The 461,373-nt window shown below is 55.2% G+C and carries 427 protein-coding genes, 5 tRNA genes, 3 rRNA genes, 4 pseudogenes and 1 riboswitch (2 of these 440 only partly in view); of the genes and pseudogenes, 254 read left to right on the top strand and 185 right to left on the bottom strand.

Annotated features, from left to right (window positions below; all coding sequences use genetic code 11):
- From ppiA to E2F51_RS05215, 4 genes are all read left to right on the top strand, one after another.
- Positions 1 to 36, top strand: partial view of a peptidylprolyl isomerase A gene (gene ppiA, locus E2F51_RS05230; RefSeq protein ID WP_013204179.1) — the 3' end only. The gene continues 537 nt to the left of window position 1, outside the view; the window shows 36 of its 573 coding nt (coding positions 538-573); its start codon lies beyond the left edge, outside the window; its stop codon occupies positions 34 to 36.
- 97 nt (positions 37 to 133) lie between these two features.
- A complete protein-coding gene (locus tag E2F51_RS05225) occupies positions 134 to 694 on the top strand; it encodes a putative adenosine monophosphate-protein transferase Fic (protein ID WP_134822902.1) in 561 nt (186 codons plus the stop codon).
- Positions 695 to 727: 33 nt separating this feature from the next.
- A complete protein-coding gene (locus E2F51_RS05220) occupies positions 728 to 1,306 on the top strand; it encodes an aminodeoxychorismate synthase component II (RefSeq protein ID WP_013204177.1) in 579 nt (192 codons plus the stop codon).
- An 81-nt stretch (positions 1,307 to 1,387) separates the two neighbouring features.
- Positions 1,388 to 2,605, top strand: a complete 1,218-nt coding sequence (locus E2F51_RS05215; RefSeq protein ID WP_134822901.1) for an aspartate aminotransferase family protein — start codon at positions 1,388 to 1,390, stop codon at positions 2,603 to 2,605.
- Positions 2,606 to 2,672: 67 nt separating this feature from the next.
- Here E2F51_RS05215 and E2F51_RS05210 read toward each other — a convergent pair whose 3' ends face one another.
- Entirely contained in the window at positions 2,673 to 4,751 is a 2,079-nt protein-coding gene (locus E2F51_RS05210; protein WP_134822900.1) for a YccS/YhfK family putative transporter, read from the bottom strand.
- A 58-nt stretch (positions 4,752 to 4,809) separates the two neighbouring features.
- Entirely contained in the window at positions 4,810 to 5,442 is a 633-nt protein-coding gene (crp, locus tag E2F51_RS05205) for a cAMP-activated global transcriptional regulator CRP (protein ID WP_005969523.1), read from the bottom strand.
- 307 nt (positions 5,443 to 5,749) lie between these two features.
- On the opposite strand from crp, the gene E2F51_RS05200 reads away from it, so the two are divergent.
- Positions 5,750 to 6,160 (top strand): OsmC family protein, encoded by a 411-nt coding sequence (locus E2F51_RS05200; RefSeq protein ID WP_013204174.1) that lies wholly within the window; start codon positions 5,750 to 5,752, stop codon positions 6,158 to 6,160.
- A gap of 39 nt (positions 6,161 to 6,199) precedes the next feature.
- Here the strand turns inward: E2F51_RS05200 and E2F51_RS05195 are convergent.
- Positions 6,200 to 7,069: pseudogene (locus tag E2F51_RS05195) on the bottom strand (phosphoribulokinase).
- A gap of 178 nt (positions 7,070 to 7,247) precedes the next feature.
- On the opposite strand from E2F51_RS05195, the gene E2F51_RS05190 reads away from it, so the two are divergent.
- Entirely contained in the window at positions 7,248 to 8,045 is a 798-nt protein-coding gene (locus E2F51_RS05190; protein ID WP_134822899.1) for a creatininase family protein, read from the top strand.
- Between the two features lie 33 nt (positions 8,046 to 8,078).
- Here E2F51_RS05190 and E2F51_RS05185 read toward each other — a convergent pair whose 3' ends face one another.
- Entirely contained in the window at positions 8,079 to 8,978 is a 900-nt protein-coding gene (locus E2F51_RS05185) for a LysR family transcriptional regulator (protein WP_134822898.1), read from the bottom strand.
- 110 nt (positions 8,979 to 9,088) lie between these two features.
- Here E2F51_RS05185 and E2F51_RS05180 point away from each other — a divergent pair, with 110 nt between their 5' ends.
- Genes E2F51_RS05180 through E2F51_RS05150 form a run of 7 tightly spaced genes read left to right on the top strand, consistent with a single transcriptional unit; the run spans position 9,089 to position 16,281 of the window.
- Positions 9,089 to 10,096 carry a BMP family protein gene (locus tag E2F51_RS05180; protein ID WP_134822897.1) on the top strand — a complete coding sequence of 336 codons (1,008 nt, stop codon included), beginning with the start codon at positions 9,089 to 9,091 and terminating at the stop codon, positions 10,094 to 10,096.
- Between the two features lie 16 nt (positions 10,097 to 10,112).
- Positions 10,113 to 11,663, top strand: coding sequence for an ABC transporter ATP-binding protein (locus E2F51_RS05175; RefSeq protein WP_134822896.1), 1,551 nt, complete (start codon positions 10,113 to 10,115; stop codon positions 11,661 to 11,663).
- Entirely contained in the window at positions 11,647 to 12,759 is a 1,113-nt protein-coding gene (locus E2F51_RS05170; RefSeq protein WP_134822895.1) for an ABC transporter permease, read from the top strand. The genes E2F51_RS05175 and E2F51_RS05170 overlap by 17 nt, the downstream gene beginning before the upstream one ends.
- Positions 12,756 to 13,694, top strand: coding sequence for an ABC transporter permease (locus tag E2F51_RS05165; protein WP_013204167.1), 939 nt, complete (start codon positions 12,756 to 12,758; stop codon positions 13,692 to 13,694). Before E2F51_RS05170 ends, E2F51_RS05165 begins: the two co-directional genes overlap by 4 nt.
- Positions 13,695 to 13,697: 3 nt before the next feature.
- Entirely contained in the window at positions 13,698 to 14,120 is a 423-nt protein-coding gene (locus tag E2F51_RS05160; protein ID WP_053141563.1) for a cupin domain-containing protein, read from the top strand.
- Position 14,121: 1 nt separating this feature from the next.
- A complete protein-coding gene (locus E2F51_RS05155) occupies positions 14,122 to 14,886 on the top strand; it encodes a cysteine hydrolase family protein (RefSeq protein ID WP_013204165.1) in 765 nt (254 codons plus the stop codon).
- A 9-nt stretch (positions 14,887 to 14,895) separates the two neighbouring features.
- Entirely contained in the window at positions 14,896 to 16,281 is a 1,386-nt protein-coding gene (locus E2F51_RS05150) for an amidohydrolase family protein (RefSeq protein ID WP_134822894.1), read from the top strand.
- Here the strand turns inward: E2F51_RS05150 and E2F51_RS05145 are convergent.
- A complete protein-coding gene (locus E2F51_RS05145) occupies positions 16,278 to 16,496 on the bottom strand; it encodes a YheU family protein (protein WP_013204163.1) in 219 nt (72 codons plus the stop codon). The genes E2F51_RS05150 and E2F51_RS05145 overlap by 4 nt on opposite strands.
- Before the next feature lies 1 nt (position 16,497).
- The gene (locus E2F51_RS05140; protein ID WP_134822893.1) at positions 16,498 to 17,490 is read right to left on the bottom strand and encodes a hydrolase; all 993 of its coding nucleotides are present in this window, start codon (positions 17,488 to 17,490) and stop codon (positions 16,498 to 16,500) included.
- 85 nt (positions 17,491 to 17,575) lie between these two features.
- Here E2F51_RS05140 and E2F51_RS05135 point away from each other — a divergent pair, with 85 nt between their 5' ends.
- The 5 genes from E2F51_RS05135 (at position 17,576) to tauD (ending at position 21,834) form a co-directional block, all read left to right on the top strand.
- Positions 17,576 to 18,178, top strand: coding sequence for a LysE family translocator (locus tag E2F51_RS05135; protein ID WP_013204161.1), 603 nt, complete (start codon positions 17,576 to 17,578; stop codon positions 18,176 to 18,178).
- A gap of 223 nt (positions 18,179 to 18,401) precedes the next feature.
- Positions 18,402 to 19,382 (top strand): taurine ABC transporter substrate-binding protein, encoded by a 981-nt coding sequence (gene tauA, locus E2F51_RS05130; RefSeq protein ID WP_013204160.1) that lies wholly within the window; start codon positions 18,402 to 18,404, stop codon positions 19,380 to 19,382.
- A gap of 9 nt (positions 19,383 to 19,391) precedes the next feature.
- Positions 19,392 to 20,159 carry a taurine ABC transporter ATP-binding subunit gene (gene tauB, locus E2F51_RS05125; RefSeq protein ID WP_013204159.1) on the top strand — a complete coding sequence of 256 codons (768 nt, stop codon included), beginning with the start codon at positions 19,392 to 19,394 and terminating at the stop codon, positions 20,157 to 20,159.
- On the top strand, positions 20,156 to 20,983 hold the full coding sequence (gene tauC, locus E2F51_RS05120; RefSeq protein WP_134822892.1) for a taurine ABC transporter permease TauC: 828 nt from the start codon (positions 20,156 to 20,158) through the stop codon (positions 20,981 to 20,983). The genes tauB and tauC overlap by 4 nt, the downstream gene beginning before the upstream one ends.
- A complete protein-coding gene (tauD, locus tag E2F51_RS05115; RefSeq protein ID WP_134822891.1) occupies positions 20,980 to 21,834 on the top strand; it encodes a taurine dioxygenase in 855 nt (284 codons plus the stop codon). The genes tauC and tauD overlap by 4 nt, the downstream gene beginning before the upstream one ends.
- Positions 21,835 to 21,844: 10 nt before the next feature.
- On the opposite strand, the gene E2F51_RS05110 is transcribed toward tauD, so the two are convergent.
- Positions 21,845 to 22,570: an NUDIX domain-containing protein gene (locus tag E2F51_RS05110; protein WP_134822890.1), complete on the bottom strand. Its 726-nt coding sequence runs from the start codon at positions 22,568 to 22,570 to the stop codon at positions 21,845 to 21,847.
- 214 nt (positions 22,571 to 22,784) lie between these two features.
- Between E2F51_RS05110 and prs the strand changes: the two genes are divergently transcribed.
- The gene (gene prs, locus E2F51_RS05105; protein WP_134822889.1) at positions 22,785 to 23,660 is read left to right on the top strand and encodes a ribose-phosphate diphosphokinase; all 876 of its coding nucleotides are present in this window, start codon (positions 22,785 to 22,787) and stop codon (positions 23,658 to 23,660) included.
- Complete coding sequence (locus tag E2F51_RS05100) at positions 23,650 to 25,137, top strand: nicotinate phosphoribosyltransferase (protein WP_134822888.1); 1,488 nt, start codon at positions 23,650 to 23,652, stop codon at positions 25,135 to 25,137. Before prs ends, E2F51_RS05100 begins: the two co-directional genes overlap by 11 nt.
- Before the next feature lie 50 nt (positions 25,138 to 25,187).
- On the opposite strand, the gene E2F51_RS05095 is transcribed toward E2F51_RS05100, so the two are convergent.
- On the bottom strand, positions 25,188 to 27,086 hold the full coding sequence (locus tag E2F51_RS05095; protein WP_013204152.1) for an ABC transporter ATP-binding protein: 1,899 nt from the start codon (positions 27,084 to 27,086) through the stop codon (positions 25,188 to 25,190).
- Between the two features lie 121 nt (positions 27,087 to 27,207).
- Here E2F51_RS05095 and kefG point away from each other — a divergent pair, with 121 nt between their 5' ends.
- From kefG to slyD, 4 genes are all read left to right on the top strand, one after another.
- Positions 27,208 to 27,759 carry a glutathione-regulated potassium-efflux system ancillary protein KefG gene (gene kefG, locus E2F51_RS05090; protein WP_013204151.1) on the top strand — a complete coding sequence of 184 codons (552 nt, stop codon included), beginning with the start codon at positions 27,208 to 27,210 and terminating at the stop codon, positions 27,757 to 27,759.
- Entirely contained in the window at positions 27,760 to 29,565 is a 1,806-nt protein-coding gene (kefB, locus tag E2F51_RS05085) for a glutathione-regulated potassium-efflux system protein KefB (RefSeq protein ID WP_134822887.1), read from the top strand. It begins immediately after the preceding gene.
- 8 nt (positions 29,566 to 29,573) lie between these two features.
- Positions 29,574 to 29,768: a YheV family putative zinc ribbon protein gene (locus E2F51_RS05080; protein ID WP_013204149.1), complete on the top strand. Its 195-nt coding sequence runs from the start codon at positions 29,574 to 29,576 to the stop codon at positions 29,766 to 29,768.
- 139 nt (positions 29,769 to 29,907) lie between these two features.
- Positions 29,908 to 30,459: a peptidylprolyl isomerase gene (gene slyD / locus E2F51_RS05075; protein WP_013204148.1), complete on the top strand. Its 552-nt coding sequence runs from the start codon at positions 29,908 to 29,910 to the stop codon at positions 30,457 to 30,459.
- 58 nt (positions 30,460 to 30,517) lie between these two features.
- Here slyD and E2F51_RS05070 read toward each other — a convergent pair whose 3' ends face one another.
- A complete protein-coding gene (locus E2F51_RS05070; protein WP_013204147.1) occupies positions 30,518 to 30,736 on the bottom strand; it encodes a SlyX family protein in 219 nt (72 codons plus the stop codon).
- Positions 30,737 to 31,021: 285 nt separating this feature from the next.
- Here E2F51_RS05070 and fkpA point away from each other — a divergent pair, with 285 nt between their 5' ends.
- From fkpA to E2F51_RS04860, 42 genes are all read left to right on the top strand, one after another.
- A complete protein-coding gene (gene fkpA / locus E2F51_RS05065; RefSeq protein WP_013204146.1) occupies positions 31,022 to 31,858 on the top strand; it encodes an FKBP-type peptidyl-prolyl cis-trans isomerase in 837 nt (278 codons plus the stop codon).
- 199 nt (positions 31,859 to 32,057) lie between these two features.
- Positions 32,058 to 32,780: a transcriptional regulator gene (locus E2F51_RS05060; protein WP_013204145.1), complete on the top strand. Its 723-nt coding sequence runs from the start codon at positions 32,058 to 32,060 to the stop codon at positions 32,778 to 32,780.
- Positions 32,780 to 33,166, top strand: coding sequence for a sulfurtransferase complex subunit TusD (gene tusD, locus E2F51_RS05055; RefSeq protein WP_134822886.1), 387 nt, complete (start codon positions 32,780 to 32,782; stop codon positions 33,164 to 33,166). The genes E2F51_RS05060 and tusD overlap by 1 nt, the downstream gene beginning before the upstream one ends.
- Entirely contained in the window at positions 33,166 to 33,525 is a 360-nt protein-coding gene (gene tusC, locus E2F51_RS05050; RefSeq protein WP_013204143.1) for a sulfurtransferase complex subunit TusC, read from the top strand. Before tusD ends, tusC begins: the two co-directional genes overlap by 1 nt.
- 7 nt (positions 33,526 to 33,532) lie before the next feature.
- Complete coding sequence (tusB, locus tag E2F51_RS05045; protein ID WP_134824814.1) at positions 33,533 to 33,820, top strand: sulfurtransferase complex subunit TusB; 288 nt, start codon at positions 33,533 to 33,535, stop codon at positions 33,818 to 33,820.
- A 125-nt stretch (positions 33,821 to 33,945) separates the two neighbouring features.
- Positions 33,946 to 34,320, top strand: a complete 375-nt coding sequence (rpsL, locus tag E2F51_RS05040; protein WP_013204141.1) for a 30S ribosomal protein S12 — start codon at positions 33,946 to 33,948, stop codon at positions 34,318 to 34,320.
- Between the two features lie 96 nt (positions 34,321 to 34,416).
- Positions 34,417 to 34,887, top strand: a complete 471-nt coding sequence (rpsG, locus tag E2F51_RS05035; RefSeq protein ID WP_008457106.1) for a 30S ribosomal protein S7 — start codon at positions 34,417 to 34,419, stop codon at positions 34,885 to 34,887.
- A 93-nt stretch (positions 34,888 to 34,980) separates the two neighbouring features.
- Positions 34,981 to 37,095, top strand: a complete 2,115-nt coding sequence (gene fusA, locus E2F51_RS05030) for an elongation factor G (RefSeq protein ID WP_013204140.1) — start codon at positions 34,981 to 34,983, stop codon at positions 37,093 to 37,095.
- 70 nt (positions 37,096 to 37,165) lie between these two features.
- Complete coding sequence (gene tuf, locus E2F51_RS05025; protein ID WP_013204139.1) at positions 37,166 to 38,350, top strand: elongation factor Tu; 1,185 nt, start codon at positions 37,166 to 37,168, stop codon at positions 38,348 to 38,350.
- Between the two features lie 166 nt (positions 38,351 to 38,516).
- The gene (gene bfd, locus E2F51_RS05020) at positions 38,517 to 38,711 is read left to right on the top strand and encodes a bacterioferritin-associated ferredoxin (protein ID WP_013204138.1); all 195 of its coding nucleotides are present in this window, start codon (positions 38,517 to 38,519) and stop codon (positions 38,709 to 38,711) included.
- An 84-nt stretch (positions 38,712 to 38,795) separates the two neighbouring features.
- On the top strand, positions 38,796 to 39,269 hold the full coding sequence (gene bfr / locus E2F51_RS05015) for a bacterioferritin (protein WP_013204137.1): 474 nt from the start codon (positions 38,796 to 38,798) through the stop codon (positions 39,267 to 39,269).
- A 339-nt stretch (positions 39,270 to 39,608) separates the two neighbouring features.
- Positions 39,609 to 39,920 carry a 30S ribosomal protein S10 gene (rpsJ, locus tag E2F51_RS05010; protein ID WP_001181005.1) on the top strand — a complete coding sequence of 104 codons (312 nt, stop codon included), beginning with the start codon at positions 39,609 to 39,611 and terminating at the stop codon, positions 39,918 to 39,920.
- A 33-nt stretch (positions 39,921 to 39,953) separates the two neighbouring features.
- The gene (gene rplC, locus E2F51_RS05005; RefSeq protein ID WP_013204136.1) at positions 39,954 to 40,583 is read left to right on the top strand and encodes a 50S ribosomal protein L3; all 630 of its coding nucleotides are present in this window, start codon (positions 39,954 to 39,956) and stop codon (positions 40,581 to 40,583) included.
- Positions 40,584 to 40,593: 10 nt separating this feature from the next.
- Positions 40,594 to 41,199: a 50S ribosomal protein L4 gene (gene rplD, locus E2F51_RS05000; protein WP_013204135.1), complete on the top strand. Its 606-nt coding sequence runs from the start codon at positions 40,594 to 40,596 to the stop codon at positions 41,197 to 41,199.
- Positions 41,196 to 41,498 (top strand): 50S ribosomal protein L23, encoded by a 303-nt coding sequence (rplW, locus tag E2F51_RS04995; RefSeq protein ID WP_013204134.1) that lies wholly within the window; start codon positions 41,196 to 41,198, stop codon positions 41,496 to 41,498. The genes rplD and rplW overlap by 4 nt, the downstream gene beginning before the upstream one ends.
- A 17-nt stretch (positions 41,499 to 41,515) precedes the next feature.
- Positions 41,516 to 42,337 (top strand): 50S ribosomal protein L2, encoded by an 822-nt coding sequence (gene rplB / locus E2F51_RS04990; protein WP_013204133.1) that lies wholly within the window; start codon positions 41,516 to 41,518, stop codon positions 42,335 to 42,337.
- Positions 42,338 to 42,353: 16 nt separating this feature from the next.
- Positions 42,354 to 42,632, top strand: a complete 279-nt coding sequence (rpsS, locus tag E2F51_RS04985; RefSeq protein WP_013204132.1) for a 30S ribosomal protein S19 — start codon at positions 42,354 to 42,356, stop codon at positions 42,630 to 42,632.
- A gap of 13 nt (positions 42,633 to 42,645) precedes the next feature.
- Entirely contained in the window at positions 42,646 to 42,978 is a 333-nt protein-coding gene (gene rplV / locus E2F51_RS04980; protein WP_013204131.1) for a 50S ribosomal protein L22, read from the top strand.
- Between the two features lie 17 nt (positions 42,979 to 42,995).
- The gene (rpsC, locus tag E2F51_RS04975; RefSeq protein ID WP_013204130.1) at positions 42,996 to 43,694 is read left to right on the top strand and encodes a 30S ribosomal protein S3; all 699 of its coding nucleotides are present in this window, start codon (positions 42,996 to 42,998) and stop codon (positions 43,692 to 43,694) included.
- Between the two features lie 12 nt (positions 43,695 to 43,706).
- Positions 43,707 to 44,117: a 50S ribosomal protein L16 gene (gene rplP / locus E2F51_RS04970; protein ID WP_134822885.1), complete on the top strand. Its 411-nt coding sequence runs from the start codon at positions 43,707 to 43,709 to the stop codon at positions 44,115 to 44,117.
- The gene (gene rpmC, locus E2F51_RS04965; protein WP_013204129.1) at positions 44,117 to 44,308 is read left to right on the top strand and encodes a 50S ribosomal protein L29; all 192 of its coding nucleotides are present in this window, start codon (positions 44,117 to 44,119) and stop codon (positions 44,306 to 44,308) included. The genes rplP and rpmC overlap by 1 nt, the downstream gene beginning before the upstream one ends.
- Complete coding sequence (gene rpsQ / locus E2F51_RS04960; protein ID WP_013204128.1) at positions 44,308 to 44,562, top strand: 30S ribosomal protein S17; 255 nt, start codon at positions 44,308 to 44,310, stop codon at positions 44,560 to 44,562. The genes rpmC and rpsQ overlap by 1 nt, the downstream gene beginning before the upstream one ends.
- A 166-nt stretch (positions 44,563 to 44,728) precedes the next feature.
- Complete coding sequence (gene rplN, locus E2F51_RS04955) at positions 44,729 to 45,100, top strand: 50S ribosomal protein L14 (protein ID WP_004160583.1); 372 nt, start codon at positions 44,729 to 44,731, stop codon at positions 45,098 to 45,100.
- A gap of 10 nt (positions 45,101 to 45,110) precedes the next feature.
- On the top strand, positions 45,111 to 45,425 hold the full coding sequence (gene rplX / locus E2F51_RS04950; protein ID WP_013204127.1) for a 50S ribosomal protein L24: 315 nt from the start codon (positions 45,111 to 45,113) through the stop codon (positions 45,423 to 45,425).
- 14 nt (positions 45,426 to 45,439) lie between these two features.
- Positions 45,440 to 45,979: a 50S ribosomal protein L5 gene (rplE, locus tag E2F51_RS04945; protein ID WP_013204126.1), complete on the top strand. Its 540-nt coding sequence runs from the start codon at positions 45,440 to 45,442 to the stop codon at positions 45,977 to 45,979.
- A gap of 13 nt (positions 45,980 to 45,992) precedes the next feature.
- A complete protein-coding gene (rpsN, locus tag E2F51_RS04940; RefSeq protein ID WP_013204125.1) occupies positions 45,993 to 46,298 on the top strand; it encodes a 30S ribosomal protein S14 in 306 nt (101 codons plus the stop codon).
- A 30-nt stretch (positions 46,299 to 46,328) separates the two neighbouring features.
- Entirely contained in the window at positions 46,329 to 46,721 is a 393-nt protein-coding gene (gene rpsH, locus E2F51_RS04935) for a 30S ribosomal protein S8 (protein ID WP_013204124.1), read from the top strand.
- A gap of 10 nt (positions 46,722 to 46,731) precedes the next feature.
- Positions 46,732 to 47,265, top strand: coding sequence for a 50S ribosomal protein L6 (gene rplF, locus E2F51_RS04930; protein ID WP_013204123.1), 534 nt, complete (start codon positions 46,732 to 46,734; stop codon positions 47,263 to 47,265).
- 9 nt (positions 47,266 to 47,274) lie between these two features.
- Positions 47,275 to 47,628 carry a 50S ribosomal protein L18 gene (gene rplR / locus E2F51_RS04925; RefSeq protein ID WP_013204122.1) on the top strand — a complete coding sequence of 118 codons (354 nt, stop codon included), beginning with the start codon at positions 47,275 to 47,277 and terminating at the stop codon, positions 47,626 to 47,628.
- A 14-nt stretch (positions 47,629 to 47,642) separates the two neighbouring features.
- On the top strand, positions 47,643 to 48,143 hold the full coding sequence (gene rpsE, locus E2F51_RS04920; RefSeq protein WP_013204121.1) for a 30S ribosomal protein S5: 501 nt from the start codon (positions 47,643 to 47,645) through the stop codon (positions 48,141 to 48,143).
- A 5-nt stretch (positions 48,144 to 48,148) separates the two neighbouring features.
- Positions 48,149 to 48,328 (top strand): 50S ribosomal protein L30, encoded by a 180-nt coding sequence (gene rpmD / locus E2F51_RS04915; RefSeq protein WP_004160569.1) that lies wholly within the window; start codon positions 48,149 to 48,151, stop codon positions 48,326 to 48,328.
- Positions 48,329 to 48,331: 3 nt separating this feature from the next.
- Positions 48,332 to 48,766 carry a 50S ribosomal protein L15 gene (gene rplO, locus E2F51_RS04910; protein WP_013204120.1) on the top strand — a complete coding sequence of 145 codons (435 nt, stop codon included), beginning with the start codon at positions 48,332 to 48,334 and terminating at the stop codon, positions 48,764 to 48,766.
- A gap of 7 nt (positions 48,767 to 48,773) precedes the next feature.
- Complete coding sequence (gene secY / locus E2F51_RS04905) at positions 48,774 to 50,105, top strand: preprotein translocase subunit SecY (protein WP_013204119.1); 1,332 nt, start codon at positions 48,774 to 48,776, stop codon at positions 50,103 to 50,105.
- Positions 50,106 to 50,137: 32 nt separating this feature from the next.
- Positions 50,138 to 50,254 carry a 50S ribosomal protein L36 gene (gene rpmJ, locus E2F51_RS04900; protein WP_013204118.1) on the top strand — a complete coding sequence of 39 codons (117 nt, stop codon included), beginning with the start codon at positions 50,138 to 50,140 and terminating at the stop codon, positions 50,252 to 50,254.
- Between the two features lie 136 nt (positions 50,255 to 50,390).
- The gene (gene rpsM, locus E2F51_RS04895) at positions 50,391 to 50,747 is read left to right on the top strand and encodes a 30S ribosomal protein S13 (protein WP_013204117.1); all 357 of its coding nucleotides are present in this window, start codon (positions 50,391 to 50,393) and stop codon (positions 50,745 to 50,747) included.
- A gap of 16 nt (positions 50,748 to 50,763) precedes the next feature.
- Entirely contained in the window at positions 50,764 to 51,153 is a 390-nt protein-coding gene (gene rpsK, locus E2F51_RS04890; RefSeq protein ID WP_004160563.1) for a 30S ribosomal protein S11, read from the top strand.
- A 32-nt stretch (positions 51,154 to 51,185) separates the two neighbouring features.
- Complete coding sequence (gene rpsD / locus E2F51_RS04885; protein WP_012442832.1) at positions 51,186 to 51,806, top strand: 30S ribosomal protein S4; 621 nt, start codon at positions 51,186 to 51,188, stop codon at positions 51,804 to 51,806.
- 25 nt (positions 51,807 to 51,831) lie between these two features.
- Positions 51,832 to 52,821: a DNA-directed RNA polymerase subunit alpha gene (gene rpoA / locus E2F51_RS04880; RefSeq protein ID WP_013204116.1), complete on the top strand. Its 990-nt coding sequence runs from the start codon at positions 51,832 to 51,834 to the stop codon at positions 52,819 to 52,821.
- A 40-nt stretch (positions 52,822 to 52,861) separates the two neighbouring features.
- A complete protein-coding gene (gene rplQ / locus E2F51_RS04875; RefSeq protein ID WP_004160560.1) occupies positions 52,862 to 53,248 on the top strand; it encodes a 50S ribosomal protein L17 in 387 nt (128 codons plus the stop codon).
- A gap of 112 nt (positions 53,249 to 53,360) precedes the next feature.
- Positions 53,361 to 53,732, top strand: a complete 372-nt coding sequence (locus E2F51_RS04870) for a DUF1992 domain-containing protein (RefSeq protein ID WP_013204115.1) — start codon at positions 53,361 to 53,363, stop codon at positions 53,730 to 53,732.
- Complete coding sequence (gene zntR / locus E2F51_RS04865) at positions 53,732 to 54,151, top strand: Zn(2+)-responsive transcriptional regulator (RefSeq protein WP_013204114.1); 420 nt, start codon at positions 53,732 to 53,734, stop codon at positions 54,149 to 54,151. The genes E2F51_RS04870 and zntR overlap by 1 nt, the downstream gene beginning before the upstream one ends.
- Positions 54,152 to 54,205: 54 nt before the next feature.
- A complete protein-coding gene (locus E2F51_RS04860; RefSeq protein WP_049789634.1) occupies positions 54,206 to 54,478 on the top strand; it encodes an alternative ribosome-rescue factor A in 273 nt (90 codons plus the stop codon).
- Here E2F51_RS04860 and mscL read toward each other — a convergent pair.
- The 5 genes from mscL to def form a co-directional block, all read right to left on the bottom strand.
- Positions 54,453 to 54,863 (bottom strand): large-conductance mechanosensitive channel protein MscL, encoded by a 411-nt coding sequence (gene mscL / locus E2F51_RS04855; protein WP_013204113.1) that lies wholly within the window; start codon positions 54,861 to 54,863, stop codon positions 54,453 to 54,455. The genes E2F51_RS04860 and mscL overlap by 26 nt on opposite strands.
- Positions 54,864 to 54,989: 126 nt before the next feature.
- Positions 54,990 to 56,366, bottom strand: a complete 1,377-nt coding sequence (gene trkA, locus E2F51_RS04850) for a Trk system potassium transporter TrkA (RefSeq protein ID WP_105760321.1) — start codon at positions 56,364 to 56,366, stop codon at positions 54,990 to 54,992.
- Positions 56,367 to 56,428: 62 nt separating this feature from the next.
- On the bottom strand, positions 56,429 to 57,718 hold the full coding sequence (rsmB, locus tag E2F51_RS04845; RefSeq protein ID WP_134822884.1) for a 16S rRNA (cytosine(967)-C(5))-methyltransferase RsmB: 1,290 nt from the start codon (positions 57,716 to 57,718) through the stop codon (positions 56,429 to 56,431).
- Positions 57,719 to 57,764: 46 nt separating this feature from the next.
- Positions 57,765 to 58,709, bottom strand: coding sequence for a methionyl-tRNA formyltransferase (fmt, locus tag E2F51_RS04840; RefSeq protein ID WP_134822883.1), 945 nt, complete (start codon positions 58,707 to 58,709; stop codon positions 57,765 to 57,767).
- Positions 58,710 to 58,718: 9 nt separating this feature from the next.
- Positions 58,719 to 59,243: a peptide deformylase gene (gene def, locus E2F51_RS04835; RefSeq protein ID WP_013204109.1), complete on the bottom strand. Its 525-nt coding sequence runs from the start codon at positions 59,241 to 59,243 to the stop codon at positions 58,719 to 58,721.
- Positions 59,244 to 59,370: 127 nt separating this feature from the next.
- On the opposite strand from def, the gene dprA reads away from it, so the two are divergent.
- Genes dprA through E2F51_RS04805 form a run of 6 tightly spaced genes read left to right on the top strand, consistent with a single transcriptional unit; the run spans position 59,371 to position 63,163 of the window.
- The gene (dprA, locus tag E2F51_RS04830) at positions 59,371 to 60,495 is read left to right on the top strand and encodes a DNA-protecting protein DprA (protein ID WP_134822882.1); all 1,125 of its coding nucleotides are present in this window, start codon (positions 59,371 to 59,373) and stop codon (positions 60,493 to 60,495) included.
- Positions 60,467 to 60,940: a DUF494 family protein Smg gene (smg, locus tag E2F51_RS04825; RefSeq protein ID WP_041692141.1), complete on the top strand. Its 474-nt coding sequence runs from the start codon at positions 60,467 to 60,469 to the stop codon at positions 60,938 to 60,940. Before dprA ends, smg begins: the two co-directional genes overlap by 29 nt.
- 25 nt (positions 60,941 to 60,965) lie before the next feature.
- A complete protein-coding gene (locus E2F51_RS04820) occupies positions 60,966 to 61,523 on the top strand; it encodes a type I DNA topoisomerase (RefSeq protein WP_134822881.1) in 558 nt (185 codons plus the stop codon).
- A complete protein-coding gene (tsaC, locus tag E2F51_RS04815; RefSeq protein ID WP_041692140.1) occupies positions 61,513 to 62,085 on the top strand; it encodes an L-threonylcarbamoyladenylate synthase type 1 TsaC in 573 nt (190 codons plus the stop codon). The genes E2F51_RS04820 and tsaC overlap by 11 nt, the downstream gene beginning before the upstream one ends.
- 11 nt (positions 62,086 to 62,096) lie before the next feature.
- Positions 62,097 to 62,915 (top strand): shikimate dehydrogenase, encoded by an 819-nt coding sequence (gene aroE, locus E2F51_RS04810; protein WP_134822880.1) that lies wholly within the window; start codon positions 62,097 to 62,099, stop codon positions 62,913 to 62,915.
- Positions 62,912 to 63,163: a DUF1488 domain-containing protein gene (locus E2F51_RS04805; protein ID WP_134822879.1), complete on the top strand. Its 252-nt coding sequence runs from the start codon at positions 62,912 to 62,914 to the stop codon at positions 63,161 to 63,163. The genes aroE and E2F51_RS04805 overlap by 4 nt, the downstream gene beginning before the upstream one ends.
- Here the strand turns inward: E2F51_RS04805 and E2F51_RS04800 are convergent.
- Positions 63,139 to 63,693, bottom strand: coding sequence for a gamma carbonic anhydrase family protein (locus tag E2F51_RS04800; protein ID WP_013204103.1), 555 nt, complete (start codon positions 63,691 to 63,693; stop codon positions 63,139 to 63,141). The two genes, E2F51_RS04805 and E2F51_RS04800, sit on opposite strands and share 25 nt — an antisense overlap.
- 511 nt (positions 63,694 to 64,204) lie before the next feature.
- Between E2F51_RS04800 and E2F51_RS04795 the strand changes: the two genes are divergently transcribed.
- The 5 genes from E2F51_RS04795 to rrf all read left to right on the top strand — a co-directional run bounded on the left by E2F51_RS04795 (position 64,205) and on the right by rrf (position 69,460).
- A 16S ribosomal RNA gene (locus tag E2F51_RS04795) occupies positions 64,205 to 65,745 on the top strand.
- Positions 65,746 to 65,820: 75 nt separating this feature from the next.
- Positions 65,821 to 65,897, top strand: a tRNA-Ile gene (locus E2F51_RS04790).
- Positions 65,898 to 66,052: 155 nt separating this feature from the next.
- Positions 66,053 to 66,128 (top strand) — tRNA-Ala (locus tag E2F51_RS04785).
- Positions 66,129 to 66,330: 202 nt separating this feature from the next.
- Positions 66,331 to 69,238 (top strand): 23S ribosomal RNA (locus E2F51_RS04780).
- Between the two features lie 106 nt (positions 69,239 to 69,344).
- A 5S ribosomal RNA gene (gene rrf / locus E2F51_RS04775) occupies positions 69,345 to 69,460 on the top strand.
- Together the 16S, 23S and 5S rRNA genes with 2 tRNA genes alongside form the textbook arrangement of a ribosomal RNA operon.
- A gap of 378 nt (positions 69,461 to 69,838) precedes the next feature.
- On the opposite strand, the gene E2F51_RS04770 is transcribed toward rrf, so the two are convergent.
- The 15 genes from E2F51_RS04770 to msrP all read right to left on the bottom strand — a co-directional run bounded on the left by E2F51_RS04770 (position 69,839) and on the right by msrP (position 83,864).
- Positions 69,839 to 70,600 carry an amino acid ABC transporter ATP-binding protein gene (locus tag E2F51_RS04770; RefSeq protein WP_134822878.1) on the bottom strand — a complete coding sequence of 254 codons (762 nt, stop codon included), beginning with the start codon at positions 70,598 to 70,600 and terminating at the stop codon, positions 69,839 to 69,841.
- Between the two features lie 8 nt (positions 70,601 to 70,608).
- Positions 70,609 to 71,709: an amino acid ABC transporter permease gene (locus E2F51_RS04765; RefSeq protein WP_134822877.1), complete on the bottom strand. Its 1,101-nt coding sequence runs from the start codon at positions 71,707 to 71,709 to the stop codon at positions 70,609 to 70,611.
- Positions 71,710 to 71,724: 15 nt separating this feature from the next.
- The gene (locus tag E2F51_RS04760; RefSeq protein WP_013204100.1) at positions 71,725 to 72,903 is read right to left on the bottom strand and encodes an amino acid ABC transporter permease; all 1,179 of its coding nucleotides are present in this window, start codon (positions 72,901 to 72,903) and stop codon (positions 71,725 to 71,727) included.
- Between the two features lie 68 nt (positions 72,904 to 72,971).
- Positions 72,972 to 73,997, bottom strand: coding sequence for an amino acid ABC transporter substrate-binding protein (locus tag E2F51_RS04755; protein WP_013204099.1), 1,026 nt, complete (start codon positions 73,995 to 73,997; stop codon positions 72,972 to 72,974).
- Between the two features lie 348 nt (positions 73,998 to 74,345).
- Positions 74,346 to 75,266, bottom strand: a complete 921-nt coding sequence (gene lpxP, locus E2F51_RS04750) for a kdo(2)-lipid IV(A) palmitoleoyltransferase (RefSeq protein ID WP_134822876.1) — start codon at positions 75,264 to 75,266, stop codon at positions 74,346 to 74,348.
- Between the two features lie 201 nt (positions 75,267 to 75,467).
- Positions 75,468 to 75,764 carry a DNA-binding transcriptional regulator Fis gene (gene fis / locus E2F51_RS04745; protein ID WP_000462905.1) on the bottom strand — a complete coding sequence of 99 codons (297 nt, stop codon included), beginning with the start codon at positions 75,762 to 75,764 and terminating at the stop codon, positions 75,468 to 75,470.
- 24 nt (positions 75,765 to 75,788) lie between these two features.
- Positions 75,789 to 76,754 (bottom strand): tRNA dihydrouridine synthase DusB, encoded by a 966-nt coding sequence (gene dusB, locus E2F51_RS04740; protein ID WP_013204096.1) that lies wholly within the window; start codon positions 76,752 to 76,754, stop codon positions 75,789 to 75,791.
- A 303-nt stretch (positions 76,755 to 77,057) separates the two neighbouring features.
- Positions 77,058 to 77,939: a 50S ribosomal protein L11 methyltransferase gene (gene prmA, locus E2F51_RS04735; protein WP_013204095.1), complete on the bottom strand. Its 882-nt coding sequence runs from the start codon at positions 77,937 to 77,939 to the stop codon at positions 77,058 to 77,060.
- A 15-nt stretch (positions 77,940 to 77,954) separates the two neighbouring features.
- Positions 77,955 to 79,406 carry a sodium/pantothenate symporter gene (gene panF, locus E2F51_RS04730; protein ID WP_053145094.1) on the bottom strand — a complete coding sequence of 484 codons (1,452 nt, stop codon included), beginning with the start codon at positions 79,404 to 79,406 and terminating at the stop codon, positions 77,955 to 77,957.
- Complete coding sequence (locus E2F51_RS04725; protein ID WP_013204093.1) at positions 79,403 to 79,639, bottom strand: YhdT family protein; 237 nt, start codon at positions 79,637 to 79,639, stop codon at positions 79,403 to 79,405. Before E2F51_RS04725 ends, panF begins: the two co-directional genes overlap by 4 nt.
- A gap of 72 nt (positions 79,640 to 79,711) precedes the next feature.
- Positions 79,712 to 81,061, bottom strand: a complete 1,350-nt coding sequence (accC, locus tag E2F51_RS04720) for an acetyl-CoA carboxylase biotin carboxylase subunit (RefSeq protein ID WP_013204092.1) — start codon at positions 81,059 to 81,061, stop codon at positions 79,712 to 79,714.
- 11 nt (positions 81,062 to 81,072) lie between these two features.
- A complete protein-coding gene (accB, locus tag E2F51_RS04715) occupies positions 81,073 to 81,543 on the bottom strand; it encodes an acetyl-CoA carboxylase biotin carboxyl carrier protein (RefSeq protein ID WP_013204091.1) in 471 nt (156 codons plus the stop codon).
- A gap of 21 nt (positions 81,544 to 81,564) precedes the next feature.
- Complete coding sequence (gene aroQ / locus E2F51_RS04710; protein ID WP_013204090.1) at positions 81,565 to 82,017, bottom strand: type II 3-dehydroquinate dehydratase; 453 nt, start codon at positions 82,015 to 82,017, stop codon at positions 81,565 to 81,567.
- Between the two features lie 240 nt (positions 82,018 to 82,257).
- Positions 82,258 to 82,857 carry a protein-methionine-sulfoxide reductase heme-binding subunit MsrQ gene (gene msrQ, locus E2F51_RS04705; RefSeq protein WP_053145092.1) on the bottom strand — a complete coding sequence of 200 codons (600 nt, stop codon included), beginning with the start codon at positions 82,855 to 82,857 and terminating at the stop codon, positions 82,258 to 82,260.
- 2 nt (positions 82,858 to 82,859) lie between these two features.
- On the bottom strand, positions 82,860 to 83,864 hold the full coding sequence (gene msrP / locus E2F51_RS04700; RefSeq protein WP_134822875.1) for a protein-methionine-sulfoxide reductase catalytic subunit MsrP: 1,005 nt from the start codon (positions 83,862 to 83,864) through the stop codon (positions 82,860 to 82,862).
- Between the two features lie 317 nt (positions 83,865 to 84,181).
- Between msrP and csrD the strand changes: the two genes are divergently transcribed.
- From csrD to tldD, 8 genes are all read left to right on the top strand, one after another.
- A complete protein-coding gene (gene csrD, locus E2F51_RS04695) occupies positions 84,182 to 86,131 on the top strand; it encodes an RNase E specificity factor CsrD (RefSeq protein WP_134822874.1) in 1,950 nt (649 codons plus the stop codon).
- Between the two features lie 314 nt (positions 86,132 to 86,445).
- Complete coding sequence (gene mreB / locus E2F51_RS04690) at positions 86,446 to 87,489, top strand: rod shape-determining protein MreB (protein ID WP_134822873.1); 1,044 nt, start codon at positions 86,446 to 86,448, stop codon at positions 87,487 to 87,489.
- A gap of 72 nt (positions 87,490 to 87,561) precedes the next feature.
- Entirely contained in the window at positions 87,562 to 88,611 is a 1,050-nt protein-coding gene (mreC, locus tag E2F51_RS04685) for a rod shape-determining protein MreC (RefSeq protein WP_053145087.1), read from the top strand.
- A complete protein-coding gene (gene mreD / locus E2F51_RS04680) occupies positions 88,608 to 89,096 on the top strand; it encodes a rod shape-determining protein MreD (protein WP_013204085.1) in 489 nt (162 codons plus the stop codon). Before mreC ends, mreD begins: the two co-directional genes overlap by 4 nt.
- An 8-nt stretch (positions 89,097 to 89,104) precedes the next feature.
- Positions 89,105 to 89,698: a nucleoside triphosphate pyrophosphatase gene (locus E2F51_RS04675; RefSeq protein ID WP_134822872.1), complete on the top strand. Its 594-nt coding sequence runs from the start codon at positions 89,105 to 89,107 to the stop codon at positions 89,696 to 89,698.
- Positions 89,688 to 91,157: a ribonuclease G gene (rng, locus tag E2F51_RS04670; RefSeq protein WP_053145081.1), complete on the top strand. Its 1,470-nt coding sequence runs from the start codon at positions 89,688 to 89,690 to the stop codon at positions 91,155 to 91,157. Before E2F51_RS04675 ends, rng begins: the two co-directional genes overlap by 11 nt.
- 19 nt (positions 91,158 to 91,176) lie before the next feature.
- Positions 91,177 to 95,001: an AsmA2 domain-containing protein YhdP gene (gene yhdP / locus E2F51_RS04665; RefSeq protein WP_134822871.1), complete on the top strand. Its 3,825-nt coding sequence runs from the start codon at positions 91,177 to 91,179 to the stop codon at positions 94,999 to 95,001.
- Between the two features lie 83 nt (positions 95,002 to 95,084).
- Positions 95,085 to 96,530, top strand: coding sequence for a metalloprotease TldD (gene tldD, locus E2F51_RS04660; RefSeq protein WP_134822870.1), 1,446 nt, complete (start codon positions 95,085 to 95,087; stop codon positions 96,528 to 96,530).
- Between the two features lie 71 nt (positions 96,531 to 96,601).
- On the opposite strand, the gene aaeR is transcribed toward tldD, so the two are convergent.
- The gene (gene aaeR, locus E2F51_RS04655) at positions 96,602 to 97,519 is read right to left on the bottom strand and encodes an HTH-type transcriptional activator AaeR (RefSeq protein WP_013204080.1); all 918 of its coding nucleotides are present in this window, start codon (positions 97,517 to 97,519) and stop codon (positions 96,602 to 96,604) included.
- 280 nt (positions 97,520 to 97,799) lie between these two features.
- On the opposite strand from aaeR, the gene aaeX reads away from it, so the two are divergent.
- The 5 genes from aaeX (at position 97,800) to E2F51_RS04630 (ending at position 102,813) form a co-directional block, all read left to right on the top strand.
- On the top strand, positions 97,800 to 98,003 hold the full coding sequence (aaeX, locus tag E2F51_RS04650) for a p-hydroxybenzoic acid efflux pump operon protein AaeX (protein WP_013204079.1): 204 nt from the start codon (positions 97,800 to 97,802) through the stop codon (positions 98,001 to 98,003).
- 7 nt (positions 98,004 to 98,010) lie between these two features.
- Positions 98,011 to 98,943 (top strand): p-hydroxybenzoic acid efflux pump subunit AaeA, encoded by a 933-nt coding sequence (aaeA, locus tag E2F51_RS04645; protein ID WP_134822869.1) that lies wholly within the window; start codon positions 98,011 to 98,013, stop codon positions 98,941 to 98,943.
- Positions 98,944 to 98,956: 13 nt separating this feature from the next.
- Positions 98,957 to 100,915 carry a p-hydroxybenzoic acid efflux pump subunit AaeB gene (gene aaeB / locus E2F51_RS04640; protein WP_134822868.1) on the top strand — a complete coding sequence of 653 codons (1,959 nt, stop codon included), beginning with the start codon at positions 98,957 to 98,959 and terminating at the stop codon, positions 100,913 to 100,915.
- A gap of 127 nt (positions 100,916 to 101,042) precedes the next feature.
- Entirely contained in the window at positions 101,043 to 102,497 is a 1,455-nt protein-coding gene (locus E2F51_RS04635; RefSeq protein ID WP_134822867.1) for an NAD-dependent succinate-semialdehyde dehydrogenase, read from the top strand.
- A gap of 52 nt (positions 102,498 to 102,549) precedes the next feature.
- Positions 102,550 to 102,813 (top strand): barstar family protein, encoded by a 264-nt coding sequence (locus E2F51_RS04630; protein WP_013204075.1) that lies wholly within the window; start codon positions 102,550 to 102,552, stop codon positions 102,811 to 102,813.
- Between the two features lie 158 nt (positions 102,814 to 102,971).
- Here E2F51_RS04630 and yhcN (E2F51_RS04625) read toward each other — a convergent pair whose 3' ends face one another.
- The 3 genes from yhcN (E2F51_RS04625) to argR all read right to left on the bottom strand — a co-directional run bounded on the left by yhcN (E2F51_RS04625) (position 102,972) and on the right by argR (position 104,528).
- Entirely contained in the window at positions 102,972 to 103,241 is a 270-nt protein-coding gene (gene yhcN / locus E2F51_RS04625) for a peroxide/acid stress response protein YhcN (protein ID WP_013204074.1), read from the bottom strand.
- A 115-nt stretch (positions 103,242 to 103,356) separates the two neighbouring features.
- Positions 103,357 to 103,620: a peroxide/acid stress response protein YhcN gene (gene yhcN, locus E2F51_RS04620; protein WP_013204073.1), complete on the bottom strand. Its 264-nt coding sequence runs from the start codon at positions 103,618 to 103,620 to the stop codon at positions 103,357 to 103,359.
- A 437-nt stretch (positions 103,621 to 104,057) separates the two neighbouring features.
- On the bottom strand, positions 104,058 to 104,528 hold the full coding sequence (argR, locus tag E2F51_RS04615; protein ID WP_013204072.1) for a transcriptional regulator ArgR: 471 nt from the start codon (positions 104,526 to 104,528) through the stop codon (positions 104,058 to 104,060).
- 435 nt (positions 104,529 to 104,963) lie between these two features.
- Here argR and mdh point away from each other — a divergent pair, with 435 nt between their 5' ends.
- The gene (gene mdh, locus E2F51_RS04610) at positions 104,964 to 105,899 is read left to right on the top strand and encodes a malate dehydrogenase (protein ID WP_134822866.1); all 936 of its coding nucleotides are present in this window, start codon (positions 104,964 to 104,966) and stop codon (positions 105,897 to 105,899) included.
- A 50-nt stretch (positions 105,900 to 105,949) separates the two neighbouring features.
- Here the strand turns inward: mdh and degS are convergent, their stop codons facing one another.
- The 3 genes from degS to zapG form a co-directional block, all read right to left on the bottom strand.
- Complete coding sequence (gene degS / locus E2F51_RS04605) at positions 105,950 to 107,008, bottom strand: outer membrane-stress sensor serine endopeptidase DegS (protein ID WP_134822865.1); 1,059 nt, start codon at positions 107,006 to 107,008, stop codon at positions 105,950 to 105,952.
- 77 nt (positions 107,009 to 107,085) lie between these two features.
- The gene (gene degQ, locus E2F51_RS04600; protein WP_013204069.1) at positions 107,086 to 108,459 is read right to left on the bottom strand and encodes a serine endoprotease DegQ; all 1,374 of its coding nucleotides are present in this window, start codon (positions 108,457 to 108,459) and stop codon (positions 107,086 to 107,088) included.
- 120 nt (positions 108,460 to 108,579) lie between these two features.
- The gene (gene zapG / locus E2F51_RS04595) at positions 108,580 to 108,981 is read right to left on the bottom strand and encodes a Z-ring associated protein ZapG (RefSeq protein ID WP_013204068.1); all 402 of its coding nucleotides are present in this window, start codon (positions 108,979 to 108,981) and stop codon (positions 108,580 to 108,582) included.
- A gap of 187 nt (positions 108,982 to 109,168) precedes the next feature.
- Between zapG and zapE the strand changes: the two genes are divergently transcribed.
- The 5 genes from zapE (at position 109,169) to sspB (ending at position 112,845) form a co-directional block, all read left to right on the top strand.
- Entirely contained in the window at positions 109,169 to 110,296 is a 1,128-nt protein-coding gene (zapE, locus tag E2F51_RS04590; RefSeq protein WP_134822864.1) for a cell division protein ZapE, read from the top strand.
- A 245-nt stretch (positions 110,297 to 110,541) separates the two neighbouring features.
- On the top strand, positions 110,542 to 110,970 hold the full coding sequence (gene rplM / locus E2F51_RS04585) for a 50S ribosomal protein L13 (protein WP_013204066.1): 429 nt from the start codon (positions 110,542 to 110,544) through the stop codon (positions 110,968 to 110,970).
- Positions 110,971 to 110,985: 15 nt separating this feature from the next.
- A complete protein-coding gene (gene rpsI / locus E2F51_RS04580) occupies positions 110,986 to 111,378 on the top strand; it encodes a 30S ribosomal protein S9 (RefSeq protein ID WP_013204065.1) in 393 nt (130 codons plus the stop codon).
- A gap of 319 nt (positions 111,379 to 111,697) precedes the next feature.
- Positions 111,698 to 112,339, top strand: a complete 642-nt coding sequence (gene sspA, locus E2F51_RS04575; RefSeq protein ID WP_134822863.1) for a stringent starvation protein SspA — start codon at positions 111,698 to 111,700, stop codon at positions 112,337 to 112,339.
- A gap of 5 nt (positions 112,340 to 112,344) precedes the next feature.
- Positions 112,345 to 112,845, top strand: a complete 501-nt coding sequence (gene sspB / locus E2F51_RS04570; protein WP_013204063.1) for a ClpXP protease specificity-enhancing factor — start codon at positions 112,345 to 112,347, stop codon at positions 112,843 to 112,845.
- A gap of 37 nt (positions 112,846 to 112,882) precedes the next feature.
- Here the strand turns inward: sspB and E2F51_RS04565 are convergent, their stop codons facing one another.
- Together E2F51_RS04565 and E2F51_RS04560 are read right to left on the bottom strand one after the other, a co-directional pair.
- On the bottom strand, positions 112,883 to 114,640 hold the full coding sequence (locus E2F51_RS04565; RefSeq protein ID WP_134822862.1) for a sulfite reductase subunit alpha: 1,758 nt from the start codon (positions 114,638 to 114,640) through the stop codon (positions 112,883 to 112,885).
- 66 nt (positions 114,641 to 114,706) lie between these two features.
- Positions 114,707 to 120,238, bottom strand: a complete 5,532-nt coding sequence (locus E2F51_RS04560) for a glutamate synthase-related protein (protein ID WP_134822861.1) — start codon at positions 120,236 to 120,238, stop codon at positions 114,707 to 114,709.
- A 1,153-nt stretch (positions 120,239 to 121,391) separates the two neighbouring features.
- Here E2F51_RS04560 and arcB point away from each other — a divergent pair.
- Together arcB and mtgA are read left to right on the top strand one after the other, a co-directional pair.
- Positions 121,392 to 123,722 carry an aerobic respiration two-component sensor histidine kinase ArcB gene (gene arcB / locus E2F51_RS04555; RefSeq protein ID WP_134822860.1) on the top strand — a complete coding sequence of 777 codons (2,331 nt, stop codon included), beginning with the start codon at positions 121,392 to 121,394 and terminating at the stop codon, positions 123,720 to 123,722.
- An 876-nt stretch (positions 123,723 to 124,598) separates the two neighbouring features.
- Positions 124,599 to 125,321, top strand: a complete 723-nt coding sequence (gene mtgA, locus E2F51_RS04550; protein ID WP_013204057.1) for a monofunctional biosynthetic peptidoglycan transglycosylase — start codon at positions 124,599 to 124,601, stop codon at positions 125,319 to 125,321.
- Positions 125,322 to 125,368: 47 nt separating this feature from the next.
- Here mtgA and npr read toward each other — a convergent pair whose 3' ends face one another.
- From npr to E2F51_RS04495, 11 genes are all read right to left on the bottom strand, one after another.
- On the bottom strand, positions 125,369 to 125,641 hold the full coding sequence (gene npr / locus E2F51_RS04545) for a PTS phosphocarrier protein NPr (protein WP_013204056.1): 273 nt from the start codon (positions 125,639 to 125,641) through the stop codon (positions 125,369 to 125,371).
- Positions 125,638 to 126,492 carry an RNase adapter RapZ gene (gene rapZ / locus E2F51_RS04540; RefSeq protein WP_013204055.1) on the bottom strand — a complete coding sequence of 285 codons (855 nt, stop codon included), beginning with the start codon at positions 126,490 to 126,492 and terminating at the stop codon, positions 125,638 to 125,640. The genes npr and rapZ overlap by 4 nt, the downstream gene beginning before the upstream one ends.
- Before the next feature lie 109 nt (positions 126,493 to 126,601).
- Positions 126,602 to 127,084 (bottom strand): PTS IIA-like nitrogen regulatory protein PtsN, encoded by a 483-nt coding sequence (ptsN, locus tag E2F51_RS04535; protein ID WP_173363019.1) that lies wholly within the window; start codon positions 127,082 to 127,084, stop codon positions 126,602 to 126,604.
- 213 nt (positions 127,085 to 127,297) lie between these two features.
- Positions 127,298 to 127,585 carry a ribosome hibernation promoting factor gene (gene hpf, locus E2F51_RS04530; protein ID WP_013204053.1) on the bottom strand — a complete coding sequence of 96 codons (288 nt, stop codon included), beginning with the start codon at positions 127,583 to 127,585 and terminating at the stop codon, positions 127,298 to 127,300.
- A gap of 22 nt (positions 127,586 to 127,607) precedes the next feature.
- On the bottom strand, positions 127,608 to 129,041 hold the full coding sequence (gene rpoN / locus E2F51_RS04525; RefSeq protein ID WP_053145058.1) for an RNA polymerase factor sigma-54: 1,434 nt from the start codon (positions 129,039 to 129,041) through the stop codon (positions 127,608 to 127,610).
- A 48-nt stretch (positions 129,042 to 129,089) separates the two neighbouring features.
- Positions 129,090 to 129,815, bottom strand: a complete 726-nt coding sequence (gene lptB, locus E2F51_RS04520; protein WP_053145056.1) for an LPS export ABC transporter ATP-binding protein — start codon at positions 129,813 to 129,815, stop codon at positions 129,090 to 129,092.
- Between the two features lie 6 nt (positions 129,816 to 129,821).
- Positions 129,822 to 130,370 (bottom strand): lipopolysaccharide ABC transporter substrate-binding protein LptA, encoded by a 549-nt coding sequence (lptA, locus tag E2F51_RS04515; RefSeq protein WP_134822859.1) that lies wholly within the window; start codon positions 130,368 to 130,370, stop codon positions 129,822 to 129,824.
- On the bottom strand, positions 130,342 to 130,917 hold the full coding sequence (lptC, locus tag E2F51_RS04510; protein ID WP_013204049.1) for an LPS export ABC transporter periplasmic protein LptC: 576 nt from the start codon (positions 130,915 to 130,917) through the stop codon (positions 130,342 to 130,344). Before lptC ends, lptA begins: the two co-directional genes overlap by 29 nt.
- Complete coding sequence (kdsC, locus tag E2F51_RS04505; RefSeq protein ID WP_013204048.1) at positions 130,914 to 131,480, bottom strand: 3-deoxy-manno-octulosonate-8-phosphatase KdsC; 567 nt, start codon at positions 131,478 to 131,480, stop codon at positions 130,914 to 130,916. Before kdsC ends, lptC begins: the two co-directional genes overlap by 4 nt.
- A 17-nt stretch (positions 131,481 to 131,497) precedes the next feature.
- Entirely contained in the window at positions 131,498 to 132,484 is a 987-nt protein-coding gene (gene kdsD / locus E2F51_RS04500) for an arabinose-5-phosphate isomerase KdsD (RefSeq protein WP_134822858.1), read from the bottom strand.
- A gap of 15 nt (positions 132,485 to 132,499) precedes the next feature.
- Positions 132,500 to 133,480, bottom strand: coding sequence for a calcium/sodium antiporter (locus E2F51_RS04495; RefSeq protein WP_013204046.1), 981 nt, complete (start codon positions 133,478 to 133,480; stop codon positions 132,500 to 132,502).
- A 223-nt stretch (positions 133,481 to 133,703) separates the two neighbouring features.
- Here E2F51_RS04495 and mlaF point away from each other — a divergent pair, with 223 nt between their 5' ends.
- From mlaF to murA, 7 genes are all read left to right on the top strand, one after another.
- Complete coding sequence (gene mlaF / locus E2F51_RS04490; protein WP_013204045.1) at positions 133,704 to 134,516, top strand: phospholipid ABC transporter ATP-binding protein MlaF; 813 nt, start codon at positions 133,704 to 133,706, stop codon at positions 134,514 to 134,516.
- A 7-nt stretch (positions 134,517 to 134,523) separates the two neighbouring features.
- On the top strand, positions 134,524 to 135,297 hold the full coding sequence (gene mlaE / locus E2F51_RS04485) for a lipid asymmetry maintenance ABC transporter permease subunit MlaE (protein WP_134822857.1): 774 nt from the start codon (positions 134,524 to 134,526) through the stop codon (positions 135,295 to 135,297).
- Positions 135,298 to 135,301: 4 nt separating this feature from the next.
- A complete protein-coding gene (gene mlaD, locus E2F51_RS04480; RefSeq protein ID WP_013204043.1) occupies positions 135,302 to 135,850 on the top strand; it encodes an outer membrane lipid asymmetry maintenance protein MlaD in 549 nt (182 codons plus the stop codon).
- An 11-nt stretch (positions 135,851 to 135,861) separates the two neighbouring features.
- On the top strand, positions 135,862 to 136,497 hold the full coding sequence (mlaC, locus tag E2F51_RS04475; RefSeq protein WP_013204042.1) for a phospholipid-binding protein MlaC: 636 nt from the start codon (positions 135,862 to 135,864) through the stop codon (positions 136,495 to 136,497).
- Positions 136,497 to 136,793 carry a lipid asymmetry maintenance protein MlaB gene (mlaB, locus tag E2F51_RS04470; RefSeq protein ID WP_013204041.1) on the top strand — a complete coding sequence of 99 codons (297 nt, stop codon included), beginning with the start codon at positions 136,497 to 136,499 and terminating at the stop codon, positions 136,791 to 136,793. Before mlaC ends, mlaB begins: the two co-directional genes overlap by 1 nt.
- 124 nt (positions 136,794 to 136,917) lie before the next feature.
- Positions 136,918 to 137,172, top strand: coding sequence for a BolA family iron metabolism protein IbaG (ibaG, locus tag E2F51_RS04465; protein ID WP_013204040.1), 255 nt, complete (start codon positions 136,918 to 136,920; stop codon positions 137,170 to 137,172).
- A 77-nt stretch (positions 137,173 to 137,249) separates the two neighbouring features.
- Positions 137,250 to 138,512 carry a UDP-N-acetylglucosamine 1-carboxyvinyltransferase gene (gene murA / locus E2F51_RS04460; RefSeq protein WP_013204039.1) on the top strand — a complete coding sequence of 421 codons (1,263 nt, stop codon included), beginning with the start codon at positions 137,250 to 137,252 and terminating at the stop codon, positions 138,510 to 138,512.
- Positions 138,513 to 138,563: 51 nt separating this feature from the next.
- Here murA and E2F51_RS04455 read toward each other — a convergent pair whose 3' ends face one another.
- Together E2F51_RS04455 and ispB are read right to left on the bottom strand one after the other, a co-directional pair.
- Positions 138,564 to 138,821, bottom strand: a complete 258-nt coding sequence (locus E2F51_RS04455) for a helix-turn-helix transcriptional regulator (protein WP_013204038.1) — start codon at positions 138,819 to 138,821, stop codon at positions 138,564 to 138,566.
- Positions 138,822 to 139,139: 318 nt separating this feature from the next.
- On the bottom strand, positions 139,140 to 140,111 hold the full coding sequence (gene ispB, locus E2F51_RS04450; protein WP_106381970.1) for an octaprenyl diphosphate synthase: 972 nt from the start codon (positions 140,109 to 140,111) through the stop codon (positions 139,140 to 139,142).
- Positions 140,112 to 140,365: 254 nt separating this feature from the next.
- Here ispB and rplU point away from each other — a divergent pair, with 254 nt between their 5' ends.
- From rplU to fepB, 4 genes are all read left to right on the top strand, one after another.
- Positions 140,366 to 140,677, top strand: a complete 312-nt coding sequence (gene rplU / locus E2F51_RS04445; RefSeq protein WP_013204036.1) for a 50S ribosomal protein L21 — start codon at positions 140,366 to 140,368, stop codon at positions 140,675 to 140,677.
- Between the two features lie 15 nt (positions 140,678 to 140,692).
- On the top strand, positions 140,693 to 140,950 hold the full coding sequence (gene rpmA, locus E2F51_RS04440; RefSeq protein ID WP_013204035.1) for a 50S ribosomal protein L27: 258 nt from the start codon (positions 140,693 to 140,695) through the stop codon (positions 140,948 to 140,950).
- Between the two features lie 329 nt (positions 140,951 to 141,279).
- Complete coding sequence (cgtA, locus tag E2F51_RS04435) at positions 141,280 to 142,467, top strand: Obg family GTPase CgtA (RefSeq protein WP_134822856.1); 1,188 nt, start codon at positions 141,280 to 141,282, stop codon at positions 142,465 to 142,467.
- A 147-nt stretch (positions 142,468 to 142,614) separates the two neighbouring features.
- On the top strand, positions 142,615 to 143,583 hold the full coding sequence (gene fepB / locus E2F51_RS04430) for a Fe2+-enterobactin ABC transporter substrate-binding protein (RefSeq protein ID WP_134822855.1): 969 nt from the start codon (positions 142,615 to 142,617) through the stop codon (positions 143,581 to 143,583).
- Here fepB and fes read toward each other — a convergent pair.
- A complete protein-coding gene (gene fes / locus E2F51_RS04425; protein WP_134822854.1) occupies positions 143,548 to 144,786 on the bottom strand; it encodes an enterochelin esterase in 1,239 nt (412 codons plus the stop codon). The genes fepB and fes overlap by 36 nt on opposite strands.
- A gap of 156 nt (positions 144,787 to 144,942) precedes the next feature.
- Here fes and E2F51_RS04420 point away from each other — a divergent pair, with 156 nt between their 5' ends.
- Entirely contained in the window at positions 144,943 to 147,156 is a 2,214-nt protein-coding gene (locus tag E2F51_RS04420; RefSeq protein ID WP_013204030.1) for a TonB-dependent siderophore receptor, read from the top strand.
- 34 nt (positions 147,157 to 147,190) lie between these two features.
- Here E2F51_RS04420 and pmrB read toward each other — a convergent pair whose 3' ends face one another.
- Genes pmrB through dacB form a run of 3 tightly spaced genes read right to left on the bottom strand, consistent with a single transcriptional unit; the run spans position 147,191 to position 150,344 of the window.
- Entirely contained in the window at positions 147,191 to 148,246 is a 1,056-nt protein-coding gene (gene pmrB, locus E2F51_RS04415) for a two-component system sensor histidine kinase PmrB (RefSeq protein WP_134822853.1), read from the bottom strand.
- Entirely contained in the window at positions 148,243 to 148,905 is a 663-nt protein-coding gene (pmrA, locus tag E2F51_RS04410; RefSeq protein ID WP_013204028.1) for a two-component system response regulator PmrA, read from the bottom strand. Before pmrA ends, pmrB begins: the two co-directional genes overlap by 4 nt.
- A 5-nt stretch (positions 148,906 to 148,910) precedes the next feature.
- Positions 148,911 to 150,344 (bottom strand): serine-type D-Ala-D-Ala carboxypeptidase, encoded by a 1,434-nt coding sequence (gene dacB / locus E2F51_RS04405; RefSeq protein ID WP_013204027.1) that lies wholly within the window; start codon positions 150,342 to 150,344, stop codon positions 148,911 to 148,913.
- Positions 150,345 to 150,592: 248 nt separating this feature from the next.
- Between dacB and greA the strand changes: the two genes are divergently transcribed.
- A complete protein-coding gene (greA, locus tag E2F51_RS04400; RefSeq protein WP_013204026.1) occupies positions 150,593 to 151,069 on the top strand; it encodes a transcription elongation factor GreA in 477 nt (158 codons plus the stop codon).
- A gap of 125 nt (positions 151,070 to 151,194) precedes the next feature.
- Here the strand turns inward: greA and yhbY are convergent, their stop codons facing one another.
- Positions 151,195 to 151,488, bottom strand: coding sequence for a ribosome assembly RNA-binding protein YhbY (gene yhbY, locus E2F51_RS04395; RefSeq protein ID WP_013204025.1), 294 nt, complete (start codon positions 151,486 to 151,488; stop codon positions 151,195 to 151,197).
- Between the two features lie 128 nt (positions 151,489 to 151,616).
- On the opposite strand from yhbY, the gene rlmE reads away from it, so the two are divergent.
- From rlmE to E2F51_RS04310, 17 genes are all read left to right on the top strand, one after another.
- Complete coding sequence (gene rlmE, locus E2F51_RS04390) at positions 151,617 to 152,246, top strand: 23S rRNA (uridine(2552)-2'-O)-methyltransferase RlmE (RefSeq protein WP_053145041.1); 630 nt, start codon at positions 151,617 to 151,619, stop codon at positions 152,244 to 152,246.
- 56 nt (positions 152,247 to 152,302) lie between these two features.
- The gene (gene ftsH, locus E2F51_RS04385) at positions 152,303 to 154,237 is read left to right on the top strand and encodes an ATP-dependent zinc metalloprotease FtsH (RefSeq protein ID WP_013204023.1); all 1,935 of its coding nucleotides are present in this window, start codon (positions 152,303 to 152,305) and stop codon (positions 154,235 to 154,237) included.
- A gap of 115 nt (positions 154,238 to 154,352) precedes the next feature.
- On the top strand, positions 154,353 to 155,189 hold the full coding sequence (gene folP / locus E2F51_RS04380; protein WP_134822852.1) for a dihydropteroate synthase: 837 nt from the start codon (positions 154,353 to 154,355) through the stop codon (positions 155,187 to 155,189).
- Positions 155,190 to 155,193: 4 nt separating this feature from the next.
- Positions 155,194 to 156,528 (top strand): phosphoglucosamine mutase, encoded by a 1,335-nt coding sequence (gene glmM / locus E2F51_RS04375; protein ID WP_013204021.1) that lies wholly within the window; start codon positions 155,194 to 155,196, stop codon positions 156,526 to 156,528.
- Positions 156,529 to 156,748: 220 nt separating this feature from the next.
- Positions 156,749 to 157,081, top strand: a complete 333-nt coding sequence (gene secG, locus E2F51_RS04370; protein WP_013204019.1) for a preprotein translocase subunit SecG — start codon at positions 156,749 to 156,751, stop codon at positions 157,079 to 157,081.
- Positions 157,082 to 157,135: 54 nt separating this feature from the next.
- Positions 157,136 to 157,222, top strand: a tRNA-Leu gene (locus E2F51_RS04365).
- Positions 157,223 to 157,283: 61 nt separating this feature from the next.
- Positions 157,284 to 157,360, top strand: a tRNA-Met gene (locus E2F51_RS04360).
- A gap of 212 nt (positions 157,361 to 157,572) precedes the next feature.
- Entirely contained in the window at positions 157,573 to 158,025 is a 453-nt protein-coding gene (rimP, locus tag E2F51_RS04355) for a ribosome maturation factor RimP (RefSeq protein ID WP_041692438.1), read from the top strand.
- A gap of 24 nt (positions 158,026 to 158,049) precedes the next feature.
- Positions 158,050 to 159,537, top strand: a complete 1,488-nt coding sequence (gene nusA, locus E2F51_RS04350) for a transcription termination factor NusA (RefSeq protein ID WP_134822851.1) — start codon at positions 158,050 to 158,052, stop codon at positions 159,535 to 159,537.
- Between the two features lie 24 nt (positions 159,538 to 159,561).
- On the top strand, positions 159,562 to 162,249 hold the full coding sequence (infB, locus tag E2F51_RS04345) for a translation initiation factor IF-2 (RefSeq protein ID WP_013204016.1): 2,688 nt from the start codon (positions 159,562 to 159,564) through the stop codon (positions 162,247 to 162,249).
- A gap of 69 nt (positions 162,250 to 162,318) precedes the next feature.
- The gene (gene rbfA, locus E2F51_RS04340) at positions 162,319 to 162,753 is read left to right on the top strand and encodes a 30S ribosome-binding factor RbfA (RefSeq protein ID WP_134822850.1); all 435 of its coding nucleotides are present in this window, start codon (positions 162,319 to 162,321) and stop codon (positions 162,751 to 162,753) included.
- Entirely contained in the window at positions 162,753 to 163,697 is a 945-nt protein-coding gene (gene truB / locus E2F51_RS04335; RefSeq protein WP_013204014.1) for a tRNA pseudouridine(55) synthase TruB, read from the top strand. The genes rbfA and truB overlap by 1 nt, the downstream gene beginning before the upstream one ends.
- Positions 163,698 to 163,805: 108 nt before the next feature.
- Entirely contained in the window at positions 163,806 to 164,075 is a 270-nt protein-coding gene (gene rpsO / locus E2F51_RS04330) for a 30S ribosomal protein S15 (protein ID WP_013204013.1), read from the top strand.
- A gap of 300 nt (positions 164,076 to 164,375) precedes the next feature.
- Positions 164,376 to 166,520, top strand: a complete 2,145-nt coding sequence (gene pnp, locus E2F51_RS04325; RefSeq protein WP_013204012.1) for a polyribonucleotide nucleotidyltransferase — start codon at positions 164,376 to 164,378, stop codon at positions 166,518 to 166,520.
- Positions 166,521 to 166,646: 126 nt separating this feature from the next.
- A complete protein-coding gene (gene nlpI, locus E2F51_RS04320) occupies positions 166,647 to 167,531 on the top strand; it encodes a lipoprotein NlpI (protein WP_013204011.1) in 885 nt (294 codons plus the stop codon).
- 103 nt (positions 167,532 to 167,634) lie between these two features.
- A complete protein-coding gene (gene yrbN / locus E2F51_RS24275; RefSeq protein ID WP_106382000.1) occupies positions 167,635 to 167,691 on the top strand; it encodes a protein YrbN in 57 nt (18 codons plus the stop codon).
- Between the two features lie 16 nt (positions 167,692 to 167,707).
- Positions 167,708 to 169,645 carry a DEAD/DEAH family ATP-dependent RNA helicase gene (locus tag E2F51_RS04310; protein WP_134822849.1) on the top strand — a complete coding sequence of 646 codons (1,938 nt, stop codon included), beginning with the start codon at positions 167,708 to 167,710 and terminating at the stop codon, positions 169,643 to 169,645.
- A 113-nt stretch (positions 169,646 to 169,758) separates the two neighbouring features.
- Here E2F51_RS04310 and E2F51_RS04305 read toward each other — a convergent pair whose 3' ends face one another.
- From E2F51_RS04305 to E2F51_RS04295, 3 genes are all read right to left on the bottom strand, one after another.
- Positions 169,759 to 170,766: an LLM class flavin-dependent oxidoreductase gene (locus E2F51_RS04305; RefSeq protein ID WP_013204009.1), complete on the bottom strand. Its 1,008-nt coding sequence runs from the start codon at positions 170,764 to 170,766 to the stop codon at positions 169,759 to 169,761.
- A gap of 235 nt (positions 170,767 to 171,001) precedes the next feature.
- Entirely contained in the window at positions 171,002 to 171,880 is an 879-nt protein-coding gene (locus E2F51_RS04300; RefSeq protein ID WP_134822848.1) for a U32 family peptidase, read from the bottom strand.
- Between the two features lie 8 nt (positions 171,881 to 171,888).
- On the bottom strand, positions 171,889 to 172,884 hold the full coding sequence (locus E2F51_RS04295) for a peptidase U32 family protein (RefSeq protein ID WP_134822847.1): 996 nt from the start codon (positions 172,882 to 172,884) through the stop codon (positions 171,889 to 171,891).
- Positions 172,885 to 173,089: 205 nt separating this feature from the next.
- Here E2F51_RS04295 and E2F51_RS04290 point away from each other — a divergent pair, with 205 nt between their 5' ends.
- Positions 173,090 to 173,617 carry an SCP2 domain-containing protein gene (locus E2F51_RS04290; RefSeq protein WP_013204006.1) on the top strand — a complete coding sequence of 176 codons (528 nt, stop codon included), beginning with the start codon at positions 173,090 to 173,092 and terminating at the stop codon, positions 173,615 to 173,617.
- Entirely contained in the window at positions 173,611 to 174,114 is a 504-nt protein-coding gene (locus tag E2F51_RS04285; protein WP_013204005.1) for a GNAT family N-acetyltransferase, read from the top strand. Before E2F51_RS04290 ends, E2F51_RS04285 begins: the two co-directional genes overlap by 7 nt.
- Here E2F51_RS04285 and E2F51_RS04280 read toward each other — a convergent pair.
- On the bottom strand, positions 174,101 to 174,418 hold the full coding sequence (locus E2F51_RS04280; RefSeq protein ID WP_277425701.1) for a GIY-YIG nuclease family protein: 318 nt from the start codon (positions 174,416 to 174,418) through the stop codon (positions 174,101 to 174,103). The two genes, E2F51_RS04285 and E2F51_RS04280, sit on opposite strands and share 14 nt — an antisense overlap.
- 73 nt (positions 174,419 to 174,491) lie before the next feature.
- Between E2F51_RS04280 and E2F51_RS04275 the strand changes: the two genes are divergently transcribed.
- Positions 174,492 to 174,920 carry a YhbP family protein gene (locus E2F51_RS04275; protein ID WP_134822846.1) on the top strand — a complete coding sequence of 143 codons (429 nt, stop codon included), beginning with the start codon at positions 174,492 to 174,494 and terminating at the stop codon, positions 174,918 to 174,920.
- A 30-nt stretch (positions 174,921 to 174,950) separates the two neighbouring features.
- Here E2F51_RS04275 and E2F51_RS04270 read toward each other — a convergent pair whose 3' ends face one another.
- On the bottom strand, positions 174,951 to 175,472 hold the full coding sequence (locus E2F51_RS04270) for a type 1 glutamine amidotransferase domain-containing protein (protein WP_053145021.1): 522 nt from the start codon (positions 175,470 to 175,472) through the stop codon (positions 174,951 to 174,953).
- A 242-nt stretch (positions 175,473 to 175,714) separates the two neighbouring features.
- On the opposite strand from E2F51_RS04270, the gene E2F51_RS04265 reads away from it, so the two are divergent.
- Positions 175,715 to 176,758, top strand: a complete 1,044-nt coding sequence (locus E2F51_RS04265; protein WP_134822845.1) for a permease — start codon at positions 175,715 to 175,717, stop codon at positions 176,756 to 176,758.
- Positions 176,759 to 176,800: 42 nt separating this feature from the next.
- On the opposite strand, the gene nrdG is transcribed toward E2F51_RS04265, so the two are convergent.
- From nrdG to E2F51_RS04250, 3 genes are all read right to left on the bottom strand, one after another.
- Complete coding sequence (nrdG, locus tag E2F51_RS04260; RefSeq protein ID WP_134822844.1) at positions 176,801 to 177,277, bottom strand: anaerobic ribonucleoside-triphosphate reductase-activating protein; 477 nt, start codon at positions 177,275 to 177,277, stop codon at positions 176,801 to 176,803.
- Entirely contained in the window at positions 177,274 to 179,406 is a 2,133-nt protein-coding gene (gene nrdD / locus E2F51_RS04255) for an anaerobic ribonucleoside-triphosphate reductase (RefSeq protein WP_256372249.1), read from the bottom strand. Before nrdD ends, nrdG begins: the two co-directional genes overlap by 4 nt.
- Before the next feature lie 200 nt (positions 179,407 to 179,606).
- Positions 179,607 to 180,752: an SIS domain-containing protein gene (locus tag E2F51_RS04250; RefSeq protein WP_371732164.1), complete on the bottom strand. Its 1,146-nt coding sequence runs from the start codon at positions 180,750 to 180,752 to the stop codon at positions 179,607 to 179,609.
- A gap of 308 nt (positions 180,753 to 181,060) precedes the next feature.
- Here E2F51_RS04250 and E2F51_RS04240 point away from each other — a divergent pair, with 308 nt between their 5' ends.
- From E2F51_RS04240 to E2F51_RS04220, 5 genes are all read left to right on the top strand, one after another.
- The gene (locus E2F51_RS04240) at positions 181,061 to 181,366 is read left to right on the top strand and encodes a PTS sugar transporter subunit IIB (RefSeq protein WP_371732162.1); all 306 of its coding nucleotides are present in this window, start codon (positions 181,061 to 181,063) and stop codon (positions 181,364 to 181,366) included.
- Positions 181,367 to 181,457: 91 nt separating this feature from the next.
- Positions 181,458 to 181,781, top strand: coding sequence for a PTS lactose/cellobiose transporter subunit IIA (locus tag E2F51_RS04235; protein ID WP_013203997.1), 324 nt, complete (start codon positions 181,458 to 181,460; stop codon positions 181,779 to 181,781).
- Positions 181,774 to 183,075 (top strand): 6-phospho-beta-glucosidase, encoded by a 1,302-nt coding sequence (locus E2F51_RS04230; RefSeq protein ID WP_134822843.1) that lies wholly within the window; start codon positions 181,774 to 181,776, stop codon positions 183,073 to 183,075. The genes E2F51_RS04235 and E2F51_RS04230 overlap by 8 nt, the downstream gene beginning before the upstream one ends.
- Before the next feature lie 46 nt (positions 183,076 to 183,121).
- Complete coding sequence (gene celB, locus E2F51_RS04225; protein WP_245174177.1) at positions 183,122 to 184,474, top strand: PTS cellobiose transporter subunit IIC; 1,353 nt, start codon at positions 183,122 to 183,124, stop codon at positions 184,472 to 184,474.
- Positions 184,475 to 184,725: 251 nt separating this feature from the next.
- The gene (locus tag E2F51_RS04220) at positions 184,726 to 187,302 is read left to right on the top strand and encodes a DEAD/DEAH box helicase (RefSeq protein ID WP_134822842.1); all 2,577 of its coding nucleotides are present in this window, start codon (positions 184,726 to 184,728) and stop codon (positions 187,300 to 187,302) included.
- A gap of 36 nt (positions 187,303 to 187,338) precedes the next feature.
- Here the strand turns inward: E2F51_RS04220 and E2F51_RS04215 are convergent, their stop codons facing one another.
- On the bottom strand, positions 187,339 to 188,997 hold the full coding sequence (locus E2F51_RS04215; protein WP_013203993.1) for an alpha,alpha-phosphotrehalase: 1,659 nt from the start codon (positions 188,995 to 188,997) through the stop codon (positions 187,339 to 187,341).
- Positions 188,998 to 189,207: 210 nt separating this feature from the next.
- Between E2F51_RS04215 and E2F51_RS04210 the strand changes: the two genes are divergently transcribed.
- On the top strand, positions 189,208 to 191,598 hold the full coding sequence (locus E2F51_RS04210; protein WP_134822841.1) for a beta-N-acetylhexosaminidase: 2,391 nt from the start codon (positions 189,208 to 189,210) through the stop codon (positions 191,596 to 191,598).
- Between the two features lie 40 nt (positions 191,599 to 191,638).
- Here E2F51_RS04210 and ridA read toward each other — a convergent pair whose 3' ends face one another.
- From ridA to argF, 5 genes are all read right to left on the bottom strand, one after another.
- Positions 191,639 to 192,025, bottom strand: a complete 387-nt coding sequence (gene ridA / locus E2F51_RS04205; protein ID WP_013203991.1) for a 2-iminobutanoate/2-iminopropanoate deaminase — start codon at positions 192,023 to 192,025, stop codon at positions 191,639 to 191,641.
- Positions 192,026 to 192,128: 103 nt separating this feature from the next.
- On the bottom strand, positions 192,129 to 192,593 hold the full coding sequence (gene pyrI, locus E2F51_RS04200; RefSeq protein WP_013203990.1) for an aspartate carbamoyltransferase regulatory subunit: 465 nt from the start codon (positions 192,591 to 192,593) through the stop codon (positions 192,129 to 192,131).
- A gap of 11 nt (positions 192,594 to 192,604) precedes the next feature.
- Positions 192,605 to 193,540, bottom strand: a complete 936-nt coding sequence (gene pyrB, locus E2F51_RS04195; RefSeq protein WP_013203989.1) for an aspartate carbamoyltransferase — start codon at positions 193,538 to 193,540, stop codon at positions 192,605 to 192,607.
- A gap of 12 nt (positions 193,541 to 193,552) precedes the next feature.
- On the bottom strand, positions 193,553 to 193,705 hold the full coding sequence (locus E2F51_RS23790) for a hypothetical protein (RefSeq protein ID WP_167738382.1): 153 nt from the start codon (positions 193,703 to 193,705) through the stop codon (positions 193,553 to 193,555).
- 91 nt (positions 193,706 to 193,796) lie between these two features.
- Positions 193,797 to 194,807: an ornithine carbamoyltransferase gene (gene argF / locus E2F51_RS04190; protein WP_106381990.1), complete on the bottom strand. Its 1,011-nt coding sequence runs from the start codon at positions 194,805 to 194,807 to the stop codon at positions 193,797 to 193,799.
- Between the two features lie 159 nt (positions 194,808 to 194,966).
- On the opposite strand from argF, the gene rraB reads away from it, so the two are divergent.
- Positions 194,967 to 195,386 carry a ribonuclease E inhibitor RraB gene (gene rraB / locus E2F51_RS04185; RefSeq protein WP_013203986.1) on the top strand — a complete coding sequence of 140 codons (420 nt, stop codon included), beginning with the start codon at positions 194,967 to 194,969 and terminating at the stop codon, positions 195,384 to 195,386.
- 127 nt (positions 195,387 to 195,513) lie between these two features.
- A complete protein-coding gene (gene miaE, locus E2F51_RS04180; protein ID WP_013203985.1) occupies positions 195,514 to 196,278 on the top strand; it encodes a tRNA isopentenyl-2-thiomethyl-A-37 hydroxylase MiaE in 765 nt (254 codons plus the stop codon).
- A 61-nt stretch (positions 196,279 to 196,339) separates the two neighbouring features.
- Here the strand turns inward: miaE and E2F51_RS04175 are convergent, their stop codons facing one another.
- The 4 genes from E2F51_RS04175 to pepA form a co-directional block, all read right to left on the bottom strand.
- Entirely contained in the window at positions 196,340 to 196,843 is a 504-nt protein-coding gene (locus tag E2F51_RS04175; protein WP_013203984.1) for a GNAT family N-acetyltransferase, read from the bottom strand.
- Between the two features lie 84 nt (positions 196,844 to 196,927).
- The gene (locus tag E2F51_RS04170) at positions 196,928 to 199,783 is read right to left on the bottom strand and encodes a valine--tRNA ligase (RefSeq protein ID WP_134822840.1); all 2,856 of its coding nucleotides are present in this window, start codon (positions 199,781 to 199,783) and stop codon (positions 196,928 to 196,930) included.
- A 5-nt stretch (positions 199,784 to 199,788) separates the two neighbouring features.
- Positions 199,789 to 200,247 (bottom strand): DNA polymerase III subunit chi, encoded by a 459-nt coding sequence (locus tag E2F51_RS04165; protein WP_013203982.1) that lies wholly within the window; start codon positions 200,245 to 200,247, stop codon positions 199,789 to 199,791.
- A 6-nt stretch (positions 200,248 to 200,253) separates the two neighbouring features.
- Complete coding sequence (gene pepA, locus E2F51_RS04160; RefSeq protein WP_013203981.1) at positions 200,254 to 201,765, bottom strand: leucyl aminopeptidase; 1,512 nt, start codon at positions 201,763 to 201,765, stop codon at positions 200,254 to 200,256.
- A gap of 290 nt (positions 201,766 to 202,055) precedes the next feature.
- Here pepA and lptF point away from each other — a divergent pair, with 290 nt between their 5' ends.
- On the top strand, positions 202,056 to 203,156 hold the full coding sequence (gene lptF, locus E2F51_RS04155; RefSeq protein ID WP_134822839.1) for an LPS export ABC transporter permease LptF: 1,101 nt from the start codon (positions 202,056 to 202,058) through the stop codon (positions 203,154 to 203,156).
- The gene (gene lptG / locus E2F51_RS04150; RefSeq protein ID WP_013203979.1) at positions 203,156 to 204,232 is read left to right on the top strand and encodes an LPS export ABC transporter permease LptG; all 1,077 of its coding nucleotides are present in this window, start codon (positions 203,156 to 203,158) and stop codon (positions 204,230 to 204,232) included. The genes lptF and lptG overlap by 1 nt, the downstream gene beginning before the upstream one ends.
- Before the next feature lie 80 nt (positions 204,233 to 204,312).
- On the opposite strand, the gene E2F51_RS04145 is transcribed toward lptG, so the two are convergent.
- The 3 genes from E2F51_RS04145 to E2F51_RS04135 all read right to left on the bottom strand — a co-directional run bounded on the left by E2F51_RS04145 (position 204,313) and on the right by E2F51_RS04135 (position 211,776).
- Positions 204,313 to 208,602: a S6 family peptidase gene (locus E2F51_RS04145; protein WP_134822838.1), complete on the bottom strand. Its 4,290-nt coding sequence runs from the start codon at positions 208,600 to 208,602 to the stop codon at positions 204,313 to 204,315.
- 320 nt (positions 208,603 to 208,922) lie between these two features.
- Positions 208,923 to 210,218: a DUF445 domain-containing protein gene (locus E2F51_RS04140; protein ID WP_134822837.1), complete on the bottom strand. Its 1,296-nt coding sequence runs from the start codon at positions 210,216 to 210,218 to the stop codon at positions 208,923 to 208,925.
- Between the two features lie 55 nt (positions 210,219 to 210,273).
- Positions 210,274 to 211,776: a helicase HerA-like C-terminal domain-containing protein gene (locus tag E2F51_RS04135; RefSeq protein WP_134822836.1), complete on the bottom strand. Its 1,503-nt coding sequence runs from the start codon at positions 211,774 to 211,776 to the stop codon at positions 210,274 to 210,276.
- Positions 211,777 to 211,923: 147 nt separating this feature from the next.
- On the opposite strand from E2F51_RS04135, the gene E2F51_RS04130 reads away from it, so the two are divergent.
- The gene (locus E2F51_RS04130; protein ID WP_225309802.1) at positions 211,924 to 212,544 is read left to right on the top strand and encodes a LysE family translocator; all 621 of its coding nucleotides are present in this window, start codon (positions 211,924 to 211,926) and stop codon (positions 212,542 to 212,544) included.
- Between the two features lie 61 nt (positions 212,545 to 212,605).
- On the opposite strand, the gene E2F51_RS04125 is transcribed toward E2F51_RS04130, so the two are convergent.
- Positions 212,606 to 213,118 carry a DUF2501 domain-containing protein gene (locus E2F51_RS04125; protein WP_013203975.1) on the bottom strand — a complete coding sequence of 171 codons (513 nt, stop codon included), beginning with the start codon at positions 213,116 to 213,118 and terminating at the stop codon, positions 212,606 to 212,608.
- 432 nt (positions 213,119 to 213,550) lie between these two features.
- Here E2F51_RS04125 and E2F51_RS04120 point away from each other — a divergent pair.
- Positions 213,551 to 213,635: transfer RNA gene (locus E2F51_RS04120), tRNA-Leu, on the top strand.
- A gap of 164 nt (positions 213,636 to 213,799) precedes the next feature.
- Entirely contained in the window at positions 213,800 to 215,056 is a 1,257-nt protein-coding gene (locus E2F51_RS04115; RefSeq protein ID WP_134822835.1) for an integrase arm-type DNA-binding domain-containing protein, read from the top strand.
- 316 nt (positions 215,057 to 215,372) lie between these two features.
- Here E2F51_RS04115 and E2F51_RS04110 read toward each other — a convergent pair whose 3' ends face one another.
- Positions 215,373 to 215,624 (bottom strand): ogr/Delta-like zinc finger family protein, encoded by a 252-nt coding sequence (locus tag E2F51_RS04110; protein WP_134822834.1) that lies wholly within the window; start codon positions 215,622 to 215,624, stop codon positions 215,373 to 215,375.
- Complete coding sequence (locus E2F51_RS04105; protein WP_134822833.1) at positions 215,621 to 216,331, bottom strand: hypothetical protein; 711 nt, start codon at positions 216,329 to 216,331, stop codon at positions 215,621 to 215,623. The genes E2F51_RS04110 and E2F51_RS04105 overlap by 4 nt, the downstream gene beginning before the upstream one ends.
- Positions 216,332 to 216,837: 506 nt before the next feature.
- Here E2F51_RS04105 and E2F51_RS04100 point away from each other — a divergent pair.
- The 11 genes and pseudogenes from E2F51_RS04100 to E2F51_RS04050 all read left to right on the top strand — a co-directional run.
- Entirely contained in the window at positions 216,838 to 217,095 is a 258-nt protein-coding gene (locus E2F51_RS04100; RefSeq protein WP_134822832.1) for an AlpA family transcriptional regulator, read from the top strand.
- Positions 217,092 to 217,340: a hypothetical protein gene (locus E2F51_RS04095; protein ID WP_134822831.1), complete on the top strand. Its 249-nt coding sequence runs from the start codon at positions 217,092 to 217,094 to the stop codon at positions 217,338 to 217,340. The genes E2F51_RS04100 and E2F51_RS04095 overlap by 4 nt, the downstream gene beginning before the upstream one ends.
- Before the next feature lie 13 nt (positions 217,341 to 217,353).
- Positions 217,354 to 217,881, top strand: coding sequence for a host cell division inhibitor Icd-like protein (locus tag E2F51_RS04090; RefSeq protein WP_134822830.1), 528 nt, complete (start codon positions 217,354 to 217,356; stop codon positions 217,879 to 217,881).
- Positions 217,878 to 218,147, top strand: coding sequence for a hypothetical protein (locus E2F51_RS04085; RefSeq protein ID WP_067709579.1), 270 nt, complete (start codon positions 217,878 to 217,880; stop codon positions 218,145 to 218,147). The genes E2F51_RS04090 and E2F51_RS04085 overlap by 4 nt, the downstream gene beginning before the upstream one ends.
- Entirely contained in the window at positions 218,137 to 218,472 is a 336-nt protein-coding gene (locus E2F51_RS04080; RefSeq protein ID WP_134822829.1) for a DUF5375 family protein, read from the top strand. Before E2F51_RS04085 ends, E2F51_RS04080 begins: the two co-directional genes overlap by 11 nt.
- Positions 218,473 to 218,481: 9 nt before the next feature.
- On the top strand, positions 218,482 to 220,800 hold the full coding sequence (locus tag E2F51_RS04075; RefSeq protein WP_134822828.1) for a primase-helicase zinc-binding domain-containing protein: 2,319 nt from the start codon (positions 218,482 to 218,484) through the stop codon (positions 220,798 to 220,800).
- 246 nt (positions 220,801 to 221,046) lie between these two features.
- A complete protein-coding gene (locus E2F51_RS04070; protein ID WP_245174175.1) occupies positions 221,047 to 221,703 on the top strand; it encodes an SLATT domain-containing protein in 657 nt (218 codons plus the stop codon).
- Positions 221,693 to 223,063, top strand: a complete 1,371-nt coding sequence (locus E2F51_RS04065; protein WP_134822826.1) for a reverse transcriptase domain-containing protein — start codon at positions 221,693 to 221,695, stop codon at positions 223,061 to 223,063. Before E2F51_RS04070 ends, E2F51_RS04065 begins: the two co-directional genes overlap by 11 nt.
- A 95-nt stretch (positions 223,064 to 223,158) precedes the next feature.
- Complete coding sequence (locus E2F51_RS04060) at positions 223,159 to 224,037, top strand: hypothetical protein (RefSeq protein ID WP_134822825.1); 879 nt, start codon at positions 223,159 to 223,161, stop codon at positions 224,035 to 224,037.
- 260 nt (positions 224,038 to 224,297) lie between these two features.
- Complete coding sequence (locus E2F51_RS04055) at positions 224,298 to 225,320, top strand: restriction endonuclease (protein WP_134822824.1); 1,023 nt, start codon at positions 224,298 to 224,300, stop codon at positions 225,318 to 225,320.
- A gap of 932 nt (positions 225,321 to 226,252) precedes the next feature.
- Positions 226,253 to 226,882 (top strand): annotated as a pseudogene (locus tag E2F51_RS04050) (tyrosine-type recombinase/integrase); the annotation flags it as partial.
- Between the two features lie 812 nt (positions 226,883 to 227,694).
- Here the strand turns inward: E2F51_RS04050 and E2F51_RS04045 are convergent.
- The 3 genes from E2F51_RS04045 to E2F51_RS04035 form a co-directional block, all read right to left on the bottom strand.
- Entirely contained in the window at positions 227,695 to 228,801 is a 1,107-nt protein-coding gene (locus E2F51_RS04045) for a hypothetical protein (RefSeq protein WP_134822823.1), read from the bottom strand.
- 1 nt (position 228,802) lies between these two features.
- Positions 228,803 to 230,419, bottom strand: a complete 1,617-nt coding sequence (locus tag E2F51_RS04040; RefSeq protein ID WP_134822822.1) for an AAA family ATPase — start codon at positions 230,417 to 230,419, stop codon at positions 228,803 to 228,805.
- A 74-nt stretch (positions 230,420 to 230,493) separates the two neighbouring features.
- Positions 230,494 to 230,976: a type VI secretion system tube protein Hcp gene (locus E2F51_RS04035; RefSeq protein ID WP_134822821.1), complete on the bottom strand. Its 483-nt coding sequence runs from the start codon at positions 230,974 to 230,976 to the stop codon at positions 230,494 to 230,496.
- An 82-nt stretch (positions 230,977 to 231,058) separates the two neighbouring features.
- Here E2F51_RS04035 and E2F51_RS04030 point away from each other — a divergent pair, with 82 nt between their 5' ends.
- Positions 231,059 to 231,847 carry a DUF4225 domain-containing protein gene (locus tag E2F51_RS04030; protein ID WP_134822820.1) on the top strand — a complete coding sequence of 263 codons (789 nt, stop codon included), beginning with the start codon at positions 231,059 to 231,061 and terminating at the stop codon, positions 231,845 to 231,847.
- On the opposite strand, the gene E2F51_RS04025 is transcribed toward E2F51_RS04030, so the two are convergent.
- Positions 231,844 to 232,269, bottom strand: a complete 426-nt coding sequence (locus E2F51_RS04025) for a hypothetical protein (RefSeq protein ID WP_134822819.1) — start codon at positions 232,267 to 232,269, stop codon at positions 231,844 to 231,846. The two genes, E2F51_RS04030 and E2F51_RS04025, sit on opposite strands and share 4 nt — an antisense overlap.
- A 395-nt stretch (positions 232,270 to 232,664) precedes the next feature.
- On the opposite strand from E2F51_RS04025, the pseudogene E2F51_RS24020 reads away from it, so the two are divergent.
- Positions 232,665 to 232,960 (top strand): annotated as a pseudogene (locus tag E2F51_RS24020) (IS3 family transposase); the annotation flags it as partial.
- Positions 232,961 to 233,136: 176 nt separating this feature from the next.
- On the opposite strand, the gene E2F51_RS04015 reads toward E2F51_RS24020, so the two are convergent.
- The 3 genes and pseudogenes from E2F51_RS04015 to tssG all read right to left on the bottom strand — a co-directional run bounded on the left by E2F51_RS04015 (position 233,137) and on the right by tssG (position 236,623).
- The gene (locus E2F51_RS04015; RefSeq protein WP_245174174.1) at positions 233,137 to 234,213 is read right to left on the bottom strand and encodes a restriction endonuclease; all 1,077 of its coding nucleotides are present in this window, start codon (positions 234,211 to 234,213) and stop codon (positions 233,137 to 233,139) included.
- On the bottom strand, positions 234,149 to 235,288 hold the full coding sequence (locus E2F51_RS04010) for a DNA cytosine methyltransferase (RefSeq protein WP_134822818.1): 1,140 nt from the start codon (positions 235,286 to 235,288) through the stop codon (positions 234,149 to 234,151). The genes E2F51_RS04015 and E2F51_RS04010 overlap by 65 nt, the downstream gene beginning before the upstream one ends.
- Before the next feature lie 270 nt (positions 235,289 to 235,558).
- A pseudogene (gene tssG, locus E2F51_RS04005) lies at positions 235,559 to 236,623 on the bottom strand (type VI secretion system baseplate subunit TssG).
- Between the two features lie 143 nt (positions 236,624 to 236,766).
- Here tssG and E2F51_RS04000 point away from each other — a divergent pair.
- The 5 genes from E2F51_RS04000 (at position 236,767) to E2F51_RS03985 (ending at position 240,072) form a co-directional block, all read left to right on the top strand.
- Positions 236,767 to 237,486 (top strand): integrase, encoded by a 720-nt coding sequence (locus tag E2F51_RS04000; protein ID WP_245174173.1) that lies wholly within the window; start codon positions 236,767 to 236,769, stop codon positions 237,484 to 237,486.
- The gene (locus E2F51_RS03995) at positions 237,479 to 238,144 is read left to right on the top strand and encodes an RES family NAD+ phosphorylase (RefSeq protein ID WP_134822817.1); all 666 of its coding nucleotides are present in this window, start codon (positions 237,479 to 237,481) and stop codon (positions 238,142 to 238,144) included. The genes E2F51_RS04000 and E2F51_RS03995 overlap by 8 nt, the downstream gene beginning before the upstream one ends.
- 145 nt (positions 238,145 to 238,289) lie before the next feature.
- Positions 238,290 to 239,297 carry a type IV toxin-antitoxin system AbiEi family antitoxin gene (locus E2F51_RS03990; protein WP_134822816.1) on the top strand — a complete coding sequence of 336 codons (1,008 nt, stop codon included), beginning with the start codon at positions 238,290 to 238,292 and terminating at the stop codon, positions 239,295 to 239,297.
- On the top strand, positions 239,251 to 239,517 hold the full coding sequence (locus E2F51_RS24015) for a hypothetical protein (protein ID WP_245174171.1): 267 nt from the start codon (positions 239,251 to 239,253) through the stop codon (positions 239,515 to 239,517). The genes E2F51_RS03990 and E2F51_RS24015 overlap by 47 nt, the downstream gene beginning before the upstream one ends.
- A gap of 12 nt (positions 239,518 to 239,529) precedes the next feature.
- Positions 239,530 to 240,072, top strand: a complete 543-nt coding sequence (locus E2F51_RS03985) for a hypothetical protein (protein WP_245174169.1) — start codon at positions 239,530 to 239,532, stop codon at positions 240,070 to 240,072.
- Between the two features lie 59 nt (positions 240,073 to 240,131).
- Here E2F51_RS03985 and E2F51_RS03980 read toward each other — a convergent pair whose 3' ends face one another.
- The 4 genes from E2F51_RS03980 to E2F51_RS03965 form a co-directional block, all read right to left on the bottom strand.
- Positions 240,132 to 242,204: an FUSC family protein gene (locus tag E2F51_RS03980; RefSeq protein ID WP_134822815.1), complete on the bottom strand. Its 2,073-nt coding sequence runs from the start codon at positions 242,202 to 242,204 to the stop codon at positions 240,132 to 240,134.
- A gap of 355 nt (positions 242,205 to 242,559) precedes the next feature.
- Positions 242,560 to 243,891, bottom strand: coding sequence for an MFS transporter (locus tag E2F51_RS03975; RefSeq protein ID WP_053144942.1), 1,332 nt, complete (start codon positions 243,889 to 243,891; stop codon positions 242,560 to 242,562).
- An 85-nt stretch (positions 243,892 to 243,976) separates the two neighbouring features.
- Complete coding sequence (locus E2F51_RS03970) at positions 243,977 to 244,918, bottom strand: 2-hydroxyacid dehydrogenase (RefSeq protein ID WP_134822814.1); 942 nt, start codon at positions 244,916 to 244,918, stop codon at positions 243,977 to 243,979.
- Between the two features lie 150 nt (positions 244,919 to 245,068).
- Positions 245,069 to 246,061 carry a LacI family DNA-binding transcriptional regulator gene (locus E2F51_RS03965; RefSeq protein ID WP_134822813.1) on the bottom strand — a complete coding sequence of 331 codons (993 nt, stop codon included), beginning with the start codon at positions 246,059 to 246,061 and terminating at the stop codon, positions 245,069 to 245,071.
- A gap of 270 nt (positions 246,062 to 246,331) precedes the next feature.
- Between E2F51_RS03965 and idnO the strand changes: the two genes are divergently transcribed.
- From idnO to E2F51_RS03950, 3 genes are read left to right on the top strand one after another with little or no spacing between them, the layout of a single operon-like run.
- Positions 246,332 to 247,093: a gluconate 5-dehydrogenase gene (gene idnO / locus E2F51_RS03960; protein ID WP_013203936.1), complete on the top strand. Its 762-nt coding sequence runs from the start codon at positions 246,332 to 246,334 to the stop codon at positions 247,091 to 247,093.
- 15 nt (positions 247,094 to 247,108) lie between these two features.
- On the top strand, positions 247,109 to 247,675 hold the full coding sequence (locus E2F51_RS03955; protein WP_134822812.1) for a gluconokinase: 567 nt from the start codon (positions 247,109 to 247,111) through the stop codon (positions 247,673 to 247,675).
- The gene (locus E2F51_RS03950) at positions 247,665 to 248,138 is read left to right on the top strand and encodes a YhcH/YjgK/YiaL family protein (RefSeq protein ID WP_134822811.1); all 474 of its coding nucleotides are present in this window, start codon (positions 247,665 to 247,667) and stop codon (positions 248,136 to 248,138) included. Before E2F51_RS03955 ends, E2F51_RS03950 begins: the two co-directional genes overlap by 11 nt.
- A 72-nt stretch (positions 248,139 to 248,210) precedes the next feature.
- Here the strand turns inward: E2F51_RS03950 and E2F51_RS03945 are convergent, their stop codons facing one another.
- From E2F51_RS03945 to E2F51_RS03920, 6 genes are all read right to left on the bottom strand, one after another.
- On the bottom strand, positions 248,211 to 248,759 hold the full coding sequence (locus E2F51_RS03945; protein WP_134822810.1) for a hypothetical protein: 549 nt from the start codon (positions 248,757 to 248,759) through the stop codon (positions 248,211 to 248,213).
- Positions 248,756 to 249,085, bottom strand: coding sequence for a tlde1 domain-containing protein (locus E2F51_RS03940; RefSeq protein ID WP_371732176.1), 330 nt, complete (start codon positions 249,083 to 249,085; stop codon positions 248,756 to 248,758). The genes E2F51_RS03945 and E2F51_RS03940 overlap by 4 nt, the downstream gene beginning before the upstream one ends.
- 44 nt (positions 249,086 to 249,129) lie before the next feature.
- Complete coding sequence (tssD, locus tag E2F51_RS03935) at positions 249,130 to 249,621, bottom strand: type VI secretion system tube protein TssD (protein ID WP_134822808.1); 492 nt, start codon at positions 249,619 to 249,621, stop codon at positions 249,130 to 249,132.
- Positions 249,622 to 249,857: 236 nt separating this feature from the next.
- On the bottom strand, positions 249,858 to 251,258 hold the full coding sequence (locus E2F51_RS03930) for a cytochrome c (protein ID WP_134822807.1): 1,401 nt from the start codon (positions 251,256 to 251,258) through the stop codon (positions 249,858 to 249,860).
- Positions 251,255 to 252,913 (bottom strand): GMC family oxidoreductase, encoded by a 1,659-nt coding sequence (locus E2F51_RS03925; RefSeq protein ID WP_134822806.1) that lies wholly within the window; start codon positions 252,911 to 252,913, stop codon positions 251,255 to 251,257. Before E2F51_RS03925 ends, E2F51_RS03930 begins: the two co-directional genes overlap by 4 nt.
- A gap of 27 nt (positions 252,914 to 252,940) precedes the next feature.
- Positions 252,941 to 253,507: a sugar dehydrogenase complex small subunit gene (locus E2F51_RS03920; protein WP_134822805.1), complete on the bottom strand. Its 567-nt coding sequence runs from the start codon at positions 253,505 to 253,507 to the stop codon at positions 252,941 to 252,943.
- Between the two features lie 412 nt (positions 253,508 to 253,919).
- Between E2F51_RS03920 and E2F51_RS03915 the strand changes: the two genes are divergently transcribed.
- Genes E2F51_RS03915 through E2F51_RS03900 form a run of 4 tightly spaced genes read left to right on the top strand, consistent with a single transcriptional unit; the run spans position 253,920 to position 258,862 of the window.
- Positions 253,920 to 254,816, top strand: a complete 897-nt coding sequence (locus E2F51_RS03915; protein ID WP_134822804.1) for an ABC transporter substrate-binding protein — start codon at positions 253,920 to 253,922, stop codon at positions 254,814 to 254,816.
- Positions 254,813 to 255,739, top strand: coding sequence for an amino acid ABC transporter permease (locus tag E2F51_RS03910; RefSeq protein WP_134822803.1), 927 nt, complete (start codon positions 254,813 to 254,815; stop codon positions 255,737 to 255,739). Before E2F51_RS03915 ends, E2F51_RS03910 begins: the two co-directional genes overlap by 4 nt.
- On the top strand, positions 255,732 to 256,493 hold the full coding sequence (locus E2F51_RS03905) for an amino acid ABC transporter ATP-binding protein (protein ID WP_134822802.1): 762 nt from the start codon (positions 255,732 to 255,734) through the stop codon (positions 256,491 to 256,493). The genes E2F51_RS03910 and E2F51_RS03905 overlap by 8 nt, the downstream gene beginning before the upstream one ends.
- Before the next feature lie 26 nt (positions 256,494 to 256,519).
- Complete coding sequence (locus E2F51_RS03900; protein ID WP_134822801.1) at positions 256,520 to 258,862, top strand: molybdopterin-dependent oxidoreductase; 2,343 nt, start codon at positions 256,520 to 256,522, stop codon at positions 258,860 to 258,862.
- A 704-nt stretch (positions 258,863 to 259,566) separates the two neighbouring features.
- Here E2F51_RS03900 and E2F51_RS03895 read toward each other — a convergent pair.
- Genes E2F51_RS03895 through E2F51_RS03880 form a run of 4 tightly spaced genes read right to left on the bottom strand, consistent with a single transcriptional unit; the run spans position 259,567 to position 263,751 of the window.
- Positions 259,567 to 260,907, bottom strand: a complete 1,341-nt coding sequence (locus E2F51_RS03895) for an MmgE/PrpD family protein (RefSeq protein WP_134822800.1) — start codon at positions 260,905 to 260,907, stop codon at positions 259,567 to 259,569.
- Between the two features lie 14 nt (positions 260,908 to 260,921).
- Positions 260,922 to 262,028, bottom strand: a complete 1,107-nt coding sequence (locus E2F51_RS03890) for an Ldh family oxidoreductase (RefSeq protein WP_134822799.1) — start codon at positions 262,026 to 262,028, stop codon at positions 260,922 to 260,924.
- Entirely contained in the window at positions 262,025 to 263,203 is a 1,179-nt protein-coding gene (locus E2F51_RS03885) for an amidohydrolase (protein WP_134822798.1), read from the bottom strand. The genes E2F51_RS03890 and E2F51_RS03885 overlap by 4 nt, the downstream gene beginning before the upstream one ends.
- Entirely contained in the window at positions 263,200 to 263,751 is a 552-nt protein-coding gene (locus tag E2F51_RS03880) for a GNAT family N-acetyltransferase (protein ID WP_013203921.1), read from the bottom strand. The genes E2F51_RS03885 and E2F51_RS03880 overlap by 4 nt, the downstream gene beginning before the upstream one ends.
- A 335-nt stretch (positions 263,752 to 264,086) precedes the next feature.
- Between E2F51_RS03880 and E2F51_RS03875 the strand changes: the two genes are divergently transcribed.
- Genes E2F51_RS03875 through E2F51_RS03865 form a run of 3 tightly spaced genes read left to right on the top strand, consistent with a single transcriptional unit; the run spans position 264,087 to position 267,775 of the window.
- Complete coding sequence (locus tag E2F51_RS03875) at positions 264,087 to 265,157, top strand: iron-containing alcohol dehydrogenase family protein (RefSeq protein ID WP_134822797.1); 1,071 nt, start codon at positions 264,087 to 264,089, stop codon at positions 265,155 to 265,157.
- Positions 265,158 to 265,211: 54 nt separating this feature from the next.
- Entirely contained in the window at positions 265,212 to 266,519 is a 1,308-nt protein-coding gene (locus E2F51_RS03870) for an LLM class flavin-dependent oxidoreductase (protein ID WP_209215475.1), read from the top strand.
- A gap of 47 nt (positions 266,520 to 266,566) precedes the next feature.
- Entirely contained in the window at positions 266,567 to 267,775 is a 1,209-nt protein-coding gene (locus tag E2F51_RS03865; RefSeq protein WP_134822796.1) for an aminotransferase class I/II-fold pyridoxal phosphate-dependent enzyme, read from the top strand.
- A gap of 87 nt (positions 267,776 to 267,862) precedes the next feature.
- On the opposite strand, the gene E2F51_RS03860 is transcribed toward E2F51_RS03865, so the two are convergent.
- From E2F51_RS03860 to E2F51_RS03845, 4 genes are all read right to left on the bottom strand, one after another.
- Positions 267,863 to 268,981 (bottom strand): FAD-binding oxidoreductase, encoded by a 1,119-nt coding sequence (locus E2F51_RS03860; protein ID WP_134822795.1) that lies wholly within the window; start codon positions 268,979 to 268,981, stop codon positions 267,863 to 267,865.
- A 57-nt stretch (positions 268,982 to 269,038) separates the two neighbouring features.
- Positions 269,039 to 269,812, bottom strand: coding sequence for an amino acid ABC transporter ATP-binding protein (locus tag E2F51_RS03855; protein WP_134822794.1), 774 nt, complete (start codon positions 269,810 to 269,812; stop codon positions 269,039 to 269,041).
- Position 269,813: 1 nt separating this feature from the next.
- Entirely contained in the window at positions 269,814 to 270,626 is an 813-nt protein-coding gene (locus tag E2F51_RS03850) for an amino acid ABC transporter permease (protein WP_134822793.1), read from the bottom strand.
- A gap of 62 nt (positions 270,627 to 270,688) precedes the next feature.
- Positions 270,689 to 271,519, bottom strand: coding sequence for an ABC transporter substrate-binding protein (locus tag E2F51_RS03845; protein ID WP_134822792.1), 831 nt, complete (start codon positions 271,517 to 271,519; stop codon positions 270,689 to 270,691).
- A gap of 201 nt (positions 271,520 to 271,720) precedes the next feature.
- Between E2F51_RS03845 and E2F51_RS03840 the strand changes: the two genes are divergently transcribed.
- Positions 271,721 to 272,809 carry a LacI family DNA-binding transcriptional regulator gene (locus tag E2F51_RS03840; RefSeq protein WP_134822791.1) on the top strand — a complete coding sequence of 363 codons (1,089 nt, stop codon included), beginning with the start codon at positions 271,721 to 271,723 and terminating at the stop codon, positions 272,807 to 272,809.
- Here E2F51_RS03840 and fucO read toward each other — a convergent pair.
- The 8 genes from fucO to E2F51_RS03800 all read right to left on the bottom strand — a co-directional run bounded on the left by fucO (position 272,781) and on the right by E2F51_RS03800 (position 285,795).
- Positions 272,781 to 273,932, bottom strand: coding sequence for a lactaldehyde reductase (fucO, locus tag E2F51_RS03835; protein ID WP_134822790.1), 1,152 nt, complete (start codon positions 273,930 to 273,932; stop codon positions 272,781 to 272,783). The genes E2F51_RS03840 and fucO overlap by 29 nt on opposite strands.
- 137 nt (positions 273,933 to 274,069) lie before the next feature.
- A complete protein-coding gene (locus E2F51_RS03830; protein ID WP_134822789.1) occupies positions 274,070 to 275,671 on the bottom strand; it encodes an APC family permease in 1,602 nt (533 codons plus the stop codon).
- 338 nt (positions 275,672 to 276,009) lie between these two features.
- On the bottom strand, positions 276,010 to 277,203 hold the full coding sequence (gene ampH, locus E2F51_RS03825; RefSeq protein ID WP_134822788.1) for a D-alanyl-D-alanine-carboxypeptidase/endopeptidase AmpH: 1,194 nt from the start codon (positions 277,201 to 277,203) through the stop codon (positions 276,010 to 276,012).
- Positions 277,204 to 277,333: 130 nt separating this feature from the next.
- On the bottom strand, positions 277,334 to 278,914 hold the full coding sequence (locus E2F51_RS03820; protein ID WP_134822787.1) for a methyl-accepting chemotaxis protein: 1,581 nt from the start codon (positions 278,912 to 278,914) through the stop codon (positions 277,334 to 277,336).
- A gap of 106 nt (positions 278,915 to 279,020) precedes the next feature.
- The gene (opgB, locus tag E2F51_RS03815) at positions 279,021 to 281,318 is read right to left on the bottom strand and encodes a phosphatidylglycerol--membrane-oligosaccharide glycerophosphotransferase (protein WP_134822786.1); all 2,298 of its coding nucleotides are present in this window, start codon (positions 281,316 to 281,318) and stop codon (positions 279,021 to 279,023) included.
- A gap of 373 nt (positions 281,319 to 281,691) precedes the next feature.
- On the bottom strand, positions 281,692 to 283,185 hold the full coding sequence (locus tag E2F51_RS03810; protein WP_134822785.1) for an FGGY-family carbohydrate kinase: 1,494 nt from the start codon (positions 283,183 to 283,185) through the stop codon (positions 281,692 to 281,694).
- Between the two features lie 14 nt (positions 283,186 to 283,199).
- The gene (locus tag E2F51_RS03805) at positions 283,200 to 284,045 is read right to left on the bottom strand and encodes a class I fructose-bisphosphate aldolase (RefSeq protein ID WP_134822784.1); all 846 of its coding nucleotides are present in this window, start codon (positions 284,043 to 284,045) and stop codon (positions 283,200 to 283,202) included.
- Positions 284,017 to 285,795: a glycerol-3-phosphate dehydrogenase/oxidase gene (locus E2F51_RS03800; protein WP_134822783.1), complete on the bottom strand. Its 1,779-nt coding sequence runs from the start codon at positions 285,793 to 285,795 to the stop codon at positions 284,017 to 284,019. Before E2F51_RS03800 ends, E2F51_RS03805 begins: the two co-directional genes overlap by 29 nt.
- Before the next feature lie 330 nt (positions 285,796 to 286,125).
- On the opposite strand from E2F51_RS03800, the gene E2F51_RS03795 reads away from it, so the two are divergent.
- The 3 genes from E2F51_RS03795 to E2F51_RS03785 all read left to right on the top strand — a co-directional run bounded on the left by E2F51_RS03795 (position 286,126) and on the right by E2F51_RS03785 (position 289,995).
- Positions 286,126 to 287,277 carry a porin gene (locus tag E2F51_RS03795; protein WP_013203902.1) on the top strand — a complete coding sequence of 384 codons (1,152 nt, stop codon included), beginning with the start codon at positions 286,126 to 286,128 and terminating at the stop codon, positions 287,275 to 287,277.
- A gap of 151 nt (positions 287,278 to 287,428) precedes the next feature.
- Positions 287,429 to 288,589: an alanine racemase gene (locus E2F51_RS03790; protein ID WP_134822782.1), complete on the top strand. Its 1,161-nt coding sequence runs from the start codon at positions 287,429 to 287,431 to the stop codon at positions 288,587 to 288,589.
- A 59-nt stretch (positions 288,590 to 288,648) separates the two neighbouring features.
- Complete coding sequence (locus tag E2F51_RS03785) at positions 288,649 to 289,995, top strand: amidase (protein ID WP_134822781.1); 1,347 nt, start codon at positions 288,649 to 288,651, stop codon at positions 289,993 to 289,995.
- A 36-nt stretch (positions 289,996 to 290,031) separates the two neighbouring features.
- On the opposite strand, the gene E2F51_RS03780 is transcribed toward E2F51_RS03785, so the two are convergent.
- The gene (locus E2F51_RS03780) at positions 290,032 to 290,421 is read right to left on the bottom strand and encodes a tautomerase family protein (protein WP_134822780.1); all 390 of its coding nucleotides are present in this window, start codon (positions 290,419 to 290,421) and stop codon (positions 290,032 to 290,034) included.
- A gap of 130 nt (positions 290,422 to 290,551) precedes the next feature.
- Between E2F51_RS03780 and E2F51_RS03775 the strand changes: the two genes are divergently transcribed.
- From E2F51_RS03775 to mug, 4 genes are all read left to right on the top strand, one after another.
- Positions 290,552 to 291,472, top strand: a complete 921-nt coding sequence (locus tag E2F51_RS03775) for a LysR family transcriptional regulator (RefSeq protein ID WP_134822779.1) — start codon at positions 290,552 to 290,554, stop codon at positions 291,470 to 291,472.
- Between the two features lie 100 nt (positions 291,473 to 291,572).
- Positions 291,573 to 292,034, top strand: coding sequence for a heme-degrading domain-containing protein (locus tag E2F51_RS03770; protein ID WP_134822778.1), 462 nt, complete (start codon positions 291,573 to 291,575; stop codon positions 292,032 to 292,034).
- 71 nt (positions 292,035 to 292,105) lie between these two features.
- Positions 292,106 to 293,062: a YncE family protein gene (locus E2F51_RS03765; protein ID WP_134822777.1), complete on the top strand. Its 957-nt coding sequence runs from the start codon at positions 292,106 to 292,108 to the stop codon at positions 293,060 to 293,062.
- A gap of 37 nt (positions 293,063 to 293,099) precedes the next feature.
- Positions 293,100 to 293,618: a G/U mismatch-specific DNA glycosylase gene (mug, locus tag E2F51_RS03760; RefSeq protein WP_167738434.1), complete on the top strand. Its 519-nt coding sequence runs from the start codon at positions 293,100 to 293,102 to the stop codon at positions 293,616 to 293,618.
- 72 nt (positions 293,619 to 293,690) lie between these two features.
- Here the strand turns inward: mug and rpoD are convergent, their stop codons facing one another.
- The 3 genes from rpoD to rpsU all read right to left on the bottom strand — a co-directional run bounded on the left by rpoD (position 293,691) and on the right by rpsU (position 297,862).
- Positions 293,691 to 295,529 carry an RNA polymerase sigma factor RpoD gene (gene rpoD / locus E2F51_RS03755; protein ID WP_013203894.1) on the bottom strand — a complete coding sequence of 613 codons (1,839 nt, stop codon included), beginning with the start codon at positions 295,527 to 295,529 and terminating at the stop codon, positions 293,691 to 293,693.
- Between the two features lie 260 nt (positions 295,530 to 295,789).
- Entirely contained in the window at positions 295,790 to 297,535 is a 1,746-nt protein-coding gene (gene dnaG, locus E2F51_RS03750; protein ID WP_013203893.1) for a DNA primase, read from the bottom strand.
- 111 nt (positions 297,536 to 297,646) lie between these two features.
- Entirely contained in the window at positions 297,647 to 297,862 is a 216-nt protein-coding gene (gene rpsU, locus E2F51_RS03745) for a 30S ribosomal protein S21 (protein WP_001144069.1), read from the bottom strand.
- Between the two features lie 302 nt (positions 297,863 to 298,164).
- On the opposite strand from rpsU, the gene tsaD reads away from it, so the two are divergent.
- Positions 298,165 to 299,184 carry a tRNA (adenosine(37)-N6)-threonylcarbamoyltransferase complex transferase subunit TsaD gene (gene tsaD / locus E2F51_RS03740; RefSeq protein ID WP_013203892.1) on the top strand — a complete coding sequence of 340 codons (1,020 nt, stop codon included), beginning with the start codon at positions 298,165 to 298,167 and terminating at the stop codon, positions 299,182 to 299,184.
- 100 nt (positions 299,185 to 299,284) lie between these two features.
- Here the strand turns inward: tsaD and plsY are convergent, their stop codons facing one another.
- A complete protein-coding gene (plsY, locus tag E2F51_RS03735) occupies positions 299,285 to 299,893 on the bottom strand; it encodes a glycerol-3-phosphate 1-O-acyltransferase PlsY (protein WP_013203891.1) in 609 nt (202 codons plus the stop codon).
- 107 nt (positions 299,894 to 300,000) lie between these two features.
- Between plsY and folB the strand changes: the two genes are divergently transcribed.
- Together folB and bacA are read left to right on the top strand one after the other, a co-directional pair.
- The gene (folB, locus tag E2F51_RS03730; protein ID WP_013203890.1) at positions 300,001 to 300,360 is read left to right on the top strand and encodes a bifunctional dihydroneopterin aldolase/7,8-dihydroneopterin epimerase; all 360 of its coding nucleotides are present in this window, start codon (positions 300,001 to 300,003) and stop codon (positions 300,358 to 300,360) included.
- A gap of 113 nt (positions 300,361 to 300,473) precedes the next feature.
- The gene (gene bacA / locus E2F51_RS03725; RefSeq protein ID WP_173363018.1) at positions 300,474 to 301,322 is read left to right on the top strand and encodes an undecaprenyl-diphosphate phosphatase; all 849 of its coding nucleotides are present in this window, start codon (positions 300,474 to 300,476) and stop codon (positions 301,320 to 301,322) included.
- Between the two features lie 49 nt (positions 301,323 to 301,371).
- On the opposite strand, the gene E2F51_RS03720 is transcribed toward bacA, so the two are convergent.
- A complete protein-coding gene (locus E2F51_RS03720; protein WP_134822776.1) occupies positions 301,372 to 302,598 on the bottom strand; it encodes a multifunctional CCA addition/repair protein in 1,227 nt (408 codons plus the stop codon).
- 139 nt (positions 302,599 to 302,737) lie between these two features.
- Positions 302,738 to 303,358, bottom strand: coding sequence for a TIGR04211 family SH3 domain-containing protein (locus tag E2F51_RS03715; RefSeq protein WP_013203887.1), 621 nt, complete (start codon positions 303,356 to 303,358; stop codon positions 302,738 to 302,740).
- 271 nt (positions 303,359 to 303,629) lie between these two features.
- Between E2F51_RS03715 and E2F51_RS03710 the strand changes: the two genes are divergently transcribed.
- From E2F51_RS03710 to hldE, 3 genes are all read left to right on the top strand, one after another.
- Complete coding sequence (locus tag E2F51_RS03710; protein WP_013203886.1) at positions 303,630 to 304,934, top strand: inorganic triphosphatase; 1,305 nt, start codon at positions 303,630 to 303,632, stop codon at positions 304,932 to 304,934.
- A gap of 57 nt (positions 304,935 to 304,991) precedes the next feature.
- Complete coding sequence (gene glnE, locus E2F51_RS03705; protein ID WP_134822775.1) at positions 304,992 to 307,826, top strand: bifunctional [glutamate--ammonia ligase]-adenylyl-L-tyrosine phosphorylase/[glutamate--ammonia-ligase] adenylyltransferase; 2,835 nt, start codon at positions 304,992 to 304,994, stop codon at positions 307,824 to 307,826.
- 119 nt (positions 307,827 to 307,945) lie between these two features.
- Entirely contained in the window at positions 307,946 to 309,373 is a 1,428-nt protein-coding gene (gene hldE, locus E2F51_RS03700) for a bifunctional D-glycero-beta-D-manno-heptose-7-phosphate kinase/D-glycero-beta-D-manno-heptose 1-phosphate adenylyltransferase HldE (RefSeq protein ID WP_013203884.1), read from the top strand.
- Positions 309,374 to 309,437: 64 nt separating this feature from the next.
- Here the strand turns inward: hldE and E2F51_RS03695 are convergent, their stop codons facing one another.
- A complete protein-coding gene (locus tag E2F51_RS03695) occupies positions 309,438 to 309,725 on the bottom strand; it encodes an accessory factor UbiK family protein (protein WP_013203883.1) in 288 nt (95 codons plus the stop codon).
- A 147-nt stretch (positions 309,726 to 309,872) separates the two neighbouring features.
- Positions 309,873 to 310,025, top strand: a riboswitch (FMN riboswitch).
- A 107-nt stretch (positions 310,026 to 310,132) separates the two neighbouring features.
- Between E2F51_RS03695 and ribB the strand changes: the two genes are divergently transcribed.
- Entirely contained in the window at positions 310,133 to 310,789 is a 657-nt protein-coding gene (gene ribB, locus E2F51_RS03690) for a 3,4-dihydroxy-2-butanone-4-phosphate synthase (RefSeq protein WP_013203882.1), read from the top strand.
- Positions 310,790 to 310,876: 87 nt separating this feature from the next.
- Here ribB and zupT read toward each other — a convergent pair whose 3' ends face one another.
- On the bottom strand, positions 310,877 to 311,644 hold the full coding sequence (zupT, locus tag E2F51_RS03685; RefSeq protein ID WP_041692129.1) for a zinc transporter ZupT: 768 nt from the start codon (positions 311,642 to 311,644) through the stop codon (positions 310,877 to 310,879).
- Between the two features lie 195 nt (positions 311,645 to 311,839).
- Between zupT and ygiD the strand changes: the two genes are divergently transcribed.
- A complete protein-coding gene (gene ygiD / locus E2F51_RS03680; RefSeq protein ID WP_134822774.1) occupies positions 311,840 to 312,625 on the top strand; it encodes a 4,5-DOPA dioxygenase extradiol in 786 nt (261 codons plus the stop codon).
- 10 nt (positions 312,626 to 312,635) lie between these two features.
- Here ygiD and E2F51_RS03675 read toward each other — a convergent pair whose 3' ends face one another.
- On the bottom strand, positions 312,636 to 313,652 hold the full coding sequence (locus E2F51_RS03675; protein ID WP_134822773.1) for a hypothetical protein: 1,017 nt from the start codon (positions 313,650 to 313,652) through the stop codon (positions 312,636 to 312,638).
- A 127-nt stretch (positions 313,653 to 313,779) separates the two neighbouring features.
- Complete coding sequence (locus E2F51_RS03670) at positions 313,780 to 322,239, bottom strand: Ig-like domain-containing protein (RefSeq protein ID WP_167738381.1); 8,460 nt, start codon at positions 322,237 to 322,239, stop codon at positions 313,780 to 313,782.
- Between the two features lie 154 nt (positions 322,240 to 322,393).
- On the opposite strand from E2F51_RS03670, the gene E2F51_RS23785 reads away from it, so the two are divergent.
- Complete coding sequence (locus E2F51_RS23785; RefSeq protein WP_167738380.1) at positions 322,394 to 322,819, top strand: hypothetical protein; 426 nt, start codon at positions 322,394 to 322,396, stop codon at positions 322,817 to 322,819.
- Positions 322,820 to 323,461: 642 nt separating this feature from the next.
- On the opposite strand, the gene E2F51_RS03660 is transcribed toward E2F51_RS23785, so the two are convergent.
- From E2F51_RS03660 to tolC, 3 genes are all read right to left on the bottom strand, one after another.
- On the bottom strand, positions 323,462 to 324,622 hold the full coding sequence (locus tag E2F51_RS03660) for a glutathionylspermidine synthase family protein (protein WP_134822771.1): 1,161 nt from the start codon (positions 324,620 to 324,622) through the stop codon (positions 323,462 to 323,464).
- Positions 324,623 to 324,626: 4 nt separating this feature from the next.
- Positions 324,627 to 325,298 (bottom strand): DUF1190 family protein, encoded by a 672-nt coding sequence (locus E2F51_RS03655; protein WP_013203875.1) that lies wholly within the window; start codon positions 325,296 to 325,298, stop codon positions 324,627 to 324,629.
- 144 nt (positions 325,299 to 325,442) lie between these two features.
- Positions 325,443 to 326,921, bottom strand: a complete 1,479-nt coding sequence (gene tolC, locus E2F51_RS03650) for an outer membrane channel protein TolC (RefSeq protein ID WP_134822770.1) — start codon at positions 326,919 to 326,921, stop codon at positions 325,443 to 325,445.
- A 212-nt stretch (positions 326,922 to 327,133) separates the two neighbouring features.
- Here tolC and nudF point away from each other — a divergent pair, with 212 nt between their 5' ends.
- From nudF to parE, 5 genes are read left to right on the top strand one after another with little or no spacing between them, the layout of a single operon-like run.
- Positions 327,134 to 327,769 (top strand): ADP-ribose diphosphatase, encoded by a 636-nt coding sequence (nudF, locus tag E2F51_RS03645; RefSeq protein ID WP_013203873.1) that lies wholly within the window; start codon positions 327,134 to 327,136, stop codon positions 327,767 to 327,769.
- Entirely contained in the window at positions 327,766 to 328,191 is a 426-nt protein-coding gene (locus tag E2F51_RS03640; protein WP_013203872.1) for a DUF1249 family protein, read from the top strand. Before nudF ends, E2F51_RS03640 begins: the two co-directional genes overlap by 4 nt.
- 39 nt (positions 328,192 to 328,230) lie before the next feature.
- Positions 328,231 to 329,058, top strand: a complete 828-nt coding sequence (gene cpdA, locus E2F51_RS03635) for a 3',5'-cyclic-AMP phosphodiesterase (protein ID WP_013203871.1) — start codon at positions 328,231 to 328,233, stop codon at positions 329,056 to 329,058.
- Positions 329,059 to 329,061: 3 nt separating this feature from the next.
- Positions 329,062 to 329,643 carry an esterase YqiA gene (gene yqiA, locus E2F51_RS03630; RefSeq protein WP_134822769.1) on the top strand — a complete coding sequence of 194 codons (582 nt, stop codon included), beginning with the start codon at positions 329,062 to 329,064 and terminating at the stop codon, positions 329,641 to 329,643.
- Positions 329,644 to 329,696: 53 nt separating this feature from the next.
- Complete coding sequence (parE, locus tag E2F51_RS03625) at positions 329,697 to 331,592, top strand: DNA topoisomerase IV subunit B (RefSeq protein ID WP_053144838.1); 1,896 nt, start codon at positions 329,697 to 329,699, stop codon at positions 331,590 to 331,592.
- 79 nt (positions 331,593 to 331,671) lie between these two features.
- Here parE and ampC read toward each other — a convergent pair whose 3' ends face one another.
- Positions 331,672 to 332,838, bottom strand: a complete 1,167-nt coding sequence (gene ampC, locus E2F51_RS03620; RefSeq protein WP_371732161.1) for a class C beta-lactamase — start codon at positions 332,836 to 332,838, stop codon at positions 331,672 to 331,674.
- 195 nt (positions 332,839 to 333,033) lie between these two features.
- On the opposite strand from ampC, the gene E2F51_RS03615 reads away from it, so the two are divergent.
- The 5 genes from E2F51_RS03615 (at position 333,034) to E2F51_RS03595 (ending at position 336,949) form a co-directional block, all read left to right on the top strand.
- The gene (locus E2F51_RS03615) at positions 333,034 to 334,359 is read left to right on the top strand and encodes a sensor histidine kinase (RefSeq protein ID WP_134822767.1); all 1,326 of its coding nucleotides are present in this window, start codon (positions 333,034 to 333,036) and stop codon (positions 334,357 to 334,359) included.
- Positions 334,356 to 335,003 carry a response regulator transcription factor gene (locus E2F51_RS03610; RefSeq protein WP_134822766.1) on the top strand — a complete coding sequence of 216 codons (648 nt, stop codon included), beginning with the start codon at positions 334,356 to 334,358 and terminating at the stop codon, positions 335,001 to 335,003. Before E2F51_RS03615 ends, E2F51_RS03610 begins: the two co-directional genes overlap by 4 nt.
- 70 nt (positions 335,004 to 335,073) lie before the next feature.
- Positions 335,074 to 335,556: a heme-binding protein gene (locus tag E2F51_RS03605; RefSeq protein ID WP_134822765.1), complete on the top strand. Its 483-nt coding sequence runs from the start codon at positions 335,074 to 335,076 to the stop codon at positions 335,554 to 335,556.
- Positions 335,557 to 335,572: 16 nt separating this feature from the next.
- Positions 335,573 to 335,950: a DUF1090 domain-containing protein gene (locus E2F51_RS03600; RefSeq protein ID WP_134822764.1), complete on the top strand. Its 378-nt coding sequence runs from the start codon at positions 335,573 to 335,575 to the stop codon at positions 335,948 to 335,950.
- 99 nt (positions 335,951 to 336,049) lie between these two features.
- A complete protein-coding gene (locus tag E2F51_RS03595) occupies positions 336,050 to 336,949 on the top strand; it encodes a LysR family transcriptional regulator (RefSeq protein WP_013203863.1) in 900 nt (299 codons plus the stop codon).
- 96 nt (positions 336,950 to 337,045) lie between these two features.
- Here E2F51_RS03595 and E2F51_RS03590 read toward each other — a convergent pair whose 3' ends face one another.
- Positions 337,046 to 337,354 (bottom strand): putative quinol monooxygenase, encoded by a 309-nt coding sequence (locus tag E2F51_RS03590; RefSeq protein WP_013203849.1) that lies wholly within the window; start codon positions 337,352 to 337,354, stop codon positions 337,046 to 337,048.
- Between the two features lie 34 nt (positions 337,355 to 337,388).
- The gene (locus E2F51_RS03585; protein WP_134822763.1) at positions 337,389 to 337,970 is read right to left on the bottom strand and encodes an NAD(P)H-dependent oxidoreductase; all 582 of its coding nucleotides are present in this window, start codon (positions 337,968 to 337,970) and stop codon (positions 337,389 to 337,391) included.
- Between the two features lie 153 nt (positions 337,971 to 338,123).
- Between E2F51_RS03585 and E2F51_RS03580 the strand changes: the two genes are divergently transcribed.
- From E2F51_RS03580 to ftsP, 4 genes are all read left to right on the top strand, one after another.
- Positions 338,124 to 338,906, top strand: coding sequence for a transporter substrate-binding domain-containing protein (locus E2F51_RS03580; protein WP_013203847.1), 783 nt, complete (start codon positions 338,124 to 338,126; stop codon positions 338,904 to 338,906).
- Between the two features lie 148 nt (positions 338,907 to 339,054).
- The gene (parC, locus tag E2F51_RS03575; RefSeq protein WP_013203846.1) at positions 339,055 to 341,328 is read left to right on the top strand and encodes a DNA topoisomerase IV subunit A; all 2,274 of its coding nucleotides are present in this window, start codon (positions 339,055 to 339,057) and stop codon (positions 341,326 to 341,328) included.
- 180 nt (positions 341,329 to 341,508) lie between these two features.
- The gene (locus tag E2F51_RS03570; RefSeq protein WP_013203845.1) at positions 341,509 to 342,246 is read left to right on the top strand and encodes a 1-acylglycerol-3-phosphate O-acyltransferase; all 738 of its coding nucleotides are present in this window, start codon (positions 341,509 to 341,511) and stop codon (positions 342,244 to 342,246) included.
- 107 nt (positions 342,247 to 342,353) lie between these two features.
- Entirely contained in the window at positions 342,354 to 343,772 is a 1,419-nt protein-coding gene (gene ftsP / locus E2F51_RS03565; protein ID WP_134822762.1) for a cell division protein FtsP, read from the top strand.
- A gap of 62 nt (positions 343,773 to 343,834) precedes the next feature.
- Here the strand turns inward: ftsP and dkgA are convergent, their stop codons facing one another.
- A complete protein-coding gene (gene dkgA / locus E2F51_RS03560; RefSeq protein WP_134822761.1) occupies positions 343,835 to 344,659 on the bottom strand; it encodes a 2,5-didehydrogluconate reductase DkgA in 825 nt (274 codons plus the stop codon).
- Between the two features lie 124 nt (positions 344,660 to 344,783).
- Here dkgA and E2F51_RS03555 point away from each other — a divergent pair, with 124 nt between their 5' ends.
- Complete coding sequence (locus tag E2F51_RS03555; protein ID WP_134822760.1) at positions 344,784 to 345,677, top strand: AraC family transcriptional regulator; 894 nt, start codon at positions 344,784 to 344,786, stop codon at positions 345,675 to 345,677.
- Between the two features lie 27 nt (positions 345,678 to 345,704).
- Here E2F51_RS03555 and E2F51_RS03550 read toward each other — a convergent pair whose 3' ends face one another.
- Positions 345,705 to 346,361: a DedA family protein gene (locus E2F51_RS03550; RefSeq protein WP_013203841.1), complete on the bottom strand. Its 657-nt coding sequence runs from the start codon at positions 346,359 to 346,361 to the stop codon at positions 345,705 to 345,707.
- Between the two features lie 106 nt (positions 346,362 to 346,467).
- The gene (gene metC / locus E2F51_RS03545; RefSeq protein WP_134822759.1) at positions 346,468 to 347,667 is read right to left on the bottom strand and encodes a cystathionine beta-lyase; all 1,200 of its coding nucleotides are present in this window, start codon (positions 347,665 to 347,667) and stop codon (positions 346,468 to 346,470) included.
- Positions 347,668 to 347,916: 249 nt separating this feature from the next.
- Between metC and exbB the strand changes: the two genes are divergently transcribed.
- A complete protein-coding gene (exbB, locus tag E2F51_RS03540) occupies positions 347,917 to 348,648 on the top strand; it encodes a tol-pal system-associated acyl-CoA thioesterase (protein WP_134822758.1) in 732 nt (243 codons plus the stop codon).
- 5 nt (positions 348,649 to 348,653) lie between these two features.
- Positions 348,654 to 349,076 (top strand): TonB system transport protein ExbD, encoded by a 423-nt coding sequence (gene exbD / locus E2F51_RS03535; protein WP_013203838.1) that lies wholly within the window; start codon positions 348,654 to 348,656, stop codon positions 349,074 to 349,076.
- Positions 349,077 to 349,126: 50 nt separating this feature from the next.
- Here the strand turns inward: exbD and E2F51_RS03530 are convergent, their stop codons facing one another.
- From E2F51_RS03530 to E2F51_RS03505, 6 genes are all read right to left on the bottom strand, one after another.
- Positions 349,127 to 350,455 carry an MFS transporter gene (locus E2F51_RS03530; RefSeq protein WP_134822757.1) on the bottom strand — a complete coding sequence of 443 codons (1,329 nt, stop codon included), beginning with the start codon at positions 350,453 to 350,455 and terminating at the stop codon, positions 349,127 to 349,129.
- 182 nt (positions 350,456 to 350,637) lie between these two features.
- A complete protein-coding gene (locus E2F51_RS03525) occupies positions 350,638 to 351,624 on the bottom strand; it encodes a spore coat U domain-containing protein (protein ID WP_134822756.1) in 987 nt (328 codons plus the stop codon).
- Entirely contained in the window at positions 351,621 to 354,044 is a 2,424-nt protein-coding gene (locus E2F51_RS03520; RefSeq protein WP_134822755.1) for a fimbria/pilus outer membrane usher protein, read from the bottom strand. The genes E2F51_RS03525 and E2F51_RS03520 overlap by 4 nt, the downstream gene beginning before the upstream one ends.
- Positions 354,045 to 354,047: 3 nt before the next feature.
- Positions 354,048 to 354,767: a molecular chaperone gene (locus tag E2F51_RS03515; protein WP_013203834.1), complete on the bottom strand. Its 720-nt coding sequence runs from the start codon at positions 354,765 to 354,767 to the stop codon at positions 354,048 to 354,050.
- A gap of 26 nt (positions 354,768 to 354,793) precedes the next feature.
- The gene (locus E2F51_RS03510) at positions 354,794 to 355,309 is read right to left on the bottom strand and encodes a spore coat U domain-containing protein (protein ID WP_134822754.1); all 516 of its coding nucleotides are present in this window, start codon (positions 355,307 to 355,309) and stop codon (positions 354,794 to 354,796) included.
- A 37-nt stretch (positions 355,310 to 355,346) separates the two neighbouring features.
- On the bottom strand, positions 355,347 to 355,913 hold the full coding sequence (locus E2F51_RS03505) for a spore coat protein U domain-containing protein (RefSeq protein WP_013203832.1): 567 nt from the start codon (positions 355,911 to 355,913) through the stop codon (positions 355,347 to 355,349).
- Positions 355,914 to 356,462: 549 nt separating this feature from the next.
- Here E2F51_RS03505 and E2F51_RS03500 point away from each other — a divergent pair.
- Together E2F51_RS03500 and E2F51_RS03495 are read left to right on the top strand one after the other, a co-directional pair.
- On the top strand, positions 356,463 to 358,595 hold the full coding sequence (locus E2F51_RS03500; protein ID WP_134822753.1) for a bifunctional diguanylate cyclase/phosphodiesterase: 2,133 nt from the start codon (positions 356,463 to 356,465) through the stop codon (positions 358,593 to 358,595).
- A 57-nt stretch (positions 358,596 to 358,652) separates the two neighbouring features.
- Positions 358,653 to 360,062 carry a PLP-dependent aminotransferase family protein gene (locus E2F51_RS03495; protein WP_134822752.1) on the top strand — a complete coding sequence of 470 codons (1,410 nt, stop codon included), beginning with the start codon at positions 358,653 to 358,655 and terminating at the stop codon, positions 360,060 to 360,062.
- Positions 360,063 to 360,138: 76 nt separating this feature from the next.
- Here the strand turns inward: E2F51_RS03495 and E2F51_RS03490 are convergent, their stop codons facing one another.
- A complete protein-coding gene (locus tag E2F51_RS03490) occupies positions 360,139 to 360,621 on the bottom strand; it encodes a YlaC family protein (RefSeq protein WP_013203829.1) in 483 nt (160 codons plus the stop codon).
- Positions 360,622 to 360,922: 301 nt separating this feature from the next.
- On the opposite strand from E2F51_RS03490, the gene E2F51_RS03485 reads away from it, so the two are divergent.
- The 5 genes from E2F51_RS03485 (at position 360,923) to E2F51_RS03465 (ending at position 365,589) form a co-directional block, all read left to right on the top strand.
- On the top strand, positions 360,923 to 361,510 hold the full coding sequence (locus tag E2F51_RS03485) for a cupin domain-containing protein (protein WP_041692125.1): 588 nt from the start codon (positions 360,923 to 360,925) through the stop codon (positions 361,508 to 361,510).
- A gap of 192 nt (positions 361,511 to 361,702) precedes the next feature.
- Positions 361,703 to 363,139: a circularly permuted type 2 ATP-grasp protein gene (locus E2F51_RS03480; protein ID WP_167738379.1), complete on the top strand. Its 1,437-nt coding sequence runs from the start codon at positions 361,703 to 361,705 to the stop codon at positions 363,137 to 363,139.
- Complete coding sequence (locus E2F51_RS03475) at positions 363,133 to 364,062, top strand: alpha-E domain-containing protein (RefSeq protein WP_013203826.1); 930 nt, start codon at positions 363,133 to 363,135, stop codon at positions 364,060 to 364,062. Before E2F51_RS03480 ends, E2F51_RS03475 begins: the two co-directional genes overlap by 7 nt.
- Entirely contained in the window at positions 364,059 to 364,859 is an 801-nt protein-coding gene (locus E2F51_RS03470) for a transglutaminase family protein (protein WP_053144775.1), read from the top strand. The genes E2F51_RS03475 and E2F51_RS03470 overlap by 4 nt, the downstream gene beginning before the upstream one ends.
- Before the next feature lie 19 nt (positions 364,860 to 364,878).
- Positions 364,879 to 365,589, top strand: coding sequence for a proteasome-type protease (locus E2F51_RS03465; RefSeq protein WP_013203824.1), 711 nt, complete (start codon positions 364,879 to 364,881; stop codon positions 365,587 to 365,589).
- Here the strand turns inward: E2F51_RS03465 and E2F51_RS03460 are convergent.
- From E2F51_RS03460 to E2F51_RS03450, 3 genes are all read right to left on the bottom strand, one after another.
- Positions 365,559 to 366,782, bottom strand: coding sequence for a serine hydrolase (locus E2F51_RS03460; RefSeq protein WP_134822751.1), 1,224 nt, complete (start codon positions 366,780 to 366,782; stop codon positions 365,559 to 365,561). The two genes, E2F51_RS03465 and E2F51_RS03460, sit on opposite strands and share 31 nt — an antisense overlap.
- Before the next feature lie 224 nt (positions 366,783 to 367,006).
- Positions 367,007 to 367,615 carry a phosphate/phosphite/phosphonate ABC transporter substrate-binding protein gene (locus tag E2F51_RS03455; protein WP_245174167.1) on the bottom strand — a complete coding sequence of 203 codons (609 nt, stop codon included), beginning with the start codon at positions 367,613 to 367,615 and terminating at the stop codon, positions 367,007 to 367,009.
- Complete coding sequence (locus tag E2F51_RS03450; protein WP_134822749.1) at positions 367,596 to 368,690, bottom strand: fatty acid desaturase; 1,095 nt, start codon at positions 368,688 to 368,690, stop codon at positions 367,596 to 367,598. Before E2F51_RS03450 ends, E2F51_RS03455 begins: the two co-directional genes overlap by 20 nt.
- A gap of 219 nt (positions 368,691 to 368,909) precedes the next feature.
- Here E2F51_RS03450 and E2F51_RS03445 point away from each other — a divergent pair, with 219 nt between their 5' ends.
- The 3 genes from E2F51_RS03445 to E2F51_RS03435 all read left to right on the top strand — a co-directional run bounded on the left by E2F51_RS03445 (position 368,910) and on the right by E2F51_RS03435 (position 373,594).
- Positions 368,910 to 370,613, top strand: coding sequence for a lysophospholipid acyltransferase family protein (locus E2F51_RS03445; protein ID WP_134822748.1), 1,704 nt, complete (start codon positions 368,910 to 368,912; stop codon positions 370,611 to 370,613).
- A 334-nt stretch (positions 370,614 to 370,947) separates the two neighbouring features.
- Positions 370,948 to 372,168, top strand: coding sequence for an oxalate decarboxylase family bicupin (locus E2F51_RS03440; protein ID WP_105760206.1), 1,221 nt, complete (start codon positions 370,948 to 370,950; stop codon positions 372,166 to 372,168).
- Positions 372,169 to 372,325: 157 nt separating this feature from the next.
- The gene (locus tag E2F51_RS03435; protein WP_134822747.1) at positions 372,326 to 373,594 is read left to right on the top strand and encodes a phosphatase PAP2 family protein; all 1,269 of its coding nucleotides are present in this window, start codon (positions 372,326 to 372,328) and stop codon (positions 373,592 to 373,594) included.
- A 64-nt stretch (positions 373,595 to 373,658) separates the two neighbouring features.
- On the opposite strand, the gene abgT is transcribed toward E2F51_RS03435, so the two are convergent.
- The 3 genes from abgT to E2F51_RS03420 form a co-directional block, all read right to left on the bottom strand.
- Positions 373,659 to 375,191: a p-aminobenzoyl-glutamate transporter gene (gene abgT, locus E2F51_RS03430; protein WP_053144760.1), complete on the bottom strand. Its 1,533-nt coding sequence runs from the start codon at positions 375,189 to 375,191 to the stop codon at positions 373,659 to 373,661.
- A gap of 86 nt (positions 375,192 to 375,277) precedes the next feature.
- Positions 375,278 to 376,726, bottom strand: coding sequence for a M20 family metallopeptidase (locus E2F51_RS03425; RefSeq protein WP_134822746.1), 1,449 nt, complete (start codon positions 376,724 to 376,726; stop codon positions 375,278 to 375,280).
- The gene (locus tag E2F51_RS03420; protein WP_134822745.1) at positions 376,726 to 378,042 is read right to left on the bottom strand and encodes a M20 family metallo-hydrolase; all 1,317 of its coding nucleotides are present in this window, start codon (positions 378,040 to 378,042) and stop codon (positions 376,726 to 376,728) included. The genes E2F51_RS03425 and E2F51_RS03420 overlap by 1 nt, the downstream gene beginning before the upstream one ends.
- 271 nt (positions 378,043 to 378,313) lie before the next feature.
- On the opposite strand from E2F51_RS03420, the gene E2F51_RS03415 reads away from it, so the two are divergent.
- Positions 378,314 to 379,237 (top strand): LysR family transcriptional regulator, encoded by a 924-nt coding sequence (locus tag E2F51_RS03415; protein ID WP_053145116.1) that lies wholly within the window; start codon positions 378,314 to 378,316, stop codon positions 379,235 to 379,237.
- A 95-nt stretch (positions 379,238 to 379,332) separates the two neighbouring features.
- Here E2F51_RS03415 and ftnA read toward each other — a convergent pair whose 3' ends face one another.
- Both ftnA and E2F51_RS03405 read right to left on the bottom strand, forming a co-directional pair.
- On the bottom strand, positions 379,333 to 379,842 hold the full coding sequence (gene ftnA, locus E2F51_RS03410; protein WP_013203806.1) for a non-heme ferritin: 510 nt from the start codon (positions 379,840 to 379,842) through the stop codon (positions 379,333 to 379,335).
- Between the two features lie 289 nt (positions 379,843 to 380,131).
- Positions 380,132 to 381,031, bottom strand: coding sequence for a sugar-binding transcriptional regulator (locus E2F51_RS03405; RefSeq protein WP_013203805.1), 900 nt, complete (start codon positions 381,029 to 381,031; stop codon positions 380,132 to 380,134).
- Between the two features lie 268 nt (positions 381,032 to 381,299).
- Between E2F51_RS03405 and E2F51_RS03400 the strand changes: the two genes are divergently transcribed.
- From E2F51_RS03400 to E2F51_RS03370, 7 genes are all read left to right on the top strand, one after another.
- Positions 381,300 to 382,241, top strand: coding sequence for a tagatose-bisphosphate aldolase (locus E2F51_RS03400; protein WP_134822744.1), 942 nt, complete (start codon positions 381,300 to 381,302; stop codon positions 382,239 to 382,241).
- A complete protein-coding gene (locus E2F51_RS03395) occupies positions 382,234 to 382,827 on the top strand; it encodes an AAA family ATPase (protein ID WP_134822743.1) in 594 nt (197 codons plus the stop codon). The genes E2F51_RS03400 and E2F51_RS03395 overlap by 8 nt, the downstream gene beginning before the upstream one ends.
- Positions 382,828 to 383,055: 228 nt before the next feature.
- Entirely contained in the window at positions 383,056 to 383,499 is a 444-nt protein-coding gene (locus tag E2F51_RS03390; RefSeq protein ID WP_013203802.1) for a PTS sugar transporter subunit IIA, read from the top strand.
- A gap of 12 nt (positions 383,500 to 383,511) precedes the next feature.
- Positions 383,512 to 384,504 (top strand): 6-phosphofructokinase, encoded by a 993-nt coding sequence (locus E2F51_RS03385; RefSeq protein ID WP_134822742.1) that lies wholly within the window; start codon positions 383,512 to 383,514, stop codon positions 384,502 to 384,504.
- Positions 384,505 to 384,514: 10 nt separating this feature from the next.
- Positions 384,515 to 384,814, top strand: coding sequence for a PTS sugar transporter subunit IIB (locus E2F51_RS03380; protein WP_013203800.1), 300 nt, complete (start codon positions 384,515 to 384,517; stop codon positions 384,812 to 384,814).
- Between the two features lie 48 nt (positions 384,815 to 384,862).
- Complete coding sequence (locus E2F51_RS03375; protein WP_013203799.1) at positions 384,863 to 386,128, top strand: PTS sugar transporter subunit IIC; 1,266 nt, start codon at positions 384,863 to 384,865, stop codon at positions 386,126 to 386,128.
- A 10-nt stretch (positions 386,129 to 386,138) separates the two neighbouring features.
- Positions 386,139 to 386,444, top strand: coding sequence for a hypothetical protein (locus E2F51_RS03370; protein ID WP_013203798.1), 306 nt, complete (start codon positions 386,139 to 386,141; stop codon positions 386,442 to 386,444).
- 202 nt (positions 386,445 to 386,646) lie between these two features.
- On the opposite strand, the gene E2F51_RS03365 is transcribed toward E2F51_RS03370, so the two are convergent.
- On the bottom strand, positions 386,647 to 386,865 hold the full coding sequence (locus tag E2F51_RS03365) for a helix-turn-helix domain-containing protein (RefSeq protein WP_013203797.1): 219 nt from the start codon (positions 386,863 to 386,865) through the stop codon (positions 386,647 to 386,649).
- Between the two features lie 125 nt (positions 386,866 to 386,990).
- Between E2F51_RS03365 and E2F51_RS03360 the strand changes: the two genes are divergently transcribed.
- Complete coding sequence (locus E2F51_RS03360) at positions 386,991 to 387,203, top strand: helix-turn-helix transcriptional regulator (protein WP_013203796.1); 213 nt, start codon at positions 386,991 to 386,993, stop codon at positions 387,201 to 387,203.
- A 79-nt stretch (positions 387,204 to 387,282) separates the two neighbouring features.
- Here E2F51_RS03360 and E2F51_RS03355 read toward each other — a convergent pair whose 3' ends face one another.
- Positions 387,283 to 388,497, bottom strand: a complete 1,215-nt coding sequence (locus E2F51_RS03355) for an MFS transporter (RefSeq protein ID WP_134822741.1) — start codon at positions 388,495 to 388,497, stop codon at positions 387,283 to 387,285.
- A gap of 96 nt (positions 388,498 to 388,593) precedes the next feature.
- On the opposite strand from E2F51_RS03355, the gene E2F51_RS03350 reads away from it, so the two are divergent.
- Positions 388,594 to 389,529: a LysR family transcriptional regulator gene (locus tag E2F51_RS03350; protein ID WP_134822740.1), complete on the top strand. Its 936-nt coding sequence runs from the start codon at positions 388,594 to 388,596 to the stop codon at positions 389,527 to 389,529.
- A gap of 32 nt (positions 389,530 to 389,561) precedes the next feature.
- Here the strand turns inward: E2F51_RS03350 and E2F51_RS03345 are convergent, their stop codons facing one another.
- The 8 genes from E2F51_RS03345 to E2F51_RS03310 form a co-directional block, all read right to left on the bottom strand.
- Positions 389,562 to 391,223 carry a methyl-accepting chemotaxis protein gene (locus E2F51_RS03345; RefSeq protein ID WP_134822739.1) on the bottom strand — a complete coding sequence of 554 codons (1,662 nt, stop codon included), beginning with the start codon at positions 391,221 to 391,223 and terminating at the stop codon, positions 389,562 to 389,564.
- 63 nt (positions 391,224 to 391,286) lie between these two features.
- Entirely contained in the window at positions 391,287 to 393,965 is a 2,679-nt protein-coding gene (gene pqqF, locus E2F51_RS03340) for a pyrroloquinoline quinone biosynthesis protein PqqF (RefSeq protein ID WP_134822738.1), read from the bottom strand.
- Positions 393,965 to 395,104, bottom strand: a complete 1,140-nt coding sequence (gene pqqE / locus E2F51_RS03335; RefSeq protein WP_134822737.1) for a pyrroloquinoline quinone biosynthesis protein PqqE — start codon at positions 395,102 to 395,104, stop codon at positions 393,965 to 393,967. The genes pqqF and pqqE overlap by 1 nt, the downstream gene beginning before the upstream one ends.
- Positions 395,091 to 395,375: a pyrroloquinoline quinone biosynthesis peptide chaperone PqqD gene (gene pqqD, locus E2F51_RS03330; RefSeq protein WP_371732157.1), complete on the bottom strand. Its 285-nt coding sequence runs from the start codon at positions 395,373 to 395,375 to the stop codon at positions 395,091 to 395,093. Before pqqD ends, pqqE begins: the two co-directional genes overlap by 14 nt.
- Positions 395,375 to 396,142 carry a pyrroloquinoline-quinone synthase PqqC gene (gene pqqC / locus E2F51_RS03325; protein ID WP_134822736.1) on the bottom strand — a complete coding sequence of 256 codons (768 nt, stop codon included), beginning with the start codon at positions 396,140 to 396,142 and terminating at the stop codon, positions 395,375 to 395,377. The genes pqqD and pqqC overlap by 1 nt, the downstream gene beginning before the upstream one ends.
- A 10-nt stretch (positions 396,143 to 396,152) precedes the next feature.
- Positions 396,153 to 397,064: a pyrroloquinoline quinone biosynthesis protein PqqB gene (pqqB, locus tag E2F51_RS03320; protein WP_134822735.1), complete on the bottom strand. Its 912-nt coding sequence runs from the start codon at positions 397,062 to 397,064 to the stop codon at positions 396,153 to 396,155.
- 55 nt (positions 397,065 to 397,119) lie between these two features.
- Complete coding sequence (gene pqqA / locus E2F51_RS03315) at positions 397,120 to 397,191, bottom strand: pyrroloquinoline quinone precursor peptide PqqA (protein WP_071822147.1); 72 nt, start codon at positions 397,189 to 397,191, stop codon at positions 397,120 to 397,122.
- A 183-nt stretch (positions 397,192 to 397,374) separates the two neighbouring features.
- A complete protein-coding gene (locus E2F51_RS03310) occupies positions 397,375 to 398,415 on the bottom strand; it encodes a dipeptidase (protein WP_134822734.1) in 1,041 nt (346 codons plus the stop codon).
- A 175-nt stretch (positions 398,416 to 398,590) separates the two neighbouring features.
- On the opposite strand from E2F51_RS03310, the gene yghX reads away from it, so the two are divergent.
- Positions 398,591 to 399,478 (top strand): YghX family hydrolase, encoded by an 888-nt coding sequence (yghX, locus tag E2F51_RS03305; RefSeq protein WP_013203785.1) that lies wholly within the window; start codon positions 398,591 to 398,593, stop codon positions 399,476 to 399,478.
- Positions 399,479 to 399,494: 16 nt separating this feature from the next.
- On the opposite strand, the gene E2F51_RS03300 is transcribed toward yghX, so the two are convergent.
- Positions 399,495 to 400,463, bottom strand: a complete 969-nt coding sequence (locus tag E2F51_RS03300; RefSeq protein ID WP_206403690.1) for an AraC family transcriptional regulator — start codon at positions 400,461 to 400,463, stop codon at positions 399,495 to 399,497.
- Positions 400,464 to 400,576: 113 nt separating this feature from the next.
- On the opposite strand from E2F51_RS03300, the gene E2F51_RS03295 reads away from it, so the two are divergent.
- Positions 400,577 to 401,773 (top strand): MFS transporter, encoded by a 1,197-nt coding sequence (locus E2F51_RS03295; protein WP_013203783.1) that lies wholly within the window; start codon positions 400,577 to 400,579, stop codon positions 401,771 to 401,773.
- A gap of 41 nt (positions 401,774 to 401,814) precedes the next feature.
- On the opposite strand, the gene E2F51_RS03290 is transcribed toward E2F51_RS03295, so the two are convergent.
- Both E2F51_RS03290 and E2F51_RS03285 read right to left on the bottom strand, forming a co-directional pair.
- Positions 401,815 to 403,029: an MFS transporter gene (locus tag E2F51_RS03290; RefSeq protein WP_071290346.1), complete on the bottom strand. Its 1,215-nt coding sequence runs from the start codon at positions 403,027 to 403,029 to the stop codon at positions 401,815 to 401,817.
- A 213-nt stretch (positions 403,030 to 403,242) separates the two neighbouring features.
- Complete coding sequence (locus tag E2F51_RS03285; RefSeq protein WP_013203781.1) at positions 403,243 to 403,524, bottom strand: SelT/SelW/SelH family protein; 282 nt, start codon at positions 403,522 to 403,524, stop codon at positions 403,243 to 403,245.
- Positions 403,525 to 403,786: 262 nt separating this feature from the next.
- Here E2F51_RS03285 and E2F51_RS03280 point away from each other — a divergent pair, with 262 nt between their 5' ends.
- From E2F51_RS03280 to E2F51_RS03260, 5 genes are read left to right on the top strand one after another with little or no spacing between them, the layout of a single operon-like run.
- On the top strand, positions 403,787 to 406,186 hold the full coding sequence (locus tag E2F51_RS03280; RefSeq protein WP_134822733.1) for a TonB-dependent receptor domain-containing protein: 2,400 nt from the start codon (positions 403,787 to 403,789) through the stop codon (positions 406,184 to 406,186).
- Between the two features lie 57 nt (positions 406,187 to 406,243).
- Complete coding sequence (locus tag E2F51_RS03275) at positions 406,244 to 407,278, top strand: hemin-degrading factor (protein WP_134822732.1); 1,035 nt, start codon at positions 406,244 to 406,246, stop codon at positions 407,276 to 407,278.
- Positions 407,275 to 408,093 (top strand): hemin ABC transporter substrate-binding protein, encoded by an 819-nt coding sequence (locus E2F51_RS03270; RefSeq protein WP_134822731.1) that lies wholly within the window; start codon positions 407,275 to 407,277, stop codon positions 408,091 to 408,093. Before E2F51_RS03275 ends, E2F51_RS03270 begins: the two co-directional genes overlap by 4 nt.
- Positions 408,094 to 408,125: 32 nt before the next feature.
- Positions 408,126 to 409,091: a FecCD family ABC transporter permease gene (locus tag E2F51_RS03265; RefSeq protein WP_371732175.1), complete on the top strand. Its 966-nt coding sequence runs from the start codon at positions 408,126 to 408,128 to the stop codon at positions 409,089 to 409,091.
- A complete protein-coding gene (locus E2F51_RS03260; RefSeq protein WP_013203776.1) occupies positions 409,084 to 409,863 on the top strand; it encodes a heme ABC transporter ATP-binding protein in 780 nt (259 codons plus the stop codon). Before E2F51_RS03265 ends, E2F51_RS03260 begins: the two co-directional genes overlap by 8 nt.
- A gap of 37 nt (positions 409,864 to 409,900) precedes the next feature.
- On the opposite strand, the gene E2F51_RS03255 is transcribed toward E2F51_RS03260, so the two are convergent.
- The 7 genes from E2F51_RS03255 to E2F51_RS03225 form a co-directional block, all read right to left on the bottom strand.
- Positions 409,901 to 412,054 carry a bifunctional diguanylate cyclase/phosphodiesterase gene (locus E2F51_RS03255; protein WP_134822729.1) on the bottom strand — a complete coding sequence of 718 codons (2,154 nt, stop codon included), beginning with the start codon at positions 412,052 to 412,054 and terminating at the stop codon, positions 409,901 to 409,903.
- A gap of 195 nt (positions 412,055 to 412,249) precedes the next feature.
- Positions 412,250 to 413,383 (bottom strand): mandelate racemase/muconate lactonizing enzyme family protein, encoded by a 1,134-nt coding sequence (locus E2F51_RS03250; protein ID WP_053144714.1) that lies wholly within the window; start codon positions 413,381 to 413,383, stop codon positions 412,250 to 412,252.
- A gap of 11 nt (positions 413,384 to 413,394) precedes the next feature.
- Positions 413,395 to 415,203, bottom strand: coding sequence for an alkaline phosphatase family protein (locus tag E2F51_RS03245; protein ID WP_053144712.1), 1,809 nt, complete (start codon positions 415,201 to 415,203; stop codon positions 413,395 to 413,397).
- 9 nt (positions 415,204 to 415,212) lie between these two features.
- The gene (locus tag E2F51_RS03240) at positions 415,213 to 415,917 is read right to left on the bottom strand and encodes a GntR family transcriptional regulator (protein WP_053144710.1); all 705 of its coding nucleotides are present in this window, start codon (positions 415,915 to 415,917) and stop codon (positions 415,213 to 415,215) included.
- A gap of 50 nt (positions 415,918 to 415,967) precedes the next feature.
- Positions 415,968 to 417,323, bottom strand: coding sequence for an MFS transporter (locus E2F51_RS03235; protein WP_134822728.1), 1,356 nt, complete (start codon positions 417,321 to 417,323; stop codon positions 415,968 to 415,970).
- Positions 417,324 to 417,539: 216 nt separating this feature from the next.
- Positions 417,540 to 419,435: a penicillin-binding protein 2 gene (gene mrdA / locus E2F51_RS03230; RefSeq protein WP_013203774.1), complete on the bottom strand. Its 1,896-nt coding sequence runs from the start codon at positions 419,433 to 419,435 to the stop codon at positions 417,540 to 417,542.
- Positions 419,436 to 419,602: 167 nt separating this feature from the next.
- Positions 419,603 to 420,115, bottom strand: coding sequence for an SRPBCC domain-containing protein (locus E2F51_RS03225; RefSeq protein WP_134822727.1), 513 nt, complete (start codon positions 420,113 to 420,115; stop codon positions 419,603 to 419,605).
- Between the two features lie 137 nt (positions 420,116 to 420,252).
- Between E2F51_RS03225 and E2F51_RS03220 the strand changes: the two genes are divergently transcribed.
- Positions 420,253 to 421,146 carry a LysR family transcriptional regulator gene (locus tag E2F51_RS03220; protein ID WP_134822726.1) on the top strand — a complete coding sequence of 298 codons (894 nt, stop codon included), beginning with the start codon at positions 420,253 to 420,255 and terminating at the stop codon, positions 421,144 to 421,146.
- A 115-nt stretch (positions 421,147 to 421,261) separates the two neighbouring features.
- On the opposite strand, the gene E2F51_RS03215 is transcribed toward E2F51_RS03220, so the two are convergent.
- Genes E2F51_RS03215 through E2F51_RS03205 form a run of 3 tightly spaced genes read right to left on the bottom strand, consistent with a single transcriptional unit; the run spans position 421,262 to position 424,193 of the window.
- Positions 421,262 to 422,212, bottom strand: a complete 951-nt coding sequence (locus E2F51_RS03215; RefSeq protein ID WP_134822725.1) for an aliphatic sulfonate ABC transporter substrate-binding protein — start codon at positions 422,210 to 422,212, stop codon at positions 421,262 to 421,264.
- Entirely contained in the window at positions 422,209 to 423,063 is an 855-nt protein-coding gene (locus E2F51_RS03210) for an ABC transporter substrate-binding protein (protein ID WP_134822724.1), read from the bottom strand. Before E2F51_RS03210 ends, E2F51_RS03215 begins: the two co-directional genes overlap by 4 nt.
- Positions 423,060 to 424,193 carry an LLM class flavin-dependent oxidoreductase gene (locus E2F51_RS03205; RefSeq protein WP_134822723.1) on the bottom strand — a complete coding sequence of 378 codons (1,134 nt, stop codon included), beginning with the start codon at positions 424,191 to 424,193 and terminating at the stop codon, positions 423,060 to 423,062. The genes E2F51_RS03210 and E2F51_RS03205 overlap by 4 nt, the downstream gene beginning before the upstream one ends.
- 211 nt (positions 424,194 to 424,404) lie before the next feature.
- Here E2F51_RS03205 and E2F51_RS03200 point away from each other — a divergent pair, with 211 nt between their 5' ends.
- Positions 424,405 to 425,505, top strand: a complete 1,101-nt coding sequence (locus E2F51_RS03200) for an NADH:flavin oxidoreductase/NADH oxidase (protein WP_134822722.1) — start codon at positions 424,405 to 424,407, stop codon at positions 425,503 to 425,505.
- Between the two features lie 97 nt (positions 425,506 to 425,602).
- On the opposite strand, the gene E2F51_RS03195 is transcribed toward E2F51_RS03200, so the two are convergent.
- From E2F51_RS03195 to E2F51_RS03185, 3 genes are all read right to left on the bottom strand, one after another.
- Entirely contained in the window at positions 425,603 to 425,866 is a 264-nt protein-coding gene (locus tag E2F51_RS03195; RefSeq protein WP_134822721.1) for a hypothetical protein, read from the bottom strand.
- A 558-nt stretch (positions 425,867 to 426,424) separates the two neighbouring features.
- A complete protein-coding gene (locus tag E2F51_RS03190; RefSeq protein ID WP_134822720.1) occupies positions 426,425 to 426,766 on the bottom strand; it encodes a hypothetical protein in 342 nt (113 codons plus the stop codon).
- 104 nt (positions 426,767 to 426,870) lie between these two features.
- Positions 426,871 to 427,791 (bottom strand): DMT family transporter, encoded by a 921-nt coding sequence (locus E2F51_RS03185; RefSeq protein ID WP_134822719.1) that lies wholly within the window; start codon positions 427,789 to 427,791, stop codon positions 426,871 to 426,873.
- A 259-nt stretch (positions 427,792 to 428,050) separates the two neighbouring features.
- Here E2F51_RS03185 and E2F51_RS03180 point away from each other — a divergent pair, with 259 nt between their 5' ends.
- From E2F51_RS03180 to E2F51_RS03170, 3 genes are read left to right on the top strand one after another with little or no spacing between them, the layout of a single operon-like run.
- Entirely contained in the window at positions 428,051 to 428,890 is an 840-nt protein-coding gene (locus E2F51_RS03180) for an ABC transporter substrate-binding protein (RefSeq protein ID WP_013203764.1), read from the top strand.
- Between the two features lie 9 nt (positions 428,891 to 428,899).
- The gene (gene pxpB / locus E2F51_RS03175) at positions 428,900 to 429,604 is read left to right on the top strand and encodes a 5-oxoprolinase subunit PxpB (RefSeq protein ID WP_167738433.1); all 705 of its coding nucleotides are present in this window, start codon (positions 428,900 to 428,902) and stop codon (positions 429,602 to 429,604) included.
- Positions 429,601 to 430,587: a biotin-dependent carboxyltransferase family protein gene (locus E2F51_RS03170; protein WP_209215473.1), complete on the top strand. Its 987-nt coding sequence runs from the start codon at positions 429,601 to 429,603 to the stop codon at positions 430,585 to 430,587. Before pxpB ends, E2F51_RS03170 begins: the two co-directional genes overlap by 4 nt.
- A gap of 59 nt (positions 430,588 to 430,646) precedes the next feature.
- Here the strand turns inward: E2F51_RS03170 and E2F51_RS03165 are convergent, their stop codons facing one another.
- Complete coding sequence (locus E2F51_RS03165; RefSeq protein ID WP_134824802.1) at positions 430,647 to 431,849, bottom strand: pyridoxal phosphate-dependent aminotransferase; 1,203 nt, start codon at positions 431,847 to 431,849, stop codon at positions 430,647 to 430,649.
- Positions 431,850 to 432,202: 353 nt separating this feature from the next.
- Here E2F51_RS03165 and nac point away from each other — a divergent pair, with 353 nt between their 5' ends.
- From nac to E2F51_RS03105, 12 genes are all read left to right on the top strand, one after another.
- Complete coding sequence (gene nac, locus E2F51_RS03160) at positions 432,203 to 433,126, top strand: nitrogen assimilation transcriptional regulator NAC (RefSeq protein ID WP_013203760.1); 924 nt, start codon at positions 432,203 to 432,205, stop codon at positions 433,124 to 433,126.
- Between the two features lie 103 nt (positions 433,127 to 433,229).
- A complete protein-coding gene (locus E2F51_RS03155) occupies positions 433,230 to 433,661 on the top strand; it encodes an acetyl-CoA carboxylase biotin carboxyl carrier protein subunit (protein ID WP_167738378.1) in 432 nt (143 codons plus the stop codon).
- Complete coding sequence (locus E2F51_RS03150) at positions 433,658 to 434,455, top strand: LamB/YcsF family protein (protein WP_134822716.1); 798 nt, start codon at positions 433,658 to 433,660, stop codon at positions 434,453 to 434,455. Before E2F51_RS03155 ends, E2F51_RS03150 begins: the two co-directional genes overlap by 4 nt.
- A gap of 117 nt (positions 434,456 to 434,572) precedes the next feature.
- Positions 434,573 to 435,325 (top strand): SDR family oxidoreductase, encoded by a 753-nt coding sequence (locus tag E2F51_RS03145; RefSeq protein ID WP_134822715.1) that lies wholly within the window; start codon positions 434,573 to 434,575, stop codon positions 435,323 to 435,325.
- 26 nt (positions 435,326 to 435,351) lie between these two features.
- A complete protein-coding gene (locus tag E2F51_RS03140; protein WP_013203756.1) occupies positions 435,352 to 436,047 on the top strand; it encodes an amino acid ABC transporter permease in 696 nt (231 codons plus the stop codon).
- 4 nt (positions 436,048 to 436,051) lie between these two features.
- Positions 436,052 to 436,801 carry an amino acid ABC transporter permease gene (locus tag E2F51_RS03135; RefSeq protein ID WP_105760164.1) on the top strand — a complete coding sequence of 250 codons (750 nt, stop codon included), beginning with the start codon at positions 436,052 to 436,054 and terminating at the stop codon, positions 436,799 to 436,801.
- A 13-nt stretch (positions 436,802 to 436,814) separates the two neighbouring features.
- On the top strand, positions 436,815 to 437,552 hold the full coding sequence (locus tag E2F51_RS03130; RefSeq protein WP_013203754.1) for an amino acid ABC transporter ATP-binding protein: 738 nt from the start codon (positions 436,815 to 436,817) through the stop codon (positions 437,550 to 437,552).
- A 180-nt stretch (positions 437,553 to 437,732) separates the two neighbouring features.
- Positions 437,733 to 438,821 carry an ABC transporter substrate-binding protein gene (locus E2F51_RS03125; protein WP_053144682.1) on the top strand — a complete coding sequence of 363 codons (1,089 nt, stop codon included), beginning with the start codon at positions 437,733 to 437,735 and terminating at the stop codon, positions 438,819 to 438,821.
- A gap of 84 nt (positions 438,822 to 438,905) precedes the next feature.
- A complete protein-coding gene (locus tag E2F51_RS03120; protein WP_134822714.1) occupies positions 438,906 to 440,675 on the top strand; it encodes an iron ABC transporter permease in 1,770 nt (589 codons plus the stop codon).
- Positions 440,668 to 441,738 (top strand): ABC transporter ATP-binding protein, encoded by a 1,071-nt coding sequence (locus E2F51_RS03115; RefSeq protein WP_013203751.1) that lies wholly within the window; start codon positions 440,668 to 440,670, stop codon positions 441,736 to 441,738. The genes E2F51_RS03120 and E2F51_RS03115 overlap by 8 nt, the downstream gene beginning before the upstream one ends.
- A gap of 912 nt (positions 441,739 to 442,650) precedes the next feature.
- On the top strand, positions 442,651 to 445,851 hold the full coding sequence (locus E2F51_RS03110; protein WP_167738377.1) for an autotransporter outer membrane beta-barrel domain-containing protein: 3,201 nt from the start codon (positions 442,651 to 442,653) through the stop codon (positions 445,849 to 445,851).
- 75 nt (positions 445,852 to 445,926) lie between these two features.
- Positions 445,927 to 446,379: a CaiF/GrlA family transcriptional regulator gene (locus E2F51_RS03105; protein ID WP_134822712.1), complete on the top strand. Its 453-nt coding sequence runs from the start codon at positions 445,927 to 445,929 to the stop codon at positions 446,377 to 446,379.
- Between the two features lie 183 nt (positions 446,380 to 446,562).
- On the opposite strand, the gene E2F51_RS03100 is transcribed toward E2F51_RS03105, so the two are convergent.
- The 8 genes from E2F51_RS03100 to E2F51_RS03065 all read right to left on the bottom strand — a co-directional run bounded on the left by E2F51_RS03100 (position 446,563) and on the right by E2F51_RS03065 (position 453,446).
- Positions 446,563 to 447,255, bottom strand: a complete 693-nt coding sequence (locus E2F51_RS03100; RefSeq protein ID WP_105760159.1) for an amino acid ABC transporter permease — start codon at positions 447,253 to 447,255, stop codon at positions 446,563 to 446,565.
- Positions 447,256 to 447,274: 19 nt separating this feature from the next.
- Positions 447,275 to 447,967, bottom strand: a complete 693-nt coding sequence (locus tag E2F51_RS03095; protein WP_197535592.1) for an amino acid ABC transporter permease — start codon at positions 447,965 to 447,967, stop codon at positions 447,275 to 447,277.
- 69 nt (positions 447,968 to 448,036) lie between these two features.
- Entirely contained in the window at positions 448,037 to 448,867 is an 831-nt protein-coding gene (locus E2F51_RS03090) for a transporter substrate-binding domain-containing protein (protein ID WP_134822711.1), read from the bottom strand.
- Positions 448,868 to 448,883: 16 nt separating this feature from the next.
- The gene (locus E2F51_RS03085) at positions 448,884 to 449,624 is read right to left on the bottom strand and encodes an amino acid ABC transporter ATP-binding protein (RefSeq protein WP_134822710.1); all 741 of its coding nucleotides are present in this window, start codon (positions 449,622 to 449,624) and stop codon (positions 448,884 to 448,886) included.
- A gap of 14 nt (positions 449,625 to 449,638) precedes the next feature.
- Positions 449,639 to 450,205 (bottom strand): peroxidase-related enzyme, encoded by a 567-nt coding sequence (locus tag E2F51_RS03080; RefSeq protein ID WP_134822709.1) that lies wholly within the window; start codon positions 450,203 to 450,205, stop codon positions 449,639 to 449,641.
- Positions 450,202 to 450,684: a CMD domain-containing protein gene (locus tag E2F51_RS03075; protein WP_134822708.1), complete on the bottom strand. Its 483-nt coding sequence runs from the start codon at positions 450,682 to 450,684 to the stop codon at positions 450,202 to 450,204. The genes E2F51_RS03080 and E2F51_RS03075 overlap by 4 nt, the downstream gene beginning before the upstream one ends.
- Entirely contained in the window at positions 450,681 to 452,150 is a 1,470-nt protein-coding gene (locus tag E2F51_RS03070) for an NAD(P)-binding domain-containing protein (protein WP_134822707.1), read from the bottom strand. Before E2F51_RS03070 ends, E2F51_RS03075 begins: the two co-directional genes overlap by 4 nt.
- A gap of 336 nt (positions 452,151 to 452,486) precedes the next feature.
- The gene (locus tag E2F51_RS03065; RefSeq protein WP_134822706.1) at positions 452,487 to 453,446 is read right to left on the bottom strand and encodes a LysR family transcriptional regulator; all 960 of its coding nucleotides are present in this window, start codon (positions 453,444 to 453,446) and stop codon (positions 452,487 to 452,489) included.
- A gap of 254 nt (positions 453,447 to 453,700) precedes the next feature.
- Between E2F51_RS03065 and E2F51_RS03060 the strand changes: the two genes are divergently transcribed.
- Complete coding sequence (locus E2F51_RS03060) at positions 453,701 to 453,916, top strand: YdgH/BhsA/McbA-like domain containing protein (RefSeq protein WP_013203740.1); 216 nt, start codon at positions 453,701 to 453,703, stop codon at positions 453,914 to 453,916.
- A 36-nt stretch (positions 453,917 to 453,952) separates the two neighbouring features.
- Here E2F51_RS03060 and E2F51_RS03055 read toward each other — a convergent pair whose 3' ends face one another.
- The gene (locus E2F51_RS03055) at positions 453,953 to 455,278 is read right to left on the bottom strand and encodes a bifunctional diguanylate cyclase/phosphodiesterase (RefSeq protein WP_105760154.1); all 1,326 of its coding nucleotides are present in this window, start codon (positions 455,276 to 455,278) and stop codon (positions 453,953 to 453,955) included.
- Between the two features lie 662 nt (positions 455,279 to 455,940).
- Here E2F51_RS03055 and E2F51_RS03050 point away from each other — a divergent pair.
- Both E2F51_RS03050 and E2F51_RS03045 read left to right on the top strand, forming a co-directional pair.
- A complete protein-coding gene (locus E2F51_RS03050) occupies positions 455,941 to 457,638 on the top strand; it encodes a ShlB/FhaC/HecB family hemolysin secretion/activation protein (protein WP_134822705.1) in 1,698 nt (565 codons plus the stop codon).
- Positions 457,639 to 457,699: 61 nt separating this feature from the next.
- Positions 457,700 to 461,373: the 5' portion of a hemagglutinin repeat-containing protein gene (locus E2F51_RS03045; RefSeq protein WP_134822704.1), read on the top strand. Its footprint extends 4,780 nt past the window's final position; only the first 3,674 of its 8,454 coding nucleotides appear in the window; the start codon lies at positions 457,700 to 457,702; the stop codon falls past the right edge of the window.

Here is a 461,373-nt window from a genome sequence, read left to right as displayed (position 1 = left end):
CCGGTGGTGATCCTCTCCGCAAAAGTACTGCCTTAATCTCCCGATGGGTGATTGCTGCTTATACTGAGTGCAGGCATCTTGCACGCGGCCGCCCGGCCGCATTAAGCAGCAATCACTTCGTCATGGAGGCAGCATGTCCAAAAAAGTCACCGAGAAACAAAAACACAGCCTTTGGCAGCAACGACTGGAGGCCAATTTCCTCGCCAGTTTTCAGTTAGACGGCACCGCCTTCGATCCCGGCCCTGCTCATCCCGGACTTCCCCATTTGCGGGCGCTTCACCATGCGTTATTTCAGGATGTCCTTGAGGATGCGGGCGAACTGCGCCGCGTTGATATCCAGTTGGGCGATACGCCGTGCTGCCATTTCGAATATATCGAGAAAGAAGGCAATGCGCTGATGCAGTCGCTTGAAGATGAGAATGGCCTGGCCGATTTGCCGCTGGAAACGCTGACCGAACGTCTGGCGTGGTATTACTGCGAACTCACGGTGCTGCATCCGTTCCTGCACGGCAATGGGCGCGCTCAGCGACTGCTGTTTGAGCAGGTGATCATTCAGGCCGGGTTTGATATTCAGTGGAAGAATATGGATGCGGAAAGCTGGCAGGCCGCGAACCAGGCGAGTCTGGACGGGGATCTCAGCTTACTGACCGCCGCGTTTGGCAAAGTGGTAAGCGAACGGCCGGAAAGTGCGTAGAATAGCGCGGTCCTGATCCCGCCCGGAGCCACCATGCTACTGCTTATCGACAACTACGACTCATTTACCTGGAACCTCTACCAGTACTTTTGCGAGCTGGGCGCCGAGGTTGAAGTCCACAGAAATGATCGGATCACCCTTGAGCAGATCGCGGCGCTACAGCCCGAACATTTGGTGATTTCTCCGGGGCCCTGCACGCCTGACGACGCGGGGATTTCTCTGTCGGCTATCCGCGCCTTCGCCGGAAAGCTGCCGATTCTTGGCGTCTGCCTGGGGCATCAGGCGATTGCCCAGGCGTTTGGCGCGCGCGTGGTGCGGGCGCGCGAAGTGATGCACGGGAAAGTCTCCGCCATTGAACACAACGATGGCGGCGTGTTTGCCGGGCTGAATCATCCGCTCACCGTCACCCGCTACCATTCGTTGATTGTGGAAAACGGCTCGCTGCCCGATGATTTTGAAATCACCGCCTGGACCCTCGCAGACGGACAACCGGACGAGATTATGGGCTTCCGCCATCGCCATTTGCCGCTGCAGGGCGTGCAGTTCCATCCGGAAAGTATCCTTAGCGAGCAAGGGCATCAGCTGCTGGCGAATTTTCTCGCGCGTAAATAAATTGCCTTTGAGTGATTTATTATGCATATTTTATGATTATAATTTCACTTTCCTGCAACGTTACAAATGATGAGGTAGTCAATGGCAGCGGATAAATTAGCGGTAACGCGGGCGACATTTGATGAAGTGATATTGCCTGTTTATGCACCAGCGCAGTTTGTGCCAGTGAAAGGCAAAGGGAGCCGTGTCTGGGATCAGCAGGGCAAAGAGTACATCGATTTTTCCGGTGGGATTGCGGTCACCGCGCTGGGACATTGCCATCCGGTGCTGGTGGAAGCGTTAAAAACGCAGGGTGAAACCCTCTGGCACACCAGCAATGTGTTCACTAACGAACCCGCACTGCGCCTTGCCAGCAAGCTGATCGCCGCCACCTTCGCCGAGCGCGTGTTCTTCGCAAACTCCGGTGCTGAAGCCAATGAAGCCGCCTTCAAGCTGGCCCGCTATTACGCCTCTAAACGCCATTCGCCGTTCAAAAGCAAAATCATCGCTTTCCACAACGGCTTCCATGGCCGCACGCTGTTTACCGTTTCTGTCGGTGGCCAGCCGAAATATTCTGACGGCTTTGGCCCGAAACCTGCCGATATCGTGCATGTGCCATTCAATGACCTGGATGCGGTCAAAGCGGTAATTGACGATCACACCTGCGCCATCGTGGTTGAGCCGATTCAGGGTGAAGGCGGCGTGATGCCCGCGACCGTTGAATTTATGCAGGGGCTGCGCAAACTCTGTGACGAACATCAGGCGTTGCTGGTACTGGATGAGGTGCAGAGCGGTATGGGTCGCAGCGGCAAGCTGTTCGCCTATGAGCATTATGGCGTGACGCCCGATATCCTCAGCACCGCGAAAGCGCTGGGCGGCGGTTTCCCGGTCAGTGCGATGCTGACCACCAACGAAATTGCCTCCACCATGTCGCCTGGCGTGCACGGCACCACCTACGGCGGAAATCCGCTGGCCTGTGCCATTGCCGAAGCCGCGCTGGATATCATCAATACCGAAGCGGTGTTGAGCGGGGTGGAAACGCGTCGTGAGCAGTTTGTCACCGCGCTGAAAGCGCTGGACGCGAAACTGGATCTGTTCAGCGACATTCGCGGTAAAGGGCTACTGATTGGTGCGGCGTTGAAGCCACAACATGCGGGCAAAGCGCGCGATATTCTGAATGCCGCCGCCGCTGAAGGGGTGATGATCCTGAATGCCGGTACCGATGTGATCCGCTTTGCGCCATCGTTGGTGATTGAGCCGACCGACATTGAAGAAGGCATGGCGCGCTTCGCCAAAGCCGTCGAAAAAGTCCTGTCTTAACCGGCAGTCTTGGGAGCTGACAGGTTCAGCTCCCGATCCCCGCCTGCCTTTCTCCGCACCATTCTGCTTACGTCGACTTCCTTAACCGTCGGGACAACCAGCGCCCATGATGCGGTCGCGCGCTCCACGCCAGTGACGAGATGGTGTGCATCACGCTGAGGTGCCCCAGGATCCGCTTCACATGCCTTTCCAGGATGGTCACCGGCCCCTGATTCAACTCCATCTGCGTATCCAGCACGTTCGCTTCTGAGCTCGGCCCGTCATACTCCAGCCGCTGTTGGCAACGCTGCAAAGCAACCTCACAGGCCTGCAGATAACGCTCCGCCAGCGACGAGGTCAGCATGGTGTGTTCCCGCGCCAGCGTGGTCATGGCATTGATATGCTCGACGATAAACTGGCTGTGCGTCACCCACAGTTTCATATCCGCCAGATAGCTGGGATCAAAGCCTGGCTCCTGCATCGACTGATTGAGCGAGTTGAACAGGGCGTTGTGCGCCTGATTAACGCGGATACGCTGATAGGCCAGCTTCACCGGGTCCTGTTCATTCCCCAGCAATAACCGCAGCGCATCCTGATAGGTTTCCAGCGCGTCATGCGCATTCTGCCGCAGCAACCCGCTTTGCCATTGCGGCCACAACCAGATGGTGCCGCCGAAGGCAATCAGGCAACCCATCAGCGTATCCAGTAAACGCGGCAGCAGGAAGTCTGCGCCGTTAAGCGAGAGCAGCTGCAACGAATACACTGCGGTGACCGTAAAGCCAATCATCGCAAAGCCGTAGAATTTACGGATAAACAGGTAGCTGATAAGGGTGATGGCTAACATCACCAGCAGCACGATGGATTCGGGTGCCTGCAGGCGCAAGGTCACCGCGGCAATCACCAGCCCGGCCAGCGTGCCCAGCGCACGGTGCTGGATGCGGACGCGGGTTGCGCTGTAACCGTTCTGGCTGACAAACATGACCGTCATCAGGATCCAGTAGGGTTTGGGCAGATTAAAGAACAGCGCCAGCGAACTGGCAAAGGTGAGCATCACCGCGAAGCGGGCGGCGGTGCGCAAGGCGGCCGATTTCAGCGACAAATAGCTTCTGATGGCCGGCAGCAGCGGCAGTCGGCGCTGCCGGTCAGCCATCAAATCGCGCTGATAAAGGGGACGCTGGGTACGCAGCACCCGACCAATGCGGCTGAAGTGGTAATAGCAGAAGGTGCCCACCGGGTTATCCGGATTCTGCCGTGAGATCTTCTCCAGCGCCTGAAGCTGCTTATCCATGGTGAAGCGCTCGGGCAGCTTGTGGTAGAGGATATCGTCGGCCAGTTCACGCAGCCTGGCAGCGATGGTCTGCGCGTTCCAGCGGATCACCGCTTCGGCATGGCTTTGCTCCACCAGCTTTTGTACTTCTTCCGGCTGATGCAGGCTGACGGAGATGTGCTCCTGCAAATCCAGCGCGATTTGAAACGCGCGGGTCAGCCGCTTGTGGTGATTGTTGTTGGTGGCTGACAGCATATGCATCTGCTGATAGCAGGTGGTGATCAGGTCGACCGCTTTTTGCTGGCGCGCCAGCAGCGGAGGCAGGGCTTTCTCCGGATCGGTGAGTTTGGTCAGCAGGGTGTATTTCGCTTCGCAGTAACCCGCCAGCTCGCGATAGAGCAGGCTTAAGGTTTCCCGCAGCGGCTGCTCTTTCCACAGCCAGAACCAGACCCAGTTGAACACGCCGTACCAGATGGTGCCGAGCACGTAGAGCATCGGCGGTTCCCACACCGGCATGCGTCCTGCCAGGCTAAGGGTGAAGATTGCGGCTATCAGCGAGCCGGGCAGCAGGCGGCCATGCAGCGGGCTGATTTCACCGGTGACGCCCAGCAGCATCGCCATCGAAAACAGGATCACGGGCAGGGGAACGTGGTGACCGGCAAGATACTGGATCAGGAAACTGCTGAAGGCGAACAGGCTTCCGCCAACGATCAGGCGTTTGAAAAAGCGCTTATGAGGAGTATCAAGGCCAGCGAGGTTGCAACAGGCAGGGACTAAGGAAAACAGCAACCCTTTTTGCAAGTCGCCCAGTAGCCATCCCATCGCTACCGGTAAACAGAGCACCAGCGTCTGGCGCAATGCGTAGTTGATCTCCGGGTGATAAATCAGTCGACGCCACATCACTCCACACCAAATAAAAAGGCGCAACACCAGGTGTTGCGCCGTGGATCAGAGCCGATTAGCGAGTGCCGTAGACAACGATAGTTTTACCGTGTGCCGAGATCAGGTTCTGATCTTCCAGCATCTTCAAAATGCGTCCCACTGTTTCACGAGAACAGCCAACGATTTGCCCAATTTCCTGGCGGGTGATCTTGATCTGCATCCCATCCGGGTGCGTCATGGCGTCCGGTTGTTTTGCCAGGTTCAGCAAGGTCTGCGCGATGCGACCCGTCACATCGAGGAAAGCTAAATTGCCCACTTTCTCAGAAGTGACCTGCAAGCGATTCGCCATCTGGGCAGACAGGCGCATCAGAATGTCAGGGTTAACCTGGATCAGCTGACGGAATTTTTTGTAGGAGATTTCAGCCACTTCACAGGCTGTCTTCGCGCGTACCCACGCGCTGCGCTCCTGACCTTCTTCAAACAGGCCAAGCTCGCCAATAAAGTCGCCCTGATTGAGGTAAGACAGGATCATCTCTTTGCCTTCTTCATCCTTGATAAGCACCGCTACTGAACCTTTGACGATATAGTAGAGGGTTTCTGCCTTTTCACCCTGATGAATCAGCGTGCTCTTGGATGGATACTTATGAATATGGCAATGAGACAGGAACCATTCAAGTGTCGGGTCTGTTTGCGGTTTGCCGAGAACCATTCGCTGTTATCCTCTGTTGTAATCGTGCCTAAATACAGGGGCAGAGTTCCCTGCCAGGCGTTGAAATAGTCAAGCGTTTCCCATCAGGAAATTTATTCGGGCCTCTGTTAAAAGCCTGGCTCGTTATGCGATTCGTTTCGTCGTGCCTGTAGAGTACTGACGAAAATATTACAGCTTTGTTTGTAGCACAGCTTTCAACGAGTGTCTTGTGTTGTCTCGCTTCAGCATAGTGCGAAAATTGCCGCATTGCCGTTTTTCTGCCTAAAGCGTAATCTGGCGATAACTGAATGAATTAGAGGAAATTGTTATGCAGGCTCGAGTCAAGTGGGTTGAAGGGTTAACGTTTTTGGGAGAATCCTCATCCGGGCATCAGGTTCTGATGGACGGAAATGCGGGCGATAAAGCCCCGAGCCCGATGGAGATGGTGTTGATGGCCGCGGGCGGATGCAGCGCAATCGACGTGGTTTCCATTCTGCAGAAGGGCCGCCACGACGTAAAGGATTGCGAAGTGAAGCTCAGCTCCGAACGCCGTGAAGAGGCCCCGCGCCTGTTCACCCACATCAATCTGCACTTTATCGTCACCGGCGTGGCCTTAGGCGATAAAGCGGTGTCGCGTGCCGTCGATCTCTCCGCAGAGAAATATTGCTCGGTGGCACTGATGCTGGGCAAGGGCGTGGAAATCACCCACAGCTATGAAGTGATTGAGTTACCGGCGTAAGTCATCCCATCGCCGCCCTAAGCCCCGTGCCCGCGGGGCTTACTCTATTTTCTTACCCTGGATCAGACGCTTCACCAGCGGCCCCATAATCAGCTCCATCGCCAGTCCCATCTTGCCGCCCGGCACCACCAACGTATTAATGTGCGAGATAAAGGATCCCTGCAGCATCGACAGCAAATACGGGAAGTCGATATCTTCCAGCGCCTGGAAATGGATCACCACAAAGCTTTCATCCAGCGACGGGATACCGCGCGCCGCGAACGGGTTAGAGGTATCCACCGTCGGCACGCGCTGGAAGTTAATGTGCGTGCGGGAGAACTGCGGCGTAATAAAGTTGATGTAATCCTCCATGGATCGCACCACCGAATCCATCACCGCTTCGCGTGAGTGGCCGCGTTCGCTGGTATCGCGCACCAGTTTCTGGATTCACTCGAGGTTCACGATCGGCACCACGCCAACCAGCAAATCAACCTGCTGGGAGACATTGTTCTGCGGCGTCACCACGCCGCCATGCAGCCCTTCATAAAACAGCACGTCGGTCGGTTCCGGGAGGGGTTGCCACGGCGTAAAGGTTCCCGGAACCTGATTCCAGGGGACCGCTTCATCATAGGTGTGCAGATATTTGCGGGATTTGCCGCTGCCTGACCGGCCATATTCCGCGAAGGTCTGTTCGAGCAGGGCGAAGTCATTGGCTTCCGGGCCGAAATAGCTGATATGGCGGCCCATATCGCGCGCTTTACGGATCGCCATATCCATTTCAGGACGGGTATAACGGTGAAAGCTGTCGCCTTCGACTTCGGCGGCATGCAGATTCAGCTGCTGGAAGATTTTTCTGAAGGCCAGGCTGGTGGTGGTGGTTCCCGCCCCGCTGGAGCCGGTGACGGCAATAACCGGATGTTTGGCTGACATGCGCATACCTCCCTGAGAAAAGTCACATCGATCACGCATTGGTACCATGTTTCGCGCACGGGTGTCATCTTTGCCACTCTCTGATGCCAAAAAAGCAACGCTGCGCCGCATTTTTGCTGCTTCAATTCGGCCACGAATATCCGCAGACTGACAAAAATGATGCAGGAGAAGGTGCCAGATGAATATGCCGTCGTCGCGCTGGTGGTGGGATCTTTCCACCCGAGAATTCAGTGAACTGGACATGGATAAAGTGATTGCGGTGCTGCCGATTGGCGCCGTCGAGCAGCACGGTCCGCACCTGCCGGTCCGGGTGGATGCGGCGATCAACGCGGGCATTATTGCGCGCGCGGTCGAGCTGATGCCGGCGGATTTGCCGGTACTGATCCTCCCGGCGTTACCGGTAGGAAAATCCGATGAGCACCTTAACTTTCCCGGCACCTTAACCCTTCCTTATGAGGTGTTGGGTAAAGTCTGGTTTGAGGTGGCAAAAAGCGCCTGGCGTGCCGGGATCCGTAAACTGATTTTCTGGAATTCCCATGGTGGGCAACCGCAGCTGATGGAAATCGTCTGTCGCCAGTTGCGCATTGAACTCGAGCTGTTTGCGGTCGGTGCCAGCTGGTTCCGCACCATTGATTCTTCCGATCTGTTTAGCGCGGAAGAGTTACAGCACGGCATTCACGGCGGGGAATCGGAAACCAGCGTGATGCTGCATCTGCACCCGGATTTGGTGCAGATGGACTATGCGCAGAACTTTGTCTCCGCCTCGGTGGCGCTGGCGGAAACGGGCGGTATTCTGACCCCGGAAGGCGGCGTCGGCTTTGGCTGGATGGCGGAAGATCTGCACCCTTCCGGCACTACCGGCAATGCGGCGGCGGCAGATGCTGAACGCGGTAAGATTGAAACCGATCGGGCGGCTGAGGCCCTGATCCGGCTGATTGAGGAAGTGCAGGCTTATCAACCTCCTTTCCAGCGCTAAAGGTCCACGGGCGTTGTCTTCGCGGCAACGCCGTTACGCCATCTGTCCCATCATCACTTTGATGGTTTCTGCCAGCACGCTGCCGATCGCGCTGGTGCCCCGGTCGTGACCAATCAGCATCAGCGTTTGTGCCTGCTGCGACAGTTCACGTACCGGGATATACATCAAACGCCCGCTGCGCAGATCGAATTCGATATCAAACGGCGTTAAAAAGGTCAGCGCCTGATCGAACATCGCCGCCTGGCGCATCACTTCGATTGAGTTGGTTTCAATTACCGGATGCACGGTGACCATCGCCCGGGCAAACAGCTCATTCAGATACGGGCGGATCACCATCGACTTATCGGCAATCACCAGCGGATGAGGCACGCAGTCGCTGAGCCTCAGGCTGGTTTTATCGGCCAGCGGATGGCCGGGAGCAACCACCGCACCGAGTCTGCCGACGGCGCTGCCCAGCATGCGCAACGAGGGCGGCAGGTCAAAATCGAACCCCAGCCCGAGGTCGGCCTCACCGGATCCCACCGCGGCGGTAATGTCATCGCCGGTGGTCATCTGCCGGAGGATCAGTTTCACCCGCGGATTTGCCCGGCGAAATTCAGCGGCCATTCGCGGGATCAAATTGGCGGCCAGCCCGCTCATCATCGCCACCGTCACTTCGCCTCGCCGTAATCCCTTCAGCTCTTCAATCTTAATCTGCGCCCATTCCAGCTCTTTAAAGGTCTTCCGCACATGGTGGATCAACACTTCGCCCGCCGCGGTTAACACCATTTTACGCGGCAAGCGCTGGAACAGCGGCGTGCCCAGTTCTTCCTCCAGCGCGAGGATCTGGCGGTTGATCGCCGACGCTGAGATATGCAGCCGACCTGCGGCTTTGCGGATCGATCCGCAGCGCGCCACTTCATCCAGGTAGGTCCAGAGCCGGTGTTGCAACATGCAAAACTCCTTCGTTGCCTTTAAGGCATCAATGAGTACGAAAATATGTGCTTTTAAGGTAACGAAAATCGCGGCATAACTGAACAATCTTCAGTTGAGGGGGCAAAAAAATGGCAGGTGTAAGTCGCAGGGGATTTGCAAAAATGCTGGCGGGTGCGGTGATGTTACCGGCTCTGGCGCCGTTACTTTCGCAGCGTGCATTGGCGGCCGATAAAAGCATTAAGATCGCGTTGTTATTACCCGGCTCCGTCGCCGATGGCGGCTGGAGCATGCTCGCTTATCAGGGATTACAGGCCCTGAAGAAAGAGGGCTTCACCGTTGCCTGGAGCGAAAGCGTGCCGCAGGCGCAGATGGAACAGACCATCCGCGGTTATGCCGACGACGGCTATTCGCTGATTATCGGACACAGCTTTGAATACGGCTCGGCCTTTGCTGAAATCGGCCCTGATTATCCGGACACCTATTTCTTTGCGTCGACCTTCAAGCCAGACAGCAAAGCACCTGCCAACGTTGAGTACGTCAATCTGGCCTACCTGCAGTCGGCTTATGCTGCCGGCGCGCTGGCGGCGCTGATTTCCGATAAGGGCAAGGCGGTGGGCTTTGTCGGCGGCGGGGATAACCCGACGCAGCAGGCGATGATGCGGGCGTTTATTGCCGGCGCTGAGAAAACGCGTCCGGGAGTAAAAGGCCTGGGCGTGGTAACCGGCGATTATGACAATGCGGCCAAAGGTCGGGAAGCGGCCACCACCCTGATCGGCAACGGTGCGGATGTGATCTGGCATACCGCCGATGTGACCGGCTTAGGGGCGCTGCAAGGCGCGGCGGCGGCGAAGGTCAAGGCCATCGGCTGTTATGCCGATCAGAAGGACGTGGCCCCGGCGTATATCGCCTGCAGCCTGAAGCAGAACCTTGACTGGATGGTGGAAGAAGTCGGCCACTCGGTCGCCAGTAAACGCTTTATGGGCGGCAAAGAGTGGTCGCCAACGGTCGCCAAAGCCTGGTCGGTGGTGTACGGCAGCGAGCCATACAACAGCAAGCTGGTCAGCGCTGAGGCCTGGCAGACGTTTACCGCCATCTGGCAGCAGCTGGATAACGGCAGCATCGTTCCTAACGTGTGAGCAAAGGATTTTTGATATGGCATCAACTCCGTCAGTCCGTGTCGCGCTCAATAAGATCACCAAGCGTTTTGCGCGCGTCACGGCCAATGACTGTGTGACGATGCAGGTGGCTTCCGGGGAAATTCATGCGCTGCTCGGTGAGAACGGCGCCGGGAAAAGTACCCTGATGCAGATCCTCTATGGCCTGTATCAGCCCGATGAAGGCGAGATCGTTATCGAAGGTAAGCCGGTGACGTTGCGCGATCCGGGTGATGCCATTGCCTGTGGCATCGGCATGGTCCATCAGGAATTTATGCTGGTGCAGCCGATGACCGTGGTGGAAAACGTGATCCTCGGACTGAAAGAGACCCGCAGCGGTCGGCTGGATTTACGCACGGCGGCGGCGCGTTTGCAGACCTTGTCGGATCGTCATGGTCTGGCGGTCGATCCCTGGGCGAAGGTGCAGCATCTGCCGATTGGCGTGCAGCAGCGGGTTGAAATCCTCAAGCTGCTGTATCGCGATGCCCAGGTGTTGATCCTCGATGAACCCACCGCGGTGCTGACACCGCAGGAAAAAGAAGGGCTGTTTGCCACGCTGAAATCACTGCGTGCCGAAGGGCGCTCGGTAATCATTGTGACGCACAAACTGTATGAAATTATGGCGATAGCCGATCGCGTCTCGGTGATGCGCGGCGGCAAGATGATCGATACCGTGGCGGTCAGCGAGACGTCGGAAACCGATCTTGCCCGGCGCATGGTGGGACGAGATGTGGTGCTGAGGGTGAATAAATCGCCCTGTCGGCCGGGAAAAGAGGTGCTGCACGTCGACAATATCGCGGTGCGGGACGAATCCGGTCAGCAAAAAATCTGGCGAGCCTCGCTGAAGGTGGCCGCCGGTGAAATTTTAGGCATTGCCGGTGTCGACGGTAATGGGCAGTCCGAACTGGCTGAAGCGTTACTGAATCTGCGCGAAGTGGAAGCCGGGCGCATCTGGCTGGGAGGCGAAGATATCACCGGGCTGTCTCCTGCCGGGCGACGCGCGAAGGGCATGGGTTTTATCCCCGCCGATCGTCGGGGCGTCGGATCGGTGACCTCGCTGTCGATTGCGGATAACGCCATGTTAGGCGCGCAGCAAACCTTTACCCATGCTCGCGGCTGGCTGCTCGACCGCAAGAAAATTGCGCGGCACGCACGGGCGATCGTCAATCATTTCAAGGTCCGCACCCCGGATACCGACTTCGAAGCCGGAAAACTGTCCGGCGGCAATCTGCAAAAACTGATCCTCGGTCGCGAAGTGGCCCGTAAACCGCAGTTACTGGTGGTGGAACAGCCGACGCGAGGGCTGGACGTCGGCGCGGTGGAAGCGGTCTGGCAGGCGCTGCTGGCCGCACGCGACAGCGGCTGCGCTATCGTGATGATTTCGGCCGAGCTGGAAGAGATCCTCAACCTGTCTGACCGGGTGGGGGTGATGTACAGCGGGCAAATCGCCGGGATCCTCGATGCCTCAGACGCCACGGCCGAAAAGCTCGGCGAACTGATGGCCGGTGGCAAACCTGTTTCAGGAGCCGACAATGACCAGGCTGCTTGAAAAACGACTGGCACCCGCCGACTCCTCAACCGCCATTGCCATCACCACCTCCGGCGCCATGCTGGTGGCCTTTTTCCTCGCCGGACTGCTGTTTATCCCTTTCGGCGGCAATCCACTCAGCGCCTATGGCTTTTTATTCAGCGAAGCGTTCGGCTCGGTGCGTGGCATCGGGCAGACGCTGGTGCAGGCCACACCGTTGATCCTGATTGCGCTCGGGACGATTGTGATCTGGCGCGCGGGCCTGGGCTACATCGGCTTTGAAGGCTGCTTTTTAGTGGGCGCCGCGGCGGCGAGTTGGGTGGCGTTAGCCGGCACGCCGCAGGGCTTGCCGTGGAGTTTGCCGGACTGGGCTTACTGGCCCGCCGTTATCGTGGCGGCTTTTGTCGCCGGTTCGCTGTGGGCCGGCTGGGTGGGATATCTGCGGGTACGGTTTGGCGGCAACGATGTGCTGATCTCGCTGATGGCTAACTATGTCGCCATTTTCCTGATCCAGTATCTGGTCTCCGGGCCGATGCGGGCGATGGGCGATCTGCCGCAAACGCCGCGTCTGCCGAGAGAGAGCTGGTTGCCGTTTATTATGGACGGTATGCGGGCGCACTGGGGATTAGGCATCGCGCTTATCGCCACGCTGTACGTCTGGTGGCTGATCCGGGCGACGCCGGCGGGCTTTGAAATCATTGTCAGCGGACTCAATCCCAAAGCCGCGCGATACAGCGGCATTGATGTTGCCAGCCGTCAAATGAAGGCGGTGCTGTTGGGCGGTGGACTGGCCGCACTGGCGGGACTGTGTGCGGTGTTGGGTGTTCAGCATCGTCTGATGGAAGGCTTATCGGGCGGCGTGGGATTTATCGGCGTGGTGGTAGCGTTACTCGCCAGGCTTAATCCGTTGCTGGTGATCCCAACCGCCATTTTGTATGGCGGGCTTGAGGTTGGCGGCAGCGCGATGCAACGCCAGACGGGCTTGCCCACCTCGGTGGTGCTGATCCTGCAAAGCCTGGTGGTTATCCTAATCCTCGCGGGCGATATCCTGCGCTATTACCGTCTGCGCTGGCCTGCTCGTTCGCCGCACTCTTCTCTGACGGAGGAGAAGTCATGACTGCACTGATGCATATCGATACGGCGTTTATTGTCACCTGGCTGGCGGCAGCGGTGCGCCTGGCCGGCCCGGTATTGCTGGCAGCCCTCGGCGAAATCTATGCTGAGCGCTCGGGCGTGCTGAATATTGGCCTTGAAGGCACCATTTTGATGGGGGCGCTGGCCAGCTATATGACCGCCGTCTACAGCGGTTCTACCGCGCTGGGCTTTATCGCCGGCGGCGTGGCCGGATTGGTGGTAGGGGTGTTGCTGGCCGCGCTCTATTTACGGGCGCATGCCAGCCAGATCGTCATTGGCATCGTCTTTAACATCCTCGCCGGCGGCGTGGCAACCTGGACCTACTCGCTGGTGATGGGCGACAGCTCTTCGCCAACCATCGCCATGCTTAACGCCATCCATATTCCCGGTCTTTCCACGCTGCCGGGCATCGGGCCGGTGCTGTTCTCCCAGCCTCTGCCGCTGTATCTCACCTTATTGTTAGTCGGCATTGCGCACTATGGCCTGTTCCATACCCGGTTCGGCCTTTCGCTGCGTGCCGTCGGGGAAAACCCTCGGGCGGCGCATGCCGCGGGCCTCAACGTGCTGCGCATTCGCACCTGGGGCGTACTGCTCTCGTGTCTGGGCGCGGGCCTGGCGGGGAGCTATCTGGTCACCGCGCAGATTGGTCTGTTCCGCGACAATATTGTCAGCGGCCAGGGATTTATCGCGTTGGCCATCGTCATATTTGGCCGCTGGAGCCCGGTTAAAGCGCTGATTGCCGCCTGTATTTTTGGTGCGGCGGATGCGCTGCAACTGTCGCTTCAGCTGTTTGAAAGCAGCCTGCCGCCGCAGGTGCTGCTGGCGCTGCCTTATCTGTTGACCATCCTCGCCATGTCGGGCGTCGTTGGACGCACGGTGCAGCCTGCGGCGTTAACTCAACCCTATCGCAAGGAGTAATGGATGAAAAATTTCCGCCTGACTAACCCCGCGGAGGCTCAGGTCTTCCGCATCAGCCCGAAAGACACCAACTACTTTGCGGTGCTGTTCGACCAGCAGCAGGACGGGATTGAAAACATCTTCGTGGTGGAGATTTTTACCGTCGGCGGCGCAACGCCACCCAATGAACATGCCCATGCTCACGAGTTCTTCTACGTGCTGGAAGGTGAGGGCGTGGCGAGCTGCAATGGCGATGAGGTGACCATCGGTAAGGGCGATGCGCTGCTGCTGCATCCGGGTAATGAACATCTGATCCGCAATACCGGCAGCGGCAAGCTCTACACCCTGACCGTGATGACACCGAACGAAGGGTTTGCGGAACTGATCCGCAGCGGCCAGCCGATGGCGCTGGATGAAGAAGATTTGCGTGTATTAAGCGGGAGTTAATATGTCAGGACTGAATCCCCTGGGAAGTGCGGCGCACAACCAATGGCGCGTGTCGGCCAGCGAGGTCAACATGGTGCGGCCACCGGTTTCCTGCCATCCGGTTAGCCTGCTCAGCCGTGGCAGAGAAATCACCTTCGATTTGCAGCGCACCGCGCTGCTGGTGATTGATATGCAGAATGACTTTTGTCATCCCGAGGGTTGGCTGGGGCACATTGGCGTCGATGTGACGCCGGCGCGTGCGCCGATTGCACCGCTGCAATCCCTGTTGCCATCGCTGCGTGAAGCGGGTGTGCCGGTGGTCTGGCTTAACTGGGGAAACCGGCCCGACAAGCTCAATCTCAGCCCGGCGTTACTGCACGTCTATAACGGCGACGGCGCAAGCGTGGGGCTGGGCGATCCGCTGCCGGTATCGGGTGAACCGGTATTGCAGGAAGGAAGCTGGGCCGCCGAGGTCATCGATGAGTTAACGCCGGCAGTGGATGACATCCGCATCAGTAAATATCGCATGTCCGGCTTTAAGGACACCGTGTTGGACAGCGTGCTGCGCAATATGGGCATCACCACGCTGCTGTTTGCCGGCGTGAATGCCGATCAATGCGTGCTCTGTACGCTGCAGGACGCCAATTTTCACGGCTACGACTGCCTGCTGTTGGAAGACTGCAGCGCGACCACGTCCCCGGCGTATTGCCTGGATGCCACGCTGTACAACGTGCAGCAATGTTTCGGTTTCGTCGTCAGTTCAGCCGAACTGCTGCCGCAGCTTTAAGGGGGCCTCTTGTCTTATATTCTTGCTGATGGCTGGATCATCACGATGAATCCCGACCGGGATATCTACCAGCAGGCCAGCCTGTTAATCAGCGGCGATCGCATTGCCGCCATCGGCTCGCGGGAAACGCTGCAGGCGGCGAACCCGGAAGCCGAGATCATTGATTGCCGTGACAGCATCATTATGCCCGGCATGGTGAACACCCATACGCATCTGTTCCAGACGCTGCTGAAGGGGCTGGGCGATGATATGGTGCTGAAAAAGTGGTTCACCTGCATGACCGGGCCGAGCGCCGTGGCGCTGACCGAAGAGGATGTTTTCGCCGCCGCGCTGCATGGCTGCGTGGAGTCCATCCGCTCGGGCGTGACCTCGCTGGTGGATTTTATGTATGCGCATCCACGGCCAGGCCTGACCGCCAAAGTGATTGAAGCCTTTGAGCTCAGCGGCATTCGTGGCCACGTCTGTAGGGGATTCCTCACCACCGGTGAAGAGCACGGCATTCCTGCCGAATTGATTGAAACCCCCGAAGCGGCGCTGGCCGATGCCCGCCAGGTGCTCCACCGCTATCACCGTGCGGATGGGCGGGTCAAAGTCGGGTTGGCACCGAGTATGATTTGGGCGCTGGATGAGAAAGTCCTGCGCGGCACGCGGGCGCTGGCCAATGAAACCGGCGTGCTGATCACCACCCATGTGGCGGAAACCGACTTTGAGATTGCCCAGGCGCAGCTGCGTTTTCAGAGCAGCGATACGGAATTCCTCAGCGACATCGGCTTTCTCGGGCCGGATGTGCTGGCCGTCCATTGCGTGCAGTGCAGTTCGCGGGATATCCGCGCGCTGAAGTATCACGATGTGCGGATTTCGCATAACCCATGCAGCAATCTCTATCTGGCGTCCGGCATTCCGCCAATCCCGGAGATGCTGGCCGCCGGTCTGACCGTCGGGCTGGGTTCCGATGGCCCGGCCAGCAGTAACAACCACAGTTTGTTCCAGGCAATGAAAACCGCCGCGCTGATGCAGAAGGGCGTCCATCGCGATCCAACCATTATCACCGCTGAAAAAGTGCTGGAGATGGCGACCATTGACGGCGCGCGCGCCATCGGGCTGGACCATCTGGTGGGATCGCTTGAAGTGGGGAAAAAAGCCGATGTGATTGTTATCGGAACCGATCATCCGGCGATGACGCCGATCCATCATCCGGTTTCCGCGCTGGTGTACTCCGCGCTCGGACACGAAGTTACCGATGTGTTTATCGAGGGTGAAGCGGTGATGCGAGCCGGAAACCTGACGCGGGTCAATCAGCGTGACGTTCTGCTTCGTTCCCGCCTGGCCGCCGCGTCACTGGCTGCCAGAACCGGCAACGATCGACCCCGGCCATGGCGGTCTGCCGCGTTCTAACCGGTCACGGAACCCCGTGGCATAATATTGACCGTCTCGTGCAGTTCAGACCACACCAGCACCGCTTCGCCGCTGCTTAACTGGCGGCGAACATCCTTCACTTTTTGTTCCAGCGAGCGTTCCTGCTCACCGTAGTCGGTGCCTTCACGCAGGACAAAAGATTCAATCAGGTTATCGAGGGTTTCAGCGTCGAGCTCTTTCCAGGGAATAATCACGTTAGTTGTCCAGCCAGGTTGAAAGCCATTGAGGAATGCGTTGCTCAAGCCACATTTGCGGGTTACGTAAGGTGCCGCAGACAAATCCTACATGGCCGCCATGTTCGGTCAGTTGGTAGGTCACTGAAGCAGGGAGCAGATCGGCCGCGGGGATCACCTCGCGGGTCATAAAGGGATCGTCTTTGGCGTGAATGATCAGCAGCGGTTTCGCCACGCCAGGCAATCGCGGCATCGCGCTGCAGCGGCGATAATAATCGGTCGCATCCTGAAAACCGTGCGCCCGGGCAGTAATGGCATCATCAAAATCCCGCAGTTTTTTCAGCGCCCGGAGTTCAGTCAGATCGATGGGCAAGGTGCCGGGCCAGGCAAGCAGTTTGCGTTCAGCGTTTTGCTTCAGCAGGTTTAGCAGATAGCGCTGATAAACGCGGGAAAATCCCTGCTCCAGTTTCTGGCTGCAGGGTTCCAGCATCAGCGGGGCCGATACCACCACCGCCGCATCCAGCAGGCAGTTATTGCCCTGCTCGCCCAACAGGCAGGCCAGCATATTCCCGCCCAGCGAAAACCCAACCGCCGCGGTGGGAACCTGACCCCACTCTTCACGCAGCCAGTTAAGGAAGAAGGTGGCATCGCTGGTTTCGCCAGAGTGGTAAATCCGGTTAAGGCGATTCGGCTCGCCGCTGCAGCCACGAAAATGCATCACCACACCCAGCCAGCCTCGCGCTTTACAGCTTTCCAGCAGCCCGTGGGCATAGGGACTGTGAAAGCTGCCTTCCAGACCGTGGAACAGCACCATCCGCGGTTTGTGTCTGGCACCCGCAGGGTCTTCACTCCACGCCAGATCGACAAAATCCGTGTCCGGCAACGTCAGGCGCTGCCAGTGAGGTTTTAAGGTAATCCGACGGCGAACCAGGCGCGGCAGAAGCGTTTGCAGGTGCGCATTGCTCATGCCGGTTAAGGGCTGAAAAGAGGCGGCTGCTGAGTGATTAAAATTCATGTTCAAAATGCTTGTAGGATCTCTGTCACATTGCTAGCTTCGACAAGTTCGTTTCTGGTCAGGGGGTGAGGAGCACCCGTTTCATATGGAACTGAGTTTGTTTTTATCGATGTTAGGCTTTTTATGGGTCGCTGCCATCACGCCAGGCCCTAATAATATGTTACTCACCGCCTCCGGCGCCAACTTTGGTTTTCTGCGCTCGCTGTGGTTGCTGATTGGCATCATGATCGGCATGCAGGTGATGCTGCTGATGGTGGCCTTTGGCATTGGTGGACTGATCCTGCTCTATCCTTCGCTGCATCTGGTGCTGAAAATTGGCGGCAGTGCCTATCTGCTGTGGCTGGCCTGGAAAATCGCCAGCGCGAAGTACGAGAAACTGGACACCGAAACGGCACCCGCCGCGCCGATGCCGTTCTGGCAAGGCGGCCTGCTGCAGCTGATTAACCCGAAAGCCTGGCTGATGGCGCTGGGCGCGGTGGCCAGCTTTAGCCTCGCCGGTGAAGCCTACCGCGGTTCGGTGCTCGCCATCAGCGCCGGGATGGCGTTAGTGAATGTGGTTTCCGGCGTGATCTGGCTGGGATTCGGCTCGCTGATTGGCCGTATCCTGCGCAGCCGTCGCGCGTGGACGATATTCAATGTCTTTATGGGGATCCTGACCGCGGCCTGCGTGCTGCTGATCTGGCATTAATTCCCCGCCCGGCAACATGAACCACCGGCAGGTATGGTGCTCTCAGGGGGCACTTTCTCTGCCGGTGTTTTTTTTATGGGCTAAACCCGGATTCTGACTAAGAAACCCCGCATTTGATCTAAGGACAAAAGGTTATAACAGATAATTTCTAATTACTTTCTTGCGATGGTCACTGTCGGTTACAAAGGCGTTATTCAAACAATAACGTGCGGCGGAAGACATCATGGCAGGAAAATTCACTCTTACTCTTATTGCAGCATCACTCGGATTGTCGGCGCTTAGCGCCCAGGCGGTGGATGTCACTGTAGCCTATCAAACGTCTGCCGAACCGGCGAAAGTCGCTCAGGCCGACAACACCTTTGCCAAAGAGAGCGGGGCGAAAGTCGACTGGCGTAAATTCGACAGCGGCGCGAGCGTGGTGCGTGCGCTGGCTTCCGGCGATGTGCAGATTGGTAACATCGGCTCAAGCCCTCTGGCCGTAGCCGCCAGCCAGCAGGTACCGATCGAAGTCTTCCTGCTGGCCTCTCAGCTGGGTAACTCTGAAGCGATGGTGGTGAAAAACACCATCAAAACCCCGAAAGATTTGATCGGCAAACGCATCGCCGTACCGTTTATCTCCACCACCCATTACAGCCTGCTGTCCGCGCTGAAGCATTGGGGCATCCGTCCCGATCAGCTGCAAATTATCAACCTGCAACCTCCCGCCATTATTGCTGCCTGGCAGCGTGGCGACATCGATGGCGCCTACGTCTGGGCACCTGCGGTTAACGAACTGGAAAAAACCGGCAAGGTGCTGACCGATTCCGATCAGGTCGGGAAATGGGGATCGCCAACGCTGGATGTCTGGGTGGTGCGTAAAGATTTTGCGCAGAAACACCCGGAAGTGGTCACCGCCTTTGCCCGCAGCGCGCTCGCGGCACAGAAAGGCTATCTCGATAATCCCGAGCAGTGGCTGAAAGAAGGCGACAACCTGAGCAAACTGTCCCGTCTGAGCGGCGTGCCGGAACAACAGGTTCCCGGTCTGGTGAAAGGCAATACCTATCTCACCGCCCAGCAGCAGGTTGAACAACTCGGGAAGCCGGTCGATAAGGCGATTGTCGATACCGCTAAATTCCTGAAAGAGCAGGGCAAGGTGCCGCAGGCGGCCACCGATTACAGCGATTACGTTACCGATCGCTTCGTTAAACCTCTCGCGACGCAATAAGGAGTTCCCATGCTGACGGTCTCGCATCTTACGGCTCGCTATGAAGGGCATCTCGCACTGCAGGATATCAACCTGTCGATTGATTCTGGTGAGCTGCTGGTGGTGCTGGGACCTTCAGGCTGTGGCAAAACCACGCTGCTGAATCTGATTGCCGGTTTTCTCCCTGCCGAATCCGGCAGCATTATGCTGGATGGCAAGGCGGTCACCGGGCCGGGCGCTGAACGCGGCGTGGTGTTTCAACATGAAGGGCTGCTTCCGTGGCGCAACGTGCTGGATAACGTCGCTTTTGGCCTGCAGCTGGCCGGCGTCGAGAAAAACGCTCGCCGCGAGGTGGCTCGCCAGATGCTGAAGAAGGTTGGGCTGGAAGGCGCTGAAAAACGCTTTATCTGGCAGCTGTCCGGCGGCATGCGCCAGCGGGTGGGCATTGCCCGGGCGCTGACCGCCGACCCGCAGCTGTTGCTGCTGGATGAACCTTTCGGCGCGCTTGACGCCTTCACCCGCGAGCAGATGCAGGAACTGCTGCTGACCTTGTGGAAGGAGAGCGGCAAGAAGATCCTGCTGATCACTCACGATATCGAAGAAGCGGTGTTTCTTGCCAGTGAGCTGATCCTGCTGTCGCCCGGACCGGGAAGGGTGATTGAACGACTGCCTCTCGACTTTGGCCGTCGTTATATCGCTGGCGAGTCCTGCCGATCCATCAAGTCCGATCCGGCGTTTATTGAGCGCAGAGAATACGTTTTAGGCCAGGTCTTCCAGCAACGCGAGGTGTTTTCATGAGCCTGTTATCCACCGAAAAAACCGTGCCACGCCGCGTGCGACTGCGTTGGCCCTTTGGCCGCCAGATCACGCTGAGTGCGGCGACCTTGCTGGTGATCCTCGCGATTTGGTGGGGCGTCACGGCGCTGAAACTGATTGCGCCGCTGTTTCTGCCTGCGCCGCAGCAGGTGTTCCATCAGCTGCTGACCATTGCCAGTTCCCAGGGGTTTATGGATGCCACGCTCTGGCAGCATCTGGCCGCCAGTCTGACCCGCATCCTGATCGCGCTGTTTGCCGCGGTGATTATCGGCGTGCCGGTTGGCATTCTGATGGGATTGAGTGCAACCGCACGCGGCATTCTCGATCCGCTGATCGAACTTTATCGTCCGGTTCCGCCTCTGGCCTATCTGCCGCTGATGGTGATCTGGTTTGGCATTGGCGAGACCTCCAAAATCCTGCTGATCTACCTGGCCATTTTTGCCCCGGTGGCGATGTCAGCCCTGGCTGGGGTGAAAAGCGCCCAGCAGGTACGCATCCGCGCGGCCCAGTCGCTGGGCGGCAACCGCTGGCAGGTGCTGTGGTTTGTGATTTTGCCTGGCGCACTGCCTGAAATCCTCACCGGTCTGCGCATTGGTTTGGGCGTGGGCTGGTCGACGCTGGTGGCCGCTGAGCTGATCGCCGCCACGCGTGGACTGGGCTTTATGGTGCAGTCCGCCGGAGAATTTTTAGCGACCGATGTGGTGCTGGCCGGCATTGTCGTCATCGCCCTGATCGCTTTCACCCTTGAGCTGGGGCTGCGCGCGCTTCAGCGCCGCTTAACCCCGTGGCACGGAGTACACTCATGAACGAACGTCTGACGATTACCGCGCTGGGCCCGAATATCGGCGCTCAGGTTTCCGACATCAACCTCAGCCGTCCGCTGAGCGATGCGCAATTCGAACAGCTTTATCATGCACTGATCCGCCATCAGGTCTTATTCTTCCGCGATCAGCCGGTCACGCCTCAGCAGCAGCGTGCGCTGGCCACCCGCTTTGGCGACCTGCATATCCCCCCGGTTTATCCTCACGCGCCGGGTGTGGAAGAGATTATCGTGCTGGATACCCATGACAATAATCCGCCGGACAACGATAACTGGCACACCGATGTGACCTTTATTGCCACGCCGCCGGCTGGCGCGATCCTCGCGGCCAAACAGCTGCCGGAAACGGGTGGCGATACGCTGTGGACCAGCGGCATTGCCGCGTATGAGGCGCTGTCTGAACCCTTTAAGGTGCTGCTGAGCGGATTACAGGCCGAGCATGACTTTACCAAGTCATTTCAGGAGTTTAAGCATCGTGGCAGTGAAGAGGAGCATGCGCGCTGGAAGCTGGCGGTCGAGAAGAACCCGCCGTTGCTGCATCCGGTGATCCGCACCCATCCGGTCAGCGGCAAGCCGGCGTTATTCGTCAACGAAGGCTTTACCACGCGCATTGTGGATGTCAGCCAGAAGGAGAGCGATGCGCTGCTGAACTTCCTGTTTGCCCATGTCACCAAACCGGAGTTTCAGGTCCGCTGGCGCTGGCAGGAGAACGATATTGCTATCTGGGATAACCGGGTCACGCAGCATTATGCTAACGCCGACTATCTGCCGCAGCGCAGGATCATGCATCGTGCCACCATCCTGGGTGACAAGCCTTTTTACCGCGCTGAACGCTGAGGGCTGTGAATTAGTCAGCGGCCATCAGGTTGCGCGAGAAGTTGCGGACATCGGCGCCGACTTTCAGGCGATAGAGTTTCGCTTTTCGCGCACCGGTGGCCACGCTTTCGCCGGTTTCTTCGAACATCTCAGAAGCCTCAAACCGGCGGATAAGGCTTTTGCGCTGCACCGTTTGGCCAAGGATCGTTTCGGTGACATCCTGAAGCTGAGTCAACGTAAAAGCCGCGGGCAGGCAGTACACCGGCAGCAAGGAATAGAGCGTCTTCTGCCGTAATCGCTGCAAAGCGGCGGCAATAATCTGCTGATGGTCAAAGGCAATATCTGACCTCGACGCCAGCTCTGCCACTGGCTGCCACTGCACATCACTGATGGCATCACTTTCCGACTGGCAATTCTCTGCCGCGATCAACGCATACCAGGCCGATGTCAGGCTCCAGCCGCGCGGATCCCTGTCGGGGCCCGAAAAGGTTTCTAATTGCTCCAGCCAGGGCGGAATCACGCCCGTTTTCTCCTGCAACTTCCTCATTGCTGTGGCTCTGGTTGAGTCATCACGCGTTAAATCTATAAACCCACCCGGTAACCCCCAAAAACCTTGCTGCGGATGGTTGGCACGCTGCACCAGCAACACACAGAGTCGTTGGTCAAAGAGAGTAAACAGGACGCTGTCGACGGTGACAATGGGCGTGGGATAGCGGCTGGGATCATAGCCGGCCAGATACTGCTGTTCTGCTGTCATGGGATTGCCTGCGAAGAAGTGTCACAAAGACACATTATCAGTCTGCTGCGCGTCATTCAAATACCACTGCGTAAAGGATGTTTTAATCTGCATTAAATCAGATGGTTAGGTGTTTATTACCCGAAATGGAAATCAAACGCTTGCTTAATAGTGTCTCATGGACAATTATATAAATGTCTCTAGGACATTAATCATAACTGAAAGGAGTCTGACAATGATGAAACTCTCATTAACCCTCGATGAACAGGAAACGGCATTCGATACCGGCCGCTTTCCTGATGGTGCGGTCTGGGCTCACCTGCTTCCGCCACTGCGTTCACAGGCAAACGTGCTGACGCTGCGGGCGACAGCCATGCAGAGCATGGACGATCTGATGCTTGTGGCGCAGTTACTGGATGCTGCTCGCCAACGCTACACCCTGACGTTAACGACCCTCGAACTGCCCTGGCTGCCTTATGCCCGTCAGGATCGCAACATGCGTGATGGCGACAGTTTCGCGTTGAAGGTCTTTGCTGGTTTCATCAATCAGTTGGGCTTTGACCGGGTGAAAGTGCTGGACCCGCACAGTGATGTGGCTGCAGGTGTCCTCGATCGCATGATGGCTATCCCACAACATCGTTGCCTGCAACACAGTCGCAGTCTGATGAGCAAACTGGAACAGGGAATGATGCTGATAGCGCCGGACGCTGGCGCGCTGAAAAAAATTCATGCGCTGGCTCAGCATGTCGGGGCCAGCGACTTTGGCATCCTGGCCAAGCACAGAGATATCACCAGCGGCAGGTTAAGTGGATTTGAACTGCTGAAAGGCGAGGTTTCGGGACGCGATGTGCTGATCGCCGATGACCTGTGTGATGCTGGCGGCACCTTTATCGGTTCGGCCGCCATCCTGCGCGAGGCGGGAGCCCGCTCGGTCAGCCTGTATGTCACTCATGGCCTGTTTACTAAAGGGGTTGATCATCTGCTGTGTCAGGGCATTGACCATATCTGGACCACCACTTCCATTGCCGATCCGGCCATTGCGCAGCCGCACGTCGAGCTGATTAATAGCGATGCAATATTCCACCGCGAAGGAGATAACCATGCAAACTAATCCGATTCTGGCCATTGATGGTTACAAGACCTCGCACCGTGAGCAATACCCGCTGGGCACCAACAAGGTCTATTCCAACTTCACGCCGCGCGGAAACCGCTTCTTCCATTCAACGCTGGCCGACGACCGTCTGGTGTTCTTTGGCCTGCAGGGTTTTCTGCAGTGGTTCATGGTCGATCTGTTCAACGACAAGTTTTTCGCCCAGCCAGAAGAGGTGGTGGTGGATGAGTATCAACAGCTGATGGACAGCTACCTTGGAAAAGGCAGCGTCAGCGTTGATCATATTCGTGCGTTGCACCGCTTAGGCTATCTGCCGCTGGAGATCAAAAGTCTGGATGAAGGCAGCAAAGTGCCGATGAAAATTCCGGTGCTGACCATCACCAACACGGTTGATGAATTTTTCTGGCTGGTCAATTACCTGGAAAGCGTGATGTCGGCGGAGTTATGGAAATCGTCCACCAATGCCACCGTCGCCAGCCATTACCGACAGATTTGCCAACTGTGGGCGGACCGGACCTGTGACGATAACAGCCATATCGATTTTCAGTGCCACGACTTCTCCTTCCGGGGAATGTCAGGCTTGCATGATGCCGCACAGGCGGGTGTCGGGCATCTGCTGAGCTTTACCGGCACCGACAGTTTGCCTTCCATTCTGTATGCCCGCCGTTACTACACGCCGGCCAAAGATTACTTTATCGCCGGCAGCATTCCGGCCACCGAGCACAGCGTGATGTGCATGGGAGAAGAGCAGGGCGAAATCGCCACCTTCCGCCGACTGATTACCGAGCTTTACCCGCAGGGATTTGTCTCTGTGGTGTCGGATACCTGGGATTACTGGAAAGTGCTGACCGAATACAGCCGCGAGCTGCGGCCGGAGATTATGGCGCGTGAGGGGCGTCTGGTGTTTCGCCCGGACAGCGGTAACCCGGTGGAAATCTTATGTGGAACGGGTGATGATCAGGCGACGGATCCCGCGCGAACCGCCCAGCAAAAAGGCTCTGTTGAAGTGTTATGGGAAATCTTTGGCGGTACGGTGAACAGCAAGGGCTACAAAGTGCTGGATCCGCATGTGGGGCTGATTTATGGCGACTCGATTACCCTGGAACGCGCGAATGAGATCCTCAGCCGTCTGGAAGCCAAAGGCTTTGCCAGCAGTAACGTGGTGTTTGGGGTCGGCTCTTACACCTACCAGTACAACACCCGGGACACCTTCGGCTTTGCGATGAAAGCGACTTACGGCGAAGTGAATGGCGTTGGGCGTGAAATCTTTAAGCAGCCTAAAACCGACAGCGGCATGAAGAATTCAGCGCGTGGCTTGTTGCGGGTCGATCGGAATGCCGCCGGGGAATTAACGCTTAAAGATGGGCAAAACTGGGCGCAGGAGCGCGGCGGGGAACTGAAAACGCGTTTTCTCAATGGCAAGCTATTGAATACTGAGGATCTTGCGACGCTGCGTCAGCGTCTGGCCGCACAGTAAATCAGGAAAGCGTCAGAGGTGCGCATTTCACGCGCCTCTGACGTGTGGCATCAGGAGGCCATCAGGGTTTCCAACTGCTCCTGCGCATCCAGCCATTCCATCTCACACTCTTCCAGCGCCGATTTTGCCGTAGCCTGCTGTTGTAGCGCTAACGTGAGATCGGCTTTGCGGCTCTGATCGTAGATGTCGCCATCGGCCAGTTTGGCTTCCGCCTCTGACAGTTGCGTGTTCAGCTTTTCCATCTGCTTTTCCAGCTTCTCGATCTGCTTACGCAGCGGCTGAGTCTGGGTGCGCAGTTCCGCTTCACGCCGTTTCTGGTCTTTACGATTTTGCGCGCTGTTGGCGCTGTCCTGCTTCGGCTCTGACGCCGAGGTCTGCTTTTGCAGATCGCTCAGCCACTGCTGGTAATCTTCCAGATCGCCATCAAACGGCTCGACCTGACCATCGTGAACCAGGTAGAGATCGTCGGTGGTGGAGCGCAGCAGGTGACGGTCGTGCGAAACGACGACCAGTGCGCCTTCGAAATCAATCAGCGCTTCGGTCAGGGCCTGACGCATATCCAGATCCAGGTGGTTGGTCGGTTCATCAAGCAGCAGCAGGTTAGGGCGCTGCCAGACAATCAGTGCCAGCACCAGCCGCGCTTTTTCACCGCCGGAGAAGCGTTCGGTGTTTTCAGTGACTTTATCGCCCTGGAAACCAAAGCTGCCCAGATAATCCCGCAGCTGCTGTTCCAACACTTTTGGCGCCAGACGCACCATATGCTGCAGCGGAGATTCATCTGCCCGTAAGAATTCCAGTTGATGCTGGGCGAAGTAACCAAGCTTGATGCCTTTTGCCAGGCCGATATCGCCCTTTAACGGCGCCAGATCGCCGGCCAGCATCTTAATCAACGTGGATTTACCGGCCCCGTTGCGGCCGAGCAGCCCAATGCGGGAGCCAGGAACCAGGTTCAGCTTGATGGAATTCAGGATGATTTTATCACCGTAACCGGCGGTGACTTTTTCCATCTTCAGCAACGGGTTAGGCAGGCTTTCCGGCTCGCGGAAGCTGAAGGTGAACGGGTTATCAACGTGAGCAGGCGCGATCATCTCCATGCGCTCGAGCATTTTGATGCGGCTTTGTGCCTGCTTGGCTTTGCTGGCTTTGGCCTTAAAGCGGTCGATAAAGCTTTGCAGATGCGCCACTTTTTGCTGCTGATTTTCAAACATCGACTGCTGCTGCGACAGCTTGGTGGCGCGCTGAATTTCGAACGAGCTGTAGTTGCCGGTGTATTCGTTCATCGACTGGTTTTCGATATGCAGAATTTTGTCGACCACCGGATCGAGGAAGTCGCGGTCATGCGAAATCAATACCAGCGTGCCCTGATAGCTGTTCAGCCAGCGCTCCAGCCAGATCACTGCATCAAGATCGAGGTGGTTTGTCGGTTCATCGAGTAACAGCAGGTCAGAGCGACAAATCAGCGCCTGCGCCAGGTTAAGACGCATGCGCCAGCCGCCGGAGAAATCGCTTACCGGGCGTTGCAGCTGTTCCTGAGAAAAGCCCAAACCGTTAAGCAGGCTGGCGGCGCGAGGCTGTATTGTCCAGGCCTGAATCGCATCCAGCTTACCGTGCAGCGTGGCGATGGCGTGGCCGTCGTTGATCTCATTGGCATGTGCCAGTTCAGCTTCCAGCTGACGGAATTCGCGATCGCCATCGATCACGTATTCAATCGCCGGAACGGAAAGGGCCGGGGTTTCCTGATTGACCCAGGCCAGCGACCAGGTGCCGGGAAAGCTAAAGCTCCCTGCATCGGCGCTTATCTCGTTTTTGAGCAGCGACAGCAGCGTGGATTTACCGCAGCCGTTTTTTCCCACCAGGCCCACTTTCTGCCCGGGGTTAATCGTGGCTGTGGCATTGTCCAGCAGTACGCGGACACCGCGTCGAATTTGTAACGATGAGAAGACAATCATAAGCGCCGTAATAGTCAGGATATGTTAAATTAAACCATCAATTTTTTCGGAATCTTGAATTCCGTTGCGTCGAGCATGGTAGCGGAATTTCCCCGCCGTGACGATGATTTGGAGGGGAATGATGTCGCAGCCACCTAAAGTTTTGCTGCTTTATGCACACCCGGAATCACAAGACTCGATAGCCAATCGGGTTTTGCTGCAACCGGCCTATGATTTGCCGCACGTGACCGTTCACGATCTCTACGCGCACTATCCTGATTTCTTTATCGATATTCACTACGAACAGCAGTTGTTGCGCGAGCACGACATCATCGTTTTCCAGCATCCTCTTTATACGTACAGCTGCCCGGCGCTGCTGAAAGAGTGGCTCGATCGTGTGCTGTCACGCGGGTTTGCCAGCGGTCCCGGCGGCAACGTGTTGGAAGGCAAATACTGGCGCAGTGTGATCACCACCGGTGAGCCTGAAGCGGCTTACCATCAGGAAGGGCTGAACCGCTATCCGATGTCAGACATTATGCGTCCGTTCGAGCTGACGGCGCAGATGTGCCGGATGCACTGGCTAACGCCGATGATCATCTACTGGGCCCGTCGCCAGACCCCGGACGTGATGAAGAATTTTTCGCGAGCGTACAGTGACTGGCTCGCTTCCCCTTTGCCTTATGGAGGTATTTGAATGGAAGGACAAACTCTCCTGACGGCAGGCGTGGTCTATTTATTTGCTGCGGTTATCGCTGTGCCGATTGCGGCCCGTTTAGGCATTGGCGCGGTTCTGGGCTATCTGCTGGCGGGTATTGCCATCGGCCCGTGGGGGCTTGGTTTTATCAGCGATGTGGACGAGATCCTTCACTTCTCCGAGCTGGGCGTGGTGTTCCTGATGTTTATCATCGGTCTGGAACTGAAGCCCTCAAAGCTATGGGAGCTGCGTCGGTCTATCTTCGGCGTCGGCGCGGCGCAGGTTATCTTCAGTGCGGCCATTTTGGGCGGGCTGCTGCTGCTAACGGATTTCTCCTGGCAGGCCGCGACCATCGGCGGCATTGGCCTGGCGATGTCCTCGACGGCGATGGCGCTGCAGTTAATGCGCGATAAGGGCATGAACCGTAACGAGTCCGGTCAGCTGGGCTTTTCGGTGCTGCTGTTCCAGGATTTGGCAGTGATCCCGGCGCTGGCGCTGGTGCCGTTACTGGCCGGCGGTGACAGCGGCCACACCGACTGGATGAAGGTTGGCATGAAGGTGCTGGCCTTTGCCGGCATGCTGATTGGGGGTCGCTATCTGCTGAAGCCGATCTTCCGCTTTATCGCCGCTTCCGGCGTGCGTGAAGTCTTTACCGCAGCGGCGTTGCTGCTGGTGCTGGGTTCGGCGCTGTTTATGGATGCGCTGGGGCTTTCGATGGCGCTCGGAACCTTCATCGCCGGGATCCTGCTGGCGGAAAGTGAATACCGCCATGAGCTTGAAATCGCCATCGATCCCTTCAAAGGGTTGCTGCTGGGCCTGTTCTTTATCTCGGTCGGCATGGCGCTGAATCTGGGCGTGCTTTATACCCATATCACCGAAATCCTGATTGGCGTGGTGGCACTGGTTTCCATCAAAGCCGGCGTGCTCTATCTGCTTTCCCGCATCTTTGGCCTGCGCAGTTCAGAACGCCTGCAATTTTCCGGCGTGCTGAGCCAGGGCGGTGAGTTTGCCTTTGTGCTGTTCTCCGCTGCCTCCTCGGCGAAGCTTTTCACCGGCGATCAGATGCCGCTGCTGCTGGTTACCGTCACCCTGTCGATGATGACCACGCCGTTGCTAATGCAGGGCGGGGATAAGATTCTGGAAAGACGCTTTAACGAAGTGGATGAGACCGCCGAGAAACCGTTCGTTGAGGATGATAAGCCACAGGTGATCGTGGTGGGCTTCGGGCGTTTTGGTCAGGTTGTCGCCCGCCTGCTGATGGCCAACGAGAAACGCATTACCGTGCTGGAGCGCGATATCAGTGCGGTTAGCCTGATGCGAAAATACGGTTACAAAGTATACTATGGGGATGCGACCGAGCTGGAGCTGCTGCGTGCCGCTGGCGCAGAAACCGCCCAGTCTATCGTGATTACCTGTAACGGCCCGGAAGATGCGATGGAGATTGTGCATCTCTGCCAGCATCACTTCCCGCACCTGCAGATCCTCGCAAGGGCGAGGGGACGTGTGGAGGCGCACGAGCTGATTCAGGCTGGCGTAACGCAGTTCTCGCGTGAGACCTTCTCCAGTGCGCTGGAGTTAGGACGCAAGGCACTGATGACGCTGGGCATGCATCCTCATCAGGCGTTTCGCGCCCAGCAACATTTTCGCCGGTTAGATATGCGAATGCTGCGTGAACTGATGCCAAATCATGCTGACAGCCAGCAAATTTCCCGGGTAAAAGAGGCGCGTCGTGAGCTGGAAGATATTTTTCAGGCTGAGATGCAGCATGAAAAACGCCAGTTTGATGGCTGGGACGAATTTGAATAGGATCGATTATGCGTAAAAGATTTATTGCAGGTGCCACCTGCCCAAAATGCAAGGCTCAGGACACGCTTGCGCTGTGGCAGGAGAATAATATCGATGTGGTTGAGTGTGTTAAGTGCGGCCACCAGATGCGTGAAGCCGACAAACAGGCGCAGGAACAGGTCAGAACCAATGAGCAAGTGATTGGAATTTTCCATCCTGAGTAGCGTTATGCCTCAGCTTTTTTTAAGCTGTAACACACAGCGGCATTGAAATTCGTTACAATCGGCGCAATTTAGAGTCTTTCGCGTTGGCAAACAGGTCAACAAACTAAGGACTCAACGTTCTCAACGGTTAGGAGTAATCATGAAAGTAGCTAAAGACCTGGTGGTCAGCCTGGCATACCAGGTACGTACAGAAGACGGCGTGTTGGTCGATGAGTCCCCGGTGAGCGCACCGCTGGATTACCTGCACGGTCATGGTTCCCTGATCTCAGGTCTGGAAAAAGCCCTGGAAGAGCATCAGGCGGGTGATAAGTTCGAAGTGAACATCGCTGCCGACGACGCTTACGGTCAGTATGACGACAACCTGGTACAGCGCGTACCGAAAGACGTGTTTATGGGCGTTGATGAACTGCAGGTTGGCATGCGCTTCCTGGCAGAAACCGATCAGGGTCCTGTTCCGGTAGAAATCACCGAAGTTGAAGACGAGCACGTTGTGGTTGACGGTAACCATATGCTGGCCGGTCAGAACCTGAACTTCAACGTTGAAGTGGTTGCGGTTCGTGAAGCGACGCCGGAAGAACTGGCCCATGGCCACGTTCACGGTGAGCACGGTCATGACCACGATCACGACCATGACCATGATCACGACCATGGTAAAGGCGGTTGTGGTACTGGCGGCTGTGGCTGCCACTAAGTGCCCGACACGAAAAAAGGAGCCCACGGGCTCCTTTTTTTATGCGCTGAACCGGCCGTTAGTAGTGCGGCGGCGGGGCTTCTTCAGACTGTGACGCGATCATCGAAGGAGCCGCTGATTTTAGCTTATCGGTCAGCAGGCGCATTTGCTCACGCAAACGGGCCATCTCCAGTTCATGATGAATCACCGTTTGGTTAAGCTCTTCCAGGGTATGTTCCTGAAAGGCCAGTCGGCTCTCCAGCATCTCCATCCGCTCTTCAAACAATGATTGTTGCATACGTATTCCTCTTGTTGCTGCACTGGCCGGTATACTGGCCGAATGGCGTGATTCTAACGGCAAAGCCTGGCTTGAAATAGGGATTTTGCGGTTAATTTCGCTCCAGCGGTTGAAAAAGTTCTTTCGCGTCTGCATCTCTGTGGTGAAACTTTCGCAGGGGACTGCGGTCGGAAGTTAACTTAGTTTTCATTGCGAGATTGTGTAGCTTCCTCGCAGACAGTTATAGTGCAGGCCCTGGCCTGTAAACGATTTCCGAGGTGAGAGCCTTCGGTTTTGGAGAAATGGATGAAATCACTGTTTAAAGTCACACTGTTAGCCACCACCATGGCCGTTGCGCTGAATGCGCCACTGGCCATGGCTGCCGAAACTACTCCGGCAGCAGCACCGGCTGAACAGGCACCACAGCAGGCACCGAAGAATGCAGCCTTCAAGAATGACGACCAGCAGTCCGCTTATGCGCTGGGTGCGTCATTGGGTCGCTACATGGAGAACTCACTGAAAGAGCAAGAGAAACTGGGCATCAAACTGGATAAAGATCAGCTGATCTCCGGTGTTCAGGACGCTTTTGCGGGTAAGAGCAAACTCTCAGACCAGGAAATCGAGCAGACGCTGCAGTCATTTGAAGGCCGCGTGAAAGGCGCCGCTCAGGCCAAGATGGAAAAAGACGCAAAAGAGAACACCGCGAAAGGTGAGGCTTATGCCACCAAGTTCGCGAAAGAAAAAGGCGTGAAGAAAACCGAGTCTGGCCTGCTTTACCAGGTTGAGAAAGAAGGTACCGGCGACGCACCGAAAGACAGCGACACTGTGGTAGTGAACTACAAAGGTACGCTGATTGACGGTACTGAATTCGATAACTCCTACACCCGCGGTGAGCCACTGTCATTCCGTCTGGATGGCGTTATCCCAGGCTGGACTGAAGGTCTGAAGCACGTGAAGAAAGGCGGTAAGATTAAGCTGGTGATCCCACCACAGCTGGCTTACGGCAAAAACGGCGTTCCGGGTATCCCGGCTAACTCCACGCTGGTGTTCGATGTTGAGCTGCTTGACATCAAACCTGCTGCCAAAGCGGATGCTAATGCTCCGAGCCCAGCAGAAGCCCCAGCCGCCACGCAGGCGAAGTAACACCTCTCACCGCCACACATTGTGTGGCGGTGTGCTTTCCCCGCTGTAAAATCCCTCTTGTTGTTGCGTTCCCCGGCATTTCATGACAAAGGTCAGGACAGGCGTTTCTGATATTTGATAGACTGTGCCTCACGCATTTTCTTCAGAATGAGTCTGCCCTTGCGCCGTGCGACAGGCTCTCTTAAAGGGTGGTGTCTAAATGTCTGGTTCAATTTTTACCGGTGATGTGGCCGATCTGGAATTACTGGAACAGCATCCCTTCGTGCAAACTGACTTTGATATCCTCAAATCCTATGAAGCGGTGGTGGATGGATTGGCAATGCTTATCGGCTCCCACTGCGAAATCGTGCTGCATTCACTGGAAGATTTGAAGTGCTCAGCGGTCAGAATCGCCAATGGCGAGCACACGGGGCGTAAAATTGGGTCGCCTATTACCGACCTGGCGCTGCGTATGCTGCATGACATGAATGGCGCAGACAGCAATGTCTCCAAAGCCTACTTCACGCGGGCAAAAAGCGGCGTACTGATGAAATCGGTGACCATTGCCATCCGCAACGGCGATCAACGTGTCATTGGCCTGCTGTGCATCAACATGAACCTGGATGTGCCTTTCTCTCAGATTATGGCGACGTTTATGCCACCGGAGACACAGGACGCGGCATCTTCCGTGAACTTCGCGTCGTCGGTTGACGATTTGGTGATGCAAACGCTGGAGTTCACCATCGAAGAGGTGAGCGGCGACCGCAATGTGTCCAACAACGCCAAAAACCGTCAGATCGTGCTGAACCTGTATGAGAAGGGGATCTTTGATATCAAGGATGCCATTAACCAGGTCGCCGACCGGCTGAATATTTCCAAGCACACGGTTTATCTCTACATCCGCCAGTTCAAGAACGGTGATTTGCAGGGGCACGATCGCTGATGCGTTATTCCCTGCTGGTCACCGGACCGGCTTACGGCACGCAGCAATCCAGCAGCGCCTATCTTTTCGCCCAGGCTTTAATGGCCGCCGGTCATCAGCTGGAGAGCGTGTTCTTCTATCGTGAAGGCGTGCTGAATGCCAGCCAGTTAACCTCACCGGCCAGCGACGAATTTCACCTCAGTCAGGCCTGGCAACGCCTGCATCAGGAGCAGGGCGTGACGTTGAATATCTGCGTGGCCGCGGCGTTACGTCGGGGCATTACCGATCGGCAGGAAGCGACCAATCTGGGGCTGCCTGCGGCCAATCTGGCGGAAGGCTTCCAACTGTCGGGATTGGGTGCGCTGGCGGAAGCGGCGCTGACCTGTGACCGTCTGGTGCAGTTCTGATGAACCGTGTGGCGTTCGTGTTCAGCCAGGCTCCTCATGGCAACAGTGCCGGCCGCGAAGGGCTTGATGCGGTGATGGCGATGTCTGCATTGAGTGAAGAGCTGGCGCTGTTTTTTGTCAGCGATGGCGTGTTCCAGCTTATCTCAGGCCAGCATCCCGAACAGATACTTTCGCGCAATTACATTGCGACCTTTGGCGTGCTGCCGCTGTATGACATCGAGCATTTCTATGTCTGTGCGGAATCGTTGGCTGAACGTGGCCTGAATGCCGAAATGACCGACGTGCTGCCGGTCGAAGTGATGACGCCTGCTGCATTGCGTGAAGCGCTTGGAAAGTACGATCGGATCATCACGTTTTGAGGATTTTATGCTTCACACTCTGACCGCGTCCCCCTTTAAGACCGATTTAGCCGCGATCGTGCGTTTATTTGCGGCAGGCGACGATGTTCTGCTCATTCAGGATGGCGTGCTGGCCGCAATTGAAGGGACGCGTAGCCTTGAAATCCTGCAGAATGCCCCTATATCCCTGTATGTGCTGGAAGAAGACATTGTCGCGCGTGGGCTTTCTGCTCAAATTTCAACCAGTGTGGCGACAGTAAGCTATACTGATTTCGTCGCGCTGACGGTAAAAAACCCACAACAAATGACCTGGTAACTGAAGATATCCTGGTTATTTCTTGACACCTTTTGAGCTCAGCCCTAAAATTCTGCGTCCTCGTTATACCACGAGGCGATTTATCACGTGTTTACGAAGCAAAAGCAAATCCCAGGAGCTATTTAATGGCAACAGTTAATCAGCTGGTTCGCAAACCACGCGCACGTAAAGTTGCAAAGAGCAACGTACCTGCGCTGGAAGCCTGCCCGCAGAAACGTGGTGTATGTACTCGCGTATATACTACTACCCCTAAAAAACCGAACTCCGCACTGCGTAAAGTATGTCGTGTTCGCTTGACCAACGGTTTTGAAGTTACCTCCTACATCGGCGGTGAAGGTCATAACCTGCAGGAACACTCCGTGATCCTGATCCGTGGCGGTCGTGTAAAAGACTTGCCAGGTGTGCGTTACCACACCGTCCGTGGCGCGCTGGACTGCTCAGGTGTTAAAGACCGTAAGCAGTCACGCTCCAAGTACGGCGTGAAGAAGCCAAAGGCTTAATGGTTCTCCGTTAAGTAAGGCCAAACGTTTTATATTAAATGTCATAATAAACTCGTAGAGTTTTGGACAATCCTGAATTAACAACGGAGTATTTCCATGCCACGTCGTCGCGTAATTGGCCAGCGTAAAATCCTGCCAGATCCTAAGTTCGGATCAGAGCTGCTGGCTAAATTTGTAAACATCCTGATGGTAGACGGTAAAAAATCTACAGCTGAATCAATCGTCTATACCGCGCTTGAGACCCTGGCTCAGCGTTCAGGTAAAAACGAACTGGAAGCATTTGAAGTAGCCCTGGACAACGTCCGCCCAACCGTGGAAGTTAAATCCCGTCGCGTTGGTGGTTCTACTTATCAGGTACCAGTTGAAGTCCGTCCGGTTCGTCGTAATGCTCTGGCAATGCGTTGGATCGTTGAAGCTGCTCGTAAACGCGGTGATAAATCGATGGCTCTGCGCCTGGCGAACGAACTTTCTGATGCTGCAGAGAACAAAGGTACTGCAGTTAAGAAACGTGAAGACGTTCACCGTATGGCCGAAGCCAACAAGGCGTTCGCTCACTACCGCTGGTAACAGCTTCGTAGTTGTTATTAACCCAGCGGGCGTCCCAGTGACTCACCCGCTGGGGTTTACTAACTTAGAACGTCCGAGAATCAGAGGAATCAAATGGCTCGTAAAACACCCATTGAGCGCTACCGTAACATCGGAATCAGCGCACACATCGACGCCGGTAAAACGACGACGACCGAACGTGTTCTGTTCTACACCGGTGTAAACCACAAAATCGGTGAAGTACATGACGGCGCGGCCACCATGGACTGGATGGAGCAGGAACAGGAACGTGGTATTACCATCACTTCCGCTGCGACCACCTGTTTCTGGTCTGGTATGGCTAAGCAGTTTGAGCCACACCATGTAAACATCATCGACACCCCGGGACACGTTGACTTCACCATCGAAGTAGAACGTTCCATGCGTGTGCTTGACGGCGCAGTAATGGTTTACTGTGCAGTTGGTGGTGTTCAGCCACAGTCTGAGACCGTATGGCGCCAGGCTAACAAATATAAAGTTCCACGCATCGCGTTCGTTAACAAAATGGACCGCATGGGTGCTAACTTCCTGAAAGTTGTTGATCAGATGCAAGTGCGCCTGGGTGCAAACCCAGTTCCATTGCAGCTGGCAATCGGCGCAGAAGAGAAATTCACCGGTGTTGTTGACCTGGTGAAAATGAAAGCCATCAACTGGAACGATGCCGATCAGGGCGTGACCTTCGTTTACGAAGAGATCCCAGCTGATATGCAGGAACTGGCTGATGAATGGCGCGCCAAGCTGGTCGAAGCCGCTGCTGAAGGTTCTGACGAGCTGATGGAGAAATTCTTTGGCGGCGAAGAGCTGACTGAAGAAGAGATCAAAACATCTCTGCGTAAGCGCGTTCTGAACAGCGAAATCATCCTGGTTACCTGTGGTTCTGCATTTAAGAACAAAGGTGTTCAGGCGATGCTGGATGCGGTTGTTGAATATCTGCCGGCTCCAACTGACGTTACTGCAATCAACGGTATGCTGGACGATGGTAAAGATACCCCAGCTGTTCGTCACTCTGATGATGAAGAACCGTTTGCTGCGCTGGCGTTCAAAATCGCTACCGACCCGTTTGTTGGTAACCTGACCTTCTTCCGCGTTTACTCTGGCATCGTTAACTCCGGTGACACAGTTTATAACCCGGTGAAGTCTGCTCGTGAGCGTCTGGGCCGTATCGTACAGATGCACGCCAACAAGCGTGAAGAGATCAAAGAAGTTCGTGCAGGCGACATCGCCGCGGCTATCGGTCTGAAAGACGTGACTACCGGTGACACTCTGTGTGATCCGAACAACGTGATCATTCTGGAGCGCATGGAATTCCCAGAGCCAGTAATCTCGATCGCTGTTGAACCAAAAACCAAAGCTGACCAGGAAAAAATGGGTCTGGCTCTGGGTCGTCTGGCTAAAGAAGATCCATCATTCCGCGTATGGACTGATGAAGAAACTAACCAGACCATCATCGCCGGTATGGGTGAGTTGCACCTCGACATCATCGTTGACCGTATGAAGCGTGAATTCAACGTTGAAGCGAACGTCGGTAAACCTCAGGTTGCTTATCGTGAAGCGATTCGCGCCAAAGTTACCGATATCGAAGGCAAACACGCCAAGCAGTCTGGTGGTCGTGGTCAGTACGGTCATGTTGTTATCGACATGTACCCACTGGAGCCAGGCTCGAACCCTAAAGGTTACGAGTTCGTCAACGACATCAAAGGCGGTACTATTCCAACGGAATATATCCCTGCGGTTGACAAAGGTATCCAGGAGCAGCTGAAATCAGGTCCTCTGGCTGGTTATCCAGTAGTTGATCTGGGTGTTCGTCTGCACTTTGGTTCTTACCATGACGTTGACTCCTCTGAGCTGGCGTTTAAACTGGCTGCTTCTATCGCGTTCAAAGACGGCTTTAGGAAAGCAACTCCAGTTCTGCTTGAGCCGATCATGAAGGTTGAAGTAGAGACTCCGGAAGAGAACACCGGTGACGTTATCGGTGACCTTAGCCGTCGTCGTGGTATGCTGAAGGGACAAGAATCTAACGCTACTGGCGTTCAGATTCACGCTGAAGTTCCGCTGTCTGAAATGTTCGGATATGCAACTCAGCTGCGTTCTCTGACTAAAGGCCGTGCTTCATACTCTATGGAGTTCCTGAAGTATGATGATGCGCCGAACAATGTCGCTCAGGCCGTTATTGAAGCTCGTAGCAAATAAGCTACAGTTTTAAAATATTGATCATATGCTCTCACCATGGAGTGAGAGCATTAAAGTAAGGAATATCGTCGTGGCTAAAGAGAAATTTGAACGTAACAAACCGCACGTCAACGTTGGTACTATCGGCCACGTTGACCACGGTAAAACTACCCTGACAGCAGCTATCACCACCGTTCTGGCTAAAACCTACGGCGGTTCTGCTCGTGCATTCGACCAGATCGATAACGCACCAGAAGAAAAAGCGCGTGGTATCACCATCAACACTTCTCACGTTGAATATGACACCCCGACTCGCCACTATGCGCACGTTGACTGCCCAGGCCACGCCGACTATGTGAAAAACATGATCACTGGTGCTGCGCAGATGGACGGTGCAATTCTGGTTGTTGCTGCAACTGACGGCCCTATGCCTCAGACCCGTGAGCACATCCTGCTGGGTCGCCAGGTTGGCGTTCCTTTCATCATCGTATTCATGAACAAATGTGACATGGTTGATGATGAAGAGCTGCTGGAACTGGTTGAGATGGAAGTTCGTGAACTTCTTTCTGCCTACGACTTCCCTGGTGATGACCTGCCAATCGTTCGCGGTTCTGCACTGAAAGCACTGCAGGGCGAAGCTGAGTGGGAAGAGAAAATCATCGAGCTGGCTGGTTACCTGGATAGCTACATCCCAGAACCAGAGCGCGCAATTGACAAGCCATTCCTGCTGCCAATTGAAGACGTTTTCTCTATCTCCGGCCGTGGTACTGTTGTTACCGGTCGTGTAGAGCGCGGTATCGTTAAAGTTGGCGAAGAAGTTGAAATCGTCGGCATCAAAGACACCGTTAAATCTACTTGTACTGGTGTTGAGATGTTCCGTAAGCTGCTTGACGAAGGTCGTGCAGGCGAGAACTGTGGTGTTCTTCTGCGTGGTATCAAGCGTGAAGAAATCCAGCGTGGCCAGGTTCTGGCTAAGCCAGGTTCAATCAAGCCACACACCAAATTTGAGTCAGAAGTTTACATTCTGTCCAAAGATGAAGGCGGCCGTCATACTCCGTTCTTCAAAGGCTACCGTCCACAGTTCTACTTCCGTACAACTGACGTGACCGGTACCATCGAACTGCCAGAAGGCGTTGAGATGGTAATGCCTGGTGACAACATCCAGATGGTTGTTACCCTGATCCACCCAATCGCGATGGATGACGGTCTGCGTTTCGCAATCCGTGAAGGCGGCCGTACTGTTGGTGCGGGCGTTGTTGCTAAAGTTATCGCTTAATTGTCGATGATTTGAAACGGCAGGGTTCGCTCTGCCGGTGCAAATAAAAAGAGCACTTCGGTGCTCTTTTTTTATGCCTGTAATTCGACGCCGGCAGGCGGGTAGCGATTGAAATAAAAACGATTCGCATTTACACTATGATCAGAAACTGTACTGGAGTCGCAAAATGTACGTCTGCTTGTGTAATGCCGTTAGTGATAAAACCATCCGCGAAGTTGTCCGTCGTTATCAACCGAAATCGTTACAGCACCTTCGTCAACTGGTCCCGGTTGGCAAACAATGTGGCAAATGTATCCGTGCCGCGCGCGAAATCATGGATGAAGAAATGCAGCACGTTCCGCAGTACAAAGAGATCGCCTGATAATCTCCCTATAATTTGTCATGGTTTTTTGACTTCCCCCAATCCGCGTCTACGATTTGATTAACTGGAAGCGGAGGAAGCAAAATGAAGGGCGATGCCAAAATTATAAGTCATTTAAACAAATTGCTTGGAAATGAGCTGGTTGCTATTAATCAGTATTTCCTGCATGCGCGGATGTTCAAGAATTGGGGACTGATGCGGCTTAACGATATTGAGTACCACGAATCCATCGATGAAATGAAGCATGCCGACAAGTACATTGAACGCATTCTGTTTCTTGAAGGATTACCCAACCTGCAGGATCTGGGCAGACTTCGCATCGGAGAGGATGTTGAAGAGATGCTGAAGTCAGATTTAGCGTTGGAACTTGAAGGGGCGAGAGACTTGCGGGAAGCGATAGCCTACGCCGACAAGGTGCATGACTATGTCAGTCGGGACATGATGATTGTGATCCTGGAGGATGAAGAGCATCACATCGATTTCCTGGAAACCGAACTCGAGCTGATGGGCAAGGTTGGGGTTCAAAATTATCTACAGACACAAATAAAAGTCGAATAGCAGGGTAGGGCAGTTGCAATGTCGTTGTACATATTTTCGCCGCTGAAACAGTCACTTCAGCGGCGTTGTCATTTCTGAGTTCCATCAAGCGCTTTCCCCTTCCAGCTTCCCACTACAGTCCTTTGCGACAAACAGTTTGCTTTGTGTGCTCAGACACGTATAATGCGCGGGCTCGTCAGAAATGACGGCCCGGTTCAATCTGAACCGCAGGTTAGCAATTAGCTCACCTGACAATACTCCCAATAGGGGAGTTATGTGCAGACGATTACACTCTCCCATCAATCGTAATGGGTTTGAGTAGTAATCTTTTCGTTTATAAATAATTGGAGCTCTGGTCTCATGCAGAACCAAAGAATCCGTATCCGTCTTAAAGCGTTTGATCATCGTTTGATCGATCAATCAACTGCGGAAATCGTAGAGACTGCCAAGCGCACTGGTGCGCAGGTTCGTGGTCCTATTCCGCTGCCGACCCGCAAAGAGCGTTTTACTGTTCTGATCTCCCCGCACGTCAACAAAGACGCGCGCGATCAGTATGAAATTCGCACTCACAAGCGTCTGGTTGACATCGTTGAGCCAACTGAAAAAACGGTTGATGCTCTGATGCGTCTGGATCTGGCTGCAGGTGTAGACGTGCAGATCAGCCTGGGTTAATCAGGTCATTGAGCGATTGAGAGGTTGAACACAATGATTGGTTTAGTCGGTAAGAAAGTGGGCATGACTCGTATCTTCACTGAAGATGGCGTTTCTATCCCAGTAACCGTGATTGAAATTGAAGCAAACCGCGTGACTCAGGTTAAGAGCCTGGAAAACGACGGCTACACTGCTATCCAGGTAACTGCGGGCGCTAAAAAAGCAAACCGTGTTACTAAGCCTGAAGCAGGTCATTTTGCTAAAGCTGGCGTTGAAGCTGGCCGTGGCCTCTGGGAATTCCGCACCGTTGAAGGTGATGAGTTCGCTGTTGGTCAGAGCATTAACGTTGATATCTTCAGCGACGTTAAAAAAGTTGACGTGACTGGAACATCTAAAGGTAAAGGTTTTGCCGGTACTGTAAAGCGCTGGAACTTCCGTACTCAGGATGCTACTCACGGTAACTCCTTGTCCCACCGCGTACCGGGTTCTATCGGTCAGAACCAGACTCCGGGCAAAGTGTTTAAAGGCAAGAAAATGGCAGGCCAGATGGGTAACGAACGTGTCACTGTTCAGAGCCTGGACGTGGTACGCGTTGACGCTGAGCGCAACCTGCTGCTGGTTAAAGGTGCAGTACCCGGTGCTACCGGTTGCGACCTGATCGTTAAACCAGCTGTTAAGGCGTAAGGGGATAGCAATGGAATTAGTATTGAAAGACGCGCAAAGCGCGCTGACTGTTTCCGAAACTACCTTCGGTCGTGATTTCAACGAAGCGCTAGTACACCAGGTTGTTGTTGCTTATGCAGCAGGTGCCCGTCAAGGTACTCGTGCTCAGAAGACCCGCGCTGAAGTAACTGGTTCCGGTAAGAAACCGTGGCGTCAGAAAGGTACCGGCCGTGCTCGTGCTGGTACTGTGAAGAGCCCGATCTGGCGTTCAGGTGGTGTAACTTTCGCAGCGAAGCCACAGGATCACAGTCAAAAAGTTAACAAAAAGATGTACCGCGGCGCGCTGAAAAGCATTTTGTCCGAACTGGTACGTCAAGATCGTCTGATCGTTGTCGAGCAGTTCTCTCTGGAAGCGCCTAAAACTAAGCTGCTTGTTGAGAAACTGAAAGACATGGCTCTGGAAGACGTGCTGATCATCACTGGCGAACTGGAAGAGAACCTGTTCCTGGCCGCGCGCAACCTGTACAAGGTTGACGTACGTGATGCAGCTGGTATCGACCCAGTTAGCCTGATCGCCTTCGACAAAGTCGTTATGACTGCTGACGCAGTTAAGCAAGTTGAGGAGATGCTGGCATGATCCGTGAAGAACGTCTGCTGAAAGTCGTGCGCGCGCCGCACGTATCTGAAAAAGCATCTGCCGCGATGGAAAAAACAAACACCATCGTTCTCAAAGTTGCTAAAGACGCGACCAAGGCAGAAATCAAAGCCGCTGTACAGAAGCTTTTCGAAGTGGAAGTAAAAGACGTTAACACCCTGGTAGTTAAAGGGAAAGTTAAACGTTCTGGTCAGCGTATTGGTCGTCGTAACGACTGGAAAAAAGCTTACGTCACCCTGAAAGAAGGCCAGAATCTGGACTTCGTCGGCGGCGCTGAGTAAGTCGGAGGAGAAGAACAATGGCAGTTGTTAAATGTAAACCGACATCTCCGGGTCGTCGCCATGTAGTTAAAGTGGTAAACACGGAGCTGCACAAGGGCAAACCATTCGCCCCGCTGGTAGAGAAAAACAGCAAATCCGGCGGCCGTAACAACAATGGTCGCATCACTACCCGTCATATCGGTGGTGGTCACAAGCAGGCTTACCGTATTGTTGACTTCAAACGCAACAAAGATGGTATCCCAGCAACCGTTGAACGTCTTGAGTACGATCCGAACCGCTCTGCGAACATCGCACTGGTTCTGTACAAAGACGGCGAGCGCCGTTACATCCTGGCCCCTAAAGGCCTGAAAGCTGGCGACCAGATTCAGTCTGGCGTTGATGCTGCGATTAAAGCAGGTAACACCCTGCCGATGCGTAACATCCCAGTGGGTTCTACCGTGCATAACGTAGAAATGAAACCAGGCAAAGGCGGACAGATTGCTCGCTCAGCTGGTACTTACGTGCAGATCGTTGCGCGTGAAGGTTCCTACGTAACCCTGCGTCTGCGTTCAGGTGAAATGCGTAAAGTCGAAATCGACTGCCGCGCTACCCTGGGTGAAGTCGGTAATGCTGAGCATATGCTTCGCGTTCTGGGTAAAGCCGGTGCTGCTCGTTGGCGTGGTGTTCGTCCTACCGTTCGCGGTACTGCGATGAACCCAGTCGACCACCCACACGGTGGTGGTGAAGGTCGTAACTTTGGTAAGCACCCGGTAACTCCGTGGGGCGTTCAGACCAAAGGTAAGAAGACCCGCAGCAACAAGCGTACTGATAAATTTATCGTACGTCGCCGTAGCAAATAATTTTAGAGGATAAGCCATGCCACGTTCTCTCAAGAAAGGTCCTTTTATTGACCTGCACTTGCTGAAGAAGGTAGAGAAAGCGGTGGAAAGCGGAGACAAGAAGCCTTTGCGCACCTGGTCCCGTCGTTCAACGATCTTCCCTAACATGATCGGTTTGACCATCGCTGTCCATAATGGTCGTCAGCACGTTCCTGTCTTTGTTTCCGACGAAATGGTCGGTCACAAACTGGGTGAATTTGCACCGACCCGTACTTATCGCGGCCACACGGCTGATAAGAAAGCCAAGAAACGCTAAGCAGGAGGAAGAGATGGAAACTATCGCTAAACATCGCCACGCTCGTTCTTCTGCACAGAAGGTTCGCCTTGTTGCGGATCTTGTACGCGGTAAGAATGTGTCGCAGGCTCTGGACATTTTGACCTACACCAACAAGAAAGCGGCTGTACTGGTTAAGAAGGTCTTAGAATCTGCCATTGCTAACGCCGAACACAACGATGGCGCTGACATTGATGATCTGAAAGTCACGAAGATCTTCGTAGACGAAGGCCCTAGCATGAAGCGCATTATGCCTCGTGCAAAAGGTCGTGCAGATCGCATCCTGAAGCGCACCAGCCACATTACTGTGGTTGTGTCCGATCGCTGAGACTCTGGAGACTAGCAATGGGTCAGAAAGTACATCCTAATGGTATTCGCCTGGGTATAGTTAAAGCTTGGAACTCTACCTGGTTCGCCAATACCAAAGAATTCGCTGACAACCTGGACAGCGACTTTAAAGTGCGTCAGTTCTTGACTAAAGAACTGGCCAAAGCGTCTGTATCTCGTATCGTTATCGAGCGTCCAGCTAAGAGCATCCGTGTGACTATTCACACTGCTCGCCCTGGCATCGTGATCGGTAAGAAAGGCGAAGACGTAGAAAAACTGCGCAAGGTCGTAGCGGATATCGCTGGCGTTCCTGCACAGATCAATATCGCTGAAGTCCGTAAGCCGGAACTGGACGCTAAATTGGTTGCTGACAGCATCACTTCACAGCTGGAGCGTCGTGTGATGTTCCGTCGTGCTATGAAGCGTGCTGTACAGAACGCAATGCGTCTGGGCGCTAAAGGGATCAAAGTTGAAGTTAGTGGCCGTCTGGGCGGTGCTGAAATCGCGCGTACCGAATGGTACCGTGAAGGCCGCGTGCCGTTGCACACCCTGCGTGCTGACATTGACTACAACACCTCTGAAGCGCACACCACTTATGGTGTAATCGGCGTTAAGGTATGGATCTTCAAAGGTGAGATCCTGGGTGGTATGGCTGCTGTTGAACAACCGGAACCGGCTGCTCAACCTAAAAAGCAGCAGCGTAAAAGCCGTAAGTAAGGAGAGTCGCTGATGTTACAACCAAAGCGTACAAAATTCCGTAAAGTGCATAAAGGCCGCAACCGTGGTCTGGCGCAGGGCACGGATGTTAGCTTCGGTACTTTCGGTTTGAAAGCTGTTGGCCGTGGTCGTCTGACCGCCCGTCAGATCGAAGCCGCACGTCGTGCAATGACACGTGCAGTTAAGCGTAAAGGTAAAATTTGGATCCGTGTATTCCCGGACAAACCAATTACCGAGAAGCCGCTGGAAGTGCGTATGGGTAAAGGTAAAGGTAACGTGGAATATTGGGTTGCCTTGATCCAACCGGGCAAAGTCCTGTATGAAATGGACGGCGTTCCGGAAGAGCTTGCCCGTGAAGCATTCAAGCTGGCAGCAGCAAAACTGCCTATCAAAACCACCTTTGTAACTAAGACGGTGATGTAATGAAAGCAACAGAGCTGCGTGAAAAAAGCGTTGAAGAGCTGAACACTGAGCTTCTTAACCTACTGCGTGAGCAGTTTAACCTGCGCATGCAGGCAGCATCCGGCCAGCTGCAACAGTCTCATCTGTTGAAGCAAGTGCGTCGTGATGTTGCACGCGTAAAGACTTTACTGACTGAGAAGGCGGGTGCGTAATGACCGATAAAATCCGTACTCTGCAAGGTCGTGTGACTAGTGACAAAATGGAGAAATCCATGACCGTTGCTATCGAACGTTTTGTGAAACACCCTATCTACGGTAAATTCATCAAGCGTACGACTAAACTGCACGTACATGACGAGAACAATGAATGCGGTATCGGCGACGTGGTTATCATCCGCGAATGCCGCCCGCTGTCCAAGACTAAGTCCTGGACGCTGGTTCGCGTTGTAGAGAAAGCGATTCTGTAATAGAATCTGCCCTCGTTAAAAATAAGATAAACGGCTCGTTTTGAGCCGTTTATTTTTTCTACCCATATGCGAAAAGCAGTGTTATAATGCTGCGCCCTCAATTATGGGCTATCAATCGACCTGAATCAGGTCCCGAAGTAGTAGTTGACATTAGCGGAGCACTAAAATGATCCAAGAACAGACTATGCTGAACGTCGCCGACAACTCCGGTGCACGTCGCGTAATGTGTATCAAGGTTCTGGGTGGCTCGCACCGTCGCTACGCAGGCGTAGGCGATATCATCAAAATTACCATCAAGGAAGCAATTCCTCGCGGTAAGGTTAAGAAAGGTGATGTGCTGAAAGCGGTAGTGGTGCGCACCAGGAAGGGTGTTCGTCGCCCGGACGGTTCTGTCATTCGCTTCGATGGTAATGCATGCGTTATTTTAAATAATAACAGCGAGCAGCCTATCGGAACGCGTATTTTTGGGCCGGTAACTCGTGAACTTCGTACTGAAAAGTTCATGAAAATTATCTCTCTGGCACCAGAAGTACTCTAAGGAGCGAAAAATGGCAGCTAAAATCCGTCGCGATGACGAAGTTGTCGTGCTGACCGGCAAAGATAAAGGTAAGCGCGGTAAAGTTAAGAATGTCCTGTCTTCTGGCAAGGTAATTGTTGAAGGTATCAACCTGGTTAAGAAACATCAGAAGCCGGTTCCGGCCCTGAACCAACCAGGTGGCATCGTTGAAAAGGAAGCTGCTCTGCAGGTTTCTAACGTTGCACTTTACAACACTGCCACCGGCAAGGCGGACCGTGTAGGCTTTAGATTCGAAGACGGCAAAAAAGTCCGTTTCTTCAAGTCTAACAGCGTAACTATCAAGTAATTTGGAGTAGTACGATGGCGAAACTGCATGATTACTACAAAGACGAAGTAGTTAAACAACTCATGACTGAGTTTAGCTACAATTCTGTCATGCAAGTCCCTCGGGTCGAGAAGATCACCCTGAATATGGGTGTGGGTGAAGCGATCGCTGACAAGAAACTGCTGGATAACGCAGCAGCTGACTTGGCAGCAATCTCCGGTCAAAAGCCGTTTATCACCAAAGCACGCAAATCAGTTGCAGGCTTCAAAATCCGTCAGGGCTATCCGATCGGCTGTAAAGTAACTCTGCGTGGCGAACGCATGTGGGAGTTCTTTGAGCGTCTGATTTCTATTGCTGTTCCACGTATCCGTGACTTCCGTGGCTTGTCCGCTAAGTCATTCGATGGCCGTGGAAACTACAGCATGGGCGTTCGTGAGCAGATCATCTTCCCAGAGATCGACTATGACAAAGTCGACCGCGTTCGTGGTTTGGATATCACCATTACCACTACTGCGAAATCTGATGATGAAGGCCGCGCACTTTTGGCTGCTTTTAACTTCCCATTCCGCAAGTAAGGCAGGGTTACTGATGGCTAAGCAATCGATGAAAGCACGCGAAGTCGTTCGCGTGAAACTGGCTGACAAGTACCGCGCTAAACGCGAGGAACTGAAAGCTATCATTTCAGGTGTGAACTCATCCGACGAAGATCGTTGGAATGCTGTTCTCAAGCTGCAAACTCTGCCGCGTGATTCCAGCCCGTCTCGTCAGCGTAAACGCTGCCGCCAAACTGGCCGTCCACATGGTTATGTGGGCAAGTTCGGGTTGAGCCGTATCAAGCTTCGTGAAGCCGCTATGCGCGGTGAAGTACCTGGCTTGAAAAAGGCTAGCTGGTAATTACCAATTGAATCACGGGAGTAAAGACAGATGAGCATGCAAGATCCGATCGCGGATATGCTGACCCGTATCCGTAACGGTCAATCTGCGAATAAAGTAGCGGTTACCATGCCTTCCTCCAAGCTGAAATTGGCTATTGCCAAGCTGCTGAAGGAAGAAGGATATATTGAAGAATTTAAAATCGAAGGCGACACCAAGCCAGAACTGGAACTTACTCTTAAGTATTTCCAGGGCAAGGCAGTGGTAGAGAGCATTCAGCGTGTTAGTCGTCCAGGTCTGCGCATCTACAAACGCAAAGACGAGCTGCCAAAAGTTATGGCAGGACTGGGTATCGCTGTTATTTCTACCTCTAAAGGTGTTATGACCGATCGTGCAGCGCGCCAGGCTGGTCTTGGTGGCGAAATTATCTGCTACGTAGCTTAAGGAGGAATTTATGTCTCGTGTTGCTAAAGCACCTGTCGTGATTCCTGCAGGCGTAGAGGTAAAACTCGACGGTCAGGTAATTTCGATTAAAGGTAAAAACGGCGAGCTGACTCGTACTTTGAACTCTGCTGTAGAAGTTAAGCATGTTGACAACACCCTGACTTTCGCCCCGCGCGAAGGCTTCACGGATGGTTGGGCACAGGCTGGTACTTCTCGTGCATTGTTGAACGGTATGGTTATCGGTGTTACCGAAGGCTTCTCTAAGAAGTTACAGCTGGTTGGTGTAGGTTATCGTGCAGCCGTTAAAGGCAACTCTGTGAGCTTGGCCCTGGGCTTCTCTCACCCTGTTGACCACGCGCTGCCAGCCGGAATTACTGCTGAATGTCCAACTCAGACTGAGATCGTGCTGAAAGGCGCTGATAAACAGCTGATTGGCCAGGTAGCAGCAGATCTCCGCGCCTACCGTCGTCCTGAGCCTTATAAAGGCAAGGGTGTTCGTTACGCCGACGAAGTCGTGCGTACCAAAGAGGCTAAGAAGAAGTAAGGTAACACTATGGATAAGAAATCTGCTCGTATCCGTCGTGCGACCCGCGCACGCCGTAAGCTCAAAGAGCTTGGTGCAACTCGCCTGGTGGTACATCGTACCCCGCGTCATATTTACGCACAGGTAATTGCTCCAAACGGCTCTGAAATCCTGGTTGCTGCTTCTACTGTAGAAAAAGCAATCGGTGAGCAATTGAAGTACACAGGAAACAAAGACGCCGCAGCAGCTGTTGGTAAAGCAGTAGCTGAGCGCGCAATCGAAAAAGGCATCAAAAATGTTTCTTTCGACCGCTCTGGTTTCCAATATCATGGTCGTGTCCAGGCACTGGCAGATGCTGCCCGTGAAGCTGGCCTACAGTTCTAAGGTAGAGGTGTAAGATGGCACACATCGAAAAACAAGCTGGCGAACTGCAGGAAAAGCTGATCGCGGTAAATCGCGTATCTAAAACCGTTAAAGGCGGTCGTATCTTCTCCTTCACTGCATTGACAGTGGTTGGCGACGGTAACGGTCGTATCGGTTTTGGTTACGGAAAAGCGCGTGAAGTTCCAGCAGCGATCCAGAAAGCTATGGAAAAAGCTCGTCGCAACATGATCAATGTTGCGTTGAACAACGGTACTCTGCAGCACCCAGTTAAAGGTGTGCACACAGGTTCTCGTGTGTTCATGATGCCGGCTTCTGAAGGTACCGGTATTATTGCCGGTGGTGCAATGCGCGCCGTCCTGGAAGTCGCTGGGGTTCATAACGTTTTGGCTAAAGCCTACGGTTCCACTAACCCGATTAACGTGGTTCGTGCAACGTTGGATGGCCTGGGCAACATGAATTCCCCAGAAATGGTCGCTGCTAAGCGTGGCAAATCCGTTGAAGACATTCTGGGGTAATGACCATGGCTAAGACTATTAAGATTACTCAAACCCGCAGTTCGATCGGTCGTTTGCCAAAACACAAGGCAACGCTGCTTGGCCTGGGTCTGCGTCGTATTAACCACACCGTAGAGCGTGAAGACACGCCAGCTGTACGCGGTATGGTCAACGCGATTTCGTACATGGTTAAAGTGGAGGAGTAACAGATGCGTTTAAATACTCTGTCTCCGGCCGAAGGGTCTAAACACGCTGCGAAGCGTGTTGGTCGTGGTATTGGTTCTGGCCTCGGCAAGACCGCTGGTCGTGGTCACAAAGGTCAGAACTCACGTTCTGGCGGTGGCGTACGTCGCGGTTTCGAAGGCGGCCAGATGCCTCTGTACCGTCGTCTGCCGAAATTCGGTTTCACCTCACGTAAAGCAATGGTTACGGCAGAAGTTCGTCTGTCTGACCTGCTGAAAGTGGAAGGCGGAATCGTCGACCTGAACACGCTGAAAGCAGCCAACATTATCGGAATTCAGATTGAATTCGCTAAAGTTATTCTGTCTGGCGAAGTCTCTGCACCGGTAACGGTTCGCGGTCTGCGTGTCACTAAAGGCGCTCGTGCTGCAATCGAAGCTGCTGGCGGTAAAATTGAGGAATAAGTAGCAGATGGCTAAGCAACCAGGATTAGATTTTCAAAGTGCCAAGGGTGGTTTTGGCGAACTAAAACGCAGACTTCTGTTTGTTATTGGTGCGCTGATTGTTTTCCGAATTGGTTCTTTTATTCCGATCCCTGGTATCGATGCCACTGTACTTGCCAAACTGCTTGAGCAACAGCGTGGCACCATCATTGAAATGTTTAACATGTTCTCTGGTGGTGCCCTCAGCCGTGCTTCTATCTTTGCCCTGGGTATTATGCCGTACATTTCGGCCTCTATTATTATCCAGCTGCTGACGGTGGTTCATCCAGCGTTAGCTGAAATAAAGAAAGAAGGGGAGGCTGGCCGTCGTAAGATTAGCCAGTACACCCGTTACGGTACGTTGGTATTAGGGATATTTCAGTCTGTCGGTATTGCTACCGGTTTACCGAATATGCCTGGAATGCAGGGCCTGGTGTTAAACCCAGGCTTTGCTTTCTACTTTACCGCTGTTGTTAGCCTGGTTACCGGAACAATGTTCCTGATGTGGCTGGGTGAACAGATTACTGAGCGAGGTATCGGCAACGGTATCTCAATCATAATCTTCGCTGGTATTGTTGCGGGATTGCCGCCGGCCGTTGGCCATACTATCGAGCAAGCAAGGCAAGGCGACCTGCACTTCCTCCTGTTGCTGTTGGTTGCAGTTCTCGTATTTGCAGTGACCTTCTTCGTTGTTTACGTTGAGCGTGGTCAACGCCGCATTGTGGTGAACTATGCGAAACGTCAGCAAGGCCGTCGTGTCTATGCTGCACAGAGCACACATTTACCGTTGAAAGTGAATATGGCCGGGGTTATCCCAGCAATCTTTGCTTCCAGCATTATTCTGTTCCCAGCGACCATCGCTTCTTGGTTCGGGGGCGGTACCGGTTGGAACTGGCTGACGACTATTTCGATGAATTTGCAGCCCGGACAACCGCTTTATGTGCTACTCTATGCGACTGCAATCATCTTCTTCTGTTTCTTCTACACAGCGCTGGTGTTCAACCCGCGTGAAACAGCAGATAACCTGAAGAAGTCCGGTGCATTTGTACCAGGAATTCGTCCGGGAGAACAGACGGCGAAGTACATCGATAAAGTAATGACTCGCCTGACTTTGGTCGGCGCGCTCTACATTACTTTCATCTGCCTGATCCCGGAGTTCATGCGTGATGCGATGAAAGTCCCATTCTACTTCGGCGGTACATCACTGCTGATCGTAGTGGTTGTCATCATGGACTTTATGGCTCAAGTGCAAACTCTGATGATGTCCAGTCAGTATGAGTCTGCATTGAAGAAAGCAAACCTGAAAGGCTACGGCCGTTAATCAGGCGCTTACTGAAGTTACGGAGAGTAAAAATGAAAGTTCGTGCTTCCGTCAAGAAATTATGTCGTAACTGCAAAATCGTTCGCCGCGAAGGTGTCGTTCGTGTTATTTGCAGCGCCGAGCCTAAGCATAAACAGCGTCAAGGCTAATATTTTTCTTGCAAAGTCGGGTTGAGCTGGCTAGATTAGCCAGCCAATCTTTTGTATGTCTATGCGTTTCCATTTGAGTATCCTGAAAACGGGCTTTTCGGCATGGGACGCATAAGTAATTAAATAGGAGTGCATAGTGGCCCGTATAGCAGGCATTAACATTCCTGATCATAAACATACCGTGATTGCATTAACTGCAATCTTCGGCATCGGTAAGACCCGTTCACAGTCTATCTGTGCAACTACGGGAATCGCTGAAAATGTTAAGATCAGTGAGCTGTCTGAAGAACAAATCGATATTCTGCGTGATGCAGTAGCTAAGTTTGTTGTTGAAGGCGATCTGCGTCGTGAAGTCACCCTGAGCATCAAGCGTCTTATGGACCTTGGCTGCTATCGTGGTTTACGTCATCGTCGTGGTCTTCCAGTTCGCGGTCAGCGTACTAAGACCAACGCACGTACCCGCAAGGGTCCGCGTAAACCGATCAAGAAATAATCGGGGTGATTGAATAATGGCAAAGGCACCAGTTCGTGCACGCAAGCGTGTAAGAAAGCAAGTCTCTGATGGCGTGGCTCATGTCCATGCGTCTTTTAACAACACCATCGTAACTATTACCGATCGTCAGGGTAATGCGCTGGGTTGGGCAACAGCCGGTGGTTCCGGTTTCCGTGGTTCTCGTAAGTCTACGCCATTCGCTGCGCAGGTTGCTGCAGAGCGTTGCGCAGAGGCCGTGAAAGATTACGGTATTAAGAACTTGGAAGTTATGGTTAAGGGTCCAGGTCCAGGCCGCGAATCAACGATTCGTGCTCTGAACGCTGCTGGTTTCCGCATCACGAATATTACTGATGTGACTCCGATCCCTCACAACGGTTGTCGTCCGCCGAAAAAACGTCGCGTATAACGCCCGTTTTTTAGGAATGTTGGAGAAAGAAAATGGCAAGATATTTGGGTCCTAAGCTCAAGCTGAGCCGTCGCGAAGGTACCGACCTCTTTTTGAAGTCAGGCGTTCGCGCGATTGATACCAAGTGTAAGATTGAACAAGCTCCTGGTCAGCACGGTGCGCGCAAACCGCGTCTGTCTGATTATGGTGTGCAGTTACGTGAAAAGCAGAAAGTTCGTCGTACCTACGGCGTGCTGGAGCGTCAGTTCCGTAACTATTATAAAGAAGCAGCTCGTCTGAAAGGCAACACAGGTGAAAACCTGTTAGCACTGCTTGAAGGTCGTCTGGATAACGTTGTTTACCGTATGGGCTTTGGCGCTACTCGTGCAGAATCACGTCAGTTAGTTAGCCACAAATCTATCATGGTAAACGGTCGCGTTGTCAGCATCGCTTCTTATCAGGTAACTCCGAATGACGTTGTTAGCATCCGTGAGAAAGCCAAAAAGCAGTCTCGCGTGAAAGCCGCTCTGGAGCTGGCTGAACAGCGTGAAAAGCCAACCTGGCTGGAAGTTGATGCGACTAAGATGGAAGGTGTGTTCAAACGTATTCCTGAACGTACCGATCTGTCTGCGGACATTAACGAACACCTGATCGTCGAGCTTTACTCCAAGTAAAGCTTAGTACCAAAGAGAGGACACAATGCAGGGTTCTGTGACAGAGTTTCTAAAACCGCGCCTGGTAGATATCGAGCAAGTGAGTTCGACGCACGCCAAGGTGACCCTTGAGCCTTTAGAGCGTGGCTTTGGCCATACTCTTGGTAACGCACTGCGCCGTATTCTGCTTTCATCCATGCCGGGTTGCGCGGTGACCGAGGTTGAAATTGATGGTGTACTACATGAGTACAGCACCAAAGAGGGCGTACAGGAAGATATCCTGGAAATCCTGCTCAACCTGAAAGGGCTGGCGGTAAGAGTTCAGGGGAAAGATGAAGTTATTCTCACCTTGAATAAATCTGGCATTGGCCCTGTAACTGCAGCCGATATCACCCATGATGGTGATGTCGAAGTCGTCAAGCCGCAGCACGTGATTTGCCACCTGACCGATGAGAATGCTGCGATTAGCATGCGTATCAAAATTCAGCGTGGTCGTGGTTATGTGCCGGCTTCTGCCCGAATTCATTCGGAAGAAGATGAGCGCCCGATCGGTCGTCTGTTGGTAGACGCCTGTTACAGCCCTGTAGAGCGTATAGCCTACAATGTTGAAGCAGCGCGTGTTGAACAGCGTACTGACCTGGACAAGCTGGTCATCGAAATGGAAACCAACGGCACTATAGATCCTGAAGAAGCGATCCGCCGTGCGGCAACCATCCTGGCAGAACAACTTGAAGCATTCGTTGACTTACGTGATGTACGTCAGCCGGAAGTTAAAGAAGAGAAGCCAGAATTCGACCCAATCTTGCTGCGCCCTGTTGACGATCTGGAATTGACTGTCCGCTCTGCTAACTGCCTTAAGGCAGAAGCTATCCACTACATCGGTGATCTGGTACAGCGTACTGAGGTTGAGCTGCTTAAAACGCCTAACCTTGGTAAAAAATCTCTTACCGAGATTAAAGATGTGCTGGCTTCGCGTGGACTGTCTCTGGGCATGCGCCTGGAAAACTGGCCACCCGCTAGCATTGCTGATGAATAAACCGATCACAGGTTAAGGTTTCACTGAGAAGGATAAGGTCATGCGCCATCGTAAGAGTGGTCGTCAACTGAACCGCAACAGCAGCCATCGTCAGGCTATGTTCCGCAACATGGCTGGCTCTTTGGTTCGTCACGAGATTATCAAGACGACCCTGCCAAAAGCGAAAGAGCTGCGTCGCGTAGTTGAGCCGCTGATTACTCTTGCCAAGACCGATAGCGTAGCTAATCGTCGTCTGGCATTCGCCCGTACTCGTGATAACGAGATCGTGGCAAAACTGTTTAATGAGCTCGGCCCGCGTTTTGCGAGTCGTGCAGGTGGTTACACTCGCATTCTGAAGTGTGGCTTCCGCGCTGGTGACAACGCTCCGATGGCTTACATCGAGCTCGTTGATCGTCCAGAAGCTCAAGCAGAAGCTGTAGCAGAGTAATCTGTTGCACTACGGAAAAACCGGGCTTGCCCGGTTTTTTTATGTCTAAAATTCCCCTCAGCCCTTTCAAGCGTTATCCTTATCCCTTCCTTCTCCATTCAGCGAGTCCAATATGTGGCTTATTGATCGACTGGTAGAGCAACATATCTCTGAAGCACAAAAGAACGGTGGGCTGGACGATCTGCCTGGCAGCGGTAAAAAGCTTGAGCTGGATGATGACAGTCATGTTCCAGTTGAATTACGCGCGGCCTATCGTCTGATGAAAAATTCTGGCTATCTGCCACCTGAGCTGGAAATGCGTCGTGAAGCGGTCGAACTTGACCAACTCCTTGCAGGGCTCGAGCCCGATGACCATCGCTATGATCAGCATGCGAAGCGTCTGGTCTTACTTGAACTAAAACTCAGACAAGCGGGTATGAGCACTACGTTCCTGCGCGGTGACTACCGTAATCACGTTCATAAGCGGTTCAAAGGAGAAGAGTGATGTTTAAAATTGGGCAACTGGCTAAGCTGGCCGATGTCACGCCAGATACCATCCGCTACTACGAAAAGCAGCAGATGATGGATCATGAAATCCGAACTGAAGGCGGATTCCGTCTTTATAGCGATAAGGATTTGCAGCGTTTGAAGTTTATTCGTTATGGCAGACAGTTGGGTTTTAGTCTTGAAGCGATCCGGGAACTACTGTCGATCCGCGTTGATCCGGAGCATCATACCTGCCAGGAATCTAAAACCATCGTCCAGTCACGCTTGCAGGAAGTCGAAGGAATGATTGCCGAATTGCAGAATATGCAGCGTTCACTACGGCGATTAAATGATGCCTGCTGCGGGACTTCACACAGCAGCGTTTACTGTTCAATCCTCGAGGCGCTGGAGAAGGGGGAAATTGCAGCAGCAGATTGATTTTTTATTCAACGGGTTCTATATTCATGCCGTCATTCATTAAAGGAAAATCACATGTCAGGTTATCAACATAAGAAAGGTGTCATTCGCGACAATGCGATTGAAGCGTTACTGCACGATCCATTATTCAAAGTTCGGATAGAAGTGAATCACAAAGGCAAAGGAAGCTTCCGGCGTAAAGACAAACACGCGAAGAAGGGTAACTGGGAGGCCAGTGGTAAAGACAGCTTTACCACTGGCCTTCTGCTTTCAGGGCAAAAAAAAACCGCCAGGAGCGGTTTTTTTACAGCCAACGCCAGAATTATGGCTGGCCATTCTGCTGCTTGAGCAGATCGCGAATTTCCGTTAACAGCGTCTCTTCTGCACTTGGTTTCGCCGCTGGTTTTTCCACTTCTTTTTTCTGATACAACTTGTTCATTACCTTGATCGCCATAAAGATTGCGAAGGCAACGATCACAAAATCAAATACCGTCTGAAGGAAAATACCGTATTGCATCACAACCGCTGGGGTTTCGCCTTCTGCAGGCTTCAATATCCAGCTGAACGATTTGAAATCAACACCACCAATCAGTAACCCTAGCGGTGGCATAATGATATTCGCCACCAGAGAAGAAACGATCTTACCAAATGCTGCACCGATAATGACACCGACCGCCAGGTCGACAACATTGCCGCGCATAGCAAAATCGCGAAACTCTTTGAATAAACTCATTGTTATCTCCTTTCCTGTGCCAATTGTTAAGTCTAACAAACGATTGGTTTTTTTCCATGGTGATGAGTGAATAAATGAATTATCACCGGAATAAAGCAGCCGGCAGTAAAGTCCGCCGGCGCGAAACTACAGGAAGAACGGACTTGGCTGGAATAGGCGTTCAACATCGGGCACAAACTTCTTGTCAGTAAGGAACATGATGACGTGGTCGCCTTGCTCAATACGCAAATTATCATTGGCGATCATGACATCATTACCCCGCACAACGGCGCCGATGATGGTACCTGGAGGCAGTTTGATATCATTAATCAGTCTGCCCACCACGCGCGACGTGGTTTCATCACCATGAGCGATGGCTTCAATGGCTTCTGCAACACCGCGGCGTAATGACGAAACCCCGACAATATCAGCTTTACGGACATGCCCCAGCAATGCGGAAATAGTTGCCTGCTGTGGTGAGATGGCAATATCTATTACGCTGCCCTGCACCAGATCGACATAGGCTTTACGCTGGATAAGCACCATTACTTTTTTCGCGCCCATCCGTTTGGCGAGCATAGCCGACATGATATTGGCTTCGTCATCATTGGTGATGGCAATGAACAGATCTATTTGATCGATGTGTTCTTCTTCAAGCAGTTCTTGATCGGAAGCATCACCATAAAACACGATGGTGTTTTGCAGCTGCTCTGCCAACTCTGCCGCACGTTGCTGATCGCGTTCGATCAGTTTAACGCTGTAATCTTTTTCCAGCCGCTGGGCGAGTCCAAAGCCAATATTACCGCCGCCGACGATCATAATGCGCTTGTACGGTTTTTCCAGACGCTGGTATTCGCTCATCACCGCCCGGATATTTTGGCTGGCAGCAATAAAGAAGACTTCATCACCGGCTTCTACAATCGTCGATCCTTGCGGACGGATGGGACGATCCTGACGGAAGATAGCCGCTACGCGTGTATCAATATGCGGCATGTGTTCGCGCATGACGGCAAGCGCATTGCCGACCAACGGGCCGCCATAATACGCCTTCACAACCGCGAGACTCACTTTGCCTTCTGCAAAATTCACTACCTGCAATGCCCCTGGGTACTCGATCAACCGGTAGATGTTATCGATCACTAACTGCTCTGGCGAAATCAAATGATCGATTGGGATCGCTTCCGGGACAAACAGTTTTTCCGCATCCCTGATGTAGTCCGGAGCACGAATACGGGCAATACGGTTGGGGGTGTTAAACAGCGAGTAGGCGATCTGACAGGCGATCATATTCGTTTCATCCGAATTGGTCACCGCAACCAGCATATCGGCATCTTCGGCGCCCGCTTCACGCAATACGCGAGGATGTGAACCGTGCCCCTGTACGACACGCAGGTCGAATTTATCCTGCAACTGACGCAGACGATTCGAATCAGTATCTACGACGGTAATGTCGTTGTTTTCACCAACCAGGTTTTCGGCGAGTGTGCCACCGACCTGACCGGCGCCAAGAATGATTATTTTCATTTTGCTTTAGTCTGATTCGTTGGGAGTCAACCTGGCCGGGAATTTGTCCCCGGCCGGCGCAGTTATCGTTTTAGTAATTTTGCATAGAAGAAGCCGTCGCCATCCTGTGGAGCAGGGAAGACCTGCAGACCCGGATGGTTGGCATCGCCTGTATCAGACAGCATGGCATCTTCATGGCGTTCAAGGAAAGCGGCAACCTGCAGATGATTCTCTTCCGGCAGGATGGAGCAGGTTGCATACAGCAATGTACCGCCAGGCTTCAGATGCGGCCAGATAGCATCCAGGATCTGCTGCTGCAAAGCAGCAAGCTCAGGGATGTCACGATCGCGGCGTAGCCATTTAATATCAGGATGACGGCGGATAACACCGGTTGCCGAGCAAGGGGCATCTAACAGTATTCGGTCAAACTGTTTGTCGCCACACCATGTTTCTGGAAGGCAACCGTCGCCGACCTTTACCTCTGCCGTCATATTGAGACGCAGCAGATTTTCGTTAATCCTGGCCAGACGTTGCTCATCAATATCAACCGCCAGCACAGTTGCCTGTGGCGCTGCTTCCAGAATATGAGTTGTTTTGCCGCCCGGAGCGGCGCAAAGGTCGAGAATAAATTCGCCATTTTGCGGATCCAACAGCGCCACACATCCTTGTGCAGAAGCATCCTGAACCGTCACCCAGCCCTGATCAAATCCCGGCAGCTGTGACACCGGGCAAGGCGTCTCCAGTCGTAAAGCATCTGCATGCAGTGGGTGCGGCTCGGCTTCTTTGCCTGCTTCCTGTAACAGGTTCAGCCAGGCATCCCGACTATGGTGTTGGCGATTAACACGCAGCCACATTGGCGGCCGCTGATTATTGGCCTCAACAATGGCTTCCCAGTTATTCGGCCACGCACGTTTCAGTCTTTCCAGCAGCCATTTCGGATGCAGGTATTTCTGATCGCCTACGTTCATCTGCTGCACCAACTCGTCCTGCTTACGCTGGAATTGACGCAATACACCGTTAATCAAGCCCTTAAACTGCTGTCGTTTCAGGGAGATTGCACCTTCAACCGTTTCTGCCAACGCGGCATGAGCGGGAATACGGGTGAAGATCAGCTGATAAAGGCCAACCATCACCAGGAAGTGAATAGTACGTTGTTTGCCCGTCATCGGGCGTTCCATCAGCTGGCCAATAATCCATTCCAGTTGAGGAAGGGTACGCAACACGCCATAGCAAAGCTCTTGCAGCAGCGCAGCGTCTTTCTCAGCCACGGATTTCTGCGCAGCAGGCAGCACGTTACTGAGCGACTGGCCTTGCTCGACCACTTTTTCGATAGTCTGGGCAGCAATGCTGCGCAAATTGGTATTTTTTTTCATAGGGATCGCAAGTCAAAATCAGCCCGGCTGTGAACCGGGCGAGGCATCAGGCAAGAATGTTGCCCGGCGTGAACCACTCTCGGCGGGAGTTCAGCAGATCCTGCGCTTTCATCGGCTTTTTGCCGGCAGGTTGCAGTTCTTCAATGTTCAGGACACCGTCAGCGGTGGCAACCTGAATGCCGTTTTTATCGGCCTGAACGATCTTACCGGGGTGTTGATCTGAGTGAGGCAATACGGTCGCTTTCCAGACTTTTACTGGCTGGTCATCGACAGTGAAATAGCTAACAGGCCACGGGTTGAAGGCACGGATGCAGCGTTCCAGCTGGGTAGCCGAAAGGCTCCAGTCCAGCTTAGCTTCTTCCTTGCTTAGCTTCTCAGCATAGCTGACCTGCGCTTCATCCTGTACTTCAGGCTTCGCAGTGCCGTCAGCCAGTTGCGATAAGGTGACCAACATACCTTCAGGGCCCAGTTCAGCCAGCTTGCTGTAAAGCGTGGCGCTGGTATCTTCAGGCCCGATTGGGCAAGCAAGCTTATACAACATATCGCCCGTATCCAGCCCGACGTCCATTTGCATAATCGTCACGCCGGTTTCGCTATCTCCCGCCCACAGTGAGCGTTGGATTGGCGCAGCGCCACGCCATTTCGGCAGCAGCGACCCGTGCACGTTGATACAACCCAGACGTGGCATCGCCAACACCGGTGCTGGCAGGATCAAGCCATAGGCGACGACCACCATCACATCAGCGCGTAAATCGGCAACCAGCTGCTGGTTTTCCTCCGGTCGGAGGGATTTTGGTTGGAACACCGGGAGATTGTGTTGCTCGGCCAGCTGCTTAACCGGGCTGGCGGTGAGTTTATTTCCACGGCCTGCCGGACGGTCTGGCTGCGTAAAAACGCCAACAACGTTATGCCCAGAAGACAACAGCGCGTCTAAATGACGCGCTGCAAAGTCTGGAGTGCCGGCAAAGATAATATTCAGGGCTTCAGACACGCTTTTCCCTTATTCAGGCTCGTTTTGATCGCGAGCAGTCTGGCGATAAAGTTTTTCCAGCTTCTGGCGGATACGCTGGCGCTTCATCGGCGACAGGTAGTCAATAAACAGTTTACCGACCAGATGATCCATTTCGTGTTGAATACAGATAGCCAGTAAACCATCTGCTTCCAGCTCATAGCTGTTTCCTTCACGATCCAGCGCGCGGATTTTGACTTTTTCAGCGCGGGGCACCAGCGCACGCTGTTCAGGAATGGAGAGGCAACCCTCTTCAATTCCCGTTTCGCCGCTTTTTTCCAGCATTTCGGGGTTGATAAGCACAAGACGTTCTTCGCGATTTTCAGAAACGTCAATCACGATAATGCGCTGATGGATATCGACCTGAGTGGCCGCCAACCCGATACCTTCTTCGGCATACATCGTTTCAAACATATCATCGACGATGCGCTGAATATCGGCATTCACTTCTTTAACGGGTTTCGCAACGATGCGCAGGCGCTCGTCAGGAAAATGTAATACCTGCAAAACTGACATAACTTTCCAGATCTGTGTTCAAGGGATTAGATATTTATCTTTCTTATTGTAGACATTTCGGTCGGTGATTGACAGCATTCCCGCTACGTTAGCCTTAGGGACTTTTCAGTATTTACAGGGATGCATCATGACACCAACGGAGATTTGGTTACGTCTTTCCGGCGTTATAGGTATACGCAACCAGCAACGATTAAGGGTTGTGGATTGCTTGCGGCAAACGGCCAGTGTGGCAGAGAAAGATCTCATCCGCGCCGGCTTAAATGACGAACAACGGCAGGCTTTTCTCAACTATGATCCAACGATTGTGGATGAAACCCTTCTTTGGCTGGAGCAACCTCAGCACCATCTTCTGACATGCGACAATTCTAACTATCCTGAACGTTTGAAAAATATTGCCAGTTATCCGCCGCTGCTTTTCATTGCGGGTGACCCTGACATTTTACTCACGCCGCAAATTGCTATCGTGGGGAGCCGTAGATGTTCACCTTATGGCAGAAATTGGGGAAGCTATTTCGCTCAGACATTGGCGTTGAGTGGTATCACTATCTCCTCTGGGCTGGCATTGGGAATAGATGGGATTGCTCATCGTGCGGCACTGGAGGTTGGAGGGAAAACCCTCGCGGTATTGGGCAGCGGCCTGAACCACCTTTATCCCCGACAGCATATCTCTCTGGCAAAGGAGATTATCGCAAGTGGTGGTGCGGTGATCTCTGAATTCCCATTATCCCCTTCGCCGGTTGCGCACAATTTTCCCCGGCGTAATCGTATCATCAGCGGTTTGAGCCTGGGCGTATTAGTGGTGGAGGCGACATTAAAAAGCGGCTCGTTGGTGACCGCGAAGCTGGCTTTAGAGCAAAATCGCGATGTGTATGCTTTGCCTGGCGCCATTGGCAATCCGGGTAGTGAAGGCACTCACTGGTTGATTCAGCAGGGCGCGTTATTAACGGCACATCCCCATTCCATCCTTGAACAGCTGCAAAGTGACCTCCAATGGTTGTCCAATACGTCAAATTCAACAATATATTCACATCAGCAGGGCAATACTCCATTGCCATTTGCTGATGTGTTGGCTAACGTAGGAGATGAGGTTACACCTGTTGACGTCGTCGCTGAACGTGCCGGCCAACCTGTGCCAACCATCGTAGCTAAGCTGCTTGAGTTGGAGTTAGCAGGATGGATCGCAGCTGTACCCGGCGGCTATGTCCGATTGAGGAGGGCAAGCCATGTTCGACGTACTAATGTACTTATTTGAAACGTATATCCACAGCGAGGCAGAAATGCGCGTTGATCAGGATAAATTGACTGATGATTTAACCGATGCCGGTTTTCATCGTGAAGATATTTATAATGCGTTGAACTGGTTGGAAAAGCTCGCAGATTATCAGGAGGGACTTGTCGCTCCGATCCTGCTGGCTACCGATCCGCTGTCTATGCGTATCTACACCGAGGAAGAGAGTCAGCGTTTAGATGCTAACTGTCGGGGCTTTATTTTGTTCCTGGAGCAAATTCAGGTGCTGAATCTTGAAACCCGGGAAATGGTCATCGAACGTATTATGGCCCTCGATACTATCGAGTTTGATCTTGAAGATCTCAAATGGGTGGTGCTGATGGTGCTGTTTAATATCCCAGGATGTGAAAACGCTTATCAACAGATGGAAGAACTTCTTTTCGACGTCAACGAAGGAATAGTGCACTGAAGATCGTCTTCGTGTAAGAAATGTTATGAATAAAACAGCGCTTTTCGCTGTGCGAAAAAATGAACCCTGCCCCCAATGTGGGGCAGAACTGGTTATTCGCTCCGGCAAACACGGCGCTTTTCTCGGCTGTTCGCAGTATCCCGAGTGTGATTACATTCGCCCCCTGAAAAGTCAGGCAGATAGCAACATAGTCAAAGTTCTGGAAGGACAGTTTTGTCCTGAATGTCAGTCGGAACTGGTTTTACGCCAGGGACGATTCGGCATGTTTGTCGGTTGTAGCCGCTACCCGGAATGTGAACATACTGAAGTTATCGATAAGCCCGATACCACGACGCTTGCCTGCCCTCAGTGCAATCAAGGAAAGCTGGTTCAGCGGCGGTCACGCTATGGCAAAACCTTCCACGCATGCGAACGCTATCCAGATTGCCAGTTTGCGGTGAACTTCACGCCAGTCGAGGGTGAATGTGAGTTTTGTCATTTCCCGCTTTTAATAGAGAAAAAAACGGCTCGCGGTCTTCGGCGTTATTGCGCCAGCAAAGCCTGTGGTAAGCCGGCAACATCAGGAACCAGCAGTGAAGAATGAGTCCGTCCCAGGTTCTGTAGAAGCCTGTATTCACCAACTTCGGCAAAATGCCGTCATTGCCTATCCTACCGAGGCTGTTTTTGGCCTGGGGTGCAATCCCGACAGTGAGTCAGCGGTAATGGCTTTGTTGGCATTAAAGCAGCGGCCTGTGGAGAAAGGGCTGATCCTTATCGCTGCAAATTATGCTCAGCTTCAGCCCTACATCGACGATCTCGGCCTTACTGATGCGCAGAAAGAGAAGATGTTCGCCTCGTGGCCGGGCCCGGTTACCTGGGTGATGCCTTCGCGCACCTCAACTCCTCGCTGGCTGACTGGCCGTTTTGATTCTCTGGCAGTCAGAGTCACTGACCATCCTGATGTGCAGCGTCTCTGTTTGGGCTTTGGTAAACCGCTGGTGTCTACCAGCGCGAATTTAACCGGGCTTGAACCCTGCCGTACTGCTGCTGAAGTTCATCAGCAGTTTGGGTCTGACTTCCCGGTCTTTCTGGGAAATACCGGCGGTCGGCTGAATCCGTCAGAGATTCGTGATGTTTTAACCGGCGAACTCATTCGTCAGGGATAACAGGAAATAAGATGCACACCTTTGCCGTTTTCGGAAATCCGATCAATCACAGCAAATCACCGCGTATTCACCAGCTTTTTGCTGAGCAGACCGGCATCTCTCATGTTTATGGTCGCATCTGTGCGCCTGTTGATGAGTTCATTGCTTCCTTATCAGAGTTTATGGCGCAGGGTGGCAAAGGAGCCAACGTTACCTTGCCATTCAAGGAGCAGGCTTACGAGAGAGCCGATGAGTTGACTGAACGTGCTTCTCTGGCCGGTGCCGTCAACACGGTGAAAAAACTGGAGGATGGCCGTCTGTTAGGTGACAACACCGACGGCATTGGTTTGCTGACGGATCTGGAACGACTGAATCTGATCAAACCGGGCGATCGTATTCTGTTAGTGGGGGCTGGAGGTGCCGCTCGTGGCGTGATCCTTCCTTTATTGTCGTTTGGCTGTTCACTGACCATTACCAACCGCACGGTATCTAAAGCGCAGATCCTCGCCGAAGTATTCCAACACGCTGGTGGTATTCAGGCGAAAGCGATGGATCAACTTGATGGTGAACACTTTGATTTGATCATCAATGCCACATCCAGCGGGATTGGTGGGGATATTCCGGCATTGCCATCATCACTGATCACTGAAAAAACCCGTTGTTACGATATGTTCTACCTGGCTACGACGACACCTTTTCTGAACTGGTGCCAGCAGCATGGAGCTGTGGCTATGGCAGATGGTCTGGGAATGCTGGTGGGGCAAGCGGCTCACTCATTCTTTTTATGGCACGGCAAGCTACCCGATATTACTCCGGTCATTGCGGTATTAAAGTCAGAACTCAGCGCGTGAATCAGGCTACCCAGTTTCCCGACAGGGAATGGTGGGACGAGACAGAAAAGGCGGTTTGTTTTCCAGCCCTGGTGAATGGCTTCCTGCTTACCTGTGCGATCAGCGGCGAAACGATGGTTCGCCGCTACGGTAATGAGCTGGCAATAGTGCCGTGTTTCCTTGCCCATCGTTGGGATCTGGAAGATGAAGCGGAAGCCTCTATTAAAGACGCGCAAGAAAACGATCAGGGTTGGGTCTGGCTTTCCTGAGCAAGGTAGTCATCTTTCCAGCCGACATAATTATTCGATGAGTAGAGAAGACCCGCCACCTCAGCTTCTGTCAGTTTGCGAGCTTGCCTTACCGGACTTCCTAAATAAAGGTAGCCACTCACCAGACGTTTACCCGGAGGGACTAGGCTTCCGGCCCCAATCATCACATCGTCTTCTACTATTACCCCATCCAGCAGAATAGATCCCATTCCTACCAATACCCGATTGCCAATGGTGCAGCCATGCAACATGGCTTTATGGCCAACGGTGACATCTTCCCCGACGATCAGCGGATTGCCTTCAGGGTTATAAGAAGACTTATGGGTAACGTGCAAAACACTGCCGTCCTGAATATTGCTGCGTTTGCCGATCACGACACGGTTCACATCCCCGCGGATGGCAACCAGTGGCCAGATACTGACATCGTCCTGCAAGTCCACTTCGCCTACCACCACGCTTGAAGCATCGACCATTACGCGCTGGCCGAGCTGCGGGCGGGTGTTTTTAAACGATCTTAGGTTCCCTGACATAACTACCTCTCTGCAATAGGATCCCTGAAGGGTAGTGCTGCAGGGGTTTACCGATCAATAACTGTCGATGATTTTGCGGTAATTTTGTGCGGATCGTCTGAGATCTCGGCGGAAAGCGTGAAAATCCAGCAACCAAATAGAAAGATCGAAAAAAGCCTTGTGCTCTGAAATGGGATCCCTATAATGCGCCTCCACTGACACGGAACAACGGCTTACGAGTCACCGGGTCAGAGGTTCAGGAAGCTGAATCGCCAGAGAAAAACTTCCCAAAAAGAAGTTGACTCTGAAGGAGGAAAGCGTAATATACGCCACCTCGCAGTAAGGCGCCAAGGCACTTACCGCAACGCTCTTTAACAATTTATCAGACAATCTGTGTGGGCACTCGCAGGATTGATATCAGCGCCGCAAGGCGCAAAAAAAATATCAAGCCTTAAGAGTGAACACATAATGAAATTCATTATGACGTTTTACACTTGAGCACCGCTGAACTTGTTTCAGCAAATCGAACTTTTAATTGAAGAGTTTGATCATGGCTCAGATTGAACGCTGGCGGCAGGCCTAACACATGCAAGTCGAACGGTAGCACAGAGAGCTTGCTCTCGGGTGACGAGTGGCGGACGGGTGAGTAATGTCTGGGAAACTGCCTGATGGAGGGGGATAACTACTGGAAACGGTAGCTAATACCGCATAACGTCTTCGGACCAAAGTGGGGGACCTTCGGGCCTCACACCATCGGATGTGCCCAGATGGGATTAGCTAGTAGGTGGGGTAATGGCTCACCTAGGCGACGATCCCTAGCTGGTCTGAGAGGATGACCAGCCACACTGGAACTGAGACACGGTCCAGACTCCTACGGGAGGCAGCAGTGGGGAATATTGCACAATGGGCGCAAGCCTGATGCAGCCATGCCGCGTGTATGAAGAAGGCCTTCGGGTTGTAAAGTACTTTCAGCGGGGAGGAAGGCGATAAGGTTAATAACCTTGTCGATTGACGTTACCCGCAGAAGAAGCACCGGCTAACTCCGTGCCAGCAGCCGCGGTAATACGGAGGGTGCAAGCGTTAATCGGAATTACTGGGCGTAAAGCGCACGCAGGCGGTCTGTCAAGTCAGATGTGAAATCCCCGGGCTTAACCTGGGAACTGCATTTGAAACTGGCAGGCTAGAGTCTTGTAGAGGGGGGTAGAATTCCAGGTGTAGCGGTGAAATGCGTAGAGATCTGGAGGAATACCGGTGGCGAAGGCGGCCCCCTGGACAAAGACTGACGCTCAGGTGCGAAAGCGTGGGGAGCAAACAGGATTAGATACCCTGGTAGTCCACGCCGTAAACGATGTCGACTTGGAGGTTGTGCCCTTGAGGCGTGGCTTCCGGAGCTAACGCGTTAAGTCGACCGCCTGGGGAGTACGGCCGCAAGGTTAAAACTCAAATGAATTGACGGGGGCCCGCACAAGCGGTGGAGCATGTGGTTTAATTCGATGCAACGCGAAGAACCTTACCTGGCCTTGACATCCACGGAATTCGGCAGAGATGCCTTAGTGCCTTCGGGAACCGTGAGACAGGTGCTGCATGGCTGTCGTCAGCTCGTGTTGTGAAATGTTGGGTTAAGTCCCGCAACGAGCGCAACCCTTATCCTTTGTTGCCAGCGAGTAATGTCGGGAACTCAAAGGAGACTGCCGGTGACAAACCGGAGGAAGGTGGGGATGACGTCAAGTCATCATGGCCCTTACGGCCAGGGCTACACACGTGCTACAATGGCGCATACAAAGAGAAGCGAACTCGCGAGAGCAAGCGGACCTCACAAAGTGCGTCGTAGTCCGGATCGGAGTCTGCAACTCGACTCCGTGAAGTCGGAATCGCTAGTAATCGTAGATCAGAATGCTACGGTGAATACGTTCCCGGGCCTTGTACACACCGCCCGTCACACCATGGGAGTGGGTTGCAAAAGAAGTAGGTAGCTTAACCTTCGGGAGGGCGCTTACCACTTTGTGATTCATGACTGGGGTGAAGTCGTAACAAGGTAACCGTAGGGGAACCTGCGGTTGGATCACCTCCTTACCTGAAGATACTCTCCCGCGTAGTGTCCACAACAGATTGTCTGATAGAAAAGTAACGAGCAGAAAAAACCTCTACAGGCTTGTAGCTCAGGTGGTTAGAGCGCACCCCTGATAAGGGTGAGGTCGGTGGTTCAAGTCCACTCAGGCCTACCAAATTTTCACTCATGCTGCGTTATGTTTCCGGCTTGCATAGTGAACTATGCGGCGCGAAAACATGCCTTGCCTGAGCAAAAATTAACATTTGTCGCCTGACGGTGGCTGATGAACTCACGTTGAGTGGTAGTAGATGGTCTCTGCAGTAACTGTATGGGGCTATAGCTCAGCTGGGAGAGCGCCTGCCTTGCACGCAGGAGGTCAGCGGTTCGATCCCGCTTAGCTCCACCATGCAGTTTTCTGACAATACTTCAGAGCGTACCGGCAACGGTGTGCTGCGAAGTATTATGCTCTTTAACAATCCGGAACAAGCTGAAAATTGAAACGACATGTCGTTTTCATTCTCCGTAATAAGAATGAAATCAACGATATGTTCGAGTCTCTCAAATGCTTACAACAGCAATGTGTCTTTCGGGACGCTTGTGGGTTGTGAGGTTAAGTGACTAAGCGTACACGGTGGATGCCTAGGCAGTCAGAGGCGATGAAGGGCGTGCTAATCTGCGATAAGCGTCGGTAAGGTGATATGAACCGTAATAACCGACGATACCCGAATGGGGAAACCCGGTGCACTTTGGTGCATCATTGCAACATGAATACATAGTGTTGCAAGGCGAACCTGGGGAACTGAAACATCTAAGTACCCAGAGGAAAAGAAATCAACCGAGATTCCCCCAGTAGCGGCGAGCGAACGGGGAACAGCCCAGAACCTGAATCAGTTTGTGCATTAGTGGAAGCGTCTGGAAAGTCGCAGGGTACAGGGTGATACTCCCGTACACAAAAATGCACTTGCTGTGAGTTCGATGAGTAGGGCGGGACACGTGACATCCTGTCTGAATATGGGGGGACCATCCTCCAAGGCTAAATACTCCTGACTGACCGATAGTGAACCAGTACCGTGAGGGAAAGGCGAAAAGAACCCCGGCGAGGGGAGTGAAACAGAACCTGAAACCGTGTACGTACAAGCAGTGGGAGCACCTTCGTGGTGTGACTGCGTACCTTTTGTATAATGGGTCAGCGACTTATATTCTGTAGCAAGGTTAACCGTATAGGGGAGCCGAAGGGAAACCGAGTCTTAACTGGGCGTTAAGTTGCAGGGTATAGACCCGAAACCCGGTGATCTAGCCATGGGCAGGTTGAAGGTTGGGTAACACTAACTGGAGGACCGAACCGACTAATGTTGAAAAATTAGCGGATGACTTGTGGCTGGGGGTGAAAGGCCAATCAAACCGGGAGATAGCTGGTTCTCCCCGAAAGCTATTTAGGTAGCGCCTCGTGAACTCATCTTCGGGGGTAGAGCACTGTTTCGGCTAGGGGGCCATCCCGGCTTACCAACCCGATGCAAACTGCGAATACCGAAGAATGTTATCACGGGAGACACACGGCGGGTGCTAACGTCCGTCGTGAAGAGGGAAACAACCCAGACCGCCAGCTAAGGTCCCAAAGTCATGGTTAAGTGGGAAACGATGTGGGAAGGCACAGACAGCCAGGATGTTGGCTTAGAAGCAGCCATCATTTAAAGAAAGCGTAATAGCTCACTGGTCGAGTCGGCCTGCGCGGAAGATGTAACGGGGCTAAACCATGCACCGAAGCTGCGGCAGCGACGCTTATGCGTTGTTGGGTAGGGGAGCGTTCTGTAAGCCGTCGAAGGTGGACTGTGAGGTCTGCTGGAGGTATCAGAAGTGCGAATGCTGACATAAGTAACGATAAAGCGGGTGAAAAGCCCGCTCGCCGGAAGACCAAGGGTTCCTGTCCAACGTTAATCGGGGCAGGGTGAGTCGACCCCTAAGGCGAGGCCGAAAGGCGTAGTCGATGGGAAACAGGTTAATATTCCTGTACTCGGTGTTACTGCGAAGGGGGGACGGAGAAGGCTATGTTAGCCGGGCGACGGTTGTCCCGGTTTAAGCATGTAGGCGGAGGGTTTAGGTAAATCCGGACTCTTTTTAACGCTGAGGTGTGATGACGAGGCACTACGGTGCTGAAGTAACAAATGCCCTGCTTCCAGGAAAAGCCTCTAAGCATCAGGTAACACGGAATCGTACCCCAAACCGACACAGGTGGTCAGGTAGAGAATACCAAGGCGCTTGAGAGAACTCGGGTGAAGGAACTAGGCAAAATGGTGCCGTAACTTCGGGAGAAGGCACGCTGGCGCGTAGGTGAAGGGACTTGCTCCCGGAGCTGAAGCCAGTCGAAGATACCAGCTGGCTGCAACTGTTTATTAAAAACACAGCACTGTGCAAACACGAAAGTGGACGTATACGGTGTGACGCCTGCCCGGTGCCGGAAGGTTAATTGATGGGGTTATCCGCAAGGAGAAGCTCTTGATCGAAGCCCCGGTAAACGGCGGCCGTAACTATAACGGTCCTAAGGTAGCGAAATTCCTTGTCGGGTAAGTTCCGACCTGCACGAATGGCGTAATGATGGCCAGGCTGTCTCCACCCGAGACTCAGTGAAATTGAACTCGCTGTGAAGATGCAGTGTACCCGCGGCAAGACGGAAAGACCCCGTGAACCTTTACTATAGCTTGACACTGAATATTGAACCTTGATGTGTAGGATAGGTGGGAGGCTTTGAAGCGTGGACGCCAGTCTGCGTGGAGCCAACCTTGAAATACCACCCTTTAACGTTTGATGTTCTAACCTGGCGCCGTAATCCGGCGTGGGGACAGTGTCTGGTGGGTAGTTTGACTGGGGCGGTCTCCTCCTAAAGAGTAACGGAGGAGCACGAAGGTTAGCTAATCACGGTCGGACATCGTGAGGTTAGTGCAATGGCATAAGCTAGCTTGACTGCGAGAGTGACGGCTCGAGCAGGTGCGAAAGCAGGTCATAGTGATCCGGTGGTTCTGAATGGAAGGGCCATCGCTCAACGGATAAAAGGTACTCCGGGGATAACAGGCTGATACCGCCCAAGAGTTCATATCGACGGCGGTGTTTGGCACCTCGATGTCGGCTCATCACATCCTGGGGCTGAAGTAGGTCCCAAGGGTACGGCTGTTCGCCGTTTAAAGTGGTACGCGAGCTGGGTTTAGAACGTCGTGAGACAGTTCGGTCCCTATCTGCCGTGGGCGCTGGAAGATTGAGAGGGGTTGCTCCTAGTACGAGAGGACCGGAGTGAACGCACCACTGGTGTTCGGGTTGTCATGCCAATGGCATTGCCCGGTAGCTAAGTGCGGAAAAGATAAGCGCTGAAAGCATCTAAGCGCGAAACTTGCCTCGAGATGAATCTTCCCTGGGCCTTTAAGGCCCCTGAAGGGACGTTGAAGACTACGACGTTGATAGGCCGGGTGTGTAAGCGCAGCGATGCGTTGAGCTAACCGGTACTAATGACCCGTGAGGCTTAACCTTACAACACCAGAAGCGTTCTGGTGGTGTCTGAGAGACACAAAGGATATTTTCAGCTTGAACCGGATAAATTTGCGCGGCCTTATGGCGGCGTGAATAACAGAATTTGCCTGGCGGCTTTAGCGCGGTGGTCCCACCTGACCCCATGCCGAACTCAGAAGTGAAACGCCGTAGCGCCGATGGTAGTGTGGGGTCTCCCCATGCGAGAGTAGGGAACTGCCAGGCATCAATTAAGCAGACAAGCCTCATGCGAAAGCATGGGGCTTTTTTGTGTGCGTAAAAAGCAAAACTCCACGCCAGACCTGCATCAAAACGGCTCCCGGACTCCCCAGGCCCGCCTGATAACGGCCAAAACCCGCCACTGAAATCCCCAACCACCCCAAAACACCTCAAAACCCCCAAAACCACCCCAAAACCAGACAAAAGAAGACGCCGTGCTGCCGCACGACGCCATATTTAATCCAGTTATCACTGGACCCAGAATCGTCTCACGCCCTCAATGCTAATCACCTGCCTGATAGGCCATACCCTCACTGCGGGCATAAAAAAGCCCTGCCTGTCGGCAGGGCATTTAATACAGTTGGCTACTTAACAGTGCTTAACTCAATGAATAACCTGAGAAAGAAACGCGCGGGTACGTTCTGACTTCGGATTGGAGAAGAACTCTTGCGGTGGCGCTTGCTCAACGATCTCACCACGATCCATAAAGATCACCCTGTCAGCCACGGTACGGGCAAAGCCCATCTCGTGCGTGACACACAACATTGTCATACCATCTTCAGCCAGACCAATCATGGTATCCAGCACCTCTTTCACCATCTCTGGATCCAGTGCCGATGTCGGTTCATCAAACAGCATGATTTTCGGTTTCATACACAGCGATCGTGCGATCGCCACGCGCTGCTGCTGTCCACCGGAAAGCTGTCCAGGAAACTTATGGGCGTGCTCTGAAATGCGAACACGTTCCAGATAGTGCATGGCCAGTGCCTCAGCTTCTTTCTTCGGCGTTTTACGCACCCAGATCGGCGCCAGCGTGCAGTTCTGCAAAACAGTCAGATGCGGGAACAGATTAAAGTGTTGGAACACCATCCCCACTTCTGTCCGTACACGTTCAATATTGCGAAGATCGTCATTGAGATGAATACCATCAACCACGATACGGCCCTGCTGATGCTCTTCCAGATGGTTAATACAACGAATGGTCGTTGATTTACCGGAACCCGAAGGGCCGCAAAGCACGATGCGCTCGCGCGGCTTAACGTGCAGGTTGATATCTTTCAGTACGTGGAACTGGCCGTACCATTTGTTCACGTTTTCGAGCGTAATCATCATCGCGTCGTCGGATTGTTTCATAGGTTGGTTCATTTTAAGCCTCAGTGCGGTGTACGCCCGGTGTGAAAACGCTTCTCCAGATACTGGCTATAGCGCGACATGCTAAAACAGAAAATCCAGTAGACCAGTGCAGCAAAGACATAGCCCTCAGTCGACATCCCCAACCACGCGGGGTCGACGGTCGCTTGCTGTACGCTACTGAACAGGTCAAACAGACCGATGATAATCACCAGGCTGGTATCTTTGAACAGGGCAATGATGGTGTTCACCAGACCCGGGATCACCAGTTTTAACGCCTGCGGCAGGATCACCAGACCCTGTGTCTTCCAGTAGCCCAGCGCCAGTGACTCTGCGGCTTCAGTCTGGCCTTTTGGTAGCGCCTGTAATCCACCACGAACCACTTCTGCAACATACGCTGACTGGAACAGGATCACGCCAACCAGCGCACGGATCAGCTTATCAATGCTGTTGCCCTCTGACATAAACAGCGGCAGCATCACCGAAGACATAAACAACACGGTGATCAGCGGTACGCCGCGCCAAAATTCGATAAAAATGACTGAAAGGGCACGCACTACCGGCATCGAGGAACGTCTTGCCAGAGCCAGTAAAATCCCCAACGGCAGGGCACCGGCGATGCCGATGGAGGCAATAATCAGCGTCAGCGTTAATCCGCCCCACTGACGCGTCTCTACCCGCTCAAGCCCAAAGAAACCGCCATATAGCAGTACCCAGACAGCAATCGGATAAACCACCGCCCAAACGGCGATGTACAGGCCACGGCGCGGCATGCTTTTGAGGAACATCGGCAGAATTGAAAGCAGGCCAATCACCAGAGCCAGGTTGATACGCCAGCGCAGTTCATGCGGATATAACCCATACATAAACTGGCCAAAGCGGGCATGGATAAACACCCAGCAAGCGCCATCCTTAGTACAGTCTGCGCGGGTGGTACCAATCCAGTTAGCCTGGAAGACCAGCCAGTTAAGCGCCGGCGGGATCACCGTCCAGATAACCCAAATGCAAAACAGGGTCAGCAGAGAGTTTCCCCAGTTGGAGAACAGATTTTTTCTTGCCCAACTAACGGTGCGGGAAAAAGCATTCGTCGGGACGGGCGGGGTTTCGTGAGTAGCTAAAGTCATATTGATCCCGTTCTCTTAACGCTCAATCAGGCGGATTTTGCGGTTATAGATGTTCATTAACAGCGAAATCAGCAGGCTGATGACCAGGTAGACACCCATGGTGATGGCGATAGTCTCGATAGCCTGGCCAGTCTGATTCAACACCGTTCCTGCAAACAGCGAAACCATATCGGGATAGCCAATCGCTGCGGCGAGCGAGGAGTTTTTCACGATATTCAGATACTGGCTGGTCAATGGCGGGATTATCACGCGCATGGCCTGAGGAATGATGACCTGGCGCAGCGTAACCGGATTCGGTATCCCCAGCGAACGTGCCGCTTCGTGCTGACCATACGGTACGGACTGGATGCCGGAGCGGATAACTTCAGCGATAAAGGTTGAGGTATAGATCGACAGGGCCAGCGTTAAGGCTGCCAGCTCAGGGATCAGGGCAAACCCGCCACGGAAGTTAAAGCCGCGAAGTTGAGGAATGTCCCAGTGCATAGCGGCACCAAACGTCAGATGCGCAATAACCGGGAAGATAATCACCATCGCCACGCTGGCAGGCCAGGTACGGCGAAGCTGCCCGGTTTTCAACTGATAGGTGCGGTTGTAGCGGAACAGAGCAACAGTGCCTGCTACCGCCACCAACAGCGCAATGACAAACGGCCAGGTACCCACTGCGTACTGTGGCCATGGAATATAGAGACCCCGATTACTGACAAAGGCTAAATCAAACGCACTGGCTGCCTGACGCGGTCCCGGAAGGTTGCGTAAGACGGCAAAGTACCAAAAGAAGATCTGCAACAATGGCGGGATATTACGGAAGGTCTCGATATAGATCGTCGAGATTTTCCGCAGCAGCCAGTTGTCGGATAAGCGTGAAAGGCCAATAAAGAAGCCGAGGAGCGAGGCAAAGACAATACAAAGAGCAGAGACCAGCAAAGTGTTGGTTAAGCCAACGAGAAACACCCGGGCATAGGTATCACCTTCGCTGTAATCGATCAGATGTTGAACGATACCAAAGCCAGCGCTACGTTCCAGGAAACCAAAACCGGAGGTAATGCCGCGGCTTGCGAGGTTAATGACGGTATTGTGAACCAGATACCCCGCCACACCCAGAACAACGACAATCGCAATGATCTGGTACAGCCAGGCGCGCACCGCAGGATTACTGAATGAAAAATCCCTTTTTACGGTTGGGCGTTGAGACATGTTGAAACCTCAGTGACGAAAATTCTGACTAAGGCACCGGCAAGCCGGTGCCCTGTAAACGGTGGGAATTAACGTACTGGTGGTGCGTACTGGATGCCGCCTTTGTTCCAGAGGGCGTTCTGGCCACGGGCAATTTTCAACTGGCTGTCTTTACCGACGTTACGGTCAAAGACTTCCTGATAGTTACCAACCTGCTTAACGATGTTGTAAGCCCATTTGTTATCAAGCTTCAGGTCTTTACCGAAATCACCTTCTGAGCCCAGCAGGTGAGCCATATCTGGGTTGGTAGGTTTAGCGGCCAACTGATCAACGTTTGCAGAGGTGATGCCCATCTCTTCGGCATTCAGCATGGCGTACAGAGACCATTTCACGATGGTGAACCAGTCATCATCGCCACGACGGACAACCGGTCCCAGCGGTTCTTTAGAGATCACTTCTGGCAGCACGATAAATTCGTTTGGTTTGCCCAGCTTGATACGCAGTGCATACAGCTGAGACTGGTCGGATGCCAGCGTATCGCAACGACCGGTATCCAGCGCTTTCGCTGATTCGTCAGAACGGTCGAAGGTTACCGGGGTGTACTGCATGTTGTTGGCTTTGAAGTAGTCAGCCACGTTCAGTTCGGTATCTGTACCGGCCTGAATGCAAACGGTTGCGCCATCAAGCTCTTTCGCGCTCTTCAGCCCTGCTTTCTGGTGGGTCAGGAAGCCGATGCCGTCATAATAGTTTACGCCAGCGAAAATGAAGCCCATGCCGCCATCGCGCGCAGAGGTCCAGGTTGTGTTACGAGACAGGATGTCTACTTCACCAGACTGCAGAGCAGTGAAACGTTCTTTTGCGGTCAGTGGGGTGTATTTCACTTTGGTTGCATCGCCAAACACGGCGGCAGCTGCTGCACGGCATACGTCCACATCGATACCGCTAAATTTGCCACTGGCGTCTGCAAACGAGAAGCCAGGCAGACCATCACTGATACCGCATTGAATGAAACCTTTCTTCTTAATGGCATCCAGGGTGGTGCCGGCGTGAGCCTGATTCGCAACTGCAAACAGCGCTGCAGCGGCAACCAAAGTGGAGAGCATCATTTTTTTCATAAAGCATCCTGTGTGGCGAAATCATTATTATGTTTAACGCACGCTGTGGTGCACTTTTCCTGTCTGTGGCCGAAGCCATCCACGACACTGCAAAGGTAATGCCAAAATTGCAGAGCCCTGAATTTGTTGGAAAGGTTTGCTAATAATTAGAAGCATCCAGAAAGTTTGCTTAATATCGCGCACTACGGGTGGGCAAAAACAGGTGGATTGGTCACAAATGGTGCATCGCGTTTCACTATATGGAAGCAATGTGAGCAAAAGCGTACTTTATGTTACGAGATTGTAATGAATTCGGCGAAGCCAGCTCACAGAATGTGAGCTGGTTCTGAAAAGAAGGGAGAAAGAGATTTAATAAAGGGAGCTGGCACCCTCAGGACGGGTTTTGAAGCGGCGATGGAGCCACAGATATTGATAGGGCGCACGCATGATTTCGTGTTCAATCACCTGATTCATATACGCCGCAGCCTGCTGCTCATCCGCGACAGGGTAATCTTTCAGCTCAGGCTGGATCACCAGCTTATAGCCGCTGCCATCATCATTGCGGATCAGGACAACGGTGAGCAGGGCTGGTTTAGCCATGCGGGCAATCATCCAGGTACCGCTGGTCGTCGCGGCCTGAGGAACGGCGAACAGCGGCGCGAATACGCTGCCTTTAGGACCATAATCCTGATCGGGAGCAAACCATACGGCTTCGCCTTGTTTCAAGGCATTCACCATGCCACGCAGGTCGCGACGGTTGATCATCGCTTTGTTAGAGCGCATACGACCTTTAGTCTGAACCCATTCCATCAGTTTATTGTTGTGCGGGCGGTACATGGCCATCATTGGCTGACACAGGCCCATCGTACGGCCTCCCAGCTCAAGAGACATAAAGTGAACGCCAATGATCAGCGCACCTCGTCCACCTACCTGCGCGGCCTTCAGGTTATCCAGGCCCTCAACGGTAAACCAGCGCTTCACCCGGCGATCCGACCAGAACCAGGCCATGCCGGTTTCCAGTAATCCCATACCCAGTGATTCAAAATTCTTTACGATGTGCTGTTCAAGCTGATCGGCAGGCATCTCAGGGAAACACAGCTCCAGATTGCGGCGGGTAATGCGAATCCGGCGCTTGAGGAACCGCATCGAGGTCCGGCCCATCCAGGTGCCCAGTTTTTCCAGCAGAGGAAAAGGGAGCTGAACCAGCAAAAACAGAATTCCCAGTCCGATCCAGGTTATCCAGTAACGTGGGTGCAGTAAGCGGCGGGTGAAACGGGGGGAAGACTTCATAATTCTCTCTTTAAGCGTGCATAGGGTATGTAGCGCATAGAGACGCAAATCATCAGCGATACAAAAACTTCGACAACATCACGGACAGGAAGTTGAGCCAGAAAGGTGTACTTTACACGATCCGGATAATTCTGGGCCTGAAAAAAGGCAATAAAAAAGGCGCTAACGAATGGTAGCGCCTCCAACACAATGAACCGAAACTTAGTTCATGCCGTATTTTTTCAGTTTCTTACGCAGCGTACCACGGTTGATGCCCATCATCAGGGCCGCACGGGTCTGGTTGCCACGGGTGTATTGCATCACCATGTCCAACAATGGCTGTTCTACTTCAGCCAAAACCAGCTCATACAGGTCATTCACATCCTGACCATTCAGTTGAGCAAAATAGTTCTTCAGTGCCTGTTTGACCGAATCACGCAGTGGCTTTTGAGTCACCTGATCCTGTGAGTTTACGGTAGATACGGTCAGTACGTCAGAATTTACGCGTTGTTCGAACATAGTTCTGTCAGCTCTTTATTTCTATTAGGCAAGATTTTCGAAGTATGCTTCCAACGCCTCCAGCTGTTCGCTGGCATCCTCTATGGCGTTGAATGTGCGCCGAAACTGGTCGTTTGGGGCATGCTCCTGGAGATACCAGGAGACGTGCTTCCGGGCAATACGGTATCCTTTGCGGTGACCATAAAAGTCGTGCAGTTCCCGTAGGTGCCCGATGAGCAAGCGCTTTACTTCAGCTAAGGGCATCGGTGCCAGCAGCTCCCCAGTGTCCAGATAATGCTGGATTTCCCGGAAGATCCAAGGTCTTCCCTGAGCCGCACGTCCTATCATCAGGGCATCAGCCCCCGTATAGTCGAGCACGGCTCTGGCTTTATGCGGGTCAGTGATGTCGCCATTCGCGATAACGGGAATGGAGACATTCTGCTTAACTGTCCGAATGCTGTCATATTCAGCTTCGCCGTTGAACAAACACGCGCGAGTGCGTCCGTGGATGGTCAGGGCCTGAATACCGCAGCGTTCAGCCAATTGGGCAATTTCAACACAATTACGGTTGTCTGGATCCCAGCCAGTGCGAATCTTCAGCGTAACGGGAACGTCCACTGCATCAACCACCGCCAGCAGGATAGACTTCACCAGCTCAGGGTGTTGCAGCAGGGCAGAGCCCGCCAGTTTGCGATTCACTTTTTTGGCTGGACATCCCATGTTGATGTCAATCACCTGCGCGCCAGATAAAGCGTTGATACGCGCTGCTTCAGCCATCTCATGAGGGTCACAACCTGCAATTTGCACGGTACGAATACCGGGCTCATCACTGTGAACCATGCGCAACCGGGATTTGTCCGTCGCCCAGACTTCAGGGTTAGACGACATCATCTCGGAAACGGTCATACCAGCGCCCATTGCATAACAAAGGGTCCGGAACGGTCTGTCGGTTATCCCGGCCATTGGCGCGGCAATCAGACGATTACGAAGCTGGTGGTTTCCAATGCGCATGAAATAAAAGTGACCATAGTGTGTCCGCAAGGCGGCGTATATTACGCATTTTCTGTCGAAGATGAAAGGCCAAACTTTGAACAATCCACCGGCTTACGGGGTGCTGGTAGAGATATCCGTTAGGGGTAAATTATTTTAGTGATTAAATTCAATAGCTTAATAAAAAGCGATTAAATTACGAACAAATATTTTTCTTTTTTTATAGGCTAAACAGCCAGATAAAAGGCATCACATGCCCCGGATAACGAGACATGTGACGGATGAAATCATCAAAACCAGACGATCTCACCTTTTGTTAACATCTCAGGCTTTGATGCCCGTAATCCGACACCACTCTTCTTTTTCTGCTACCGGATCAAGGATGAACAGCTCCTGATAGGCTTCACAAACACTTTCAGCCTGGCTTGCCAGTACGCCTGACAGACCCAGAGAGCCGCCCTTCACCGGCAGGACGCTAATCAGCGGTGCCAGCTCGCGTAAGGGGCCTGCAAGGATGTTAGCCACCACCACATCGGCACTCAGATTATCTGGCTGCTCATGCGGCAGATACAGCGAGAGGCGATCAGAGACGCCATTACGTTCAGCGTTGTCACGGCTAGCCTGGATCGCCTGAGGATCGATATCGATCCCTATCGCGCTGGCGGCACCCAGCTTCAGGGCGGCGATCGCCAGAATGCCGGAACCGCAGCCAAAGTCGATCACCGTTTTGCCTTGCAGATCCAGACCATCAAGCCAGGTCAGGCACATTGAAGTGGTAGGATGCGTACCCGTACCAAAAGCCAGGCCAGGATCGAGCATCACGTTTACCGCCTCCGGGTCCGGCACGTCGCGCCAGCTTGGGCAGATCCACAGACGCTGACCAAAACGCATCGGATGGAAGTTGACCATCCACTCACGTTCCCAGTCTTTATCTTCGATCTGTTCAATTTTGTGGGCGAAGCCGCTGCCCAGCAGAGGACAGGCTTCTAAGCCAATCACTACCAGATCCATATCGGTTTCAGCATCAAATAAGCCGATCGCATCGGTATCGCCCCACAGCAGCGTTTCGCCGGGTAAGGGCTCGAACACCGGGTTGTCATGCGTGTCCTGAAACGTGACCGAGACAGCCCCGTTCTCGATCAGCGCATCGCCCAGCTCTTCAGCCTGAGCGCCGGTGGTATTAATTTTCATCTGTATCCAGGGCATGGCAATTCTCTTTATTCAAACAGGGGTGGAAGCCTGCGCTGACGGGGCAGCGGCATGGCCAAAACGGTTTCCAACGACAAAGGCAATCAGACTCAGGATCAGTGAGGGCACGATCGGGTGGAATCCCCATGGCTGCAGCGAAAAACTGGCCAGCAGCGTATAACAACCCGCACCCATAATCATGCTACTGAGCGCGCCAGTGGCATTGGCTTTTTCCCAGTATAACCCGAGGACCAGCGGCCAGAGGAAGACCGCTTCAAGCCCACCAAAGGCCAGCAGATTGAGCCAGATGATCATTTCAGGTGGATTCCACGCGGCCAGCAGCAGCAGCAGGCCAAGCAACAGCGTGATCACGCCTGACATCTTCTTCAGCAGCGGCTCATTGTCCATCTGCTGTGGATAGAGGCGCAAATAGAGATCTTTGACGATCGTCGCCGATGATTGCAGCAGTTGCGCGTTGATGGTCGACATGATCGCCGCCATCGGTGCCGCCAGGAAGATCCCGGCAGCGACGGGCGGCAGAACGTGGATCATCAGCGTTGGGATCACCTGGTCCGGGATTGCCAGGTCAGGCATCACCGCCCGTCCAAGCGCGCCCGCCAGATGCATGCCAAACATCAGAATCGTGACCACGATGGTACCAATAATGATCCCGCGGTGGACCGCCTTGCTGTCTTTATAGGAGATGCAGCGCACCGCGGTATGCGGCAGGCCGATCACGCCGAAACAGACCAGCACCGAAAACGACGCCAGGAAGGTCGGGCTGAGAATATGGTCAACGCCACTGGCGGACACCAGCTGGGGATCAATATGCTGAAGCTTATCGACGGCACTGTGCATCCCGCCAGCGGCATGGATCACCGCAAACAGCAGCAGGAAGGTGCCTGCCAGCATCACCACACCTTGCATGGCATCATTCAGCACGCTGGCCCTGAAGCCGCCAAAAGCGGTGTACAGCGCGATGGTGCCACCAAAAATCAGCAATCCGCTATCGTAGGGAATGCCTGCGGCGGTTTCCAATAGCCGCGCACCACCGACAAATTGCACGGTCATGGCACCAATAAAGGCGATCAGCAGGCTGAGGCTGGCGAACCACACCAGTAACGGACTGCGATAACGGGCATAAAGCATATCGTTGAGGGTAACCGCGTTGTAACGTCGGGCGAGGATAGCGAATTTTTTCCCCAATACGCCCAGCGAAAGCCAGACGGCGGGGACCTGTACCATCGACAGCAGTACCCAACCCAGCCCATATTTATAGGCCGCACCGGGTCCGCCAATAAACGAACTGGCACTGATGTATGTCGTCGCCATGGTCATGGCCAGCACAAAGCCGCCCATCGATCGGCTACCGAGGAAATATTCAGTCAGAAAGCTGCCTTCACGGCGCTTACGCATGGCATACACAGAGAGGCCGGCGACCAGCAGCAGATAGGCAATAAGCGGCAGGATGATTTGAAGTTTCACTTTTCATCTTCCAGAGGAATGTCACGAAATACCAGCCTGACCATCAGCCAGCACAGCAGGATAAATAGCGCAGGAACCAGCAGACAGGCCATTTCAAACCAGTGTGGTAGCCCGGTAATGCCTTGTTTATCATCCGGTAGCCAGGCCATCAGCGACCAGGCAATAAGATAGGCGACAGCCAGCCAGAATGACCAGCGAGCCTCGCGATGAGCCTGAACGAAGCGCTTGTCCATCTCTCTCCTCACCTTAAAAATGCAAAGAAAAAGGCCGGTCAGACCGGCCTTTTTTTCAAAACATCAGGCTAATCAGGTTTCCTGAAGGCCGAGTTTTTTCTCCAGATAGTGGATATTGGTTCCACCGTGCTGGAAGTTTTCGTCAGACATGATCTTCATCTGCAGCTCAACGTTCACTTTAATGCCGTCGATGATCAGCTCAGCCAACGCGTTTTTCATGCGGGCGATTGCCACATCACGGGTTTCACCGTAAGTGATCAGTTTACCGATCATGGAGTCATAGTACGGCGGCACAGTGTAGCCAGCGTAGATATGCGATTCCCAACGCACGCCAAAACCACCTGGTGCATGGAAGCGGGTGATCTTGCCTGGGCTTGGCAGGAAGGTGTTCGGATCTTCGGCGTTGATACGGCATTCTACCGCATGGCCACGGATCACCACGTCTTCCTGTTTGATCGACAAAGGCTGACCGGCAGCAATACGCAGCTGCTCTTTGATCAGGTCAACACCGGTGATCATCTCAGTAACCGGGTGTTCTACCTGGATACGGGTGTTCATCTCGATGAAGTAGAACTCGCCGTTTTCGTACAGGAACTCGAAAGTCCCTGCGCCACGGTAACCGATTTCGATACAGGCTTTAGAGCAACGATCGCCGATAAAGCGACGCATCTCTTCAGTGATACCGGGTGCTGGAGCCTCTTCCACCACTTTCTGGTGGCGGCGCTGCATGGAGCAGTCACGTTCAGCCAGATATACGGCGTGGCCCTGACCGTCCGCCAACACCTGAATTTCGATGTGGCGTGGGTTTTCCAGGTATTTTTCCATATAGACCATATCGTTGTTGAAAGCCGCTTTGGCTTCCGCACGGGTCATATTAATGGACTGTTCCAGATCTTTTTCATGACGCACAACGCGCATACCACGACCACCACCGCCGCCAGAAGCTTTGATGATTACCGGGTAGCCGATTTGCTTACCGAAGGCACGGTTCTTATCCATGTCTTCAGTCAGCGGGCCGTCAGAGCCAGGTACGCAAGGTACGCCAGCTTTCTTCATCGCATTGATTGCAGAAACTTTGTCACCCATCAGGCGAATGGTTTCAGCTTTCGGGCCGATAAAGATGAAGCCTGAACGTTCAACCTGCTCAGCAAAGTCCGCATTCTCGGACAGGAAGCCGTAGCCTGGATGGATTGCCACCGCACCGGTGATCTCTGCAGCAGAGATCAGGGCAGGGATGTTCAGGTAGCTTTTTACGGACTGTGCAGGACCAATACAGACGGTCTCATCTGCCAGCAGTACGTGTTTCAAATCGCGGTCCGCGGTTGAATGCACGGCAACAGTCTTAATGCCCAGCTCTTTACAGGCACGCAGAATGCGCAGCGCGATTTCACCACGGTTAGCTATTACAATTTTATCCAGCATGGTTCGCCTCGTTATTCGATGACTACCAGCGGCTCGTCAAATTCAACGGGTTGGCCGCTTTCAACCAGGATCGCTTTTACTACGCCGGACTTATCGGCTTCGATCTGGTTCATCATTTTCATCGCTTCAACGATGCACAGAGTGTCGCCAGCGTTAACTTTCTGACCCACTTCCACAAACGCTTTAGCGTCCGGGCTTGGGGTACGGTAGAAAGTGCCCACCATTGGTGAACGTACGATGTGGCCACTGATCTCGGCTGCAGCCGGAGCTTCCATCGCTGGTGCAGTTGCAGGTGCGACGGCGTTAGCCAGCGCAGGCTGCTGCTGCATCATCGGGGCAGCATAGTGCTGCATCATTGGGTAGCCCGTATTGGCCGGTGCGCGACTGATGCGAACAGACTCTTCACCTTCAGAAATTTCCAGTTCAGAAATGCCTGATTCTTCAACCAGTTCGATCAGTTTTTTAATCTTACGAATATCCATGAGTGTGGTTCCGTACTCTGTTTAATTAGATTGTGACAGGCGTTTAACCGCCGTCTGCAAAGCCCAGGAATAACCGTCGACACCAAGTCCACAGATTACGCCGGCAGCAATATCAGAAAGATATGAATGATGACGGAAAGGCTCGCGAGCATGCACATTCGACAGGTGCACTTCAATGAATGGGATGCTGACTGCCAGCAGGGCATCCCGAAGCGCTACGCTGGTATGGGTGAATGCCGCCGGGTTAATGACGATATAATCGACATTGCCTTTCGCCTCATGAATGCGGTCAATTAACGCGTGTTCCGCATTGGACTGGAGATGGCTCATCTTCACGTTGAGCGCATCAGCTTGCGTGGTAAGGTCACTTACAATCTCTGCCAGGGTCGTTTTACCGTACTTCTCAGGCTCACGTGTGCCGAGAAGGTTAAGATTGGGACCGTTTAAAAGCAGTATGTGAAACTTATCCGTCATCTTGCTGCTATCTCCTGCGATAATTGAGGCATCGCACAAAATACAACGCGAAACGCCATTTGTCACCATTGCAGATGAAATTAGGTCGGTTCGCAAGTTTGAAGTCGGGCATTATAACGATTTCGTGGCAATTCGCAGCTAAATACTGGTCGTATCAGCGAAGATTATCAACCACCTGGCAAAAACGCCAGGCGGTTTAATGCCAGATATGCGGAGTGGCACACAGTCTTAAGCGGGTTTTTAACGAAACCACTGGCGGAATTTTTTGTAGCGCCATGCCAGCAAGATCGCTGCAATTAGCGCATAAATCCACGGTTGGGGACTGAAAGTCTTCACCGACCACAAGTAATGAATGGGTGCGAGGATCAGCACCAGGTAAACGCCGTTATGCAGGGTTTGCCAGCGTCTGCCCAGCTTGCGCTGCGCTTTCTGAAACGACGTCAGGGCCAGAGATAAGAGGATTAACCAGCTGATAATGCCCAGCGTCAGGTAAGGTCGGGAGATCAGTTCAGAGCCCAGCAGGCCGAGATTGCTGATGCCCAGCTCCAGCACCGAATAGCTTACCAGGTGCAGTGTTGCCCAGGCAAAACACCACAGGCCCAGCAGGCGGCGCACACGGATCAACAGCGGTTGCTTACCGTAGCGCGCCAGCGGGGTGATCAGCAGCGAGCCCAGCAGGAACTTCAACGCCATTCTGCCGGTAAAATGTTGTATGTCTTTCGCCGGATCGGCGCTGAACCAGCCCTGATCGATGGAGAGAAGCAACCAGAGTAAAGGAAGAAAACCCGCAAGGTGCAGGATCACTTTTAAGCCGGTAATTTGCCTGGCGGTGATACGCATCACTAGAAATTCTCCCGCAGATCCAACCCACGGTATAAAGAAGCAACCTGATCCGCATAGCCGTTAAACAGCAAGGTAGGCTGGCGTTTGACATCGAGAATGCCACCTGAACCGATAAAACGCTCTGTCGCCTGCGACCAGCGAGGGTGATCCACATGCGGGTTCACATTGCCGTAAAAACCATACTCGTTTGAGGCGAGCTGATTCCAGGTGGTTGGCGGCATATTTTTGACCAGGGTGATTTTGACAATCGATTTTATGCCTTTAAAACCGTATTTCCACGGCACGGTCAGCCGAACAGGTGCACCATTTTGCGGGGGCAGCGCTTTACCGTATACGCCGGTGGTCAGCATCGTCAGAGGATGCATCGCCTCATCAAGGCGCAATCCTTCAACATAGGGATAGTCGATACCGCCGCCAATAAAACGATCCTTCTGGCCCGGCATCTCATCCGGTGCATAGATGGTCTGGAACGCCACATAACGCGCGTTGCTGGTGGGTTCGGCTGCTTTCAGCAGTTTGCCCAATTCAAAACCGATCCAGGGCACGACCATCGACCAGGCTTCAACACAACGCATCCGGTAAATACGCTGTTCAAGCGGGAAGCGTTTGAAAATATCGTCCATGGATAGCGTCAGTGGTTTCGCGACTTCACCGCCGATTTCAATTTTCCAGTCGTCGGTTTTCAGCGTTCCGGCGTTAGCCGCAGGATCGGCCTTATCGAGGCCAAACTCGTAATAGTTGTTGTAGCCGGTGACTTTATCTTCCGGCGTCAGGGCTAAATTGGCCTGATACTGAGCGGGTTTGCTGAAGTCCAGGGGTTTTCCAGAAGGCGCTTTAGGGCGGTCGTTACCTTTAAACCAGGATAAGACGTCGGCGTGAGCCGCAGAGGGCAGCGATAACGCCGCCGCGCTAATACCCAGCGTTTTCAGCAACTCGCGGCGACGGGCGTTAAAAATGCTCTCGGGGGTAACATCGCGTTCGGTAAGTTTATCAATGGGCTTCATCAGGCGGCCTCCACAGGCTCGTTCTTCTCTTCCTGTTAGCATGACCAAAGAGTCGGCTTTGCGCGAATAAAGGACGAAAAATGTGAAATTTCCTGGAATGAGAATCACCCGAAAATGAACGGTGAAACGTCAGGCAAACGCGGAGACACGTATACTCGCAGGGCGGGTCATTAATCTGACATCCGCCAGGTCAACGCCCGCCAGGATATGGTACTTTCAGTGGCGGTCTGATTTTGGGCAGCGGAGAGTCATACATTTATTCGGCACGGGTTCAGGGCGCGAAATGCGTTACTTTATCCGCAGTGATGGGCACAGGGATGCGATTAACCACCAAACTTTCGACGATGATCACCTTACTGAGCGCACTGGCGATGTTACTGATGCTGGTGGGCTGCATTATGAGTTTTTTTTACCTCAGCACGCAGAGAAGTGAACACCGGCTTGAACTGATGGCTGGCGATGTGGAAACCGCGCTGCAAAGTGAGTCACCCGAACAGGTTGCTCAGTGGCTAAGCAAAGTGATGGGGCCACTGCAAATTGTTCGCACCGAGCTGATGCAAGGTGATCAAACCCGGTTAACCCTCGTGCATCATCAGGATCCGGTACTGGATGATGAACAAAACCAGTATCGCGACACCGTCCTTCCGCTGCCAAAACATCCGGGTTACCGCCTCCATGTTCAGTGGGTCGATTCAACCGAAACCTGGCTGAAATCGTTTATCGGCGCCTTCATTCTTAGCGTGGTCATTGCGATAGTGGCGATCATGACCACGCTGCTGATCGTGACGCATCGCTGGCTTAACCGGCAGCTTCAGGGCATGGAGCGGCTTGAGGTCAGAGCCGGCAAGGTGATTAAAGGAGAGAGAGGCACGGTAAGGGCGGGGACGGTACAGGAGTGGCCACCCAAGGCCAGCAGCGCCATCGATTTACTGCTGGCAGACCTGCAGGAAGCGGGCGAGCAGCGCACGCGCATTGATACTTTAATCCGGACGTTTGCCGCGCAGGACGCGACCACCGGGCTGAACAATCGTCTGTTCTTTGATAACCAACTGGCGACCATGCTGGAGGACACCGAAACCGGTGGCACGCACGGCATGGTAATGATGATCCGCCTGCCGGACTTTGACACGCTGCGGGATAACTGGGGACATAACCATACCAAAGACTATCTGTTTGCGCTGGTGAACCTGTTATCGACTTTTGTGATGCGTTATCCCGGCGCCTTGCTGGCGCGCTATTTCCGCAGTGATTTTGCCGTTCTCCTTCCTCACCGCAGCCTTAAAGATGCCGACAGCATTGCTTCCCAGCTCATCCATGCCGTGGATGCGCTGCCGCCGACGCGAATGTTGGATCGCGAGGATATTATCCACATCGGTATCAGCGCCTGGCACAGCGGGCAGGAAACGCAGCAGGTAATGGAAAACGTTGAACTGGCTACCCGACATGCCGCTTTACTGGGTGGCAACAACTGGTCGGTGGGTGAAGCGCCGCAGCAAGAGTTCACCCGCGGCAGCGTTAAATGGCGCACGCTGCTGGAAAATACCCTGCACCGTGGCGGCCCAAGACTGTATCTGAAACCCGCAGTGACCCTTGATGGGACCGTTCATCATCGGGAAATGATGCCGCGTATCTATGATGGCGAGAAGGAGCTGCTCTCAGCCGAGTATCTGCCTTTCGTTCAGCAGTTAGGTATGGCCGAAGGATACGACCGTCAGTTAGTCACCCGCATCCTGTCGCTGTTGCCGATTTGGCCAGAGGAAACCTTCGCCATTCCGCTGACGGTTGATGCCCTTATGCAGCGTCCTTTTCAGATTTGGCTCAGGGATATGCTGCTGCAATGCACTAAATTGCAAAGAAACCACATTTTATTTGAACTTGCAGAAGCAGATGTGTGTCAACACATCAGCCGTTTGGGTTCTGCGTTTCGATTGTTAAAGGGTTTTGGCTGTCGAATTGCGATTAATCAGGCGGGCCTGACGGTGGTCAGTACGGCTTATATCAGGCAGTTTGAGGTGGAGCTGATCAAGCTGCATCCTGCCCTGGTAAGAAACATCGAGCGTCGTACAGAGAATCAGCTGTTTGTCAGGAGTCTTCTGGAGAGCTGTACCAGGACTTCTACCCAGGTTTTCGCGGCGGGTGTCCGCACCAGAGGCGAGTGGCAAATCCTTGCGGAGCTAGGTGTGGCGGGTGGTCAGGGCGATTTCATCGCGCCGTCGCAGCCGCTAAACACCGGCGTAAAAAAATATTCGCAAAGATATCAAGTTTAATCTGCCGTTGTGCTGGATTTCACGTAGAATACCCGCGCGGCTGTGGTGCCGGCATGGGGGATCTGGTCAGCCAGTGACCCAAAGAATGTTAAATTTTATGTACGTTATGTCCGTCTGTCAGCCCTGAATTCTGAGCGCATTAGCCTGACATCAGGCTTGTGGTTCGCAACGCGACTTCAGGGTGTGGCCCTTGCGTGAGATAGCGTGATTTTTCACCGAAGTAGACTATTTTTGCGCCTTGTCGCTGCTTCGTGTGGTTGGTAAAGTAAGCGGATTTTATTTTCCGCCCCCAGCTTGCAGGATTATCCTTTAGTATGTTTAAAAAATTCCGTGGCATGTTTTCCAACGACTTGTCCATCGACTTGGGTACAGCCAATACCCTGATCTACGTGAAAGGGCAGGGTATCGTCTTGAACGAACCTTCCGTCGTTGCCATCCGTCAGGATCGTGCCGGTTCCCCTAAAAGCGTTGCGGCAGTCGGTCATGATGCAAAACAGATGCTGGGTCGTACCCCCGGCAATATCGCTGCTATTCGGCCAATGAAAGACGGCGTCATCGCCGATTTCTTCGTTACCGAAAAAATGCTGCAACACTTTATCAAGCAGGTTCACAGCAACAGCTTCATGCGCCCAAGTCCGCGCGTGCTGGTGTGTGTGCCTGTCGGCGCGACGCAGGTTGAGCGTCGCGCAATCCGTGAATCCGCCCAGGGCGCAGGAGCACGTGAAGTGTTCCTGATTGAAGAGCCTATGGCTGCGGCAATCGGTGCCGGCCTGCCGGTGTCTGAAGCAACCGGTTCAATGGTTGGGGATATCGGTGGCGGTACAACAGAAGTGGCGGTTATCTCGCTGAACGGCGTGGTGTACTCTTCTTCCGTCCGTATCGGTGGCGATCGCTTTGATGAAGCGATCATTAATTATGTGCGCCGTAACTACGGTTCACTGATTGGTGAAGCGACCGCTGAACGTATCAAGCATGAAATCGGCTCTGCTTATCCGGGCGATGAAGTGCGTGAAATTGAAGTCCGTGGTCGTAACCTGGCAGAAGGTGTGCCGCGTGGCTTCACGCTGAACTCCAACGAAATCCTGGAAGCGCTTCAGGAGCCGCTGACCGGTATCGTTAGCGCGGTGATGGTTGCGCTGGAACAGTGTCCGCCAGAACTGGCATCCGACATCTCTGAACGCGGTATGGTTCTGACCGGTGGTGGCGCATTGCTGCGTAACCTCGATCGTCTGCTGATGGAAGAAACCGGTATTCCGGTCGTGGTGGCAGAAGATCCGCTGACCTGCGTTGCTCGCGGTGGCGGTAAAGCGTTGGAAATGATCGACATGCACGGCGGCGATTTGTTCAGCGAAGAATAATTTGCTTTAAGGAGTGTAGGTACGCTCTGTCCTGCACTCCTTTTTTAAGATGTCGAGGAATACGCCGAGTTTATGAAGCCGATCTTCAGCAGGGGACCTTCCCTGCAGTTACGCTTATTTTTAGCGGTTATTGTGGCTATAGGCGTGATTGTCGCCGACAGTCGTATGGGCGCTTTCAGCCAGATACGCACCTATATGGATACGGCGGTCAGCCCATTCTATTTTCTGGCCAACGGGCCACGTCAAATTCTGGACAGTGTTTCTGAAACACTGGCCTCTCGCCAGCAGCTCGAACTGGAAAACAAAGGCTTACAGCGCGAACTGATGCTCAAGAACAGCGAATTGCTGATGCTGGGTCAGTTTAAGCAGGAAAATGCCCGTCTCCGCGAACTGTTGGGTTCCCCTCTGCGTCAGGACGAGCACAAGATGGTCACCCAGGTGATCTCCACCGGTACCGATCCCTACACCGACCAGGTGGTGATTGATAAAGGCAGCGTGAACGGCGTTTACGAAGGCCAGCCGGTGATCAGTGATAAAGGTGTGGTCGGGCAGGTGGTTGCCGTGGGCAAAATCACCAGCCGGGTGATGCTGATCTGTGACTCGTCCCATGCCTTGCCTATTCAGGTACTGCGTAACGATATACGGGTGATCGCGGCGGGCAACGGCTGTACTGAAGACTTGCAGCTGGAACACCTGCCAGGTAACACCGACATTCGCGTTGGCGATGTGTTGGTGACCTCCGGACTGGGCGGCCGTTTCCCTGAGGGCTATCCTGTTGGTGTGGTCTCTTCCGTCAAGCTTGATACCCAGCGCGCTTACACCGTGATCCAGGCCCGACCTACCGCAGGTTTACAGCGTCTGCGCTATCTGTTGCTGCTTTGGGGCGCCGATCGTAATGGCACGATGCCAATGGCACCGAATGAAGTGCACCGGGTGGCCAATGAGCGACTGATGCAGATGATGCCGCAGGTTCTGCCTGCCGCGAATGAACTGATGGGACCGCCCGCACCGGGGCAACCTGCGGGGTCCGTTCCCGCTGCTTCCGGTCAAACCGCTGTTCCTGCCGCGCCTTCTTCTGCGGGTCGTCAGGCCGCGCCTGCTGCCCGCGGAGGCCAGCCTTGAGCAGTTATCGCAGCCATGGGCGTTGGGTTATCTGGCTGTCGTTCCTGGTCGCACTGGTATTACAAATTATGCCGTGGCCTGAACAGTTCTTTATGTTCAGGCCGTCATGGCTTCTTCTGATCCTGATTTACTGGGTGTTGGCTCTGCCTCATCGTGTGAATGTCGGCACGGGCTTTGTGATGGGTTCTATAATGGATCTTATCTCTGGCTCGACGCTAGGCGTTCGTGCTCTGGCTTTCAGCATCGTGGCTTATTTGGTGGCGTTCAAATTCCAACTGTTCCGTAACCTCGCGCTCTGGCAGCAGGCGCTGATGGTCATGGTGCTGTCGCTGGCAATGGATGTCATTGTATTTTGGGCTGAATTTTTAGTGATAAACGTCTCATTCCGACCGGAAATTTTCTGGAGTAGCGTAGTAGACGGTATCCTCTGGCCCTGGCTGTTCTTGTTGATGAGAAAAATACGCCGCCAGTTTGCCGTACAATAAGGACGATTATGGTATCCCTTTATCTGGCCTCTGGTTCTCCCCGTCGTCGCGAGCTGCTCACGCAGCTTGGCCTGCGCTTTGAACGCCTTTCTACTCAAGTTGAAGAACTGAAACGCCCGGACGAGCAGGCTGAAGCCTACGTTCGCCGTCTCGCCTGTGAAAAAGCTCAGGCCGGTGTTGCCGTGGCAGAACGGGATCTGCCGGTGCTTGGCGCAGACACCATTGTGGTGCTGAACGGTGAGGTGCTGGAAAAACCTGAAGATCAGGCTGACGCCGCCAAAATACTGACTAAACTGTCTGGTCAGACGCATCAGGTACTGACCGCCGTTGCGCTGGCAGATAAAACGAGCATCCTGGACTGTCTGGTGGTCACCGACGTCACTTTTCGCACCTTAACCGCTGAGGATATTGCCGCCTACATTGCCAGCGGTGAACCGATGGATAAAGCCGGAGCCTATGGCATTCAGGGGTTGGGAGGCAATTTTGTTCGCAAAATTAATGGAAGCTATCACGCAGTGGTCGGGTTGCCGTTGGTTGAAACCGCTGAGTTACTCAGCCATTTTCAGTCACTGCGTGAGGTAAGGGAACAACATGACCGCTGAACTGCTGGTAAATATCACCCCTTCGGAAACGCGTGTAGCCTATATTGATGGCGGCATCCTGCAGGAAATCCATATCGAGCGCGAAGCGCGCCGTGGGATTGTGGGCAATATTTATAAAGGGCGCGTCAGCCGCGTGTTGCCCGGCATGCAGGCCGCTTTTGTCGATATCGGTCTGGAAAAGGCCGCCTTCCTGCACGCCTCGGATATCATGCCGCATACGGAATGCGTCGCCGGAGATGAACAGAAAAACTTCTCAGTGCGCGATATCTCCGAGCTGGTCCGACAGGGGCAGGACCTGGTGGTTCAGGTGGTGAAAGATCCCCTGGGCACCAAAGGCGCACGCCTGACCACAGACATTACTCTGCCATCGCGCTATCTGGTGTTTATGCCAGGCGCCTCACACGTGGGTGTGTCTCAGCGTATTGAAAGTGAAGCCGAGCGCGACCGTCTTAAAAAGGTGGTGTCTGCTTACTGTGACGAGCTGGGTGGTTACATCATCCGCACGGCGGCTGAAGGCGTGGGTGAGGTTGAGCTGGCGTCTGACGCGGCATTTCTGAAACGCCTGTGGACCAAGGTCATTGAGCGCAGAAAACGCAACCAGACGCGCTGCCGCCTGTATGGCGAAGTGGCCTTATCCCAGCGCATCCTGCGTGATTTTGCCGGTGCAGCGCTCGACCGGATCCGCATTGACTCACGTCTGACCTACGAGCACCTGGTGGAGTTTACCGGCGAATATATCCCGGAGATGACCGCCAAACTGGAACTGTATACCGGCAAGCAACCGATCTTCGATCTGTTTGACGTTGAGAATGAGATCCAACGTTCGCTGGATCGCAAAGTGGAGCTGAAGTCCGGTGGCTATCTGATCATCGATCAAACCGAAGCGATGACCACCATTGACATCAATACCGGCGCGTTCGTCGGCCATCGCAATCTTGATGAGACCATCTTCAATACCAACATTGAAGCGACGCATGCCATTGCCCGGCAGTTACGTCTGCGTAATCTCGGCGGCATTATCATCATCGACTTTATCGATATGACCAATGAAGATCACCGACGCCGCGTGCTGCATTCCCTTGAGCAGGGTCTGAGTAAAGACCGGGTAAAAAGCGGTATCCATGGCTTCTCCCAGCTTGGGCTGGTGGAGATGACGCGTAAGCGCACCCGGGAAAGTATTGAACATGTGCTTTGCCAGGATTGCCCGGTCTGTAAGGGACGCGGCACGCTGAAAACGGTTGAGACGGTCTGTTATGAGATCATGCGTGAAATTGTTCGCGTACATCATGCTTATGACTCGGACCGCTTCCTGGTATACGTTTCACCTGCGGTGGGTGAAGCGCTGAAATCCGAAGAATCACACGCGCTGGCCGAAGTAGAAATCTTCGTTGGCAAGCAGGTCAAAGTCCAGGTTGAACCGCTCTATACCCAAGAGCAGTTTGACGTGATCATGATGTGACCAGCACAAGGAGAAGTGTGTGAGGCGATTACCAGGGATCCTGCTACTGACTGGCGCAACCATCGTGGTGATTGTTGCGCTGATGGTCAGTGGGCTGCGTCTGGTGATGCCGCATCTGAACAGCTGGCGCGAACCGCTGCTGGAAAAAATTTCGTCTGTGGCCGGCATGCCGGTGGAAGCCAGTGCGCTGAACGGCACCTGGGAAAACTTCGGCCCGGTGCTGGAAATCCGCGATCTGCACGTCAGCCTGAAAGAAGGTGATGACTTAAAAGCCCAACGCATCACGCTGGCGCTGGATATCTGGCAGTCAATGCTGCACCTGCGCTGGCAGTTCCGTAATCTGACCTTCTACCAACTAAATCTGGCCACCAGTCAGCCGTTAACCTCAGGCAACGGTGAGAAACTGCAGCTGGAGCCGGGTAAGTTCAGCGATCTGTTCCTTCGTCAGTTCGATCACTTCGATCTTCGCGACAGTCACATCAGCTTTGTCACCCTTTCCGGTCAGCGTGCGCGACTGGATGTTCCTCAGCTCACCTGGCTAAACGAAAAAAACCGTCACCGTGCGGAAGGCGTGGTCAGCCTGTCCAGTTTTAACGGTCAGCATGGTGAAATTCAGGTGCGGCTGGATCTGAGCGACAGTAACGGCTATCTGGATACCGGCCGGGTGTGGATGCAGGCGGATGATGTCGACGTGAAACCCTGGTTAGGCCAGGGGATGCGCGATAATACCAGCCTGGACAGTGCACGATTCAGTCTGGCAGCATGGATGAGCCTGAAAGAGGGTGAAATCTATGATGGCGATATTCAGCTGAAAAAAGGCGGCGCGAGTTGGAAGGGCGACCAACAGCAGCATCATCTGACCGTCGATAACGTTACCGCACACATTGCCCGCTTCAACAGCGGCTGGAGCATTGAGGTCCCACAGACCAATCTGGTGACCGACGGCCACCCGTGGCCGAAAGGCCAGCTGTCGGGTATGTGGCAGCCTGAGAATGGCGTATTGCCTGGCCCGGATCACAATGAAGAAGTCCGCGTGCGCGCCACCCAGCTGGATCTGGAACGGTTGGATCCGCTGATCCCTCTGTTTGCCAAACTGACCCCAACACTGCTGCAAAACTGGCGTGCGTTGCAACCTAAAGGCCGCATTGAAGCGCTGGCGGTGGATATTCCTGTTCAACAACCTGAAAAGAGCCGTTTCCAGGCCAAATGGCGGGATCTCAGCTGGCAACACTGGGAACTGCTGCCCGGTATGGCGCATTTCAGTGGATCGGTGAGCGGTGCGGTGGCGAACGGGCAGGTCGATTTCAACGTCAACAACGCCACCTTACCTTACGGTTCGATGTTCCGGGCACCGCTTGAAATAGAACATGCCACAGGGGCGTTGAGCTGGCAGTACGCCAACGACCACTTCACCCTTGCAGGCCATCAGTTAGATGTGAAGGCGCGTTCCCTGTGGGCGAAAGGCGACTTCACCTACGCCCAGCCGAAGGACAAAGCGCCCCGACTGGATATTCTGGCCGGCATCAATGTGACCGATGCCGGCGATGCCTGGCGTTACTTCCCTGAACCGCTGATGGGCAAATCGCTGGTGGACTACCTCAGCGGCGCCATTAAGGGCGGGCAGGTGCAGAATGCCTCACTGATTTTCGCCGGCAACCCCCAACTGTTCCCGTTCAAGCATAATGACGGGCAGTTTGAAGTCTGGGTGCCGCTGAAACAATCAACCTTCCAGTTCCAGCCAGGCTGGCCGGATCTGCAAAATCTGGATATCAACCTCGACTTCGTGAATGACGGCCTGTTTATGAAAGCCGAACACACCAAACTGGGGCAGGTTGATGGCAGAAATATCTCGGCGGTAATCCCGGATTATCTGAAAGAGAAGCTGATCATTGATGCTGACATCAACGGTGCCGGCAAAGCGATTGGCGATTACTTTAATCAGACGCCATTGAAACCGTCACTGGGTGCCGCGCTTGATGAGCTGCAGATTGGCGGCGATGTGAGTGGTCGCTTACATTTGGATATTCCGCTCGATGGCGAGCTGGTCCGGGCCACCGGCGATGTGAATCTGAAGGACAACACGCTGTACATCAAGCCGCTTGATAGCACCATCAAGCAGCTGACTGGCCACTTTACCTACGATAATGGCGATCTGAAGAGTGACCCGATGACGGCCAACTGGTTCGGGCAGCCGATGGACGTCAGCTTCAACACCCTTGAGGGCGACAAGAACTACCAGATTGGCGTTGATCTTAAAGGGGATTGGCAGCCAGGCAAGATGGATGTGGTTCCTGCGCAGATCCGTGACAAACTCACCGGCGATGCCAGCTGGAAGAGCAACGTGCTGATCAATTTGCCGCACGCTGGCAGCGCAAACTATCAGGTTGTACTGGACGGTGACCTGAAAAATGTGAGTAGTCACTTACCTCCACCGTTGGATAAAGAGCGGAATGTGGCGATGCCGGTTAAAGTCAGCGCCAAAGGTGACCTCAAAAGTTTCAACCTCAGCGGTTCTGTCGGCAGCAACCGCCACTTCAATAGCCAGTGGCTCTTTGGCAAGCAGTTGAAGATCGATCGTGGAATCTGGGAGAACAACAGCAAAGGTCTGCCTCCCCTCCCCGAGGCGGACGGCATGGTCCTGAATCTGCCTCCGCTGGATGGCGAAGCCTGGCTGGGGCTGTTCAACAGCCAAAGCACAGGCAAAACGGCAGGTGGATCGTCTTCGCAGCAGGCCACTAAAAGCCGGGCGTTTATTCCGGGGAATATCACCCTACGCACGCCAGCGCTGACGCTGGGTGGCCAGCTGTGGCACGATCTTGAAGCCACGCTGAGTGAGACCGTATCGGGAGACACGCAGATTCAGGCTAAGGGCAAAGAGATTAACGGCACGTTGAAGATGAACCAACGCTCACCCTGGGCTGCTCATCTCAACTACCTTTATTACAATCCGGAATGGGCCTCCGCCGAAGGCAGTTCTCCTCTGCCGGGCGACAGCAGCAAGATTGATTTCAGCAGCTGGCCAGCGCTGGCACTGACCTGCGATGAATGCTGGATACGCGGGCAGAAATTTGGCCGGATGGCGGCAGATGTCAGCCATTCCAGCGACACGCTGACCCTGAAAAATGGCCTGATTGATACCGGTAGCTCGCGGCTGAAAGTCGAGGGCGAGTGGGTTAATCGTCCTGGCGCCCAGCGTACGGCTTTAAAAGGCGTGCTCAGTGGTAAAAAAATCAATGATGCCACCAACTGGTTTGGGGTGAATACGCCACTGCGGAATTCGCCGTTCAATATCGATTACGATCTTCACTGGCAGTCCGCTCCGTGGCAGCCGTCAGAAGCAACCTTAAGCGGCGTGCTGAAGTCGCATTTCGGTGCCGGTGAAATTGCCGATGTGAATACCGGCAGAGCCGGACAGCTCCTGCGGCTGGTCAGCTTCGATGCGCTGCTGCGCAAAATGCGGCTGGATTTCAGCGATACCTTCAGTCAGGGCTTCTATTACGACTCGATCAGCGGAACGGCCTGGATTGAAAAGGGCGTGATGCACACCGACAATTTGCTGGTGGACGGGTTGGAAGCTGACATTGCGATGAAGGGCAAAATGGACCTGGTGAAACGCCAGATCGATATGGAAGCGGTTGTGGCACCAGAGATCTCCGCGACCGTCGGTGTGGCTGCAGCGTTTGCGGTCAATCCGATTGTCGGTGCGGCGGTGTTTGCCGCCAGCAAAGTGCTCGGTCCGCTGTGGAACAAAATTTCGGTGCTTCGCTACCATATTTCCGGCTCGATCGATAAGCCGCAGATTGACGAAGTGCTGCGTAAGCCCGTTGAAAAGAGCGCGAAGTGAATTTGACGTGACCTGCGAATTGCCTCAGGCTATAGATATGCGATGCCAGCGGTTACTGGCTCATCCAAACAGAGCGAGAATTCATGAGTCTGAATCTGGTAAGTGAGCAGTTACTAACTGCTAACAACATTAATCAACAGGATCTCTTTTCCCTTCTCGGTCAGCTGTCTGAACGTAAACTGGATTATGCCGACCTCTATTTCCAGTCCAGCTTTCACGAGTCCTGGGTGCTGGAAGACCGCATCATTAAAGACGGTTCATGGAATATCGATCAGGGTGTCGGCGTCCGTGCCGTCAGCGGCGAAAAGACCGGTTTTGCCTATGCAGACCAGATTACGCTGAATGCCCTGACGCAGAGCGCTACCGCTGCGCGCAGCATTGTCCGTGAGCAGGGGAACGGAAAATCCCATACGCTTGGCGCGGTGATGCATCGTTCGTTGTACCCAACGGTGGATCCGCTGCAGAGCCTGACCCGTGAAGAAAAAATTGCGTTATTGCACCGCGTCGATAGCGCCGCCCGTGCTGCGGACAAACGTGTTCAGGAAGTCAGCGCCAGTCTGAGCGGCGTGTATGAAATGATTCTGGTGGCCGCCACTGACGGCACGCTGGCCACCGATATTCGCCCGCTGGTTCGCCTTTCTGTCAGCGTGCAGGTAGAGGAGAACGGCAAGCGTGAGCGTGGTTCAAGCGGCGGCGGCGGGCGCTTCGGCTATGAATTCTTCCTGGCTGATGAGTCTGGCGAAATGCGTGCTGAAGCCTGGGCGCGTGAAGCGGTGCGAATGGCGCTGGTTAATCTGAATGCGGTTGCTGCCCCGGCAGGCACCATTCCGGTGGTACTGGGTGCCGGCTGGCCGGGCGTGCTGTTGCATGAAGCGGTCGGTCATGGTCTGGAAGGCGACTTTAACCGCCGTGGAACCTCGGTCTTTAGTGGCCAGATGGGGCAGCTGGTGGCTTCTGAGCTCTGTACCGTGGTCGACGATGGCACCATCGAAGGTCTGCGTGGATCGCTGGCTGTCGATGATGAAGGCGTACCGGGTCAGTACAACGTACTGATTGAAAACGGCATTCTGAAAGGTTACATGCAGGATAAGCTCAATGCGCGCCTGATGGGGGTTAACCCAACGGGCAACGGCCGCCGTGAGTCCTATGCTCATCTGCCAATGCCGCGTATGACCAATACCTATATGCTGGCCGGTAAATCCCCGCCGCAGGACATCATCGAAAGCGTGGAGTACGGCCTGTATGCACCGAACTTCGGCGGCGGTCAGGTTGATATCACCTCAGGTAAGTTTGTGTTCTCTACCTCAGAAGCGTATCTGATTGAGAACGGCAAGGTCACCAAACCGGTAAAAGGCGCGACCTTGATTGGCTCGGGCATCGAAGCGATGCAGCAAATCTCGATGGTCGGAAACGACCTGGCGCTGGATAAAGGCGTGGGCGTTTGCGGTAAAGAAGGCCAGAGCCTGCCGGTTGGTGTGGGTCAGCCCACGCTGAAGCTTGATAAGCTGACGGTTGGCGGCACCGCGTAATCCGTTTAAACGCATAGCTGAAAAGCGACACCCAAAGGGACGAGAAATCGTCCCTTTGGCTTTTCTGGCCTCTACTCCTGCCGCGATTCCTGATAAACGTCCGCCACCTTATCGAAATACTCGGTGAGATAGTTAATACACACCTGCACCTTCAACGGCAGCTTGTCCTTCTGGGTATAAACCGCATAAACCGGCCGTGGTGCGGATTGATAATGGGCAAACAGGATCTCCACCTGTCCGGCGTTAATCTCATCGATCACCCACATTAACGGCACATGGGCGATGCCGGTTCCTGAAACCAGCCAGCGGATCAGGGTTTGTGAGTCATTGGTGGCAAAACGCCCCTGAAGAGAAAGGCGGATAGAGACGCCTTCAGGCGACGTCAGCTCGAAATCGTTATCCGGGCGGACGCTGTACTCCAGCCAAGAAAAGTTACCTAAATCTGACGGTTTCTCCGGTGTGCCATGTTGGGTCAGATAGCTTTTTGCGGCGCAAACCACCATCGGCATTGACCCCAACCGCCGTGAAAACAGACTCGAGTCCTGCAGCGCGCCGACGCGGATCACTAAATCCAGCCCGTCAGCGATAAGATCGGGAGCTGGGCTGCCGGTGACCAGATTTACGGTCAGGCCGGGATATTCCCGCAGCATCTCCGCCGTCATGTTGGCCAGCACGTTTTGCGCCATGGTTGATGAACTGCCAATGCGCAAGGTTCCCACTGGGGTATTGTTAAACGCGTACAGCTGTTCATGAACCTGCTGCGCTTCAGACATCATTCGTCGACAGCCCTGGAAGTAGATCTTCCCGGCTTCGGTCAGTCCCAGGCTGCGGGTACTGCGATTCAACAATTTGACCTGGAGTTCATCTTCCAGTTTGGCTACAGTCTGGCTGACGGCCGAGACGCTCATTTGCATCCGGTTAGCCGCCGCGGTAAAGGATCCCAGTTCTACCACCCGTGCAAACACGGACATGCCCTTAAGTCTTTCCATTGTTAACCCTGGCTTAAAAGTGATTTAGATCACATTAGGTAGAAAACACATAGTCAGGCGCGTTATTATAGCGGCGCCGGGTTACCTTTCCGTAACTCTACTCACCACAATGCTGGCTCCTGAATACGCTATTATTCATTGAGCGCCGGTTATGATTATCTGACAGCTTGTCTGTTACTCTATCATCATCAACCTGTAAAGCAGCAGCCCCCCTCAACCGGGAGGTGGCTTGAGTCTGCCAGAAGGCGTGTGCCCGGTAAGGTACTGACAAGGATAAAAGATGAGTATGCTTCCGGTTATTGTGATATTTGGGCTCTCTTTTCCGCCCATTTTCTTCGAAATTATTGTGTCATTGATGCTGTTCTGGCTGGTGCGTCGTTTGCTGACACCCACCGGGATCTATGACCTGGTCTGGCATCCTGCACTGTTTAATACAGCACTCTACTGCTGCCTGTTCTACCTGGTTTCCCGATTGTTTGTCTGAGGTCATAGTGAAAGCGCTAACTACAAAAATTGCCCGATACGCCATAACCCTGATTCTGGTCGTCATCGCCGTTATCCTGATTTTCCGCGCATGGGTGTTCTACACAGAATCCCCGTGGACACGTGATGCTAAATTTACTGCGGATGTCGTGGCGATTGCCCCGGACGTGAGCGGCCTGATAACGGATGTTAAGGTACGCGATAACCAGCTGGTGAAGAAAGACCAGGTGCTGTTCGTGGTCGATCAGCCGCGCTATCAACAGGCGCTGGATGAAGCTGAAGCCGATGTGGCTTACTACCAGGCGCTGGTGAACGAGAAACGTCGTGAAGCGGCCCGCCGCAATCAGTTGGGTGTCACTGCCATGTCCCGTGAGGCCATCGAGCAATCCAATAACGATTACCAGACCTCCGAGCACCAGCTGGCGAAATCCATCGCGACGCGCGATACCGCAAAACTGGATCTGACGCGTACCGTGGTGAAAGCGCCGGCCGATGGTTGGGTGACTAACTTGAACGTTTACCGCGGTGAATTCATTACCCGTGGCTCAACCGCCGTGGCGTTGGTGCAGCAGCATACTTTCTATGTGCTGGCCTATATGGAAGAAACCAAGCTGGAAGGCGTCCGTCCGGGTTACCGTGTCGAGATTACGCCGCTGGGCAGCAACCGCGTATTGCATGGTACGGTGGACAGCGTTGCGGCGGGTGTGACTAACAGCAGCAGCACCATCGACAGCAAAGGGATGGCGACCATTGACTCCAACCTGGAGTGGGTGCGTCTGGCGCAGCGTGTGCCGGTGCGTATTCACCTGGACGAGCAGCAGGGCAATCTTTATCCATCCGGCACCACGGCGACGGTAGTGGTAACCGGCGCAGCCGATCGCAAGCCGGAACAGATGTCACCGATGTCGAAGTTGATGCATCGCCTGCGTGAGTTCGGCTAAGCAGGAGAGCATTATGCAGTGGCACCGTTTGCGGTTCCCGATCAAGCTGACTTTTGCCATTGTGCTGTCTTTGCTAATCGGTTTTCACTTCAATCTTGAGACGCCTCGCTGGGCGGTAATGACCGCCTGCATCGTGGCAGGCGGAACGGCGTTTGCTGCCGGTGGCGATCCGTTCTCCGGCGCGCTTCGCCACCGCGGCATGTTGCGTATCATCGGCACCTTCCTGGGGTGTATTGCGGCACTGACCATCATGATCGCCACCATCAGGGCACCGGCGTTAATGATGCTGCTTTGCTGCATGTGGGCCGGACTCTGCGTCTGGCTCTCTTCCCTGATCAAAATTGAAAACTCCTATGCGCTGGGTCTGGCGGGTTACACCGCGCTGATCATTGTGGTCAGTGGGGATGCGAACGGCTCGGTGCTGCTGGCTCCGCAGTTTGCGGTGGAACGCTGTAGCGAAATCATCATCGGGATTGTCTGCGCCATCCTCGCCGATATGCTGTTTTCGCCGCGCTCGGTGAAGCAGGACATTGACCGGGAAATTGATGCCCTGCTGGGGGATCAGTACAAGCTGATGCAGCTTTGTGTCGCGCACGGCGACAAGGAAGAAGTCGACAGGCTGTGGACCAACCTGGTTCGCCGCACCACGGCGCTGAACGGCATGCGGGGTAACCTGATGATGGAGTCCAGCCGCTGGCAGAAAATCGATGAGCGCATGCGTGCACTGAATACCCTTTCGCTGGCGCTGATTACCCAGGCCGCCGAAACCTATCTGATCCAGGACAGCCGAAAAGAGTATGTCCCGCCGCAGTTCCATATCTTCTTTGATAAATCGGTAGAAAACATCGGTGACATCCACAAGCGGATGAAGATTATGCGCCGGGTTATCACCACCAGTGGCAGCAAAAACACGCCGGTTACGTTGCAGAACTGGGTAGTCGCCGCCACGCGCTACCTGTTGTTGTTAAAAGGCATCCATACCAATAGCAGCATCAGCCGTATCGAGCGGGAAGTGCTGAAGGATGAGCCGGTGGTGAAGATGCGTTCGGCCGAATCCCGCCATGCGATGATCAACGGTATCAGGACGTTTGTGGCCACCGCAGTCGGCTCTCTTTTCTGGCTGTGGACCGGCTGGGCTTCCGGAAGCGGCGCGATGGTCATGCTGGCGGTGATCACCGCACTGGCGATGCGTATGCCGAATCCCCTGATGATGGCGAAGGATTTCCTCTACGGCATGATCGTGGCGATCCCGCTCGGATCGCTCTATTACATGGTGATCATGCCGTCAACCCAGCAAAGTATGCTGCTGTTATGCATCTCGCTGGGTGTGATGGCATTTATCGGTGGAATACTGATCCAGCGGCGGCAGATTGGTACTTTGGGTGGCCTGGTCGGCACCATCAACATTATTACCCTGGATAACCCGATGACCTTTAACGTCACCGCGTTTCTGGATAACGCGTTGGGGCAGGCTATCGGCTGCTTCCTCGCGCTGCTGGTGATCCTGTTGATCCGGGACACGTCGAAAGCCCGCACCGGCCGCATTTTGCTGAATCGCTTTATGTATGCCGCGGTGGCCGCCATGAGTACCAATCAGGCTCGCCGTCGTGAGAATCATCTGCCGGCGCTGTATCACCAGCTCTTTATGTTGCTGAACATTTTCCCTGGTGATATCGATAAATTCCGCATTGCCCTGACGTTGATCATCGGGCACCAGCGTTTGCGGGATGCAGATATCCCGGTTAATGAGGATTTATCGGCTTACCATAAACAGCTGCGGCATACCGCCGATCAGGTCATTGCCGCAAGAACCGATGCAAAACGTCATCGTTACTTCGAGCAGCTGCTGGCCGAGCTGGACACTTATCAGGGCAAGCTGGTGCATTATGACGCGCCGCTGAACGTAACCGAGCCGGTCAAAAGGCTGGCGAATACGCTGAAAAAGTACCAGAACACCCTCATCCAAATCTGACTTTACGCTGATACTGCCCGGTATCAGCGCTTTCCCATTCACGTTTCTCTCCGACGGGTTCATACAGGGATAAAGTGTGCCATCTATACTTATTCCATCAGGATGGCAAACCCCTCAGGAGAACACGATGAGCACCTCATTACTTCAGGATCACGAACTGTTCCAGACCGGCTATTTTTGTGATGGCAAATGGCTGCGTACCGCTGCCACCTTCGATGTACTGAATCCGGCAACGGGTGAAGTGGTAGCCCAGGTCGCCAAAGCCGGTAAAAGCGAAACAGAGCAGGCGATCGCGGCTGCAGAGAAGGCTTTCCCCGCCTGGCGTGCTAAAACGGCCAAAGAGCGCAGCGAAATCCTCAACCGCTGGTATCAGCTGATGATCGACAACAAAGCCTGGCTCGGGAAGTTAATGACCGCCGAACAGGGCAAACCGCTGAAGGAAGCTGAAGGCGAAGTGGAGTATGCCGCCAGCTTCATTCAATGGTTTGCTGAACAGGCCAAGCGCGCTAACGGCGAGATCATTCCTCCTGCCAAAGCCGGCTCGCGGATCCTGGCCACGCGGGAACCGATTGGGGTGGTGGCCGCGATCACACCGTGGAATTTCCCCATGGCAATGTTGACCCGCAAACTTGGTCCTGCACTGGCAGCAGGCTGTACCGGCATTATCAAACCCGCCAACAACACCCCACTTTCAGCCTTTGCGCTGCTGGCACTGGCGAAGAAAGCCGGTGTACCCGATGGTGTCCTCAATGCCGTCGCAGGCGACACCCATGCAATCAGCGATGCCATTATGGCCAGCAAGGCGGTTCGGAAGATCTCGTTTACCGGCTCGACCGCCGTCGGCAAGTTGTTGATGCGAAATGCCGCAGAGACGATGAAAAAGGTCTCGATGGAACTGGGCGGTAACGCACCCTATATCGTGTTTGACGATGCCGATATTGATGCCGCGGTGAAAGGCGCCATCGCCAATAAATTCCGTAACGCTGGCCAGGTTTGCGTCAGCGTGAACCGCTTCTATATCCACAACCGCGTTTATGACCGCTTCGTGAGCCAGCTGGCTGAAGAGGTGAAGAAACTGAAGGTCGGTAATGGCATGGAAGAAGGGGTGATCGTCGGGCCGCTGATAGAGGCTTCTGCGCTGGAGAAAGTGGAAGAACACGTCAAGGATGCGGTCGCCCACGGAGGCAAGATTGTTACTGGCGGTGCCCGCCATGTTCTGGGTGGCAATTTCTGGCAGCCCACGGTGATAGCCGAAGCCAACGAGAAGATGAAGCTGGCAGAAGAAGAGACCTTTGGCCCCGTGGCTGCCTGCTTCCGTTTTGATGAGGAAGACGAGGTTATTCGTCGGGCAAATGATACCGAGTTCGGGCTGGCTGCGTATTTTTATACGCAAAACCTTCAGCGTGTGTTCCGCGTGTCGGCGGCACTGGAGAGTGGCATGGTCGGCATTAACGAGTGTGCCGTCTCGACGGAGCTGGCACCTTTCGGCGGCGTAAAAGAATCTGGCCTAGGACGTGAAGGTTCGGTGCTGGGACTGGAAGAGTTTTTAGAAGTGAAAGCCCTGCATATTGGGGGACTGTAACTCACCGGGCGGCAGTATGCCGCCCAACCGTGGGCCTCGTGGAGCGGCTAGCATGAGAACAGAGATTTTTGATTTTGATGAAATTGTCGATCAGGCACACTTCTACCGCCAGTTCAGCGAACGGTTTGCGCTGGCCGATCTGAATGTGAAGGATTTGGACAGCTTATGGGACGCGGTGACGCTGTTGCCATTACCCCTGGAAATTGAATTTGTACATTTGGGGAGCGGACAGAAGCGGCGTTATGGCGCGTTAATCCTGCTCTTTGATGAAGCAGAAGAGGAGCTGGAAGGGCAGCTCCGTTTTAACGTTCGCTAGTCAGCAGAAACAAAAAGGGCCCCGACAAGCGGGGCCAAAGGGTTCGTCATACTGACGAGGAATGTCTTACTGTAGCAGTGACAAGCCAGCGAGAGGGATTCGCGCGTTCGACAACACGCAGGTGCTGGCACCTTCTAATTTTTTGTACTTATCAGAATTTATTTATACAGCTCTGCGGTGGCGTGGTAGTTGCCATCGTTACGCGCTTCGATCACACGATAAGAGCTGGCACCTTGCTGATCCGCTTTCTGAGAAAGCTCATGACGGATATCGGTTGGCGCGCCATCAACACCACTGACACTAATGGTGCCCATTGACTGCAGGTTCTGCTCGCTTGCCTGCTGATCAGTTATCAGGTGAGCGGCGCTGGCGCCGAAAGAAAGAACTGAGGCCAGGCCGAGTACGGCGATTGCTAATTTAGTTTTCATGATAGATGCTCCACATAGGGTTGAGCGATAACCGAAAGGGCTAAAAAGCGTTTATTATTCTTGGGGTTACCGTTTTTATTTTGTCGTTAATACCGTATTTCCGGGTAATCTTTGCTTATTTGTAAAGCTCTGCAGTCGCGTGGTAGTTGCCGTTGTTGTACGCCTCGATAACACGGTAAGCACTTGCGCCCTGAGCGTCAGCTTTCGCATTCAGCTGCTGGCGGATGTCCATCGGTGAACCGGCAACGCCGCTTACGGAGATGGTGCCAACTGATTGCAGATTTTGCGCCTGATCCGCGTTAACAGATTCAGCTGCAAAAGCACCAAAAGAGAGAGCAGAAAGAACGGTTACAGCCGCAACAGTAGTTTTAATGTTCATGATTATTTCCTCGTAGTATGTTTTTATCTTTTTGTTTAGTGTGATTGTCATCACGAAAACAAGTATAGATCTAATAACGTAAAAAATTAATAGCGTGCTAATAATGTTTTGTTGGGATACTTTAACCGAAAACTGCATTTTAATAACCAGACGTTATAAAAAACGCTTATAAGTTGCCCTATCCATGTTAAATACATGTAAAAACATAGGGATATGTGACTTTAGCCATTCGTGCGCTTATTTGTGGTGGATCACACCATGAGACGAGAGTATCTGGTTTTTCTGCCTGACATGTCGCCCGCGAGGCAGTGCATCATGCTTATTAGTGGGGCGTGGAAGGGCAGAAAAGCAAAAGCCGGCAGGCGCCGGCTCTAAGAAAAGATGATGATACGGGGTGGTTAGCCTTAGGTTAAAAATCAGGCGTTAATTGCTGCTGCTTATAACTCTTGCTCGAAGAGGATCAGGATCGCTTCGAACAGCTGCTTTACCGTAAAGGCGCGGGCAGGGGTAATAAAGATGGTGTCATCGCCGGCAATGGTGCCAAGGATCCCTTCAGCTTTGCCGAGGGAATCCAGCAGGCGAGCGATAAGCTGCGCGGCACCCGGACTGGTATGGATTACCACCAACGCATCGTTGTAGTCGATATCCAGCACGAGGTTTTTAAGCGGGCTGGTGGTGGTCGGCACGCCCAGTTCCGCAGGCAGGCAATAGACCATTTCCATCTTGGCGTTGCGTGTGCGCACAGCACCAAACTTGGTCAACATGCGGGAGACTTTAGACTGATTGATATTGTCGAAGCCATCTTCCTGTAAAGCGGCGACGATCTCGCCCTGCGAGCTGAACTTCTCTTCCTTCAATAAAGCCTTAAAGGCTTTAATCAGGTCTTCCTGTTTTGATGGGTTACGCATAGGCTTCCGCTTAAGAGTCAGAAATAAAGGGGATTCCCTGATGGGACTGGCGGTGATTATGCAATTAAATGAATGGTTATGCAATAAGGCAGGGTGTTTTATGCGGGGGAGCGTTGAAGGGGCAACAGTATGCCAAACTTTTGATGGAAAAAAAATGCCCGCTCAGACAAGGATGTAGCGCAAAAAGTAAACGATTTGTTATTAAATTGATGTTGTTCTGCTTAGCGCTAAGGGTGTAATGTAAGGCCGAATCGTGCTGTTTGTCGCTGGCTACGAGCGGCCTTGCACCCTATGCGGTTAATCATTTGCTTCAGCGGTTTTGGGCGTGAGCGCTCAGATCGACATGAAAGCAATCGCAAAGCGCTGAAGGCTGGACTATGTTCATAACCAGATGGATTCACAGCACTTTACGCTCACTATAATAAGGAGTTCAGGATGAAAGTTGCAGTTCTCGGCGCAGCTGGCGGTATTGGCCAGGCTCTCGCACTTCTGCTAAAAACCCAGCTTCCGGCGGGTTCAGACCTCTCTCTGTACGACATCGCTCCCGTTACGCCTGGCGTAGCTGTTGATTTGAGCCATATCCCTACCGCAGTCAATATCAAAGGTTTCTGTGGCGAAGACGCAACGCCGGCGCTGAAAGGCGCTGACGTGGTCCTGATCTCCGCTGGCGTGGCGCGTAAGCCAGGCATGGATCGCTCCGATCTGTTCAATGTTAACGCCGGTATTGTTCGTAATCTGATTGAACAGGTTGCCAGCACCTGCCCTAAGGCGTTGATAGGTATCATCACTAACCCGGTTAACACCACGGTCGCGATTGCCGCGGAAGTGCTGAAAAAAGCCGGCGTTTACGATAAGAACAAACTGTTTGGCGTTACCACGCTGGATATCATCCGTTCCAACACCTTCGTCGCTGAGCTGAAGGGCAAAAATCCTGCCGAGCTGAACATCCCGGTAGTGGGTGGACACTCAGGCGTGACTATCTTGCCTCTGCTCTCCCAGATCCCAGGCGTCAGCTTCTCTGAACAGGAAGTGGCCGATCTGACGAAACGTATCCAGAACGCGGGTACTGAAGTGGTTGAGGCGAAAGCAGGTGGCGGATCCGCGACGCTGTCGATGGGCCAGGCTGCGGCCAAATTCGGTCTGTCGCTGGTACGCGCTCTGAACGGTGAAAGCAACGTTGTGGAATGTGCTTACGTTGAGGGAGATGGCGCACATGCTCGCTTCTTCTCACAACCGCTGCTGCTGGGTAAAAACGGCATCGTTGAGCGCAAACCAATCGGCACGCTGAGCGCTTTTGAGCAGAAGTCGTTGGACGGCATGTTTGATACGCTGAAGAAAGACATTACCTTGGGCGAAGAATTCGTTAAATAAGCCTGCTACAGGGCCAGCGCTGTCTGGCCCTGCATTCCATCACTTCCCGCTTAATTCCCCGGATATTCCAGCACGGTAATCGGCAGCGTCATTTTTTGATCGTTGCGAATAATCTCCACGTCAATGACGGTTCCTGGTCGAATCTCCGCAACCTGATCCATTGTTTCCACCGCCGAAATAGCCGGTTTATGGTTCACGTTGGTGATCACATCATTGATTTGCAGACCCGCTTTCGCTGCCGGGCCTCCCTGAGAAACATTGGTCACCACAATGCCCTGAATATGATCCAGGCTACTGTTTTGTCCGTGCATTTGCGGCACTTCACGGCCACTGATGCCGATGAACCCACGGATTACGCGACCATCGCGAATAAGCTTATCCATGATTTTCGCAGCCAGTGCCGTAGGGATGGCAAAGCCAATGCCTTCCGGCGTTTCACCGTCGTTACTCTTATCAAACGAAAGCGTATTGATTCCCATCAGTTCACCGAGAGAGTTAATCAAGGCGCCGCCCGAGTTCCCTTTGTTGATGGAAGCATCTGTCTGTAAGAAGTTCTGGTAGCGGGAAGGGCTCAGACCAACGCGGCCAGTGGCGCTGATAATCCCCTGGGTCACCGTCTGCCCAATATTGTACGGGTTGCCGATAGCCATCACTAAATCGCCGATATGGGCAATGCGCGCGGGATTGATTGGGATAACGGGTAGGCTGGACGCGGTGATCTTCAACACTGCAAGGTCGGTCAGGCTGTCCGAACCCACTAACATTGCCTCAAAGATGCGGCCATCTTGCAGCGCAACGATAATCTGCTCGGCATCGTTGATCACGTGTTTATTGGTGAGGATATAGCCACGCCCATCCATGATCACGCCAGATCCCAGCGTGCGGATTTCGAGGTTGTCAGCAGAAGCATTGGCACTGCGATTGTAGACATTCACTACCGCCGGGGCAGCCCGACGCACGGCAGAGTTGTAGCTGACAGGCGTTTCATTAGCGCTGTCATCTTTGTGCGAGAAAAAGTCACTGCCGATCCGCAATGCTGGCATGCCGGCCAGCAGCAAACCCGCAACTACAAGGCCAAGAAGCACTGAACGCAATAGTTTAGGAAACATGGCTTTAAATGGTGAGTGAATGAACGTTTGGCAGGATAGCATGAGTTAAGCGGACACGCAGGTGTCCGCTTCATGATTTAACGTAAAAGCAGATAGATACTCGCATCGCCACGGATCACGTTCAGCGCCAGCAGCGGTGGCTTGGCTTCCAGCAGCTTGCGCAGCTCGGCCAGATTAGCCACCTTGGTGCGGTTGAGGCCAATAATCACATCGCCTTTTTTCAGGCCATATTGCTCAGCGGGTGAGGCTTTGGTCACGTCATCCACTACCACGCCTTTGGTTCCGTCTTTCGCGGCGCCATCGATGAAGGTAGCACCTTGCAGAGCCGGAGTGGTCTGATCGGCCGTGGTCGAGGTTTGCGTACTGGCATCCAGTTTAACGGTAACGTTAACCGGCTTACCTTCACGGATCAGGCCGACCTTGACGTCTTTACCCGGTGCGGTAGTACCAATTTTCACCCGCAGGGCAGCGAAACTGTCGATCGGCTTGTCATCCAGACTGGTGATGATATCCCCGGCCTTGATGCCCGCTTTCGCCGCCGCAGAGCCTGGCAGCACTTCATTGACGAACGCGCCGCGCTGGGCATCCACATTGAAGGCTTTGGCCATATCCGCCGTCATCTCAGTGCCTTTAATACCCAACTGACCGCGGTTCACTTTGCCGAAATCAATCAGCTGCTGAGCCAGGTTCATCGCCATATTGCTTGGGATGGCAAAGCCAATGCCGATATTGCCCCCGGCGGAGGAGAGAATGGCGGTATTCAGGCCAATCAGTTCGCCATTCAGGTTCACTAGCGCGCCACCGGAGTTACCGCGGTTGATGGCGGCATCCGTCTGAATAAAGTTTTCCAGACCTTCAAGATTCAAGCCGCTGCGCCCCAGCGCAGAGACAATCCCTGAAGTGGCGGTCTGGCCAAGGCCAAATGGATTGCCAATGGCGACGGCAAAATCACCGACTTTAAGCTGATCGGAATCCGCCACTTTAATCTGCGTCAGGCCTTTTGCGCCGCTGATCTGGATCAGCGCGATGTCGGTTTGTTCATCGTGACCAATCAGTTTGGCATCAAATTCACGGCCATCACTCAGCTGGACACTGATTTTACTGGCGCCATTGACCACATGATTGTTGGTGAGCACATAGCCCTTATCGGCGTTGATCACCACGCCTGAAGCCAGACCTTCGAATGGCTGCGGCTGGGAATCACCGTCCTGGCCCTGACCAAAGAATTTTTTCAGCGGCTCAGGGATCTCCTGAGACTGCGCAGCCGTCTGGGTGCCTTCCACATGGACGCTAACGACCGCAGGAAGCACTTTTTCCAGCATTGGCGCCAGGCTTGGCAGCGGTTGCCCCTCAATTTGCGCGGGGAGCGTAGCCATCGCCTGGGGAGTAATGGTCAGATTCATGCCAATACTCAATGCCAATGCACTTAACAGTAAGGATTTGTTCTTCATCGCTAAGACGCTCTCGCTACAAAAGGTGGGGGGAACTCAGGTATTAACCTAAAACTCAGAGTGCAGATGTTGCTATGGCAAAAGAAAAAAAGGGCGCTGAGCGCCCTTCAATCATTCTGCTTATTTCTGTGCTGCACGGTCACCGCGAAGCAGGCCTGAAGCGCTGTCCGGGTAGTCACGTGGCATCTGAACCGGGACCTGATCGTTATCCGCTTCTGATTCAGTCAGCTGATAAGCAAACGGGTTTTTCTCACCCGGCAGGTTTGGCAGCAGGTCATTAGACCCTTTCGCCATATGCTGATACAGCTGGCGGTAATCGCGCGCCATGTTGTCCAGCAATTCAGCACTCTGTGCAAAGTGGCTGGTCAGCTCTTCACGATAGTCGGCCAGCTCTGCTTTCGTTTTTTCCAGTTCGTACTGCTGGCTCCGCTGTTCGCGAAGCTTTTTGTTGCCAAAACGCATGGCCGCCGCGCCGATGATTAATCCAACTACCAAGCCAATAAGCGCGTATTCCCAGGTCATAATAACTCCCGTGTTGTCTTCGTTGTTCCGTAAGGGCTACTGGCCAACGCCAGTTCACTACCTGCCACTATAACCGCTAATCTGATGGAAGTGGAATCCTGAGGCTGCATCGCTTAGTGTATAGCGGCCTTTTTTTCGACAATCAACCACCTGACGCACCGAATTTTTCAGGGAATGTGAATAAATTATGCAAACGATGTCTCCTCTGGCGCGATACCAGCAGGCGCTGGAAAAAGGCGAATTCCAGCCTGATGCAGTACAACTCGACGCCATGACGCGCCTTGACGGAATTTATCAGGCGCTGACTCGCGTTCAGCCGGTTTCTGCCCAGCCTGCGAAAGGACTTTTTGGCAAGTTGAACAAGCTGATGGGCAAAGGAAAAACCGAGGCGCCGGCGGCGGCCCGGGGCTTATATATGTGGGGCGGTGTCGGGCGTGGGAAAACCTGGCTGATGGATATGTTTTTTCAGGCAATTCCTGGAGAGCGTAAGCAGCGTCTGCACTTTCACCGCTTTATGTTACGCGTCCATCAGGAGCTGACTGAGCTTCAGGGACAAAGCGATCCGCTGCAAATTGTCGCCGATCGTTTCAAAAGCGAAACCGACCTGCTGTGCTTCGACGAATTCTTTGTGTCAGACATTACCGACGCGATGCTGTTGGGCACGCTGATGGAAGCGCTGTTCGCCAGAGGGATTACGCTGGTTGCGACCTCGAACATTCCGCCTGACGATCTCTATCGCAATGGCCTGCAGCGCGCGCGTTTTCTGCCCGCCATTGAAATGATTAAGCAGCATTGCGAAATCATGAACGTGGATGCCGGCATTGATTACCGCTTGCGCACGCTGACCTCAGCCCATCTGTGGATGACGCCATTAAATGACGACACCAGCAAAGAGATGGAGCGGATGTTCGTGGCGCTGGCTGGCGTCGCGCGCAGCGACAAACCGGTGCTGGAGATTAATCACCGTTCTCTGCCGACCCAGGGCATGGCGGAAGGCGTGGTGGCGATGGACTTTAAAACGCTGTGCGGTGAAGGGCGCAGTCAACATGACTACATCGAGCTGTCGCGCCGTTTTCACAGCGTATTGCTGTATAACGTGCCGGTGATGATCTACAAAACGGAGGACCAGGCGCGACGTTTTCTGGCATTGGGGGATGAGTTCTACGAGCGGCATGTTAAGCTAGTGGTCTCCGCCGAAGCCTCGCTGTTTGAGATATACCAAGGCGCGCGGCTGAAGTTCGAATACCAACGCTGCGTCTCCCGCTTGCAGGAGATGCAAAGCGAAGAGTACCTCCGGCTGGCGCATTTGCCCTGAAGCAAGCCAGGGCGGGGCACCGGGGTGCAATTATTGTAAGAAAAGGGTCGCGCTTTGTGGTCGACTTCTCTATAATCTTGCGACCCCACGTTACAACAAAGGTTTTTTTCCCAAAACTCTTTGTGTTCCAGTAACTCTATCCGAAGGGGTGGGCTTGCTGGTCAAGATGGTCGTGTGAGCCTCAACCGTTTATTCAAGCGTTTGGGATTTCACCAACGTGTAACTTAATTTGGGTAAGCTTTTAAATGAAAACTTTTACAGCTAAGCCAGAATCGGTCCAACGTGACTGGTTTGTTGTTGACGCAACTGGCAAAACTTTAGGTCGTTTAGCGACCGAACTGGCTCGTCGCCTGCGCGGTAAGCATAAAGCGGAATATACTCCGCACGTTGATACCGGTGATTATATTATCGTTCTTAACGCTGAGAAAGTTGCCGTAACCGGTAACAAGCGTACCGATAAGATTTATTACCATCACACCGGCTTTGTCGGTGGTATCAAGCAAGCGACCTTCGAAGAGATGATTGCTCGCCGTCCTGAGCGTGTGATTGAAATCGCGGTTAAGGGCATGCTGCCAAAGGGCCCGCTGGGTCGTGCTATGTACCGTAAACTGAAAGTTTACGCGGGCAACGAGCACAACCATGCGGCACAGCAACCGCAAGTTCTTGACATTTAATCGGGATTACAGGCAATGGCTGAGAATCAAAACTACGGCACTGGTCGCCGCAAAAGCTCTTCCGCACGCGTCTTTATCAAGCCGGGTAGCGGTAACATCGTTATTAACCAGCGTTCTTTAGAACAGTACTTCGGTCGCGAAACTGCCCGCATGGTAGTTCGTCAGCCGCTGGAACTGTTGGACATGGTTGGTAAATTCGATTTGTACATCACTGTTAAAGGTGGTGGTATCTCTGGTCAGGCTGGTGCGATCCGTCACGGTATCACACGCGCTCTGATGGAGTTTGACGAATCACTGCGTGGCGAACTGCGTAAAGCAGGCTTCGTGACTCGTGATGCTCGTCAGGTAGAACGTAAGAAAGTCGGCCTGCGTAAAGCACGTCGTCGTCCTCAGTTCTCCAAGCGTTAATTTATTCTGCCTCGGCAGAGTCGATTATCGAAAAACCCGGTGCTTGCACCGGGTTTTTTCTTTTCCGCCATCGGCATAATGATGGAAATCGCGACGGGGTTTACCCTTTTCCCGTCAAATCCGCGTTCCCGCCCCCACAAGCTGTCTAAAATCTGGTAAACTGTGTGTCACTTTGCACGCATTAGCAGAGCATTGATGCATGAAATCCTCAGTGGATGCTGGTTCGGCTTCACATCATGCTAATGGCACTCTATTAAGCAGGTTAGTCGCCACCTGGCGGGCTTGCGCAGTAATTTTCTGGATAAACTTGGAGGTTTACATGGCTGTCGCTGCCAACAAACGTTCGGTAATGACGCTGTTTTCTGGTCCTACTGACATTTTTAGCCACCAGGTTCGTATCGTGCTGGCGGAGAAGGGTGTTAGCGTAGAGATCGAGCAGGTAGAAATGGATAGCCTGCCCCAGGATCTGATTGACCTCAATCCGTACCGTACCGTCCCAACGCTGGTTGATCGTGAACTGACGTTGTACGAATCCCGTATCATCATGGAATACCTTGATGAGCGCTTCCCGCAACCACCATTGATGCCGGTTTACCCGGTTGCCCGTGGTGAAAGCCGTCTGATGATGCACCGCGTGGAGCAAGACTGGTACAGCCTGATGCGTAAGGTCGAGAGCGGCACGGCGCAGGAAGCAGAAGCCGCGCGTAAGCAGCTGCGTGAAGAGCTGCTGGCGATCGCCCCTCTGTTTGCCCGTACCCCGTTCTTTATGAGCGAAGAGTTCAGCCTGGTTGATTGCTACCTGGCACCGCTGCTGTGGCGTTTGCCGCAGATGGGCATTGAGCTGGTCGGCGCAGGTTCTAAAGAGCTGAAAGGCTATATGACGCGTGTCTTCGAGCGTGATTCCTTCCTGGCTTCCCTGACGGAAGCGGAACGTGAAATGCGCCTGCAAACACGGGGCTGATTACGATGGAAATGTCGCAACTTACCGCTCGTCGCCCGTACCTTCTGCGGGCGTTCTATGACTGGCTGCTGGACAACCAGCTAACCCCGCACCTGGTCGTGGATATCAATCTGCCAGGTGTGATGGTGCCTCTTGAGTATGCGCGTGATGGTCAGATCGTTCTGAACATCGCTCCGCGTGCGGTCGGCAACCTGGAACTGGGTAATGATGAGGTGACTTTCAACGCCCGCTTTGGCGGCGTGCCTCGTCAGGTTACGGTTCCTCTGGCGGCAGTGATGGCTATTTATGCACGTGAAAACGGTGCAGGTACGATGTTTGAGCCTGAGCCGGTTTACGAAGAAGCCGGGGAATATAACCCGGATTCAGAGCAGAACGACACGCCAGAAACGGTGATGTCTGTTATCGACGGCGATCGCCCGGATGACAGCGTGCAGAACGATGATGACAATCCGGACAACGACCCGCCACCGCGCGGTGGTCGACCGGCGTTACGCGTCGTGAAATAAAAAACGGGCCTTTCGGCCCGTTTTTTTATCGCTGAGATTAGTAAACATCTCGCAGGTAACGTTTTTCTTTTTTGAGCTGGTCAACATAGTCGGCCGCGCGCTCTACAGACATCCCACCGAACTGAGTAATCACCTCATACAAGGCTTTATCCCCGTCCTTCGCCATGCGTGATGCATCACCACAGACATAGAAGTAGGCGCCTTGTTCCAGCCAGGCAAACAGCTCTGCACCTTGCTCAAGCATGCGACTCTGTACGTAGATTTTCTTCGACTGGTCGCGGGAGAAGGCCAAATCCAGACGCGTCAGTAAGCCGTTTTCCTGCCAGCCCAGCAATTCGTCTTTATAGATAAAGTCGTGTTCCTGATGCTGGTCACCAAAGAACAGCCAGTTTTTGCCTTTCGCGCTGGCAGCCTGACGTTCCTGCAGGAAGGCGCGGAATGGTGCGATACCGGTCCCCGGACCAATCATAATCAATGGCGCATCGTTGTTCGCCGGCACGCGGAACGCTTTGTTCGGCGAAATAAAAATAGCCGGTTTTTCACCGCGACCGACACGCTCCGCCAGGTAAGCAGAGCATACGCCGCTACGTGGGCGGCCAGTGCTGTGGTAACGCAGCGTGGCAATAGTCAGGTGAACCTGATTTGGGTACGCCTTCGAGCTTGAAGAGATGGAATAAGCACGGTGCTGTAATGGACGCAGCAGCGCAACGAACTCTGGAATGCTCAGCGAGCGGGTCAGCTCAAGTTGCAGCAGGTCCAGCGTGTCTTTGCCCCACAACCAGACGCCAAGCGCGTCCTTGTCGTCATGCTGCAGAACGTGGCGCAGTTCCTGGTTAGTGGTGTTCTGGCCAACCCATTCAATCAGCTTACGCGAAGGTTCAGAGATCTCGAATTGATAGGTCAGCAGATCGCCCAGCGTTCTGTCGAAGCCTGAAACCGGCGTATCGTAATCCGAGTTCAGCTGAGTCAGCAGCAGTTTCACCAGCGAAGGGTCGTTGACCGGGATCACGCCCAGCGCATCCCCGGCTTCGTACTTCAGCCCGCTGTCGGTCAAATCGAATTCGAAGTGACGGATATCTTTGCCTGATTCATCACCAGAAAGACGCTTATTGGTGATCAGTGCCGCGGCATAAGGATTCTGCTTGTTGCTGCCAGGGATCACCGGGGCTTCCGGTAAATTCTCCAGCGCGGTACCGCTACTGCCGGCACTGGCGGCAAACTGTGGCATAGAGGTAGAGATCCACTGATTAGAAGGCTCTTCGTAATCAATGTCGCAATCAATACGGTCGCTGACGCGTTTCGCGCCGAGCTGCTCAAGGCGCATATCGATGAATTTACCGGCCTGGCAGAAGCCATCATAGCCGGTATCACCGATAGCCAGTACGGCAAAGTGCATCTGCTCCAGACGCGGGGCGGTGCTGGCAGAAATGGCCTGCCAGAACAGCTGGGCGTTATCAGGCATTTCGCCTTCGCCGTAGGTTGAGGTGATCACCAGCACGTGACGCATGGTCGCGAACACGTCGATATCCACTTCACCCAGGCCCTGCACCACAGGCACCAGACCCTGAGCACGGGCAGCTTTCGCTGCGCTCTGTGCCAGCGCTTCGGCATTACCGGTCTGCGAGCCAAACAGGATATGCAACTGCGTGGTTGCCGCAGAACTGGTACCGCTGGCAGCCTGCTTGCTGTCTTCCAGTACCAGCAGGCGTGAGTGTAGCCCGGCGAGAAACCCCGCCAGCCAGTATTTCTGGTCGCCATTGAATGGCGCGTCTTCAGGAATGTAAGGAATTTTCATGGGTTATCTGTACTCAATCCCGTTTCGTCGTGTTCAGTAGATAGTCACATTCAGTCCGGTAAACCGTCAGGATAATTTCCCGACGGCTGCAGCGATTTCAGGCAGTGCGGCGCGAGCAAACAGCTCTTCGAAGTCAGGCAGTCCGCCCAGCACTTCTCTGTTACGCGCATCCTGATAAATGATCCAACCATAAGTCGCCAGGCTGTCCATCGAGCGGATGTTACGTTGCGTCAGGGCAGCCTTGTAGTCCGCCATACGTTTGGCTGCAATCAGGCAGGCCAGTTCATCATCACTGTAATTTTCAATCGCTGAACGTGCGTGACGCTGCAGCTTACTGATCAGTGCGAAGTCCTCTGTCATTAACAGGTTACGTACGGCTTTTTCTACCGCGGCATCTTCTACCGGCGTACCTTTCGGCAGGCGGGAGAGCGCCAACTGCTGTGCAAAGCTGAGCACGGTATAGTTGTTCAGCAGCACAAACATATCTTGCGTGTCAGTTGCACCGTATTCAGGTACCACTCCATTGGCAATCGTTTTCTTGCTGCGCCAGGCCGCTTTGAACTTGGCAACCTGATGGCTTGCCAGCGCGGTTGAAAGCTCTTCCAGCAGATCCTTACGGGTTTTGGCCTTCAGGATCTCGGTGCTTTCCTGGTACAACAGCAGGGAGCGCGGCATCACAAAGACAAAGTGCTGGCACTCGGTTTCCCAGTGCTCAAGCAGCCAGGCTGCACGAGGTGAATGGGTCGCTTCCAGATGCCAGTTCAGCATCGTCAGCACCGCGTCCTTGTGCACGCGCGCCATTTCGTTGTCGTCAGCGATGCAGCCAAACAGCACGGAGTCTCCGGCTGCTGAACCTGCCAGCGTGCCGTACGGGTCGTACTGGTAAGCAAAGCCACCGCTCATGCCGTTACCGAAACCGGTGCCGTAAGTGCCCAGGTTCAGGATCGCGCCATTGGTCATATATTCACAGCAGAAATCGCCAACGCCTTCAACCACGGCCGTTGCACCTGAGTTACGGACTGCGAAGCGGTCACCCGCCTGGCCCTGCACAAACAGGCGTCCACCGGTAGCGCCAAACAGCGCGAAGTTACCGATCAACACGTTGCCTTCAGCATCCTGCGAGCCGCCGCCAGGCGACATCACCACAATTTCGCCACCGCACTGGCCTTTACCGACGCCATCGTTACAGGTGCCGTAATGCTTCAGCTGCATACCGTCGTTGCAGAATACGCCGAAGGACTGACCGGCCGATCCTGAGGTAGAGATATTGACGGTATTGGGTGCCAGATAACGGCGTCCGCGATCGTCCAGCAATGCTGCAGGGATTTTGCTCAGCTGAGCAGCATCCAGCGTGTGGTTCAGCAGGCGCTCGATATCGATGGCCAACTGTCCGCCAACGCTTTTGTTGCGGTTGTTCAGGGTGATGCCATTGCCGAACTGAATATCGGTTTGGCCCTGATCGACCAGCTCCAGTTTCAGCTGATCGACCCAGCCGTTGTCCAGCTCGAAATCTTTTTCCAGATAGACCGGACGGGCGATTTTCAGTTCGGGTACCACGGTCAGCATGGCACGGAAGTCCAGCTTGCCGACTTCCAGTGGGTGATCCATCAGGTGCAGCAGGTCAGAGCGACCGCGCGCTTCACGCAGCGAACGCAGGCCAAGGCGCGCCAGAATCTCACGCACTTCATGCGCGACGTTCATAAAGTACTGCGCCAGCTGACGGGGATCGCCATCAAAGGCTTCGGCATTGGTGGTCAGGCCGGCCGGGCATTTCACGTTACAGTTTTTTGCCATCACGCATTTCAGCATCATCAGCGCGGTGGTGCCGAATTCGAAGCTGTCGCCACCCAACAGGGCAGATTTCACGACGTCGCTGCCCGTTTGCTGCGCGCCTGAACAGCGAAGCAGAACTTTTTCACGCAGGCCGTTAGCGCACAGCGCCTGATGCACTTCGGCAATGCCGATTTCCGCCACGCGTCCGGTGTATTTCAGGCTGGTAACCGAAGCCGCACCGGTACCACCGGTGTTGCCCGCGACGTTGATAACGTCCGCACCGGCTTTTGCCACGCCGACGGCGATGGTGCCAATGCCTTCAGAGGAAACCAGTTTAACGATGACGCGCACGCGAGCTGCTTTGCAGTCGTGGATCAACTGCGCCAGATCCTCAATCGAGTAGGTGTCGTGATGCGGAGGAGGGGAAACCAGCTCCACGCCAGGCGTACCGCCACGGGCCGCAGCAATTTCAACCGTGACTTTCGCCGCAGGCAGCTGACCGCCCTCGCCAGGTTTCGCGCCCTGACCGATTTTAATCTCCAGCTCTTCCAGCATCGGGTCCGCAAGGTACGCAGCCCACACGCCAAAGCGACCGGAAGCCAGCTGCTTAATGCGTGATGCACGGATAGTGCCGTGACGGGAATAGTGCTCGCCACCCTCACCACAGTTGCTCATGCCACCAACCATGTTGGTGCCGTGTGCCACCGCTTCGTGAGCCGGCGCAACCAGCGCACCGTGGCTCATCGCACCGGAAGCAAAGGTGCGGGTGATTTCGCTGGCAGGCTGAATTTCGTTCAGCGGCAGAGAAGGGGCCGAGGTGAAGATGCGTGACAGGTACTCAGCCGCTTTGCCGGTTGCGGCAAGCTGCAGGCCACCAGCCACAATCTCACTTTCGCCGATCTCATCGGTGAAACGGGTTTTCAGTGCGCTGAACAGTGCCGCAAGGCGCTCGTTCTCTGGCTTCAGACCAACAATGCTGTCGGTCAGGCGCAGCGTGAAGTGACCTTCACGGCCTTCGGTGGCTTCACATGCCAGACCACGGGTCGCAAAACCATTATTAGTTAACGAGTAGCGACCCAGTTTACGGGCAAACTCTGCCTGGCTGTCGACGTGGGTCAGATCGGCCGGGAAGGTCAGAATGTCACGCAGCGCCGCCGGGCGACGTTTACGTTCCTGCAGCATCAGGCTGGAGAATTCGCGATAGTCCGGCGTGATGGTGAAGTTATCAATCACGTCATTTGGGATACGTTCAAAGCTGGTGTCCGCAAAAGCGCTGGGTTTGATATTGAAGGCATTATCCAGTTTCGCCAGCGTCAGCAAACGGATGAACTGATCTTCATCGCGTGGCTTATCAGCAAAACGGATCGGCTGCTCTGTCATATCAATAAAGGTACGCACAGCAATGGTACCGTAGGAGTGACCGGCACCTTCCGCACGCTCTTTAAACAGACCCAACAACGGCACTTCTGACTCACCCTGAATTTTCAGGGCGCTCTGGTGCCAGTCCACGGCCATCTGCGCGATCGTGGCAAAGCCAGCGCCGCCGACCGGGGTTTTAATGTTCGGGAAGTACTTTCTCAGTACCGGATCGTCTGTATTAAGGAAGTTTGGCTCGAAGAACTCACCGCAGCTGTAGCTTTCAACGGTACAAAGGCCGACTTTACCCATGGTTTTCATCAGGGCTTTTTCAGCAGCTTTGGCATAGCGTTTGAATGCTTTATTGCCTTCTTCGCCTTCGCCGTACTTCTCTTCTGCGCGCATTTGCACGCCGAGAGGGTAAACGGCCGACGCGCCGAAACCGAGGGTTGCCGCGATATGGTGCGAGGAGATGCTCTGGCCGCTTTCAACCACCAAAGAAACGTCCAGACGCAAGCCTTCCTGAACCAGGCGCTGGTTAATGGCAGACACCATCAACAGCATCGGAATACCGGCACGGGTAGAAGAGATATGACGGTCAGTCAGAACCGCGATACCGCCTTGCTCACGGGCAAAGTCGACAACCTGCTGAGCAAGGTCATCAATGGCTTTTTCCAGGGCGTTGGCATTGTCGATACGGTTCTGTGGCTCGGTGCCCACCACCGGGATGTAAAGCATATCGAAACGCGCATAAGGGGCGACATTCTGCTCACGCAGCTGCAGCATATCCAGATGCGTCAGGATCGGGGTCGGCACGATAATCTGACGGCCTTTGCTGCGGCCCAGATGCGGCTTAGCACCCAGCGCAACGCGCAAGGTCATGCCGTCAACTTCACGGATCGAGTCTAACGGTGGGTTAGTTACCTGAGCAAAGCGCTGAGAGAAGTAGTGCGCCATCCCGCCTTCATGATCGGACAGACCGTTGATCGCGTTGCCGTAACCCATGGCAGAAATTTTCTCTGCGCCGGTGTTCAGCATCGGGTCCATCATGAATTTGAAGCTTTCCTGGTTGTAGTAGTAAGCCACAAACCGTTGATAAGTTTTCAGGTCACCACTGTAGCGCAGCGGTGAACCTTGCTCTTCAGCAGGAACCACAGGCAATTCTTCCAGCATGACACGGGCCTGTTCAACCAGTGCCGGGTAGTCTTTTTCAGCAGCCAGTTTTTCCAGCGCTTCCAGCGTGGTGTAGCTGCGCTTTTCGCTGTGATCGTAATACAGCATGCCGCCCGCTTCGATACGGCCACGGCGTAATACGCTTTCCGGTGGGAAGGCGATCTGACCGGCTTCTGACATCGCACCGATATACTCGGCGGTTTCCACAGAGCGCAGTGGGCGCAGGCCCAGACGGTCCAGACGCGCGCCAATCACTTCACCGTTACCAAAGATCAGCGCGGCCGGGCCATCGTTTTTCTCTTCATATAAAGAGAAGTACTCCAGCATCGCGCGGACTTCGGTCGACAGGGTGAGATCGTTTTCCCACGCCGGCGGCATCATCGACACCACGGCATTGATCAGGTCGAGGTTATCTTCCATCAGGCGGCTCTGGATACTCTGATCCAGACGCGAGCTGTCGGACTGTCCTTTCGGGCGAACAATTTTCTTGCCGCGAGCCAGCGCCAGCGCAGACTCAGCAATACGGTTTTTACGGTCGGTGTTCAGCTCGCCGTTGTGGGCCATCAGCCGGAAAGGCTGCGCCATGGTGGTGTGCGGATCGGTGTTGGTTGAGAAGCGGGTATGGAAGAACAACCCACGCACCTGATGATCCGGATCGGTCAGATCCTTGAAGTAAGGGATCACTTCATTGGAATTCAGACGGGCCTTCAGAACCTGAGTGCGCGAAGAAAGCGACAGCGGATAGAGCCCGCCAAACTGGCTTTCGGTAAAGGCGCGCGCTTCGATGTCCAGCAAGGCACGGTAGATACGTTTTTCGAATTCGTTTTGCGTGTCGACATCCTGCGGGGCAGTAAACACCCACTGGACGATAGGCAACTGGAAAGAGAGCGCAGCAGGACGCAGCACGCTACCATCGAGTGGCAGGTCGCGCTTCAGCAGAACAGGCAGGCCATAGGCTGCAAGCGTATCTTCAACCAGACGTTCCGCATTGGCGCGCAGTTCAACGTCTTTAGGCACGAAGAAGTTGCCGACGCCAAAGCGACCCGCTTCAAGCTGTTGGCCGGTAATTTTGCGGAAGAAGTGCAAAGAGATGTCCACGTTGACGCCAGCACCGTCACCGACGCCTTCCGCCGACATACCCCCGCGATGAGGTACCGTGCACAAGGCGCTATGGGCCATCTGCAGGATCTCATGAGTTTGCTCGCCGTCCTTACGCGTCAGAAAACCTACGCCACAGCTATCGCTGTCTCTTGAAGGATCGTACAAGCCATAGGGAAAAGGTTTTGTGTTGGACATCGGAGGCCTCCTCAACTTCTTTGTGACATTACCTATAGTGTTTCAAGCACAGAGTGCATCTGAGGAGTCTATCTCAGGCTCTGTCTCATTTTTCCTGACCGCTTAATGCGCACGCCGTTACCCCGAGCGTTACCTCTCCAGACTTTTTTCCTGACGTCCTTGAAGGGGGGCTGCTCTCAAATTTCCGAATCTCTTAAAGGGAGATAACTTGCATCACGAGGGAGTCTTCTTGCTGCATAGATATGCCGAGACACTGGCCCGTCGGGAAAGCTTCCAGCGGATTTCCAACTTATCGGGAAAGCGTACTCAGGTCAAATAGCGTTCTTACTGAGGCTTTTGCGACCTTATGACAGCTCAGGCTATTGATATGTAAGGATTTGTCGCCGTTTTTTCTACTAAACCCTGCAAGGCAAAGACCGCAATAAGTGTGAGCTGTCTCACTGTAGTGCAGGCGCCATATCTCTGCACCATGCTGGTGCTGGGGTTATTGGTAGGAGAATGTTCTGACAATTATACGCTATTTACTGAAAAATACTGTTTTTATCCCGTACGCTTATTTGAATTAAACAGCCGCCCATCATTAGTAAAATTAATCATCATCGCAATGAGTAAGTTCTCACTTAATGTGAATTGTTATTCGATAGGGTAATGGGTTAAGAGCGCAAAGATCTCACTATCACTATGAATTAGCCAGTTCAGTGAGGAAAAGCTGCAGAAGGACCGACCAGCGGATTATGCAGTTCAATAAAGCGTCCAGCCTCAGGGTGACAGAAAGATGACAAAAGATTTGGGCGACGACAGGTTTATTTTCAGGCAGGCGGTTTTTATGCTGTGGATCCAGCAAAGACGCAGCTTGCAGGCAGATAAGCGATCGCTATTTTATGCCAAACGTGCAGGTGAAAGTCCTCCTTAACAATTCGCCACAACCGCTCTCAACCAGGTCGAAGTAAGGCGATCGTGCCGGGCTTGTTTAACCGCGTGCCGTAGCAGAAATCCGTTAAGGTCCGTTTATTTCTTTGAATAAGTGAGTGCGTAAGCAGTCATTCAGCGCGGGTGCTGCACCAGCCTGGTGCGCTGATGCTTTGTACAGGTTACGTGGGTCTTTTAAGCTTTTACGGTATGATTGGGGCTATTGGCCCGGAAGGAATCTTTTATGAAACAAATTCGTCTCTTAGCACAATATTATGTCGACCTGATGGTCAAGCTGGGACTGGTCCGCTTCTCATTGTTGCTGGCTTCAGCGCTGGTGGTCCTGGCGATGATCGTCCAGATGGCGGTCACCATGGTATTGCGCGGTCATGTCGAAAGTATCGATATGGTTCGATCGGTGTTTTTTGGCCTGTTGATTACGCCGTGGGCGGTCTATTTTCTCTCAGTCGTCGTTGAGCAGCTTGAGGAGTCGAGGCAGCGCCTGTCGCGGCTGGTCGATAAGCTGGAAGAGATGCGTCACCGCGATCTTGAGCTGAATCAGCAGATGAAAGAAAACATCACCCAGCTGAATCACGAAATTGCTGACCGTATCAAAGCTGAAGAGGCGCGTTTGCAGGTGATGGCCAAGCTGAAGGAAGAGATGGCCCGGCGCGAGGAAGCGCAGATCGAACTTGAGCAACAATCCTCCTTCCTGCGCTCATTCCTGGATGCATCACCCGACCTGGTCTTCTATCGCAACATTGATCAACAGTTCTCGGGCTGTAACCGCGCGATGGAATTGCTGACGGGAAAAAGCGAAAAGCAACTGATTGGGCTGACGCCGCGCGATGTGTACGACGAAGATGCCGCCACTAAGGTATTGGAGACTGACGATAAAGTCTTCCGTCACAACGTGTCGTTAACTTACGAGCAGTGGTTGCAGTATCCGGATGGGCGCAAAGCCTGCTTCGAAATTCGTAAGGTGCCTTATTACGACCGCATTGGTAAACGCAGTGGGCTGATGGGCTTCGGACGCGATATAACGGAACGTAAGCGCTACCAGGACGCTTTAGAGAATGCCAGCAGGGAAAAGACCACATTTATCTCCACAATCAGCCACGAGCTTCGTACGCCGCTTAATGGCATCGTCGGCCTGAGCCGTATTTTGCTGGATACCGATTTAAATCAGGAGCAGCTCAAATACCTGAAAACCATCCCCGTGTCGGCAATCACCCTCGGCAATATCTTTAACGATGTGATCGAGATGGACAAAATCGAGCGGCGTAAGGTCCAGCTGGATATTCAGCCGGTGGATTTTACCGGCTTCCTTGCCGATCTGGAAAACCTCTCCGGGCTGCTGGCCCAGCCGAAAGAACTGAAGTTTGTGCTCGACCCGCAACTGCCGCTGCCTCACAAAATCATGACCGATGGCACGCGCCTGCGGCAGATCCTGTGGAACCTGATCGGCAATGCGGTGAAGTTCACCCAGAAGGGCAGCATTATTGTTCGCGTGGCGTATCTGGGCGAAGACTGCCTGCGCTTCGAAGTGGAAGACTCCGGTATGGGGATCCCGCATGACGAGCAGGACAAGATTTTTGCCATGTATTACCAGGTGAAAGACCAGCATGGCGGCAAGCCTGCCACCGGGACCGGGATTGGCCTGGCCGTTTCACGCCGGCTGGCACAGAGCATGGGCGGTGATATTACGGTTCACAGCGCGCCTGGCACAGGTTCCTGCTTTACCCTGACGGTGAATGCCCCACGTATCGCTGAGCAGCCGGAAGATCAGCAGCCAGCGGATGATATGCCGCTTCCTGCGCTTCACGTGCTGCTGGTTGAAGACATCGAGCTTAACGTGGTGGTTGCCCGCTCGGTGCTGGAAAAGCTCGGTAACAGCGTTGAGGTGGCGATGACGGGTGAAGAAGCACTCGCCATGTTCGACCCTGAAGAGTTTGATTTGGTGTTGCTCGATATTCAGCTGCCGGATATGACGGGCCTGGATGTCGCCCGTGAGATCCATCAGCGTTATGGCAAGCAACATTTGCCGCCGCTGGTCGCGTTGACCGCCAACGTGCTCAAGGACAAAAAAGAGTATCTGGATGCCGGGATGGATGACGTGCTGAGCAAACCGCTGGCCGTGCCGGCGCTGACCGCCATTATCAAAAAATACTGGGACTTTCAGCAAGATGAAGCCGAGGAAAGAAAAGTGGACGAGAAGAAACTGGGATTACTGGACGTCACCATGCTTGAGCAATATATCGAGCTGGTGGGCCCGCAGTTGATTTACCAGAGCATGGAGATGTTCGAGCAGATGATGCCGGGCTATCTGGACGTGCTGGACTCCAACATGATGGCGCGCGATCAGAAAGGGATAGCGGAAGAGGGGCACAAGATTAAAGGCGCGGCAGGTTCTGTGGGGTTGGTACATTTACAGCAGTTGGCGAAACAGATTCAAAGTCCGGAGCTGCCAGCCTGGTGGGACAACGTTCAGGAATGGATTGACGAGCTGAAGCAAGAGTGGCGGAACGACGTGGACGTGTTACGGGAATGGGTTTCGGACGCTGGAAAAAAATGACCCCGACCGAGGCCGGGGTGCGCGAATACTGCGCCAACACCAGGGAAATGGGTAACCTGCGCTATTCTTAGAAGAAGAGTTTAAAAGCACAGGCGCGGTATTGGGTAAAACGCTCAGGAACTACCTTAGCAAATCTTACATCACATGTTACCAGATTCATTAAAATGTGTGATGTTGAGCAGCGATTTAAGACAGAAAACATTAATTTGATAACACAGTCAAGCTGGAAATGATTTTTTGCTTTGAATTGGTGGTTTTTTAAACGAATGTGGCGATTTTTTCGGGAATCCGATTGACGTGGTGGTGTAGCCAGCACGTCGGCGCGCTAGCAACGCTGCTAATCAAAAATGGTCAGACTGCTGAAAAGTTTAACTCTCTGTATAACATATTCTTTTTGTGAGATTACGGTCTCGGGAATGAAACCGTTTACAGGGCGAATGATAAAAGCGCAATTGGAAGTCTTTACCAATTAATGAAGGCGTATTTAATAACTTTTGCGATCTGGATGAAGCGCTTATCTTGTTAGCCCAGTAAAAGCCCCTATTCAGAATCTTCTCAGGGTTTTGGGCTGCTTCCGACCTGTTTTGCAAATGCTTAGGTAAGAAATTTATAAGCTATGCGAATCTTTTTTTATCAACTGATTCGGACCGCTTAACTGATGTTCCTGAGGATGTTTTACGTTCGTTTGTTCTATGGAACCGATTCCTGAAGTGCGGAAGTGGTTGAAGCGGCTAGGACATTTTAATTCTGGCCGGGCTTTATCCCTTAAAAGCGCCTTTTGTTGGCAATGTTAGCGTCAGGTTCTTGTTTAAGAAGAAAAGTGTCATACAGCTATCCTCTTACAGGAATTGATAAGATAGTCATGGATATTATGGTATGAAAAAACGAAACAAAAAGGGTTTTCAACTGCTCAAAACGTGGGTTTTACGCGCGTTTTTGACCGTGATTGGCGTGTGGGTTGCGGGTATTTTACTGTTTTCATTTCTGCCGGTACCGTTCTCCGCTGTTATGGTAGAACGACAGCTAGGTGCCTGGTTTAGCGGCAATTTTAGTTATGTCGCGCACTCTGACTGGACCAGCATGGATGACATTTCCCCCTGGATGCCGCTGGCGGTAATGGCCTCTGAAGATCAGAAATTCCCGACGCACTGGGGTTTTGATGTGCAGGCCATTCAATCAGTGCTGGATAACGAAGAGGGTGGGCGGATCCGCGGCGCATCGACCCTGTCTCAGCAGACCGCCAAGAACGTCTTTTTATGGGATGGCAGAAGCTGGGTACGCAAAGGCTTAGAGGCGGGCCTGACGGTGGGAATTGAAACCGTGTGGACCAAAAGACGTATTCTGACCGTTTACCTGAATGTGGCCGAGTTTGGTGACGGCGTTTTCGGCGTTGAGGAAGCCTCTCAGCGCTACTTCCATAAGCCGGCGAGTCGTCTGACGATGTCTGAAGCCGCGCTGTTAGCGGCCGTATTACCGAATCCAATTCGTTTTAAAGCCGATGCACCGTCAGGCTATATCCGTCAGCGTCAGCAGTGGATTTTGCGCCAGATGAGGCAGCTTGGGGGAGAGGGATTTTTACGCGAACATAAGCTGATGTGAGAACGTTTTCCCAGGCATAATCGGTGATTATGCCTGGGATAAAACGGTTAATCTTCGTCGAAACCGGCGTTAAAAAGCTCAATTACCGCACTCAGCGCCTTCTCTTCTTCCGGGCCAGAGGCTTCAATTTCAATATGGCCGCCCTTGGCTGAATCCAGCATCAGCAGCGCTATCACGCTGCTGGCCTCCGCTTCAGTACCACTCTCATTACGCAGTAACACTTCCGCATCAAAACTCTGCACCAGTTCAAAAAGCTTCATGGCCGGGCGCGCGTGCATTCCCAGCTTATTTTTGATCTCAACGGTTTGCCTGACAGTCATGATTTACGTTTTTCCAGCGTGCGATGACGGGACTGGACATTTTTACCGCGAGAGCGGAAATAGTCAGCCAGCTGTTCAGCGATATAGACGGAACGGTGTTTACCCCCGGTACAACCGATGGCAACAGTAAGATAGCTGCGGTTGTTGGTTTCCAGCATCGGCAACCACAATTCCAGATAGCTTCGGGTCTGATAAATGAAGTTATGCACTTCCGTATGGCGGTCGAGAAATGCCGCTACCGGGCGATCCAGGCCGGTCATCGGACGCAGTTTGGGATCCCAATGGGGATTCGGCAAAAAGCGCACATCGAAGACGTAGTCAGCATCAATAGGAATACCGTGCTTATAGCCGAAGGATTCGAAAACCATCGTCAGCTCGCGCTCGCGTTTACCCAGTAAGCGCGTCCGCAGCATCTCGGCCAACTCGTGCACCGACATCTCGGAGGTATCAACAATCAGGTCAGCGCGAGAGCGCAGCGGTTCCAGCAGCTCATTCTCTTCGTCAATGGCGCTCTCCAGCGATAAATTCTTGCTGGAAAGAGGGTGCAGGCGGCGAGTATCGCTATAGCGACGGATCAGCGTGTTGCGGTCGGCATCGAGAAACAGCAGTTGAGGAGAAAAGCTGTCCGGCAGGCTGGTCAGGGCTTTTTCGAACACTTCTGGTGACTCAGGCATATTGCGCACGTCGATGCTGACCGCAGCAGACATGTTGCGGTCGGCCAGAGAATTGGCCAGTTCAGGCAGTAAAACCACGGGTAAGTTATCCACGCAGTAAAAGCCCATATCCTCCAGTGCTCTCAAGGCGACAGACTTACCCGATCCCGATCGACCGCTGACAATCATCAGCACCATGACTTGTTCTCCTGAATTTGCCTGTTAGAGGGTATTCAGCCCTGGCTGCTAAGGCCGCCAGAATAACCCACATGCTTAAAATGGGCCGGGGCTTCCACGCCCGGTATGATCAGTGGCTCTCCTCAGGAGTCTCAGCCATGATCTCGTAAAGCTCTTCATCGGTCTGCGCAGCGCGCAGGCGGCGACACACGGTTTTATCCGCCAGACGTTTGGCAACCAGCGACAGCGTATGCAAATGCGTTTTGCACTGATCGGCAGGTACCAGTAAGGCGAAAAGCAGATCTACCGGTTGATTATCAATGGCATCAAAAGCGATCGGCTGATCGAGGCGGATAAAAACGCCCACCGCACGCAGGGTGTCTTCTACCAGCTTGCCATGCGGGATCGCGATACCATTACCAATTCCGGTACTGCCCATACGTTCACGGGTCAGAATCGCTTCGAAGATGGTCTGGTGCGGAAGGTTAAGCTGTTTAGCCGCCAGCTCGCTGATGATTTCCAGCGCCCGCTTCTTACTCTGGCAATGGACGCCGCTGCGGGTGCAGGACACATTCAGTACCGAGCTCAGTTCCAGTGTTAATTCATTGTTCATCATAGTTTCACTTACGTGTTCACTTCTGCCTGGCAAAATTACGGGACACATCTTCACCTGAGAAGAGGGGAGAGGGTCATCGGTCGACTGCTCAGCCTGCCTGATTGATTAACGGCCCGGCTCCCCGGTTAAAGGGAGCCGAGCCGGTTATCTTACGTCATGCCTGATCCTAAGATTAGGGTGGCGAAGAAATAATCAATGCTTGAGTGAAATTTAGTGCTGCTTCAGCTTGTCTTTATGTTTATTGAGCTGGCGCGTCAGCTTGTCTATCAAGCCGTCAACCGCCGCGTACATATCTTTCCCTTCCGAGGTGGCATGCAACTCACCGCCATTCACATGCAAAGTCGCATCCGCTACCTGAGTGACCTTTTCGACCTTCAGTACAATATAGACCTGATTAATTCGATCAAAGTACTGTTCCAGTTTGGCAAATTTGGTCGTCACGAAATCACGCAATGGTTCAGTGATTTCCACGTTCTGCCCGGTAATGTTGAGTTGCATACGTTCTTCCTTATCTGTTCGATCAGACCAGCTGTTTGCGCTGGTTTGAGGGCGGGATGGATAAAGACTCTCGGTACTTTGCGACAGTGCGGCGCGCTACCATGATCCCTTGATTAGAGAGCAAGGTCGTGAGCTTGCTGTCGCTCAGTGGTTTGGCGGGATTCTCCGCCGAGATTAATTTTTTCACCAGTGCACGTATCGCCGTGGAGGACGCTTCGCCACCACTGTCGGTGTTGACGTGACTGGAGAAAAAATACTTCAATTCAAAAATTCCGCGCGGACTGTGCAGATACTTCTGCGTGGTCACGCGCGAAATGGTGGATTCATGCATATCCACGGCACTGGCGATATCCGCTAACACCATGGGGCGCATAAATTCCTCGCCCTGTTCAAAAAATGCCTGCTGCTGATCGACGATGCAGCGCGTCACTTTCAGCAGCGTGTCATTGCGGCTTTCCAGACTTTTTATCAGCCACTTCGCTTCCTGCAAATTGCTGCGGATAAACTGGCTGTCACTGTCGTTACGCGTGGAACCGCCGAGTGAAGCATAATGCTGATTAATCTTCAGCCTGGGTACGCTGTCTGAATTCAGTTCCACCGTCCAGCGATTGCTGGCTTTGCGTACCAGCACATCCGGGATGACATATTCCGGCTCGGTAGTATTAATCGACTGACCCGGACGCGGATCGAGCGACTGAATCACCTGCATGGCGTTTTTAAGCACGTCTTCCTTCAGCCGCGTCACGCGCATCAGGCTACGGAAGTCATGATTAGCCAGTAAGTCCAGATGTTCGCTGACAATCAGCCTTGCCTCTTTCAGGCACAATGCGTCAGGCGGGAACTGGGAAAGCTGGACCAGCAGACAATCCCGCAGATCGCGGGCACAGACGCCAACGGGATCGAAGCGCTGTACGCGTTTCAATACCGCTTCCACTTCATCCATGGTCAATTCATCGTTGCCAATGCTGTCGAGGATCTCATCCAGCGAGGCGGTCAGATAACCGGTGTCGTCCACGGCATCGACGATCGAGGTCGCGATCGCCCGGTCAGTTTCGGTAAAAGGGGTTAACTCCACCTGCCACATCAGGTAATCCTGAAGGGTCTGCGTGGTTTCACCCTGATAGACCGGCAGCTCGTCGTCGTGATAATCGGTTCCGGTGCCTGACGGCGTTCCGGCGGTATAAATTTCGTCCCAGGTCGCATCCAGAGGCAGTTCTTCGGGCATGTCTTTCTGTTCCAGCGCTTCCCTGGTATCCAGAGCCTCTTTCTCCTGATATTCGCGTACGTCCACTTCCTCATGAATGTCGGTTTGTTCAAGCAACGGATTACTTTCCAGCGCCAGCTGAATTTCCTGCTGTAGTTCAAGCGTAGAGAGCTGCAGCAAACGGATCGCCTGTTGCAGTTGTGGCGTCATGGCAAGCTGTTGGCTAAGCCTGAGTTGCAAACCTTGCTTCATATTCAGGATACTAATTCCTCGAAAATCTTACCTGGTTTTAACACCTTATCAGAGTCTGAACTCTTCGCCCAAATAGACTCTTTTAACTTGTTCATCTTCCAGAATTTCTGCCGGAGTTCCATGAGCAATTAAGTGCCCCTGGCTGACGATGTAAGCGCGCTCACATACCGCCAGCGTTTCACGCACGTTATGGTCGGTGATCAGCACGCCAAGGCCGCTGTCACGCAGGTGTTCGATAATCTTTTTGATATCAATAACTGAAATCGGGTCAACACCGGCAAAGGGCTCATCAAGCAGGATGAACTTTGGATTGGCGGCCAACGCGCGGGCAATCTCAACACGACGGCGTTCGCCACCGGATAATGCCTGACCCATGCTGTTGCGCAGATGCTCGATGTGGAATTCGCTCATCAGTTCATTGGCGCGGTCTTCGCGTTGTTCTGTGGTCAGATCGTCGCGGATCTGCAGTACGGCCATCAGGTTGTCATAGACGCTCAGGCGGCGGAAGATCGACGCCTCCTGCGGCAGATAGCCAATCCCACGGCGAGCGCGGGCGTGCAACGGTAAGATACTGATGTCTTCATCATCAATGATGATACGACCCGCATCACGCGGCACAATGCCAACCACCATGTAAAAGGTGGTGGTTTTGCCGGCGCCATTTGGACCTAACAGGCCAACAATCTCACCGGATTTGACCTGCAAACTGACATCTTCGACCACGCGACGGCCTTTGTAAGCCTTCGCCAGGTTTTCCGCAATTAACGTAGCCATAGCTGATTAGTTACTCTTTTTTGGGCCGGTAGACTGAGTGCCTTTGTCCTGCAACTGGGAAGGAACCAGGATGGTAGTCACGCGTTTGCCGCTGCTGCCATAAGCCTGCATTTTCTGCTCTTTCACCAGATAGGTAATCCGGTCACCCTTCACGTTGCTGTCGAGCTGCTCCAGATAAGCATTACCGGTCAGCTCGACAAAATCTTTCGCCAGCTCATAATGCATTTTTTGCGCATGACCTTTCACCGGCTTACCGTTGTCCTGCATCTGGTAGAAGGTAGCAGGATTACCATAGGCATCGACGATGGTTTTCTTGCTGTCGCCATCCGGGCGAGTGACCACCACTTTATCCGCAGTGATTTTGATCGAGCCCTGGGTCACGATGACGTTGCCGGTAAAGGTGGCAACGTTACCCTGCATATCGAGGGCCTGATTTTCGGAATCGACATTCACCGGTTTATCGGAGTCGCCGGTCAGCGCCAGAGCGGGCAGGCTGGTAGCCAGCAGCAAGCTGAGCGCCAGGAACTTAAGGTTGTTTTGCATTTTGGATTTCATAAGAGGTTTTGACCTTTTCAATCAGCTCGGCTGTTTTCTTCCGTAAATTTCCACGCATCTTCATCCCGGTAGAGTTGAAGCTACTGCCATAAAGTGTGACCTGATCATCCGACGTTACATCCTGGGTGACGAGGTTCACTATGGCATTATCGGTCTTAATCCGCTCAAGTTGAGCATCCTGAGTCAGGCTGTTAACCTCTACGTGGCCGTAAAGATACAGCATACGGTCATTGGTCAGCTTGGCTTTGTCTGCCCGGATAGACCAGGTCGGAATTTTGTTTTCGTCGTACGTGGTCATCACCGGGTTTTCGAACCAGCTGACGGCCTCAGTGGAAAAATAGGTCACTTTATCCGACACCAGCTTGTAGTTCAGACCACCTTGAGGGTTGTAGACCACAGTATTTGAGCTCTGGCTGGTGTAGGTGGGATTCTGGTCGCTGTTGGCAACAGGTTGTGCGCTGTCATCCGGACCGGCCAGATTCCAGCCAATCAGTACAATGGCCACCAATGCCAGTAACAGCGTGATCCAACGTCTGGTTTTACTCATACAGACTGCCCTTTGGCCTCATCAAACTTATCCTGTGCTATCAAAATCAGATCGCAAATTTCACGCACCGCTCCCCGACCACCGGCAATACGGGTTACGTAGTTTGCGCGAGGAAGCAGGACCGGGTGGGCATCAGCCACGGTAACGCTGAGACCGACTTCGGCCATCACCGGCCAGTCAATCAGGTCGTCACCGATGTAAGCCACCTGCTCGGGGCGAAGTGCTAGTGTATCCAGAAGTTCACGGAAGGCCAAAAGCTTATCAGATTGTCCCTGGTAAAGATGCGTAATCCCGAGGGTGGCACAGCGATCTTCCAGCAATTTTGCCTTCCGGCCGGTAATAATGGCCACTTCCACGTCGGATGTCAGCAGGCAACGAATACCATAACCGTCGCGGACGTTGAAAGCTTTCAGCTCTTCTCCGCTGTTACCCTGATAGATCACGCCATCGGACATGACGCCATCAACATCACAAATCAATAGCCTGACCTCGCGCGCGCGGGTCATGACATCAAGGCTCACCTCGCCATAGCAAGTTTCAACCCACTCTGCAGCAGTACTCATTTGTCTTCTGTTCCTTGTTAAACCACGCCAGCGCGCAGCATGTCATGCATATGCACCACGCCCAGCAGCGTGTCACCGTCAGCCACCATCACGACGGTAATATTCCTGCTTTGCATCAGGTTGAGCGCAGCCACCGCCAGCAGATTTGGGCGGACCCGAATGCCGCCTGAGGTCATTACGCTGGCAATGTCGGCCGTCTGGAAATCAATGCCCATATCAAACACCCTGCGCAGGTCACCATCGGTAAAGATGCCTTCAATCTTCATCAGATCGTTGCAAATCACCGTCATGCCCATGTTTTTGCGGGTAATTTCAAGCAGCGCATCCCGCAAAGAAGCCTCGCGGCTGACATGCGGGATCTCATCACCGGTATGCATAATATCATTGACCGTTAACAACAGCTTACGGCCAAGTGCGCCGCCCGGATGGGACAGGGCAAAGTCTTCGGCAGTGAAGCCTCGCGCTTTTAAAAGCGCAACCGCCAACGCATCTCCCATCACCAGTGTCGCGGTGGTGCTGGTGGTCGGCGCCAGGCCCAGAGGGCAGGCTTCCTGCGGTACTTTAACACACAGATGAATATCAGCGGCACGACCCATCGCGCTCTCGGGTTTGCTGGTCATGCAAATCAGTGAGACGTGGAGCCGCTTTAACACCGGGATAAGGGCCAGAATTTCAGAGGATTCGCCGGAATTGGAGATGGCGATGACAATATCGCCCGCGCTTACCATGCCTAAATCGCCGTGGCTGGCTTCAGCAGGATGAACAAAGAAAGCGGGTGTACCAGTGCTGGCAAAGGTCGCGGCCATCTTTTTGCCGATGTGACCCGACTTGCCCATGCCCATTACCACGACTTTCCCTGAACAGCTGAAGATGCGCTGACACGCCTGGGTGAAATCGTCGTTGATGTATTGATCAAGCTGCTCCAGGCCCTGACGTTCGATATTCAGGACATCTTTCCCGGCTTGCTGAAAGTCAAAGCCGGGTTCGAGGTTGCCAGGTGCCATAATTTCCATTCCTTTTTACCAGAGGGTAGCCGAAGGCAGCCAGTAGAGCAGTGCAACCCAGGCAACAAAGCCAGAGAGCAGTAGCGCACCGGCCACGCGGCCGATACAGCGGCTGCGCTGTAAACAGATTAAGGTAAATAGCGCGCTGACGCCCAGCATGACCCAATAGTCACGAGCGAACGCGTGCATATCAATATCCCCTGGGTGAATCAGTGCCGGAACGCCCAGGACAATCGCAATATTGTAGATGTTGGAACCAATAAGGTTGCCAATAGCGATATCATCTTCGCCTTTGAGTGCGCCCGCGATCACCGTCGCCAGTTCAGGCAGGCTGGTGCCAACGGAAATCACCGTCAGGCCAATAATCAGTTCGCTGATGCCGAAGAAGTCCGCAATCACCGTGGCGTTATCGATGACCATCCGCGTAGACATCGGCAGAATAATCAACGCCACCGCCAGCCATAAAAAAGCGACGGTATTACCGGTATCGTCGCGCGGCAGCTCAGCCAGCTGCTCTCGTGTCAGCGAGTCGTTGTTTTCGCGTTCGGCTTTACGGGCAATTTTGATAATAAAGAGTAAATAAGCCGCCGCAATGGCGATCAAGGCCACGCCATCATTGCGGCTGAGGTTATTATCAAACAGCATTACGCCGCATAATAATGTGACCAGCAGCATCAGTGGCAGTTCACGACGAACCAGATTTGAATGCACCGTAAGGGGATGAAGCAGGGCCGCACCACCGAGGATCAGCAAAATGTTGGTAATGTTCGATCCCATGGCCGTGCCCACGGCGATGTCCATCTGTCCATGGGTTGCTGCGGAGAAAGAGACAATCAGCTCAGGTAGCGAGGTGCCTATTCCGACCACCGTCATACCAATAATCAGCGGAGGAATGCCCAGCGCGCGGCTCAGAATAGCGGCACTGAAGACCAGACGATCGGCACCATATACCAGCAGAACTAAACCGATAACCAACAGTGCTATAGCTACGAGCATGAAATGTCCTTTGATCGGGTATAATCGTCGGCTGGCCTTGCGCGACGAGTAAAGCAAGGGTGTTAAGTTATTGTGCTGATTTTGACGGTCTGGGAGCGAAAAGTAAAACTTATGCCAACTTTAGCCACGTCTTCGAGGTAAGTTTCTGTAAAAGTGTCCTGTCCGATGGGTTATACGCTACCATCGGAGATAAATTTAATGCCTGAAATGTGGAGAGGTAACTATGAGCCAGACGGAGACGAATTTGGTGGATGTCCGGGGCGTGAGCTTTGCCCGTGGAGATCGCCCAGTATTCGATAACATCTCGCTGACTGTGCCAAAAGGGAAAGTGACCGCTATTATGGGGCCATCAGGCATTGGTAAAACCACCTTATTACGTCTGATTGGTGGCCAGTTACGCCCTGACAGCGGAGAAATCTGGTTTAACGGCGAAAATATTCCCAGCCTGACTCGCTCTCGCTTATATGAAGCCAGAAAAAAAATGAGCATGCTGTTCCAGTCCGGTGCGCTGTTCACTGATCTTACCGTCTTTGATAATGTTGCCTGGCCGCTGCGTGAACACACTCAGCTTCCCCCGCAGTTGCTGCACAGCACGGTGATGATGAAACTGGAAGCGGTAGGATTACGCGGAGCGGCACAGCTGAAACCTTCCGAACTTTCAGGCGGCATGGCACGCCGTGCGGCGTTGGCCCGTGCGATTGCTTTAGAGCCTGACCTGATCATGTTTGATGAGCCTTTCGTCGGCCAGGATCCCATTACCATGGGCGTGCTGGTTAAACTGATTGATGAACTCAACCATTCGCTGGGGATGACCTGCATTGTGGTTTCTCACGATGTTCCGGAAGTGCTCAGTATCGCTGACTACGCTTATATTATTGCCGGGCAGAAGGTGATTGCTCAGGGAACGGCTAAATCCCTGCATGAAAATGAAGATGCGCGTGTCCGCCAGTTTATTGATGGTATCGCCGATGGTCCGGTACCGTTTCGTTTTCCTGCAGGCGATTATCTGCAAGACTTAACCGGTTCAGGGAGTTAACTAACTGATGTTTTTACGTGCGCTTGGACGACAGGGGATCAATACCTGTGCTTCCTTTGGTCGTGCCGGATTAATGCTCTTTCACGCGCTGGTGGGTATTCCCCGCTTTCGCAAGCACGCGCCACTGGTGATAAAACAGCTTTACAGTATTGGTGTACTGTCACTGCTGATCGTTGTGGTATCGGGCTTATTTATTGGCATGGTACTGGGATTGCAGGGCTATCTGGTATTAAACACCTACGGTGCCGACAGCAGTCTTGGCATGTTAGTGGCGCTTTCGCTATTGCGCGAGCTGGGGCCGGTTGTGACCGCGCTGCTGTTTGCGGGCCGGGCTGGCTCTGCCTTAACGGCGGAAATTGGCCTGATGAAAGCCACTGAACAGCTCTCCAGTATGGAGATGATGGCGGTCGATCCGCTGCGTCGGATTATTTCACCCCGGTTTTGGGCGGGCTTTATCAGCATGCCATTGCTGACGCTGATTTTTGTGGCGGTTGGTATCATGGGCGGCGCCATTGTTGGCGTCAGCTGGAAAGGCATCGACAGCGGGTTCTTCTGGTCGGCGATGCAAAATGCTGTTGATGTGCGCACGGACATTCTTAACTGCGTAATCAAAAGTGCGGTCTTCGCCTTCACGGTGACCTGGATTGCTCTGTTCAATGGCTATGATGCTATCCCAACTTCGGAAGGGATTAGCCGGGCAACCACTCGCACTGTGGTACATGCTTCTCTGGCGGTACTCGGTTTAGATTTTGTGCTGACTGCACTGATGTTTGGGAACTGATTCAATGCAAACGAAAAAAAGCGAAATTTGGGTAGGTGTGTTTTTATTACTGGCGCTGTTTGCGGCACTGTTTCTTTGCCTGCGCGTGGCGGATTTGCAATCGCTGGGCAGCACGCCAACCTGGAAACTCTATGCGACTTTCGACAATATTGGCGGACTGAAAAGCGGGTCACCGGTCAAAGTGGGCGGTGTGGTGATTGGTCGGGTATCCGACATTGAACTTGATCCAAAAACTTACTCGCCGCGCGTTACGATGGATATCGAAGACCAATATAATCAACTGCCTGACACCAGCTCGCTGGCGATCAGAACCTCCGGTCTGTTGGGGGAGCAATTCCTGGCGCTGAATGTCGGTTTTGACGATCCCGATATGGGAACCGCTATGCTTAAAGATGGCAGCACCATTCAGGATACCAAATCGGCGATGGTGCTTGAAGACCTGATTGGCCAGTTCTTGTATAAGAGCGGCAATGGTAATGAGAAGAAAGATGATTCGTCGGCGGCACCGGAAGCTAACGGGCAACCCGCGCCGGCGGCTACGACTACACCATAAGAGGACAAGTCATGTTTAAACGTTTCCTGATGATGGCAATGCTGGTTATTGCCCCGGTTGCAGCCAATGCGGCAGCAGATCAAACCAATCCTTATCAGCTGATGAACGAAGCGGCAGGGAAAACCTTCACCCGGCTGAAGACCGAGCAGCCTAAAATCAAACAGGATCCTGACTATCTGCGTCAGATCGTGCGTGAAGAGCTGTTGCCGTATGTGCAAATCAAATACGCCGGCGCGTTGGTGTTAGGTCGCTATTACAAAGATGCGACGCCTGCGCAGCGCGATGCGTACTTCAAAGCCTTTGGTGATTATCTGGCACAGGCCTATGGTCAGGCGCTGGCGCTGTATAACGGGCAGACTTACCAGATTGCTCCTGAGCAATCCTATGCAGACAAAACCATTATCGCGATCCGCGTCACCATTGTTGATCCGAACGGTCGTCCACCTGTGCGTCTGGATTTCCAGTGGCGCAAAAACAGCCGCAGCGGCGACTGGCAGGCGTATGACATGATTGCTGAAGGGGTAAGCATGATTACCACTAAGCAAAATGAGTGGAGCGACACGCTGCGTCAGAAGGGCATCGATGGCCTGACCGAGCAGCTGAAGTCTTATGCTAAACAGCCTATCACGTTGGATAAACAGCAGTAATGAGCGATCAACTGAGCTGGCGTCTTGAGGCAAACCAGTTACATTTGTCCGGCGAACTGCAGCGCGAAACCCTGTTAGCGCTGTGGAAGCAGCGCGAGACGGTAATGAAACAGATCGATACAATCGACGTTTCTGAACTGGATCGGGTTGATTCGGCTGGGCTGGCGCTGCTGGTCCATCTGCGGCAGATAGCATTACAACAGGGCAAAGCGCCCCAATTTACGGGCATCAACGATAAACTTCATTCGTTGATTACCCTGTATAACTTGCAGCAGATCATTGTTTCCCGCGGATAAAATGCCTGGCGGAAACTGAACAGAAAGAGCCCCTGCACCGTCAGGGGCTTTTTGCTTGTTTAAGATAGCGGCACTTTCCACTAATATGTGTGCCTGTTTATCATCTATTAAATTTAGAAGCCTCATGGAAACTAGTGAAATTCAATCCGTGCTGATGGGCGCGTTACCGTTGCAGGAAGTCCACGTTACTGGCGATGGCAGCCATTTTCAGGTTATCGCGGTAGGCGAACTGTTTGCCGATCTCAGCCGGGTCAAAAAACAGCAGACTGTCTATGCACCGCTGATGGCGTATATCGCTGACAACCGCATGCACGCAGTCTCAATCAAAACATTTACCCCTGAAGAGTGGGCGCGCGACCGTAAGTTAAACGGTTTTTAAGCTGTTTCGCTGTGGTCACCGCGCAAGATCGTGGTGAGGCGAACAGACCTTTATTTTTTTAAAAGAGAGCTGGTGCAATGGATAAATTTCGTGTGCAGGGTCCGACCCGTTTAAGCGGGGAAGTCACTATTTCCGGCGCAAAAAACGCTGCGCTGCCGATCCTGTTCGCCGCTCTGCTGGCGGAAGAGCCTGTAGAGATTCAGAATGTCCCGAAACTGAAGGACATCGATACCACCATGAAGCTGTTAAGCCAGCTGGGTGTTAAGGCTGAGCGTAACGGTTCTGTGCATCTGGATGCCAGTGACGTCAATATCTACTGCGCACCTTATGATCTGGTGAAAACCATGCGCGCTTCCATCTGGGCGCTTGGCCCGCTGGTGGCCCGTTTTGGTCAGGGGCAGGTTTCTCTGCCTGGCGGTTGCGCCATCGGTGCCCGCCCTGTTGACCTGCACATTACCGGTCTGGAACAGCTGGGTGCTGAGATCAAGCTTGAAGAAGGCTATGTGAAAGCGTCCGTCGATGGCCGTCTGAAAGGCGCACATATCGTGATGGACAAGGTTAGCGTTGGCGCGACCGTTACCATCATGAGCGCAGCCACACTGGCTACCGGTACGACGGTTATCGAGAATGCTGCGCGCGAGCCAGAAATTGTGGACACCGCGAACTTCCTGAACACCTTAGGTGCGAAAATCACCGGTGCCGGCAGCGACCGTATTACCATTGAAGGCGTTGAGCGTCTGGGCGGCGGAGTTTACCGCGTTCTGCCCGACCGTATTGAAACGGGAACCTTCCTGATTGCTGCGGCGATTTCTGGCGGAAAAGTCCTTTGTCACGCGACTCAGCCGGACACGCTGGATGCCGTACTGGCTAAGCTGCGTGAAGCCGGTGCAGAAATTCAAACCGGTCCGGACTGGATCAGTCTGGATATGCATGGCAAGCGGCCTAAAGCAGTCAACTTCCGCACTGCGCCGCATCCGGGCTTCCCAACGGATATGCAGGCTCAGTTCAGCTTGCTGAATCTGGTGGCAGAAGGCACCGGTGTGATCACCGAGACCATCTTCGAAAACCGCTTTATGCACATCCCGGAGCTGATCCGTATGGGTGCGCATGCTGAGATAGAGAGCAACACCGCGATTTGTCATGGTGTTGAGAAGCTCTCCGGTGCTCAGGTGATGGCGACCGATCTGCGTGCGTCAGCCAGCCTGGTTCTGGCAGGTTGTATCGCAGAAGGCACCACAATTGTTGACCGTATTTATCATATCGACCGTGGCTATGAGCACATCGAAGATAAACTGAAGGCGCTGGGCGCGAACATTGAGCGCGTGAGCGGCGAAGAGTAATTTTTTCGTCCTCAGCAATGAAAGGCGGTAGGAAACTACCGCCTTTTTTTATTACCTCATCAGCCCTTTGCGGTCGATAAGCTTTTTCGTGATGGGATGGTAATAGCGGCTTGGCCAGATCTCGGCGGGATGAATTTGCAGCGCATCCGCAATCAGCCACTCACCTTTTGGCCAGGGGCGAAATAGCGCATTGGCGAGTGTCGATGAGCAGAGTCCAGCATCGCGTGAAACCCCTGCCAGACTAGTTCCCTTTTTGCGCAGGCTCGCAATAATGTCTGCGTTGTGCCAGTCATCTTTAAATTTGACCATTTGTGTCTCCTCCTTGTACACCTGACTTCTCAGGACATTCCTTTATTAACGGCTGAGCAGCATGGCTATGTTTGGAAACAGTGCCTGCTTTGACTGCTCGTAGTCGTAATACACCGCGAGGCATTTATAGCAACTTCAGGAACTTTGTTTCCAGTATTTTCTAAATGTTAAGGTAACTTTTTGCGAGGAAACGCATAAGTTGCAGAAGTTTTGGCCGGTTAACTGCGCAAGGTATCAGGCAAAGAGGGATGGAGGATGAGTGCAGGACGAAAAGGGCTGGAAAAAGTGGGCAGAGCGCGGTTTCCCGCGCTTAAAAGACTAGTATTCGCGCTGTACTGACATGTGAGCAAGCGCTTCAAGCGCACTGCGCCAGGGTGATTCAGGCAGTGCTTTAAGCGCCGAAATGGCTTTATCCGCTTCATGCTCCGCGGCCTGACGCGTCCATTCCAGAGAGCCACATTGGCGCATGGTTTCCAGAACGGGTTCCAATAAATGGCGTCCGTTGCCCTGTTCAATCGCTTCGCGGATCATCTGGGATTGTTCAGGGGTACCATTGCGCATCGCATGCAGCAGCGGCAGGGTAGGCTTGCCTTCACTCAGGTCATCACCGACATTTTTACCGAGCGTTTTACCATCGGCGCTGTAATCCAGCAGATCGTCGATTAACTGGAAAGCGGTGCCAATGAAGCGGCCGTAGTCCTGCAGCGCTTTTTCCTGCTCTGGCACAGCCTCAGCAAGGATGGCTGAAGATTGGGCTGCCGCTTCAAACAGACGGGCGGTTTTGCTGTAAATCACCCGCATGTAGCTTTCTTCGGTGATATCCGGGTCGTTGCAGTTCATGAGCTGCAGGACTTCGCCTTCAGCGATAACGTTCACTGCTTCAGACATTAGCGCCAGTACCCGGAGCGATCCGAGGCTGGTCATCATCTGGAAAGCACGCGTGTAAATGAAGTCGCCAACCAGCACGCTGGCCGCATTACCAAAAGCAGCATTGGCCGTGGCTTTGCCGCGACGCATGTCGGATTCATCCACCACATCGTCATGCAGCAGCGTGGCCGTGTGAATAAATTCGATCAGGGCTGCTACGGTAACATGCTGTTTCCCGGTGTAATTAACGGCGCGAGCCGCTAAAACAGCGATCATCGGACGGATGCGTTTGCCTCCACCACTGATGATGTAGTAACCCAACTGATTAATGAGGGAGACCTCAGAGTTCAGCTGTTCGAGGATAGTTGCGTTGACGTCCGCCATATCTTGCGCGGTGAGTTCGTTTATCTGTTCTAAGTTCATCAGTCTGTTCAGCTATTGCTCAGTATGCTGCTATGATAAGCGTCTTTACCCGTGCCTGCGGCAGGTTATGTATTACAGATTGTACTGGAAAATCAGCGCAACGAAACAATTGCATTCGCTTAGCGTTTTTTTTCTGCAATACCCCGCATCAGGCACTTGTCATTATCCTGGAAGTTGCGTAGAATTCGCGCCCTATTGTGAATATTTATAGCGCAGCCTGAAACTAAGACGGCAAGCGCGAAAGCGGAGTTTATATGTACGCGGTTTTCCAAAGTGGTGGTAAACAACACCGAGTAAGCGAAGGTCAGACCGTTCGCCTGGAAAAGCTGGACATCGCAACCGGCGAAACGATTGAATTCGACCAGGTTCTGATGATTGCCAACGGTGAAGATGTGTCAATTGGCGCGCCTTTAGTTTCAGGTGGCTTGATCAAGGCAGAAATTATTGCTCATGGTCGCGGCGACAAGATCAAGATTGTTAAGTTCCGTCGTCGTAAGCATTACCGTAAGCAGCAGGGTCACCGTCAGTGGTTTACTGACGTGAAGATCACTGGCATCAGCGCGTAAGAGGAGATCTGACAAATGGCACACAAGAAAGCTGGCGGCTCCACTCGAAATGGTCGCGATTCCAATGCAAAACGCCTCGGCGTTAAGCGTTTCGGCGGCGAATCTGTTCTGGCAGGTAGCATCATCGTTCGTCAGCGTGGAACCAAATTCCATGCGGGCACCAACGTAGGCTGCGGCCGTGACCACACTCTGTTTGCAACTGCAAACGGCAAGGTCCAGTTCGAAGTGAAAGGCCCGAACAACCGTAAATACATCAGCATCGTTGCTGAGTAAGGTTTTCGTGCCTGAAAGCGGTACCTGATACCGCTTTCAGCAGCGAATCTAAAAGCCCCGCTATGATTGCGGGGCTTTTTACATTCTGCGTTCTGCCCCGGCGTAATTACGTCTGAGGGTTCACAGCAAAGGTCACTTTTGCTGTACACTTTATATTCAGCTGCACGATGTCTTGAGGCGGATCCCCTTTCTGGAATCGACGTGAAGACAGCTTTTGCGGCGCCAGAAACCCAGTTTCCGTCACCAGGCACACCAGCTTGCTACGGCGGATCACTCCCGGACACGCGTCACCTTGCCAGCGTCGGGCGAATGATTTACGGAGAAGTAACATGAAGTTTGTTGATGAAGCGACGATACTCGTCGCTGCGGGCGATGGCGGCAATGGCTGCGTCAGCTTCCGTCGTGAGAAATATATCCCAAGAGGCGGTCCGGACGGCGGCGACGGTGGTGACGGCGGCGATGTCTACATGCAGGCCGATGAAAACCTCAATACCCTGATTGACTACCGTTTCGAAAAATCTTTCCGTTCAGAGCGTGGCCAGAATGGTCAGAGCCGTGATTGTACCGGCAAACGTGGTCAGGACATTATTATTAAAGTGCCGGTCGGCACCCGTATCATCGATCAGGGCACTGGCGAGACGCTGGGCGACATGATGACGCATGGTCAGATCCAGATGGTCGCGAAAGGCGGCTGGCATGGTCTGGGCAACTCCCGCTTCAAATCCTCCGTAAACCGTTCTCCTCGTCAGAAAACGATGGGGACCAAGGGTGAAGTGCGTGATATTCAGCTGGAACTGATGCTGCTGGCTGACGTGGGTATGCTTGGCTTGCCGAATGCCGGTAAATCAACCTTTATCCGTGCGGTGTCCGCCGCGAAACCAAAAGTGGCTGACTATCCGTTTACCACGCTGGTACCAAGCCTCGGCGTGGTTCGTATGGACACTGAACAGAGCTTTGTGATCGCCGATATCCCGGGTCTGATCGAAGGGGCATCTGATGGCGCGGGTCTGGGTATTCGCTTCCTTAAGCACCTTGAGCGCTGCCGTGTGCTGTTACACACCATCGATCTGGCGCCAATTGATGAATCCGATCCGATTGAGAATGCCCGCATCATCCTCGGTGAGTTGGAAAAATACAGCGAGAAGCTCTTCAACAAACCGCGCTGGTTAGTGTTCAACAAAGTTGACCTGCTGGACGAAGAAGAAGCGGAATCTCGTGCTAAAGCGATTGCTGATGCGCTGGGCTGGACAGATAAATACTATCTGATCTCTGCTGCCAACCGTACTGGCGTAACGCCATTGTGCTGGGATGTGATGTCCTTTATCAACGCCAATCCAAAAGAAGCGGAAGAAGCACAGAAGCAGCCTGAGAAAGTCGAGTTCATGTGGGATGACTATCATCGCCAGCAACTCGAAGAAGCTGAAGCAGAATCTGCTGTTGAAGTGGAAGACGACGACTGGGATGACGACTGGGATGAAGAGGACGACGAAGGCGTCGAAATCATCTACAAGCGTTAATCCAACAAAAGGACACCCCGGTGTCCTTTTTTTATGTCTGCAGCTCGGGCAATTAAGTCTTTTAAATGGTAAAGATAATTATTATCATCTTTGCCATCCTTCGATTTGCCATGTTTTGACATCGGCGCTTTGCCAACGAGCCTGATAATGACCTCTGCCTTCCTCACGCGTTACCCGCTACTGTTCAGCCTGCTTTTGATCCCCTTTCTCGCCCAGGCTGATGCCCGTCCTGACTGGCCGCGCCATCTTTCAACCTCAAAGGGGGAAGTTGTGCTTAAGCAGCCGCCGCGACGTATTGTTTCAACCAGCGTGACGCTTACTGGCTCATTACTGGCGATTGAAGCCCCGGTTATTGCCAGCAGGGTAACTCAGCCTGGAAAACGGCTTGCCGATGATCGGGGGTTCTTTCGTCAATGGGGCGATATTGCCAGCGCCCGCGGGGTAAAACCGTTACCCACAGGGGAAGCCAGTCTGGAAGCCATCGCCGCGCAGGATCCAGATTTGATCGTGGTCAGCGCAACGGGAAAAGACTCAGCTGTCACGCTGTATGACCGCCTTTCGCTGATTGCACCCACGCTGGTGATTAATTACGACCAGCAGAGCTGGCAGCAAACAGAGCGACAACTTGCAAAAGCCACCGGAAAGGAGACCGAAGCGGAGGCTTCTATTCAGTCATTTGCCAGACGAGTCGCTGCCGTCAAAGCGGCAATAGTATTGCCACCGCAGCCCGTCTCTGCACTGGTGTTCAAGCCACAAAGTCAGGCCGCTAATCTCTGGACCCGCGACTCTGCGCAGGGGCAATTGCTGGAATCATTGGGGTTTACCCTGGCCACGGTGCCCGCTGAACTGGCTCAGGCGCAACGGAGGTTGCAACGCAAAGACATTATCCCACTCAGTGGCGAGAGCCTGGTGACGGGGATCAATGGGCAATCTGTATTGATGTTCGCCGCCGATCAATCTGGCAAAGTGGCACTGCTGTCTGCGCCTTTACTGGCGGCGTCGCCTGCCGTTCAGCATCAGCAGGTCTATACGCTGGGGAATGACAGCTTCCGCCTTGACTACTACAGTGCAAACCATCTTTTAACGCGACTTAGGGATCTCTTCGCTGCTCACTGAGTCGGACCATAACCACTTAAGTCCGTCCGTGATCCCTCCGCGCCAGCAGAGGGCATCATGACCGCCGTCAATCTCCCGAAAGCGGACATCAAGGCCAGCATCGACCAGCAGGGGATATAACTGCCGGTTCGAATCAAGAATGATTTTCTCATGCCAGCCTGCATCCAGTGCAATGCGTTGCCCGGGCATTCCGGCAATTCCCTTTACAACCTGTTGTATCAACAACCCTGTCGCTTGCTCAGGTTGGTGATCCCGGCGTGGCCACCAAAAAGATCCTGACTGACTAAGCGCACAGCCAAAGCGTTCAGGCCAGTTCAGCACCGCATACACCGCCGCGAGGCCACCAAAACTCTGTCCAACAACAACGGTATTTTTTGCTTGCCCGGAAAACGCGATTTTCCGCCGCAGTTCGGGTAACAATTCCTGTTGAATGGCCTGCCAGAAGAGCGGATTACAGGGGAGCTCTGCGGCTCTCAGCGAGTTATCCACCGAATCGATAAATATGTATACCGCTTCAGGCAGGTCTCCGCTGCGTGTCAGCGTTGCCAATGGCGCTGCAACAGGTTGACTCATTAGCCAAAATTTCCCGTCAAGCAGGATCACCAGTGGACGATGAAGGGGATTTTCTTCGCCGGTGGCCAGTATCGCCACGTCTCGGGTATTACCCAGTAACACGCTCTCCCAGCTCAAGTTCAGGGTTTCAAGCCGATTATCCTCAGTCTGCCACTCGGGTTGCGCTGGTGCTGCAGGCATATGCAGCGGAGACACCCAGTGACCACGTCCGTTTTGCCAGCCCGCCAGCGGATTGTAACGATCGGGTTGTGCCAGTGGGAATTTCTGCTGCCACCACTGTCTCAGGGAAAGCATCGAAAGCGGTTCGGCGGGCAACTCATCTGCGGTGTCAGGCATCAAAGAGTAACTGCCACGCCAGCCCTGGCTCAGGGACAGAGTGGTCTGCCAGACGTCGGTTCCAGCAATGCGCTTAAGAGAGTGGGGAAGCCCACCACGATGATGGTCGGTTATGCCGATAATGTTCAGCCAGACGTTGCGGATCGCCGAGTGGAACTCATCCCCGTCAGGATCGCGCCAGAGGAAAGTCACTAAGGCGTTTTTTCCCTTTTCCCTGGCGATAAATGGGGTGCCTTGTTGAGCGACAGATTGCCACCAGGCCTCTGTTCCGATTACAGATGTTAAAGCCGTCATAGATTATCAAACCACTGAGTGAACTTTCTGACAAAAATAGAAATGATTGTAATAATCGTATTGATAATTATTTGCATTTGCAATAATGTGTTGCCGCACTTTTGCCAATTTGGCCCGGGTAATTTTGAAGGGCATATTTGTAGGGAAACAGGCTTCATGACCAGATTTTCACGCTTATCACTGACGATTCTCGCAGGACTGGGAGGCGTCGCGCTGGCTCAGGCAGACACCGTTGATGCCAATGGTGGCACGCTGATGGTGACGGCCGCGCAGCAGACGCTTCAGGCGCCAGGCGTTTCGACCATTACGGCCGACGAAATCAAAAAACGTCCTCCCGCCAGAGATCTCTCTGAAATCATTCGGACCATGCCAGGCGTCAACCTGACCGGCAACTCAACCAGCGGACAGCGCGGTAACAACCGTCAGATTGATATTCGTGGCATGGGTCCAGAAAACACGCTTATCCTGATTGACGGTCTGCCCGTTTCCAGCCGCAACTCGGTACGGTTAGGCTGGCGTGGCGAGCGTGATACGCGTGGAGACACCAACTGGGTTCCACCTGAAATGGTCGACCATATTGAGGTGATTCGCGGGCCTGCCGCAGCGCGCTATGGTAACGGCGCCGCAGGTGGCGTGGTGAATATTATCACTAAGCAGGCCAGTAATGAGTGGCATGGTGCCTGGAATAGCTATCTGAATATGCCGGAGCATCGCTCTGAAGGATCGACCAAACGCACCAACTTCTCACTCAGTGGGCCGCTCTCTGATGCCGTCAGCTTTATGCTGTATGGCAACCTCAGTAAAACGCAGGCTGATGCGCAGTTTATCAATGAAGGGCATCAGTCACTGAGAACCGGCACGTATGCTGATACGGTGCCGGCAGGGCGGGAAGGGGTGGAAAATAAAGATATCCACGGCAAATTGCGTTGGGAGTTTGCGCCACGCCAGGTACTGGAATTCAGTGCAGGCTACAGTCGGCAAGGAAATCTGTACGCCGGAGACACGCAAAATACCAATACCAGCGCACTGGTGCAGGACAACTATGGCAATGAGACTAACCGTCTCTACCGTCAGGACTTCGCCACCACGTGGACAGGCGTGTGGGATAACGGCATCAGCACCCGCAGTTATGCGCAGTATGAAAACACGCGTAACAGCCGGATGAACGAAGGGCTGGCAGGCGGTACGGAAGGGATTTTCTCCGACAGCGGCTTCTCCACCATCCAGCTGGATGACGTATTGTTGCACAGTGAAATCAGCGTTCCTTTTGAGCTGTTGGTCAATCAGACCGCAACGTTTGGCGTCGAATGGAATCAGCAACGCATGAAAGACGGGGCTTCCAATACTCAGGCGCTGTCCGGCGGTAACATTGAAGGGATCGGAAGCAGCAACCGCAGCCCTTACTCCTCTGCAGAAATATTCTCGTTGTTTGCTGAAGACAATATCGAGCTCACTGACAGTACCACGCTGGTGCCCGGTTTGAGATTTGATCACCACAGTATTGTCGGTGATAACTGGAGTCCTTCGTTGAACCTTTCACAGGCGCTGGACGATGACTTCACCCTGAAGCTGGGCATTGCCCGCGCCTACAAAGCACCGAGCCTTTACCAGACCAATCCAAATTACGTCCTGTACAGCCGTGGGCAAGGCTGTGCAGACAGTGCCGGCGCCTGCTATCTGATGGGAAATGACGACCTCAAAGCAGAAACCAGCATTAACAAGGAAGTGGGGATCGAGTATAAGCATGAAGGCTATCAGGCCGGGATCACCTGGTTCCGCAATGATTATCGCAATAAAATTGAAGCCGGCTATCAGCCAAGTGGCACCTCAACTTCAGGCGGTACTGATATCTACCAGTGGGAGAATGTGCCCAAAGCGGTAGTGGAAGGGCTGGAGGGGACGGTTAACCTGCCGCTGACTGAATCAGTAAGCTGGAACAACAATCTGACCTATATGCTGCAAAGCAAAAACAAAACGACAGGCGACCGCTTATCAATCATCCCGGAATATACCCTTAACTCGACGCTGGCCTGGCAGGCCACAGACGCGCTTTCCCTGCAAAGCACCCTGACCTGGTACGGTCGGCAGACGCCGAAAAAATATAACTACAAGGGAGAGTCAGTCAGCGGGACGGAGCAATCGACGGTCAGTCCCTACTCCATCGTTGGCTTGAGCGGCACCTACGATGTGAACAAATACGTGAGCGTCACTCTTGGCGTGGATAACGTGCTGGATAAACGTCATTTCAGGGAAGGGAATGCACAAACAACCGGTAATGCCACGACCAATGCGTATATGTATGGCGCAGGGGCGAACACCTATAACGAATCGGGCCGGACCTGGTATATGGGCCTGAACACGCATTTCTGAGGATGGTGGCGGTGGGGACGGACCCCCACCACGGCTAGTTCAGATTTTGCGGCAACCAGCAGGTGGCATTGAGCCCACTTCGATCCTCTCGATTGGTTAATCGCAACTCACCGTGATGGATCTGCGCGATGCGCAGCACAATATTCAGTCCCAACCCACTGCCGCCATAACGTTGATCCATCCTGCGAAACGCTTTTGTCAGGTCGGCTGCCGCTTCAGGATCAATACCTGGCCCTTCATCTCTGACAGTGAAACGGCTGCCGCCGTTTTCACTTTCTGCCAACAGGCTGATATGGCTGCCTTCCGGGCTGTATCTCGAGGCATTCTCCAGCAAATTGCGCACCATCAATCGCAACAGAACGGCATCGCCTTCAGCTTCAAGCGACAGGTCACCTGAGACCTCCAGCGTCTGCTGACGCAGCAATAACATCTCAACCATTTCCTGCTGCAATGGCTGGAAGACACTTTCCCAGCTGACCACCTGATAATGGCCACCGGCCAGAGCCTGACCTGCACGGGACAGCATCAGCAGTTGCTCAATGACATGCATGAGCTGGTCGATGCGTTTCACTAACATCGGACCCTGGGTAACACCCTGTTGCTCCAGCAGTTCAAGGTGAAGCCGTAATCCGGCAAGCGGTGTACGCAGCTCATGTGCGGCATCAGCGGTGAAAAGCCGCTCTTGCTGCAAGGTATGATCGAGCCTGCCCAGTAACTGATTCAGGGCGCGGGTCACTGCAGCAATTTCATCCATGTCAGAGAAATTAGGCAATGGCGTGAGATTATCGGCAGAACGTTCAGACAAGCTATTCTGCAATGACTTCAACGGGCGAATGATCCAGCTGATCGCCCAGAAAGAGAGTAGCAGCGTGAAGCAGACCATCACCACGGAAGGCAGTAACAGTGAGGCTATCGCTTCGCGGATTTCATTTTCGACTCGCTCATTGCGGGCGTGAGCAGAGAGCGTTTCGTTAACCAGGAAACTGATCTGTTCGCGGCTTTCATGCCACAGCCAGGCCGCGCTCATCATCTGACAGGACAGCAGGATCAATGCCAGCATAATCAGCAAACGCCGACGCATACTGTTCAAGTGCGTTCTTCCAGACGATATCCCACGCCACGCACCGTCTTGATGCGGTCTTTGCCCAGCTTGCGGCGCAAGTTGTGGATATGCACCTCAAGCGTGTTAGAGCCGGTATCATCCTGCCAGCTATAAAGGTCTTGTTGCAGCGTTTCACGATGCACCGTCTGGCTGATGCGCATCAATAAACGCGTCAGCAGTGCAAACTCTTTCGGCGTCAGCTCAACAGGCTGATTGTCTATATAAACTTGCTGAGAAGACAGGTTAAGGGAGAGATCGCCCTGTTGCAGCAGGTTATCGCTGCGACCCTGATAACGGCGAATCAAAGCCCGAACTCTGGCCTTCAATTCGGCCAGCGCGAAGGGTTTAACCAGATAATCATCGGCACCGGCATCCAGTCCATCAACCCGATCCTCTAGGGCATCGCGGGCGGTGAGGATCAGCACCGGCAGATCGATAGTCTCTTTACGCCACTGCCGCAGCAGCTGCCTGCCGTCCCGATCCGGCAACCCAAGATCGAGAACAATCAGGCTGTACTGGCCGCTTTGCAGCAGAGCACAGGCTTCAGCGCCATTTTTAGCCGCATCAACCGCATACCCTTCAGTCGTCAGCGCCTGAACCAGTCCGCCCAACAGCAAAGCATCATCTTCAACAACCAGTAGTTTCATAATTGTCAGTTATTTTGGTAAACATCCTTATAAAGCCGGCTCTCAAAGCGGACCAGCGGAATACGTCGCTGGCGCTGATCTTCCGGCGGAACGGCATAGCCAGAAAGATACTGGACGAATGCCACGCGCTGCCCGCTGGCTGTCGTCATAAAGCCAGCAAGGTTATACACACCCTGCAATGAACCGGTCTTGGCTGATACCTTTCCGTCGACGCCTGCTTCATGAAGACCACCACGATAGCGTAACGTTCCGTCGTAGCCGGCGAGAGGCAACATGGAAATGAAATTCAGCTGTTGATCATTTTGTGCAATGTATTGTAACGCTTGCATCATGGTCGCCGGGGAAATCAAATCGTGCCGTGAAAGCCCCGAACCGTCTACCTGAATGCTGTTGCCCAGATCGACATTCGCCTTTTGCCTCAGTATCTGACGCACGGCATCAGAGCCGGCGCGCCAGGTGCCAGGGACGCCAAATCGCTCATGTCCAATGGTGCGGAACACGGTATCGGCAATCATATTGTCCGACTTCTTCAGCATGATCTTCAGCAGATCGTGTAAGGGTGCAGACTGCGTTTCTGCCAGCACGTTAGCTGGCTGCGTGACCTGAGTCTGACGCAGTAAATGGCCGGAATAATCGATATCGGCTGCCTGCAACTCCGCTTTTAACAGGGCACCGGCATAGCTAGCGCCATCCTGAATAGCAAAGGCCAGCGGCAAGGGTTCGGCACGCTGGGTCATACATCCGGTCAGGGTGAAGCGGTTTAATTCGCCTGGCACCACATCCAGCTCACAATACTGTGCATCCGGCGAGCCTTTCGCCAGCGTTCGCACCTGGCTAAACATACTGACCGGATAATAGGAGGCCACGCGGATAAACGCCTTGTCCCCTGGATTCGGTGCGCTGTAAAGCGATACCGAGAAGCAGTTACGGTCAACAATGGCAGCGGCTGGCGGCGCACTAAAGCACTGCGTCAGGTCATTCCACGGCCAGCCTGGGGCTTCGTCGTGGCTGGCAAATACCGACGTATCAATCACCAAATTGCCCTGAATATGCTTCACACCCTGCTTTTTCAGCGTGGTGACCATATTGCGCAAGTCCTGACGCGTCAGCGTCGGATCGCCACCAAAACGGGCCACCAGATCGCCTTGCAGCGTGCCATCATTAATGGTGCCTTTGCTTTCCAGTTGCGTATGAAAACGGTAGTCCGGCCCAAGCTGAAGCAGCGCCGCCAGGGCGGTCAAGACTTTCATCGTACTGGCCGGCAGCGCCATCTGTTTACTGTGGTAGTCAATTGAAGGCGTGGTTGCGCCTATTTTCTGCACAATCAGCGCCAGGTTTGCGCCATCAGGTAAATATTGGGTGTAGTCTTCAACCGAAGCAGCGTGGGCATTCAGCATAAATGCGCAGGCTAAACCGGTAACAATTCGTGAAAATCGCATAATCTCGCGTTTACTGACAGGTGATGCTGACATACTACGGTGCATCGTTGTGGAAAGTAAACGATGACCCATAAGGAACTCTAGGTTAAAATACGTATCAAAATGCAAAACCTCCAGGCCCTGAGCTTCCCTTTGGGTCTGGTTTATTTCGTTTGAAATTCAGTGGCAAGCGCCGCAGAACGCTTTTTCTGCATGAACCTGTCAGGATGACGAAATTTTGCACAGGACAGAGTTTACGAGGTATTGAGATGAATCAGATTCCGATGACGTTAAGGGGCGCGGACAAACTGCGCGAAGAGCTGGAAGAGCTGAAAACCATTAAACGCCCCCGAATTATTGCCTCAATTGCAGACGCACGTGAGCACGGCGACTTAAAAGAAAACGCTGAGTATCACGCAGCGCGCGAAGAGCAGGGCTTCTGTGAAGGTCGTATCCAGGAGATCGAGGCAAAACTGTCTAATGCTCAGGTAATCGACGTCACCAAAATGAACGCGAACGGTCGGGTGATCTTCGGTTCAACCGTCAAGGTATTGAACCTGGATACTGACGAAGAGTCGACTTATCGCATCGTGGGCGATGATGAGGCTGATTTTAAGCAAAATCTGATTTCTGTGAACTCGCCAATGGCGCGCGGCCTGATTGGCAAAGAAGTTGATGATGTGACGATCGTGAAAACACCCGGCGGCGACGTCGAGTATGAGATTTTGAAGATAGAATATCTCTGATTTCTGCTACGCTGAAACTATCACGCGTATTGTAAAGAAAGGAAAAAGGCCGCTATGCGGCCTTTTATCAACATCAGGAGCGTGTCACCTTCTCCGGTCTAAGTTTCAGAATTGTTACCTGATCCTCAGCGCGGAAGGGAGATCTTGCGTTCCTTCGTTGGACGGTACAGTACCAGCATCTTGCCGATAACCTGCACGTTTGCTGCTTTGGTTTCGCGCACGATAGCCTCAACAACCAGTGCTTTCGTTTCACGGTCTTCCGTGGCGATTTTCACTTTGATGAGCTCGTGGTGCTCCAGTGCTTGTTCGATCTCGGCTAGCACCCCTTCGGTCAAACCATTGTTGCCCAGCATGACAACGGGCTTCAGCGGATGGGCCAGTCCTTTCAGGTGCTGTTTTTGTTTGGTACTCAGATTCATCGTATTTTTTACTTACATTGGGATTGAAAACGGGTCATTCTACCGCCATCTCTGGTGTATCACCAAATCGGCTTTGCTGATTTGCGCGGTTTATTTATCGCATGCGTTGAATCATAGTTGGAAATTGTATGACTGGTAAAAAGCGTTCGGCCAGTTCCAGCCGCTGGCTGCAGGAACACTTTAGCGATAAATATGTGCTTCAGGCACAGAAAAAAGGGCTGCGTTCTCGCGCCTGGTTTAAACTCGATGAAATACAGCAAGGTGACAAGCTGTTCAAACCTGGCATGACCGTCGTCGATCTGGGTGCTGCACCCGGAGGTTGGTCTCAATATGTGGTAACGCAGATTGGGTCAAAAGGCCGTGTTATTGGTTGTGATATCCTGCCGATGGATCCTATCGCCGGTGTCGATTTCCTCCAGGGCGATTTTCGTGATGAACTGGTCATGAAAGCGTTGCTGGAACGAGTAGGTGACAACAAAGTACAGGTTGTGATGTCCGATATGGCTCCCAACATGACAGGAACGCCAGCAGTTGATATTCCACGTGCAATGTATTTAGTTGAGCTTGCACTGGAAATGTGTCGTGATGTATTGGCACCTGGCGGCAGTTTTTTAGTAAAAGTGTTTCAGGGAGATGGCTTTGAAGATTACCTCCGGGAAATTCGCTCCCTGTTTACGAAAGTAAAAATTCGTAAGCCGGACGCTTCGCGCTCTCGTTCGCGTGAAGTGTACATTGTAGCGACAGGGCGCAAACTATAGTACCCTACGCTGTCTGTTAACACAGTTGTAATAAGAGGTTAATCCCCTTGAGTGACATGGCGAAAAACCTAATTCTTTGGTTAGTCATCGCGGTCGTGCTGATGTCTGTATTCCAAAGCTTTGGGCCCAGCGAGTCGAATGGCCGTAGGGTTGACTATTCAACCTTCCTGTCAGAAGTGAACCAGGATCAGGTCCGCGAGGCACGTATTAACGGGCGTGAAATCAACGTTGTCAAAAAAGACAGCAACAAATACACGACTTACATTCCTGTCAACGATCCCAAGTTGCTTGATAACCTGTTGACTAAAAATGTGAAAGTGGTTGGCGAACCGCCAGAAGAACCGAGCCTGTTGGCGTCGATCTTCATCTCATGGTTCCCAATGCTATTGCTTATTGGTGTCTGGATCTTCTTCATGCGCCAGATGCAGGGCGGGGGCGGCAAAGGGGCAATGTCCTTTGGTAAAAGCAAAGCCCGCATGCTGACGGAAGATCAGATCAAGACTACCTTCGCTGATGTTGCCGGTTGCGACGAAGCGAAAGACGAAGTGGCTGAGCTGGTTGAATACCTGCGTGAGCCAAGCCGTTTCCAGAAACTGGGCGGTAAAATTCCGAAAGGCGTTCTGATGGTCGGGCCTCCGGGTACCGGTAAAACGCTGCTGGCGAAAGCCATCGCCGGTGAAGCTAAAGTGCCTTTCTTCACTATCTCCGGTTCTGACTTCGTTGAAATGTTCGTTGGTGTGGGTGCATCCCGTGTTCGCGACATGTTTGAACAAGCCAAGAAAGCCGCGCCTTGCATCATCTTTATCGATGAGATCGATGCAGTCGGTCGTCAGCGTGGCGCTGGTTTAGGCGGTGGTCACGATGAACGTGAGCAGACGCTGAACCAGATGCTGGTTGAGATGGATGGTTTTGAAGGTAATGAAGGCATCATCGTCATCGCCGCGACTAACCGTCCAGACGTACTTGACCCGGCGCTGTTGCGTCCAGGCCGCTTTGACCGTCAGGTTGTTGTAGGCTTGCCAGACGTTCGAGGCCGTGAGCAGATCCTGAAAGTGCATATGCGTCGCGTTCCATTAGCGACCGACATTGAAGCATCCGTTATTGCCCGTGGTACGCCAGGCTTCTCAGGTGCCGATTTGGCTAACCTGGTCAACGAAGCTGCGCTGTTTGCAGCCCGTGGTAACAAACGCGTTGTGTCGATGGTTGAGTTCGAAAAAGCGAAAGACAAGATCATGATGGGTGCGGAACGTCGCTCCATGGTGATGACAGAATCGCAGAAAGAGTCGACGGCCTACCACGAAGCCGGTCACGCGATCATTGGTCGCCTGGTGCCGGAGCATGATCCGGTGCACAAAGTGACCATCATTCCTCGTGGCCGTGCATTAGGTGTGACCTTCTTCCTGCCTGAAGGCGACGCGATCAGCGCCAGCCGTCAGAAACTGGAAAGTCAGATTTCTACCCTTTACGGTGGCCGTCTGGCAGAAGAGATCATCTACGGTGTTGAGCGTGTTTCTACCGGTGCTTCTAACGACATCAAGGTAGCCACCTCAATAGCGCGTAACATGGTAACGCAATGGGGCTTCTCAGAGAAACTGGGCCCGCTGCTGTATGCTGAAGAAGAGGGTGAAGTGTTCCTCGGTCGTTCAGTGGCTAAAGCGAAGCACATGTCTGATGAGACCGCGCGTATCATTGACCAGGAAGTGAAATCACTGGTTGAAGGTAACTACCAACGTGCACGTCGTATTCTGAACGAAAACATGGACATTCTTCACGCGATGAAAGATGCGCTGATGAAGTATGAAACCATTGATGCTCCACAGATCGATGACCTGATGGCACGCCGTGAAGTGCGTCCACCACAGGGTTGGGAAGATCCGGGCAGCACCAATAATTCTGACAGCAACGGTACGCCTAAGGCGCCGCGCCCGGTTGATGAACCGCGCACGCCTAATCCTGGTAACACCATGTCAGAGCAGCTGGGCGACAAGTAATTTACTTGTTCGTTTAAGCTCACTCCAAACCCCGGCGCTGTCCGGGGTTTTTTATATCTACAATTTCATTACCCGGTCCAACTGACCTGCTGAACCCGTTTGGAGACTTACCGTTATGAAGCTTTACGCCAGAGACACCATCCTCGATCTTTCCCATCCTCATGTGATGGGGATCCTGAATGTGACCCCGGATTCTTTCTCTGATGGCGGCAAGCATAACGATTTGGTTCAGGCGCTGACCCATGCCAACGAAATGATCAATGCCGGTGCCACCATTATTGATATCGGCGGCGAATCCACGCGTCCTGGCGCATCGGAAGTCAGTGTTGAGCAGGAGCTGGAACGGGTTATTCCGGTGGTTGAGGCTATTTCTCAACGTTTTGAAGTGTGGATTTCGGTCGATACATCAAAACCAGAGGTGATCCGGGAATCCGCAAATGCCGGTGCGCACATCATCAATGATATCCGTTCACTGCAGGAGCCCGGTGCTTTGGAAGCGGCGGCGGCAACGGGCCTGCCGATTTGTCTGATGCATATGCAGGGCGATCCGGGCACCATGCAACAATCGCCGAAGTACAAACAGCTGCTGCAGGATGTGGACGCCTTTTTTGTGCAGCACATCGCCAGATGCGAAGCCGCCGGGATCAAAAAAGAGCAGTTGATCCTCGACCCGGGATTCGGTTTCGGTAAGAATCTGTCCCACAATTATCAGTTGCTGGCCCATCTGGCTGATTTTCACCGGTTCGGCCTGCCACTGCTGGTCGGCATGTCCCGTAAAAGTATGATTGGGCAACTGCTGAATGTTGGCCCGTCGCAGCGGCTGACAGGCAGTCTGGCCTGCGCGGTAATCGCCGCGATGCAAGGCGCGCAAATCCTGCGCGTTCATGATGTTAAAGAAACCGTCGAAGCGATGCGCGTCGTCGAAGCAACACTGTCAGCGAAGGAAGAGTAACGCTATGAGCAACCGTAAGTATTTTGGTACCGATGGCATCCGCGGCAAAGTGGGTGAGTCTCCTATTACACCTGACTTCGTGCTGAAGCTTGGCTGGGCAGCGGGTAAGGTGCTGGCACGCAATGGCTCAAAGAAAATTATCATCGGTAAAGATACGCGCATTTCTGGCTACATGCTGGAGTCGGCCCTTGAGGCAGGCCTGGCGGCGGCAGGATTATCGGCAGCCTTTACCGGACCAATGCCAACCCCAGCCATTGCCTATCTGACCAGAACCTTCCGTGCCGAAGCGGGGATTGTGATTTCGGCTTCGCACAATCCGTTTGATGATAACGGTATCAAGTTCTTTTCCATCGAAGGCACCAAGCTGCCAGATGACGTGGAAGAGGCGATCGAAGCGGAGATGGAGAAACCTATCACCTGCGTAGAATCTGCAGAGCTGGGACGTGCCAGCCGCATTGTTGATGCAGCCGGCCGCTACATCGAGTTTTGCAAAGGTACCTTCCCAAGTGAACTCAGCCTGAATGGCATGAAGATTGTGGTGGACTGCGCCAACGGTGCCACCTACCACATCGCGCCAAACGTCCTGCGTGAACTCGGCGCGACGGTGATCACAATTGGTGTTAATCCTGATGGCATGAACATCAACAAAGAGTGTGGCGCCACCGATGTCCGCAAGCTGCAAGAACGCGTGTTGTCGGAGAAAGCGGACGTGGGGCTGGCCTATGATGGCGATGGCGATCGCATCATGATGGTGGACCATCTGGGCCATAAAGTGGATGGCGATCAGATCCTGTATATCATTGCCCGTGAAGGCTTACGTCAGGGACAACTGCGCGGTGGTGTCGTCGGTACGCTGATGAGCAACATGGGGCTTGAACTGGCGCTTAAGCAACTGGGTATTCCGTTTGCGCGTGCAAAAGTGGGCGACCGCTACGTGCTGGAAAAACTGCAGGAAAAAGGCTGGCGTCTGGGCGCTGAAAACTCCGGCCACGTCATCCTGTTGGACAAGACAACTACCGGTGACGGTATCGTGGCAGGTTTGCAGGTACTCACTGCGATGGTGCGTAACCACATGACTCTGCACGATCTGTGCAGCGGCATGAAGTTGCTGCCACAAATCCTCGTTAACGTGCGCTTCAGTGGAACAACCGATCCGCTGGAAGATGCAACGGTCAAAACGGTCACTGCAGAAGTCGAAAAAGAGCTGCAGGGTCGTGGACGGGTGTTGCTGCGTAAATCAGGCACTGAACCGCTAATCCGCGTGATGGTTGAAGGCGAAGATGAAGCGCAAGTGACGGCGCTGGCACACCGGATTGCCGATGCGGTGAAGGCGGTCTGATAAGCCAGAAAAGGACGGTAGATGAGTGATTTACCAGCAATTCATTGCTCATTTGCCGTTTTTTTCCGCAATCAGATGCCTGGTGCTAAATTGCCCTTGCGCAGTCAGGCGGCTTTGGTTAGTATTCACACCCGCTTCTGATGGGTAGTGACAACGCTATCTCTCTAACTGGTTTGAAGCTTTTTGATGTGCGGCTACCGCGCAAGGAAACAGGTTAATTATGTACGAAGCTCTCTTAGTTGTTTTCCTTATTGTTGCAATCGGCCTTGTAGGTTTGATCATGCTTCAGCAAGGTAAAGGCGCTGATATGGGCGCGTCATTTGGTGCAGGCGGTTCGGCAACGCTGTTTGGTTCTAACGGTTCAGGTAACTTTATGACCCGTATGACCGCAGTATTGGCAACACTGTTCTTCATCATTAGCTTGATTCTGGGTAACCTCAACTCCAATAAGACTCAGAAAGGAAGCGAGTGGGAAAATCTGACTCAGCCTGCACAGTCGCAGCAGAGCCAGCCAGCTAAACCGGCAACCCCGGGTAGCGATATCCCACAGTAAGCAGTAAATGCAGTGATTTCGACACGACAGAAATAAAAAAGTCGTCACTTTAGTGCCGTGGTGGTGGAATTGGTAGACACGCTACCTTGAGGTGGTAGTGCCCGCATGGGCTTACGGGTTCAAGTCCCGTCCTCGGTACCAAACTTCAGTATTGCTTGCGTTTTACGCAAGATCGGCGTAGTATTTGCCACGTTATTTCGGACGCGGGGTGGAGCAGCCTGGTAGCTCGTCGGGCTCATAACCCGAAGGTCGTCGGTTCAAATCCGGCCCCCGCAACCACTTTCCCTTAGAGTTCTTTTTCAAATATACTGTATGCATCGAACGGCGCATCTCAGCAGATTTTGAAAAAAATTCTTTTGGATTGTGCCGAACCGCCAGATTTTTGGCGTACAGGGTCCAGTCGCATAAAGCCCCGATTTATCGGGGTTTTTTGTTATCAGGAAACAGCATACTGGGCTATTAAGCCCTTTTTTTATGTCTTGGGGGTGGCCTTGTCCACATTAGAGCAAAAATTAACTGAGCTGATCACAGCACCTGTAGAGGCGCTGGGCTACGAACTGGTCGGTATCGAGTTTGTACGCGGTCGTACATCGACGTTGCGCATCTATATTGATAGTGAAAATGGCATCAATGTTGACGATTGTGCTGATGTTAGCCACCAGGTAAGTGCCGTATTCGATGTCGAAGACCCGATTACTGTCGCTTATAACCTTGAAGTCTCCTCACCAGGCCTTGAGCGCCCACTCTTTACCGCTGCGCATTACGCACAATTTATTGGCGAAGAAGTGAGCCTGGTGCTGCGTATGGCCGTTCAAAACCGCCGCAAATGGCAGGGAATCATTAAATCTGTAGAAGGTGAAATGATCACTGTTGCTGTTGAGGGTAACGACGAAGTGTTCGCGCTGAGCAACATTCAGAAAGCGAACCTGGTTCCCCACTTTTAAAAGTCCGGATTGAGGCATACCAGGATGAACAAAGAAATCTTAGCTGTAGTTGAGGCTGTGTCGAACGAGAAATCACTCCCGCGCGAAAAGATTTTCGAAGCGCTGGAGAGCGCACTGGCCACGGCGACCAAGAAAAAATACGAGCAGGAAATTGAAGTCCGTGTCAGCATTGACCGCAAAAGCGGCGATTTCGACACCTTCCGCCGTTGGGTTATCGTTGACGAAGTGACTATGCCAACGCGTGAAATCACGCTGGATGCAGCTCGCTACGAAGACGAAGCGCTTAATCTGGGCGAATACGTAGAAGACCAGATCGAATCTGTGACCTTTGACCGTATCACCACCCAAACCGCGAAACAGGTTATCGTGCAGAAAGTGCGCGAAGCTGAACGTGCGATGGTTGTCGATCAGTTCCGTCAGCAGGAAGGTGAGATCATCACCGGCGTGGTTAAGAAAGTTAACCGCGACAACATCTCTCTGGATCTGGGCAGCAACGCAGAAGCCGTCATCATTCGTGAAGACATGCTGCCACGTGAAAACTTCCGTCCGGGCGACCGTATTCGTGGTGTTCTGTACGCAGTGCGTCCAGAAGCGCGCGGTGCTCAGCTGTTTGTCAGCCGTTCCAAGCCGGAAATGCTGATCGAACTGTTCCGCATTGAAGTGCCAGAAATTGGCGAAGAAGTGATTGAGATTAAAGCCGCCGCGCGCGATCCGGGCTCACGTGCCAAGATTGCGGTGAAAACCAACGACAAACGTATCGACCCAGTTGGTGCATGCGTCGGTATGCGTGGTGCGCGAGTTCAGGCAGTATCCAGTGAGCTGGGTGGTGAGCGTATTGATATCGTACTGTGGGATGACAATCCTGCGCAGTTCGTGATCAATGCCATGGCCCCTGCGGATGTTGCCTCTATCGTGGTGGAGGAAGATAATCACACCATGGATATCGCTGTTGAAGCCGGTAACCTGGCTCAGGCGATTGGCCGTAATGGTCAAAACGTACGTTTAGCCGCACAGCTGAGTGGCTGGGAGCTAAACGTAATGACGGTCGACGATCTGCAGGCGAAGCACCAGGCTGAAGCCCATGCTGCCATCGACGTCTTTACCAAGCATCTCGATATTGATGAAGACTTTGCTACCCTTCTGGTTGAAGAAGGTTTCTCTTCTCTTGAAGAACTGGCATATGTTCCGATCAACGAGCTGTTGGAAATTGACGGTCTGGATGAAGAGACAGTAGAAGCGCTGCGCGATCGTGCGAAAAATGCGTTAACAACCCTGGCGCTGGCGAAAGAAGAGAGCCTGGGCGACAACCAGCCGGCAGAAGATTTGCTGAATCTGGAAGGTCTTGATCGTGAGCTGGCATTCAAGCTGGCAGCGATTGGCGTCTGTACGCTGGAAGATCTTGCCGAACAGGGTGTTGACGACCTGACAGATATTGAAGGCCTGAACGATGAACGGGCTGGTGAGCTGATTATGGCTGCACGCAATATCTGCTGGTTCGGCGACGACGCGTAATAAACTGTAGCAGGAAGGAACAGCATGACAGATGTAACTGTAAAATCGCTGGCCGCAGAGATTCAGACACCGGTAGAACGCCTGGTACAGCAGTTTGCTGATGCAGGGATCCGCAAGTCTGAAACTGATTCTGTGACGCAGCAGGAAAAAGAAACGCTCCTGACCCATTTGAATCGCGATCATAACGGCGGTTCAGGTAAACTGACTCTGCAGCGCAAGACGCGCAGCACCTTGAATGTTCCCGTTACCGGGGGCAAAAGCAAGTCAGTACAAATTGAAGTCCGCAAAAAGCGCACCTATGTAAAAGGCGATCCTGCAGAAGCTGAACAGGCTGAAGCAGAAGAGCAGGCACAGCGTGAAGCGGAAGAACTGGCTCGTCGTGAGGCTGAAGAAAAAGCCAAGCGTGAAGCCCAAGACAAAGCGAAGCGTGAAGCCGAGGAGCAGGCTAAACGTGAGGCAGCTGATAAAGCCAAACGTGAAGCAGCGGAAAAAGATAAAGTGAGCAATCAACCTACTGATGAAGTAATCCGGGCAACGCAGTCTGACAAAGCCCGTCGCGAAGCAGAAGCTGCAGAACTGAAGCGTAAAGCCGAAGAAGAAGCGCATCGCAAGATTGAAGAAGAAGCGAAGCGCGTAGCGGAAGAGGCTCGTAAAATGGCAGAAGAGAAAGGCACCGAGTGGACTGAGGTTAAAGAAGTTGAAGATACTTCTGATTACCACGTAACCACTTCTACCCACGCCCGTGCGGCTGAAGACGAAAACGATGCGAAGGTTGAAGGCGACCGTCGTACCCGTGCAGTCCGCCCGGCTAAAGCGCCACGCTCCAAGAAAGGCAACAAGCATTCTGAAGCGAAAACTGACCGTGAAGAAGCGCGTGCGCAGGTTCGCGGCGGTAAAGGCGGCAAGCGCAAGCCAAGCACCCTGCAACAGGGCTTCAACAAGCCAGTGCAGGCTGTTAACCGTGACGTGATCATCGGCGAAACCATCAGCGTAGCCGAACTGGCTAACAAGATGGCGGTGAAAGGTTCCCAGGTCATCAAAGCGATGATGAAAATGGGCGCCATGGCCACCATTAACCAGGTTATCGATCAGGAAACTGCCCAGCTGGTAGCGGAAGAAATGGGTCACAAAGTGACGCTGCGCCGTGAGAATGAGCTGGAAGAAGCGGTAATGAGCGATCGTGATACTCATGCGCTGCAGGAATCCCGTGCACCGGTCGTGACCATCATGGGCCACGTTGACCACGGTAAAACCTCTTTGCTGGATTATATTCGCTCCACTAAAATCGCCTCTGGCGAAGCGGGCGGCATTACTCAGCACATCGGTGCATACCACGTTGAAACTGACACCGGTATGATCACCTTCCTGGATACCCCGGGACACGCCGCGTTTACCGCAATGCGTGCTCGTGGTGCTCAGGCGACTGACATCGTTATCCTGGTCGTTGCGGCAGATGATGGCGTGATGCCACAGACTATCGAAGCTATCCAGCACGCAAAAGCGGCGAAAGTGCCGGTTGTTGTTGCGGTGAACAAAGTTGATAAGCCAGATGCCGATCCGGATCGTGTTAAAAACGAACTGACCCAGTACGGAATCATTCCGGAAGAGTGGGGCGGCGAGAACATGTTCGTGAACGTGTCTGCGAAAGCCGGTACCGGTATTGATGACCTGCTTAACGCCATCCTTCTGCAAGCAGAAGTGCTGGAACTGAGCGCGGTTCGTCAGGGTATGGCAAGCGGTGTGGTTATCGAATCCTTCCTGGATAAAGGTCGTGGTCCGGTTGCTACCGTGCTGGTACGTGAAGGTACGCTGAATAAAGGCGATATCGTTCTGTGCGGCTTCGAGTATGGCCGTGTGCGTGCGATGCGTGACGAATTGGGTCGCGAAGTGACTGAAGCTGGTCCTTCGATTCCTGTTGAGATCCTTGGCCTGTCAGGTGTTCCTGCCGCCGGTGATGAAGCAACGGTTGTTCGTGACGAGAAGAAAGCCCGTGAAGTTGCACTGTATCGTCAGGGCAAATTCCGTGAAGTTAAGCTGGCTCGTCAGCAGAAATCTAAACTGGAGAACATGTTTGCGAACATGACCGAAGGTGAAGTTTCCGAACTGAACATCGTGCTGAAAGCTGACGTTCAGGGTTCTGTCGAAGCTATCTCCGACTCGCTGCTGAAGCTGTCCACTGATGAAGTGAAAGTGAAAATCGTGGGTTCAGGCGTAGGTGGTATCACCGAAACTGACGCCACGCTGGCCGCGGCTTCTAACGCTATCCTGCTGGGCTTCAACGTGCGTGCCGATGCTTCTGCTCGCCGCGTAGTGGATACCGAAAGTCTGGATCTTCGTTACTACTCCGTGATCTATAATCTGATCGACGAAGTTAAGCAGGCGATGAGCGGTATGCTGGCGCCTGAGTACAAGCATCAGATTACCGGTCTGGCTGAAGTGCGTGACGTGTTCAAATCACCTAAGTTCGGCGCTGTTGCTGGCTGTATGGTGACTGAAGGTAACATCAAACGTCACAACCCAATCCGCGTACTGCGTGACAACGTGGTTATCTACGAAGGCGAGCTGGAATCCCTGCGCCGCTTCAAAGATGACGTCAACGAAGTCCGTAACGGCATGGAATGTGGTATCGGCGTGAAGAACTACAACGATGTGCGTGTTGGCGATATGATCGAAGTCTTCGAGATTATCGAGATCCAACGTACTATCGATTAATGGTCGCCTGAAAACAGTGACTTATTTGGGAGGCCGTTGTGCCTCCCGAATTATTTGGAGAGTATTATTATGGCGAAAGAATTTGGTCGCCCACAGCGTGTCTCTCAGGAATTGCAGAAAGAGATTGCTGTTATTCTGCAGCGTGAGATTAAAGATCCCCGTCTGGGCATGATGGTTACCGTATCAGGCGTCGATTTGTCTCGCGATCTGGCCTATGCCAAAGTATTTGTGACCTTCCTGAACGACAAAGACGAAGACGCTATCAAAGGCGGTCTGCGTGCACTGGGTGATGCTTCTGGCTACATCCGTTCACTACTGGGCAAAGCGATGCGTCTGCGCATCGTCCCTGAACTGACCTTCTTCTACGACAACTCGTTGGTCGAAGGGATGCGCATGTCTAACCTGGTGACCAATGTGGTCAGAAACGATGTTGAACGTCGTGGACCGCAGGAAGAACAGGAAGAACAGGAAGAACAGGAAGAAGAAGACAAGAAGGAAGACTGATGAGCCGTCCTCGTCGTCGCGGACGTGACGTCCACGGTGTTCTGCTGCTGGACAAACCGCAGGGGCTGTCGAGTAATGATGCCCTGCAGAAAGTGAAGCGGTTGTTCACAGCAAACCGTGCTGGCCACACCGGCGCGTTAGATCCTCTGGCGACCGGCATGCTGCCGATCTGCCTTGGCGAAGCCACCAAATTTTCTCAGTATCTACTGGACTCAGATAAACGTTACCGCGTGATTGCCCGTCTGGGTCAGCGCACGGATACGTCTGATGCTGATGGCGCGATTATCAGCGAGCGTCCGGTGACCTTTACTGAAGAACAACTGGCGCAGGCATTGGACAGCTTCCGTGGGGAAACCCAGCAGGTGCCGTCGATGTATTCCGCGCTGAAGTACCAGGGGCGTAAGCTGTACGAATATGCCCGCGAAGGCATTGAAGTCCCGCGTGAAGCCCGCAGCATTACGGTTTACGAGTTACAGTTTATTCGCTGGGAAGGCGATGAGCTGGAGCTGGAAATTCACTGTTCTAAAGGCACCTATATCCGCACCATCACCGACGATCTCGGTGAGATGCTGGGTTGCGGCGCGCACGTTATCTATTTGCGTCGTTTGCAGGTTGCGACCTATCCGATCGCCAGTATGGTGACGCTGGAACAGTTGGCTGAACTCAGTGAAGAAGCTTACCGTACGGAACGCACGCCGGCAGAATTGCTAGATGCGTTGCTGATGCCGATGGACAGCCCGGCAGCCGCGTATCCGGCGGTTAATCTGCCGCTGGCCGTGTCAGCTTACTTCCGCCAGGGCATGCCGGTGCAGGCGGTTAATGCGCCTTCTTCCGGCCTGGTTCGCGTGACGGAAGGTGAAGAGCAGAAGTTTATTGGCATGGCAGAAATTGCCGATGACGGACGCGTGGCGCCACGCCGTCTGGTTGTAGAATATTCCGACTAGTCATTTGCGTAAGCTTCTGGCTAAGAGTAGAATGGCGCGGCTTTACCATTGGGTTGCTGAATTAGAGATCGGCGCCTGTACATTTATCTTATAATTTGGAGTTGTATCATGTCTCTAAGTGTTGAATCTAAAGCGCAGATCGTAGCTGATTACGGTCGTGACGCGAATGACAGTGGTTCTACCGAAGTTCAGGTTGCTTTGTTGACTGCACAGATTAACCATCTGCAGGGTCACTTCTCTGAGCACAAAAAAGACCACCACAGCCGTCGCGGTCTGCTGCGTATGGTTTCTCAGCGTCGTAAGCTGCTGGATTACCTGAAGCGTAAAGACGTTGCACGTTACACCAGCCTGATCGAGCGTCTGGGTCTGCGTCGCTAGTCTTAGAGTTTGCCAGGTCGTTTCGGTGCATTCTGATGTACCGAAATGATGGGTTGGCAGATTCGTGCGAGTTTCGCTAAAAAGGGGCCTTTATGGCCCCTTTTTTTAGGCGAGCGGCAGCATTTCAAGCCAAACTATTGTATTGTTGCTGGGTGTGATCTTCAGTTGCAGAGGTTCGCGCGGCTAATGAGAGGCTTTGTCCCATAAGGGATTAGGGTTGTCATTAGTCGCGAGGATGCAGATGAGGATTTAAAATTAACGGCAGGGTCAGTGCCTTGCCAGTACGTTAAGGACATAATTTTGCTGAACCCGATCGTAAAAAAATTCCAGTATGGTCAGCATACCGTCACCATTGAGACCGGTATGATGGCTCGCCAGGCAACGGCAGCCGTAATGGTAAGCATGGACGACACCGCTGTGTTCGTTACCGTTGTAGGCAAAAAGACCACTAAGCCAGGCCAGGACTTCTTCCCGCTGACCGTTAACTATCAGGAGCGTACTTATGCTGCTGGTCGTATTCCGGGTAGCTTCTTCCGTCGCGAAGGCCGTCCAAGCGAAGGTGAAACCCTCATCTCTCGTCTGATTGACCGTCCGGTTCGTCCGCTGTTCCCGGAAGGGTTCATCAACGAAGTCCAGATTATTGCCACCGTGGTCTCCGTAAACCCACAGGTTCACCCGGATATCGTGGCATTAATCGGTGCCTCTGCCGCACTGAGCCTGTCAGGTCTGCCTTTCAATGGTCCAATTGGTGCCGCTCGCGTGGGCTACCTTAACGATCAGTACGTGCTGAACCCAACGACCGATGAGCTGAAAGAAAGTAAGCTGGATCTGGTTGTAGCGGGTACTCAGGGCGCGGTTCTGATGGTTGAGTCTGAAGCTGAACTGCTGAGCGAAGATCAGATGCTGGGCGCAGTGGTGTTCGGCCACGAGCAGCAGCAGGTTGTGATCGACCAAATCAACGCGCTGGTTGCCGAAGCAGGTAAACCGCGTTGGGACTGGAAGCCAGAAGCTGTCAACGAATCATTACAGACCCGTATTGCTGCGCTGGCTGAATCTCGCCTGAGCGAAGCTTACCAGATCACTGAAAAACAAGAGCGTTATGCTCAGGTTGGCGTGATCAAGTCTGAAACTACCGCAGCACTGCTGGCGGAAGACGCTAGCCTTGATGACAACGAAATCGGCGATCTCCTGCATGCGCTTGAGAAAAACGTGGTTCGTAGTCGTATCCTGAGCGGCGCTCCGCGTATCGATGGTCGCGAAAAAGACATGATCCGTGGTCTGGATGTGCGCACTGGCGTTCTGCCACGTACTCACGGTTCCGCGCTGTTCACCCGTGGTGAAACTCAGGCACTGGTTACCGCAACGCTGGGCACCGCCCGTGATGCGCAGAACCTGGATGAGCTGATGGGTGAGAAGACCGACAGCTTCCTGTTCCACTACAACTTCCCTCCGTACTGCGTAGGTGAAACTGGCATGGTTGGGTCGCCTAAGCGTCGTGAGATTGGTCACGGTCGTCTGGCTAAGCGTGGCGTACTGGCAGTAATGCCTAAAGCTGACGCGTTCCCATACACCGTGCGTGTGGTGTCAGAAATCACTGAATCAAACGGCTCTTCTTCAATGGCTTCCGTCTGTGGTGCTTCACTGGCACTGATGGACGCAGGCGTACCAATCAAAGCAGCCGTAGCCGGTATTGCGATGGGTCTGGTAAAAGAAGGCGAGAACTTTGTGGTTCTGTCTGACATCCTGGGTGACGAAGATCATCTGGGCGACATGGACTTCAAAGTAGCCGGTAGCCGTGAAGGTATCACCGCGCTGCAGATGGACATCAAAATTGAAGGTATCACCCGCGAAATCATGCAGGTGGCTCTGAACCAGGCTAAGGGTGCGCGTCTGCACATTCTGGGCGTGATGGAACAGGCTATCAGCACGCCGCGTGGCGACATCTCTCAGTTCGCACCACGTATTCACACGATTAAAATCAGCCCGGACAAGATCAAAGACGTGATCGGTAAAGGCGGTTCTGTGATTCGTGCGCTGACCGAAGAAACCGGCACCACCATCGAAATCGAAGATGATGGCACGGTGAAAATCGCAGCGACCGACGGTGAGAAAGCGAAATATGCTATCCGTCGTATCGAAGAGATCACTGCAGAAATCGAAGTGGGCCGTATCTACAACGGTAAGGTTACCCGCATCGTTGACTTCGGTGCCTTCGTTGCTATCGGTGGTGGCAAAGAAGGTCTGGTTCACATCTCTCAGATCGCTGATAAGCGTGTAGAGAAAGTGACCGACTATCTGCAGATGGGCCAGGAAGTGCCGGTGAAAGTTCTGGAAGTTGATCGCCAGGGCCGCGTACGTCTGAGCATCAAAGAAGCGACTGAGCAGGCTGCAGAGCCTGAAGCAGCCGTGACTCCAGCAGCTCCTGAAGCTCCTGAAGCAGAATAAAGTCAGACCCTTAAGCTCTCCCTGCGAACAGGGAGAGCGGTATCATCGCGAGGACAGGACGACACCTTGTGCACGGCAGGCGGATGAAAGGATATTCATCCCATTGTTTGTCTTTGGGAGTGGGAAATGAAGCCTTTTTTACGCTGGTGTTTCGTTGCGACAGCTTTAACGCTGGCAGGATGCAGCAACTCGGATTGGCGTAAGAACGAGGTTCTGGCTGTTCCGCTGCAGCCTACGCTGCAACAGGAAGTGATTCTGGCACGTATGGAACAAATTCTTGCCAGTCGATCCCTTAGCGATGATGAACGCGCACAGCTGTTATATGAGCGCGGAGTGTTGTATGATAGTTTAGGTTTGAGAGCACTGGCGCGAAATGATTTTTCATTAGCGTTATCTGTCAGACCTGATATGCCTGAAGTATTCAATTACTTAGGCATATACTTAACGCAGGCAGGAAATTTTGATGCTGCCTATGAAGCGTTCGATTCTGTACTTGAGCTTGATCCAACTTACAATTATGCGCATTTAAACCGCGGTATCGCCTTATACTACGGCGGAAGGTATAAATTAGCGCAAGATGATCTGCTGGCGTTTTATCAAGACGATCCTAACGATCCTTTCCGCAGCTTGTGGCTCTATCTCGATGAAAGAGAGATGGACGCAGACAAGGCTAAAGTAGCGCTTCAACAGCGTTACGACAAAGCGGTCAGAGACCAATGGGGATGGAAAATTGTCGAGTTCTACCTGGGAAATATCAGTGAAAGTACACTGATGGACAGTCTCAAGGCAGACGCAACGGATAACACCTCGCTCGCTGAACATCTCAGTGAAACCAACTTCTATTTAGGTAAACATTACCTAAGTCTGGGGGAGAAGGACGACGCAGAAGCGTTGTTCAAGCTGACGGTCGCAAACAACGTTCACAACTTCGTTGAGCACCGATATGCATTGTTGGAGCTGGCCCTACTCGGCCAGACACAAGACGATTTATCAGAATCTGACCAGCAATAGCTGACGAACTACTATCGCCCTTTTTTCGAAATGTCATCATCTTAGCGGATGAGGGCTTTCTTGTTCGTCGAAACCACTAATTTGAGCCGGTTCACACTTTTTGATGAAAATGACTGAATGTTTTCACGACGAGTTATGTAGACTGGCCGCCGCAATCTAAGAGGCACGTGTACTACATGACTGATATTGAAACCACTTTTGCTGACCTTGGCCTGAACGCCGAACTCCTTGAATCTCTGAACGGTATGGGCTACGTGAAGCCTTCTCCAATCCAGGCTGAGTGTATTCCTCACCTGTTGGCAGGCCGTGATGTTCTGGGTATGGCACAGACCGGTAGCGGAAAAACTGCAGCGTTCTCGCTGCCACTGCTAAACAACATTGATAGCTCCCTGAAAGCACCTCAGATCCTGGTGCTGGCACCAACGCGTGAGTTGGCGGTTCAGGTGGGTGAAGCGATTACCGACTTCTCCAAACACATGAAAGGTCTGAACGTGGTTGCCCTTTACGGCGGCCAGCGTTATGACGTTCAGCTGCGCGCTTTGCGCCAGGGTCCACAAGTTGTTGTGGGTACGCCTGGTCGCCTGCTGGATCACCTGAAGCGTGGCACGTTAGATCTGTCTAACCTGCGCGGCCTGGTGCTGGACGAAGCCGATGAAATGCTGCGTATGGGCTTCATCGAAGACGTTGAAACTATCATGGCTCAGATCCCAGACAATCATCAGACTGCTCTGTTCTCTGCAACCATGCCAGAAGCGATTCGTCGTATTACTAAACGCTTTATGAAAGATCCGCAGGAAGTGCGTATCCAGTCAAGCATGACCACTCGCCCTGATATTTCTCAGAGCTACTGGACGGCTTTCGGTCGTAAGACTGATGCACTGACTCGCTTCCTGGAAGCTGAAGATTTTGATGCTGCTATCATCTTCGTGCGTACCAAAAACGCGACGCTGGAAGTTGCTGAAGCGCTGGAGCGTAGCGGTTACAACAGTGCTGCCCTGAACGGTGACATGAACCAGGCCCTGCGTGAGCAGACTCTGGAACGCCTGAAAGATGGTCGTCTGGACATCCTGATTGCGACCGACGTTGCGGCCCGTGGCCTGGACGTTGAGCGTATCAGCCTGGTGGTAAACTTCGACATCCCTATGGATGCAGAATCTTACGTTCACCGTATCGGCCGTACCGGTCGTGCGGGTCGTGCTGGCCGTGCGCTGCTGTTCGTTGAGAACCGTGAGCGTCGTCTGCTGCGTAACATTGAACGCACCATGAAGCTGACCATTCCAGAAGTTGAACTGCCTAACGCAGAACTGCTGGGTGAGCGTCGTCTGGCTAAGTTCGCCGCTAAAGTTCAGCAGCAGCTGGAAAGCAGCGATCTGGAACAGTACCGCGCACTGCTGAGCAAAATGCAGCCTGCAGAAGATGAGCTGGATATCGAAACGCTGGCCGCTGCTCTGCTGAAAATGGCTCAGGGTGAACGTCCTCTGATTGTTCCTGCCGATGCACCTCAGCGTCCTCGTCGTGAGTTCAAAGAGCGTGACGATCGTCGTGGTGACCGTCCAGAGCGTGGTCCTCGTGAAAAAAGTGAAGGTGGCGAGCGTCCAGCCCGTCGCGAACGTCGTGACGTTGGCGATATGGAAGTTTACCGCATTGAAGTTGGCCGCGATGACGGCGTTGAAGTTCGTCACATCGTTGGTGCTATCGCTAACGAAGGCGACATCAGCAGCCGTTACATCGGTAACATCAAACTGTTCGGTACTCACTCAACTATCGAGCTGCCGAAAGGCATGCCGGGTGACATCCTGCAGCACTTCACTCGTACGCGTATTCTGAACAAACCAATGAATATGCAGCTGATTGGCGATGCAGTGCCACACAGCAAAGAGCGTACTGGTGGCGGTGAGCGTCGTGGTCCAGCTCCAGCCCGTGGCGGCTTCGGCACTGGCAACCGTGAAGGCGGTCGTAGCGATCGTCCTGAAGGTGGTCGTCGCTTCAGCAATGATCGTAACGGTCCAGCTGCTGGTGGTGAGCGTCGTGGCGGCGGTTTCAGCCGTGACGGTGGCAACCGCGGTCCTCGTACCGAAGGTGGCAACGCACCTACTCGTCGTCGTGATGCATAATCACTGACTGACCCATAAAAAAACCAGCCTTCGGGCTGGTTTTTTTTTGCCTGCAATTCGCGAACGCTGCATCAGCGATAAGGGCAGCGAAATCCTGCCCTGCAGCGTGCGGATTACAGCGTGTTATGCGCTTCCATAGCCAGTTCAAACGAGCGCAAACGCGCCTGCTGGTTGTGTATCTGACCATTCACCATGATTTCGTCAGCCTGCGTTTCACGGATCAGTGAAGCCAGTCCCTGACGGACTTTATCCAGATCGCCGACAATTGACATACTCAGCGCCTGCTGCACGCCGTACTGCTCTGATGGTGACCACAGGTTATCCATATTCTCGACCGGAGCAGGCAGTGGGCCTGGCTTACCCCGGCGGAGATTGATGAACTGCTGCTGCATCGAGGTGAACATATAGCGGGCATCCCGTTCGCTATCCGCAGCAACCACATTCACGCACACCATCGCATGCGGCTTCTCAAGACGCGCGGACGGCTTAAAGTTTTCACGATAAATATGCAGGGCCTGGAACAACATGTCCGGCGCAAAATGCGACGCAAAGGCAAATGGGATGCCTAGCTGGGCGGAAAGTTGCGCGCTGTATAAACTGGAACCGAGCAGCCAGACCGGAATCTTCAGCCCGAGTCCAGGCACCGGCTGGACGGCGGGTTGCGCGTCTGGCTCCGCATCAAACCAGGCAATCATCTCGGCGACATCAGACGGGAAGTTATCAACATGGCCGCCCATATGACGGCGAAGAGCCATCATCGTGCGTTGATCCGAACCCGGCGCGCGGCCCAGTCCCAGATCGATACGGCCGGGATAAAGCGATTCGAGAGTACCGAACTGCTCGGCGATCACCAGCGGTGAATGGTTTGGCAACATTACGCCGCCAGAGCCCAGACGCAGCGTGGTGGTATTGGCGGCCAGATAGCCAATCAACACCGACGTCGCCGCACTGGCAATGCCGGTCATGTTGTGGTGTTCAGCCAGCCAGTAACGGTTATAACCTGACTTTTCCGCTTGCTGTGCGAGAGCCAGTGAAGAATGAAACGCATCGCGCGCGGTGGCGCCTTGCGGGATCGGCGCCAGATCGAGAACCGAAAGTGGGACATTTTTTTTATCAGACATAGGTGCTCACTTATTCGAAGGGCGTAAGCCAATACAAATATCTATCCTGGACGATTTCTTCTTAAAAGGATTGGCAGTTTGCAGCACTTTTCAGCAGTGCAAGGCCGCGATTAAAAAACCGCCAACCCAATGGCTCGCGCTCAGGACAGGCTAGTCTGACCAGTATCCTCCATCGTTACCCATATTGAACAGCCTTTATTGGTAGTACGATGATGCGGGCTTTACGCCCGCCGCGTTAGCTGACCAATTCCAGCCCGGCCACTTTCCACCAGTAGCCATTGCACTGCTGGCGGGATATCAAGGTCAGAGGCTGTTTTCCGGTTTCATTATTGCGGAACGCTTCAAGCATCGGCAGGGTATCTCTGCCTTCCGGTGACAGCCGCACAATGTCGACCAGGCCCTGCATCGAAATCAGTTCATTGCCGAGGTTATAGCAGTAGCCGCTCATGGTCTGGATGCCGTTAAGCACAAACACCTGCTGATCTTCCTGCGAGCGCAAGGCTCTGCCCTGCGGATAGTCAATACAGCAGGTCTGACAATCATCTTTCCCGCGGTTTTCCGCTCTGGCCGTAAAGCAGCGGGCGGAATAAGCCAGCGGCAAATGGCCGTAACTCAGCACCTCAACCTCAAACTTATTTCTGATCCCCAGCGCCTCACACTGGGTGAGTAAATTGACCAGCCATTCACGGGAAAGCTCAACCGGCATGCACCAGCGCATCATGCCCATTTTATGCAGCAGGCGCAGGGTCACGGCGTTATAACAACTGAGCGCATGTCCGGCGACGAAAGGCAAACCGGCCTCTGAGGCCATATTCACCGTGCCCATATCGTTAGCTTCGATCAGGAACTCGCCGTTATCAACGTACCTTTTCAGCTCGGTCAGTTCAGAGGGTGATTGCAGCAATGCCAGCGTAGTGAGCACCACCTGTTTTCCGCTGCCCGCCAGGTCTTTTGCCATCCCCAGCCAGTCGGCGTGCTTCGTTGCCCGACGCTTGCTGCAAACGGCTTCGCCCAGATAAATAATGTCAGCCGAGCTGGCAGCGGCTGCCTGATAAAAAGCCTGCAACGTCTCTGTTGGCCAGTACCAGAGTACCGGGCCTATTGCGTATTTCATGCTGATCCTTACTGCCATTCACGGTGATAGGCACCGAGCGTGGTTTGAGTGCCTTCGCTAAGCGAACTTAATGCGGTCATCCAACTTTGTTGTGCGCGGAAATTCTCTGGATCAGCCTTGCAGCGATCGATGGCTTGTCGCCAGATACGGGCGATTTGCGCCACATAGGCCGGACTTCTCTGGCGTCCCTCAATTTTCACTGAGGCGATATTTGCCGACAAAAGGGTGGGAAGCAGCTCGAGAGTATTCAGGCTGGTCGGCTCCTCCATGGCGTGATACGGCACATCGGCCACCTTATAACGGCCCTTACACAGCGTCGGATAACCGGCATTTTGACCAGCGTCATAGCGGTCGATCAGCACTTCATTTAAGCGTGACTCAAGTCCGGCGGAGGTTTGCTGCCAACGGACATATTTCGCCGGTGAGCAGGCACCCACGGTATTCGGCGATTCGCCCGTCAGATAGGAGGAAAGGTAACAGCGACCTTCAGCCATGATGCACAGGCTGCCAAAGGCAAAGACTTCAAGCGGAACGGTCGTCGCGCGCGCCAGCTGGCGAACCTGATGAATGGACAGCACGCGCGGAAGAACCACCCGTGAAACCGCAAAGTTGCGTTGATAGAACCTAATCGCCTCAGCGTTAGTGGCAGATGCCTGCACCGAAACGTGGCGCTCAATCTGCGGATAGCGCTCGGCGGCGTATTCCAGCATGGCGATATCAGCGAGGATCAGCGCATCGACGCCGGCTTCTGCAGCCATATCCACCGCCCGTTCCCAGCGCTGGTAGCCGTCAGGATGGGCAAAAGTATTGATCGCCACATGCAGTTTACGTCTATGCTGATGAACGTAGCGGGACGCTTCCTGCAGACGCTTATCGGTAAAATTGAGCCCGGCAAAATGGCGCGCGTTGGTGTCATCTTTCAAGCCGATATATACGGCATCAGCACCATTCTCTATCGCTGCCTTCAGGGCAGGTAAGTTACCTGCAGGACATAGCAATTCCATATCAAAACATTCCGGATAAACAGAAGAGGCGTTGAGTTTAGTCAGCATGAAGCGGACAATTTTTGATTTAAGGCAGCTAATGGCGTATTGATGGGAAGAGATTTGCCGGCAAATTCCTCAAAGTTCGCTCACTTTGTTGATCCAACTGCCTGATGCATTTTGTCGATATGGCAAAATAGTCGAAATTTACTCAAAAGGAGTCACGATGGTGTTGAACCCATTTCGCGCTCAATTGGTTCGAAAAGGCCCGCAAATGTTGCGGATCCCGCTACAGTTTGCACCGTTCATGATCAAGAAGCAGATGCTGCAGCAGATCCTGAACTGGCAATTTCACCATGCTTTGGCTGAAGGTGAGTTAAACTTTCTGCAGGGGCGTTGGTTAGGGATTGAGATCCGTGACCTCGGGCTGAGCTGGGCAACGACTGTTGAACAGGGAAAATTACGGGTAGCCGATCGGGTTGAAGCGGACGTCTGGTTTCGCGGCGACGCCAACGATTTGCTACTGGTAGCCGCTCGCAGGTTGGATCCCGATACGCTGTTTTTCCAGCGCCGTTTGGTGATTGAAGGGGATACAGAACTGGGGCTTGAAGTGAAAAATCTGATGGATGCGATTGAGCTTGAATTCATGCCGGCGCCGTTGCGCTTTGGTCTTATGCAACTGGCTGATCTGGTTGAGGCTGGACTGACTGAGGACGCGAATTCCCCAGCGGATCGCGCGGGTGCACCATGTTGATTCGTAGTGAAATAGGAATGGATGCGGCCAGCATAGACAGTTTGTTGCGCCGTTGCTTTGAAACCTCCGCAGAAGCCGAACTGGTTCAGCAACTGCGTGAAGATGGTTTACTCACCCTGGGCGTGGTCGCCACGGATGAGGAAGGCCAGGTACTGGGCTACGCGGCATTCAGTCCGGTAACCTTGAATGGCGAAGATAATCAGTGGGTCGGCCTTGCGCCGCTGGCCGTAGATGCCGATTTTCGCGGGCAGGAACTGGGCAAAAAGCTGATTTACGAAGGGCTGGATACGCTGAACGAGTTTGGCTATGCCGCGGTGGTCGTGCTCGGCGATCCGGCCTACTACGAACGATACGGTTTTGAACCGGCGGCCAGGCATCAGCTTCGTTGCCGCACGCTGGGCGCGGAGGCCGCTTTTCAGGTCTACAAGCTGGCTGATAATGCGTTTACCGGTGCAGAAGGGCATATTGACTATTCGGCGCCCTTTAACCGTTTTTAAGCCCCTCCAGCCAGGCGCTTAATGAGACAGGCTGGTGCTCTACCAGCCTGATCTTCTCCAGCCGCTTCAACTGTTTCACCTGATATTCCAGCCTGGAGGCAGAAGAACGATCCCCGGCCTCACAGTGAAACAGCAGCTCCAGCGGACCTTTCCCGCGTAATGCTTTCGCCCCTTTCCCCGCCTGATGCTGTAAGAAGCGTCTGGCCACATCGTTAGTGATCCCGGTATACAGCATGCCGCTGGCGGTGCGCAGGATATACAGGCGCCAGGGCGCACGCTCACATTCGCTCATTCTTTCAGTCATCACGATTCCTCTGCCCGCAGCATAGCAAAACCCACGACGAATGTGGCAAAGTAGCGTTTTTCAGGGAGGCCTCATGTCAGCAAGCGAAAACCTTAGCGCGATTAGCCGCTATCTTAAAAAACAACATGTGCTGTCTCTTTGCAGCGGCAATCCCGTGTGGTGTGCCAACTGCTTTTACGTCTATGACCCCGAAAAGGTCGCGTTCTGGTTGATGACGGAAACCGAAACCCGTCACGGTGCGCAAATCGCCCAGGATCCATTGGTGGCCGGCACCATCAATGGACAGCCCAGGTCAGTGTTGCTGATAAAAGGGGTGCAATATTCTGGCAAGATCGCCTTGCTGCAAGGCGAAGAAGAGCTTCATGCCCGCAAAGCCTACATCAAGCGTTTCCCGGTCGCGGCAAAAGTCTCCGCACCGTTATGGCAGATAACGCTGGATGAATTGAAGATGACCGACAATGCGTTGGGATTTGGCAAAAAGCTGAGTTGGATCAGAGGATAACAGGCCGGGTAATACCCGGCCTTAGACCTGTCAGGCCGTTTCGAGCAGACGCAGGGATTCACGGTTAAACGCGGGTAAATCCTCAGGGGTGCGGCTACTGACCAGCGTGTCGTTATCGACGACCACTTCTTTATCGTAGAAATCGGCACCGGCATTTTTCAAATCAATCGCAATGGCCTTCACGGAGGTCATTTTACGGCCGCGGACCGCATCGGCGCTGATAAGCAGCTGTGGGCCATGGCAGATGGCAAATACCGGTTTGCCCAGCGCCACAAACTGCTTGGTGAAGTCAACGAAACGGTCATCGCCTCTCAGGCTGTCCGGCGAATGGCCGCCCGGTAACAGCAGCGCATCGAAGTCGCCTGGCTTCACGTCGTCGATAGATTTATCGATCTTCACTTCAGCTTTGCCTTGCTTGCCCTTAACGGTCACGCCGGCTTTTTTCTCAATGGTAATAACCTGATGGCCAGCCTTGATGAAAGCGTCGGCAGGAGAAGTAAATTCTGAGTCTTCAAATTCATCGGTGATCAGTACCGCAATCTTCTTGCTCATGTTTTCCTCCGGTGATTAAAATCATTAACACCCTTAAGTGTGGTTCATCATGCTGATAAATCAAGCCGGTAAGGGTGAATGCGCTAATTGACCACGGTTAAGGTAGAGGGTAATGCCGGTGAAGCGGTCATTCTGCCCGTGCAGACGAAAATTCAAAACGGAACCCCGATCAAATTGTGGATATTGAATTCTGAGTACTATGCGCTGTCGGGCGTAGCCCGCAGTGATCCGGAGCCTTCGCCATGTCCCATATAACCTCGTCACGCCTTGCTCTTCCTGTGTTTGCCAGGTGGAAACCGCTGCTGTTTTTGGCTGTGGTGGTCATCGGGCTGTGGGTCGTCAAGTGGCAGCCGTATTACCTGAAAGCCTTCCTCGCGGCGGATACGCACAGCATCGGTAAATCCCTGTTGGCCAACCCCAGCGAGCATCCTTTACAGGCCGCCTGGGACTACGCGCAGGTCTATTTTCTTGCGGTATGGAAAGCCGCCGTGCTGGGCGTGATCCTCGGTTCTCTGGTACAGGTACTGATCCCGAGAAACTGGTTATTACGCACGTTAGGGCAGCCCCGTTTTTCCGGCACGCTGTTTGGCACACTGCTTTCCCTGCCAGGCATGATGTGTACCTGCTGTGCCGCGCCGGTTGCCGCAGGGCTGCGGAAATCTTCAGCCTCGGTAGGGGGAACGCTGGCGTTCTGGTTGGGTAATCCGATCCTGAACCCGGCCACGCTGGTATTTATGGGATTTGTGCTGGGCTGGCAGTTTGCGGCAATCCGGCTGGTGGCCGGGTTGCTGATGGTGTTGGGCATTGCGCGGCTGGTACAAAAAATGACGCCAGACGCGCAGGTGTCTAACGTGGTTCCGCTGAGGCCTAAAACCGATAACACGCCGTTTTTGCGACGCTGGTTTCGCGCGCTGTGGACGCTGTTCTGGAATACCATCCCGCTGTATATCCTCGCGGTGCTCCTGCTCGGCGCGGCGCGAGTCTGGCTGTTCCCTCATGCGGATGGCCTGGTCAGCAATACGCTGTTCTGGGTGGTGGCGATGGCGATTGCCGGTTGCCTGTTTGTGATCCCAACGGCTGCAGAAATCCCGATTGTTCAGACCATGATGCTGGCTGGCATGGGGATGGCACCGGCGCTGGCGCTGTTGATGACCTTGCCTGCGGTGAGCGTGCCGTCGCTGCTGATGCTGCATGGCGCGCTGCCGGCCCGTTCGTTGTGGCTTACCGGCGCGCTGGTGGCATTAAGCGGAATGCTGGTTGGCGGGGTGAGTCTGTTACTGCTTTAGCACGATAAGAGCGTTCGATGTCAGCCCGCCAGAATAACGGGCTTAGCCATCGGCTTTCCGCAGGTAGTGAATGACCTGATTATTGCTGCCACGCCACAGCAGTGCCGGGTCTTTTAAAGCCGCGATAAACTTCCCATCGATTAACACATCAATCTGCTCAACGACCTGCTTTTGCCTGGCGGTCAGCTCAGCCAGCAGGTAACCGGTCCACAGCCAGATATCCTTGCCCGGGCAATCACGACGCACGCGCTTCACCAGCCTCAGCACATCCGCGACGTTAGCCGGATGCAAGGGATCGCCTCCCGACAGGGATAACCCCTGGCGGGGAATGCGCGTATCGTTCAGGTCAGCAATCAGCTGCTCTTCCTGCTGCACGGTGAAAGGATGGCCGGAAGTGAGCCGCCAGGTACTTTTGTTATAGCAACCCTTGCACTGATGCTCGCACCCGGCAACAAACAGCGTGCAACGCGTGCCCGGCCCGTTAATGATGTCGACCGGGTAATACTGATGGATATTCACCCCAACGGGCCATTCAAGTGCTTAACGCGTCGCTTCACCTCTTCCTGTTTTCCGGCATTAAACGGACGGGCGTCCGGGCTGCCAAGATAACCGCAAACGCGACGGGTAACCGACACTCTGGCCGCATCGTGATTGCCGCATTTCGGGCAGGTAAACCCCTTGCTGGTACAGGAGAATTCGCCGGTAAAGCCGCACGCATAGCATTCATCAATTGGCGTGTTGGTACCGTAATAGGGCACGCGGCTGTAGCTGTAATCCCAGACGTCTTCCAGCGCTTTCAGGTTGTGCTGAATATTGGGATATTCGCCGTAACAGATGAAGCCGCCATTGGCGACCGGCGGGTAGGCCGCTTCGAAGTCAATCTTGTCGTAGGGGTTCACCTTTTTCTCCACGTCGAGGTGGAAGCTGTTGGTGTAATAGCCTTTGTCGGTGACGCCAGGCACCACGCCAAACTCTGCAGCATCCAGACGGCAGAAGCGATCGCACAGGTTCTCACTCGGCGTGCTGTACAGACTGAAGCCGTAACCGGTTTCGGCTTTCCAGCGATCGGTGGCCTGACGCAAATGGCTGACAATCGCCACCGCTTTGTCCCGCAGCTGTTGATCGTCGTAGAGATGCGTTTCGCCGCCGCTCAATGCGTTAATGGTTTCGTGCAGCCCGATATAACCCAGCGAAATGGAGGCGCGGCCATGTTTGAAGATCTCCGCCACGTCATCGTCGGCATTCAACCGGACGCCACAGGCGCCTTCCATATACAGAATGGGTGCGACGCGGGCTTTGACGTTCGCCAGCCTGGCGATGCGGGTCATCAGCGCTTTTTTCGCCAGCGCCAGACGCTGGTCGAGCAGCGTCCAGAAGTGCTGTTCGTTGCCTTTGGCTTCAAGCGCGATGCGCGGCAGATTCAGGCTGATGACGCCGATATTATTGCGGCCTTCATGCACCAGTTCACCGTTCTCTTCCCAGGTTCCGAGGAAGCTGCGGCAGCCCATGGGGGTTTTGAAGGAACCGGTGACGCTGACCACCTGCTCATAGTTGAGAATATCCGGGTACATGCGCTTACTGGCGCACTCAAGGGCCAGCTGTTTGATATCGTAATTGACGTCACCGGCGCGGCGGTTAAGGCCTTCTTTGATGGCGAACACCAGTTTTGGGAACACCGCGGTTTTACGGTTTTTACCCAAACCGGCAATGCGGTTGCGCAAAATGGATTGCTGCACCAATCGCGCCGACCAACAGGTACCAAGGCCAAAACCAAAGGTGACAAAAGGCGTCTGACCGTTAGCGGTATGCAGGGTATTCACTTCGTACTCAAGCGACTGAAAAGCGTCATAACACTCTTTTTCGGTACGGTCGCGGGCATAGGCTTCGGCATCGGCGATCTGCCACTGTTGTGCGGTTTTCAGGTGCTTAGCCTGGCTGGCCTCGACAAACGGCGCCAGCACTTCATCAATGCGGTTGATGGTGGTGCCGCCGTAAATATGGCTGGCAACCTGCGCGATGATTTGCGCCGTAACGGCTGTCGCGGTGGAAATGGATTTTGGGGGTTCAATCTCGGCATTGCCCATCTTAAAGCCGTGCGTCAGCATCCCTTTCAGGTCGATCAGCATGCAGTTGAACATCGGAAAGAACGGCGAGTAATCCAGGTCATGGTAGTGGAGTTCGCCACGTTCATGCGCCATCACCACATCTCGCGGCAAAATATGCTGCGAGGCATAATGCTTAGCCACGATCCCTGCCAGCAGGTCGCGCTGCGTTGGGATTACCTTACTGTCTTTGTTGGCGTTTTCGTTCAACAGGGCGGGGTTACTTTGCTCCACCAGGCCGCGAATGGCGGTATTCAGTTTGCCCCGCAGTTCGCGGGCGATGTCGCGATCGTGGCGATATTCGATGTAGGTCCGGGCCAGTTCGGGATAGCGCCCGGCCATCAGCTGGTTTTCAACCGCGCGCTGGATATCATGAATATCCAGACACTCCTGTTGCTGAAGCTGCTGGCAAATCTGCACCGTTACCTCAGCGCAATATTCCTGATCCTCAATCCCTGCCGCGTGCGCCGCGCCTTTGATTGCATCGCCGATGCGCGTTGCATCAAACGGCATACTGCAGCCATCACGTTTAATCACCCTCACCACGTATCATCCCTCGCAAAAATCTATATATGGATTTAAGCAGGCATGATAAACGCTATATGTAGTGATTTTTGGAGTTTAACTGCCAGTTTGTTGACCTGGCGCAAGTGTTCAGCAAAGTCTTAAGAACGCACGGTTAGCGTCCCGGAAAGGGGCGCGGACCATGCCTGATGCAGGGAGACGTTAGCGGGATGTCAGCCGGTTTATTGCCACTCCGCCAGCAGTAAATCAATCGCCATTAACACACCATAACGCGCCAGTTTCTGCCCGGCAGGCAGGGCAATCAGATGCTGTGACATTGCCGCCAGCGGGCTGGAGGCTGGGGCAAGGGTGACGATCGGCAAACCGTGCTCGCGCGCCTGTAACACCGCCGCTTGTAGCATGATATCGGCTTCATCGGTGGTCAGCACCAGCAGCGCGTGATCGTCGCTTAGCGTGGCGGCCGTCATCCGCATCAGATTACTTTCCTGGCAAAGGGTGGTCATGATGCCCGCTTCCAGCAGACGATGCTGCAGCTCACTGGCAAACGGCGCATCCTGATTGCCCATCGCAAATAGCGTCACGCTGCGGGCTTTTTTAAGACAGGCAGCGGCCAGGCTGAAGGCGTGGGTATCGCTGCTTTGCAGCTGCGTTTGCAGCGCCTGCTCAACGCCTGCAAGCGTCTGCTGCCATGCGGCAGGCAGATTAGTGGCCTCTCTGGCCGGCAGATAGCGTGAATGGCTGGTGCTGGCCTGAGCCAGCTTCATCCTCAACTCACGGATATCTTCACAGCCCACCGATTTGGCAAAGCGCGTGATCGTCGCCGGGCTGACGCCGGAGCGGGTCGCAAGCTGTTCAATCGAGGCGGACGAGGCGAAGTCGACATCTTCCAGCACCGCACGGGCAACCTTCGCTTCCTGCTGGCTCAGCTCGTTCAGGCGGCGGCGGATCTGGAACAGAATATCGCTGAAGTCTTCCCGGCCAATCGAGCGCGCAAACCGCTTGAGCATATCCGGGCCGATGCCGGCCTTAGCGGCGAGCTTCTCCAGCGCGGTGGTGGTCGAAAAATCGATATCCCCGGTGACGGCAGGCGCAACGCTATTCTCGTCGACCTGTTTGCTGTTCAGGGCCCGCAACTGCGCCATAAAATCATTCAAATCTTTGCATCCTACCGAGCGTGCGAAAGCCGTCAGCGTCTCAGCACTGACCCCTGCCTTCGTGGCCAGCTGTTCAATACTGGCCTGAGAAGTAAACGTTAAGTTATCCAGCACAAAGCGCGCGACCCGCGACTGTGGGGCGGGAAAGCGAGCCTGTGCTGTTTGCAACTGCCAGAGAATATCCAGAACCGTTATGCCTTTGACGTTTATCACCAGAGAACTGTTTTACCATCATATGCTAATGAAAAACTTTTTCACAAGGGGGTTTTTAGCGTGAAAGGGAGGGTTTTTCAATTAAGGTAATGATTTTTATCGATTATTAAATATACCCACTCCGATCGCGATCTGTGAAAATCTATCCAGATCACATTCATGAAAATTATTTTCATAAAGCATTTATTCTATCCTGATGATTATTAACGGCTTTCAAAAAACATCAGCAAATCCTATGTCCCGGGGGTATTTACAGAACGATCGGCTTCAGGCTTATATTCTTCCACGCCATCACAGGAGGAAAGCTGATGCGAATCGTATTGTGTTGTGCCGCTGGAATGTCCACCAGCATGCTGGTCACTAAGATGAAAGCCGAAGCGCAAAAGCGCGCGCTGCAGATTGATATCGAAGCCGTCCCGGTGGCCAGTTTCGAACAGGAACTGGCTGGCGCGGATATCGTTCTGCTCGGCCCGCAGGTTCAGTATGAAGCCGCACGACTTCAGGCGCTGGCTGCTCCACAGGGCAAGCAGGTCGCCGTTATCGATATGCTGGATTACGGCATGATGCGCGGTGACAACGTACTGGATAAAGCTCTGGCGCTGATGGGAGCCTAATCCCTCACTTCCCTTTTTATTTATCGCTGTTACGCGCTGCCTTTGCAGCGTGCGGCTTACTGCACTTTTTTTTCGTCAAAGAGGAATTTTTATGTCACTGGAAAATCTGATCATGGAGTTGCTGGTCAGGGCTGGAAGCGCCCGAAGCCATGCGCTTTGCGCTCTGCAAAATGCCCGAAGCGGGGATTTTATCGCCGCCGATCTCGCGATGGCGGCCGCCAAAGAGTCGGTCAACGAAGCCCACCACATCCAGACCGAACTGATCGGCATGGATGAAGGCTGCGGCAAAGTGCCGGTGACCTTAATCACCGTCCACGCTCAGGATCACCTGATGAATGCGATGCTGATCCAGGATCTGGCGACGGATTTCATCACCCTCTATCGCCGTTTACCGCAGGAGGTCAGTCATGCTTAAGATCGCAGTCGTTGGCGGTGGCAGCAGCTATACGCCCGAATTGATGGAAGGTCTGATCCAGCGCTATCAACAGGTGCCGATCACCGAACTGGCGCTGGTTGATGTGGAAGCCGGGCGCGAGAAGGTGGAAGCGATCGCCGCACTCGCCCGCCGGATGCTCAGGCACAAAGGGCTGGAGCAGGTCAACGTCAGCGTTCACTTCGAGCTGGATGACGCCATCCGGGGTGCCAGCTTTGTGCTGACGCAGCTGCGGGTTGGGCAGTTAGCCGCCCGCGCGGCCGATGAGCGGTTGGGGCTGAAATATGGTTTGCTGGGACAGGAAACCACCGGCGTTGGCGGCTTTGCCAAAGCGCTGCGGACCATTCCGGTCATGCTGAACGTGGCGCGCAAGGTGGAAGAGCTGGCGCCGGACGCCTTTATCATCAACTTCACCAACCCGGCGGGGATTGTTACCGAAGCCGTGTCTCGCTACAGCCGGGCAAAAATCATCGGCCTGTGCAACGTCCCCATTACCATGCACCACATGATTGCCGATATGCTTGCGGTGCCTTATCAGGAACTGTCGCTGCGCTTTGCCGGGCTGAATCATATGGTCTGGGTGCACAAGGTCAGCCGGTTGGGTGAAGACCTGACGGCGAAGGCGATCGACCTGCTGTGTGATGGCAACGCCCTGTCGATGAACAACATCAAGGATTTACCGTGGCCGCCGGCGTTCCTGAAAGCGCTGGGCGCAATTCCCTGTCCTTACCATCGCTACTTTTATCAAACCGCCGCGATGATCGAAGAAGAAGTTGAGGCAGCAAAATCTCGCGGTACCCGAGCCGAACAGGTGATGAAAGTCGAAGCCGAGCTCTTTGCGCTGTATGCCGATCCGCAGCTGGACACCAAGCCCGAGCAGCTTAGCTTCCGTGGCGGCGCGCACTATTCGGAAGTGGCCGTGGAACTTATCAGCGCAATCTATACCAACGCCGGTAAAGAGATGGTGGTGAACTGCCGCAATAACGGGGCGATTCAGGGACTGGCGGATGATGCGGTGGTTGAAACCAACTGCCTGATTGACGCCCAGGGCGCGCATCCGCTGGCGTTTGGCCGCCTGCCGCCGGCCATGAATGGCCTGACGCAACAGGTCAAAGACTTTGAAAGGCTGACCATCGAAGCCGCGGTCAAAGGCGATCGTCAGAGCGCGCTGCTGGCGCTGGTGACCAATCCACTGATTGGAAATCTCGCCAGTGCTGAAGCGTTGCTGGAAGACGTGCTGACGCTAAACAAACCGTATCTGCCGCAATTTAACTGATGTGAAAAACACCGGCGACGAACCGGTGATGGGGGTGTCTGTGACTGTGAAAAAAACATTCATTGAGCGTTATGTCCTGCCCGTAGCGCTGAAAGTCGCCGGGCAAAAGCATGTGCTGTCGGTGCGTGACGGCATCATTTTGAATATGCCGTTTATGCTGATTGGCTCTTTCTTCCTGATTTTTGCCTATCTGCCGATCCCCGCCTGGGGGCATCTGATGGCTGACCTGTTTGGCGATAGCTGGCGGGACAAGCTGTTGTATCCGGTGAAAGCCACTTACGACATCATGGCGATCCTCTCCAGCTTCGGCATCGCTTACCGGCTGGCGGAAAAATACCGCACCATCGATCCCCTCACCAGCGGTGCGATGTCGCTGGTGGCCTTTATGATGACTATCCCGCAGCACACCTTGTTTGCGCCAGTAGAAGGCGCGGCGCAGAAAGTGATTGATGGCGTGATCCCGGTTAACCTGGTGGGCAGTCAGGGGCTGTTTGTGGCGATAATTATCTCGTTACTCTCCACCGAAATTTACCGCTTTGTCAGCGGGCGAAATCTGGTGATCCGCATGCCGGAAGGGGTGCCGCCAGCGGTGGCCAAATCGTTCCTGGCGCTGGTTCCCGGCTTCTGCGTACTGGCGGTGGTGCTGGCGATCAGGCTGGCGGTGGAAGCCTCCTCCTTTGGTGACGTAAATAACATGATCGCCACCATCATCGGCATTCCGATGCATCATGTCGGCGGCACGCTGCCGGGGATGATTTTCTCGGTGATCCTGATTGGCGTGTTGTGGACGTTGGGGCTGCATGGCGATGCCATCGTGCTGGTGTTTATTCAGCCGGTGTGGCTGTCTAATATGACCGAAAACCTGAACGCGTTTCAGCATAACCTGCCGATCCCGCACATTATTACCCAGCAGTTTTACGACCTGTTGATCGCGCCGGGCGGGACCGGGGCATTGCTGGGACTGGTGATCTTTATGGTTGTCAGCAGCCGCAGCGCACAGATGCGCCAACTGGGTAAAATCGCCGCACCGGGCGCGCTGTTTAATATCAGCGAACCGATGGTGTTTGGCATTCCGCTGGTGATGAACCCGTACTTCTTCCTGCCGTTTATCCTGACGCCGGTGCTGCTGGTGCTGGTTTCCTATTTCTCAATGTCTACCGGGCTGGTGGCACCGCCCGCCGGGATTGCGCTGCCGTTCACCACGCCGATCTTCGTTAGCGGCTATCTGGCAACCGGCGGGCACATTTCCGGAACCATTCTGCAGGTGGTGAATCTGGGGATCTCGCTGGTGGTCTATTACCCGTTCTTCCGCGCGTGGGACAACCTGAAAGCCCGTGAGGAGCTACAGGCCAGGCAGCAAAGTGTGGAAGCCGCCGCCGCTTCACAGCCCGCCGTGTAAGTGCGTTAATCGACTTCAGTCTTTTTACCTCAGCACGCCACCAACCGCATTGTGCCTGGGTGGTGGCGTGCGGGTCGTCAACGCGCACGGCGCTGAAACTTTGGCCGGAGAACGGGCAACATCGCAGCTGAAAGTATTTTTTGGCGCCTGAATGACGCGCTTCAGTTGCATTCATAGCAGAGGAATTCATATTATTGCCTGTTATGCGGAGCAAACATGTCTTTGCTCAGGTCATCCCGGGATACTGTCTGATGCCTTCTGTGACGTACAATGAAAAACAGGTTAGCCGATGGATCGGTGCGCGCACCGTTGCCAGGGGAAGAAGCCTGGTGGAAAAAGCGCAGAATATTCAGTGGCAAAACAACCTGCTGACCGGCGAAGTGCCGGGCAGAAAAATCGAACCCTTCCAGGTGATGGTGCATTTCAGCACGCCGCAGGGCAAGCTGCTGGCCAATGGCGAATGCACCTGTCCGGTAAAAAACAACTGCCGCCATGTTGCGGCAGTGATGCTGGCTTATCTACAACAGCAGCCTGAGAAAGCGCCAGAAGTACCCACATTACACCGAATCTCCACCACGCCAGTGCCAACGCTGCGGCTTGAATCACGCGCAAAATTTGTCAGTGGCTTTGGTCGCTATGGCCACCGGCAGAAGAAGCTGGACTTCGCTGCGGTGAATTTTGACTACGCGGGCATCGCCGTCCCGGCGGGCAGCAGCGGCGAACGCTTTGAAGACCGTCAGGGCGCGCCTTTTTTGATTCAGCGTCAGCCGGCGCTGGAAGAGAGCTGGTTGCAGGAGCTGAATGCCGCCGGGCTGGAAACCATCCCGGCCGGGCACATCTACACGCCTGAATCCACGCCATTGCCACCGGTGATCTTTGCCCCGGAAACCCCGGCTGCGTGGCGGACGTTTATCCGCAAACAGCTGCCGAAACTGCGCAAGCGCGGCTGGAAGGTCAGCATGGACGATGACTTCACCTGGAACGTCACCGACATTGCCGGCATCGAAGGCAAAGCGGTGCAGGGGCAGGACGGCTGGTTCAACCTTGAGCTGGAAGTCAACGTCGGCAAACGCCAGGTGCGGATGCAGCCGTTACTCTCCGCGCTGTTCCAGAAAGATCGCCGCTGGTTCTCCGGCAACCTCAATCAAATCCCCGACGAGGAAGTGATCGAACTCCGAAGCGATCGCAACGAACGTCTGCATATCAGCGCCAGCATCATGAAGCCGCTGGTCGGCAATCTTATCGATCTGTTTGCGTTAGGGGCCCATACGCCGCTGCGGATTGCGCCTTACGAGGCAGGGCGCTTAACCGCGCTGAATGACACCGGTCGCTGGCAGTTTCACGGCGACAGCGGTGTCTGTCAGCTGGCGGAACGCCTGAGGTCCAGCGAAGGCATCCTGCCGGTTGAGCCACCAAAAGGGCTGCATGCCCAGCTGCGTGACTATCAGCAGCAAGGGCTGAACTGGATGCAGTTCCTGCGCGCCCATGACCTCTCCGGCGTGCTGGCGGATGATATGGGACTGGGCAAGACCGTGCAGACGCTGGCACATCTTCAGCTGGAAAAAGAGGCGGGCAGGCTGGACCGTCCGGCGCTGATCGTGGTGCCGACCACGCTGGTCTATAACTGGACGCAGGAAGCCAGCCGCTTTACGCCAGAGCTGAAGGTGCTGGCGCTGACCGGGCCGGATCGCAAAGCCTTTTATGATGACATCGAAAAGTACGATGTGGTGCTCACCACCTATTCCCTGTTATGGCGTGACCAGCCGCAGCTGATTGGCCACAGCTATCATCTGCTGATCCTCGATGAAGCGCAGTACGTCAAGAACAGCGCCTCACGCGCGGCGTCGGTGATCCGCTCGCTGAAATCCCGCCACCGCTTGTGCCTGACCGGTACGCCGCTGGAAAACCATCTCGGCGAGCTGTGGTCACAGTTCGATTTCCTGCTGCCGGGCTTCCTCGGCAGCGAAAAGCAGTTTACGCAGGACTGGCGCGTGCCGATTGAGCGCAACGGTGACCGGGTGCGCAGAGAGCTGTTAGCGCGACGCGTCAGGCCGTTTATGCTGCGCCGACGCAAGCAGGAAGTGGCAAAAGAGCTGCCGCCGAAGAACACCATCGTGCGTTCGGTCGAGATGGAAGGTAGCCAGCGCGAGCTGTACGAATCCGTGCGCAGTGCGATGCAGGATCGTGTGCGGCTGGCGGTCGAGCAGCAAGGCGCCGGGCGCAGCCATCTGCTGGTGCTGGATGCGTTACTCAAGCTGCGACAGATATGCTGCGATCCGCGGCTGGTCAAAACCGATAAGGCCGCGAAAGTGAAGCATTCCGCCAAGCTGGCGCTGCTGCGGGAGATGCTGGACGATCTGCTGGCGGAGGATCGCCGGATCCTGATCTTCTCGCAGTTCACCACCATGCTGTCGCTGATCGCGGAAGAGCTGCAAAAAGCCCGCATTCCGTTTGTGACGCTGACCGGCAGCACGCGGGATCGTATTGAGCCGGTGAGGCGTTTTCAGGAAGGTGAGGTCCCGGTATTTTTGATCAGCCTGAAGGCCGGTGGTGTGGGGCTCAATCTCACCGCGGCGGACACGGTGATCCATTACGATCCCTGGTGGAATCCGGCGGCAGAGAATCAGGCCACCGACCGCGCGTATCGCCTCGGTCAGGACAAGCCGGTGTTCGTCTATAAACTGATTGCCGCGGGCAGCATTGAAGAGAAGATCGTCGCGCTGCAGGGGCAGAAAGCCGAACTGGCCGACAGCATCCTTGAGGATGAACTGAGCGAACCCGCCAGCTTCACCAGTGACGATCTGGCGACGCTGTTTGCGCCGCTCTGACGTTTCGTCTCTGCGGTCGATTGCCGGCAGGCGCAATCAGCGCTTCTGATACCACCAGACCGCTTCCCACGGGCGCAGCATCACTTCACCGGGCGTGACGTGGGTATCGGGATAGTTGCTGATCAGCACGTCCCACTGACCGCTGTAGGCCGGTGGGTGCCAGACCTGGGTTTCGGCACTGAAGTTGGTTGCCACCACCAGCGTCTCGTTGTCCATGCGTCGGCAGTAACACCACAGATAAGGATGATCCGGCAGCAGATCGAGGTAATCGCCCCAGGTGAGGATCGCGAACTCTTTGCGCAGCTGGATCAACCGCTGATAGGTGTAAAACACCGATCCCTTGTCGGCCAGTGCCGCCTCGGCGTTGATCGTTTCCAGGTTGTCGCACATACCGATCCACGGCGTGCCGCTGGTGAAGCCGCCATTCTCGCCCGCGTTCCAGGGGATTGGCGTGCGGCCGTTATCGCGGGATTTACTGGCCAGAATCGCCAGCAGGTTATCGCTGTCACGGCCCTGAGAGCGCAGCTCGGCGTACATATTGTGGCTTTCGATATCGCGGTAATCGATGATGCGGGTGAAGTGGGGATTGGTCATCCCCAGCTCTTCACCCTGGAAGATATACGGCGTGCCCTGCATCCCGTGCAGCACCAGCGCCAGCATTTTGGCCGACTGCACGCGGTAGCGATCTTCGTCTCCCCAGCGCGACACCACCCGCGGCTGATCGTGGTTACACCAGAACAGCGCGTTCCACGCCTGATTGTGCATGCCATGCTGCCAGTGGCTGAAGATTGCCTTCTGCGCCACCAGATCCAGCGGCGTCAGCGTCCATTTCTGACCGTTGTAAAAATCCACCTCAACATGATCGAAGCTGAATACCATCGACAGCTCTTCGCCATCCAGCGCGCCATAACGCTGGCAGTGCTCAAGGGTGGCGGAAGACATCTCGCCCACGGTCATCAGCTCACGCGGGCGGAACACGTCGCGGCTCATTTCCTGCATAAACTCATGGATGCGCGGACCATCGGTATACAGCCGCAGCCCGTCGCCGCCGGGGTCGTCCGGGAAATCCTGATGCTTGGACACCAGGTTCACCACATCCAGCCGCAGCCCGTCGATGCCGCGATCGGCCCAGAAGTTGACGATCTGCTTTAGCTCGGCGCGCAGATTGTCATTCTCCCAGTTAAGCTCGGCCTGCTCCGGTGCCCACAGGTGCATATAGTACTGGGCGCTTTCCGGATGCCAGCGCCAGGCGTTGCCACCAAACTTCGACAGCCAGTTGTTCGGCGGCTGAGTTGGCGTGCCGTCACGCCAGATATAATAGGAACGATAGGGACTCTCGCGATCCAGCGCCTCATGGAACCAGTGATGCTGGGTCGAACTGTGGTTAAACACCATATCCAGAATAATGCGCATGCCGCGGCGATGTGTCTCTTCGACCAGCCTGTCGAAGTCGTTCAGGGTGCCAAAGATCGGATCGATGGCGATATAGTTCGCCACGTCATAGCCGTTGTCGACCTGCGGGGAGATATAGAACGGCGTCAGCCAGATTGCATCCACGCCGAGCTGTTTTAAATAGTCGAGCCGCTGGATCACGCCTGCCAGATCGCCCGTTCCGCTGCCGGTCGTGTCCTGAAAACTCTTGGGATAAATTTGATAAATAACGCCGTTTTGCCACCACGGGGGAATTTTGGTCATCGCTCAATCCTGATTCTCAGGTGAAAGGGTCTGGCTGTGTTGATTGCTGTAATCCGTTCTTATTCCCTAAGATTAGCCATTATCTGGCAAGGCGTCACAAAACAAGACAGTGCCTGGGGGATTAGTCACAACTCACTTGCTGCGCATTGCGAAATATGTTTTATGGGTTTTTTGCCTTTTTTGGCCCGTCATACTTATGGAGACCTTTTGATGCCTCAGTTTTTGCGTTTGTCGTTACTTGCCAGCGCCCTGTTTGTCTCACTCTATGCTCAGGCAACCCCCGCTGGCAACCTGCCGTTGATGCCCTGGCCACAACAGGTTGAGCAGCCCGCCAGCGGCGGCAGTTTGCGGCTGGATAACCGGCTTTCGATCCGCATTGAGGGCGACGATCTGCCGGGATCGGTAGATCGCTGGCGTCAGCGTATTGGCCTGCAAACCGGCTGGCAGATGATGCCGCAAACCGCTGAGGTGGCGCAGCCGACCATCCGCATTATCATCGCCAAACGCGTCGATCCGATCCCGCAGCCGGACAGCGATGAAAGCTACAGCCTGCAGGTCAGCGGTGACGGCGTGGTGCTGAATGCCGCCACGCGTTTTGGCGCGATGCGTGGCATGGAAACCGTGCTGCAGCTGGTGCAGAACACCCGGCAGGCCAGCGAGATCCCTTATGTCACTATCCACGACAGCCCGCGCTTTCCCTGGCGTGGCATCCTGATCGATTCCGCCCGTCATTTTATGCCGCTCGACACACTTCGCCGCCAGATTGATGGCATTGCCTCGGCCAGAATGAACGTCTTCCACTGGCACCTGACCGACGATCAGGGTTGGCGATTCGCCTCCAGTCATTATCCAAAGCTGCAGGAAAAGGGCAGTGACGGCCTGTTCTACACTCAGGATCAGATGAGATCGATCGTGCAGTACGCAGCGGATCGTGGCGTACGCGTGGTGCCGGAGATCGATCTTCCGGGTCATGCGACGGCGCTGGCAGTGGCGATGCCCGAATTGATCAGCGCGCCGGGGCCGTATCAGATCGAACGTGGCTGGGGCGTGTTCAAACCGCTGCTCGATCCCAGCAACGAGCAGGTTTATCAGTTTATCGACACCCTGGTCGGGGAAGTGGCGGCGGTGTTCCCCGATCCGTGGCTGCATATCGGTGGCGACGAAGTCGATGCCACGCAGTGGAAGGAATCAAAGCCTATTCAGGACTTTATGCGGGAAAAAGGGCTGAAAGATGAGCATGCATTGCAGGCCTATTTCAACCAGCGGGTGGAGAAGATCCTTGAGCAGCATCATCGCCAGATGATGGGCTGGGATGAGATCGCCCATCCGGATCTGCCGAAAAGCATTCTGATCCAATCCTGGCAGGGGCAGGATGCGTTGGGCGAGGTCAGCAAGCAGGATTATCACGGCATTCTCTCCGCCGGTTTCTATCTGGATCAGGCGCAGCCGGCCTCTTATCACTACCGCAACGAAGTCTACCCCGTGGGTCTGGACGGGCACGATCGGCTGCAGCAGGGCGATACGGGTCAGAGCTGGCAGTTCAGCATGCCAAGGCTGAAAGGCAGCGCGGTGAAGGGCAGCTTTACGCTTATTGAGCATGGCGGCGAATGGCGCGGCTTTATCGATTTTGCCGGGAAATCGCGGCGGATGGTGCGCGACGTCGAGTGGCTGTCACCGCATCAGGTGACTTTCAGCGTGGATACCTGGATGGGGGACTTCCAGCCGGTGGTCTCGCTGGATGGCGACAGGCTCAGCGGCTATATGCGGGTGGGCAACGCCCGCTATCCTGCTCAGGGCACTAAGCTGAATGCGGTGCCGACCGGCATCCAGCCTGCGGTACCCAGTGAGCAGCAGATGAAAGATAACCTGCTGGGCGGCGAAGCGGCGCTGTGGGCAGAAATCGTCAATCCGCAGGTGATTGATGTGCGCCTGTGGCCGCGCGCCTATGTCGTGGCGGAGCGCCTGTGGTCGGCGAAGGATGTGACCAATGAGCAGAACATGTATCGGCGGCTGGCGGCGGTGGACAGCTGGTCAGCCGTCTCGGTAGGCTTGCAACAGCATGCCCAAGCGCAGACCCAGATGATCCGGCTGGCGAACAGCAGCAATACCGTGCCGCTGCAAATCTTCGCGGAAGCGCTGGAGCCGGCCCAGTATTACACCCGCCAGCACCTGAAATTCCAGGCCGGGCATTATGACCTGAACGAACCGCTAAACCGGCTTGCCGATGTGTTACCCGCTGAGAGCGATAAGGTGCGCGAGCTGGATCAGCAGGTCGGAGCATTGATTGCCAACCGGAGCGACCGCCAGGCGCTGCAGGCTATACGTCATCAGCTGCGCCTGTGGCAGCAAAACGTGCCGGAGGTGATGCCGCTGCTGGCGCAAAATTATCCGTTACAGCCGCTCCAGCCGGTGGCGCAGCAGCTGGAAGCGATAAGCCGCATCGGCCTGTCATTGCTGGATGCCATTGAGGATAACCGGGCGTTTGGGTCGGATGAAGTGGCAAAAATGCAGGCGACGCTGGATAAAGCGGCGGCCACCCAGGATGAAGTGGTGCTGGCGCTGGTTTATCCGATTGAGCGGTTATTGCGGGCGGAACGATAGGACGAAAACCCTCTCCCGCGGCGGGGAGAGGGTGAACCGGTTAGCGACGAACGGCGATCGCTTCGATTTCGATTTTCACATCTTTTGGCAGACGGGCCACTTCCACGCAAGAACGCGCCGGGAAGCTGGCCTGATGCTCGGTGAAAAACGCTTCATACGCGGCATTCACCGTCGCGAAGTCATTCAGATCCTTAACGAACACCGTGGTTTTAACGATGTCACCGACTTTCAGACCGGCGGCTTCGACGATCGCCTTCACGTTTTCCAGCGACTGGCGTGCCTGAGCGGTCACGTCGTCGGCCACGGTGCCGGTTTTAGGATCGACCGGGATCTGGCCAGAAGTGATGATCATGCTACCCAGATCGACGCCCTGCACGTAAGGACCGATAGCGGCGGGTGCGTTTTCAGTGCTGATTTCGCGAGACATACTTTCTCCCTGATAATGAGATGCTGCGTTAGCGGAGCAACGGCGGTCGCTCCGGCCGGGTTTGGCGTTCACCCGCGGCCCATTATAGGCCGCTGGATGCTGATTACCAGTTTGCCAGCACCACGTGGTGGGCGAACGACTTCTCGCAATATTTGCAGGTTAAGCGCACGTCATCCTGACGTTTTTTCACCGCGAAGCTGGAGGTGACCGGCTCGCTGCGGCTGATACAGTTGCTATTCGGGCAGGTCAGCACGTGCTCGATACGATCCGGCAGCGCCGGCGCAATTTTGCCGACCACTTCATAATTATCGATGCGGTTAACCGTAGCGTGCGGGGCATAGACCGCCAGCTGGTTGATCTGATCGTCGGTCAGGAAGGTGTTCTCAATCTTGATCAAATCTTTGCGGCCCATCTCGCCAGACGGCAGGTTCAGACCGATGGTAATGCGCTGATCGGTTTCGGTCAGGCGGAACAGCGACAGCAGCTTAAAGCCAATCTGTGCCGGAATGTGGTCGATTACCGTGCCGCGTTTAATCGCTTCGACCTGCAGTTTATTATCGTGCGTCATCTCAATTCCCCTTACAGAGCCAGTTCGCTACTCAGCACCAGCGCCAGAAGCGCCTGCCGTGCATAGATGCCATTTCCCGCCTGCTGGAAGTACCAGGCATACGGCGTTTTGTCGACATCGGTGGTGATCTCGTCGATGCGCGGCAGCGGGTGCAGCACTTTCATATTGTCGCGGGCACCGGCGAGGTCAGCCGCACGCAGTACAAACTGCGCTTTGACGTTGGCGTATTCGGACGGGTCCAGACGCTCTTTCTGCACGCGGGTCATATACAGAATGTCGACCTGCGGCACCACTTCTTCAATGCTGTCGTGGCGGCTCCAGACAATGCCTTTTTCGTCCAGCACATCGGTGATGTAAGCCGGCATCGCCAGCGCATCCGGGGCGATAAAGTAGAAACGGTTGCCGTCGAACTTCGCCAGCGCCTGTGCCAGTGAGTGCACGGTACGGCCATATTTCAGATCGCCGACCATTGCCACCTTCAGGTTGTTCAGACGGCCCTGGGTTTCCTGAATGGTGAACAGGTCCAGCAGGGTCTGCGTCGGGTGCTGATTTGCGCCGTCACCGGCATTCAGGATCGGCACCCCGTTGGAGAATTCCGTTGCCAGGCGCGCGGCACCTTCCTGCGGATGGCGCATCACAATCGCATCGACGTAGGTGCCAATCACCGAAATGGTGTCGGCGAGGGTTTCGCCTTTCTTGCCCAGTGAGGTGTTGCTGCCATCGGCGAAGCCGACCACCGACGCGCCCAGGCGGTGCATGGCGGTCTCGAAGGAGAGGCGCGTACGGGTGGAGGCTTCAAAGAAGCAGCTCGCTACCACGATATGCTTCAGCAGTTCCGGCTGCGGCGTGGCCTTCAGGCTGGCGGCGGTGTGCAGCACCAGCTCCAGCTCTTCACGATTGAGGTCGTTAATTGAAATGATATGCTTGTGAAACAACGGGTTTGCCATTATCTCTCTCCTTTACGCGTGCCGGTTAGCTGAAAAACGGGCAAAAAAAAGCCCCTCAATGAGGGGCTTCTTTTTATGATCGGTGGTGCCATGGAAGGAAAAACGGCGCTGCCAGCCTGGGTTCAGGCTTGTCAGTCCAGCAATGTTAACGCGACTCAGTTTCATGCTTCCTCCCGGCAAACGGGGGGCATTATACGCAATCGGCACGCTGCGGCAAGCAAAAACCACAGCGCCGAAACCGTTTGCCCCTTGCAACTTAATGCAGTTTTGCCAGCGTCGCGACCATCACCGCCTTAATGGTGTGCAGACGGTTTTCCGCCTGATCGAACACCACGCTGTGCGCGGATTCAAACACGTCGTTGGTCACTTCCATGCCGCCCTGCAGATTGTATTGCTCGGCCATCTGCTGGCCCAGCGTGGTCTGGTCGTCGTGGAAAGCTGGCAGGCAGTGCAGGAACTTCACTTTTGGGTTGCCGGTCAGCGCCAGCATCTCATTGTTGACCTGGTATTTGCGCAGCAGCGCGATACGTTCCTGCCACACTTCTTTCGGTTCGCCCATCGACACCCAGACATCAGTGTAGATGAAATCTGCGCCGTTCACGCCTTCCGCAATATCTTCGGTCAGGGTGATTTTGCCGCCGGTTTTCTCTGCCGCCTTACGGCACTCGGCGACCAGCGCCTCATCCGGCCAGCAGCCTTTTGGTGCCACCAGACGCAAATCCAGCCCGACCAGCGCGGCGGCTTCCATCAGGGTATTGCCCATATTGTTATGCGCGTCGCCGACATAGGCGAGGGCCATCTGGCTGAAGGCTTTCTCCGGCAGGTGCTCTTCCATGGTCAGCAGGTCTGCCAGCAGCTGGGTCGGGTGGAACTCGTTGGTCAGGCCGTTCCACACCGGCACGCCGGCATGTTCCGCCAGCGACTCGACCAGCGCCTGGCCGTGACCGCGATACTGAATACCGTCATACATCCGGCCCAGCACGCGCGCCGTGTCTTTCATCGATTCTTTATGGCCGATCTGGCTGCCACTCGGGCCGAGGTAGGTGACGTTTGCGCCCTGATCGTAAGCGGCAACTTCGAAAGAGCATCGTGTACGGGTCGAGTCTTTTTCGAAGATGAGCGCAATATTTTTGCCTTTCAGGTGCTGAATTTCCTCGCCATTTTTCTTATCGGTTTTCAGCGTGGACGCCAGCGCCAGTAATCCGGTCAGTTCAGCGGGGGTAAAATCCAGCAGCCTGAGAAAATGGCGTTTATATAAATGACTCATAAAGCACTCCAGGTGACAATTATTGAATTAAAATTCAATTTAACCGTATGAATATGCATTTTCAACCCCGGCGTGCAGAAACTTTTGTTTAAAGGTAGTGGCGGGAACGGCACTGTGGGAAAATACTCATTATAGATGCCACACACAGAGGAACGGATCATGGCAAATGAAGCCTTGCTGGAAGAGCAGCGTGAAGAAACGCGGCTGATTATTGAAGAGCTGTTAGACGATGGCAGCGACCCGGACGCGCTTTACACCATCGAACACCACCTCTCTTGCGACAGTTTTGACGCGCTGGAAAAAGCGGCGGTTGAAGCCTTTAAGCTGGGTTACGAAGTGACCGAGCCAGAAGAGCTGGAACTGGAAGATGGCAGCAAAGTGATGTGCTGCGATATTCTGAGCGAAGGCGCGCTGAATGCCGAACTGATTGATACGCAGGTTGAACAGCTGGTCGATCTGGCGGCGAAGTTCAACGTTGATTACGATGGCTGGGGCACCTACTTCGAAGATCCTGATGCGCAGGACGAAGATGAAGAAGGCGACGAAGCCGATGAAGAAGATGACGGCATCCGTCACTGATTCAGCTTAAGCGTTACCAGGCCCGGACATTGCTCCGGGCCTGTTTATTTCTGACCGGGCAGAATTGCGCTGCCATCGACTTTTATGAAGGGAACGCCGGTTCACCTTCACCACTTTTCGGACCCGCATGAACACTGAACACCTCCTTGCTCCCATTCACGCTTTTTTGCATTGCCGCACGCCGCAGGCATGGATTGAGCAGGCCCGTAAGCCGGAGAACCTGCCGCTGCTGCTCACCGACCATCTGGTGTGCGAACTGAAAGCGGCGCAGACCGCCATGTGGCTGATCCGCCGATATGTCGCGGACAAAGAGAGCGGCGATGCGCTGCTGGCCTGGCTGAAGCCATGGGAGCAGTTTGTCCATTGCGAGAACGCTGACCTGGCGTTTCTCGAGCAGCATAAAACCTTATCGAAGACGGTGATCAGCCGCGTCGACGCGAAATATGGCGATGTGCTGGTGGATAAAATGGTGCTGCTGATCAAAGAGGAGCTGCACCACTTTTATCAGGTGCTGGAGATCATGCAGGCGCGCAATATTCCCTATGTGAAAATCACCGCCAGCCGCTATGCCAAAGGCCTGCTGCGGGAAATCACCAATCATGAACCGCAGACGCTGGTGGATAAGCTGATTTGTGGTGCCTACATTGAAGCGCGTTCCTGCGAACGGTTCGCCAGCCTGGCGCCGCATCTGGATGACGAGCTGGCGTCGTTTTACGTGTCGTTATTGCGCTCAGAAGCCCGGCACTATCAGGATTATCTGGCGCTGGCAGCCGAGATATCGAAAACCGATATCAGTGCGCGCGTGCAGATCATTGGCGAGACGGAAGCGAAGTTGATCCAGGAACCGGACAGCCAGCTGCGATTCCACAGTGGATTGCCGGATTTCGGCTAGCCGAAGAGAAAGTTGAGTCAGGAAGGGATCAGGACGGAAGGGGAGTTCCGTCCGGTTCAGATCACAGCGTTTTTAGCATGGTGACTTCGCAGTCAACGTGGCCGGTGCAGCCCATCGGGCCTGGGATATGTTCAAAGCCCAGATGCTCATACAGACGCACGGCACGCGTCAGTGAAGCGGTGGTTTCAAGGTAGCAACGTTTGAAGCCGCGCTCGCGCGCAAAGTCCATCGCCTGCATCGCCAGCTCGCGTGCCAGCCCCAAACCGCGCACCGCAGGCATAAAGTACATCTTCTGCAGTTCGCAAACCCCTTCCTCGCTGCACTGCAGCGGCGCTACGCCACCGCCGCCAACAATCTTACCTTCCAGCTCAATTACCCAGTAGGCGCTGTCAGGCTCGCTGTAGAGCTCAAAGAGATGGTCGAGGTTCGGGTCCGCCACGGTGAAGCCTTTATCGGCCGTCAGGCCAAACTCGGCGGAGACATCGCGGATGACCTGCGCAATCTGCGGGTTATCGTCCAGCGTGATGGGACGCACGTGTAAATTGAGCTGCGTTGCAGTTGTCATAAGACTCACTCGTTTAACCATGCCAAAAAAGCCGGGCAAGCCCGGCTCTGATCGGTGGGCAACGGGCTGGACGCCCGTTGCACTTTACAGTGCGGCAATCACCGCCTGCTGTTCAATCAGTTTCGCTTTAGCCTGTTCAAAGTCGGCAATGCGCTCACGCTCTTTTGCCACAACGGCTTCAGGGGCGCGGGACACAAAACCTTCATTCGACAGTTTGCTCTCAATCTTACCGATTTCCACATCCAGCTTGGTGACTTCCTTCGCCAGACGCTCCAGCTCAGCGGTCTTGTCGACCAGGTCAGCCATTGGGATCAGCAGCTCGGCACCGTCGATGATCTTGGTGACCGACACCGGCCCTTTGTCATCGGCGGCCAGACAGGTGATGCTGTCCAGACGTGCCAGCGTTTTCAGGAAGCTGTGGTTGTCGGTAACGCGCTGCACCACAGCCGGGCTTGCGCCACGCAGCAGTACATCGAGCTTTTTAGAAGGAGACAGGTTCATTTCCGCCCGAATATTACGGATGGCAACGATAGCCTGCTTCAGCCACTCGGTGTCGTTCAGTGCGGCTTCATCAACCTTCGCGGTATCGAAAGCGGGCATCGGCTGCAACATGATGGTGTCGTCGCTGATGTTTTTCAGCACTTTCACGCGCTGCCAGATGGTTTCAGTGATAAACGGAATGATTGGGTGCGCCAGGCGCAGCAACGCTTCCAGCACGTTCACCAGCGTATTACGCGTACCGCGCAACTGGACTTCCGTTCCGCCGGTCATTACCGGTTTCGCCAGCTCCAGGTACCAGTCACAGAACTGGTTCCAGGTGAATTCATACAGAATGTTGGCGGCGATATCGAAGCGATAGTTATCCAGCGCGTCGCGGTAAGCTTTCACCGTCTGGTTGAATTCAGCGATGATCCAGCGATCGGCCAGAGACAGCTCCATTTCGCCGCCGTTGAAGCCACAATCCTGATCTTCGGTGTTCATCAGCACAAAGCGGCTGGCGTTCCACAGCTTGTTACAGAAGTTGCGGTAGCCTTCCAGGCGCTTCATATCCCAGTTGATGTCACGGCCGGTTGAGGCCAGTGCCGCCAGGGTGAAACGCAGGGCATCGGTGCCGTGAGGCTCAATGCCGTTCGGGAACTGCTTCTCGGTGCGCTTGCGGATTTTCTCGGCCAGCTGCGGCTGCATCATGTTGCCGGTACGTTTCTCCAGCAGGTCTTCCAGCGAAATGCCGTCAACCATATCCAGCGGATCGATGACGTTGCCTTTCGACTTGGACATCTTCTGGCCTTCGTCGTCACGGATCAGGCCGGTCATATAGACCGTCTTAAACGGAACCTGCGGCTTGCCATCTTCATCTTTGATGAAGTGCATGGTCAGCATGATCATGCGGGCGATCCAGAAGAAGATGATGTCGAAGCCGCTAACCAGCACGCTGGTCGGGTGGAAGGTGCGCAGCGCTTCGGTGTTCTCAGGCCAGCCAAGGGTGGAGAAGGTCCACAGGCCGGAAGAGAACCAGGTGTCCAGCACGTCTTCATCCTGGTTCAGCGCCACTTCGGCACCCAGGCTGTTTTCGCTACGCACTTCTTCTTCGGTGCGACCGACGTAGACGTTGCCTTCCGCATCATACCAGGCCGGGATACGGTGACCCCACCACAGCTGACGGGAAATACACCAGTCCTGAATATCGCGCAGCCACGAGAAGTACATGTTTTCGTACTGCTTAGGCACGAACTGGATATCGCCTTGCTCAACCGCTTCAACCGCGACTTTCGCCAGCGGTGCAGTACGCACGTACCACTGATCGGTCAGCATCGGTTCGATAACTACGCCGCCACGGTCGCCGTAAGGCACGGTCAGATCGTGAGGCTTCACCTCTTCCAGCAGGCCCAGCGCGTCGACCGCAGCAACGATCGCTTTACGCGCCGCGAAACGTTCCAGGTTCTGGAATTCTGCCGGGATAGCCGCGCTGTAAACGTCAGATTCTTCGCCGTTGCAGTCATACACCTGCGCCAGCTCACGGATATCGCCATCAAAGGTCAGGATGTTGATCATCGGCAACTGGTGACGACGGCCAACTTCATAGTCATTGAAGTCGTGCGCCGGGGTGATTTTCACGCAGCCGGTGCCTTTTTCCATGTCCGCATGCTCATCGCCAACGATGGGGATGCGACGATTTACAAACGGCAGCACGATAAATTTGCCGATCAGATCTTTGTAGCGCGGATCTTCCGGGTTAACGGCAACGCCGGTGTCGCCCAGCACCGTCTCAGGACGGGTGGTGGCAACCACCAGGTAATCTTTGCCATCGGCGGTTTTCGCGCCGTCGGCCAGCGGATAGCGGATATGCCACATCGAGCCTTTCGACTCGCGGTTTTCCACTTCCAGGTCAGAAATTGCGGTGCGCAGTTTTGGATCCCAGTTGACCAGGCGCTTGCCACGGTAAATCAGGTTCTCTTTGTACAGGCGCACGAACACTTCTTTTACCGCGTCAGACAGGCCATCGTCCATGGTGAAGCGCTCACGCTCCCAGTCCACAGAGTTACCCAGGCGGCGCATCTGGCGGGTGATGGTGCCGCCTGATTCTGCTTTCCATTCCCAGATTTTTTCGATGAACGCATCGCGACCGTAGTCTTTGCGCGTTTTGCCTTCTTCAGCGGCGATTTTGCGCTCGACAACCATCTGCGTGGCGATACCGGCATGGTCCGTACCTGCCTGCCACAGGGTATTTTTACCCTGCATGCGCTGGTAGCGGATCATGGTATCCATGATGGTTTGCTGGAACGCGTGACCCATATGCAAGCTACCGGTGACGTTCGGCGGCGGGATCATGATGCAGAAGCTCTCCTGGCGGGTATCGCCATGAGGTTTAAAGTAGCCCTGCTGTTCCCAGTGCTCGTAAAGCGGCTGTTCGATATCTTGCGGGTTATATGTCTTTTCCATTTCTACTATGTCGTTGGCGGCACGGGCGGCGTTGCCGTATTCAAGTGGAATCCAACGCTGCGATACGCTTTATAGCGGTCGCGCGCCAGCTGTTTCAAAGATTCTTCATAAGGGACGAAGTCTACCACTTCATGGAAAGCGGTGGCAAAATCTGCAAAGTGCGGCAGCAGGCTGATCAGCAGGTCACGCGGAGAATTTCCCCGACGTTGCGGCCAGGCGAGTTCGACCGGTGCACCGTATTTTGGCCCTTCGCCCGCCAGATTGTGCGGCACAAAGGCGCTGGCTGGACGTTGCCATAAGGCTTCGTCCAGCCGGATGGCCTGCGCTTCATCCTCGCAGGCAACCAACACGCGTTTTCCCTCGCGCCAGCGCGCTTCTGCTATATCGCAGACCAGCGCCTCAAGGGCGCTGATCCCGTCAACCGGGGTGTCGGTTTCCAGCAGATAGAAGGTTGCGTTTTTCATCAGATTTTAATCGTCGCCGTTCAGGCCTGCGCGGTTAAGCAGGAACTGAGAGAGCAGGGCAACCGGACGTCCGGTTGCGCCTTTGGCTTTACCGGAGCGCCATGCGGTTCCGGCGATGTCCAGGTGCGCCCAGTTGTATTTACGGGCAAAGCGCGCCAGGAAGCAGGCTGCGGTAATCGCGCCGCCAGGACGGCCACCAATGTTTGCCATATCAGCAAAGTTGGAGTCCAGCTGCTCCTGATATTCGTCGGCCATCGGCAGACGCCACGCGCGGTCACCCGCCTGTTCGGACGCGCCGATCAGCTCGTGCGCCAGCGGATTGTGGTTCGACAGCAGACCGCTGACGTGGTGGCCCAGCGCAATCACGCAGGCACCGGTCAGGGTGGCGATATCAATTACCACGTCGGGATCGAAACGTTCGACGTAGGTCAGCGCATCGCACAGCACCAGACGGCCTTCAGCATCGGTGTTAAGCACTTCAACGGTCTGACCGGACATGGTGGTCAGCACGTCGCCAGGACGGTAAGCCCGGCCACCCGGCATGTTCTCACAGCCGGCCAGCACGCCGACCACGTTCAGCGGCAGATTCAGCTCGGCCACCATCCGCATCACGCCATACACCGACGCCGCGCCGCACATGTCGTACTTCATCTCATCCATGGCTTCGCCAGGCTTGAGCGAGATACCGCCGGAGTCAAAGGTCACGCCTTTACCGACCAGCACGATAGGCTTGCTGTCCGGATCCGGGTTGCCTTTGTACTCAATGACCGACATCAGCGATTCATTCTGCGAGCCCTGGCCCACGGCCAGATAGGCGTTCATGCCCAGCTCTTTCATCTGCTGCTCGCCAATAACGCGCGTAGTGATGTTTTTGCTGTAGGCATCCGCGAGCTGACGCGCCTGGGACGCCAGGTAAGCCGCGTTACAGATGTTCGGTGGCATATTGCCGAGGTCTTTTGCCGCTTTCACGCCAGCCGCGACGGCCAGACCGTGCTGAATGGCGCGTTCGCCGCTGGTCAGTTCACGGCGCGTTGGCACGTTGAACACCATCTTACGCAGCGGACGACGCGGTTCGGTTTTATTGCTTTTCAGCTGATCGAAGCTGTAAAGCGTCTCTTTCGAGGTTTCAATCGCCTGACGCACTTTCCAGTAGGTATTGCGGCCCTTAACGTGCAGCTCGGTCAGGAAGCACACCGCTTCCATTGAGCCGGTATCGTTCAGGGTGTTGATTGTTTTCTGAATAACCTGCTTGTACTGACGTTCATCGAGCTCGCGCTCTTTGCCGCAGCCAATCAGTAAAATGCGCTCAGAGAGAATATTCGGCACATGATGCAGCAACAAAGTCTGACCGACTTTGCCTTCCAGTTCGCCACGGCGGAGCAGAGCACTGATGTAGCCATCACTGATTTTATCCAGCTGTTCAGCAATCGGTGACAACCTGCGCGGTTCAAACACGCCAACCACGATACAGGCACTGCGTTGTTTTTCCGGGCTACCGCTTTTTACACTGAACTCCATGCACTCTCCTGAATCTTAAAGACAACGGCGCTTGCTGCGGCTAGAATGTAGCGCTTTCGTCAAGCTCGGTGCCAGGCATTACGCCGTTAAAGTAACGGGCGTCAGATTTAGTTTTGGTGATGATTAGTCCCAATTATTTTGGGTTACATCATTTTTTTGCATCACCAGAACGCGATTGTTGTCATACTAGTTTAGCTATGACGGAGGCCATTGATGAGAAAAAATGGCGTATAAGCGATGAAACTAGCGATTTTCCTGCAAAAAGACAAGTTTTCACAGGCGTACTCAGCGTGATCATCATTAGATATCTGGTAAGGGAAACACTCAAAAGCCAGCTGGCTATCCTCTTCATCCTGCTACTGATCTTCTTTTGTCAGAAGTTAGTCAGGATTTTAGGTGCAGCGGTGGACGGTGAGATCCCAACAAATTTAGTCCTGACATTATTAGGCCTTGGCGTGCCCGAAATGGCGCAGCTTATCCTGCCACTGAGCCTGTTTTTAGCCATTTTGATGACGCTTGGCCGGTTATACACCGAAAGCGAAATCACGGTGATGCACGCCTGCGGCTTGAGTAAAGCCGTACTGGTGAAGGCAGCGATGGTGCTGATGCTGTTCACCGCCATTGTTGCGGCGGTCAACGTTGCCTGGCTCGGGCCCTGGTCTTCGCGCTATCAAAGCGAAGTGACACAAAATGCTAAAGCTAACCCTGGCGCTGCTGCGCTGGCGGCGGGCCAGTTCCAGCAGTCTGGAGATGGTCAGTCGGTGATGTTCATTGAGAACGTTAAGGGCAACAACTTTGGCAACGTGTTCCTGGCGCAGCTGCGGCCGAAAGGCAACGCGCGTCCGTCGGTGGTGCTGGCGGATAAAGGCCATATGACCCAGGGGCCGGACGGTTCTCAGATTGTGACCCTTGATAAGGGCACGCGCTTTGAGGGCACGGCGATGCTGCGCGACTTCCGCATTACGGATTTCGAGAACTATCAGGCGATCGTGGGGCACCAGGACGTGGTGCTGGATCCGAACGATGCCGAGCAGATGGATTTCAAAACCCTTGCACAGTCCGACAAGCCGGAGTTCAGAAGCGAGTTCCACTGGCGTCTGACGCTGGTGTTCTCGGTGCTGGTGATGGCGCTGATGGTGGTGCCGCTCAGCGTGGTCAACCCACGTCAGGGCCGCGTGCTGTCGATGCTGCCTGCCATGCTGCTGTACCTAATCTTCTTCCTGCTGCAGAGCTCCCTGCGCTCCAGCGGACAAAAGGCCCGCCTCGATCCGGCCTTGTGGAGGTGGGTGGTGAACCTGTCTTATCTGGGGCTGGCCGTGTTGCTTAACGTGTGGGATACGGTGCCGATGCGGCGTTTCCGTGCCCGCTTTAGCAAGGGAGGAGCCTACTGATGTTTGGCGTACTCGACAGATATATCGGTAAAACCATCTTCAACACCATCATGGCAACGCTGTTTATGCTGGTGTCGCTGTCCGGCATCATCAAGTTTGTCGATCAGCTGCGCAAAACGGGCCAGGGCGAATACACCGCGCTGGGTGCCGGTTTGTACACCGTGCTGAGCGTGCCGAAAGATATCGAAATCTTCTTCCCGATGGCGGCGCTGTTAGGCGCGTTGTTGGGACTGGGCACGCTGGCGCAGCGCAGTGAGCTGGTGGTGATGCAGGCGTCGGGCTTCACCCGTATGCAGATTGCCGCCTCGGTAATGAAAACCGCCATTCCGCTGGTGCTGTTGACCATGGCCATCGGCGAGTTTGTTGCGCCGCAGGGCGAGCAGATGGCGCGTAACTACCGTGCTCAACAGCTGGTGGGCGGCTCGTTGCTGTCGACGCAAAATGGTCTGTGGGCGAAAGATGGCGATAACTTTATCTTTATCGAACAGATCAAAGATAACAGCGAACTCAGCGGCATCAGCATCTACAGCTTCAACAAAGAGCGTCGTCTGGAGACCGTGCGTTATGCGGCGTCGGCCAAGTACAACGTGGATAAAAAACGTTGGGACCTGGCGGAAGTGGATCAGTCGAATCTGACCGATCCAAAACAGGTGACCGGTAGCCAGACGCTGAGCGGCGAATGGAAAACCACCTTAACGCCTGACAAGCTGGGCGTGGTGGCGCTGGATCCGGATGCGCTGTCGATCAGCGGCCTCTACAACTACGTGAAGTACCTGAAGCAGAGTGGCCAGGTGTCCAGCCGTTATCAGCTGAATATGTGGAGTAAAATCTTCCAGCCGTTGTCGGTGGCGGTGATGATGCTGATGGCGCTGTCGTTTATCTTTGGTCCGCTGCGCAGCGTATCGATGGGGATGCGCGTAGTCACCGGGATCAGCTTCGGCTTTATCTTCTACGTGCTTGACCAGATTTTCGGTCCGCTAAGCCTGGTTTACAACATTCCGCCGATTATGGGCGCCCTGTTGCCAAGCGGTGCGTTCTTCGCGATCAGCGTCTATATGTTGCTGAAGCGGCGATAACCGCAGCCCGGTTGTTAAAAGCTGACCTGACAGCAAAAAGATCCCGCCAACTGGCGGGGTCTTTGTTTTTACAGAAGCGATCAGAAGTGGTAATTGATGCCTGCGATGCCGCTGTAGTCGGTGCGGAAGGTGCCACCCATGCTGCTTCTGGCTTTCCCTTCCAGCGACCAGTTATCGGCAATCTTGCCTTCGGCACCCATATGCACACGGTAGCGGTTATCCGATAACGCGCCGAATTTGCGTTGCTGCTGGCTGTCTGACAGCGTCAGGCTGGAACCGGCTTTGCCCGGCGAATACTGATATTCAACCCCCGCCGTTAACATCACATCCGGATTCGTCTTCCACAGGCCACGCTTCTTCACTTCCAGCCCGGCGGTAGCGATATAAGGCGTGCTGGCGCTGAGGCTAACCTGCGCACTGTCGCTCTTCAGGCTGAAGCCAGACAGGCTGCCGCCACTCAGGCCTACATACGGCGAGATAAACAGCGAGCCGCGCTCGGCAGTGAACTGATAGCCGCTTTTAACGCTGCCGGCCAGGATATGGCTTCTCGCTTTACCGTGGTGAATATCCAGCACCGGATCGAAGGTCAGATCCTGACTGAGGTGCATATAGCGCACCGCGGCATCAACAAACCAGCCAGCCGGAGACGACCAGGAGTAGTCAGCGCCCACGCTCGCCATTCGGTGAGTTTCCTGCCCGTTACCCTTGGTGGTGCCTTGGGTGTAGCCGGCATTAAATCCGAACATCGTCTGCCCCAGCACGCTGTCCCAGCCGAGGTTCAGAGACTGCTGATTCACCATGAATCCTTCGAAGCTGCCCTTGTTCTGCTCAATCGACACCCATTCACCGCTTTTTTGCGGCGCATTGCGCAGCAGCGAGGCGCGTCCATGCAGCTGGCTTATTGCTTCGCTGTAGACATACTGGCGGGAAGCCAGCAACGCACGGGTATCGCGGATCAACGGCTTGTTATCCTCGACGGTAAACCAGCTGGCAGGCTTGCCGGGAGTCGGGTCGGCAGGTGCTTCGGGTTCAGCCGCTTCTTCTGGGGTTTCTGCATCAGCAGACGCTTCAGGTTCGGCTGGGGTTTCAGGAACCACTGGCGCTTCAGGTTCTGCCGGTGTTTCGGCTTCAGATGGTGCGTCAGGTTCAACCGAGGTTTCAGGTTCTGAAGGTGTTACGGGGTCCGCAGATGCTTCAGGTTCTGAAGGTGTTGCGGGATCCGCAGATGCTTCAGGTTCGGCTGGGGTTTCAGGAACCACTGGTGTTTCAGGTTCAGCAGGCGCTTCAGATTCTGCCGGTGTTTCGGCTTCTGCTGGTACGTCAGGTTCAACCGAGGTTTCAGGTTCTGAAGGTGTTACCGGATTGACTGGCGTTTCAGGTTCAACCGGAGTTATCGGAACCACTGGTGTTTCAGGTTCAGCAGGCGTTTCAGGTTCCGCTGGTGTTACCGGCACCACTGGTGTTTCAGGTTCAACCGGAGTTACCGGAACCACTGGCGTTTCAGATTCAGCAGGCGTTTCAGGTTCAACTGGAATCACTGGTGTTACAGGTTCAACCGGAGCTACCGGAACCACAGGCACTTCAGGTTCAACCGGTGTTTCAACCTCATCAACCCCTTCCGGCTCTGCCACGGCGTTATGCGCCAGCATCCATTGCACGCGGTTATCTTTGTCGACCACCTGATAGTCCGGTGTATACAGGCTGAAGCCGCGGGCAACTGAGGGAACGGTAAAGTAATCATGCGCCGTGCCGGCTGGGGCATCCAGCAACACAATGTCATTCAACAACCTCACCGGTTCTGCCGAATCGGCCAGCACGCTGATATCCAGAATGTTATTACTGCCCGTTGCGGCATCCTCAATGGTCACTTTGTCGCCCTGCTCGGTGGCAGGCGAAGCCGCGAGGCTAATCGTCAGCCCGTTGGCATCCAGCGATGCCAGATTAAAGAGGGTTGGCGACCAGGCCACGCCATCCGCAGCCAGCAGAGAAATAGTGGAGCCGGAGGCGGCTTTCAAAGACCCAATGCGGCTGTTGCCGCTCAACTGCCAGAACGCGCCGCTGTCCATAGTCATATTGCTGCTGGTGGCCGCCGCAATCGTTCCCTGATAGTTCACTTTACCGAGCGTCAGCAGGCTGTTTTCGCCCAGCGTGATATCGCCAGTGACGGTGCTGGCAGCCAGCGCAGCCAGTTCAGTCGCGCTGCGCAGTGGCTGGCTGCAGGTGGAGATGTCGGCATTGATCACCGCATAACAGCGCCAGACACGGTCCGCCTCAGATGAGCTGGCGTTATAGCCCAGCATTACTTTAGATGAGTCGTCCGCAGCGATATTCGCCTCAACCTGGGCATACTCGCCGACCTGCAACGTGCTGTCTTTGCTAACGGAAATAAGGTCGGCGCTGAAGCGGGAGGTTGTCCAGTCGTCATTAACCACCAGGCCGGCCGCATGAGGAACCGGCTGGCCCGAGAGCAGGACGGTACCCTGCGAGACGTTCAGATTTCCCTTCAGATCCATGCCGCCAGTGAACGCGGTTACGGCAGAGGAGCCGGGTACACTGACATTGACGTTCAACTCGCCTTGCTGGTCGCCACCGCCACCCAGAAAGCCGCGAAAAACCATCTGGTTCATCTGTAACAGCCGGCTTTCGATCAGGGCGTCGCCATCGGTACCTAAATAGATCCAGGTATCGGTGCTGGTTTTATCGGTCGGGAAATACCAGTAGGACGTCTTGTTAAGCTGGAAATATTCGGTGTCTTTGGTGTAAGGGTTGTTGTAAACATAGAGCGACCCGATGGTTCCGGTGTGATTGCTTCCGTTGAACCGGTAAAAAGGCACGTCATCACGGCTGTAACCGGTCAGAGTGATCGAGGCCGGGCTGGCGGAATGATGGTTCACCACCGTGGCACCGCTGTCGGTATGATTGATGTTTTTGAACGTCAGGCTGTTGCCGTTAAGGTCGAGCGTGCCGCCGCGATAACCGAAGAAGATATTATCTGCCGCCACCTGATCGGCATCCTTCAGAATCACCGTCGGGCGTCCGCTGACGAGGGTCACCGAGGAGAACGCCTGCTTGTTGCCCTCTGCGTCCGCCTGTTGATCGAGCACCACCGTACCGTCGCCGGTATTCAGGCTGCCGCCATTGCTCCCGCTGGCATTGACGTACAGCGTACCTGCACCAATTTTATGCAGGGCATCACCGGCCAGCCCGTTAACCTGCCAGCGCACGGTTTTACCGGTATCAACCTCAACACCGCCGCCAACCCAACTGCTGTTTGCGCCATCGGCCGATTTAACGAAGTAGTCACTGGAAAATTGCAGCTTTCCTGCGCCGAGGTTGACCGCCTGATCCAGCACCAGCGTGCCGCCGTCACCGTTAAAGCGCAGATCTTTGGACGCATCCAGCTCCTCGTTTGTGGCGTTGGCGGGTAACGCGGCGTCGACACCATGCCATGACCAGCTGTTGCTTCCCTGGGTGATGCTATCTGAGCCCCAGTGCAGCGTGCCATCTGCACTGCTGTCGGTAACATCCGCATCGGTATTGTTGGCGATGATTTGTTGAACAAACGCATCCTGGATATAGATTGAATTGGTGTTCAGGCCGTAGGGATAGCGGCCTGATATCGTTGCGGTGACGGCGGCGAGTTTCCAGATTTTCTCAACGTTGTCATAAACCAGCACCGGACTGCCGCTGTCGCCAGTCTGCGCACCAATATCCAGCGGCGTGACGCGGGCATCCGTCGGCGCATAGGTGGTCCAGGAGAGAGAATCGCTGGAGAAGCTGGGATTAAGAATCGTGCCGCCGGTGCGGTAAGTGTACGCATCGGCCAACTTAACGACGGTTTGAGTGTCGGCATCGACCTGTTTCTGGACGCCGGTACCGACACGGACGTACCAGGTGTAGCGGCTGGTATCTGTTAATTCTGTGCCGGTGACATAGGGAATTGTCGCGGTATCCGTCACCACTTTGTTTAAGCGTGGGACATGAAAATCCAGCGAGCTCATTTCATTACGGTTAATTAATTTATAGCTGGCGCCGTATTTGGCACCATTACCAAAACTTACCGTTTTATAGCCACCGTTATGTTGTACGCCGGCCACATAGGAAGGGGAAATTAATGTCGCGTAACCCTGGGAAGCGGAGACCCCAAAATCTGGCATAGGGAAATTCAACGTCCCCGCAAGCAGGCCATCGGTGGTGTAGACATTAACGTCGGTATTGCCCACAGCATACTTGCCGAGGTTTTCGCCAAAATCACGATAGTCTTGGAGATCAACATCCTGTCTCATGATGCCTGCATAAGACGTTACGCACGCGAACAGTGTGCAGTAACACGCAGCGGTCCTTTTTCTCACGATAATATTCCTTCGCATTTATTTTATTTTGCATTGCGCATTAGCAATGAGTTATCTCGCCTTATTTTTTAAACAATTTACGAACACATTAATCGGGTATTAAAAATGATAATAATTGGATTGTAAACGCACTAATGAATAATGATTGATCTGCGATAGTATTCAACCGTCTGAATACCCGCAGTAATGATGAGATATCTTATTAGGAGGGTGTTAAATTTTCGCTCAGAAAAGTATGAGGATTTTATTAAAATACGCTTAAAAATAATAATATTCCCTTGTGGGAAGGGAATGTTATTATCGGGGATGCTGACAGGAATAATCTTATTATTCGACGGCTATGTGAGTTGTGCCCAGGCGAGCAGGGCGGGAACCTGCGAGAGTCCCCACAGGATCAGCCCAATCACGCCACCCACCACCGTGCCGTTAATGCGAATGCGCTGTAGATCCTTGCCGATATTCAGCTCAACCTGATGCGACATATCCTTCGCATCCCAGCTTTTCACCGTGTCGCTGATATGGCGGCTTAAGAACGCCGAAAACTCTGGTGCAGCGCTGGTCGCAGCCTCTTCCATATGCTGGTTGAGCGAGGCGCGTAAGTTGGCATCCTGCATCAGGGTTTCCCCCAGCCACTGTCCGGCGGCGCTGACTTTGCTGTGCAGCACAGAATCTTCCTTATCCAGATCCGCTTTCAGCCAGTTCCGCAGATCGCCCCACAGCTGGCTGATATAGGTATTCAGCGCGTCATCCTGCTTCAGGTATTCTTTAATCTCTTCAGCTTTCAGCTGCATTTCCGGATCGTTGCGCAGCCGCTCGATCAGCCGTTGCACCGCGCGGTTAAAGCCCTGACGGATTTCGTGCGCGCCATCCTGCTCGATATCGTTGAGAATCGATCGCACCGCATTGGCGGCCATCTCCGCACTTTTATCGCCAACCCATTCGGTCGGCAGCATCTTCTCTTTCAGTGGATGCTCGCGCTTGAGATAACGCATCACCTGCTGGGCGATAAATTCGTGGGTGCCCGGCTTATTCACCAGATGCAGCAGCTGCGCGATGGCATCGTCCAGCAGCGTCTGGTGACGGTTATTCTTGGTCAGACTTTCCAGCACCATCGCCGCCGACTGCGACAAATCGACCTTATCGATCGCTTTATGAATCGCCCGACGCATAAATGCCTGAATGCGCTGGTCATCGGCCAGATCGAGGAAGCCTCTCACGATCTTCAGCAGATAGCCGCCCAGCCGTGCCGCGTTCTCCGGGCTGCTCAGCCAGTTGGCAATCATCTGCGCCGGATCGTGACGACGTATCAGCGTCAGCAGCGAGGTGGTGTTAAGGAATTTGTCCTGCACAAACAGCGCGAGGTTATCGGCGATGCGGTCCTTATTGCGCGGGATGATGGCGGTATGACGTCCAACCAGCGGGATCGGCACGCGGCTGAACAGCGCGCTAACCGCAAACCAGTCGGCCAGTCCACCGACCATCGACGCTTCAGAAATGGCCTTCAGCGCACCGACCCATTGATTATTCGGAAACCACAGCGGGTAAAGCACGGTGCCGATAAAGACCCCTGCCGCGCCGCATAACAGCAGCAACGGCGTACGTTTAGCTCTGGTGAGTTCGAGTTCTTTGTCCATTGACCCTTATCTTACAATTTATGGTGTGTTGACGGCCTGGCCTCACTCCAGTCGCTTAGCGTTTACGGCCGCCCATAATGCTGCCGAGCACGCCACGGATGATCTGATTGGTAATCTGGCGCGCGGCGCTTTTGGTGACGCTTTGCACCACGCCATCTCGCTTGCCGCCGCGCGGGCCGGTGCTGCCGAACAGGATATCCTTCAAGCCGCCGAGGATGCCGTCATCGACCTCGACCTTTTGCCCTTTGGCCGGCGGCGCGTTGGCTTTGTCGCTGGCGGCCTGCACGCCTTTGCTCAGCATCTCGTAGGCCGATTCGCGATCAACCGCTTCTTCGTATTTGCCGGAGAGCGGAGAGTGATTGATCAGGCCGTTGCGCTCATCGTCGGTGACCGGTCCCATTCTTGAGAAGGGCGCGATCACTGACGCGCGCTCGACCATTGACGGGCTGCCTTTCTCATCCAGGAAAGAGATTAACGCCTCGCCGGTGCCGAGTTCCTGAATGGCGGCGACGGTATCGAACGCCGGGTTGGCACGCATGGTCTGCGCGGCCACTTTAACCGCCTTCTGATCCTTCGGCGTAAACGCCCTGAGTGCGTGCTGAACACGGTTGCCGAGCTGCCCGAGCACCGTATCCGGGATATCCGCCGGATTCTGCGAGACAAAATAGACGCCCACGGCTTTGGACCGGATTAAACGTATCACCTGCTCAATCTTATCCAGCAGCACCTGCGGCGCATCGCTGAACAGCAGATGGGCTTCATCGAAGAAGAACACCAGTTTCGGCTTCTCTTGATCGCCGGCTTCCGGCAGTTGCTCATACAGCTCTGAAAGCATCCACAGCAGGCTGGTGGCGTAGAGTTTCGGCATCTGATAGAGCTTCTCTGCCGAGAGGATATTGATCACCCCTTTGCCGCTGCTGTCGGTGCGCATCCAGTCTTTGATGTCGAGCATCGGCTCCCCGAAAAAGTACTCGGCACCCTGTTGCTCCAGCGACAGCAGCCCGCGCTGGATTGCCCCCACCGACGCGCTGTTGATATTGCCGTACTGCGTCTGGAATGCTTTGGCGTTATCGCCGATGTACTGGGTCATCGCCCGCAGGTCTTTAAAGTCAAGCAGCAGCAGACCCTGATCGTCTGCCACGCGGAAGATAATCTGCAGCACGCCACTCTGGACTTCATTCAGCTCCAACAGACGCGCCAACAGCAACGGGCCGAGATCGGAGACCGTGGCGCGAATCGGATGGCCTTTCTCGCCGAAGATATCCCACAGCACCACCGGATTGCCCTGCGGCGACCAGTCGGTCACGCCAATCTTCGCCAGGCGAGCTAACAGCTTCTCGGAGGCCGTGCCTTCTTTCGCTATCCCGGTCAGATCGCCCTTCACATCGGCCATAAATACCGGCACGCCGATGGCAGAGAAGCTTTCCGCCAGCTTTTGCAGGGTGACGGTTTTCCCGGTGCCGGTTGCGCCGGTAATCAGCCCGTGGCGGTTGGCCATGCCAGGCAACAGGCTCAGCGACAGGTCGGTGGTTTTAGCAATCAGCAACGGTTCAGTCATCGGTATGGTTCCTGAAGTAAGCGAAAGAAGTGGGTGAAGTCATACACTAAGCGTAGCAGGCCGACACGCAGCGAAGCGAGAGGGGCACTGTCCTTTTTCAGCGCGCATGGTTATGTTGTATTGGGAAACTTATCAGGAGGCAACAACGTGGATACAGCAATTCTATCGGTGGTCACTATTGGCGGCGCGTTGGCTTTGGGCGCAATGAGTCCGGGTCCGAGCTTTATATTGGTTGCGCGTACGGCAGTCGCCTCTTCCCGTCGGGCCGGAATGGGCGCTGCGTTGGGCATGGGCGTTGGCTCGGTTATCATTTCTCTGATTGCGCTGATGGGCCTGCATACGCTGCTGGCAGCAGTACCCTGGTTGTGGGTGGCGTTGAAGACGGGTGGCGGCGTATATCTGCTGTGGATGGCGGTGAAGATGTTCCGGGGCGCACATGAGCCTTTGCATGTGGAAGGCGGAGCCAATTCAGGGAAAAGTTTCGGTAAAGCGTTTTTACATGCCTTTATTACTCAGATCAGTAACCCGAAAACAGCGGTGGTCTTCGCCGGTATCTTCGCCGCGCTGTTGCCCGCGCACATCACGCCAATGATGTATGTGGCATTGCCGATTGTTTCCATGCTGGTCGATGGCTTGTGGTATGCCTTTGTGGCTTACGCACTCTCCTCAAGCGGCCCACGTAATACTTATCTTCGATACAAGGCGACGTTTGACCGGCTGGGCGGCAGCGTGATGGCCCTGCTCGGCATCAAGCTAATCGTAAAATAGCAAAAAAAGAGCCGCGCAATGGCGGCTCCGGGAAGGACGGTGAGGGGACAGCCTCGCCGTTTTAAGAGATGAACTGTTTGCCCTGCTTCAGTACCAGGTCACAGGCTTTGGTTTTCACCTTCTTGCCCATCGCGGTATCGCCCAGGCTGCTGAGGTTCACCTGCTGATTGTTGCCGGTGTTCAGTAGACCCATCAGGCCCTGTTTGTAATCGGTGGTTTCCTGCTGCTTCGCTGTGTCGGTCAGACCCAGTTTGCCCATCAGCTGGTCTTTCACCGAGCTGACGTTGTTATCCACCAGATTGTTCTTCACGCAGTATTGCAGCACGCCAGTGGCATTGGTCATGGTGCTGGAGCTGAGCGCCTGATTGCCGCCGCCCAACAGGCTGGTCAGCGAGCTAAGCGACGTTCCCGCAGGCTGAGGCGTGGTGCCGGACGCCGCAGTGGAAGAATTTGAGTTCTGGCTGAGCGTAGACGCCGCGCTGCTCAGCTGATCCTGCCAGCTGGCTGCAGAAGCCACGCCTGCGAACAAGGAAGTCGAAACCGTTACTGCCAAAACCATCTTAGAAAATTTCATAATAGACCTTTTAGTATGTTTTCCAGCGCGACGCCCTTCGGGCGTCACACCGTATCTCCCCTTTGGGACTGCCGGATTGCGGGGGAGTTCCGCATTGTGAGGGGGGAAAGCTTTTGGTGCTGGCCTTTGAGATTAGTCCTAAGGGAAGGGCCGGGGCAGGTTGGTACTAGTGGGTTGTTCACAGAGTGGCTGAAGGGGGTACAGAGTTGAAGGGGGGACTAACTGCCTCGATGGAAAAGGGACACGATGGGAAGGTGGGGAATTTGGTGATTTTTGATTTTTGATGTGAAGGCTCAGTTAGAGCGACGTACCGAAGGGTTTTTATGCCTGGCCGCTGATTTTTTCAGCACTTGCATCACAACAGGGCGGATAGTAGTTGCGTGCAGAGTCGGTAACGGTATAATCCCCAACGTTTTCCGCATACCCTTCAGTGCCGAAGTGGCGAAATCGGTAGACGCAGTTGATTCAAAATCAACCGCCGCGAGGCGTGCCGGTTCGATTCCGGCCTTCGGCACCAGTATCCTGTCCATCCCCGTCCGGGGAAGTCCAAAAAAACCTTAAAAATCATTGCGTAGGATGATTTTATCATCCGGCATCGTCCGAGCACATCCGTTGCAATCCAGACCCCGCTGGGGGCATAATTGGGGGCATCCCCACTTCGATAAGAAATGTGCCCCCAAAATGAAGCTGAATGCCCGCCAGGTCGACACTGCAAAGCCTAAAGAAAAAACCTATAAAATGGCTGATGGTGGCGGTTTGTATCTTGAGGTCACGACCAAAGGATCAAAGTACTGGCGTATGAAGTACCGACGGCCAGCCGATAAAAAAGAAGACCGGCTTGCCTTTGGAGTCTGGCCGACAGTCACGCTTGCTGAGGCACGTGCTAAGCGTGACGAAGCTAAAAAGATGTTAGGGCAGGGGATTGATCCCAAAGCTGAGCAGAAAGAATCCCAGGCTGAAAATGCAGGGGCCTACACTTTTGAAACGATCGCCCGCGAATGGCATGCCAGTAACAAGCGCTGGAGTGATGACCATCGTTCACGGATCCTGCGCTACCTCGAACTATATATTTTTCCTCATATTGGTTTGGCAGACGTTCGTAAGCTGAAAACCAGCCAGCTGTTAGCACCCATTAAGGCCGTTGATGCAAGTGGCAGGCATGATGTCGCTCAGCGCCTTCAGCAGCGTGTTACGGCAATAATGCGCTATGCCGTGCAGAATGATTACATTGAGTCTAATCCAGCTGTTGATATGGCCGGTGCACTTTCTACTGTCAAGGCTCGTCATTACCCCGCATTACCCTTCAGCCGTTTTCCTGAATTTCTTGAGCGCCTTGCCGCATACCGTGGGCGTATCATGACGCGTATAGCCGTCGAGCTTTCATTACTGACTTTTGTTCGCTCCAGTGAGCTGCGCTTTGCCCGGTGGGATGAGTTTGATTTTGAACGGGCCTTGTGGCGTGTTCCTGCACAACGCAAAGAGATTAAAGGAGTCCGCTACTCCCACCGTGGTATGAAGATGAAAGAGGAGCATCTTGTACCGCTAAGTCGTCAGGTTTTAGCCCTCCTGGAAAAGTTGAAGCAATTAAGCGGTGACAACGAGAGACTTTTCCCCGGCGATCACGATCCTAAAAAAGTCATGAGCGAAAACACGGTTAACAATGCCCTGCGTGCTATGGGATATGACACGAAGACCGAGGTCTGCGGGCATGGCTTCAGGACAATGGCACGAGGCGCGCTGGGTGAGTCAGGCTTATGGAGTGATGACGCGATTGAGCGGCAGTTGAGTCACTCCGAACGTAACAATGTGCGCGCTGCTTACATTCACACTTCTGAGCATCTGGATGAACGCAGATTGATGGTGCAATGGTGGGCAGATTTTCTTTATGCGAATAGTGGTGATTACATCTCTCCTTACGATTATGCAAAACGTAAGTGAGGCATTACTAGACGCAATTTAGTCACTCCAAAACAAAAGCGTGTCTGGCACTAAGCTTTATTGCTTTTCCCCTCAGCGCGCAATGCTACCCCCGCCTCGCCTGCCCGCTTTGTGCATCGTTTTTTATGCAGCTGCATGAACCGGGCAAAGCCGGGCCGGGCGTAGGCTGAAGGGGTATCTGTAGTTCTGCGTTCTGCATGCAAATCCATGCACCTTATGCATGCATCGCTCTTTACAAACCGGCTGGCCAGAAAAAGGGCGTTGAAAGGACGAAATACGCAAACAATAAAGCCGCTGTTTTCAGCGGCAGTTGTGGTTAATGCAGGGTGCGGAAGGATGAACCGTAGCGCCCGATAGTCTGGCGTTCTTTTACCGGCTCCAGGGTGACTGCGGGGGCCGGTTCGGGCTGCGGCGGCGAGGTGATTACCTTCGTGATGCTCTCGCTGGTCTTGAATGAGCACGAGCAGTCGAGATTAGTGCACTGGTGATAGCGCTCCTTAACCTGTTCGGACATATACCGGCTTGATTTGGCATGCGCCGGGCTTTTGCAGTACGGACAGTGCATCATTTGGCATTGCCCTCTTTGAGGCGTTCGCGTCTTTCCTCCAGCGTTTCAGACAGTCTTTGCCTGCTCATGGGACTTTGATACAGCTTCATATCCCCGCCGGTCAGCGCCGGACGCCACAGGCCGATATTTTCCAGTACGGGGGCTTCCGTCAGCGCCTTCTCGGGCAGTGCCGCCGCCGCACGGGTCAGCGCATTACCAATCAGCTCCGCCACGATCTGCACATCGCTACGCGAGTCGTCGTCACGGGGATTGACCTTCTCACGCTGTAGGCGCAGGCGGATGGCCCACAGCAGCGACGGACTGACGTTGCGCAGCGCCGACTGCCAGGTCGCATCAGCAAACTCATTAAAGGCTGCCCGGTGTGAATTGATGTACGACAGGCCGGTATTGCAGCCGCCAATCATTGCAACCTGCTTATCAATCTCCAGCTCTTCAATCAGGCCGGTAAACTCGTCGGCCAGTTCACGGCTGGCAATGCGCTGGCTGTGTTCCGCCTTCAGCTCTTCGGTCAGGTTGCCGCGCAGGGTGCGAAAGCGCATGCGCCAGTTCGTTTCGGCTTCCTTTCCTGCCTCAATGGCCGCTTCACGCTCTTTCGTGCAGCGGGTAATGTCGGCGCAGATAGCGTTGTACTCTTTCATCTTCTCAAGGTGTGCGGTTCGGGCCTGCTCAAAGGCTGCCAGGGTGCCGCTCTTTTCCGGGGTGCTCATAGCTTTTCTCTCTCTGTAAAGGTTGTCGCTATTCTGTCGTTCACCACCGGACAAATCATTTCATTGCTGCCTGCCTGTCGCTCAGCAAACACGGCTACATATTGGCCTGATACCCCCACTGAGCTTTTAGTTTTATGTAAAACTGTTCACTACTCTTCACCTTAAGAATAAAGATAATAAATACAGTAACTAAAGGGGTGAACACTTCAGATATAACTGTTCACCGGGTGTTCACCACTATTCACCTTTTTTTTACCAGCCTTTTTCTGGCGAGCTTTTTTTCAAAGTTTTTAGCTATTAATGAATCTGTATTTTCGGTTAATTTTTCATAAATGGCACTCTTTGGCATACATTGGCAAACAGGGTAGAACAGAACAAGATTTTGCTCATTTTTCACCGGACGGCGGCTTGTTTACACGGGCAAAAATATTCTCACAATAGGGGGTTACCAGCACACCACGACCGGAATCGGCCAGCGCCGCCCGGATTCAGAATGAGGTAACACCATGCTTTCCACCGCTTCAGTTTCAGTTCCGGCAACGCCGCCCCTGAACAACCTGCACTACCCCCGCGACCGCTTTATGCGCCTGCCGGAAGTTATCAGCATCTGCGGCCTGTCACGCTCCACCATTTACGACCTGATTTGCCGCGAGCAGTTTCCGTCACAGATTTCTCTCGGCGGCAAGAACGTTGCCTGGCTGGCGTCAGAGATTGACGACTGGATGCAGGCCCGCATCGCGCAGCGTGCCGGAGGTGCGGCATGATTAAGCTCAACCTTGGCACCCGCAGCTTCCCGCTCAGCCAGGAAGAGGCCGTGTACGTGGCCGAAAGCCTGCTTTCCGCCGCCGGTGGCAAAGCGCCCACGCAGCCCGCGCTTAACAGCGGCCGTCACGGCCATATTTCCGTGTTCGCCGACAAGCCTAAGCCTGCAAAGGGAAGTGAAGGCGCGCAAAGCGAGAGCTTCCGATCAAATCCGCCGCAATCCGATCACGTCCTGACCGATTGCTGAGGAAAAAGGCCCGATGTGTAAAAAAAGGCTTTTTTCTGGCGAGCCGCCGGTATACAGTTTCCCGGCTGCCGCAAAATCGGCAGCCGGGTGTAGGAACCCGAGCAAAACAAAGGCGACACTACACGCGCCATGCGTGTTTTTTTACGTCGTAGCCTCAGTGCACCCATTTATCGGGCAGCGGTTCTTGTACCGTTGTGCCGTCAGAAAAATGGTGGCCCGGGCGGGGCAGCCTTCGGGCTGGCCGGTTTCCTTTGTTGCCGGTATTCCTACCCCCGTCCGGGCTGCCACCCATGAGTGTAGGAACTCCGGTGGTAGCTTTTACAAGCTAACAAAGGAGTCTGCCACTATGGCCGCAACCCTCATTTCTGCACGCATGCAGTTCACCTTTCTTTTTGCCGCAGTTCGCCGTGCCGATACCGCCGCCCGTCCCTGCATGCTGCGCACCACCGCCGAAACCGAATCCGCTGCCCGTCGCCTGCTGGCCCGCGATTACGTGCTGTCCTTTGCCGGTCGCCTGCCGCTTTGTGAGGTGGCCGCATGAATACCCTTTCAGCCCGACATAACCAACACGCCAGCTATCCCATTCCCCACGCCGATTTTCTGCGCCTTCAGCATGCCCACAGCGTCGGCGTGACCGTGCTCGATATGCTCGAAATCATCGAATGCTCCGGTAACCGCCACGGCGGCCCCGATGGCAATGCGCTGGCGTCCGTGGTGGCGCTGCTTACCGACCAGCTGGGTAAAGTGGTCAACACCTGTGAATCCGTCATGCTCACCGATATGGAGGTCTCCGCCCGTGACAACTAATCATTCCTGCCTGCCCGTTGAGGTTCGCACCGCCGTTTACCGCCGCGCCGTTGCCCAGGGCTACCTGAGCGCCTGTGAACGCTACGGCCTCAACGTTTCCGCCTCGCTTGACGAGGTGCAGATGACCATCGCGCTGGAGCTGGAAGGCTATTACGTCCGTAAGTACGGCCCGGAAAACGGTATGGACATGGCCTGCACCATGCTCAGCGAAATGGTACAGCCCGACGTGCTGGTCGCCGCGCCGCGACTGACGCGCATGGGTGAAACCATGATGGATGAACTGCTGTGCGGCCGCCTGGCCGCGTCCAAAGCCACGCTGCATTAAGGAGGCCGCATGAAACATATCGTCACCGACACCGTAAGCGCCGCCGCCGGTCACTGGCCCCGGCTGCTGCCCGCGCTGGGCATCAGCATTAACGCCGCCGGTCAGCACTCGCCGTGCCCCCTCTGTGGCGGCAAAGACCGCTTCCGCTTTGATAATCAGGCCGGTCGCGGGACGTGGGTCTGCAACCAGTGCGGCGCGGGCGACGGGCTGGCGCTGGTTGAAAAGGCGCTGGACGTCAACACAAAGGAGGCCGCCTGCCGGGTGGCCGGGCTGATGGGTACGCTACCGGTTAAACTTGTGCAGACATCCACAGAGAAAACTGATGAAGAGAAGGCGCGCGCGCGCCTTAACGCCGCAAAAGAGGCCGCACGGCTTATTGCCGGTGCGAAAGCGCAGGCCGGGAACGCCTACCTGACCGGCAAGGGGCTGGCTGACGTCAGCGCCCTGACGCTGACCACCGCAAAGCGCATCAGCGACACCAACTATCAGCCCGGCGACCTGCTGGTGCCGCTGTCCGGCATTTTCGGCGAAGCGGTCAACGCCCAGCTGATTAACGCTGACGGCACCAAACGCACGCTGGCGGGCGGACAGGTGAAGGAGGCCTTCCACCGCCTGGGCGAGCCTGGCGATATCCTCTGGCTGACCGAGGGGTACGCCACCGGCCTGACGGTGCACCGGCTTACCGGCCAGGCGGTGTATGTTGCGCTGAGCGCCAACAACCTGCCCGCGCTTGCTGAGCGCCTGCATGCAGAATACCCGGAGGCGATGATACTGATTGCCGCTGATAACGACGAGAACGGGACCGGCCAGCTGCGCGCCGAAGCGGCGGCAAAACGCTGCAACGGCAGGCCCGCATTACCGCCGGTGGCAGGCGACTGGAACGACGTGTTTCAGGCTGAAGGGGAAATGACCACGCAGGCGATGCTGACCGCGTTCACGCAGCCGGAAGCGCTCAGCCCGTTTGAGTCGGTGAGCGAGGCCGACCTGAAGGCGATGAGCGCCAGCCAGAAGGCAGAGCTTCTGGCCGCGCACTACCTCAACACGCTGGCCGTGCCGGTGGTGGGTGAAGACCTCTGCCGCTACGAGGGCGGCGCGTGGCAGGTGCTGCCGTACCGCGTGCTCAGCCGTGAAATCGCCGCGCTGTTTCAGAAGGTGCGCGCGCCGTTCTCGGCAACCGGTATCGGCGGCATCGTGGACACGCTCAAGCTGATGGTGCCACAGATGGGGGCACCGGCCCGCCGGCTGATTGGTTTTCGTAACGGCGCGTTTGACACCGCGACCAGCACCTTTGGGCCGCATAAAAAAGAGAACTGGCTCCGTACCGTTAACAGCGTGGACTACACCACGCCCAGGGCGGGTGAGAATCTGGCGGACGATGCCCCGCACTTCTGGCAGTGGCTGACGCGGGCGGCCGGACGCAATGATGCGAAGCAGGAGCGTATCCTCGCGGCGTTATTTATGGTGCTGGCAAACCGCTATGACTGGCAGCTGTTCCTTGAGGTCACCGGCCCCGGCGGCAGCGGTAAAAGCGTGATGGCGTCTATTGCCCGGCTGCTGGCCGGAGAGGACAACACCACGGCCGCCACCATCGACACGCTGGAATCATCAAGAGAACGTGCAAGCGTGGTTGGCTACTCGCTGATTATACTGCCGGACCAGGAGAAGTGGAGCGGCGACGGCGCGGGCATCAAGGCGATTACCGGCGGCGACGCCGTGGCAATTGACCCGAAGTACCGCGACGCCTACTCAACGCATATCCCGGCGGTAATTCTGGCGGTGAACAATAACCCGATGCGCTTCAGCGACCGCAGCGGCGGCGTATCCCGTCGCCGGGTAATCCTGCCGTTCCCGGACGTGATACCAGCGAATGAGCGTGACCCGCAGCTGCTGGAAAAGATTGCCGGAGAGCTGGCGGTTATCGTGCGCCACCTGATGCAGTGCTTCACCCGCCCTGATGACGCCCGCGAGCTGCTGCAGGCGCAGCAGTCGTCAGAAGAAGCGCTGGAAATCAAGCGCAGCGCTGACCCGCTGGTCGACTTCTGCGGCTACCTGACGCCGCTCAGCACGCCAACCGGGCTGTTTATCGGCAACGCCAATATCCGTCCCATGAACCCGCGTCGCTACCTCTATCACGCTTATCTGTCCTTCATGGAGGCGAGAGGCCATCAGCATCCCATGAGCCTGACCGCGTTCGGCCAGGCGGTGCCGCAGACGCTGAAGGAGTACGAGATAGAGCTGCTGAAGCGCAAGACAAAGAACGGAATCCAGACCAGCCTGGAGCTGAGCGAAGACTGCGAGGCAGACTGGCTGCCGCGCTGCGATGCATAAGACAGACGACTGGCACAAACCGGTTCCGGCCGGTTTGTGCCAGAAGCGGAAGTGACTTGCACTCGTTGATGTACAACTGGATGCTGACTAGTCGATCTAATCCGTCTCAGCATTCGCTAATCGAGCGGATGATGATTAATCAATTCATTTCATAAGCATCAGATTGACTTCAATCTGATAAATTAGACATAATTCAGAAGGATGGGGCAGGTACTTCCTCTTACTTATGTAAGGGCGGCTCTGATAATGAACAGCGACCTTTGCTGTTGGGCTTTAAGCTCACTGATCCTGCTTAGCAGGGTGTTCAACGGTTCCAATCTCTCCTGCCCCCTCCTCATCCCCAAAAAATTAAATGGAGTTTTTATGCGGGACAATATCTGGTTCACATATAAAGCACGTATTAATGCACATCTTAGGTTAGAGTGGCTTGAGAAACATTCTCAGTTTATTCTCGTCTGGTATGCTATATTTAGCGCGGTACTTTCCGTCATATCAATTCGCTTCCCAAAAATCCTAGGAAATAATACCGATATTATCGCGTCAATACTCTCGGTAGCTTTGCTAGGAATTTCTCTTGTGGTTTCAAACCTCGATTTTCGCGGAAGAGCGATTGCCATGAGACGGAACTATCTGTCGTTACAACGGCTGTACTATAACACAACTGATGGTATACCCTTAACTCCAGAACAACGAGATAAATATCACGAATTACTCGATGAGGTCGAAAATCATCTTGAAATTGATGACAAGGCTGCACGAGTTGCCCAAATAGGATTGAGTTCGAGAATCCCAACCGATGACGAAAAGCAGACAGTTAAATGCTGGAAAGGAAGGCGATTCATTTACACTTACTCCTTCTATTTGCTCCCTCCCCTGATTTTTTGGATAAACTATGACAGCTAACCGAAAATTCAAAAAATCCTTTTCGGAACGAAACCTCCTGAAAATATATGAGGAAAGGATAAAAGAATCCGGAGCTATTGGTATTGACCGGGTACGCCCTGCCAAACTTGAACCTAGAATTAAAAGTGAAGTTAAATTCATTTCTGAAAAAGTTCTGTCTGGTGGTTATAAGTTCACTGCCTATAAAGAGAAACTAATCTCAAAGGGAGCCAACTCAAATCCAAGGCAGATCTCAATACCAACTGCCAGAGACAGGATCACGCTTAGGGCTCTCTGCGAATGCCTTACGGAAATCTATCCCGAATCAAGGTTAAGGCTTCCACACACTGTCATCAATTCACTGAAGGCTTCACTGCATAGCGGTATTTACACAGAATATACAAAAATAGACCTCAGGGCTTTCTATCCTTCAATTGAACATAAGCTGATAGCTGATGTGATGAAAAAAAAGGTCAGAAAAAATGAGATTAAAAAATTAATAATGTCTTCGTTGGTAGTGCCTACAGTAAGCGAATTCAAAGGCAGTAAAGGAGCATCATCTAATGCAAAAGGAGTTCCTCAAGGGTTAGCAATATCAAATATCTTAGCCGAAATTTCCTTATCGACTTTCGACAAAGATATGAATGCAATACCAGATATCTGGTTTATGCGCTACGTTGATGACATTCTAATATTGACGAAAAATGGACAAGCTGAATCAATGGCATCTAATGTCATTGATAAACTCGAACTTCTGAACCTAAAACCTCACCCATTACATGAAGAGAACTCAAAGTCTAAAGTTGGCCCTCTCCGTGGATCCTTTGACTTTCTTGGTTATCATATTAGCCACGGAGAATTGCTCATTAAACATGAAAGCATTCTCAGATTTGAAGCATCCTTGGCTAAAATTTTCACCGCTTACAGACACGCATTAGTGCAGGCCAAGAGTAAAGCAGATAAAGAGCGCGCGATAGCTTATTGCCAGTGGAAGCTCAATCTGAGAATCACGGGGTGCGTATTTGAAGGAAAACGCCTTGGATGGGTATCATATTTTTCTCAAATAACCACAACGACTCAACTTCGTTCCGTTAACCATACCGTGAGCAATCTGATTAGGCGCTTCAGGCTTTCATCCGATATAAAACAAAAATCCTTAATTAAAACATTCTATGAACTTCGCCGAGGAACTGCTGAAACATTCAAATACATTCCTAACTTTGATAATCTTGATAAATCTCAGAAGAGGGAGTTGGTTTCAATGTGGATAGGCAAAGACAAAACAAAAAAAATGAACGACAGTGAAATAGAAAGACGGTTTAAATATGTAATTTCAAAGTCAGCTAAAGAACTTGAAGAAGATATATCAGGAATATCATAAGATCCAAATTACTACGCTCTACATGCTAGCGTAAGAGGCGATAAAAAATGCCATATCTCTTTCCAAGGCACGTTACAAGTTCTTGAGGATTATGAATGATTATTAATAATAAAACGAGTGAGAAACTTCGAGATTTGATAAACGAAGTTACTGAGTATCGTTCTGGGCCTAATTTGGTTAAGTTTTTCAATGCACTAGGTTTTAATCATTCATATGGACAAGGCTTCCCTTCTCGTTGGAAGTATACAGACGAATGTTTAGAAACAATCAATGGAACTCCACGGCTTGATCAGTGCATTAAAGAGGTTTTCAATCCTGTCAATTTTATAAGTCGTATTGATGAGTTGGATCGCTATATTTTTGATTTCAACCAGTACTTATCTTTTGATAAGTGGCAAGTTGTTAGAAACGAAGCTGAAATAAATTTCAAAAAGCTTCACAAGGTTGAATTAAAAGAGAATACGGTTAAGTCCAGCAGCCTATCTGAATCTGAATTTTTGAGTCGTGAATTTAGTGGTTTTACTATCTCTGATTTAGGTTTGGACCTTAATATAACTGAAGTTCTGAACAAGCGAGTCGATGAAATAGAAAAAACCTATAATTCAAAGGCTTATCTCTCTACGATACTAATCGCTGGCAGTACTTTAGAAGGGGTTTTTCTTGGATTAGCCTCTAGTTACCCCCGAGCTTTTAATACGGTGAAGTCTTCTCCTAAGAATCGTGATGGTAAAGTTCAGCCTTTTCATGACTGGAATCTCGCGGCCTTTATTGATGCGGCGAAAGATTTAGGACTCATTCAGCTTGATACTTATAAGTTCTCGCATACTTTAAGGGACTTTCGTAATTATATTCATCCTTATCAGCAAATGTCATCTGGCTTCACACCAAGAGAGCATACAGCTAAGATTTGTTTACAGGTACTTAAGGCTACACTAACAGAAATAAAATTAAATATAAAAAAATTACTTATTTGACTCAATTAATATAACTCACAACAGATGCAGATTAACGGCCTCGTTCGCTGTTAGCTCTCAGCAGCTCTTGGGAATCAGGTCTGGTTCGTGCCAAATGCGGACCTTGCAATATTTTTAATGCAAACGTTGTACCTCTAATGAGTTTGTTATATTACTAATGAATAGTCTGAAGTATACATTTGAAATGCATCAGACTTACTTAAGGATAGCTTTAAATAAATAAGTAAATGAAACTAACTTAATGCTTTGAGGATTGCTTAATGGGCACATGGATTACAATAAACACATCATTTAGGTCATTTTTTAGCGACAGAATAGGTTATAAGTCAGGACTAGCGCTCAATAACAATGAAATGATTCAACTTTTAGACAAAGATGATCCACTATTTGATGTTTTCACTAGTCAGAAAGAGGAGTTGTGTCGAATCAGGACAAATCACATTGAAGATACTTTTCAAAAGTTTTTGTATCGCCTAGGTGTGACATCACAAGACTTTATTGGTCATGCACCTACATTGCTCGAGATGGAGTTTAGGAGTGACCCAAACAAGAGAAAACTATTCCAACATGTGTTATGTTATCTTGGAGAGATTCACTTTGACAAAGGAAAACAATCAATATTCAACGATTTCAATGAAAGCCAATACTTTGAAAATATCCAAATACAGTTTGGGAGTGAAGCGTTGATTATTGCACATAGACTCGTTGAATTAATGAAAGATAGTGAAGAAGCTAGCCCTTGGGATTGGCTTTCGGCAAGAGTACTTGATTGGGAATCACCACTTGAGCTTAAAGAATTATTTGAGAGTGAATCATTAGATGCAATGTACGGAAGGTTCATAGATCAAAGATATTTGAACTATTTATCAATTAATACTGAAAAACTCGGTTCAATGCATTGGAGACAGTTCGAAGCACTAACTGCTGAGTACTTTGAACGAAAAGGATATAAAGTTGAGATAGGAAGTGGAAGAAATGATGGTGGTATTGATGTACGAGTTTGGCATCCTGATGCAGATGCCAGCGCACCTCCCGTTCAGCTTATTCAGTGCAAACGAACAAAATCAAAAATTGACAAAGTGTTGGTAAAATCTCTCTGGGCAGATGTTATTGATGAAAATGCCAAGGGTGGAATAATTGTAACCACATCATCATTTTCTCCTGGTGCTCAAGAAATCTGTAAAGCAAGAAAATATCCTATTAGAGAAGTAAATAGGGAAAAGGTTATTAAGTGGTTAAATGAATTACGCAGAGTAGGTAGAGGTGTATTCATGGGCGACTAGTATCAGGTACTGAGGTTGATTACTCGCTAGGAATTTAATGTCAGCTACTTGATGGCGGTAAAAGGTGAGGAGATATTTAATATTATCATTTGCACTATGATATCAGTTCTTTCATTTTTTTAATCTAATTCATTGTGACATGCTCCCGGTTAATTGACACAAAGCGCTGTTAGTAATGTCCGTAGATCGCTCATAGCAGCCTTTCATTTTAGACGATGAGCGATAAGTGAATTAGTAACGTCCTGCCATAATCTTCAGGATGACTTCGATTTGCCAAGCCGTGAAACTGGCTAATGGCTTCAGTGCCGTAGAAACCTATCTGAAATCCAAGCCGAGCAGACCGGATTTTTACGCCTGAAAGTGAATAGTGTTCACCCTCGGGTGAATAGTGATGAATAGTACAAACATAAGTGATCACCACTTAACTGCATGATAATAAATAATAAAATTGAAAGGTGAACAGGGTGAACACTTTTACTTAAAATCTTTTTTTTCTGAATTAATGCTAAAATTTTAGGGTCAGCAGCACCGGTAAGGGTCTACAGCACGGAACCAAACCGAGAGAAGAATTTCATCAAAAATTGATGAATGATTCTTGCGCGATTTCATAACTCTCTGTTTTTGAAGTGAGAGCCACAAATTATTGTGGGGGCACAAATGGGGGCACTCTTAGATTGTCATTATTAAAAAATCAATAAAACCATGATCTTGTATGATTGTTTGAGTCCGGCCTTCGGCACCATAGTGTATGAAAATAGACCTCAATTGAGGTCTTTTTTTGTCTCTAAAATCCAGCAGTTACGCTGTTTATCCCCTGTTCTATATCTCTTGACGTCCACTCACATCTCTCCACATATACCAACAAATGATGGTATAACTGGTGGTATCTTCGGTTGGATTGATTTTGATACCAACAATGGAGGTATCAACAGATGGCACTCAATGATATTAAAGTTCGAACAACCTAACCCTCCGACAAACCCTTCAAACTCACTGATTGGCAGGGAATGCACCTGCTAATCAATCCAAATGGTTCAATATACTGGCGACTCCAATACCGTTTTGAGGGCAAACAGAAAGTTTTAGCCTTGGGTGTTTATCCAATGGTCTCTCTTGGAGAAGCCCGCAGGAAACGAGATGAGGCCAAAAAGTTGGTATCTGATGGTATCGACCCTTCTGAGAAGAAAAAAGCAGAAAAAATTGAGCAGAGCGGAGCCCTGAAATTCGAAGTTGTTGTAAGGGACTGGCATAATACCTGTAAAAGGAAATGGTCAGATTCCCACAACGAGAGGGTCCTAAAAAGCATGGAAGATGGTTTCTTTACTGCGATTGGTAAAAGAAAAATATCTGAGCTTAAGACCAGAGATCTTCTTGCACCTATCAAAGCTTTAGAAGATTCCGGGCGATTGGAAGTTGCTTCACGCCTACAGCAAAGAACAACGGCAGTAATGCGATATGCTGTCCATAATGGGCTGATAGATTACAATCATGCTCAGGAGATGGCAGGAGCTATAGCTGTAGCCAAAAGAGTTCACAGGCTAGCTTTGCCTTTCGAACAATTCAGGGGTTGATGAGGTCAAACGACCTGCTAACTTGAGAATTGCCTCGCAGCGTGTCAGTAATCTTGAATCTAAAAATAAACTTTTGACAAAAGAGCTCAGAAACTTAGCAGAGATGTTTGTTGTATGGTAATACAATGCTATGAACTATGGAATTAGTTTTAGAAACTTAATGCTGAATTGCCAGAAATAGACAGGGAAACGAATGCCGACTGATTATTGAGTTGCGCAGATTTTGCGCAATTTAATTAATGTGTTATATTGTATATATAACCAAGGAGTGGTCGCTCAATTTTGCAAGGGTGCAATCTATGATAAAAAAAGACGCATTTACAAAGGAAGAAAAGCTACTTCTGCTTTTGCAGATGTTCATTAAAATATTAAAAAAATCAGGTTGCCCGCATAGTAAGATAGTTCGATACATCTGGTTGTTCTGTGTTGGCTATTATCTAAAATATTATCTTCCTCAATCAAAAACAAAGTTGATAGATCGCTTCACGATCATATCTATGCTCGCGAATACTGTAAAAATCAAGCTCTCCCCTAGTCATCTTAAAACTGGGTTATGAGCATGAGATTACTTTTTTCTTTCGCGCTTTAATTCACTATATCATTGATAATGATATAGTGAATAATAAGGCAAGGGTGAAATATGAGAAAACTGTACTCTTGAATCAGATCGTTCCGGCTAGAAGAAAGAGAAAGAGAAAGAGAAAGAGAAAGAGAAAGAGAAAGAAAAAGAAAAAGAGAATTTAAAATAAATTTTAAAATATTTTTTCTGAAAAGAGCCATAAAATATGGCTCCTTTGAGTTTGTTAAGAAGTCCTAGTTCGATTAGATAAAGCGCAGCCCCAACTAAAAAGTAACTCACCAATATTATCCCATTCATCTTTCATATATGGCGGTAATATTTTTGGTAACTTGGCTAGATCAAAATTTGATAAAACTTCTGAGCTTGCGTGTAGTAATTTTTCACTAAATCCAGGCACTGCAATACAAGAGTCTTTGCACGAACAATTCATTTTCCTAACGCATTTACTACGCTTAAAATTAGGAGCTTTTTCTATGGGGTCATGCCAAAATCTGTCATTGTAAATCTCATCTATTTCGTTAATTTTATTAACTGACATACCCAGTTTGTGATCGAAATATTTTTTTACTTCGGGTGAGTAAGCAATAAGCGCCTTAAGTTGGTCATGCGAGTCAAGATATTTGCTATCTAATTTTTTTTGTTTAATAGCCTCTTCAATTATTTCCAATGGTATTAAAGATTCAACTTCATGAGATCTGATAATAAAGAATTTGCAGAAAGGACTATTGTCAGACTCTTTAAATTTTCTTGCAGTTGAGCCTAACTTAGAGCGAGGGTGTTTTTTATCAGTATCAAGAAGGCAGAAGCATAGTTTTTGCATATTTTTTATATGGTCGTAATTTGCCTTAGTTCCTCCGCCGCCACCGCTGATTACATCAAAATTAATATTAATACCAGGCATCTTTTGGCTGTGTTTAAAATGTTCTCCTATTATTCTGTATAATTTATAATCATTTATATTTTCGCATAGTAGTTTGGTTTGCTGAGAAACTGAAGAGTCATTAAAAAAATTGTACCCAACAGTAAAGAAATTGTCTTTTTTATTAAATCCAATAACACCATTAGCAGACGAAGACATGTCTACCTTACAAAAGTATTTAACTTTATTTTTGAGTAGATTTGTTTCTTTAATGTGTTGAAGGATGTTTTGTGCAGTATTGCAGTTTACTGCACCTAGGTTTTTATGGAGAGACATCTCTTTCAAAAAGCTTTCTTCGGAAATTACAATATGTTTCCTTTCACGATGTGCACACAATATATTTTGAATAGAAGTTTCAATGTTATTGTCGTCTAGAACTATTTTTCTGGAAGTGAATAATTCAATTAACATGTTATTCTCCAGAAAAGAAACCGACAGGCCAATTGATAAAATATCCCTCATTATCAAAGTTTGCTGTGTAGGTTGAGCTACCAGAGTCTTTGTTTTTTTCAAAAATCATTATGTTTACTTCATTTTTGCTAATTATATTATTCTGAATGCAATCGCCAATAGCATCAATCATTGATTGACTATGGGTTTCAAAAATAAATTTAATGTTTTTATTGGTGCCACGTACTGAATTAATAACTTTTGCAAAAAGAGTTGCTACTTTATTTTGATATGCAGGATGAAGGTGAAGTTCAGGCTGCTCAATAACAAATATTACTTCCTTTCGACTCTCAGAACGGTCTTGAATTTCTAACCATACGGACATAATAATAGGTAAAACCTGAGAGAAACCATAACCCATATCATTAATATTATGCTCATTTACATCATTTTCAGTTTTAATTTTTATTGCATAGTGCGAACCATCAGTAGTCACTAGCGCAATAAAACCAAAGTTTTCCTTGGTCCAATCTTGGAACTTGCTTTTTTCAGCGTCTGAAATTGCATTAAGAATCATAGCGACATTAGATCCCGTATGATCCATTTCGTCAACTTGCAGATCTTGAAAACGATAAAATCTCTCACTATTGGCTCGGATAGGAGCTAAATATTTTACTGATAAGAAAGATTCTCTTAATGAGTGGTTTATAACATTAGTCGTTCTCTGATAGTTTTTTAACAAAACATAGGGAAATAAAACATCTAGTAAATTTTCCATTGATTCTGGATCTTTTATTTTACCAAGGAAATATTTTTGTGTTTTAAATATTTCAAGAATCTGATTTTTCGTTTGTTCTCTACTAAAACAATAGATTTCTAAAACACCTTTTGCAATCGTAGATATACTTGTAGAAGAATGGAAGAATTTTTTTATTGCTTGTGCAGCTGCTTCTGCAGTTTTTTTATTATGATACCTGACATTGTTCAATTGAGAGCTATGACTACTGTAATCTAAATATCTATCATCTAAGTTATTTTTAGGCCAAAGACTTATTTCTTTAGTTTGTTTTTTTTGTGTGTCTGGTGTCCATATTAGATCAGGAAAAAATTTAAAATCTCTCTGCAAAGAAGGTTGCGCTTCAATTGAATATTCGTACGTATTTGTTGATGCCACGACAGAGGTTTTTTCACCAGATAAAGAAGGTGTAATTAATATTTTTGCACCATCTATCTCAAAGCTTATTGACTTTGTAAGAGTTTTTTTATCATGTTCAGTTATATTCAACTCAACAGAAACTTCTGGCGAGTAATCCCCTTTATGATATTGGCCAGTACTGTAAAAATAATCAAACCCCACAGCAAGTGGAACATTTAAATTAAAATTTAAAGTGATAACATCTTTATTTTGGCTGTTTTTGCAAATAGCTTCGCTAAAATTTCCATAATCAACAAATCTACCGTACCAAAGTATGGGGCCTGTAGTTGTCTCCTGTACAGATTGACGCAAAAGTGGAAATAGACGTATCAAGGAACTTTTGCCACTACTATTTCTTCCTAAATAAACTGTTAATGGTTTTAATTCACTATAAGCATAGTTTTCGAAGCTTCTCAAATTTTTGACGCCAAGACCTTTTAGCATAAATTGATCCTATAAATAATTTTTGACTGTAAGTAATAACTTTTTGATTAGGTGTAATTTGTTGAACGGTGAAATCAAGTTTCTTTATTAGATTTTATGTCCCAACCAGACTGTGTTTCTACACCTTTTCCACCAGTAGAAGATTGCTCCCAATACTGGGTTTTGACTTTTGAAGCCTGAAACTGATAAGAAACTCCAATCAAATCACGATTCGTGGTGCCGTTAAAAACAACATTAGTGATAAGAACATCTTCAAGTGTAATGCGGCAGTACTCGATTTGGCTGCCACCGGCCTTACACACCGAAAGCTCAGCCATGCCAATATGCTTACCGTTAGACACATAGCGCATGATTGCTGGAGTAGCTTTGTCTATGAGTGACTGAACTGAGAGATCTCGGTACTGAACTTTTCCTACACCACCACCTCCACCAACCGTCATGTTCCCTGGCTGGTTCGCGCCCCATGTGAAAGATTCTATGGTAATCCAGCCTTTATGATTACTGTCCTGTGATTCACCCGTAATGCCGTCGATTTTTAAGAAGAGATCTGTACTCATATCTGGTCCTTTTACTTTCCCTGAAAAGGGGAATCTGATTAAATAAACTTAATGATACATATAATGACATAAAGGCATAGTCATGGACTACTGGAAAGCAGACCGATTCAAAGATTACTTTTTAACAATGGCTAATACTGAGGCTAATCAGTTAGTTATATCTTCAAATCACTTATCTCTGATTCATTTGTCTGATGGTTACAATAGGGTTCAGTTTCAGGATGAAGTAAAGATATTCGTTAATGCTCAAATGGATACTATCCGTTCAGGTGCCACAGACGATGAATGTAAGCAATGTATTCAAAATCTGAAAGAAGAACATAGTAATCTTATGAGACAAGATCAGCTTCTTCGGACAGGTGAGGCGGCATTGCATGCTTCAGTACAGTTCCTTCAGCAAGGTGATATCTGGGGATATGTTATCAATGGTGTTGGGGTAGTACTGAGTGGGTTACAGGTAGTGGCTGGGTTTGGAGTCATGGCCGCTTCAGCTGCAACCGGGAATATAATAGGGGTTGGATTTGGTGCTATGCTCACACTACATGGAGTGAATGGCGTACAGGAGGGCGTAATGAATGTTATCACAGGAAAAAAGGACGCCCAGGGATTCTTAAAAGATGGTTACATCGGAGCAGCCAAGTTCTTAGGCTTTGATCAAAAAACAGGAGAAATTGCCTATAGCAGTATGGATTTAGCTCTCTCAGCCTACGGCATGTTCAGGCTGATAAGAAAACCTGAAACATTTCGTCTCTTCTATTACATTAATTCAGATTTTGTTAGAGGTGTTAGAGATATGAGTCGTTTTGAGCTTGGTGTCGAAATCTATAACGACTCATTGGCGCTTAAATCTATATATGATAATAAAGATTAATGTAATCCTTTCAACATATAAATAAATGCTTTGTACCCTAATTTCATAGGGGTAAAAATATAAAAAACCGGGGCAACAATTAACATGGTTATAGAATAAGATAGAATTGCGACATGATCTTTGTACTTATACGTATATAACCATACAGCCGCGAGTATAAATATAAGTATCATTGAGGCAATAAACCTTATATTTAACTCTTTTAGCAGTGCTGGGTATGTATTACTTCCTTTTTCTAAGTAATGTCTTAACGCATTGATATCCTTAGCGTTAAAGCCACTTTCAGATAGTTTTCTTTCAAACTCAAATGCATTCATGTCACGGGCCAAAATTGTTAAGTTTGGCCCATGATAACCCACATGGCTGCTCTGTTGCCAGCCCGTATTTGGTTGAAATTGAGGTGTGAAACGTCTTCGATGCAAAACGTTTCCCCACGGCATTTATGTATTGCTAATGTTGATTCAAAACCCGTTATGAACCGAATCATTACTCTCAATGAAAGACCAGTTCTCTACTTTATCACCTGTGAATGTGATAGTTAGATTTTTGCTTTTCATATCAGTTTCATTAGAGAGCCGGCCTACTATTGGGATATAAGACATTGCTTACAGACTCGAGTTCATGATTGAATAAACCCACATGTCTTCATTTGTATCCACAGTTGTTATACGCGTTGGCTCACCAAAATCTCTTAAACTTTCTTGCTTCGTAGTTCGACCTTTATAAATCTTTGACGCAATACTTTGCTGCGTCTCATTTTTAATTGATTGATTCCCTGCTGTTGAAGCACAACCTGGCAGAATGGAAATGTCACTGAGTGAAACCAACGCTGTTGCGTGAACATGCTTTAGACGCACTGCTGAATGCCCCTAGCGACGTAAACCTGACGAATTGTGCAAAGCGGATCAGCGCAGCCAGTAAGGTAGTAATGACAGGCAGGAGAATAATCTGACCCTTAGCATCGGTCGACGTGGTAATTGCTGGGATAATGCTATGGGAGAATACTTCTTAAGTCCGCTAATGATAACGTATTAGAAAGCAAATATATAAAACTAGGGCATGGTCCGGGCGGAAATCTTCGACCACACTGAAGTGTTATATAAACTAACCTAGGGTTACAGTCTTCTTGTGGATGTCGTCCTTGGGGGCCTTTAAAAAAGGCGTCAACTTGAGGACATAAAATGTGTACTGGACCGGGGCACCCTAGGATTCGACAGTGCTATCAGATGCTAAATCAATGAACATCGAAAAATAAAAAACAAAAAAAAGTTAGGTTAATCCCGGCATTTTTAGTTCACGATACATCTTTCCATGAAAGAATCTAAGAATTGATCGGTTACTCCTTGAGGCTTACGACGTTCACAAAGAGAGTACAATTCTTCTACGGCAGAGTATGGGAAGAACTTTGTGTCAAGTTCACGAAATTGTGGTCTGTTTGCAAATTCAATGACTTTGTCTCGATATTCGTCCGGAGCTACGATTGTCCATCGTATATCCTGCAGACGAGGGGCATAATCACAGAAGTTCTTCATACGTGTCAGGCCGCTTATTATTCCGGTACTATGCTCGATCTCCATCACAGCAGGCATCAATTTACCATTTCTAAACCAGATGCAATCTATCAATCTTGCACCATGAATGGCTTCATTGTAGGAACTTAAGACTTTTTCGTTAGACAAACTATCAATGACGCCATCCATTTGGGCGATTGCCTGTCCATCATATTTTAACCCTCGGTCATTAGCTGCGACCCATGTCCTGTATCCCAGATGATGTCCTATTTTTACTAATGCTATTTGGATTTGTGCATGCCTTCTTGATTCCTCAATCGACATGCCTTCAACTGGGCGGATTGTTTCTAAATCAACGCTTTGATATATGACTTCTGTGTTCATCTCTGAAATTACAATATTAGATTTGAATTCAGAGATCTTGCCGTTTTCATGTGGCGAACTTGGTAAATATATAAGATGTTTGTGACCTTTCTTAACCGTCTGCTTAGTGTTAATAACCTCTAAGCGATCGAGCTTACACCAATAAAATTGTGGAGTATGAGCAAGCAAACTCTCAATGACTGAACGAGAGTTATAGCTTGCACCGAACACTCTGTCTAAATTAATAGGGGCATCTTCTTGAATTGCGTTAGCCAAACGCCATAGCATTTGACTAGATATACTATCTAGTTTTGCATCTTTGAGCGTTTCACCTTTGGCCGGATTAAAACGCTTGAAGCGTATTGGACCTTGTGGCGACTTAATCGAGTCGATAACAATCTTCCCAGAATTACTGTCATTCACATAATCAAACTGCCTGTTTTTTGGCAGATTCGCTATCGCATTCACAAGATTCATTGCTGTTAAATTCATCTTTAATACCTAAATGCTCTAAAATAGATTTTGCTATTCCGAATGCTGCAAGATAAGGGACACCGTTTCCAACAGTTTTAAACATATTTGAAAGAGTCATGTAACTTGGTAATTCAAATTCTTTCGGCAAAGACTGAATAGCAAGTGCTTCTGCAACCGTTATTCTGCGAGGCTTATATGGATGCAAATGGACCTCATTATTACCGTAAGCAGCTGTTGGGGAATATCTCCATCGGTGAAGGCGTTTGTAAGATTTTTTACTGTCGTCACCTTCTGCAACAGCCTTAAACCGTACTAACCCAGCTCTGGCCGTAAATACATGCTTTGAGTTTACATGTTCAGATACGTTATTTTTCTTAAACCAAAAGTCAACAGTTAACTCTTCAGGAAGTGACTCGGGCATTATCAGTGTTGAATCCTCAACAAATTCATTTGTTGTCGGCCAACTGTTATTGAATGCATTACGATCCGGATATACTCTGCCACTCCATTCAAATGACTTTGCTAGTTTCTTACTTTGAAAGCCTAACAATATAATACGCTCCCGGTCCTGTGGGGCACTGTATTCAATCGAATTGATTAGTCTTTCATGCAGGGTATAACCCACCTCCATCAGCTGTTTTTTGAGATGCTCAAAAAAATCGCGATGTTTGAGTGTGCGATATAAACCTTTCACGTTTTCGAATAAGAAGAAGTCAGGCTTCATCTCTACAATTATATCAATGTAGCTTTGGGAAAGCTTACCGTTCTCTCCGTCACGCCCTTTATTCTTGCCTGCCACGGAAAAGTCCGGACATGGGGGCCCACCGATGAAGCCAGTCAGTCTTTTTTCTGTCTTGAGAGCCTTAATTGCGTCTTTTAACAGCTTGTGATCCCCTTCCTCAATGCTCTTTTCTGCATACCCAAAACGTGGAATAGGCTTTTTCATAACCGCCCGCGAGTGCTTGTAAGCATCCATGAACGGCGGGTGAAATTCATTCACAAAAACCACTTCGTAGCCTGAGTTTTCAAAGCCAAGGTCAAGAAAGCCTGAGCCGGAAAAGAAAGAGAAGATGGCGGGTTTAAGTGCGGACATTTTTTACCTATTGTTGATCGTTAAGTCATGCGAAAACGCCTCAGCATTTTAACAGATGAAGGGGTCATTGCAACGGATAGCGAGCACTTTAAAAAGGTCAGCTGCTGTGATTTTATGGGGCTATGACCTTATGGCCTGCTTCCCGTTGATGAACACTGCGATGTCAATGATGCCTTCGTCATGACCCTGACCCAAAATCCTACTCCATCCAGAAATAGGGTTACGGCATGATACAAACTCTACTGAGCAGAGGTTGTGCCAATGAAAAAATCACGATTCACCGAAGAGCAGATAGTTTTTGCCCTGAAGCACGCTGAATTCCCTTCTAACCCTCCCAACCCTCATCCTCACTCTCTCAGCCATCTCCCCCAAATTATCCTCCCTCAACCCCAGCACCACGTTATACCCCATCAGCAGCGACCGATCCCCCAGCCGTGGCATCGGAGCTAACCTCATCGGAATAGTCAGTTGCAAACTCGCGTCGTAATCACATCCCTAATACACCCGCAGCAAAGTAAATACGTCTTCCCTCAACTGCCCGCCGGGCAGCCAGCCTTTGGCCTCGTTCGCGTCCTCGGTAAACATCTCTACGCCAATGCAGTAGTTGGCGTCGGACATCATGCTGCCAAGCACTAAGTGATCGCCCAACTTTTGCCGATCTGAAATCGAGAATCGGGCACGCTTTCCGACGGGCATCTCCGTTACCTTATGCGGCTTCACGACAACCTGTGTATAGGGTGCCTGCGTGCGGATCACGCTGGCAATACCTTCTGCCGTGCGGATCGTTAGGACCAGCGGTTGCAGTATTGCCAGCAGTCGCGAGGCGAAAACGTCGCTGCTGTCAGTGATGCCGGTCAGGGCCATCAGGCTGCGGGAGGTTTTATCTGTACCGCCGTCTTCAAAGGTGGCGAGATAGCTGTACTTTCGCCAGATGCGGTAAAACTGCGTCATCATCCGGTGGTTAAAAATGTCCAGAAAGGCCTCCTGCGCCTCGTGGCCTTCGCGCTTTTGGGCGATGTCATCGATATAGCCGGTCGGCAGCGGCGAATCCACGCCGTACAGCCCCATAAAGGTGGTGCGCACCGTCGGCGGGGCATCGGGCCGTTCGGGATCGGTTTCCACCGCTTTAAGTTCGCTGACCGGAAAACCCATGCTCGGATGCGGGCGAAAGCGCACCGCGTCATTTTTTGGCGAGAAAGTGCTGCCGATGGGTTTCTGGTCTGACAGCTGTTTCTCCAGTAGCTGGCAAAAGCGATAGAAGTTAAATGCCTGCGCCCGGTCTTTGCCGTCCTTGTCGCGCCAGAATGCTTTCAGGCGCTTTTCACTATCTTCCATCGTCATCAGAACAAAATCCGTGTTAAGCGTCGCTCTGGCCAAACCTATTGTCTGCCCCAATTCATTCAGCTCAAATAATCGACAAATCGCACATCGCGGATATAATGAATATAACCGATATATCCATCTGTCAATCGAGGTGAATGATGGCAGCGAAAAACAACTCTGCACGGCGTGAAGATCACTCCTTCGATGTGAGGAGCCTGAGCGGCGACCAGCTTCACAGCCTGGAAACCCATGCCGATGCGGCATACCTGGTGATTGATTTGGGCAGCACGAAAGCGCGTAACCCCGCATTCAATGAAACCATGAAGGTGGCGATGCAAGCAGCCCTGAACGCCGTGCTGGCTTCGTTTAGCCAGAAAGAGCCTGCGTTGAACAAGAGCACGGCTTCCAGTAGACGAAAAACGCTGGCGGTGGTCACTGAACCTCTGGAACAAACCAGTAAACAGGCCAGGGCCGAACGGAATGCTCAACGACGTGAACAGCTGAACGACCGTATTCTGGCAGATTCCGTCTGGCTGACGGCGCGTGAACTCTCCGAAAAAGCTAACTTCCAGAGCAGTAATCCAAGCGCGGGACCTAATCGCTGGAAATCGGCAGGAAGTATTTTTGCCCTGCAGCTGCAAGGCAAGGACAACTACCCGGAATATGCGCTGGATGAAGGTTTCCGGCCAATCCCGGTGGTGAAGCAGGTGATCTCACTGTTCGGCGAGAGGAAAACGCCGTGGGGACTCGCCATCTGGTTTGGGTCGGAGAACAGCTGGCTTGGCGGCAAAAAGCCGAAAGATGTGCTGACATCGCAGCCCAAGCAGGTGCTGTTAGCGGCACAGGCAGAGAGAGAGGGCGCCGTTCATGGCTGATGCCGATGACAAGGAGGTTGTTGCCCGCAAAATACGTCAGCCCAAGGCTAATTTGCAGGTGAACTTTGTTACCTGGCCTGCGGGCAAACGGCTCCATCGGGTGCATTCAGCGGATTACAGTGCAGTGCAGTTCAACCCAGGTAAGGGGAACTCTCGCTTCAGCCCAATGAGTAACGGCGTAGCGACGTTGTACGGCGGTGAAAATTTCGGCGTGGCGGTGATGGAAACGCTGTTCCACGATCTGCCGGCAGACTCCGCTGGCGCACCTTACGATTTGGGAAAGCTGGCCGGAATGGCGCATTCAATTATCATGCCGCTTATTGACCTCCAGCTTGCGGATCTTAATCCTAAAACACTGCGCAAAATGGGTGTCACGCGAGCCCAGCTTTTAGACTCTTCTGCCGAACAGTATATTTTCACCCGGGAATACGCGGTGGCAATACATCAGGCTTTCCCGGACGTTCAAGGGCTACAGTGGTCTTCTAAACAGCATGGTGATGCGGCGTTGATGCTTTTTGGTGACCGTATTGAAGCATCTCAACTAAATGTTGAGATTGAATCTGAAGTGATAAATGAGTCAGAGAACGTGTTGGATGCTATTGAGGAAGAAGCCGATCAGCTGGGTGTAGTGCTTTTGGCGGCGGGTGGTGGAGGTTAGTCAGAGAGTGCCGCAGGCCGTGTGATTCAGCCATGATGGAGAGAGAGCATGAGCTCTTTTCTATCACAATACTCTTGCTTTCAACGCCGCTTGTTCATACTATCACTTTGTTCATGATTCATGAACATTCAAAAGGCGTGAACGAATGATTGAAGAACAGTTTCTGTCTGAAGTGGTTGAAAGCCTGCCCAAAGGTTTTGAACTGAAATGTAGCGTGAACCCACAGGGTGATCAAAATCAGTCTGAGATGACAGCAAAGCTGCTCAGACCTGACGGTAAAGGCATTGATTTTACACTGGAAATTAAAAAGATTCATCGTGTAGAAAGCTTGATGAGTATACGCAATAAAATTGCCCACAATCCAGCCGGTCTGCCTTTATTACTTATCTGTAATCAACTTACGCCCACACTCGCTGAATACTGCTTCAATAACTGTTTGAACTATATCGATACGGCTGGGAACGCGATTATTCAGACCCCTGAGTTGTACGTTCTCATAAAAGGGAAAGTAGGCATAAAGCCTGTTTCAGTAAAGTCTCGATTTGCTGAAGGGGTGATGAAATTGCTATTCGTATTACTCTCCCGCCCAGAAAGCCTCAATGAAACTTATCGTAGCCTTGCTGCTCACTCGAGCATTTCTCTCGGCATGGTAAGTAAGGCATTTGAGTTTCTTGAAGCACAAAAATATTATCGTAAAACCCAGCATGGACGCCGCCTGATGAACGTCGAAGAGCTACAGGTTTTGTGGAGACGTGATTATGCTGCGGCGCTTCTTCCAAAATTGTCCAGTATCCCGCTGCTCCAACCCAATTCATGGCATGATATTTCGCTGCTTTCAGGTGAGTGCTGGGGAGGCGAAGTTGCAGCTGCGGAGTTAACCGGGGGCTACCTGATAGCCGAAAGAGGGACGCTCTTTACGCCGCTACCTTTAACACAAAGGCGGCAAACATTGGGATTGAAACCCCACCGTGAAGGTAAGCTACAACTCGTCTCCAGTTTTTGGGGGGATAATTTTGAGCTCAACAAAAAAGCCATAGCCATGTTGTGTGTAGCAGAACTGCTGGCCAGCGTGGACGATAGAAATCTGGAAACGGCGAAAATAATTAATGATAAGTATCTTCAGCTTAGTGAATCCGCTCTCTTCAGTTATTGAAACGTTACTGACGAAGATAAGTCATATTTGCTCAGAGAAGGGCATTCCATTCTTTATCGCCGGGGCAACAGCTCGCGAAATTTTGCTTCATCACGTACACGGTAAAAACCTTGGACGGCGGACCCGTGATATTGATATCGCCATATTTGTTAATGAGTGGCGAGTATTTGATGAACTAAAACAAACGCTAACCGCCGTTGGGGCGAAAGAAGTGGGTTAAAATGTCCATCGAATGATCTGGCATGACATTGAGTTAGATCTCATCCCATTTGGTGGGATCGCTGAAGATAAACAGGTTTTCTGGCCACCCGATCGGAACATCATTATGGCTATTGATGGTTTTCCCGAAGCATTCGCCAATGTCGTGAATATCCGGCTGGATAATGGTGAAGTTATTCCATTCTGTTCTTTACCAGGTTTGGCGTTATTAAAAATGTTCGCATGGCGGGATCGCGGCCACTCAGATGCGCGAGATGTTATTGACCTCTACAAAATTGTCAGCGAATACGGTGCGATTGAAAATAGCCGAATATACGAAGCGCCGATTGATGGTGAAGCTTCAGGCTGGGACCCCGTTCGAATGGGAGCCACTCTGCTGGGATTTGATATTGCTATGGTTGGCTTAAAAGCATCGGTGGCAGAATTAAGGACGCTGGATAAAGACGCACTCACAGATGCTATTTTTCGGCAGTCGGCCACGTTAAAATCTGATGAGATTGAACAAATAATTGATGATTTTTGGCATGGCCTTTTTCAGAATGATCAATCTACCTAAACAGGCATCCTGGTATCAAAAGGGGACGGCTTTTAAGCTACTCCCCGGCTAATCCCCAATCACCGCCGCATCCTCAAATACGCCAACGGCTTATCCGGCCACGCCCGATCCGGGAACAGCCACAGGCGAATGCTGTACAGATGGAACAGCGGCGTGAACAGCTGCTCATCGCGGGTGGCGAGGCCTTCCAGCTCCAGCAGCAGCAAATCCAGCTCATCCAGCAGGGCAGGATGCGGAGCCACTTTCAGGGACTTCATTCGCCGCTTCAGGAACAGCGCCAGCTCGTGGAACATCTGTCCGCTGTCCAGCTGATGCTGCCCCAACATCTCGCGGTTGCGGGCGTAATAGTCATAGCAGTTCGCGCCCAGCCACACTTCGGTCACCAGGTTGCCAGCGGTCAGCAGGTCGGGATGCGGATCGAGGCGCATACGCGGCAGGATCACGTTCACGCGCTCCAGCATGCGGGTAATAAAGTGCTGACGTGATAGCAGCGATGACCCGTTGCGCTCCATCTCTTTCACAAAGCGCAGCAGCTCGCCCAGCCCCGAACGCACCGCGCGGCGGGCGATCCATGACGGGCGCTTGTTACGGATAATCGCGGTGATCACCACCGCAAATAAAATCCCGGTCATCGACGAGATCGCCGTGTTGATGGCCAGCGTCAGGTCGGGCTTCAGGTGATGGCTCAGGCCGATTAAACCGGGAAGCTGGATCGCGGCGCTCAGGCCGATCATATTGGTAGAAGGATTGGCAATCACTAACCCCAGCACGAAAAGCCCCGGCGACAGGCAGATAATCAGGCTTTCAAAGGTCACGGCCTGCGGGATCAGCAGCGCGACGTACAGCACGCTGATAATGATCGATATGACCGTGCCTTTGATAAACAGCTTCATGGAATTGCCCGGCGTGTCTGCGCTGGCAAAAAATGAGCTGAGTATCGCGGCCATCATCGGCGCGGAGGCGCCATCGCGCCAGGCTGTGCCCATCCAGAACAGGCAGGCGCCAAAGGTCGCGAGAAATGAGGTGGTCGCGGAGAGCAGCAGCAGGCCGGTGTCCGTATGCGGGCGCGAGCGTTCTTTACGCGCGAGGCTGGTATCGCCCGACAGATCGCTGACCAGGTTGCTGACGCTGTGATACGCCCCGGCGATGCGCACAAAGTCGGCCAGGCGCTCAAGTAAACCGGTCAGCACCAGGCACTCATCAATCGGCAACTCGCCATTCTGCCAGGCACGTTTGAGATCGCCCTGAGTGGCGGTAAGCGTGGCCTGAATCCCGGCGTTATCCCTGAGATCGTCTCCGGCGTTCAGCCACAGCAGAAACTGCTGAAAGGCGAGGGAAACCGTTTCCGGAAAGCGGATATCCAGCTGCGCCATCTGATGCAGACGGATCTCAATCGCGGCCAGCGTCGGGATCAAATAAGAGAGATGCTGATACTGCACGCTCACCAGGCGGATCAGCCTGCGCGCCGCGTCACCTTCATACACGCAGTGGGTGATCAGCGCTTCAACCTGCTGCGGATACTGCGCCATGCGGATCAGAATGTCTTCCCGCTCCGGCGAGTTATGCTTTGGAATGCCGGTCAGCAGATCGCTGCACATCTTACGCCCGTTCTGATACCACACGGTGACGCTTTGCTCGAGCAGGTTGCGCATCGAAACCGGCAGCAGTAATCCATGAATAAAACTGCTGCAGGTGACGCCCAGCGCGATCTCTTCAATACGTGAAATCACCGTGCCGGTAATGCTCAGCGGCATGGTCACCGCCGGGAAACCCATAATGGCGGCGCTGTAGCCCGCCAGCATAAACACATAGCTTTTCGGCGTGCGGTCATGCAGCGACAGATAGAGGCAGAAGCTGACCCACAAAGACACGCACAGGCTGAACAGCATCGGAGACTGGACGGTTTCGGGATAAATCAGGAACACAAACAGCCCACCCAGCAGCGTGCCCATCAGGCGGAAGATCGATTTCGAGATGGTCGATGCGGAATAAAGCTGAGAAGAGACGTAAACGGTAGTCAGTGCCCAGGCCGGTTTATCCAGATTCAGTTCAAGCGAGATATAGACAGCCAGAAAGGCCGCAAGACAGGTCTTTACTGAAAACAAAACGGCGTTTTTCGAAAACCACTGCATGACAGGGACTACCAGATGCACACTAAGTGCGCAGCATCCTGCCAGAATACGCGCCTAATTCATGGGGTTAACTACGTCAAATTGTTACTGAATCAAAAAAGATATTCCCATTATGAAATTATCTTCAGGTGAAACTATATAAATAAACTTCAGCGGCAACCTTAACCATAAAAGCCCCTGCCAGTAAAAGCAGGGGCTTTTCGAGTCATAACAAGGTGCTGCACGTTACCCGTAACAGCCGATCAATAAATCCTGTCAATGATAGCGATCAAGCCATTGTCAGTTAACGCTCAGAAACCGTCCCGTAACCATAAAAAAGATTCGTAAAAGAACGGGGCGATCGCTCAACACATTCTTACCGCCCCTGGTGCGAAACTCCATGCCCGATCTTGCCATGGCCGGCACCGACTTTCCCGTCGTCGGCATCCTCCACCAGGTCACACTGTTTCGGCAGCGTGGTGGCAATCAGGCCAGCAATAATCAGCGAGCCTGCCAGCGCGCAGATGGCCGTTCCCTGACCGTAGAAGTAGATCATAATGCCGACCAGGTAAGGACCGCAGAAGCCGCCCAGATTACCCAAACCGTTGATCACACCGCGAGCGCTACCGGCCAGTTCGGCCGAGGCGATACGGCCAGGCATTGACCAGAACGGGCTGGTGGCGGCTTTGAGGAAGAAACCACAGAACACCAGGGCGATATAGGCCGCGACGATATGCTGATGCAGCACCACGGATGCCAGCAGCGACGCGGCAAAGCAGAACAGCGAAATCATTACCCACAGACGGCGTTTACCGGTTTTGTCGCTGATCATCGAAATCAGGTAGATACCGACAATGGTCGCGACAAACGGCAGTATTGCCAGCAACCCCACGTTGGCCATATTGGCACCGGTCAGGTTTTTCAGAATGCTTGGCAGCCACAGCGTGTAGCCATAATCGCCGGTCTGATAGAAGAAGTTCAGCAGCACCAGCTTCATCAACCCTTTGTTGCGGAACACGTCTTTCAGCCGCGCTTTGCCCACCGGTGCTTTCTTGCTGCGCTCTTCGCGCTCACGGGTCAGTTCGGTAATCAGGTATTCACGCTCACGCGCGGGCAGCCAGCGGGCTTCTTCCGGGCGATCGCTGATCACCAGCCACCACACCAGCAGCACGGCGGCAGACAGCAGGCCTTCGATGATAAATAACCAGCGCCAGTCGAAGGCGTTGATGATCCAACCGGAAATCGGCGCGGTAAACATGCCGCCCAGCGGCGCAAACATCATCACAAAGGCGTTCGCCCGTCCCAGCTCTTTTTCCGGGAACCAGTTGCTGACCATGGTCAGCACCACCGGCAGCATCCCGCCTTCCGAGATACCCAGCACGAAGCGCAGACCCAGCAACTGCCAGTGATTGGTGACAAAGCCGGTGGCGATCGACACCACCATCCACGCCGCCAGAGACCAGGCGATAAATTTCTTGCCGCTGCCGTTCACCGCCACGCGGCCGCCCGGCACCTGCAGGAATAAATAACCGATAAAGAAAATGCCGCTGGCGATACCGGCCATCTGGCTGGTGATGGCTAAATCCTGCTCCATGCCGCCAGGCAGGGCAAAGCTGATGTTCACCCGGTCCATAAACGACACAATGCAGGTGATCAGAATCGGGGCTATCACACGCAGCCAACGCGTGCCGGGTATTTTATTATTCATCTCAGGCCCTCTGGAAAAAGTGGATAACGGTCCATCCCGGTGATGCAGGCCGACAACGCCGGCCTGGGCAGGGGATGCAAACGCGTTAATCGATGGCGGTCGGCAGCGGCTTCTGGTTGAAGAACGCCTCAACGTTGGCGAACACCACATCCGCCATCTGCTGACGGGTTTCGTGGGTGGCGCTACCCACATGGGGCTGTAACAGCACGTTGTTCAGCGCAATCAGCTCTTCTGGAACCTGCGGCTCCTGCTCGAAGACGTCCAGCGCGGCACCGGCAATCTCGCCTTTGCGTAAGGCCTGAATTAATGCGGACTGATCGACTAACGAGCCGCGCGCGATATTGATCAGCCAGGCGTGTTTCGGCATCGCCTGCAGGACGGCGCTGTCAACCATCCCTTTGGTGGATTCGCCGCCCGAAGCCGCAATCACCAGGAAGTCACAGGATTTCGCCAGGCTCTGCACATCGTCGCACCAGCTGTACGGCAGCGACTCACGGCGGCTGCGGCTGGTGTAGCTGACCGGCATATCGAATCCGCTGGCGCGGCGGGCAATGGCCTGGCCGATGTTGCCCATGCCGACAATGCCGATACGTTTGCCGCTGACCTGGGTGCCAAGCGGAGGCGCGTTGTTCAGCCATTGGCCCTCGCGGACAAAGCGGTCGCCCTGACACAGTCGGCGGGATGCCGCCAGCAGCAGGCCCATCGCCATATCGGCAACGTCATTGGTTAACACGCCGGAGGTGATGGTCACGGCAATCTTGCGGGAGCGGGTAGTGTTGAGGTCGATGGCATCGGTGCCGACGCCGAACACGGCAATCAGCTTTACCTGCGGTAACTGCTGCAAAACCTCGTTGCGAACGCCGATGTCGCCGCGCGTCACCACCGCCTTAATGCTGTCGCCAGACTGGGCCAGAAAGGCCTGCGGATCCTGCTGCTCGTACAGGCGGTGAACCGTCCAGCCAGAAGCCAGTCGGTCCATCAGGGCATCAGGTACGGGAGCGATTAGCAGGATGGCTTGAGTTGTCATGGGGTTCCCCTTCAAAGGCAGTACGTCGGATACGTACTATTAAAGGGGTTTCTGAGTATTTAATTGCGAGCTGGATCACACTGAATCGTGTTAGAAATCTGTGTTACCGACTACGTGATCGCGAAGGTGCTTATCGGCGGGTTTCCGCCGTCAGATGGTCGATCCCATCGACAGGCGATAGTGCAAATCCACCCGCTCGATGGTGGGAAGGTTGTTGATCTTCTTAATCAAAATCTCGGTGGCGGTTTTGCCCATCTCGAAACGCGGGGTGATCACGCTGGCCAGTTTCGGGGTTGTTACCTGACCGATCTCCAGCCCGTGGAAACCGGCAATCGCCATCTCCTGGGGCACGGCAATCCCGGCCGCCAGGCACTCCTGCAACACGCCTACCGCGAGGTCATCGTTGGTGCAGAGTATGCCGTCCATATCGGGATACATCTGACGCGCCATGGTCATCATTCCGGCCCCGGTCGACACCGATGAGACCTTTTTCGGCGCAATGCGGCCGGTGGGCAGGCCCGCGTCTTCCACCGCTTTGCAGTAGCCGGCGTAGCGCTGCTCATCGCGAATATCGGACATTGAGCCGAAATAGATGATGCGCTTTTTGCCGCTGCCAATCAGCATGCTGGCCATATCAAACCCGGCCTGGAAGTTATTGAATCCGACGTTGACGCGGCCTTCGGTGGTGGTCAGTCCCATCACTTCCGCCACCGGAATGCCCGCCGCTTTCAGATACTTCTCGGCGCGCACGGTGTGGACCGATTCGGTCAGTAAGATTGCCTTAACATTGAAGGCCAGCACGGTGGCGATCTGCTCTTCCTCACGCTGGCTGTCGTAGTCGTAATTCACTACCAGCGTCTGGTAGCCCTGGGCGGTGGTCACCGACTCCACGCCAGCCAGCAGGTCGGAGAAAATCTGGTTATTAAAGGAGGGGATCAGCACGCCGATGCGGGGAAGGGCGTTGCTGGCGATGGCGTGATTATCCGGGTCCGGCTCATAGCCCACCTCGGCAATCACGCTGGCAATCCGTTCGGCGGTGTCAGGTTTAACTTTTTCCGGCGTGCGGAGATAGCGGCTGACCGTCATTTTTGTTACACCCGCCAGAGTGGCAATATCATGTAACGTGATCCGTTGCATTTTCATCGTTGTTATCAGCCGACAGCCCTTCAATGCCTGCATTATGCCTGCTGCGACCCTTAAAGGAAATTGGATTAAAGTGCGGTTAATCCTGGTCTTGCGGTGCGTGTTACGGTGAAAAGCCCGTCGCGATCACAGCAACGGTATCCTGGTTTCGTAACAGCGCTATAGGTGATCTGTATCACAGTTTAAAAGGGCTAAAAGCCGTGTGATAAGGCCCATACAGACTCACCTCGCGCGAGCCACTCACTGCCTGATGCAATGGAGCAGGAACAGATGAATCTATTCAGCTTAGAGAACAAACGAATTTTAGTGACCGGCGCAGCGCAGGGCATCGGTTTTATTATGGCGCGCGGCCTGGCGCAGCACGGTGCGGAAATCATCATTAACGGCACCTCAGAAGAGCGCGCAGAGAATGCGGCGATGAAGCTGCGCGACGAAGGCTTTACCGCGCACACCGCGGTCTTCAACGTCGCGGACCCGCAAGGGGTTGAAGCCGGGATTGAAAAGATTGAGTCCACCATCGGGCCAATCGACGTGCTGTTTAATAATGCCGGCATCCAGCGCCGCCACCCGTTCACCGAGTTCCCGCTGGATGAGTGGAATGACATTATTGCCACCAACCAGACCGGGGTGTTCCTGGTGTCCCAGACCGTGGCGAAGCGCATGATTACCCGCAACGCGGGCAAAATCGTCAACATCTGTTCGATGCAGAGCGAACTGGGCCGCGACACCATCACTCCCTACGCCGCAGCGAAAGGCGCGGTGAAAATGCTGACGCGCGGCATGTGCGTAGAGCTGGCCCGCTACAACATCCAGGTCAACGGCATTGCGCCGGGCTATTTCGAGACGCCGATGACCAAAGCGCTGGTGGACAATCAGGAGTTTACCGACTGGTTGTGCAAGCGCACCCCGGCTGCCCGTTGGGGCAATCCCGAAGAGTTGGTGGGCGCGGCGGTATTCCTGTCTTCAAAAGCGTCTGACTTTGTGAACGGGCATCTGCTGTTTGTTGATGGCGGCATGTTGGCGGCGGTCTAACCCGGAGGAAGCGAAATGGCAGGTCAATGCATTATTGTGATGGGCGTATCCGGCACCGGGAAATCCTCGGTGGGGACGGCGCTGGCAAATGCCTTACAGGCGAAATTTATTGACGGGGACGATCTGCATCCCCGCCAGAACATCACCAAGATGGCGTCCGGCCAGGCGCTGAACGACGACGATCGTTTGCCGTGGTTAGGCCGGCTTTCAGACGTGATTTTCAGCCTTGAGCAGAAGAATGAGTCCGGTGTGCTGGTCTGTTCAGCGCTGAAAAAAAGCTACCGCGACCGGCTGCGTGAAGGCAATCAGAACGTGCATTTTATCTGGCTGAACGGCGACTACGACTGCGTGCTGGACCGCATGAAGCGGCGCAAAGGGCACTTTATGCCGGAGGCGCTGCTCAAAAGTCAGTTTGCCGCGCTGGAAGCACCCGGTGCAGAGGAGCGCGATGTTATCCCCGTGGATATCTCGCCTACGCTGAGCACCATTGTGACCCGCTGCGTCAACCTGTTGCAGCCCACTCCTGCGGCGCCCGCCGTGGCATCCTTACAACCGGAGACCGAACAACGTTATGATCATTGATACCCTCGAACAGGCAGCAAAAAATCCGCTTTATCCAGCGGTGATCCGTAAGACTCTGCAGGCCATCCAGGCGAACAATCCGCAGACCCAGGCGGTGGGGAAATATGCCATTCAGGGCGAGGAAATTTTCTACTCGGTGATGGAAAGCGAAACGCGCGATTTTAACGCGCAGCAGCCCGAGTTCCACCGCCAGTATATCGATATCCATCTGGTGCTGGCCGGGGAAGAGATCATTGGCGCAGGCCCGATCGGGCTGGAGTTGGATCTGGTTGCGCCATTTGAAGAGCAGAAGGATCTGGGCTTCTGCCACCGGATCGACAGCGAAACGCTGATCCACCTGCAAACCGGCGCGCTGGCGGTGATCTTCCCGCTGGAGCTGCATCGCCCAATGTGCACCTTCGGCGTTCCCTCTCCGCTGCGTAAGATCGTGGTGAAAATCGACAGCGCATTGCTGGTGGATTAATCCCGATCCGGCTTGAGGATCTTGTTTAGAAAGCGCCTGAAATCGGAAGATCTCAGGCGCTTTTTTAGTGGGTCAGTAGCCAGGAACGGCGCGGGTCCCCCAGTTCTTTGTGCCATTTCTGTCTTCAGCCATAAGCTCATCATGGACAGAGTCCAGCACCCACAAACACTTCGCGGCCAGGTTATTAGCCTCTTCCAATGCATGCTTCGTTGCGGCATAGAACAGGAGATAGGAGTGTTTGGATATATCAGGAATGCTGCCAAAACAGATATTATCCGTATCAAGATGCACGACCTTTCCCCGTGGCGTCATCTTATCGATTGAGTTCAGGGCCTCCAGCATAGCCTGAGGGTTACGGATTAACCCTCGCTGGGCCGCTTCAACCAGATCAGCGGTTTCTTCGTTATTAGATAACGCTCTGAACCAGGGCAGTATGGCTATCCATTCCGCATCGCCTTCAGCAACTTTAGTGGCAATAATGCTATGCCAGTCGGATTCGCTGACTTGAGCCTGAAAAGCGTTAACCCCATGCTCCTCAATCTGATGCTTTACCGCGGCAGGGCTCATCTCTGCACTGGCAAAGGCTGAACATAAGAGTAACGTCAGAAGAGCTCTTTTCATGGCACCACCAATAATTCTTTATCATTAGAATTCCAGATTTCACGCCTTAAAGTGGGAGGTAAAATAATACATCCCTCAGAGGCCCAGCCCGGTACGCCTTTTACCCTCTCTCCATGGATCCTGAAAGCGGTTCTGCCGAACATATTATTCGACGGGTCTGGTATCAGAACTAAAGTTAAAGGCCCTTTCGACGTCGTTTTATCGTCGATGCGGTATGTCCCCTGAGGTATGGGGCCCAGACCGCGTACATGCTGTCTTGATGGGTTATTTTTGTTGGTCATCCGTCCTGCATAACCCTTCCCTCTGGGCTCAGTATTATGAAACATTTCGCCAGTGCTTTGATGATATATCCATGTCATGGTGCTTCTCCTTAGGCGGTGACTCTTCCATCCCAACTGTCCGAATGCATCAGGTTGCCGTCGAGATAATGCCAGGTGATTTTCTCAAAGGTTAACTCGATGTATTCAATATGATTATGCTGTTGATACTCCGGTGCTTTGATATCGAGTAGCAACGGGATCACCGCCACAACTCTGACCTTATCGAGGGTGGTCAAAAAGTAAGGTTCTTCCTGACCGGCATGATTGATGTGGTAAAAAACAAACTCGGCTGAGTGAAGGCATTGCCCGGTTGTCAGGGCCTTGTAGAGCAGGGGGGAACTGCAATCAATTTCCTTTTCAAAGGCATAGGTATTGAAATTTCGCGTGCTGGTGATTTTTCCACTGAAAGGATCGGTTGGCAGTGTCACGGCATGGTCAAGATAAGTGACTTCTATACTGCCTTCACGTCCCAACACCTCAACACCACCTCTGATAGCCGAACCGCCATCATCCTTTAAACGCAAATAGACGGGTATTGCCATAAACATCTCCTTGTTTATTCCGTATACGGGCAAGGATGATGCTAAAGCTTTGTGTTTTGACATCCAACCGGGAAGTGGCAAACTTTGCGCGCGGTAACGGAAATAGAATTAACAAACACGGAGAGGTTAATTAGCGTCAGCGAAATAAATAAGATGGTGTTCGAATTAATTCTGAATTGTTAACTCATTGCCAACAGTAAAATAGCTGGGGTTAATTGAATTAACCCCAGCGATTATTATTTACGTCGTGCCCGACGCCACAGCAGAACAATAATCAGCACAATCACAATGGCCGCAATGCTGCCAGGGACGATCCACGGCTGCACTTCGGCCAGCAGCGGTGGATGGCCGCCTTTACGCACCCAGGCAACATCGCCTGCGGTAACCGTACCTTCTGGATTGCCGTAGTTCTGACGGACAAAGTTGGTGATATCCGCCACCTGCTGATCGTTCAGCTTATCGACATAAGACGGCGAGCTGAAGCCCGGCATCAGCACGTCACCATCGGCGGTTTTACGCTGCACACCAAACAGGATCGCCGAGATCAGGTTATTCGGATCGCGCAGCCCGGTTGCGGTGTTGTGGAACAGCGACGGATAAGCCTGATTCTTGCTGCCTGCGCCATCCGGCTGGTGGCAGCTGGCGCAGTTCCCGCTAAACAATGCGGCACCGGTGGTGAGCGAGTGGTTGGCATTATTCGGGTTACGACCACGAATGCTGTTTTCCACATCCATCGGCTTGCCGTAAGAGAAGGCGGCCTGGGTGTCGCCGTCGTCACGGATCGCCGGGGTGCTTTTCAGGTAAACCGCAATCGCCTTCAGATCGCTGTCCGGCAGATACTGCAGGCTGTTTTCAACCGCTTCCGCCATGCCGCCAGCCGCCTGGTTTTTCCCTTCAGCGCGACCGGTTTTCAGGTACTGCATCAGTTCCTGGTCGCTCCAGCCACCAATGCCGCTGACCTTGTCGGAGGTGATATTCGGCGCATACCAGCTGCCCAGCGGGCCGCCAGCCAGCGGCTTCGCGCTCTCTTCCTGCATCAGCACGCCGCGCGGCGTATGGCAGGTATTACAGTGCGCCAGGCTGTTGACCAGATAGTTGCCGCGGTTCCATTCGGCGCTTTTGCTGCTGTCTGGCTCGAAGCGTTTGGTGTTAGCAAACATCAGGTTCCAGAACTTCATGCTGAACCGCAGGCTGAACGGGAACGGCAGGCTGGTCTGCTGATTGGCCCGATCGACCGGCTTCACGCCGTGCTCAAAGTAGTAATAGAGCGCGTGCAGATCCTCGTCGGTCATCTGGCTGTAGGACGTGTACGGCATAGCCGGATAGAGTTGCGCGCCGTCAGCCCGCACGCCATCGCGCACCGCCGCAGAGAATTGCGCTTCGGTATACTGGCCAATGCCGTTTTCGGCTGGCGTGATGTTGGTGGAGTAAATCACCCCCATCGGCGAGGCGATGGCGTAGCCGCCAGAGAAAGCGGATTTGCTGCCCGGCGCGGTGTGGCACGCCTGGCAGTCGGAGGCGGAGGCAACCTGCTGACCTTTATGCAGCAGGTTAAGATCCAGATCCTCAGCTGAAGCGGCAAAGCTTGCACCGGTCACGGTGGCCAGCAGCAGGGAAAGCAACGTCAGTTTTTTCATACCCGCCCCTTCATGCGCATCGCCATATCCTGTGCCGCTTTCAACGCCAGCGCGGCCATGGTCAGCGTACTGTTAACCACGCTGGCAGACGGAATCGCCCCGCCGCCCGGCAGCCACAGATTCTCATGATCGAAGGCGCGACAGTTGCCATCGACCACCGCTTCTTTGGCGTCTTTGCCCATGATCACGCCGCCCATAATATGGTTGTTGGCGTTCAGCCCTTTGCTGATGTTGAACTCTTTGGCATCAAACAGCTGGCCGATATGCTCAAGCTGCGCGTGGGACGCTTCCGCGCCTTTACGCACGTAATCACCGACGTCGTAGTAAATATCCGGGCAGGGCAGGCCGTGCGGATCCAGACGGGTTTTGCTCAGCGTCAGGCGGTTTTCCGGATCCGGCAGCGGCTCAAGGCTGATCGACAGATCGACGCTGTGCACGGCGCGATAGCGGATCTCTTCGTCCAGCGCCTTGCCGACCAGGCCTTTTGCCAGCGCCTGAGTGGTGGCAGCAACAACGCGCGAGATGTTGTTGAGGATCACTTTGTTGGCGGAGTAGTCGCGGCGGAACTCGCCATCGCGGTAGCCAACCATACAGCTACTCTGCGCCGGGCCACGACCCAGCCAGACCGGTTCTTTGGTCAGGAATGAGCAGTGGAAACCGGAGTGGTCCATCATATTACGGCCGACCATATCGGAGCTGTTGGCGATACCGGTTGGGTTAGCTTCGTTGGCCGCCATCAGCAGCAGGCGCGGCGTTTCGATGCCGTTACAGGCCAGCGCGAAGGCTTTGCCGCTAGCTTTATGCGACGCACCCGCGCTGTCTTTCCAGTGCACGGCGGTGATGCGGTTGTTGCTGTCGGTATCCATCTTGTAGACCACCGCTTCGGCCAGCACCACCGCACCCGCGCGCTCGGCACGTTCGATATGGTGAATGCCGTTATACATCGCGCCAATCGGACAGATCGGCTGGCAGTTATTGTTGCCGCAGCAGGTCGGGCGACCTTCCCACGGACGGGTACTGCGGCCCTGCGGGATCGGCACCAGGTTGTAGCCGTGCGGGTTGACCACGCTGGCGAAATAGCTGTCGCCGTGGGCAAACGGCACCATATCCATCGGATAGGGCTGGCTGCGCTGGGAAGGTGACTGACGGGCGGGATCGTGCGGGCCCGCCACGCCAATTTCGTTTTCGGCTTTGCAGTACCACGGCTCTAATTCGTCATAGGAGATGGGCCAGTCGCGACCGACGCCATATTTCGACTGCATGACAAAGTCGCTGGGATCGTGACGCCAGCAGGACGCCGCCCAGTGCCAGGTGGTGCCGCCGACGGTACGCAGATAGCCCTGCTGGAAACTGGAGGCATTCGGGCCGGTCACGTTAACGTAGTTATTCGGCGGGAAGTAGAGCGGGGCGGGCGCGAATTTCGACTGCGGGTACAGTCCCTGGAAATCCGACCCTGCGCGGTTAGCAAAAGGCATATTGCGCCAGTTCTCGACCGCCTGGGAACGCTCAATGCGCAGCCCGGCTTCCAGCACCAGCACGGAATAGCCCTGGCTGACCAATTCATTGGCAATCATGCCACCGACAACACCTGAGCCCACGATCACAATATCCGCGCTGGCATCGCCTTGCGCAGTAAAAACGGGTTGTTTGTTCATTTTTATCTTATTTTTTAATGTGTTGAATTACAGACTGGCGATCAAACCGTCGTTTTCATCCGGGACGGGCGCGGTCCACCAGATCGGGCCATTGCCGCAGTAGGTTGGCACCACCAGGCCATCGCTGACCGGGGCATACATCAGCGCCTGCTTATAGGCGACCAGCGTGCCGTGATAGTCGCTGCCGACGGTGCCGGTGTACCAGGCGGTAACGATCTGATAGAGGAAGTCTTTCAGTCCTGCCTGAGTGGCTTTGTCCATCAGCTGTTGCGCGCTGTCGCCGGTGGTCAGCAACTGCGCCAGGCGGGTGACCCTGGCGGTAAACTGCCTGTCACTGCGGGCGAAGGCTTCGTAGAAACGCGCGGCGAGGCCACTGTCGATCTGCTTATGCTCGGTGATGGCCTGCGAGACGGTAATAAAGTTTTTAACCGGATCGCTGGCGCTGACCAGGCTTGCCGCAAACGCCCGGCCAGGCCCGACGAACAGCGCTGCCGAGACGGTCAGATTGACGGCGGTGCGCAGGAACTCACGACGATTGGAACCGGTTCCATTTTTGGGCGGAACCAGAGAACGATCGGTTTTTGGCTGGTGCATGGTATCCCTGGAAAACGAAAGTGAGCGAGAAATGAGACTGAAGTCACAAATCTTACTGGGATGCCCCTGTTTTGTTAATGGGATATTGCAGGAATTTATCGAAATGTGACGATTTCAGCTCTAAATGATAATTTTGTTTAAAAATTAGTAGCCGATTTCATGCCTCCCTAAAACCCTTCTTCAGCAGATCCCGCCGAAATCCTGGTTGTGATGCCGGAAACCGCAGGCGAAGCCAGACTCCACGGGCCTTAAACAAAAACCGGCAAAGCTTAGCGTATTTTCACATTTGCTCTGGTTCCGCGGCTTCAGTGAGAATGAATCAAGCGTTCCATTAAATAAGATCCGGTGGCGTTATTCTTTTCCGTCTCCCTGGCGAGCGGATTGTTATCTTTATTCAGGAGAAAGAGTGCAAATGACATTATCTAAATGGGTATTTTCAGCATTGATGGTCGCCAGCCTGCCAACGGCCTGGGCTGCGGAACAAAATGTCCCGACTGAAAGCTCTTTGCACGTGTCGGCCGACAGCAAGCTAAAAAGCCAGCTGCCCGCCGAGATCCTGAAGCGCGGTTATATCGTTGCCGGAACCAACCCAAATACGCCGCCAACCACCTTTTATAAAGAAGATAACCGCACGCTGGCCGGTCGTGAGATCGACATTATGAATGCGGTCGGCGAACGCCTGGGCATTCCGGTGCACTGGCAGGATACCGGCGGCTTCGACAACATCATTCCGGGGCTGAAATCCGGCCGTTACGATGTGGCGCTGTCGAATATCAACGCCACCAAAGCCCGCCTGGCGCAGGTCGATTTCGTTGGCTATTACAACGCCTCGCGTCTGGGGATCATTGCCCAGAAAGAGGCCAACGTGAAGCCGTTTACCTCGCTGCTGGACGTCTGCGGTAAAACGGTGGGCGCCGGTGCCGGCACCACGCAGCTGACGCGTCTGGACCAGGCCAGCAAAGAGTGTGAGGCCGCCGGCAAGCAGCCGATTAAAACGGCGGTATTCCCGGATCGTCCGGCCGGTGTTCAGGCGGTGGTGAGCGGGCGTGTACCGATGTTCTTCGGCCCGTATGAAGGCCTGACCTATCAGGTCAGCCAGGTTCCCGTACTGGCGTTACCGGGTCAGATCAACGTCGACGATGCGCCGGTGTCCGTGGCCTTCGCCAAAGATTCTCCGCTGGAGCCTGCGGTGCAGGCCGCACTGAACTCGCTGATCGAAGACGGTTCGTATCAGAAAATCCTCGATAAGTGGAACATCGGCTTCGGCGCGGTGAAAGAAGCTAAACGCAATCTGGATATCTTTAAATGAGTAAAGACGACAGCCATCAGGATCCCGACACGCTGCGCATTGTCGGCAAACGCTATTATGGCCGCTGGATCAGCGCCTTAGTGGTGCTGCTGATGCTGGCCGCGGCGGTCAGTTCGATGGTACAGAACCCGCGTTTTGAGTGGCAGGTGATTGCCGACAGCTTTACCCAGCAGTCGATCCTGCAAGGGGTGCTGATGACGCTGCAGCTGACGGCGATTTCGGTGGTGCTGGGCTTTACCGGCGGCACGGTACTGGCGTTAATGCGGCTCTCTTCCAATCCGGTGCTGGTCAGCGTCAGCTGGGCCTATACCTGGTTCTTCCGAGGCGTGCCGATGCTGGTGCAGCTGTTTCTCTGGTACAACATTGCCGCGCTCTATCCAAAGGTCTCTGTTTCGCTGCCCTGGGTCGGCGAGCTGTGGAGCGCGTCATCGAACTCGCTGATCAGCCCGTTCAGCGCGGCGGTGATCGCCCTGGTGATGCACCAGGCGGCCTATGCGGCAGAGATTGTGCGCGCCGGCATCCAGAGCGTGGGTAACGGCCAGCTGGAAGCGGCCAAAGCGTTGGGCTACCGGCCTGCCGAAATTTTCCGCTATACCGTGCTGCCGCAGGCGATGCGCGCCATCCTGCCACCGGCGGGCAATGAAATCATCGGCCAGCTGAAAACCACCGCGGTGGTGTCGGTGATCGCCCTGCAGGACGTGCTGTTTTCGGCGCAGATTATTTACCAGCGCACCTATCAGGTGATCCCGCTGCTGCTGGTGGCGACGCTGTGGTATCTGCTGATGACCTCGGTGTTGTCGGTGGGACAATTCTACGTTGAGCGCTACTTTGCGCGCGGCGTCACCCGTAAAGAGAAGCGCGAATGGTTCAAACGCAAGCCGGCAACCTTTACCGCAGAGCAGGGGAGAGTGAGCAATGGCTGAAGCTATCTCGTTACGTAAAATCACCAAACGTTTTTCCGGCGTCACCATTCTGGACGGCATCGATCTGGATATTGCCGCCGGTTCGGTGACCACTATCCTCGGCCCGTCGGGCTCGGGTAAATCGACGCTGCTGCGCTGCATTAACCATCTGGAAAAGCTCGATGGCGGCACCATCCGCATCGGTGGCGCGTTGGTGGGCTATCAACAAAAGGGCCAGCTGCTGCACGAGCTGAGCAGCAAGCAGATCGCCGCACAACGCAGCCAGATCGGCATGGTTTTCCAGCAGTTCAATCTGTTTCCGCACCGCACGGTGCTGCAAAACGTGATTGATGCGCCAATGCGGGTGAAAAAGCTCAGCCGTCAGCAGGCGGAAAGCAAAGGTCTGGCGCTGCTGAAGCAGGTCGGGCTGGCGGGACGTGAACACGACTGGCCGCAGCAGCTCTCCGGCGGTCAGCAGCAGCGCGTGGCGATTGCCCGGGCGCTGGCGATGGATCCCGAGGTGATGCTGTTTGATGAGCCCACCTCCGCGTTGGTTCCGGAGCTGGTCGGCGAAGTATTGCAGGTGATCAAACAGCTGGCGCATTCCGGCATCACCATGGTGATCGTCACCCATGAAATCGGCTTTGCCCGTGAAGTGGCGGATAACATCGTCTTTATGGAAGAAGGGAAAATCGTTGCCTCCGGACCGACTTCAACCGTACTTGACGAAGCGCAAAACCCGCGCGTCCGTCATTTTTTAGCCACGGTACTTTAACCGTCGCGTTTTAACCGGGAAACACCATGACCGCTACCCGCGCTATGCATAGCTCGCACTGGGGGGCGTTCAGCGCCCTCAACGACAACGGCACCTTGCACATCACCCCGTTCAGCGGCGATCCCGATCCCAGCCCGCTGCTCCAGAATTTTGAGAATGTCCTGCGTCATCCGGTGCGGCTGGCAACGCCGATGGTGCGTCGCGGCTGGCTGGAGGATGGGCCAGGCCCTGACGACCGGCGTGGGGCGGATGACTACATCGCCATCAGCTGGGAGCAGGCCTACAGCCTGGCCGCCGCTGAACTGAAGCGGGTAGCCGAGCTGGCAGGCCCGGAAGCGGTGTTTGGCGGCTCCTACGGCTGGTCGAGCGCCGGGCGTTTCCATCATGCGCAAAGTCAGGTGCATCGTTTTCTTAACACCAGCATTGGCGGCTACGTCCGTTCGGTTAACAGCTACAGTTCGGGCGCGGCGTCGGTGATCCTGCCGCATATCGTGGGCGACATGAACGAGATTGCCCGCCGTGGCGTCAGCTGGCAGGAAATTGCCGAACACAGTGAGGTGGTGCTGTCGTTTGGCGGCCTGGCGTTGAAAAACTCGCAGGTGGCCAGCGGCGGCCTTAGCGAGCATACCGAACGCGGCTTTATTCAGCAGGCGGCCCGTCGCGGCGCGCGCTTTATCTCGGTCAGTCCGTTGGCCAGCGATCTGCCTGACGAAGCCCAGGGCGAGTGGCTTGCCATTTATCCCGGCACCGACTCGGCACTGATCCTTGCGCTGTTGCAGATCCTTAAGCAGCGGCAGTGGAGTGATGAAGCCTTTCTGGCGGACTACTGCGTCGGCTGGCCGCAGCTGGTGGCCTACCTGAACGGCGAGCAGGACGGTCAGCTTCGTGATGCCGCCTGGGCCGCAGAGATTTGTGGCATTCCCGCTGAACGCATCGAGGCGCTGGCAGAACAGCTGCACGGTAAGCGGGTGATTGTTAGCGTGGCGCATGCGTTGCAACGCGCGCAGCATGGCGAACAGCCGGTGTGGTTAGGGCTGGTGCTGGCGGCCGCATTGGGCCAGCCGGGGTTGCCGGGCGGCGGCTATTCCTATGCGCTTGGCGCGTTGGGCCATTATGGCAAGCAGCATAACCGGGTGGCCTTTCCCGCGCTGCCGCAGGGCAAAAACGGCATCGACCGGCTGATCCCGGTGGCGCGCATCTCCGATATGCTGCTGCATCCGGGCGAAAAGTTTCGCTATAACGGCCGCACGCTGACCTATCCCACCATCAAACTTGCCTGGTGGGCGGGTGGAAATCCGTTTCATCACCATCAGGATCTCGCCCGATTGCGCAAGGCGTTCGCGACGCTGGACACGCTGATTGTGCATGAGGTGGCCTGGACGTCGACCGCCCGTCATGCCGATCTGGTGCTGCCCGCGACCATGACCCTTGAGCGTGAAGACGTTGGCGGCGCACCGACCGACCGGCATTTGATCGCCATGCAGCAGGTGGCCGCGCCCTATGGCGAAGCGAAAGATGATTACAGTATTTTCAGCGAGCTGTCGCGGCGGCTGGGCAGCGAGCAGGCCTTTACCGAAGGGCGCAGCGCGCGCGCATGGCAGGCGCATCTTTATCAGCAAATGCAGGAAAAACTGCAGCAGCAGGGCGTCAGCGTGCCGGATTTCGCCACCTTCTGGCAGCAGGGGATCCTCGAGCTGCCGCAGAGTGACGACGCGGGCAGGCTGCTGCGTCACTTCCGCCGGGATCCGCAGCAGCATCCGTTGCCGACGCCGAGCGGAAAAATCGAAATTTATTCCGCCACGCTGGCCAGTTTCGACAATGCGGACTGTCCGGGGCATCCGGTATGGCTGACGCCGCTGCAGCAGCCAGACGAGCAGTACCCGTTCTATCTGATTGCCAATCAGCCCGCCTCCCGTCTGCACAGCCAGCTGGATTTTGGCCGCTTCAGCGTCAGCCAGAAGCGCGGTGGGCGTGAGGTGTGCAGCATGCATCCGCGGGATGCGCAGCAGCAGGGCATTGCCGAGGGTGACGTGGTGGAAATCACCAACCCGCGTGGCACGGTGCTGGCCAGCGTAACGCTGAGCGAGAAGGTCAGAACCGGCGTGGTGCAGTTGCCGACCGGCGCCTGGTACGATCCGGTCGATCCGTTAGCGGAGCAGCCGACCTGTCGTCACGGCAATCCCAACGTGCTGACGCTGGATATCGGCACCTCAGGCCTGAGCCAGGGCTGCACCGGGCAAATAACCGTGGTGCAGATCCGCAGGTTTACGGGTGAGCCGCCGGCCGTAAGGGCGTTCGAACCGCCGGTGATTAGCCGCAACCCGCCTCAAGCGTCGGCAGCGGCTGGCGATGTGGCGCCTGGAGCGTAAAGCCTGCGAGGAACGTTTTCGCTATTATCAGGAAGGTCGGGAAAGTCAGGGAAGTCGGGAAAGTTGGGGATGTAAGGGATGTTAGGGATGTTAGGTAAGTCGTCTGGACGTTGGGGTGGCAGGGTCAGGGATGTTAGGGACGTCGTCTGGATGTTTCGGTGTATTGCTCAGGGAGAGAGGGGGGAGCACAAAGACGCCGTAAACCCATCCCTGGGGGCTCAGCGGCGACATCCCTGTCGCCGATGCTTTGCTTTTCCCCCCTCTCTCCCTTCCCCTCAGGCTTCAATAATGGATGATCAATTGTGGACACACAGGTCAAAACCCGCTGACTTCACTCTATGCATTGACCAAACTTGATTTGATTTTGACCTGTGTGACCACCGTACCACCCAAGACGCTAATGCTATTGGGTGGCGGCATGGTGCGCATTAGCCGGGTGTCTGCGGCAGGGATGCCGCAGCCAAGCCTCCAGGGATGGATTCACGGCGTCCCGGATAATGCGCTCTATGCTGACGCCAAACCACCGAAGCGGGTTTTGACCTGAAGTCCTCCAGGGATGGATTTACGGCGTACCGGAAAATGCGCACTATGCTGACGCCGTACCACCGAAGCCGCTTTTGACCTGTGTGACCACTATGCTGACGCCGTACCACCGAAGCCGCTTTTGACCTGTGCATCCGCCAAACCTATCAACGACGCCAACTTTACAGGGTGGCGGAATACAGCGCCGCGGTCAGCATCGCCGTTAACCTGGGGAGGGAATCTGGCGTGGCCAGTTGGCACAGCGAGGCAATTTCCTCGGCCTCGTCCTGAGATGCGGCGCCCAGGCAACTGCGTAATTTCGCCTGCAAATCGACCGGCGTTGCCAGGCTTTCGCTGCGCGTCATGCGGCAGCTTAACGGCTCGGCGTCAGTAAACCAGATCGTCACCTTATGGAATCGCGCGGCCGGATCCAGTTCATCCGGCGGAGCGGAGAAATCGGGACAGCGCTGCACGCGATCTGCCAGACTGGCGATCACCGGATTCACCGGTCCTTCCGCCACATCCTCCAGCGCCACGCCGTCAAATAACAGGCTGGAAGCAATCACGTATTCCAGGCTGAAGCGCGCCTCGATGCCATTTTTCGGCTGCGTGACCGACGCGGCAATGTCACCGCCCGGTGGGAAAGCCACCTCAATGCGGCTGATGGCGGCGTCCATCGCCTCCACATTGCCCTGAAACCGTGGCAGCACCTGCTGACGCAGGCGGCGCGCCACGTCTGCGGCGGTATGGGTGCCTCCGCAGGTGGCATAGGGCTTGAACTCCAGACCTGGCGACTGGATGCGCCATGGCGTGCCCCAGTGCTCAACCAGCTTTGTCGCATCGCTGTGCTCGCCGCAGCAGGCGAGTAAGAACGCCTCGATCACGCCCTGCGGCTGCCCGCCAAAGCCAGCCAGCGTCAACCGTCCGGCAAGCACCGCACTCTGCGCCGCCAGCCCGGCATGCAGCGGCTTGGTGGCGGAGCCAAACTGGGCACGCAGCCCGCTGGCCTGGGTGGTGGCGATGCCGAGGATCACCGCCGCCTGATGTTCATCGGCCTTCAACAGGCGTGCAACCGCCGCGGCGGCCGCCAGCGTGCCCAGCGTGGCGGTACTGTGGAAACCGGACTGGTAGTGACGCTGCGTCGCCGCCAGCCCCAGCCTTCCCGCCACCTCGACGCCAATTACATAGGCATCCAGCAGCGCGTCGGCGTCGGGCTGAACGTCTGCCGCCAGCGCCAGCAGCGCCGGCAGGATCACCGTGCTGGGATGGCCGCGAAAATCAGGGTGGAAATCATCGTAATCCAGCGCGTGGCCGGCATAGCCAAGCAGCAGGGCACGCGTCTGCGCATCCTGCGCCTGACTGACGCTGCGCAGCGCACTCAGGCCACTGTCTTTGACGTCGCCACGCAGCACCGGCAGCGTCACCGCCACATAATCCAGCAGGCCCGCTCTGGCCTGCTCACGCGCGGCGCTGTCCGGCTGACTGCGGACAATCATTCTGGCTAGCGGTGGGGTAATGGCCATTGGCTCTCCGGGATTCATGACGATGACGGCGGAAGATGCGCAGCGAGTAAATCGGTAAAGCCGCTGCGCTGACAAAGTGCCTGAAGTTGGGCGATCAGCGCGGCGGGCAGCGGGATGCCGCTCAGGCTGCGCTGCTGATGCGTCTGGTTTTCAATGTCACCGGCGACCAGCACCGGCTTACTGGCATCGGCGGGCGGCGTGTCATGCAGCGTATCAATAATGTGGTCGAGGCCCTGACGGAAGTCGGACGGATCGCCAAACGCCGCAGGATCGATGACCAGGAAAAAGTGGCCGATATCCGGCATGCCGCCTGCCGGACGCGTGGCGGCAAAGGAGGCACCGGCCAGCGGGCCCGCCAGAATTTGCGCCAGCATCGCCAGGCCATAACCCTTGTGGCCGCCGGTCTCTTCCAGACCGCCCAGCGGCGTCAGGCCGCCAGGCGGGCGCTGGAAAACGTACTCCATGCCCAGCGCGCTGTCGGTGACGGCCTCGCCGTGTTCATCGCTGACCCAGCCCGGCGGCAACGCCTGACCGGTAAAGTCATATACCTTGACCTTGTTGGCCGCCACGGTCGTGGTGGCCATATCCAGCACGAAATCGGCGTTTCGCTCAGCGGGTGCGGCAAAGGCGAGGGGATTGGTGCCCAGCACCGGCACCTGTGCGCGGCTGGGCACCAGCATTCTGCTGCGGGTGGTGCTGGTGATCAGCGCAATCTTGCCTCTGGCCGCCGCGTAACGGGCATACAGCCCGGCGGCGCCAAAATGATTGGAGTGACGCACCACCACGCTGCCCATGCCGGACAGCTCGCTTTTCGCCACGGCGGTCTGGATCGCCAGTAACGCCGTGGCGTGACCCAGCGAATGGCAACCGTCGATCACCGCCGTTGCCGGAGTTTCCCTGATAATTTTCGCCCGTCCGGCCGGGTTCCACAGTCCGGCCTGCAATAATTTATCGTAATGCGGCAGCATCGAGATGCCGTGGGAATCGACGCCAAACAGATCGGTTTCCACCATCAGTTCGGCGGTTTGCACCGCGATATCCTCCGGCATTCCCCAGCCGGTCAGGATGGTTTCCGCCTGGCGCATCAGCAGCGCAGCGGGCAGGGTCACCGCCTGATTCATCGCGATGCTCCTGATGCGGGCGTTTCCTGGCTGAGTTTTTCCAGCGCGTTGACCGCAAGCGTCGCCAGATAATCGGCGGTGGGGAACAGCGCACGATCGTCAACGCGGAATTCGGGATGATGCAGAGCGAACGGCCCGCCGGATCCCACCATCACAAAGGCACCGGGGATCTGCTGCTGATAGAAGGCGAAGTCCTCGCCGATCGGGCTGGCCTCGACCACTCTGGCCGCAAAACCGGCCAGCGGCGCCTGCGCCAGCGCAAATTCAGCCCAGGCCGGATCGTTAACTACCGACGGCGGGCCGGCATGCCAGTCCAGCTCAATGCGCGCAGCATAGGTCTCGCTCAGTCCCTGCGCCACCTGACGAAAACGCTGCTCAATCTTCTCGCGGGCCCCGGCGCTAAAGGTGCGCACGGTGCCCTCCAGCCAGGCGCTGTCCGGGATAACGTTCCAGGTGGTGCCGCTGTGGATCTGGGTGATCGACACCACCGCATTCTCCGCCGACGACAGATTACGGCTGATCACCGTCTGTAGCGTGCCGATCAGCTGTCCGGCGATGACGATCGGATCGTTGCCTTCGTGCGGCTTAGCCGCGTGGCTGCCGGTGCCGGTAATGGTCAGGGTGAAACGATCGACGCCTGCGGTGAGCGCGCCGCCTTTGCTGCCAATCACCCCCACCGGCAGCGACGGATCGTTATGAATACCAAAGATCGCTTTTGCCTGATCCAGTGCGCCGGTTGCCAGCAGCGCCGGCGCGCCCATGCCGGTCTCTTCTGCGGCCTGGAACAGGATGCGGACCCGTCCCGGCAGAGTGGCTTCAATTTTTTTCAGCAAAATGGCGGCACCCAGGGCGGCCGAGGCATGAAAATCATGACCGCAGGCATGCATCACGCCAGGATTTTGCGAGAGGTATTCCACCCCCGATTTTTCCTCAATCGGCAGGGCATCAATATCGGAACGCAGCACGATCAGCGGGCCGTCACCGTGGCCGACTTCGGCCACCAGACCGGTCGGCAGCGGCAGATCCAGAATGCGGATCTGATGTTCTTCCAGCGCCGCTCTCAGGCGGGCGGTGGTCTCAAACTCCTGATTAGACAGCTCAGGATGGCGATGCAATTCGTGACGAAAGGCCTGCAGCTGCGCGGCCAGAGGCTGGTGCTTTTCACTGATATTCATGGTTTATCCTGACGGGTCGTCGATGAGGCGGATTTCTCCAGCCACTGCTGATGGGCGGCCTCATCGAGAATTTTCTTCATATACAGCGTGATATGTCCTTTGCCCAAATCGGTCTGGTGCATGGCGACAAAACCGCGGTTCAGGTACATCTCTTTCAGCCAGGGATGGCTGACGGCGGTGCCGAGCGAAACGGCCGGGGCTTTTAGCTGCGCCCGCAGAATATGCGTCTCCACCCAGTCCAGCATAGCGCGGCCCAGCTGCTGACCCTTATACGCCGGGTCGGTGCCGAACCAGCCGATATGCGGCAGGCCGAACGGGCCGGGCAGCGGTCCCCAGGGAAAACGCAGGGTCAGCGAACTGGCCAGCCGGTCGTCGGCAAACAGGCCATACACCGCATGCTGTTGCAGGTGGCGGGTGACCCGATCCAGGTCGGCGGTGGCGGCATCAAAGTGGATCCCCAGCGCGCGGATGGGGGCATACGCGGCCAGCATCAGGGTCAGATAGGCGTGACGATCGTCCAGCGTCAGCTGGCGGAAATGCAGATTCATGCGGTGCTCCCTGACTGGAAATAAAAAAATTCAGTGCCGTTCTTTATTATTCGTCATGCTGTTTCGCAAGCGTTGAGAATAATCATGCCGTCTTTAAATTTCGCACAGCAAGCTATTTATCCCTATAGCTTTTATTTGCATAAGCTCTTGCGAATTTGTCGTAAAGGATCGGGAATGCCTGATTGCTTCTGCACTTTTCTTTGTAGCATGATGAATGAAGCGCCGCGGGTAGCAAGGCAGACAACCACTTTCTCAGCAGTCAGCCCGTTTCAGGTAAAACGTTTCAGGGAAAAAGTTCGCCCGGTTCCACGCAGAATAAATTAAAAGGTCACAGCGTGTTTTCAATAAAATCCCCTAAACAGTATTCGCAACTTCCCGGTATTCGCGCGCGGGTGGGTGAATTAATTTCCCCGCTGGCGAACAGGATTTTCATTATTTCCAGCCCGGCAGCCTGGCAGGCCGTTAACCCGGAACTGGAAAACAGCCTGGCCGCCGCCGGCATCCGCTATCAGCTGGCGATGCTCACCACTGAATGTACGGAGGTGGCAATCGCGGATTTGACGGCGGAGATGCAGGCGCACGGCAGCACGCTGGTGCTGGGCATCGGCGGCGGTCGCGTGCTGGATACGGCGAAAGCCGTCGGTAACGCGCTGGACGAGGTGAAGATTGTCACCCTGCCAACGCTGGCCGCCACCTGCGCCGCCTGGTCACCGATCAGCATTCTCTATACCGCCAGCGGTGCCCATCAGCGCAGCCAGCCGTTAAGCCAGATGCCCGAGCTGGTGCTGGTGGACAGCGAGATCATTGCCCGCAGCGACGTGCGTTTCCTGAAAGCGGGCATCGTCGATGCGCTGGCCAAGTGGTATGAATTTCAGCCCTATCAGCGGCATAACCCGGACAACCTGGCGCTGAATTTGAAGGCGCTGATGGCCCGTCAGGCGGTAGAAGTGTTCGCACAATGGGGCGAGCAGGCGGTGCGGGATAACCAGCAGGGCCAGGTTACGCCCGCGCTGGAGAAAGTCATTGAAGGCTGCATTGTGTTAGCCGGTATGGCCAACAGCATTCGCGATGCCGATCCGACGCCGGGTTTTGCCCACGCCATTCACAACCGTCTGACGCATCAGCCCGAGCTGCACGACTGGCTGCACGGTGAGAAAGTCGGCTTCAGCCTGCTGGTGCAGTCGCGAATGCAGCAGCCGGATGGCCAGCCCGACGCCGGATTGCTGGCACTGCTGCGGCAGTACGATGCGCCGTTAACCCTGGCACCGCTGATCGGCAACCGCACAGAGGCGATCCAACGCATCGCCCGCGAAGTGAAATTTTCGCCCGCCAGCGCCGCGCGTCTGCCGTTTGAGATTTCCCCGGCCACGCTGGAAAAAGCCTTGCTGGCGACCGAAATTGGCTAACCCTTTTCAGACGCAGGCCGTGTTGGCGTGCGCTTTATTATTCCAGGACTGATTATGCAACCGACTCCGTCTTCACCCCGCCAGCTTCGCCTGGGTTTGTTTGTTCAGCCGTTGGGACAGCACGTCAGCGGCTGGCGTCTGACCCGCCAGCTGGGTTCGCCGACCGATATCGACTGGCTGATCCAGATTGCGCAGAAGGCCGAAGCCGGCCTGTTCGATATGTTTTTCGTCGGTGATGCGCTGGCTACCAGCGTGCACCGCCTGCCATCCCCCATGGCGCGCCTTGAGCCGCTGACGTTACTGTCGGCGCTGGCGGTCTCAACCAAACATATCGGCCTGGCGGCCACCGCCTCCACCACCTTCAGCGATCCCTTTACCCTCGCGCGCAGCTTCTCGTCGATTGACCATATCAGCCGTGGCCGGGCGGCCTGGAATGTGGTGACCTCGTTCTCAACCGACGTGGCGCGCAACTTCAGCCGCGACGATATGCCGGGCCATGCGGAACGCTATGCCAAAGCGCGCGAATTCCTCGAGGTCTCCTTCAAGCTGTGGGAAGCCTGGGAAGAGGGCGCGGTGCAACCGGATGCCGCCAGCGGCAGCTATTTTGTTGATGACAAGATCAAGGCGATTAACCATCAGGGCGAGCATTATCAGGTGCAGGGCCCGCTGAATATCTCCCGTTCACCGCAGGGACGGCCGGTGATCATTGAAGCCGGTTCCTCGGAGGATGGTCAGGCGCTGGCGGCGGAAACTGCCGAAGTGGTGTTTACCGCGTCCGCCAGCCTGGAAGAAGGTCAGGCGTTTTATCGCTCCCAGAAGCAGCGGGTGAAAGAGGCCGGACGTAATCCGGATCATCTGCTGATTTTGCCGGGCGTGATGCCGATTGTTGGCAGAACCCGCGAAGAGGCGCAGGCGACCTGGAAAGCGCTGAATTCGCTGGTGGATATTGAGAATGGCCTGCGCCAGCTGTCGGCGCGCTTCGGCCTCGATCTCAGCCAGTATCCGCTGGACGGCCCGGTGCCGGATGCGCCGGAAGGCGAGGGTAACCAGAGCCGGGTGCGGCTGTTTACCGAGATGGCGAAACGCGACAACCTGACCCTGCGCGAGCTGGCAGCGGTAGCCGCCGGGTCCCGTGGGCATCGCGTGGTGGTGGGCACGGCCGAAGATATCGCCGATGACTTCCAGCAGTGGCTCGAGCAGTCGGCGGCGGACGGCTTCAACATCATGCCTGCCACCGTGCCGGAGCAGCTGGATCTGTTTATCGAGCTGGTGGTGCCGGAGTTGCAGCGCCGTGGCCTGTTCCGCGAGCAGTATCAGTTCAACACCCTGCGCGAAAACCTCGGGCTGCCCGACTACAACTGATCCTTTTCTCAGCCGGATGCGCTCCGGCTTAACCGCGAGATCTCTTCATGACCATTACCCTGTCCCGCCGTGTTCAGCGCGTTTCCCTGTCGGCGAATGCTGCCGCCCGTCAGCTCACCCAGCGCCTGCAGGCGGAAGGGGTGGATATTCTCGATCTTACGGTGGGTGAGCCCGATTTCGATACGCCTGAACATATCAAGCAGGCGGCATACCAGGCGATTGCGCGGGGCGAGACCAACTACACGCCGACGCCCGGCACGCCGGCGCTGCGTCAGGCGGTGCAGCGTAAACTGTTGCGCGAAAATCAGCTGGCGTATGACATCAACCAGATTGTGATCGCCAACGGCGCCAAGCAGATCATCTTTAACGCCTTCGCCGCCACGCTGAATGACGGGGATGAAGTGCTGGTGCCGGTGCCTTACTGGCCGACTTTTCCGGACAGCGTGAAGTTTAACGGCGGTGAGCCGGTGCTGCTGGATTGCCCGCTGGAGCAGGGCTTTAAGCTGCAACCGCAGCAGTTAGCGGCAGCGATTGGGCCGAAAACCCGCTGGCTGGTGCTGAACTCGCCGGGTAATCCCAGCGGCGCTGTGTATGACGCCGCCGAACTGTCGGCGCTGGCGGCGGTGCTGCGCCAGCATCCGCAGGTGCTGGTATTGCTGGATGAGTTGTATGAGCACGTGCTGTTCGATGGCCGCCAGCATCAAAGCCTGCTGAACGTTGCGCCGGACCTGAAGGATCGTATTTTGCTGGTGGGCGGGGTGTCGAAAACCTACGCCATGACCGGCTGGCGCATTGGTTTCGGCGCGGGCCCGAAGGTCCTGACCGATGCGATGGCGGTGGTTCAGTCGCAAAACAGCTCGGGGGCCGGATCGGTCAGCCAGGCTGCGGCGGTGGCGGCCTTTAACGGCGGGCTGGATTTTCTGGTGCCTCAGCTTGCGGCTTATCAGCAACGTCGCGACAGCCTGGTGGACGCCCTGAGCACGGTGGATGGCCTCAGCGTCAGCTCGCCGGCCGGGGCCTTCTTTGTGTTGTGCCGCTGCGCGGACGTGCTGGGTCGCATCCGGTCCGATGGCCGCACGCTGGCAAGTGAAGAGGATGTGCTGAGCTATTTACTGGAGAGCGGCGTGTCCGGGGTGGCAGGCAGCGCCTATGGCCTGTCGCCGTATTTCCGCCTGTCGATTGCGACGGATCTTGAGTCAGTGCGCGAAGCCGGTCGCCGCATCCAGACCGCCTTCGGGCAGCTGCGCAGGGCGTGATCGACGCGGCGTAACCTTGCCGACAACGGTGGGTGTAACTTCATGATAAAGTCGGGCGTAACCTCGTATCCGGTTACGCCTGACCCCTTAAAACCGCTCTGCGCGGAACGCCGCCAGCATCGGATGTTTTTCCCCACTGACAATTTCCCCGGCCAGCAGCTCGCCAACAATCAGCCCCAGCGTGGCGCCTGAATGGGTGAAGGCGACATAGCAGCCCGGCACTTTTTCCAGTTCACCCAGCACCGGATCGCCATCGCCCGGGATCGGCTTCAGCCCGGCCTTCCAGCCAGCGGCTTGCAGCGGCGGATGCCCGGCCAGCAGCTTCGTCGTCTCCGCCATCAGCTCGGTGACCACCGCCGGCGGGATCTGATAGTTGCCTGCGGCATCCTGGGTAAACTGCGCTTCATACCAGTCATGATCCATCACTAACGTACTGCCCGGATTGGGTCGCACCGCCGATCGTGGCGTATTCAGCACCGCTTTCAGCCCGTGATCGACCGGTTCGCTGGTTACCAGCATCGACACGGGCGAACCGTTGGGAATGGTCACGCCCAGCGGCTTCACCACGTCAGGGGTATACGGTCCGCAGGCCACCACCACCACCCCGGCGGAAAACGCACCGGCCGCAAGGGTGGACACGCCGGTGGCGCGTCCTGCGCTGTCGGTTTGCACCGTGGCTTTCCCGGCCTGCTCAACCAGCTTGCCGCCCGCGGCCTTGAACTCGGCCAGCAGCTGGCTAATCAGCGGCGGCAGGCTGACCCAGCCCTCGCCGGGATTGAAGATGGCGGTGGCGGCCATCGCCCCGCTGGCGATATTCGGCGTAAAACGGTCGACGGTGTCGGGCCCAACCAGCACCGAGGCATAGCCGTGGGCCACTTCATAAGCATGACGCGCCAGGCTGCCGGCCTCGTCGTTTTTGCTCCAGCACAGGCCGCCGTCAAAACGCAGCCAGTCGACGTCGGGCTGCTGAGAAAACAGCGTGCGATAGCGGTCGATCCCGGCCATGCGCAGATTATGGTAGGCAAGCGAGCGCTCACCCGCAGAATTCAGCCAGGCCAGCGAGCGACCGGACGCGCCGGAGGCGGGCTCAGCCTCGGTAATCAGCGTGACCTGTGCGCCAAAGCGCTGCAAATGGGTGGCGATGGAAACGCCGATAATGCCGCCGCCGATCACGGCAACGGTCTTGCTTGAAGCGGTTACAGCCATATAACAAATTCCTTATCAGTCAGACAGAGTAAGAGGCGGTCAACGGCCAACAGGGCGTTACAGCACTTCCGAAAGAAACTGGCGCAAACGGGCCGATTGCGGCCGGTCAAAGATCTGCTCCGGCGTGCCGCTTTCGACAATTTCACCTTCATCCATAAACACCACCTGGTCGGCAACCTTGCGGGCAAAGCCCATTTCATGGGTCACCACCACCATGGTCATGCCGCGCGTGCACAGGTCGGCCATCAGCGTCAGCACCCCTTTCACCAGCTCGGGATCGAGGGCAGAGGTCGCCTCATCAAACAGCATCACCTGCGGATCCATCGCCAGCGCCCGGGCAATCGCCACGCGCTGCTGCTGGCCGCCGGACAGATCGCGTGGGCGGTGGTCGGCACGGGTGGTCAGGCCCACTTCATTCAGCCGATCAGCCGCCAGCTTAAAGGCCTGCTTTTTCGGCAATCCTTTGATTTTCCACGGGGCCAGCGCGACGTTCTGCAAGGCGCTGTGGTCCGGGAACAGATTGAAGTGCTGGAACACCATGCCAATGCGCAGCCGCAGCGCGTCGGGGTTCTCTTTCAACACTGAACGGCCAGCCAGCAACACATCGCCGGATTTCGGCTCGTGCAGGCGGTTGATGCCGCGCAGCAGGGTCGATTTTCCCGAGCCGGACGGGCCAATAATGCAGGTGGTGGTGCCCGGTGCGACGCTGATCGACACCTTGCGCAGCACCTCAATCTCGCCGTAGGCCAGCGTCAGGTCACGCAGCTCAAGGCTGGCGCCGTGAAACGCGCGCTCCTCGACCAGCGCTGCCGGGGAAGTCTGCTTCAGCATCTTATTGTCCTCTGTCGGGCGTCAGCTGCGACGCAGGATGGGTGGCAAGCGCGTTGCGTTGCTGCACTTCGTCTACTTCTTTCAGCCCGCTTTGTGGCGCGGTCGCTTTGCGGCGTCCGGTGCGGTAACGGGCATCGGCATAGTTCACCAGATGGGTCATCGGCACGGTGATCATCAGGTAGAACAGCCCGGCCAGCATCAGCGGTGACAGGTTGCCGGTCAGCACTGCCGCATCCTGGCCGACGCGGAACAGCTCGCGTTCGTTGACCATCAGCCCAAGCAGATACACCAGCGAGGAGTCTTTGATGATGGCAATAAACTGATTCACCACCGCCGGTAACACGCGACGGATGCCCTGCGGAATGATGATCAGGCTCATGGCACGGGCGTAGCTCATGCCCAGCGCGCGGCAGGCCTCCAGCTGTCCGCGTTCCACGCTTGGGATCCCCGCGCGGAAAATCTCGCCCATATAGGCGCTGGCAATCAGGCTCAGGGCGAAAATCCCCAGCGGATAGGGGCTGGGGCCAAAAATCTGATAGCTGAAGCGGGCCAAGCCCTGGCCGATCAGCAGGATGGTGAGGATCGACGGCAAACCGCGAAACAGGTCGGTATAGAGGCGGGCAGGAATGCGCAGCCAGCGGGACGGCGAAATGCCCATCAGCGCCAGCAGCAGGCCGATTGAGGTGCCCAGCACGGTGGCGCAGAGGGAGATGATCAGCGTGTTGATCAGCCCGGTGCCGAGCAGCTGCGGCAGAACCTGTAACATCGACGGAAAGTCGAAAAACGTTTTCCTCAGGATCTCGAAAATATCCATAGCAAGGACTCACTTTCTTTAGGCGGCGCGAAGGTCACGCCGCCGGGTAGAGGGGCGCGTTTTCAGGACTGGGTGGTCTGGTCAGCGGCAGGGAGATACTGTTTCGGCATCGGCGAGCCGGGGAACCATCTCTCATACAGGCGTTTCCACGTGCCATCTTCCATCGCCGACTTAATCGCTTTATCCAGCGCGGTTTTGAACGCCAGCTTGTTTTTGGCGATGGCAAAACCGGCCGGCGCGTCAAACGACGGAATGTCTGCGGCATGGATCAGGTCATAACGGTCGGCGTAGGTTTTGGCCGACTCATAATCGAGGAACACCGCATCCACCGTGCCGTTGTTCATCGCCGAGATCGCCGCGTTGTTATCCGGGAAGCGCACCAGGTCGGTCTGTTTAAAGTGATCGACCGCATAAGACTCCTGCAGGGTGCCCTGGATCACCGCCAGCCGGTGTTTGGCCAGCGTATCGACGTTCTTCACCCCGGAGGTTTTGCTGGTCAGCACCGTCAGGTAACCCGCCAGATAGCCGGAGGAGAAGTCCACCGTCTGCTCGCGCGCTTTGGTGATGCCAATCGCCGCCACGCCCGCGTCGTACTGACCGTTCGCCACCGCCGGCAAAATCCCGGCAAAGTCCTGGCCGATAAAGTCCACGTTGTTGATGCCGATGCGGTGCGCCACGTCGGTAAAGAACTCGACGTCGAAGCCGGTGAACTGGCCGTTGGCATCGGTGAAGGTATAGGGTTTGGCATCGCCAAGGCTGGCGACGCGCAGGTGGCCGGGCTCAATCAAACCATAGGGATTGTCATTACTGGCCGCCGAAGCAGCGCTGGTGAATAAAGAGACCGCCGCGAGAAGGGAAGCGGCCAGAGCGATCAGGGGCTTATGCGATTTCATAGTCAGTCCGTTTTTGTTGTGGATAACATCAACGACTATTGAGAGCGGATCGGTTTATTAGTATGAGACCGGTCTCAATGCAGGTGGCTGAAGGGCGACAGGATGGTTGTGAGACCGGTCTCAAGTCAGCTATAGTGATAGTAGACACAGCCGGTAAATGCCGTCAATCTTCATCCCCTCAAGGTGTGATTCGAAATTATTATGACCAGAACAGCAGCACGGGCCAAAGCCCCGACCGTCGCCGATGTGGCACGCGAAGCGAACGTGTCGAAAGCGCAGGCCGCCCGCGCGTTGGGCGGCTATGGTGCAGTGAGTGAAGAGGTGGCCACCCGCGTGATTGATGCCGCCGGTCGCTTAGGCTATCGCCCCAACGAGCTGGCGCGCAGCATGAACACCGGACGCTCGAACACGCTGGGGGTGATTGTTGGCGATATCGAAAATCCGCACTTTGGCCTGGCGCTGCGCGGCATCTCCGACGTGGCCCGCCAGGCGGGTTACCATGTGATCCTCAGCAACAGCGATGAGCAGGTGGACATCGAACAGGAAGCGGTGCGGGTGATGCTGGATAAGCGCGTGGACGGCATTATCGTCGCGCCCTGCAGCTCGGCGGCCGGAGACAATCCGCATCTGGCGCAGATTCTGGCGGATGGCTGTGCGCTGACGCTGTTCGATCGGGGCGTTTACGATCTGGATGTGGAGGTGATCGGCGTGGACTTTACGCCTGCGGCACAGGAAGCCACGCAGCAGCTGCTGGAACTGGGACACCGGCGGATTGCCTATGTCACCAGCATGCAGTGCGAGGGCGGCTATCAGCAGCCGGAGGATTTGGGGCTGACCCCGGTGGCGCAGCGTGTGGCGGGCATGGAACGGGCGTTTCTGCAGGCGGGCGTGACCTTCCTGCCGGAGATGATTAAAACCGATGCGATTGATGATGCGGCGATCGGCAAGATTGTCGCCGAACTGTTTGAGGATGGCCCGCCGCCGTCGGCGATTGTTGCCTCAGACAGCCTGATTGCCCAGTCGCTGATGCGTGAATTCGCGCTGCGCAGGCTACGGATCCCGCAGGATTTGTCGTTTGTGATGTATGACAATTTCCCGTGGACGGAAATCGTGTCGCCGCCGCTGTCGGTGATTGAGCAGCCGGTGTATGAGATGGGCCGGGAAGCCGCCCGCCGCGTGATTTCACAAATCCGTGGCGATGATGCCGGCTCCCAGCCCACTTTCACTCCCTGTTTTATCCGCCGGGGGTCGGTTGGTCCGGTCAGTACAGCTGGCGATACAGCTCGGTGATATCGGCCAGCGTGGCGTCGCGCGGGTTGCCGCCGGTGCAGACATCGTCCAGCGCCGCCTGCGCCAGCGCGGCAATGTCTTCCTCTTTCATCCCGACATCACGCAGCCTGGCGGGGATGCCGACGTCGGCGGACAGCTGTTTCACCGCGTCGACCGCCGCCACCCGCACTTCGCTCAGGCTCAAGCCGCAAACTCTTGGGACGTTCATCGCCCGGGCAATATCACGGTATTTTTCGCCGGTGTATTCGGCATTCCATGCCATCACGTGCGGCAGGATAATGGCGTTGGCCACGCCGTGCGGCACGTTGTAAAACGCCCCCAGCGGATGCGCCATGCCGTGAACCAGCCCCAGCCCGACGTTAGAAAAGCCCATGCCGGCGATATACTGTCCCAGCGCCATATCTTCCACACCCTGGGCTTCGCCTGCGACCGACGCCCGCAGCGAGCGGCTGATAATCTGCATCGCCTTCAGGTGCAGCGCATCGGTTAACTCCCACGCGCCTTTGGTGGTAAAGCCTTCAATCGCATGGGTCAGGGCATCAATGCCGGTGGCCGCTTTCAGCGAGGGTGGCATACTGGCCATCATTTCGGCATCGACAATCGCCACCACCGGAATATCGTGCGGATCGATGCAGACGAATTTGCGGCGGTTCTCTTCGTCGGTGATCACGTAGTTGATGGTGACTTCGGCAGCGGTGCCGGCAGTGGTGGGAACAGCAATGATTGGTACTGACGGGTTGCGGGTGTCGGCGAAGCCTTCAAGGCTGCGCACGTCGGCAAATTCCGGGTTATTGATAATGATGCCGATGGCTTTTGCCGTGTCCTGTGGAGAGCCGCCGCCGATGGCGATCAGGTAGTCAGCGCTGGCGGTTTTAAACAGCTCCACGCCTTGCTGCACCACGCCGATGGTCGGGTTCGGCACCACCTCGTCATAAATCATATAGGGCAGATGGTGACGGTCGAGCAGCGCGGTGACTTTCTCCACCACGCCGGCTTTCATCAGCGCCTTATCGGTCACCAGCAACGCTTTGGTAAAGTGGCGTTTGTTCACTTCACTGACGATTTGCGCGATCGATCCCGCACCAAACCAGGCTGTTTCATTCAATACCATTCTGTGTTGCATATCGGCTCCTGCCTTGAAGGTTTTTATTATTACTCGAGAGGTCGGGGGGAAATATGCGCAGGAAATAGCCGGTGGGGTATTGATGGAGATCAGTCCAGGGCGAGTTTTTCTCGCCCTGGTGAGGTTAACGCGATGGATTAATTGTGGGCATATTTGCCGGACGGTTTTTCGTCAGCGTCGGTGGAAATTTCTTCATCATCGGTGATTTCGGGCACCGACAGGCTGGCCGCCACGCCCCAGTAGTAACAAACCAGAGAGGCGACAGTCACCAGGATCATATCGGTCGGCGACGCGATCGCATTGATGCCGCCAAAGGTGCCGAAATAGGACAGGATCAGCACCAGCAGATAGTAAACCAGCAACCACCAGGCGCATTTCAGATCGCGGCCTGAGGTGTCCGACTTCTTACCGAATAGCGCATAGCCCACCCACGCCAGCACCAGAATCGGGATCAGGATTTCGTTCACCGACCAGCCGCTCCAGTAAATCAGCAGCGTACTGGCGACAAACGCCAGCGGGCTGAGGATGGCGGCAACCGGCAGGCGGAACGGACGGGGCATATCCGGCAGATGACGACGGAAGGCGCCCAGGGTGATCGGGCCTGGCATATAGGTGAACACGGTGGCCGAGGTCACAGCACCAATCAATCCGCCCCACACCTGGAACTCCGACGGCAGCGTCCAGGCAATCGACAGGATCAGTGATAGCCATAGCGCGCCGCGCGGCACGCCGGATTTGGCATCCACTTCACCAAAGATTTTAAACAGGTGGCCGTTACGCGCCCAGGCAAACAGCACGCGGCTGGCCCCGGCGAGGTAAATATTGCCGGTGCCGGCCGGAGAAATCACCGCATCGACGAGGATCAGGTTAATCAGCCAGGTGATCCCCAGGCTGCGCGCCAGATCGGCATACGGCGACTGGAATACCTGCTTCAGCCCATCCCAGCCGTGCGCCGACAGCGCTTCGGACGGCACCGCACCCATAAACGCATATTGCAGGGCGATATAGATCACGAAGCTCACCGCGATGGCGATGATGATCGACAGCGGCACGTTGCGCTGCGGATTTTTGGCCTCACTGGCGAAGTCCACCGCCTGACGGAAGCCGAGATAGGCAAACACGATGCCGGCACCGGTCAGCGAGGTGAAGATGCCATGCGCGCCGCCCGGTGGCGGTGGGGGCACATCGAGGTTGGCGCCGTGGTAATACATAAACAGCGTGCCGATGGTCAGCAGCGGCACGATGAATTTGAAGGTGGTGACGATGGTGTTCACCCGGCCAAAGAAGCTGACGCTCCAGTAGTTCAGCAGGAAGAAGCCGACCAGCAGCAGGATCTGCACCGCGAAGCCCAACGCCGTCGGGCCGCCCGCGCTGTTACTGACCGCCGGCCACCAGTACTGGGCATACTGACGCACCGCTTCCACTTCCACCCCGGCGGTGCTGGTGTAGGCCAGCAACGAACTGACGCCGATCACAAAGCCGACCACGTTGCCGTGTGAGAAGTTGGGGTAACGCACAAAGCCGCCGGCACGCGGAATGGCGGCAGAAAGCTCGGCAAACACCAGGCCAATCATCAGCACGATAATTGCCCCTAAAATCCATGCCCATCCGGTCTGTGCCCCGGCATAACCGGAGCTGGTCAGCGCCGCATACAGCCAGCCGGAGCCGATCATCGAGCCGATCCCCAACAGGCTGAGATCAACCAACCCTAACTTTTGTTTAAATGCCGCCTTCGCCATAGGAACCTCATGATGTGATGTCGCGAGTTATTGCTTACCGCTTTCTATTTTGGGTAATACGGTAAAAGGGGGATGTAGCATATTACGTGCCAGTAAAAATAACGGCGCGTGACGGTATTAATTAACCGGCGAGTTTCTAATGGAATAAGGGCGTAATACGGGCGGAATAATTGCGGAGGGCGTTGAATACAGTCGCGGAGAAAAAAGGCGGTGAGCGCCAGCAGTGCGCTGCGCACCCGGATGATCCATTATTTAAACTTTATAATGGATATTTACATCCAGATATATTCTTGGCTTATTCCCGGCGGATTTAAGGCGTCCGCCGGGTCAATCGCGTATTAGTTGGACATAATGCTGGCCGCTAATTGCGCACTGTCAGGCGTATTGCCGATTAATTCGGTCAGCAGATTATTCACCCCATCGCTCATTGGCGTGAAGTGCGTTTGCGCCGAGCGGGTGACCACAATAAACACGCCAACGCTGTACTGCGGCACCATCGCCATATAGGTAATAAAGCCACCGCCACCGCCGGTTTTTTGAATGATGCCAGGACGGCCGCCCTGAGGCGCCATATATACCCAACCCATGCCCAGCGCCGTGGCTTTGCCCGGCACATCCATGCCGATGACTCTGCTTAACTGGTCGCGCTGATAAATCATGGTCTGAATGCGGTCGGCCTGCGGCGTGCGCGGATGCACGTCGGAGGAAAGGAACTGCTGCATCCAGCGGCCCATATCATCCGGCGTCGAGTAAATGCCGCCGCTGCCGATCGCCGCCAGCGTATTCATGCACGGGCTGGCGCCTTTCGCGGCCACCATCAGGCGACGACACTGGTCCGGTGACGGCGTAAAGGTGGTGTCCTTCATGCCCAGCGGACGGGTAATTTCACGCTGAAGCAGCGCCGGATAGGGCACGCCGGAGGCTTTAGACAGCGCATCACCCAGCAGATCGAAGGCCAGGTTAGAGTAGGCCGCCTGGCTGCCCGGCGCGGCTTTCAGCTGGGCATTGTCCAGCCAGTTCCAGCGCTGAGCATGCGTCGGCCAGACAAACACCGGACGCTGCGCCTTGCCGCCAGGCTGTTCGCGAGGCAGGCCGCTGGTGTGCGTCGCCAGGTTGATCAGGCGAATGGTTTGCCCGGCGTAACCCGGCACGCTGCTGCCGGCAGGGGCATATTTGCTTAACGGATCGTCAAGGCGAACCACGCCCTGTTCAGAGAGCTTCACCAGCAGTTCGCTGGTCAGCAGTTTGGTCAGCGAGGCAATGCGGATCACCGAGTCTTTCTGCGGGCGCACGTTGCTGCCTGGACGGACATAACCCTGGCTGGCAAAAACGCGCTGGTTGGCATCAATTGCCACCATCGCCATGCCGGTTGCCTTGGTGTTGTAGAAGATGTTCTGCGCGTAGCGGTCAACAATCTGGGACGCAAGAAGCGGGTCGGGGCTGGTTCTCGCTGCCATGCCGCTAAGCGGAAGGGCAACAAGCATTAGTGCCAGCAAACGGTGAAGAAGGGGTTTCAACGTGCGGTCATCCATCTGAGTCAGGCTTAAGAGAAACCTTATAGTAATCTGTTTTAACCCGGCTTAAAAAGCCGTCAGCGTGCTTTTATCAGCGACTTTCGCCACAAATTTGTATCAAGAGGGCACAGGCGTGCCCTCTCAACAATCAGGCCAGCGCCTGACCGTGGTACTGCGCGTCGTTAACCTTGAACACGCTGATCGCCCGCGACAGCTGTTCTGCCTGCTCTTGCAGCGATTGCGCCGCCGACGCCGACTGGTTTACCAACGCGGCGTTCTGCTGCGTCACCTGGTCCATCTGGGTGATCGCCATGCTGATCTCGTTGATGCCGGTGCTCTGTTCTGAGCTGGCAATTGAGATTTCGCCCATGATGGCGGTCACGCTTTTCACGCTGCTCAGCACTTCTTCCATGGTGGTACCGGCTTTTGCCACCTGCTTGCCGCCTTCGTCCACTTTGCTGACGGAGTCTTCAATCAGTTGGGCAATCTCTTTCGCCGCTGAAGCAGAGCGCTGCGCCAGGCTGCGCACTTCGGAGGCCACCACCGCAAAGCCGCGACCCTGTTCACCGGCACGCGCCGCCTCTACCGCCGCGTTCAGCGCCAGGATGTTGGTCTGGAAAGCAATACCGTCGATCACGCTGATGATGTCGACAATTTTACGTGAGGAACCGTTAATCATCTCCATGGTGCTGACCACCTGCTTCACCGCATCACCGCTCTGGCTGGCGACTTTCGACGCCAGCGCGGCCAGTTCATTGGCCTGGCGGGCGTTGTCGGCGTTCTGCTTGACGGTCGAGGTCATCTGCTCCATTGCCGAGGCGGTCTCTTCCAGCGAGCTGGCCTGCTGCTCGGTGCGTGATGACAGGTCCATATTGCCCGCTGAAATTTCGCTGGAGGCGTTATGGATCAAATCGGTGCCGGAGCGCACTTCGGTGACAATGCGCAGCAGGTTTTCGTTCATGTGCTTCAGGGCCTGCATCAGCTGACCGGTTTCGTCGGTGGAGTTGACGCGGATCACCGTGCGCAGATCGCCTGCCGCCACGTTCTCGGCAATGGTCACCGCTTCACGCAATGGACGCACGATAGAGCGGGCGAGGAAATAGCCCAACAGGACTGCGGCCAGGATCGCCAGGGCAGAGAAGATCAGGGTGATTTGAATCGCACTGTTCCCTTCCGTGCCGGCCAGCGCGCCTTCAGCAACCAGCTGTTGCGACTGCGAGTCGGCAAAGGCGGAGGCCAGATTCAGATAGGTATTCTGTGCCGGGGTCATTTTTTGCAGGGCGAATTCGGCCGCTTCATCTTGTTTACCGGCACGGATCATATCCAGCAGCGTGGATTTAGCCGTTTCAAATGTCTGAGCCGCGTCTTTAACCGCCTGAATTTTTTTGATACCCACGGGCGTGGTTTGCAGCTGGGCAATTTTGCCCACCGCCAGATTGGTTTTGTCGGTGGCGTCAGTCAGCTGACCGAAGCGCTTAACGTTGTATTGTGGGCGGGTGGTATCGATAACCATGCCGCGCAGGAATTTAATCTGATCGTTGACGCCATCGCGCACGTCAAATGCCAGGCGGACTTTGATATAACGATCGCTGACGATGCTGCTGACCGCGTCGTTAATGGTGCTGATTTTGACTACTGCGGTGACGCTCACGATGATCAACAACAGGATCACCAAACTGAACGCAGCGCCGAGGCGAACCCCGACCTTCATATTTTTCACTGATGCCATCACATGTTTCCCTCTGAAAGACAGGGCTTTCGTTTGCGCCCCTGAAGCAGGTTAAATCGGCAACAGGGGCGAAAACTTGATGAATATTTGTGAGGCAGGTCTCAGTTTATTCGGTGGCGGTCACCTGCAGGCTGACCAGGCCGATGCCCAGCTTACGCGCTGCAAAGCCGTCGATAGCGCCTTCGGCGGTCTCTTCCGGCGCTGGCGGCAGGATTTCAACGGTGCGCGACTGCGCTGGATTAGTGAAATGAATCTTAAGCGTGCTGTCGGCATTGGTCAGCGTAATCTGTTGCGTGCGGTCACCCACTTTAACGGTGAACGGCTTCTGGCTGTTTTTGCCAAAGGCCCGCGCGGTCAGCGTCAGGTCAAAGGCTGCCGGCAGCGGTTCCAGATACTGCACGGTGACGGTCGGCAGCAGATTGGCGTCAGACCAGCGTCCACCCCAGGGTTCGATAAAGGAGAGGCCGGTGACCTTTTGCACCTGCTTCGGCAGGCCCGGCAGGCCGAACATGATGTGGTCGGCGGTATAACGCAGATCGTCATCGGTGACTCTCAGGCGCGTTACCGCCTGCTGATAACGCGCGTCGCTGTTATCGCCGGTCTTTTTGAAGGACACCTTGCCCAGCGTGTTGCCCGGTTCAATCTGCTCAATTTGTGGCGCAGAGTTCAGCGTGCCGTCAGCGACGCACAGGCCAGGGTTCAGCTCCAGCTTCTCGTCCCAGACATCGCCCATTTTGAAGCAGCGATCAATCCAGACAAACTTCTCGTCGGGCGCAAAGTTCGCCAGCTGTTGCTTTAGCGGGGTTGCGAGGTAGACGTCAAACTTTGGCTCAATCCTGTTCGGCTTCACCGACAGCAGCAGCGGCAGCTTGAAGTGCATGCCGGAGAAGCTGAAGGTGTTGCTGACCGTATCAATTTTGTAATCGGAAATCGATTTCGGGAAGTTCCACAGCTTGATGACGTCGGGCTTCCACTCGTTGATTTTGTCTTTGATATTCAGATAGGTGGCCACCATCGAGGTCGACGACAGGCTGCTGCGGCCAAGGCCGATAAAGTTATCGCCACCCATCGCATCCAGCACCGTCGCGCCGTTATCCAGCGTGCTGCGTTTCACCGGCAGCACTTTGCTGGTGACGTCGTTGCCGCGCACCATAAAGAACAGATCGCTGCGGTCATGCTGATTCAGGTATTTGTAGGCGGTGTTGTTCATCGCCAGGTGATCGGAACTGACCACGATAATGGTGTTTTTAAAGTACGGCGTAGCCTGAATGCGCTGGATCAGCCGGGCAATATGTTCCTGGCTACAGGCCACTGCGGCAAAGGATTTGTTCGGTTTGCCCTCATACGGATAGTCTTTGCGCTGGCAGCTGCGCGAGATAAATCCGTCCGGATGATGGGTATCGACGGTCAACGCAAACAGCGAGAAAGGGCGGTTCTGCTTTGCCAGCTCAAGGTATTTATCGAACACCACGTCCAGCAGCGTATCGTCATACCAGCCCCAGTCGTTGCGGTAGTTGGGGTCTTTGACCACCGATTTCAGCTCGTTATAGCCATACAGATGGTCGAAGCCGTGCGAGGAGAGGAAAAGGTCTTTGCCGGCGAAGCTCAGGCTCGCGCCCTGGTAAAAGTAGTTCTGGTAGCCGGAAGACTTGAGGATGTCACCCAGGCAGACGTTCTGCGGGTAGAAGGTGGAGAGTGAGCTGGAGGCATTACCGTCAAACGGCGCAAACAGCGGAATACCGCACTGCGAGGCCACCATCCCGGCAATGGTATATTCGGTTCCCGGCAGCTGTTCGGTATTGCTGAAGTCGTAGGCGTTATCTTTAATCTTGCTCAGTTCCGGCGCCAGACCGGGAAAGGCTTTTTCATCGAAGTAGGTGCGTTCCAGGCTTTCGGCATAGATATAAACCAGATTGGGCTTATCTCCGCGAAGCTGTTTTCCCGGCACTTTGTAATGGGTATAGAAATCGGAGTTACCTTTTCCGACCTGGGATTTAATCAGGCTGGCCACCTGCTGATAGGCCGGCGTGGTATTGATCGAGGCAACGGCCAGAATCACCGCCAGCAGGCTGTAGAGCTGACTGGCGCGATGGCCTTTGCGCAGGCGTAACAGCCAGGACAAAACGCCAAACAGCACAACCAGCGCGACAATCAATCCCACCGCCGGAAGAATATATTTGCTGATACCCGCGCCGCTTAAGCTGCTGGTAATGGTGTAAATAACCGCGTCATTAATGCCTTCGCCGGTAAAATAATTACTGGCGAGCATTGAGGCGTTCAGAATGATATAGATGCCAAGAAACAGCAGAATAGCGCTGAACCACAGTTTATTTCTTCCGGCTTTCCAGGTGTAAAGCGACACTGAAGCAATGAACAGTACCAGCGAGAGTAATTCTGAACCCATGAGCTTTTTTTTATCCTCAACCTGACGCGATCCCTGCCCTGTGCCGGAAGTAGCAGTGGTCTGATCTGCGCGTAATATGCCAATTTAGCGCAGCGAATTATCCCTGGCAATGTTGTTACCACCCAGCAAAATGCGCCTGACCGCGTGGTTTATGACGGTCTGTTTACACTTTGTTTAAGTTTGTATTATTTTCAAATCGGTTACATTAACGTTTTGCGGGGCGTAAGTGGGGCAGATGACGGGAAGTTCGTTGAATTATCAGTAAAATACGGGTGTTCTCCGCCAGCCTGCTTACGGAGTGTTAAGTTAAATTAACGTTATGTACTCGCCGGTTGCCCGCCAGCGACGTAACGGAATTCAGATTTAGATCACGTTAAGCCAGGTCGTTAAGCTCTTCATGCCAGAGGCTGTCCATCGCCCGCTCCAGCTTTTTGAACAGGCGATAACGGGGTTCATGGAAGGCAACGCGGGCAGCGTCGGGCTGCAAAATCACCGGGTTGAGCTTCACCGCCTGCGCCACGCCTTCCGCCAGATTCGCCCAGATCCCCACGCCGACGCCGGCACAGATTGCCGCGCCCAACGCGCCGGTCTCTTTACACTCCGCCACCTGAATCGGGATCGCCAACACGTCGGCAAACATCTGTGGCCAGACGCAGCTGCGACTGGCACCGCCAGAAAGGGTGGCCGAGGTGAACGGCAGTCCGGCCGCGCGCAGCCGATCGATATGCGCACGGTGAGAAAAGGTCACGCCTTCAAATAAGGCGAACAGCATATCGGCGCGGGTGTGCCAGCCGCTGAGGCCATAAAATCCGGCTTTGGCCGGTTCTTCTTTCCTGCCGGAATAGAGGTAGGGATGGTAGACCGGCAGATGCGCATCCGGCACCACCTTTGCCACTAAATCACTGCTTTGTTCTGCACCGTCGCCGCTGCGGCCGTCGGCAAACTCGCGGATAAACCAGTCCAGATTGGTCGCCGAGGTGGCGCTGGCTTCAATCGCCATATAGCGATCGCGCTCAATCAGGGCGTTCATAAAGACCGGGCGCAGGTAATCAGGACGGGACACCACCACCTGATTAATGCTCCAGGTGCCTGCCACAATCGAGGCTTCGCCTGGCAACACCACGCCGGAGCCAACGGCACTGGCCACCACGTCAAAGATCCCCGCCACCACCGGAATACCGGCAGGTAAACCGGTAAGCTGCGCGGCATGTGGGGTGACGGTGCCGACCACTTCGCAGGATTCATGCAGGGCGGGAAGCAGCGGCAGGGCGTCCGCCAGGTCGTACAGGGCCAGCAGGTCGGCGCTGTAGCCGCGAACGCGGTGATCAATCAGCCCGGCTCCGGACGCATCGGAATAGTCAGCACTGACTTCGCCAGACAGGAAGTGACTGATAACGTCCTTGGCACAGAGCACATGGCCGATGCGCTGATACAGTTCCGGCCGGTTTCGCTTCAGCCAGCTCAGCAACACCGGCGTTGAGCTGGCCCAGACTTTTTGCAGCGAACGGGCATAAATCGCCGCTGCGTTGCCGCTCTGTTCCAGCTCCTCCACCCGGTCGGCGGCGCGGCTGTCGACCGACTGAATGCCGATTAACGGCTGCTGCGCCTGATCCAGCGCATACAGCCCGTTGCCATGCCCGGCGGCACCGACGGCAATCACCTGCGCATCCGGCATCTGCGCCAGGCAGGCTTTGATGGCGGCGGTGACGCCCAGCCAGACCTCGTTCACCGGTCGTTCGGCATAGCCGGGCTGTGGCTGGTGGGTTTCGCCCGCACAGCTGGCAACGGCGCGGACCGTGCCATCCAGATCGAACAACACCGCCTTAATCATGGTGTTGCCGGCATCAATGCCCAGCAGTTGGCTCATCGCATTTCTCCGTTTCAGCCAGCACGCTGATAGATCGCCAGCGCCTCTTCTCCGCTGACGCCCTGATGAATTATCGCCATCAGCGCCGTCACCACGCTGGCCGGATTGCTGTGTTGATAGACGTTACGGCCATACACCATGCCGGATGCGCCCTGCGCCATCAGCGCCGCGCTTTTGGTCAGCACCGGGCCAAGTTCACCCTTGCCGCCGCCGCGCACCAGCGTCGGACAACGGGCCGCTTCCACCACGCGGTGAAACTCTTCCACGTTATCGGTCGGATCAACCTTGATGATATCCGCGCCCAGTTCGCGCGCCAGCCGGACCAGCGGCACCATTTTCTCCACGTCGCCCAGCGAGCCATAGGCCGCGCCCTGTCCGGCCGCTGCCATTACCAGCGGCTCAATCATCAGCGGCATGCCGTAACGCTCGCAGGCGTGGCGCAGCCGGCCGATATTCTCAATGCACTGGCGAAAAATGCCCGGCTCATCGGGGATCAGATAGAGATTCACCACCACTGCCGCCGCGTCCATTTGCAGGGCCGCCAGAATCGGATCGTCCGGATTGTGCAGCACCGCCCACATCTCACGATGACGGGCGGCGTTATAGGCATTGCCGACGTCGGTGCGCAGCACCAGCGCGGGCTTGTGGCGCTGGGGCAATTGCTGAAGCAGATCGGCCTGGCCGTAATTGACCTGAATCGCGTCAGGCTGAGCGGTGACCAGGCTGTGCATCACGCTGGCGATATCTTCCAGGCCGATCAGGAAATCGGGCTCGTTGGCGATGCCGTGATCGATGGCGACATCCAGGCATTTACCCTGATTAAAGAGTCGGTTAAGCCTCACTTTCTGACTGGCTGACATGGCGGGGTTCCTTATTAACGGCCACAGGAGAAAGCCTGCCGAGCCCGTGCAGGCTGGCAAGACGTGAAAGGGTGTGATCGAGGTGCTGCGTGGCCTGTTCCGGCGACCAGCCGCGCGCCTCCGCCAGCAGGCGGTTGATCTCCGCAATCAGATCAACGGTCAGCTGTCCGCTGATGGCCAGCGGCGTGCGGCGAACCAACAGGTCCTCCAGCGTCTGCACCTGCTCGTGCGCGATCAGGAAGCGTATTTCGTTCTGGCTCCAGTTCGGGTTAGCCTGCAACGGCTGGTCAGGCTGGAGCGCCATGGTATGCAGCATCGCCTGGGCGCGGGTGCCGTAACGGGCAACCAGCTGTGAAACGCGCGCCGGCGTCAGGCCGAATTCCTCACTCAGTTCGTGCATCCAGATGGGTTTTCGCGCCGCATTGGGATAATTGCGGCCGCCGCCAATCGCCAACTCCACCGTGCTGACCTTGCGGCTTTCGCCCAGCAGCTTCAGCACGCGGTCTGCCGCTTCTTCGCCAAATTTGCGGAAGGTGGTCCATTTACCGCCGACCAGGCACAGGGTGGTGAACTCCCGTCCGGCCACCGGCGGCAGTAACACTAATGAGTGATTGCGCGAGATGGTGCCATTAAAGGCCGAATCGCTGGCCGGAAGCGGGCGCACGCCGCTGAAGGTATAGAGCACATCTTCGTCTTTGACCTTAAGGTGGGGAAAGACAAAGCGCAGCGATTGCAGAATATAGGTTTTCTCGTCCGCTTCGCAGACCACATCATCCGGGTTATCCACCCGAATATCGGTCGAGCCCACCAGCACGTTGCCGTACCACGGGAACATGATGCACACCCGGCCTTCCTGATTCTCGTAGTAGACCATTTCGCCATCCAGCATCTGCAGCAGCTCCGGGCTGCGCAGGATCAGATGCGATCCCTTAGTGCCGCCAATCAGCTTTTGCTCAGGCAGGGTTGGGCTTAAGGTGCCGTTCAGCCGATCGATCCACGCGCCGGTGGCATTGACCACCACATGCGGTCGCAGCGAAAACGTCTCGCCGCTGAAGCTGTCGCGCAGGGTGATGTTCTCGCCATCACACTGCTCAACGCTGACATAGTTCAGCGCCAGCGCGCCTGCGGCCGCACGCTCGGTATCGTCAATCAGTTCAAAGCCCAGCCGTTCCGGTGCGGCAATCCCCGCATCGTAATAGGCGGCGCTGCACTTCACCCAGTCGGCAAAACCCGGCCAGCGTTGTTGGGTCTGTTGTTTAGTGTGCAGCTGATGTTTGGGCAGGGTGCCGAAGCGGCGGGACCAGGTGTCATACAGCGCCAGGCCGGTTTTGATCACCAGCGCGCCGCGACGACTCGGTTTTTCGGACAGGCGCAGGAAGCGTTTTCCGGCATTCATCAGGCCACCACCCCAGCTGTCAATGGGCACGGTGGTGCGCAGCGGGGCGACGAAGTGCGGCGCATTTTTTAACAGCCGGTCGCGCTCCTGTACCGACTCTTTCACCAGCGAAAACTCACCGGTTTCCAGATAGCGCAATCCGCCGTGGATCATCCGTGACAACGCGCCGCTGGCAGCCTGACACCAGTCGCCTTTTTCCACCATCACCACCGGGATCCCCTGCAGAGCCAGCTCGCGGAAGGTGCTGATGCCGTTAATGCCGCCACCAATAATCAGTACCGGCGTGCGGGTGAGTTGCCGGAGCCGGGTCAGTCGCGCCTCGCGATCGTCAGGCCTGCTGCTGTCTGATGCCATGCTGTCCTCCTTATGCAATCCTTTGTGAGGTATAGCAGTCAGGGACAGAAATTCACTTTGGTGTTGCAAAAGTGTTAACCCGCGCAGCGTTAACGGCGCTTATCGGCAAATTATTGCAAAACATCAATTCTGATGAGAATGCTGCACAGGAAACGCTAAAAACCGCACAAAATGCTTGATTTCGTGAGTAAATGCGTCAAATGACACATTTACTTAATGATTTCGTCAGCAAAACCGCACAAAACGGTCATGAAAGGCGATTTTTTGTCATGTTTCTCAGGCTATTATCAGCGGGCAAAATTCTAAGACGATTCTTTCCAGGGATACATTATGTTAACAAAAATGCGCGTTTTATCTCAGGCCATTGGTCTGGGGCTGCTGGCAGGCAGTGCGTCATTCGCCGCCCATGCAGAAGTGACTGTGTTGAAGCAAGATCCTCAGGCTGGCGACCCGCTCAGCCGCCTGAACTTTACCGTTGGCGGCAGTATTCGTCCGCAGTTCAACAATATGACCGGCGCCAGCGATAACGGCTCTTACAAGCGTAACGGCTTCGATGGTGGCACCCGTTTCCGCTTTGCGGCGGATTACTACCTGTTTGATGACATTAGCTGGATCGGTTACTACGAGCTGGGCGTGAATATTCCGGCGGTGTTTGACTGGGATAATCATCACGCTGACGGCGCTAACAACACCAGCCGCCGTATGCTGTATACCGGTTTCAAAAGTAAGACCTGGGGCCAGATGACCTTCGGCCAGCAGAACAGCGTTTACTATGATGTGGTCGGCGCGAAAACCGATATCTGGGATTACGACATGCTTGCCCAGGCACCGGGCAACGGCATCAACGGCGACTACGATGGTTCATACCGTAGCCGTAAGATGCTGAAGTACAAAAACACCTTCGGCGCGGCTGACGTCTATGCGTCGTACCTGTTCAGCGATAACGAGTACCTGCCGGGCAACGGCTTGCGCTACAAGCGTCAGGGCGGCGGCTCGCTGGGTGTGGATTATCACCTGACCAAAGACCTGACCTGGGGCACCGCGTGGAACTACACCCGCGCTGAGATGCGTAACCCTGGCAACGGCGACAACAAAACCTACGATCAGAACATCTACGGCACTTCTCTGAGCTGGAAACCGGACAACTGGACCTTCAGCTTCGGCGGCGGTTACTACCAGAACTTCCTGACCACCAAGCAAGTTAACGTGAATAACTACTTCGCGGGCGATGCGTGGGGCATTGAATATCTGGCCGGTTACACCATCCCGGTGGGCCAGTACGCCCTGAAATCGGTGATGCCGTACTTTATGGGTGACCGTCTGGAATACGTTAACGACCGCAACTATCAGCGCATCGATAACGGCGTCGGCGTGACCTTCCAGCTGGATTACGGCTTCCGTGTTGACTACGAACACGTCTTCACCTCCAGCACCGACAACCTGGGTGATATGAACCTGGTCCGTCTGCGTTACGACTTCTAATTCGCTGTAAACCGTGACCTTATTCACGGTTCAGGCAGACTCTGAGCGCCCCTGCATTTGCACGGGCGCTTTTTTTTTCGCTGACGCGCGTTTGGGTTAGGATGGGCAACTCGCTCCTGATGACGGGAGAGTCCGATACGATGGAGGCAGTGTGAATCAACTGAAGGCAGGTTCAGAAGCAGTGGCAGGCAGCGATCGTCCATTTTATGACGACCGGCTGACGCCCTATATTGAAATCGATGCGCAACGGCTTACGCGTAATTTACAGCAGATGCAGCAGCGCGCCGCGACGGGGAACGTACGGCTCCGTCCTCATGTGAAAACCCATAAAAGCGTGGCGATCGCGCAACAGCAGATTGCGCTGGGCGCGGTCGGCATCACCGTGTCGAAACCCAGCGAAGGCGTGGTGTTTATCAACGGCGGCGTGCGCGATGTGCTGCTGGCTTACCCGGTGGTACAGGCTGAAAGCGTCAGCGCGCTGTTTGCCGTGGCCGCCAGCAGCGGCTGCAAACTGGGGGTGATTGTCGCCAGTCAGGCCGGCGTGGCGGCTATTGCGCAGGCCGCAGCGGCGGTCACTTCGCTGGATTTATCGGTGTGGATCAAGGTTGATGTCGGGCTTGGACGAGTTGGGGTCAATCCGGAAGGCGACGAAGCGTTGCAGCTGGCCCACGCGGTGCAAGCCGCCGGCCTGCACTTTGCCGGGCTGGTCTCTCATGCCGGACATGCCTATGGCGCACAGAACCCGCAGCAGATGGCGGCGATCGTGCAGGCAGAAGCCCAGTGTATGCAGGGACTGCGCCAGCGCCTGCATCAGGCTGGATTTGCGCAGTGCGCGCTGTCCGTCGGTGCAACGCCGTCGATCCTTGGTGCGCCCTTGCCTGACGGGTATGACGAGATCCGTCCCGGCAATTACGCCTTATGCGATCTTACCGGGTTGCGCCTGCAGCTGTGCACGCTGGATGAGGTGGCCATCAGCGTGGTCGCGCGGGTGGTGTCGGTAAACGATCGCTACGCCATTATTGATGCCGGCTCAAAAGCACTCAGTTCTGACAAGGGTCCGCACGGAACTGGTGCAGCCGATTTTGGTCTGGCGGTTAATGCGCTGACGGATCGGCAGTATCGCGTCGAAAAATTATCGGAAGAGCACGGCTTTATTCCACATTATGGCAATACACCGCCGCTCGGCAGCCTGATGCGCGTTTTCCCCAATCACTCCTGCGCGGTAATGGCACAATTTGCGCAATTTGTGATGAGAAACAGCCATGGCACGGCGGAAATCATCAATATCGATGCGCGCGGCATGTTTTTGTAAAATATGGATCGGATATTGCACTGTCTCCTTCATAAATGATGACAGGCCATGGAGACCGCATGATTGCGCCATTTTCACCGATCGCCGAACTGGCCGCCGCGTTACGTCGCGGCGAGCTGAGCTGTGAAGAGATTGCGGAATTTTATCTTGCCCGCATCGCCCGTTATAACGACAAGCTCAATGCGTTTGTCACGGTGTTTGCGCAGACGATGCTGACGGCAGCGCAGGGGCAGGATCTGTTGCTGAAGGCCGGGGTCGATCTTGGTCCGCTACAGGGGATACCACTGGGCATTAAGGACCTGCTGCACTGGCGGGGGACACCCTGCAGCGCCAGCTCCCGTCAGCTGCCGGACAGCCGCTCAACCCATACCGCGCCTGCGGTAACCCGGTTGCTGCAACACGGCGCGGTGATTGCCGGAAAAACCCAGCTGGTGGAGTTTGCCTTCGGCGGCTGGGGGATCAATCAGAATGCCGGCACGCCGTGGAATCCCTGGGATTGCGACGTGCATCGCGTACCGGGCGGATCCTCCAGCGGATCGGCGGTGGCGGTGGCGGCGGGCCTGGTGCCGGCGGCGATCGGCACCGATACCGGCGGCTCGGTGCGTATTCCCGCCGCGCTGAATGGCCTGGTGGGCCTGAAGCCCACGCAAAATCGCATCAGCCGCGAAGGCTGTATTCCGCTCTCCACCACGCTGGATTCGATTGGTCCGTTAACCCACACGGTGGCCGACGCGGAGCTGATCTACCGCAGTATGAGTGGCGATACGCAGCGCCTTGCGGTGGCGGACACGTTAAAGGTGGCGTTTATTGAGCCGGATACGCTGGGCGCGGCAATCGACCCGGAGATTGTCGCCGCGCTGGAAAAGACCCAGAGACGGCTGAGCGAGGCGGGAATATCGGTCACCCGCATTAAGCTGCCGTTCTCATGGACCGGGCTGAGCGCCCGCAGCGGGGAAATTATTTCGGCGGAAGCCTGGGCCTGGCATCGCGAGATGATGACCAGCCACCGCGATCGCTACAATCCGTTAACGGCTGAGAAGCTGCTGCACGGGGCGGCGATCAACAAAGAGAGCTTCGAAGGCCTGTTGCGCCAGCGTGAGCAGCATATCGGGCTGTTCCATGAGTTGATGGACGACTGGGATATCCTGCTGATGCCAACGCTGACCATCACCGCCTGCCCGGTTGACGAGGTGGATGAGCAGCAGGCCACGCTGGCGCTGCTGACCCGCGCGGTGAACTATCTTGATGGCTGTGCGATTACGCTGCCGGTGGCGCTGAGTGCTGAAGGGATGCCGATTGGTGCGCAGCTGGTGGCCAACTACCACCATGAGTCACAGCTGCTGGCGATGGCACACCGGCTGGAATCGCTGACCGGCTGGCATCAACAGCCCGCTGGCTGGGAATAACCGTCGGCACGCATGCTGCACAAGCGCGCCGTCAGCTTACAGATCGCCGGTCATATACTGCGCCACGCCGTTGCCAAAGCTCCAGTCGCCTTTGCCGTTGGTGATAAAACTGATCATCACGTCGCTGCCCAAAATGCCACAGCTCTCTTTCAGCTCACGGCAGAGTTCGGCCATAAAAAACTGCTTCTGCTCATCGCTGCGCGGGCTGGTAAAGACGCGCACCAACACAAGATTATCGGTACGGGTCAGACCCAGTCCGGTATCTTCAAACACCATCTGATACGCTTTGTTTTCGTGAACAATCTGGTAGCGATCGCGCGCTGGCACCTTAAACGCCGCCAGCACCGCGCGGTGCGCTGCGTCCAGTAAGGTTCTCATCTCCGATTCTGAACGGCCCTGAATCACATCGAATTGCAGTAATGGCATTGGTTTATCCCCTGAAAACAGTCAATTGAGCCGGATGGCTGCGGCTTATCTGAGGTTCACTTTACGGGGAATATGAGACGGGAAAAAGCGCTATACTTGAATTGATTATTTACTATTGTGAACAATAACCATGAAAGACGTAAAGACCGACGCGCTGTGGATCCATCTGCACTGGCTGACGGTGCTGGCAGAGCAGGGGAGCTTTACCCGCGCTGCCGAGCGCCTGGAGGTCAGCAAAGCGGCGATGAGCCAGAAAATTAAAGAGCTGGAGCATCTGGCGGGCGTGCCGCTGGTCACGCGAACCACCCGCAGCCTGCGGCTGACCAGCGCCGGTGAGAAGCTGGTGGAAGAGTTACGCCAGCCTTTTGCGCAGATTGAACAGAGCTTTTTCAGCGTGCGTGACTCGGCGGGGCCGTTACGCGGCCTGGTGCGGGTGACGGCGCCGGTGGCGTTTGCCCGCCAGCAGCTGGTGCCGCATATCACCGCCTTTCTGCGCGAGCATCCACAGGTGCGTGTGCAGCTTGAGGTGTCTGACCGGCTGGTATCGCTGGCCAGTGAAGGCTTTGACCTCGCTATCCGCCATAGCGATACCCTGCCCGAAACCCATGTGGCGCTGCCGCTGTGTGCCACGCATGCGCAGGTGGTTGCTTCCCCGGCGTATCTTGCGCAGCACGGCTTCCCGCAAACGCCGCAGGCCCTGAGCGATCATCAGTGCCTGTATTACCCGCGCGGCACGGAGATGCCACGCTGGACCTTTGCCTCACGCCAGGCGGGAGAAGAATCGGTGACGGTGAACGTCAGCGGGCCGTTTGCCACCAATAACAGTGAATCCATTCGCGATGCGGCGCTGGACGGGTTGGGCATTGCGCTGCTGCCGGACTTCAGCGCCCGCGCGGCCTTAAGCGAAGGGCGGCTGGTGGAGGTGTTGCCAGACTGGCAGACGGTGGGCGCCTTTGCCGGAATGCTGTACGTGGTGCGCCCGTGGTCTGCGCAGGTGCCGCGCGCGGTCAGCGGCTTTATTCACTGGCTGCGGGCGGCGTTTGAGCAGTGATCTTGCTCGCAAAAACAGAACTGATATTTCATATTTATCTATTTTGGAAAATAGTAATCAATTAAGCTGAAGGCCTCGTTTCCCGCTCACGGAGAGTCCGATGTCCAGCGTTCCCAGCCTTGAAACCCTGCTGCAGCAGGAGCAACTTGTTCGTCTGACCCAGTTCAGCTTTGATGATGCCTGGAAAGTGGGTGAGCTGATCCGCCAGCGCGCCTCACAGGAAAACTACCCGGTGGCGATTGAAGTTTATGCCTTCGGTCAGGTGTTGTTCTGCGCCGCGCTGCCGGGTTCCAGCGCCGAAAATCTGGAGTGGATTGCCCGCAAGCGCAACAGCACCCTGCGCAACGGCCATGCCTCTTTATACACCGGCGAGGTGAATGAAGCGGCCGGCAAGCGGATGGAAGCGATGAATTATATGGATCCTGAGCGCTATACCGACCACGGCGGCAGCTTCCCATTACTGCTTACCGGTGGCGGGATTATCGGTGCGGTGACGGTCAGCGGACTGCCTTCCCATGAGGATCATGCGCTGGCGATGTGGGGGATCCAGCAAGTTTTGTAACCTTTTCCCGCAAAACTTGACGACGTTATGCGCTACCTTTAAATGAAACGTTCATTTTACTGGAGGTGTGTATGACGTCGGCCACTCGCTATGGTTTGATCGCAGTGGATAAGCAGGGCAGCAACGTGCTGTTTCTCAATCCTGAGACCTTTGCCGTAGAGCAGGAGCTTAATGCTTTCCCTCCGCGTCCCCACGAGTTACTGATCCTGCCGCAGCAGCATAAAGCCTATGTGCCGATCTTTGGTGATGGCATCCACGGCGATAATCCCCATCCCGGCCACAAGATTGCGGTGATCGATTTGATCTCCCGCCAGGTCAGCGGATTTATTGACGTCAGCCCGCTGGAGTCGCCGCATACTTCGCGGCTGGCAAGCGATGGCTATGTCTATCAGTGCTGCGAAAACAGCGCGACGATCCTGGCGATCGACCCCAATACCGATAAGATCGTCAGCCAGATTGCGGTGCCTTCGCACAATACCCATCGCCTGACCATCCTGCCTTCCGGCCGTAAGCTGTTTACTGACAACGAAGAAGATGCCTCGATAACGGTGGTGGCGCTGGAAAACGGCAAAGGCCAGGTGGTGGAGAATATTGCGATGCCGGGGCCAATAAACGGGATTGCGGCGTCGCCGTGCCATCCGGCGATCGTTGCCACCGATGGCGACCAGCCGCGTCTGTATGTTCTGGATGCGGAAAGCCATCAGCTTATCCGCACCTTGCCGCTCACCGGCCACCAGAAGGCGTCACAGATTGTCCGCTTCAGTGAGGATGGCTCTTTGCTGGTGGTGATTGGCGATCAGGAGCCGGTAATCAGCCTGTTTGACGGCGAGCTGAATCCGCTCGGTCAGGTGGCGGTGGGCAATAAGCCGATGGACGGCTGTTTCAGCCCCGACAACCGCACGCTGCTGATTGCTAATGAAGATGATGGCACCCTGAGCGTCATTGATATTGCCAGCCTGTCCGTGACCGCCACGCCGTCTGTCGGGCGAGGTTGTGAAGTATTGAGCTATTATGCGTTAGCAGAATAAACGCGGCATTTGGAAGAGAAGATAACCAGTGAGTGAGATCGACGAGCATAATATTACCGATATTCTGGCACCGGGCCTGCGGGTGATTTTTTGCGGCATCAATCCGGGAAAATCCTCCGCCCATAAGGGCTTTCATTTTGCCCATAACGGCAACCGCTTCTGGAAGACCATCTGGCAGGCGGGATTCACCGTCAGGCAGCTGAAGCCGGAAGAGGAGATGCAGCTGCTGGAGACCGGCTGCGGCATCACCATGCTGGTGGAGCGGCCTACCAAAGAGGCGACCGAGCTGTCCGGCATGGAGCTGCGAGACGGCGGCAAAGCGCTGATTGAGAAGGTGCAGCAGTATCAGCCAGATGCGCTGGCGGTGCTGGGCAAGCAGGCTTACCAGCAGGCGTTCCGGGTCAGTAAGGTGGAGTGGGGCAGGCAGCCGCAAACCATTGGCGACACCGAAGTGTGGGTGTTACCCAACCCCAGCGGGCTGAACCGGGCGTCTCAGGAGCAGCTGGCGGCCGCTTACCGCGAGTTGGATACCGCCCTTGCGGCACGAGGCCGTTAGGACGCTGCCCGGCTTCAGGCATAAAAAAAGCCCCTGCATGCAGGGGCTTTTTTACTGGCGCTTAGGGAACGATTAATCGTCCAGGAAGCTGCGCAGCACTTCAGAGCGGCTCGGATGACGCAGTTTACGCAGCGCCTTCGCTTCAATCTGACGAATACGCTCACGGGTTACGTCAAACTGCTTGCCGACTTCTTCCAGCGTGTGGTCGGTATTCATATCGATACCGAAACGCATACGCAGTACTTTCGCTTCACGCGCGGTCAGGCCAGCCAGCACATCGTGCGTGGCAGAGCGCAGGCTCTCGGAGGTCGCGGAATCCAGCGGCAGCTCCAGCGTGGTATCTTCGATGAAATCACCCAGATGCGAATCTTCGTCATCACCAATCGGCGTCTCCATAGAGATAGGCTCTTTAGCGATTTTCAGCACCTTACGGATTTTATCTTCTGGCATCAGCATGCGTTCGGCCAGTTCTTCCGGCGTCGGCTCGCGACCCATTTCCTGCAGCATCTGGCGTGAAATACGGTTGAGTTTGTTGATGGTCTCAATCATATGCACCGGAATACGGATGGTGCGCGCCTGGTCAGCGATGGAGCGGGTGATAGCCTGACGGATCCACCAGGTGGCATAAGTTGAGAACTTATAACCGCGGCGATATTCAAACTTATCAACGGCTTTCATCAGACCGATGTTACCTTCCTGAATCAGATCCAGGAACTGCAGACCACGGTTGGTGTACTTCTTGGCAATCGAGATAACCAGACGTAAGTTCGCTTCAACCATCTCTTTCTTCGCACGGCGGGCTTTAGCTTCACCGATAGACATACGACGGTTGATGTCCTTAACCTGCTCGATGGTCAGGCCGGTTTCTTGCTCAATCTGTCCGAGCTTCATCAGGCCGCGCTGCACGTCATCGGCGACGTCTTTCAGCTTCTCAGACCATGGCTTGTTCATTGCCAGCGCGGCTTTGAACCAGGTTTCGCTGGTTTCGTTGCCGGTGAACAGGGTGATGAAGTTCTTCTTCGGCATTTTGCAGATTTCAACACAGAACTTCATGATCAGGCGCTCTTGCGTACGAACGCGATCCATCATGATGCGCATGCTGTTGACCAGGAAGTCGAACTGCTTCGGCACCAGGCGGAACTGCTTGAAGACGTCAGAAAGATTCTGGATCTCAGCGGCGGCATCCGCGTGGCTGCGGCCTTTAGCTTTGATAACGGTACGCGCTTTCTCGTACTGAACACGCAGGTCGTTAAACTTCTCGCGCGCCAGTTCCGGGTCGATGCTGTTGTCATCTTCCGCGTCGTCTTCGTCTTCTTCTTCTTCGTCGTTGTCGTTACGTTCTGCTTCAGAAAGCTCAGAGCCCACGTGGGTAGCGGTAGGGGCAATTTCTGCTTCAGCGTTAGGATCGACAAAGCCGGTGATCATGTCTGACAGGCGTGCTTCGCCCGCTTCAACACGGTCATACTGTTCCAGCAAATAGGTAATAGCTTCCGGATATTCGGCAACGGAGCACTGAACCTGGTTGATACCGTCTTCGATACGCTTAGCGATGTCGATTTCGCCTTCACGCGTCAGAAGTTCAACGGTACCCATTTCGCGCATGTACATACGCACCGGGTCAGTGGTACGCCCGATTTCAGATTCAACGCTGGACAGCACCTGAGCGGCGGCTTCGGCGGCATCTTCGTCAGTGTCGCTGCTGTTTTCGTTGAGGATCAGATCGTCGGCATCAGGCGCTTCTTCTACAACCTGGATGCCCATGTCGTTGATCATCTGAATGATGTCTTCGATCTGATCGGAGTCGACGATATCTTCCGGCAGATGGTCATTGACCTCGGCATAGGTCAGATAGCCTTGCTCTTTACCACGGGTGACAAGAAGCTTAAGCTGTGACTGCGGGTTTTGCTCCATAAGACGGTATCCACACTTCTGTTAAATTAGATTGGTGTCGGTCGGCTAACAAGCCAACAATAACAGTGAGGGCGTTGGATTTATGCCGCTGCCCATCCAAGCGGCTGCCAGGCTCGACCTGGCGGATTATCGGCACTTAAGCCGCAGTGTTCTTTACATATTCTGTATGGAAGCTATCTGGCTTGCCATTTTGAACGCTGGCAGTGCTCGCGTTCAAACTGGCCTCGCCGATATACGCTTCACAAATTCGGCAATATAACTTATTTCTTGGCTAAGGCCTGGCTCAGCGTCCAGAACTCGCGGCGTTCTTCCGAGTTCAGACCATGTGTGCGGTCGCGCGCAATCAGCTCTTCAAGCCGGCGTTCCAGCGCCGCGTCATACATGCTGGCCAGGGAGTCCTGAAACATGGTTTCCACTTCATCTTCTACGATCATGTGGTTCCATGTGGCCAGAGTTTCAAGGCTCTGGCTAAAATTTGTTCCACGGTACAACTCTAGTAGCTGTCCGGTGGTCAGGCCAGGATGAGCTACGCAAGTGCTCACTAACTCCACAAAAAGTGGGAATCCGGCCAGATCTGACGCTTCTAATCCTTCCAGTGGCGGCACGGTAGTCGCCAGCGCCGGATTCTGGATCAGCAGTCCAATCAGTATACGCATGGTTGTGCGTTTTAGCTGGGGCTGCTGAGGAGGCCGGGCTTTCTCGCCCAGCTTCGGCATCAGCTTATCCAGCTGGCTGTCGTCCAGAATGCCCAGCTTGTTGCCCAGCTCCTGACGCAAATAAATGCGTAACGTTTCGCCCGGCACCTGGGTAATCAACGGCAACGCCAGGGTGCTCAGCTGCGCGCGACCATCTGGAGATCGCAAATCAACCTGCGGCAGTAAAGAGTCAAACAGGAACGCGGAGAGCGGCATCGCCTGCTCCATCCGGGCTTCAAAGGCCTCTTTACCCTCTTTACGCACCAGCGTATCCGGGTCTTCACCATCAGGCAGAAACATAAAGCGTAGCTGACGACCGTCATTCATGTAAGGTAATGCGGTTTCCAGCGCGCGCCAGGCCGCTTCACGACCTGCCCGGTCGCCGTCATAACAGCAAATAACCGTGTCGGTGGTGCGGAACAGCAGCTGAATATGCTCCGGTGTGGTCGAGGTTCCCAGCGAGGCAACGGCATAATCAATGCCAAACTGCGCCAGCGCCACCACATCCATATAGCCTTCAACCACCAGTAGCTTCGCCGGTTCGGGATGATTCTTTTGCGCTTCATACAGGCCGTATAACTGACGACCCTTATGGAAAATATCGGTTTCGGGGGAGTTGAGGTATTTCGGCATCCCGTCGCCTAACACGCGACCGCCAAATCCTATTACCCGCCCGCGCTTGTCGTGGATCGGGAACATCACCCGTTCGCGAAAACGATCGTAACTGCGGCCCTGGTCGTTGGTGACCAACATGCCCGCATCGATTAACGACTGGCGATCGTCCTGATTGCGACCGAAGCGCTTCAGGGCGTTATCCCAGCCTGCAGGGGCATAGCCGATAGAAAAGTGCTTGATGACAGCGTCACTCAGTCCGCGATTGGCAAGATACTCGCGTGCACCTGAAGACTGACTCTGTGACAGCGCCTGCTGATAAAACTCATTCAGGCCGCCCATCAATTGATAAAGGCTCTGACGCTGATGACGCTCTAACTGGCTCGGGCCGGTTCCGCTTTCGTACGGCACTTCTAATCCGTACAGCGTCGCCAACTCTTCGATGCTTTCCACAAACTCCAGACGATCGTAGTTCATCAGGAAGTCGACAGCATTGCCGTGGGCGCCACAGCCGAAGCAGTGGTAGAACTGTTTCTCACCGTTCACGGTGAAAGAGGGGGTTTTTTCGTTATGGAAAGGACAGCACGCGTGGTAGTTCTTGCCCTGCTTCTTCAGCTTTACCCGTGCATCGATGAGGTCCACGATGTCCGTGCGCGCCAGCAAGTCATTGATAAATACACGTGGAATTCGTCCAGCCATAGGCCCCGGTTTATCAGTGCATAAACGAGAACAAGCCGCGCATTCCTTTCGGAAAGCACGGCCTTCTTAACTACTACTTATCTGTAAAACGTGAGGGCGAACCCCCAACGACTAGTACAGACGAGTGCGGCGTGCGTTTTCGCGAGCCAGTTTCTTCGCGTGGCGTTTAACTGCTGACGCTTTAGCGCGCTTACGTTCGGTAGTCGGTTTTTCATAAAACTCACGACGACGAACTTCAGCCAGAACGCCTGCTTTCTCGCAAGAACGCTTGAAGCGACGCAGTGCTACGTCAAATGGCTCGTTTTCACGTACTTTAATTACCGGCATGTAACTCTCACCTCGATAAAATCGGTTTTGTTGCTGACGTCGGTGCCAGCTTGTTTCAAAATGGTGCGGAATTTTACTCCAACACAGGCAGCGTTGTAAAGCACCATAGCATTAACTTACCAACAGATGCGCCTGTGCCACTGCCGGTTTTTTCAGGCCAAGGAGTATACATCAAAGGGAAGGCGCTCGCGAAAATATTTTCCCCAGCTTTTTCAGGGAGTCACGTTTTTCGTTGCAAAATTGCCGAATGGCAGCGGCCTTCATGGTACACTGCGCGCCGCCAGAATGAGGTAAATAAAGTCATGCGTGTGCTCGGAATTGAAACATCCTGCGATGAAACCGGAATCGCCATTTACGACGAAACCGCCGGTTTGCTCGCCAATCAACTTTACAGCCAGGTCAAACTGCATGCCGATTACGGCGGTGTGGTGCCGGAACTGGCGTCGCGCGATCACGTGCGTAAAACCGTACCGCTGATCCAGGCGGCGTTAAAAGAAGCCGGATTGCAGGCCAAAGACATTGATGCGGTGGCCTATACCGCCGGTCCCGGTCTGGTCGGCGCGCTGCTGGTCGGGGCCACTATCGGCCGTTCACTGGCCTTTGCCTGGGATGTGCCGGCGATCCCGGTTCATCATATGGAAGGCCATCTGCTGGCACCGATGCTGGAAGATAATCCGCCGGAATTCCCCTTTGTCGCCTTGCTGGTATCGGGTGGTCACACTCAGTTAATCAGCGTGACCGGCATTGGTGAATACAGCCTGATGGGCGAGTCAGTGGACGATGCGGCAGGCGAAGCCTTTGATAAAACCGCCAAGCTGTTGGGGCTGGATTATCCTGGCGGCCCAATGCTGTCGAAAATGGCTCAGCAGGGCACCGAAAAGCGCTTTATCTTCCCGCGTCCGATGACCGATCGCCCTGGGTTGGATTTCAGCTTTTCCGGGCTGAAAACCTTTGCGGCCAACACCATCCGTGAAAACAGCGATGACGATCAGACCCGTGCTGATATCGCCCGTGCCTTTGAGGATGCGGTGGTTGATACGCTGGCGATCAAATGCAAGCGCGCGTTGGAGCAGACCGGTTTTAAACGTTTGGTGATTGCCGGTGGCGTCAGTGCCAACCGCACGCTGCGCAGCAAAATGGCGGAGGTGATGAAGGCGCGCGGTGGGGAAGTGTTTTATGCGCGACCGGAGTTCTGCACCGACAATGGCGCGATGATTGCTTACGCGGGTATGGTGCGGATGAAAGGCGGAACGCGGGGCGAGTTGAGCGTGACAGTACGTCCGCGCTGGCCGCTGGCGGAACTGCCTGCAATCCAGGCGTAGTGTTCCACTCTGCCATCATCAGCCGGTGATGGCAGAGGCGTTACGGATGACGCAATAAACCCTTCAATGCCCGCCCGGGCGATGGCTTTGCCCGGCGTTCTCAGGCGTCAGGTTTCTTCTTTTTCTTCTTCCAGATCTTCGATTCCTGCCCACGCCACAGACGCTGAATATTGTCGTGATGACGCAGCAGCACCAGACACGAGAGCATGGCGACCGGGAAGGTCAGCTGGGGTTTGAACCACCAGACGTAGAAGGGGGCAATCAGTGCGCTGATAATCGCGCCAAGGGAGGAGTAGCCGCTCAACAGCACGGTCAGCAGCCAGGTCCCGGTCATCAGCCCGGTTAAGTCCCAGCCAATCGGCGCAATGGCACCAAAGGCTGTCGCCACGCCTTTTCCGCCTTTAAAGTGGAAAAACACCGGATAGATATGACCGAGGCAGGCGGCAATGGCGATGAGGCCGAGATAGAGTGGCGAAACGCCATAGTGATAAGCCAGCCAGACCGGCAGCATGCCTTTCAGAACATCAAACACCAATACCATCGCTGCCGGGGTTTTCCCGCCAATACGCAGCACATTTGTCGTACCGGGATTACCGGAACCATTAAGTCGCGGGTCCGGCAGTCTGAACAGTCGGCAAACCAGGATCGCGCTGGAAATGGAGCCGCACAGATACGCGAAAAGAATCATACCAAGCGCGAATACACTCATAACACCGTTCCATCCAGTAGGGGTCGTTTTGTTCTCGTCATCCGTGGATAATACGCATAATCCGCCGGAAGTGGTATCCGGCAACCACAAAAACAGAGACGGCCATCATGGATATTGTATTTATTGAACAACTCACGGTCATAACCACCATTGGTGCTTTCGACTGGGAACAAACCATTCAGCAGAAGCTGGTGTTCGATGTCGAAATGGCCTGGGACAACCGCAAAGCCGCTGCCAGTGATGATGTGAACGACTGCCTGAGCTACGCCGACGTCTCTGAGACCATTATTAATCACGTTGCCGGTGGCCGTTTTGCGCTGGTTGAGCGCGTGGCGGAAGAAGTGGCTGCCTTGCTGCTGACCCGATTCAACTCTCCCTGGGTGCGAATTAAGCTCAGCAAGCCAGGCGCAGTGGCCCAGGCAGCCCAGGTTGGGGTGATCATCGAACGCGGGACTAATCCGAAATAAACCCAATGTGATTGCCATCACGGTGAAACCAAACCACATTATGCTCTGTCTTAAGGTTGGCCTAACTCAACCTGGGCAGAATTTGGCGGTAGCGATAAGCAACCGCCTTTTTAATGTTTTTTATACGGATAGGGGTAGATTGGATGGCAGATATTCATCAGCTATGGGTGGCAGCAATACTCGGCATTGTTGAGGGGCTTACGGAGTTTCTTCCGGTCTCCTCCACCGGGCACATGATCATCGTCGGTCATTTGTTAGGATTTGAAGGCGACAAGGCGGACACCTTTGAGGTTGTTATCCAGCTTGGTTCAATCTTAGCTGTCGTAGTGATGTTCTGGCGTCGACTGTTTGGTTTAATCGGCATTCATTTTGGCAAGGTGCCGCATGAAGGCACTGGCAAAGGTCATCTGACGCTTATCCACATCCTGTTGGGCATGGTGCCCGCTGTCGTTATCGGTCTGATTTTCCACGACAAAATCAAAGAGCTTTTCAATCCGATTAACGTGATGTACGCGCTGGTTGTCGGCGGCGTGCTGCTGCTGGCGGCAGAATACCTGAAGCCTAAAAATCCGAAAGCGGTCGGCGTGGATGATATGACCTATCGTCAGGCGTTCGTGATCGGCTGCTTCCAGTGTCTGGCGCTGTGGCCGGGCTTCTCCCGCTCGGGCGCGACCATTTCAGGCGGTATGCTGATGGGCGTGAGCCGTTATGCGGCTTCAGAGTTCTCCTTCATCCTGGCCGTGCCAATGATGATGGGTGCCACCGTGCTGGATCTCTACAAGAGTATTGGCTTCCTGAGCATGGCCGATCTGCCGATGTTTGCCGTCGGCTTCCTGACCGCATTCGTGGTCGCGCTGATTGCTATCAAGGTGTTCCTCAACCTGATTAAGCGCATCTCGTTCGTGCCGTTTGCGATTTACCGCTTTATTGTGGCCGCTGCGGTCTACATGATCTTTGTGTAGTTAAGCGTGCTTTGCCCCGGAGTCGGCCTGCTCAGGCCGCTTCGGGACCTTAATCCTGCTGTTGCTTCCACTGTTCCAGCGCGGCAATGCGCCGTCTGTTCAGCTCTTCCCTGACTTCCATACCCTTAAATCCGGCTGCCACCACCTCCCTGGTCGACACGCTTAACACCACTTCAAACGCATGACGCAGATAATCACCCTGCGGATACGCATTGCTCTCAAAACCGGTGCGCCCACGAGCATCCGCCTCGCTGGTCAGGGCAATTTGCTCCACACGCTGAGGCTTACGCCAGGCATCGATGCGATCAAACAGCGCCACCAGGGTTTCGGCGCTCTGACGTTCCACGGTGTGCACCAGATCGTGAAATTCAGTCACCAGCAGGGCGAGATCGCGAATCGCATTCGGCACCCGCAGACGCTGGCACAAGGCGGCAACCAGCGGGACGCCGGCCGGGCCGTGACCGTGATGGCTCGGCCACTTCTCAGGTGGCGTGAGCGCCTTGCCGACATCGTGGAACAGGGTGGCAAAGCGGACAGCGATATCCGGGCTAAGCTGAGCGGCAATAGCCAGCGTCATCAGCGTATGAATGCCGGTATCGATTTCAGGATGCCATTTGGCCGGCGCGGGCACGCCGTAGAGATTGTCCAGCTCCGGGAACAGCACCGCTAAAGCACCGCAGTCTCTCAGCACCTGGAAGTAGACCTGCGGGTTGCGGGTTTCCAGCGCCTTTTCCGTCTCCTTCCACACCCTTTCTGGCGTCAGCGTGTTCAACTCGCCGCTCTCTGCCATCCAGCGCATCAGCGCCTGGGTCTCTTCCGCCACCACAAAATTCAGATGGGCAAAACGCGCGGCAAATCGCGCCACGCGCAGCACACGCAGCGGATCTTCGTTAAAGGCCGCGGAAACATGGCGCAACAGACGCTGATCAAGGTCCGCTTTGCCACCGTAGGGATCGTATAAGCGGCCCTGCTCATCCTGGGCAATGGCATTGATGGTCAAATCGCGGCGCTGTAAATCCTGCTCAAGCGTCACATCCGGGGCGGAATAGCAGACAAAACCGGTGTAGCCACTGCCGCTTTTGCGCTCGGTGCGCGCAAGCGCGTACTCCTGATGGGTTTCAGGATGCAAAAACACCGGGAAGTCACGGCCAACCTGCTCGTAACCCTGGCTGAGCATCTCTTCCGGAGAGGCGCCCACCACTACCCAATCTTTGTCTTTGACCGGCAGATTTAACAGTGCGTCGCGTACCGCGCCACCGACAAGGTAAGTCTTCACTACCACGCTCCTGAGTTAAACGTTTCCGTCATCATACTAGATGTGGTGATCCTCTCCCACCTTTGCGGGTCAGGTTTGCTGAATGACAGGCACGACAAAAAGGGCATCAATGGATGCCCTGATGCTGACCGGTGAAGGGTTAGTTCATCCAGCGATCTTTCTTTTTACGGCTCGGGATCATATGCGGTAACAGCAGACCCAGCAGCAGGCCGACACCGGCCACGCCGCCGCCGTACATAAACCACTGCATAATGATGGTGCGCTGCTTATCATCAAGCTGAACGTTGGCGGCACTCACTTTTTTCTGTGCCACAACCAGTTCGTTTTTCAGCTTTTGATTCTCGTCCTTCAGGCTGTTGATGGCGCCATCGCTACCGGCCACTTTCTTCTGCATCTCGGCGGTGCGCTGGTTCCAGCTGCCATCAATGTTTGCCAGCTTGTCAGTCAGGTCTTTGACCTGCTGTTCCAGCTGCGGCACGCGGGTACGCAGGCTTGGCTGCTGGCTCAGCTGGGATTCCGGGATCCAGGTGGTGCGGCCGTTTGAGTCGCGGATCTGTGCATAATGCGTGCTGTCATTCGATTGCAGCAGCTGGACTTCTTCGCCAGCATTCAGGGTGCCGACAAGGCGGAAATTGTCACCGGGACCACTGCGAACCCAGGTGGAAAGTTCGTCGGAGATATAGCGTTTTTCTTCGGCATGAACGGATGCTGCTACGCTAAAAGTCAGTAAAGTGAGGCCAATAAGCTGAGTTTTTTTCATTCGATGTCTTTTTTACATGGATCCTGGACAAAAGTAATGGAACAGTCTGGAGCTGGCTCGCAGAAAGCTGAATGAGAACTTTCCTGGTCTCAGCGCTCTGCGAGGGCCGACGCGAGCAGACGCGAAATAGAGAAGAAAGCCAAGACAGCCACGGCGATTCTGCATTACTCTTCACGTCATATCTGGCCACCGTGTGCCCCATTGATGAAATGAGCGGCAAAATCGCGCCAAAAGCCCTTTACCGTACCGCTAATTATCTGGTTAAGAAAATATGACCATCGAAATCGAATTAAAGTTCATCGCGACCTCCGACGCCGCCGAAAAATTGCCTGCACAGCTGGCAAACTGGCCGCATCAGCACTCTGCACCGCAGAAACTCACCAATATCTACTTCGAAACGGCCGACGGCCAGTTGCGCGGTTGGGATATGGGGCTGCGCATTCGTGGCTTCGGCGACAGCTATGAAATGACGCTGAAGACAGCAGGGCAGACCATTGGTGGCCTGCATCAGCGCCCGGAATACAATGTGGCGCTTGCCAAACCCGAGCTGGATATTGCTCTGTTGCCAGCAGATATCTGGCCGCAAGGCTGCGATCTGGCCGCGCTGCAGCAGCAGTTGCAGCCGCTGTTCAGCACCCATTTCGTTCGTGAAAAGTGGGTGGTTACTTACCGGGAAAGCGAGATTGAAGTTGCGTTTGATCGCGGCGATGTCACCGCCGGTGAGCTGAGCGAGCCGCTGAATGAAATTGAGCTGGAACTGAAATCCGGTGAACGTGATGATCTGTTGGCCTTTGCCGCTGAACTGGCAAATATGGGCGGACTGCGTCTGGGGAGCCTGAGCAAAGCCGCCCGTGGATACGCGCTGGCCAAAGGCAATCCAACCCGCGAACTGCGCCCGCTGAAAGTAATGAAGGTGGCACCGAAAGCCACGGTAGAGCAGGCGATGCTGGCGGCGTTCACCCTGGCGCTGAGCCAGTGGCAGTATCACGAAGAGCTGTGGCTGCGTGGCAACCGCGCGGCTCAGCATGAAGTGCAGCAGGCGCTTGAAACCCTGCGCCAGACTTTCTCCCTGTTTGGTTCACTGGTGCCACGTAAGGCCAGCAATGAGCTGCGTCACTCCTTAACCGGGCTGGAAGAAGCGCTGCGGGAAGATGATGTTAAGGCCGACGCGCTCTGTTTCAGCACGCTCTCTCTGGATACCCAGTTAGCACTTACTAACTGGATTGTAACCGAGCGCTGGCGCGGGTTTATCGACGCGAAAGGCGATGCCAAGCTGCAGGGATCGTTCAAACGCTTCTGCGACATTATGCTCGGCAGAATTGCCGCCGATTTGAAAGAAACCTTCGGCGATGTGCGTCAGATGAATGAGTATCAGGATAAATTGACCCGCCTGCATCGTCAGCTGCTGGCCGCCCGTTTACTGTCCGGTGGCTACGACGCTGAGACGGTCGATGCCTGGATGCAAAGCTGGCAGCAGCTGGCGCAGGCGATCGAAAGCGGTCAGGAAATCTGGCTGGAAGGTCATTGTCGCCAGGCGGTTAAGCAACCGGCCTTCTGGAAAAACGGCACCGTCTGAGGTCGTTCGCCGCGTTAAGAGAACAGAGAGAATTCACGCCGCTCACAGGGAGTTTTTATGTCGCCATCGCTTACTCAGACCCTGCCGCCGCTGCTGGCGGCACAGGCCCAACAGCTTAGCCCGACATGGGGAGAACTGAGCGCCGGACAGCAGGGCGTGCTGGCCTTCAGTGATTTTGTGCAGGACAACCTGGCACGCCATCCTGACTGGTGGCAATCGCTGCAGGAGCAGGCGCCCGCGCCGGACGAGTGGCGGCACTATCCGGCCTGGCTGGCTGAAAAGCTGGCAGGTGTGGCGGATGAAAATGCCCTGATGCGTGAACTGCGCCTGTTCCGGCGGCAGATGCTGACGCGCATTGCCTGGATGCAGACGCTGGCAACCAGCAGTACGCAAGACTCGCTGAAGCAGCTGAGCGAACTGGCTGAAACCCTGATTGTCGCCGCCCGTGACTGGCTCTGGCTGGCCTGCTGCCGTGAATTCGGCACGCCGGTCAATGCCGCCGGTGAGCCGCAGCCGCTGCTGATCCTCGGCATGGGCAAGCTGGGCGGCGGCGAGCTGAACTTCTCTTCTGATATCGACCTGATTTTCACCTGGCCTGAAAATGGCACCACCACCGGCGGACGCCGTGAACTGGATAATGCCCAGTTCTTCACGCGGCTTGGCCAGCGTCTGATCAAAGTGCTCGATCAACCGACGGTCGACGGCTTCGTCTATCGCGTGGATATGCGGCTGCGGCCATTTGGTGACAGCGGCCCGCTGGTATTGAGCTTTGCCGCGTTGGAAGATTATTACCAGGAGCAGGGACGCGACTGGGAGCGCTATGCGATGGTCAAAGCGCGCCTGATGGGCGGGACGGACGATCGCTGGAGCCAGGAATTACAGCAGATGCTGCGGCCCTTCATCTACCGCCGCTACATCGACTTCAGCGTGATCCAGTCGCTACGAAATATGAAAAGCATGATCGCCCGTGAAGTCCGGCGGCGCGGCCTGACCGACAACATCAAGTTGGGTGCAGGCGGCATCCGCGAAACGGAATTCATTGTGCAGGTGTTCCAGCTGATCCGGGGTGGGCGTGAGCGTTCGCTGCAGCTGCGTGCGCTGTTACCCACCTTGCAGGCCATTGGCGAGCTGAATTTGCTGCCTGGCGAACAGGTCGGGCAGCTCAGTGAGGCCTATCTCTATCTGCGTCGTCTGGAAAATCTGCTGCAAAGCATCAATGACGAACAGACCCAGACGCTGCCGGCGGACGCGTTAAACCGCGAGCGTCTGGCCTGGGCGATGGGCGTGGAGAACTGGGCTGCGCTGACCCGCCAGCTTGAGGGCCATATGGCCGCGGTGCGCGCAATTTTCGATGACCTGATTGGCGATGACACCCCGGAAACCGGCGGCAATAAAGAAGCCGATGATTATGGCGTGCTCTGGCAGGATCGGCTGGAAGAGGCCGAGCTTGCGCCGCTGGTTCCCCACCTTGAAAGCGAGGCGCGTCAGCGTTTGCTGCAAACCATCAACGACTTCCGTCAGGATGTGGATAAACGCACCATTGGCCCGCGTGGACGGCAGGCGCTCGATCAGCTGATGCCGCGTCTACTGAGCGAAGTCTGCCCGCGCGATGATGCTGCCGTTGCCTTAAGCCGCCTGACGCCGTTGCTGCTGGGCGTGGTAACGAGAACCACCTATCTGGAGCTGCTGACCGAGTATCACGGCGCGTTAAAGCACCTGATCCGCCTGTGTGCGGCGTCGCCAATGGTGGCCAGCCAGCTGGCGCGCTATCCGTTATTGCTCGATGAGCTGCTCGATCCGGCCACGCTCTACCAGCCGACCGCCACCGATGCCTACCGTGATGAGCTGCGCCAGTATCTGCTGCGCATCCCGGAAGAGGATGAGGAGCAGCAGCTGGAAGCGCTTCGTCAGTTTAAGCAGGCCCAGCATCTGCGCATTGCGGCGGCAGATATTGCCGGCACGCTGCCGGTAATGAAGGTCAGCGATCATCTGACCTGGCTGGCAGAAGCGATGATCGAGCAGGTGGTCCAGCAGGCCTGGCAGATGATGGTGCAGCGTTATGGTCGTCCTTCGCACCTGATTCAGCTTCAGGAACGCGGGTTTGCCGTGGTGGGTTACGGCAAGCTGGGTGGCTGGGAGCTGGGCTACAGCTCGGATCTGGACCTGGTGTTCCTGCATGATTGCCCGGCCGATGCGGTGACCGACGGCGAGCGCAGTATTGACGGCAGGCAGTTTTATCTGCGTCTGGCGCAGCGTGTTATGCACCTGTTCAGCACCCGCACTTCCTCCGGCATTCTGTATGAAGTGGATGCGCGGCTGCGTCCATCCGGAGCCGCAGGCATGCTGGTCAGTACCTTTGACGCCTTTGATGAATACCAGCGTAATGAAGCCTGGACCTGGGAGCATCAGGCGCTGGTGCGCGCGCGCATCGTATTTGGCGAGGCGGCGCTGAGCCAGCGCTTTGATGATATCCGCCGTGGCATCCTGTGCCTGCCGCGTGAGGCCGATAAGCTGAAGATCGACGTGCGCGAGATGCGTGAGAAAATGCGCGCGCACCTTGGCAACAAGCATAAAGGGCGCTGGGATCTGAAAGCCGATCGGGGCGGCATCACCGATATTGAATTCATTACGCAATACCTGGTCTTACGCTATGCCGCCAGTGAACCGAAGCTGACCCGCTGGTCCGATAACGTGCGCATTCTGGAGCTGATGGCCAATAATGACCGGATGAGCAGCGAAGAAGCGAAAGCGCTGACCCAGGCTTACGTCACGCTACGTGACGCGCTGCACCACCTCGCGTTGCAGGAGTTGCCGGGTCATGTCTCGCCGGATGCGTTCAGCGCGGAGAAGAGCGTGGTCAACAACAGCTGGCTGCACTGGTTCGGCAGTTAATCTGCTGCTTGCCCGGGTTTGCAAGCGATAGCGTGTAAGATTACGGGTGAATGTGCGGGATAGTCAGCTTGTGCTATCATCCCGCGCACTATTTTTGACTTCAGCCTGGAGTGTCTGGAATGAAAATTACGCTGCCCGATTTTAACCGTGCGGGTGTTCTGGTTGTTGGCGACGTGATGCTGGATCGCTACTGGTACGGCCCAACCAGCCGCATCTCCCCTGAAGCCCCGGTTCCGGTAGTTAAAGTGGATAACGTTGAGGAGCGTCCTGGCGGCGCGGCTAACGTGGCGATGAACATCGCCTCACTGGGCGCAGGCTCACGTCTGGTGGGATTGACCGGTATTGATGATGCCGCCCGCGCGCTGGACGCCAGCCTGAGTGGCGTTAACGTGCAGTGTGACTTCGTTGCGGTTGCCACCCATCCCACCATCACTAAGTTGCGCGTTCTGTCGCGTAACCAGCAGCTGATCCGCCTTGATTTTGAAGAAGGTTTTGAAGGCGTCGATCCTGAGCCGCTGCATGAGCGTATTCGTCAGGGCCTGCCGAAAGCGGGCGCGCTGGTGCTGTCTGACTACGCCAAAGGGGCGTTGGCCAGCGTAGAAACCATGATCAAGATCGCCCGCGAGGCCAATGTGCCGGTGCTGGTCGACCCGAAAGGTACTGACTTTGAGCGTTATCGCGGTGCCACCATTCTGACGCCAAATCTCTCTGAGTTTGAAGCCGTGGTCGGCAAATGTGCGGACGAAGCCGAGATTGTTGAGCGCGGCATGGCGCTGATGGCGCAGTTCGATCTGTCAGCCTTGCTGGTGACGCGTTCAGAGAACGGCATGACGCTGCTGCAACCGGGCAAAAAGCCGTTCCATCTGCCGACTCAGGCACAGGAAGTGTATGACGTGACCGGTGCCGGTGATACGGTGATTGGCGTGCTGGCGGCGGCGCTGGCGGCGGGCAATACGCTGGAAGAGAGCTGCTTCCTCGCCAACGCGGCGGCGGGTGTGGTGGTCGGTAAGCTGGGGACCTCTACCGTGTCGCCGGTTGAACTGGAAAACGCCATCCGTGCCCGTCCGGAGTCGGGTTTTGGCGTAATGGATGAAGCGCAGCTGAGAGAAGCGGTCGCGCTGGCTCGTCGTCGCGGTGAGAAAGTGGTGATGACCAACGGCTGCTTCGACATTCTGCACGCTGGCCACGTTTCCTATCTGGCCAACGCCCGTAAGCTGGGCGATCGCCTGATTGTTGCGGTTAACAGCGATGCCTCGACCAAACGGCTGAAAGGCGAAACCCGTCCGATCAATCCGTTGATCAACCGGATGATTGTGCTGGGCGCGCTGGAAGCGGTCGACTGGGTGGTGCCGTTTGAAGAAGACACGCCGCAGCGGGTGATTGCTGATGTGCTGCCAGACCTGTTGGTGAAAGGCGGAGACTACAAGCCGGAAGAGATTGCGGGCAGTGTTGAAGTTTGGGCTAACGGTGGCGAAGTGCGGGTGCTGAATTTTGAAGATGGCATCTCCACCAGCAAAATCATCGAAGCGATTAAAGCGAAAGACTGACCGCGGTCAGAAAGAAAAAGGGGCGATCTGAGATCGCCCCTTTTTTTGGCCTGAAACCAGAGAATTACTGCATATCTTCGGTTTTAATCACGTCTTTTGGCGCTGCGTCGGTACCGCGGCTTTCCAGCTCGGCCAGACGTTGCTCCAGCGCAGCCAGCTTTTCACGGGTACGTAATAACACCTGAGTTTGCACATCAAACTCTTCGCGATTGACCAAATCTAAACGGGTCAGCTGCGATTGCAGCGTCTGACGGATTTTTTTCTCAACATCGTCGCCGAACTCACGGATGCCTTTTGGCATGGATTCGTGAACCTGACGGGCGAGTTGTTCAATTTTTTTGGGGTCAATCATAGCGGCTTCCTGGTAGCGGCAAAGTTTCTTTAAGTGTAATGCGATAATCCGAAAGGATAAACCAGAAATAAGCAAAGCAGAAAAATGCCAAACTAAAGGCACATTTTGTTCGTTGCCCTGGCTTTTTATCGGCGTTATAGTAAGCAGGCTTATTCTCAGGGCGGGGTGTAATTCCCCACCGGCGGTAAATCGGCGTCATGCCGAAAGCCCGCGAGCGCTTCAGACCTCCCGGTTTGAAGGTCAGCAGACCCGGTGTAACTCCGGGGCCGACGGTTAAAGTCCGGATGGGAGAGAGTAACGTATCAGGCCGGGCTTTGCCCGCCGCGCCGTTATTTTTTGTCACTGCATGACACTCCTAAGCACGCCCTGATTCTGGTAACCCATACATTTTATAAGGTTTTATTACCATGAATCAGACGCTACTTTCTGAATTTGGCACGCCTGAAGAGCGTGTAGAACGTGCTATCGCTGCCTTGCGCGACGGGCGCGGTGTGATGGTGTTGGACGATGAAGATCGTGAAAACGAAGGTGACATGATCTTTGCCGCCGAAACCATGACCGTTGAGCAGATGGCACTGACCATTCGCCACGGCAGCGGCATTGTCTGCCTTTGCCTGACGGAAGAGCGTCGTCGTCAGCTTGAGCTGCCAATGATGGTCGAAACCAATACCAGTGCTTATGGCACCGGCTTCACCGTCACCATTGAAGCGGCAGAAGGCGTGACCACCGGCGTTTCGGCGAAAGATCGCGTGACCACCATCCGTGCGGCTATCGCCGACGATGCCAAACCTTCTGACCTGAATCGTCCTGGCCATGTGTTCCCACTTCGCGCCAGCGAAGGCGGCGTGCTGACGCGCGGCGGTCATACTGAAGCAACTATCGATCTGGTGACGCTGGCCGGCTTCAAACCGGCGGGTGTGCTGTGTGAACTGACCAACGATGATGGCACTATGGCGCATGCGCCAGAAGCTATCGTGTTTGCTAAGCAGCAGAATATGCCGGTTGTGACCATCGAAGATTTGGTGGCTTATCGCCGTAGCAACGAGTCTCGTCAGGCCAGCTAATTGCCTGACGATGAAAAAAAACCGGGTGCCTGTTACCCGGTTTTTTTATGCCTGAACTTAGGCCGCTGCTTTAACTAAGCCGCTGCTTTAACTTAAGCCGCTGCTTTGCAGCATGGTCAGGCTCAGGCCCATCACCGCCATCCCGCACAGCACGCCATAGCTGGGATTACTTTTCGGATCGATCTCTTTTGCCAGCGGCATCAGCTCATCGACCGACAGCGCCACCATAATCCCGGCCACGGTCGCCATCACCGCGCCCATCATCACTGGTGACACCAGTGGACCGAGCACCAGGAAGGCCAGCACGCCACCCAGGATTTCGGCCATGCCTGATACGCCAGCCCAGAAGATCGCTTTCCTTTTTGAACCCGTTGCGGCATACATCGGCCCGGCGACGGCAAGTCCTTCAGGAATATTGTGGATGGCAACGGCCAGCGCGATGCCTAAGCCCATTTCGAGGTCACTGCTGGCGGTGACATAGGTTGCCACACCTTCTGGAAAATTATGCAGGCTGATGCCGAGCGTCAGTAAGATTGCCGTGCGCCGAAGGTTGCGGGGAGGTTGGCCGCCGCTAAGTAGATCCTGTGGATGCTGGTGGGGCAACATCCGATCGAGGGCGAAGTAACCCAGAAGCCCAACCACAAACATGCCGTAACCCAAAACAGGAGACATGCCTTCAGCGTGCAGCGCCGCTGGCAGCATCTCCATCAGTGAAATCAGCAGCATAATGCCGGCAGCAAATCCCAGCGCAAACGCCAGCACCCGGTTCGACGGTTTCTGGCCGACAACACCCAGAAACGCGCCAATGAAGGTCGCGCCACCGGCAAGTAAAGTCAGTATTAATGGCACGGACAAGGTGACCTCCTAAAGACAAGAATAAAGTATAGCCTTTGCTATACCTTATCAAAAAATAATCAGTTGTAACGTCAGGATTTGTATTTTTCGCTGTTCAAATTTCTTGAATATCTTCATCACCGTTATCCGGGTTCATCCCCTGTCGAAAGGGCGTAATGTAGCGATCATTAAGCCGACATCTTCAGGGGAACCACTATGAGTCAGTCACGTATGCCCGCACTTTTTCTTGGCCATGGCAGCCCAATGAACGTGCTGGAAGAAAATGTTTATACCGAAGCCTGGCGTGAGCTGGGCCAAACCTTACCGCGTCCTAAAGCTATCGTGGCGGTCTCCGCGCACTGGTACACCCGGGGCACGGCGGTTACAGCGATGGAAAAGCCAAGAACCATTCACGATTTTGGCGGATTCCCTCAGGCGCTGTTTGACACCACTTATCCGGCACCGGGTTCACCGGACCTGGCCCGCCAGGTGGTTGACGCGCTGGCACCTTACGATGTCCGTCTGGATCAGGAGTGGGGTTTTGACCACGGTTCATGGGGCGTGCTGATTAAAATGTACCCGGAAGCCGATATTCCAGTGGTTCAGCTGAGCGTCGACGGTACGCAACCGCCGGCTTATCACTTTGAACTGGGCCGTAAGCTCGCGGCACTGCGCGAGCAGGGCGTGATGATTGTCGCCAGCGGCAACGTGGTGCATAACCTGCGCATGGTGCGTTGGGAAGGCAATGCTGAACCTTACCCGTGGGCCTCATCCTTTAACGACTACGTGCGTGAAAACTTGAGTTGGGAAGGGGAAGCAGAGCAGCATCCGCTGGTGAACTTTAGTCAGCACAGCGGCGCTGCGTTATCCAACCCGACGCCTGAGCACTACCTGCCACTGCTTTACGTGCTGGGTGCCCGTTTGCCGGGTGAAGCCGTCTCTATCCCGGTGGATGGTTTAGTGATGTCTTCGCTCAGTATGCTTTCGGTAAAGGTGGGCTAAATGCACACCATCAGTTGGTGTTGACAGAATGAGGTGTGAAAACCGGCGTTGCTTTGGCCTTCACCTCTTTTTCGGCATTGTTAAAGATCCACGCTGGACTGTTCAGGGTTAATGCTGCCAGTTTTGGGGTTAATACCAGCGGCACAGAGTAGCTTGCCTTGCCTGCGCTAATCGGGATAGTTAACGGCACGGTCTTACCGGGCGTGACAGCGGTTCCTTTAAGGGCGACGGCAAAACCAAATTGGTCTTTGTCAGTGCCGTAATGATCGCTTTTGTTTGTCATGGCATTTCCTGACAGCGAAAAGTCACCGGTTACAGTGGAAATTAAATTAGCCAGCCCGGAGGTATCCGACGAGCAGGCAATATTCACCACCGGTTGCGCACTGAGGCTTGATGAGGCTGACAGGGCTTGGGCTGTGGGCACTGCAAGACTGAATGTGCTGTTAGAAACCGTATGGGAACAGCTTACCGTGCCGGCCTGATTCCACTCTGAGAGGCTGAATTTATAATTCATTGCGTTAGCCGCTTTGTTTAATCCACCTTTGCCATCCAATTGAAACAGACGGATAGCGCCTGATACCTTACTGGTGTCGATATCCCCGGTCTTTTTCAGATAGGCCTGAAATCGAAATGTTTTTGTAGCGGCCGCTCCGTTGATTGTCCAGCCGGTATCAATTTTGGTGTTGATGTTGCCATTTCCTGAGCTTTCATCAAAGGTACCGAGATCTTTACCATCATATACCAGTCCCATTTCTACGCCGCTTGGCGGCGTCTCGCTCTTAATATAGGGAAATGGATAAAAATAGACGTTTTCCTGGATACTTCCTTTGCAGGTAATATCACGCACATATTCTTTTGATTCCCAGACCCGGCTGCCATTCTGCGTGCCAGAGAGCAGTACCAGTTTACCGATTGATACAACTTCATCGACCGTATTACCAATATAACAGTCAAGGGCGGCAGCATTAAATGACAGTGTCAGGGTGAACAGGCCAAAGGTGATTTTTCTTTTCAATGATTTTTTCATTTATCGTAGTTCCTTTACATCAGTTAATTAATGGAGCCTCGGCTGTTTTATTCCGTCTTCGGTAGCGTCAATTTTAACAGGCCGGCGATTACCGGCCTGTTAACTATAAACACAGTTTCGGAGTCGCTTAATTAATTACTAAGGTTAACTGCGGCGAATACAAGCCCACATCAACCGACATGTTTTCCACTAAGACATCATTTTGCAGAACGGAGATAGTTCCTGTACCCGCTTTCGTCCCGCCGGTCAGTGTCGCCGTGTAAACCCCATTCTTTTCAGTGACTGCGCTTATTTTCGTTCCTTCTAAATTAGCGACCTTGAAGGCAACTTTCCCTCCAGTGACGACATTCTGAAATTTATCTTTCGCAGTTAACGTTATGGCAAGCGTAGATTTCCCATCAGCTGGCAATATGTTGTTGCTAAGTTGCAAGACTGAGTTGCTGGCATTAATTGGGGCGGCAACAAAGATAACCTTTGTGGACTTGCCGGTTGTGTCAGTGCTGATGATGGCAGTGAGAGTTATGCTACCTGCAAGGGTGCTGGCAATTTCCGCTGTGGAGACTCCTTCAGCATCTGTTTTAAGGGTTCTTGCGCCCCATATAACTGTTCCTGCCGCCTGGAAGGTGACCGCCACATCTTTTACGGGATTCCCCTTGGCATCTTTCACCACGGCAGTGAGCGTGGAGAAGGTATTACCATCCGCCGTCACGCCGGTCGCTGGCGAGGCCGTCAGGCTGTCGACGACGGCTGTTTTAGTATTGGCGATAAAGGTAACGCTCACCGTTTTTTCAATGCCCTTAGTGCTGGCCATGACGTCCATTGTCATTGCTTGAGAACTGCTCACTGTCGTGACAGCCATACCTGCACTGTCGGTCTGTACCTGTCCTTTGCTAAGCGTACCTGGTGCGGAGAAGGTAACTGATGTATCCGACACAGGGTTATTGTAGGCGTCGGTGATCAGAGCCTTGATGGTTGAGACGGCGACGCCGTCCGCAATAATGCCTTCTGCCGGCGTTGCCGTCAGGCTGGCTATCGTGGCGGTAGACGCATCTGCCTTAAAGACAACGGTGATGCTCTTGCTGTCTTTAACCATATCCGTCCTGGCCGTAACCGTATTGCTGCCTGCCACGGTACTGGTGAGCGTCATCTTCGCGTAACCGTTGTTGTCGGTGCGGGCAGTAAGCTGATTTGGCGTCGCTTTGCCACTGAGGGTAAAAATCACCTCTACGTCACTGACAGGGTTCTCATTTGCATCCTGTACTACAGCGGTGAGGATCGACTGATCTTTAGCATTAGCCAGTGGAATATTTGCTGACATCATAATGTCAGTCACTTTTGCCGTGTTTTCGTTGGCGATAAAGTTGACTGCAGCGTTCTTACCCTCAGGATCATACTTGGTCACGGCTCTCGTCTCATGAATCCCCGCTATTTTACTGGCAATGGTTACCACCACCTTGCCTTCACTGTCGGAAACAGCTGAAGACTGGCTCAGGGTGCCGTTAGCTGGCGCTTTAAAGGTTACTGCGGCCCCTGCCACCAGATTGCCATTGGCATCTTTCACAATTCCCGTCAGGGTGGCAAATGACTTACCGTCAGCGATTACCTGGCTTTGAGACGCGGTAAAACTGTTGATGGCGGCGGTAGCAATATCGCCAATAAAGTTGACGGAGGCCTGCTTCCCGGTTTTGTCATAAGCTGTCTGCGCCAGCACCGTGCTGCTGCCTGCGGTAAAGCTGATGGCGCTCACTGATGCTTTACCATCATTGCCTGTTGTCGCCGATGAGTTAATGAGGTTGGCGTTGCCCTTGATGGTGAACGTCACCCGGGCGTTATTGACCCGATTTCCGTTGGCATCCGACACCGTTGCCGTCAGCACAGATTTATCCGTGCCGTTAGCGGTAATTCCACTCTCCGGCGCAGCGCTAAGACTGTCGACTTTGGCCGTGGCCTGGTCAGCAATAAAGCTGACGGAAGCCTGCTTACCGGTTTTATCGTAATCAGTGGTTGCAGTAACGGTACTGCTGTCCGCAATAAGGCTGGTCAGTTTCATTTCTGAATACCCCTCGCTGTCCGTCGTCGCGGACGTGCCGGCCAGGTTGGCGTTTCCGCTTACGCTGAAGCTGACGGGTTTGTTGCTCACAGCATTGTTATAGGCATCGACCACCCTGGCTCTAAGCACCGAACTGTCGGCACCATTGGCGATGACGTCGGATTTGCGCGAGGCGTCCAGGAAGTCAACATGCGCAGTCGCGGCATCGGCCACAAAGCTGACGCTAACCTGTTTGCCGATGCTGTCGCCCTCGAGGGTCGCCGTGACGGTGCTGCTACTGGCGCTGCGGCTGGTAAGGTTCGCCGTCGCCACGCCGTTCACATTGCTCCTCGTGGTCTTAGCCAGCACACCCTCACCGGATGTCACGGTAAATGTCACATCAAATCCACTGACCGGATTACCGTTGGCATCTCTTAACCTGGCGCTAATTACCGAGCGGTCAGCGCCATTTGCCGTCACGTCTGAAGATCGTGAAGCGGTAAGCGTGTCGATCTTCACCGTAGTGCTATCGGCTATAAAGCTGACGGAGGCCTGTTTGAAGTTCGTGTCCGTTTCGGTATGCGCTCTGACCGTGGTGATTGCAGCGGTCCGGCTCATGAGTTCGACAGTCGCTAAACCATTGACGGTAGTGGCTGAATTCTGACTCAACGTCCCATTGCCAACGTTGATTTTAAAGGACACGGTGACGCCGCTGACGAGGTTACCGTTAGCATCCTTCACCGTGGCAGTCAGCACGGAGTGGTCAGTGCCGTTCGCCTTCACGTCTGAAGGCCGTGACGGGATCAGGCTGTCGATGGTTGCCGTAGCCGGGTCGGCTTTAAAAAGGACGCTGGTTTGTTTACCGGTCGAGTCCGCGCCGACGGTCGCGGTGACCGTGATGCTTTCCGCCGACAGGCTGGTTAGCTGCACGCTGGCGATGCCATCTACAGTAGTAACGCTGTCCTCAGCTAATTTGCCGCCCGTTACCGTGAAGGTGACTTTTGCGCCATTGACCCGATTTCCGTTGGCATCTTTTACCGTGGCGGTGATTACAGAGCTATCGCTGCCGTCAGCCTTGACGTTATCCGTCCGTGAAGGGATCAGGCTGTCGATTTTTGCCGTGTCTGCGTCGGCAATAAAGCTGACGGCAGTCTGTTTACCGGTGGTGTCGAAAGCCGTAACGGCGGTGAGGGTCGTGCTTCCAGCAGTGGCGCTTTTCAGCGTCACCGTGGCTGCCCCTTTGCCGTTGGTTTTGACTGTGGACGGGCTCAGATCGGCATTACCTGTCACACGGAAGGTCACCTCCTCGTTTGCCACCGCATTGCCATTGGCATCTTTCACCGTGACATCAATGGTGGAAGTCGCTTTGCCATCGGCCTTGATCCCAGATGCCGGCGTCGCGGTGAGGGTGGCAATACTGGCTGTTTGAGCATCTGCGACAAAGGTTACGGTGACCTGTTGACCGTTCGGGTCAGTCTCCGTAATGGCAAGTAAAGTCTCGGTCACTGCGTTGGTACTAGTAAACTCCTCGCTAACTTTACCGTCGCTGTCGGTGGTCATTAGCATATACGCATCGCCTATAATTACCGGCACTTGACTCACCGGGTTGTTGTAGGCATCCGTAACTACCGCCGTCAAGGTGATCGCTGAATAGCCATTTGCCACTGCTGTTGGAGGGAAGGCGGTGAAGCTAACTACTTTCGCCGTAGTGCGATCGGCGATAAAGCCGACCGTTGTATTTTTACCGGTTTTATCAGCGTCCGTGGTTGCGGTGACGGTGCTGAGTTCCGCAGTGCGGTTTGTCAGATTCACCGTGGCATAGCCTTCATCGTTGGTTTTGGCTGCCTTGACACTTAAATTGCCATTACCATCAACGTTAAAGAACACGTCAGCCTGCTTCACGTGGTTTCCATTAGCATCAGTTACGATGGCGTTAAGTTCCGAGCTATCAGACATGTTAGCTAAAACATTCGAGACACGTGAAGCGGTGAAGTGTTCTATTTTCGCTGTGGAAAGGTCAGCGATAAAGCTTATGGAGAGCGTCTCGTTTACTTGAGTGTCGAACGACGTTACTGCCGTAACAGTGTTCATTTCAGCACGGGTACTTACCATATCAACGCTGGCAATTCCATTTACTGTGATACCCGTTGCCTGTAGATCCCCTTTACCTTTTAGCACGCTGAAGTTCACATGCACCCCACTGGCCAAGTTACCGTTCGCATCTTTTATGGTCGCAACAAGGGTTGTACTATCTGTGCCGTTAGCTATTATCCCTTCTGTTCGTGTGGCGCTTAAGCTGGCTACTTTCGCCGTGGCAAGGTCGGCCATAAAGCTGACAGAAGTTTGTTTGCCCATTTTATCAAAGTCGGTGACAGCGGTGACCGTACTGATGTCAGCTTTTGTGCTGGTGAGCTGCGCGGTAGCGATGCCATTCTGGTTACTGGTGGCCGAAGTCGGACTCAACTTGGCTTTGCCATCCGAGACCGTGAATGTGACGGTCGCGCCATTGACCAGGTTTCCCTGAGCATCTTTCACCGTGGCGGTAACCATGGCGCTGTCCTGACCATTAGCCGTTACATTCTCCGTACGCGACGCGGTGAAGTCGGCAATTGTCGCGGTGTCTGAGTCACCAATAAAGCTGACGGCAGCCTGTTTTCCGGTGCTATCGACGTTGGTTGTTGCCGTAACGGTGATGGTTTCAGCGCTAAGGCTGGTCAGAACGGTCGTGGCTACACCGTTGACGGTGGTGGCAGAGGTCTGACTGAGTTTCCCCTTGCCTGCTGATGAAGTGAAGAACACCTTCGCACCGTCCACCAGGTTGCCGTTAGCATCTTTCACCGTGGCGGTAAGTATTGAACTGTCGGTGCCATTGGCTTTCACATTAGAATCTCGTGAAGCGCTCAGGCTGTCGATTTTGGCTGTGCCCACATCGGCCCTGAAGGTGACTGAGGTCTGCTTACCGGAGGCATCAGCGTCTGTGGTGGCCGTAACGGTTACGATCCCGGCCTCAGTGCTGGTTAGTTGCACGGTCGCGATACCGTTGGACGTCGTGGCTGGAGATGGCGTCGCCGATCCCTTGCCGGACACGTTGAAGAACACTTTAGCATTATTGACCAGGTTGCCGTTGGCATCCTTGACCGTCACGGTGAGAACCGACATATCGTTGCCGTTGGACAGCACATCATTATCGCGTGAAGGGATCAGGCTCTCGACTTTCGCTGTGGCTACGTCGGCGATAAAGCCAACAACAGTCTGCTTACCGATGTTGTCACCGTCGACCACTGCCGTCACCGTGCTGCTTCCTGCCGCTTTGCTGGTAAGGGAGACTGTCGCGGTGCCGTCACTGTCGGTTTCAGCGGTCGACTCACCCAGGATGGCATGGCCATGCACGCGGAAAGTGACCGTAACGCCCGCTACGGCATTGCCAAAGTTATCTTTTACCTTCGCGGTCAGCAGTGAACTGTCAGATCCGTTGGCTTTCACCTCTGTATCACGCGATGCGCTCAGGCTGGCAATTCTCGCTGTCGTGGCATCAGCAATAAAGCTGACGGTGGCCTGCTTTCCTGTGGTATCAAAATCGGTTTTCGCCGTAACGGTGAGGGTATCCGCCTGCGTGCTGGTCAACTGGACGGTGGCGATACCCTCTCTGCTGGTGATAGCGGATGACTGGCTTAATTTGCCTTTTCCATCGGCAGGCACGCTAAAGCTCACTTTTGCCCCGCGGACGAGGTTACCCCTGGCGTCTTTCACCTGTGCGCTGAGGATCGAAGTGGCAATGCCGTTGGCTTTCACCTCAGTGGCAGGCGAGGCAATAAGGCTCTCAACGCTGGCCGTGGCAACGTCCGCAACAAACTCAACGGAAACCTGTTTACCCGTCGCGTCAAAAGGCGTTGTGGCGCTGACGGTAATACTGTTGGCTGTGGCGCTGGTCAGGCTAACCGCAACGGTGCCGTCATTGCCCGATATGGCCTCAGTCGGGCTGAGACGACCATTGCCGCTGACTATCGCAAAGTTAACCAGAATCCCACTGACGGCGTTGCCCTGAGCATCCTGCACCACGGCGTTGAGCTGGGCGGCTTCAGTGCCATCCGCCTTTAGGCCAGCTTCTGGCGAAGCGGTGAACTGGCCTATCTGCGCGGTACTGATATCACTGATAAAGGTGACGGTGACCTGTTTACCGGTTTTATCTTCTCCGGTGGTTGCGGTTACCGTACTGCTGCCAGCACGGGTGCTGGTCAGATTAACCCTGACGGCTCCGTCGGCATCAGAGATAACCGTGGTCTGGCCCAGTTTGGCCCCACCCGTGGCGTTGAAAATCACCGGCGCGCCGGTGACGCGGTTGCCGTTGGTGTCTTTCACTACTGCCGTCAGGACTGTGGCATCAGCGCCATTCGCCGTCACCTCGGTGGCTGGCGTCGCGAACAGATCATCAATTTTCGCGGTACGCAAATCCGCGACAAATGTCAGCTCGGCACTTTTGGTCATGCCGGTGGCTGATGCGGTCAGGGTGACGGTGCCAGCCAGTTTGCTGGTCAACTCCACGGTGGCAGAACCGTTACTGTCAGTCACGGTGGCGGTGGTAGAAGGCGTCGCATTCCCAGCGACAGAGAAGGTGACCGGCACATTACCGATCGGGTTGCCGTAGTAATCGGCGACCAGCACCCTGGCTTTATTGGCGACGTTGCCATTGGCGACGGCATTGTTGACGTCAATGGTCAGATCGGCCATTTCAGCGGTAGTGCTGTCGGCGATAAAGTTCAGCGTTTTGCTGTCGCGGTTACCGTTATCCAGATGCGAGAAAATAGTGACCTTACCGGCGCGGGTTGAGGCCAGCGGCACCATCGCGCTACCCGAGGTATCGGTAATATGCAGCGCTTCACAGTTGTTAGCGCCCTTCAGAATACAGCTGTCATCAATGCCTGAGACCACAAAGCGCACGTTATGATCGCTTAACAGCTCACCGGATTTTCCGGTGACTTTGGCATGCAGCTGTGCAGCATCCACGCCGTTGGCCACCACATTATCGGCCGGTTTAACCTCCAGCGAGATGATGGTGCTGGAAGGAATAAGGTTGATCACCACGGTACTTTCTGGCGAGACATTGCCGTGGTTATCGGTGGCGATGGCCGAAACGGTATAGCTGTTAACCCCCTCGTGCAGATACTTCGGTAATTTGACCGCCACAGACGTCGCCGAATCCTGAGACAGCGAGCCGCCCGCCGCAATCAGTTCTGCTGCGCGCCAGTCAATTTTCTTCAACCCGTATTTCGCGCGAACGCTGGCGGTGATCACCGTGGTGGACGCTGCTTCAGCGCTAACCGATGCGGGTAAGGAGAGTGAAATCAGATTCTGTTTGCGATACTGCATGACGATGTTGTAGTTACGATCGACAAAATCGTAACGTGCGCCAGGCAGGCTGCGCATCACCTTGACCGTTTCACGGTCGGTCTGTTCTTGCCACGACAGGCCGAGGCGGTAATTAATGTCCAGACCGACAAAGCTGTCGGATCCGCTACCGGATTTGTGGCCCGCCTTGAAGGTCAGCAACGGGATCGGCGTGTAATTCACCGTGGTGGTGACGGCGGAAGGGGAATCCCGCAGGTCACTGGGACTGGCAGAATTATCAAGAACGATGCCTTTACCAAAGTACTTTTCATACTTCACCGACGCGCCAAATTGCGGGTAGAACGGCAGCCAGGCATCGGCGGCCAGATCAAAACCGTTGGCAGGACGTTCGTCGTAATCTTCCATCGCATCCAGTGGCGACTGGTGCCAGTCGGTCAGGCGCTGATATTTATTGGCGCTCAGTTTCAGGTAGTGGGTCCAGGCTTCGGCCCCGACGCTGAATCGCGCATTGTTGCCGGTGATATCGCGGTCATAGAAGCTGTTTACCCCGAGCATAAAGTGGTCGGAGAGGTAATGACGCAGCCCCAGCCCGAGATTGAGCGTGGTGCGTTCTTTATTGACGCGAACGCCCTGTTGGTTGAACAGCAGCGTGCTCGGAGTATCCCACCACGGGATCAGTAAATCCGCACTGGCTTCACCTGCGGAATTAAACTGGATGCGGGTATTGCCGCTTTGGCCCATCCAGTCACGCAGCGCACTGCTGGCCATATCATTTGCAATACCGGTAATGACGCCCATACCGGCCTGAGAACGGCTGTCTGCGCCCATGATTTGCCAGAACTGCTTAACGCCTTCGAGCGGGCGCAGATCGTTTTCATCCGCTTCACGGGAACGTTGCATATCCTCATTTAACAGCAGCGATTTTTCTTTTGATAAGCTGCTCTGGCTTCCTTCCAGTGAAGGGAGCTGTGAAATAAGGTCATTGCTGCCTTCTTTATTTAACTCTGCCGCAGTATTGAACGGGCCAGAGGAAGAAGAGGCGTCGTAGGCCGGTGAGGCAGGGAATAAAGGGGGCGAAAGGTTGAGTGCCGATGGCGAAGGATCGCTACTTTCCTGCGCTGTAGTTGCAGGCGCGGGCTCAAGGGTAAGGCGGTCTGGCAGGGTACTTATCCCCGCGTTGAGCTCCGCCATCGTCTCGCTTAATGCCAGCATGTCTGAATTAGCCCGGACGGCTGAAGAATAAAGCGGTATAGCAATCGAGACAAACAGATGGTTCAGAATAACAAGAACAGAGGCTATTTTTTTGAATTTGAAGTCCATATCTTCCCGTCCGGAAAAAAAGTTCCATAACCCCGGAGAGGAGGTTATGGAAAGTAGAGAAAAAAATGTAGGAAAAGATTTTTTGATTGTTAATGTGACAGGCTGTCAGCGGCAAAAAGCGGTTTATTTAGATCTGGCTGATGGATTTCATTTTTTTTTGAATTTCCAGGAAAGCCTGGCTTTTTACACGCTCGCAGACCATGTTCAGTTTGTCATTCAGAGTCAGCGTCATCAGCTCTTTCGGATCCTGTTCCATCAGGCCTTCATGACTTTTAAAATACGCGTGGGAGTTATTGATTTTATCGAATTGCAGACGGTACTGATTAAAGGCTTCGTAATTCAGGCCTTTCAACATATCAAAGTTATCAACACACTTCTTACCGTCAGTCTTTTGTTGCACCAGGCTGTCGCCAGTTTTTTTGACCGTTCCTTTTTTTCCTTGCGGCGAACTGCAGGCGCAAAGCGTCAGTGAAAGAAGCGCAAGTGAGACGAATTGATGAATCTTCATTGTACATATCCTTATGGCTATCCAGGCCGAGTGTAAAAATGATAAGCACACAGGTGCCCTCATCTAATAACAAGGCGGCAACTTTAATAAAGTTATTAAGATTCCTCCGCAGGACTGGATTTTTCTTAACAACTTTTGCATGAGGATAAAGATGGGAGTGAGCTTAATGAAATCGTTTTTGACGATTAGTTGAACAGATCTTGTTGTGTTAAAACGATCAGAGGATTAATAAAGATCTTAATCTTTAGCGTTATCCATTACGGGCGCCACTACTGGATATATATGACGTTTATTGGCACCTTTAGATCTTGATATCCTTGTGTTTTATCCTGATGTCATTCTGGATGACTGTTTATTTCGGCGTTTGCGTCTTCATATTATTGATGATTGTTAGCATAACCGCTTAGGAATTTTTGAGGTGAATAAGCGCAATTATCAGACTGCCTGTAGCGCAAATTTTAAAAAAACTAAGGAGAAAATTGCCGGGAAAGATGGAAAAGGAGAGGAAGGGGCAGTACCGGGGCTGAGAGCAGGGTGGAAATACATGAACAGCAGCAGCGAAGCACTCCGTGTTAACGGAGTGCTCAACTGAAAGGCATAACAGCGTTATTCAATAAAGGTGTGCGGATAGAACCGCGACAGATCCTGTGTAATCAACGCCCGGTCTTCGCGGATGCCAATACCAGCCGGTTGATCGTCGATCAGCCAGCTGCCAATTAAGGTGTAGCTGTCGCCAAATTTTGGCAGCGGGTGGAACTGCTGCACAATCATGCCTTCTTCGCCATAAGGACCATCGGCACTGGCAATTTCCTTGCCGTTTTCAATGATGCTGATGTTCGAACCTTCGCGCGAAAACAACGGCTTAACCACATATTTATCCATATGCGGCACGTCATCTTCGGCAAAATACGCCGGCAACAAATTCGGATGATTGGGGAACATTTGCCACAGCAGCGGCAGCAACGCTTTATTGGAGATAATGCTTTTCCATGCCGGTTCCAGCCAGCGAACGCCAGCATCCTCCAGCTTGGTAGAGAACACCTCACGCAGCATAAACTCCCACGGATACAGCTTGAAGAGGTTGCCGATCACCTGGTCATGCACATCGGTGAACTGGCCTCTTTCGCCCAAGCCAATTTCATCCATAAACAGAAATTCGCTCGGTAAGCCGGCTTCGGTGGCGCAGTCCTGCAGATACTGAACCGTGCCACGATCTTCGTCGGTGTCGCGACAGCAGGCAAAATGCAGCCAGCTGAAGCCATGCTGCTGATGCAGGTCGGCAAAGCGCTCAATCAGCTTCTCTTGCAGGCTATTGAACTGATCGCTGCCAGTGGGCAGGTTACCCGCCGCCTGCTGATCTTCCAGCCAGATCCCCTGAAAGAATGCCGCTTCATACAGCGAGGTCGGCGTATCGGCGTTGTTCTCAAGCAGCTTAATGTCGGAATGGCCATCCCAGGCCAGATCCAGCCGCGAATAGAGCGACGGCTGGTTAGTTTTCCACGAGGCGCGCACGAAGTCCCAGGTGTGTTTTGGAATGCGGAATTTGGCGAGCAGCTCTTCGCTGTTCACCACTTTCTCCACCACCTGTAAACACATCTGATGCAGTTCGCTGGTTACGTCCTCCAGCTTCTCAATTTGCTGGAGCGTAAACTGGTAGTAAGCATCCTCACACCAGTAAGGCTCGCCGTGCATGGTATGAAAACGGAAACCGTATTCGGTGGCCTTTTCACGCCAGTCCGGGCGTTCAGCGATAGCAAGACGCTTCATGGCATTAGCCCCCTGAGGTGCGGCGGGAACCGGATGTCGCGCTGCTACGCTGCGCGGTGGCCTGCTTAGCTACGCTGTCACCAAAGCCGCCACGGGTGACCGTGCTGGTGGTGGCAGGTTTCGGCGCCATGGCGGTTTTCGGCACGTTCATGGTGCGACCTGGTGTGGCAGCGCCAAAGCTTTTACCGCTGGCGTCAACAAACTTGCCGTTGGCCGGGCTGTTCGGTGCGCGTGAGGTGAACAGCGGCTGCTGTTGACCACCAAAACCGCCGCCCATCATACGGCCCATCATGTAGCCTGCCATCAGCGGCATCCAGAAGCTTCCGCTCTGCTGAGATTCGGCATTATTGGTTGTGCCTACACCCGCCTGAGCAGGGGTTTGCTGGCACTGACCCTCACCGAATTCCGCCACGCAGTCTTCACGAGTGGCATATTTCGGTGCGGTTTTTTCCGCTTCTTTTTTCGCGTTGTTGAACGCCGTGGTGCATTGCTCGCTTTTGCCCGGGTTGGCGCTGGAGCAGTCGTCGGCATTTTGATACAAGGAAACGCTTTCATCCGATTGTTCACAACCGGCAAGCATAAAGACCGCGGTGACCGCTAAGGCTACCGGGGTTAAGTGTCGTGCGCTCCAGCTTTTGCGAAAGGAGGCATGATTGATTTGTTTAGTCCGTTTCATCACGTTCTGTCCTGTGCCCAAAGGTAGTGCATAGAATAGGGTAACAGCGGTGAAAAATGAAGCGATGAGGGCAGTACGGAGGGGGATCTTTACTTAGCTATACGTTTGATTGTGAAGGGGCAGCAGGCGCTGCCCCTCAGGGGATCACTTACTGAATGGATTGCCGCTGGCACGAGCTGGCGCGGTACTTTGCGCAACCGGCGTAGCATGAACCTGAGCCGGTGCAGCATTGCCGTTATCAGCCGCGTTATTTTGCTCCGGGGTTTCAGGTGCCACCGCCTCAGGAGAGGTAGACACATCTTTGCCCAGACGCGCATTCAGCGACTGCAGATCCTGCTCGTTCAGCGTACCCAGTGCCGACTTGATGTTCAGCTCATTGATCATGTAGCTGTAGCGGGCATCGGAAAGCTGCTGTTTAGCACTGAACAGCGTGGAGGTCGCATCCAGCACATCAACGATGGTACGCGTACCCACCTGATAACCGGCTTCCATCGCATCGAGGGAGCTCTGGGCAGAGACCACGGCCTGACGGTACGCGTCGATGCTGCTGATGGACGCATTCACGTTGTTAAAGGAAGAACGCACGGTCTGAACGGCAGAACGGTGCGCGCTTTCTAGCTGCTCGCTGGCAGCAACGAATGAATACTGCGCCTGCTTAACCTGAGAGGTGACGGCGCCACCGCTGTACAGCGGCAGAGAGAAGCTCAGGCCAACCTGGTTAGAACCGGTGATGCTGTCATCGGTCGCAGACGTCTGGTTGGCGCGGCTGCCACCGTATTTGCTGTTAGACATACCGGTAGAGGCGGTCAGATCCAGCGTTGGCATATGGCCAGTTTCGGCTGAACGGATGGATTCGCGTGCCAGATCCTGGGACAGACGCGCAGACAACAGGCTCAGGTTGCGGCTTTCGGCTTCTTTCAGCAGTGCGTTAACCGGCTGAGGTTTTTCCGTTTTAAAGCGGTCAATGTTCAGAGACGCCAGGCTTGGATAGTAGTTGCCGGTGACCTGACGCAGGATTTCAACGTTGTTATCCAGCGCGTTGCGTGCGGTCACTTCGTTAGCCAGCACGCTGTCATACTGGGCGCGGGCGTTCTGCACGTCAGTGATGGCAACCAGACCGACGTTAAAGCGCTGCGTGGTCTGATCTAACTGGCGATAAATAGACTGTTTCTGCGCTTCCGTATAGGACAGCGTATCAATCGCATTCAGCACGTTAAAGTAGGCGGTAGCGGTGTTCAGGATCAGCGTCTGCTGTGCAGTCTGATAAGTCACATCCTGGATGCCGGCTTGTTTTTCCTGGAGGGTCAGCGCACGCCATTTTGACATGTCAAAAATGGTCTGAGTCAGCTGCAAGGTTCCGCTGGTGGTATTGGAATGCAGGCCGCTGCTGTCGCGATAGCCGTTGTTATAGGTATAATCAGCACCCAGGCCTAACTGCGGCAGCAACGGGCTACGGGCTTCGTTGATTTTCTCAAAGGCCGCATCACGATCTGCTGCAGAACTGCGAAGATCGGGGTTAGACAAACGAGCCTGTTGGTAAATCTGCAACAGGTTTTCTGCCTGACTGGCGACACTGAAGCCGCCCAGGCTCAGGCCGATGAGTAACGGGAGCAGTTTCTTCATTTGCATTCCTTGTAGTGCAGCAAAATTGCTATGGTAGCGCTGACGTAAGCCAAAAAATAATCGCCGATTCTAGCAGAGTAAACGGAACAGTTAAGTTGGCTGAACGTGCCATGTTGCCCTAATTTACTTAAATAATTCATTAAGAACCACACTCTCAGCGGATTCGGGTTGCTTTTCTCGTTTTCGCACTCATCCGGAATGGAGCTGCCCCGATGGAAAACAGCAAAAAATACCCAGTGACTTTCACAAAAAACGATGTAGAAATTATTGCACGAGAGACACTTTATAGCGGTTTTTTTTCACTCACCAGCTACCGATTTCGTCACCGCTTGTTTAAGGGTGGGATGAGTGGTGAAGTAAAAAGGGAAGTCTTTGAGCGCGGACATGCCGCAGTGCTGCTACCCTATGACCCCGTGCGCGACGAAGTGGTCCTGATCGAACAAATCCGAATTCCCGCGTTTGACAGCAGTGAGACGCCCTGGCTGTTAGAATTAGTCGCCGGGATCGTTGAGCCGGGCGAAACCTATGAAGATGTGGTGCGGCGTGAAGCAGTAGAAGAAGCCGGGATCACCCCCGCGCGCGTGAAGCCGGTGCTGAGCTATCTGGCCAGTCCTGGCGGCACCAGCGAGCGGTTGCATATCCTGGTGGGAGAAGTGGATGCCAGCGTGGCGAAGGGAAACCACGGTCTGGAGGAAGAGAATGAGGATATTCTTGTCCATGTGGTCAGCCGTGAGCAGGCTTACCAGTGGGTGGAAGAGGGGAAAATAGACAACGCAGCCTCTGTCATCGCTTTGCAATGGCTTGAACTGCACCATAAAAAATTACGCAACGAGTGGAAAACCGAATGATAAAGCGCTATGTACCTGATTTCCCTGAAATGATGCGCGTGTGCGAAACCAATTTCGCCCAGCTGCGTCGCCTGCTGCCTAAAGAAGACCAGGCGGGAGAGTCAGTGACCTATCAGGTGAACGGTGCCCATTATTCTGTCACCATCCAGGAATCGACGCGTTACACCACGCTGGTGGAAGTGAAGCAAACCGCGCCGGCCGTCAGCTACTGGAGCCTGCCTGCCATGTCCGTCAGGCTGTATCACGACGCGATGGTTGCGGAAGTGTGTTCAACGCAACAGATCTATCGCTTCAAAGCGCGCTATGATTATCCTAATAAAAAGCTCCATCAGCGTGATGAAAAGCATCAGATAAACCAGTTCCTTGCAGACTGGTTGCGCTACTGTTTAGCGCATGGCGCGATGGCCGTACCGGTTTGTTAAGACAGACAACTGAGATGGCGTTAACCCTAAGGATTTTGATTGGATAGCCGGCTACTACTTCCTGCGGCGGGTGGGTCTACGGTCAGGATTTTACAGATAACCGATACCCACCTCTTTGCAGGTAAAGACGAAACGCTGCTGGGTGTGAACACCTGGGCCAGTTATGACGCGGTACTGCAGGCGATATCCGCCAGCCCCCGTCACTATGATTTGATTGTCGCTACGGGCGATCTGGCTCAGGATCATACTGTCGAAGCCTATCAGCATTTCGCTGAGGGTATTGCGCGCCTGCCCGCGCCCTGCGTCTGGTTGCCAGGAAATCACGATTTCCAGCCCGCGATGTTCAGTACGTTGGCCGAATCGCAGATTGCCGATGAGAAACATGTGCTGATCGGCGACAGCTGGCAGATTGTCTTGTTAGACAGCCAGGTGTTTGGCGTGCCGCACGGCATGCTCAGCGACTATCAGCTGGAATGGCTGGAGAATACGCTGGCGAAAGAACCGCATCGTCACACGCTGGTGCTGTTGCATCACCATCCGCTGCCTTCTGGCTGTACCTGGCTGGATCAACACAGCCTGCGCAATCCCCATTCGCTGGATGCGGTGCTGCAAAAATACCCGCTGGCCACCACGCTACTGTGCGGCCATATTCATCAGGATCTCGATCTGAACTGGAACGGACGCCGCCTGCTGGCGACACCGTCGACCTGCGTGCAGTTCAAACCCCATTGCACCAATTTCACCATTGATTCCGAAGCGCCGGGCTGGCGTTGGCTGGATCTTCTGCCGGACGGTCGGGTGGAAACGCAGGTTGAACGCCTGGCGACGCGGGCCTTCAGTCCCGATCCCGATTCGGAAGGATACTGACGGATGGCCACGCTACTTTATCTGCATGGCTTTAACAGTTCCCCGCAGTCAGCCAAAGCCACCCAGTTCCGTGAATGGCTGGCCGCTCACCATCCCGATCTCAGGGTGCATGTGCCGCAACTCCCTGCTTTTCCTGGCGAAGCCGCGCAGATGCTGGAGAACTGGCTGATGTCTGCATCCGGTGAACAGGTCGGCATTGTCGGCTCTTCGTTAGGCGGCTATTACGCCACCTGGATGTCACAACGCTTCCATCTTCCGGCGGTGGTGGTGAACCCGGCGGTGCGGCCTTTTGAGCTGTTGGCGGATTATTTGGGCAACAACGAGAACCCATACACCGGCCAGCAATATGTGTTAGAGTCACGCCATATTTACGATCTGAAAATGATGCAGATTGACCCGTTAAAGTCACCGGATTTGCTCTGGTTGCTGCAACAAACGGGCGATGAAGTGCTCGACTACCGTCAGGCCCTGGACTACTACAGTGCCTGCCGCCAGACGGTTGAAGAGGGCGGCAATCATGCTTTTATCGGATTCGAACGCCATTTCTCCCCGATCCTCGACTTCCTGGGCTTGTCCTCCGGCTGACGTGAGTCGCGGCGACTGGCTTCTCACTTTTAGCCACCAATCAGATTTATACGATGACTCAATCCAGCTATAACGCTGACTCCATTGAGGTACTCAGCGGCCTTGAACCCGTTCGTCGCCGTCCGGGGATGTACACCGATACATCACGTCCTAACCACTTAGGTCAGGAAGTGATCGATAACAGCGTCGATGAGGCGCTGGCGGGCCATGCCAAACGCGTCGAAGTGATCCTGCATGCCGATCAATCGTTAGAAGTTATCGACGATGGCCGCGGCATGCCTGTGGATATTCACCCGGAAGAGGGTGTTCCAGCCGTTGAGCTGATCTTCTGTCGTCTGCACGCCGGCGGTAAATTCTCCAACAAAAACTATCAGTTTTCTGGCGGCCTGCACGGCGTGGGGATCTCGGTGGTTAACGCCCTTTCCACCCGAGTGGAAGTGACGGTTCGCCGTAATGCCGAAGTCTATGAAATGGCTTTTGAGAACGGCGATAAAGTGGAAGATTTGCACGTCACCGGCACCGTGGGTAAGCGCAACACCGGCACCCGCGTCCGCTTCTGGCCAGACGTGAACTTCTTCGACAGCCCACGATTTTCCGTTTCGCGCCTCAGCCATTTGCTGAAGGCAAAAGCGGTACTCTGTCCGGGCGTTGAAATTGTTTTCAAAGACAACGTGAACAACACCGAACAGACCTGGTGCTATGCCGATGGCCTGACCGATTACCTGTGTGAAGCGGTAAACGGTCTGCCTACGCTGCCAGAGCGGCCATTTGTCGGCGCGTTCGCCGGCGATGTGGAAGCGGTGGACTGGGCGCTGTTGTGGCTGCCGGAAGGCGGCGAGCTGCTGACCGAAAGCTACGTCAACCTGATCCCGACTATGCAGGGCGGGACGCACGTCAACGGACTGCGTCAGGGCCTGCTGGATGCGATGCGTGAGTTTTGCGAATACCGCAATATCCTGCCGCGCGGCGTGAAGCTGTCTGCGGAAGATATCTGGGATCGCTGTGCTTACGTGCTGTCGGTCAAAATGCAGGATCCGCAATTTGCCGGCCAGACCAAAGAGCGCCTGTCTTCACGTCAGTGCGCGGCCTTTGTTTCGGGCGTGGTGAAGGATGCCTTCAGCCTGTGGCTGAACCAGAATATTCAGACCGCTGAGATGCTGGCCGAAATGGCAGTATCCAGCGCGCAACGGCGTATGCGTGCCGCCAAAAAGGTGGTGCGTAAGAAGCTGACCAGCGGCCCGGCACTGCCCGGCAAACTGGCCGACTGTAGCGCGCAGGATCTTAACCGCACCGAGCTGTTCCTGGTGGAAGGGGATTCCGCAGGCGGATCGGCCAAGCAGGCCCGCGATCGTGAATATCAGGCGATCATGCCGCTGAAAGGTAAGATCCTGAATACCTGGGAAGTCTCTTCGGATGAGGTGTTAGCCTCGCAGGAAGTGCATGATATCTCGGTTGCGATTGGCATCGATCCAGACAGCGAAGATCTCAGCCAGCTGCGTTACGGCAAAATATGTATCCTTGCGGATGCGGACTCCGATGGCTTGCATATCGCCACGCTGCTGTGCGCGCTGTTTGTGCGTCACTTCCGCACGCTGGTGAAAAACGGCCACGTCTACGTGGCGATGCCGCCGCTTTACCGCATCGATTTGGGTAAAGAGGTCTATTACGCGCTGGATGAAGAAGAGAAAGCCGGTATTCTCGATCAGCTCAAGCGTAAAAAGGGCAAGCCTGGCGTACAGCGCTTTAAAGGGCTGGGCGAGATGAACCCCTTACAGCTGCGTGAAACTACCCTTGATCCGAACACCCGTCGCCTGGTTCAGCTGACGGTTGAAGATGATGAAGTGGAGAAGACCATGGCGGTGATGGATATGCTGCTGGCGAAGAAGCGTTCGGAAGATCGCCGCAACTGGCTGCAGGAAAACGGCCATACGGCGGATATCGAAGCGTAATCTAACGCCGATATAAACAAGGCCCGGACAGGAAACCGTCCGGGCCTTTTTATTGCGTCAACGCTGGCGGGTTAACAGCTTAACGCAATGCCTGCAGAATATTCGCCGCGGCTTCCACGCGAGTCGGGTTCGGATAGTTCTTGTTCGCCAGCATCACGATCCCGAGCTTCTCCGCAGGGATAAAGGCAATGTAAGTGCCAAAGCCATTGGTGCTGCCGGTCTTATGGATCCAGCTGGCGGGCGTTGCCGCACGGGCCGGCACCAGCGCGTGAACTTCACGTGGCTTCAGGGCAACGTCATTGGCGCTGTCGGCAATAATCGTCTGGGGATTGGTCGGCCAGTCATACATCTCCCAACCCAGTCCCTGCCGGAAATTCCCCACCTGGTAATAGCCTTTCTGCGCGGTCAGCAGCGATTTTTTCAGCACCGCATCCTCAGATGGCAGGCTGTCGGGATCGATATTGGCCTGTAAAAATTTCGCCATGTCCTGCGCGCTGGACTTCACGCCATACGCCTGTTCATCCAATGGACCCGGCGTCACGCGCAGCGGCTGGCCATTTTTATAGCCCCAGGCGTAGTCAGCCTGAGCGGATTCGGGCACGCGAAGGTAGGTGTGGGTCAGGCTTAACGGGTTGAAAACCTGCTGCTGCATCAACGAAGCAAAGCTGCTGTTGGATTTCGCCACGGCTAACAGTCCAAACAGGCCAATGCTGGCGTTGGAATAGTTGCGCATGGTTCCGGCTTTCCACTGTGGTTGCCACTGCTGATAGTAATTCCACAGCGATTTCTGGTCGGTGACCGCATCAGGCACCTGCAGAGGCAATCCGCCCGCCGTATAGGTGGCGAGGTTGAGCAGGGTGATATCGCGCCACTGTTTGCCGGACAATTCTGCACTGTATTTCGCCACCGGATCGTCGAGCTTGATCAGCCCGCTCTGCACGGCATAGCCGCCCAGCACGCCGGTGAAGGTTTTACTGACCGAGCCCAGCTCAAAAATAGTGCTGGCAGAAACCGGGCGGCCGCTTTTCACTTCCGCCACGCCATAGTTAAAGAACCAGGGATGACCCTGATAGATCACTGCCACGGCCATGCCGGGGATCTGCTGGGCTTTAAGCAGCGGGGCAATCTGGCCATCGACCACGCTCTTGATCTGTTCACTGCTCAGCGGCGGGGCAGAAAAAGCGTCAGCAGAGGTCAACGTCAGTACGGCAGACAGGCAAACAACAGGGGAAAGTCCTTTAAACATCACAGTGCTCCAGATAATTAATTAACCGGCTTATGCTAAGGGATCCTCCCGGAAGTTAACATGTCCTTAACCGCAATCGGCCAATTTTGTGATGGCCGCGACATTTACCCTTTCCCTTATTCTCTGTCCGTTTAGTTGATCCCTGGCGATAATACAGGCTACTCTGCCGCCAATGTGCTGATTAAGGATCTTCTGGTGACATTTCCGCTGATAAAACGCAGCCTGATCATCTGGTTACTGCTGATGGCGATCCCGCTGATGGTGGTGCCCGGCATCCAGCTGTATCAACAATGGAAAGCGCTCAATAAGGCGTTTCAGGAAGTGGAGCTGCAGATTGCGTACCGGCTGACGCAGAATGCGGCGGTATTGCCGCTGATCTCACCCGGCAGCGATGCCAAAGCGCTTAATCACAAATTCCCGCAAATTGTCGCCATTGAACCCCTGCCTGGCGGAAGCTCTGAAGAAGTGCGGATTACCCTCGCGGATAATGGCCGTTACTGGCTGAATAATCCCTGGCAGAATGTCCGCGAGCTGGTGGACTTTCGCCCGGTCATCGCGGCGGCATTACAGCAGGCTGAGTTCAGCCATCTGACGTTAAGCTGGCAGGAAAACGTGCTGCTCACCGCCGGCAGCGGGCAGTCTGGCGGGCTCTGGCACTGGTCGACGACCTTTGCGCAGGAGATCCAGCCGTTTACGCTGACCGCTGACGCGTCGGCAAACTGGGCGGCAGTCAAAATATGGCCTTCGTTACTGCTGGCGCTGCTGCTTAGTGGGCTGGTTCTGCTGCTGCATCAGCTGCAGCGCCAGCGCCAGGCCGATCGCCGCGCGCAGTTTTATCAGCATTCACAGCTCAACGCGCTAGGCGAAATTACGGCGGGCATGGTGCATGAGATCAATCAGCCGCTGACCGCCATCCAGACCTGGTTACAGGGCGCGCAAAGGCTGGTGGCCAAGGGCGATCTCAGCCTGCTGCCGAAAGCGCTAGAGGGCGCCTTAAGCCAGACTCAGCGCATTGCCTTACTGCTGCAGCGCTTCCGCGATCACCTTGAACAACGTGAAGTGAAGTTGGAAGCGGTGGACGTGAAACGTCTGTGGGGACATGTCGAGGATCTGCTGGCGCGGGAGATCCGCGAAGGCGAGATAGCCGTGCAGCGCGATTTTGTTACGCCAGCACCGCTGGTGCGCGCCGACCGCCTGTGGCTGGAGCAGGTGCTGCATAATCTGTTAAGCAATGCGGTGCAGGCGCAGAGCGCGCAGCGCAAAGGCTGGGTACGGGTGCAGTGCAGGGTGGACGATCGCAGCGTGCTGATAACGCTGACCGACGGCGGGAAAGGATTTTCGGAAGAGGGCCTGAAGCAGGCGCTGATGCCGTTTTATACCACCCGCGCCGAGGGTATCGGCCTGGGGATGACGCTGGCGGAAACCCTGGTATTACGCATGAACGGGACGATTCGCCTGTCGAACCATGAAGCTGGCGGAGCCTGCATACACCTGCGTTTTCAGCTTTGGGAGAAGCAATGAACGAGTCACCTATCTGGCTGATTGACGATGATGCGTCGATCAGGGAATCCCTGAGCTTTCTGTTGCAGACGCTGGGCTGGCAGGTTAACACCTTCGACAGTATTGCCGCCTTTGAAAGCGACGCGTCGGTCACGCCCTCGCTGACCGGTTGCCTGTTGCTGGATATCCGCATGCCGGGAAAAAGCGGGCTGAGCTGGCTGGAAGAGACGTCCCGTCACTATCCGCTGCTGCCGGTGATCCTGATGACCGGCCACGGCACTATCGACCTGTGCCGCCGGGCGTTCCAGCACGGTGCCTGGGAGTTTTTTACCAAACCCATCGACAGCGATGCGCTGATTGAGTGCATCAGCGAGGCCTTCAAAGAGAGCGAACTGCGCGCCGGGCAACGGCAGGAACGGCAGCAGTTGGAGACCCGGTTTGCTCAGCTGACTAACCGTGAGCGCGAGGTGCTGGCGCTGCTGGTCGAAGGGCAGAGCGCCAAAGAGATCGCTAAAACGCTGGCGCTTTCCCCGCGTACCGCCGAAGCGCATCGCGCCTCGATCTTTGCCCGCCTTGAGGTCAACAACCTGGCAACGATGGTCTGGCAGTATGCCCGGCTGCAAACCCTGTCTGAACCTGGTAGATCTACCAGGCGCGATGGGTAATCCACCGAATAGTTCGCCTCTGACGTTTCCTGCAGAATAGGGTCCACTTACCGAAAACAGGAATACTGAGATGAAAAAGACCCTTTCTGCTCTGGCCGTACTGGCCTGCTTTAGCGCACTGCCGGTACATGCCGCGTCGCTGACTGAAAAAAACATATCTCTGCAGCAGGCCAATGAATTGGCGTCTGCCGTCATTCAGTCCTGTTCGGCAAAAAAATATAACGTCAGCGTGACCGTCCTCGATCGTGGCGGCAACGTGAAAGCCCTGCAGCGCATGGATAACGCCGGCCCGCACACCGTTGAAGCCAGCCGCATGAAGGCCTTCACCGCGCTGAGCGCGAAAAACGCCTCTGGCAAAGTGATGGAAGCCGCGCAGTCGAACGCCGGTGCCGCCAATATGCGTGACATCCCGGGTTTCCTGTTGCTGGCTGGTGGTTTGCCGCTGCGTGATGGCGACCAGGTGATCGGCTCGGTAGGCGTGGGTGGTGCACCAGGCGGAAATCTGGATGAGCAGTGCGCTCAGGCCGCTATCGATAATGTGTTCAAAGGCTAATGAGGAAGGCTAAATCATGAAAAAAATCATTCTACTGACTTCGCTGCTGATGGTGTGGGGTTCAGTCCAGGCCGCGGAACCGGCAACCGGCTGCGCCGCGAAACGCGCAGAGGTTGTCGAACAAATTAATTATGCCGACGCCCATGGCAACAGTTCACAGAAAGCGGGCCTGGAAAAAGCGCTGAAAGAGATCGATCAGCACTGCACTAACGAAGGTCTGCTGGCCGATCGCCAACAGAAGGTCAGTGAGAAGCAGGCCAAAGTCGCCGAGCGCGAAACCGATCTGCGTGAAGCGCAGGCCAGCGGCAACAGCAAGAAAATTGCCAAACAGCAGAAGAAACTGGACAGCGCTAACGAAGAGTTAAAAGACGCGCAGGCGCAGTTGAGCAAGTAATCTCTGCACCTGCAAAAGGAGCCCTCGAGGCTCCTTTTTTTATGACTTCACAGTTTCTGGGATATACTCAGCCGGTCCTCACTTTCGCTAAGGCCATCCTTGAAAATCACGCTTGAAGAACTGCGGGCCTGGGTCGTGGTTGTCGATACCGGTTCGATCACCGCTGCCGCCGAACAGCTGAGCCAGACCACTTCCGGCATCAGCCGTGCGCTGAGCAGGCTGGAAAAGAAGCTGCAGACCACCTTATTGCACCGCACCACCCGTCGCATCGCCCTGACCGAAGAGGGCCAGATATTTCTGGAGCACGCGCGGGAGATCCTGCGTTCGGTCGAAACCGCCGAGGAGCAGATTGCTCAGCGGCGTGAAATCCCTTCTGGCCGCTTGCGGGTGAATGCCGCCACGCCGTTTATGCTGCATGTGATCGTGCCGTTACTGGACGAATTCACCGCGCGCTATCCATTGATCCAGCTTGAACTGAATACCGACGATCTGGTGATCGATCTGCTGGAGCAGCAGACCGATATCGCCATCCGGATTGGTGAACTCAGGGATTCCAGTATTCATGCCAGGGCATTAGGCAGCAGCCGGTTGCGGCTGGTGGCCAGCCCGGACTATCTGGCGAAATATGGCGTGCCAACCCGCGTGGAGGATCTGGACGATCACCGTTTGCTGGGCTTCAGCCAGTTAGATCGTCATAACGTCTGGCCGGTGTGGAAGAGTGAAGGAGAGCCGCTGCAAATCAAACCGACGATGTCGGCTTCCAGTGGGGAAACGCTCAGGCAGCTGGCGGTTTACGGGCAGGGGATCGTGCGCATCTCTGATTTTCTCAGTCGCGAGGATCGCGCCAGCGGCAGGCTGGTTACCGTGCTGGATGACCTGACGCGCGAGATGCATCACCCGATCCACGCGGTCTACTACCGCAACACCACCTTATCGGTGCGCATCAGCTGCTTCCTGGATTTTCTTAGCGAGCAGATCGCCAGCAAGCCTTTGCTTTAAAAAAGGGCAAGTGCAGAGAAAATATAGCGAATACCGACAGGGTCAGAAAAATCGCCCGGAGAGGTGTGCTCATCCGGGCGAAGTGATTAAGGCAGGTTACTTAGCCGCTTCCAGCACGAAAATCTTCACATCCACCACATCGGCTTTGATGTTGGTGCGGTGCTGTTCCATATGGGCAGCCTGCTGATGCTGCTCCAGATGGCGCAGAGAATCCCAGTGCTCGACCATAAAGATGGAATCGGGCGAATGCTGCTTCCAGGGAACCTGCGCTTTATAGTCAGTCAGCGCCTGATAGCTTCCGCAGCCCGCTTCCTCCAACACTGTTGGCGTTACGTTCTCAATAGCCTGTAAAACGGCCGTACGGCGGCCTGGCTTTACGCAAATTTCAGCGATCACGGTGAGCATAGTCGTTCCTTTTTTGGGATTGTCGTCTGACTAGTTAAGCAAAGATTTCGCTCAGATGAGTCCGATAGCGTGCAATATCTGCGGCAATGTCCGGCTGTTTAATCACATCGTTACAAATAAAGGTCGGTAAACCTTCCATGCCGAGGAACTGATTGGCCTTATGGAAGTGCAGGTACAGGCCATCGACGCCGACGCCTTCGAAGAACTGCTCGGGATCGGTAAAGGCCTGTAGCGGCGCATTCCAGGTCAGGGACAGCATATATTTGGTGCCCTGAATCAGCCCGCCGGAGCCGTATTTTTTCGCCGCGTCGGAGCGGGTACGGCCATCGCTGGCGTATAGCGAACCGTGGCCTTCGGTAAAGACTTCATCAATGTATTTTTTCAGGATCCACGGCTCGCCCATCCACCAACCTGGCATCTGGTAAATCACGGTATCCGCATCAAGATATTTCTGCACTTCATCGGCAATCACATAGCCGTCGTCAACCACGGTGACGTCGACCTGATGGCCGGCATCGCGTAAAAAGGTGGCGGCCACTTCGGTCATCGTGTGGTTCAGTTCGCCTTTTGAATGGGCGAAGGCTTTTCCTGCATCAATAATTAAAATCTTGCTCATGCTCTTTGTTCTCCAGTTCATGACATTACGGCCAGTCTACGCGCGAGAGCCGCAGAGAAAAATGTGTGTTTGATCACAACACTTTTGCTTTTTGAGCAATAATGGCGCTTCACAAGGTAGGATTTCGGCACAGTTACCATGAGACAGACAACAATGATAAAAAAAATACGCATTAAAAGCGGGGTTGCCGCGTTACTGCTGGTTGCAGGCGGCGCCAGTGCTCAGTCACATCTGGACCGCGTGCTGCAAAGCAAAGTTCTGACGGTTTGCACCACCGGCGATTACAAGCCGTACACCTTTCTGCGCGCTGACGGGCAATATGAAGGTATTGATATCGCGATGGCGCAGTCACTGGCCAAAAATCTCGGCGCGGAAGTGAAGTGGGTGCCCACAACCTGGAAAACCTTAACGCCAGATTTTATCGCCAAGCAGTGCGATATCGCCCTGGGCGGCGTGTCGGTCACCCTGAAGCGCCAGCAAACCGCCTGGTTTGCTACCCCGCTGGGCACGGATGGCAAGATCCCGCTGGTGCGCTGTGCCGATAAGAAGAAGTACCGCACCATTGAACAGCTGAATAAGCCGTCGGTGCGGCTGATCGAACCGGCGGGTGGCACCAACGAGGCGTTTGTCCACGCTTACCTGCCGCAGGCTAACCTGACGCTGTTCCACGACAACGTCACCATATTCCAGCAGTTAGTGGATAAAAAAGCCGACGTGATGATCACCGATGCCTCGGAAGCGATGTTCCAGCAGAAACACTATCCCAAACTCTGCGCCATCAATCCTGAGCAGCCGATGCAGTACGGCGAGAAAGCCTACATGCTGCCGCGTGACGATCTGAGCTGGAAACTGTATGTCGACCAGTGGCTGCATTTGAGCAATGCCACCGGCGAATATCAGCAGGTTGTCAGCCAGTGGCTGGCCGTTAAAAAATAAACCTGATGGCGGGGCAATCTTTCCCCGCCTGAATCCGCTTTCCCCCCACGGTACCCTGTGACAGACCCCGCCTGGATAAGGTACTATCCACGCCAAACGACCCCGATGTGGCGCGCCAACAGCGCCGCGATGTGAGGAATCAAGAGTAATGAGTGACCTGACGCAGGATGGTGCAGAGCGTCGTGCCCTGCATAAGTTTACGGAAGAGGCCTACCTCAACTATTCCATGTACGTCATCATGGACCGTGCGCTGCCCTATATTGGCGACGGGCTGAAGCCCGTACAGCGCCGCATTGTCTATGCGATGTCAGAGCTGGGGCTGAACAACAGCGCCAAGTTCAAAAAGTCGGCCCGTACCGTGGGTGACGTGCTGGGTAAATACCATCCGCACGGCGACAGCGCCTGTTATGAAGCGATGGTGCTGATGGCGCAGCCGTTCTCTTACCGCTATCCGCTGGTGGATGGTCAGGGAAACTGGGGTGCGCCGGACGATCCGAAGTCCTTCGCCGCGATGCGTTACACCGAATCCCGCCTGTCGAAATATGCCGAAGTGCTGCTGGGCGAGCTGGGACAGGGCACCGTCGACTATGTCCCGAACTTCGACGGCACCATGCAGGAGCCGAAAATGCTGCCTGCGCGGCTGCCGAATATCCTGCTGAACGGCACCACCGGGATTGCGGTGGGCATGGCAACGGATATTCCTCCGCATAACCTGCGCGAAGTGGCGAAGGCGGCGATCGCGCTGATCGACGCACCAAAAACCACTCTCGACGAGCTGCTGGATATCGTGCAGGGGCCGGACTATCCGACCGAAGCCGAAATCATTACGCCGCGTAACGAAATTCGTAAAATTTACCAGAGCGGTCGTGGCTCGGTGCGCATGCGCGCGGTGTGGAAACGTGAAGATGGCGACGTGGTGATCACCGCGCTGCCGCATCAGGTCTCCGGTGCCCGCGTGCTGGAGCAGATTGCTGCCCAGATGCGCAATAAAAAGCTGCCAATGGTCGAGGATCTGCGTGATGAATCCAACCACGAGAACCCGACGCGGCTGGTGATTGTGCCGCGCTCCAATCGGGTGGATATGGACCAGGTGATGAACCACCTGTTTGCCACCACCGATCTGGAAAAAAGCTACCGCATCAACCTGAACATGATCGGCCTGAACAATCGTCCGGCGGTGAAAAACCTGCTGGAGATCCTCAGCGAGTGGCTGATCTACCGTCGTGATACCGTGCGCCGCCGCTTGCAGCACCGTCTGGATAAAGTGCTGCGTCGTCTGCATATCCTTGAAGGTTTGCTGGTGGCGTTCCTCAACATCGACGAAGTGATCCACATCATTCGTACCGAGGACGAGCCGAAGCCGGTCCTGATGTCGCGCTTTGAGATCAGCGAAACGCAGGCTGAAGCGATCCTCGAACTGAAATTACGTCATCTCGCCAAGCTGGAAGAGATGAAAATTCGCGGCGAGCAGGATGAGCTGGCGAAAGAGCGCGATCAGCTGCAGGGCATTCTGGCGTCCGAGCGCAAAATGAATACCCTGCTGAAGAAAGAGTTGCAGGCAGACAGCGACCTGTATGGCGACGATCGCCGTTCACCGCTGCGTGAGCGTGAAGAAGCGAAAGCCATCAGCGAAAGCGAACTGGTGCCGTCAGAGCCGGTGACCATTGTGCTGTCGCAGTCGGGCTGGGTGCGCAGTGCCAAAGGGCATGATATCGATCCGGGTGGCCTGAGCTACAAAGCCGGTGACAGCTATCGCGCCGCCGCCCGTGGCAAGAGCAATCAGCCGGTGGTGTTTGTCGACTCCACCGGCCGCAGCTATGCGCTGGATCCGATTACGCTGCCGTCGGCGCGTGGTCAGGGCGAGCCGTTGACCGGCAAGCTGACGCCACCGCCGGGCGCGGTGATGGAGCAGGTGCTGATGGAGGCCGACGATCAGAAACTGCTGATGGCCTCGAACGCGGGCTACGGCTTCGTCTGTACCTTCAGCGATCTGGTTTCCCGTAACCGCGCCGGTAAAGCGCTGCTCACGCTGCCGCAGAATGCCAAAGTGATGACGCCACTGGCGATCCATCATGATGACGATCTGCTGTTAGCGATTACCTCTGCGGGCCGGATGCTGCTGTTCCCGGTGGGCGATCTGCCGCAGCTGTCGAAAGGCAAGGGCAACAAAATTATCTCCATTCCTTCCGCGCAGGCGGCGTCCGGTGAAGATAATCTGGCCTGGCTGCTGCTGCTGACACCACAAACCTCGGTGACGCTGCACGTCGGTAAACGCAAGCTGACGCTGAAGCCTGACGATCTGCAGAAGTTCCGCGCAGAGCGCGGGCGTCGCGGTACGCTGTTGCCACGTGGATTGCAGCGTATCGATCGGGTGGAAGTTGACGGTCCGGTCAGAGCACCGGTTGCTGACAGCGAAGAGTAACGGTCCCTGTATACGGCGTGCTGGCCAGGCGAAAGCCTGGCTAACCCAGTGAAATGCAGTCAATTTCAAGATTTCAGGATATACTTTATCCGTACCCCGAAGGCAGGGCGTTCGCCCCGGTAACAGGTCAGGTTACCGTCTGCCGACTCAGGGGAGTCTGAAAGCAATAACGAGGATGTGATGCTCTCAATTTTACGTTTTATTGTCGTGGTGATTTACTCAATCCTGGTGTGTGTCTTTGGCTGCATCTGGTGCTTATTCAGCCCGAGAAACCCGCGTCACGTCGCCACGTTTGGCCATCTTTTTGGCAAACTTTCGACGGTATTTGGCCTGAAAGTCGAACTCCGCCGTCCAGAAGGCGCCGATAATTACCCTAACGCCATCTATATTGCCAACCATCAAAATAACTACGATATGATCACCGCGGCGAAGATTGTGCAGCCGACGACGGTGACCGTCGGCAAGAAAACGCTGTTGTGGGTGCCCTTTTTTGGCCTGCTGTACTGGCTGACCGGTAACCTGCTGATTGACCGTGATAACCGCTCCAAGGCGCACGGCACCATTGGCGAGCTGGTCGATCAGTTCAAGAAGAAAAAAATCTCGTTCTGGATGTTCCCGGAAGGCACCCGCAGCCGTGGCCGTGGCCTGCTGCCGTTTAAAACCGGCGCATTCCACGCGGCAATGGCCGCCGGTGTGCCGATCATCCCGATTGTGGTGTCGAACACCCACGATAAAATTAAGCTTAACCGCCTGAACAACGGCCATGTGATTATCGAAATGCTGCCACCGGTGGATACGGCTGCCTTTGCCGACCAGTCGGTGCGCAAGCTGGCGACGCACTGCCGCGAACTGATGATGGCGAAACTTGACGAGTTGAATGCAGAAGTGGCCGCGCGCGAAGCCGCCGATAAAAGATAAATTCAGCCAGCCTGCGGGCTGGCTTACCCTCACACAGCAAAGACCAGAATCATAAAAGATGGATAGCAGTCCGGCATAAGGACTGCGTTTTGGTTTACGGAGTTTTTATGTCTTTCAGTCGACGTCAGTTTATTCAGGCTTCGGGTATCGCGCTGTGCGCGGGCTCGTTACCTGTTAATGCGTTCGCCGCCGGGCCGGGCACCGCATTGCCGGTCCCGCCGCTGGTGGAATCGCGCCGTGGGCAGCCCATTTTCCTGACCTTACAACGCAGCCACTGGTCCTTCACCGGCGATGGCAATAAGGCTCAGGTGTGGGGCGTTAACGGCCTCTACCTCGGGCCGACCGTGCGGGTGTGGAGCGGCGATGATGTCAAGCTGATCTACAGCAACCGACTGAATGAACCCGTCTCGATGACCATCAGCGGTCTGCAGGTGCCTGGCGCACTGGCGGGCGGCGCACCACGACTGATGTCACCGGGTGTGGACTGGGCGCCGGTATTGCCGATCCGCCAGGCAGCCACCGCCTGCTGGTATCACGCTAACACGCCAAACCGCATGGCACCTCACGTTTATAACGGGCTGGCCGGTCTGTGGCTGATTGAAGATGAGGTCAGCAAAGCGCTGCCGATCCCCAATCATTACGGCGTCGATGATTTCCCGCTGATTATCCAGGATAAGCGCCTGGATAACTTTGGTTCACCGCAGTATGACCCGCCGTCCAGCGGTGGCTTTGTCGGCGACACGCTGCTGGTTAACGGCGTGCAGAATCCGTATGTCGATGTCTCGCGCGGCTGGGTGCGTTTGCGCTTGCTTAACGCCTCCAACTCCCGCTGTTATCAGCTGTTAATGAGCGACAACCGCCCGTTCAACGTGATTTCCAGCGATCAGGGATTCCTGCCTGCGCCGGTGGCGGTCAAGCAGCTGTCGCTGGCACCGGGCGAACGCCGTGAAGTACTGGGGGATATGAGCCAGGGCGACGAAGTGTCGATCACCGCGGGCACCGCAGCCGGTATCGTTGACCGCTTGCGCGGCCTGTTCGAACCCTCCAGCATTCTGACCTCGACGCTGGTGCTGACGCTGCGTCCGACCGGGCTGTTACCGCTGGTCACCGATAACCTGCCAATGCGCCTGCTGGCCGATGAGGTGATTGAAGGGTCGGTCAGCCGCACGCGTGAATTCAGCCTCGGTGATTCACTGCCGGGCATCAATGGCGCGCTATGGGATATGGAGCGAATTGACGTGCAGGCGCAGCAGGGCACCTTTGAGCGCTGGATTATCCATGCCGATCTGCCGCAGTCATTCCATATTCAGGGCGTGAAGTTCCTGATTAAAAACGTCAACGGCGCGCAGCCCTGGGCAGAAGATCGCGGCTGGAAAGATACGGTCTGGGTCGACGGCACGGTGGAGTTATTTGTCTCAATGCTGCAATCCTCAGCCGAACATTTCCCGTTCGTCTATTACAGCCAGACGCTGGAAATGGCCGACCGCGGCTCGGCGGGTCAGATGTTGGTACAGCCAACGATTTAGGTGGCGAGAGTCGGGCAGGCAGGCAAAAAAAACGGGGCGATTAATTCGCCCCGTTTGCACAGTTAGTTCAGCTCATCCGGGTTTGGCCCCAGTCGGTTACCCTTATCCAGCTTGGCAATCTCACTGATTTCAGGTTTCTCCAGACGGAAGTCAAACACCTTAAAGTTCTCTTCAATGCGCGACGGCGTGACCGATTTCGGGATCACCACCAGGCCGCTATCCAGATGCCAGCGAATCACGATCTGCGCCGGGGTTTTGCCGTATTTTTTCGCCAGGTCCTTAATAATCTCCTGATCAAATACGCCTTTACCGCCCTGCGCTAACGGACTCCAGGACTCGGTCTGAATATGGTGCATCGCATTCCACGCGTGCAGCGTGCGCTGCTGCAGCATTGGATGCAGTTCAATCTGATTGACCACCGGGCTGACGCCAGTCTCTTCCAGCAGGCGTTTCAGGTGGGCCTCCTGGAAATTACAGACGCCGATACTTTTGGTCAGCCCCTGTTTCTGTAACTCAATCATCGCTTTCCAGGCATCAACGTAGTTGTCTTTTGCCGGGCACGGCCAGTGCATCAGATAAAGATCGACACTCTCCAGCTGCAATTTTTTCAGGCTGGTTTCCATCGCCTGCGGCGCGTTCAGCTGATCGTCATTCCACAGTTTGGTGGTGACAAAGATATCTTCGCGCGGGATATCGGTTTCTTGCAGCGCCTGCCCAATCCCTTCCTCGTTTTTGTAGATGGCGGCGGTATCCAGTGAGCGATAGCCGACCTGCAACGCCTTAACTGCAGCGGTGCGGGTATCTTCAATGCTGGCCTGCCAGACACCAAGGCCAATCTGCGGCATCATGTTGCCGTCATGGAGTTTAATTACAGGTTGCTCTGCCATGTTTTCTCCTTTGCAGCGAATGAACCGGCACCTCTGTGCCGGCGAGTGACTCTAAGTCTAGTTGAGAATAGCCGCGCCGTTGGGCATGATGCTATTTGGAATTCTCTGAGAGTAAAACTCGTCTATGGATCGCAACACGCTTTGTACTCAGCTTGCCAGGAAGGTGGTGCATCTGGTGACATCGGGCGCTTCGCCGCTGGCTTCGTTGCCGGATGTTCGCCTGATTTATGCCGACAAGCCCAGCGGACGGACGCCGGTGCTCTATTCTTCGGGGATTGTGATCCTGTTCCAGGGGCAGAAAACCGGCTACCTCGGCAATAATGTTTTTCATTACGACGCCACGGAATACCTGATGCTGACCGTGCCGCTGTCGGTCGAGTGTGAAACTTTCGCCACGCCGGAAGCGCCGCTGGCCGGGATCCTGCTGAACGTCGATCCGGTCAAGCTACAGGATTTGCTGATTGATATTGGCGATGACGACAGCTTCCACCCTGAACCGCAAACCCGGGGCATTCACTCCTCCGCGCTGACGGAAGAGATGCTCTGTGCCGCCGAGCGGCTGTGGGATGTGCTGGCGAATCCGCGCGATGCCCGCGTGCTGGGCCCGCAGATTGTCAGGGAAATTCTCTATCATGTGCTGCTTGGCCCGTGCGGCGGGGCGCTGATGGCGCTGGTCAGTCGCCACACCCAGTTCAGCCAGATTGCCCGCGCGCTGCGCCGCATCGAACACCATTACACCGATAACCTCAGCGTTGACCTGCTGGCCGCAGAAGTGAATATGAGCGTCTCGGCGTTTCACCATAACTTTAAAGCGGTGACCAGCACCTCGCCGTTGCAGTATCTGAAGAGCTACCGGCTGCATCAGGCGCGGATGCTGATGCTGCATGAAGGATTGAAGGCCAGCGCGGCGGCAATGCGGGTGGGGTATGAAAGTGCTTCGCAGTTTTCGCGCGAGTTTAAGCGCTATTTTGGCGTCACGCCGGGCGAAGAAGCGACGCGGATGCGTCAGGCGGGATAAGAGAAAGGCCGGAGCACCGGCCTTTTTTTACGCCGATTTTTTACGGCGGATCAGCAGCACCACGCTGCCGATTAATCCGGCACAAAGCAGCACCAGCGGCAACACCATCAGAATGGTCATCACCTGATCTTCGTGCCGTTTGATAAACGGCACCTGGGTGATGGCAAAGCCCAGCGACACCAAAATGGCCACCCAGAGAAAACCACTCAGCCAGTTAAACAGCTGGAAGCGGCCGTTTTTCAGGCCGGAAATCCCCGCCATGGTTGGCAGAATGGTGCGGACAAACCCCAGAAAACGGCCAACGATCAAAGCCGTCAAACCGTGGCGATGAAACAGATTCCACGCCCGCTGGTGGTACTGCACCGGCAGATGCATCAGCCAGCTTTTCACCAGCCGCGTATTGCCCAGCCAGCGTCCCTGTAAATAGCTTAGCCAGCAGCCAAGACTGGCGGCCAGCGTCAGGATCGCCACCGTCGGCACAAAGTCCATCACCCCTTTGGCAATCATCGCGCCTGCCAGTAACAGCAGGCTGTCGCCCGGCAAAAACGAGGCGGGCAACAGGCCATTTTCAAGAAACAGGGTAGCGAACATAATGCAATAAACTACCCAAATGACGTCCGGATTGGCCAGCGCAGCAAAATCCTGATGCCACAGCGCCTGAACAATCTCATGCAATACACCCATCTTAATTCCTGTTTACTGCGTTAAGCTGCCATTGTAGCGCTAATCCCCTCACCACACTTTGATCAAGGGCGCGGATGTCGCACCGTTAATCGTCCGTTTAGCTTTATCAGGCAGGACAGGCGGAAAGACGAGCAAATCCGGCAGCCAGGTCTTCAATCAGGTCGTCAACGTTCTCCAGGCCAATATGCAGGCGCACCAGCGTGCCAGTGAAATCCACGCCGCCGGCCGGCCGGATTTCCGCCAGCTCTTCCGGCTGATTAGCGAGGATCAGCGACTCGTAGCCGCCCCAGGAATAGGCCATGCTGAAGTGTTCGAAGCGATCGAGATACTCAGCCAGCTGCGGGTCGGTCAAACGCGCTTTCAGCACAAATGAGAACAGGCCGCTGCTGCCGGTAAAGTCGCGCTGCCAGAATTCATGTCCCTTACATTGTGGCAGAGCAGGATGATTGACCACGGAAACTTCGGCCCGATCTGCCAGCCAGTGGGCGACCTTTATGGCGCTTTCTTCATGCTGACGCAGGCGCACGGCCAGCGTTCTTAATCCCCGGCTGGCCATATAGGCGGTATCGGCATCGACCATCTGGCCCATCAGATAGGAGTTTTCACGCAGCTGTGCCCAGCAACGTTCATTGGCAACGGCGGTGCCGATCATCGCGTCGGAGTGACCAATCAGATACTTGGTGCCGGCCTGAATGGAAATATCGACGCCAAAATCCAGCGCGCGGAACAGAATGCCGGCGGCCCAGGTATTGTCGATCATGATCACCGCATCCGGCGCTTTGCTGCGCACGGCGGCGACAATCGCCGGGACATCCTGCACTTCCATGGTGATCGAGGCCGGAGATTCGAGGAACACCACTTTGGTATTTGGCTGCACCCGTTCGGCAATTTCCGCACCGATGCAGTGATCGAACCAGGTGGTGGAGACATTCATTTTGCTGAGGATTTTGGTGCAGAAGTCCTGCGTCGGCTCATAGACCGAGCCCGCCATCAGCACGTTATCACCGGCAGAAACAAAGGCCAGAATGGCGTTGGCAACCGCGGCCGCGCCGCAAGGATAGAGCGCACAGCCCGCGCCGCCTTCCAGTTCGGTCATCGCGTCCTGCAGGGAAAAGTGGGTCAGCGTGCCGCGACGGCCGTAAAATAACTCGCCATCGGCACGGCCGGCGGTACAGCGTTTTTTCTCAGCCACGCTATCAAACACCAGCGAGGAGGCCCGCTGGATCACGCTATTCACTGAGCCCTGGGTAAAACGTTTACTGCGTCCGGCGGCAATCAGCGCCGTTTCAATTTTTTTACTGGTCATCGGAATGCTCTGTTTGCGGATGTCTGGTCTGCCTTAACGTTAACACGGCAGGCGGCTGGGCGAAATTAAGCGTAGGGCACTGTGAGAAAGATTCAGCAAAAGTCGGCTGGATATGCGTTAAATCAGGAAAGTGTGTAAAAAATGTTACCTCAAAAGTAAATAGTAATGATAACCACTATCAATTCAGCACTGATTTGGTATGATCCGCACTGGTTTTTTTTACCCGTTGAATGACGTTGGAGACACAGCGTGACGAATGATTTGATGCAGACGGATCTTTCCGTCTGGGGCATGTACCAGCATGCGGACATCGTAGTAAAAGTGGTGATGATCGGCTTACTGCTGGCATCTGTCGTGACCTGGGCGATCTTCTTCAGTAAAAGTTTTGAACTCAGCGCCGCGAAACGCCGCCTGAAAAACGAACAGAACGCGCTGGCAGGTGCACGCTCTCTGCAGGAAGCCGCGCAGATCAGCGCCAGCTTTAAAGCGGGCAGCCTGACTACGCAGTTTCTGAAAGAAGCGGAGAACGAGCTGGAACTTTCCGCAGGCTCCGACGACGACAACGGCATCAAAGAGCGTACCTCTTTCCGCCTGGAGCGCCGCGTGGCGTTCTTTAGCCGTCACGCGGGCCGCGGCAACGGTTTCCTCGCCACCATCGGCGCCATCGCACCGTTCGTCGGTCTGTTTGGTACGGTGTGGGGCATCATGAACAGCTTTATCGGCATTGCCCAGACCCAGACCACTAACCTGGCGGTGGTTGCACCGGGGATTGCGGAAGCCCTGCTGGCCACCGCTATCGGCCTGGTTGCGGCCATCCCCGCCGTGGTGATCTACAACGTCTTTGCCCGCCTGATCGGCAACTACAAAGCGTCAATGGGCGATGTTGCCGCCCAGGTGATGCTGCTGCAAAGCCGCGATCTGGACCTGGCCGCCAGCGGCAGCGTACAGCGTGCGCCCGCTCAGAAACTGCGGGTAGGATAAGCACCATGGCAATGCGATTGAATGAAGATCTCGAAAGCAACGGCGAAATGCATGAAATCAACGTCACGCCGTTTATCGACGTGATGCTGGTGCTGCTGATTATCTTTATGGTCGCCGCGCCGCTGGCAACCGTTGACGTCCGCGTTAACCTTCCTGCTTCCACCAGTGCGCCGCAGCCGCGTCCTGAGAAGCCGGTTTACCTGTCAATCAAAGCCGACAAGCAGCTGTTCATTGGCAACAATGCGGTGACGCCGGAAACGCTGTTGAATGCGCTGAACAGCCAGACCGAAGGCAATAAAGAGACCACCATTTTCTTCCAGGCAGATAAGTCTGTGGATTATGAAACGCTGATGGGCGTGATGGATAAACTGCGTCAGGCGGGATATCTGAAGATTGGTCTGATGGGAATGGAAACCGCCGGGAAGTAACCGACGGGCGTTAAAAAAAGGGCCGACATGCAGATGTCGGCCCTTTTTTATTACAGCTGCACCGCCGGGGCGCCGCTGTGTCGGGTCTGGTACTGACGGATCAGGCGCTTGATAATCATTGTCCCAATCAATCCGCACACGGCGGCAAAGGTCAGCCAGACGCCAGGCATCGCCTTATCGCCGGTGACGTGGGTCAGGTAGCTGGAGATGGCCGGGGTGAAGCCGCCGAACAGGGCGGTTGCCAGGCTGTAAGCCAGTGAGAAGCCGGTCGCGCGCACTTCCGCCGGCATCACTTCTGCCAGATACACCACCATCGCACCGTTATAGCTGGCGTAGAGGAACGAGAGCCACAGTTCCGCTTCCAGCAGGTGGGCAAGGCTCGGGGAACCGACCAGCCAGTGCAGCACCGGCCACGCGGTGGCAATCATCAGCAGCGTAAAGAAAATCAGCAGCGGACGGCGGCCATAACGGTCGGACACGGCACCCATGATCGGCAGCCAAATCAGGTTAGACACGCCCACGCACAGGGTGACGAAGAAGCTCTGTTTGTCGCTCATCATCAGCACGGTTTTGCCGAAGGTGGGGGTAAACGCGGTGATCATATAGAACATCACCGTGGTGGTGACCACCATCAGCATGCCCGCCAGCACCAGCGCCCAGTTGCTGGCGACCGAGCGAACGATTTGCTTCATCGACGGGTGCGTTTTGCGCTGGCTGAACGCTTCGGTCTCTTCCAGCTTGCTCCGGATCCAGAACAGGAACGGCACAATCATACAGCCGATCACAAACGGGATACGCCAGCCCCATTCGGTGACCTGATCTTTTTCCAGCAGATGGTTCAGGCCCAGGCCTAACAGCGCCGCAAAAATCACCGCGATCTGCTGGCTACCCGACTGCCAGCTAACGAAGAAGCCCTTACGGTTCTTCGGCGCGATCTCGGCCAGATAAACCGAAACGCCGCCCAGCTCAACCCCGGCAGAGAAGCCCTGCAACAGGCGTCCTAACAGGATCAGGATCGGCGCGGCGGCACCCAGCGTGTTGTAACCCGGCACCACCGCAATGGTCAGCGTGCCGATGGCCATCAGGCCCAGCGTCATCAGCAGCCCTTTGCGGCGGCCATGATGGTCAATATACGACCCCAGCACGATGGCGCCCAATGGCCGCATCAGGAAACCTGCACCGAAGGTCATTAGCGTCAGCATCAGCGAGGCAAAGGGATCGTCACCCGGGAAAAAGGTTTTAGCGATAGCCGTGGCGTAATAACCAAACACCATGAAATCGAACATTTCCAGGAAATTACCGCTGGTCACATTGAAGATGGTTCTGGCATTACCCTGAGGCTTGCGGGCGGGATTTGGGGGAGAAGTCACGGCAGTCATACAGCATCCTTTTGGGTTTTCTTCCGTTTTATCCTGCCAGCCGCGGATTTAATGTGATGACGGTCACCGTTAGCCGGGCGCTGGGCAGACTCTTCGTAACAAATTATTAACACATGCAGTGCCAGCCATTATTCAGGCAGAAAAGCCGCCGTCAGAAGCCGCTGACGGCGGTGGTCATCGACTCAGAACGACAGGTCGATCACCACACTGTCGCTGTAACTGCCCGCCACCGGCGTGGCCTGGGTGGTCAGCACCTTCGCGGTGTAGTTGAAGGTGCGGGTCAGGCCATCGGTGCTAAGGGCACTGGAGGCGGTACTCGACACCCGGTCGCTACCGGTTGGCCCCCAGCGCGTGGTGGTGGCATTTTGATAAATCTCGTAGGCCAGCTGGTTGCTGCCGCTGGTCATATAGCGTTGGGTGCCCACCGCATGGCTGCCGTTGCTCATCCCCACCGTATAGGTGCTGCCTTTGGTACAAATCACATTAATCGACTGAGAAATGGTATTGAAACTGCTGACCAGCGGCGCGCTGCCGAAGCTGATATCGGGTGCGGTGATCGTGGTGCAGTCATTGGTGACAATCAGCGTGGTAGTAATGGGTATGGTTCCCGATCCCGTCTGTTGATTGCCCAGCAGACAGAGTCCCAACGCGCCAATGCCGGTACAAATGTTGTAGTTGACCAGGATATTCAGGTTGACGGTATAGGTGCCTGCGGCCACCGTTTGCCCCGGTACCGTGCGCAGGTAGAGCGGAATACTGAAGTTCTGCCCGCCGCCCAGACCAAGCAGGTTCAGCAGCTGCGCCTGGCTGTAGGTGGTGGTGACGCCACCGACCGCGATTTCGGTGGCGCAGGCGGCGTCCGTGCAGGTGCGAAGCGGGATATTGTCGGTGCCGGTGCTGACGGTTTTTAACGTTGCCCGCGTGCCGCTGGTGTAGGTGGCGCTGGCGAGCTGCAGCCTTATATAGTCGGTGGAAAGCAGTGACAGCACGCTGCCCGAGCCGCAGTTGACGTTGACGTTGGCCGTTATGTTGCTGGCAGTGGTATTGACCGCAAACGAACTGACGGTGCCGAAACTGGCGGTGGAAGAGGGCAACGTACAGGCGGCCCAGCCGGGGATCGCGCAGGCCAGCAGCAGCAGGAATAACAGGCAGGAAAGCAGCTTTTTCATGGTGACGTTCCTGAAGAGGGATCGGATGTGAGCGAGCAGGTCAGCGGCCCGTAAGTTTCAAGCGATTTCGGGCGGCCGCCCGCCACAGTGAGCGTTGACGCGCAGTGGCGACCATCCGGCGTTTCTGCGCGGAAAACATTTTCAGTTTTCAGGTTTTCCATCCACACCAGACCATCCCAGCCAACGTATTCGGTTGCCTGACCTTCGCGGAGGATCTGCGTGGACACCGGCAGCGGCTGGCCGTTTTGATCGTGCAGGATCACACTGGCGGCACGCAGCGGTTCAATCGGGAAGTGCAGCAGATAGCCACTGTCCCGCTTAACGGCAAAGCGCTGTTCCACGCTGGAGGTGGTCATGTCCGCCGGCAGATCGAGCGTATCGATGTCGTACTTCGCCGGATAATAGGAGCTGATGCCCGGCACCAGCAGATAGCCGTTGTCATTGGTTTTACCCATCAGTTGGTTTTCATAACGGACATTGATGTTCGGGTAGTCGGTTTTCACCAGCACGAAGGCGTCGTTGACCTGATTGGCGGCAAACAGGCTGCCATCCATCAACACCACCGAGCCGGTTAAATCCGCCCATTCGGTGCTGTAATCCTTGTCGCCATAGAAGCCGGCGGAGGTTTCGATATTGGCGTTACGCCAGCTCAGGCTCGCCTGGCGGTAATCGCTGTCGCTGCTCTGATTGGCATACGAGGCATCCCAGGCAAAACCGCCTTCGGTTGGCATTGCGCGCGAGGCGGTGATGCGTTGTGACGATCCGCCTTGCTGATCGCGTTCCTGACTTACGCTGACCGTGCCCAGATCGCTGAACGGGATCACCAGTGAGATGGCACCGGACCATTCGCCTTCCTGCTGGTCGCGGCTGGCCGAGACGTAGAGGCTGCTGTTGCCCCACAGGTTCTTACTCCACGACAGGTTCCACAGCTGGGTGCGGTCGCCGGTGCCGCTGGTGATATCAATAAAGGCGGCGCCGACGCTGCCATACTGGTTCAGCGACAGGCTGGCACTGTACTGGGCGCTGCGGCGGCTGAGGGTGTATTCCGAGCCGCCGATGTTACCGTTACGATCGCCGTACAGGGCCAGATTGCCGAAGCCCGACGAGCGCACGATATGCTGCGTGCCGACGCTGAAGCGGCTGTTGTTGTACTGATAACCCCAGCTGTACTGCGTGCCGGTATCGCCTTCCATCTGGCTTTGCGTCAGCGCTGCATTGACCACGCCCAGCGAGCCAACTCTCATCTGGCCGCCCGCGCCGCCCACCGCCAGCGCATCGGCACCTTCGGCGTGGCTTTCCAGCGTCAGCCAGTCGTTCAGGCCATAACGATACGAGCCGCTGACCGCACCGGCTCCGTAATCAAAATTCTTCAGACCGTAATTTTCACGCAGCGCACCGGCAGAAAATGAAAAGTCCGACAGGCCGGGTTTCAGCAGGTTACTCGACACATAAAACGGCAGGGTGGTGGTCACGCGCCGGCCCACCGCATCGGTGGTCACCACCACCGCGTTCCCCGCGCCGTTAACGAACGGCATATTGGTCAGTGACCACGGGCCAGGCTGGACGTTGTTACTGCTGTTTTTATAACCGTTCACAAACAGGTCAACGGTTGACGGCACCGCCGCCTGGCCGGAAAACGACGGCAGCGGATAGGTGACCAAATCCGGGCGCACGGAAAAGTCCCTGGCGATCTGGATACCGCCCAGCCTGACGCTGCTGGTCCACGCCAGCGAGTCGGTGATCAGATCGCCCACCCGCCAGCTGAGCGAGTGGTTCTCATCCTGATTACTCCACCAGGTGTCGTAGCGCAGGAAGCCCTCGTCCTGGCTGCCCGGCGTACCGGAAAGCTGTTCCTGATAGACGCCATTGGTAGAAAACTGCCCGCTGTCGCTGAACAGGCGGAATTCGTTCCAGGCAGAAAGTCGGGTGCCGCTGGCCGAGGTGTGGCTGGTATACAGATCGTAATTGAACAGGGCGCCTGCGGTGGTGCGTCCCGGATAGCGCGGGCCGTTGGTTTCGGCGCTGGCGATGGTTTGCTTCGGCAGCCAGGCCGGCGGCACGGTCAGCAGGATGCGCTGACGCGGTCGATCGTATTCGGCTTTGACCTCGGGGAGCGTCGAGACATCGACAATCGAGGCATTTATCTTCGAGGTGGGGATCCCGGCGCGCTGCAGATCGCCCGCGCGCAATAAATAGTGGTCATCCTTAAACTCAACCGGCACCACCTGACCGCTGTCCTGATCGTTCACCACCAGTCCCAGCATGTACTGATTGTTCTGCTGACCTGGCGCAGTTTGTTGCGGCGGCGGCGGCAGTGAGGAAAAGGTCTCCGCGCTGCCGGTTACAGGGAACAGGCAACTGATGATGCCGGTGACGGCCAGGGAGCAGCGTCCCAGTGACGCAACGCATCGCCTGCTCATGCGTTACTGTGAGGAACCGGTACTACGCCAGCTTTTGTTATTTTCCAGCTGCGCGCTCAGTTCCGAACTGTTGGAAGCCGGGAAATTCAACGGGAAGGTATTGCTGGATCCTGCCAGCACATAGCCAAACAGGCTGTTGGACAGAATGCGGCTGCCGAGCGAGACTTTGCTCAGTCTGGCGTGGCCAGAGCCGTTATTGGTGATCCTGATGGCGGAATGGCCATCCTGGCTGACCGTCTGCCAGCTGAGATCGGGCTTAGCCGAGTCGGAGGAAAGGCCTTTACCGTAGGTGAACAGCGGCACCGAGTAACGCATCTGGAAGTTCAGCCCGGCCTGGTCTTTACCCGGCGTTTGCGGGGTGGGGATCTCATCCAGCAATACCCGGTACGCGACCTCCTTGCCTGCCGGTGGCGGCGTCTGATTGATCAACCGCACCAGCTGTTTTTTCCCCGGTTCAATCCTCACCAGCGGCGGGCTCGCGACCACGGTTTGCTGCGTCTGATACTGTTCCTGCCCGTTAATCTGCTGCCAGGTAAACACCCTGACCTGCATTAAGGTGGTGGCTTCTCCCCGGTTCTCCAGCCACAGCTCGGTGGCTTTATCACCGCTGGGGATTTTAGGATCGATAGGCCAGATCAACACCGAGTTACCAGCCCAGGCTGGCGCCACCAGAGCACTGCCCATCAGGCTGATCAGCAGGCCAAAAAGTCGTAGCGTCTTCATTAATCAATCCTTCTGAAATCCCTGTTTTACCAACTCAGCGTCACGGTCAGCGTGTCGCTGTAAGTCCCTGCCCGGTTGACGCCGCTCAGCTGCAGCAGGCCATAAATCGGCAGGGTAATGTTATTTGCATTGCTGTAGGTCAGCGCCACGTTCTGATTCACCGGGATAGCACTTGCCGCACTGTGGCTGGCATTGGTATACAGCGAATAGGCCACCAGATTGGTGTTATTTGCCACCTTCAGATTACGGCTGGAGCCGTAGTTGCTGCCGCCATCAATGCTCATATTCAGCGTGGTGCCGGGCGTGCAGGCCAGCGTGATGGTGGTGCTTTGCACAAACGCGGCGCTGACGCTGCTGCTGCCGACACCCGGTTGGGTGCCAAAATCGAGCGTGCCAAACACGCCCGGATTGGTCCCCGACACCACGCAGCCGTTGACCACCGAAGCGGTCACCTGAAAAGTCTGAGTGGGTAGCGACCAGCTCTGATAACTGATAAACAGCAGCATCAGGCACAGCGGATAAAGCCTCCCGCCTTGTCGCATCACCCACTCCAGCACGTTGTTTTCCCTGTCTTCAGACTCAGTAATTGACGGCTACGTTGATGGTATCGGTGTAGGTGCCTGCCGGAATGGCCGCATTGAATCCACCGCCGGTGATACGACCGTAAATCGGGTAGTTGTCGCCGTTGACCGGATCGGTGGTGCCGGTATTAGTCAGGTTTGTGCTGTTAGCAATTGGCGTGGTGTAAGAGGTGGTGCCATACAGGGTGTAAGCAATTCCCTGTGTGGCGTCACTGCCGAGTACCAGATAGCGTGGCTGTGCCGTCACCGCACCGAACACGGTAGCGGGGGCCGCATTACTGCTGGTGAGCTGAACGTTGTAGGTTTGACCGGTGGTGCAACGGACAAAGATGCCGTTACCCAGCGAGCCGACTAAGGTGGCGTTCAGGGTATCGAAGGTGGCAGCGCTGCTACCAAAGTCTAAGGTACCGAAGTTAACGCCGGTGGTGGCGGACTGACCGTTAACCAGGCAGCCGGTGGTCAGGACCAGCCTTGCGTTAATGGTTCCCGTTGTGGTGGCGGCAAAGCCAGAAGAGGCCACGCCAAGGCTAAGGCCACAGCCCAGCAGAAAAAGCTTCATTTTCATAACCATTCCTTACTGATTAGACAGATGAACGTGCTTTTTCGCCTGATGTGAAATTAATATAAGTGACGCTAAATTCTGCAATAAAATTACTTGATCGCTGTCACAATAAACACCTGAGGGCTGTGCTTCAGGCGTTTGAATTAACAGCTTTGTCTTGTTTTTCTTTACTATAGATCAGCCTGGACCTTGTAGCGAAGCGAAACCTTAAAATAAAGCTTATCAATTTACCGGTAGAAATCATTTCTGCGCCAAACCCTTACCCGATCTGGGTTGTGAAAATAAACGGGACTTTTCCTATTTATAACTTCGCAAAAAAAAGTGCCTCTGCTATGTTCGTAGGATCGCTATTGGCAATTAATAAACGAGATAAATTATAGGGATATCTATCATTGCGCTGTGCTTATTTTATTCAGCTTCCGTTCTTTATTGTCACAGGCATAAAGTTGCCTGATCTTTAGCCGATACACTGATCTCAAAGGCAGTTTTTTTCAGCAATTTTGTTTAACTACCCGGCGCCCGTAAAACGGCATCAGCATCAGAGATTTCCCTATGCTTATGAGCTCCTACGACCAGCTTCTGGTCATCGTTTCCATCTTCGTGGCTTTTCTGGCTTCCTATACCGCACTGGATATGGCGGGCAGAGTGGCGACCACTACAGGCAGAACAGCGCAGGTCTGGCTGTTTGGCGGCGGCTTTGCGATGGGCGTCGGCATCTGGTCGATGCACTTTATCGGCATGCTGGCGATGAACATGGCAATGGTGATGAGTTACGATCCCACGCTGACCGTGGTGTCGATGCTGATTGCGGTGGCGGCCTCTATCTTCGCGCTGGGGATTGTTTGCTACGGCGAACTGCCGCTGCATCGCCTGATGGTAGGCGCGCTGGTGTTAGCCAGCGGCGTGGTGGCGATGCACTACACCGGCATGGCGGCCTTGATGTTCGAGCCGGGCATCATCTGGAACTGGAACTGGATCATGCTGTCGGTGGTGATTGCGCTGGCCGCGTCCACTGCGGCGCTGTGGCTGGCGTTTAAGCTGCGTCAGGGCGCCGGTCGACTGGCGCTGATGCGCGCGGGTGCGGCAACGGTAATGGGCTTTGCGATCGCCGGGATGCACTACACCGGCATGGCGGCCGCCAGCTTCCCGATGCACAGCCACGCCACTGAAATGGGCGTTAACAGCAACTGGCTGGCGGTGCTGGTGGTGGTGGTGACGCTCTCCATTCTGGGGATCACCCTGGTGGTGTCGACGCTGGATGCCCGCCTGCAGGCGCGAACCTCGGTGCTGGCGTCTTCGCTGGCCGATGCCAACCGCGAGCTGGCTCAGCTGGCGCTACACGATAACCTGACCCGCTTACCTAACCGTATTCTGCTGGAAGATCGTCTGGACCAGGCGATGAATAAAGCGGTGCGGGAAAACACCTCTTTTGCGCTGATGTTTATGGATCTTGATGGCTTTAAGGCGGTTAATGATGCCTTCGGCCACCATATCGGTGACAACCTGCTGGTTGCCGTCACCGACCGAATGAACCATCTGCTGAAGGGCCACCACACGCTGGCCCGTCTGGGCGGCGATGAGTTTGTGCTGCTGGTGGAGATCAACGATCCCAATGATGCGGCCACCACGGCCGATATGCTGGTCAAAGCCATCGACCAGCCGTTTGAAATTTCCCGTTATGAACTGATGGTGTCGCTGAGCATCGGCATTGCCGTGTTCCCTGGCGATGGAAGTGACGAGCGCGAGCTGATGTTCAATGCCGATGCTGCCATGTATCACACCAAAAATAACGGCCGTAACGGCTACACCTTCTTCCAGCCGTCGATGAACATGATTGCGCAGAGCCAACTGCAGCTGATTAACGATTTGTGGCTGGCGCAGGAGCGTGAAGAACTCCGTCTGTTCTATCAGCCGAAGTTCTGTGCTCCGCAGGGACCGATCCTCGGATTTGAAGCGTTAATCCGCTGGCAGCACCCGGAGCGCGGCCTGATGTCCCCGGACGTATTCCTGCCGCTGGCGGAAAAAACCGGGCTGATTGTCAGTATCGGCAACTGGGTGATCAACGAAGCCTGTCGCCAGCTGCGTATCTGGCATTTGCAGGGCAATCCGCACTGGTCGGTGGCCGTCAACCTGTCCGCGTTGCAGTTTGAACAGCCCGGGCTGGTGGAAACCGTGCTCACCGCGCTGAAGGTTCATCATATTCCGGCCGAGCTGCTGACGCTGGAAGTGACGGAAACCACCGCGATGCGCGATCCGGATGAAAGCATCCGCATCCTGACGCAGCTGACCGATCTGGGCGTCAAAGCCTCGATTGACGACTTTGGTACCGGCTACTCCAGCCTGCTGTACCTGAAGCGTTTACCGGCCAGCGAGCTGAAAATTGACCGGGCCTTCGTCAATGAGTTACAGGCGCAGAGCGAGGATGCCACCATCGTCACCGCCATTGTGGCGCTGGCGCAGACCCTGAACCTGAAAGTGGTGGCCGAAGGGGTGGAGACCGAAGAACAGCAGGCGTTTCTTACCAGCCTCGGCTGTAACTCTCTGCAGGGCTATCTGCTGGGCCGACCGATCCCACCGGATCAGGTTGCCGGGCTAAAGCACTTCGTCGGTGACACTGAAGTGGACGTGTTGCCGACCCTGAAAAAAGAGCTGATTGGCATCACGCCACTCATCGACACTGTTTAATCTGCCCACGGCAACCTATAATAGTTGCCAAATTCCTAGTTCGGGCATGTAACAGTTTTGGCTAAATACCAGCAGCTCATCGACCAACTCCAGCAGCAGATTTCGTCGGAAGTCTGGCTGCCGGGAGAAAAACTGCCCTCGCTGCGAGAGCAGGTCGCGTTAAGCGGCATGAGTCTGATGACGGTGATGCACGCCTATCAGGTGCTGGAGAGCCAGGGGGGGATCCAGTCCCGTCCGCAGTCCGGCTACTACGTTGCCCCGCGCGCGGACTTCCTCAGCCAGCCCGCCAGCCACCAGAAGGTGCAGCTGGCGGAGTCTGTCGATATCAATGCCTTTATTTTCGACGTGCTGCAAGCCTGCCGCGACCCGCGCATTCTGCCGTTTGGCTCTGCCTTCCCCGATCCTGAACTGTTCCCGCAGCGGCAGCTGATGCGCTCGCTGGCGTCGGTTTCCCACACCATGAAGCCCGCCGACGCGCTGAATAACCTGCCGCCGGGCAATGAAGCCTTACGCAAAACCCTGGCGCAGCGTTACGCCTTGCAGGGCATTCAGGTCTCCCCGGATGAAATCGTTATTACCAACGGTGCGATGGAAGCGCTGAACCTGAGTATGCAGGCGGTCACCGAACCCGGCGACTGGGTAGCGATCGAAAACCCGTGTTTTTACGGTGCGCTACAGGTGATTGAACGGCTGAAGCTGAAGGCTGTGGCGATCGCCACCGATCCGCAGCATGGGATGGATTTAGACGAGCTGGAAAGGGCGCTGCAGCGCTGGCCGATCAAGGCCTGCTGGATGATGACCAACCAGCAGAACCCGGTGGGCCATACGCTGACCAAAGCGAAAAAGCAGCGGCTGGTGGAGATCCTCTCTGCCCATAAGGTGACGCTGATTGAGGATGACGTTTACAACGAACTCTATTTTGGCCATGAAAAGCCGCTGCCCGCTAAAGCCTTTGAGCTGGAGCAAAGCGTGCTGCACTGCTCGTCCTTCTCCAAGAATCTGGTGGCCGGTTTTCGCGTCGGCTGGGTGGTCGCCGGTCAGCACGCGCAGCGCATCCAGCGCTTACAGCTGATGAGCACGCTGTCGACCAGCACGCCGATGCAGCTGGCGCTGGCCAACTATCTTTTGACCCGCAGCTATGACAGCCATCTGCGCAAACTGCGGATGTTGCTGGAGCAGCGCAAGAATCAGGCGCGACAGTCGCTGAAGCGTCATCTGCCGGTGGAAGCACGGATCAACGATTCCCAGGGCGGCTATTTCTTGTGGGTGGAGTTGCCGCGCCAGGTGAACACCACCGAACTTTATTACCGCGCGCTGAACAACAACATCAGTATTGCACCCGGAAAAATGTTCTCGTCAGGCGAACAATACGCGAATTATTTCCGCTTTAACGCGTCATGGGCGTGGGGCGATGCGCAGGAGGCGGCGGTAGCGATTCTCGGGGGATTGATTGCGGAAATGCTGTAAAGACTGAAGCGGACGGACGCAAGGGCAGGAGCTGATGGATGTGATTATTGGGCCAGTTTGCCTGGCCCCATTGCCATCAGATAGTTGAGGCGCGCTGCTGGCCCCAGGTCAGATGATATACGTCGTAGAAATCGACTTCGCCTTTCAGCGACAGCAGCTTTTCAATGCCCTGTTTCACCTTGTCAGAGACCTGGCTACTGGACAGAATCTCCTGAATCGCCTGGTCGGACAGGGTACGAATGTAGTACCACTCGCCGTTATAGCAAACGCGCAGATCCAGCGTATCGATATCTTCAAAACGGTAGCGCGGATTCACATCCAGCATCATCAAGCCGCTCATCAACAGCACAAAAAACGTTGCGCCCCAGAACGCCGGCCAGCCGAGGAATTCGGTGGTGAAACACAGCGCTACGGTCAATGCGTAACAGACATACATTGATATCCATAAGCCGGGATGGTTTTTCAGGAAGGTCATGCTCAGGCGCGGCCGGTTATCACGCTGTTCCTGTTGATTCAGCGTGTCGATCTCGCGTTGCAGTATCTGTTTTACGTCGTGCATTTTTCTCACCTCATTCGTGACTGTTCACAGTAAAACACACTGCGTAAAGTCAGGGCAGACACAGTTTTCATTAATATGGCTATAACAGTTTGCCTACCGTGGTAAACGCCATTGCATCGCGCCTTTTTGAGCCCGATTTCCGTTTCTTTCATTCGGGGGATTTGCCGCTGCGCTGATTTGAGTTAAGTTCCCATAAATTAATAAGTTATGTGATCTGCGCCGTCGCGCAAACATTTCATCTTGTGGATTATTTGCCACAATTAATTAACAACTAATCAAGTCCAGAAACAGGAGACGCCGTATGTTGCCGCAATCTGGGAGCCTACTCACCATGATGTCCTTCGCTGCCGGTACTTTCTCTGCCGGCGCGTCATCCAATCCGCAATATATGACGTTCCAGCCCGCCAGCGGCGTACCGAACAATCCGCTGCCATTGATCATCTATCCGCAGGTCGCACCGGATGATGAAGAAGACATTGCCCGCTTTTTCGAAGATCTGTTTGCCCGCCACCAGTGGCTGCCGCGCTGGCGCTATCCGGTTTTCCCTTACACCCATTACCATCCCAACACCCATGAACTGTTGGGGATTGCTGCCGGTTGGGCGCAAATTCTGTTTGGCGGTGAAACCGGTCGGGCGGTCACCGTCTATGCCGGCGACGCGGTGCTGATCCCGGCGGGCGTTGGCCATCAACAGCTGGCCGCCAGCGATGACTTTTTTGCGGTCGGCGCTTACCCGCGCGGGATGCAGCCAGATACCCGCCGCGATGAGCTGAATCTTCTGAACCAGTCTATAGTAGAAATTAAGCGGGTTCCGATGCCGCAGCATGACCCGATCACCGGCGGTGAAGGGGCCGTCACCGAAATCTGGCACCCGCTGGAACAAAACTGATCGCCGCTGATTAAACGCACCGTTATGGTGCGTTTCCTTTATGACCTCCTTTCCAGGGATACTTCCCGGCGCACCGGCCAGGCCAGGCGTTGATGGTGCCCTCGCACGGCATCAGGCTCCGCTCTGTCACCCTGGGTACTGGCACGCTTTGTGCAGATAAGTAACGGGTTCACCGACAGTGGAAGGGAAATCATGAATCAAGGCTATGAATTAGCATCAACCTTTTATGATGAAATGCTGCTGGGCAGCGGTCAGCACCGCCAGCACTATCGCGACTACTGGCACTGGCTGCAAAAAGCCGACCACGAGGCGATCGCCCGCAAGCGGGAAGAGGCCGAACTTTTGTTTCACCGCGTCGGCATTACCTTCAATGTTTATGGTCAGGATGGCGGCGCTGAGCGCTTGATCCCGTTCGACAGCGTGCCGCGCATTATTCCGGCCAGTGAATGGGCGATGCTGGACAAAGGCATCCGCCAGCGCGTTCAGGCGCTGAATGCCTTCCTCCATGATATCTACCATGAGCAGCACATCCTGAAAGCCGGCATCATCCCGGCGGAGCAGGTGTTGGTTAACGACCAGTATCAACCCTGCATGCAGGGATTGAATCTGCATCGCGATATCTACGCCCATATCTGCGGCGTCGATATGGTGCGTAACAGCGACGGTGAATACTACGTGCTGGAAGACAATCTTCGCACGCCGTCCGGCGTCTCCTACATGCTGGAAAACCGCAAAATGATGATGCGGCTCTACCCGGAACTGTTCGCCCAACAGCGGATTGCGCCGGTCGAACGCTATCCGTCGCATCTGCTGCAAACCCTGCGCGAAAGCTCCCCGGTGAACGATCCGGTGGTGGTAGTGCTGACGCCCGGTCGTTTCAACAGTGCCTACTTTGAGCACAGTTTCCTTGCCCAACAGATGGGCGTGGAGCTGGTCGAAAGTGCCGACCTGTTTGTGAAGGACGGGGCAGTGATGATGCGCACCACGGCGGGCCCGTGCAAAATCGACGTGATTTATCGCCGTGTGGCTGATGCCTACCTCGATCCGCTGGCCTTCCGCGCCGACTCGATGCTCGGCGTGCCGGGGCTACTGTCGGTCTATCGCGCCGGTAATGTGGTGCTGGCGAATGCCATCGGCACCGGCGTAGCGGACGACAAGTCCATCTATCCGTATGTGCCGGATATGATTAAGTTTTATCTCTCCGAAGATCCGATCCTCAATAACGTGCCGACCTGGCAGTGCCGTCGCCCGGACGAGCTCTCGTGGGTGCTGGCTAACCTGCCAAAACTGGTGGTGAAAGAGGTGCATGGCGCGGGCGGCTACGGCATGTTGATTGGCCCGGTGGCCACTCAGAAACAGCTGGAAGAGTTCCGTTCGCTGCTGATTGCCCGGCCACAAAACTACATTGCACAGAACACCCTGGCGCTCTCGACCTGCCCGACGTTTGTCGAGCAGGGCCTGGCACCCCGGCATATCGACCTGCGGCCGTTTGCCCTCAGCGGGGCTGAAATCCGGCTGGTGCCGGGCGGGTTAACGCGGGTGGCGCTGACCGAGGGTTCGCTGGTGGTGAACTCATCGCAGGGCGGTGGGACTAAGGATACCTGGGTGCTGGAGGATGACCAATGCTGAGTCGCACAGCCAGTGGATTGTACTGGATGGCGCGCTATTTAGAGCGTGCCGAAAACATTGCCCGCGTGCTGGACGTGACCAACCGTCTGTCGCTGATGCCGGTGCGCAGCAGTCACGACGATGAGCTGCACGTGCCGCTGAACCTGACCAGCACCAGCGAGTTGTTCTGGACGCTTAATGACAAGCTGGCGATGCCGCAGCTGTTCAATTTCTTTGTGCTCGATGAACGCAATCCGGGCAGTATTTTTTGCTGCTGGGAATCGGCGTGGAATAACGCGCACGCTGTGCGCGGCAGCCTCTCTTCTGAAGTGTGGGAAAGCATCAACTCCAGCTGGATTGAGATGCGTAAGCTACGGCGCAAAGGCGTCAGCAGCATCGGCGCGGATGCCTTTTTCGACTGGGTAAAAGAGCGTTCGCACCTGTTTCGTGGCGCGATGTTTGGCACGCTGATGCGCGGCGATGCGATGAGCTTTATCCGCCTCGGCACGCTGCTGGAGCGGGCGGACTGCACCGCCAGATTGCTGGACGTGACCCACTATCTGACCGAGCAGGACGACGACTCGGTGCGCGAATATTACCGGCTGGACACCCTGCTGCGCTCGGTATCGGCGCGCGAGGCTTACCACACCATCTACAAACAGGAGCTGGCCAGTGCCAGCGTTAATGAGATGCTGATCCTGCGGGAAGAGAGCCCGCGATCCTTACGATCCTGCATTGATGAAATTTCCAACCAGCTAAACTTGATCGGTGGCAGTGGTGAAAATCGCCCGCGTCTGCTGGTGACGGTGCTGGATGCAGAGCTGCGCTTCACCTCGTATGACTCGCTGATAAAAGAGGGGATCCACAGCTGGCTGCAGGATTTCCTTGGCGACCTTGGCAACATTGCCGTGAGCATTCAACAGACTTACCTGGAGGCTAAATGAAACTGGATATCGCCCATAAGACCCTTTTCAGTTATCAGAGTCTGGTGAAGCAAAGCACCCAGTATCTGCGCCTGACGCCGCAGAATTCGGTCCATCAGAACATTATTTCCTGGGAATTGATCCTGCCCGAGCAGGCGATCTGTACCACCGATACCTACGGCAACGTGCTGCACGTGCTGACGCTGGATACGCCGCACCAGTCGATTGAGATTGAAGCGCGCGGCATGGTGGAAATCCTCGATGATGGCGACATGGCGCCGGATCCGGACAGCTGTCTGTCGCCGTTAGTGTTCCTGCGCGTGACGCCGTTAACTCAGCCTGATGCGGCAATCCGCGACTTTGCCCTGCGCTATTTCCGCCCGGAAGCGCCAATGGCCAGCCTGGACCGGTTGATGGACGAGTTATTACTGAAAATGCCTTATCAGCCGGGTAGCACAATGGTTACTGATAACGCCGCGAAAGTATTTGCCGCGGGCACCGGGGTTTGCCAGGATCACAGCCACGTGTTCCTGGCCTGCTGTCGCAGCCTGCATATCCCCGCTCGCTATGTAAGCGGATACCTTTATACTGACACCGTTGAACATGTGGCTACGCACGCCTGGGTTGAGGCCTGGGTGGACGGCAGCTGGCACAGCTTTGATATCACCAATAATACCCGCAGCACGCGTCAGCATCTCAAGCTGGCAGTGGGCGTAGATTATATGGATGCCTGCCCGGTGCGGGGCATGAGGCTGGGCGGCGGAAGCGAAGACATGTTAGCGGTGGCTGCGGTGCAACTGGTGAATTCGCAGCAGTAATTAATGACTCGGGCAAACTATGACTTACTGTGTGGCAATGCGTTTATCGTCAGGGATGATTTTTGTTTCGGACTCCCGAACCAATGCGGGCGTCGATCATATTTCGTCCTTCCGTAAGCTTCATGTTTTCCAACAGGACGATGAGCGCACGCTGGTCCTGCAAAGTGCCGGCAACCTGGCCACCACGCAAAGTGCCCTCAGCCTGTTAAGGCGCGGGTGCGAAGACGCGAAGAAGCCCAACCTGATGAGCTGCAGCAACATGTACGATGTGGCGCTGCTGGTGGGCGATACGCTGCGTGAAGTGATCAAACGGGACGGGGAAGAGTTTGGCGGCACGCTGATGTTGGGCGGCCAGATCAAAGGTGAAGAGCCGCGGCTGTTCCAGATCTACCCGCAGGGCAATTTCATCGAGTCGAGCACCGACACGCCGTATTTCCAGATTGGCGAAAGCAAGTACGGCAAACCGATTATCGACCGCGTGCTGCGCTTTGATACGCCGCTGGACCAGGCGATGCAGTGCGCGCTGATCTCGATGGACTCCACGCTGGCCAGTAACATCTCGGTCGGACTGCCGCTGGACGTGATGATTTATCCCACCGACAGTTACAGCATCGCGCAACAGTATCACCTGACCGAAAAGCATCCCTACTACTCACAAATCCGCCAGCTGTGGAGCGCCGGTCTGCTCAGCGTCTTCGCTCAGTTACCGCCTTTAGAGCTGGATGAATAGGACGGGCAGGCGCCAGGACGATCGTCACCATCGGCCAACCGCAGCAGCATGCGGTGGCCGATATCATTATCCCAGTTAAAGCTGTTCTGTAGCACCACGATGGCGGTGCGGTGTTTGATGTCCATACCGATATAGCTGGCATAGCCGCCGATAAAGCCGGACTGATACAGAATGCTTTGACCGTCGATATTATTGCTCAGCCAGGCTAACGCGGAAGAGTCATACTTCGGCTCTTTAAAGCGAATGGTGGTGGCATCATCAAATGCCGCGTCCAGCGCCGGATTGCCGCTGCCGTTCATATGCGCATTCAGATAGGTCAACAGGTCGTTGGCGCTGGACCACAGCGAGGCGGCTCCCACCATATTGCCGGCAAAATGCCACTCCGGCACCACTTGCCCCCGACGAACAAATTTAGGCTGATCGCCCGCATGTCCGCGGGCGCGAAGCATATAGCCCGGCAATTGCTCAGGCTGATAGCCGGTATGGCGCAGGCCCAGTGGCGCGATAATCTGCTGGCTGGCGATCTGCTGCGGCGACTGGCCGCTGTGTCGGGTGATCACGTAATCCAGAATCGAATAGCCGAGGTTGGAGTAGATCACCGAACGGTGGGCCGGCGCGGAAAAATCGCGCAGGTAACTAACAAACTCGCCCTGATCCAGGTCGTCATAGAAAGGATTGCCGGTAAACAGATAGTCGGTCAGCTTGCCGAGCATATGCAGCGTGGTCATCTGGCGCGGCAGGCCGGAAGTGTGGGTCGCCAGTTCCATCAGGGTGATCCTGCTGGCATCCGGGCTGAGCGCCACCTCATTGCCTAGCATCTCCCGCAGCGTGCTGTCCCAGCGCAGTTTGCCCTGTTGCACCAGCAGCGCCGCACTCTCTGCGGTGAAGCCTTTGGTCACGGAGCCCACCGCAAACAGCGTATCGCCGGTCAGCGGGATCTGCCGGTCGGTATCGGTAAAGCCGTAGCTGAACACCTGGCGTTTGCCGTCATGCAACAGCGCAACCACCACGCCGGGCGTGCGGTGCGCGTCGATCAATGGTTTGGCCAGCGCATCGATCTGTTGTTTTACCGGCACATGGCAGCTTGCCAGCAGGCTGGCTTCCGGGGAGGTATCGATGCTGTTGCTGGACAGCGAGGCGCAGCCGCTCAATAGCAGGCATGCGGACAGCAACAGGGAGGTCAGGTTATTCATTGCGATAGGCCGTACTGATGATTTTGACTGCCGCGAAATTTTTAACTTTATCAGTAAGGCATCGGCGGGACGATCGTCGCCAGATTTCCATTAGTGCCAAAGATTTACGTTTGCTGGTAAGTAAAATAATCAATAAAAATAATAAGTTATGATTTGTTATAGTGTAACCTGGTGACATTGTGAACGGCAAGCGCTAAGCCCGGTTATCAGCCAGTTCTGAATAATTACGCGAGGAGAACCTGCCAGGCGGATCGGGGAAGGGGCGTAAAATCCTTAATTAACAAGGCGTCCAGCATCGGGCGGTTGGCGACATCGGTCACCACCTGAGTCAGTCCCTCGCGCAGCGCGGCGAGGGTTTCAGCGGATGTGCGGGCGGAAGTGATCACAGGTAAGCCTGGTACGCTCGCCGTTTGGTCAATAATCTTTAACCCACGCAACTCTTCAGGGAAATCCCGCTGAAGCAGAGCCCAGCTGATACAGTCGATGGCGGCAATATCGGCTTGCCCACGGCGAACTAACGCCACGGAACGTCGATGGCCGCCGGAGGCAACGGTGGCAGAAAAGATCGCCGGGCCGCCGGTCATTTTCATCACGCTGTGGTAGCCCGACTGGGAATCTTCGCTGTTAAAGGCCAGCCTGCGGCCGGCAAAATCAGCCAGCGCCTGACCCGATTCCTCTTCCCGCACCACCAGCCAGCTGGTGTAATTCGGGCCATCGCAACCGGCCGCCGAGTAGCAAAACGCCCCGACCACCTGAACGCCCGGCAGCAGGGTGACCAGCGGATAGCCGCAGGTCTGGCTAAGCAGCAGATCGTCACGTTGCCAGTGAGGCAACAAGGGAACCGGCCAGCTCAGGGCGGTGGGCGTCGTGAGCGACGGCAGAGTGTTCCTCAGCGTCTGCCAGAAGGCTTCCACATGCTGGGGCGTGAAGGGGTACATCGGCAGTGAGGCAATCATCTGTGCTTTTTGCTCCATCGGCAAACGGGTGGACAGTCACCGCGATCGGGGTAATTAACGCGGGCAGCCACGCGCGGTAACCGTCGACCACAAAACCTTCGCTGCGCTGCCGGTACGCCGCTTTATCGGCCAGATAAACCTCGCGCAGGCCATACCACGGCAGGCCCGGCAGATCGTGATGTACCAAATGATAGTTCAGATTCAAAAACAGCAGTCGCCAGAACGGCCCCGCCTCGTTGAGCACCGAACGTGCCTGCGGATTCTCTTCCGCCCGGTGCTCGTAAAAGGAGCGGATTTTGGTCAGACTCAGGCTGAAATAGCTCACGGCGAACAGGTAGTAGCCGGTTGCAATACCGTGCCGTTCCAGCCAGTAAAACACGCCGGCCAGCAGCAGCCCGTGATTTAGCCACATCAGCATTTCGCGCCAGTCACCGGCGAGTATTTTGCGCACGGCATCCTGCGCGGTGCCAACGATATCCAGCAGCGGGCCAAGCACCACCCGGCCGCTTAAGGTGTTGCGCACCGCCGCCAGCAGCGGAAACAGGCGCGGATAGCGTTGCCAGTGCGCCGCACTGTAATAGTAGGTTTCTGGATCTTCTTCCGGCAGCGTCAGGAACTCATTGCGGTGATGTTTCAGGTGCGAATCGCGATACAGCCGGTAGGGATACCAGACGGCCAGCGGCAGTTGCGCCAGCAGCTGATTCACCCGCGCCCACCGGGTGGGATGGCCGTGAATACATTCATGTTGCAGCGACATATACCAGGTGGTCAGCAGCACCAGCAGCGGCGTGCCGATCCACGGCGTTAACGCCTGCCAGTTCGCCACCACGCCAAACCAGCCGGCATACACGGTGACGATCACCGCCCAGGTGGGCAGTTCGCTTTGCCACAACCAGTGGGCTTCACGCCGTTTAATGGCGCGGCGCTGTGACGCATGCAGGTAATCAGCCATAACTCTCTCCTGAAACAGAGCGTTCAGTATGCCGTGGCTGAAAATCGCGCGGAAATAGTGAATACGTATGAAGTTATGCGCTTAATGGCAATGCTGGCGGCGTGCGGCCAGCGATGAATACCGACCGCCGCTGCAGGCTTCTTTTTGTCGTCATTTATTCGCCATGAAAGCGTCATTCAGGCTCTTTACTGTCGCGGTAAACCGCCTGGAGAGATGCCTGTGTTTACTATTGAATCCGTATTAGACGACCTCTGCCCACAGCGAAATACCCCCGGCTGGCAAAAATCCCTGCTCAGGATCCTGCTGCGCGAAAAAGAGTTTCAGCAGTTCAATCAGAAATACCGCCACCTCAAAGGGCTGGATATGGCGGAACAGGTGCTCGATTACTTCGATATCCGCTGCGAACTGAGCGAGCGCGATCTGGAGCAGATCCCGAGTCAGGGGCCGGTAGTGATTGTCGCCAACCATCCGCTGGGCACGCTGGATGGCCTGGCCCTGTTACACGCGGTTTCGCAGGTGCGCCGCGATGTAAAAATTGTCACCAACCGGCTGCTGAACTGCCTGGAGTCGCTGAGCAGCCTGATGCTGCCGGTCGACAATATGGGCAACCGCACCAACCGCCAGCAGCTGGCGCAGATGCAGGAGCAGCTGGAAAATCAGGGCGTGCTGATCTTCTTTCCGGCGGGCGAAGTCTCGCGGTTTGGCAGCAAAGGAGTGAAGGACGGCAAATGGAACCACGGCTTTGTGCGGCTGGCCGCCCGTTTCCGCGCGCCAGTCGTGCCGATCCCCGTCAGCGGGCGCAATACCTCGCTGTTCTATCTCACCTCGATGATCTACCCGCCGCTGTCGATGCTGTTACTGGTGCGCGAGATGTTCAAAAACCGTGGCGCACGGCTCAAGCTGACCATCGGCGCGCGCATTCCTTATGCCCACTGGCATGACGGCCACACGCCGGCCAAAGAGCTGGCAAAGCGCTTCCGTCGTCATCTGTACCGCACCGCGCAGGGGAAATCCGGCCTGTTCCAGACCGAACCGGCCATTGCCCGCGCGGAAGACCGTGCGGTGCTGAAGCGCGCGCTGTCAGGCTGTGAAGTGCTGGGCCAGACGGCGGATGGCAAAATGATTTACCTGTGGCGGCGTAACGGCGAAGACTATGTGCCAATCCTGCGTGAGCTGGGCAGGCTGCGGGAAATCGCTTTCCGTGCGGTGGGTGAAGGCAGCGGCAAACGACGCGATCTCGATGACTACGACGACGACTATTACCATCTGATTTTGTGGGATGACGAGGCGCTGGATATTGTTGGCGCCTACCGTTTTCTGCCCACCGCCGAACAGCTGACGCAGAAAGGGCTGGAAGGGATCTACAGCCACAGCCTGTTCCATTACGATCACCGGATGAACGACGTGCTGATGCAGGGCATCGAGCTGGGCCGCAGCTTTATTCAACCCGCGTACTGGGGCAAACGCGGGCTGGATTATCTCTGGCTGGGCATCGGCGCTTACCTGGCGAAATACCCGCAGTACCGCTACCTGTTTGGCCCGGTGTCCATCTCTGGCGGGCTGCCGCTGCCCGCGCGCGATCTTTTGGTGGCCTTCTATCGCCTCTATTTTGCCCCCGCGCTGCCGCTGGCCACGTCACGCCGACCCTATCCGGCTTCGCTGCCCGACGTGCTGGCGCAGTTCAGCGGCGAGGATTATCAGCAGGATCTGAAAACCCTGAAGCGGATGCTGAACAACCTCGGCACCAGCATTCCGCCGTTGTATAAGCAGTACTCCGAGCTGTGCGAACCGGGCGGCGTGCAGTTTATCGATTTTGGCAGCGACCCGGACTTCAATAACTGCATTGATGGCCTGGTGGTGGTGGACTTGATGCAACTGAAATCCACGCGCTTCGATCGCTATATCGCCGTGCATCACTCCTGAATCGCGAGGCCGAACGGCGCGGTTCACTGTAAACATTTATTTCACATTCCATTAACTTATTGATAAGTATTTTGCATGGATAGCGCGCGAATCAAACGCATGCTTCTGCGAAAACGTCATTCCAAAGCAGGGAATATTGCCTGGCGATAGAAGGGCTAATTTGGTTTAAGTGCGGTTGAACTAACGATAAAAAATTCTGCATAACGGTGGCTTACATTTGGTAAGGGTATTCCGCCGTGGGTGAGTGGCGCAGGGCATTACTGTGGTTAGTCTTATCTTTCGCTGGGACTAAAAAGGTCATCGGCTAATAAGACCCTACACAAGGAAGCTCATCATGAACCCCATTACTCGTCGCAGTTTTATGGCATTTGCTGCTGGTGGCACCGTCGCGTTAGCGGCTGGAAAGGTGCACGCTCACGATCAACCGGTGGCGCAACCCTTCACCGGTAAAACCGGCGGGAGCGATCCTGGCCCGAACGATCCGATCCGCATGGGTGAAAATCCCGATATCGTTAATCCTCCGCCGACCGACAGCGGAACCCTGCCCAACCTGCGCTTCTCCTTTAGCGACTCGCACGTCCGCAAGGGCACCGGCGGCTGGACCCGCCAGGTCACGCAGCGTGAACTGGGGATTTCCACCACCATTGCCGGCGTGGATATGCGCCTGAACAGCGGCGGCATTCGCGAGCTGCACTGGCATAAAGAGGGGGAGTGGTCCTATATGCTATATGGTTCAGCGCGCATCACCGCGCTGGATACCGACGGCAACTGGTTTGTTGATGACGTGAACGTCGGCGATCTGTGGTACTTCCCGCCTGGCGTGCCGCACTCGATCCAGGGGCTCGGGCCGGACGGCTGCGAGTTTCTGCTGGCGTTCGACAACGGCGGTTTTGATGAAGACAGTACCTTCCTGCTGAGCGACTGGTTTAAGCATGTTCCGCCGGAGATCCTGGCGAAGAACTTTGGCGTCCCGGCGGAAACCTTTAGCAAGCTGCCTTCGCCCTCCGATGAATATATCTTTGCCGGCAAGGTGCCCGGCGCACTGAATGCCGATGCGATCGGCGGCGCAACCCGCTCCAGCATTGCTTTCAGTCACAGGATGCTGGCGCAGGATCCGATTACATTGAAAGGCGGCACGGTGCGCATCACCGACTCCTCCACCTTTAAAGTGTCGAAAACCATCGCCGCTGCGCTGGTGGAGCTGCAACCCGGCGCGATGCGTGAACTGCACTGGCATCCGAACAACGACGAGTGGCAATACTATCTGGAAGGGGAAGGCCGGATGGGGGTGTTTGCCTCGTCCGGCCAGGCGCGCACCTTTGACTTCCGCGCGGGCGACGTCGGCTACGTGCCTTTTGCCATGGGGCATTACATCGAGAATACCGGTGATAAGCCGCTGCGTTTCCTTGAGCTGTTTAAAAGCAGCTACTACGCCGATATTTCCCTCAATCAGTGGCTGGCCTCAACGCCGCCTGAGCTGGTGAAACAGCATCTGCATCTGGATGACCGCTTTATGCAGGCGCTGGATAAAACCAAAAAACCGATCGTGAGCTAGTCATCACCTCAGCGGGCGGCGTCCGGTTTCGCCCGCGTTTAATCCCCCCGCAACGGGCGCAAATGGTAACAGAATATGCCTTGCAACATTTCTGTCATAATTGTCTTCTAGTCTGCTCTCCAGGCAGTTAACACCTTCAATTTCATAAGGAACGGCAATGCGCTATCGTTACTCTCTGCTGGCAGGCGCACTGGTGCTCAGCCAGTTGGCCCAGGCGAAACCGGCAACACTGACCTTCGAACATATCCGCGCCATCGCCGACACCACCACACCCGCCAGCGACCCACAGTTTGTCGCCTTTGATGCGGCAATCCAGCAGTCGCTGATCGCCGCGCTGAAAGGGGATGCCGCCACCCTGACGCGTGACCAGCTGGACGACACCAAACAGAGCAAAATGCTGGCGGATAAAAAGTGGCTGAAAGAGAGTGGCTACGACTTCCAGAAGAAAGCCAATCAGCAGGCGGGTATCCAGCTGTTAACGGCGTTCCCGGCATTGCCGAAAAGCACCATTGCCGCCAGCCTGAAAACCGTGGAGAACGTTAACCTGAATGCCAGCCAGGGCCAGCGCACGCAGGCATTGATCGACGCCGAAGGCCAGGATCATCTGTTCTTCCTGGCGGATGCGCTGGGACCGAAACTGGGCCAGGCCTTCCTGAACGCTTACAACAAAGGCGAGATCGGCAAAGCCGCCGCGTTGATCAAAGCCAGCGAAGTCAGCACCAGCGCCGCTAAAAAACAGTTCAACAATCCGCGTCCGTTCCTGATCGACGGCAACAGCATTCACTTTGTGCCGGACACGGCGGTGGTGAAGGACAACAAACCTTACAGCGCCACCGAAGGATCCTATCCGAGCGGCCACACCAATACCGCCTATACCGATGCCTTATTGCTGGGCGAAATGCTGCCAGAGCGGTTTGTGCCGCTGGTGGATCGTGCGGCCCGCTACGGCTATTCGCGCATGGTGCTGGGCGTGCATTACCCGATCGACCTGATCGGATCGCGGATGGTGGCGCAGCGTAACGTGGCCCATTATCTCAATGATGCGAAGTATCGCGGCCTGTTTATTGAGGCACGCGATCAGCTGCGTCACGCGCTGGAGAAGGAGTGCGGCACCTCACTGGAGGTCTGTGCTAAACCGGCTGGCGAAGCCGATCCCTATACCGCGCCTGAGATGAAAACCTTCTACCGCTTCACCATGACCTACAACCTGCCACAGCAGAAAGTGAAGGTCTCGCCGGTGGTGGTGCCAGAAGGGGCGGAAGTGCTGCTGAAAGGGCCCTTGCCCGATCTGACCGATGCCCAGCGTCGTCAGCTGATGGTGTCTACCGCGCTTGCCGGCGGCTATCCGCTTTCCGGCAACACGCCAGAGCAGAACTTCTGGCAGCGCCTGAACCTGCAGGATGCGGTGGCTGCCGCGCACCGCTAGCCGTCAGCCAGAAAGCAGAAGGGGCAACCGTGGTTGCCCCTTTTTACCTTACGCCGCCAGGAAACTAGCCCTGGGTCGGCATGCCCGGCCAGACGCCCGGCCCGATCGGCAGGCCCAGCGCGTACCACGCCAGCAGCAGCAGGAACCACACGCTAAAGAACACCAGCGGATAGGGCATGATCAGCATGTAGTAAGTGCCCAGCTGCGCGTCTTTGCGGTAGCGCTGCAGGAAGCCGAGGAACAGCGGCAGGAACGGCGACATCGGGGCCAGCGGCAGCACCGACGAGTCGGCAATGCGGAAAATCATCTGGGCGAACGCCGGATGGAAGCCCAGCAGCATAAACATCGGCACAAAGATCGGCGCCAGAATTGACCAGATCGCCGAACCGCTGGCGATAAACATGCACAGGAACGCCGACAGGAACATCAGCCCGATAAAGGCCGGCGCACCGGTCATCCCGGCGGACTCCAGAATATCGGTCAGCCCCACCGCCATAAACTTGCCCATGTTGCTCCAGTTAAAGAACGCCACGAACTGCGACAGCGGGAACACCATCACGATAAAGCCCGCCATGCTCTTCATCGGTTCGATCAGCTGTTGCGGAATATCGTCCGGGCGCTGGATCTGTTTGGTCACCACACCGTAGGTAATCGCCACTACAAAAAAGAACAGAATGATCAGCGGCACGATGCCCTGAATAAACGGCGACGGGATGATTGAGCCGGTGCCCGGCTGACGCAGCGGCGAGCCTTCCGGCACCACCAGCAGCGCCACCAGCGCAACAAAAATCAGCCCGGCGATGCCGCTCATCATCAGCCCGCGATTCTGACTCGGCGTCAGCGTGGCCAGCTGCTCATTGCTGTTGCCTTTCCATGCCGGCAGGCGCGGTTCAACAAACTTATCGGTCAGCAGACCGCCGGCAAGGGTCAGCACCACCACCGATGAGGCCATAAAGAACCAGTTATCGACCACGCTGACGTGCACCGTATCACTGACGGCTTTGGCCGCTTCGGTGCTGATGCCGGAGAGCAACACGTCGGTGGTGACAATCAACAGGTTGGCAGTAAAGCCGGAGGCTACACCGGCAATGGCGGCCAGCAGGCCAGCCACCGGATGACGACCCACCGCGATAAACATCAGCGCGCCCAGCGGCGGCATTACCACCAGCGCGGCATCGGAAGAGATATGGCTGAAGAAGGCGATAAACAGCACCATATAGCTGGCATACCGGGCGCTGACAAACGACGCCATCTTATGCATCAGCGCCTGCAACAGGCCGACTTTTTCCGCCAGTCCGGCACCGATCATCAGCGCCAGAATCGATCCCAGTGGTGCAAAGCCGCTGAAGTTTTTGATGATGTTCGGCAGGATCCACTGGATCCCCGCAACGCTCAGCAGGTTCTTAACGTGGATGATCTCGCCGTTGGCCGGGTTCTTCACCGACACGCCCAGCCAGGAGATCGCTGCGGTCGACACCATCAGCACCACGATCAGGTAAACGAACAGCAGGAAGGGATTCGGGATCTTATTGCCGACCCGCTCAATCCAGTAAAAAATCTTGCCTGGGCTTTTCCCCGGGCTGGTTGCTTCACTCATGCTTTACCCTCGGTCTTGGTTGTGTTTGCTTATGCTTATAATTTTTGGGCTGGGATCGAGCCCAGCCTCAGGGTCGGACGGTGGAACTAAGCCAGGGGTGAGGGTTTCACACCCGCCGGGATCGGACAGTGATAAGGCTGTTGTTCGCGCGCCTGGCGGAACTCCTGTTGTGCTTTTTCCAGCAGCGCGCTATCGCTGAGCAACGCAATCGCGGTGGCGGCCAGGGTTTTACCTGCAAGACACATGCCTTTATGGGCAATCGGCGTGCGGCCTTGCGCCACCAGCTGCCAGGTGTGCAGCGGCGTACCCAGCGCAAAACAGGGGGTGAAGCACTGTGCGGTTGGTGCAATCCAGCTGACGTCACCGACATCGGTTGAGCCGTACATCACCTCGTCGGATTCACAGTAAGGCGCCACCTCGTCCATCAGCTGCTTGTCACCCAGCGCCGCCACCCAGGCCTTGCCTGCCGCGCCGCCGGTGCGGGCGATGTTCAGCTTAGCGTTCTGCAAATCCTCTTTGCTCAGCGTCTGGCGGATCTCGTGCGCGAACTGCCGCTCGCTGGCGCTGTAATCAGGAATGCCGTACTCGTACAGGTAACCGTACATCACCCTTTCCAGCGCCCGGTTGGGTACGTAGTTCGAGCAGGCTTTATCAAAGCGCAGGGTCAGGGTGGTGTCGGTCATCAGCGCCGCGCCCCTGGCGATATTAATCACCCGCTGATAGATGTTTTCGGCCTGATCGAGCTGGGGCGCGCGGATCAAATACAGCACTTCGGCATCGGCCTGCACCACATTGGGGGAGCTGCCGCCGGTATTGGTCACCGCATAGTGCAGACGGGCTTCCTGAATGATGTGTTCGCGCAGGAAGTTCGCGCCGGTGTTCATCAGCGTCACCGCATCCAGCGCGCTGCGACCGAGGTGAGGGGAGTTCGCCGCGTGGGCCGCAACGCCTTTGAAGTGGAAGGCGGCCTGGATATTGGCCAGCGTGCTGGTATTAAACATGCCGCTGAAGCCTTCCGGGTGCCAGGTCAGCGCGGCATCGACGTCATCAAACAGCCCTTCGCGCACCATAAAGGTTTTGCCGGAACCGCCTTCTTCACCCGGACAACCGTAGAAGCGCACGGTGCCCGGTAAGCCTTGCTGGGTCATCCAGGCTTTGACCGCAAAGGCACCGGCCAGCGCGGCGGTGCCCAGCAGGTTGTGACCGCAGCCGTGGCCGTTGCCATTTTCGACCAGCGGATCGGGCGTGGCGCAGCCTGACTGCTGGCTTAATCCGGCCAGCGCATCGTACTCGCCCAGCAGCGCAATCACCGGCTTGCCGCTGCCGAAGCTGGCGATAAACGCGGTGTCGATATTGCCCACGCCGCGCTCGACGGCAAAGCCTTCCTCTTCCAGCGCCGTCGCCAGCAGATCCGCGGAGAAGGTTTCGGTGAAGCGGGTTTCGGGATGATCCCAGATGGCATCGCTCAGGGCGGTGAAGCGGGACTGGTTGCTGTCGATATAGTGCGCGACAAAGGCGCTGAATTCGTCAGACATTACGCCTCCTCCCTGAAGTCCTGAATATTGAGCGCCAGCGCGGCGAGGGTTTTCACCGCCGTGGCCATCACCTGCTCGTTAAAATCAAACTTCTCGTTATGGTGCCCGGCGCTCAGTTCGGTACCGAAGATGATGTAGGAGGCCTGTCCGCCCAATTCCTTCACGCGCTCCATCATATAGGTCGCGTCTTCGGATCCGGCGGCCTGCCCGCGCTGATCGACCAGCGAGGTCAGTTCAGGAATACGGCTGGCCTGCTGGCGAATATAGTTGACCCACGGCTGGGTCGGCTTGCTGCTGCGGGCCGCACCCATCAGCGTCACCTCGTGCTGCACGCCATACATCGCTGCCGCGCCCGCCAGTGCCTGCAGGGTTTTCTGGTAGATAAAGTCGTTAATCTCGTTGGTTGCGCCACGGGTTTCCACCTTCATAAAAGCGCGATCGGCCACCACGTTGCGCCCGGTGCCGCCCTGCAGCACGCCGACGTTGATGCGCGAACTGCCGCCGCTGTGCTGCGGTAAGGTATGCAGCGCCAGCGTGGCCTGAGCCGCCGCCAGCAGGGCATTGTTCCCTTCTTCCGGCCGCGCACCCGCGTGGGAGGCGACGCCACGGAAGGTGACGTCCAGCTTGGTGGTGGCCATAAAATTATCGCTGCCGCAGACCAGCTCACCGGCCGGCACGCCGGTGCCGATATGGATGGCGGTAAAGAAATCGACGTCATCCACCACGCCAGCCGCAACCATCGATTTCGCGCCGCGCGTGCCTTCTTCGGCCGGCTGGAAAATCAGCTTGATGGTGCCGCACAGCTGGGACTCAAACTGCTTCAGCACCTGAGCCAGCCCCAGGCCTATCGAGGTGTGACCATCATGGCCGCAGGCATGCATCATGCCCTCGTTGCAGGAGGCAAAGCCGTCGGCGAACGGGCGGTGTTCTTCCGCCTGCAGCTCAATCACGTCCAGCGCATCCATATCCACCCGAAAAGCCATCACCGGACCTGGGCGGCCGGTGTCTAAGGTGGCGACGATGCCACAAAAGCCGCCGGAAAAATGTGACAGCCATTGGGGCAGTGCGCCCTGGCTTAGCGCCCGCTGCTCCTGCTGCGCCAGCACCTCGGCGGACGGCAGGCCCATGCGGGCGTCGGCATCGATCACCTCTCTGCCCAGCTTGAGCGGGTATCCCAGCCGGTGCAGCTCTTCGGCCACCAGGGTGGCGGTACGGAATTCTAACCAGCCGGACTCGGCATATTTGTGCAGGTCGCGTCGTCGGGTTTGTAGCGTGGGGGCGATTTCACGGACGAAATCAGCAACAGCTTGTTCCATTTTCTCTTCCTCAGAATGACAGGATAAATTTTGCAGGCAGCAAAACAGGCCCGAAAATTATCAGGGACGGGTAAACAGGTGTCTGGATACTGGCGCAATAAAGCCGCGCCGGGTTAGTCAAAAACGATGTTGCCGGGGGTACCAAATGGCCAACAGAAGGGCCGGGTGGAGAATGTGTCTTTTTTTTGACTGTACACATTGGCAGCAGGGGGAAGAAGATGACAATATCTTTGCACTGATAAACACCGGTTATCATCCTTGTCGAGGTTTTATGCCTGCTTCCATTAAGCTTCATCAGCTCCGTGCCTTTGTCGATGTCACCCGGGCGGGCAGTATCCGTGCCGCCGCCCGTGCATCAAATTTGTCCCAGCCGGCGTTAACTAAATCGATTCAGGAGCTGGAGGAAGTCCTTGGTGCGCGGCTGTTTATCCGCCGCAGGCAAGGGGTTGAGTTGACCGATGTTGGCGATAATTTCTTTCAGCATGCCAGCCTGATCCTCGAAGAGTTACGGGTGGCGCAGGAGGATATTCAGCAGCGGCTGGGCCATGCCGGCGGGTCGGTCAACATTGGCGTGGGCGGAAGTATTGCCCGCACCATTATGCCGCAGGTGATAACTCAGTTTCATCGCCAGTTCCCCAAGGTGAAGGTCAGAATTGTTGAAGGTCAGCTGGTGTCGATGATCCCCGAACTGCGTCAGGGCGAGCTGGATTTCACCATCAATACCTATTATCAGAGCCATCTGGATAACGAACTGAGCTACGAGCGTCTGATGGAGCGGGAATATCGGGTGGTGGTACGCAAAGGGCATCCGCTTGAACACGCCACCTCGCTGGCGGAGTTGCAACATTGCGACTGGACGATGCCGACGCCGAAAGGCAGTTACTACCGCTTGCTGCACGAGCTGTTTACCGATATGGGCATGGCCCCGGCGATCAGCGTCACCTGCGAAACCTTTATGGCCTGCACCAGCCTGGTGGCGCAAAGTGACTTTGTCAGCATCCTCTCGCTGGATGTGATTTCCGATCCGATCCTCGGCAATCATCTGGTGGCATTAAAGATTAAGGAGCCGCTGCCCAAAGCGACCTTCTATCTAATCCAACGCAAGGACACCACGCTCACCCCGATGGGCGCGCACCTCGCCAGGCTGTTCCGAATGCATTGCCAGGGCGTCAAATTCCCGCTTGAAGAGCAGTAAGCCCCGCTTTCCCTGCCGCTGAAAAGCAAAACGCCTGACAAATGCTGTCAGGCGTTTTTTTTTAACTTGGGCTATCGCGCCCGGACTGACCCGGCTTAAGCCTGTGGGTTGCTGGTGGTGCTCATCTTCATCAGATCTTTATCAACGAAGAACATGCCCTGTCCACCGGTGCCAACCAGCGCCAGTTTATCCAGCACGGATTTGAACAGCTTCTCTTCTTCGTGCTGCTCGGAAACGTACCACTGCAGGAAGTTAAAGGTTGAGTAGTCCTGAGTGGTCATTGACGCGTGCGCCAGTTCGTTGATCTTGCCAGTGATCAGCTTCTCGTGCTCGTAAGCCTGCTCCAGCACTTCGTTCAGCGAGTTAAAGGTCACCGGCGGAGCCGCAATGCTGCCCAGTACCGGCATCGCGCCGGTGTCGCTCAGGTAGTTAAACAGACGCTGCATATGCTGCATCTCTTCAACGGAGTGTTCACGCATAAAGGCCGCAGCCCCTTCAAAACCTTTGTCAGCACACCAGGCGCTCATCTGCAGGTACAGATTGGCAGAGTAGAACTCCAGGTTTAATTGATCGTTCAGTTTGGCGGTCATGTCGGCAGTCAGCATAAAGGCTCCATTAGCGATGATGGGATATTATTAGAAGTGTCATTGGGCGCAATTATGCACGCATGTTGCCTAAATAAAAACCGTTAGTTGCGGATTTTATCTTATTATTTGGTGTTCGTAACATTATGATAGTTAAGTGATAACTATTCGCGCATTAATACCAATTATTCAATTTTCCAAATGGTTTTGATAACCATTCTTATTGTTATTTGCGCGGAAAGATAATTCTGAAAAACGCATAACGTGCTGCTAAAAATAACGCCCCCGAATAAATCAGGGGGAATTATTATCACTCCACCATTAAGCGGTCGAGGATTGCCTGGGCGGTGGTGACATCGGTCACCAGCGCGTTGATCATCCCGGAGCGCACCGCGCCAATGATGCCAGCCGCTTTTTCCGGCGTGGCCGCCACGCCAATACTCAAGGTGGTATTGCGCAGCTGGGCGGTGGAGGCGGCGATCATCCGCTCTTCGCCTTCCCAGTGCAGGATCTCACCGCTTTCGGTCACGTAATGCCGCAGCACGTCGCCCGCCGCCTGGCTGAGCGCCTGCTCGTTGGCGGTGGCGGTGGTGGTTTCTGACGGGGCCGGCAGATGATGGGTTAAGCCGACGCCGACAATCGCCACGTCGAGGTTATCCCACAGTGAAATAATTTGCTGCACGCCGGCATCAGCCAGAAATGCCTCACGCAACATCGGCGAGGTCAGGTAGGGCGCATGCAGGAAATGCGGCACGCCGCCCATCTGTTCCGCCGCCTGACGGACAAATTCATTGATCTGAAAATGCGCCGCCGCCTGCTGCATCCCGCCGTTCATCGCTACCGTCATCACGCCAGGAATTTTCGGCAGGCCGCCCATGGTCACTTCCCGCACCGCACGACCCCAGCCAATGCCGATCACCGAACCGGCCGCCAGATCGGCCTGCTGCAGCAAGCCCGCCAGCGGCGTGGCCAGCGAGCCGAGGATATTGGTCGGCGGTGGCTCCACCACAGCGGCGCTTTTCAGCCCCAGCCGCTGGATAAGATCGGCGGTGATCTCTTCAGGCGACGTCAGTTCCACCACCTCGATCCGCACGATCCCCGCCGCGCGGGCTTTGTTCAGCAGCCGCGAGATGGTGGCGGTCGATACGCCCAGTTTTTTAGCAATGTCCACCTGAGCCATGTCTGACTGATAGTGCAACTTTGCCACCATATGCATCATCGCCCGCGTTGTCGCGGCGTCTTGTAAAAGAGGTTCTTTCAGCTTGAAATTCCTTTCTGCAATGTATTACACTCAGTTCATCGATTGAAGGATTATTGCGCAACACCCCACAAATTGCAATGCGTATACCCGGCAAAAACCCTGACAGGACGCCGCATCAGCACTGATGCTCCAGGGGGATCGGGTATGAAGTCGCACACTGAAAAATGAGGCTGTAACCGTGTTCTAAAACTGAAAAACTGTCCAGGAGACAAAAATAATGTCACATATGTCAACGTCAGAACTGCGTGGTTATCAACAGATTTGCGGCAGCAACGGCGCAATGCTGGTCATTGCCTGCGATCAACGTGGCGCAATGCGCAGCCTGCTCTCATCCGACCCGGATCAGCAGAAAGCCATTTCCGAACAGCAGCTCGGTCGCATCAAGGCGGATATCACCCAGTATCTGGCCAGCCAGGCCTCCTGTGTGCTGGTGGGTCCGGTCTGTGCGGTCCCCGATTTGGTGGATGACGGCATCATTGCCCGCGACACCGCGCTGCTGATTGGGCTGGATGCCTCAGGCTGGGATACCACCGCCGAAGGCTACCGCAATTCACGTCTGGTGGAAGGCATCAACGCCCGCCGCGTGCGTGAGCTGGGCGGCAACGGTGGCAAAATCATGGTCTACCTGCGTGCCGATCGTCCGGAGGCCAACGACCATAACCTCGCTATTCTCCGCCACTGTATCGAAGACTTCAGCAAAGAAGATCTGCTGCTGGTGGTCGAGTTCCTTACCTATCAGTTAGAAGGCGAGAGCGATGCGGACTATAAAAGCAAGGTTCCTGCGCTTATCTATGAAGGCACCAAACTGTCGCTGGATTGCGGTGCGAAAGTGCTGAAAATTCCGTATCCGGGATCGCCTGCCGCCTGTGCCGCCATCACTGAAATTTCCGGCGATGTGCCGTGGGCCGTGCTCTCCGCCGGTGTTGACCACGCAACCTTCCTCGGCCAGGTGGCCGATGCCATGAGCAATGGGGCTTCCGGTGTGATTGCAGGCCGTGCATTATGGAAAGATTGCATCTCGCTGGACCGCACGGTCACCCGTGAAAAGCTGGAAACCTTAGCGGTGCCAAGACTGCGGGAGATTCAGGCGGTTATCGGGAAATATTTTACCGCCACCACGGCGGAAGTGAAAAGCGAGGAGCAGGTCAATCATGTCTGATGGAAGGGCAACCGCCAGCCACGCCGACCCGGTCAACGCCGGTAAACGCGTCGTGATGGTTAACGGCATCCCCGCTTCGGGAAAAAGCAGCATCGCGCGGGCTTTATCGCAGGCAACCGGCTGGCCCGTATTGTCGGTGGACGGCATTAAAGAACCGTTTATGCAGCAGTTCGACCAGCTGGATCGTCCGCTTAATCGTCGGCTGGGCATTGCCAGCTATCAGGCCATTTGGTCTGTGATTGCCGCAGCGCCACAAGGCTGCACCTTTATTGTTGATGCGTGGTTTGGCTTCCAACCCAAAGAGAGTCTGGTGAATTACTTACAGCAGGCGAACGTCAGATCCCTGGCCGAAATCTGGTGTCAGCTTCCCGGCGAACTGGCGGCGCAGCGTTATGCGGCCCGGTTGGGCGATCGTTTACCCGGTCATCCCGGTGCCGAATATATTCCTGAACTGATTGCGCTGGCTGAACGCGCCGGGCCGATGCAGTTAAGTCCGGTTTATATTGCCGACCAGACCAAGGTTATCAACAATGAAAATATTATTGCCTGGACCAGAGAGGTTTTAACCACAGTTAATTATAACTGATAACTTTCCGCCGGAATTAATGGCAGGAACGATCTCAATATCATTTATTTTAAATGAAATGTCACTGGTTTTTATTAAATTACCAGCGTGATCTTATTGCTTTATTTTTCAATCTCTTTTTAGGCTAAATTATTTTTATTTAATTTTAAAATAGGTGACTGGATCACGTTTTAACCCCTGGCTGGAAAGTATATTGAATTAACGCTTATTTTCTAAATAAGGAACACTATGCTGACTGACTGGATTAACGAAAGTAATCTTTCACTGTTCACCCATGTTAATGATTGGCAACACGCGGTGAAGCTGGCCGTGCAGCCGATGGTCGACAACGGCTCCGTCGAGCCGCGCTACCTGAACGCCATCTATGATATGCATCGGGAAATAGGGCCCTATTATGTGTTAGGAGAAGGCATCGCAATGCCCCATGCCAGACCGGAAGAGGGCGTGATTAAAACAGCACTGTCGCTAATCATTATTTCCGAAGGCGTCAGTTTTAATAGCCCTGATAACGATCCTGTTTATGTGGTATTTGCCCTGGCGGCCATCGACAGTCATTCACATATTGAAATGATTGCCAGCCTGTCCCGGCTTTTTTGCGAGGATGACGTGCTGGATAAATTAAAGAATGCTCGAAGTAAACACGCCGTACTGGATATTCTCAGCCAGTTTTAAAAGAGCCCGATCATGAAGCGAAAAATTGCACTGATTGCCAGCGGCGGAGATGCCGTAGGGATTAATTCGGCTATTTTGCCGCTGGTTCAGCACGCTGAGTCTGTGCTGGCGTTTCATGGTGGCTATGACGGCATTATTCATCACGCGCCTTTTATGCTGAATGAAACCGAGGTCAGGCTGGCGGTCGCCAGCAACCGTAACGTTTTACGCAGCGCCCGCAGTCAGCTTGCCTGGCAGCCGGCGGGAAGGGCCAGCATCCGCAGGCGGTTACGGGAACTTGACGTCGATCTTCTGCTGGTGTTCGGCGGCGGCGGCTCGCTGCAGGCGGCAAGGTGTTTGCAGGAAGAGGGGCAGCCAGTCCTGCTGATCCCGATGACGGTAGACAATGACATCCCCGGTCTGGATGACACGCTGGGCTTTAGCAGCGCGGTGGGGGTGATTGCGCAGGCGCTGGACCAGCTGCACGGTACGGCGCACAACATGCCGGGGCGGATTTATCTGCTGGAAGCGTTCGGTGCAGGCTGTGGGCATCTGGCGCTCAGCGGCGCATTGGCCGGCGCGGCACATGCGGTGTTAATCCCGGAGATCCCGCCGGATATGCACTGGTTGCAGCAGCGCTTACGCCACTGTCTTAGCGCGCCTTTTGGCTACGGCATCGTGGTGTGTGCCGAAGGCGTGGCAGGCAGCGGAAGGGTAATGGCAGGAAGCCAGGGCGGTGCGGTGGCGTTAGGGCAGCAGCTTGAAGCGACGCTCGATGTGCCGGTGCGTTACACCCTGCCGGGATATTGTCAGCGCGCGGCGACGCCTGTGACAGCCGACCGGTTACTGGCCTCCGCTTCCGGTCAGCAGGCCTTGCAGCTTATTCAGCAAGGTGAAAGCGGGCTGGTGATTGGCATGGCACGGGGACAAACAACATGTATCAGGCTGCAGGCTATCGCAGCAGGTAAAAGACAACCCGATCCGCATTTAGTGGTAGCGGCAAGAAACTTACAGATGATCAACTAAGGAATACCTGATGAAAAAGTTATCTATTCTTGCAGTGTGTGGCGCAGGGCTGGGCAGCAGCTTTGCGTGCGAAATGAGTATTGAAGCGGCCTTAAAGGATCTTGGCATTGAAGCCGATCTTTCGCATTGCGATATCTCCAGCGCCACCTCCTCCCGCGCCGACATTATTATGACCGGTGAGAACTTCCGTTCACAGTTTCAGCATTACACCATTAACGCGACCGTTATTTATCTGAAGCGTCTGGTCGATAAGAACGAAATTAAAACCAAGCTTGAGCCGATACTAAAAGAAAAAGGCTACATGCTCTGATCCATTTTTAAACTTATCCGTTTACTGTGACAGAAACAGGGGACTACCATGTCTTTCCTTAACTTTATTGTCCATGATGTGCTGGGACAAGCGTCAATACTGATCTCATTGATCGCCATGATCGGTCTGATCTCGTTGAAGAAAAGTCCGGGCCAGGTGATTACTGGCACCTTAAAAACCCTCTTAGGCTTTTTGGTCATTCTGGCGGGTGCCAATATTATTGTCGGCACCTTAACCTTCTTGGGTGAGATATTCCAGAAAGGCTTCCATATGCGCGGTGTGGTTACCGACGTCGGTTCGATTGCCGGTATCGCTCAGCAAACGCTGGGCAGTGAGACCGCACTGATTATGGTGATCGCCTTTATCGTCAATATCGCCATTGCCCGTTTCACCCGCTACAAATATATCTTTCTGACCGGGCAGGCGTCGCTGTGGATGGCGACCGTCTGTTCGGTGATTGGGTATATGGGCGGGCTGCGTGGCGTCGAGCTGATCGTGTTGGGCGGGGTGATTGCCGGAATGATGGCGGTGTTTATGCCGGCGCTGGCTCAGCCGATTGTCCGCAAGATCACCGGTGGTGATGATTTCGCGCTCGGCCATTTCTGTACTGTCGGCTATATCGTGCAGGCTGGCGTGGCCAAAGTGACCGGCGACGTCAGCAAAAGTACCGAGGATCTGGAGCTGCCGCAGGCACTCTCATTCCTGCAGGATACCTACCTGTCGATGATGGTGGTGATGATCCCGATCTACCTGATCCCGGCGATCGTTGCCGGTCCGGAAGTGGTCGCCGCCTCATCCAATGGCGTTAACTATCTGGTCTATTCCTTCCTGCAGGCGATTCAGTTTGTGGTTGGGGTGTATGTGCTGCTGTCCGGGGTGCGTTTACTGCTGGCCGAAATTGTTCCGGCGTTTCGCGGCATCGCGCTGCGCATCGTACCGAATGCCGTTCCGGCTCTCGACTGTCCGGTACTGTTCCCGTATGCGCCAAACGCGGTAATTATCGGCTTTATCTCCACCACCATCGGCTCGGTGATCGGCATGCTGCTGTTCCCGTGGGTCGGTCTGGCGATGATCCTGCCGGGCATGTTAACCAACTTCTTTGCCGGCGGGACTGCCGGGATCTTTGCTAATGCGGTGGGCGGACGTCGCGGGGCGATCATCGGTGGCGTTTTCCACGGGCTGTTTATCACCTTACTGCCGGCGCTGCTGCTGCCGCTGCTGGGGCAATACGGTATGGCCAACGTCACCTTCAGTGACTCAGACGTGATCAGCGTCGGGCTGATCTTCGGCCACATTCTCAACTTCTTCCATTAACGGAGGCGTTATGGACCAGGCAATAGATGACATCATGCAACAAGGGCTTCCGGCCAAAGAGTGCGCCACTGCGCTTAACGAGCTGGGGAAACGTTTCCAGGAACAGCAGGACAGCGACCGCGCGATTGCCTGCTGGGAGCAAAGCGTGACCTGTTACGGTAAACCCGGTTTTGCTCAGGCACAGCTGATGAAAGCCTACAACGCGAAACGTCGGGAATGTTCACAGGCGGGAGACGGGGCAGGTGTGGAGTTGTATTCATTGAAGATAGACGGATTAATGCAGCAAAGTAAGGATGCCATTCGTTACGGATTTTAGTGCTGACAGAACGAGCGGCCAGCGTGCCGCTCAGTTTTTTTAAAAAAAGGTGACGGGTAAAATCCGAAAAAATTAATTATTTTCGTGAGTAAAAACTGAAAAAGGTTTTTTTTAACGTGTCAGAAAGGTTTTATTTTGGCGCTCACTTGCAACCGGATGAAATAGCTCAGTATAAAAAAATAAAAATATTTAGCTTCTGCGATTAAAACTCAATCAGATTTTTAAGTTCAATTCCCAAACCTTTGGCCAGAATGGCAATCACTTCCAGCGTCGGGTTGCGTAAACCTCGCTCAATTCCAGACACATAGGTGCGATCCAGCCCGCATTTATGTGCGAATGCTTCTTGCGACAAGCCTGCCTGCAGTCTGAGTTGTTTAACTCTTTTTCCAAAAAGAACTTTGGTGGTGTTTAGCTTTTCCATGCGCTCAGCATTGCGCTTTGCAGTCTATTAGTCCACGGACTATTAGTCACATTAGGAAAATAACGTGATATGATTGTGACTCATCGTCTACAAGTGAGACTTTTATCTGCAGGTTGGGGAAGGCAATGAACAAAGATGATTGGCATCCCGCAGACATTATTGCGGCGTTAAAGAAAAGAGGCACGAATTTGTCGGCTTTATCCCGGGAATCCGGACTGGCCTCTTCAACCCTCTCCAATGCCTTGCGCCGTCCCTGGCCCAAAGGCGAGCTGCTGATTGCCGCCGCCCTGGATGCCCGGCCTGAGCAAATCTGGCCCACGCGTTACCGAAAGAAATAACGGCCAGCGTTTTCTGACTGACCGCTTCATGTTTACCCGCAGACGATGCCTGCGAGAAAGACTCGTCCTGAATTTGCCCTTAGTCCGCCTTTTGATGTAAGCCTTTACTCATCCAGCGCACCACCATGCTGCCAAATCCGGCCAGGGTTAACAGCACGACCACGCCTTGCCAGCCCGTATGTTCCAGAATCACACTGCCTAATGCCGAACCTGCCGCCATGCCGATAAACACCCCGGTAAACATCAGCGCATTCAGTCGGCTGCGTGCTGCCGGTTCAAGACTGAAGATAATCGACTGGTGAGACACCAGCGTGGACTGCACGCCAAAGTCGAAGCCGATGGCCGAGATCACGATCAGCGCCAGCTGATAAGGCGCAGGCAACAGCGGCAGCAAAAACATCAGCGCGAACGAGACGGTGGCAAGCCCGGTGCCAATGCGGGTGACCAGCTCCGGGCCACGGCGATCGGCCAGTGAACCGGCTAACGGCGCGGCCAGTGCACCGGCGGCACCGGCCAGACCGAACATGCCGGCGGTGGCACTGCCCAGCTGATAGACGTCATGCAGCATCACCGCCAGCGTCGACCAGAAGGCGCTGAAGCCGACGGAGAGCAACGCCTGTGCCAGCGTGGCTCTGCGCAGCGGTTTGTATTCGGTCCACAGATGACGCATTGAGGCCAACAGCGCCGGATAGCTCATGGTGGCGCTGGCGGGGATGGCAGGCAGGCTGCGCCAGATCACCAGCGTAATTGCCACCACCATCACCGCCGCCGCGCCAAACATGCTGCGCCAGCCGAAGTACTCCGCGACGAAACCGCTCAACACCCTGGATAGCAAAATGCCCAGCAGCAGGCCGGTCATCACCGTGCCGACCGTTTTGCCACGCTGTGCCGCAGGCGAAAGCGTGGCGGCGGCCGGAACGATATCCTGCGCCATCGTCGCCGCGATGCCCACCGCCAGGCTGGCAACCAGCAACATGCTGATACCGCCACTGAAGGCGCTAAGCAGCAACGCCGCCGTGAGCAGCACGCCTTTCAGAATAATGATCTGACGGCGATCGTGGCGATCGCCCAGCGGTGCCAGCAGCAAAATGCCCAACGCATAGCCAATCTGGGTCAGCGTCGGCACCAGCCCGACGGTACTGACGCCCGCATGCAGTTCGTTAACCAGGATGCCAAGCATCGGCTGGCTGTAATAAATAGAGGCGACGGAAAAGCCCGCGCCGGTGGCGAGCATCAGGACCGTACGGCCGGTGATGCCTTTTTCGTGGGTGTCGGCAGTCTGTGTCATGGACATGGTGTTAGCTCTGTTGTGCGATGATGATCACATTTTTACCGGATCGGTGATCAAAGGGTAGTCGCCCGAGCGGTAAAACTGTTATACGTCTAACGTATGAAAGAATCCCTTCTGTCAGGCATTGACCGTATAGAGTTAATGCACACCTTTGTGCGCATCGTTGAATCAGGCAGTTTGTCTGCGGCTGCGCTGCGTCTGAGCACCACCCAGCCGACCATCAGCCGTCGTCTGCAATCTCTTGAACGCCTGCTCGGCGTCAAGCTGTTGCAGCGCACCACCCACGTGATGAAGCTGACCGATGACGGCGAACGCTGTTTTGCTCATGCGCAGGAACTGGTCGAGCGCTGGCAGGCGATAGAGGACGACCTGCGCGGCGCGGCGGAAGAGCCGAAAGGCGTGCTGCGGGTACTGGTGCCGCATGCCTTTGGTCAGGATCAGATGATTGCGCCGCTGCAGGACTATCTGCAGCGCTACCCGAAAATGACCATCGAATGGATGCTCAGCGATCGTCGCCCGGACTTTATCGCCGAAGGAATCGACTGCGCGGTACACGTCGGTGCGCTGACCGATCCGTCGGTGGTGGCGCTGTTAGTGGCGGAGGTGCCACGCATTGTGGTGGCCGCACCGGCGCTCGCAGGCCTTGCATCCGACACTGACTCTCCTGCGGCGCTGGCCGAATTACCCTGGGTAGCGTTAAGTACCTTTTACCGACAGGAAGTGGTGCTGAATAGTGAACAGGGCAATACGCAGCGCATAGATATTCGTCCGCAGCTGCTGACCGACAGTTTGTATGCCTTACGCAATTCGGTGCTGGCGGGAATGGGGGTGGGGATTGCCTCGTCCTGGGCGGTGAAAGAGGATATTGAACAAGGCCGCTTGCGCCATCTCTGTCCGGACTGGCACGCGGCGCCGCTACCGGTGTATCTGGTTTACCCGTATGCGCGCTTTTATCCCGCCAAGCTGCGGCAGTTTCTGGCGCTGATGCGCGAGGTGCTGCCGGTTATCGGCGGCACGCAACGCCCGGCAAAATAACCGGCCCCGGAGTGAGGCCGGACTGTCACAGCTTAAAAGGTTTCCCAGTTACCCTGATCGGTGCTGACGGTCAGCGCCTTACGGGGCAGGGTCGCTATCGCTTTCACCGGCTGGCTGACGGCGGGCAACAGCGTTTGCTGACCAATTTTAAACACCGCAACCGCCTGAGACAGACGGCTGGCCTGTTCTTCCAGCGAAGCGGACGCCGCCGCGGATTCCTGCACCAGCGAGGCGTTCTGCTGCGTTACCCGATCCATCTCGGTGACCGCCAGGCCAATCTGATCGATACCGCGACTCTGTTCATCGGACGCCGAGGCAATTTCACCCATAATATCGGTGACGCGAACCACCGCGTTGACGATATCGTGCATGGTTTCGCCAGCCGTTTCGACCTGCAAAGAGCCGGCATTGACGCGGTTAACCGAATCTTCGATCAACGTTTTGATCTCTTTCGCCGCCTGGGCGCTGCGCTGGGCAAGGTTACGCACTTCGCCGGCCACCACCGCAAAACCGCGACCCTGTTCGCCTGCACGGGCCGCTTCCACCGCGGCGTTCAGCGCCAGAATATTGGTCTGGAAGGCGATACCGTCTATCACGCTGGTGATATCGGCAATCTTCTTCGAGCTTCCGGCAATTTCGCTCATGGTTTTCACCACGCCATCGACCACCTTGCCGCCTTTTCCGGCGGTTTCGGAGGCGCTTTTCGCCAGCTGTGACGCCTGACGGGCGTTTTCGGCATTCTGTTTCACCGTGGCGGTTAACTGCTCCATGCTGGCCGCGGTTTCTTCCAGTGACGCCGCCTGCTGCTCGGTACGGGAAGAGAGGTCGTTATTGCCGAGCGAGATTTCGCTGGCCCCGGTGAAGATAGCGTTGGAGCTGTCGCGCACATGACCGACGGTGACAATCAGTGACTGCTGCATCGCCGTCAGATTACTCGCCAGCATCCCCATTTCGCTGCGGCCTTCTACCACCAGGGTTTCAGACAGATCGCCCGCCGCGATGCGCTGGATATGCGCCAGCACCTGTTTCAGCGGCGACAGCAGTACGCGTTTAATCACCACCCAGACCGCCACAACCAGCAGCAGCAACACCACCACCACGGTCGCCAGCGTCCACATCATATGGCTGAAGCCCTGCTGGTTTTCGGACATGCCCACCGCCAGCAGCTGGCGGTTCTGCGTACGCCAGCTCTCGTAACTGTTTTCCAAATCGTCCTGGGCTTTCTGCGCATCCAGATTGCCGTAGGCTTCATAATTATTGGCACCCAGATACTGAATCGACATTTTCATCGTGTCGTACATCTGCTGGTAATTATTGGCCACGGTGGTGGCTAATTGAGCATTTTGGCCGCTTTGCTGTGGCGCTTTCTGATAGTTGGCAAAATGGAATGCCGCATCGTCCAGCGTGGTGCTGGCGGTCGCCAGCAGCTTGGTGATCCCCGCCAGTGCGGCTGGATCGGTCTGTTTTTTCAGGATGCGGATGGCGGCACGGTTAATGGTGACGCGCGTTTTAATCAGCGTCTGCCAGGCATCGCTCAGCTGCCCCTGTTGCTCGGTCAGCACGCTGGCGCGGACGAAGTTATCTTTGTCCTGATGAATGGCGTTAAAGGAGAGCCCGCTGGAGAGCAGCAGTAACGCACTGAATACAATCAACATAATGATGATGCTGGTGACGACTTTAATATTTTTAAGCATAGCGCGCACTCTGTAGGGAAGATAAGCCTGGTAAAAGGGTTATCGGTACAAAGTGAGTTAACTTTAAGCAGCCCCTGACGCGTTGTCAGAGGCTGAGGGGAAGGGACTGTTATTGAGCCAGAACCAGCGGTGATTTTCGGTGGCGAACACGCGGTAATACTGTTGAATTTTTTCCACTGACAGGGCGGAGAAAATATCTGCCGTCAGCGGCGGTAAATGCAGTTGCTGTTGCTGCCAGCTATCGAGCACCTGGGTATGCGATTGCGGCGCGCTGGCGGGCAGGGCATCACTCATCATGGTGGATTTCTCCCGTAGCTGATCGTCAGTGATTGTGTCGATAACCTCGGCCATATCGGCAATAAAATCGACGATATGTTGTGAAAGCTGTGGCTGGTTTAAGGTTGGAGATTGCAGGGCAAACAGCATGCCGGCCACGCCAGCAGACTGATGAAAACGGCAGCTCACCACATAGCCGATATTCAGCTCCACGCGCAGCTTCTGGAAGAAGCGCGGTTCAAACAGCGACGCCAGCCATTGCCAGGCAGCGAGGCACTGCGCGCTGTTTTCTGCCAGCGGACAGAACAGCAATAATGCCGCCTCGTCACTCTCTGTTGGGAAGGAAAAGGGCGGGCGATGAGGTAAAAGGCCCGGCATGGTCCCGCCGTCAGGGCTTGGAATGAGCCTGCCGTCAGGGCTTGGAATGAGCCTGCCATCAGGGCTTGGAATGAGCCCGGCATCAGGGCACGGCATGATCCCGGCAGGCCAGCGAGACAGAAGCCGTGACAGCGCCAGTTGCAGATCGTTATCGCCACCGTACAGCGTCGCCTGCCACGGCGTACCGTTCAATCCCGCCGTGGCCGCTTGCCTCGGCGTGGCACTTAACCGGCCCACTGCATCCAGCGGCTGAGACGTGAAGCCGCTCAGCCCTTCCGTTGATGTCAGCGGCTCAGCAGCGGAGCCGCTCAGCACCTCCGGCAGCCGTCCCAGCAGCACGCGGATGGCAATCTCCGCACGCTCTGAACGCAGCGCTTTACGGTACAGCCGGTCGCCTTGCGCGATCGCCGCCGCTGTCGGTGAGCTCAGCGCTTCAATCATCGCCGCCACGCGATTCTGCATCAGGCTGGCGCTGCCGCTAAGCTGGATCAGCCAGATGCCCTGGCGTTGCGTCAGGCTTAGCTCGCCGCCCTGGTGCTGGCAAAGGCCGATAACCGGTTGCAGCGCGGCTTCAAGCGTCGCCGCATCCCGGCGGGAAAACGGCTGACCGGCCTGCGGATTCAGCAACAGCAACGGCGCGCAACTGGCGTTAACCCATTGCAGCGCAGCCGTTTCAACCGGCAGCGCAGGCAGACTGAGCGGCTGGCCGGGCGCGTAAAAGGTCATTTGCGGGGCGTCGCACGACGCTTCCGGCCAGCTGAGTTCCCCGGTGTCCAGCGTGAATCCCTGCACCGTTTTACGACTGACTTCCACCCCAGGCGTCACCCACAGCCGGGTGAGGGATGCCGGTTGCATCGCCGCGCGTAACGTCCGCCAGCCTTCCAGCAGGTTTACCGACGGCTCAGCAGGCGCAAAACCAAAAGCGCGCGCGCGGAGCCGATCGAGGCCGGAAAGCTGGTCGACATGCCGCTGGGCCAGCCTGGCATAATGCGCCAGTGCCTCAGGATTCAGGCTGGCCGACTGGCGTAGCCACTGACTGAAGACCGCTTCAACCCTCGCCGGACTGGCCGACTCGCACAGGTCGAACTGCACTGAAATCAGCGACTGCTGCGGGCTGCGGTAGGGTTCCAGCAACGAAATGTCATCGCACAGGTTGAGGTCGCGCAGGGTCGCCAGCAGGCTGTGCTGCGCTTTATCGGTTAACAGCTGGCTGAACAGCGCCAGCATCTGCCGGTCGGCAGCCGGGATGACAACGCTTAACTGCAGGCGATGGGCTGAGGGCAGGCGTAAAGCATAATGGCGCGCGGCAGTGAGCGTCAGGGGGGAAAGCGGTTCAGGCTGCTGAGGCAGAGAAATCTGCTCAGCATCCTGACGCCTGGCGACGGGTTGCTGCGGCAAACCGCTGCGGCCGTTATCGCCGGCAGCCAGTGCTGTGAACGCCGCCGCAACCTGCTCAGCCAGCTCGCCCAGCGCGTCCAGCGACTGCGGCCCGTGCAGCCACAGTTGCAGATTGGGCGCGCGGAAAAATCGCTGATGATAGTCGCGCAGCGCCTGCTGCAGCGCGCCAGTATCCTCGCCAAAGGCCGACCGATTGCCAACATGGAAATCATGCAGGCGATGCGGCGCAGCCACCGCCTGGCTCAGAGCGACTTCACACAGGCTGTCGCTATGGCGGGTCAGCATCTGGAACTCGGCGTCGATCACCGTCGTTTCCTGAGCAATCGCTTCGAGGCTTAACAACGGCCTGGCGAGCATATCCACCAGCCGCCGCAAACCCGCGTCGAAGCGCGCACTGGCAATATCAAAAAACCAGGCGGTGTGATGTGCAAGGGTGGTGGCATTTAAGCGGGCACCGTTCGCCGGTCCCCAGGCCATCAGCCGGTTTTCATCCCGGTAATTTTCGCTGCCGGCAAACAGCACGTGTTCCAGCAGATGCGCCAGTCCGGGCCACTGTTCAGGGGCCTGATGGCTGCCGGCGGAGAGTTGGAGCAGAGCAGCGGCCCGGCTGGCCGACGGATCGTGGATCAGCGCGATCCGCAAACCGTTGGCTAGGGTGCGATGGTGTTCGCCGGGCGCTGCCTGACTCATCAGGCCTCAGTCTTGAAGATCAGCTGAGAGTTGGTGCGGTTACGGAACTGCAGATGGCTGATCTGCATATTGGTGCAGTTCGCCTGCTCGCGCGCTTCGAGGATCTTGCCGTGATGCGGCGATTTCGAGCACACCGGATCGGTATTGTCGGCGTTGCCGGTCAGCATAAAGGCCTGACAGCGGCAGCCGCCGAAATCCTTCTCTTTTTCAGAGCAGGAGCGGCACGGTTCCGGCATCCAGTCAAACCCGCGGTATTTGTTAAAGCCGAACGAGTCGTACCAGATTTCCTGCAGCGTGTTTTCCAGCACCGACGGGAATTCCACCGGCAGCTGGCGCGCGCTGTGGCACGGCAGCGCCATCCCTTCCGGCGTGACGCTTAAGAAGATCGCTCCCCAGCCGCCCATGCAGCCTTTCGGCCGCTCTTCGTAGTAATCCGGGGTGACGAACAGCAGGTTGGCGAGGTTGCCGCTGGCGGTCATCTTCTCGCGGTACTGATGCACCACCGCTTCGGCATTGGCGATCTGCTCACGGGTTGGCAGCAGGCCTTCACGGTTGAGCTGTGCCCAGCCGTAGAACTGACAGGTTGCCAGTTCGACGTCGTCCGCTTCCAGCTCAATGCACAGTTCAATAATGCGATCGATCTGATCGATATTGTGGCGATGCAGCACAAAGTTCAGCACCATCGGATAGCCGTGCGCCTTAACCGCTTTGGCCATCGCCAGTTTGGTCTGGAAGGCTTTTTGCGATCCGGCCAGCGCGGCGTTCAGCGTTTCGTCGCTGGCCTGGAAACTGATCTGGATATGATCCAGCCCGGCTTCGGCAAACGCATCGATCTTTTTCTCGGTCAGGCCGATGCCGGAGGTGATCAGGTTGGTGTAAAAACCGAGATCCCTTGCGGCACGGATCAGCTCTGGCAGATCCTTGCGCACCAGCGGTTCACCGCCGGAGAAGCCCAGCTGCACGGCACCCATCTGGCGGGCCTGCTTAAACACCTCAATCCATTGTTCGGTGGTCAGCTCTTTATCCTGCTGAGCAAAGTCCAGCGGGTTGGAGCAGTAAGGACACTGCAGCGGGCAGCGGTAGGTCAGCTCAGCCAGCAACCAGAGCGGCGGATTGACCGAAGGTTTAAGCGGGTTCACGGAAAATTATCCACTTTTGTTCGTAAGCCTGACCAAAGAACTCTTTGACGTCGTCGTCCACGCCACCGGCATCCGGAAACTGCGCGTTCAGTTCAGCGATCAGGACAGCCACAGAGCGTACGCCATCCACGAGTTGCAGAATGGCGGTCGCGCTCTCATTCAGTTTTGCCATGCCTTCCGGGTAAAGGATCACATGGCAGTCCTGCGCCTGTTCCCACTGCAGGCGATAGCCACGGCGAAAGGCGGGGATCTGCTGTTCGGTGATGAGCATTACAGTAATCTCTCTTTGTGCCAGGCCATTTTATCGGTCACGGTGTGGTAAGGCGGGCGATGCAGCGTATAGGCCATGGTCATCGCATCCAGCATGCTCCAGAGGATATCCAGCTTGAACTGCAGGATCTCCAGCATGCGTTCCTGCTTCTCAACGGTGGTGCAATATTCCAGCGCCAGCTGTAAGCCATGCTCAACGTCGCGGTTGGCCTGGCTTAAACGGCCGCGGAAATAGCCGTAACCTTCGGCTTCAATCCACTGATAGTGCTGCGGCCAGCTGTCGAGGCGCGACTGGTGGATTTGCGGCGCAAACAGCTCGGTCAGCGAGCTACAGGCCGCTTCCTGCCAGACGGCACGGCGGGCAAAGCTGACGTAAGCATCAACGGCGAAACGCACGCCCGGCAAGACCATCCGCTCGGAGAGCAGCACGTCGCGGTCCAGCCCGACCGCTTCACCCAAACGCAGCCAGGCTTCAATACCGCCTTCGCTGGCGTCGTGACCATCGTGATCCAGAATACGCTGCACCCACTTGCGGCGGGTTTTCGGATGCGGGCAGTTAGCCATGATCGCCGCATCCTTCAACGGAATGCTGGTCTGGTAATAAAAGCGGTTGGCGACCCAGCCCTGGATCTGCTCACGCGTGGCCTGACCGTTATGCATCGCAATATGGTACGGGTGATGGATATGGTAATACGCGCCTTTGTCGCGCAGCGCCTGTTCAAAGGCTTCAGGCGTCATCGGTTGGGCCGGGAAATTATCGGGTTTCATCTGCGTCTCGCTAAACCTCAATCACCATACCGTCCCAGCTGACTTCAATGCCCAGCGACGTCAGCATCTGACGTTCCGCGGACTCTTCATCGAGGATCGGGTTGGTGTTGTTGATATGAATAAGAATTTTACGTTCTGCCGGCAGTGAGGCCAGCAGCGCAATCAGCCCCTGTTCCTCTGCCAGCGCCAGGTGCCCCATATCCTTACCGGTATTGCGGCCGACGCCGGTGTTAGCCAGCTCATTGTCCTGCCACAGCGTGCCGTCAATCAGCAGGCAGTCGGCCTTGTGCAGCCAGCCCAATAGCTCGCTGTCCGGTTCACCCAGGCCGGGCGCGTACATCAGCGTCTTACCGGTGCGGGTGTCTTCAATAAACAGCGCGATATTGTGGCCAGGCAGGGGCTTACCGCGATACGCCGAATAGGGCGGTGCGTTGCTCAACAGCGGGATCGCCGTGAACGTCAGCGCCGGACAGACCGCCACCGAGAAGGCTTCACCCGGCGTAATGCCGTGATGGATCAGCCCGCCGTTCCAGTGGGTCAACATGGTGAACACCGGGAAGCCGGTGGTCAGATCGTCATGCACTTCAGGCGTACACCACACCTGATGCGGGCAGCCTTCGCGCAGGCTCAACAGCCCGGCAGTATGATCGATCTGGCTGTCGGTCAGAATAATCGAACCGATCGCGGTGCCGCGCAGCACCTCTTTTTTACTCAGCGCAGGCGTGGCCGCCAGCTGATGAGCAATGTCTGGCGAGGCGTTGCACAGCACAAAATTGATGCCATCGTCACTGAGGGCAATGGAGGATTGCGTACGGGCTGAGGTTTTCAGGGTGCCATTACGCACGCCCTGACAGTTCCTGCAGTTGCAGTTCCACTGAGGGAAGCCACCACCCGCCGCAGAACCGAGAACGTTAATCTGCATGTGTAGACCAGCTAAAGAAGAGAAGATGCCCACAGCAGGCTGTGGGCATAAAGGATTAACGGTTGGAGATGTACAGCGTCACTTCCAGACCTAAGCGCAAATCAACAAATTTAGGTTTAGTCCACATGGTGGGATCCTCACGGTGTTTATGAAAAATACAGGACTCTGCTCGTTAAGTTCGGCAGGTAATACGCTTGTTGTCAAATATCGAAAGATTTGGCGCGCAAATGTTGCGCCTAAGCTTTTGCGATATCAACCCTGTAAGCAGCAGGGATATTGAGAGAACAGTCACCAGAACGTTCCAGGTGGTTCATTCTCCCCATGTTTTCCGTAAAACAGCTAACCAGTTGCGCCAGCTAATTTTTTCGATCAATTGTTGCGAATAGCCCGCAGCGCGCATGGCGTCGACCAAACGCGGCAGTCCGGCCGCATCTTTCAGCGTCTCCGGTACGCTGATGCCGTCGAAATCCGACCCCAGACCCACGCGATCCTCACCCAGCACCGCCATCAGTCCTTCAAGGTGCCGCAGGATGTCGCCGAGCGGCGTGTCGCTGTCGCGTTTGCCGTCGCTGCGCAGGAACGCATTGCCGAAATTCACGCCGACAAAGCCGTCGCTTTCGGCAATCGCCTGCAGCTGGCTGTCGGTCAGATTCCGCGGCTGCGGGCAAAGGGCGTGCACGTTAGAATGGGTGGCGACCAGCGGCGCGCTGCTGTGTTTGGCGGTCTGCCAGAAGGCTTTCTCATTCATGTGCGACAGGTCGATCAGCAGCTTTTTCTGGTTGCAGGTGCGTAACAGCGCAAGGCCCAGTGGCGTCAGCCCGTCGCCGGTATCGGGTGAGCCAGGGAAACTGCCGGTGACGCCGACACCAAAACGGTTCGGCAGATTCCATAACGGCCCGATGCTGCGCAGACCGGCATCAATCCAGCGATCCAACTGGCTGAGCTGGTCATCCAGCGCCCCGGCACCTTCAATATGCAGCACCATCGCCAGCACGCCCTGTTCAATACAGCGCTGGATCTCGCCCGCCGTGCGGCAAATTTTTGCTCGACCAGCGGACTCCGCTTCAATCCTGTGCAGCAGCGCAATCTGCGCCTCGGTGATGGCTAGCGGATCGTGCACGGCCTCGCTGTAAGCCTGATTACTTTGCTGCACAAACTCGACCGGCGGGATAAATACCGCAAACAGGCCACCGGCGAATCCGCCCTGAACGATACGCGCCATATCCAGATGACCGGGCAAGGTGCCGTGCAAAAACTGCGTCACCGGATCCTGCTCAGCAGGCATCCACAGGCGCAATAGCAAATCGTTGTGGCCGTCAAAAATCGGCGTCAGGGAAGCAGTTTCAGTCATGGCAGGGCTCAATGGCGTGATGAAAAAGGGTGAACAGCTGACGATCATACGCAGTTTAGCGCCCGCTGCGTCGTTAAAAAGTGCTCTGCGGGCCTTGAAGCTTGACGAAGTGGGCAATGTGTCTGACTGTTACTGAGCATCATTTCCCCTTCTCTGGCGTGTAAGGAGCATTGATATGTCCCGTTTGACCGCGAAAGATTTCTCCCCCGAACTCCTCGAAATTTATGACTACTACGTACACGGCAAAATAAATAAGCGCGAATTTCTGTCGCTGGCGGGCAAGTTTGCGGTGGGCGGCCTGACGGCGGCGACGCTGCTGACCTCGCTCAGCCCAAACTATGCGCTGGCCGAACAGGTGGAATTTACCGATCCGGATATTCTGCCGGAATACATTCACTATCCTTCGCCCAACGGCAATAAAACCGTGCGCGGCTATCTGGTGCGTCCGGCGAAAGCCAGCGGCAAGCTTCCAGCCGTTGTCGTAGTGCATGAGAACCGGGGACTGAATCCGTATATCGAAGACGTGGCGCGCCGGCTGGCAAAAGCCGGCTTTATCGCGCTGGCACCGGATGGGCTGAGCGTGCTGGGTGGCTATCCCGGTAACGATGAGAAAGGGCGGGAGATGCAGGCGCAGATCGATCCGACCAAATTAATGAACGATTTCTTTGCCGCCATCGAATTTATGATGCAGGACCCGCGCACCACCGGAAAGGTCGGCATCACCGGCTTCTGTTACGGCGGTGGCGTGGCCAATGCCGCTGCGGTGGCCTATCCCGAACTGGCTGCGGCGGTGCCGTTCTATGGTCGTCAGCCGGATGCCAAAGATGTCCCGCGCATCAAGGCACCGTTGCTGATCCATTACGCCGGGCTGGATACGCGCATCAACGAAGGCTGGCCGGCCTACGAGGCCGCACTGAAGGCCAGTAACAAGGTGTATGAAGCACACATATACCCGGAGGTGAATCACGGCTTCCACAATGACTCCACTCCGCGCTACGACAAGAAAGCCGCCGATCTGGCCTGGGAAAGAACCCTCGGCTGGTTTAATAAGTATCTGGCGTAACGGTAAAAAAAGGTACTCAGGCGGCGCCCTGCGTCAGCCGTTGCGTTTCCTCGGTGCGAAGCGCGCCGGGGGTTTTGCCAACGGTGCGCTTAAAGGCCCGGCTGAAGGCGGCCAGCGAGCCGTATCCCAGACGCCAGGCCACCGTTTCAATCGCTTCGCCATCGCGGCCGATCCATTGCACGGCCAGCTGCATACGTAATTCGGTCAGATAGCGCACCGGCGTCATGCCGGTCACCGCAAGGAAGCGCTCGGCAAACACCGAGCGGGAGCTGCCCATCTCGGACGCCAGCTGTGCCACCGTCCAGTTTTTGCCCGGCTCGCGATGCAGCGCCACCAGCGCCTTACCCAGACGCGGATCGCGCAGCGCTTCAAGCCAGCCGCCGGCCTGTCCGCATCCCGATTCCACCCAACCGCGCACGATAAACGACGCCACCACGTCCGCCAGCCGGGACAGGATCCCCGCGTAACCCGCTCTGCGGCTCAGCGACTCACGCTCCATCGCATCGAGCATCGGCTGAACTTCCGGGTATTTGTGGATCAGCGTATCGGCCAGCAGCACTTCCGGCATCGCGCTGATGAGCATCTGCATGCCGCCCAGATCGAACTCCATGCTGCCGCTGAAAATCAGCACCGACGCGGCTTCCGGCACCTCGGACGGGCAGGCCTTCACGCAGCGAACGTTGCCGCACACCGGCGTCGATTCAAACGACCGCACGTCTTTGCACGGCACATCCGGCGAGGAGAGCAGCATATGATCGGTGCCCTGCGGCAGCAGCAGCGCATCGCCGGTATTCAGGGTATACAGATTGCCGCCCTGGGTTTTCAGCATCACCGGACCGCGGCTGACAAAGTGAAACTGTGCCTGACCTGGCGCATTAATAAAGCCCACGCCGAACGGCGCCGCCAGCTCAATCCGCTTGTACTGCACGCCCATCAGGCGCATTCCCAGCAGCAGCTCGCTGGCAAGATCGTGGGTTTCTGTGATCACGGTGGCTATCCTTCCGGACGGAGAATCAATAAATACGGATTTAACATCATAGACCATCCGGCGGCAGCCCACTACTCTGTACACTCACTTCTTCTTACGGAAAGCATGCAATGAACACACTCAAACAGGCCGGCATGGCAGAGGAAAAGCCCCAGTGGGGCGCGGTATTTTCGATGGCGCTTGGCGTGTTTGGACTGGTGACGGCAGAATTTCTGCCCGCCAGCCTGCTGACGCCAATGGCCGCCAGTCTTGGCGTAACGGAAGGCGTAACCGGGCAGGCGGTGACCATTACCGCGGTATTCGCACTGCTGACCAGCTTTTTCAGCGCCTCAGCCACCCGTAATCTGGATCGCCGCTGGGTGATGCTGATGTTCTCGGTGATGCTGATCGTCTCCAATCTGCTGGTGGCCTTTTCACCGAACCTGGGCTTTATCCTCGCCGGCCGCGTGCTGCTGGGGATTGCCATCGGTGGCTTCTGGACGCTGGCGGCGGCGACCACCATGCGGCTGGTGCCGGAAGCGATGATCCCGCGCGCGCTGTCGATCGTCTTTAGCGGCGTGTCGGTTGCCACTATCGTTGCCGCGCCGATGGGCAGCTACTTTGGTCATCTGATTGGCTGGCGAAACGTGTTTGTCGCCGCCTCGGTGATTGGTTTGCTGGCGCTGGCCTGGCAGGTTGCCGCACTGCCGAAAATGCCGTCGACGCAGGTGGGCAAAAGCAGTTCAATGTTTGCGTTGATCCGCCGTCCCGGCATGCAGACCGCGTTGCTGGCGATCATTCTGGTGTTCTCCGGCCACTTCGCCTTCTTCACCTATTTGCGTCCGTTCCTCGAAAGCGTCACCGGGGTCGGCGTCAACGGGCTGTCGGTGATCCTGCTGGGCTTTGGCGTGGCGAACTTCGCCGGGACGCTGATTGCCGGCATCCTGCTGGAGCGTAACCTGCACCGCACGCTGATCGGTATGCCGCTGGCGATGGGCCTGCTCGGTGTCGGTCTGGTGGTGATGGGATCGGCCCCGCTGGTGGATGCGGTGCTGGTGGCGCTGTGGGGCATGGCGTTTGGCGCCGTGCCGGTGGGCTGGTCTACCTGGATCACCCGGACCATGCCGGATGAGGCAGAAAGCGGCGGCGGTCTGCTGGTGGCGTCTATTCAGTTAGCGATTACCATCGGTGCGGCGGCAGGCGGGGTCATCTTCAATATTACCGGGGCGAAAGGGGTATTTATGGGCAGCGCCATGGCGTTACTGATTGCCACGCTGACCATTTATGCCGCGTTGCGAACCAAACCGGTTGTGGCGGAGAAAGCGTAAAACAGTGAATGGCCAGGCAGGGCGCCTGGCCATTAGCAACATCAGATCAAATCGGTCGATCCCACGCCGGTATTTTTACGGTCAGCCACTTCTTTTAGCAGCGCCACCATAAAGATCATCATGCCCAGCACCGGCAGGATGGCCCCGTAGGTGGCGGTCTGCGTCATCGGATAACCCTGCTGCACCACATACGCTCCCAGGAACGCACCCAGCGCGTTGGCGATGTTAAACGCCGAATGGTTCAGCGTGGCGGCCAGCGTTTGCGCTTTGCCCGCCACCTGCATCAGACGCACCTGCAACGGTGCGCACAGGGCGAGGTTAGTGCCGACCAGGAACGCGCCAAGCATCAGGCCGGTAATGGTGCCAATCAGCAGTGGGAAGATGGTCAGCACCACCACGCTCCACGCGAGGATGCTGAAGATCGACAGCATGATTTTGCCGTCAGCCATACGGCCACCCGCCAGATTGCCAATCACCATGCCCAGACCAAATGCGAACAGCACAAACGGCAGCCAGAAGGTGGAGAGGTGCGCCGCCATGGTCAGGATCGGGGTGATATAGCTGATCACCGCAAACATGCCGCCAAAGCCAATCGCCGCAATCCCCAGCGTTAACCACAGGCGCAGGTTCGCCAGGCCACGGATCTCTTTCAACGGCGAGCTCTGCTCACGCTCTTTCTGCACCGGGAACAGCTTGTAGATCAGCAGCGCATCAATCACGGTCAGCACCGAGACGCAGGCAAATGCCCAGCGCCAGTCGAGATGTTCGCCGAGCATGGTCGCCGCCGGGTTACCTAGCAACGACGCCAGCGTCAGGCCCAACATCACTCTGCCTACCGCCTGTCCACGGCGATTCTCTTCCACCAGTGACGCCGCAGCCAGCGCGGCTACACCGAGGAAGGCACCGTGCGGCAGCCCGCTCAGGAAACGGGAAATCACCAGCATATGCGCATTGCTGGCCAGCATGCTGCTGAGGTTGCCGACCAAAAACAGCGAGATAAAAATCATCAGCTGATGTTTACGGCACAAACGGGCGGTGCTGAGGGAGAACAGCGGTGCGCCAACCACCACGCCAAGCGCGTAGTAGCTGATAAATTTGCTGCCTTCCGCCAGGCTGACGTTCATCGCGCTGGAAACCTGCGGCAGCAGTCCCATAATCACGAACTCACTCAGGCCGATGGCAAAGGCGCCCAGCGCAAGGGAAAAGAGCAGCGGGCCGACGCCACGCACGGGTGTAGCTGAATCTAACGTATCCATAGAAAAGGGTGCACTTAATTAACGATGAGAAGTTACTCCAGCCACAGGCGGGAGCGCAGGTCTTCAGGCAGGGCAGGTAAGTGAGGGGTGATTCTTGTTATCGGGCCTGTTCCGGCCCTTGTGTCATCTTTCTGCCAGCAAGGGCAGCGATGCGGCGGTAAGTTTAGCGTGAAGCCGCCGGATGACACAAGGATGATGCCGCCCGCGCAGGGGTTATTTCGTGTCGATATGTCCCAGTTCCCGCTCCGGGAAGCAGAAGTTCCGCACGCGCTGCTTCAACTCTTTGGCTTCCGGGAAGCCGCCGTCGGTTTTACGGTCCCAGATAATGTGCTCGTCAATCAAGATCTGATAAATGCCGCCGGTGCCGGGCACCAGGCTGACCGAGGCTAAATCGGTGCTGAACGTATGCAGTAATTCTTGCGCCATCCAGCCGGCACGCAGCAGCCAGTTGCACTGCGAGCAGTAGTGAATGGTGATGGCAGGAGCGGTTTTCATCGCGATGTCCTCTCTAAAAACAGGCGCTCATCTTCCGGCGTCGGTTGCTGCACTGTCAAGTGGGTGTTGCTGACGCTTTTTTAACATTGTGAATTAATTGTGGAGGTTGTTGATATAGAGAATCGATCTCATTATCATTCGCGTTTGACAGTCGTCATGGAATGACCTACACAGCGCCGGATGCGTATGGAGTTTTCGCAATCTTGTTGGATTGCGGCCGCAATGTATGAGTCGATACTAATAAAGAATAAAGGCTTACTAAATGCGCAAATCTTTCAATTCTCAGGGGTTTATCCAGAAGTCCGTGCTGTTCGGCACGCTGGTTACCACCGGTTTTAGCATCGCTGCTGAAACACGCACCACCGCACCACTTCCCGAAGCCAGCCATTCTGGCACGCCACTGGCGATCTCCGGCAAGAAAAGCCAGTCGGAAGCCGTTATGACGGTGACCGCGCCCGAGCCGGAAAAACAGGCGGGCAGCAAAACCACCATTACCGCCGCAGAAATGCAGCAAAAGGGCACCAACGACTTTGGCTCGGTGATGCGCTATGAGCCGTTAATCAGCGCCACCGGCGTCAGCGGCGGATCGTCCGCAGGCAAAAGCGGCTTCGACCGCAGCGGCTATACCGGCTACAACATCCGTGGTCTGGAAAGTAACCGTGTTGGACTGGACGTGGACGGCATTCCGCAGCCGGATGCCACCGGCCGCAGCTACGTCAGCCGCGCCGGATTAAACACCTTCGGCATCGGCCGTGACTATCTCGACCCGTATATGTACGGCCAGGTGGACATTGAATCCGGTGCGACCTCAACGGCGACGGCCAACACCGCCATTGGCGGCGCGGTCTCCTTCCAGCCGAAATCCGCCGACGATTACCTGTCGCCGTACAAAGCGACCTACTTTGGTTATCAGTCTGATTACGACTCGGCCAACCGCAGCTGGCATAACGGCATTACCGCCGCAGCCGGCGACGAAACGCTGCGTGGCGTGTTTGTTTACAGCCGCCGTGACGGCCAGCAAACCCGCAATAACAGCGGCACCATCGATGCCTATCCGGCCAACTGGCACTCCAACGCGCTGATGACCTCGGCGATCTGGCAGCCCAATGACGAGCACAAGCTGACCGGCACCGTCGATTATTACGACAAGACCAACCACACCCATTACGACACCTGGAACTCGGCGGGCAGCAGCATTCTCGGCACCTCGCAACAGCAGAGTAATACCCGCCGCTGGGGCGTCAGCCTGAAGGATGAGTGGACGCCAGCCAATGCGTTTATCGATTCCCTCAGCAACAAAGTTTATTACCAGCAGACTCAGGCGCACGATAATACCCTGATGCCCATCAGCACCAGCAGCCAGGAGCGCGTCTACTCAAACTATGACGTCGATACCTACGGTTTCGAAACGCAGCTGAGCAAGGCGCTGGGTCGCCACGAGCTGAGCGCCGGCCTGAACGGTCGTGTCACCGAGACGAAACGTCCGTTCCGGGAAGAACCGGCCCCAAGCGTCTATTCGGCGATCATGCAGCCGGAGTCCGACAGCCGCAGCTATGCGCTGGGTGCCTTTGTGCAGGATGCAATCCAGTTCGATCTGGACGGTCACGGCTTCTCAATCGTGCCGGGCGTGCGGGTGGCGCATCAGACCACCAAGCCACAAAACCTCTCCAGCCTGACCACCGGCAGCACCGTGCTGGACGAGTCCGAGCTGAACACCCTGTATGGCAAAGAGAACTCGGACACCCAGGTTCTGCCATCGCTGAGCTTCAACTACGACATCACGCCGTCGCTGATGACCTATGTGCAGTACAAGCGTGGCGCGCAGTTCCCTAACGCCAGCCAGCTGTACGGCTCGTGGAACCTCGGTTCAAACTATGCCGGTCCGGCGCAGTACGCGTTGATTGGTAACAGCGATCTGAAAACCGAAACCAGTAACAACCTGGAATGGGGCATGAAAGGGCAGGTGGTGGATGGCGTCACGCTGAAAACCGCGGTGTTCTATAACACCTACGAAAACTTCATTGCCTATACGCGTTACACCCGCGCCGGCAGCCCGGCCCGCTTTACCAACGTACCGTCCAATATCTACACTGTTTACCAGGCAGAAAACCGCGATAAGGCGTATATCTATGGCGGTGAAGTGACCACCAAAGTGAACTTTGGCACCTGGTTTGAAGAGGTAAACGGCCTGAGCGCCACCTTCGCACTGGGTTACAGCGAAGGTAAATCGAAGTCCAGCTACTCCGGCGACAGCTACGTCGATCTGGACAGCGTCGCGCCGATGAAAGCCATTGTTGGCGTGGCCTGGGACGATCCGGCCAAACGCTACGGTGCCGCAGTGACCGCCACCTTTGTGAAAGGGAAGCAGGCCACCGCCACCAACCGTGAAAGCTACACCAACGCGGCAGGCAGCACCTTAACCGATTCCAGTGAAGAATATATGCGCGTACCGGGTTACGGTATGGTGGAGATGACCGCTTACTGGCAGGCGACGAAAAACGTCAAGGTCAGCGGCGGGATCTATAACCTGACCGACCGTAAATACTGGGATTACCTCAGCAGCCGCGAGCTGACCAACACCACCAACCAGGATGCGTATGACAACGCGCTGGCGGTGATGCCTGGCCGTACCTTCCAGCTGGGTGTGAACGTCGACTTCTGATTACCCTGTTTTATTACCCATTGCCCTGCACCGCGTGCAGGGCGTCAAGGAGAGCAAATGGAACTGAATACCCTCTATCAGCGTTATCAGTCGTTAAAAGCTGAACACCCGAAAAAGTATGCCCGCGACCTGGCGGATCTGATGAACATCAGTGAAGCGGAGCTGACCCAGGCCAGAACGCTGAACGATGCGGTGGCGCTGCGTCCTGACTTCACCGCGCTGCTGCAGGCGCTGGAAGCGGTGGGCGAAACCCAGTCGATCACCCGTAACGCTTACGCGGTACATGAGCAGGTGGGACGTTATGAAAACCTGCATCTGGGCGGCCATGCCGGACTGATCCTCAACCCGCGCGCGCTCGATCAGCGCCTGTTCCCGTCCCAGTGGAAGAGTGCTTTTTCGCTGGTGGAGAAAACGGAACGCGGCGAGCGTCACAGCATCCAGATTTTTGATGCACACGGCGATGCAGTACTGAAAATTTACACCACGGCGGCCACCGACAAGGCGGCGTGGGATGCGCTGATTGCCGCATTCACCCTGGCTGAAACCCCGGCGCTGACTCTGACGCCGGCCGTGCCCGTCCAGACCAACCAGCCCGATGCGGCGGTGATCGAGCAGGAATGGCGTGCGATGACCGACGTGCATCAGTTCTTCGGTTTACTGAAGCGCCACAATATCTCCCGTCAGCAGGCGTTCCGCTCGGTGGCCAGCGATCTGGCGCTGAAAGTCGACAACGGCACGCTGAACGCGCTGCTGAAACTGGCGCAGCAAGACGGCAACGAAATCATGATTTTCATCGGCAACCGTGGCTGCGTGCAGATCTTTACCGGCGCGGTTGATAAGCTGGTGCCGGTGGACAACTGGATCAATATCTTCAACCCGACCTTCACCCTGCACCTGATGGAAAACACCATCAGCGAAAGCTGGATCACCCGCAAGCCCACCGCTGACGGCTTTGTCACCAGCCTGGAACTGTTTGCCGCTGACGGCACGCAGATTGCCCAGCTGTACGGACAGCGCAGCGAAGGTCAGCCGGAACAAAGTCGCTGGCGTGAACAGCTGGCTGAGTTGACCGGTGCAGGAGAAGCGGCATGAAACTGTGGCTGATTGCGCTGTTGGCGCTGCCTTTTTCACTGCTGGCCGAAGAGCGGGTAGTGTCGATTGGTGGCGACGTTACGGAGATCATCTATGCGCTGGATGCGCAGCAAAATCTGGTCGCCCGTGATACCACCAGTCTGCAACCGGCCGTGGCGACCAAACTGCCGAATGTGGGTTACATGCGCCAGCTGAATGCCGAAGGGATTCTGGCGATGAAGCCCACGCTGGTGATCGCCAGCGAACTGTCCAAACCCTCTCTTGCGCTGCAGCAGGTTGAGCAGGCCGGCGTCAAGGTTATTACCGTCACCGGCAAGCCTGAACTGAGCGCTCTCCACAGCAAAATTGCTACCATCGCCGCCGCGCTGCACCGCGAAGAACAGGGCAAACTGCTGGAGGAGAAGCTGGATAAACAGCTGGCTGGCATTTCGGACAAACCGCTGCCGGTGAAGGTGCTGTATATCCTTAACCACAGCGGAATGAAAGCGATGGGCGCAGGCAGCGGCACCTCGGCCGATGGCGCGATCCGTGGCGCCGGGCTGCAAAATGCGTTGGGCAATATTCCGCATTATCAGCCGCTGACCCAGGAAGGGATTGTGGCCAGTGCGCCGCAGCTGATTGTGATTGGCGCGGACGGGCTGAAGGGCATGGGCGGCGAAGAGAATTTGTGGAAGCTGCCAGGTCTGGCGCTGACCCCGGCCGGTAAGCAGCAAAATGTGCTGGTGGTTGATGAAATGGCGCTGCTGGGCTTTGGCCTGCAAACGCCAGGCGCGATTGCCAAACTGCGTAAAGCGGCGGAAGCCCTCGCGCAATGAACGGACAGCATATTCAGCGACGCTTAGTGCTGATGGTGGTGCTGATGGTGGCCATCGTGGTGTTTGCCGCCAACATTGGCGCGATGCGCCTGTCATTGCCGATGGTCTGGCAGTCAACCCGCGACAGCATGGTCTGGCAAATCTGGTGGAATATCCGTTTGCCGCGCGTGTTGCTGGCGGTGCTGGTCGGGTCGGCGCTGGCGTTATCCGGCGGCGTGATGCAGGGACTGTTTCGCAATCCGCTGGCCGATCCGGGGCTGTTGGGCATCAGCAGTGGTGCCGCGCTGATGGTGGCAATTTCGGTGGTGATCCCACTGAGCCTGCCGGCGATGTTAGCGCTGTGGTGGCCAATGCTGGCGGCCTTTATCGGCAGCCTGGCGGTCACGGTGGTGATCTTTACCCTCAGCCGCTCTGGCAGCGGCACTCTTTCACGGCTGTTGCTGGTGGGCATTGCTATTAATGCCGTCTGCGGCGCGGCCGTGGGCGTCCTCCCGTGGATCAGCAACGATCAGCAGCTGCGCCAGCTCTCCTTATGGGGAATGGGCTCGCTGGGGCAGGCGCAGTGGTCCACGGTTATCGCCAGCGCGGTGATTATCCTGCCCGCCATGGTCGCCACCCAGTGGCAGGCCCGGCGGCTGAACCTGCTGCAGCTGGGCGATGAAGAGGCGCATTATCTGGGCGTGGACGTCAAGCACACCCAGCGCATTTTGCTGGTGCTGAGCGCGCTGATGGTGGCCGCTTCGGTGGCGGTGAGCGGGGTGATTGGCTTTGTCGGGCTGGTGGTGCCGCATCTGATGCGCATGTGCATTGGCAGCGATCACCGCTGGCTATTGCCGGGGGCCGGTCTGGCCGGGGCGATCCTGATGCTGATTGCCGATACGCTGGCGAGAACGGTGGTCGCACCGGCGGAAATGCCGGTGGGGTTGCTGACCAGTCTGCTGGGTGCGCCGTGGTTTTTATGGTTGATTCTGCGCCGCCAGGAGGGCCGTTATGACTAAGCTGCTGGAAGGGAGAAACCTCAGCTGGCGCGTTGGTCAGCGGCTGCTGATTGATGATGTCTCGCTGAGTTTGCGCGCCGGCGAAATGGTGTCGCTGATCGGGCCAAACGGTGCCGGGAAATCGACGCTGCTGCGCTTACTGACCGGCTATCTGCAACCGGCGGCGGGCGATTGCCTGCTGGAAGGCAAACCGCTCGGCAGTTGGTCGCGCGAGCATCTGTCGCAGACCCGCGCGGTGATGCGTCAGCAAAGCCACGTCGAGTTTCCTCTGCCGGTCAGGGAAGTGGTGGCGATGGGCCGTTCGCCGTGGCCGGGCCAGCGCACCAAAGCGGTGGTGGACGAGGTGATGGCCTTAACCGGCAGCGATACCCTTGCCGACCGCGACTATCGCCATCTGTCCGGCGGCGAGCAGCAGCGTGTTCAGCTGGCGCGCGCGCTGGCGCAGCTCTGGCACGATGACGGCCCGCGTGGCTGGCTGTTTCTGGATGAGCCGACCTCGGCGCTGGATTTGTATCATCAGCAACACGCGTTGCGCCTGTTGCATCAGCTCACCCGCAAAGGTCAGCTGACGGTGTGCTGCGTGCTGCACGATCTGAATCTGGCGGCGTTGTGGTCTGACAGTATGCTGTTGTTGCATCAGGGCAGGTTGGTGGCAGAAGGCACGCCCGCTGAGGTGATGACCGAAGCCACCTTAACCCGCTGGTATCAGGCCGATCTGCATGTTCATCACCACAGTCAGGATGCGGTGCCGCAAATCGTCCTGCGCCGTTAATGTTACTGCCTTGTTGAGGCTTATCTTACCGCTCCGGTTACACCGCCTCCGCGGCGAACAGCACGTCTGCGGGTTGCGGGCGGCTGAGCAGGAAGCCCTGCAGCTTATCGCAACCTGCGGCGGCCAGTGCCAGCCGCTGCTCCTCGGTTTCCACCCCTTCCGCCGTCACCGACAGGCCCAGCGAGTGGCCAAGCTTAATCACCGACGAGACGATGGTGTTGGCCTGCGCCTGAATCCCCAGCAACTGGGTAAAGCAGCGGTCAATTTTGAGGGTATCCACCGGGAACTGCGTCAGGTAGCTCAGGCTGGAGTAGCCGGTGCCGAAGTCATCCAGCGCAATGCTAAAGCCCGCCGCGCGCAGCGTTTGAATGGTATGCAGCGCCTGCTGCTTATCTTCCAGCATCACGCCTTCGGTCACTTCCAGCTCAATCTGCCGTGGGTTAACGTCATGCTGCTGCACAATCTCATTCACGCGGGCAATAAAATCACCGGCGAGGAATTGCAGCGGCGACACGTTGATCGACATCTTCAGATGCGGGCAGGTTTTCGCCCGCTTCACCGCCTGTTGCAGCACCCAGTCGCCGAGCGGAATGATCAGCCCGGTCTCTTCGGCGATGGGAATAAAATCGGCAGGGGAAACCGGCCCTAACGTCGGATGCTGCCAGCGTAGCAGCGCCTCAATGCCGAGCATTTTTGTGCCGCTGATATCCATAATCGGCTGATACCACAGCGCCAGCCCGCAGGTGTTTTCCAGCGCCAGCCGCAACTCTTCTGCCAGTTGCTGACGCTTAATCAGCGCGTCGTCCAGCGCCGGTACAAACATATGGTAGCGCCCGCGTCCTTCGGCCTTGGCCGCATATAACGCGATATCCGCCTTGCGCATCAGCTCCTGGCGTTGCGTACCATGCTGCGGCGCCAGCGCAATGCCGATGCTGACCCCCACCCACAGGCGATTGCCCTGCAAGGTGACCGGCGTGGTCAGGCAGGCAATAATCTGCTGACACAGCGCGGTGATCTGCCGATCGTCCTGCAGGTGATTGACCACCACCACAAACTCATCGCCGCCCAACCTGCCCACGGCATCTTCCGGCCTTAACAGCGCCGACAGCCGCTGACCAATTTCCACAATCAAATCGTCGCCGGTGTGATGGCCGTAGGTGTCGTTAATCATCTTAAAGCGGTCGAGATCCAGCAGCAGCAGGCCAATATTTTCGCCCTCTGCGGACAGATTGCTCAATCGCTGCGTCAGCTGTTGTTCCATCGCCGCGCGGTTGGGCAGGCCGGTCAGCACGTCGTGCAGCGCCAGCTGTTGCGCCTGCGCTTCGCTGGCTTCCAGCTTCTGCATTGATTCGGAAAGCTTCAGCGACGAGGTCCACAGCCGGCGCGTCATCTTGATGCACATCAGCGTAATCGCCAGCATCGCCAGCAACACCAGCGGTCCGGTCACCATCAGCATCTGGCTGCCGGGCCGCATCGGTTGCCAGGAGACGTAGCTGACCGGGATATTCAGACGGGATTGCAGCAGGAAACCGGCACTGTTGTCGCTCGCGGGTGAGCTGGGCGTAAAGCGGAAGGCGTTCACCACGCCACGGTGTTGCAGGAAATCGACAAAGTTATAATGCAGATAGCGCAGGAAAATCAGCTTGTTGCCGCCGCTGCCCGGCACCTCGCCTAAGGCGACTTCGGCCACCCGTCCGTTGACCCGAATAAAGTCGCCGGTAAACGCCGGGGAAGCGGTGCGGGAAAGGCGTTGCAGGCTGTCGAGCCACGGCAGCAGTGAGTTTCTGACGACGAGGTAACGCTCGCTGGTCACCCGTTCGCCTTTAAGCCACACCGACTGAGGACGGTTTTGCGCATCTAACAGGTACACTTCGTCATCACCGGCCAGGGTATTCAGCCAGTGTCCGAAGGGATTGCTCACGGCCGGCGTGGCATTCAACTGCTGCAGCAACGCGGGCCAGCCCAACAGGCTTTGGTGCTGTTGCAGATATTCAGCCAGATGCTGAGCAAAAATATTGCTGATGACCTGCTGCTGTTTTTCCAACGCCTTGGTATTGCTGACGGTGGTGACCCACCAGGCGGTAAATCCACAGGCAAGGAAGGTGAACAGCACCACCAGAATCATTGGCGTGACGACATTACGGATAAAGTGGCGTCGCAGCCCGTTTAACAGGCTAAGTTCGTTAGTCATTTACTTTCCAGCAAAATCGATTCAGTCGCCAATAAACGCTGGCCGCACGAAGATAAGACATTACCTCATTGTCGTTTATCGGCAAGGGGTAACACCTTCTTTAACGAAGAATTTATGTCTGAATGTTTTCTGGAAACAGCGGACGGGGATGGGCAAATTGCTGACGGTCAGGAAACACCGTCAGCAACGGCAGGATCAGGCGATTTTAAAATCCTGTAACGCATCGCGGTTGATGTCGATGCCCAGGCCCGGACCGGTGGGAATACTGACCCGGCCCTGGCGATGAACGATAGGTGACGTGAGTATCGCCTGACGGATCGGGTGTTCGGTGCGATCAAACTCCAGCAGCGGTTCGGTTGGAGACAGCGAAACCGGCGAGTGTGACGGGACGGTGGCCATCCACTGCAGGGAAGCGGCAATACCGATGCCTGTCCCCCAGACGTGCGGGTTGGTTCTGACGCCAAAGGCCATCGCCATATCGGCTATCTTTTTGCATTCGGACAGCCCGCCTGCCGAACAGATATCCGGCTGCAGAATATCCATCGCCCGCTGGGTCAGCACTTCACGGAAGCCCTGGCGAGTAAACTCACATTCTCCACCGGCAATTGGAATGGTCAGCGCGGCTTTCACCGCCTTATAACCCGCCAGATCCTCCGGCGGCACCGGCTCTTCAAACCAGCTGATATCGAGATCTTCCACCAGACGTCCGAGTTTGATCGCTGACACCGCATCATAGGCGTGATTGGCATCAATCATCAGCGCCACGTCCGGGCCAATCGCCTGGCGCACCGCGCGGGTCACCGCCACGTCTTCCGCCACGCCGAAGCCGACCTTCAGCTTCATCGCCCGGAAGCCTTCTTCCACATAGCCCGCCGCTTCCTCCGCCAGGTACTGCAGCGGGTCACCGCCTTTGCGGCGATACAGTCCGGTGGCATACGCCTGCACGTCATCGCGCAGCGCGCCGCCCAGCAGTTGGTAAGCAGGGGCATTGAAGTGTTTCCCGCGAATATCCCACAGGGCGATATCAATGCCGCTTAGCCCCTGGATCAGCAGCCCTTTCTGGCCGTGATCGCGGTAACGGGCATAAATCTCCTGCCAGAGAAACTCCGTGCGCAGCGGATCGCAGCCAATCAGCGAGGTGGCAATCTCTTTCACCACCGCCTGGGTCATCCGCGCCGGGCCGTAGCATTCGCCCCAGCCGGTGTGGCCCTCGTCGGTTTCAATCTCGACCAGCATCGCGGTGCGGGTGTCATACCAGGCGCGCGAATAGGCAAAGGGTTCCTGTAATTTCGCCGACAGCAGGTGGGCGGTAACGCGGGTAATCTTCATCAAAATCTCCTTTAGCGCGCCGAAGCGGCCGGGCTGAGCAGGTCATACATCACGTTGCCATCCAGCGTGGCGTGATCCAGACCGAGCAGGTGGGCGATGGTGGCCGCCGGATCAACCATGCGGTGTGGTCCCTTGAGATGGCGATCGCGGTAATAGCCCTGACGAATGCCACTACCGTAGGCCAGCAGCACGCCATAATTCGAGGCGATGTGGGTTTCAGCGGTAGGCTTCTGTGGACCATGATTGGCACCCGGCACCTCCACCGCGCAGATATCGTCGCCGCTGCGGCTGGTGCCCCAGACAAACCCGGCGTTATAGGCAAAGACGATGTCGCCAGCACAGGGCCCCCAGAAGCCGATGCCAACCGCGTCGGCTTTTAGCAGCGCCAGGCTGACGGCATTGCGCGCGCGGCCCTTGTGCTGCACCTGCCAGCTTCCCAGTGCCAGCAGGACTTCAGCGCATACCGCCTCAAATTCGTCTGCGGCGACGATGCCCTGGGGTTCACGGCCCTGAAGATTGACGAAAATCTCCAGACCGCCGCGATCGTCCTTCAGGAACACTTTACTCTGGGCCGGCAGCAGATCGCCGTGGTCATCCAGCGTCACCAGCCCGTGCTTTTGCAGATAACGGTAGATATCGCACATGTATTCATTCGGCACCGCACCGTGGTCGGAGGCCAGCATCAGCGTGGTTTCTTCATCCATTTCTGCCAGCAGCTTACCGATTGAGGTGTCCAACACCCGGTAGCAGTCCCGCATCACGTCATCAAAGGTGGCGGCTTTTTCGGCATCATAGAAAGGCGACTGAGGATCAACCTGGCCCAGACAGTTGTGGTGCGATTCATCCGCAAGACGATGGACGGTGGCCCACAGCGAGAAGTCATGCTTTTGCGTCAGACGGATGGCGGTCTCACTCAGCCATAACGACTGCTCGTCGCCCTCCTGCAGGGTGGCCTGAAGGTAATCTTCATTTGGCGATGCCTTCACCACCCATTTGCTGTAGAACGGGCCAAATGCTTCAAGCAGCTCGTTGCCCAGCGCGGCGTCGGAAGCAATACCATTTTGACGCGTGACCTGGCTTTGCAAAATTTCGATATCGTTATTAGCCGGATCGAAGCGACCGGCAAAGAAGCGCACGCGGCCATCAACACCGTGATCGTTCAGCGGCAGCCAGCGGCTCCATTCACCGACCTGCAGCGCGAGTTTATCGCCACCGATCTGCAGTTCCGGCTGATGGCTGGCGGTTTCGGCGAGGGTAAAGGTCAGCGACGGACCCTGCTGGCCGTGCAGCGTCAACCGGTGTTTTCCGCCATGCTGTTCCAGCGCCTGCCAGGCGCCTTTCTCGTGATACGCCAGCGAAGACGAGGGTGGCCAGCCTAGCTTCTGCTGCCTGAGGGTTTTATTGCCCGTACGCTGCTCCAGCCGCGTGGTATGCCCCATCGCCTTAAACAATTCTGACGGCCAGGCGGCGGCGCGCCCCCAGTAAGGTGCGAAGCTAAAATGTGGTGAGTCAGCAGCGACAGTTTCCGGGAAGTGAACCAGCGAGGCGCGCAGCCCGTTGTTTTGCATCAGCGCCAGCAGGTTGGCGGTTGCGGCATTATCGGCCGGCTGACCCTGACCAATCCATGCGGTTCCCGGCGCCTGGCCAGCCATAAAGGTCACCCAGTTAACATCGCCCCAGGCGGAAATAAACGGCAGCAACTCGCAGGCTGCGCCTTGCTGAAACAGGGTTTGAATATGTGGCAGCACGCCCTCTGCGGCATATCTCTTCAACAACGGCATGGTTAAGCCATCTACGCCAAATACGATTACCTTACGCATGTCCTCTCCTCAGATACTCAGAGAAATTGATGCCGACTGACCGTACAGCGGCGTTTTATTGATGATGCAGTCAAGAATGCTGTTCATGCTGCTCTGAATATGGTGACGCATTGCTTGCTCAGCCCGGTTTTCGTCTCGGGCGATCAGTGCCTGCAGGATCTCGCAGTGCTCATAGTAGGACTGCAATTTCCGTCCCGGCAGGCGGCTGGCGATGATATGAAACTGGCGTAGCCGGTCGATGTAATTGGTCATGATGTTATTGAGGTAGTGATTGTCGATGCAGGCAAAAATCATTTCATGCAGCGAGTCACCCGGATCGCCGACCGCCGCTTCATCGGCCAGCAGCAGCGGCTCGAGCGTCGCCAGATAGGCCTGCATCTGCAGCAGTTGTGCCTGCTGCAGACGATGAGTGGCATTGCGAGTGGAGATGCCTTCCAGCGCTTCACGGATCAGAAACAGCTCCTGAATATCCCGCAGCCGGATCTCGGCGACAAACCAGCCTTTGCGTGGAGCCAGTTCGACAAAGCTTTCCTGTTCCAGCCGGTAGAGCGCTTCACGGATTGGCGTGCGGCTCATGCCAAGCTGCTCAATTAACCCCATTTCGGTCAGCGAACTGCCGGGAGCGATCTCCATATTGAGGATCATCTCTTTGATCTTTTCGTAAGCGATAAAGCTCAACGATTTCTTGATGTTGCCAGTTTCAGCTGCGGACATAGTGAACCCTCGCGATGTGACTGACCCGATAACGCCGGGAGATATCAGCGTCACTCTTTCAACTCAAAACGGTGGATTTTGCCGACCATAAACAGGTAGCAAAGGATCACGACCAGTGCATGGGCCACCACAAAAATCAGCACGCCATCGAAGGAGTGGGTCGCCTGCAGAATAAAGCCAATCGCAATCGGCGTGGTGATGCTGGAGGCGTTACTGAAGGTGTTAAGCACGCTGCCGGACAGGCCAGAAATCTGTGAAGGAGCAGTATCGGCATTGATCGTCCAGCCCATCCCGCCGATGCCTTTGCCAAGGAATGACAGCGCCATAATAAACACCACGGCGGCCTCGGAGGTGACGTAGTTACACAACACCATGATGGTGCACAGGATCATGCCGCTGACGATGGGGATTTTGCGCGCCACGGATAACGAGGTGCCGCGTTTGATCAGCAGATCCGAGACAAAGCCACCCAGCAGCCCGCCGAGGAATCCACAAATTGCCGGGATTGCCGCGACCATCCCGGCTTTCATAATGTTCATCTGTTTTTCTTCCACCAGGTACACCGGGAACCAGGTGATAAAGAAGAAGCCGATGGCATTCAGGCAGTACTGCGCGAGGTAAATCCCCAGCATCATCCGGCTGGCCAGCAGCTGTTTCAGGTAGCCCATCTGCGGGCCCCTTTTGTCTTTGCCTTTGGCATCCATATCCACCAGGGCGCCGCCTTCGGCCATATACGCCAGTTCGGCATCGTTGACCCTTGGGTGGTCTTTAGGGTTGTGGATCCAGATTTTCCAGATCGGTAAAAACGCCATGCCTAACAGCCCCATAACGGTAAAGGCGGCGTGCCAGCCGTAGCTGTGGATCAGCCAGCCCATCAGCGGAGCAAAGAACACGGTGGAACCGTACTGCGCCGAGTTAAAAATTGCCGCCGCCGTGCCGCGTTCGGCGTCAGGGAACCAGGCGGCAACGATGCGGCTGTTGGCCGGGAAAGAGGGGGCTTCCGAACCGCCGACAAGGAAACGCAGGGTGAACAGCACCAGCACCGCAGCAGTGCCGGTGACAAAGCCCGCCAGTCCGGTCATCAGGGTGAACAGCGACCAGAGGAAGATGCTACAGGCGTAAATCTTTTTTGAGCCAAAACGGTCCAGCAGCCAGCCGCCGGGCAACTGAAACAGCACGTATGCCCAGCCGAAGGCGGAGAAGATAAAGCCCATATCCCCCGGGCTAAGGCCCAACTCTTTTGACATGGTTGGGCCAGCCAGAGAGATAGACGCGCGGTCGGCATAGTTGATCAGGGTGATAAAAAACAGCACCAACACCACGATCCAGCGGGTATTGGTGCGTTTTGCCGTGACCGCGCTCTGACTGTAGGGCAGAACTTTTTGCTCACTCTCTGACTGGTGCATGGCGAAACCTCGGGCTTTTGTTATGGGACTGGAGGGTTTGTTAAATCACTGCACTCATTTTGTATATGAATTGTATACAACGTAGGGTGGCAACAATTTCAGGTCAAGGGAGCATGGCGCGGACGTGGTGATTTTGTGAGTTTGAACACGAATTAAGCAGGGGAGTGACAACGGGATTGCCCCACCAGCAAACGCGCTGGCAGGGCAGTAAACGGCTTATTGGGCGGTAAAGTTGCTGGTCGGATCGGCGGTGACCGGCATCGGGGCCACGTCTGGTGGCAGGAAGATGTGGTCGAGAATATTCCTCGCCAGCGGCGCGGCGGTGACGCCGTTGATGCCACCGTTCTCGAGGATGATCGCCATCGACACTTTCGGGTCGTTGAACGGCGCAAAGGCGGTATAGAAGATATGGTCGCGCAGACGGATCGGGATCATCTTGGCGTTATACACCTGGTTTTGCCGCAGGCCGAACACCTGCGAGGTCCCACTCTTCGCCGCAATGCCGTAGGGCGCGGTGTGGAAGTATTTATAGCCGGTGCCGTTGGGCGCATTGGCCATGCCGAACATGGCATGGCGCACCAGGCTCCAGTAAGGCGATTTGGCATCGCCAATCTGCTGTTCCGGCAACGTCTGTTTCCACGGGGTGATGCTCTTGCCCTGTTTGGCTTCATACAGCAGGTGCGGCTGGATCACCCGACCGTTGTTGATCAGCGTATCCAGCGCTTTCACCATCTGGATCGGCGTGGCAATCCAGTAACCCTGGCCGATGCCGACCGCGACGGTATCACCCTGATACCAGCCCTTTTTATGCACCTTCTGCTTCCATTCGCGGCTTGGCAGCAGGCCGTTGTACTCTTCATTCAGATCGATGCCGCTCGGTTTGCCGTAGCCGAACTGGCTGAGCATGGTGTGAATGCGGTCGATGCCCATCATAAAGGCCACCTGATAGAAGAAGGTATCCGCCGACTCTTCGATGGCGCGGGTGACATCCAGCGTGCCGTGGCCGCTTTTTTTCCAGTCGCGATACTTACGATCGGTGCCCGGCAGCGTCCAGGTCGGTGCGCCGAAGAAGGTGGTTTGCGGCGTAATGACGTGGGTCAGCAGCGCGGACATCGCCATATAGGGTTTTACCGTTGACGCAGGTGGATACAAACCTTGCGTCACGCGGTTAATCAGCGGCAGGTCTTTGTTCGCTAACAGTTCTTTATAGGCTTTGTAGCTGATGCCCTTCACAAACGGATTGGGATCGTAGCTCGGGCTGGAAACCATCGCCAGCACCTGGCCATCTTTCGGGTTCTCGATCAGCACCGCCGCACGCTGACCGACCAGCTGCGTTTCGACATACTGCTGAAGATGCAGGTCCAGCGTTAAGTAGAGGTTTTTACCCGCTACCGGCGGCACTTCTTTCAGCACGCGGATCACCCGACCGTGGTTATCCACCTCCACTTCCTGATAACCGGTTTTTCCGTGCAGCACCGACTCATAATAGCCTTCGATACCCTGCTTACCGATGTTGTGGTCGGCGGCATAGTTCTCGCCAACCCCTTCTTTATCAAGACGTTTGTAATCGTTGTCGTTTATTTTCGACACGTAGCCGATTACGTGCGCCAGGTCCGGCCCATAGGGATACTGTCGGTCTTCGTAGCTGCTGACGTTAACGCCGGTAAAGCGGTACTGGTTCACCGAGAAGCGGGCGACTTCTTCATCAGACAGCTCGGTTTTCAGCACCACCGGTTTATAACGGCTACCGGCATGCAGCGCGCGGGTAAAGGTATCGATATCGTCAGGCGACAGGTCGACAATCGGCGTCAGTTCCGTCAGCAGCGCCTTCATGTCCTGGATTTTATAGGGAATGATTTCAATGTCATGCCAGGTGACGTTTCTGACCAGCGGGATGCCATTGCGATCGAAAATGATCCCTCGCGTTGGGGCGATAGGGATCATTTTGATATCATTTTGATTGGAGCGGGTCTGGTAATACTGATTCTGCTCAATTTGCAGGTGGTACAGATTCACCACCAGCGTAATAAACCCTGCCACTACTATCCCAAAGGCGACTAAGGCCCTGCGAACAAAAAGCTTTTCTTCTTCTTCAAAATTTCTGAATTTCATTAACCGGCAATCGCATTATTTTTAGTCGTTTTCTGGTCTCATGATAGAGATTACCGGCCAAATCACGACACGAAAGATGCATATGCGGGCACTAAAGTGTGACATTTGTTGAAGATGTTACAGAAAAGACATCTTAACTAAGGCAAACTTTAGCGCCATGTTGCTGTTTATTGAGCTTTTTGCGCGGCGGATGCCAGTCCGTCGATCCATTCCTGATGCGCATTCAGCATCGGGTTAGGGCGGGTTTGCGCCAGTTCCTGCGCGGGTTTCCCGATCTGCGTTTCCTGGGTCAGGATGCGCACGCGGTTGCCCGGCAGATCCTCAAACAGCCAGGCATGATGCACATCCAGACGCGAATCCGCATCGCCTTCCACCCAGCCATGCCACGCAATGCGCGCCGATTCACCGGCCACCGGCGGCACGTATTCCGTCACTTCCGCTTCAACCGGGAAGCCAAAGGTGGTGAAGCGAAAGCGTGCACCGGCGCTCAATTCCGGGCCAGAGGCATCGTGAAAACGGATATCATCGGCATTGCTGTAATAACTGGCCCACAGCGCGGTGTTATTCAACTGCACCCAGACCTGAGCCGCATTAATGCCGGCGACGATGATTTCATTGGAGACGCTGTTATCGGTGGTGCCTGGCAGATAGCCTTCAGGCCAGATGATGGCGTTAAGCATGGGAAATTCCTGTGTTCAGTGGTGAGAGAGTCACCCGCTGGCGGCGCAACGTTTCTGCGTGCAGCGAGTGGATAACCCACAGCATGCGTGTCAGACTGACATAAATCTAATCACCGTTTTTTATTTTGGTTATCACCATGGCTGATATCAGAACGCTGGATCTGAACCTGTTAAAAGCGTTCTCCGCCCTGCTGGAGGAGCGCAACGTCACCCGCGCCGCCCGTCGTCTTTCGCTGACGCAACCGGCGGTCAGCGGCATGCTGGCCCGACTGCGCGAGAGCTTTGACGATCCGCTATTTGTCCGCGCGCCGCACGGCATTGTGCCGACGCCGCGTGCGCTGGAGCTGGCGGAGCCGGTGGCAAAAATCCTGCGGGATATCGACGGGATGCTGCAGCCCGCGGCATTCGATCCGGCGCAAAGCGAGATGCAGCTGACGATCGCCTCGACGGACTATGCGCTGCGGGCGGTGGTGGTGCCGTTTCTCGCCCGGTTGCGCACGCTGGCGCCTGGGCTACAGATCGCCGTCAGGCCGGTGGAAAACCGCCAGTTGCAGCAGCAGCTTGAACGCGGGGAAATCGATCTGGCTATCGTCACGCCGGAGAGCACGCCGCCAGAGCTGCACGCGCGTCGGCTGTTCGATGAAGAGTATGTCTGTATGCTGCGGGAGGGACATCCGGCGGCGGCGAAAAAGCTGACCTTAACGCGCTTTTGCGCGCTGGATCATGCGCTGGTTTCCTATGAAGGCGAGATGTTTTCCGGCGTGACCGACAGCGCGTTGCTGGCGTTGGGGCTGAAGCGCAAGGTGACGCTGTCGGTCACCAGTTTTCTGGTGCTGCCGGAAATCCTGCGCGACAGCGATCTGATTGCGGTGGTGCCAAAACGGCTGGCGGTGAATACCCAGGGGCTGACGCTGCTGTCGCCGCCGCTGGCGATCCCCGGTTTTACCAAAACCGTCGCCTGGCATGAACGCACCCATACGTCGGCCGGGCATCGCTGGATACGGCAGCAGCTGTTCGACACCTTCTCCTGAGTGGGACTGGCGCAGGCCGAAAACCCGCATTCTGCATGGCAAAGTCCGGCGCCATCCCTGGCACCCTCCATTGCTGGCATAACTACGGCGTCAACATCACCACAGGCTGCCAAAATTACGGCGTCAGCGTCACCACATGCTGGCGAATATCCGGGCGGCTTTTGATCAAGCCCTGCTGCTGATACCAGTCGGCAATGTGTTCAATATGCGCGATTGCCGCGTCATCAACCGGCGTCACCGGGACGGTGTTAACGTGGCCTAACTGCGCGGCCAGCGCCTCGCCCATTTGCCCCATCTGCGCTGCCCATATTTTCCCGGTCTCCAGCGGATGCGCTTTGGCCCAGCTGTTCTCCTGCTGCAACACCTGATACACCCACTTCAGCACGTCAGGATGCGCCTGATAAAACGCGTCGCTGACAAAATAGCCGGCGGCATTCTCCGAGCCCAACTGTTTGCCATTGCTTAACAGCCGCGCATCGTAGCTTTGCCGCGCCAATGACAGGAACGGATCCCAGATGGCCCAGGCATCGACATGGCCGCCGACAAAAGCGGTACCGGTATCCGACGGGCTGAGATAGACCTTCTGCACGGCGTTTTCCGGGATGCCGGCGCTGCTTAGCGCGCGTGAAAGCAGGTATTCGCCGGTGCCGCCTTTGTTGACCGCCACCTTTTTGCCGCGCAAATCATTCAGCGAATGGATCTCGCTGCTGTTGCGCACCACCAGGCCTTCACCGTCGGCAGGCATCGCCTGATAGGCAAAGAAACGCAGCGGCGAGCCGGCGGCAATGGCGGTCACAAAGGCGGTGGAGCTGCCGGTGGTCATGTCGATAGCCCCAGAATTCAGCGCTTCATACGCCGGTGCAGCGGCGGTAAACGGACCGGCCCACACCACCTTAACCTGATGTGCCGCCAGCGCTTTTTCCAGCGTGCCTTTCTCTTTGGCTAACGCCAGATCGGTCGGCCCACGCAAAAATCCAATGCGCAGGGTGATTGACTCTGCCGCCTGTGCCGCACCGGCGTACAGCAACAGCGCGCTGAGGGCCGCGCTTTTTATCCAACGGGTCATGCTTTTCTCCTGGGAAACACAGATACGGCAGCGGCAATAAAGCCCACCGCAAAAAGGTCATCAGCCTGCTGCTGCTGTTCGCTAAGCAAGGCGTCACTGGCCGGGATGATCCCCCATGGCCGGGCGCGCAGGGTCTGCTGCCATTCGGCCGGGCAGATCGCCGGGTTAAGATGGTGATTGAGGATCTGCGCCGCCGGGATCGGATTCTGCTCAATCCAGCGATCGTTGTGCGCCAGCTGTTCAACCACCCAGCGGGCCGCGTCGGGATGCGCCTGCTGCCAGGCGCGGCGCGTCCAGAACAATGAGCGGTTAACGATCTGACTGCCGACTGACATCCGGGCTTCTGTCGACGGGTGAGTCAGCGCCCGCGCCAGCCAGGGATCCCCCGCCAGCCAGCCATCAATTTCACCCGCCAGCAGCGCGTGCAGCGCCGCGTCGCCCTGAATATCCACCAGCGTCACGTCCTTGCGGCTCAGGCCCTGTTGATGCAGCAGGCGCGCCAGAAAATGATCGGTAAAGGAGCCCGGCATGCCCGACAGACGCGTGTTGGCCAGCGACGTCAGCGCGTTGCCCTTCAGCGCCAGCAAGGCGCAGTTGTTATCACGTGGCGGTGAGGCCGCAAGATAGGCGACGTCCAGCCCGCCCGCCTCTGCGGTTATCGGCGGCGTGGAGCCGGTGCCGACAATATCGACCCGATCTTCCGCCAGCCACTCACCGCTGCGCGCGCCCTGCGGATAATCAAACCAGTCGATCTGCCAGTCGCGTTCGGCGGCCAGCGGTTCAATCACTCCACGATGGCGCAGAATAAACAGCGAGAGATTGTTGGGGTGGCTGCCCAGACGAATTTTCATCGCGGCTTTTCCTCCGGGTCCAGCGGACGGTCCCACAGATTGCCCCAGGTAAAGCTGTTGTCCGGCTGCTGTTCGCTTTGGCTGAGGTTAAGACGCGGCATCACCAGCTCGCTAAACCGGTAGGCCTCTTCCAGCAGCGGGAAGCCGGAAAGGATAAACACCTCAACCCCGGCGTCCTGATAGGCGCGCAGCGTGCGTTCAACGGTTTCCGGGCTGCCAACAATCGCCGTGCCCGGACCCGGACGGACCAGGCCGATACCCGCCCACAGGCCAGGATAGATTTCGAGTTCACGCGGATCGGCCGGTTTCTGGTCATTATGCAGCGCGCTCATCCGCGACTGGCCGACCGAATCGGAACCGTTGGCAAGTTGCTGACGGGCGGCGATCGCCTTGTCATCCATGGTGGCGTACAGCGCATCTACGGCCTGCCAGGCGAGTTCATCGGTCTCGCGCACGATCACGTACAGCCGAATGCCGTAGCGTAGCTGGCGGTGATGCTTTTCGGCTTTGGCCTTCACCTGCGCGATTTTTTCAGCGGCCTGCGGCGGCGTTTCGCCCCACGACAGATAGGTATCGATATGCTTAGCCGCCACTTCCTGCGCGGATTCGGAGGAGCCACCAAACCACAATGGCGGTGGCGGATAGCCGCCGTTGCTCAGCGCCAGTTTGGCGTTTTCAACGTCGAGATGTTCCCCTTTGAAATTAACGCTTTCCTCATTGAGCAGCGGACGCAACACCTGCAAAAACTCATCGCTCAGCGCATAGCGGGCATCATGATCCAGATGCATGCCATAGGCGCTCAGGGTGTTTTTATCGCCGCTGACCACGTTCAGCAGCACCCGACCTTTCGAGAACTGGTTAAAGGTGACGGCCATCTTGGCCAGCAGCGTCGGCGAAATCAGCCCCGGCTGGATGGCAATCAGGAACTTCATCCGCTCGGTATAGGGGATTAGCGATGCGCCAAGGATCCACGGATCGTGCGCGCCGGTCGCCAGCAGCGCGCCGGTAAAACCGAGGTGATCGACCGCGCGGGCCACCTGTTGGAAGTAAGCATAATTGACCTGACGGCTGCCGGAGGCCGTCCAGGGTTGGTGACCGTCTGGTGCGGTTAAATACCAATAAATTTCCATGGTGTGTCTCAAAATTGACCAATAAGGGTCAACAGAATTAACCAGGGGGAAGGGCAGAGGAAATGCGAATAAAGACCAAGCATTGCCGGAAAAAGGGATTGGTTACCGCGCGCAACGCCGCCGAAGGCATTTGGTGCTACAGGTCGCAGTGCCATTGGGCGTTATGGTATCCCGCTATTTTCTGAGTTTCTTTTCGACTACTGAGGTTTCTATGCCAGGGCTATTTTCCCCGTTTGAATTGAAAGACGTAACGTTACGTAACCGTATTGCCGTGCCGCCAATGTGCCAGTACAGCGCTGTTGATGGCGTCAGTAATGACTGGCACCGCGTGCACTACAACAGCCTGGCGCGCGGTGGTGCGGGGCTGGTGATTGTGGAAGCCACGGCCGTTTCGCCAGAAGGTCGCATCACCCCGGGCTGTTTAGGTCTGTGGAATGACGAGCAGGCGGAAAAGCTGGCGCAGATTGCCCGCGAAATCAAAGCGGCCGGTGCCATCCCTGGCATCCAGATTGGTCATGCCGGACGTAAAGCCAGCGCCAACCTGCCGTGGGAAGGTGACGATCATATCGTTAAAACCGATCCGCGCAGCTGGGAGACCCTTTCCCCGTCCGCCGTGGCCTTTGGCAGCAACCTGCCGCAGGTCCCGCAGGAAATGACGCTGGCCGATATTGCCCGCGTGCGCAACGACTTTGCCGACGCCACCCGCCGCGCGCGTGAGGCCGGTTTTGAATGGCTGGAGCTGCATTTTGCCCATGGCTATCTGGCGCAGAGCTTCTTCTCGGTTCACGCCAACCAGCGTCAGGATCAGTACGGCGGCAATGCCGAAAATCGCGGGCGCTTCCTGCTGGAAACGCTGGATGCCGTGCGTCACCAGTGGCCGGAAAATCTGCCGCTGACCGCCCGTTTCGGCGTGATTGAGTACGATGGCCGCGATGAAGAGACGCTGAGCGAAGCCATCGACCTGACCAAAAAGTTCCGCGCTAACGGCCTGGATCTGCTGAGCGTCAGCGTCGGCTTCTCCACGCCGGACTCAAACATTCCGTGGGGACCGGCTTTCCTGGCCCCGGTTGCGGCCCGCGTGAAGCGCGAAGCGAACATTGCCGTGGCGTCCGCCTGGGGCATTGACGCGCCGCTGATTGCCAATCAAACCATTGAGAAAGGCGAGCTGGATCTGGTGATGGTCGGCAAGGCGCATCTGGCCAACCCGAACTGGACGTACCAGGCCGCACGCGACCTGAAGAAAGAGCAGGCGTCCTGGGTGCTGCCCGCACCGTATGCGCACTGGCTGGATCGCTACCGCGTCAGTCAGTAACGCGTGACGGGCAGGCGATCCCCCGCCTGCCCGTGTTTCAGACCCAAACCGGTGACATCGCCCTGATGAAACCGGCCCGTATTGATCTGAAAGTGCGTTATTTTCCCGAATGTTGCCGGGCGTGCATCTTGTCGGGCAGCGGCTTGTTCGCCTCATTTTGCGGGCGACAACAGATGAAACAGGCTTTGACCTTCTGCCCTACGCGCATTTTGGCCACGGTCATGGCCTGAGAGGCATCGTACAGGCTGCCAATAAAATGCAGCGTCTCTTTTCTGGGCAGGGAAGGACATCCCGCCCGATGCAGCATGTGAAAATCAGATTTATCTTTTTGCTGTGTCACATAATAATATTCGGCAGGCATTTTATCGCCTCCTTCATAAAAGGGTCTGAATGACATGTGAGTTATTTTTAGTGGCTATTGTTTAACTGACATTCTATATCGCGCAGCCCGCCTGGCCGGATTTTACAGATTATGCCCTGACTGCGTGGTTAAGCCTGGGTAATCATTTCGCCTTATTCTGATTTGACTTGCTGATATTTCATTCATACCCACAGCGCGCGGCCTGCTGCAACATATCAGGCGTAAGCTACTGAAGTGTGGCACTAATAAAGAAATCTCCGGTATGGCAGTGGTGGGTTTTTTCTGATTACTGCAAGACGGGGTAACTGAATTACAAGGAATTAACCGCAATGCACGCAGAATAATTACGCCCAGCGGTTATTAATGATTTGGCGCTCTTATTGAATAAATAGTCGGCTTTATCCTGGATGCCCAAAAACATCACTGTTTATGGCTATTGATAATACTCCTGAAACGCGGTCTTAATACAGTAGGACTTTAATATTAATAAATTATATTTATGTCTCTGAAATAAAAATGACAGGCCAGAGAAATTGGCCTGTCATTTTACCTCAACGATTACGGCCTGGCGGCGGGCAGCATCACCGCCAGACAATTATCCAGACCTTTGCGGGTATCAGCCTGCTGTGCCGGGCTCAGCGCGTAGTAGCGCTGGCTGGCACCCTGCGCCGAATGGCGATCGAATTCCACCTTATCAAAGGCATAGGAGGCGTTTTCATTGACGATCACCGTCTGCAACTTCGCCATAAATTCATCCGGGTTTTTCGGCTGGCCGATGTCGTTAATCATCACGCAGGCCGCCGCATAGTAGTGCGGATTCTGTGGGTGGGGCTTCAGCGCGAGGTAAAGACCAATGGCGATAACGACGAGGATCAGGATGGCGAGCAGTTTGGTTTTCATGGCGATCGGTTCTGGCTGTAAAAATTTGCGCAGAGCTTAACGTGTGACCTGGCGCGCTGCCAGTAAAACCTGTGCGCTGAGCGGTAAATGTCGGCACGGCGAACTCAGGTCAGGGTGCGGATCATCATCAGCTTGCGCTTGCGCCTTTCGCTCCAGACGGTGAAGATCCCCGCCGAGGCGACAATCACCGCGCCCACCAGCGTTGACGCGCCCGGCAGGCTGTTAAGAAACAGATAGCCAATCAGCATCGACCACACCAGCGTGGTGTAATCAAACGGCGCCAGCAGCGAGGCGTCGGCATAGCGCAGGCTGAGGGTGACAAGAATTTGCGCCATGCCGCCGAAAAAGCCGCAGCCCACCAACAGCAACAGCTGGGTGCTATCCGGCATCACCCAACCGAAAAACAGCGTCGACAGGCCAATCAGCATGGTCATCAACGAAAAATAAAACACAATCGCGCCGGGTTTTTCAATGCCGTTCAGAAAGCGGATCTGCACCAGCGACACCGCGGTGCACAGCGCGGCCATCAGCCCTAACAGAATGCCCAAACCGGCGGACAGGTTTAAGGCGTTACCGGCCAGTAACGAGCCGCCGTCGTTCAGATGGGCAGAGAGCATCACCAGAATGCCGGAGAAACCGATGACCACCGCCAGCCAGCGATAGAGCTGAACGGTCTCTTTTAACAGTACCGCCGCCAGAATCACCGTGAACAGCGGCGCGGCGTAGCTGATGGCCGTGGCGTCGGCGAGTGACAGATAGACCAGCGCCATATAATTGAAATACATGCCGCCGGTGCCGGAAAAGCCGCGAATCAAATGGCCGAAGATATTCCGCGTTTTGATTTGCGGCAGAATATTGCCCTGCATTTTCAGCCAGATCAGCAGCGGAAACAGGGCGACGAACGAGCGGAAGAAAATGACTTCACCGGTCGGAATGGTGCCGCTCAGCCCTTTGACGCAGGCCAGCATTAATGTCGCGCAGAGGGCTGACAGTAATTTCAGCAACACACCCAGTTTGGAATTCATCGTTACCTTCGCTTTTCATCGTGCAACCCGGTTCCCGCCACGGGGAAGTCCGTTTTACCTTAGAGCGAGCAGGCTATTTTCTGTCATATAAAATGCATATCCCCACACAGGGTTTCCCTCTTATACAAGGCAAAACGCGGCTTATATAGTCGGATCAGGGTGCCGAAAGCCGCCACCGTAAAAACGCTGCCAAACCCATTATTTTTGCTCATTCTGAGCCAGGGGACGAAAGTCATCGCTACCGACCAGGGAATTACTGATGAAACTGAAGCTACTGTCTTGTTCCGTACTTGCACTGCCATTAATGATGGCGTTTTCTTCCGCTAAGGCCGATGCCCTGTCCGATATCCAGGCGCGCGGTCAGCTGAACTGTGCCGTTTACTCAGACGTTCCTCCGTTTTCATCACCGGACCCGAAAACCCGCCAGCTGGTGGGAATGGATGTTGACCTTTGTACCGCGCTGGCACAGCAGATGGGGCTAAAGCTCAACCTGATGCCGACCTCGATTGAAGCCCGTATCGCGGTGATTGCCACCGGCCGTGCCGATGTGTTGATTGCCAACCTGGCGTACACCAAAACGCGCGGCAAGCAGATCCAGTTCAGCGACCCGTACTACGTGGCGAAAGAGATGCTGGTGGTGAAAAAGCCGGACGTCGACAAAACCAAAGCCGACTTTAAAGGTAAGCGCATCAGTGCCACCAAAGGCACCACTTCCGAGCAGTCAATCCATCTGGCGGGCGCCAAAGCGGTAACCTTCCAGGATGCGGCCTCGGCGTTCCTCGCGCTGGAGCAGAATAAAGCCGTTGGCTTTGTCACCAACACCATGACCGGCATCAAGATGATTACCCAGGCCGGCAAAGACGGCATCGAGCTGGGGATGATAAAAGAGCCAATGGCGCTGGAGCCGATTGGCATTGGCATGAAGCAGGGCGAGCCCGCGCTGCTGACCAAAGTGAATACCAGCCTGAAAGCGATGGACGATGACGGCACCATCGACAAAATCTGGGACAAATGGATTGGCCCCAACACCGACTACAAAATGGTGCGCGAAGAGAAGGTGCAGCCGCTGTCCAGCCTGAAATTCGAACCTCTGGAATAATCGATGACGATGCGGTTACGTGAGGCGCCTTCGAGCGCCTCTTTTCATCTGCACGGCCATGGCGACCGGGTGAAGATCTCGACCATCGGCAGCCGTGCGTGGCTGGTGGAAGCGCCGGGTGCCTTTGATTTGCCGGCGCAACGGCGGATCTGGTCGCTGGCGGCCTCGCTCAGCGACCGCCCGGACGTTGACTCGCTGATCCCCGGCGTCACCAATCTGCTGGTGGTGTTTGTGCAAACGCCGACCGATTACGACGCCACGCTGCGGATGCTCAGCGAGCTGTGGGACAAGGCCGAAGCGGTGGATCCTAACGGCAAGCTGATCGAAATCCCAGTGATTTACGGCGGCGAACATGCCACCGATCTTCAGGCCATCTGCCAGCACACCGGTTTAACGGCGGCGGAAGTGGTGCGTCGTCATGCCAACGGCCATTACACGGTATTTGCGCTGGGCAGCGCGCCGGGCTTTGGCTATCTGCACGGCCTCGATCCCTCGCTGGCCACGCCACGAAAAAAAGTCCCCTCGCTGCATATGCTGAAAGGCACGGTGACCATCGGCGGCGCGCAGGCGGGCGTCTCCGCGCTGACCGGGCCGAACGGCTGGAACGCGCTGGGGTTTGCGGAGCTAAACGTCTTCGATCCCCATGCAGAAAATCCTGCGGTAATGGCACCGGGCGACAGCGTGCGCTTTATCCCTGCGAGGATTGAACTGTGATTGAAATGATTAAAACCGGCGCGCTCAATACCGTGCAGGATCTGGGGCGTAACGGCTACCGCCATATTGGCGTCTCGGTCAGCGGCGTGATGGATCCACTGGCGTTACGGGCCGGCAATATCCTGCTGGGCAATGACGAAAACGCCGCCTGCATTGAGGTGCAGATGTTCCCGTTCCGCGTGCGCTTTCTGACCGATACCAGCATCGTGCTGACCGGCGCAGACTGCCGTGCGCAGCTTGATGGCGTTGACCTGCCGCCGTGGTGGGGATGCGCGGTGCGCGCGGGGCAGGAGCTGGAGTGCCGCTTTCCCCGTCAGGGCGCGCGCAGCTATCTGTGCGTCGCGGGCGGCATTGATGTGCCGTTGGTGATGGGCTCGCGCAGCACCGCGCTGCGTGGCAATTTCGGCGGTCATCAAGGCCGACCGTTGCAGAAGGGCGATCGGCTGCCGCAGGGCGAGACGCTTTCACTGGCGTTGCCGGCCGCCGGAATGGGTATTGAGCCGCCTGCGGTCGCCATGGCGCATGCGTTTCCAACCAGCGCCAGCGGCGTGGTGCAGCTGCGTGCGATTCCGGCCGGAGAATACGCGCTGTTCGCCGCCGATCATGCACGCTTCTGGCAGCAGAGCTGGAAGGTGTCGATGCAGAGCAACCGCACCGGCTATCGTCTGGCGGGCGAACCGATCCTGCCGGACAACGTGGTGGAAATGCGATCTTACGGGCTGGTGCCGGGCATTGTGCAGGTGCCACCGGCGGGCGAACCGATTATTCAGCTCAGTGATGCCAATACCGCCGGAGGCTATCCGAAAGTGGCCGGGATCATTGAAGAGGATTTGTGGCGTCTGGCGCAGGTTCAGCCCGGCCAGTTTATCCAGCTGGTGAAGAGTGATGCGCAGGAAGCGATTCAGGTGGCCGCAGAGATCGCCCGCTGGCTGACGCGCCTGCGCGATTCCTGCCTGCCGATGAAACGCGTCGTCGGACTGTAAGCAACAAAAAAAGCGGGCAACCCCAACAGGTTGGCCGCTTTTTTATTGCTGCTCCGCGCTTAACGCATGCCTTCGCAGAAGGCGGCCAGCCGGTTGCAGCCATCCTGCAGCACGTCCATGCTGGTGGCATATGAGAGGCGGAAATAGGGGCTCATACCGTAGGCGGCACCCTGAACGGTGACCACATGCTGCTCTTCGATCAACGCCAGCACAAAGTCGGCATCGTTGCTGATGGTGCGGCCGCCGGGGGTGGTTTTGCCGATAAACGCGGCGATATTGACGAACAGATAGAACGCGCCCTGCGGCTTATGGCAGCGTAATCCGTCAATGGCGGTCAGACGCTCCAGCACGTAATCACGGCGCTGGCGGTAGATTGCCGCCCGCTCTTTCAGCAGATCCTGCGGGCCTTCCAGCACCGCCACCGCCGCCGCCTGGGTCAGGGTGGTGACGCCGCCGCTGTTCTGGGTATTGACGTTGCTCATGGCGTTAATCAGCGCCTGCGGGCCGCCGCAGAATCCCAGCCGCCAGCCGGTCATCGAGTAGGCTTTCGAGACGCCATTCACCGTCAGCACCCGGTCAAACAGCGCAGGCACCACTTCGGCGAGCGTACAGAAGGTCACGTCGTCGTAGATCAGATGTTCATAGATATCATCGGTCATGATCCAGATCTGCTGATAGCGCAGCATCACCTCGCCGATTGCCTGTAACTCCTGGCGCGTGGCGACGGAACCGGTCGGGTTGCTGGGGTAATTGAGCAGCAGCCATTTGGTTTTGTCGGTGATCGCCGCGTCCAGATCGGCCGGATAGGGCTTAAAGCCGTTCTCCTGCGGACAGGCCACCGGCACCGGCGTGCCGCCCGCGAACTTAACGATATCGGCGTAGCTGATCCACGACGGCGACGGGATGATCACCTCGTCGCCGGGATTGATGGTGGCCAGCATGGCGTTAAAGATGATCTGCTTGGCGCCACCGGCGGTGAGGATCTGGCTCAGGGCATAGTGCAGGTGATTATCCCGCTGGAATTTTTTCTGGATGGCGGTGCGCAGCGCGGGGGTGCCGTCGGTCGGCGGATAGCGGGTATCGCCACCCAGCGCGGCGGCATAGGCGGCTTCGATGGCGTGCAGCGGCGTCGGGAAATCAGGTTCGCCGGTCGACAGCGCCACAACATGCACGCCTCCGGCCGCCAGATCGCGGGCTTTCTGGGTCATGGCGACGGACGCAGAGACGGAGACGTTCTTTAAACGGTCGGCAATATCAGGCATGGCGCTTGGGTTCCAATAGTAGGGCCAGAACGATCGCCATGCGTGTGGCCTGGCCATCTGGCTGAAAAGGGGAGCGGACCCAAGCAGGGTAATAATGAATGGCGCAGCCAGGCCAATAGCGCTTTGTTGTGGTGACATAACACAAAACAATAATAGCCCGCCGCGCGGCAGCCTTATGCACTGGTATGGTGCGTAACGGCCTGCAGGGCCGAAAATCGGCGCGATGGCCGGAACCCGAACGCGACGCTTCAGGCGGTAACGGTCGGATAAACCGCACAATTTGTGCATTCAGCCCGTGCCTGGCATCAATTTTGCTTATATCAGACTCTGTTTCGCATTTTGAGGACGCGGTGATGAATCTCCGTCGGCTGAAGTACTTTATTAAAATTGTCGATGTCGGCAGCCTGACCCAGGCGGCTGACATTCTGCATATTGCTCAACCTGCGCTGAGCCAGCAGCTGGCGACGCTGGAAGGGGAAGTTAATCAGCAGCTGTTGATCCGCACCAAGCGCGGCGTGACGCCCACCGAGGCCGGCAAAACGCTGTATGTCCACGCGCAAACCATTCTGCGGCAGTGCGAGCAGGCACAAAGCGCCATCGACGGTTCCGGCCTGGCGCTCTCCGGCAGCGTGTCGGTGGGCCTGGCGCCGGGCACCGCGGCGCAGCAGCTGGCGTTACCGCTGATGGAAGAGGTGCATCGCCAGTTCCCCGGCATCATTCTCTACTTCAATGAAAACTTCGGCACCACCCTCAGCGAGCTGATCATGAATGGCCGGATGGATATGGCGGTGATCTACGGCAACCGCGAAATTCACGGGCTGCGCTTTATGCCGCTGATTAAGGAAGACCTCTATTTCGTCTGCCCGCACAGCCTGGCAAAACCAGCGAAAACCGTCAGCCTTGCGGACGTCGCTAACGCCGAACTGTTCCTGCCGCGCATTTATAACATCATGCGCAAGGTGATCGATGAGGCCTTTATTCATCAGGGGCTGGCCTACCGCGTGAAGTGTGAAATCGAGTCGCAGACCACGCTGAATGCCGCACTGGCGGCGGGCCTCGGCTGCACGGTGATGCCGGAATCGGCGGCGCGGGCGATGTTAAAAGCCTCCGATGCGTGGATGGCGAAGATTGAACAGCCGGATATTCAGGTCTCGCTGTCGTTCTGCATGTCCGATCACCTGCCGCTGTCGCAGCCGGCGGAAGCGGTGAAAGGCATTCTGCTGTCGCTGATGGCGAACCGCACGGTGGACAACCGCCCGCTGACGCTGGTGGGGTAATAAGTCTGTCTTATCACCGTAAAGCGAAACGCTCTTACCAGGCGCCGGGATGGCCACGCTACAGTGATCCCACGGTTTAGTCAGTCTTCCCGGCGGGATGGAAATGGAAAACAGAACACTAGCACTCCGCGATATCCGTCAGATCGCCCACAAGATGCGGGCGTCTGGCCTCAGCAGCATTGAACTCACCGACGGCCATTATCGCCTGCGGCTGAAAACGTCACCGCGGCCTGTGCTCCCGCCCTCTGCGGCGGTGCCTGCGCCTGCGGCCACGCCACAAAAAACCGAATCCCTGTGCGCGCCGATGCCTGGCGTGGTGCTGTTGCAGCATCCTTTAGCCGATCGGCCTTATATCACGCCCGGCGCGCTGGCGGAAAAAGACGCGCTGCTGGGATTGCTGAAGGTCGGGCCGGTCTATCTGCCGCTGCGCAGCCCGGTAAAGGGCGTGGTGGCGTCGGTGGCGATTGCTCAGGGCGAATGCGTGGAGTACGGCGAGCCGATCTTCACGCTGCTTCCCGCTGAGGAGGCCGCATGAAATATCTCGATTTAAATGCCGACATCGGTGAAGGCTTCGGCGATTACCAGATTGCCGATGATGCCACGCTGATGCCGTTAATCACCTCCGCCAATGTGGCCTGCGGTTTTCATGCCGGCGACGCGGCGATCATGGCGCGCACGGTGGCGCTGGCGAAACAACACGGGGTAGATTTGGGCGCGCACGTTGGCTTCCCGGACCTGCTGGGCTTTGGCCGCCGCCGGATGCAGATTGAGCCGGAAGTGATGGCCCATTACGTCACCTATCAACTCGGGGCGCTGGCGGCCTTTGCCGCAGCGGCGCGCTATCCGCTGACGCATATGAGCTTTCACGGCGCGCTCGGCAACATGGTTTCCGAAGACGAGGCGCTGGCGCGAACGCTGCTGCAGGCGGTGAAAACCTTCGATGCCAATATGATCATCAGCACCATGCCGGGCAATGCGGTCGATCGCATGGCGCAGGCGCTGGCGCTGCCGGTGGTCTGTACCTTTCTCGCCGATCGCGCTTACGAAAGCGATGGCCTGCTGGTCAGCCGCAGCAAGCCCGGGGCGGTGATCCACGATAAAGACCAGGTGCGCAGCCGCGTGCGTCAGCTGCTGCTGGACGGCACGGTGCAAAGCATTGATGGCGTCACGCTGCCGGTGAATGCCAGCTCGATTCTGGTTCATGGCGACACGCCGGAATCCATCGCCATGGTGCACACGCTGCGGGAACTGCTGGCCGAATTAGCCATCCCGCTGCTGTCGCCTTCCCGGCAATTACGTCAGCACAGCGCGGAGAACCCGGCGTTATAAGTCCCCCTTATTGCCTCACACCGTTTATGTCTTATGCCGGTTGGGGATTACTGGATACAGTCAGATTTATTGCTAAACCCGGCGAAATGGTTGGCCGGGAACGACAGGAGAGGCGAGATGCCATTTTCAGATTATAAGATCGCGCTGGTGACCGGCGCCTCCGCCGGAATGGGTGAAGCCATTGTGGAACGCCTGTGCCAGGAAGGGATCACCGTCCATGCCGTGGCCCGCCGCGCAGAGCAGCTGGCGGCGCTGGCGGCCCGCACCGGCTGTATTCCCCACGCGTTAGACGTGGCCGATTTAGACGGCATCACCCGTCTGTGTAACGAGCTGGAAGTGGATATCCTGGTCAATAACGCCGGCGTGTCCCGTCCGGGATCGATTCTGGATGCCGACGAAGAGGGCATTGATACCCAGGTGGACGTCAACCTGCGTGCGGTGCTGCACCTGTGCCGTCTGCTGGTGCCGGGCATGATGAAGCGTGACCGTGGCCATGTGATCAACATTACCTCGATTGCCGCCATCTATAACTTTAACGGCAACTCGATTTACCACGCCACCAAAGCGGGCGTGCATGCCCTGTCGCGTCAGCTGCGGGTTGATTGCTACGGCAAACGCGTGCGCGTCACCGAAATCTGCCCTGGCCGCGTCGCCACCGAGATCTTCGGCAACGTGATGGGCGATCAGGAAGAAGCGCGCCGCCGCTTTATCGACGGTTTCGAACTGCCGCAGGCGAAGGACATTGCCGACTGCGTTGCCTTTGCGCTGTCGGCTCCGGTGGCCGTCAATATCGGCAACATTGAAATTACGCCAACGCTGCAGGTGCCGGGTGGACTCTCCACCATGCGTCCCGGCGACCGCGCTGAATAACAGCTTTCACGAGGGGTGAACAGACGATGACACTTGATTTCAGTGCCGTCCTGACCGGCCAGTTTGGGCAGATGATCGTCGACGGCACGCTGGTCACCCTCAAGCTGGCGCTGGGGTCGTGGCTGCTGGCAATGGCCCTGGCGTTGCTGCTGGTGGTGATCCGCTTAACCAATAAACGCCTGGCGGTGTTTCTGGTCTCGGCGTATGTCTCCTATCACCGCAACGTGCCGACGCTGATCCAGCTGATGATGTGGTATTTCGCCATCCCGACGCTGCTGCCGGAGTCGGTGCAGATGTGGGTCAATGATTTCAACGCCGAATTCCTGTTCTCGATGTGCGCGCTGGGCCTGTGCCAGGCGGCCTATTTCTCCGAGGATATTCGCAGCGGCCTGCGCGCCATTCCTGACGGGCAAAACGAAGCCTCACGCGCGCTGGGCATGAGTTACGTGCGCTCGATGCGTTCGGTGATCCTGCCGCAGGCGATCCGCAATGCGCTGCCGTCGCTGCTTAACCACACCGTGCTGCTGTTTAAAAATACCAGCCTGGCGATGGTGATTGGCGTGGCCGAACTGACCTACGTCACCCGTGATATCGAGAACCAGACCTTCCGGACCTTCGAAGCCTACCTGGTGGCCTCCGTGGGCTATCTGTTCTTCTCACTGCTGTTGATGGCCGCGGGGGCGTTACTGGCCCGTCGCTTCCAGCGGGCTTACGCGAGGTAATCCGATGTCTGATCTCTTCACCATTCTGCACGATAACGGCATGCTGCTGCTGATGGGCCAGTATCCCAACGGCCCGCTCGGCGGCGTTCTCTGCACCTTATTGATCTCGGTACTGGCGGTGCTGCTGGCTTTCCCGATTGGCGTGTTGCTGGGCCTGGCACGGATTTCTCCGTGGCGCTGGTTTAGCTGGCCCGCCGCCTGCTGGGTGTACGTGCTGCGCGGCATCCCGCTGTTGATGGTGGTGTTCTGGACCTACTTCTGCGTGCCGTTGCTGATTGGCCATAACATCAGCGGCTTTGCCACCATGCTGTGTACGCTGGTGATTTACGAGAGTGCCTATATCGCTGAAATCGTGCGTGGCGGCATTCAGGCGTTGCCGGGCGGCCAGTATGAAGCCTCCCGCGCGCTGGGGATGAGCTACCTGAAAACCCTTCGGGTGGTGATTTTGCCGCAGGCGCTGTACAACGCGCTGCCCAGCCTGGTCAGCCAGCTGGTGTCGATTATCAAAGACAGCACGCTGGGTTACGTGATTAACGTGCCGGAGCTGACCTATGCGGCCAACCAGGTGAATAACCAGCTGCTGACCAAACCTTTCCAGGTGTTTGCGATTGTGGCCATCAGCTATTACCTGATCTGCTTCAGCCTGACCTGGCTGGCCAACAAACTGGAAGAGCGCATTGCTCGCAAACGCCGCAATGTGACGCCCGATGCCGTGCAGACCGCGCAGGTCCTGCTTCTGACCAAGACTGACTGATAAAGGAAGGCAAATGAGACCCATGATATTGTTCAATCAGGTCAACAAGTGGTACGGCGAGTATCAGGCCCTGACCGATCTGAGTGCAGAAATTCAAAGCGGCGAAGTGGTGGTGGTGTGCGGCCCGTCCGGCTCCGGCAAATCGACGCTGATCCGCACGGTAAACCGCCTGGAGCCGATTGAGCAGGGCCAGATCCTGTTTGACGGCACCGATATTCACGGCACCAGCACCCGGCTGAATCAGCTGCGCACGCGGATTGGTTTTGTCTTTCAGAACTTCAATCTGTTCCCGCACGTTTCGGTGCTGGAGAACATTATGATGTCGCCAATGAAAGTGCTGGGCGTTAAGCGGTCTGAAGCCAAACGCCACGCCGGCGAACTGCTGGAAAGGGTCGGGCTGTCGCATAAGGCCAATGCCTATCCGGCGCAGCTCTCCGGTGGTCAACAGCAGCGGGTGGCGATTGCCCGCGCGCTGGCGATGAAGCCGCCGGTGATGCTGTTCGATGAGCCGACCTCCGCGCTGGATCCCGAAATGGTCGGCGAAGTGCTGAACGTGATGCGCGGCCTGGCGCAGGAGGGCATGACCATGATGTGCGTGACCCACGAGATGAACTTTGCCCGTGAAGTGGCCGACACCATCTGGTTTATGGATCAGGGCAAAATTCTGGAGAAAGCCAACCCGGAGCGCTTCTTCAGCAATCCGCAACACGAGCGCGCAAAGCGTTTCCTCAGCGATTTACGCCAACACTGATCCACCTGCTTTCGCCCTGCCTGCCTCCGCAGTGCAGGGCTGCCTTCCCTGCCTTTAGGTCGTAAAACCGCCCCGAACCTCACAAAACCGAAAGATAAGCCGCCATGTTGATTGCACCTCGCTGCGCAAGGGCTATATGTTGGGATAAGGTTTTCCAAATGTAACCATGAGGTTAAATTTATGTCCGTAAAGTTGAGTGCGATGATGGTTTCCCTGGCAGCAGCCTGTGCTTCTCCGGTGTTCGCCGATCTGCCACAGGGCTATCCGGCGGATTACCAGAAGCTGGTCGAGGCCGGGGTCAAAGAGGGCAAAGTGGTGATCTATTCCACCACCGATACCAAGGCGGCCGCCCCGCTGATCAAAGGGTTTGAGGCCACCTATCCCGGCATCAAAGTCGAATACAACGATATGAACAGCACCGAACTCTATAACCGCTATATCAGCGAGCAGGCGTCCGGCGGCACCAGCGGGGACGTGGTCTGGAGCTCCTCGATGGATACCGGCCTGAAGCTGGCCACCGACTATGCGGCGGAATATGCCTCGCCGGAAATCAGCAAGATCCCCAAATGGGCGGTCTGGCAGCAAAAAGCCTATGGCACCACCTACGAACCGGTGGTGTTTATCTACAACAAACGGCTGATCCCGCAGGGCGACGTGCCGGATTCCCATGTGGCACTGGCGAAACTGATCGCCAGCCAGACCGACAAATTTAAGAAGAAAGTCACCACCTACGACATCGAAAAATCCGGCCTCGGTTTTATGCTTTCCGTGCAGGACAGCAAGGCCGATGCGAACTATTTCAAAACCCTGGCCGACGTGGCGAAAGGCGGGATGGCGGTGCAGTCATCCACCGGCACCATGATGGAAAGGGTCTCGTCTGGCGAAAACCTGATTGGCTTTAACATCCTTGGCTCCTACGCCGAAGCGCGCGCCAAAGGGGATCCGTCGTTAGGCATTTCCTACCCGAAAGATTACACGTTGGTGCTTTCCCGCGTCTCCTTTATCAGCAAGGAAGCGGCGAATGCCAACGCCGCCAAACTCTGGCTGGATTATGTGCTGTCGGAAAAAGGTCAAACCATTCTGGCCAGCCAGGCCGACATTCCGTCATTGCGTAACGATATTGAAGGCACCAACGATATCGACGGCATGACCAAACGACTGGGCAACGCGCTGAAGCCGATCCCGGTGGACGAATCGCTGCTGGAATACCTGCAGCCGAAAAAACGCCTTGAGTACATCAAACAGTGGCGCGAAGCCGCGGCGAAATAAGGCTCCTGTCCAGGCGCGCGCTGTGCTGGCGCGCCTGCGTTTCCCCGTCCGGCAAGTCTTAGCCGACCAACCAAGGGATGACTGATGATAGCATTGCGCAGAAAGTGGCAGGGCCTGCCGCGCAGCATCGTGGTACTGATAACCGCGCTGGTTATCTATGTGCCGCTGCTGTTTATTGTGGTTCAGAGCTTCCTCTCGGCCCCGTTCTTTTCCCCTTCGAAAGTGTTCAGCCTCGAATCCTTCGGGTTTATCTTTACCGATCCCGATTTTTATAAGGCGCTGAAATCTGGCTTTATTCTGGCTTTCGGCCTGGTGATTATCGCCATTCCGTTAGGCGGCATCCTCGCCTTTCTGATGGTGCGAACCGATCTGCCCGGCCGGCGGCTGATTGAACCGCTGATCCTGGTGCCAATATTCGTCTCGCCGATGGTACTGGGATTCGGCTATGTGGTGGCGGCCGGGCCGGTCGGCTTCTTCTCGCTGTGGGCAGAAAAGCTGATTGGCTTTGTGCCGTGGAATATCTACTCAATGCCGAGCATCGTGGTGATCGCCGGGCTGACCCACGTGCCGCATGCCTATCTGTATATCTCCTCGGCGCTAAGAAGCGTCGGATCGGACGTGGAAGAAGCGGCGCGCATTGCCGGTGCTTCGCCGTTGCAGGTGATGACGGCGGTCAGCTTGCCGATGGTGCGACCTTCGATTCTCTACGCCAGCGTGCTGCTGTTCTTCCTCGGGCTGGAGGTGTTTGGCCTGATGCTGGTGCTGGGCGATCCGGAAGGCAATATGGTGCTGGCGACCTATCTTTATCAGCTGACCAACAAGCTGGGCACGCCGTCGTACCATCTGATGGCGGCGGTCGCGGTAGTGCTGATCTGCATTACCATTCCGCTGGTGATGCTGCAACGGCGGCTGATGCGCACCGCGAACCGCTTTGTGACGCTGAAGGGCAAGGCGTCGCAGGCGCGCGCGCTGCCGCTGGGCAAATGGCGCTGGGTGGCCGGTGCGGTGGTGGCCGCATGGCTGACTATCACCATTGGCGTGCCGCTGCTGGGCGTGGTGCTGCGCGCATTTATCTCTAACTGGGGCGTCGGCGTGTCGATCTGGGATGAGCTGTCGATCGGTACCTTCCGCACCATCTGGCAGCAGCCGAACCTGCTGCGCGCCATCGTCAACTCGATGGCAATCGGCGTGTTCGGCGGCGCGCTGGCGGTGGCCTGCTACCTGTTTATCGGCATTGCCATGCACCGTAAGCCGGATAACGTCACGCGCTTTCTCGACTACAGCGTGCTGGTGCCGCGCGCGGTGCCGGGCCTGCTGGCCGGTCTGGCGTTTCTGTGGGTGTTCCTGTTCCTGCCGATGTGGCTGGATCAGTCGCTGAAGCATGGCTGGCTTTCGGCGTTGCCGATGGCGGAATGGCTGCGAGAACACTTTATCGTCTGGCTGAGGTCACTGCGCAGCACCATCTTCAGCGTCTGGCTGGCTTATACCGTGGTGTGGAGGGCGTATGGCCTGCGGCTGATCTCGTCGACGCTGTTGCAGGCCGGGCCGGAGCTGGAGGAAGCCGCGCGCAGCACCGGTGCATCCCGCGCGCAGATCACCCGCCACGTCACCATCCCGCTGGCACGCTACGGGCTGATCGGCTCCTGGCTGCTGATGTTCCTGATTTTCGAGCGCGAATATTCCACCGGCGTCTATCTGCTCTCGCCAGGCACCGAAACCATTGGCTCGATGCTGGTGTCGCTGTGGGCGGCGGGCGCGATCGATATCGTCGCGGCGCTCTCCTTTATCAATATCCTGCTGGTGGTGATTGGCCTTGGTGTCGCCCTGCGCTTTGGAGTGAAATTACATGATTGAGCTATCCGTAGAAAATCTGCATCTGACCTATGGTGACAATCCGGTGCTGAAAGGCGTCTCTATGCAGCTGAAAAAGGGCGAGGTGGTGTCGCTACTGGGCCCTTCCGGCAGCGGCAAAACCACGCTGCTGCGTGCGGTCGCCGGGCTGGAGAAACCCACGCAGGGCAACATTGTTATTGGCGACAAAACCGTTTATGCCGGCAATCCGCGCAGTGAGATCCCGGCGGAAGAACGCAATCTTGGGCTGGTGTTCCAGTCTTACGCGTTATGGCCACACAAGACGGTGTTTGAGAACGTCGCCTATCCGCTGAAGCTGCGCAAGGTGGCTTCGGCGGAGATCAAGCAGCGCGTGCAGTCGGTGCTGGAACAGCTGGGCCTCGGGCATCTGGGCCAGCGGCATCCGCACCAGCTGTCGGGCGGACAGCAGCAGCGCGTGGCGATTGGTCGTGCGCTGGTCTACAACCCGCCGGTGATTTTGCTGGATGAGCCGCTGTCCAACCTGGATGCCAAGCTGCGTGAAGAGGCGAGGGTGTTTCTGCGTGAGCTGATCGTCAAGCTGGGGCTGTCGGCCTTGATGGTCACCCACGATCAGAACGAAGCGATGGCCATTTCCGACCGCATTCTGTTGCTGAACAACGGCGTGATTGTGCAACAGGGCACGCCGCAGGAGATGTACGGTTCGCCAGCCACGCTGTTCACCGCCGAGTTTATGGGCAGCAACAATCGCCTGCATGGCAAGGTGACGGAGGTCAGCGAAGGCAAAGCGCGGATTCAGGGCGTGGACTGGGCGTTATGGGGACGGGCAGCCGAAGGGGTGACCGTCGGACAGGATGCCACCGCGGTCATTCGCGTCGAGCGGGTACGCCTGACCGACGGCCCGGAGGAGAATGCGCTGGCCTTGCCATTGCTGACCAGCATGTACCTGGGCGATCGCTGGGAATACCTGTTCCGCACCGCGGGCGATGATTTTGTGATCCGCGCCTACGGCACAGAACTGCGCGACCCGGCGCACTGTCATCTGTCACTGCCGGCCGCGCACGTGTGGATTTTCCCGAAAGGCTAATCAGATCGGGGGCGACACTAGTCCCCAGTTTTCCCCGCGACATTTTCTTCCCGTCACCCAGACTTTCAAATGCGGCAGACGCCGCAATCAGCGTGGTATTTCCCGTCGCAGTGATGGCCGTTGGTCACAACCTGTCTAATCTGACCTTCACGTTAATGGAATGCGTAACAGGTGGCTTTGTTTAGACGGTCAGATGCTGTGTCAGTCAGGACAGGTGATTCATCCTGTTCTGAAGTCAGATTAAACGGATGAGGGTATAGAGTTAATTATTTTCTGAGGCGTTCGCTATTTAATTTTTTTAGTGTTAAGTCGTCTTTTTTTAATTTTATCTCGCCAGCGGAAGGGATGCGGCGGTTTATTTTTAAAAGCTGTTCTGTGCTTATAAGGAAAAATATTATTGAGGTCATTTCTTTGCTTGAGAATATTCTTAGTGGCACCGATCGGTTATGCCGATGAATCGCCAATCCTATGCCGCTTTAACTGTTAAGAATAATCTTGCATTATGGCGATTAATCAGCTCAGGGGAAAGTTAAAGTAATTATTTGTCATTATTTGTCATTTGAAAGGATTATTTAATTTAAGCGCCACAAAACCAATTAATTCATCAAATACAATGATTTAAGTTTGTATGTTAATAAGTTACTTAGATCATTACGATAAAAAATATTTGTTTTACAGCTTTTATCTGCAATTCACATACTCGCCACGATATTTACTGCTGGCTGTAATAACGTCACGTAAATAACGAAAGGCCAAATCAAGATTTACCCCTAACAGGCCATATGTCATGGATGTTTTTTCGGAGTTAATAAATTGTGGACTGCGTGCCTTAATTGTTTAACTGCTGAAGGAATGCAGGGTTTATTTTGATAACCCTTTGTGCGTCTTTATATGTTAAAAGGAATTTCAGTAATGAAAAAATGCAGATTCAGTCTGAGCGCTGTCGCATTATCCGTTTTATTTAGTCTTGGCGCTACCACGCTGACGGCTAATGCAGCCGCGATTGCTGTGCCGGATGTTAGCGCGCTGAGTAAAGATGGTAATGGACAGTATACTGGTGGCGGTGCGGTCTTTATTGGTGGCTCTGATTTAACCTGGAGCAAAGATGTGACCGCCGGTACGGCGTGGCAGAAGATCAATATCCAAACGCCAGGCTTTGATGCGCTGGTTCGCAGCAGCGGCTATCTGGATTATCTGAACAGTGCTTCGGGCGTGCTGGAGTTTGATGCTAACTATCTGATTGAAGAAGGTTATCAGCGCTCTGTCCACGGGCAGCGTCTGGCCAATTCCTTAACGGAACAGGGCTATTCACGACCAACCAACGTGGTGCAGGGACTGCGCATGGGGTCGGCGGATAATCGCTATGTTAAAACCCAGGCGGTCACCCTGTATCAGCGTGACGCCAGCGGAAATATCGAATACCAGAAAAATGCGGATGGCACTTACGTCGTTGATTCGCAAGGCCATCAGATCCCGCTGACCGTCAGCAAAACCATCGAGCTGGATCGCAACTCCGATGTGTACCTGCGCACGGCCGAGAATGTCGGTGGCGTGGTGGGTCTGCTGGATGCAGAAATTTACTCTAAGGTGAAAAGCTTCGCGGCGGATGTCACGGCTGCGGTCACTTCGACCGGCACCCTGCATGAAAATGGCTGGAACGGTCACGCGCGTGATGTGGTGAGCATCCGCAACAGCATTATCAATAATACTCTGACTGATGACGCGTATGTCGTCAGTCCCGCCGTTGAAAGTGAGTCCGGCACCATTGAGCAAGCCTACAGTGAGCGTCCGCACGCCGTCGGCCTGTCCCTCAGCCACACCGGTGCGACCTGGCAGACTGACAGTGCCGGCAATCAGATTGACAGCAGTACGCTGACCAATGTGGTGCCTGCCACCGCGAATATCGTGCTGGATCAGGTGCAGATCACCGCGCAAAACCTCGCTGCGGTCCGTCAGGATAACCACACCTCCACCAATCAGAACACCTACGATCAGCTGGCCGACAAGCTGTCTACCGCAGTGAATATCACCGGTTCAGGTCTGTTTGCCACCATTAACGAGTCAACCCTGAACGGTGGGGTGAATGCTGCGGGTACGTCGCTGGCCCTGTCGGGACATGCCAACCGTACCGATATCAGCAGTTCAACGCTGAATGGGGATGTCACGATCAAACATGACGGTAACATTCCGGTGATTACCGTCGCGGTGAAAAGAGACTCGGCTGGCAACTATACGGCGGTCGGAGCAAGCCTCGGCACCACTGACGCCTCCGTGCTGGATCGTAGCCACAATGGCACCACGCTGAATGTGGCTGGCAGCACCATTAACGGCGATATCACCGCAGGCGGCACCACCGGCTTTAGCGTGCAGCTGGTGGACGTGACCGATGCCAACTCACAGTCCAACATTGCGCCAACCGTGCATGCCACCGCGCAGTCAATTTATAACAACGTGGTCAGCAGTACGAATCAAACCGTGTTGGCTAATGCCAACAGTGCCTGGACACCCGTGACCGTTAATCTGGACCAGAGCGTGTTAAATGGTAAGGTCACCGGCACCACCACGCTGTTCAATCCTGTCGATTATGCTCATCAAAGCGCTGAGCGGGTGCTGACGTGGAACCCGGATCTGACCGTGAAAAACGGCTCGGTATGGAATGCCGCTGCGCGTTCTACCACTCAGGGAACGGAAGTCGCGGTCAGCAATCTGCATGACCTGAACCTGACCGCCTCAACGCTGAATCTGGTGAACCTGAACAGCCAAACGTCGACCCTGGGCGGTAAAAATCGCTCCCAGGACCTCAGCACCGCGCGCGTGGTGGTGCATAACAACCTGACGCAGGATAAAGACGTTAACGGCAACTACCTTGGCTCGCAGATTATTATTGGTGACAGTATTGTCGCTCCGCTGCTGGACTTGGGCGGCGAATATGAATGGGGTTCTCTGCAGGTAAAAGGCAGCGCTGCGGGTAATTATCTGCTGCATATCGCCAGCTCCGGCATTGAACCTTACGTTTACAACGACTATCTGGACGATGCTCAAAACAACGCAGAAGTTGGCCACAGCTTTGTAAACTACAAAGACGCCAACAGCGATGCGACCTTCACCGGTAAAACCGAGCTGGGTGTATACCAGTACATCGCGTCAGATGAGTATGACGACACCTTACCGGGCGAGCGTAACGTCTACTTCAAACGCAGCGGCAAGCTCTCCAACTCTGCCGCCACCGCACTGAGCATCCCGGCGGCTCAGGTCAACGTAGCAACCTTAGAATCTGATGCACTGGCTAAACATCTGAACGCTTCCCGTAAGTCTAACGATGACGGCGGCGTGGGGATTTCTTACTTCGGCGGTAAAAACGAACAGCGTGTATCTGCAGGTGCTGACTATGACCTGAAGACCAATGGCGTGATGCTGGGTGTGGATAACCGTTTCGACATTGAGAAAAACGGCAGCTGGCTGGCCGGTTTAGCCTTCAGCTCCGCGCGTTCTAACCTCAGCGTAATGAACAGCACGGGCGACCTGGATAGCTACGGTGCGCAGTTCTACCTGTCCCGTCGCTTTGAGAATGGCCTGTTTGTTGATACCCAGGGCCAGTTCGATCACTTCAGCAACAGTGCCTCGGTGCGGATGCTGGACGGTCGCAAAGCGCATGCGGAGTTCTCCGGCAACGGTTACGGCCTCGGCATGAAGGTGGGTTACACCTGGGAAGACAACGGACTGTTTGTTGAACCTTACGTGAAAGCCACCGGACGCGCGTTCGACGGTGCCCACTACACCCTGACCAACGGCATGGTCGTCAACGGGAATGATTATAAATCCCTGCAGGGTGAACTGGGTGCAGATGTCGGCTACACCTTCGAGATGGGCGCCGGTCACCTGAAGCCTTACCTGCATCTGGCTGGCATCAACGAGTTTGCTGACAACAACAAAACTCGGGTGAATAACGCCACGCTGAACAACAGCATTGATGGCGCAGCCATTCAGCTTGGCCTGGGTGCCGAAATGAAAGTGACCGACAACTTTGGGGGTTACGTCGCCTATGACTACACCAAGGGCCATGATTCTGAACGTCCATGGCAGACCACTGTCGGTGTGAACTACAGCTGGTAATTTTTAAATCATCGTCCCTGCCTTAGCTTATTTTGAGGCGGGGATTTTTTTCATCAGGGAAAGGAGGAACAGGATGTGGACGTAAAAGACAGAAGTACTAAGTCTCCGCTGCGTAAAGTCGTGGCGCAAAGCAACCATGACAGTGCACAAGTCCCAGAACTTCTGGAGGAGTATGCGGATAAACCTCTCTATCTGTTGATCGCGTTGTGGTGCCGGCATCAGAACAGCTGGATAGACCGACAACAAATCTCCGACGCTTTTGCTATTACCGAACGGCGGGCGACCTTTCAGATCTCCTACATTTTGCGGCACAAGGAGATGATTGAATGTCAGAGCAGAAAATCGCGGGGTGATGACACCGGGAGATTACGCTTACAAATCAAAGTGCAGGAGGTGGACTTAAACAGACCCGCGCGCAGGACGTATGCCGAAATGCGTGGGGAAGTTAAAAAACCGGAGAGAGCAGAAAAAGAACCCGTAAACGACTGGCGATGGGTGTTGATGCGGCAGCCGCCAGTATGCAAATGATGCCGTCCCACTACGTACCCAGCAAGCAGGTAACTTTAGCCTGACATAATGCCGGGGCGTGAATTACAGCGTTTTTACTTTTTATACTACGCCATACCAGGGCAATTTTGCTTGTGAATTACATGTAAAAAAACCAGCCCGCAGGCTGGTTTCAGGGGTGAAGAAGACCGCTTAATCTGTTTCTCAGGTGCGAACCCGCAGAGCAGCTTCAATCTTATCAGCGACCTTCGTCACGACATAGGCAATCACCATATAGAACACCACGGCAATCAGGAACGCCTCAAGATAGTAGAAGTTCAGGGCGGCGGTCAGCTGAGCCTGGGCAAAGATATCGACCACTTCAATCGCGAAGGCCAGAGAAAGCGCCTTCATGATCACCATAAACGAGTTCGCCAAATCCGGGATGGCGGCAACGATAATTTGCGGAAACAACACCCGACGGAACAGTTGGCCATTGCTGTAACCCAGTGAATGCGCGGCATCGGACTGACCACTGTCAAAGGAGTTGAGCGCCCCTTTCACCACTTCGGCCTGGAACGCGGCAACACATGCGGTCAGGGCAATAATAATGATCGCCCAGTTCGGCATGGCATGCGCGTTGATTTCTACCCCAAGCAGTGAACTGATCGATTGCAGCGCCAGCGGCAAACCGTAATAGGCGAGGAAGATCACCACCACCATCGGGATGCCTTTGAAGGTGATTTTGTACACCACCACCAGTTGACGCAGCACCGGGATCTTTTTGTGTTCGATGAACGCCAGCAAGCCACCGAGCAGCGTCGAGATAATAAAGATGGTAACCGCCATCGCCAGCGTGACCGGCACGGCATCCATAATGCTCCAGAAGTCCGGCAGCAGCACATCAAGATCAAACATATTCTGAGTCCTTATTCCTTCACACGCTTGCCGTGAACTTTATCTTGGCTGCGGCGCTTTTCGATGTGTACTTGGCATGACGCATCTCGAAGAAACGCACGATAAGCCAGGCCGCCAGGCACAGCAGGGAGTAGATCACCGCCAACACCAGATAGGTGCCGAACTGATACTGGTTATAATCCCGCTCCATAATCAGGTGCGCCGTCGCCATCACATCTGCCGCACCGATGTACATCACCAGCGCCACGTTGTGGATCAGGTAAATGATCGAGTTACCGTAACCCGGCAGAGCAATATGTACCGCCTGTGGCCCAATGATGCGCGTCAGCTTCTGGCGGAAGGTGTAACCCATGCTGTCCGCCGCATCATGCTGACCCCGCTCTACCGCAAGGTAGGCCGGGCGCATCACTTCAGACAGATAGCCGCCGTGATACAGGCTGAGCCCGACCATCGAGGCGATATTGGCGGTGATAAAATCCGCCAGGCCAAACCCGCTGACGACCAGCGGCAGACCATAAAAGGCGACGAACAGTTGCAGCACCACCGGCACACTGCGCGCGTAGGAAACATAGAGATCGGCCAGCTGGCTGAGCACCGGTAACCTGCGCACGCGCAAGGTGGTGGCCACTATCGCCAGAAAGAATCCGGCGATCAGCGCGACAAACATAATCGCTAACGTCAGCGGCAAAGCCGAGAGCAGCTCGGGGATCATGGTAGAAAGATTCACGTTGAAACACTCCTGGGTGCAGCTTTGCCCGTCGGCGACAAAATGAGAACAGCCTTACTTCATGTATTTGACGACGTCTTCGCCAAACCATTTCTGTGAAAGCTTATCCAGCGTGCCGTCGGCCTTCAGCTCTTTCAGCGCGTTGTTGATGTCATCGTTCAGCGCCTGATTTTCCGCCGAGCGGTGGATCAACACATAGGTATTGTTGATAGAAATCGGTTCGCTTGCCTGGATAGCCAGCTTCTGGTTATCGATAACCGTCTGCTCGCCGAGGTTGGAAGGCAGGATCAGCGCATCGTACTTGCCGTTCTGCACTTCCTTCAGGCGATCCGGGTAGGGCACACCGGCGCTTGACGCTTTAATGTTCACTTTGTCGTTTGGATTTTCCTGCTGCCACTGCGTGACCAGCTTGTAGACGCCGCCGCCTGCGGTCACCGGTACGATGTTCTTACCGACCAGATCTTTCAGGGTGTTGATATTGCTGTCTTTGCGGCTGTAAATTTTCATCAGACTGGCACCCATCGGGCTGTCCGGGATCAGGAACTGCTTGCTACGGGCTGGCGCTTTATAGAAACCGCCGGTGGCCATGTCGTATTTCCCGGTCGCCAGACCGGTTTCCTGCGCGATGTCGGCCGCGCCGGTCATCACAAACTTATACTGTGGCAGTTTGGCATTGATCGCTTTTAATACGTCAGGCTCGTAGCCTTCTGGCTCAACGCCAATCGCGCCCCAGGACAGCGGCTTGGATTCCGCAGCAGTGGCGATTTTAATGGTACGCACGGCGGTGTCAGCAGACGCGGTGAAGCTCAATCCAGCGGAGGCCATGGCGAGCGTCATGCCGCCGATAACGGCCAGGCGACGTAAGGTAGTCTTGATTGCAGGCATGTCTTTATTCCTTTTATTAGTAGAGTGCGTGTTCAGAATTCAGGAACTGGGCGAGTCGTGGAAGGGACGGATTATCGAAAATCCCCGTCGGCGTGCCTTCAGCGGCGACGACGCCCTGGTCCATAAAGACGATTCGGTTCGAGATATTTTTGGCAAACTGCATTTCGTGGGTGACCAGCAGCGAGGTAATGCCTGACGAGGTGACGTCCTGAATCACTTTCAGCACTTCGTTAACCAGCTCAGGATCCAGCGACGAGGTCGGTTCATCAAACAGGATCACATCGGGTTTCACCGCTAACGCGCGGGCAATGCCGGTTCGCTGCAGCTGTCCACCGGAAAGCTGGGAAGGGTAGTGATCCTGTTTTGCGTCAAGGCCCACTCGCTTCAGCTCTTGCATCGCAATATCACGCGCTTCTTCTTTCGATTTGCGCTGTACGACCACCAGAGGATCCATCACGTTTTGCAGCACGGTCATGTTTTTAAACACGTTGAACTGCTGGAAGACCATTGCCGTCCGCAGGCGGATAGCCTGGATAGCCTGCTTATCGGGCGACTGATAATCCATTTTGACCTGGTCGAAGGTAATCAACCCTGAATTGGGCTTCGCCAGATAGTTTATGCAGCGCAGCAGGGTGGTTTTCCCGGTGCCGCTTGGACCGATAATCGACACCACATCGCCGCGTTTGACCGAGAGATTGACGCCTTTCAGGATCGGAGAACTGCCGTAAGACAGCTTAAGATCGTGGAGTTCAAGCATGTTGGTAGTCCTCTTTATTTCCCGGGCGTGGCATGGCCAAGCACGTGCATCAGGCGATTTGCCCAGCCAAAAATCGAAATAGCGTGGATAAGATCGATAATTTCGACGTCATCCAGACCCACAGAGCGCAATGAGGCGATATCTTCCACCGTCGCTTCGGCAGGCGCAGCGGATAACCGGCGGGCGAAGCGATAAATTGCGGCATCGCGCGGGCCAAGCATTTCAGGTTTATCAAAATAGATCGCGCTGACCAGCTTATCGCTTTTGGTCAGTTGGGCATGACGGCGTGCGTGAACCACGGCGCAATACTTGCAGCCGTTAACGATCGACGCCCCTAATGCACCCAGCTCGCGATCCGGACGGTTAAGCCCGCCCTCGACGTACATAATGGCGTTGAACAACACGGTGCGGGCAACGTAGCTTTCCGGATCGTGCGCCAGCGTGCGCACGTACTCGGAAATCTTCTTGTTGGATGGCGTCACCTTCATCGCATCACGCTGTGCCGGCGTGGCGTCTTCCACTTCGACGGGCGCGATGTAAGGATGCCAGGCCAGAGGCTTCAGGCTGACCATGGGGATCATGCGGACCTCATCAGGCGCAGGCCAGCGGCAACGCGCGTTTGGAAGTTAACAAAAGCGATCAGCTCGGACAGCGCAACGATTTGCGCATTGTTCAGCCCGGCCTGCTGCAGACGGGTCATATCGCTGGCAGCGGCCTCGCTCGGGGTCATGGTGACCAGATCGGCATGGCGGACAATCGTCGCCAGCGGCTCATCCAGATCGACTTCGCCATTCGCCAGCTTCAGCAACTGTTCCGAAGGGGAAAGCGCGGCCAGCTGCACTTCATAGTCCGCCATCAATTCTTCTGCGGCATTCAGCGCAGCCATGCGGTGAGCAAGCGCCAGGCGCAAGGCCGGCGCCAGTCCCTGATTGTCCTCTGGCTGTAAAACAGACAGGCGGCAAAGCTCTGCGCCCTCCACAAATTCTGTCCGAAAGCGACGGGCCTTAAACAGCGCGTCGTCCGGTGAAAGTCCGGCAGCCTTATCTATTGCGTCGATCACAACGTGTTCTCCTGATGTAGCAAGGGGGTTGAATCAACCCATTCGTCACCCTGCAGTTCCGGGATGTCGTAAGCCACCATGCTGGCAAAGTGGGCATCGACATCCTCTGCAAACAGCGAGGCGGTGATGCCGCGAACCAGACGATCGGCACCGGCACTGACTGCCGGAATATCACCGGAGACCTTGCCGTGCGTCAGCATCGCCGCATCATTAAAGCAGTGGATATGTGCCAGCATCGGGCAGGCACCCGGCACACGCTCGCGGAACTCAAAGGATGGGCCAAGATCCGGAGCTTCCAGCATATTCTGCCTGGCGGGTCCCATCTCGGGCTGATAGCGTCCGTCGGCCCAGTTGCGGATATGCGAGGCCAGCGCGGAAAATTCCGGGCGGCCGTTAAAGTCATTGGAAAAGCCGGTGGCCGCGATCAGAAAATCAGCCTGACGAGGACCCTGAGTGGTTTCAATCAGCAGCCCGTCCGCCTGCTGTTTTACCGCGACAATGCCGCAGTCCAGCAGGAAGCGGGCATTGGGATGGCGCGACACGCGCAGCGTTGAAGAGCGCGGCGGTGGCGTCTGGGTGGAAGCGGTGTAGTCGACAAACTTCCACTTCCAGGCATCCGGCAACTGGTGCATGCCGTGCACCACGCCCTGGCTGCCAATCCCGGTCATTTTATTGATGCGTGGCATCTCTTTGCGGCGGATCAGCATTTCTACCGAACCGGCACCCGCTTCAAGTGCGGTGGCGGCGTTATCCATCGAGGACGCGCCCGCGCCGATTACCGCCACTCGTTTGCCTTGCAGCGCGGCAAAATCAATGTTGTCTGCCGAGTGCGCCCAGTAAGCGCGATCGATACCGTTAAGGAAGTCCGGCACGGCGAAACCGCCCAATCCGGACCGCCCGGTGGCCAGAACCAGTCGACGGGTCAGCACGCGGCCGGTTTCCGCGCCTTCAACATCGATCGCAATAAATTCGCCAACCTGCGAGATGCCGGTCATGCGCACGTTGTTCTGCACCGGAAGATTGAGCACGCGGCGATACCAGACCAGATATTCCATCCACTGGCTTTTTGGGATCTTGTCCAGCGCTTGCCAGGCTTGCTGGCCCCACTGCGCGGTAAACCAGGCGCGGAAGGTCAGCTGAGGCAGGCCCAGCGCCGGGCCGTGCAGCGTTTTCGGCGAGCGCAAGGTCTCCATGCGGGCGAAGGTAATCCACGGCCCTTCTAAACCCTGCGGGGCCGCATCATAAGCGATGACATTATTGATGCCGCTCAGTACCAGCCTGGCCGTGGCGGCCAGTCCGCACATGCCCGCGCCAATGACCACAACATCGCGTACGGCTTCGCCCTGATACTGATGCTGAGGAACCCAGGATTTTGCGGGCAGCTCCAGAAACTCCAGATCTTGCTGAAGCTGGGCTTCCAACCCGGAAAGGCCGATTGGCAGTGGCGAAGGTGCAGGCGTTGTCATTATAAATTTCCCCGACTTGTGGTGAATTCAGTCTGTCACAAGTGCTGCGGTAAAGGCCTGGCGAAGATGAAATCCAGCAAATTCACGCCCTTGGAGAGATAATTTTATTATCTGCCTGGTGCATGATTTAGCATTCATTATCTGTCTGGCGCATGGTAATAAATCAGTTTTCGCATAATCCACTTCCCCCGGATGGGAGTCAAGCAGGGTGATTACTTGTTAACCAATGAAATTCTTATATCTTATGCTGAAAAAAGCATATGCCGCAGGCGGCGGCAGTGAAAAGGCGTGTTGAGATGAGTGGCGGGGCGTTCAGAAAAGGAGGGTGTTGGAAAATCAGTCCTGATTTATCAGCTTCATAACCCGCTGATGTTCGGTGGCCGGCAGCCGCTGGAAGGCGGGAAGCAGGTTGGCAGCTGCGGTCTCCAGCGCTTCAACCAGCGACTGAGCTGCCGCTGAGAGTTGCCGACCCTGCGGGGTGATCACCCCAAAAAAGTAGGGGATCTCTTCTTCCAGCGTGCGAATAACGACGCCTTCCAGCGGCATTCCCCAGGCGGTGACCGGCTCCAGAATGGCGACGCCAAGACCGGCACGCACGCAGGCGAGAATATTGGCGGAGGAGTTGGTCTCGATGGTTTCATGAGGCGGAACCTTCAGCTTTTTCAGCGCCTTTTCGAAACGTCCACGCAGGCGCAGCGGGCTCCACGGCACAATTAAACGCCTGCCAGCTAAACGACCAATGGCAATTAACTCTTCTGATGCCAGCGGATCGCTTTCTGGCAGCGCGACCACGCATCGGGATTGCCCAATCCAGTGCAAATCCACCGCATGATGTTCCAGCGGCAGGCTACACAGACCCAGATCCGCTTCGGCGGTGATCACGGCATGCGCGGTTTGTTCAGCGGACTGGCTGACAATCTGCACTTTGTTTTGCAGGCCCAGCAATGCCAGCGCCTGAGGTAACAAACCTGCGGCCAGAGCGGGCGTGGCCGCAATACTCAGTGGGCGATGCTGCTGATGGCCAATTTCATTGGCGCGCAGGCGGATTTGTTGCAGCGACAGCAGCGCTTTTTGCACGTACTGATGCAGTTGAAGCGCTTCTTCCGTGGGGTGAATGCGCGGGCCGTTACGGATAAAGAGGGGATAACCCAGCGACTGCTCCAGCTCCTGGATCAGCCGGGAAACCGAAGATTGTGAACGATCCAGCACTTTCGCCGCCGCCGTCACGCTGCCAGAGGAGATGACATTGGCAAAGGCTTCCAGCTGTCGCAAATCAAGGTCATGTAAAGTTGTCATCCCGCCGAAGTCCCTAACTGGTTGATAAGTCCCAACAAGCGTGTGGGAAACCTTCTCATCATAGAGAGACTCTGGAGAATAATCTACATCGGGCCCCGGCCTGAAGCCTCAACGTGCGGGATAGGGATGTTAATAATAGATAGCAAGATCACAATAACAGCACTAATTGTTACTACACTAATAATAACTTGAGTTATGATTGTTTCATCGGAGGCAAACAAACCTCCAAAACAAATAACTTAAGGATTACAACCATGAAAACCATCAAAACACTGTCACTTGCCGCTGTAGCCGCTCTTTCCCTGATTTCATTTGGTAGCTTCGCGCAGAGCGTCTCCGTTACCTCATCGACTCTGGATGGCGCTGAAGCTAAAATCGCTGCACAGGCACAGCAACACGGCGAGCAGTACAAAATCACCAGTGCTAACACCAATAACAACGTGTATATGACTGCAGAATTGTACAAATAAGGAAGGGTTGCATACGGAAGTGTCGCAAGAGGCCGCCTACGGGGCGGCCTTTTTGTGGGTAAATTCCCTGAAATCCGCGATGCTTAACGGCCGGGAGAAGTAAAAGCCCTGAAATGCAGTGCAGCCAAAACTCTTCATCAACGACCATTGTTCCGGTGTTTCAATCCCTTCTGCCAGCACCTCAAGTTTCAGATCGAGCCCCATTCGCGCAATATGCCTGGCGATAACGGCGCCTTTCATGCTCTCTTTCGCGCCAAACACGAAACTACGGTCGATTTTTATTTGCTCAAGTGGCAGGCGGCGAAGGTAACTTAATGATGAAAAGCCGGTACCAAAATCATCCAGCGAGAATCTAAATCCTGCATTCGATAGCGCAGTCATTTTTGCTACCACGGTTTCAATATCAGAGGCAAAAACGCTTTCGGTGAGTTCAATCTTCACCAGTGAGGGGGTGATCTGCGCAATTTTGGCCTGGTTCAGCAGGCTTTGAACAAAGTCTGGCTTCATCAAATGATCGACGGTGACATTAATAGAAAGCGTCAGGTGACTGGTTTTGGGATCCAACCGCCATTCCGCTAATTCTTTAAAGGCATTCACGATCACCCATTCACCCACCGAAGGCATCAGCCCGGCTTGCTGCGCATCGGGAATAAATTCCGACGGTGGAACCAACCCTTTTTTGGGATGATTCCAGCGTAACAGCGCTTCGGCCCCAGAAATATGACCCAACGAATTAAGCAGCGGCTGGTAATAGATAACGAATTCGTCGTTATAAATCGCATTCTGAAGAGATCGGATTTTTTCGCTTCTGCGGGAGAAATCTATATGCATGGCGACGATGCCCCCAGAGAGGATAGCGGTCGACAATATGCCGTTAATCCAGGGGAGAACCGATCTGAGTTCAGGCGGAATAGGTTCTGCGAAAGGGAAGACCAAATTGGCTGCACTAAATACGCTGAACGTCGCCAGCGAGAGTAATATTATGAGCAGTTGCAGCAGACTCTTCTGCCTTTGGTAATTGATATAGCCAACCAGCGCAATCGTCAGAAGATAAAGGTGGGTTGTTCTTGGTACATCAATTTCAGGGATGTCGAAAAATAAACAGAAATAGATGGCGTAGGCAATATGAACTATCTGAGCAAGCATCAGACCTGCCGAAAAACTTCTCTTTTCCGTTACGCCCCAGCAGATAATTGCGGCAATAATCAGGAGGATATCTGAAGAGGCCATCGACCATTCATGCAAAATAAGAAATACCGTACACCAACCACATATCACGATTAAACCAATAATAAAGGCGGAACGGCACATAAAAGCGAGATGTTCTTCACCCGGAGATTTGACAACTCTTTGCTTGGGCATGGTGCAGATGACTCCACTTCTGTAATAAATTAACCCTCTGAAATTAGAGTTTTGAGGTGAGGATCAGAGGCGAGATATGAGAGATTTAAGTCAAATAATCGTTAGGAAAAGTCGTCGCCTGGTGGCATTTCTGTGGATGACGGAAACACTTTAGCATCATTCTATTTCCTTTTAGAACACTTTATGTATGAATTAATTATGAAGTAAAAGGCGTTCTTATCTCAATCCGCGTATAAAATATTTCAATGAATAGAATAAGTTAAGGCTGAGAGGCTGACGCTAAAATCGGCTTGAGCACTTATACCAGACTGTACAGCTTTTGATCAATATTTTCGTAAGGGTATTATTTCACGGTTTTAATCATGGTCAGATTCGCGATCTTTTAATTTTTAAACCTGTTTCGAAAACCGCTGTTTAATTGCTTCTATTAGTCCCCAATAAACGTCTGAAACTGTGGATTAGGACGCTGCGGCTGACTCTTTAGGATAAGACTGAGGCCGCGAAATTTAGCTTAAATATCGTTGCGTTCCCGTTCACCTGTGCTTATTGTGTGAGCGATTAGTACCAGTGATATCAAGAGGTCAATGTCTCATCAGGCGTTAACCAGGGCCCCTGGAAGGAATCTGCGGGTCAGATAATTTTTCTATAACAAGGATTGTTATATGTCATTACATTGCCCGCGTTTAACCTGCAGCCGCTACGCGGTGCTATTGGCGATTTTCTCTGTTTTTTTTGGGCCAAATGACACCCTCGCCGCGCCTGGCGATGAACCGCTTGTTCTGCAACAGCAGCGGCAAAAAGCGCTGGAGCAGCAGCTCACACCGCCTACACCCGACGTGCGCCTCTCGCCGCCTGCGTCCAGCTTCAGCCGCATTCAGTTTCCACAGGAAAACCCCTGTTTTCCAATCGATAAGGTGGTGCTCAGCGGCAAAGACGTCTTACCGCACTGGCTGCCGCTGCGGCTCATCACCCGTCAGGCCACCGGTCAGTGCCTCGGCGGTCAGGGCATTAACCTGCTGATGAGCGCGCTGCAGAACCGCCTAATCGATCATGGCTATATCACCACGCGGGTGCTGGCACCGGCCCAGGATCTGACCAGCGGCGAGCTAAAGCTGGTGATTGTGCCCGGCAAGGTGCGCAAGGTGGTCCTGACGCCGGGCAGCGACCGCTACGTTTCGCTGTACGCTGCCTTCCCGGCCCATGCCGGCAATCTGCTTGATTTACGCGACATTGAGCAGGGGCTGGAAAACTTGCAGCGGCTGCCGACGGTGCAGGCCAGCATGGAGATTGTGCCCGGCGAGCAGCCGGGCGAAAGCGACGTGCAGCTTAGCTGGCAGCAGACAAAAATGTGGCGCGTCGGCGCATCGCTGGACGACGCCGGCACCCGCAGCACCGGGCGCTATCAGGGCGGCTTAACCCTGTCGCTGGATAATCCGTTCTCGCTCAGCGATCTCTTCTATCTCTCCGGCAGCAGCAGCCTGGAAAAACACGGCGGCAAGGGCACCCGCAACCTGACCGGCCACTATTCCGTGCCGTTCGGCTACTGGACGGCGGGCGTGACCGCCAACAGCTACGACTATCACCAGACGGTGGCCGGACTGAATCAGGACTACCGCTACAGCGGCCAAAGCCAGAACCTGGATTTCCAGCTCAGCCGGGTGCTGCACCGCAGCAGCAGCCAGAAAACCACCGTCACTTACGACGTGCTGGCAAAAGAGTCGAAAAACTTTATCAACGACACCGAGGTGGAGGTTCAGCGCCGTCGCACCTCGGCATGGCGCATCGGCTTGCAGCACCGTCACTACATCGGGCAATCAATGCTTGATGCTGACGTCAGCTATCAGCGCGGTACCCGCTGGTTCGGCGCGATGCCGGCCCCGGAAGAATATTTTGGCGATGCCACCGCGCTGTCGAAAATCCTGCAGCTCAACGCCCAGCTGGACGTGCCGTTTTCCCTCGCCAGCCAGCGCTTCCATTACAACGTGCAGTATCAACGGCAGGTCAGCAATACCCTGCTGACGCCGCAGGATCAGTTTGCCATCGGCGGGCGCTGGTCGGTGCGCGGCTTTGATGGCGAGCGCAGCCTGAATGCCGATCGCGGCTGGTTTGTGCGCAATGATATCGGCTGGTTTACGCCGCTGCCGTCGCAGGAGATTTATCTGGGCGTGGATTACGGCGAAGTGGGCGGCAACGGCACGCAGTACCTGGTGGGCAACCATCTGGCCGGCGGAGCCATTGGCGTGCGCGGCGCGGCCTTCAGTATTGGCTACGACCTGTTCGCCGCCGTGCCGTTCTCCAAACCTGATGGCTTTAAAACCGATCCGCTGTCACTCGGTTTTAACCTCAACACTCAGTTTTAACCCCGTGCAGGGCCGGAATCGCTAACTGCCGCAGGCGCCGAATAACAGTAAGGATACTGTGATGAATAAGAACCTTTTTCGTATCGTGTTTAATAAAGCGCGCGGCATGCTGATGGTGGTGGCCGATATCGCCGCTTCCGGCCGTTCTTCCTCTTCCCCATCTTCCGGCCTCGGCCAGACGCTGCGCCGCCGCGTCAGCGTCCTGTCTCCACTGCAGTTCGCGCTACTGCTGGCACTGGGTTGCGTCACCCTGTCAACCCAGGCGGGCGTGGTGGCCGACCGCAGCGCACCCGGCAGCCAGCAGGCGACCATCATTAACGCTGCTAACGGCACGCCGCAGATCAATATCCAGACGCCGAGCGCGGGCGGGGTTTCCCGCAACGTTTACAGCCAGTTTGACGTGAATAAACACGGCGTGGTGCTGAATAACTCACATGCCAACACGCAGTCACAGCTGGCCGGCATGGTCACCGGCAACCCGTGGCTGGCACGCGGCGAGGCCAGCGTGATCCTCAACGAAGTGAATTCGCGCAATCCCAGTCTGCTCAACGGTTACGTGGAGGTTGCCGGTAAAAAAGCGCAGGTGGTGATCGCTAATCCGTCCGGTATTACCTGTGACGGCTGCGGCTTTATCAACGCCAACCGCGCGACGCTGACTACCGGCCAGCCGCAGATGAAAAATGGCCTGATCGCCGGCTATGAGGTCGACAAAGGTCAGATTGTGGTGAAAGGGGCGGGGCTCGACAGCGGCCTGCAGGACAGCACCGATCTGATTGCCCGTGCGGTAAGCGTCAACGCCGGGATTTGGGCCAGTGATCTGAAGGTGACGGCGGGGCGTAATCGCGTTGGTGCGCAACACAACGAGGTGACGGCGAAAGCGGCGGACGGTAGCGTGTCGCCGGTTGTGGCCATCGACGTGGCGGCCCTCGGCGGCATGTACGCCAGTAAAATCCGCCTGCTGGGCACCGAAAAAGGCGTCGGCGTGCACAACGCCGGAAATATCGGCGCGTCGGCGGGTGACGTGGTTGTCAACGCGGACGGCAGCATCACCAATCGCGGCACCCTCAACGCCGCAGAAAATCTGCGGCTTGCCTCGCAGGGCGGCGTGGCTAACAGCGGCAAAATGTACGCGGCGGTCAACACCGATGTCCAGTCCGCTGGCCTGCTGAGCAACAGTGGTTCAGTCGCCGCCGGTAAGCAGACCACACTGAACGCGGCGGCCATCCGCAGCGATGCAGACGGAGCGCTGGGCGCCGGAATTAACAGCGACGGCAGCAAGGCCGCAGCCGGAGATTTAGCGCTGAACAGCCGGGGCGAACTGACGGTCAACGGCAAGGCGGTGGCGGCAGGACGGCTCACGGCAAAAGGGACGACGGTCAACTTCAGCGGCAGCCAGACCCACGGCAGCGAGATTGTGCTTCAGGCCAGCGCGGGTGATATCAGTACAGCCAGTGCCACCCTGGAGGCGACTCATGGCTTAACCGCCACCGCCACGGGTGGCCTGAATAACAGCGGCGGCAAGGTATCTGCAGACACACTGACGCTGATCGCGCGTTCGCTGAACAATCAGCAGGGCCTGCTCCAGCAGCTGGGGCAAAGCGATCTGACCCTGTCGTTTGCCGACGGCATTGATAACACGCAGGGCACCCTGGGCGCTAACGCCAAAAACCTCACCCTCAACGGCGCCAGTTTCACTAACCAGCAGGGCTCGCTGCTGCATCTGGGGGACGGCGAGCTGTCGATCGCCACCGGCGAGATGAACGGATCTGCGGGGTCGCTTCGTACCCAGGGCAGCCTGAGCCTGAACAGCGGGCGGCTGGTACTGGATAATGCCATCACGCAGGCCGGCAGCCTCACGGTTACGGCTACCGCCTTGTCCCACCGTCAGGGAACAATGCGGCAAACCGGCAGCGGGCCGCTGACGGTGACCGTCGAGGGCGCGCTGGATAACCAGGGCGGCAGCATCGCCTCCGGCGGCCACCTCAACCTGAGCGCCGGCAGCCTGACTAACCACAGCGGAAAACTCTCGGTGGTCGGGGAGTTCACGCTGCTTAGCGACGGCCTCGACAATCAGCAGGGCGTGATTGCGGCGGGTGCTGCGTTGTCGGTTAACAGCAACGGGCTGAATAATGACGGCGGCCTGCTGCAGTCCGACGGCGCGATGACGCTGGATACCGGCGCGGGCGCGCTGAGTAACCGCGACAGCGGCAGCAATGGCGGCATTCTCAGCCGCAGCACGCTGGTGCTGCGCGCCGGAGACATCGATAACGCCGCCGGATTTATTGGTGCGGCGGACGATGCCACGCTGACCGGGCTCAGCCTCAGCAATCAGGACGGCACCCTCGCCAGCGATGCCGGGCTTACCCTCACCAGCAACGCGATGAATAATCAGCGTGGTGTGGTCCAGGCCGGTACGGCGCTGTCGCTGAACACCCGGGGCAACACCCTGAAAAACGGCAGCGGCCTGTTCACCGCGGGCCAGACGCTAACGCTGCTGACTGGCGCATTGCTTAACGGCGCGGGACAGCTGATTAGCTCGGGCGCATTAAGCCTGAACACCGAGGGACAGCAGCTGGATAACGGCAGCGGCGTGATAGCCGCCACGGGCGACGCGCAGTTGCTGACCGGCGCGCTGAATAACGCCGGCGGACAGCTTCAGGTGGTCGGTAACGCGCTGATCGCCACGGCAGGCGCGGATCTTGATAACACCGCCGGACTGATCCGCAGCGGCAAAAGCCTGGCGCTCTCCAGCGGCAGGCTGACCAACCGCCACACGCAGTCAGACCATACCGGTATTGAAGGCCAGTCGGTCACCCTCAACAGCGCCACGGTGGATAACAGCGCCGGCGCCGTGCGGGCCAGCGAGCTGCTGGCGCTGAATACCGGCAGCACGCTGAACAACAGCAGCGGCCTGCTATCGTCCGGCGGGACGCTGGCGGTCAATGGCGCGAACACCCTGACGCTGACCAACACCGGCGGCACGCTGATTGCCGGCAACGCGCTGAACCTCAGTGCCGATGCGCTGGGCGGCGATGGCCGGGTGCTGTCGCAGAACGCGATGACGCTGGTGCTGCAGCAGGCCTTTTTCAACCAGGGCCAGGTGATTGCCAATGGCGATATGACCTTCAACCTGGGCGGCGGCGGGCTGGTGAATCAGTCGCTGATTCAGGCGGGCGGAACCTTAACGCTGAACGCCGGCAGCCTGAATAACCGGCAGTCGGCAGAAATCAGCGCCGGCGAAAATCACTTGCTGATTAGCGGTAACGTCACCAACCGTGGATTGCTGGACGGCGGCCTGACGCATATCGTTTCGGCGTCACTGAACAACATTGGCAGCGGCCGTCTGTACGGTGACCATATCGCGCTGCAAACCGGCACGCTGACCAACCAGGCGGAAAACGGCACGGCGGCCACCATCGCCGCGCGCGACCGGCTGGATATCGGCGTGCAGACGCTGAACAACCGCGACCACGGTCTGATTTACAGCGGTGGCGACCTCGCCATCGGCGGCCTGCTGAACGGCAGCTGGAAGGCGACCGGCCAGGCCTCAGTGTTCAACAACCACAGCGCTATGCTGGAGTCGGCCGGAAACATGGCCCTCGATATCGGGCAGATCGACAACATCAACGATAATCTGGTAACCGATACGGTGGTGGTGGAGCAGTCTTCGCATCATGAAGCGGTGCTCAGCGGTGCAATCACCCGGTATGACTGGGCGGACATTGATACCAGCAA

It is taken from the genome of Erwinia sp. QL-Z3 (assembly GCF_004551645.1).
GTDB lineage: Bacteria > Pseudomonadota > Gammaproteobacteria > Enterobacterales > Enterobacteriaceae > Erwinia > Erwinia billingiae.
The sequence above is the reverse complement of the archived record's forward strand: the minus strand, read 5'-3'. Positions and strand labels throughout refer to the sequence as shown.

Coding starts and splice junctions, on each gene's coding strand:
- E2F51_RS05225 (WP_134822902.1), top strand. CDS start 134: ATGTCCAAAAAAGTCACCGAGAAACAAAAACACAGCCTTTGGCAGCAA.
- E2F51_RS05220 (WP_013204177.1), top strand. CDS start 728: ATGCTACTGCTTATCGACAACTACGACTCATTTACCTGGAACCTCTAC.
- E2F51_RS05215 (WP_134822901.1), top strand. CDS start 1,388: ATGGCAGCGGATAAATTAGCGGTAACGCGGGCGACATTTGATGAAGTG.
- E2F51_RS05210 (WP_134822900.1), bottom strand. CDS start 4,751: ATGTGGCGTCGACTGATTTATCACCCGGAGATCAACTACGCATTGCGC.
- crp (WP_005969523.1), bottom strand. CDS start 5,442: ATGGTTCTCGGCAAACCGCAAACAGACCCGACACTTGAATGGTTCCTG.
- E2F51_RS05200 (WP_013204174.1), top strand. CDS start 5,750: ATGCAGGCTCGAGTCAAGTGGGTTGAAGGGTTAACGTTTTTGGGAGAA.
- E2F51_RS05190 (WP_134822899.1), top strand. CDS start 7,248: ATGAATATGCCGTCGTCGCGCTGGTGGTGGGATCTTTCCACCCGAGAA.
- E2F51_RS05185 (WP_134822898.1), bottom strand. CDS start 8,978: ATGTTGCAACACCGGCTCTGGACCTACCTGGATGAAGTGGCGCGCTGC.
- E2F51_RS05180 (WP_134822897.1), top strand. CDS start 9,089: ATGGCAGGTGTAAGTCGCAGGGGATTTGCAAAAATGCTGGCGGGTGCG.
- E2F51_RS05175 (WP_134822896.1), top strand. CDS start 10,113: ATGGCATCAACTCCGTCAGTCCGTGTCGCGCTCAATAAGATCACCAAG.
- E2F51_RS05170 (WP_134822895.1), top strand. CDS start 11,647: ATGACCAGGCTGCTTGAAAAACGACTGGCACCCGCCGACTCCTCAACC.
- E2F51_RS05165 (WP_013204167.1), top strand. CDS start 12,756: ATGACTGCACTGATGCATATCGATACGGCGTTTATTGTCACCTGGCTG.
- E2F51_RS05160 (WP_053141563.1), top strand. CDS start 13,698: ATGAAAAATTTCCGCCTGACTAACCCCGCGGAGGCTCAGGTCTTCCGC.
- E2F51_RS05155 (WP_013204165.1), top strand. CDS start 14,122: ATGTCAGGACTGAATCCCCTGGGAAGTGCGGCGCACAACCAATGGCGC.
- E2F51_RS05140 (WP_134822893.1), bottom strand. CDS start 17,490: ATGAATTTTAATCACTCAGCAGCCGCCTCTTTTCAGCCCTTAACCGGC.
- E2F51_RS05135 (WP_013204161.1), top strand. CDS start 17,576: ATGGAACTGAGTTTGTTTTTATCGATGTTAGGCTTTTTATGGGTCGCT.
- tauA (WP_013204160.1), top strand. CDS start 18,402: ATGGCAGGAAAATTCACTCTTACTCTTATTGCAGCATCACTCGGATTG.
- tauB (WP_013204159.1), top strand. CDS start 19,392: ATGCTGACGGTCTCGCATCTTACGGCTCGCTATGAAGGGCATCTCGCA.
- tauC (WP_134822892.1), top strand. CDS start 20,156: ATGAGCCTGTTATCCACCGAAAAAACCGTGCCACGCCGCGTGCGACTG.
- tauD (WP_134822891.1), top strand. CDS start 20,980: ATGAACGAACGTCTGACGATTACCGCGCTGGGCCCGAATATCGGCGCT.
- E2F51_RS05110 (WP_134822890.1), bottom strand. CDS start 22,570: ATGACAGCAGAACAGCAGTATCTGGCCGGCTATGATCCCAGCCGCTAT.
- prs (WP_134822889.1), top strand. CDS start 22,785: ATGATGAAACTCTCATTAACCCTCGATGAACAGGAAACGGCATTCGAT.
- E2F51_RS05100 (WP_134822888.1), top strand. CDS start 23,650: ATGCAAACTAATCCGATTCTGGCCATTGATGGTTACAAGACCTCGCAC.
- E2F51_RS05095 (WP_013204152.1), bottom strand. CDS start 27,086: ATGATTGTCTTCTCATCGTTACAAATTCGACGCGGTGTCCGCGTACTG.
- kefG (WP_013204151.1), top strand. CDS start 27,208: ATGTCGCAGCCACCTAAAGTTTTGCTGCTTTATGCACACCCGGAATCA.
- kefB (WP_134822887.1), top strand. CDS start 27,760: ATGGAAGGACAAACTCTCCTGACGGCAGGCGTGGTCTATTTATTTGCT.
- E2F51_RS05080 (WP_013204149.1), top strand. CDS start 29,574: ATGCGTAAAAGATTTATTGCAGGTGCCACCTGCCCAAAATGCAAGGCT.
- slyD (WP_013204148.1), top strand. CDS start 29,908: ATGAAAGTAGCTAAAGACCTGGTGGTCAGCCTGGCATACCAGGTACGT.
- E2F51_RS05070 (WP_013204147.1), bottom strand. CDS start 30,736: ATGCAACAATCATTGTTTGAAGAGCGGATGGAGATGCTGGAGAGCCGA.
- fkpA (WP_013204146.1), top strand. CDS start 31,022: ATGAAATCACTGTTTAAAGTCACACTGTTAGCCACCACCATGGCCGTT.
- E2F51_RS05060 (WP_013204145.1), top strand. CDS start 32,058: ATGTCTGGTTCAATTTTTACCGGTGATGTGGCCGATCTGGAATTACTG.
- tusD (WP_134822886.1), top strand. CDS start 32,780: ATGCGTTATTCCCTGCTGGTCACCGGACCGGCTTACGGCACGCAGCAA.
- tusC (WP_013204143.1), top strand. CDS start 33,166: ATGAACCGTGTGGCGTTCGTGTTCAGCCAGGCTCCTCATGGCAACAGT.
- tusB (WP_134824814.1), top strand. CDS start 33,533: ATGCTTCACACTCTGACCGCGTCCCCCTTTAAGACCGATTTAGCCGCG.
- rpsL (WP_013204141.1), top strand. CDS start 33,946: ATGGCAACAGTTAATCAGCTGGTTCGCAAACCACGCGCACGTAAAGTT.
- rpsG (WP_008457106.1), top strand. CDS start 34,417: ATGCCACGTCGTCGCGTAATTGGCCAGCGTAAAATCCTGCCAGATCCT.
- fusA (WP_013204140.1), top strand. CDS start 34,981: ATGGCTCGTAAAACACCCATTGAGCGCTACCGTAACATCGGAATCAGC.
- bfd (WP_013204138.1), top strand. CDS start 38,517: ATGTACGTCTGCTTGTGTAATGCCGTTAGTGATAAAACCATCCGCGAA.
- bfr (WP_013204137.1), top strand. CDS start 38,796: ATGAAGGGCGATGCCAAAATTATAAGTCATTTAAACAAATTGCTTGGA.
- rpsJ (WP_001181005.1), top strand. CDS start 39,609: ATGCAGAACCAAAGAATCCGTATCCGTCTTAAAGCGTTTGATCATCGT.
- rplC (WP_013204136.1), top strand. CDS start 39,954: ATGATTGGTTTAGTCGGTAAGAAAGTGGGCATGACTCGTATCTTCACT.
- rplD (WP_013204135.1), top strand. CDS start 40,594: ATGGAATTAGTATTGAAAGACGCGCAAAGCGCGCTGACTGTTTCCGAA.
- rplW (WP_013204134.1), top strand. CDS start 41,196: ATGATCCGTGAAGAACGTCTGCTGAAAGTCGTGCGCGCGCCGCACGTA.
- rplB (WP_013204133.1), top strand. CDS start 41,516: ATGGCAGTTGTTAAATGTAAACCGACATCTCCGGGTCGTCGCCATGTA.
- rpsS (WP_013204132.1), top strand. CDS start 42,354: ATGCCACGTTCTCTCAAGAAAGGTCCTTTTATTGACCTGCACTTGCTG.
- rplV (WP_013204131.1), top strand. CDS start 42,646: ATGGAAACTATCGCTAAACATCGCCACGCTCGTTCTTCTGCACAGAAG.
- rpsC (WP_013204130.1), top strand. CDS start 42,996: ATGGGTCAGAAAGTACATCCTAATGGTATTCGCCTGGGTATAGTTAAA.
- rplP (WP_134822885.1), top strand. CDS start 43,707: ATGTTACAACCAAAGCGTACAAAATTCCGTAAAGTGCATAAAGGCCGC.
- rpmC (WP_013204129.1), top strand. CDS start 44,117: ATGAAAGCAACAGAGCTGCGTGAAAAAAGCGTTGAAGAGCTGAACACT.
- rpsQ (WP_013204128.1), top strand. CDS start 44,308: ATGACCGATAAAATCCGTACTCTGCAAGGTCGTGTGACTAGTGACAAA.
- rplN (WP_004160583.1), top strand. CDS start 44,729: ATGATCCAAGAACAGACTATGCTGAACGTCGCCGACAACTCCGGTGCA.
- rplX (WP_013204127.1), top strand. CDS start 45,111: ATGGCAGCTAAAATCCGTCGCGATGACGAAGTTGTCGTGCTGACCGGC.
- rplE (WP_013204126.1), top strand. CDS start 45,440: ATGGCGAAACTGCATGATTACTACAAAGACGAAGTAGTTAAACAACTC.
- rpsN (WP_013204125.1), top strand. CDS start 45,993: ATGGCTAAGCAATCGATGAAAGCACGCGAAGTCGTTCGCGTGAAACTG.
- rpsH (WP_013204124.1), top strand. CDS start 46,329: ATGAGCATGCAAGATCCGATCGCGGATATGCTGACCCGTATCCGTAAC.
- rplF (WP_013204123.1), top strand. CDS start 46,732: ATGTCTCGTGTTGCTAAAGCACCTGTCGTGATTCCTGCAGGCGTAGAG.
- rplR (WP_013204122.1), top strand. CDS start 47,275: ATGGATAAGAAATCTGCTCGTATCCGTCGTGCGACCCGCGCACGCCGT.
- rpsE (WP_013204121.1), top strand. CDS start 47,643: ATGGCACACATCGAAAAACAAGCTGGCGAACTGCAGGAAAAGCTGATC.
- rpmD (WP_004160569.1), top strand. CDS start 48,149: ATGGCTAAGACTATTAAGATTACTCAAACCCGCAGTTCGATCGGTCGT.
- rplO (WP_013204120.1), top strand. CDS start 48,332: ATGCGTTTAAATACTCTGTCTCCGGCCGAAGGGTCTAAACACGCTGCG.
- secY (WP_013204119.1), top strand. CDS start 48,774: ATGGCTAAGCAACCAGGATTAGATTTTCAAAGTGCCAAGGGTGGTTTT.
- rpmJ (WP_013204118.1), top strand. CDS start 50,138: ATGAAAGTTCGTGCTTCCGTCAAGAAATTATGTCGTAACTGCAAAATC.
- rpsK (WP_004160563.1), top strand. CDS start 50,764: ATGGCAAAGGCACCAGTTCGTGCACGCAAGCGTGTAAGAAAGCAAGTC.
- rpsD (WP_012442832.1), top strand. CDS start 51,186: ATGGCAAGATATTTGGGTCCTAAGCTCAAGCTGAGCCGTCGCGAAGGT.
- rpoA (WP_013204116.1), top strand. CDS start 51,832: ATGCAGGGTTCTGTGACAGAGTTTCTAAAACCGCGCCTGGTAGATATC.
- rplQ (WP_004160560.1), top strand. CDS start 52,862: ATGCGCCATCGTAAGAGTGGTCGTCAACTGAACCGCAACAGCAGCCAT.
- E2F51_RS04870 (WP_013204115.1), top strand. CDS start 53,361: ATGTGGCTTATTGATCGACTGGTAGAGCAACATATCTCTGAAGCACAA.
- zntR (WP_013204114.1), top strand. CDS start 53,732: ATGTTTAAAATTGGGCAACTGGCTAAGCTGGCCGATGTCACGCCAGAT.
- E2F51_RS04860 (WP_049789634.1), top strand. CDS start 54,206: ATGTCAGGTTATCAACATAAGAAAGGTGTCATTCGCGACAATGCGATT.
- mscL (WP_013204113.1), bottom strand. CDS start 54,863: ATGAGTTTATTCAAAGAGTTTCGCGATTTTGCTATGCGCGGCAATGTT.
- trkA (WP_105760321.1), bottom strand. CDS start 56,366: ATGAAAATAATCATTCTTGGCGCCGGTCAGGTCGGTGGCACACTCGCC.
- rsmB (WP_134822884.1), bottom strand. CDS start 57,718: ATGAAAAAAAATACCAATTTGCGCAGCATTGCTGCCCAGACTATCGAA.
- def (WP_013204109.1), bottom strand. CDS start 59,243: ATGTCAGTTTTGCAGGTATTACATTTTCCTGACGAGCGCCTGCGCATC.
- dprA (WP_134822882.1), top strand. CDS start 59,371: ATGACACCAACGGAGATTTGGTTACGTCTTTCCGGCGTTATAGGTATA.
- smg (WP_041692141.1), top strand. CDS start 60,467: ATGTTCGACGTACTAATGTACTTATTTGAAACGTATATCCACAGCGAG.
- E2F51_RS04820 (WP_134822881.1), top strand. CDS start 60,966: ATGAATAAAACAGCGCTTTTCGCTGTGCGAAAAAATGAACCCTGCCCC.
- aroE (WP_134822880.1), top strand. CDS start 62,097: ATGCACACCTTTGCCGTTTTCGGAAATCCGATCAATCACAGCAAATCA.
- E2F51_RS04800 (WP_013204103.1), bottom strand. CDS start 63,693: ATGTCAGGGAACCTAAGATCGTTTAAAAACACCCGCCCGCAGCTCGGC.
- E2F51_RS04770 (WP_134822878.1), bottom strand. CDS start 70,600: ATGAACCAACCTATGAAACAATCCGACGACGCGATGATGATTACGCTC.
- E2F51_RS04765 (WP_134822877.1), bottom strand. CDS start 71,709: ATGACTTTAGCTACTCACGAAACCCCGCCCGTCCCGACGAATGCTTTT.
- E2F51_RS04760 (WP_013204100.1), bottom strand. CDS start 72,903: ATGTCTCAACGCCCAACCGTAAAAAGGGATTTTTCATTCAGTAATCCT.
- E2F51_RS04755 (WP_013204099.1), bottom strand. CDS start 73,997: ATGAAAAAAATGATGCTCTCCACTTTGGTTGCCGCTGCAGCGCTGTTT.
- lpxP (WP_134822876.1), bottom strand. CDS start 75,266: ATGAAGTCTTCCCCCCGTTTCACCCGCCGCTTACTGCACCCACGTTAC.
- fis (WP_000462905.1), bottom strand. CDS start 75,764: ATGTTCGAACAACGCGTAAATTCTGACGTACTGACCGTATCTACCGTA.
- dusB (WP_013204096.1), bottom strand. CDS start 76,754: ATGCGCATTGGAAACCACCAGCTTCGTAATCGTCTGATTGCCGCGCCA.
- prmA (WP_013204095.1), bottom strand. CDS start 77,939: ATGCCCTGGATACAGATGAAAATTAATACCACCGGCGCTCAGGCTGAA.
- E2F51_RS04725 (WP_013204093.1), bottom strand. CDS start 79,639: ATGGACAAGCGCTTCGTTCAGGCTCATCGCGAGGCTCGCTGGTCATTC.
- accC (WP_013204092.1), bottom strand. CDS start 81,061: ATGCTGGATAAAATTGTAATAGCTAACCGTGGTGAAATCGCGCTGCGC.
- accB (WP_013204091.1), bottom strand. CDS start 81,543: ATGGATATTCGTAAGATTAAAAAACTGATCGAACTGGTTGAAGAATCA.
- aroQ (WP_013204090.1), bottom strand. CDS start 82,017: ATGACGGATAAGTTTCACATACTGCTTTTAAACGGTCCCAATCTTAAC.
- msrQ (WP_053145092.1), bottom strand. CDS start 82,857: ATGCGTATCACCGCCAGGCAAATTACCGGCTTAAAAGTGATCCTGCAC.
- msrP (WP_134822875.1), bottom strand. CDS start 83,864: ATGAAGCCCATTGATAAACTTACCGAACGCGATGTTACCCCCGAGAGC.
- csrD (WP_134822874.1), top strand. CDS start 84,182: ATGCGATTAACCACCAAACTTTCGACGATGATCACCTTACTGAGCGCA.
- mreB (WP_134822873.1), top strand. CDS start 86,446: ATGTTTAAAAAATTCCGTGGCATGTTTTCCAACGACTTGTCCATCGAC.
- mreC (WP_053145087.1), top strand. CDS start 87,562: ATGAAGCCGATCTTCAGCAGGGGACCTTCCCTGCAGTTACGCTTATTT.
- E2F51_RS04675 (WP_134822872.1), top strand. CDS start 89,105: ATGGTATCCCTTTATCTGGCCTCTGGTTCTCCCCGTCGTCGCGAGCTG.
- rng (WP_053145081.1), top strand. CDS start 89,688: ATGACCGCTGAACTGCTGGTAAATATCACCCCTTCGGAAACGCGTGTA.
- tldD (WP_134822870.1), top strand. CDS start 95,085: ATGAGTCTGAATCTGGTAAGTGAGCAGTTACTAACTGCTAACAACATT.
- aaeR (WP_013204080.1), bottom strand. CDS start 97,519: ATGGAAAGACTTAAGGGCATGTCCGTGTTTGCACGGGTGGTAGAACTG.
- aaeX (WP_013204079.1), top strand. CDS start 97,800: ATGAGTATGCTTCCGGTTATTGTGATATTTGGGCTCTCTTTTCCGCCC.
- aaeB (WP_134822868.1), top strand. CDS start 98,957: ATGCAGTGGCACCGTTTGCGGTTCCCGATCAAGCTGACTTTTGCCATT.
- E2F51_RS04635 (WP_134822867.1), top strand. CDS start 101,043: ATGAGCACCTCATTACTTCAGGATCACGAACTGTTCCAGACCGGCTAT.
- E2F51_RS04630 (WP_013204075.1), top strand. CDS start 102,550: ATGAGAACAGAGATTTTTGATTTTGATGAAATTGTCGATCAGGCACAC.
- yhcN (WP_013204074.1), bottom strand. CDS start 103,241: ATGAAAACTAAATTAGCAATCGCCGTACTCGGCCTGGCCTCAGTTCTT.
- yhcN (WP_013204073.1), bottom strand. CDS start 103,620: ATGAACATTAAAACTACTGTTGCGGCTGTAACCGTTCTTTCTGCTCTC.
- argR (WP_013204072.1), bottom strand. CDS start 104,528: ATGCGTAACCCATCAAAACAGGAAGACCTGATTAAAGCCTTTAAGGCT.
- mdh (WP_134822866.1), top strand. CDS start 104,964: ATGAAAGTTGCAGTTCTCGGCGCAGCTGGCGGTATTGGCCAGGCTCTC.
- degS (WP_134822865.1), bottom strand. CDS start 107,008: ATGTTTCCTAAACTATTGCGTTCAGTGCTTCTTGGCCTTGTAGTTGCG.
- degQ (WP_013204069.1), bottom strand. CDS start 108,459: ATGAAGAACAAATCCTTACTGTTAAGTGCATTGGCATTGAGTATTGGC.
- zapG (WP_013204068.1), bottom strand. CDS start 108,981: ATGACCTGGGAATACGCGCTTATTGGCTTGGTAGTTGGATTAATCATC.
- zapE (WP_134822864.1), top strand. CDS start 109,169: ATGCAAACGATGTCTCCTCTGGCGCGATACCAGCAGGCGCTGGAAAAA.
- rplM (WP_013204066.1), top strand. CDS start 110,542: ATGAAAACTTTTACAGCTAAGCCAGAATCGGTCCAACGTGACTGGTTT.
- rpsI (WP_013204065.1), top strand. CDS start 110,986: ATGGCTGAGAATCAAAACTACGGCACTGGTCGCCGCAAAAGCTCTTCC.
- sspA (WP_134822863.1), top strand. CDS start 111,698: ATGGCTGTCGCTGCCAACAAACGTTCGGTAATGACGCTGTTTTCTGGT.
- sspB (WP_013204063.1), top strand. CDS start 112,345: ATGGAAATGTCGCAACTTACCGCTCGTCGCCCGTACCTTCTGCGGGCG.
- E2F51_RS04565 (WP_134822862.1), bottom strand. CDS start 114,640: ATGAAAATTCCTTACATTCCTGAAGACGCGCCATTCAATGGCGACCAG.
- E2F51_RS04560 (WP_134822861.1), bottom strand. CDS start 120,238: ATGTCCAACACAAAACCTTTTCCCTATGGCTTGTACGATCCTTCAAGA.
- arcB (WP_134822860.1), top strand. CDS start 121,392: ATGAAACAAATTCGTCTCTTAGCACAATATTATGTCGACCTGATGGTC.
- mtgA (WP_013204057.1), top strand. CDS start 124,599: ATGAAAAAACGAAACAAAAAGGGTTTTCAACTGCTCAAAACGTGGGTT.
- npr (WP_013204056.1), bottom strand. CDS start 125,641: ATGACTGTCAGGCAAACCGTTGAGATCAAAAATAAGCTGGGAATGCAC.
- rapZ (WP_013204055.1), bottom strand. CDS start 126,492: ATGGTGCTGATGATTGTCAGCGGTCGATCGGGATCGGGTAAGTCTGTC.
- ptsN (WP_173363019.1), bottom strand. CDS start 127,084: ATGAACAATGAATTAACACTGGAACTGAGCTCGGTACTGAATGTGTCC.
- hpf (WP_013204053.1), bottom strand. CDS start 127,585: ATGCAACTCAACATTACCGGGCAGAACGTGGAAATCACTGAACCATTG.
- rpoN (WP_053145058.1), bottom strand. CDS start 129,041: ATGAAGCAAGGTTTGCAACTCAGGCTTAGCCAACAGCTTGCCATGACG.
- lptB (WP_053145056.1), bottom strand. CDS start 129,815: ATGGCTACGTTAATTGCGGAAAACCTGGCGAAGGCTTACAAAGGCCGT.
- lptA (WP_134822859.1), bottom strand. CDS start 130,370: ATGAAATCCAAAATGCAAAACAACCTTAAGTTCCTGGCGCTCAGCTTG.
- lptC (WP_013204049.1), bottom strand. CDS start 130,917: ATGAGTAAAACCAGACGTTGGATCACGCTGTTACTGGCATTGGTGGCC.
- kdsC (WP_013204048.1), bottom strand. CDS start 131,480: ATGAGTACTGCTGCAGAGTGGGTTGAAACTTGCTATGGCGAGGTGAGC.
- kdsD (WP_134822858.1), bottom strand. CDS start 132,484: ATGGCACCTGGCAACCTCGAACCCGGCTTTGACTTTCAGCAAGCCGGG.
- E2F51_RS04495 (WP_013204046.1), bottom strand. CDS start 133,480: ATGCTCGTAGCTATAGCACTGTTGGTTATCGGTTTAGTTCTGCTGGTA.
- mlaF (WP_013204045.1), top strand. CDS start 133,704: ATGAGCCAGACGGAGACGAATTTGGTGGATGTCCGGGGCGTGAGCTTT.
- mlaE (WP_134822857.1), top strand. CDS start 134,524: ATGTTTTTACGTGCGCTTGGACGACAGGGGATCAATACCTGTGCTTCC.
- mlaD (WP_013204043.1), top strand. CDS start 135,302: ATGCAAACGAAAAAAAGCGAAATTTGGGTAGGTGTGTTTTTATTACTG.
- mlaC (WP_013204042.1), top strand. CDS start 135,862: ATGTTTAAACGTTTCCTGATGATGGCAATGCTGGTTATTGCCCCGGTT.
- mlaB (WP_013204041.1), top strand. CDS start 136,497: ATGAGCGATCAACTGAGCTGGCGTCTTGAGGCAAACCAGTTACATTTG.
- ibaG (WP_013204040.1), top strand. CDS start 136,918: ATGGAAACTAGTGAAATTCAATCCGTGCTGATGGGCGCGTTACCGTTG.
- murA (WP_013204039.1), top strand. CDS start 137,250: ATGGATAAATTTCGTGTGCAGGGTCCGACCCGTTTAAGCGGGGAAGTC.
- E2F51_RS04455 (WP_013204038.1), bottom strand. CDS start 138,821: ATGGTCAAATTTAAAGATGACTGGCACAACGCAGACATTATTGCGAGC.
- ispB (WP_106381970.1), bottom strand. CDS start 140,111: ATGAACTTAGAACAGATAAACGAACTCACCGCGCAAGATATGGCGGAC.
- rplU (WP_013204036.1), top strand. CDS start 140,366: ATGTACGCGGTTTTCCAAAGTGGTGGTAAACAACACCGAGTAAGCGAA.
- rpmA (WP_013204035.1), top strand. CDS start 140,693: ATGGCACACAAGAAAGCTGGCGGCTCCACTCGAAATGGTCGCGATTCC.
- cgtA (WP_134822856.1), top strand. CDS start 141,280: ATGAAGTTTGTTGATGAAGCGACGATACTCGTCGCTGCGGGCGATGGC.
- fepB (WP_134822855.1), top strand. CDS start 142,615: ATGACCTCTGCCTTCCTCACGCGTTACCCGCTACTGTTCAGCCTGCTT.
- fes (WP_134822854.1), bottom strand. CDS start 144,786: ATGACGGCTTTAACATCTGTAATCGGAACAGAGGCCTGGTGGCAATCT.
- E2F51_RS04420 (WP_013204030.1), top strand. CDS start 144,943: ATGACCAGATTTTCACGCTTATCACTGACGATTCTCGCAGGACTGGGA.
- pmrA (WP_013204028.1), bottom strand. CDS start 148,905: ATGAAACTACTGGTTGTTGAAGATGATGCTTTGCTGTTGGGCGGACTG.
- dacB (WP_013204027.1), bottom strand. CDS start 150,344: ATGCGATTTTCACGAATTGTTACCGGTTTAGCCTGCGCATTTATGCTG.
- greA (WP_013204026.1), top strand. CDS start 150,593: ATGAATCAGATTCCGATGACGTTAAGGGGCGCGGACAAACTGCGCGAA.
- yhbY (WP_013204025.1), bottom strand. CDS start 151,488: ATGAATCTGAGTACCAAACAAAAACAGCACCTGAAAGGACTGGCCCAT.
- rlmE (WP_053145041.1), top strand. CDS start 151,617: ATGACTGGTAAAAAGCGTTCGGCCAGTTCCAGCCGCTGGCTGCAGGAA.
- ftsH (WP_013204023.1), top strand. CDS start 152,303: ATGGCGAAAAACCTAATTCTTTGGTTAGTCATCGCGGTCGTGCTGATG.
- folP (WP_134822852.1), top strand. CDS start 154,353: ATGAAGCTTTACGCCAGAGACACCATCCTCGATCTTTCCCATCCTCAT.
- glmM (WP_013204021.1), top strand. CDS start 155,194: ATGAGCAACCGTAAGTATTTTGGTACCGATGGCATCCGCGGCAAAGTG.
- secG (WP_013204019.1), top strand. CDS start 156,749: ATGTACGAAGCTCTCTTAGTTGTTTTCCTTATTGTTGCAATCGGCCTT.
- nusA (WP_134822851.1), top strand. CDS start 158,050: ATGAACAAAGAAATCTTAGCTGTAGTTGAGGCTGTGTCGAACGAGAAA.
- infB (WP_013204016.1), top strand. CDS start 159,562: ATGACAGATGTAACTGTAAAATCGCTGGCCGCAGAGATTCAGACACCG.
- rbfA (WP_134822850.1), top strand. CDS start 162,319: ATGGCGAAAGAATTTGGTCGCCCACAGCGTGTCTCTCAGGAATTGCAG.
- truB (WP_013204014.1), top strand. CDS start 162,753: ATGAGCCGTCCTCGTCGTCGCGGACGTGACGTCCACGGTGTTCTGCTG.
- rpsO (WP_013204013.1), top strand. CDS start 163,806: ATGTCTCTAAGTGTTGAATCTAAAGCGCAGATCGTAGCTGATTACGGT.
- nlpI (WP_013204011.1), top strand. CDS start 166,647: ATGAAGCCTTTTTTACGCTGGTGTTTCGTTGCGACAGCTTTAACGCTG.
- E2F51_RS04310 (WP_134822849.1), top strand. CDS start 167,708: ATGACTGATATTGAAACCACTTTTGCTGACCTTGGCCTGAACGCCGAA.
- E2F51_RS04305 (WP_013204009.1), bottom strand. CDS start 170,766: ATGTCTGATAAAAAAAATGTCCCACTTTCGGTTCTCGATCTGGCGCCG.
- E2F51_RS04300 (WP_134822848.1), bottom strand. CDS start 171,880: ATGAAATACGCAATAGGCCCGGTACTCTGGTACTGGCCAACAGAGACG.
- E2F51_RS04295 (WP_134822847.1), bottom strand. CDS start 172,884: ATGGAATTGCTATGTCCTGCAGGTAACTTACCTGCCCTGAAGGCAGCG.
- E2F51_RS04290 (WP_013204006.1), top strand. CDS start 173,090: ATGGTGTTGAACCCATTTCGCGCTCAATTGGTTCGAAAAGGCCCGCAA.
- E2F51_RS04285 (WP_013204005.1), top strand. CDS start 173,611: ATGTTGATTCGTAGTGAAATAGGAATGGATGCGGCCAGCATAGACAGT.
- E2F51_RS04280 (WP_277425701.1), bottom strand. CDS start 174,418: ATGACTGAAAGAATGAGCGAATGTGAGCGTGCGCCCTGGCGCCTGTAT.
- E2F51_RS04275 (WP_134822846.1), top strand. CDS start 174,492: ATGTCAGCAAGCGAAAACCTTAGCGCGATTAGCCGCTATCTTAAAAAA.
- E2F51_RS04270 (WP_053145021.1), bottom strand. CDS start 175,472: ATGAGCAAGAAGATTGCGGTACTGATCACCGATGAATTTGAAGACTCA.
- E2F51_RS04265 (WP_134822845.1), top strand. CDS start 175,715: ATGTCCCATATAACCTCGTCACGCCTTGCTCTTCCTGTGTTTGCCAGG.
- E2F51_RS04240 (WP_371732162.1), top strand. CDS start 181,061: ATGCGAATCGTATTGTGTTGTGCCGCTGGAATGTCCACCAGCATGCTG.
- E2F51_RS04235 (WP_013203997.1), top strand. CDS start 181,458: ATGTCACTGGAAAATCTGATCATGGAGTTGCTGGTCAGGGCTGGAAGC.
- E2F51_RS04230 (WP_134822843.1), top strand. CDS start 181,774: ATGCTTAAGATCGCAGTCGTTGGCGGTGGCAGCAGCTATACGCCCGAA.
- E2F51_RS04220 (WP_134822842.1), top strand. CDS start 184,726: ATGCCTTCTGTGACGTACAATGAAAAACAGGTTAGCCGATGGATCGGT.
- E2F51_RS04215 (WP_013203993.1), bottom strand. CDS start 188,997: ATGACCAAAATTCCCCCGTGGTGGCAAAACGGCGTTATTTATCAAATT.
- E2F51_RS04210 (WP_134822841.1), top strand. CDS start 189,208: ATGCCTCAGTTTTTGCGTTTGTCGTTACTTGCCAGCGCCCTGTTTGTC.
- ridA (WP_013203991.1), bottom strand. CDS start 192,025: ATGTCTCGCGAAATCAGCACTGAAAACGCACCCGCCGCTATCGGTCCT.
- pyrI (WP_013203990.1), bottom strand. CDS start 192,593: ATGACGCACGATAATAAACTGCAGGTCGAAGCGATTAAACGCGGCACG.
- pyrB (WP_013203989.1), bottom strand. CDS start 193,540: ATGGCAAACCCGTTGTTTCACAAGCATATCATTTCAATTAACGACCTC.
- E2F51_RS23790 (WP_167738382.1), bottom strand. CDS start 193,705: ATGAAACTGAGTCGCGTTAACATTGCTGGACTGACAAGCCTGAACCCA.
- argF (WP_106381990.1), bottom strand. CDS start 194,807: ATGAGTCATTTATATAAACGCCATTTTCTCAGGCTGCTGGATTTTACC.
- rraB (WP_013203986.1), top strand. CDS start 194,967: ATGGCAAATGAAGCCTTGCTGGAAGAGCAGCGTGAAGAAACGCGGCTG.
- miaE (WP_013203985.1), top strand. CDS start 195,514: ATGAACACTGAACACCTCCTTGCTCCCATTCACGCTTTTTTGCATTGC.
- E2F51_RS04175 (WP_013203984.1), bottom strand. CDS start 196,843: ATGACAACTGCAACGCAGCTCAATTTACACGTGCGTCCCATCACGCTG.
- E2F51_RS04170 (WP_134822840.1), bottom strand. CDS start 199,783: ATGGAAAAGACATATAACCCGCAAGATATCGAACAGCCGCTTTACGAG.
- E2F51_RS04165 (WP_013203982.1), bottom strand. CDS start 200,247: ATGAAAAACGCAACCTTCTATCTGCTGGAAACCGACACCCCGGTTGAC.
- pepA (WP_013203981.1), bottom strand. CDS start 201,765: ATGGAGTTCAGTGTAAAAAGCGGTAGCCCGGAAAAACAACGCAGTGCC.
- lptG (WP_013203979.1), top strand. CDS start 203,156: ATGTTTGGCGTACTCGACAGATATATCGGTAAAACCATCTTCAACACC.
- E2F51_RS04145 (WP_134822838.1), bottom strand. CDS start 208,602: ATGCGAAGGAATATTATCGTGAGAAAAAGGACCGCTGCGTGTTACTGC.
- E2F51_RS04140 (WP_134822837.1), bottom strand. CDS start 210,218: ATGGACAAAGAACTCGAACTCACCAGAGCTAAACGTACGCCGTTGCTG.
- E2F51_RS04135 (WP_134822836.1), bottom strand. CDS start 211,776: ATGACTGAACCGTTGCTGATTGCTAAAACCACCGACCTGTCGCTGAGC.
- E2F51_RS04125 (WP_013203975.1), bottom strand. CDS start 213,118: ATGAAATTTTCTAAGATGGTTTTGGCAGTAACGGTTTCGACTTCCTTG.
- E2F51_RS04115 (WP_134822835.1), top strand. CDS start 213,800: ATGAAGCTGAATGCCCGCCAGGTCGACACTGCAAAGCCTAAAGAAAAA.
- E2F51_RS04110 (WP_134822834.1), bottom strand. CDS start 215,624: ATGATGCACTGTCCGTACTGCAAAAGCCCGGCGCATGCCAAATCAAGC.
- E2F51_RS04105 (WP_134822833.1), bottom strand. CDS start 216,331: ATGAGCACCCCGGAAAAGAGCGGCACCCTGGCAGCCTTTGAGCAGGCC.
- E2F51_RS04100 (WP_134822832.1), top strand. CDS start 216,838: ATGCTTTCCACCGCTTCAGTTTCAGTTCCGGCAACGCCGCCCCTGAAC.
- E2F51_RS04095 (WP_134822831.1), top strand. CDS start 217,092: ATGATTAAGCTCAACCTTGGCACCCGCAGCTTCCCGCTCAGCCAGGAA.
- E2F51_RS04090 (WP_134822830.1), top strand. CDS start 217,354: ATGTGTAAAAAAAGGCTTTTTTCTGGCGAGCCGCCGGTATACAGTTTC.
- E2F51_RS04085 (WP_067709579.1), top strand. CDS start 217,878: ATGAATACCCTTTCAGCCCGACATAACCAACACGCCAGCTATCCCATT.
- E2F51_RS04075 (WP_134822828.1), top strand. CDS start 218,482: ATGAAACATATCGTCACCGACACCGTAAGCGCCGCCGCCGGTCACTGG.
- E2F51_RS04070 (WP_245174175.1), top strand. CDS start 221,047: ATGAACAGCGACCTTTGCTGTTGGGCTTTAAGCTCACTGATCCTGCTT.
- E2F51_RS04065 (WP_134822826.1), top strand. CDS start 221,693: ATGACAGCTAACCGAAAATTCAAAAAATCCTTTTCGGAACGAAACCTC.
- E2F51_RS04060 (WP_134822825.1), top strand. CDS start 223,159: ATGATTATTAATAATAAAACGAGTGAGAAACTTCGAGATTTGATAAAC.
- E2F51_RS04055 (WP_134822824.1), top strand. CDS start 224,298: ATGGGCACATGGATTACAATAAACACATCATTTAGGTCATTTTTTAGC.
- E2F51_RS04045 (WP_134822823.1), bottom strand. CDS start 228,801: ATGTTAATTGAATTATTCACTTCCAGAAAAATAGTTCTAGACGACAAT.
- E2F51_RS04040 (WP_134822822.1), bottom strand. CDS start 230,419: ATGCTAAAAGGTCTTGGCGTCAAAAATTTGAGAAGCTTCGAAAACTAT.
- E2F51_RS04035 (WP_134822821.1), bottom strand. CDS start 230,976: ATGAGTACAGATCTCTTCTTAAAAATCGACGGCATTACGGGTGAATCA.
- E2F51_RS04030 (WP_134822820.1), top strand. CDS start 231,059: ATGGACTACTGGAAAGCAGACCGATTCAAAGATTACTTTTTAACAATG.
- E2F51_RS04015 (WP_245174174.1), bottom strand. CDS start 234,213: ATGAATTTAACAGCAATGAATCTTGTGAATGCGATAGCGAATCTGCCA.
- E2F51_RS04010 (WP_134822818.1), bottom strand. CDS start 235,288: ATGTCCGCACTTAAACCCGCCATCTTCTCTTTCTTTTCCGGCTCAGGC.
- E2F51_RS04000 (WP_245174173.1), top strand. CDS start 236,767: ATGATGGCAGCGAAAAACAACTCTGCACGGCGTGAAGATCACTCCTTC.
- E2F51_RS03995 (WP_134822817.1), top strand. CDS start 237,479: ATGGCTGATGCCGATGACAAGGAGGTTGTTGCCCGCAAAATACGTCAG.
- E2F51_RS03990 (WP_134822816.1), top strand. CDS start 238,290: ATGATTGAAGAACAGTTTCTGTCTGAAGTGGTTGAAAGCCTGCCCAAA.
- E2F51_RS24015 (WP_245174171.1), top strand. CDS start 239,251: ATGATAAGTATCTTCAGCTTAGTGAATCCGCTCTCTTCAGTTATTGAA.
- E2F51_RS03985 (WP_245174169.1), top strand. CDS start 239,530: ATGATCTGGCATGACATTGAGTTAGATCTCATCCCATTTGGTGGGATC.
- E2F51_RS03980 (WP_134822815.1), bottom strand. CDS start 242,204: ATGCAGTGGTTTTCGAAAAACGCCGTTTTGTTTTCAGTAAAGACCTGT.
- E2F51_RS03975 (WP_053144942.1), bottom strand. CDS start 243,891: ATGAATAATAAAATACCCGGCACGCGTTGGCTGCGTGTGATAGCCCCG.
- E2F51_RS03970 (WP_134822814.1), bottom strand. CDS start 244,918: ATGACAACTCAAGCCATCCTGCTAATCGCTCCCGTACCTGATGCCCTG.
- E2F51_RS03965 (WP_134822813.1), bottom strand. CDS start 246,061: ATGAAAATGCAACGGATCACGTTACATGATATTGCCACTCTGGCGGGT.
- idnO (WP_013203936.1), top strand. CDS start 246,332: ATGAATCTATTCAGCTTAGAGAACAAACGAATTTTAGTGACCGGCGCA.
- E2F51_RS03955 (WP_134822812.1), top strand. CDS start 247,109: ATGGCAGGTCAATGCATTATTGTGATGGGCGTATCCGGCACCGGGAAA.
- E2F51_RS03950 (WP_134822811.1), top strand. CDS start 247,665: ATGATCATTGATACCCTCGAACAGGCAGCAAAAAATCCGCTTTATCCA.
- E2F51_RS03945 (WP_134822810.1), bottom strand. CDS start 248,759: ATGAAAAGAGCTCTTCTGACGTTACTCTTATGTTCAGCCTTTGCCAGT.
- E2F51_RS03940 (WP_371732176.1), bottom strand. CDS start 249,085: ATGTTTCATAATACTGAGCCCAGAGGGAAGGGTTATGCAGGACGGATG.
- tssD (WP_134822808.1), bottom strand. CDS start 249,621: ATGGCAATACCCGTCTATTTGCGTTTAAAGGATGATGGCGGTTCGGCT.
- E2F51_RS03930 (WP_134822807.1), bottom strand. CDS start 251,258: ATGAAAAAACTGACGTTGCTTTCCCTGCTGCTGGCCACCGTGACCGGT.
- E2F51_RS03925 (WP_134822806.1), bottom strand. CDS start 252,913: ATGAACAAACAACCCGTTTTTACTGCGCAAGGCGATGCCAGCGCGGAT.
- E2F51_RS03920 (WP_134822805.1), bottom strand. CDS start 253,507: ATGCACCAGCCAAAAACCGATCGTTCTCTGGTTCCGCCCAAAAATGGA.
- E2F51_RS03915 (WP_134822804.1), top strand. CDS start 253,920: ATGACATTATCTAAATGGGTATTTTCAGCATTGATGGTCGCCAGCCTG.
- E2F51_RS03910 (WP_134822803.1), top strand. CDS start 254,813: ATGAGTAAAGACGACAGCCATCAGGATCCCGACACGCTGCGCATTGTC.
- E2F51_RS03905 (WP_134822802.1), top strand. CDS start 255,732: ATGGCTGAAGCTATCTCGTTACGTAAAATCACCAAACGTTTTTCCGGC.
- E2F51_RS03900 (WP_134822801.1), top strand. CDS start 256,520: ATGACCGCTACCCGCGCTATGCATAGCTCGCACTGGGGGGCGTTCAGC.
- E2F51_RS03895 (WP_134822800.1), bottom strand. CDS start 260,907: ATGGCCATTACCCCACCGCTAGCCAGAATGATTGTCCGCAGTCAGCCG.
- E2F51_RS03890 (WP_134822799.1), bottom strand. CDS start 262,028: ATGAATCAGGCGGTGACCCTGCCCGCTGCGCTGCTGATGCGCCAGGCG.
- E2F51_RS03885 (WP_134822798.1), bottom strand. CDS start 263,203: ATGAATATCAGTGAAAAGCACCAGCCTCTGGCCGCGCAGCTGCAGGCC.
- E2F51_RS03880 (WP_013203921.1), bottom strand. CDS start 263,751: ATGAATCTGCATTTCCGCCAGCTGACGCTGGACGATCGTCACGCCTAT.
- E2F51_RS03870 (WP_209215475.1), top strand. CDS start 265,212: ATGCAACCGACTCCGTCTTCACCCCGCCAGCTTCGCCTGGGTTTGTTT.
- E2F51_RS03865 (WP_134822796.1), top strand. CDS start 266,567: ATGACCATTACCCTGTCCCGCCGTGTTCAGCGCGTTTCCCTGTCGGCG.
- E2F51_RS03860 (WP_134822795.1), bottom strand. CDS start 268,981: ATGGCTGTAACCGCTTCAAGCAAGACCGTTGCCGTGATCGGCGGCGGC.
- E2F51_RS03855 (WP_134822794.1), bottom strand. CDS start 269,812: ATGCTGAAGCAGACTTCCCCGGCAGCGCTGGTCGAGGAGCGCGCGTTT.
- E2F51_RS03850 (WP_134822793.1), bottom strand. CDS start 270,626: ATGGATATTTTCGAGATCCTGAGGAAAACGTTTTTCGACTTTCCGTCG.
- E2F51_RS03845 (WP_134822792.1), bottom strand. CDS start 271,519: ATGAAATCGCATAAGCCCCTGATCGCTCTGGCCGCTTCCCTTCTCGCG.
- E2F51_RS03840 (WP_134822791.1), top strand. CDS start 271,721: ATGACCAGAACAGCAGCACGGGCCAAAGCCCCGACCGTCGCCGATGTG.
- fucO (WP_134822790.1), bottom strand. CDS start 273,932: ATGCAACACAGAATGGTATTGAATGAAACAGCCTGGTTTGGTGCGGGA.
- E2F51_RS03830 (WP_134822789.1), bottom strand. CDS start 275,671: ATGGCGAAGGCGGCATTTAAACAAAAGTTAGGGTTGGTTGATCTCAGC.
- ampH (WP_134822788.1), bottom strand. CDS start 277,203: ATGGATGACCGCACGTTGAAACCCCTTCTTCACCGTTTGCTGGCACTA.
- E2F51_RS03820 (WP_134822787.1), bottom strand. CDS start 278,914: ATGGCATCAGTGAAAAATATGAAGGTCGGGGTTCGCCTCGGCGCTGCG.
- opgB (WP_134822786.1), bottom strand. CDS start 281,318: ATGGGTTCAGAATTACTCTCGCTGGTACTGTTCATTGCTTCAGTGTCG.
- E2F51_RS03810 (WP_134822785.1), bottom strand. CDS start 283,185: ATGAGCCAACTGCTGGGCATTGATGCCGGCAACACCATGATTAAGGCG.
- E2F51_RS03805 (WP_134822784.1), bottom strand. CDS start 284,045: ATGTCAGCCAGTCAGAAAGTGAGGCTTAACCGACTCTTTAATCAGGGT.
- E2F51_RS03800 (WP_134822783.1), bottom strand. CDS start 285,795: ATGGCATCAGACAGCAGCAGGCCTGACGATCGCGAGGCGCGACTGACC.
- E2F51_RS03795 (WP_013203902.1), top strand. CDS start 286,126: ATGTTAACAAAAATGCGCGTTTTATCTCAGGCCATTGGTCTGGGGCTG.
- E2F51_RS03785 (WP_134822781.1), top strand. CDS start 288,649: ATGATTGCGCCATTTTCACCGATCGCCGAACTGGCCGCCGCGTTACGT.
- E2F51_RS03780 (WP_134822780.1), bottom strand. CDS start 290,421: ATGCCATTACTGCAATTCGATGTGATTCAGGGCCGTTCAGAATCGGAG.
- E2F51_RS03775 (WP_134822779.1), top strand. CDS start 290,552: ATGAAAGACGTAAAGACCGACGCGCTGTGGATCCATCTGCACTGGCTG.
- E2F51_RS03770 (WP_134822778.1), top strand. CDS start 291,573: ATGTCCAGCGTTCCCAGCCTTGAAACCCTGCTGCAGCAGGAGCAACTT.
- E2F51_RS03765 (WP_134822777.1), top strand. CDS start 292,106: ATGACGTCGGCCACTCGCTATGGTTTGATCGCAGTGGATAAGCAGGGC.
- rpoD (WP_013203894.1), bottom strand. CDS start 295,529: ATGGAGCAAAACCCGCAGTCACAGCTTAAGCTTCTTGTCACCCGTGGT.
- dnaG (WP_013203893.1), bottom strand. CDS start 297,535: ATGGCTGGACGAATTCCACGTGTATTTATCAATGACTTGCTGGCGCGC.
- rpsU (WP_001144069.1), bottom strand. CDS start 297,862: ATGCCGGTAATTAAAGTACGTGAAAACGAGCCATTTGACGTAGCACTG.
- tsaD (WP_013203892.1), top strand. CDS start 298,165: ATGCGTGTGCTCGGAATTGAAACATCCTGCGATGAAACCGGAATCGCC.
- plsY (WP_013203891.1), bottom strand. CDS start 299,893: ATGAGTGTATTCGCGCTTGGTATGATTCTTTTCGCGTATCTGTGCGGC.
- folB (WP_013203890.1), top strand. CDS start 300,001: ATGGATATTGTATTTATTGAACAACTCACGGTCATAACCACCATTGGT.
- bacA (WP_173363018.1), top strand. CDS start 300,474: ATGTTTTTTATACGGATAGGGGTAGATTGGATGGCAGATATTCATCAG.
- E2F51_RS03715 (WP_013203887.1), bottom strand. CDS start 303,358: ATGAAAAAAACTCAGCTTATTGGCCTCACTTTACTGACTTTTAGCGTA.
- E2F51_RS03710 (WP_013203886.1), top strand. CDS start 303,630: ATGACCATCGAAATCGAATTAAAGTTCATCGCGACCTCCGACGCCGCC.
- glnE (WP_134822775.1), top strand. CDS start 304,992: ATGTCGCCATCGCTTACTCAGACCCTGCCGCCGCTGCTGGCGGCACAG.
- hldE (WP_013203884.1), top strand. CDS start 307,946: ATGAAAATTACGCTGCCCGATTTTAACCGTGCGGGTGTTCTGGTTGTT.
- E2F51_RS03695 (WP_013203883.1), bottom strand. CDS start 309,725: ATGATTGACCCCAAAAAAATTGAACAACTCGCCCGTCAGGTTCACGAA.
- ribB (WP_013203882.1), top strand. CDS start 310,133: ATGAATCAGACGCTACTTTCTGAATTTGGCACGCCTGAAGAGCGTGTA.
- ygiD (WP_134822774.1), top strand. CDS start 311,840: ATGAGTCAGTCACGTATGCCCGCACTTTTTCTTGGCCATGGCAGCCCA.
- E2F51_RS03675 (WP_134822773.1), bottom strand. CDS start 313,652: ATGAAAAAATCATTGAAAAGAAAAATCACCTTTGGCCTGTTCACCCTG.
- E2F51_RS03670 (WP_167738381.1), bottom strand. CDS start 322,239: ATGCTGGCATTAAGCGAGACGATGGCGGAGCTCAACGCGGGGATAAGT.
- E2F51_RS23785 (WP_167738380.1), top strand. CDS start 322,394: ATGGAAAGTAGAGAAAAAAATGTAGGAAAAGATTTTTTGATTGTTAAT.
- E2F51_RS03660 (WP_134822771.1), bottom strand. CDS start 324,622: ATGAAGCGTCTTGCTATCGCTGAACGCCCGGACTGGCGTGAAAAGGCC.
- E2F51_RS03655 (WP_013203875.1), bottom strand. CDS start 325,298: ATGAAACGGACTAAACAAATCAATCATGCCTCCTTTCGCAAAAGCTGG.
- tolC (WP_134822770.1), bottom strand. CDS start 326,921: ATGAAGAAACTGCTCCCGTTACTCATCGGCCTGAGCCTGGGCGGCTTC.
- nudF (WP_013203873.1), top strand. CDS start 327,134: ATGGAAAACAGCAAAAAATACCCAGTGACTTTCACAAAAAACGATGTA.
- E2F51_RS03640 (WP_013203872.1), top strand. CDS start 327,766: ATGATAAAGCGCTATGTACCTGATTTCCCTGAAATGATGCGCGTGTGC.
- yqiA (WP_134822769.1), top strand. CDS start 329,062: ATGGCCACGCTACTTTATCTGCATGGCTTTAACAGTTCCCCGCAGTCA.
- parE (WP_053144838.1), top strand. CDS start 329,697: ATGACTCAATCCAGCTATAACGCTGACTCCATTGAGGTACTCAGCGGC.
- ampC (WP_371732161.1), bottom strand. CDS start 332,838: ATGTTTAAAGGACTTTCCCCTGTTGTTTGCCTGTCTGCCGTACTGACG.
- E2F51_RS03610 (WP_134822766.1), top strand. CDS start 334,356: ATGAACGAGTCACCTATCTGGCTGATTGACGATGATGCGTCGATCAGG.
- E2F51_RS03605 (WP_134822765.1), top strand. CDS start 335,074: ATGAAAAAGACCCTTTCTGCTCTGGCCGTACTGGCCTGCTTTAGCGCA.
- E2F51_RS03600 (WP_134822764.1), top strand. CDS start 335,573: ATGAAAAAAATCATTCTACTGACTTCGCTGCTGATGGTGTGGGGTTCA.
- E2F51_RS03590 (WP_013203849.1), bottom strand. CDS start 337,354: ATGCTCACCGTGATCGCTGAAATTTGCGTAAAGCCAGGCCGCCGTACG.
- E2F51_RS03585 (WP_134822763.1), bottom strand. CDS start 337,970: ATGAGCAAGATTTTAATTATTGATGCAGGAAAAGCCTTCGCCCATTCA.
- E2F51_RS03580 (WP_013203847.1), top strand. CDS start 338,124: ATGATAAAAAAAATACGCATTAAAAGCGGGGTTGCCGCGTTACTGCTG.
- parC (WP_013203846.1), top strand. CDS start 339,055: ATGAGTGACCTGACGCAGGATGGTGCAGAGCGTCGTGCCCTGCATAAG.
- E2F51_RS03570 (WP_013203845.1), top strand. CDS start 341,509: ATGCTCTCAATTTTACGTTTTATTGTCGTGGTGATTTACTCAATCCTG.
- ftsP (WP_134822762.1), top strand. CDS start 342,354: ATGTCTTTCAGTCGACGTCAGTTTATTCAGGCTTCGGGTATCGCGCTG.
- dkgA (WP_134822761.1), bottom strand. CDS start 344,659: ATGGCAGAGCAACCTGTAATTAAACTCCATGACGGCAACATGATGCCG.
- E2F51_RS03555 (WP_134822760.1), top strand. CDS start 344,784: ATGGATCGCAACACGCTTTGTACTCAGCTTGCCAGGAAGGTGGTGCAT.
- E2F51_RS03550 (WP_013203841.1), bottom strand. CDS start 346,361: ATGGGTGTATTGCATGAGATTGTTCAGGCGCTGTGGCATCAGGATTTT.
- metC (WP_134822759.1), bottom strand. CDS start 347,667: ATGACCAGTAAAAAAATTGAAACGGCGCTGATTGCCGCCGGACGCAGT.
- exbD (WP_013203838.1), top strand. CDS start 348,654: ATGGCAATGCGATTGAATGAAGATCTCGAAAGCAACGGCGAAATGCAT.
- E2F51_RS03530 (WP_134822757.1), bottom strand. CDS start 350,455: ATGACTGCCGTGACTTCTCCCCCAAATCCCGCCCGCAAGCCTCAGGGT.
- E2F51_RS03525 (WP_134822756.1), bottom strand. CDS start 351,624: ATGAAAAAGCTGCTTTCCTGCCTGTTATTCCTGCTGCTGCTGGCCTGC.
- E2F51_RS03520 (WP_134822755.1), bottom strand. CDS start 354,044: ATGAGCAGGCGATGCGTTGCGTCACTGGGACGCTGCTCCCTGGCCGTC.
- E2F51_RS03515 (WP_013203834.1), bottom strand. CDS start 354,767: ATGAAGACGCTACGACTTTTTGGCCTGCTGATCAGCCTGATGGGCAGT.
- E2F51_RS03510 (WP_134822754.1), bottom strand. CDS start 355,309: ATGCGACAAGGCGGGAGGCTTTATCCGCTGTGCCTGATGCTGCTGTTT.
- E2F51_RS03505 (WP_013203832.1), bottom strand. CDS start 355,913: ATGAAAATGAAGCTTTTTCTGCTGGGCTGTGGCCTTAGCCTTGGCGTG.
- E2F51_RS03500 (WP_134822753.1), top strand. CDS start 356,463: ATGCTTATGAGCTCCTACGACCAGCTTCTGGTCATCGTTTCCATCTTC.
- E2F51_RS03490 (WP_013203829.1), bottom strand. CDS start 360,621: ATGCACGACGTAAAACAGATACTGCAACGCGAGATCGACACGCTGAAT.
- E2F51_RS03485 (WP_041692125.1), top strand. CDS start 360,923: ATGTTGCCGCAATCTGGGAGCCTACTCACCATGATGTCCTTCGCTGCC.
- E2F51_RS03480 (WP_167738379.1), top strand. CDS start 361,703: ATGAATCAAGGCTATGAATTAGCATCAACCTTTTATGATGAAATGCTG.
- E2F51_RS03475 (WP_013203826.1), top strand. CDS start 363,133: ATGCTGAGTCGCACAGCCAGTGGATTGTACTGGATGGCGCGCTATTTA.
- E2F51_RS03470 (WP_053144775.1), top strand. CDS start 364,059: ATGAAACTGGATATCGCCCATAAGACCCTTTTCAGTTATCAGAGTCTG.
- E2F51_RS03465 (WP_013203824.1), top strand. CDS start 364,879: ATGACTTACTGTGTGGCAATGCGTTTATCGTCAGGGATGATTTTTGTT.
- E2F51_RS03460 (WP_134822751.1), bottom strand. CDS start 366,782: ATGAATAACCTGACCTCCCTGTTGCTGTCCGCATGCCTGCTATTGAGC.
- E2F51_RS03450 (WP_134822749.1), bottom strand. CDS start 368,690: ATGGCTGATTACCTGCATGCGTCACAGCGCCGCGCCATTAAACGGCGT.
- E2F51_RS03440 (WP_105760206.1), top strand. CDS start 370,948: ATGAACCCCATTACTCGTCGCAGTTTTATGGCATTTGCTGCTGGTGGC.
- E2F51_RS03435 (WP_134822747.1), top strand. CDS start 372,326: ATGCGCTATCGTTACTCTCTGCTGGCAGGCGCACTGGTGCTCAGCCAG.
- abgT (WP_053144760.1), bottom strand. CDS start 375,191: ATGAGTGAAGCAACCAGCCCGGGGAAAAGCCCAGGCAAGATTTTTTAC.
- E2F51_RS03425 (WP_134822746.1), bottom strand. CDS start 376,726: ATGTCTGACGAATTCAGCGCCTTTGTCGCGCACTATATCGACAGCAAC.
- E2F51_RS03420 (WP_134822745.1), bottom strand. CDS start 378,042: ATGGAACAAGCTGTTGCTGATTTCGTCCGTGAAATCGCCCCCACGCTA.
- E2F51_RS03415 (WP_053145116.1), top strand. CDS start 378,314: ATGCCTGCTTCCATTAAGCTTCATCAGCTCCGTGCCTTTGTCGATGTC.
- ftnA (WP_013203806.1), bottom strand. CDS start 379,842: ATGCTGACTGCCGACATGACCGCCAAACTGAACGATCAATTAAACCTG.
- E2F51_RS03405 (WP_013203805.1), bottom strand. CDS start 381,031: ATGGTGGCAAAGTTGCACTATCAGTCAGACATGGCTCAGGTGGACATT.
- E2F51_RS03400 (WP_134822744.1), top strand. CDS start 381,300: ATGTCACATATGTCAACGTCAGAACTGCGTGGTTATCAACAGATTTGC.
- E2F51_RS03395 (WP_134822743.1), top strand. CDS start 382,234: ATGTCTGATGGAAGGGCAACCGCCAGCCACGCCGACCCGGTCAACGCC.
- E2F51_RS03390 (WP_013203802.1), top strand. CDS start 383,056: ATGCTGACTGACTGGATTAACGAAAGTAATCTTTCACTGTTCACCCAT.
- E2F51_RS03385 (WP_134822742.1), top strand. CDS start 383,512: ATGAAGCGAAAAATTGCACTGATTGCCAGCGGCGGAGATGCCGTAGGG.
- E2F51_RS03380 (WP_013203800.1), top strand. CDS start 384,515: ATGAAAAAGTTATCTATTCTTGCAGTGTGTGGCGCAGGGCTGGGCAGC.
- E2F51_RS03375 (WP_013203799.1), top strand. CDS start 384,863: ATGTCTTTCCTTAACTTTATTGTCCATGATGTGCTGGGACAAGCGTCA.
- E2F51_RS03370 (WP_013203798.1), top strand. CDS start 386,139: ATGGACCAGGCAATAGATGACATCATGCAACAAGGGCTTCCGGCCAAA.
- E2F51_RS03365 (WP_013203797.1), bottom strand. CDS start 386,865: ATGGAAAAGCTAAACACCACCAAAGTTCTTTTTGGAAAAAGAGTTAAA.
- E2F51_RS03360 (WP_013203796.1), top strand. CDS start 386,991: ATGAACAAAGATGATTGGCATCCCGCAGACATTATTGCGGCGTTAAAG.
- E2F51_RS03355 (WP_134822741.1), bottom strand. CDS start 388,497: ATGTCCATGACACAGACTGCCGACACCCACGAAAAAGGCATCACCGGC.
- E2F51_RS03350 (WP_134822740.1), top strand. CDS start 388,594: ATGAAAGAATCCCTTCTGTCAGGCATTGACCGTATAGAGTTAATGCAC.
- E2F51_RS03345 (WP_134822739.1), bottom strand. CDS start 391,223: ATGCTTAAAAATATTAAAGTCGTCACCAGCATCATCATTATGTTGATT.
- pqqF (WP_134822738.1), bottom strand. CDS start 393,965: ATGAGTCAGGCAGCGCCCGGCGAACACCATCGCACCCTAGCCAACGGT.
- pqqD (WP_371732157.1), bottom strand. CDS start 395,375: ATGCTCATCACCGAACAGCAGATCCCCGCCTTTCGCCGTGGCTATCGC.
- pqqC (WP_134822736.1), bottom strand. CDS start 396,142: ATGAAACCCGATAATTTCCCGGCCCAACCGATGACGCCTGAAGCCTTT.
- pqqB (WP_134822735.1), bottom strand. CDS start 397,064: ATGCAGATTAACGTTCTCGGTTCTGCGGCGGGTGGTGGCTTCCCTCAG.
- E2F51_RS03310 (WP_134822734.1), bottom strand. CDS start 398,415: ATGACTGAAACTGCTTCCCTGACGCCGATTTTTGACGGCCACAACGAT.
- yghX (WP_013203785.1), top strand. CDS start 398,591: ATGTCCCGTTTGACCGCGAAAGATTTCTCCCCCGAACTCCTCGAAATT.
- E2F51_RS03295 (WP_013203783.1), top strand. CDS start 400,577: ATGAACACACTCAAACAGGCCGGCATGGCAGAGGAAAAGCCCCAGTGG.
- E2F51_RS03290 (WP_071290346.1), bottom strand. CDS start 403,029: ATGGATACGTTAGATTCAGCTACACCCGTGCGTGGCGTCGGCCCGCTG.
- E2F51_RS03285 (WP_013203781.1), bottom strand. CDS start 403,524: ATGAAAACCGCTCCTGCCATCACCATTCACTACTGCTCGCAGTGCAAC.
- E2F51_RS03280 (WP_134822733.1), top strand. CDS start 403,787: ATGCGCAAATCTTTCAATTCTCAGGGGTTTATCCAGAAGTCCGTGCTG.
- E2F51_RS03275 (WP_134822732.1), top strand. CDS start 406,244: ATGGAACTGAATACCCTCTATCAGCGTTATCAGTCGTTAAAAGCTGAA.
- E2F51_RS03270 (WP_134822731.1), top strand. CDS start 407,275: ATGAAACTGTGGCTGATTGCGCTGTTGGCGCTGCCTTTTTCACTGCTG.
- E2F51_RS03265 (WP_371732175.1), top strand. CDS start 408,126: ATGGTGGTGCTGATGGTGGCCATCGTGGTGTTTGCCGCCAACATTGGC.
- E2F51_RS03260 (WP_013203776.1), top strand. CDS start 409,084: ATGACTAAGCTGCTGGAAGGGAGAAACCTCAGCTGGCGCGTTGGTCAG.
- E2F51_RS03255 (WP_134822729.1), bottom strand. CDS start 412,054: ATGACTAACGAACTTAGCCTGTTAAACGGGCTGCGACGCCACTTTATC.
- E2F51_RS03250 (WP_053144714.1), bottom strand. CDS start 413,383: ATGAAGATTACCCGCGTTACCGCCCACCTGCTGTCGGCGAAATTACAG.
- E2F51_RS03245 (WP_053144712.1), bottom strand. CDS start 415,203: ATGCGTAAGGTAATCGTATTTGGCGTAGATGGCTTAACCATGCCGTTG.
- E2F51_RS03240 (WP_053144710.1), bottom strand. CDS start 415,917: ATGTCCGCAGCTGAAACTGGCAACATCAAGAAATCGTTGAGCTTTATC.
- E2F51_RS03235 (WP_134822728.1), bottom strand. CDS start 417,323: ATGCACCAGTCAGAGAGTGAGCAAAAAGTTCTGCCCTACAGTCAGAGC.
- mrdA (WP_013203774.1), bottom strand. CDS start 419,435: ATGAAATTCAGAAATTTTGAAGAAGAAGAAAAGCTTTTTGTTCGCAGG.
- E2F51_RS03225 (WP_134822727.1), bottom strand. CDS start 420,115: ATGCTTAACGCCATCATCTGGCCTGAAGGCTATCTGCCAGGCACCACC.
- E2F51_RS03220 (WP_134822726.1), top strand. CDS start 420,253: ATGGCTGATATCAGAACGCTGGATCTGAACCTGTTAAAAGCGTTCTCC.
- E2F51_RS03215 (WP_134822725.1), bottom strand. CDS start 422,212: ATGACCCGTTGGATAAAAAGCGCGGCCCTCAGCGCGCTGTTGCTGTAC.
- E2F51_RS03210 (WP_134822724.1), bottom strand. CDS start 423,063: ATGAAAATTCGTCTGGGCAGCCACCCCAACAATCTCTCGCTGTTTATT.
- E2F51_RS03205 (WP_134822723.1), bottom strand. CDS start 424,193: ATGGAAATTTATTGGTATTTAACCGCACCAGACGGTCACCAACCCTGG.
- E2F51_RS03200 (WP_134822722.1), top strand. CDS start 424,405: ATGCCAGGGCTATTTTCCCCGTTTGAATTGAAAGACGTAACGTTACGT.
- E2F51_RS03195 (WP_134822721.1), bottom strand. CDS start 425,866: ATGCCTGCCGAATATTATTATGTGACACAGCAAAAAGATAAATCTGAT.
- E2F51_RS03190 (WP_134822720.1), bottom strand. CDS start 426,766: ATGAAAACCAAACTGCTCGCCATCCTGATCCTCGTCGTTATCGCCATT.
- E2F51_RS03185 (WP_134822719.1), bottom strand. CDS start 427,791: ATGAATTCCAAACTGGGTGTGTTGCTGAAATTACTGTCAGCCCTCTGC.
- E2F51_RS03180 (WP_013203764.1), top strand. CDS start 428,051: ATGAAACTGAAGCTACTGTCTTGTTCCGTACTTGCACTGCCATTAATG.
- pxpB (WP_167738433.1), top strand. CDS start 428,900: ATGCGGTTACGTGAGGCGCCTTCGAGCGCCTCTTTTCATCTGCACGGC.
- E2F51_RS03165 (WP_134824802.1), bottom strand. CDS start 431,849: ATGCCTGATATTGCCGACCGTTTAAAGAACGTCTCCGTCTCTGCGTCC.
- nac (WP_013203760.1), top strand. CDS start 432,203: ATGAATCTCCGTCGGCTGAAGTACTTTATTAAAATTGTCGATGTCGGC.
- E2F51_RS03155 (WP_167738378.1), top strand. CDS start 433,230: ATGGAAAACAGAACACTAGCACTCCGCGATATCCGTCAGATCGCCCAC.
- E2F51_RS03150 (WP_134822716.1), top strand. CDS start 433,658: ATGAAATATCTCGATTTAAATGCCGACATCGGTGAAGGCTTCGGCGAT.
- E2F51_RS03145 (WP_134822715.1), top strand. CDS start 434,573: ATGCCATTTTCAGATTATAAGATCGCGCTGGTGACCGGCGCCTCCGCC.
- E2F51_RS03140 (WP_013203756.1), top strand. CDS start 435,352: ATGACACTTGATTTCAGTGCCGTCCTGACCGGCCAGTTTGGGCAGATG.
- E2F51_RS03135 (WP_105760164.1), top strand. CDS start 436,052: ATGTCTGATCTCTTCACCATTCTGCACGATAACGGCATGCTGCTGCTG.
- E2F51_RS03130 (WP_013203754.1), top strand. CDS start 436,815: ATGAGACCCATGATATTGTTCAATCAGGTCAACAAGTGGTACGGCGAG.
- E2F51_RS03125 (WP_053144682.1), top strand. CDS start 437,733: ATGTCCGTAAAGTTGAGTGCGATGATGGTTTCCCTGGCAGCAGCCTGT.
- E2F51_RS03120 (WP_134822714.1), top strand. CDS start 438,906: ATGATAGCATTGCGCAGAAAGTGGCAGGGCCTGCCGCGCAGCATCGTG.
- E2F51_RS03115 (WP_013203751.1), top strand. CDS start 440,668: ATGATTGAGCTATCCGTAGAAAATCTGCATCTGACCTATGGTGACAAT.
- E2F51_RS03110 (WP_167738377.1), top strand. CDS start 442,651: ATGAAAAAATGCAGATTCAGTCTGAGCGCTGTCGCATTATCCGTTTTA.
- E2F51_RS03100 (WP_105760159.1), bottom strand. CDS start 447,255: ATGTTTGATCTTGATGTGCTGCTGCCGGACTTCTGGAGCATTATGGAT.
- E2F51_RS03095 (WP_197535592.1), bottom strand. CDS start 447,967: ATGATCCCCGAGCTGCTCTCGGCTTTGCCGCTGACGTTAGCGATTATG.
- E2F51_RS03090 (WP_134822711.1), bottom strand. CDS start 448,867: ATGCCTGCAATCAAGACTACCTTACGTCGCCTGGCCGTTATCGGCGGC.
- E2F51_RS03085 (WP_134822710.1), bottom strand. CDS start 449,624: ATGCTTGAACTCCACGATCTTAAGCTGTCTTACGGCAGTTCTCCGATC.
- E2F51_RS03080 (WP_134822709.1), bottom strand. CDS start 450,205: ATGATCCCCATGGTCAGCCTGAAGCCTCTGGCCTGGCATCCTTACATC.
- E2F51_RS03070 (WP_134822707.1), bottom strand. CDS start 452,150: ATGACAACGCCTGCACCTTCGCCACTGCCAATCGGCCTTTCCGGGTTG.
- E2F51_RS03065 (WP_134822706.1), bottom strand. CDS start 453,446: ATGACAACTTTACATGACCTTGATTTGCGACAGCTGGAAGCCTTTGCC.
- E2F51_RS03060 (WP_013203740.1), top strand. CDS start 453,701: ATGAAAACCATCAAAACACTGTCACTTGCCGCTGTAGCCGCTCTTTCC.
- E2F51_RS03055 (WP_105760154.1), bottom strand. CDS start 455,278: ATGCCCAAGCAAAGAGTTGTCAAATCTCCGGGTGAAGAACATCTCGCT.
- E2F51_RS03050 (WP_134822705.1), top strand. CDS start 455,941: ATGTCATTACATTGCCCGCGTTTAACCTGCAGCCGCTACGCGGTGCTA.